Consider the following 461,373-nt stretch of genomic DNA (forward strand, 5'->3'; position numbering starts at 1 on the left):
GATGATCTTGAATGGTTTTCTTCTCTTTTAAGATCAATAAGAAGATCACTATCTTTAATCACCAAATCTACTTATGTGGTTTGGGATGATCTAAGTCTGTACTATTGCTCTCAGGCGTATCCGCTGATATTCAATATTGAAAATCTTATGAGGCAGGTAATCACTAAGTTCATGCTAACAAATATTGGGCTTGGATGGATAAAAGACCGCTTGCCTACAGACGTTCAACAGTCTGTGAATATGAATAATAAGGATGCTAATTATCTATATAACGTTGACTTTATTCAGCTTAAGAATTTCCTTTTTAGTGAAAATTACCCAAGCCATAAAGAAAATTTGATAAATAAGTTTAAATCTGCGAAAGACCTTTCGGAACTAAATATTGATGAGATAAAAGCATTAATCCCTGAATCAAATTGGGATAAATATTTTAAACCTATAGTTGATTGTGATGCAGAATACCTGAAAAAACGCTGGGATTTACTCTATGATCTTAGATGTAAAGTTGCACATAACAAGGACTTTACTAAGAATTCGTTAGAGGATGTAAAAAAACTAGTCTCAGAATTAAGCCCATTTCTGGAGAAAGCTATATCTTCCTTGGATAGCATCGCTGTATCGGAAGACGAGAAGGACGCTGTATTTGAAAGTGTTTTAAGCACCTATGATATAGAGTTCTCGAAGTTTATGGCAAGAATTCATAGGTTGGAGAGTTTGCTAGATAAGATGATCGAAGCATATGTTCCCGTATCTGATTATTCTCGCCGTCAACCAATAATAATGAAGATTCACACTCTGCGGTCACATGGTGTTATTAATGAAAAGCAAGCTCACATCATGGATATGGCTAGAAGGATTAGAAATAAGCTTGTACACAATGAGTTTGATATAAACCCCATTGAAGTCATGCATGCGCAAACAATGCTTGAAGAACTGATTATTGAATTAGAGTTGGTTCATAGTAGATATGAAAATTAGAGCGCATATAAGTAGTGGTTGTGGTGAGAAAAGCACGTAGCATGTAAATACGATTAACAAAACGCAATCGTATTTACAATGAATACATTGCTGATAATTTCTATGTGGTTGATCAATTCTGGTCGTTATTCAATGTAATTGACCAGATTCGAAGTTCGATGTATCCGGACTGATTCAGTTTTCCCAAAGCGGGCAGTATCCTGTTTTCAGTCGGCAGGATTACAATCAATTAATTACAAAATTATTGGAGTTTAAATGGAGTTTCTAAAGGAAGTCCCCAAAGAGGTTTGGTGTGCAACTGTTGATTTGATTAACAAGCTGCTTTATCCAGTTACAGCAACTACAGTTGGTGTTGGAAAATTGATAGAGCATAAATTTTCAACCTTAAACGAAATTCAAAAAAATAATCGCCAAAAAAACTTTAGAAGAAGCTTCAGAAAAAATATCCAATGCAAAGATATCCAACTTCAATAATGTTGTAGTTAAACCACAAATTATTTATATCGTTTTAGAAAACGTAGACAGCCAAAGCGATGATTTTATGAGGTCGCTTTGGGCGAATGTAACAGCAAGAGAGCTAACTGAAGGGAGTGTGCATCCAGAGATTGCTAGATTGTTTTCAAAGCTTACAGCCCCAGACTTAATGGTATTGAGTGAGCTGTATTCTCAGCATTCCTCTATCACTAAGTTATTGCTAAAAGCTTTAGCTTCGGCATACACCTTGGGTATATCTCGCGATCCAAAATCTTTTCACCATGTCTATTTAACAGATTTAGGCCTGATAGATGACGTGTCTGGAAAGTGGTTCGTTACAACAAAGGGCAAAGAGTTGATTCGTTGCATCGGTGAGATTGAGAAAACCGCCAGCGCAGCGACCATGTCGTAGTTGATTTGCATAGCAAGATTAATATGCCGCTCAATTCTTCGTATGTCTGCTTCTGGCCGAAAGCCGATGTTGTTAATGTGTAGATGCAGTTATATGTAAAAATGTTTGTGAGGATATGAGTCTATAAAGCTTAACCAATATTTCTCTATAGATAAGAGTTTCTTTTGAAATATTTTGATATGGGATCGTTATGATTCCCAAGGAGGTTATAAGTGAATATCTCGATTATTCAACTAACGATCGCTTACACATTTACTGCTGTAATCGTGTTTACTGCCGTAATTACTGCGCTGTCGCTCATAGGGAAAGTCCGCTTTGCCGATCAATCGCAGCAAAAAACTCTTTTTCGAGTATTAATCATTGAGCTTGTTGCTATCGGTGTGGGATTATTTAGTGGAATTATAAAGTTTGACGCTAATGCTGTACGCAAGGAAATAGTAGCAACGGAGTTTAATGCAAGGAAGAATGTGTTCGATGAAAAACTTGCTGAGGCCAAGCAGCTCTACAGCGCTGGAAAACTAACTGAAGCATATACATTGGTTAACGATCTTTTTCGATCTGATGAATTGGAAGAATACTTTCCTATAAAAGATTTGTTTGTTCTAAATGGGGATATTTCGAAAAGCCGTAAATTTTGGCTAGAAGCGATTGAGTCATATGGGCCTGCATTAAAACTTGATCCTTCTAATGTTGAAATAATGGTTAGTGCCGGGTATGCGCAAAGAGAACTTCAGAATTATGAGGAAGCTGAGACTCTTTATGAAAGAGCGTTGGTTGCTCAGGGGCAAAATTGGGAAGTATTAAATGGGTATTTTAATTGTTTGCGCAGATACGCAGCATTTCTAGCCGATGAGTACCCGAAAATAGCGGATGAAAAATTTCAAAAAGCAGCCACCATTTCCCAGCAAATGGCTAATGTCGCAACTGATGAAAGAACGCAGCGATTATCCGATGTAGCTAAAGCGACGCTTTACTGGGAGTGGAAAAAGTATGATGTTGCGTCCGCAACGTACAAACAGTTGATTAGAAAATATCCCAATCAAGTTCGATTCAAGGAGGATTTGGCTGCAGTTCTGGTTGAAATGGAAAATTTTAGTGAAGCAAAAGAGATGTATCTTGCTTTATACAAAGCAGAGATTAATGCCGGTACTGTCTCATGGTTTGTTGGTGCGGGATATGCCGAGGCGGCGAGCAAAGCAAATTCATCCTCTACTGAACTCCAACAAGCACTAGATGCCGGATTGGCCGCGATTGCGGCAAAACCAGATGAGCCGTTCTCATATTACGCAGTGGGGCTCGTTTATAAATCCCTCGGGAATGATGCTGCCGCCATCAAATATCTTTCCGATGCAGAAGCCTTGGAAGCACGGCGCGATACAAACATCCACACATACGATAAAACTCGACACGAGCTGTACAAGTCATTGATCGAAAAATGGCGTGTATGAAGCACAACACATCTCGTTAAGGCTAAGGAAAGCTAATCAAATTCATCTATTTTTTTGTTATTACAATCCTAAGATCACTAATGCTTTCTCATCCGGCGAGGCGGAAGCGTTCACCGCCGCTTGTCAGCTCCATTACGAAGCTTGGAAAAACCCCGAAGATTTTTAGGGTGCTATTGAGGTCTTTATTTGTGAATCGTGTCAAACATAAGCATCCGTTACGAGAGGTTGAATCCATTGAAACCGGACACTAGTGATCTCACGGGTTGCACCATCCCCAGTATTTTATTGACCTCCACAATAAAAAAGCGCGGAATCAATCCTTATGTGCTGGTTAGCGCTGAAGTCGCTACACAATTAAAAGAAAACTGGCGCAAGCCGCTGCCAGTGTTGGTGCAAGTAAACAGTAAACCAGAGCCGCCGTGGCGTATTAATATGATGCCTGCTGGCGATGGGAGTTTTTATTTGTATTTGAGCGGTGAAGTGCTCAAAGCCTCCAGCACACAGGTTGGTAGCCTTGTGGAAATAAAGCTGCAATTTGACGCAAATTATAAACCGGGGCCTGCTCATTCAATGCCTGCTTGGTTTAGTGAAGCGTTGGAGCAAAACCAACTTGCCCAGCAAGGTTGGGATCAACTCATTCCGAGTCTTCAAAAGGAAATACTGCGCTATCTTGATCGATTGAAATCAACGGAGGCGCAAACCCGCAATACGCAGCTGGCAATACATGTTTTATCAGGTGGTAAAGGAAGGTTTCTGGCGCGATCGTGGAATGAGTAGTTTGGTCGCATTGTGTAATTCAACTTAGAGAAAATTTGAAAATGCTGAAAACATATAAGGGTAGTTGCCACTGTGGTTCAGTCCAGTTTGAATGCGATCTTGATTTGTCAGCGGGTACAAGCCGTTGTAATTGTTCTTTCTGCAGTAAAACGCGATTTTGGAAAGCCTTTGCCAAAGGTGGGGCTTTCCGTTTGTTGCAAGGCGCTGAAAGTTTGTCGGACTACCAGTGGACATCTCCAATAGAGTCATCCCCCATACTTCATCATTTCTTTTGCAAGCGTTGCGGGGTCAGGCCATTCTCCAGAGGTTGGTTGGAAGACTTTGGTGGAGAGTTTCACGCTGTTTATCTTAGTTGTCTGGATGATGCAGAACAGGATATCGCCGCCGCTCCTGTTCAGTATCAAGACGGGCGCAATGATGATTATGAATCCTGCCCTGCAGAGACAAGACATCTATAAAGACCAGGCACCTATCGAGACAAGAAACCAAAGAAGTTGTTGTGCTATCACTAGTGACCAGCTCTTGGCTGTAGGTTTAGTCGATCAGCGCAAAACTATTTTTTTGCGAAAAGAAAACGGGCAGAAATTTTTAAAATTTCTGCCCGTTTTTTATTTGAAATGGTTCTTGTGTTGATGAGGATTGAAGCGCTTTACTGCATCACAGTTTCCACTTCAACGTAAGCGACACATTTCTTGGTTCGCCGTAGTTGGCGTAATCGATATTGGCCCAATAAATTTCATCGAACACGTTGGTTGCGCTCAGTGATGCTGTCCAGGAGTCGTTGAAATGCCAGGTTGCGTAGAGGTTGGTTAGTAGATATGCATCTTGCGTGAAGGTTGCGTCGGTTCGCGTTGGGTGGGTTACGCCGTAGCCGATGGTTTTACTCTGCCAGTTAATGCCGCCGCCCAATACCAAGGGAGCGAGCGCGCCGGAGAAGTCGTAGTGGGTGGACAATTGCACTGAGTGCTCGGGCAGATTTGTCCAGATGCGGTCATTGGTATGGCGTTTGGTATCGACATAGGTATAGCCCGCGTTGATCACCCATTGGCTGGTAATACTTCCGCTCAGGCTGACTTCTACTCCTTCGCTTTCCGTGCCATTAACGCCCACGTAGGCTGAGCTGCCATCTGGCAGGGAGTTTTCCGGTTGGGTCATATCGCGTACGGCGTAGTGGTCTTGTTTGGTTTTAAACACGGCCGTGGAGGCGGACAGTTTCCCATCAAAAAATTCGCCTTTAATGCCCAGCTCTGCATTGCTGCCGAGCACCGGTTCCAGCAGGTTGTTGTCTTTATCCTTGTAGTTTTGCGGGTTAAAAATATCGGTATAACTGGCATACAGCGAATACTGCGAGCTCAGGTCATATACCACGCCTGCGTAGGGAGTTAGCTCGTTATCCACCTTGAAAGTGCCGGTGGTATTTACGTAGGTGCCGCTGGTGTTGTAGTTGTCGGTGCCTGTCTCCCACGAGGTCACGCGCGCACCCACAATGGCCGAGAGTGAATCGGTCAGGCTAAAGCGGTTCGCGGCGTAAACACCGGTTTGTTCCGTGGTGGCGATACGGAATGAACCTGTGCGGGAATAGGTGGGTTTTGGCGCTTTGCCATCATAATTCCAGGCATCGGGCACCTGATAACTCCAGGCGGCAACCGAGGTAAAACCGGGGGTATAGGATTCCAACTCGTAACTATTGCCGCCCACAATCAGGGTGTGTTCGCGCCCGAACCACATGTAATCCCCGGTCAGGGTGAAATCGATGCTATCGCGCGTGTCTTCACCGGCACCTACACCGGCTAGCAGCCTCACACCAGTACCGGTTTCGCGGTCGGGAAAGCCCAGGGCATAAACGCGCAGGCTGAATACATCACCTTCTGTGCGATTGGCGGCAAGGCGCAGTTTCCAGTTCTCATTGAAGTTGTGTTCCAGATCGGCAAACAAGGTGCTGGATTCGCGCTGCCATTGTGTCCACTCGGGTGCAAAGCTGGTGGATACGGGCAATTTGGCGTGAGTGCCGTCGGATGCAAACAAGGGGATAGTGCCCCAAATAGTCCCTTCAGGATTGTTGTCCTGATTTTGATAACCCACCGCGAGCGTGGTGTTTTCGCCTATATCACCTTCGATCACACCCAGCATGGCGGTTTTGTCTTCACGGTAGCGGTCGCGGAAGCTATCGGAATCCTGATAGGCCACCACAAACCGGCTGCGCACTTTGCCTTCAGGCGATAGCGGGGTAGAGACATCCACCACGCCGCGTTGGCGATTCCATGAGCCCGCGCTTGCTGAAACAGACGCATCCAATGTTTTGCCGGGGCGTTTGCGTACCAGGTTTACGGTTGCAGAGGGTGATCCAACCCCAGACAACAAGCCGTTAGCGCCGCGAATCACTTCAACACGCTCGTAGAGTGCCGTGTCGTACTCCTGATTGGTGGAACCGCTATAGGTGGGAATGCCATCCACCTGAAAATCAGTGATCTGGAATCCGCGCGAGAAGTAGAGCGGGCGCTGGGAGTCGTAGAGGGTCACGTTGACACCCGTCACATTCATCAACACATCATTGATGTCGGTCATGGAGGTCAGTTCAATCATTTCCTGCGAAATTTCGCTGATCGACTGGGGTAATTCGCGCGGGGTGAAGGGCAAGCGCGTGGTGTTTTCATTTTTGCGTGCCACACCGTCAACCTGTACTTCTTCTACATTTTTATCCCTTGTGGCGGCGGCCAGCAGCAGCGTGGATGATGCGGTCTGGGTCTTCTCGGCCTGGGTCTGAGTCTGGTTCTGGGTGTGAAGTTCTGCGGCTATCGCGCAGTGCGATGCGCCCAGCGCCAATGCGAGCATGGCGGCTGTTTTGTAGCGCTTGGGTAAATGATTGGATTGGAGGTTCAGGTTGTTTGAAAGCAAGAAAGAGCGGTTCATGGTGCTGGAGACGTTCATTGGGGTGGGGCTACCTGTCTAAGTTGAAATTTAAGTGCGAGTGCAAATGATAATTAATATCATTTGAATTTTAAACGGCTTAAATTTCTTCCGTCAAGGAAAAGTACGAACTTCTTGATCCGGGTCTGGGCCTGTTCAAGTCCTCCGGCATGAGTGAGATATGAATGAAAGAGGTGTGTAGATTTTTCGTGCAGGAATGTTCAATTCTGATGCTGAGTGACTACCACAAGATTTAAAAAAACTTCTACTTTTCGTTTTTTGGCAGCCTTTTTCTGAAAAACGTTATCAATGCTATCCGCGATTTCAATACGCTTGGTTCAACCGTAACTGTAGTTAATAACCTATTGGGATCTCCATCATGAAAATAAAAATAATGGGTGCAGTAAAAGTAATGGGTGCATTAATAGTATCGTGCATCATCTCATTGCTTTCTGCCTGCGGCAGCTCCGGGGGCGGCTCGGGTGGTGGTTCGAATACTGCCTCATCATTGGTGGGGTCGGTATCCGGGCAATCGAGTGTGGCGGCTTCCAGCCTTGAGAGTTCTTCATCCAGCCCTGCAACGTCCTCCAGTTCAGCCAGCTCCCCAAGCGGTGCCTCGCTTTATCCAAGCTACAACACCAATCCCATCGCACCTGATATGACTGGCATGGAAAGCAATGCGACCGAGTTGGCCAGCAAATTTAAATTGGGCGTGAACATCGGCAACACCATGGAGGCTTATGGTTGCGCGCCGGCCTCGGAAACCTGTTGGGGCAATCCAATGGTGTCTGAGGCGTACATAAAATTAATGAAAGACAGTGGCGTGGACGCAGTGCGTATACCCGTCTCCTGGGATCAGTACGCCAATCAGCAAACTGCCGAAATCAGTGCCGCTTGGCTCGCTCGCGTAAAACAAGTCGTGCAGTGGTCAGTCGATAACGGCCTTTATGTCATCGTCAATATCCATTGGGATGGCGGTTGGTTGGAGCGGCAATTTTCCGAGCCCTTGGCCAGAGAAAACAAAGGCCCTGTAACCGACGAATTAAGAGCGAAAGTTGATGCCAAGCAAAAAGCCTACTGGGAACAAATAGCCACAACATTGCGTGACTTTGACGAGCGTGTGATGTTTGCCAGCGCCAACGAGCCGGATGCTGAAACCGCACAAGATATTGCTGACCTTGATAGATACCACCAAACCTTTGTAGATGCTGTCCGTGCAACCGGTGGGAAAAATGCCTATCGCGTACTCGTGATACAAGCACCCAAAACAAACATCGATAAAGCGGCCACTGAGTGGAATAACCTGCCGTCCGACACTGTCACTGGTCGCCAAATGGTGGAAGTTCATTTCTATCCATTTAATTTTACGATTATGGATAAAGACGAGTCTTGGGGAAAAATGGCTTATTACTGGGGCAGGGATTATCACTCAACGACCGATCCAGAGCGCAACGCAACCTGGGGTGAAGAAGATTATGTGGATGCGCAGTTTGCCTCGATGAAAGCAAAGTTTGCGGATCGCGGAATCCCCGTCGTTTTAGGCGAGTTTACAGCGATTTATCGTTCTCAACTCACGGGTGACGATCTCACCCTGCATCGCGCATCGCGCGCTTATTTTCATCAATATGTCACCCAAAAAGCGCTGGAAAATGGAATGCTTCCGTTTATATGGGAAATTGGAGCTAGTCCAGGTTGGTTGTTTGACCGCCGAACTCCGGCAGTAGGTGACCAACAAGTAATGGATGCTCTCTTGCGTGGCGTTGGAAAAATCAATTGATCTTTATAGGCTTCATCCTAAAAAGAGTATTATTTTTTCAATCATAAAAACACAGCGCAATTTAAATCGAAAAAAGTGTCATTAATCTAACCAAATAGCTCCGGTGGCAACCAACCACCGGTCTTTTTATTCAGGCTGATTTCAGGTTATTAAGGCTGGTTTCAGGGCTAGTTTCAAAACTGGCTTCAAGGTTTTTACTGTAAAAATAAGTAATGATTCGTGTTGTTAAATAACACTACATTTAAAAAATTTGCACTTTTTGCCCTATCAAAATTTGGCGCGAAACTGTTAATGTTTGCCACCATTTGGTTAATGACTATCGATTTAGCGGCTGTCTGTTTTTAGTCAGCGCCTCTCTATTTAATGTCTTTATTTGATGTCTCTATTTAATATCTTTCTATATCAATTTTTTTCTTGAAGCATTTTGAGTTAATGCTATTCGATATGAATAGTCAGTAACTCAAAATAGGCTGTTATTTGCGAAATTATGATCAGTCCATATCTGGCGTTTTTGAATAGCATGTTGGCTGGGCGTGTGAATGCAACTGCCCAGGAATTTATACAGCGCACGCAGGATCAAATTGCCACTGGCGTTACGGACGATCGATTTACCCAGCTGGTTGCCCTGGCGAGCCGACATGTGCCGCGCCAGATGCTCAACCCCACAAGCGCAGAGCTTGAACAGGCGGCCGCCTTAATTTCCGGATGGAGCCCCAAGGCCTGGAGCCTGCTGGATACAGTGCGTGTCAGTTTTATATTGGCGCGCGCAGATCTGGCTGAGCCAGCGTTTGCCCAGCGTTTTAATCAATGGTTTCGCTTTGCCGATGAAGGCGAGTCCTGCGCTTATTACCGCGCGCTGTGTTTATTGCCCGAGCCGCAACAACATATCTGGCGCGCCGCTGAGGGTTGCCGTACCAATATGCGTTCAGTGTTTGCGGCTGTCGCTTGCGATTCACCATATCCGTTTTTATATTTCGATGATCTCGCCTGGAATCAAATGCTGCTTAAAGCCTTATTTATTGGCGAGCCGCTGCAACATATTTATGGATTTAATCTGCGTACCACCGCGGAATTAATCACGATGGTCAATGACTATGTCGATGAGCGCTGCAGCGCCGGGCGCGATATTCCCGCCGATGTGCGGTTATTAATCGGTTGATTACCTCACCATTTTCTCTGTCAGTGCGGCAGACAATTACCGGAATTTTTATTATGAGATTTTTTGATCCACACATTCATATGTGCAGCCGCACAACAGACGATTACCAAGCCATGGCCGCCGCCGGTATTCGCGCGGTGATTGAACCAGCGTTCTGGTTGGGGCAACCGCGCACCAATGTCGGTTCGTTTATTGATTACTACGCAAGCTTAATTGGCTGGGAGCGCTTTCGCGCCTCGCAGTTTGGTATCGCCCATTACTGTGCCATGGGGCTGAATTCCAAAGAGGCCAACAACGAAGGCCTCGCGCGCGAAGTGTTGGAAATTTTGCCGCAATTTATTTTAAAAGAAGGTGTGGTTGCGATTGGTGAAATTGGTTACGACGAAATGACACCCGCCGAAGAATATGCCTATCAAGCGCAATTAAAAATGGCGGTGGATTACGACATGCTGGTGATGGTGCATTCACCGCATCGCGATAAAAAACGCGGTGTACTGCGCTCCATGGATGTCGCGCGCGAAATGGGTGTGCCCATGCATAAATTAATTATCGATCATAACAATGAAGAAACCGTGCGCGATGTATTGGATTACGGTGCCTGGGCTGCGTTTACTATTTACCCCAATACCAAAATGGGTTCCGCGCGTATGGTGGAAATTGTGCGCGAATATGGCCCGGAGCGAATTATTGTAGACAGCTCTGCCGACTGGGGTGTGAGCGATCCGCTCTCGGTTCCCAAAACTGCACAACTGATGTTGGAGCGGGGCATTGATCCCGCCGCTGTTGAACTCACCACCTGGACTAATGCGATTAGCGCCTACGCCCAGTCCGGGCAAATTGATGTGGATGCGTTAATGCAAACGCCGGTGATTGATCAGCGCCAGTCCTACAGTGATAACTCGGTATTGCGCGGACAAAAGCCGCGTGTTGATGAACCTGTTCCCAACTAAAAAAACGTAGTAAAAAAAGATGTCGCACATTATCCAACGCTTCAGCGTCAGCTACGAATTTCCGGTGAGTTTTACCCGGCATACTTTTGCGGTAGAAAACCCGGTGCTGTGTGAAATTTTGCAGCGCGCTGGTGATCGCGAGCACAAAGTATTTCCGGTTATCGATGCCGATGTACTGAAAAATCACCCGCAATTAATTGATGACTTAACGGAATACGCTCGCTGCCATAGCGATACCATTCATTTAATTCTGCCGCCATTAATCGTTCGCAGTGGTGAGATTTGCAAAAGCGATCCGCAAGAAGTGGAGGAGTTCTATCGCCTGACGCAGGATTACAAAATTGATCGCCACAGTTTTGTGCTGGTCATCGGCGGCGGTTCAGTGATTGATGCCATGGGCTATGCGGCGGCGACAGCACATCGCGGTATTCGTTTAATCCGTATGCCCACAACGGTGTTGGGGCAAAACGATGCGGGCATCGGTGTAAAAAATGCGGTGAATTTTTTAGGGCGCAAAAATTATTTAGGCACCTTTGTGCCACCGTTTGCAGTGATTAATGATTTTGCTTTTTTACAAACCCTGCCCAAACGTGATCAGCGCGCCGGTATTGCCGAGGCAGTCAAAGTCGCGCTGATTAAAGACGCAAAATTTTTTAATTGGCTGCACCAGAATCGCCACTTGCTCGCTGAATTTGATGAGCAGGCGGTAGCCTATATGATTCGTCGCTGCGCCGAATTGCACTTGCACCATATCGCCACCAGCGGCGACCCTTTTGAGTACGGCAGCGCGCGACCACTCGATTTTGGCCATTGGTCAGCGCATCGCTTGGAGGAGCTCTCCCATCACGATTTACGTCATGGCGAAGCTGTGGCGATTGGCATCGCGTTGGATTCATTTTATTCCGCTAACATGGGTTTCATAACGCAAGGGCTGTTGGAAAAAATAGTGGCAACACTGCGCGATTTGGGTTTTAACCTGAGTCACAGTGCGTTAACGCGTTTGGATATTCACAAAGCACTGCAGGATTTCCGCGAGCATTTGGGCGGTGAACTGTGCATCACCTTATTAACTGGCGAAGGGCAGGCGGCGCAATTTAATCATATTGATCTTGAAGCGATGCAGCGCAGCATTGATACATTGCTGGCCGATTTCCCTGTTTCAGTTAACCGTGAACCATTGACATGCGCCAATTAACTTATTGCAGCAATATCCACCCCGGCGAATCCTGGCAGCATGTGTTGGATAATCTTGAATCCCACGGCTTGAGTGTAAAACAACAAGTTTCACCCAATGCTGCGTTCCCGCTGGGGCTGCGTATCGCCCAGCAAGCCAGTGTTGAACTGGATGATAAAAAAATCGCGGAATTCCGCGCTTGGTGCGAAAAACACAATTGCTACTTGCTCACCATTAATGGCTTTCCCTACGGCACTTTTCACGATCAGCCGGTTAAAGAAGCAGTGTATGAGCCCGATTGGCGCACGCAGGAGCGGGTGGTTTATACCCAACGCTTGGCGGATCTCGCGGTGGCGTTAACTACACGTGCAAAACAACTATCCATCTCCACTGTTCCGGTTGCTTATAAACAGGGTTTTGCGGAATCCGATTGGCCAGTGGTGCGTGCAAATATCATTGCTGTGCTCAGGCATTTGCATGCGCTACATGAACGCAGTGGTGTTTTGATTCAGCTTGCGCTTGAACCAGAACCCTGTTGTGTATTGGAAACCACTGCCGAAACCATCGACTTTTTTGAGCGTATGGATTTTCCCGCAGAATTAAAAAATTACATTGGAATTTGTTTTGACTGTTGTCACCAAGCGGTAGAGTTTGAAGATGCTGCGGATGTGCTCGCGCGGCTGCGCGCCGCCAATATCACCATTGCCAAAGTACAAGTCTCCAGTGCCTTGCGTGCGCAGGGCGAGCAAATACAGCAGTTGTTGCAATTTAATGAGCCGGTGTATTTGCATCAGGCGGTTGCCAAACACGCGCAGGGTTTGCATCGTTTCAGCGATTTACCCGAGCTTCAAACTGCACTCGATAATGGCGAAGTTTACAGCGAGTGCCGCGTGCATTTTCATGTGCCGATTTTTATCGAAAACCTCGCGCAGTGCACCACCACGCAATTTTTCCTGACTGATTTTTTACCACTATTGGATGCTTCTATTCCACTGGAAGTGGAAACCTACAGTTTCAAAAATCTGCCCGCCCACCTGCGGGATTTCCCGCTGGATGTATCCATTGCGCGCGAATTGCAGTGGGTTAAAAATCTGCTTGAACAAAATAATTAAGAGTGTTTATGCAACTAACCCCTATACAAAGAACCCTTGTAATTAATGTAGTGGGGCTCACGCGCAATTTAATTGGCGAGCACACACCCAACTTACAAAAGCTGCTGGGCAACAGTGTGGATATAAAACCCATGGTGCCCGCTGTTACCTGCGCCGTACAAGCCACTTACCTCACCGGAAAAACACCGGCAGAGCATGGCATAGTCGCCAACGGTTGGTATTTTCGCGACCTCAATGAAGTCTGGTTGTGGCGGCAGAGCAACCGCTTAATTCAAGCACCCAAAATTTGGGATATGGCACGCGCAAAAAATTCGTCATTCACCTGCGCCAATACCTTCTGGTGGTATGCCATGGCCACCGGTGCAGACTACACATTAACGCCGCGTCCGCTGTATTGCGCCGATGGCAGTAAATTGCCGGATTGTTATACCTATCCGCTGGAATGGCGCGAAGAATTATCGCAAGAGCTTGGGTCATTTCCGTTGTTCCAATTTTGGGGGCCAGCAACGTCCATTAAATCCAGCGCCTGGATTGCCGATGCGGCGATAAAAGTGGAGCTGAAAAAATCCCCCGGTTTGCAATTGGTGTATTTGCCGCATTTGGATTACTGCTTACAAAAAGTTGGCCCGCAAGGCGATATCAAAAAAGACTTGCAAGAAGTGGATGCGCTAGTAGGCAAGCTGCTCGATTTTTTTACTGCGCGCGATTGCCGGGTAATTGTGTTATCGGAATACGGTATTGGCGCGGTGGACACACCGGTGCACCCCAATCGTATTTTGCGCGAGGCGAATTTACTCGCGGTAAAAACCGATTTGGGACGCGAGTATTTGGAAACCGCCACCAGTAAAGCCTTTGCCGTGGCCGACCATCAGATCGCCCATGTGTATATTCAAGATGCTGAATTAATTCCCATGGTTAAACAATTGTTTGAGCAGCAACCGGGTATTGCGCGAGTGTTGGATGCAGAAGGAAAACGCGAGCTGGGGTTAGATCATGAACGTTCGGGCGAGCTTATTTTGTTGGCCGAGGCCAATGCCTGGTTCACTTATTATTATTGGTTGGACGACAACAAAGCGCCGGATTTTGCGCCCACAGTAGAAATTCATCGCAAACCCGGTTACGACCCTTGCGAATTATTTTTTAATCCTACATTGCGTTTTCCGATGCTGCGCATGGCGGGTAAGGTGCTGCGCAAAAAATTGGGCTTCCGCTATTTAATGGATGTCATTTCCATGCAGCCGGAGCAAGTAAAAGGTTCGCATGGTTTGGCATTATCCGGCGCAGACTCTACGCCGATTTTTATGTCTACCGAGGCGCGCCTGGTCCCGCCTGAACCCATTGCCGCAACTGATGTGTGCGATTTAATGCTGCGCCATCTGTTTGATTAATGTTTGGATTGGAATAACAAATGAAAATAAAACCACTGCTCGCATTGTGCCGCATTAGCAACTTGCCCACGGTGTGGATGAATGTGCTCACAGCCATGGTGTTAATTGATCACGCTGTTCCGAATGCGGTGCAGTGGTTTTGGTTTCCGGTGCTGGCACTTTCGCTGTCCGCATTTTATTGCGGCGGCATGGTGCTCAATGACCTGTGTGATTATCAGTGGGACAAACAACATCAACCCTATCGCCCGCTTGTGACTGGCAGCGTCAGCGTAAAAACAGCGGTGGTGATTGCGTTTGCATTATTTTTAACAGGCTTTGTTATTGTCGCGCTCACACCCTTTGCGCTTGCAGGTCTGTGTGCTGCAATCGCACTGTTTGCAACCATCGTAATTTATGATGTGTTTCATAAAAAAACCGCCGCCAGTATTTTAGTCATGGGGCTCGCACGGGCACTGGTATTTGTAGTGGTGCTCATGGCACTTACAGGCGAGTGGTTGCAGTGGGTTCTTATTGCCGCTGTGTTGCAGTTTGTATACACCCTGTCGCTAACCTTTGTTGCGCGCTATGAACACATGCGCGGCAAACCCTACACCGGGCCAGTTATTCCGCGCATGATTGCAGGCATGGCCGTGCTGGACGGCATACTGCTCGCAATAGTGGTTGCACCCCAGTGGTTACTGGCCGGCATCGCCCTAGCGGTGCTGACGCGCTTTGGCCAGCGCTACGTGCAGGGTGACTAGTCCCAAACACGTAATGTGATGTCATTCACATTTACCTCCGTATCGCTTATTCTCGCAAAACCTAAACCTGCGATACGGAAAAACCATGTCTAAAAAATTAGTAGCAACCTCTGCACTCTGCGCACTCATGATTGGCTGTGCAACCGCACCTTACCAAGCCCCACAAGCCCAAATTGATGCCTATTTCGACAACATGAAAATATCGCCTTTTGTTGGCGAGGTAGAGCACACATCCCACGGCAAAATAAAAACCACCGATAAAGCGTACGTAACCGACTACGACCAATGCCAAACACAGAGTTTTAACGAGCAATCGTTTCTCTTTGGCACCCGCGAAGTTAAAGACCCCAAACAACTCACCCAATTTTCAGACGACTACATAAAAGAAGTATTAGCGGCGATATTCGCTGTCAGAAGTGGCTCAGGCTCAGGTGCCCATGCAGGCGCAATGGCCGCCACCTCCGTCAGTACCGGCACTCCAATGCAACACACTAATTACAATCAATACAAAAAAACCATCTTCGATGACAAACAAATACTGTCAAACATAAAAGGCATTAACGATCTGGAAGCCAAAACATTGGAATGCGTAAAAGCGAAAGGTTGGGTTTTTGTGGCGGATAAAAAAGATAAATAAAAGAGTGTAGTGTGGTCTTTCATAAACTTTTTGGAGCGGTAAATGCGATATACGTTTTTAGTTTTGGCAATAATATTCAGCTCTGGCTGCGCGCTAAAACAAATAAAATATACTGAACCAGTCGCGGGTAAGATCGCGACAATTACTTTTCAAAATAACAGCATGAAAAATCTTGGCATTGCGTTTTATGCTTCATCAACAGATTGCAAGGAGCGCAAGAGCACGGATGTTATTTTGCCAGGTACGGAAGCTGTCTATAAGGTCGCCGCTGATGGCGAGCTAACGTTCCAATATTACCTCACAGATATGGGGGCATCCTCGGCTGAGAGACAGTATTGCCTGATGAACCTAAGGTTTAGTCCTGAGAATGGAAAGACTTATACATTTGAAACCGCAGAAGATTTTTTTAGTTGCAAATGGAAACTTCACGATACTAGCGACCCAAAATCGCCCGTACCGGTAAATCTGAAGGCATTACCTTGGAAAGCAGGGTGGGATGAAAACTCCGCCTTTTGTAAAGGCTGAGTCAATTTGAAGTGCGGCAATTGCCCAGCGTAAATTGGGTTAGTCGCGAATTTATAAGTGGATACTTGCGATTTAATCAACTCCAGCAAAGTTTAGTTAAACCACAAACTTTCCGCCTTTCGCCCATAAGCAGAAATGGCTGAAAACCAGTGTTGCCAAGGAATTGGAGGGCGTGTTATCAATTAACCATCAAAACTTAGACGGAAAAATTCCGGTGCAAAAGACGGAAAATTTCCATCTAATTACATTGTTAGGGTAAAAAATGGATTTCTATAAAAAATTAGTTTTAACGGCAGTATCGCTGTTACTTTTTTCTTGTGCATCAACAACTCCCACAATTGACAGTGAAACGGTCGTTAAGCTAAAACGTACAGCTTGTTATGGCCGTTGCCCTGTGTACACTGTAATTGTTAAGGCTAGTGGTGCGGTTGAGTATGAAGGCTATGAATACGTTTCAGCAAAAGGCTTTCAAACAGCAAGTCTGCCAAAGGAAAGTATTGATCTAATTAAAGCAGAGCTAACTAAAGCAAACTTTTTTAAAATGAAATCAAATCTTGATTCTGGAAGTTGGGGCTGCTTTATGTCTGCAACTGATTCTAGCTATGTACTTATTGAAAGCTCAATACAAAATAGAATAAAGGCTGTTTCAGTTTACCTTGGCTGTGATTCCAAGCAGGTTTATGAAGTTATAAATCTTGCAAATTATATCGACCAAGTTATTGGTACTTCAAAATGGGTAAAGGAAAAAGCTGAATAGAACCCTAACAAAGTGCTGCAACTCGCGCACTACGTGCGCTGGACAGTTTGTAAGTCGCGGCTTTGTGGTTTTGCTGCGCAAAAGTATTCCACAAAACCACAACTTACAAACTGCCGTTGAGCACGGCGTTATAAAGAGCGGCCTTTTTGGTTGGTGGTTTCGGAAAGTAAGCGCGCTGTAGTAATTAAGTCACTAAGCGAATTTTGGTAGAAACGTAGTTCCGCTAGAATCTCTGGAATAGTTCGAATAGGCGCTTTCTGCACTTGGCAACCGGCGCTTTAAAGTAAATTGCAGCATGGTTCTACAATTCGTTAGTGAAGTTTGTGCGGCCTGAAGTATTTTAGTCCGCAGTAATTTTTACCACTTGAGCGTAGTGTTATAACAAAGTATTCAAATTCGTTACGCTGCGCTCCACCAGACAGAATTTAAGTCGCGCTTTTGTGGTTTTGCTGCGCAAAAAGTTTCCACAAAAGCACGCCTTAAATTCTGCCGTTTAATACAACGTTAGAGGTCCGAGTTACCCACGAACAGTAGACACCCTGTATAGTTAGAAAACCCTATATGGAGGTGCTCATTATGGCACGTAAAAAGACACAGGCTTACACCGAAGAATTCCGTCGAGAAGCGGTTAAGCGCGCTGAAAAAGAAGGCAATACCACCGCATCGGTTGCACGTGATTTAGGGATCAGTGCGCAACAAATCTATAACTGGCGACGCCAGTTTACCCGTCTTTCTGAAAAACAATTTAATACGGTTGCGGGTGTTGATTATTCAAAAAATGAAAGTGATGAGCTGCGCCAACTTAAGCGGAGAAGTGCGGAGCTGGAAAAAGAGCTGGCTTTTTTAAAAAAGGCAGCTGCGTACTTTGCGAACCAGCACGAGTAAAGTACGCGTTAATTCGTGAACATCTGGAAGCATTTCCGGTATTGCTGATGTGTCGTGTGCTGTCAGTTTCTCGCAGCGGCTATTATCGTTGGGTTGATCGGGAAAAAAGTCCTCGACACCAGAAGCGGGAATGTCGTGTACAACAAATAATTGATACCTATGCAACTTACAAGGCTCGCTATGGTGCGCCACGAATCGCCAAAGAGTTGTATGCAATCGGTCAACCTTGCTCAGTTAACTTTGTTGCTAATGTACTGAAATTACAAGGTTTAAAGGCACACAACGGTAAAGCCTTTAATTATGGAAGTCACGCGCTAACAATGCACAACGTGTCGGATAACTTGCTCTGGCGTCGATTTGTGGCGAGCAAACCCAATGAAAAATGGACAACAGATATTACGTATATCTGGATTGAAAAGCAGTGGCTCTATCTGGCAGCGGTTATGGATTTGTACTCGCGCAGCATTGTCGGTTGGACGCTGGATACCAGCATGACGGAGACGCTCATTACGGATGCATTACGCATGGCGTTTGAACGCCGTGATATTAAACCAGGGCTTATTATCCATTCTGATCGGGGCGTTCAGTATCGTGCTCAAAAATATATTGATTTTATGCGGAGCCATGATGCCATTCCGAGCATGAGCCGCAAAGGGAACTGTTGGGACAATGCGCCGATGGAATCTTTCTTTAGTCGCTTGAAGGTTGAGTTGCTTTACACCCAGAAATTCCACTCGATTGAGGATGCCAGATCGAGTATCTTTGAGTACATCGAAATTTTTTATAACCGCTTACGCAGGCATTCCAGTATTGGTTATGTTGCGCCAGCAGAGTTTGAACGAATGACAGCCTTGGCTGCATAGTTAGGGTGTCTACTTTTTATGGGTAAGACCAGTAAAAATTAAGGAAACATCATGAGTATTCTGAAAAATCTATGGACGTGCGTTCTGCTATTAGTAATTTCACAAGAAACATTTTCTCAGGAGCATAAGAGCTCTTCGGAGCTTATAAAAAGTATAGAGGGTGTATATAAAGCTAGGTTTACTGGTCAGTTTGTGTCAGGGGAAAAATATGAAACAGAAGACATACTAGAAATAGTTAGTTACTCACCGAGTTCTATCTATTTTCGGGCTGAATTAAAGTTTGGAAATGGGCATTTTTGTAGTGTTTACGGAATCGCAAATTATAAGAATAACTCTTTCATATATGAGCGTGAGTTTGGTGAGGAACCTAAACATAAATGCGTTTTAAATATAAATGTTGGTTCTAGCAGCATTAAAATTTCTGACCTAAATGAAAAAAATGAATCTACCTGTACGCAGTACTATTGCGGCGCACGTGGCTATCTAGGAAAGTATGAAATTAGCCTGGAAAAGAAGAGGAAAATTCGTTATATGCCAATAATATTAAAATCTAAAGAATACGCTGCCGCTGAAAACGAATATAAAAGCAAATAAACCTAACAAGCGACTGTGGTAGAAAATCAATACCTGAAACGCAAATTTAGTTAGCTTGCCACTCGCAGTTATCCCGCACCATGGCGTTTAAAATCGTCATCATTTTTCGCATGCAGGCCGTAAGTGCAACTTTCTTGTGCTTACCCTGCTCAACGAGCTTTTTGTAAAATTTCTTCATCACTGGATTACACTGAATCGCGCTCAGCATCGCCATGTATAACACCGTTCTAATCGGTGCCCGACCACCTTTGATTCTACGTCGTCCTTTCATCATGCCGCTGTCGCGATTAAATGGAGCCAAACCACAAAGCGCTGCTATTTTGCGTGGTGACAGTTGGCCTAGCTCAGGTAACTCTCCCAATAGCGTGAACGTAACACCATCGCCCACACCTGGCACTGAGCTTAGAATCTCATAAGTACGCTGCCACTCAGTAACTTCACCAATGGCTTTGGCGAGTAACTTGTTGATGCTTTCAATTTCTTTATCGAGCACTTTCAGCAAGCGCTTATGGGTTGCTGCAAGAATCGCAGGCGCTTTGTGCTGACGATTTAATTCCTGGGTTCGCATCTCATTCAGTTGGCGCTTGCGTGAGAGTAAATCCCTGATATAGCGTACTTTTTTACTATTGAGAGGCCTTGGCTCCGGTTTTAATATGGCACCAAATTGTGCGATGAGCCGCGAATCAATTTTATCGGTTTTGACAAAAACACCCTGTGCTTTGCCAAACTGACGAACTTGGGTTGGCTGGACAATAATTACCGGCAATTCCTTTTCAGCGCAGGCTTCCACCAAACCTCTTTCGTAACCGCCGGTCGCCTCAACCAAAATGCGAGTGAGGTTATAACGCGATAGTTTTTTAATTAATTCACGAATCCCTTCCGTGGTATTGGGATATTGCAAATAAACATCGAGCTCGAAAATACAAATATCCAGCGTGCTTTTTCCGATGTCGATTCCTACATTTCTTTCACTGCGATCAATGTGTGCGGCGGTAGTTGTATTCATAACTCACCCTTGCTACATTCGGGCTCGGAGCCCATTCGACTGTTCGAGTTAAAAGTAGAATCAGCAAGGTGCCCACGCTTGTTAACGGGCTAGATTACTCTGCGCCAGTGCTGCACCGGGCTACCTTGCTGAATACCTGTTGCTGCAGGTATGGGCTCCACCTTATCGCGTTAAGAATGATAAGAAAACTGATGAAATCAATCATACAAGGCGTTGCAGCACCGTTCCGGCTTCGCCTCAACTGGACAGTTTTTATGTTGCGCTTTTGCATTCGCGGTGCTCATTGTGTGTAACACAAAAGCGCAACATAAAAATTGCCGCTGAACGCAACGTTAGCTTAAATCAAAGAATTTCATCATGGAGCCGATATGATGGATAAAATATTTAAAGCCTATGAAAAAATATACCGCACAGCATATAAGTTTCGAGAGTGGCTTTATGATGATGAAAATAGACTGGCCACTCCTGTTCAATTTATAGGAATGATTGTAGGAATAATTTCATTAGAGTATTTATATTTTACTAAGGCTGTTGATGTCAGGTTACTTTTTGTAGTTTTAATAATTTTACCTGGAGCAATAATTGGACGCATGGCAGCGTGGCTATTGTATGATCTATTTAAGCTTATTGTACTGCAGTTCACATTGGTGTTTCTCGCTTTTATAACTTTAGGGCCAATTGTAGCTATCATAGGCTTGGTAATTTATTCATTGTATATTATAAAAATATAAATACAGCTAACAAAGCAATGAATCGGATGGTTTTAAAGTAGCATTTTTGCCATTCCGCTTCGCTCCATTTTATGGCAAAAGTGCTACTTAAAAACCACCGTTTATCGTAACGTTAGGGTAAAAAATGGATTTCTATAAAAAATTAGTTTTGACGATAGTATCGCTGTTACTTTTTTCTTGTGCCTCAATAACTCCCACAATCGACAATGAAACGGTCGTTAAACTAAAGCGTACAGCTTGTTATGGTCGCTGCCCTGTATACACTGTAATTGTTAAGGCTAATGGTGCGGTTGAGTATGAAGGCTATGAATACGTTTCAGCAAAAGGCTTTCAAACAGCAAGCCTGCCAAAGGAAAGCATTGATTTAATTAAAGCAGAGCTACTTAAGGCGAACTTTTTTAAAATGAAATCAAATCTTGATTCTGGAAGTTGGGGCTGCTTCGTGTCTGCAACTGATTCTAGTTATATCCTTATTGAAAGCTCAATACAAAATAGAAGAAAGGCTGTTTCAGTATACCTAGGCTGTGATTCCAAACAGGTTTATGAAGTTATAAGTCTTGCAAATTATATCGACCAAGTTATTGGCACTTCAAAATGGGTAAAATAAAACGCTGAATAAACCCTAAGAAAGTGCTGCAACTCGCGCACTACGTGCGTTGGACAGTTGGTAAGTCGCGCCTTTGTGGTTTTGCTGCACAAAAGTATTCCGCAAAGTCACTACTTACAAACGGTCGCTGAACTTAACGTTATGGCTCCGCAAGAATAAAAATCACCATATCATCGAATAAGGAAAAACATGACCAGTAAACAAGAAAAGGGCAATCTCATAGTAATCACATTGATAGCAATTCCCTTTGTTTGCATCGCTATAACTTGGCTTTTGTCGGCCTTTCCAATACTAATGCGCCGGAGCGGCGGTTCAATAACGGAAACTTCAGTTGAAGTTTATTTAATCGTTTTTGTAGTTGGTGCTTTGGTCTCTCTTTATGGGTGGCACTATTTAGTTAAAAAATTTAAATGCAGTGACTGCGGTGGTCTGTTCTATGGTGGTTCTTATTTGCAAATAAGAAATAAATCTTGTGTTTTCTGTAAAAAATAGCGCAAGAACCGCGCTTCGTGCTTAAGAACAGTGGTTGATCGAACGTTAATTAGCAATAGGAAGAAAGTCATGTTTAAAATGGTTCTGAGTGTTATTGTAATATCGTTGAGCACATCTGTTATCGCAGAAGGTATAGAGCCTGAGACTGTAATTGAAAACACAATATCTTTACTTATTGCGAAGAAAACAAATGAAGCCTTTGACTATGCAATATCAAGTAACAAATTTTTCGCTGATAAGAAGGCTGATGTGGATCGTACAAAATTGCAATTCATATCCTTTATTCAACAAGTTGGAAGCCCAACAAATTGTGAAAAATTAGCTTCTAAAACACTTATTCAAAGAATTAGAAAAGACATATATATATGCCTAAGTGAAATGCAGCCGTTTGAAATACATTTTCGTTTTTATAAACAAGAAAAATTTTGGGTGGTTCAATCATTTAGTTACTCTTCGGACACTGATGAGTTATTAGACAGCTCTATTGAAATGCAAATCAGTAACAGTAAATAATTAACAAAGAATTGATCATGGCGTATTGTAGTTAGCACTTTTTCAATATCGTTGCGCGAAGTTTATCGCAACGCACCATTTACAATCCGCCGGTGAGCGCAACGTTAGGCCAAAAAATAAAGAGGTAAGTATTTTGGAAGAAATTAGTATTTATACGCCTTATTATGTTTTAGATACTTTAGTCTCTGTAGTAGCAGTCATCGTTAATTTCTACGCATACTTTTCATTGAAGAAAACATTTGGTTTTAAAAATGAAATGTACATAGCGTATTTTTCAAAAGCTTTCCTGTTTTTCGGGATGTCAACATTGTTTGGCCTGCTTTCTTTTGTCACAAGAATTTTACTAGTGGGAATGGCTGGAGGAAGTCCTTATTTTGATTTGTATGTTGATGTTCCATATAACTTGGCGTTCGTCGTGGGTACGTTTTATTTAATCCTTGGTATAAAAAATTTGAAATTATTAAGGGCGACCTAACAAGCTCCAGCTCGCACACTGTGTGCGCCGGAAAGTCAGTGCTTGAAACAGCAGAACCGCTTGAGCAGGGATTCCAGCATTGGTTATGTTGCGCTAGTAGAGTTTGAATGCATGACAGCCGACTGCATAGTTAGGGTGTTCACTTTTTATGGGTAAGACCAAGAAAATCCAATATATGAGCATAGAACTAAATAAAATAAGAGAATTATCAAGGGACATACTTACGCTTTCTGCCATCACGATAATCGTTTTTTTAACATGGTATTTTACGGTTTCAAAATCTACATTATTTGTTCTAAATCTAATTCGATTTGAAAATGAACCTAGCGATTCATTGATTTGTGTAATAGATCTTATTGTCACCTTTGTTGTCGAGGCAGTCGGAATATCAATTGCTTATTCTTTATTTCCAAGACATGAGAAAGCTATAACGCTATTATTTATTTCTGTATTCCTTTTGTGGCTATTAATTACTCGCTATCCAAATGGGGACGAGTGGCCGCTCTGGTATACGCCGGTGTTGGCTGTGGAGCATTTAATCATTCCATTGATAGTTAGAATGGGCTTCAAAAAATATTCCAGTGTATTTAACAGCAAACTCTAACAAGCGACTGTGGCAGGAAATGCCACCCAGTTTAGTGGACAGTTTATGAGTCGCAGTTTTGTGGGTAAAACCAGCCAACAATAATCAATTTAATGTGACCAACTCCGAATGAATTTCATGTCTATCTAAGCTTGCTCCACGTCAGCCTATATACGTGAGTACGGAGCAAGGTATGTGGAAAGTTGAGAATGGTGTAATCAGCAGATCGGATACATAAAAAGCAACTGTGGCAAGAAATAAAGATCTGAAAAGTTCGACTAAAACAGAGCAACGCTCCAAAATTGTAAGGAAATAACTATGAGCCTTTCATTTCATATTGGTTTTAATGGTCAGTGCAAAGAAGCCTTTGAGTTTTATGCGGAGTACTTAAATGGAACCATTGGCACAATGCTAGAGTTTAAAGACTCTCCTGTAGCTGCAAGCGTTACCCCTGAATGGCAACATAAAATCGTTCATGCAAATATCGTAATTGAACAAGTTGAACTGGCTGGTGGTGATGTTAACCCGGAGCAATATCAAAAGCCGCAAGGTTTTAATATATTGTTAGGCGTGAAAAGTGAAAGTAAGGTCAAATCTCTATTTGAGAAATTTGCTATTGGTGGTGAAGTGGTTTTGCCGCCCCAAAAAACATTTTTCTCACCCTGTTACGCAATCGTTGTAGACCGTTTTGGTGTGCCTTGGAAGTTTAGTTGTGGTAAATAGCAAAGTGTTCGGGAACGATTTTCAAGTGGTGCATTTGGCGAATCGCCACCCTCACTTTGTCGTAGCGCTACTTACAAACTGCGCTTAACTTGGGGTCATGAAGACGTATGAGAGTAATATTCGCATTTTTATCCGCAGCAATATCCCGGTTCTGCTGATGGTTTTGTGGTATTTGTACGGTCAATTTCAAACATTCGAATCTGACGATCCATATATATGGATTCGCACGAGACATTAAGATAGGGGAAAAAGTGCATATTCATTCATACAAAAAAGAAGACTGGCCATTCGATTTCAGTGATGACATTTTAGCGGTCACAACGAAATATGTAATGAATGGAGAGCAGCCTATTGTTGAGGTTTTGCACTGGGATTGCGGTGACTGGCAATTTATGTGTAATACAACTGATAACGCAAATGACGGCTTGGTAATCTGCATGGGTTGTATATTCGAGAAATTTCCATGGATTGCTAGGTTTAAAGAGCTAAAGCCGGGCTATCATTCCTTTTATGATGTAAAGAGTGATGAGTGGCGAACTCAAGAAATTGAGTGAATATTTATGAAAGGGGAATAATGTGCTAAAGGATATTTATTTTTTCAATCCGAGAAAACTAGCTGAAAGAATACGAGTGGGTGAAATTGGGCAATTAATTCAGCTAAAGCATTTTATTATCTTTAGTATTCTTTTTTATAGTGGCTTTAGTCTGCCAATTATAATTGCCTCTGAAAGTTCAGATATAAACGAATGGGTAGAGTATTTTCTATTTTTTTTGGCTGAAGCAGCAATAAACTACTATGGAATTTATTACACCTACCAAATAAATCAGAAAGGAGATGGGCAGAACTATTTTGGCCGACTTTTCTGTCTTGCGCTGCCAGTTTCTATTAAGCTATTTATTTATAGCTTGCTTATATCTCTAATAATCTCGTCGCTTTTGTTTTCTAAACCTGCCTGGGAAGTGGACTCTAATCAATACATGCTTACTATCATATCTTTTGTTGGTCCTTGTGTTTATTCAATAGCCTTCTATCTTTTGATTGGGAAATATATTCGTATTTGCAGCAGTAATTCATAAAAAAGCCTAGCATCCAGCGTGCTACACGCGCTGGATAGTTAGTAGCCGGCTTTTGATTTTTCTGCGCAAAAGTAATCCACAAACCACAACTTACAAACTGCCGCTTAAATCAGGTTTATAAAGGCATATGAACAATCATCTAATCATTTTGCTGTTATTGTTTTTTCTACATGCGTGCTCTGCTAGTGCTCCGGTAAACGTTGTTAATGCTAAACCGAAAAGCTGTACATATATAACAACTGTTTCGGTCTCTCAGTGTTCAGCGGGCTTAGTGGCGCATGCTGAAACAACTGAAGATTCCTTGAAAGTGTTGAAAAGTGAAGCTGTAAAATCTGGAGGAGATACGATGGAATGCTGTAGTGTAGAGAGCGAGGAAACAGTTATTTCGGGGGTAACACCTGAGTCAGATCAGATTGCTTGTATAGGCGTTGTCCAGCATTCAGCTAATGTGTATAAATGTAAAAACTAGTGATAACAACAACTGCTTAGCTTGATTTTCCAGATAAAAATTTGATCGCCATCAGCATTCAAATCCTCCAATAAAAAACGGGCAGAGACTTAAAAAATCTCTGCCCGTTGTATTTCAGAACTCAAATTTCTTCAGCCTGCAATTGCCTTGTATAAATTGAATACGGATATTGCACTGATCAGTAATCCCACCAAAATCAGCAGCGTTCTGGTTGAGAACTTTTTGCACGCGTAGGCGGCGAAAGGTGCAGCGAATAGGCCGCCAATGATCAAGCCTGCGACTATGTGCCAGATTGTTTCATCGACCAAAATAAAGAGCGATGCAGCGCTGGTGAGTGTTAAAAAGAATTCTGCAAAGTTCACCGAGCCAATGGTGGTGCGTGGGTCGTGGCCGGTACCTACCAGTGTGGTGGTGACGACAGGGCCCCAACCGCCGCCGCCAGAGGTATCTACAAAGCCGCCGAGCAATGCGAGTTTTGCAACGTGTTTGGGTTCACCTTTGCGGGTGGCGATGTGTTTGCGGAAGGCTTTGCTCAGTACGTAAATACCCATCAGCAACAAATACACAGTAATAAACGGTTTGAGGACTTTGCCATCAATTTGGGTTACGAGAATTGCGCCGAGCAAGCCGCCGATAATTCCTGGGATCAATAAACGCAAAAATAGTTTTTTATCGACGTTACCGAATTTAGCGTGCGATATGCCCGATACGCCTGTGGTAAACACTTCTGCCATATGGACAGATGCGGTCGCCAGCGCCGGTGATGCACCGGTTGCCAGCAAAAAGCTGGTGGAGGTCAGGCCGTAGGCCATGCCGAGTGCGCCATCGATAATTTGGGCGATCAAGCCCACCAGTACCGCGTTCCAGAACATGGAATCGTTGACGGTTGCTTCAATACTGTTTACGCCTTGCTCCCAGCTGCCGCCAAATAATTGTGTCAGTCCGAGCACTACCAATGCGATAAGAGTAAAAGAGGCAAATACCACGGCAGCGCGAATCACCGGGTGCAGCGGAATTTGTTCGACGGGAGGTAGTCCCAGCGCTTCATGTTCCTGGTTGACGGGGCTATCGGAGTAATCGAGATCGCGGATTTTCATGAGGTATCCAGTTGTCTGGTTAATGTCTTATAAGGCGAGCTATTTTCAGGCTAACTGCCTGCTAGCTATGGCTTTTGTAAAGGTGGGTGCATCCTATCCACTGATTATGAGCATGGGAAATACTAAGTTCTTATGTGCTTATAACTTTCGGTTTGGCGCATTTGGTTCTAAGCAAAGTCCAAAATAGTATTTTTGGATTTTCGCATTGCCTTCTACCATGGATACAACTCACGCGAGTCACTCCATTGAACATGAGATAAAGAAGCCGAAGGAGGCAATAATGAGCTTACGTCTAGGTGATGAAGCACCCGATTTCACGCAAGAGTCCACGCAAGGTTTGATCAGTTTTCACCAATGGTTGGGTGATAGCTGGGGTGTATTGTTTTCCCATCCCGCCGATTTCACACCAGTGTGCACCACCGAATTAGGGCTGACCGCCAAGCTGAAAGATGAATTTGCCAAGCGCAATGTTAAAGCCATTGCGTTGAGTGTTGATCCGGTGGATTCCCACAACAAATGGATCAATGACATTAACGAAACACAATTAACCCAGGTGAACTTTCCGATACTCGCCGATGCAGACCGCAAAGTGTCCAGCCTGTACGACATGATTCACCCCAACGCGAATGCAACGCTCACTGTGCGCTCGCTGTTTATTATTGATCCGGCGAAAAAAATCCGTTTGATCATTACTTATCCCGCAAGTACGGGCCGCAATTTTGATGAAATCCTGCGTGTGATTGATTCGCTCCAATTAACGGAGCATCACAAAGTGGCAACACCGGGTAACTGGAAGTCGGGCGACGATGTAGTGATAGTGCCTGCGCTACAAGACCCCGAAGAAATTGCACGTCGTTTCCCCAAAGGTTACAAAGCGGTGAAACCTTACTTGCGCCTCACACCTGATCCGCGCGGATAATTTTACTCAATCACTTTCGTCATGCACACGAAACAAGGGCGCCGGATGCGCCCTTGTTTTTTTATTATGGTTTTTAGGAAAATCAGATGACGACGAAATATATAGTCGATGCCAATTACCGTTTTATTGCTGCCTATCAAGAGGTCAATGCCCGTATCAATCAACGACAACAGGCACTTGCATTGTATGTAACCTTGGTGGTGAGTTTGCTCGCTGCGTTGGTTGCGCTTAAACCCAGTGTAATGACTAGCGATGTTCCGATTGAATGGTTGGTGGCCGGTTTTCCGGTAGCGTCAATTTGTCTGGCTTTTTTAAATTACAAAGCGGAAAGGGCTATTTCCAATTTGCGCCGGTTTCTCTCGGCATTGGAGCAGCTCAATGATGCGCATGAGATATTACCCAGTTACAACACTCATGAAACATGGTCACAAGGTGCAAATAAAGCACGCCGTTTTCATGATTATGCGGCAACTATTTTAGTGCTAGGTGGAAATGGCATTGGGCTGGGTGCCGCTGCAAAAATTTATCCCGATCGCATGAGCGACATGTCGATTGCACTGTCGCTATCCATCGCTGTTGCATTATTGTCTGTTGTGTTATTGCTGGTCACTCCCAAATGGAGTTACAAACCTGGCGCGCTGTAATTATTAGCTCATAAAATAAAAAAGCGCAGCTAATAATGGTTGCGCTTTTTTATGAATTATCTACATCCTCAAACCAGCGTGTTATTACACCTTCGCCAGCGCCTGTTCCAGATCGGCAAGTAAATCGTCGATATGTTCTATACCAACCGATAACCTTACCGTATCCAAACCTACGCCGGATTTTTTCAATTCCTCTGGCGATAATTGGCGATGGGTGGTGGACGCCGGGTGGGTGGCGAGTGATTTTGCATCGCCGATATTCACAAGGCGGGTGAAGAGTTGCAGTGCATCCAAAAAGCGTGCGCCGGCTTCGCGGCCATCGTCAGCTTTTAAACCGAAGGTGAGCAAGCCGGAGGCTTTTCCGCCAAGGTATTTTTGCGCAAGTGGGTGATAAACGTTATCGGGCAATCCCGCATAATTCACCCAGCTAACTTTGCTGTGTTTTTGCAAATATTCAGCAATGGATTGCGTGTTGCTGTTGATGCGATCCATACGCAATGCCAGTGTTTCTATACCCTGCAAAATTAAAAAAGCATTGAAAGGGGAGAGTGCAGCGCCGGTGTTGCGCAGTGGCACTACGCGTGCGCGACCAATATAGGCCGCTGCGCCCAATGCCTCGGTATAAACCACGCCGTGGTAACTCACATCGGGTTCGTTGAGGCGCTTGAAGCGCGCTTTATGTTGCGCCCAGGGGAATTTTCCTGAATCCACAATCGCACCGCCAATGCTGTTGCCGTGGCCGCCCAAATATTTTGTCAGCGAATGCACGACTATATCGGCACCGTGCTCAATAGGTCGCAACAAATAGGGTGTTGCAACGGTGTTATCGACAATCAAGGGCACACCGTGGCGATGAGCAATTTCGGCGATGCGCGCAATATCAGTAACATTCCCCTGTGGGTTGCCGAGTGATTCTACAAATACCGCTTTGGTGCGCTCATCAATAAGCGATTCAAAACTATCCGGATTGGTGTGATCTGCAAAGCGAGTGGTAATACCATATTGCGGCAGCGTGTGCGCAAATAAATTATAAGTGCCGCCATAAAGTGCAGTGGAAGAAACAATATTGTCGCCCGCTTCGGCGATGGTTTGTATCGCATAAGTCACAGCGGCTTGCCCCGATGCCAATGCCAGTGCCGCAATCCCGCCTTCCAGCGCGGCAACGCGTTTTTCCAGCACGTCGTTGGTGGGGTTCATAATGCGTGTATAAATATTTCCCGCCACTTTTAAATCAAATAAATCGGCACCGTGTTGCGCGCTGTCAAAGGCGTAGGCAACGGTTTGGTAAATGGGCACGGCAACCGATTTTGTTGTTGGGTCGGGCGTGTAACCGGCGTGGACAGATTGTGTTTCAAATTTCCATTGGTCTGACATAACAAAATGACTCCATGAATAAATATAAATAAAGAACGATGGTTGTAATCTTGAGTGTGCTTATAACGCTGTGTGTATTTATAACTCCGGGTGTGTTTATGACTCCAAGGATGGGTACAACAAGTGTTGTCCGGATTGTAGCGAGGCATTTACCCTTTATAAACTGTGATTAGTTCATAAGCTTATGCGAGTTTTCTGTATTGTCACGGCGTGTTGTCTGTTTATTTTTAAACATTGCCAGAAGAGATAGTCAATTTCCCCCTGTTTTGATTTGCGCATCATTGTTGGTGATTAAGCAACAAATTTTATGCTGCTGATCGTTGTGTTGCGCTTTTTACTGCGATATTCGTGGCACAACTCAATAAATCTGCGGCTTTCAATAACATGCGCAATTTTTCGTAAACAAAATTTTGTATTGGCACGCTTGCTGCAATTCCCCTGATAGTTGTAATGAGTGGTGCATTGCACACAATGCAAAGCCATTGATTACGGAAACCTATTGTTAAATCGCCACAAGCGATTCCAGTGACCCAATCGGGTGGGAGAATTATATGAGTGCCCATGCTTACTCTGAACCCTACAGTTATGACCGTCGCCATGTCCGCCAGCAGTTGCGTCATGTAAAGCCCGTTGCGGTTCCACGTAAATCGGCAGACGTCGTTCAACTTTCTCCGCGTGTCATCCCCAGTGATTACAGTCATCAAAAGCAAATCCAATTGGTGTACACCAAATACCGCGGTGCATGGTCATTGTTGAGCCTGTTATTGATTGTGGGGCTGCACTTCGCGGCATTTGCTTATTTTTATTTCAAGCCAGAGGTGCCTATCACCAAAGCAGAAGTACCTCCAATGTCGATTGAGATTTATCGTCCGCCGGTAGAGTTACCACCACCACCGGTGATTCCACCGGAAGAGGTTCCGCCACCACCACCGCCAAAAGTGGAAAAACCAAAACCCAAGCCGGTAGAAAAACCAAAACCGGTTCCCGTGCAAAAAGTGGTAGAGACACCGCCACCACCGCCTGCACCTGTGGTGCCACCACCACCTCCACCGGTCACACCGGCAACGGCAAACCCGGGTTATCTGCGCAATCCACCGCCGGAATACCCTGAGTTGGCAGTAGAGCGGGGCTGGGAAGGTACTGTGATTTTGAACGTGCATGTGTTGGGTAATGGCAAGCCATCGTCGGTTGAAGTGAAAACATCCAGCGGCCGTAGTGTGTTGGATAAAGCAGCGATGGATACCGTAAGACGTTGGTCATTTGTACCTGCCAAGCAAGGTGAAACGGCAATCGATTCGTGGGTAGAAGTACCGATTGATTTCAAGTTATCGAATTCATAAACATGCGCTGAAAAGCGCTCAGCAATTTAATGATCCATTAGTGTTAATCCGGAATTAGTTAGGAAGAAAATTATGTCTGAGCTGTACCAACATATCGTTGAGTGGACTTTGTGGGCGTTGATCGCCTTTTCCATCATCACCTGGACGTTAATCGTCATTAAAGGTGTCCAACACCTGAGCTTGTCTCGCCAGAATCGTCGGTTTACCAAAACCTTTTGGTCCTCTGCCGATTTACACGCGGCAGCATCGTTTGAGAAATACGTTGGCGCTACTGCACGTGTTGCGGCAGCGGGTTTCCAAACCTTGCGCAATGCCGATGCAAGTACCGCAACTGATCTGGAGCACAGCTGGGACAGACAGGATTTGTTGGAGCGCCATCTGCGCCAACAAATCCAAAAAGAGCGCCGTTCATTGGAAAATGGTTTGGCGGTGCTTGCATCCATCGGCAATACCGCGCCCTTTGTGGGATTGTTTGGAACAGTGTTCGGTATTATTCAGGCGCTCACTGCAATTACCGCAACAAAATCCGCGAGCATTGAAGTGGTGGCGGGGCCGATTGGCGAAGCATTGATTGCTACCGGGATTGGTATTGCCGTAGCAGTGCCCTCAGTGCTGGCGTACAACTTCTTTTTACGTCGGGTGAAATTGATCGCTGCTGATCTGGATGACTTCGCCACTGATTTTGTGAGCCTGGTGCAAAAATCCGGCTTCCGTATTAAATCATCCACACCCGTAGTAAAAGCGGCGCAATCGCACCCCGCGCGTGAGGCGACATCAGAATTAAGAAAGCCTGAGAACGGCAAAGAGGTATTTGCATAATGGCAATTTCTTCCGGTGGCGATAGCGATGAAGTATTAAGTGAGATCAACATTACACCGATGGTGGACGTGATGTTGGTATTGCTGGTGGTGTTTATTATTACTGCGCCCTTAATGACCAATGCGATTAATGTCAATTTGCCCGATACGGAAACTACTGTGCAAATAGAAGAGCCCAAAAAACCGTTGGTGCTTAGTATTGATGCAGAAGGAAAAATTTATCTGGATAAAGATGAGTACGCATTGGAAATTTTGCAGCAGGAACTGGAGAACCGAAAATTATCAGACCCTGAGTTGCGTTTGAACCTTAATGCAGATGATGCGGTGAATTACGGTGTGGTTGCAAAAGTTATGGTATTGATTGAAAAAGCGGGAATTGAAAAATTATCAATGGTGACTGAACGCGGAAGTTAATAGGACTTTCAGGTTTATACCCAGGATGTTGCCATCAGGAGTGGACGAGGCAAGGATGCCTTCCAATGGATGGAATTTTTTAATTACACAGGTGTTATTGTTTGTCTGAAATCCTCAACAGGAAACGGTTGGTTATTGTCGGTTGCGGTGCCTCCGCCGTATTGGCGTTGGTCGCGCTGGCAAACTACCAGCGCGATCCCTCCACTTTATCAACCCGTCACACTGCGGCAATCCGTCTTGGCATAACCATTCTTGATGATAATCCTTCACGGCCATGCGGGCTTGCGTACTCCGCTATTCATCCATCATTGGTATTAAATGTTCCTGCCATGCGCATGGGCGCGTTTAGCGATGACCCTGCGCATTTTTTTCGTTGGTTACAACACACTAGTGAGTGGAAAAATCTTCACCCCGCGTTTGCAGAGCTAGCTATTGCTGGCGATGATTTTTTTCCTCGGGCAATTTACGGCGAGTACCTGACAGATGTATTTGATCATGCAGTGCAATCACTGCGTGTAGCTGGCCACACTGTGGAGTTGCAATCCGAACGAGTGAGCGCAGTAAAGAAGGGTACTTCTGCCAACGCTATACAAGTAATTACTGCCTCGGGCCTGTGCTATGAAGCGGATACTGTGTTAATGGCCACAGGGAATTATCCGTCGCTGCTGGACACACAACAATCATCGGCGATTTTGTCATCGCCTTATGTGGATGAAGCACTTCATCTCAATTGGAAAAAAATCAATCATCTCCTGATTGTCGGCTCAGGTTTAAGTTTGGTAGATGCAGTGCAATTAGCGATGTCGCAAGGATTTGAAGGAACATTTCATGTGGTATCCCGTCACGGCCTTTTACCCCATGCGCATGGAACATCGCATCATTCAGATGTTCCTGTGTTGAGCACACAAGCAAAAAAAGCATCCGCACTATTAAGTGATATTCGTCAGTATATCGAGCGCAATGAAAAAAACGCTATTGCCTGGCAATGCAGTGTGAATCAATTGCGAGAACAAAATAATTATTTGTGGAGCGGATTAAACCCCAAAGCGCGTCATCGTCTCAAGCGAGCTTTGCCTTGGTGGAATAGTGTGCGGCACAGAATTCCAGCCAGTACCAAAACGATGTTGGACAATTTACAAGTACAAGGCCGGTTGTGTATTCACCGCGCCACAGTGAATGCTATTCAGATCACTCACAATGGATTTATTTTGTCATTAGCGGCGTCGCGATCAAAAAATGCCAGGTTGGAAATCATCGCCGATAAAGCGATTATGTGTATGGGCTATCGCGCAGGGTTTTCAGTAGTGCAGGATTTATGCAATGGTTTACTTGATGATAGCACTGCATTAACCGCTAATTTCATCGGTAATAATCACTACAGAATTTCATCCAAACAGGAGATTTATGGAATTGGCCCCGCGTTAGCCGGTGTGTTATTCGAAACAACGGCGATCCATGAAATTCGTGAACAGGCGGTTTGTATCGCCAAGGCCATTTTTACGACGGCTGCTGATAACACCAACACCAACACCAACACCAACACCAACACCAACACCAACACCAACAGCACACAGTCTGTTGGTGTTGCTTGTACTGAATAATCAGTGCTCCAGTTTTTAAAAGCGATATTCTATTTTCGCCCTGAGTGTGCGCGGTTCAGCAGGGTGGTAGTGCAAGTCCTCGATTCCTTCTTCAGGTTCGCCCGCCAAGCGTGAGGCATAGTAGTAATCAATATCATGCTCGTCGCTATCCAACACATTGTGCACTTCCAATTCAATGTTGATGCTGTCCCACTGGTAGCCAATACCAAAATTCACTGTGCTGGTTGAATCGGCTTTAATGTCGTTAAAACTTTCCAGTACCCGCGCACCAAAATAGCGATAGCGCAATGAACTGTGCAAGCCGTTACCTTGCCCGCCATAACTAATGCCGGTGCTTGCAACAAAGGGCACAGAGCCATCAACATATTTTCCCTCTTCGCGAGTGTTTTCACTGAAGCGTGCACGTGTCCATGCCAGCTCTACATCCAGATTCCATTTGTTCGCAAACCAGAAATAACTGGCAAGTTCTGCGCCCACACGTTCTGATGCGCGGCTGGCTTCGTTGTGGCCTGCATCGCCAATAAAAATTAATTCCGATTCTGATTCCAAATACCATAAAGAGGCTGAAATATTAAAACGTTTTTCATCAAACAGTTTTAAACCAACTTCAGCGCCGGTAGAGGGGACGATTAATTCAACAGCATCCGCAGGCTCCTGTGTGACCGGATCAAGTGTGAGTGTTGCACCGCGCGCGTCGTTAGAATGGAAGCCTTGGCCTGCATTGATAAACGCTTCCAGATGATCGCTAAATAAATAAGTCGCACCTGCTTTAAGGCTGAACTTTCCTGTATCTTCTGCGCCACTATTTTCGACAATATTGCTGTCAACATCGACATGGTAATAGTCGTAACGTAAACCTATGTGCGTACTGAATGCATCGCTCAACAAAAAACGGGTTTGGCCAAATAAGCCGCTGGATGCTTCTTTTACGCCATCTTCCCGAACGGTACTTAACCATTCGCGCGCTTTGGTTTTGTAGAGCCCGACTGTTGCAATGTCGTCGTAACGAAATTCGCTACCAATATGATGATTAACGGCGATGTTAAACAATTCTGTATTCCACTGGTGGGATAGGGCACCGCCGAAAATGTGGCGATCATCTACTTGTTTATATTGGTCGCCATTAACGGGATCATCTAAAAAATAGGTAAAATCAGAAATTAATAACAAATCAGATTGGATTGCATAAAGGTTGGCATTCCAACTATCGGTAAGCCAATTTGCTGAAAGGCTGTAACGGCTGGATTCTCCACCATTGGTTGGGTTGAGCGAGCCATAAGAATCTATCAGCCCTTGTTCTACAGCGCGTGCGGGAATTTGGTCGGGTGAATTCCAGCTGTTGTCATAGGCCATTGCGGTCAGCGAAAAAGTGCCATCGGCAAAGGGTTTTACGTAGCGGGCGTTAAGGTTGAGCTTATCAATATCTTCATTAATATCAGTCCAGGGGCCGTCCGATACCTGGCGTTCAATACCTACCAACAACAAGCCCTCGTGTAGTGCAACTTCGCCCGCTGCAAACACGCGGCCATAATGATTTTCACCCAGTGTTGCAGAAACACTATTTTCACCCAGCAGATTTTTTAATCTGAATGAAGCAGCACCTGCGCCTGAAAAATCACCGACATCCGCATAATAAGCGCCTTTGCGATAATCGATGCTACTGATGAGTTCAGGAATAATAAAATTGAGATCGGTATAGCCTTGGCCGTGGCCGTGAGTGCGCATATTGATCGGCATACCATCAATACTGGAATTAAAATCCGTACCGTGATCCAGATTAAAACCCCGCAGGAAATACTGGTTTGCTTTACCGGAACCACTGTGTTGGGTCACTACCATGCCGGGCACAAACTCCAGAATTTCACCGGTACGCAATACTGGCCGGTTGGCAATTTCGGCACTGCCTACAGTACCTTCTGCCGCTGATATTTTTTTACCCAACTGGTTTAAGCGGTGGCCAATTACCGTCACAGTTTTCAGTTGGGGATTATTTTTTTTCTCAGCCGATGCTGAAACTGTAGTTGCCTGTTCAGTTGTTTGTGCAGATGTCTGTTCAGATGTTTGTTCAGATGTTTGTTCGGTCTTATAGTCAACTTTGTAAGCTGATGTTTGGCTTAGCGCAGCAGGAGCGCTAAAGGTAAATACAGCAGCGGCCAAAGGGGTAATTAAAAACGAGGGTGAGGAACGGGATATTCTGGCGTATTTCATGGGCATCTCTACTAACCATTATGGCAAAAAATGATTGCAAAAAAAGGGTGACAAACAATTTCATAATTCCGCATGAGCGTCGCGACGAGCAGCACTAAACGACTGAGCGACTATGTGCGGGTTGTTAGTAGGCTGCTTAAAATGAAGCAGCGAATCCAGTTAAGTACAGTTATTTACGATTATTGTTAACGTTAATGCATTGTTAACAGTGCTATGAATGGTTTTATGAGTTTTTAGGCGTTAAGGCTTGATCAATTTTACGCTGACGATAGTGGCGGGGGAGGTGGTTTGACCAAAACTACTGGTTTGGTAAATCGCTTCAAATGCGGATGATTCCGGATGTGAATTGAGCTCTGAAAGATGTGAATGCAATTCGGCAAGTGCCGCTTCGCTGGTAATACTATCGGTTAGCTCTACCAAGCCTGCATCGCGTAAACCTGCAACAACCACAATCCGATTATTGGTTGGGCCATTAAATGCAGCTAAATAAGCCAAGTGATTTTTCTTACTGTTAAATTCACCAGGAATCCCATTGCTATTGGCAAAAGTTTCACCGGTTTTGGTATCAACTAATTCGTCAAAACCATTTTGGCCAATCGCAAAGTTGGATGCATCGAATACGGCATCATGTAAAGCACCCAGCCCGCTCAAATGACCGATATAAACAATGTGCGAATTGCGCAATGCATCTGCTGACAGTTGTGATGCAAGGATCACTTGCACTGATGTATCAGGTGCTTTGAGAATGGGGCTAATATTGCCGAGCCCATAAGCCGTACTGGTGGGCAAATAACTCAACCCTATATCGAATTTATACTCAGCTTCTTCGGGGTTAAGTTGTAAATAATCGGATAGCTCTTTGGGTGAGTTAACATCAAATTCACGTACCAGTCGCTTTACATTGCCGTGTGCGTCGCTCTCCGCAAAAATAAAATAATCGCCGACAACAACAAGAATAGGGCGGCCGTCGGCAAACAAGGGTTGCCAGATGAATTGATTGCGTAAATCCTTTTCTTCGGAAAAAAATGTTCTACCTTGCAGTACCAGCAATAGATTGATGAACACTAATGCAACCAGTGCGACGACTAATAAGGTATTAATTTTCCGGGTATGGAAGGGTTGTGCCGACTCCAGCTCTGGATTCCGTAGTTCATGAGGCAATAGTTCATGATGCTGTACGTCATGAGACGGTAATTGGCGAGAGTGTAATTCACTTGCCTGTAATACCAGGCGATATTCTCCCTTGGGAAGATGCAGGCGATGCGTAAAATCATCGCCGTACTGTGCATAAAATTCATCGAGCTTGCGCCGTAACTTATGTACATATACTCGTACCATTGCATCCTGCGTTACATCAAACGAATCCTCACGCCCCATGCCTTCTGTAGCAATTTCCAATTCTTTTGGTATTTTTCCGTTGAGGTGACAACGATATAAATACTCAAACAAACTATGCAGGTGAGTGCTGCGTGCCAGAATGCCGCTGGCGCGAATTCTGGCCGCATGATTATCCAATTCTTGATGCGATTGGTCCCGATGCAATTGGTCTTGCTGCTGTGGGGTTTGCGGAAGCGGCGCAGTATCAATCGTTACATCCATGAGGCAATCGTTAACCTGTATAACCCGGATTCAATGAATGTAATTCATCATTATGTGTAGATTGCTCTTCTGCTGGTGTAAATCCTGTATCGGCAAGCAAACCGTGGCGTTTTAACAATGTCCGCATAACGTTGCGCGAAATACCCAAGAGTGCAGCACCGTGTACCTGATTAGAGCGTACGTGCGCAAATGCTTCATGCACAATCAGACTTTCCAGCTTATCAAAATGATCGCTGTTGCCTTGTTCAGTAAACAAACGGCGCAATTGTTTGGCAATAGCGCTCATCGGGTCATCACCATTGCCTGAGCCATTATTGGAATGGCTTTCTGTATTGCTAAACGAAGCAGAATGAACATTGGCTCCTGCAGTGTTCAGGTTGTATGTCTGCGCACCGGAATTCACAAAAGGTTGATGCACAGGTTGGGGAACTTGCTGATGGATTGGGCCAGTATTCCATCCACCGGTCACTTTTAAGTGAGCAGGTTCGATTTTATCGCCGCTGGAAACCAGTAATGCAAAATGCACCACATTTTCCAGTTCGCGGATATTGCCCGGCCAGGCATAGTTCAACAACAATTGCACCGCATCCTGAGAAAATTGCGGCTGGCGATAACCCATGCGTTGGCTGTAGGTTTTTAAAAAATGTTCTGCCAGTGGCAATATATCGCCAGGACGTTGGCGCAGCGGGGGCAGTTTCACATGGGCAATATTAATTCTGTACAACAGATCGCGACGGAAATGTCCGGCCGATACTGCATAATCCAGATCAACGTTGGTGGCAACGACTAAGCGCACATCAACCGGAATGGATTTGCGCGAGCCAATACGCACCACTTCTTTTTCTTGCAGCACACGCAATAGTTTTACTTGCAGTGGCAATGGCAAATCACCGATTTCATCTAAAAATAAGGTGCCGCCATTAGCAGCTTCAAACCATCCTTCACGTTTACCCACTGCGCCGGTAAATGAACCAGCTTCATGACCAAACAACTCACTCTCTGCCAATTGGTCGCTGATTGCACCGCAGTTAACCGCAAGGAAAGGGCCTCTGCGTCCACTTAATAAATGGATATGACGGGCAACCAATTCCTTCCCGGTTCCTGTTTCTCCACCAATCAATACCGGCGCTTCACTGGGTGCAATGCGCTCAATATATTCGAGTAAGCTTGCCGAAATTGGATCAGAAAAAACCAGCGCTTTTGCTCGCACCGAAAGTGGTTGTGCGTTGGTACCTTCCAACGATAAGAGAACAGGGGCTTTATTTTCCTGGCTCACAGTGATTCCTCAACATACGTTAATACGAGTGATAATGGGAGCATTCTATTCATAAATAGCGGTAGCAATAAGTAATTTAAATCTATAAACATATAACAAAAAATCGATGCGGCCAGGATGTTTGTTTAAGCTCATTTTCTGCTTATTTATAAGCATGAAAAAATAAAAAAGGCGATGGTTTTTCATCGCCTTGTTGTAAATTAAACACTTTTAAATGTTTTATCCTTACGGTGTTATTTGTAAGGCAATTTTTCAAAATACGATTGAAGAACCGTTATTTCTGCAAAAACACTTTCGAGTTGGTCGGCCTTGCATATACCGATGCTCCTACCGATAAATTCAGGCTGCGTTCCTGCGCACGCGGCAATTCCACATGCAACACTTCATTGTTCAATTGATGCAGCAATTCAATGCGCAGTACTGAACCGGCAGTGCTCACATGGGCAATGCGCGCGGCAATAGCACCATCGCTTTGCTGTTCGCTTAATTCAATATCGTGCGGGCGCACATAAGCGATGGCGGGTTGGTTGGCAATGTCGTTATGTTCCGGTGCGGGAATTTTGTAATCGCCAATATGTGCCCAGCCATTGTCCACACGGCTGTGGAATAAATTCACTTGCCCGATAAAATCGTATACAAAAGGGCTAGCCGGATTGTTGTAGATGTCATCCGGTGTACCAATTTGTTCAATCTGGCCTTTGTTGAGTACCACGATTTTATCGGCTACTTCCATTGCCTCTTCCTGATCGTGTGTTACGAATATGGAGGTGATGTGCAATTCGTCGTGTAAGCGGCGCAACCAGCGGCGTAAGTCCTTGCGGACTTTTGCATCCAATGCACCAAAGGGTTCATCGAGCAGCAATACTTTAGGTTCAACGGCGAGTGCACGCGCCAGTGCAATACGCTGGCGTTGGCCGCCAGATAATTGATGCGGGTAGCGATCGGCCAGCCAATCCAACTGCACCAATTCCAATAATTCATGCACACGTTTTTTGATTGCATCGGCAGAAGGTCTTGTCTCTTTCGGGCGCACGGTTAAACCAAAGGCGACGTTATCAAACACTGTCATGTGGCGGAACAGCGCATAGTGTTGGAATACAAAACCCACATTGCGCTCGCGCACATGCACGTTAGTGGCGTCTTCACCGTGGAAATGCACACTGCCAGCATCCGGATTTTCCAAACCGGCGATAATACGCAGCAGTGTTGTTTTTCCGCAGCCCGATGGGCCGAGCAGGGCGACTAATTCGCCCGTGGGGAAATCCAAAGACACATTGTTCAGTGCAGTAAACTGACCAAACTGTTTATGTAAGTTGCGGACTTGAATGCTCATAGAGTTTTCTCAATTTAAAGAGTTGTTCGCACAGTAATTCTTTTTACTCATCGTCATTCACGCGTAGAAGGAATCCAGTTTTTACATTATGGATACCCGCTGCGCGGGTATGACGACGGAGCACTAAAATAGGGTTTAAGTAGTCAAATCTTATCACTGGGCGCTTGCGGCGCGCACGGCTAATTCATGTTCACGCGCGGCTTTCCATTCCAGCAGGCTTTTTAATACCAGTGTCACCAGCGCCAATAATGCTAGTAGCGATGCAACCGCAAAGGCCGCCGCGAATTGATACTCGTTGTATAAAATTTCAATATGCAGTGGCATGGTGTTGGTTTGCTCGCGGATTTTTCCCGATACCACACTCACCGCGCCAAATTCACCCATGGCGCGCGCATTACACAAAATCATGCCGTACAGCAGTGCCCACTTAACCGATGGCAAGGTTACCCGCCAAAACATTTTCCAACCGCTTGCACCCAGGGTAATGGCCGCTTCTTCCTGCTCTTTACCTTGCTCCTGCATCAGTGGAATTAATTCACGCGCTACAAACGGAAAGGTAATAAACACAGTGGCAAGCACAATGCCCGGTACCGCAAACATAATTTGAATATCGTGATCGTTTAACCAAGGGCCAAAAAATCCCTGCCGGCCAAACAGCAACATATAAATCAAACCGGCGATGACAGGTGATACCGCAAAAGGTAAATCGATCAGGGTGATCACAAATTGTTTGCCGCGAAAATCAAACTTGGCAATCGCCCATGCCGCCGCCAAACCAAAAATAACATTACAAGGCACTGCAATTGCTGCGGCGATCAATGTCAGTTTTATCGCATGCGCAGCAGCGGGTTCAGTGACTGCGGCAAAATACACATGTGCGCCTTTAGCAAAGGCTTCAGAAAACACAATCACTAGTGGCAAAAATAAAAACAGCGCAAGAAAGGTCAGTGCAACACTGATCAATAACACCCGCACCCAAGTAGCTTCACTGGTGGCCGCCTGCGCAGCACCGGTTTTAGTCGAACGTAAGGATGAAACAGCACCGGCCATGATTAACCTCCTGTGCGCTTATGGCTCCAATGCTGGAGCAGGTTAATGAGCAGCAATAACACAAAGGAAAATATCAACATGACAGTGCCCAGTGCAGCCGCACCGGCATAATCAAATTGTTCCAGTTTGGTCATAATCAACAGCGGAGTGATTTCGGTTTTGTACGGCATATTGCCACTGATAAAAACCACCGAGCCGTATTCACCAATCGCACGGGCGAAAGCGAGTGCAAAACCGGTTAGCAATGACGGCAAAAGTGCAGGCAGTAATACCCGGCGAAAGGTTTGCCAGCGCGATGCGCCCAAACTTGCAGCCGCTTCTTCTACTTCCGCTTCCAAATCGGCCAATACCGGTTGCACAGTGCGCACCACAAAAGGCAAACCAATAAAGGTGAGCGCGACGGTAACGCCAAGCCAAGTGTAAGCAATTTTAATATCGGCCAACCAAAACCATTGCCCCACCCAACCTTTGGTGGTGTAGAGCGCGGTGAGTGCAATGCCCGCTACAGCGGTAGGTAATGCAAAAGGTAAATCGACTAATGCATCGACTACGCGTTTTCCAAAAAAATCGTAACGCACCAACACCCAAGCGATGATCAAACCAAAAAATAAATTAATCGTGGCGGCAGCGAGTGATGCACCAAACGTCAGTTGATAACTCGCTACAGCACGTGGGTTACTGACCACCGCCCACAAGTCTGGCCAACTGAGTTCCAATGATTTTAAAACCAGTCCCGCGAGTGGAATAAAGACAATCAGGCTGGCATAGAGCGCGGCAAGGCCGAGCGATAAACCAAAACCGGGTAAGACGCTTTTTTTAACCCAGGGATTTTTGGGCAAAACAACTGGCGCGCTTGGCAGTGTTGACGTGGAAGTTTCACTCATCGATAAATCTCTTTTGGTACCTGTGGTCAGGAAACAGAAATTTTAAATCCCCTCGGCAATTGCTCCTGCATTGCTCTACCTTCTGTATCCATACAGTCGTCCCTGCCTCCCCTTTTTCAAAGGGGAGGAGCTACTCTCCTTGGCCCTGTGCGAAGGGGCGTTCAGCTCCCTCCCTTTGAAAAAGGGAGGGCTGGGGAGGGATTGGTTTTATTGATAAATCTGGTCAAAAATGCCGCCGTCACCAAAATGTTCCGGCTGTGCTTTTACCCATCCACCAAAATCATCAATCGTGACCAACTCCAATTTTGGAAAAGTTTTTGCGTAGGCTTCTGCGACTTGTGGATCACGTGGACGGTAGTAGTGTTTGGCAGCAATGTTTTGGCCTTCTTTGGTGTAGAGATATTCCAGATAGGCTTTTGCCACTTCGTAATTGCCATTAGCTTTTGCGTTTTCATCGACAACGGCAACCGACGGTTCAGCAAGAATAGATAAACTGGGCACCACAATTTCCACTTCGTCTTCACCCAGTTCATTTACTGCCAAAAACGCTTCGTTTTCCCAGGTGATAAGCACATCACCAATCCCGCGTTGCACAAAGGTAGTGGTTGAGCCACGTGCGCCTGTGTCCAGTACCGGAACGTTTTTAAACAGTGCACGCACAAATTCTTTTGCGCCTGCATCGTCTTTGCCTTGTTTTTTAGCAAAGGCCCAAGCGCCTAAATAATTCCAGCGCGCACCGCCGGAGGTTTTAGGGTTAGGAGTAATAACCTCTACACCTTTTTTGGTCAGGTCATCCCAGTCTTTAATATTTTTTGGGTTGCCTTTTCGCACCAGAAATACAATGGTGGATGTGTAAGGCGCGCTGTTTTGCGGTAATTTGGTTACCCAATCTTTTGGCAAAAGTTTGCCGATGTTGGCGATAGGGTCGATATCACCTGCAAGTGCCAAGGTAACAACGTCGGCGCGCAGGCCATCAATCACCGCGCGTGATTGCGCACCGGAGCCACCGTGGGATTGTTCCACTTTTACCGTGTCACCGGTTTTTTCTTGCCAGTGTTTGGCAAACGCGGCATTAAATTCGCGATAGAGTTCGCGCGTTGGGTCGTAGGATACATTCAGTAAAGTAACGTCTTTGGCGAATACACTCGCCGCTAATAAACTGGTTGCAATCACGGCAACAGATTTTGTAAACAATTTCATAATTTTGTGCTCATTTGAAAATTGAATTTTTTCCCTCACCCTAACCCTCTCCCAAAGGAGAGGGGACTGTTACTCTCTCAGAGGGAGAGGGGTTCTTACTCCCTCTCCCTTTGGGAGAGGGCAGGGGTGAGGGTCTTTTAAAAACGGAAATCAAAACCTAATGCTGCGGTGCTATCAGTAGTAGATTTGGTGCTGATTTTTTCATCTCCGTTCACTTCTACACTGGCGAAATAGCCAAACACACGTGTGCCTGCATTAAAGTTGTAATCCAAACCAACGGCGATACCTTCAAGCTCAGCATCCTGGTAAGCGGTATTGGTGGGTGTGGTGGTTGAATTGGCGTATTGGATTTTCGCAAGCCAGGGGCCAGCAATTTTCCATTGCGCATTGAGGATGTAACCGTCTTGTTCTTTAAACGCGTTGCCTGAGGCACCGTCCCATTCAGAGAGCGGGTTCAAACCATTTTGTGCACCGTTAGTGGTGCCGTTGGTGCCGACAAACGTAGAAAAGCCACCGAGCGAATCGACACTGTCGTGGGCTTCGGCAGTTTGATAAATCGCCCCGAGTTTTACCGCACCCAGTGTAATTTCACCGACAGCGCGAATGGCATCAGTTGTGGCAACATTGGAATCTACTGCGGCACCGACAAACCATTTGGCTTTGCCGTAAGTCACTGAAACGGATTTGCCCGAGGCAAAACCATTATCATCTTGTTGGTTGTTGGCATTTACTGCCACACCGGTTTCTTCTGCTTGTATAGCAGCGATATTCACTTCCAGCCCGCGAAATAAAATTGGCGAAGTGTATTGGATAACGTTATCCGGGCGATTTTCGCCCACAATATAAGTACCAATATCACCGAGTGGAGAATCGTTAAAGCGATCCACATCGGAGCGTAATACGGTATTGGTTTGCAGGGTTTTTAGCGGCGTATCGTTTTTACCTACCAGTACAGAACCCCAATCGCCACGCAAGCCACCAAAAATATTGCGCTGACTTAATTCGCGGCCATTGCTGTTAGTGCCGTTATCTACATCAATGCCGTATTCAAGGCGATAAAACACTTGCACACTGGCATTCGCATCAAAATCACCTTGAATGCCCAAGCGTGAGCCAGTGCTTTCCAATACAAACGTATCCAGTTCGGTAGTAATACCGGTAGCACCTATGTGGCGATAAGTCGTTGCACCGGTAGCCGTAGGCGCAAAATCAATTTTTTCCAAATCATATTGATTGGCAGTCAAATGGATTTTGCCGTACAGCGTAGGAAAGCCTGCAAAAGCATTCGCAGACAATGCAATACCGATAGCGGCCGTTAAGGTGTTGCGTTGAAAATGTGTTGTTACAGCAGCTGATCGCACAACCGACCAGAAAGTATGAAATGACATGCTAATCTCCAAATAGTCATATCACCTCCGGTGGTCCGGTCAGTAAATATTGATGTGTTTTTTAAAAATATTAATCGAATCTTTTCTCAGTGAAAAATGCGCTTAGCGAGTGTTGACACTTTTTTCCCAGCGCTTTTTTTCACGGCGTTCAATTTGTACAACCTGTCCATTGTGAACTTGAATCTCTAAAGATCCGTATTCCAATAGCGCCAGTTGTTTTTTTATTTCATTGAGTATCTCACTGAGGTGTTGTTCACCTCCTGCCTGAATGTTGGCCATGGTGCATATCCATTAAGTAGTCTGTGTTGATGTGCAGTAATGACTGACAGGCGCATCTTAGTGGCGGTGTTTGATTTTCAAAAATACTGTTTTTTTATTAGCTTATAACTCTGTTGGTTTCTCAGTAGTTTTTAATCTATGCATAGTTATTGAACCAGCCATGGGTTGGTTGTTCGTTATCCAATGTGAATTTTTGTTAATCGCATTAATTTTTGTGGATAAATGGGGTCAGTGGCTGTAAACCTTGTGCCTGCACTTAGTACTGGGTTTTTAACCACACAATAATCTTAATGGCGGGTTTTACACCTATGGTGAATATGTTTTTAGCGCGGGTGAGCCTTGAGCGGATGGTGTTTGCGCTGCTGGTGCTGGCAGCAAGTGTCTGCGCTGCGCAAACTGATGAAACTTCTACACAGGTAGATGAAAGCTCCGCACGGGTAGTATCCGCAACCGCTGCCACAGAGCAGGTTCGTGCAGAACTGGTGGCCTCTGTTGATGCAGTGGTGCCGGGCGGCGAGATTTATCTGGGCGTGCATCAGCAAATCATTCCCCATTGGCATACCTACTGGGTTAATCCCGGTGATTCCGGTAATGCAACCACCATTGAATGGACGCTGCCCGAAGGTGCCAGCGCGAGCGATATTATCTGGCCATCGCCCAGCCGTTTTTCCATGGGGCCAATTACCAATTACGCCTACGAAAATAATGTAACTCTGCTCAGCAAAATTTCTGTTCCGTCATCTCTTGCTGTCGGCGACACCTTCACCGCCTATGCGCTGGTGGATTGGTTGGTGTGTAAAGAAGAATGTATTCCTCAACAAGTCGAATTGGCGTTATCACTGCCCGTGGTGAGCAGTAAAGCTGAAGCGGGTGAGGGCAGCCCACTGATCCAAACGGCATTGGCGCAAGTACCTATCGCAAGCCCTTGGGAAATCAGTGCACTGCAAAGTGAAATCGATACCGACACTGGCGCAGGCAGTTTGCAACTGCGTATCGGTTTATCGGCAGAGCAAATTGCTCAGGTGAGCGATATTTGGTTTTATCCCTACGATTGGGGGCGCATTCGTCAGAGTGAGTTACAACAACGTGAAAACCTGACTGATGCAATTCAATTAACTATTCCAACCGGAGATGCGCCCGCTGAAGTAGGTGATGAGTTGGCGGGTGTGTTGGTGATCCGCGAGCAGCAGGGCATTGCGCGCGGTTATGAAATCAAGGTGCCAGTGCAAGCCTTGTCAGCTGATAACCCAGCAAATGATTCACCAATCAGTTTTGCGAGTGCGTTGTTATTGGCGCTGCTGGGTGGAATTATTTTAAATCTGATGCCGTGTGTGTTTCCGGTATTGTCGATAAAAGCCTTGTCACTGGTTAACCATGCGCATCATTCCACTGTTGTCATTCGTCGTCAGGGATATATGTACACCTTGGGTGTGCTGACCAGCTTCGCTGTGCTTGCGTTATTGTTGATTTTATTAAAAGCAGGCGGAAACCAAATTGGATGGGGCTTTCAATTCCAGTCACCGGTTTTTGTGTTATTGGTTGCGTATTTATTATTTGCTGTTGGTTTAAGTTTATCTGGCGTGTTTTTTATTGGCGGTTCGGTGACAGGCGTAGGTTCTTCTCTCGCAGAAAAACCCGGTTACAGCGGCAGCTTTTTCACCGGAGTATTAGCCACTGTAGTGGCAACACCCTGCACCGCACCGTTTATGGCGGCCGCGTTGGGTTACGCACTGGCGCAACCACCCGTAAAACTAATGGCAATATTTTTAAGCCTGGGTTTTGGTTTAGCACTCCCGTATTTATTGCTGAGTTGTTGGCCGCGTGTACAACGCTGGATGCCGCGCCCAGGATTGTGGATGGAGCGCGTCAAACAATTTTTGGCATTTCCCATGTATGCGGCGGCTATTTGGTTGGTGTGGGTGTTGGTACAACAAACCGGCGCGAGTGGAGTCATTGTTGCGCTGGGCGGCTGTTTACTGATTGCGCTGGCTGCATGGGTTTATGACGCTACACGCAATAGCAGCAATAAACAGCGGGTGTTGGGTATGGCTGTTGCGTTAGTGTTATTACTACTGGCGATTGTGGGTGGTATTAAACAACTGGGTGAAGCTGAACAGAGTGGTCAAAAGCCAGCGGCAGCTGAAAATTGGGAACCCTATAGCGATGAGCGTTTGCAACAATTACTGACGGAAGGAAAACCGGTTTTTCTGAATTTTACTGCGTCATGGTGCATCAGTTGCTTGGTGAATGAGCGTGTTGCACTCAGTACCGATGCAGTAAAAAAACAATTTGAGCAGCAGGGCATTACCTATTTAAAAGGAGACTGGACCAACAGGGACGCGACCATCACTGCATTTTTGAAAAAATTTAACCGCAGTGGTGTACCTCTGTATGTGTTCTACCCCGCGGGGCAAGCTGATAAGCCTAAAGAGCTTCCGCAGATATTAACGCCGGATATTGTTATTGCGGCGGTGAGTGAGCGATAGGATTTTTGTAAAACGTGTTTTAAAAAAATTGTTTTGAAAATGTTTTATTAACCCGTGTTATTAACAAGTCCAAAAGGAGTCATTATGTTATTTCATCAATCTGCCAAAATCGCATTAGCCAGTCTTGTGTTTGCTTTCGCGTCCACATGTGCTGTGGCTGATCCTGTTGTTAATAAAGCTGCTCCGGATTTTTCAGGAAAAGCAGCCGACGGAACCACTATCAATCTCGCTGATTTAAAAGGCAAAACAGTGGTGTTGGAATGGACTAATCATGAATGCCCTTATGTTGTTAAGCACTACGACAAAAGTGGAAATATTCCCACCATGCAAAAATCAGCAACCGCCAATGGCGATATTGTATGGCTACAAGTAATTTCATCCGCTCCCGGTAAACAGGGCAATGTAGATGGCGCAACAGCAATAAGTTTGAATGAGAAGCGTGGCGCAAAACCAACCAATACCATCCTTGACGCTGAGGGTACTATTGGTAAATTGTACGGTGCCCAAACCAGCCCGCACTTTTTTATTATCAATGCTGAAGGTACTCTGGTTTACAAAGGCGGTGTAGATAGTATTAAAACCGCTGATCCAGCCGATATTCCCAAAGCAATTCCCTATGTAAAACAAGCCTTGGAAGCGCTTAGTGCAGGTGAGCCTATCAAACATGCCACCACCGCTCCTTACGGTTGCAGCATTAAATATGCAAGCTAATCACTATGCATTCTATATTGTCACTGTAGGCCGCAACTGCGGCCTATTTTTTTTGTTGCCGTAAAAGCTGCCACCACAGATCCCAACACGATTTTACTTTTCTTGACAGTGGTAAATACCCATTTTAAAGATTTATTTTACATGTATCTTTAAAAGATGCAAAATAAATGAATCTTTAGTCTGATATGAATCAAATCATCGTGAAAGACCATCTTTATGCCTTTAACATCGGGGTAATAGGGTTATATAAATGTTGCGAATGATGAAAATGTTGGATGTCAGTTATTGCCACAGGTACTGAGAGAAAAATCGTGATCAAAACATTATTTGCTTATCCGTTCCGACTATTTTTTTTACTGGTTGGGCTTTATGGTTTTGCTATTGTGCTTGCTTGGGTGGCATTCCTATTCGGAGGCTTGGGCCTGCCCGTGGGCTGGTCGCCACTGCATTGGCATAGCCATGAGATGCTTTTTGGGTTTACAACCGCCGCAATTGCGGGATTCATTCTCACCGCTATTTGCAATTGGACAGGTGCACCGCCAGTGCAGGGCAAGATGTTGTTGCTGTTGGTTGTTGCTTGGGTATCCGGGCGGATCGCGATGTGGTTGTCCAGTTATTTACCGCTGCCTTTGGTCGCCGTTTTGGACATGCTGTTTTTATTGGCCTTGGCCGCGCTGGTGTTGCAGATATTGATCCGCCATGGCAATCGCCGCAATGTGCCGTTGGGCGGGATGATTTTATTGCTTGCGGTGGCCAATCTGCTCATGCATATCGGATTTAACACGGGTGTGACAGCTTGGCTACAGCATGGCCAAATGCTGGCGATGGGATTGCTCACGTTAATGATGGTAGTGATCGGTGGTCGTATTATTCCGCTGTTTACCGGCAATTGGTTTCGCAATCATGGAGTGCCCGTAACCGTTATTGTGCGTCCGGTGTTGGATCGCGCGGCTATTGTGATAACAGTATTGTTGATTCCGGTGGAATGGATTGCTGCCTCATGGTTAACCGGCATATTGGCACTGGTGGCGGCAGCGCTCAACGGATGGCGTTTGTGTGGTTGGAAAGGGTGGCATACCTGGCGTGAGCCCTTGGTATGGGTGCTACACCTTGGCTACACCTGGATCGTAGTTGCGCTCTTGCTTAAAGGGTTAAGCGCATTTGAGTGGGTTGTTCCGGCGAGTTGGCAACATGCACTTGGGGCCGGTGCGATGGGAACATTAATTTTGGGCGTAATGACCCGTGTTGCCCTTGGGCACACTGGTCGCACCCTTACACTGCCCGAATTAGGATGGCTAATATACGCTGGTATTACCCTTGCGGCTGTGTTCCGTGTTGGCGCTGCGCTGGGGTGTTTTGATTATCAATTAGGTGTGATGATCGCAGCAGCTGGTTGGTGTTTTGCATTCAGTTTATTTGTGATCCTCTACTGGCCTATTTTAAGTCGCCCGAGAGTAGATGGCCGTCCGGGTTAATGACAAGTTTACGGGAATAAAAAATACATGCGCATTACCAGTTATACCGACTATTCATTGCGCGCACTGATTTACGTTGCGCTTAAAGGTGAAGAAATTTCTACAATCCGCGAAATCGCGGAGCGCTACAACATTTCAAAAAGCCATTTAATGAAAGTGGTACAAGAGCTGAACAGTAAAGGTTATTTGCAAGCGGTACGTGGTAAAAATGGCGGTCTGCGTTTAAATGGTCAGCCTAAAGATATTAATCTTGGTAAATTGGTGCGCGATATTGAAGAAGATTTTGCATTGGTGGAATGCTTTAATGGCGATGGATGTAATCTATCGCCCGCGTGTCGATTAAAAGGAATATTGCATAAAGCATTGGATGCATTTTTTGTAGTGCTTGATGACTATACTCTGGCCGATTTACTGCCTGCATCGTCCCGTCGTGAGTTGATCCGTATTTTGGATATTGCGCTGTAGAAGTGCCAGTCATGCCGACACTTCTGTTGTGTATCTGATCAAATAATATGTATTCGATCAATTGTGGCATTACTGTAACGTCAGGCTGCCTTGCATGATGGCGTTATGGCCGGGGTAAGAGCAAAAGAAAGTATAGGGTACGCCTGCACTGAGTTTACTGACGGGAAAGATCACTGATGTTGTTTCTCCTCCACCAATCAGCGGAGTTGATGCAATTACCCGTGCATCTCCTGGTTTTAAATAGTTGTTATCCAGTCCTGCGGCCATACCTTCGGAAGCGATCGCTTGTTTATCGTCGGTTTTGCTCAAAACCCAATTATGTCCCATCACATTTTTAGGCAATTTACCTGCGTGAGTTAAGGTGACGGTAAATTCTTTGCAGCTTGCATTCACTGTGATTGCTTTAGTGTCATATTGCATTGCATCTGTTGAGGTGATGGCCACGCTGCATTCATTTGCCATTGCTCCACTGGCAATCGTGGAAAGTAAAAATACTAAGAGCGATTTTGATTTCATTGGATAGTCTCCGGTCGGTTTATATAAAATTTATATCCATGCAGCAGTATTTGTGTGCATGAATATTTCTCATCAATAATCAATAAAAAAATCAGTAAATCAATCAATAAATTACTCAATAGCACGAACTAATTGACGGGTTTCCCTAATTGCTTCAACGCATTAAGGCGGATGATGTAACTGATTTTGAAAAATGTGGGAAAAATAATCAGGCCAACGTGCAAGATTGCTTGGGTGGGAATGGTGAGTATGAGGTTTGATCCGTAAGTAACGTATACAATCAATAATGATAGGCTCAGAGTGGCGGCCATTGTGCAGTGTGCATAGTTCAACATCGCTTTTGGATTCATAAACTAACCTCTTGTTGTCATACCTTTTCGATCATATTAATTTCTAAAGACGATCCAAATACTGATTTGCTTGCCGCATAAAATCATCAATTACTGTTGCGGCTGATTTGATTTTCCTGACATTTGCGCAGCCTTGGCCTGCGTAAAGCGCCATAGAGGCGAGATCGCCTGTTGCGCCTTTAAGCGGTGAATCAGTAGAGAATGGATAAATTGCTGCACCATCCTGTTCGCCAATAGCGCGATCAGGAAAATGTTTGTAATCGTGGTAAGGATTTTCAGTGATGGCATTTTTTAGCACGCGGACTGCAGCTTTGATGGGCCAATTACGATGAAAGTCATAACAGAGCAGGGTGTCGGCCGCTTTTGCGCGGATAATTTTTTCTTTGTGAAAATCATGCGCGTTGGATTCTTCGGTGGCTAAAAAAAGTGTGCCACAACTTACGCCCTGTGCACCTAAAGCGAGTGCCGCTACAAGGCCTTTTCCTGTGGTGATTCCGCCCGATGCAACAACAGGCACAGGGCTCAGTGCGCTTATTTCCGGCAATAAGCCAAACAGTGAAGTATCGCCACGCACATGGCCGCCCGCTTCAACGCCCTGCGCAATTAAAACACTGGCGCCAGCTTCAAGTGCTAATTCGGCATCTTTTTTACTACCCACCTGATGTATTACCGTTATGCCGTTATCAATACAGCGACGGACGATGTCTTTATTAACATCCCAAAAAAATACGAGGTAACGTACGCCCAGACTTATGCATTCGGTAATTTGGCGATCCAATAATTCTGTAGGTGTAGCGGCGGGAATCAAATTGATCGCGAAGTGTTTTTTGCTAAGTGAACGATAGCGGTGAACTTCTTCGCGGATAAATTCCGGCTGTTCGCGCACCATTCCCAAACAGCCAAATCCACCAGCATTGCTCACAGCAGCTGCTAGTTTATGCCGTGCGACGCCTCCCATGCCTGCGCAGAGGATAGGGTATTTGCAGCCTAATAAATCGGTGAGTGGTGTATATAAAGCGGGGTGATACATAGGTGTCAGATAGTTTCTATGGCATTGGTTTTATCTTATTGGCTATCAACAACATTGAATAATGAATTTAAATGCACTTTAATATCAAAAAAATTGGTATTAAATCGATGGATATTGAACTAGCAAAAACATTTCTGGATATCGCGCGTTCCGGTAGCTTTATTGCAACGGCGGAGCGGCTGCATGTCACCCAAACAACGGTGACGGCGCGCATTAAAAATTTGGAGGCGCAACTTGGTTGCCAATTATTTGTGCGTAACCGCGCTGGCGCATCCCTTACACCGGAAGGCGAGCGTTTTGTCAGTTACGCGATGCAGATTGTCCAGTTGTGGGGAAAAGCAAAGTTTGATGTGCCCTTACCAGAGGCCAAAACTGAATCCATTTCCGTTGGTGGGGAGTTGGCTTTGTGGAATCCGCTGCTGCTGAATTGGATATCCGATTTGCGTTCCAGTTACGGTGCTCTGGCTATTCAAGTCGAGACGGGTGAAGCCAGTTCGCTAATTAGTCGTGTCAGTCACGGTGTGCTGGATGTTGCGTTGGTGTACCGCCCTGAATATCTACCGGGACTAAAAATCGAATTATTATTGGAAGAAAAGTTAGTGATGGTGTCAGCCGCCATACCTGAACCTTATATTTACGTTGATTGGGGGCCTGTATATGAGCAGCAACACGATTCTGCATTCCCTGGCAAACGCCGCGCAGAACTGTCGATTGATTTTGGTTTGTTAGCGCTAGAGTATTTATTGCAGCGTTCCGGTACGGGCTATTTTCGTGCGCGAGTGGTGCAGCGTTACATTGAAGAAGATAAGTTGTTTTTGGTCCCCAACGCCCCTGAATTTATTTACCCAATTTATGCAATCTATCGCGATAGCGATACATCCGAAACAGTTCATAAAGCGATTGAAAACTTGCGTGCGATTTCCCGGCAAAAAATTGTATGGCGATAACAGTTCTAAATCACATTACATAAGTACCAATTTTCAGCTCACACTCCATTGCATCATTGCGGTGCGGTTTTCTGTAAAAGTTGCACTGAACAAATCAGTATGCGCACCATAGAGCAGAGATAATCCCCTGAAAATGGGAGGAAATGTTTATTTTTAGCAGATTGATTTATAACGCCATGGTGTTCTTATATTGAATTTTCGTGGCATATTTTTTGCCGTCCATGTTAATGCTAGTGATCGTCATCTCATGCCTTACATTCATTTTGTCTCATTACATGGAGATTGGTTATGTCAAAACATTTGAGTGTTGTTTCCGCTGCTTTATGTTCGTGTTTGGCTTTATCTGCGCAAGCAGGCCCCATCCCGTACCCCGACGTTGGTTTTGAAGCGACTGAAAATTCGTTTGTCGCTGCTTCGGATGGTGATATTACGGCGTATTTTTTTGCCACCAGTGCAAGTTATGTCAGCAGGATTGGTTTGTGGATTAATGGAATATCAACGGGTATTTATGGGCTGCAAAACGATACCTCGGTTTACGGTGATTCTCTTGTGTTGGGCACTGCAAATGCAGGCGATGCCTTGATGTTTGAATTGCAGGTATTAAGCACCAGCTCGTCTTGGTATTCAGTTGCCTGGTTTAATTCCGATTCAAAAAATCACGCCTATGCCACTGATTTTGGCGGCGATAGTTTGATTCCTGTGGGAACCTATGTTGGTTTTGAGGATTTACCAAAGCTGGGTGATTTTGATTACAACGATCATCAATTTGTGTTTACGAATATCGGCACAAGTGTTCCTGAGCCTTGGTCAATTGCGTTGTTTGGTTTGGGTATTGCTGCGCTTGGTTTTGCACGTAAGCGAGCCCGTTAGTAGAAATCATTTTCGGGTCGGTAAGGCAAATAAAAAGCCCCTGAAAAAAGGGGCTTTTTATGTTTACGTTAGGCTTTGTAAAAAACGTTATAAAACCTGTTGGGTTTGAGCATGTTATCGCGCAATGTCCAAACTTGCTGCAGGTAAGTTGTCGGATGTTGCGGTCAGTTTAATGCCTGCTAATGAATCACCAATTTCAATCAGCGCACTGGCGATACCATTGCTGGTGACTACTTCTGCAGGGCTTATCAAGGTTGCGCTGCCAGTGAGCGAGAAATTGACCGGTACGTTATTACTGCGCAGTGGATCTCCATCGCTATCCACTAGTTGCGCATACACAAACACCACATCTTTCACACCGGCTTGCGGCGCTTTGCCACTGGTATCCACTGACATGCGCAAGCGCGCAGCTTCACCTGGGGTAACGACCTTGTATTCAGCAGCGGCTTTGCCATCGATATAACCAATCGCTTTGAGCTCACCTGCGGCAAATTTATCTACCTTGAAAGTAAACGGCGGATGCTTGAGATTTTTGCTGTTGTTGTTTTGGTCTGGTGTTTGTTTGGCGATAATTTTTCCGTTGAGGATTAATTCCACTTCATCGGTGTTGCTGAATACGCGCACATCCAGTGATGAATGCTCGTTCCATTCGCTCGCGATAAATACCATAGGGCCAGAGGCAAATTTGTCGGAGACTTCATTGGCATCGCGCTGGCTTTGATAAAAGTAGTAGCTGTATTTTGGCAAGCGGTCGATACTCATAATGCCCGAGCTTTCCAGATCTGGTGCATAACCGCGGTTGTAATCAAACATCACCCAATAGCCATCGGCAAAAGCGGGCGTATTAAAATTATCGTTGTGCGCTTCCTGAATATTGGATGCTTGTTGCAACAAACGCTTTTCACCGTCGCTCAATAATTGGCGGCTACTTCTGTCTGCCTGTAATAAATCGGCCCACGCGGTTTGGTTCAAACCTGCATTCATCGCATAGTATTCCCAATCGCCATATTCACTGACGATATAAGGTTTATTCGGCTCTTGGTAATGCTCCAGGCGATGCTGGCGCGCCTGTAAATAAATATCGTAACCGTATTCCTGCCAACCGGCAGACATTGATCCCGGATATTCTTCGTGAACAATGTTGGTTAATGAATCGATAAAAGGTTCTGTCATCCAGGATTCGTTGAGTGAACACTCCCATGCCATGACCGATGCATGGTTGCGGTCGCGGCGGATCAGGTCGCGGCAGGTTTGTTGGATCTGTGCCTGAAATGCAGGGTCTTCAGAAAAATATTGCCAACCTAAAATAGAATCCAGCAATACCAGTCCCAATTCATCGGCTGCAGCCATAAAGGCAGGGGAGTGCGGGTAGTGCGATAGACGCACATAATCAAAGCCTGCCGATTTTATTTTCACCGCATCGCGGTAATCGGCTGCATCAGAGGTTGCATAACCTACATAAGGATATTCCTGATGGCGGTTCACGCCGCGCAAAAATGTTTTTTCACCGTTAATCAATAATTGACCTTCAACCCATTTGAATTCACGGATACCGATGCGTGTGGTTTTTTCATCCACCAGTGAATCGCCTTCATAAACGCGCGTCACTAATTGATATAGGTTGGGAGTTTTGGGTGACCACAGACGCGGTTGTGTTACCGGTAATTCAATAATATTTTCCTGATCGGATTTTCCGGTAATAGAAAGCAGTGGGCTGGTTTGATCTGCGACTACTTTTTCGCCATCCATCAAGCGCTGTACTACACGGAATTTTTTAGGGTCATAGTGAGCGTTATAAACGTGAGTCTGAATTCTCACCATCGCTTGTTCTTTGCTGACTTGCGGATAGGTAACAAAAATACCACCGCTGGCTTTTTTACCGGCGGCGACCGCATCGGTGATATGCAAATCGTTATTGATCTGCAATTGTACCGAGCGATAAATTCCGCCGTAGGTATTGAAGTCCAGATCTTTTAATGGCTTTGGCCCGGTAATGGGGTTATCGCGGTTATCCAGTCTTACCATCAACTCGTTTGGAGAATCCCATTTTAATTTTTCGGTGAGATTGACCGTAAAAGGTAAATAGCCGCCAACATGGGTGGTGAGTTTTTCACCGTTAAGCCATACCTCGGCAACATTCATTGCCGCTTCAAATTTCAGTGCGATTTGTTTTTCTTTCCAGGCGGCTTCCGGCGTGATGACTTTTTTGTACCAGGCATCGCCCTGGAATTGTTCATTCACAACAAGCGGTTCAATTTTAGGTGTGTGAGGAATTTGTATGGTTTGCCAATCTTGATGTTGTTGGGCGGTGGCTAAATCCAATGCGTTTTCACTGCGGAAAAATTGCCAGCCGGTATTGTAAGGTTGGTCATTGGCTGCAATCGCTGCAAGGCGAGGATCGGGTGTGGGGGAACAGGCTGTTATGAATCCGCACAGTGCCAAACCCATTAACCCGGTTCGCAGACGATGGAGCGGAGGCAGGTTTTTCCCCAATAATTTTTTTAGTATGTTGTTCATATGGCTCTCACTTGTCGATCTTGGTATGTGTGTCTTTTATTTGTAGTTTGTAGAGAAAAACAAAAACGCTGGCAGTGCATTATTGCGTTTTGCTGCGTCGAAAAAGCTGGCATTTTCCCAGTGCGAGCCTTTGCCCCATAAAGTGGTGCAACGGGTACTGACCCATGCTGGCTCCCAGTATATAACTCCTGAGCCACCGGCGGTTTTAACCAATTGGGTCAATGCTACCAGATACAGCACCTGGCCTTTAGGTGTCGCAGGAAAGTCAGGTTGTACCGCTTGCTTGCCCAATACATTGCTGGCTTTGTCAAAATTCTCCAACGTCCAGGGGTAGGCGGTTTCGACAATCATAACCTCTTTGCCGTAAATGCCTTTTAATTTTTTAATCGCATCGGGTAATTGGGGCAGGGTGTAAGTAGACCACTGTGGGTAATACGAGAGCCCGATAATATCAAAATCAGTTACGCCATTTTCACTGGCTTGTTTAAACCACCAGAGTGCATTTTCCGGTTGGGCGATATGCAAAATAATCCGGATATTTTTTCCGTTTGCCAGACTGTAATCGCGCACGGCTTTTATGCCACTGTTTAACAAGGTGGCGTTGCGCTGCCAATCCGGAATGCCGTGAACAATACTGGCTTCCTGCTGCAATATTTCAATATTGGTTTCGTTGCCTACCTGCACCATATCGGGCAGCAGATTTTGTTTATCCAAGGCTGATAGTGTTTCAGTCGTGTAATCGTAGAGCGCTTTGGCTAATTCGTTGGTGTCGGTGATATGCGCCCAGGCTTTTGGGATAAATTGTTTTTCCGGATCTGTCCAAGTGTCTGAGTAATGAAAATCCAGCAAGGTTTTCATGTTGTTATTTTTGGCGCGTTGCAGCGTTTTGCTGACATCGTCCAAGTTTGAATACTTTGTCCATTGTGCGTTATGCCATAAGCGGACGCGCACAAGGTTGGCTCCTTTAGTGGCAAAGAGTGTAAATGGATCTACTTTTTTATTTTTATCCCGATACACCGCACCGCAATCTTCCATTTCATTAACGTAGGATAAATCAGCACCGACATAGAAGGGTTGCGCTGCCCAATTAGACGCAGGGATGAGCGCAAAAATAAACAGGAATTTTGTTAGCCAGTTTTTCATATACATACTTTTTTATTAGGGATAGTTTCGCAGAGGCCAGAATGTTCCCGTATTAAAAAGACGGCTGCCGAAGCAGCCGTAAACTAAGGGTTCATTCATGACAAAACAAAAAAGCAGAAACCAATGCTTACAACTTCCAGGTGAAATCCAGCAAATAACTGCGGCCATAATCATCAAAACGTTTCAGGTTGCCTGAATCATTATTTTGCGTCAGACGCAGTGGTTCGTTGGTGAGGTTAAACACCTGAAAACGCACGTTGTAATGTTCATTGATTTCATACGCGAGGCTCAGGCCAACACCTAATTCTGCATCCAGCGTGGTCAGGTCATAGCTGTCCCAGCTGAACGCACTGGTGTAAGCCGAGTGGTATTTCCACCCCAAGCGCGCATCAATACCGTAGTTGCTGTACCACAAATCCAGCGTTGCGGTATCCCTTGCCAGACCGGCCATAGGTAATGGGTTATCTGAAGGCGCGAATTCATAAATATTGGATTCGGCAAACGCGTAGTTGGAATAAATACCAAAGCCTTCAACGGGTAAAAATTCCAATGGCATTTGGAAGGTCACTTCTGCACCGCGCACGTAACCGCCATCGCCATTCACTGGCCCGTAAATTTCAAATGTACCTTGTTGGCTGGTGAAGGTACCCACCGTCGCGTTGCCAATATAATTTTTAATATCTTTGTAATACAGGCTCAATGCGGCGAGCGATTCAGACGCAAAATACCATTCATAAGCAACGTCAATTTGGTCGGCAGTGAATGGATCCAATAACGGGTTACCTGCGCCGCCGGAGCTTCCGGTGTTGATCGCGCTGATATATTGACCTGCGCGCAACTCATCCAGTGGTGGGCGTGAAATCGCTTGCGATACACCAATGCGCAATTTGCGAGTGTCATCCAAATCCAGGTTCAAGCTGGCGCTTGGTAGGGCTTTGGAGAAATCGTTATCGACATGCTCGCCGTTTAATGCGTAACTCTTGGTGCTGATATCAACCTGACGCACACCGATGTTTGCGTTGTAATCCAAGCCGCCGAGTTGGCCTTCAAAATCCAGCTTGACGTAAACCGCATCGTTTTGTTCATCGACTTTCCAATAGCGGCTTTCATTGACGGCAGCCGTATCAAACGCAACGCCACCATAGATAAGTTCAGCGGTTTTTGCGTAAGACGGTGCATTCAGGAACGGAATCGTATCGAAAGCGCCGAGCGTATAACTGCTCAGGAAACCTTCGGGGAAGGCGACCGCGATGCCGTTATCAACACTGCGGCTCATGCTGAAATCCGTCCAGATCACTTCTTTCTCGCGGTCAGCAGTGCGCGCACCAAAGCTCAGTGCACGCAAGTGGCCTGCATCCAGATCGCGTTTGATATCAAACTGCGCACTTTGCAATTTGTCTTCCAGCGTTGAACCTTCGTTGGCGTTGCCAATCCAGTTGTAAGCCGCTGTTTCTGGTGACAACAGTGGTGAGCCATCGGGTGCGGTGATAGAAGGGCGACCGCGGGTATCGTAACTCCAGGTTTCGGCGTACTGATCCAGATAAATCGCGTTCCAGTAGTTCTCACGCTCAGCAGTGGAGTGCGATAGATCCACATCGATTTGCCAGTTGTCAAAACCGGTGTGGCTGAATTTCAAACCCTGGGTAAGGCCACTGTTTTCTTGTTGATACGCGCCAATCACGTGGCGGATCTGGCCTTCCCACCCATTAATGGTGGCAGCGACGGCTTTGTTGCCATCCATCACCACATTGCTTAACAGATTATCCGGGCGGCCATCGGCATTGGTGTCTTCTATACCCCAACCGCCCCAAGGGCCCGGGTTCAAGCCTATATCTTGTGCCCAGGTTTGGTTTTGCTGCTCGTCCATCGCAAATTTGGTGTAGAGCACATCGTATTTCACGTTAAGCGCATCGCTCGCCTGCCACTCAAAAGTGGTCATCACGCCATCGCGGTCGGTATCGAGCTTTTTCATTTCTGCCGCAACACCCCATGGCGTGTTGCCGTTAGAACCTTGTCCATCCAGATCCCAATTACCGGTGCTGTAACCCCAGCCTTGCAGGGAGCCATAAGCGTTCTTTTGGGTTTGGGTTGAGGCACCGATCGCGACCGCAAAGGTATCGCTGAATTGATGGACAAACGCACCGCTAAACCGGTTGCCCAGCGGGTTGTAATCCGGAATGTCTTCCGCGCTTTCGTTGTGCTGCACACCCACACGCACAGTTGCCACAGGGCCAGTGTGTGAAAGGGGAGAGATAGTTTTCAGGTTGATGGTGCCAGCAATCCCGCCTTCTACCAAATCGGCAGATTGGGTTTTATAAACTTCCGCTGCCGATACCAATTCAGATGGATACTGTTCGTAGCGGATGGCACGGCCAGGCTCGGGGCTTGCGGCTTCACGGCCATTCACGGTGCCCAACACCATTCGTGGGCCAAGACCACGGATGGCCGCCTGACTTTCATTGCCGCGGTCACGCGAGCCATTAATGCCAGGCAGACGAACCAGTGCTTCAGCGATGGTAACAGCAGGGGTGGCGTTGATATCATCCATCGCCAGGGCTTCCATCACCTTGGTGTTTTGTTGCTTGACGGCAATGGCCTTCTCTAATGAGGCGCGCATACCGGTTACGACAACCTCCTCAACGGAGTTGTCCGCGGCGGTATCCTGGGCTGATGCCAGCGGCGCTAGCAGGCTCATGGCTAAAAACAGGCTGGTACGGGGAAAGCGAATTGATGGCGTGTGCTTCATAATATGTCCTCTCTTTATTGATTGTTATATAAATCATATTTATAAGCTATTTTTGCTGAAGGGTTAAGATAAGTCAAGCACTGCGGCTGTATTTGTATGATGAATAGTGAGGGCATTGAAAAACCGCTGGCTGTTGTATGTCGCCCAAATAAGCGGCCGGGGTTCTATACTGGCACTGGTGTTATCGTTCTACAGGCATGCAGACAGTAGCTGCCCTAAAGACTTTATTAATAAATAACGAAAGGATTAGCGTTTCACATGATTATAGTTCCCACCGAAAAGCAGCTGGATTGGCGCAATGCTCCCATCATTTTGTGCACCTTGGTTCTGCTCAATGTGATGATTTATTTTTTCTACCAAAGCGGGGATACCAAAAAAATACTTGAGTCCATGATGTCGTATCAGGAGCAGGGCTTTTTGGAGCAAGAGTGGCCGGTATTTGAAAAATACCTGGAAGAGCAACAAGAGCAGGAGTTATTGCAACAGTATCGCCGTGAGTATCAAGCCAATCAGGTTGAGCTGATTGTGAGCGATATTTTGATGCGTGAAGAGTTCTACGCGTATTTGCAAAAAAATGCCCGCCAACATTTTTTACCGGATGCTTACGACCAGTGGGCACCTAACCGCGCGTTATTGCACAAGCAAATGCAATCGATCAGTTTTATTGCCAATGGCTTGCGCGCAAGCGATTTGCGCGTTTTCAGTTTTATCACACACCAATTTTTGCACGGCGACATTATGCATCTGCTGGGCAATATGTTTTTCCTGATTGTGTGCGGATTTGCCGTTGAAGCGGCGATTGGCCATTGGCGATTTTTGCTTTTCTATCTGCTCTCGGGTGTGGCAGCCGGTTTTGCGCAAGTCGCTTCGGATTGGCAGAGCACAACGCCGTTGGTGGGAGCGTCCGGTGCAATTTCTGGCGTAATGGCAATGTACCTTGCGGTATTTCGTTTAAAGAAGATCGAATTTTTTTATTGGTTTTTCTTTTTGGTGGGTTATTTCCGCGCGCCAGCACTGCTTATTTTGCCGTTTTATATCGGCAAGGAAATTTACAGCTATTACACAGATACCGGATCAAACGTTGCCTTTATGGCGCATGCTGGCGGCTTTGCTGCAGGTGCGCTCCTGATCGCATTCGCGTGGCTATTGAATCGCAATATGTTTAATAAAGAATATATTGAAAATGATCAGGGGATAGATCCACAGCAACAACCGTTGGCAGAAATTTATGAATCAATTGAAAAACACCGCTTTGACCGTGCGCTGGTATTGGTCGATGAGCTGATGAAGGAGCGTAAAGGCAATTTTGAATTGGCGATGATTCGCTATAACTTGCTAAAAATAACCCGCGGGGAACATTACCACGAGGGAATTATTCATTTACTGACGGTTCCTTTACTTGCTCCTGAACACATTCGGCAATTGGATAAAGTATGGAAAGATAACCCGGAAGTGCATGGTCTGCTCAGCGAGCAAGCGGCGATGAAGTTGGGAATGCAATTCGCAGCCTTGGAAAATCCGCAATCAGCAGAGCAGGTGTTTATGCAGCTACTGGAGCGCGGCTGTAAAAATCCTGCGCTGGTGGTGTACGCAGGAAAACTTGCTGCTGCTTTCCAACGCTTGCGCGACATCCAGAAAAAATCCCATTACGAGGCGCTGTCGGTACAGCTTGCGCAACAATTGGCACAAGGAGTGTAAAGTGAATTATTGCAAATATCATCCGCTCGATGGCGCTACTTATTCGTGCCCACAGTGCAATATCCATCAATGCGATCAATGTGTTGATGATGAACATAAAGGTGCGCGTTGTTTTGTGTGCGGTTCAGTGTTGGAAAGCCTCGGTTCGGGCAACACAGTGGAACCTTTTTGGCGGCGCTTGCCAGAGGCGTTTAAATATCCGCTTAATTCCGCTTCTATGAGTTTGATTGTGATTACCTCGATTTTGTCGGTAGTGGCAACCTTGATTCCATTCTTATTTATTTTGGCAATCGTGCTGTATTTGTTTGCTGTGGGTTCGTTAATGAAATACAGCTTTACTTGCCTTGAGCGAACCGCGATGGGGGAAATGAAAGCGCCCGATGTGATGGATGCCTATCAGGGCGGCATCAAATTGCTGTTGCAATTGGTATTGATGACGATTGTTTTAGTGGTCGTAGTGGGGGTTAGTTACCATTATTTGGGAATGGCGTTTGGTGGTTTGATCGGCTTTTTGGTTGCACTTTCGTTGCCTGCCATTTTGATTCGCTTTGCGCAAACTGAAAATATGTTCGAGGCGATGAATCCCTTTGCGGCAATCGCACTAATGGCTGCTATTGGTTTGCCCTATGGGTTGTTGATTGTATTTATGCTCATCATGATGACCTCTGTAGGTGTGTTGCATGAGTGGATAGGTACTTTGTTTCCGGCAATGTCTTATTTATTGCAAGCGATTATTTCCAACTATTACACCATCGTGATGTTTCACTTGATGGGTTATATGTTGTTTCAATATCAGGAACAGCTCGGCTACAGCGCGCGTTCGGATGAAGATGATGAAAAATCTGAGCGCACTGATATCGAACGGATGCGTGCAAACATTATGGTGCATCTAAAAGAAGGTGATTACGAACAGGTGGTTACACTTTATTATCAGGCCTTCAAACGTTTTCCCAATGAGGCCAGTTTCTTTGAACAGTTTTTTGATCTGTTGTATGTGTGCAAAAAAACGGCGCTAATGGAAGACTACGGGCTGGTGTATTTGGAGTTTCTTAGCCGTAAAAAACGTTTTGACAAGCTCACATCAACCTTTAAACAAATACTGTTTTTATCGCCCAATTATTTGCCTGCATCAGCCTCCATGCGGGTGCAATTGGCGCGCTTGTTTAAACAAAATGGCGATTTAAAAATGGCCGTCAGATTATTGAATGGCATGCATAAACAATTCGCTGATTTTGACGGCCTACCGGATGCGTATGTGCTGCTGTCAGAGGTGTTGGCTGAATTGCCCGGTATGCAATTGCAAGCAGAAAAGTGCCGCCAGATGTCAATGCAATTGCAGCGCAAGGCCGATGTAAAAAAACAGGAGCTTGAATTGCAGCGGCAGGCAAAATTGGCGGCTGAGGCTAAAAGTACAACGACACCGAATACCAGGCGTGCACCTCCTGTTGCCAAATCCAGTGGCTTGACGCTGGAATTGGTTCCGATGGAGTCGGTATTGGATATTACTGACAAAAGTGAAAAGGCGTAATTACCCCTTGGGTGTTGTTGCGGATATCTGCGTTTGTTGCGCGCCTTGTAATTGGTTAAACGCAGTTGCTGCCTGATCTGCACTGGTAATGCGCTTATTCGGATTCGTGTGGATAATTTTTAATATCAGTTTGCTGATCGGGCGAGCCGTCTTTCGCAATTGCCAACGATTTTTCAAACCCCACCACTCACATTTGGGTGGTGTTCCCGTCAGTATTTGGAACAGTATCGCGCCTATTGCATAGACATCGGTGGCAAAAGAGGGCGCGTTGTTGATCGTTTGGTCGGCTGGCTGATACCAATGTGAATCTTCCCCGTAGCTGTGCGAAGGAAAACCAAAATCACTTAATTTCAAATGCTGTTTCCCTGCAAATAAAATGTTACTGGGGCGCAAGTTGCCATGCACAATGCCATAAGAATGTGCGCATGCCAGTGCATTAAACAATTGCTGGGCAATGCTCAGGCATTGATCTGCTTCAATCGTTTGGTTAAGCCGCTCTTGTAAGTTGCCATAGGGAAGATATTCCATTGCGCTGATGAAAACGCGTGGGTTTTTTCCTGTACCGTAAATGCGCGCAATATGTGGATGTTGCACTTGCATTAATTTTGCGGCGTACTGCGGTGCATTACCAAGATGGTTCACATTTTGTTTTTTGATTACCAGGAATCTCTGGTGTTTTGGATCGTTGACCAAATAGGTGGCACCGAAAGGATTTTCTTTCAGTACATCCAGAAGGGTGTAATTGGGTGGGATGTTATCGCGGGTGGACTCCGTGCTCCAGCGGTTGCTATGCAAATGCCGCCCTTGGGAAATAATCAATAATTGTTGCCGTATTTCATCGACACTGCGAGGGCGCAGTTCAGGGTTGGTTTCAATGCAGCGATTAATGATCGGGCGAAGCGCATTCGCCATTTGATATTTATCAGTGGTTGGTAATGCATAGGTTTGTTCTGTTGCGTGCCTGGGTGTTACACCAAAAATAACTTCATGAATGAGCACGCCCAGCGAATAAATATCGCTCATCTGGTTGGTGTGTGATGTACCGTTATATTGCTCAGGAGCCATATAGGCATCGGTGCCCATGACCATTTCTGTTTCGGACGTTGGGGCATTTTTGTTCGCCGTAAAATAACCGGCGATACCAAAATCCACTAAATAGGCGCGGCCATCGTAATCGACTAATACATTGGCAGGTTTAATATCGCGATGCACAATACCGTTGCGGTGCGCATAGGCCAGCGCGCTACATAACTGGATTAATACATCCAGTTTGCGGGTGATACTAATATCATTGCGTGGCAAAACGGTTTCCAATGAAACACTTTTGATGTAAGGCATAACAAAGTAGGGGAGCTGTGCGTCATTAATCCCTTTATCAATAATTTGGATAATATTGGGGTGGCTCAGTTTGGCAATCAGGAGTGATTCCTGCTCGAATTGTTGCTGGATGATCGGGTCTTGATTCAAGCGTGCATCCAACACTTTAATTGCCACTGCCCGATCAAGGGATTTTTGTACAGCCAAATAGACTTTAGCCATACCGCCTTCACCGATCAGGGTCTTGATGTGATAGCCGGGAATAGATTGCACGCCGAAAACTCTCGCTAATAGGATGGTTGAAGTATAGGTTGTCTTTTCTGTTGCGTATGGCCGCGATTTTTATAAGAGGTTTTTGCGATGAATAATCATGTATTTCAACTGAGCCAATCCTTGGGTGAACAATTAGTACAACGCAATTGGCGCATTGCGACGGCGGAATCCTGCACTGGCGGTGGTGTCGCTGCGGCGATTACCGCAATTGCCGGCAGCTCTGCCTGGTTTGAATACGGCATTGTCAGTTATGCCAATGCAGCAAAAGAAAAATTGCTTGGTGTATCCGGCGAGATACTCGCGCGTGAAGGTGCAGTCAGTGAGGCAGTAGTAATAGAAATGGCTAAAGGAGTACTGACATTGTCGGGTGCGAATATCGCTGTTGCGATCAGTGGTATCGCGGGGCCAAGCGGCGGCTCTCCCGAAAAGCCGGTCGGCACTGTATGGTTTGCATGGGCGCTTGCGACAGGGGAGCTTAAAACAGAATTAAAACATTTTCATGGCGACAGAGCTTCTGTGCAGGAACAAGCAGTGCTCTGTGCTCTACAAAGAATAAATCAATTGCTCTAGTGCTGCTTATTGAAGCAGCACTATATTCGCTTCCGGTAAATAACACTCGGTCTGCAGCAAACCTTTATTGGTGTTGAACGATGTTGTTGAGACTGCATGATTTTCCTGTTTTATAAACACCGATTGATCTGCTGTTGCAAAATTTTGATAGTAAATATCCGATTCCTGGCACACACCACCTGTCATAAAATAAATACCTTGCTGGTCAGCCTTCAGTAATTTGCTGTACTCGGTCAGGCTTGATGTAATTCGTGCAAGCGAGTCATCCTTGTGGCGCAACGCCCAGAGGCCATGCTCACTCACGTATTGGAAATAAATATCCCCATTAAATTCGATAGCTGAACCTACCGCACCAAAAGTCAGTTGTTTATGGTGTTCTCCTTCAAAACGCCATAAATTTCTAATATCGCCGTTGTGTTGTAGTGCAACCAGTTGATGGGTGGCGGGAAAATAGGCAATGGGTTCTATTTTGGTTTCACCGTTTACCAGCAGCGTGGTTTCATCTGTGAGCAAGTTATGATGGAAAACCTGGTTGTCGGCATTGAAAACAATATGTTCGCCGTCATCAGACCACACAATCGCATCAACTTTTTTGGGTATAGGCTGTTGTGTGAGTTGTCGCTCTTGTCCATTTTCTACCAACCATAACTGTATTTGGTTGTTGCGCACCGATGCATAAACGATTTTATCGCCGTTGGGAGAAGAGCTCGCGGCATAATTAAAATCCGTATTTTCTGTCAGTTGTTTTTTAGTGCCATCCAATCCAGCCAGTAAAATATTGGAGCTGCGTTTCTCTTCTGTATAAAAAATGCCATTGCCGTCTGCACTGTAATGCGGGCGTGAGAAAATTTTATCTTTGCTATCGGTAAGTGGAATAGTTACTTGCTTTCCATTGAGGTAAACGGCGATCAATTTTCGCTCCGCTTCGGCATAGGCCAATATACCGCTGCCATCGGGAATCCAGCTAATATCAACAGACGTAACGTCCAATTGGGTGCGATTTATACGCTGTTGTTTTGCATCTAAAAAATCAATCTGGATTTTGTTTTTATGCAAGCTCGCAAGAGCGGTTTTTTGGTTGAGTACGGCACTGGCAACGGGGTTGACCGCACCTTCATATTCATCCAGCAATGTTAGTTGTTGGTTAGCAAGGGAATAGTGATAGCGGCCATTGCCGGAATTAGGACCTTGTTTGGCAACAATCTCAAGCGTGCTTTCATCCCACCAGGTCACACTAAAAATATGCCCTTGCCATTGGCTGAGTTGCTGTTTTTCCAGTAACTGTTCATGGGCAAGATCCAGTGTGAAGATATGAAATGAATAAAGATAATTGGGCGCTTGATAAAACTGCCCGCCTATTGGCAAACCATCGCGATGTTTTATCTCAATCGCGACCAAATTATTTCCGGTAGGCGACCAGGCTAACTTAAACCAACGGCCGCCACTATTGGCTACACGCCAATCCTTACCCGCTGCGTTTCGGATAATGATGTCGCTTTCGATCGCGCTCCTGGCAGCATTTTGTTTGTTAGTCGTTCGTTTTTCACGGATGTAGGCAATATGCTGGTTATCCGGGTGTGGCGTTGCACTTTGCTCATGCCCGGTTTCGTTGGTGTAACCCCGGGTAGATTGGAACACCGTTTTGTGATCGCTGGGTAAATAGAGGGTGCTCCACTCAAGGGTGTTAAAAATAATACCCACTGCTGCCAATATGACTGCTGTCAGAATCGCCGTGCGCCATAGCCGTAAGGGGTTAATGTTGGCTGCTTGGCGGTTCGCTACAGCAGAGGCATTCACCTCATCGGGTAAAGGGTGGGCAAGAAATTGTGGTGCTATCATCAGTTGATAACCGCGCTTTGAATAATGCGCAATTAATTCCTGATCACCAATCAATTCGTTGAACGCACTGCGGAGCGCATTAATGCTCTTTTGCACCGAACCGTGTGTGACGACCCGGCCTTCCCACAGTCGTTCAATCAGCTCTTCATTACTGATGACGCGATTTTGGTTATACGCAAGGTAATGGAGTACCGCCATTGCCTTGGGTTGCAATTTGAGACTTTTAGTGGGCGTCCAGAGTGTGTTGTGAGAGGGGGATACTTTTACCTCTCCCAGCATAAAACTGGTTTCTTGATGCGCATTCATTGTAACCAGGAGCCTGTTGCGGTCAGCATGGATATACCTTTTTCGGTAAGTTTTTCTTATTGGTCTGTATAGCTAGAGTGCGTTTGGTAAGCCGCGTCTATGAGTGTAATTTTGCAAGAAATACGCTTGCGAATACAAGTAAAGCATCGGTTTACAATGTTTCTATCTTATTGATTTATAAGTGGAAAAATTTGGTAAGCAAAAGGTAAGCACGAAGTTTTAGGATGGTCAGTGTTTTCATTGCCCTTTGCAATATAGTCAACCCATACACAGCGCTTGATGTATCGGCGAGTGTTATTTTGCATCACATTCACAAGACGCATCCATACGGGGTAATGTTATGAAACATTCATCTATTGCACGCTCACTGGGAGCAATATCATCGCTGGCTTCTCTGCTGTTGGGGGCTGCGCTCTTGCACCCACTATCGGCTGTTGCTGAGTCTACTGCTTCCAATTCCAAAGAGCCTTTGGTGTATATCAACCAAAACATTGGTTTTAATGTGAAAGGTTACAAATATAAACAGTCAGAGTTTCCCTGCGATATCGATAAAGTATTGGTTGAGAATCTGGTTGAGCAGGCCGATAAAGACGGTATACGGCTTGAGCCCGTCAGCACACTGGACAAAATTATGAACGGTGTAGTACCGGTGGTGGCAATTGATATTGAAAAATTGGTGTTAGGTGATGGCAGTCGTCAATTCGGGACTAAACAAGCCAGTCCACTTCCCAAAGTGCAGGTGACGGTTGCGGTAATAAAAGGAAAGGATGACATGGTCACAGCGAAACACACCTGCGCCATTATGACATTAAATGAATTTACGCCATCGACAGACATATTGGATCTGGGCAATACCGGCGCGACAGTGTGTTCTGCAACGCGTAAATGCCTGAAAGACCTGAGCAAAGATGTTATCGAGTGGGTAGCCCCCCAAGTGAAGTAAATAAAAAGTGAAGTAGATCAAAAGTGAAGTAAATAAAAAGTGAAATAGATTAAAAGTTAGGTTGTTTAACGTTAATTAGCTGAGCGTTAAATAGATTAAATCGATACAAAAAAACGCCGGAGCAGTGATGATGCTCCGGCGTTTTTATTAGTAGATAAAATAACCGTTGAGTCTGTGCTTATTGAATCCGGATTGGAATGTAAGCCATGTTGTTGTCGCCATTGGTTTCGGAGATTGCATTGTTTTCATCGATGACAATACCGAGCCAATAATTTTGTCCAACAGTCAAATCGCCAGGGATGTACACGGGGATAGTGGTGGTGTGCACATCGTCCGGGCTGAGTGAACCGAAAGTACCGCCGGCAATTCTTCTATCGCTAGTGCTGATAAAATCATTGGTAGAAATGTAAATACCAAACGCAATATTGTTGTGTGTGGTTTTGCCATTGTTTTCCAACGTAAATTCCGGACGTACCGTGGTGCCGCGAGTAACACGGAAGCCTGGCTCACCTGCAATCGTGATAGGTGTCAGGTTTGCAGTATTGGCATTGTTGCGAATTCGCACGCGATCATGGCTTGAATATTCGCCATCGGCACCGGTACGACGCCAGTGTGCGACTGACACATCATTGAAAGTACTTGATTGGTTGCCGTACAACACACGTGAGCCATGTGAAGCATCCTCACCAAAATAAATATTGGCTGTGGTGCCGTTGGTATGGTGATGACGCCATGAATCGCCCATCACATTGTATTCCCAATTTACGTGCATCAAACCAAGGAAGTGTCCAGCCTCGTGCGTAATAACAGAATCAATCGGAAGGGCAGAACCGGTGTAACTAAAGTTGGATGATTTTGCCGTGGAGCTGGTCCAGGTGCGATCAGAATCCAACACAATATCCACTTCATCCAAACCGTAATGCCAACCGAAAAACCAATAGCAGTGGTAATTCATTTGCGCTACACCTGGTGGCGATATGTTTTTTGCATAAATTTCATTCTGGCCATTGCCTCTGCTTACACCACCGGTTTCGGTTGTTGCATTAATCACAAAAGGAGATGGGTTTGCATTGGTTGCATTAATGCCGCGTTGTACAGCAGTCAGATTGCTACCGCTAAAGCTGGTCGTATTGATACGTGCTGTTGTGGAGTTACCACCCCAACGTAGTTTTTTGCCGCTATCGCCATCACACTCAAGCCATGATGCGCTCAGCGCGGGTTGTGCAAGTAGCGCCATTACTGAAGCGATTAAAAAAGTAAACCGTAACATGATATGTCTCCCTATATTACTTGACGGTTAATGAAGAGGTTGCAGTGGTTATGTCCAAAGAGCCTTCGGTTTGGCCGCGGTATTTCAATTCTTCCGCGCTGGGCTTGGGCGCTGTGATAGCTAATTCCTTTACCGCAACTGCTACAGGAGGTTTCACTGTGAAGGGGAGTTTGGGGTTGGCTAAAACCACGCGGGTTTGCGGTTGGCCAAGTTCTGCATTGAAGTGTTCGATCAATGCAAAAAACTCATCCGTAATTAATGGCTCACGGTACTTATTGATCACTTCCGCAGGCGCTTCACCGGTGTAATCATCTGCCTTGGTGTGGCCTTCCACATTCATATTGATGCGATACAAAGCGGGCGCTTCGGCTTCATACTTTTTGCGAAGCTCTTCTAATCCTTTGCTATCGATTTTATTGGCTTCAATCCAGCGCGCGGCATCGGGCTGTTTAATCACCATGTCAAAAGCAGGGCGCGGCATTTCCATCGTATTTACGTCAAAACGTGGCTTGCCTCCGAACTCCAATGTTTTTTCTGCGGCTACCAATGGAACACCAAAGCCGCTGTAAATACGGTCATCAAGAACACGGAAGCGACCTTCAACACAGTTCACCAATTGGCAGTCGGCAGGTTCGCCACCTGGAATGAACAGCACATCCGTTTCACCGCGTGCAAAGGTGGGAGCGGTGGTTTCTGTGTAAGCACCACCACTGCCATCTGCTCCACCGGGAATGCGCAAGACAACTTTTTCAGGTAGATAACCGCGGAATACCTTGCCAATTTCGTAGGTAACGAACGTATGGGGTACGCCTTTGGGTTCTTCACGGGTTGGCTCTGAATTACGGTATTGGATATCGACAACTTTGCCGTAAGCCACGGCAGCGCTTTGTGCGACAAGTTCACGCAGGCCGCCAGCATCCGCATCGGCTGCGCCATGAGCCATGAGTGTTTGGCTGGATAAGAGAAGAGAACAGGCTGTTGCCAGCCCTAATAACAATTGCGGCTTCATAACGAAACTCCTTCTAGTGATTAACAAGGCTTGCTCAGAAGCACCGGGCAAGTTCTGCTGGGGAACATTGAGTATCCTTAATGTTCTGAGGCTCAGGTTAAAGTAGGCTTGGAGGTGCCGCGAGGAAATAATCCCTTGGTATTTTGGTAATATTTCACAGCAAAACAGGTCATTCGGAAGCGCCAGAGTGAGGTTATCTGCACATTTTGCAAACTGGCGAGAAAAATACTGTATAAAATGCTAGTACTGTTTGCGTATACAGGTTTTTGTTGTATGCTATTCCCAATGGTGAGATTCCGGTGTTGTCTGGAAGATCACTGGTAAGCTGCAAATGGCAGCACCATAAAACCCATAAAAATTGTCAGATAACGTGTTTCTTTATATATGTTGAGGTGTCAGATGGATGCGAACAAAGAAAAAGCGCTGCAGGCCGCGTTAAGCCAAATCGAACGTCAATTCGGTAAAGGCACTGTCATGCGCATGGGCGACAAAGAGCAAGTTGCTATTCCTGCGATTTCCACGGGTTCTCTCGGGCTTGATGTCGCTTTGGGGATCGGCGGGTTGCCTAAAGGGCGAATTATTGAAATCTATGGCCCTGAATCTTCCGGTAAAACCACTCTGACTCTGCAAGTTATCGCCGAAGCACAGCGTGCAGGCGGCACTTGTGCCTTTATCGATGCGGAACATGCTCTCGATCCCATCTATGCAACGAAACTGGGCGTCAACGTAGAGGACCTGATTGTTTCCCAGCCTGATACTGGCGAGCAGGCATTGGAAGTTACTGACATGCTGGTGCGCTCTGGTGCAGTAGATGTTCTGGTTGTTGACTCGGTAGCTGCGCTTACACCGCGCGCTGAAATCGAAGGCGAAATGGGCGATCACCATGTGGGCTTGCAGGCGCGTTTGATGTCCCAAGCACTGCGTAAGATCACGGGCAACATTAAAAACGCCAACTGCCTGGTTATTTTCATCAACCAGATCCGTATGAAAATCGGCGTAATGTTTGGCAACCCGGAGACAACCACAGGCGGAAATGCGCTTAAATTTTATGCTTCAGTGCGCTTGGATATTCGCCGTACTGGCGCTGTCAAAGAAGGTGAAGAAGTAATTGGTTCTGAAACTCGTGTCAAAGTAGTAAAGAACAAAGTTGCTCCACCGTTCAAACAAGCCGAATTTCAGATCCTTTATGGTTCAGGCATCAATCGGATGGGGGAGATCGTTGACTACGGCGTGAAGCTTGGCTTAATCGATAAGTCAGGTGCTTGGTATGCTTATCAAGGCAACAAAATAGGTCAAGGTAAGAACAATGTAATGAAGTTTTTGCAGGAAAATCCTGTGCTTGCACAAGAGCTTGAGCAGAAAGTGCGGGCGGAGCTTTTGGCTACTCCTGCATTGTCATTGAGCCCGGGCGGTTCCGATGTAACAGACGATATTGAAATTTGATATTGATGTTTAAAAAGCTTTGCCTTTTTGAAAGGCAAAGCTTCTACCAAGGTTTCTAGCGCTTGCATCCTGGATTACTGCTCACTATGCTGCATTACATTGCGTAATTTTTAAATTTGTAGGTAAAGTTGTTCCAAATCAAAAGGATAAATACTCAAGTTAAGGTTATATCCAGATTTAGGCAATTTTCACAGCAGTCTAAACTCAGTTGAGCAGATGAGGGTAATTATGAAGCGTTTAGGATTGTTATTGGTAGCTATGGGTTTACTGGTGTTGGCAGGTTGTACCAATAAGCCTTATGTTGAAACAGATCATTTGGCTGAATTTGATTTTTCAGCGTTGAAGACCTTTAGTGTTGCCGAAACCAAGCAAGATACCAAAGAAAATATTTTAATTTCTCCTTTTACTCTCAGTCACATCCATTCTGCTCTGGAGGCTGAGTTGGGGAAACGTTATCAATCTGCTGCGGTAGGCGCGAAGCCCGATTTTGTGGTGAGTTACCATGTGGTGATAGAAGAGAAGATCGATCCACGTAGCTATGATGATCTTTACGGCTTTGGTTACTACGGGCGGGGCTATCGTTACCCTCGTCCGCTTTTTTATGGCGTGAACACTGGGGTACGTGTCTACAACCAAGGTAGCCTGATTATTGATATTGTTGATGCAAAAACCGATAAGCCAATTTGGAGAGGCGTATCCGAAAAGCGTCTAAGCCGCGGAATGGCACCTCAGCAGCAGCGAGAGGTGCTAAGTCGAGCTGTGACAGAAGTGGTTGCGCAGTTTCCTCCAGTTAATTGATTGGCAATAAATATAGAATAAATGGCTGCTTATGCAGCCATTTTTTTGGCGAAAAATTGATGTTACAAAATAAGATAAATGCTGGTGATATACGCTTAAGTGCTATGAATTTACTGGCATTACGGGAGCATTCTGCCAAAGAGCTAAAAGAGAAGTTGGTTCGCAAATATGGTCAGAACGAGCATGTAGAAACAGCAATTGCTGGGCTAATAGAAGAAGGGTTGCAATCTGACGAGCGTTTTGCAGAGGCTTTTATTCGTATGCGCCAGCGTCAGGGCAAGGGAAGTGTCTTGATTAAAATGGAGTTGCGTGAGCGTGGAGTGCCCTCATCACTGCTCGATATCCTGATTAACGAGCAAGATGACATATGGCCTAAGTTGGCAAAGGAAGTGCGGCATAAACGGTTTCATCAGCTTCCGGCTGATGGGCGTGAAAAAGCCAGGCAAATGCGTTTTCTTCATTCGCGCGGATTCGCCAGTTGCCATATTCAAGCCGCTTTTACGGATGTACTTGATGGCGAATAGAAGGTATTGACCCTACACTAACCTTTATGTAGATCAATTACTTATTTCATCTCCCCTGTCTTTGAAGTCAGCTTTTCGTTGAGCCGAAAGTGGGTTTCTGTTACTCTGGCGCCCCGTCCTAAGCGATAAATTCCTTTACCCCTCAGTTGGGTAATTAATAGGGTATTTATCTCCAATCCGCTCCGCATTTTCACAGTAATCAGGTTTTACATGACGCGCTATATATTCGTAACTGGTGGTGTTGTTTCTTCATTGGGCAAAGGCATAGCTTCAGCCTCTTTGGCAGCTATTCTTGAAGCTCGTGGTTTGAAAGTGACCATCATGAAGCTCGATCCTTACATTAACGTTGATCCGGGCACAATGAGTCCATTCCAACACGGTGAAGTATTTGTGACGGAAGATGGCGCAGAAACTGATCTGGATTTAGGGCATTACGAGCGGTTTATTCGTACCAAAATGACTCGTCGTAATAATTTCACTACTGGCCGTGTTTATGAAACGGTATTAAGGAAAGAGCGCCGTGGTGATTATCTTGGCGGCACCGTTCAGGTAATTCCGCATATCACTGATGAGATCAAGCGTCGTATTCTCGAAGGTGGTCGCGATGTTGATGTGGCTTTGGTAGAAATCGGTGGAACCGTGGGTGATATTGAATCACAACCTTTCTTGGAGGCGGTTCGCCAGTTAAAAGTAGAAATGGGGTCGCGTGCATTACTGATGCACCTCACGCTCGTTCCATATATCGCTACCGCTGGCGAAACGAAAACCAAACCGACCCAGCACTCGGTAAAAGAGCTGCGCTCTATTGGTTTGCAACCAGATATTCTTCTTTGCCGCTCAGAAAAGATGGTGGATGAAGACTCTCGCCGTAAAATCGCGCTTTTTACTAACGTAGCCGAACGCGCAGTAGTGCCTCTACCTGATGCAGATACTATTTACTCTATTCCGCGTTTGTTGCAAAGCTTCGGTCTCGATCAAATTGTGGTTGAATTATTAGGCTTACAGTGTCGCGAAGCTGACCTGAGCGAGTGGGATAAAGTTGTTGATGGCAAACTCCATCCCGTAAATTCAGTCACTATCTCCATGGTCGGCAAATACATGGAGTTGCTGGATGCTTACAAATCCTTGATTGAAGCACTGACCCATGCAGGTATTCATACAAGTACCAAAGTAAACATCAATTACATTGATGCCGAGCGTGTTGAACAGGAAGGTGTTGGTATATTAAAGGATGCCGATGCGATTTTGGTTCCTGGTGGATTCGGTGAGCGCGGTGTTGAAGGTAAATTGATGGCTGTGCAATACGCCCGAGAGAATAAAGTCCCTTATCTGGGAATTTGTTTGGGCATGCAATCTGTTGTAATCGAGTTCGCACGTAATGTTCTCGGTTTGAAAGGAGCAAATTCAACAGAGTTTGACCGTAATTCTCCGCATCCCGTTATTGGTTTAATTACCGAGTGGATCACTTCTGATGGCGAAGTGGAAAAGCGCGACGAATCATCTGATCTCGGCGGTACCATGCGTTTGGGCGCGCAAGAATGCCGTCTGGTTTCGGGTTCTAATGCGCGCAATATTTATGGTGCTGATGTTATCGTTGAGCGCCATCGTCATCGTTATGAAGTCAACAACAACTATGTTGATCAATTGCAAAAAGCAGGCTTAAAAATTGGTGGTTGGTCTGCCGATGATACATTGGTAGAAATGGTGGAAATTCAGGATCACCCATGGTTTGTTGCTTGCCAGTTCCATCCAGAGTTCACATCTACTCCACGTGATGGACATCCACTCTTTACTGCGTTTGTCGAAGCAGCATTGGTAAATAAAAAATAATCTGTTAGGGCGCAACAAATTGCGCCCTAATTGTTTTGATTTTTTTGATCAAAAAAAGGAACTCCTGTGTCTCAACAAGTTGTAAGTATTGGTAAGGTTCAGGTCAGTAATTCATTGCCATTTGTATTGTTTGGCGGAATGAATGTGCTTGAATCGCGCGATATGGCTCTGCAGGTTGCAGAAGCTTACGTAAAGGTCACACAAAAACTTGGAATTCCCTACGTTTTCAAAGCTTCTTTTGATAAAGCCAACCGATCCTCCATTCACTCTTATCGTGGTCCGGGAATGGAGGAGGGCTTAAAGATCTTTCAGGAAATCAAACAAACCTTTGGTGTTCCTGTCATTACCGATGTGCATGAAATCTATCAGTGTCAGCCTGTTGCAGATGTATGTGATGTTATCCAGCTGCCGGCGTTTCTGGCTCGCCAGACCGACTTGGTGATTGCTATGGCCAAAACCAATGCCGTTATCAATATCAAAAAGCCGCAATTTCTCAGCCCTGGGCAAATGAAAAATATTGTAGAAAAATTTGCTGAATGCGGTAACGAAAAAATAATTTTATGCGATCGTGGCACCAACTTTGGGTATGACAATCTCGTGGTGGATATGCTCGGCTTCCGCACTATGCGTGAGGTAAGTGGTAATGCCCCGGTTATTTTCGATGTAACTCATTCACTGCAGTGTCGTGATCCAATGGGTGCTGCTTCGAGTGGTCGTCGTCATCAGGTTGCTGAATTGGCACGTGCAGGCATTGCAGTAGGACTTGCTGGATTGTTTTTGGAAGCGCATCCGGATCCAAATAAGGCAAAGTGCGACGGTCCTAGTGCATTACCATTGGATAAACTTGAGCCTTTTTTACAGCAAATGAAAACAATTGATGATGTAGTAAAAAATTTACCGCCTTTGGATATTCAATAATAAGCGAATATCAAATATAGATTAGGGCATTACCCCATTTTTGTAGAAACACACTCTGGAGAAAACGAATGACTAAGATTGTTGACATCAAAGCTTTTGAAATTCTGGATAGCCGTGGCAATCCAACTGTATTGGCCGAAGTTATTCTGGAAGATGGTTCTGTGGGTTCGGCCGCCGCACCTTCTGGTGCCTCTACCGGTTCACGTGAAGCATTGGAGTTGCGCGATGGCGACAAATCACGTTACTTGGGTAAAGGTGTATTGAAAGCAGTCAATAACATCAATACAACAATTAAAAATTTGTTAGTAGGCTTTGATGCGCTGGATCAACGCTCGCTCGACAATGCAATGATCAAAGCAGATGGTACGGACTTCAAAACAGTTTTGGGGGCTAATGCCATTCTTGCTGTTTCTCTGGCAAACGCTAAAGCTGCAGCAATCTCCAAAAAAGTACCATTGTACGCACACATCGCGGATCTTAACGGTACTCCAGGCAAATACTCTATGCCTGTGCCAATGATGAATATTATCAACGGCGGTGAGCACGCTGATAATAACGTAGATATCCAAGAGTTTATGGTTCAACCGGTAGGTGCCAAAACCTTCGCTGAAGCTCTTCGTGTTGGCGCTGAGATTTTTCACAGCTTGAAAAAAATCCTGCATGATAAAGGCTTGAATACGGCGGTAGGTGATGAAGGTGGTTTCGCACCAAACTTACCATCCAATGAAGATGCTCTGAAGGTAATTGCTGAAGCAGTTGAGAAGGCAGGTTACAAATTAGGCGAAAACGTAACTTTGGCTCTGGACTGTGCTTCTTCTGAGTTCTACAAAGACGGTAAATATGATTTGGCTGGCGAAGGTCGTGTATTTACTACAAATGAATTCTCTGATTACCTTGCTGATCTAGCAGCTAAATATCCAATCATTTCTATTGAAGATGGTAAAGATGAAAGTGACTGGGCTGGCTGGGCTGACTTGACTCAAAAGATTGGCCATAAAATCCAATTAGTTGGTGATGACCTGTTTGTCACCAATACCAAAATTTTGAAAGAGGGGATTGATAAAAAGATCGCTAACTCTATCTTGATCAAGTTCAATCAAATCGGTTCTCTGTCTGAAACTCTTGATGCGATCAAAATGGCACAGGATGCGGGCTACACTGCAGTTATTTCTCACCGTTCAGGTGAAACTGAAGACACTACTATCGCTGATTTGGCTGTTGCTACTGCAGCTGGTCAGATTAAAACAGGTTCTTTGTGCCGTTCAGACCGTGTGTCCAAGTACAACCGTTTGTTGCGTATCGAAGCAGAGTTAGGTGCAGCTGCTCCCTACAAAGGCCGTGCTGAGTTTAAAGCGTAAGCTAAGTGAAAACAAAGGCCGATACGTCGGCCTTTGTTTTTTGGTAGTAATAAAAACCAAATCGTGACTTAAAAATTACAGCAATTATGAAATGGTTATTGGGTGTCTTGGTTCTTTTGCTTGTGGCTCTGCAATACCGTCTATGGATTGGCGACGGCAGCCTTGCGCACGCCCATCGCTTGGAAAACGAAATCAAAATTCAGCAAGCTGAAAATGATCGTATGCGCGAGCGTAACCGCATTTTGGATGTGGAAGTGGAAGAGCTCAAAACGGGTTTGGACACCATTGAAGAGCGTGCGCGCAACGATATAGGCTTGATTAAAAAAGATGAAACTTTTTTCATGATTTTGGATGAAGGACAAAAATAGTTTTTCTTTCTATCGATCCTGATTTTACATTTTTTGTGGATCAGTCTGTTTCATGGATCTATCTGTGTCTTCTCAAAAAAAAACTTGTTGGATTATTGTCCCCGCAGCAGGAATAGGTTCTCGCATGGGTGCTGTTTGTCCCAAGCAGTATCTGCCGCTTGCTGGTAAAACGGTGCTTGAAAATACTTTGGAGCGCTTACTTAAGCTGCCTGATATTGCCGGCATTGTTTTGGTGTTAAGTGCTGATGATCAGCATTGGAACACTATACCTCTGGCGCGGCATCCAAAAATCCATCAGGTTATCGGTGGCGATGAACGTTGCAATTCTGTGTTGAATGCATTGGATTTTCTAACGCAGAAGGTAGTGCCTGATGATTGGGTGTTAGTGCATGATGCGGCACGCCCCTGCGTTTCGCTTGATAATATCATTCAGTTAGTTAATGTGGTTCAGCAGCATCCTGTCGGAGGAGTACTGGGTGTTCCTGTGAGCGATACGCTAAAGCAAGTAGAGAACGGCAGCATTCAATTGACTGCTGATCGCAACCTGCTATGGCATGCGCAAACTCCACAGATGTTTCGTTTGGGGTTATTGCAAACATGTTTGCAGCGCGCCTTGGCTGAAGGAAAAATGGTTACTGATGAATCCTCTGCGGTTGAATCTTATGGTTATCATCCGCTTATAGTTCAGGGGCGCAGTGATAATATTAAAATCACTCGTCCGGAGGATTTAGCAATCGCTGAGATGTTAATTCAACAGCAGTCATCTAATTTTAGTCTGTAGTGGGGAGATATTATGTCAATGCGTATTGGCCACGGATATGATGTTCATGCTTTTGGTGATGGCGACAAGATTGTTATTGGTGGTGTCGTAATTCCTCATCGTTTTGGGTTGGTTGCGCATTCAGATGGTGATGTGCTTTTGCATGCACTATGCGATGCATTGCTGGGTGCTGCCGCACTTGGCGACATAGGAAAACATTTTCCTGATACTGATATGCAATATCGCAATGTGGATAGTCGCTCGTTATTGCGTATGGTGTATGCAAAAGTAAATAGCTTGGGATGGAAGGTTGCTAATGCAGATATGACGATCGTTGCACAGGCACCGCGAATGGCTAACTATATACATCGTATGGTTGAAACAATAGCAAGTGATTTGCAAACCGACATCGGCCAAATTAATGTCAAGGCAACTACTACAGAGCGGTTGGGTTTTGTCGGGCGAGAAGAAGGTATCGAATGTTATGCGGTTGTATTGTTAGAAAAATAATTAGCTATTATTTCTATACATCATTTTTTCTATAGGTCATCTTTTGAGAGATTTTTCACTGGAGTTTCCTCTTGCTTACGGTTCTTTAACTGCAAGTGCCATTTTTCGCGCACAACCGGAAGATTTTCAAGTAGATGAAGATTTAGGTTATTTACCGTCTGGTTTTGGCGAGCATGTTTTTTTACATGTTTGCAAGCGTGGAGAGAATACAGCGTGGGTTGCCGGAAAAATTGCTGAGCTGGCAGGTGTAAATATTAATGATGTTGGCTATTGCGGGCGTAAAGACCGTCATGCAGTGACCGCACAATGGTTTAGTGTTTATTTGCCTAAAGCACCGGAGCCGGACTGGTCCTTAATTAATTCGAGCACAATTCAGGTGCTTTCAGCATCTCGTCACCAGCATAAATTACGTCGTGGTGAGCATCAGCAAAATCATTTTGTTATTCGTTTGCGGGATGTACAGACATCAGACCATCAACAACTACAACAGCGAATTGCTACGGTTTTTGAAAAAGGTGTCCCTAATTATTTCGGAGAGCAACGCTTTGGCTTGGGTGGAAATAATCTGCATGAAGCGGAAGCGATTTTAGTACAAGGAAAGCGCTACAAAGATAAGCAAAAGCGAGGCTTGATGCTTTCGGCAGCCAGGGCTTATTTATTTAATCTTGTATTAGCGGCACGCGTGCAAGCAAATAACTGGACAATCATGATGGACGGAGAGGTACATGAACGTGTATCAGGTCCTTTGTGGGGTAGAGGGCGTTCATTAGTGTCCGGTGAGCAGAGAGAATTTGAAGAGGCTGCTCTTGCTGATTGGGAAAATTGGTGTGATGGGCTTGAGCATGCTGGTTTGTTACAAGAGCGTCGCCCCTTGCAGTTATTTGCACGGAATCCCCATTATGAATGGGACGATAACGACCTCGTATTACGTTTTTCGCTTGATGCAGGTGAATTCGCTACTTCGATATTGCATGAACTTTTTACTTTGCAAACTCAACAAACAAATGACGAGTCAACTGCATAGGCTCGCGATATCAGAAACCCGAAGAGCCTATGGTATAGTGATCGTTTTGGTGAGGGGTTGGCCCTAATTAGAGCTGACGGTAAATCGCGGTATGAGTGGAGTAATCTAAAGATATGACCAACTTATTGATGCAAGGTGTAGGTATGACCTCGCTACGCACCCGTGAGCGTCTTATCCAGCGTTTGCGTGATCAAGGCGTAAGCAATATGAAAGTGCTTGATGTATTGCTTAATACTCCGCGTCATATTTTTCTTGATGAAGCGCTTGCCCACAGGGCATATGAAGATACCGCACTTCCTATAGGTCATGGGCAAACCATTTCCCAACCTTATATTGTTGCGCGCATGACGGAAATTTTGTTAGGCGCTGCAGGTGGCAAGCTGAATAAAGTGCTGGAAGTGGGGACGGGTTCTGGCTATCAGACTTGCGTGTTGGCTCAATTAGTGCCGCATGTATACAGTGTTGAGCGAATTAAGCCATTGCAAGACAAAGCGCGTGATCGCTTTCGCCAGATGGGGTTAAGAAATATCCAGTTGCGCCATGCAGATGGCGGTTTCGGCTGGCCAGAAGCAGGTCCGTATGATGGAATCCTAAGTACTGCGGCCCCCCAAGCTATCCCTGATGAGCTGCTGAAACAGCTTGCCCCTGGCGGTGTGCTGGTCATCCCGGTCGGAGGGCGGGAGCAGCAATTGCATCTTGTGTTGCGCGATGGTGATTCAGAAAACTACATCACGCAAATATTAGAGCCTGTAAAATTTGTTCCTTTTTTATCAGGGACTTCTCGTTAATACTTAAAGCTAAATCTAAACATTGCACAAAATAGTGGACACGGGATGGACTTTTTTTGAAAACCCGGTCTGGAAGAGGGCATTCTTAGCCTGCGAAACATGTTTTTACTGTTTTTAAAACCCGTTTTGGGGCGTTTTTTTATAAAAATATTAGATGATTTTAAAATAAATTCTAATTATTAAGATCATAATTGCATAACGATGATCAAATAATGGACATCCATCTTGAGTAGTTTTATGCCTCCAGTGCTGTTCAATAAGCTGATCGCGCCATCCAAAATGTTCATAATATTGATCGCTTTTTCTGTTTGCTCATGCATATCTCATACTCCGGCACCTGTGTCAGACAAGTCGCAGGATCTCACCAAAAGGCCCAAAGTTCATATTGTTGCTCCAGGCGATACGCTATTTTCAATTGCTTGGCGATATGGTCTGAAATACGAATCTTTGGCGAAATACAATGGTATATCAGCTCCTTATATCATTCGCCCTTCACAAGTTATCAAGCTTGATGTGAATGCGGCAGCGAATTCTGGCCGTATCAATCAGCATTCTTCGACGCCTGCTATTTTAAGAAAACCAACACCTGCCACCTTAAAAACACCCCAGCGTAATGATGCTGTTCGTAAAGAAAAAAATACGGCTCCTGTTGCCAATGCAAAGCCTAAAGCACTTGCGCAAAGCGCACCACAATGGCGCTGGCCTGCAAATGGAGTGCTGCTTTCGGTATTTCAGGGAAGCACAGGTTTGAATAAGGGTATTGATCTTGCCGGCAAATTGGGAGAGCCTGTGCTTGCAGCAGCATCTGGACAGGTTGTGTATTCTGGGAGTGGGCTGCGTGGATACGGCAAATTATTGATCGTCAAACACAATGAAAACTTTCTCAGTGCCTATGCCCATAACGATAGGTTGTTAGTTAAAGAAGGTGATTTTGTTAAAGCTGGTCAGAGAATTGCCGATATGGGTTCAAGTGGTACCGATAGAGTAAAGCTTCACTTTGAAATTCGTCGTGATGGTACACCGGTAGATCCTTTAAAGTTCTTGCCGCGACGATAAAGTGTCACACTTATGAGTTAGAACGGGAGATCATAAGTAAATACCTCGAACATATGGCATCTATGTGTAGGGTACAGCTTGAGCGAGCTGGATGACTGATAAAAAAGCCAGCCGGTTAAATAAAAAAATTGATATAAGGGGCTGAAAAATGACATTACAAAATAGGGACTCTGTAACATTTGATCGCGATGATGTGTTTGTTGCATCGGATATCGAATTAGATGATTCAGAGTTGATGTTGGCAGAAGAAGATGACGAATTGCCCAAAGCGCCCGCTTTTGGAACTAGTGACCGTATTGTTGATGAAAAATATAACAAAACGCTCGATGCTACCCAGATTTATTTGAATGAGATTGGTTTCTCTCCATTATTGAGTGCGGAAGAAGAAGTATTCTTTGCACGCAAAGCCTTGAAAGGTGACGAAGCAGCGCGCAAGCGTATGATTGAAAGTAACCTTCGCCTCGTTGTGAAAATTTCCCGCCGTTATGTGAACAGAGGTTTGGCACTTCTTGATTTGATCGAGGAAGGCAACCTTGGTTTGATTCGCGCTGTTGAAAAGTTTGATCCTGAGCGTGGCTTTCGCTTCTCCACCTATGCCACTTGGTGGATCCGCCAGACGATTGAGCGGGCGATTATGAACCAAACCCGCACCATTCGTTTGCCAATACATGTTGTAAAAGAGCTGAATATTTATCTGCGAGCTGCGCGTGAGCTTTCGCAAAAACTCGATCATGAGCCAACGCCTGAAGAAATTGCGAGCCTGCTCGAGAAGCCTGTTGCTGATGTAGAACACATGTTGAGCTTAAACGAGCGTGTTACTTCGATAGACGCTCCTATTGGCAACTCATCTGATCGCGCAATCGTCGATACCATTGCCGACACCCATGTGTCTGATCCAGCTGCTCTGCTACAAGACGCTGACTTGACTACCAGTCTTGATCATTGGTTGGATGAATTAACCGAAAAGCAACGTGAAGTATTAGCGCGCAGATTTGGTTTGCGTGGATATGAAGTAAGTACATTGGAAGAAGTGGGGCTTGAAATTGGTTTGACCCGTGAACGTGTACGTCAAATTCAGGTAGAGGCCTTGAAACGTTTGCGCGATATTATGGAAAAGCAGGGCTTGGATAGCGCAGCATTATTCAGTGCATAATTTGCTTTGTTAAAGTGATCCACTAAAACCCCCTGGTTTTTACCCGGGGGTTTTTTATTTTTCGGATTTTTTGTTTATAGATACCCAATGAACATCCCTGATATTAATAAATAGATTATTGTTTGAAATAGCGTTTCAGGGCGGAAAGTTCAGGGGTTCGTTTGATCTCCCTAGCGACCAGCGAGGCTATCACACTGGCACCATTTTCTTGAAAGTGTGTGCCATCAGGCGATTGCGGGCTTCCTGGTACTCCATTCGCATAAAAAGCGTTAATCGATGGATCGACAACCAGCCAGTAGTTTTTCCAGCCGGGTGTTCCCACCTTGTTTGCAAATTCAATACTGGCCGCTTCCAGATCGATCAGGGGTACTTTATTGGCACGCGCTGTGTCTTTGATTGTTTGTGTGTAATTGCCAGTGAAGAGATAGCCTTGATTTATGTTTTGTCGAGTGAAGTGACTGGAAATTACCAGAGTTGCCTGTTTTCCATCTTTATCTTTAATTCGTGCTGTCGGTGTAAATAACACCGGTTGTGCACCGAGTTTACGTGCAATATGAATGTATCGCTCCAGAGAGTGTTGGAATGACAGTTCAGGTGAGCCTGCAGGATATTGGGGCTTGCCTTCGGGGCTGTTAGGGTAGGTGCATAGATTTGTGACATCTGCTATGCCACGCAAAGGTTTTTTTACATCACAATTCTGGTCATTGTGGCCGTGATTAATAAAAACATAATCCCCTTGCTGGATGAGATTTTCCATTTGTGCGAACCAGCGTCCGTTGTAAAAATCACGTGAGCTGCGTCCAGCGCGAGAGCCTACAATGACTTTAATGTTTTTATCTGCATGTAATTGATTTGCAAATTGTTGTCCCCATCCCATACGCGGGTAACGCAGTTGCTCGTAGACCGCTGATGTAGAGTCACCCACAATAAATATACGTACCGACGCTTTCTGGATTTCATTTAATTCAATTCGTGCGCGCGCCAGATCAAGCGGTTCATATGCCCCTCTTGCTGTTAGCCCAACAATAGGGCGAAAGCTGATATCACTCAGTGTTGTGTGGCCTGGTTCGCCGGTGTTGTTATCATAATTGCGGTTGTGATGGATATACGAAAAAATATGGCTAAGGTTGTCATGTGGCTTGATAGGGTATGTGGCAGGATCAAAACTTTCCGGGTGAGTAACGCCGGAGTCTTTTAATGCTTGCAAAAATCCGCTGCGCATTTCTGCGCGCGCTTGTTCTAAGTGTGCTTCATCAATATTGAAAACTCTGTTTTGCATTATCCATTGTTGTGGACCAATAAAGCCCTGTGATGCAGCAATGTCAGATGTAATACGATCTGTCAGAGGGTTAATATTCCCGATAGGCGCATTTTTATTCGGGAAAGTATTGATCACCGCGGCCATGCACACAGGGCGTAGTTTGGTGTTATCCAAGCATGCGTGTTCACTTCCGTTGCTTACTGCAGACAAGGTGATTGGGAGTGTGATGCCTTGCAAGGAGAGCTGGTATTGCCCTGTGTTGTCGGTAGTTGTAGTGAGCATCTTGCCGGTTGAGTCGCGCAGAATAATATGCGCATTGGCCAGCGGTTGCTTTTCAATAACAACACCGTTGAGTGAGGGAATATTTTTATGGGAAGCGTTTTGTGGGTGAGAGCAGGATGCTGATACCAGACATAATGCGAGTGCTGGAATGAGTGCAAAAATTTTCATGTTTACCTCCTCTGCGCGCTACTTTTTAGCGGCAAATTAATAATGATATTGTTGGGGTAAAGATGACCGAGTATTGCCCGTGTTATAAATTTCTAATAAGTATTTGGTTTGAATAGTGGTTGCGAGTTATGCAGGCCTGCGTTTAGTTAATTTTGTCCAAATGCAGGCCTGTTATTCGATATTACATTTTTTCCATTACTTCGATGCCTAATAAATCCAGGCCTTGCGCGATAGTGCGTGCAACAAGATGGCACAGGCGTAAGCGGCTATCGCGTAACTCCGGCGCTATGTCTTCTTTCAGGATTGGGCAAGCTTCATAAAAACTCATATAAAGGCTGGCGATATCGTACAGATAGGTGCACAGCAAATGTGGCATGGCTTCGCGCGCAACTTGATCCAACACTTCACTGAATTGCAGTAGTTTGATTGCAAGGTTTTTTTCTTGTTCTGTCCCAATAATAATTGCGCTGTTCAATGACTCAGGTGCAATGCCCGCTTTGCGGAAAATACTTTGTACGCGCGTATACGCATATTGTAAGTACGGTGCTGTATTGCCTTCAAAGCTGAGCATGGATTCCCAGCTAAACACATAATCGTTGGTGCGTGTTTTACAAAGATCAGCGTATTTAACGGAACCAATACCCACTTTGCGGCCAATTTCTGCGACTTCGGCTGGTGTTAACTCAGTATTTTTTTCTACTACCAGTGCGCTTGCACGTTCCACCGCTTCTGTTAGCAGCTCTGCCAATTTCACTGTGCCGCCAGTCCGCGTTTTGAAAGGTTTGCCGTCACTGCCCATCATTGTGCCAAATGCCAGATGTTCAAGGCTCACAGACTCATCGACAAATTTTGCTTTACGCGAAAGGGTAAATACCTGCTGCATATGAAGCGATTGGCGCGCATCAATAAAATACATAATGCGGTTCGCTTTTAACGTGTTGACGCGATAACGCAAGGCTGCCAAATCAGTTGTGGCATATAAAAAACCACCGCCTTGTTTTTGAATAATCATGGGTGATGGATTGCCTTCTTTGTCGGCGAGCTCTTGTAAGAACACAACCTGCGCACCATCACTCTCAACTGCGAGCCCTTGCTCTTGCAATTCTTTTACAACCGGTGCGAGATCATTGTTGTAAAAGCTTTCACCGCGCACATCGCTGTCTTTTAAGGTGACATTAAGCTGCTGATAAATTTCGCTGCTGTGATGCAGGGAAATGGTTTTAAATTGCTCCCATAATTTCAGCATCTGTGCATCGCCGGATTGCAAGCGAACGACATAGTCGCGCGCTTTATTGGCGAAGGCATCGTCATCATCAAAATGCTTTTTGGCTTGTTGATAAAACACTTCCAAATCTTTGAGCGCCATGCTGCCATCGCCATTAGCGCCCAATTGTTCCTCAAGCTCAGCGATCAACATTCCAAATTGCGTACCCCAATCACCGACGTGATTCTGGCGGATCACTTTGTGCCCTTGGAATTCCAGCAGGCGCGCGAGTGCATCGCCAATAATAGTGGAACGTAAATGACCAACATGCATTTCCTTCGCGAGGTTGGGGCCGGAGTAATCAATCACCACTGTTTGTGGGTTAGTGACTTGTTCTACTTTCAAACGGCTGTCGCTTTGGGCGTTGGCGATTTGCTCACCCAGCCATTCAGGCTTGAGGTCGATATTAATGAATCCGGGGCCTGCAATTTCCAGTTTGTCGGCGATGCCATCCAGTTCCAGTGCAGCGACTATTTTGCTTGCCAGTTCGCGTGGGTTGGTTCCCATGACTTTGGCGGCTCCCATAGCACAGTTGGCTTGGTAATCGCCAAAACCGGCTTTTTTTCCGGGGGCTATCAAGGCGGGTAGGCCACTTGGCACACCAACGGCGGCCATTGCATCAAGGACTTTTTGGTTGAGAAGTTCACGGATATTCATAGGGTAATTTCGGTCATTATTGCTCAATGTAGAAGGTGGCGAATTGTACTCGCCGGGGGAGAGTGGTGCCATCTTTTATGCGCGCAATGGATGGCGTTGGCTATACTCAATCGACCCTCCAACCTCAGGAACAACAAGGATCCGATAATGATAACCAGCCCAATACCCCAGATTGTTACTCACTTTGAGGCGCGTGTACTTACCCTAAGCCTGAATCGCCCGGAGCGTAAAAATGCGCTGACATTAGCGATGTACGGCGCTTTGGCTGATTTGATCAAAAGTGCCGATGCGGATGCGGAGGTGCGTGTGGTTGTGCTCACAGGTACGGATGAGTTTTTTACCAGTGGCAATGATTTGATGGATTTTATGAATGAGCCTGAAATCCATGAGCATCACCCTGTTGTACGTTTTATGGAGGCATTGCGCGATTGTGGTAAACCGGTAGTGGCGGTGGTTCGTGGCCATGCGGTGGGGATTGGTACGACGTTGCTGCTGCATTGCGATCTTGTGTATGCCGCTGATGATGCGCGCCTGCAATTGCCCTTTGTCAATCTCGGCTTGTGCCCTGAATATGCGAGCAGTTATTTGATTCCCCGGCTGGTCGGCCAACAGAAAGCGGCTGAGCTGTTTTTTCTGGGTGAACCTTTTTCCGGTGCAGAAGCGGCTGATTTGGGCGTTGTGACCAAGGCGGTTCCGTGGGATGAGCTAACGGAATACGCAAAAACAAAAATCGCGCGTTTGGCCCAACAACCTCCGGGCGCTGTACGCCGTACGAAAGCACTTTTGCGTGCGGCGACCCGTGTTGCGGTAGATGCATCGCTCAGCACGGAATACACCGGTTTTGCGGCAGGCTTGGCATCAGAGGAATGCAAGGAATCCATCACTGCCTTTTTTGAAAAACGTGCGCCGGACTTTTCACGATTTTAGGCCACGGTTTTAAGTCACGATTTTAGGTCGTGAGTGTAGAACAGAAGCGCAGCGTTTTTTGATGCTATTTTTTGATACTAATTCGCCATGTGTTTAATGATTGCTTACTGATGAGTGGAAAATGTATGTCTTTACAATTCGATTTCAAGCACAAAAATGTTTTGGTTGTGGGTGGTACTAGCGGTATTAATCGCGGTATTGCAGAAACTTTCGCTAAAGCGGGCGCACGCGTTGCGGTGGTGAGCCGTTCACAAGAAAAAGTGGATGACACACTGCAGTCGCTTAAACAGTGTGGTGCCGTTGATGCGCGTGGTTTTGCTGCCGATGTGCGTGAAGCCGAGGCCATTAAAAACGGAATTGCTGAAATTGCAGCTGCATGGGGAAAATTGGATGTGGTGGTATCGGGTGCGGCAGGTAATTTTCCCGCGTTGGCGATGGGAATGTCGCCCAATGGATTTCGTTCGGTGATTGAAATTGATCTGCTGGGTACGTTTCATGTAATGCAGGCAATTTATCCGCATCTTAAAAAACCGGGTGCATCGATTATTAACATTTCTGCTCCCCAGGCTGATATTCCAATGGCGGGGCAAAGCCATGTATGCGCAGCGAAAGCCGGAGTCGATATGATTACGCGCACTTTGTGTCTGGAATGGGGCGCTGAGGGCGTACGTATTAATTCAGTGATCCCCGGCCCGATTGACAACACTGAAGGTATGAAGCGCCTCGCACCTACAGAGGGTTTGCGTGCTGCAGTAACAAGGTCCGTGCCTTTGCAGCGTATGGGCTCTACCGATGATATCGCCCATGCCTGTTTATTTTTAGCCTCGGACTTTGCCAGTTATATCAGCGGCGCTGTGATTCCGGTGGATGGAGGCTGGGCGCAGGGCGGTGCAGCTGTTGTAGGTGCGGGTTTGGCAGAAATGCTGCGCAAACAATAACCGTTGCGCTTAACAATATTGGCCGTTAATGGGTGATACGGATTAAAAACATTTTCGGCCATTGTTTTCCTGTTACCCAAAATGCCTGTTGTTTTTCATCCCACGCGATACCGTTCAATACCTGTTCACTGTCCTTGAGATTGAGTGTTTTTTTCAAATCGCCCAAATCGATTTTTCCTACAACATGCCCGCTATCCGGATCAATTTTTACTATTTGGTCTTGATGCCATACATTCGCCCAGATAAATCCCCGCACAAATTCCAACTCGTTTAATTGCGATACGTCAGTACCGTCATCAGTGACATTTATCGTTTTTGTAACAGTAAAATCGGTAGCGTTATGAAAATATAACCTGCTGCTGCCATCGCTGCGGATTAATTGTTCTCCATTGCTGGTCAAGCCCCAGCCTTCGCCATTGTAGGAAATACTTTTTTCGTAATTCAGGGTTGCTTTGTCATACACCAGCAAGGTTTTTTCTCGCCAGGTCAGTAAATAGAGTTTTCCATTCAGCAACGCCAGGCCTTCGGCAAAGTACTGGCTCGGAATAGATTGCTTTTGGGTAAAGGGTGCCGATATTTTTGCCCAAGTGCTGGCCGGTTCAGCAATAGGGTAAGAGACTAATAAAGATTTATTGTAGAGCCCGCTGCTTTCATAAAAGTGATCGCCATCGACCAGCAAACCTTGGGTAAAGAGTGTGGGTTTGTGGGTACGCTCGGCGATGATCTTGTAGTGTAGCGATGTGTTCTCTGTTGCTGATGTGAGGTTCGCTATCAATAACAGGCTGGTGCACAATAGTGCGTAGATAAATTGTTTCACGCGAATAGATTGTTTCACTCGGAAGTCCAACATGGTTAAAGGATTGCGGTTTTGAACGGTTTCAATTGTAAAGGGTTTTAATCATGAAGCGTTTACGCTCGTTTGTCAGCATTACCTTGATTGGCGGTTTTATGGTGATTTTGCCCATCGCCATTTTTGTATGGTTGGTAGAGTGGCTACTGGGTGTGGTGCGTTCGTTGATTCAACCTTTGAGCCATTGGTTGGTGGAGCAGACGGCATTTACCAATCATGTGGCAGATGTACTTGGTGTTCTACTGCTGTTATGTGCCTGTTTCTTGATTGGGTTATTTATCAAGACAAGCGTGGGCGAGTGGGTACATGACCAGCTTGATGCCTGGCTGACTCGCTTGGCTCCCGGTTACAAGACCATTCGCGAAGTGGTTTCGCAATTGCTTGGTGGCGAGGGAAATACATCGCTGCTCAAAGGTGAGGTATGCCGTGCTTATATTATGGGGCGTGCAGCCGGGGTCTCTGTTACTGCGATTGTGACAGCCAAGCATGCCAATGGTGATTTTACTGTCTACGCGCCTACAGCACCCATACCGACATCCGGATTTGTTTATCACTTGTCTTCAGAGTGTGTGGATATGTTGCCGCACGTGAGTGTAGAAGAGGCTATGCGTACCGTCATTGCGTGTGGCAGCGGCTCGCAGGTGATTTCAGAGATACCGGAAGGCTCTGCCAAGTTGGAATATACGCGCAGTGATAAGGGGCGTTAGCAAGCAACACATCACCAAGGTGTAACCCTTGGTGATGTAGAAGTAGCTGGATATTAAGTGGATGTATGTGAAAGCATGAAAGCGCGGATCAGGTTTTTTTCTTGGATGCTTTTTCTTTCGCTGGGCTTCTAGAGGCTTTTGCGTTGTCAGGTTTTGCAGCAGCAGTGGGTTTGCTAGCTGCTGTCGCTTTGGCTGCTTTTACCGGTTTATCCCCACGGGTAGAAATGAGTGATACCTCTACCGGCGGCAACTGTGGTGTTTCGCCTCGCTCCCGGCTTTCAACATAATTCAGCGCATCGGTCACTGCCTGGCTGACTTTGCGTTCGATCTCCACCATATCCTGCGGCGACATAAAAAACGTCATATCGACATCGTAGCGGATGTATCTGGGCGGTAAGCGGTTTAAGGCAACACAGGCGACATCGGCAAGAAAGTCGCGGTCACCTTGCTGAACCCGTTCACTTTGGTCATGTACTTCCTGCACGACAAGGCGCTCGTAGTAGTTGTGCAAAAAATCCACTTCATCATCCAGCACATAAGTACGGTTAGTCAGCATAGCGATACCTCTCTTTATGGAATGCTAAAGAGTATAGACAGGGTTTGCCGCTAGCGTTTGTTCTTGATTATGTCCCTGATTAAAAAACGGGCAGGGTTGAGCGCATTGGCCAGTTCGCGTGGTACCGGTAATATTTCCTGATTGATCTCCGCTGCCAGCAGTTCTGCACACAGGGGTGTGTAGGCAAGGCCGCGTGAGCCGTGACCGATATTGATATACAAACCGGCTAAGTAGTTCCCGGTTTGTTGGATAGCCGCGCGGGCGTTTTTACGCAGCGGGGCAAAATTTTGTTCCATCAGTGGTTCGTCAGCAACAGCACCAACCAGCGGTAAATAATCGGGCAGGGTACAGCGAAATGCAGCGCGGCCATTCAATTGGGCAAGATTCAGATGTTCCCAATCTGCCGCCAAATTCCCTAAAGGCTCCCGTAAATTGTTGAGATTGGTGCGGTGATCTTCTTCGCGCAGCTCGCGCGTTTCATCGCGCAAGTTAAACGTGGCTCCGGTGCAATGAAATCCATCGATCGCGGGGCCAATATAACCTTCACTGCAGACTACTGTTTTCAGTTTGCTGCTTGCGTCAGATTGCGGCACATAACTGATTTGCCCGCGAATCGATTTAATGGGCAAGTTCGCGCTGTGGCTAAAACGTTTTGCATCGCGCGCGTTGGCAATAATTGCTACTGGTGCATGTAATTCCGGGCGGTTGCGGATGTACCAGTGATTGTCGTTGTAATCCAGCGCTTCGGTATTGCAATTGGTGATCACATTAATGTTGGGGTGCGCAACCAGTGCAGTGCAAAGTGCGCGCGGATTTATCCAGCCCGCCTGCGGAAAATACAGCGCGCTGTGCGTGAGTGATACTCCGGCGATTGCACTTGCCCTGCTTGCATCTACAAACTCGACCAATTCATCGGCGGTTGAAAATTTATCGCGCAATAATTCATGCAATTGTTGTTCAGATTCATTGTGTGCTAATTGCAAAACGCCGGTTCTCCCGCCACAGACGCTCCAGTAAGCGCGATAAAAATGCAGTGCAAATTGCAAACAGGCTAAATTGAATTCTGCTTGCGCTTCATTTTTGTGGGAGAGTTTTGCATAAAGCACACCTTGTGGATTACCGGATGCTTCCACTGCAATCTCTGCATGGCGTTCAACCAGAGTTACTTTCCAACCGCGTATTGCCAAGGCATGGGCACTGGTGCAACCGGCAAGTCCGGCACCAATAATTAATGCCTGTTTTTCTGTGGGCGGTGAATAGTCTGCGTTAACTGTCCAAGGTACAGGGTAGGGCGAGTAGCTGCGATATTGTGATGCATCGATTGAAGCCTGCTCAGGTGCTTGCTCCATCAAAGCTTTGGTCATTTCCCGTTTGCGGCCAAATCCAGCCACTTTTTGAATGGCAAATCCTGCGCGTTTTAATCCGTTTTTGACAATCGCAGCTGCACTAAATGTCGCTGCAGTTGTGCCTTGTTTACTCAGCAAACGGATAACGTCAAATAATGCATCGCTCCACATTTGCGGGTTTTTGGCAGGCGCAAAGCCATCGAGAAACCATGCATCGACTTTTGCACAGAAGTGCGAAAAAGCCGGGTGGGTGGAAGCGAGCAGCTGCGTAAAACCTGCTGTGGCATCACCGATAATCAAGGTCAACTGGATACGCCCATCCATAAAGACCAGACGATGAAATCCCTCGCCCACAAACACGGGGTAGTGTTGTACTAGCTGATCGATTAATTCATGCAATTCAGGCCAAAGCGCCAAGGCTCGCTGCAAGTCGCTTTTAGCGAGCGGAAATTTTTCAACACTGACGAAATGCAATTGCGCAGTAGCAGGGGCTGTTTCCAGCCACAATTGCCACGCAGCTAAAAAATTCAGGCCAGAGCCAAAACCGGTTTCTGCAATGGTGAAATGATTGCCATCACCCAGTTGTTGCCAGCGCTCGCGCAGTTGGTTGTGTTGCAGAAAAACATGGCGGGTTTCTTCCAACCCATTTGCGCGCGAGAAATACACATCGCCAAACAGGCTGGATAACGGTTGGCCATCGTCATCCCAGTCTAATTGGGCGTGTTGTACCGAAAGAGTATCGGTTGAATCACTCACAAGCCGAACTCTTTCAAAATTTGTGCGCACCACTGTTGTATGCGCGCATCACTTAATTGAAATTCATTTTCATCGTCCAATGCCAATCCAACAAAATAATTGCCGTCGGCGGTAAGGGCTTTTGATGCTTCAAATTCGTAACCGGCGCGCGGCCAATAACCGAACGGCGTTGCACCGCGGTGGACTAATTTGCTGTGCAGGTATCCCATTGCATCCAAAAACCATTCAGGGTAACCCACCTGGTCGCCTAAGCCATAAATAGCGATTTTTTTGCCGGTGAAGTCCAGCTCATCCAACTCGTCCCAAATTTCTTCCCAGTGTTCCTGCAGCTCGCCGTAATCCCAAGTGGGAATGCCGAAAATCAGGTAATCGTAAAATTGGGTTTGGATAATCGGGGTATCAGCGATGTTAAAAAAATCCACGCACTCTTCGCCCATGAGGGTATGGATAACATTGCGGATTTTTTCGCCGGCCATTTCGGTGTAGCAGGTTGAGCTGCCATAAAACAGGCCGATGGTTTTGGTTTCACTCATAAGCAATCACAACATCTATTCAATTAATTTGCAGCAATCGGCGCGTTGTTTTAGAGCAGTTTCGCCCAATCCTGCACCCAATCGCGCGCAAGGGTTGCAGCGTCATCGCCGCTGCTTGCATCCAATACCAAAGGCTCGCCAATACGCACAGCACCCAGATCTTCAAAGGCGGCATCCAGCATGTGCCCCGCTTCATTGAAGGTGGTGTAGCTGCTATCGGCCAAATTCACAACCCCGTATCGGCGTCCGGCAATGCGTGGATAATCCCGGGTGAGGTGTAAATACAGAGGCTGGATATTGTCGGGCAGCTCGCCCGAGCCGGTATTGGAATGGCACAGCAGGATGATCTCGTCCGGGTCGCGCGCCAGATCTTCCGCGCGGGCATAAGTATTGAGGGTGACCTCGTGACCGAGTGCAGTGAGTTGCTCGCTGAGGATTTCACCTACTTGCTCTGCGCCGCCATAAACGCTGCCAATAAATATCTGGATTTTACTCATGGGATTGTTTCCATCCTGCGTTGCTAAAGCGCGCCAGCATACCCCAATTGACGCCAGGCTTCATAAACCATCACCGCAACGGCGTTGGATAGGTTCATGCTTCTACTATTAGCGGCCATAGGAATGCGCAATACCTGATTGGCGGGGAGTGACTCGCGGATACTGGCGGGCAAACCACGCGATTCGGGGCCAAAAAGCAAATAATCACCGGCCTGAAATTGTGCATCGCTATGGCAATACGTGCCCTTGGTACTCAGGGCAAAAATACGCGCAGGCTGTTCACTGGCTAAAAAGGATTCCCAGTCGCGATGACGACGCAGATCCTGGGTTTCGGCATAGTCCATACCGGCACGGGTTACACTTTTTTCATCAAGGCTGAAGCCCAGCGGTTCGATCAAATGTAATTGGCAACCGGTATTGGCAGCGAGCCGGATTATGTTCCCGGTATTTGGCGGAATTTCAGGCTCAAAAAGAACTATGTGCAGCATTTGGCTTTTCTACCTTTATGGTCTATGTTCTCTGTTAACGGTTATGTTTCTGGTGCCAATTATAAGCAAGAGTTATTAGCTTTCCTGTAAAAAAGTGGCGGCCAATGACCACAACACAATAGACCACACCAAAGATCGTCCTGAGAAAAGGTTGTCCCAAATCTGTGTTTGTTCCAAAGACAAACACTGGGGAATGGCGGGAACATAGAGGATGTAATCGGAGAGAGCCTCGATTTGAAGCAATTTGTGGACAAAATAGCCCGACTTTTGCGCGGCACGAGTCGCCAGAATCAGATGATAGGCGTAGATGTTTCTGCGGCGGGTATCGCTTTCGCCCATATCCAACGGCCAGCAACCCAACAACCCAGATTACTCAGCTGCGATTTTATTCCCGTAGAAGACGGCATCGATCCAGCAGACCTGCTACGCGCGCGGCTGCTTAAACTGGGTTTACAAAAAACTCCCTGCAATCTGGTGATGGGGAGCGGTAACTACCAACTTATTCTAGGCGAAGCGCCCAAAGTGCCAGCCGAAGAACTGGCTGAAGCCTTGCGTTGGCGGATCAAAGATCTCATTCAATTCCCGGTATCCGAAGCTATTGTCGATGCTTTTCTGTTGCCAGAAGACAGCGCCCGCGGCACCAGCCGTATGGCCTATGCGGTAGTCGCCCAGCGTAAACACATTGAAGCTCAGGTTGCCTTGGCGAAGGCTAGCGGTATGAGCCTGAAAAATATCGATATTCCTGAGTTGGTGTTGCGCAATTTGGCAGAAGCCTGTTGCGATACCAAACGCGGCGTCGCCATTGTTAAATTGCAGCAAGGCGGTGGCAGTTTGCAAATTATCCGCGATGGTAATTTGTATTTATCGCGGCAATTTTCGCTCTCATACAATGCAGGCCTGCTCGATGATCTGCCGGGTGATGCCTTGGTATTGGAACTGCAACGTTCACTGGATTATTTCGAGCGACAAATGCGCCAGGTTCCGCCCAGCCACATTTATCTCTGCGGTGAAAATGTGACGGCTGATAAATTAACCCCCGAAATTCGTAACGCCTTAGCGGTTTCCATCCATCTATTAGATGTAGATGCAGGCATACAAATTCCCGATTCCATTCCCGATCATATTCTTTCGCTTTCACTGCATGCGATAGGTGCAGCGTTGCGACAAGATCACGTAGGGCAGGGTTGATATGCAACAGATCAATTTATACCTGCCAGAATTCCAACCCAACCGCGAACCTTTGCGCAGTATCCATATGCTGTGGGGCGTGGTGATTTTTATTGTTCTGCTGGTGTTGGTGAGTGTATTGAGTGCTAAACATAACCGGGAACTGGCTCAATCGGTAGAGCAACAACGCGTACAGTTAGAACAAATAAAAAATCAGCTTAAGCAATTGGAACAACAGCGGCCACAAAGCAATCTGGCAGAACTGGATGCCCAAATTGTGCAATTGCAACAAGAGCAAGCGCGGCGCGAACAAATTTTTGCGGTTATCGCCAATAAAAAGCTTGGCAACAATTCAGGTTTTTCTGCGCATTTACAGGCGATGGGGCGGCAGTCGCTCGATACTGTCAGCCTAAATGTTTTTTCATTGCAAGCAGGTGGAAATTACATTGAATTTGCGGGTAAAACCCGTGCGGCTGACCAAATCCCTCTGTATATCCAGCGGTTACGTACAGAACCTGTTTTTGCGCAATCTGCTTTTGGCGTTTTGAATGTGGCACCACTCAAAAACAATCAGGGAGTATTTGAGTTTTCCCTGGCAAAACAACTGAAAAATAATGAGCCTGAAACCAAAACTGCAGTACAGATGCTGTTGGATATGAACCAAAAAGTGCGAGGTGAAAACTGATGTCACCAGCCATCACCCAACTTATGGAGAAAATCGATAGCCGCATACTGAGTGAGCGGGTATTGATTTTTTTGACCTCATTGGCCGTGATCTTTTTATTGTGGAATTTTCTGGTTCAAGCAAGGTTTGACCGTGAACGCGCTGACTTAAATAGCCAGTTAACGCAAATGACTACGGAACAAAAAAGCCAGGAAAGCCAGATCGCAACACTTACCCAAACAATGGCAAGTGATCCTGCTATCGCCAAGAAAAATGAAATCAATCGGCTCACTGGCAATATTGCCAACATTGAGTCGCAATTATCGGGCTTATCGCAGGGTTTAATCAGTGCAGAACAATTACCCAAAGTGTTGCAAGAAGTATTGCTGCGTACTAGCAGCGTGACGTTATTGCAAGTGCGCACGCTGGCTGTGACGGAATTGCAATTGGCAGAAAGTCCAGCAGTTCAAAATCCACAAAATAGTGCTGCTAGTAATATTGGTAGCAACACCGGCGGTACCGGCGTGTATAAACACGGCGTGCTGATCCGTGTAGCAGGTAGTTACCCGCAGCTTATTCAATTGATGAAAGAAATAGAAAATCTCGAATGGAAATTTTATTGGGAGTCGTTGGATTACACCGTTGAGCAATATCCTAATGCCACGATTGATATCAGGGTTTTTACTCTGAGTTCAGAGGAGGGGCTGCTCGGTGTATAACACTTTTGCTAACTATTGTATTTTTTCCATGCTGTGTGCTGCTTTATTCAGCACGCAAGAGCTCAATGCACAAGATGTTCGCGATCCTACTGCTCCATTGGGGCACGTTGCGAGTGCAAATGCTGCAAGCGGCGAAAACTGGGTTCTGGATGCGGTGTTGGTCAGCCCGGGGCGCAAGCTGGCAGTCATTAATGGTAATACGGTGCGTGAAGGCCAAACGATTCCCGGATCGAACGGGACTAAAGTGCAACGCATTTTGGCGCAGACAGTTGTGCTACAACAGGACAGCCAAACCCGGGTGTTAACGCTATCGCCCGGTGTTGTAAAAAAGAATTCATCAATTAAGCAAAATAATTGAGGCAGTGACAATGTTCACCAACCCTGAAAAACAATTTGGCAAACCATGCCACACACCTTGGGCGCGTATGCCGCTCGTGCTGGTGCTTATGTTAGTGGGTGCCTGTAGCTCCACCGATAACCAACGCCTGATCACTGAAGATGCAATGGATAAAGCCGTTGAGCAGCAGCGTGAACAAGGCACAGCAACAAAAGCTGTTCCTCCGGAAGTCAATAAAGCCTTGTTAAATAATCCGTCGTTAACCGGCGGTATGGCGAAGGTGAATAATGAGCGGTTCGATGTGTCGGTGCGCAATGTTGCGGCGCGTGATTTTTTTCTTGGTTTGGTGAACGGAACAGGCATCAATATCGTGGTTCACCCTGATGTTGATGGCGCAGTAACGCTCGATCTGAAAAATGTAACAGTGGAAGATGTTCTGCGCGTAACGCGCGATATATACGGCTACGAATACAAAAGAGACCGCAACATTTACACCATTTACGCCAATGCATTGCGCACTGAAGTGTTCCAGATTAATTATCTGGATGTGCAGCGCGTCGGTGTGTCCGATACCAGTGTAATGATTGGGCGCGCGCAAAGTTCTGGTGGCAATAACGGTAATAATTCTGGCGGAGGAAATAATAATTCCGCGAATGAAAATGCCAATTTATTGGGCATGATTGAAAGTGCCTCACAAAATCAACAACAAGGCAATCGCGGTGGCGGTTCAGCGCTCACACCAGGTTCTCGCGTTCAAACATTAAACCGCACCGACTTTTGGGCATCGCTGGAAAAAACCGTAGTATCGATTATCGGCGGTGTAGGTGATGATCGTTCCGTTATGGTAACGCCACAAGCAGGCATGATCGTGGTAAAAGCCATGCCACATGAATTGAGCGCGGTGCGTAATTTCCTTGAGCGCTCTGAATTGAGTATTAAACGCCAGGTTATTTTGGAGGCAAAAATTCTTGAAGTGCGTTTAAGCGAAGGATTTGAAGCAGGTGTTAATTGGGGAGCAATTAGCGGGCAGATTTCCGCAGCAAAAAATCTTGAAGATGGCTTTGCTTTGAATACTGATGGTAGTTCTCCTGTTAATGAATTCAGGGATTTGACGGTGACAGAGGTGTTTAGAAACGCTGATGGTACTCGCCAATCTGTCAGTTATGGTGATCGAGAGCGAATAGGCGGAACCGTTGCTGGTTTAATTCAAGTAACGGACATCACCAAATTATTATCATTGTTGGAAACCCAGGGCAGTGTGCAAGTACTGTCCAGTCCTCGCGTATCTACTGTGAATAACCAGAAAGCAGTTATTCGGGTGGGTTCAGATGAATATTTTGTCACGGGTATTTCCAGTAACCAAACCCAAAACGCCGCGACCACAACCAGTACACCCAATATCGAATTGTCGTCATTTTTTAGTGGCATTTCGTTGGATGTAACACCTCAAATTGCCGAAAATGGCGAAGTGATATTGCACATCCATCCGGTAGTCAGTGAAGTCACCGACCAGCAAAAAGTATTTACCGTGGGCAGTGAAGAGTTTGCATTGCCACTCGCATTGCGTGGCGTGCGTGAGTCAGACAGCATTGTAAAAGCCGCTAATGGCCAAGTGATTGTGTTGGGTGGTTTGATGACCGAATCAAACAATAATCGCGACGGCAAGCGCCCGGTGCTGGGCGATATTCCCGGTGTCAATGCGTTGTTCCGCACTAAAAATAAAGCCAAATCCAAAACCGAGTTGGTGATTTTGCTGCGTCCTATAGTAGTGGATGATAAAACTTGGGATACGCAGCTCACCGAAGCGCAAGACAGAATGCAGCGCATGGGCGATGCCTACCGGAATAATCAGAAATAAATGGTGCGCAGATAACTATCTGCGCTCGCGAGGTTCCTTATGTACCGGCAACATTTTGGATTAAAGGAGCATCCTTTTTCATTAACGCCCGATACCCAATTTTATTTTAATAGCCAAAGCCATCGCGAAGTATTGAGCACACTCTTACTTGCGTTAAAACACAGCGAAGGCTTTATCAAAATTGTGGGTGAAGTTGGTACTGGTAAAACCTTGCTTAGCCGTAAGCTGCTAGCCAGCTTGGGCGATAATTACATCACTGCGTATATTCCAAACCCGTATCTCACACCCGATGAACTGAAATGGTTTCTTGCTGAAGAAATAGGCATTCCTTATTCACCGGATGTCCCTTCGTATCAACTATTAAAAGATATTAATTTGCGCTTGGTCGAGTTGGCACAACAAAAGTGCCAAGTCGTTTTGGTAGTGGATGAAGCGCAGGCCATGCCACGCGAGACAATAGAAGCACTGCGTTTGCTGACCAATTTGGAAACTGAAAAAAGTAAATTGCTTCAAGTGGTTTTATTCGGTCAGCCGGAGTTGGATGAATTGCTTGATCGTCCTGATCTTCGCCAATTGAAGCAGCGCATTGTATTTGCTGAATACTTGCAAACAATTCCCAAAGCCAGTTTGCCGGATTATCTTGCATATCGTTTAAGTTCTGCAGGTTACCGAGGTGCGTCATTATTTTCTCGTTCGGCTATTTCCTTGTTATACAAAGCCTCTGGCGGTGTGCCACGGTTAATTAATGTGATTGCGCATAAAGCGATGCTTGCAGCCTACGGACAATCGGCTGATAAAGTCAGCCGCAGTCATATGGTGCGCGCCATTATGGATACTGCCGAAAGCCGTTCGCTTGGGCGTTGGTTGGCGCGGCGTGATTTTTGGTTATGGCCAATGCTGGCAGCCAGCGCAGCTGCCGCCATTGTTTTGGTGCCTGTGGTATTGGGTAATTTGTCGGGAGCAGTGTGATGAGTTTGCTCAATGACATGTTGCGCGATCTCTCGCACCAGCAAAAACCGGTTGATGCGTTATCGGCAGGCGCAAGCCCGACGTTGGATCTGAGCGCACAAGAGCAGCGTGAATTATTTAATCAGTCCAGTGCTGCTAAACCTTTGCCGCGCAGCTTTCTACCCAGCGTGTTGGTGTTTGTAGTTGTGTTCGCTATTGCCATTGCTTGGCAGTACATAACCGGGAAGCATATAGCCGGGAAGCAAGCGGGCAGTGAAGAAACACAACAATTGCCAGCGCAATATGCCGTTCAACCGGCGGATACGCCAATAACTGAACCCTCTGAAACACAAACGACTATCCAACAAAAAGAAATAATTGTCAGTGATGTGCCAGTGACAGCGCCCTCGCAGCCTGATCCGGAATTGGTTACACGTTTGGCGGCGCTGGAAGCCGCAGTGACTACACTGACAAATACTGTTGTTGAAAACAAAATCGCAACTGATGCGGTAATTCAAGAAGCAGATACAAACGTTGGCAGCGTAGCTTCCGCTGAAAACGTTGATGTTCGCGAATCTTCTGTTGCTCCTGAGGCTTCTGCTGCTGTTGGTGATTCTACAGCGCTTGAAACTGTCTCTGTCAGCGTAAAAGATCCATTCGGGGTGGATGAAACACCGCTACAGAATCCTTCGGAAAATATAGCAACTGAACAACGCAATAAAAAATCCCAGGTTGTACAGGCTTTATCTGATGAGCCTGCGCACTTGGATATTACTCCCAATCCCAAATGGAAAGATGAAGAGCAGGCGCGCGAAGCACGAGAGTTGGTGGCGCAAGGTCAAGTGAATTTTGCGATAGAAAGATTACAAGGGTTCATCGCGTCTGCACAGCAGCCACGTGAATCTGTAAAAACGCTACTGGATATTTTAGTTGAGCAAAATGATATTACTGCAGCCCAGCGTATATTGGCTCAAGCGGATTTTTTATCGAGCTATGAACAAGCGTATTACCAGGCAAAAATATTAGTGAACCAGCAACAAGAAGACGTGGCGATAGAATTGCTGGAAACCCATTTAACTGATGCCGATAAAGATGAAAATTACCGTGCATTGTTGGCCGGGTTGTATCAAAAAAATGGTAAGTCGTTAGAGGCGGCCAATCACTATCGCCGCTTGCTGGGAATGTTTGGCGATAAACCCGCGTATTGGTTGGGGTTTGCCTTATCGCAAGATGCACTCAACCAACCGCAAGTCGCCTTGCAGGCATATCAACGTGTTAATCAATATGCAGACTTGCCACCGCAGGTGCGTACCTATATTCAACAGCGCCTTGCTGCGCTGCAGCAGTGACTAATAACCGTAAGAACGGGTTAATTTTATTATGAGCACATTTGCACCCAAGCGTATTCGTATCGGCGATTTGCTCGTCGAAAAAAATATGATCTCTGAAACACAGCTCCAGCATGCACTGCAAGAGCAGAAGCTCACCGGCCGAAAACTGGGTGCCACTTTGGTGGAGTTGGGTTATGTAGAAGAAAATGCGTTGCTCAGTTTGTTGTCAGCGCAATTAAATATCCCGTTTGTTGAATTAAAGCAATTTCGTTTTGATCGCGATCTTGTGCAAAAACTGCCCGAGACCAGCGCTCGCCGTTATCGGGTAATGCTGCTGCGCGAAGATTTTGATGGCCTGTTATTAGGCATGGCGGACCCAACTGATATTTTCTGCTTGGATGAGCTGCAACGTATTTTGCAAAAAAATCTCAAGCCTGCGGTGGTGCGTGAATCAGAGTTACTGGATATTCTTGATATCGCCTACACACGTGCCAGTGAAATCGCAACGCTGGCGGGTGAGTTGGATGAAGAGTTGCAAGAATCTGCATTGGATTTGGCGGATTTTGCGGTCGATGCGACCGACAGCGAAGCACCGGTGGTTAAGCTGCTGCAAAAAATATTTGAAGAGGCGATCAATACCAAAGCATCGGATATCCATATCGAGCCAGACGAAAAAGTATTGCGCATCCGCAACCGTATCGACGGTGTGTTGTTAGAGCAAGTGATGAATGAAAAACGTATTGCTTCTGCATTGGTGGTGCGTTTGAAATTAATGTCGGGCATGGATATTTCAGAAAAGCGTTTGCCGCAAGACGGCCGTTTTAATTTGAAAGTCAAACATCACAATATCGATGTGCGTATTTCCACCATGCCGGTGCAATTTGGTGAATCTGTGGTTATGCGTTTGCTTGACCAGACCGATGGTGTGCGACCATTGAGTGATGTAGGAATGCCGCCGCATTTGATTGATCGCTTTCGTAAAGTCATCACTCGCCCACACGGATTGGTGTTGGTTACCGGGCCAACGGGTAGCGGTAAAACCACTACCTTGTACGGCGCGCTTTCAGAATTAAATAAGCCGGATAAAAAAATTATCACCGTAGAAGACCCTGTGGAATATCGGCTCCCCCGTATCAGCCAGGTGCAACTGCACGAAAAAATTGGTTTAAATTTTGCGAGTGTCTTGCGCGCAACCTTGCGTCAAGACCCGGATATTTTGTTAGTCGGTGAGATCCGCGATGCTGAATCAGCCGAGATTGCACTGCGTGCCTCCATGACAGGCCACATGGTGTTATCGACTTTACACACCAATGATGCGGTGACCTCAGCATTGCGTTTAATGGATATTGGTGTTGATGGCTATTTGGTAGCAACTGCATTGAAAGCTATTGTGGCGCAGCGGTTGGTGCGTCGTATTTGTAATAGCTGTATTCAGCCGCACACACCGGATGCAAACGAACGCCAGTTGCTGGCAACCATCGGCAAAGGGCGCGATTACAGCAACGTACCCTTTAAACAGGGGGCAGGTTGCCCGCATTGCCACAACACGGGTTATCGCGGTCGCATCGGTATTTTTGAAATGTTGGAATTGAACCATGCAATGGCTGATGCACTGCGTATGAACGACATTAATGCTTTCACTCATGCGGCTAATGCTGTCCCGAATTTTGTCACCCTAAGCGAAGCTGCTTTGGGTTATGCAATAGAAGGTAAAACCACACTTGAAGAAGTGATGAGTATTTCTGCACAGATAGATGAAATCTAATCCTTAACGTTGAAAGGAGTTGGATAAATACTGATTATGGCAATCTACGAATTTAAAGGCCGCAATGCAGAAGGTCGCCCCATTACGGGCCAACTGGATGCCTCCAGTCAGGATGCAGCCGTCAACCAATTATTAGGCCGCGGCATCACACCGGTTGATGTTAATGAATTTATTGAAAAATTAAGCTTGTCTGAACGTTTTACCCGTGCGACTAACCGCGGCAAAGTGGAAACGGTTGAGCTGATTATGTTTTGCCGGCAAATGCACACCATTACGCGAGCGGGAATTCCGTTGGTAAAAGGCTTGCGTGGGTTATCGGCATCGTTGCGCAATTATACGTTTCAGCAAACGCTGCTCGATGTGATCGAGCGACTGGAAGCGGGTGTGGAATTATCGACTGCCATGCGCGCGCATCCCAAAATATTCAATAATCTATTTGTCAGCTTGGTGAGCGTAGGTGAAAACTCGGGCCGCTTGGATTTGGTATTCAAGCAGCTCAGTGAATACATGGAGCGCGATTTGGCGACCATGAAAAGTATCAAAACGGCACTGCGCTATCCTTCGTTTGTATTGATTGCAATTTCTATCGCGATTGTGATTATCAACATCAAAGTGATTCCAGCATTTGCTGGAATGTTTGAAAAATTCGGCGCACAACTTCCATTGCCAACACGAATATTGATTGGCATATCGGATTTTTTTGTTAACTACTGGATGTACTTATTCGCTGTTATTGTCGCAGTCATTGCATGGGCATATCACTATGTGAACACACCGGAAGGCAGCCGTGTGTGGGGGCGTAAAAAACTCAAGCTGATTGTAGTGGGCGATATTATTGAGCGCGCCTCCCTTGCGCGTTATGCGCGTTCATTTGGGCTAATGCTCAATGCAGGCTTACCGCTTTCCAACGCATTGGAGCTAAGTGCGCGTGCAGTTGATAACCCCTATCTGGGCGACAAAATCCGCAACATTCGCACCGGCGTAGAGCGGGGTGAAGGATTGTTTCAAACCCATTTGGTAAGCGGCATGTTTACGCCCTTGGTGTTGCAGATGATTTCGGTAGGGGAAGAGAGCGGTCAGGTCGATGCGCTGCTTGCCGAAGTTGCTGCTTTTTATGAAAGCGAAGTGGAATACGATGTAAAACAACTTAGCGACCGGATCGAGCCCATCATGATCGTCATTATGGCGGGGTTCGTTACAGTGCTGGCGCTGGGTATCTTCTTGCCGATGTGGGATATGTACAGCATCCAAAAGTGAGGCGCACTTGATCCAATCCTACCATCACGGGCGGTTTGAGCTTTTTGTTAGCTTAATCGTTATTTCAATTATTGCGTTGGCGGCATTGGGCCGTTATGCCTTTATGGCAGCTGATGCACGCATATTGCGCCTGGAGGTTCTATCACACCATTTTATGACGGGCGCAGCGAATGTGCGTGTGCAGTATTTAATGGACAGTATCGCCAATAAAAATCAAGCGTCACAACAACCGTTGGCCATCGCCGATAAATTTCTCTATTTTTCACCGCAAGGCTGGCCCGCCTCTGTACAGGGAAGCGTTGCAAGCGATTACAAGCCGACCGATGAGGACTGTTACCAGTTGTGGCGGCTGCTTTTGCAAAACCCTGCGCCGATTGCCAAAGGTATGGCTGCAGAACCCAAGGGCGAATTCCGCTCACTAGCGTATGCCGGAGGGTGCCGTTATCAGTACGAGGATGGCAGTGCTTATTTTGATTACTCTCCCTTAATAGGTAGTTTGGCTTTTATGCCCGAAAGCCCTTAAGTGTTTCAACAGGCGGGTAATATTGGGGCTTAACATTAGTTAACTTATAAACTGGCATTCTTGGGAGTTTTAGCTATATTTCGGTATAAGTAACCTGAGTTTAATCCGCAAGTAGTGAGGCATGCGGCGTCATGGATGTTCAGAGTGCAACTCGGCGGTTACGAGTGCGCTATCAGTTAATTAGTTGTTATCTTTTCTTTTATCGGCGTGGAGCTTTGTTATGAAACAACAATCTGGTTTTACTTTGATTGAGTTGATTGCGGTAATTGTAATTTTGGGCATTTTGGCTGCGACAGCACTGCCTAGATTTGTGGATTTGTCCGATGCCGCCGAAGATGCTGCGGTACGTGGAGTTGCGGGTGCTCTTGGAAGTGCTGCGGCCATAAACCATGCAAACAACATCGCAATAGATGCAGGTTTAACTGCGCCAACTCCGATAGCAGTTACTACCTGTGAGGGTGTTGCCGCTGTGCTTGATGGAGGCGGATTACCTTCAACTGATTATGTGATTACAACAGGAACTGGAACACCGCTTGCTGGAGGTGGTATCGGTACTCAAGGCGGTTCTTCAACTTGTACGCTCACCTATAAAGGTAAGACAGCAACATTTGTTGGTTATGGCGTGACAAACTAATCTTTGTGTTGTGAGTAGTATAGATGTCAACTATCCATGAAACGTTGTGAACAAGGTTTTACTCTGATCGAGTTAGTCACCGTAATGATTTTGGTGGGTATTTTGTCGATCACTTTGTTTTCACGGATAGGTTCAGCTGGAACAGCCCCAGTACAATCAGGCCGCGATGATCTCATCGCGGCTTTGTTTTTTGCGCAGCAGCAAGCCATGATGCGGCCAAATATCACATTAGTACTTACAGCAAATTCGGTCAGTGTTAATGAAGATGGAAACCCGATACCAGTCGGTAGCGATTTTTATCCTTTGGATATGCCCAAAGGTGTAACCCTTCCTGCGCTGACGTTAAGCTATGACAAATTAGGCCGCACAACGGCTACAACAATAACCCTGACCGGTTCAGGCAATAGCAGTGGTGTGAGTGCCACTGTGCAAGTGGATGCCAGCGGCTATGCTTATGTGCCCTAACTACACACTGCATTGCGAACGTGAATCAGGCGTGAGCTTGATTGAGATGATTGTGTTTATTGTGGTGGTCAGCATTGCGCTATTGGCATTGGTGGGGGTTTATCGTCAGGCGACGATCACCAATGTTGATCCAATTGTCCGCACACAAGCGTTGGAAGCGGCGCAGTCCAAACTCGATGAAATTCTTGCATTGAAATATGATGCACAAACTCCAACGGGTGGTATTCCAGCGTGCAATAGTGCACAAGCGGGTTCGGTTGCATGTGACAACATTACCGAGGATAACTACAACGATGTGGACGATTACCATAACCGTACCGAACTTAATACCCCGGCTGCGGGCTATACACGCAGTGTGAATGTAACCACCAACACAAACATTAAAGTGATTACTGTCAGTGTCACAACACCCACTGGCGAAACAATTTTGCTTGCAGCAGAGCGAGCGAATTTTTAGTGAAGCACTATTCACTGGAAGCAAAAGGACTTTCACTCATCACAGGAAATCGTTCATCAGGTTTTACGCTGATTGAATTAATCACGGTTATTGTCCTGCTCTCTATCCTTGCCACTATCGGCACTGGCTTCGTTGTTAAAACAACGGAGGCTTATCAGCGAACACAAACACGAGCCTTGTTAGTCAATACGTCGCGTCAAGCGCTTGAGCGCATGACGCGGCAATTGCGTGTTGCGCTACCGTATTCTGTTCGCACAACTAACGGCGGTAGTTGTTTGGAATTTATGCCAATTGCGGCGGGTGGAAATTATTTTAATCCTGTCCCTGATACTGAAAATCTTGCACCGCCAACTGCAACAATTGCTGCATCGCCTGTATCAATCGATTTTGGTTCTGCTGTGCATGTCACGATTGGTGCGATGAGCGCTGATGAAATTTACGGTGCAGCGGCTGTTTCAAGGGCGGGTTACGCGGGTGGAAATATCACCTTAACGGCAGCCACGCGATGGCAACGTAATTCCGTTAACCGGCGTTATTATTTGCTGGATAATCCGCAAGCATTTTGTGTTGTGGGGAATGAATTGCACTTTTATCAGGGCATTGATGTGAATAGTGCGAATGTAACAGTTGGCGGTGCCCATGACATTATTGCGCGCAATATCAGTGCCACCACACCTTTTACACTATTGGCTGGCAGTGAGAATCGAAATACGGCAATAGAGATATCGTTGAATTTTTCCAGCGGTGGCGAAACCATTAATTTCACGCAGAGGGTGCTCATCCGCAATGTGCCCTGATCAATTTTCTATTGCATGCCATCGCCACCAGCGCGGATTTTTATTGCCGCTGGCGTTATTTATTCTGGTAGTAATGGGGGTTTTAGCCCTAACGATTTCGCGCACAGCCACACAAACTAATACGGCAACTATTCAGGAGTTAACCAATATCCAATCATTTTATGCGGCAGAGAGTGGTGCGCAGCGTGGTATGCAAGGATTGTTTTTAACAACAACCACACGTAACGCTACAGATGCAGCTTGTGCAAATATGGCAATTAATCACAATTTTGCAAGCGTGAATGGGTTGCGGATGTGTTCCGTCGTAGTGAGTTGTTCTTGTCGATATCAGGATGGTAGTGCATGTGCTCATGGCACAGCAGCTAACTATTTACCGACATCACCCGTTGGTGTGACAAAAAGTTTTTATACGATTAGAAGTGTTGGCACTTGTGGCCCGGCCGATCATTTTCGTGCCCAGCGTATTATCGAAGTTGGCGCATATCGGGAGCAGTGATAAATGCAAACTTTATTTCATTTTTTCTGTTGTTCACCGCTAAAAAAATCGCATCATCTGCTGCTTTTCATGTTGATTGGATTTTGCTGTTTTGCAAATGCTGCCACTTACAATCTCACCAGTGGTTCCTATCCTCCTTGTAATACCAGTTGGAGTGTTTCAGGCACAACTTACACCTGTAATGGTAATGGGCGAGTGACATTAGCATCGGGTGATATTCTTACCGCCAATACGACGATTACGATTTCAGCGAACAATGGTTTTTCACTGAACAACAATACTGTTGGCTCCTCCAGTAACCGTATAAACCTGACATCTACCTATGGAAATGTAGATGCTTCTGGCACTAATACCGTGTTTGGCAATATCACTTCTTCGAGCGGCAATGTGACATTAGTTGGCACCGCGCTCACAGGAACTATTACCACAGGTGGAGCCATTAATTTAACGGGGGGTAGTGTTTCCGGTTTGGTGACCAGTCAAAACCAAACGATTATCACCAATGGTGCTAATCTCAGCGGGGGAGCAAGAGGTCATTCTGGAATGAATTTTACAGGTGGCACGCTCTCTGGCAATTTTGTTATGACATCTAATAACCCGCTAACAATGTCTGCAGTAACAATGACCAGCGGCAGTATTTCGGGTTCAAGTAATGCTGTGATTCAAAATGGAAGCCAATTGGGTTCTGCATCATCCCCAATCACGATTACTACAAATACAGATCCTATTATCATTATTAATTCAACGGTGTACGGTAATTTAACGGCACCAAATTATTCTACAGTGGATCTTACCAATGGCGGCACTGTTTATGGCACATGCTTGCCTAATTCCACACCAGCGAATGCATGTGGTCCTGCACCGCTCCCACCAACACCTATGAATTGTACTGATGGTACATCAAGCGGAATCACAGGATATTATTACAATAACCGCACACTAACAGAACCCTCTACAGGAACGCGTTCCGATGCACCAATCGATTTTAGCTGGGGCGGTGCAGCACCAGGAGCAAGCGGAATTAATGCGGATAATTTTTCGGTTCGTTGGAACGGATTTATACGTGCAACCCAAACAGGCGCTTATCGTTTTCAAACAGAATCCGATGATGGCGTGCGTTTGTATATCAATGACACCTTGATTATTGATCGCTGGAATGACCATTCTGCAACTACAGATACCTCCACTGATATCAATCTTGTCGCAGGAAATACTTACAAAATCCGTTTGGAATATTATGAAAATGGCGGTGATGCCGTTATTCGTTTGCGTTGGCGCTTACCCGGTTCAGCAACCTATGTTGCTATTCCTGGTGGCCCTTTACCGACAATGGGGGCAGGGTTATATGAATGTACACCTGCGCCAAAACCGCCGGTAAGTTCTTGCTCAACCAATTTATCAGCAGGCATTACCGGAAATTATTTCAATAATCAAACGCTGACAAATCCAGTCACTCGCACAAGATTGGATGGCCCAATTAATTTTGATTGGGGAACTGGAGTGCCAGGCCCAGCCGGAGTTGGCGACAATAATTTTTCAGTGAGATGGGAAGGGTACATACACGTAACCCAATCAGGTGTGCACCGTTTTCAAACCAATTCTGATGATGGTGTACGTCTGACAGTGAATGGTGATTTATTAATTGATCAATGGAATGACCATTCTGTTACTACTCATACTTCTGCAGCCGTGAATTTAATTGCGGGCAACAGATACCCCATTAAATTGGAATACTATGAAAACGGTGGTTTTGCAGTTGCACAATTGCGCTGGCAAACACCGGGTAGTGCGTCTTACGTTGCTATTCCTTCGGGTGTTAATGCATCGCCTATTACTGCACCGGGGTTGTATGAATGTGTGACAACACCTGCTGGGTATTTAATTACTCATAGTGCAACGGGTATTACCTGCGCAGCAGAATCAGTGACTGTCACTGCACTGAATTCGTCGGGTGTTGCTTACAATCCTCCTGCAGGTACCGTGGTTACAATGAGCACCGCCCCAGCTACCGGTGTTTGGGTTGGTGGTACCACATTTACTTTCACAGGCAGTGAATCTTCTTTTACAAAATATTTGCGACAAACTACACCTGGCAATTTAACCATTAGGGCTGAGAGTGCAACGGCTTCAGCCACATCGCCCATTACATTTTTAGATACTGCGCTGAGAATTCAGCACAGTGCATCAGTAATTCCTATTCCCACCCAGATTGCCGGTGTGGAAGGAAATGTTGGGAATAGTAAAAACGCAATTGCAAAAGTGATTAGTACTAATCCTAAAACAGGCGTGTGTGAAGCTGTAGTCGCGTCAAGAACATTGCAAATGGGAATAGGGTTTACTTGTAACAATCCCACAACTTGTGCGGGTGGCCAGTTTTTGGTGAATGGCGCAGTCATCGCTCCAAACAACAATGGTGCTTCAGTTAATTACAATAATGTGAATGTGACGTTCAATGCCAGCGGCGAAGCGCCAATGACTTTGAATTATTCTGATGTCGGTCAAGTGACATTGCATGGCCGTTTAAAAATCGACGCATTAGGGAATAATCCAGAGCTAACCATATTCGCTAGTAGTAGTCCATTTGTTGTGAAGCCGAACAGCTTTGTTGTTGCGGCAGTACAAAGAACCAATGGTACGCCAAATCCTGGTGGTAGTAACGCCCCTGGAATTGCTGCCCAATTTGTCGCGGCTGGTGAACAATTTAAGGTGTTTGTTGCGTCGATGAACGGTGCAACACCTGCAGCAGTTACTCCAAATTTTGGAAGAGAGATTACACCTGAAACGCAATTTTTGAAGATAAAAACTCAATCGATAGTTCATCCAGCAGGTGGAGTACCTACCGAATTAACAGTGAGTGGTTCCATTACGGCAGCCACGCCGCAAGGTGTATTTTCATATGACGATGTACGTTGGAACCAAGTAGGCAGCATTACCATTATTCCTGAGTATGACAATCCAGCAACGACGACTATACCGAATGATCGTGATTATTTAGGTGGAGGTGTTGTTTCTAATTTTATTTCTACTGGTACAGTCGGTCGTTTTTATCCAAATCATTTCACTTTAGCTAATTCTACACTTACGAATAGCTGCACTGGATTTTCTTATATGCAGCAGCCATTGAATTTATCGTATTCAATAGAGGCAAAGGGCGTTGCTGGTAATACATTAACGAATTACATCCCCGCTTACGGCACTATGCCAACGATTAGTTACGTCACCGAAAATGCAGATGCCGGAGTGAATTTGTCGCGCTTCTCAGATGGTGCAACGCATACATGGGCTGCCGGAGTATTGCCGGTCAATTCAGCTGCAGCCACTTTCAGTCGTTCATCGCCAAACCAGACTCCTGATGGTCCATATACTAATCTGCAAGTTGGTCTGCAATTAACAGACTCGTTCGATTCACGCAGTTTGCAAGGACTGAATATGAATGCATCTACAACAGGTGCATGCAGTGGCGCAGGATGTACAGCTATTAGATTGGGCTCAGCATTGAATATGCGTTACGGACGCTTGCGATTAGACGATGCTTTTGGCCCTGAAACTGCGCCACTTCCTGTAAATTTTTCAACAGAATATTGGGGTGGAGGTTTTTTTGTGCCTAATACGGATGACAGCAATTGCACAAAAATTTTACGCAGTGCAATCACCTATCCAGCAGGAAGTATCCTGACTCCTGCAAACTTACAGGTTTCGTTAGGCAGTGGAACCACAACGGGGTCTTACGCATCTATAACTGCTACTGAAATAGTGTTTTCGAGTGGTAGCGCGCAGCATTCGTTTTCTGCACCCACCGGAAATGCCCAGGGTCAATTTAATGTTGATGTTGATCTTACAGCATATCCTTGGTTGCGCTTCGATTGGAATCAAGATGGTAATTATTCTGATACCAGCTTGCCAACAGCACGATTCGGCTTTGGCAGCTACCGCGGCCATGACCGTGTCATTTATTGGCGTGAGCGTTTTAACTAAACACTTTTTGTGTAACCAAAAGATAATTTTATGGAAATGACCATTACCACTCCCAGTTTATTGTTTCCGGCAATTTCACTATTGATGCTGGCCTACACCAATCGTTTTGTCACATTGGCAAATGTGATTCGCCAGTTAAGTAATTTAGAGAATGCCCCCAGTCGTGACATTGTTATCCGTCAGATTGAAAATTTGCGTACACGCATGACAGTGATACGGCTCATGCAGGCATTTGGGGTTTTATCATTTGTATTTTGTACACTGTCGATGTTTTCGTTATTGCTGGGTTTTTATGTGGCAGGTATGTATTTGTTTGCGGCGAGTTTGTTGTTGCTGGTTTTATCACTGCTGTTTTCATTTTATGAAGTCAATATTTCAACAACAGCCATTAATATTGAGTTGGAAAAATTTGATGAGGAATTGAAAAAGCGTAAACCTTGATCGACCAGTAAAGGTTTGCTGATATAAAAGAGTATTAAACGAAAAGAGCCACCTAAGTGGCTCTTTTTGTTTGAACGGTAGGTTAATTACTACGTTCTGTTGATGACTCCAGCCGAATATCCACGGCCAGTTCATCAGCAATTATGTCCAAGTGATCATAGAGCTCGTTCATATCAACCGATTTGGGCACTTCGATAATCCCTGTTGCTTCAAAAAGTGGCTCACCTGACCAAGGCATACTGGAGCACGCCGTTTCCAGCTCGCCCATGTTAATATGACGGGCAGCAAAGGCTTGGGCGATTTCCCGTACAATGCCTGGCCGGTCATTGCCTACCACACTAAAACTAAACTCACGGCATTCTGGTTTGTTTATAGTGGTGGCAGTATCCACAACGATCTTAAAGCCCAGCGTGGTGAGGTTAGACAGGGCATTGCGCAGTTCCTGTTGATGTTCATCAGCTACGGCTACCTGAAGGATTCCAGCAAATTTACCTGCAAGTTGCGCCATGCGGCTTTCCAACCAGTTGCCATGGTGTGTGCTGATTGTTTGTGCAAGTTGTTCTACGACACCCGGACGGTCGTCACAGAGGACAGTTAAAACCAATTGTGTATTCACGGCAGATCCTTATTGTAAGAAACGGTATTAAATACCTGTTAATAGCGAAGGTTGATGGGATAAAGATACTCCGCTTGCAACACTACGACAAGCGAAGCTGATGTGCTTTTTAACCTTAGTGAAACCAGTGAGAATTTTCATGATTGTTCCCTATGATCAAATATCAGAGGACGCATTGCAGGGATTGATTGAAGAGTTTATTACTCGTGATGGAACTGATTATGGCTTTGAAGAAGTGCCGCTCAGCATCAAAGTTGAGCAAGTCAAACTATTATTAAAGCGCCGCGAAGTGGTTGTTGTATTTGATCCTGCTTATGAATCGGTGACTTTATTGCCCAGACGCGATGCGGAATTGCTGGAGCAGGGCGCATCAAGCTAACTTCTTACTACATTCAATATTTATTCGATTAAAGAGAACATCGTGAATCATTTATTTTTACATTGCCGCGCGGGTTTTGAAAAAGAATGCGCTGCTGAAATTACCGATTTAGCCGGTGAACTTGGTATCTATGGTTACAGTAAAACCAAAGATAACAGTGCCTATGTTGTCTTTATCACGCAAATACCCAATGGCGCTGAAGTGTTGACCAAACAACTGCGGTTTACGCAACTGATTTTCGCGCGCCAATGGTTTGCAAGCGATGGTTTGGTTGATGATTTGCCTGTTGCTGACCGTGTAACTCCTTTACTTGCTGCGACAGAAAAGTTACCGCGCACACGTGAGCTGGTTATTGAAACTGTTGATACCAATGAAGGTAAAGAGTTATCAGGATTAGGTAAAAAATTTACTGCGCCCTTTGAAAAAGCATTGAAGGCAAATAAATTATTTCAACCGAGTAGCCAGTTGCGGTTACATCTGGTTTTTATTTCAGGAACTCAGGCTTACTTGGGGGTTAGTCCAATACAAAACTCATCGCCATGGCCAATGGGGATCGCACGCTTGCGTTTGCCAAAAGAAGCACCGAGCCGGGCGACTTTGAAGTTGGAAGAGGCATGGCATCATTTTATCCCTGCAGCTGATTGGGATATACGTTTGGCATCAGGCATGCGTGCAGTAGATTTAGGCGCAGCACCTGGCGGTTGGACATGGCAATTGGTTCAGCGCGGTATGTATGTAGAGGCTGTTGATAATGGCCCGATGGATAAAAATTTACTGGAGACAGGCCAGGTACTGCATATTCTTACCGATGGTTTTTTGTATGAGTCAAAAAAACCTGTGCATTGGTTGGTATGCGATATTGTTGATAAACCCGCGCGCGTGACCAGTATGGTCATTCGTTGGTTTACCAAAAAATATTGCCGTGAAGCCATTTTTAATTTGAAATTACCAATGAAACAGCGCTACCTCGAAGTTAAGAAATGCGAAGAGCGCATACGTGCAGAATTGGAAAAAGCAGGGTTTGGAGTTGAAATTCAATTCAAGCAACTCTTCCACGACCGTGAGGAAGTCACGGGGCATTTGCGTGTTTTTCAAAACGGGAACTAATTTTTTGAGACGATAAAACCGCCTAGTGATAAGCGGTTTTATCGTTATGGTCACTCGCGCTGTGTTGCAATACCCATTCGGTGAGTTGCACCCAATCTTCAATCAGCGTGCGCATCAGTGCCATATGATTCGGCGGCAAATCATTTTGACGTAATGCCGCTTCGCCAATATCGGTTAATGCAGACACTATTTTTCCAATTGTGTGTGCTTTGAGTGATGCCAATACATCAGTGTTGAGTAGCATTTCGCCTGTATAGGCTGATTGCAGTTCTTCATAAGAAACCGCTGTAGTGTTGTCGATAGTTTGTTTTATTGCATGCGCCAGTAGAGGATGGTTATTTCGAAGCAGGCGAAAGCTGAGCTCCAATGCTTGGCGACTAAAAAAATCAGAAGGCATATAATCGCTTATCGGTATCCGAGACATCAACGGGATTCCTCGGGAGGTTAAATCTTCTCCAGGATGTTTTTTCCATTGAGCTAAGAATAGCAATCTTGTAGCTATTTGCTGAAAAGTTTATAGACGATTTAAAACTATGAATGAAAGAATTGATAAAAGTTTGGATGCATCCGGTTTAATGTGTCCAGAGCCTGTGATGATGCTGCATAAAATTATGCGTGAAGCAAGTGCGGGAAATTTGATCGAAGTGATTGCAACTGATCCATCGACATTAAGGGATATCCCTAAATTTTGTTTATTTCTTGGTCACGAATTGGTGAGCCAGAAAGAACAGGGCGATCAGTATTTTTTTTATATCAGGAAAAACTAGGGTTTTATTTTTTTGAAGCTTTTAGTTATACAGCTGATTAAAAATAACGCCGCAATAGCGGCGTTATTTTTTGTCCAAACACGTATAGAGCTTATTGAATACCATCCACCAGCATTGATATCGCAGCCATAGCTTCAGGATCTTCGGCTTTGATTTTGTTGGCAATTTGATGCTGAAAGAAATACCGGAAGTTTTCGTTCGCTTGCGCTTCATACAAGGAGTCGTCACCAGGCAATACTGGCGTGCTGACCACTTTGGCGGGGTCGCTAATCATCGCGTAGACACTGCCATCAAAATGCAGGCTCCAACTAACCACTTCTACCAGTGACAGGCGTTTGCTGTCAGGTATGGCCAATACGGCATGGGTGCCGATGGTATCAGGCAACTCCTGAATTACATCATCGCCGCTGTCGCATTGCACTTCGTAATATTCCGCCGCTGTTTCAAGTTCGATAACCTTGTGCATTGGCGCTTCAAAAAAGAGCTCATCGATGCCCGGGTCGTAATAACCTTCCCAGTGCCCATTGAGAGGGTCACACAAATCGGGGCAGGGAACTATATCGTTCAGCCAGGGCACCAAGCCGACGACATCGCCGTTAGCGCGAAGACCCCAGCAGAGAATCTTGAGGCTGTAGAGTTTGTCGGAGCTGGTATCGTTGGAGTAGAGCATTTCCAGCCCGTCCAATTCTGGAGCCAGGCGAATAAAGCGCTCATCGTGAAGGGCCGAATAGGTTTTCCTGGTGAAGAGATCAACCACATTATCCATGTTGTGGCCAGTATCCGAGATCTTCATAATACCACCCCCTTTATTTGAGGTAGATCCCGCAGGAGCATAAGTTCCAGCGGGCTCCGACTGATGGTTTTAACGTCACCATCACTATATAAAGTATATGCTAATTCCAAAAAGCACAACTGCTATGGTTGATTTTTATTCCGCATGCACATTGAGTGCTTAATTTTACGGCAAATAGAACATATACAATCCTTAGCGCACAAGAGAGTCTTATATGAAGATAGTTGCGGATGAAAACATCCCACTGGTAGAGGCATTTTTTAGTCGATTGGGCGAGGTTGTGCGCATTCCTGGTCGGGCGATGACGGCTGAAGATGTCCAGGATGCAGATGCCTTGATTGTTCGTTCAGTGACCAAAGTGAACCCGGCTCTATTGGATGGTAGTAACGTGAAGTTTGTCGGTACCTGTACTATCGGTGTCGATCACCTTGATCAGCATTATCTGGATTCAAAGTCCATCCGCTGGGCGAGCGCGCCGGGTTGCAATGCGAATTCGGTAGTCGAGTATGTCTATGCAGCGCTCTGTCATCTAAACATTAACTGGCTGCCGGTGAAATTCGGGATTATCGGTTGCGGTAACGTTGGGGGCTTGTTGTACAAGCGTCTCAAAGCACAGGGGGTCGATGTCCGCTGCTATGACCCTAATTTGACGTCGGCACAAAATCCTGACCTCACCTCGTTGGACGATGTATTGGCATGTGATGTCATCAGTATGCATACACCGCTGGTTACGACAGGCGATCATCCCAGTTTTCATTTGATTAGCCACCGTGAACTACACCAATTGAAAAAAGGTGCTGTGCTAATTAACTGTGGGCGCGGTGCCGTTATCGATAACCAAGCCTTGCTTGAGGTGCTGCAGTCGCGCACTGATTTACGTGTGGTGTTGGATGTGTGGGAGCCTGAGCCTGATATTTCATTAGAACTGTTGGATAAAGTATTGCTCGGTAGCCCACATATCGCCGGCTACAGTTACGATGGAAAACTCAACGGTACGGAGATGATTTATCAATCGTTCTGTCAGCATATGAATATTGCTCCACAGGCATCGCTCACAGAGTTGGTGCCGTCTCTTGAAAACAATCAATTGCGAATCGATGAAAAAAAATCAGCGGGCGATATTTTTGAAATTGCAAAACAATTAATCCGTCAGGTATACGATATCGAAGCTGATGATGCGCGCTTGCGCGATATTGCAAGGGATGCGATGGCAGGCCGAATTCATTTTGGTGAAGGCTTTGATGGGCTACGAAAATTTTATCCAAAGCGCCGCGAGTTCCATAATTATCAGGTGCATCTGGAATCGGTAACGCAAGCCGATAAGCAATGGCTGCAAGTATTGGGTTTTTGCTGTGTTTAAATTGGGCTTGATTATTAACCCCTATGCAGGTTTGGGCGGCAGTGTCGGTTTAAAAGGTTCGGATGGTGAATCCATTCGTACCGAAGCGCTTGCGCGCGGTGGTGAAATGCGCGCGCCTCAACGTATGGCTCGCGCACTTCAATTTTTAGTGGGGTTCGCCGATCACATTGAGATTTATTGCTTTGCTGGCGATATGGGTGAATCCGTTGCCCGCGAGCTGGGCTTCATAACTCACGTGATTGGCGCTGCACAACAACTTCCCAGTGAAGCATCCGATACATGTGCAGCGGCAGCTGCGCTGATAGATCAATCAGTGGATTTAATTTTGTTTGCAGGCGGCGATGGCACTGCGCGCCTGATCGCAGATATTGTTGGCGTTCGCCAGCCCGTTCTGGGTGTTCCTTCCGGTGTAAAAATGCATTCGGGTGTTTACGCTATATCGCCGGAAGCAGCAGGTGAAATCGTCAAACAATTACTAACGGGACAATTGGTAAACATTGCTGAGCGCGATGTTAAAGATATAGATGAAGACGCATTTCGTAATGGTCAGGTGCGTGCGCGCTTTTACGGCACTTTACTGGTGCCGGAGGATTCGCAATTTCTGCAGCAAGTCAAAAATGCGGGCACAGAGCGCGATGAATTGGCGCAATTGGACGTTGCACAAGAAATTATACAACAGTTACAGCCAGACACGCTTCATCTGGTTGGTCCCGGATCAACGACGCATTTATTTTTACAAGAGTTAGGTCTTGAAGGCAGCTTGCTCGGTGTAGATATTTTATTGAATAACGAGTTGATCGCTATTGATGTAACAGCATCACAAATTCGTGAGCAGCTTGATCAATTTAGCGGGCCGGTAAAAATGATCATTACTGCAATTGGTGGTCAAGGGCATATTCTTGGACGTGGCAATCAGCAATTTACGCCGGATATTGTAAAGCGCGTTGGTAAAGAGAATATTGTTATTATCGCCGCGCGCGGAAAAATACTGGCGCTGAACGGCAGGCCTTTATTGGTAGACACTAATGATCCCTCACTGGATCAATCTTTCTGCGGTTATATGCGTGTGATTACTGGATACAACGAATCGATTATGTATCAAGTAGGTTATGCCTCCATGGGCAGCCACATATGAATGCGATTATTGAACGCCTTGAGCTGCTGGCAGAAAAAATAGCGGCGAGTGAGTTGATCGATAGTTATCGTGTATTTCATGGCCGTGGACACACATTTCCCGGATTGGAATTTGTAACGGTTGATTTTTTTCAACCAGTCATACTGGTGACCTTGTTTGCTGAGCCACCACATAATTTTCTAACGCAGTTGATAAATAAATCGCGCTTCTTATTCGATACAAAAAAAACAGTGCTGTTGATTCAGCGCCGCTATATTGCGGGTGCACCCAGTGAATGTATTTGGGGTGTTTTGCCCGAGCACTGCGTAGCGCGCCGCGGTAATTTACAATTTGCGTTACATTTAGCACAGCAACAAAACAGTGGTTTCTTTTTGGATATGGAGCCGGGCAGGGCGTGGATTGAACAAAATGCCCGGAACAAGCGCATACTTAATTTATTTGCTTATACCTGTGCATTCTCGGTCGTTGCTGTTGCAGCAGGCGCAGAATGTGTGGTGAATGTGGATATGAGCAGTGCCGCGCTTAATTTGGGGCGGAGCAATCACATTCGCAATAGTCTGGATAAATCCCGTAGCGAATTTCTTGCCGAAAATATCCTTAAATCCTGGAGTCGAATTAAAAAGCGCGGCCCTTACGATGTGGTGGTAATTGATCCTCCCTCTTATCAAAAAGGCAGTTTTATTGCAGAAAAAGATTATGCCAAAGTGATCCGTCGTTTACCTGAATTAATGCCAGAGGGTGGAATGGTGCTCGCTTGCTTAAATGCACCGGAACTAAGCGATGTTTTTTTGCGAAAACTATTTTTGGAAAATTGTACTTCTGCAGAATTTGTCGAACGCTTGCGTCCGCATAGTGACTTTCCTGATATCGACCCCGAGCAACAATTAAAATTGCTGGTATACCGTTTACCACCGGCAGTCTCTCAGGTGTCTCAAGTGCCGGAGCAGATATAAAGAAACAGATATAAAAAAAGAAGATATAAAAAAAGAAGATATAAAAAAACCAGCACGAAGCTGGTTTTTTTATATGGCAATCAAAGTGGGCTTATTGTGAATAGCGCGACAAGAAGTTGCCAAAACGTTGAATGGCTTTGGTCAAATCATCTTCGCGTGGCAAAAACACAATGCGGAAATGATCGCGGTTAGGCCAATTAAACGCAGTGCCTTGAACCAGTAACACTTTCTCTTGCAGCAAGAAATCCAGAATCATCTGCTGGTCATCTTTAATTTTGTACATGTTCAAATCCAATTTGGGGAACAAGTACAAAGCACCTTTGGGTTTTACACAAGAAAGACCCGGAATTTCTGCGATAGCTTTTAACGCAGTATCGCGCTGATCGCGCAGGCGGCCGCCAGGTACAATCAGCTCATTGATACTTTGGTAGCCACCCAATGCGGTCTGGACTGCATACATAGCCGGCACGTTTGCACACAGGCGCATAGACGACAACATTTCCAGACCTTCGATGTAACTGCGCGCGCGATGTTTTGCACCACTGATGACCATCCAGCCAGAGCGGAAGCCTGCTAAACGGTAAGCCTTTGACAGACCGTTAAAGCTCACGCACAACACATCTTGCGCGAGGCGGCCCATCGGAATGAATTGCGCATCGTCGTACAAAATTTTGCTGTAAATTTCATCGGCAAAAATAATCAGGTTATGGCGACGGGCGAGTTCAACAATCGCTTCCAACAATTCCTCGCTGTAGACAGCGCCGGTAGGATTATTCGGATTGATAACCACAATGCCGCGGGTTCTATCGGTAATTTTGCTTTCAATATCAGCAAGGTCAGGAAACCAGTCTGATTGCTCGTCACACAGATAATGGTGAGCCTTGCCTCCGGCCAAATTGACCGCTGCCGTCCACAGCGGATAATCCGGTGCAGGAACCAATACTTCATCGCCATTGTTCAAGAGCGCTTGCATGGCCATCACGATTAGCTCGCTGGCACCGTTTCCGAGGAAAATATCTTCAATTTCAACGCCAGGAATGTCCAGACGTTGGCATTCGTGCATGATGGCTTTGCGTGCGGCAAACAAACCTTTGGATGCGGTATAACCTTCGGCATTGGCGAGGTTATGGATGACGTCCTGGATGATTTCATCCGGCGCCGAAAAACCAAACGGGGCAGGGTTGCCGATGTTCAGTTTAAGAATACGATGGCCTTCTTCTTCGAGGCGGTTAGCATGCTCGAGTACCGGGCCGCGAATGTCATAGCAAACTCCATTGAGTTTGTCGGATTTCTTAATCGGGTTCATTTGCAGTAAGATGCCTTGATTGCGGTAACGCGTGATTGCGGTTGAAAAACACTCGAATAATCGACCTTAACTAGTTGATCTGTCAAGGAAATCCTTATGGCTGATAACGAAAAATTGAACGATGCCTATTGGCGTGAAAAACTGACACCCGAGCAGTACCGGATTTGCCGGGAAAAGGGCACCGAGCGCCCCTTCACAGGTGAATATTGGCAGGAGTTTAGTGCGGGTGATTATCGCTGCCGCTGCTGCGGTGAATTATTATTTGATGCGGATACCAAGTTTGATGCCGGTTGTGGTTGGCCAAGTTTTTATGCTCCCGCTGTGAAAGCGGCGATTAAAGAGCAGTTGGATACCAGCCATGGTATGTATCGGACCGAGGTGCTCTGTCGCAAGTGTGATTGTCACTTGGGGCATGTATTTACCGATGGCCCTGAACCCACCGGTCTGCGTTATTGCATTAACTCAGCGTCCATTTTATTTGATAAAAAATAGGCCATGCCGGTTAGCTACCGGCATACTTTTTCATCATGGTTTGCCTTCTGGATTACCTCTTCTTTTTTACACAATTGCAGGGTTAAGTTGGAATTTGTAAACAAGTGTTAAATATTCTCTGCTAGCAGGCAATGCCTGACCTTAAATGCGTTTACTCGCGTAATCTCTTATTCATAAATTTTATTTGGTATCTGTAGCTAGCGCCGATACCTGTTTAACTGTTGCCAATTTCCAGGGAGAAGCCTATGTCGTTGTTACCGTACTTTGTCCGAAGTGGCATTGTTCAAGGTGGTGTTGTTCGACACAAAATTATCCAAAGCAGTATTTTAATAGGTTGTGTATTGATCGGAGGATTTTCCTGTATTGCCAATGCGCAAGCGCCTGCCGCAGTTGAGGTTATCGTACAGGGGGTGAGTGTTAAAAGTTTGACCACAAACATAGAAGCCTTGGGAACCCTGAAAGCAAACGAGTCCATTTCATTAACATCCAACGAAACCAAAAAAGTAACGCGGATTAATTTTGAAGACGGGCAGCGTGTGGATAAAGGACAGGTGTTGGTAGAAATGACCAGCAGGGAAGAGTCTGCTTTGTTGGAAGAGGCTCGTTTTAATGCCGATGAAGCAAAAAAGCAGTTGGATCGTGTGCGCGAGTTGGCCAAGCGTGGCGCTGCAGCCCAATCATTACTTGATCAGCGGATACGAGAATTTGAAGCAGCGCGGGCGCGTTATAACGCGACTGAATCCCGTTTGAAAGATTTAATTTTACTCGCGCCTTTTTCAGGCGTTGTCGGTTTGCGTGAGGTGAGCGTTGGCGCATTGGTGTCTCCCGGTGACCAAATAACCACGCTGAATGACGATTCAAAAATGAAATTGGATTTCACTGTGCCAGCGGTTTATTTGCGCAGTCTTTCGGTGGGATTGCCTATTGTGGCGAAGAGTCGCGATTTGGGTGACAAACTATTTCATGGCGAAGTATTCAGTATTGATAACCAGATTGATGATGTAACGCGTTCAATAAAGGTTCGCGCACTGTTAAATAATGAGGAGCATGAATTAAAGCAGGGCATGTTGATGTTGGTGGATTTAAAAGCAGGCGCGCGCGATGCGCTTGTTATCTCCGAATCGGCATTGGTGCCTTTGGGCAGCAATAATTTTGTATTCGTGCTCAAACAAGATCAAGGCAGCAGTGTTGTTGAACGTCGCCAAATTTCAATTGGCGAGCGTTTACCCGGCGCTGTAGAGGTGCTGAAAGGTTTGGATATTGGGGACAAAGTGGTTACGCACGGATTGCAGAAAATCCGCCCCGGGCAAAAAGTATCGGTGATGGCAGAAGAAAAGCCCGTTGCTGAACATGCTCAGGGTGAAAAACATTTGTCTGATTTGATTACATCTAAAAATAACTGAGGGTATGACCAATGATGCTCTCGGATTTGTCCATCAAACGGCCGGTGTTTGCATCGGTTATTTCTATTTTGTTAATTGCATTTGGTCTTGTCGCGTTTGAACGTTTGACCTTGCGTGAATACCCCAATATCGATCCTCCTGTGGTTTCCATTCGCACTAACTATCCTGGTGCAGCGGCAACTATTGTTGAAACCCGCATTACCAAAGTAATTGAAGATCGTATTTCCGGTGTTGAAGGTATCCGCTTTATTGAATCCTCCAGTGAAAATGGCATTTCCAATATTGTGGTGCAATTTGATACTGGTCACGACATGGATTCTGCTGCAAATGATATTCGTGACCGCGTTAATGGTGCGGTGGGGAATTTACCGATAGAAGCAGAACCGCCGGAAGTACAAAAAGTTAGCTCCGATGAAGATGTCATTCTTTGGTTTAACCTGGCTGGCGAAAATATGACGATGCCGGAGCTGTCCGACTACGCGCAACGTTATTTAATTGATCGCTTCTCGGTAATTGATGGAGTTGCACGCGTACGTATCGGAGGTGAGCAGCGCTATGCCATGCGTATCTGGTTGGACAGGCGTGAATTGGCTGCGCGGGATCTCACCGTAAATGATGTTGAGTCTGCTTTGCGCGCAGAAAATATTGAATTGCCAGCGGGTAGCATTGAATCGCTTGAGCGGCAATTTACTGTGCGTATGGCGCGCACGTATCGAACCGTCGAACAATTCAATCAATTAGTTGTTAAGCGCGGATCTGATGGGCATCTAATTCGTTTGGGTGATATTGCAAAAGTAGAAAAAGGCACTGAGGAGGATCGCAACTTATTTCGTGGTAATGGCGTCACTCAGGTAGGCATAGGCATTGTTAAACAATCAACCGCAAATACAATTGATGTGGCGCGCGGCGCAAAACTGGAACGCGATAAAATCAATGCAATTTTGCCCAAAGGCATGAAGCTGGAAGACAGTTACGATAGCTCGGTATTTGTCGAACGCGCTATTCACGAAGTGTATATCACCTTGGGTATTGCGATTGCGTTGGTTGTATTAGTCATTTATTTATTCCTTGGCAGCATTCGCGCAATGTTGGTACCGGCAGTGGCAGTACCCGTTTCAATTATTGCAACTTTTACTGTTCTGGCGGTGCTCGGTTTTTCAGTCAACATGCTGACATTGTTGGCGTTGGTGCTGGCAATTGGTTTGGTTGTGGATGATGCGATTGTCGTACTTGAAAATATTGTCCGGCACATCGAAGAGAAAGGGAAGTCGCCTTTGCTTGCCGCATTTGATGGTACACGTGAGGTTGGTTTTGCCGTGATCGCGACCACCTTGGTGTTGATTGCGATTTTTGTGCCTATCGTATTTTTGAAAGGTGATGTTGGTAGATTGTTCTCTGAGTTTGCCATTACGATGGCGGCTGCCGTAGGCTTTTCATCGCTGATTGCGTTAACGTTATCACCCATGCTTGCTTCAAAAGTATTGGTGCGCAATGAAAATAAAAACAGTTTTGTTGAGCATATTAATCGCTGGATGTTGCGCCTGCGCGTGAAATACCAAAATGGAATTCGCGCGTGTTTGCGTCGCTCAAAGTTGGTCATTGCAAGCTTTTCATTATTGCTGCTGGGATGTTTTTTTCTTGCACAGCAAATTCCGTCTGAATATGCACCGCGTGAAGACAGGGGAACATTCTTTGTCATGGTAAATGGCCCTGAAGGTGCCAGTTACGCTTATATGGAAGAATACATGACGGAAATTGAAAGCCGCATGATGCAATATGTAGACAAGGGTGAGATCAGCCGCTTAATGGTGCGTGCTCCGCGTGGTTTTGGCGCAATTGAAAGTTTTAACTCCGGCATGATTATCGCCGTGATGAATGACTGGAGCGAACGCCGTGGAGCATTTGTGGTGATGGATGAGATCCGCCAGAAACTTGCTGATTTACCAGGTGTTACTGCTGCGCCAGTTATGCGTCAGGGTTTTGGCTCACAAGCGACCAAACCAGTGCAGTTTGTTTTGGGTGGCGGCACCTACGAAGAACTGGCGCAGTGGCGCGATATTCTGTTGGAAAAATTGGAGCAGAATAATCCTGGTTTGGTAGGTATCGATTGGGATTACAAAGAAACCAAGCCACAAGTTGAAGTGATGATTGATACCAATCGCGCCGCTGATTTGGGTGTGAGCGTTAACAATATTGGTCGTACACTTGAAGCAATGCTCGGTTCCCGTCGTGCAACAACCTATATTGATGATGGTGAAGAGTACGATGTCATTTTGCAAGGGGAGCGCGATGAGCAACGTACCACAACCAGTTTGCAGAATATGTACGTGCGCTCCGAGCGCTCCGGCGAATTAATTCCTTTGTCTAATTTGGTTACATTAAAAGAAGTAGCCGATGCGAGCCGCTTGAATCGCTACAACCGTATGCGTTCATTAACCATTGAAGCAAACCTTGCTGACAACCTTGCGCTGGGTGATGCGCTTGCGCATTTAAATGGTCTTGTGCGTGAGCATTTGCCGCCGACAGCGATGGTAGATTACAAAGGGCTTTCACGCGATTTCCAATCCGCAGGCAGCTCGGTCATGTTTATTTTCCTGCTCGGGATTTTAATTACTTTTCTGGTATTGGCTGCGCAGTTTGAAAGTTATATTCATCCATTCGTTATCATGCTGACCGTACCTCTAGCAATTCTAGGTGGAATGTTAGGTCTATATTTGACTGGTAGTAGTTTTAATCTCTACTCGCAGATTGGTTTGATTATGTTGATTGGATTAGCGGCTAAAAACGGAATTTTAATTGTCGAGTTTGCCAATCAGTTGCGTGACCGTGGAGTGGAATTTACGGATGCGTTACTGGAGGCATCGTCTGCACGTTTACGCCCCATTTTGATGACTAGCCTGACTGCCGTAGCGGGTGCTATACCATTGGTGATTTCATCGGGTGCAGGCGCAGAAACGCGGTTCGTTATCGGTATTGTTGTTATTTCCGGCGTATTGGTTGCTACTGTGTTAACGCTATTTTTAGTGCCTGTTGCCTACAGTTTATTGGCTCGTAATACAGGTTCACCAGGTGATGTAGAGCGTAGATTGTTGCAAGAACAAGCGCGATACGCGGGGGATGAAGATTAATATCGTTCTTCATGCCAAAGTAAGTGGAAATATTTAACGTCTTGAAGTTTCCACTTACTTTGATGTGAGGCCTGATGTGTAATTTAATGCGTGTGGTCACTGTGCTGATTTGGGTGTTGAGTTTGATAGTTAGGATCAACATCTGCAGGATGAATTGCATCAGTTACCGATGTGTCTTGTTTAAATAATAATTGGCTCGACGCAACCCAGCCTTTATCTCCGTGTGCCTGAATAACAAAGTGCCCATCAGGTGTATCCATTCCACCAACCGTTAAATTTTCTCCGCGCGTAAAGCTCACCTGATAGCGTTGTCCATCATCGCCTTCAATATGTCCATACCAACTAATACTGTTGTAATCGTGTTTTTCTATCCTGTCGATAGTGACTTTATACTCGTTGGATTTTTCATCGACACGCACACTAACTTGATCTCCCGGCATCAAGGTTTCAATTTTTAAACTATCCAGTTCAATAAATTGTCTGCCGTCATTAAATTCTTCTTCTGCCAAGGGCAGTTCACGATGGATGGTATCGGTCGCAGTCCAGGTGGTTGTGCGTTTAGCTGCCGCGGCAACATCTTCAGAATTAAAGTGTTGATCAGGGCGGCGTGCTTGCATTGCAGTTAAACGGTCTTGAAGTTCTGCACTTAATTCTGGTTGATTGTTCGGCGCACTGCCGATTTTTTCAGAACTCATATGTTGCGGTGAGGTATTGGTAGCTTGAGTGGTGGTAATGGTGCGTTCATTTTTTATCGATGACGGCTCAACTTTTACGGAGGCAATTTTTTGCTCGGGTTTGGTAAGAAAATAAAAGATGGTGATAACCAAGGTACCGATCATGATTATTTTTAGCCATAAGTGCTGCTGGGTTTTCATAGGCATCTCGTTATTATCAGTGTGGTGTTTTTACATCGCAGTATTTTTTACATCGCAGTATTTTTTATAGTGCAATTCAATAGATGAATGTTGGCGAACAGGAGCCTGTTCTTGCATTGTTAACAGCAGGCTCCTGTGCGTACTACACATTAACGCTTGATGCGTACCCAGTTAATATTCCAGCCACCAGCTTTGGCGAAAACACCAAAATTATAAGTGCCTGCATTAATTTGCACGTTGTGGGAAATGGTTGTCCAGGTTTGCCAGCCGCCCGTTGCAGGAATAGCGAGCTCCCCCAACAAAATGCCACCACCATTTAAATCGGCTGAGAGCCTTCCGCCACTGGGGCTCGCAACACGGTATTCAATTGTGTAAGTACCAGATGTTGGAATTACAACATTGTTGTACGCCATCCAATCATTGGTTTCGATCCAGCCAACATTCAACCCGCCACCGGTGTCTGTGGTGGCTTCAGTTTGTACGCCATTGTTGGCGAAATAATTTTCTGCCTGGATCAGGGTATTAAAACTTCCCGTACTTTCGATCACAATTGAGCTGGCGCTATCATTAAAACCTTCATTGACAAGGCAATTATCATCGCCGGTCTTGGTTAACGCATTACCAGTGAAATTGTCATGCTGATAGAGAGTGACGCTGTGGCCTGCTTGTACTCGCAGAGATGAAATATCGTCGTTGGCGATTCCTCGGGCTTGCAATTGACTCAGGGTATAGCGACCTACCGGAAGGCCAACAGTGTAGCCGCCGTAATCACAGTGTTGTGAAACTCTTACTGGGCCAGATGAACCCGCCGTAGGCCTGAATGCAGCGATTTCATCGCGCACGTTGTGAATTGCGAGTGCGCCATAAGCTTCATTTGCTTGACCCACAGGTATTCCGCATGGAAGCCCGCGGCAAGTAAGGTTGGGGTTAGAGAAACGATTAACGCGCGTTGTGTTAAACACGCCCTCATAGGCCATGATGTCTACAAATACATTATCGACACCATAACCAACACCGTAGCGGAAACGAGCACCAGAGGTGTCGCCTTGTTTGCGTGAGTGGTTCAGACCCATGTTATGTCCGAGTTCATGCGCAACTACCATAGGGCCGCACCCTGGAGCACTGACATTCCATGTCCAGTTTTTATCCACCGCAACATATCCAACACCGCAAGCCCCTTTTTGGTGGAGCTGGGTAACAAAGTCAGCACCTAGTTGGTCGCGTAATGCAATCGCTGCGTTGTTAACACGTAAATTGCCAAGCACTGCGCCCATGTCTGCGCCTGCCTGCTCCATTTCACGTACACCCACCAGACGCAACTGCACATCTATTTGGCTGTCAGCATACGCGGCATTAATTTGGTTGACCCAGTTGTTCATAGCGGTTTGGGGATCACCGCCAAAATAGTTTTTAGTGAAGTTGTCATAGAGCACAAGTAAATCGACAGTAGCTGCTTGTGCTGTGGTGCTGAGTGTGCAGCTGGTGATTCCTGCCAGCAGCAAGTGTCTGGCTGCTCTTTTAGCGCGCTGAAGGTTCATTGCATTTCCTCTCAATTATTGTGTGATGAGTCTGTGAATGCGAAGGGAAGGCGATTCCAACCGCCCAAGGATTGGATGCCGTTTGTGCGAGGGACAACAGGCAACACTTGTCGATTTCGTTTATGGCAAATCGATTAGTGTTGCTAACCAAGCGGATGACAACGTTATCATTCGGTGAACTTGATAATTGCAGGCTGCGTCACAGGCTTTAAAAGGTGCCAGTGGTTTGCGTAAAGTGGGAATTTTATGACGACACAGTTTGGATAATTATTCTGAGCAAGACAGTCCCATTTTTATGGGTGATATGAAACGTCAAGGTGGAGAATTGTTCGACTTTTGGAAATGCAGCGAGCATTTAATTGCAGTTATAACTTGCGAGTTGAATAGTCAGGTTCTTTCATAAACTAAAAAGGCGATTGCTATTGGCAATCGCCTTTTTATTGTTCGGAATTATTGTTCTGAAAAATTGATTGGGTTACACCGTAATACGATCACGCAAGAAAGTTATGATGTCGCCAATTGCAATTTCTTGTTTTTCTGCATCGCGGCGGCCTTTATATTCAATCGTTCCCGCCTCAAGGCCACGATCACCAATCACGATGCGATGTGGGATACCCATGAGGTCTGTGTCAGCCAGCATTCCGCCCAAGCGTGCTTTTTCATCGTCCATAAACAGAACGTCGAAACCTGCCTTAGTCAGCTCGGTATAAAGCTCCTCGCTTTTACTCGCAACCGCTTCAGACTTACCGATGTTGATCGGCACAATCGCGACATGGAAAGGTGCAATTGAATCTGGCCAGATAATGCCGTTTTCATCAAAGTTTTGTTCTATCGCAGACGCGACGACGCGAGTAACGCCGATACCATAGCAACCCATGATCATGGTTTGTTCTTTGCCATTCTCATCCAGCACTCTGGCTTTCATAGCTTCAGAATATTTGGTTCCCAATTGGAAAATATGACCGACCTCAATGCCACGTTTGATTTCCAATGAGCCTTTGCCGCAAGGGCTTGGGTCACCGGTAACAACATTGCGGATATCCGCTACCAATGGTGCCTGTACATCGCGCTCCCAATTAACACCGGTTAAATGGAAACCATCTTTGTTGGCTCCGCAAACGAAATCGGCAAGGTGCGCCGCGGAATGGTCAACAATCACAGAAATTGTGAGGCCGACAGGACCAATAGATCCTATGCCAACTCCCAGTTCTGCTTTGATACGAGCCTCGGGAGCGAGTGTCAGTGGCGATGCAATGCCGGTTAATTTTTCTGCCTTGATTTCATTAAGTTCGTGGTCGCCGCGTAAGACTAATGCCACCAACGGTTGGGTTTTGTCTTCGCGTATTTCGCCCAGCACAATCAGTGTTTTCACCGTTTGTTGCGGGGACACTTTCAGGAATTCAGCAACCTCATCAATAGAATGTTTACCAGGCGTTGCAACCTCTTGCATCAGATGTTGCGGCGCAGGGCGTGGTGTCGTTGGTGGCAATGCCTCGGCTTTTTCAATGTTGGCTGCATAGTCGCTGCCGTTACTGAAAGCAATGTCATCTTCACCGCTCTCGGCCAGTACATGGAACTCATGAGAGAATGCGCCACCGATGGAGCCTGTATCGGCCAGTACCGGACGGAACTGCAAGCCCAAACGCGTGAAAATACTGCAATAGGTTGCGTGCATTACATCGTAAGTTTGTTGCAGTGATTCGTGACTTGTGTGAAAGGAATAGGCATCTTTCATGATAAATTCACGTGAGCGCATTACCCCAAAACGTGGGCGGATTTCATCGCGGAATTTAGTTTGGATTTGATAAAAATTAGCCGGTAGTTGTTTGTAGCTTTTGATTTCGTTGCGAATCAAATCAGTAATCACTTCTTCATGGGTTGGTCCCAAGCAAAAAGGGCGCTCATGGCGATCACTCATACGCAATAGTTCCGGGCCATATTGCTGCCAGCGGCCAGATTCTTCCCACAATTCTGCAGGTTGCACTACTGGCATCAATACTTCCTGAGCACCGGATTTATCCATTTCCTCGCGCACGATTTTTTCTACCTTACGCAACACGCGAAGACCAAGCGGTAGCCAGTTATAAAGGCCGGAGGCCATCTTGCGGATCATGCCCGCACGTAACATCAATTTATGGCTGATAACTTCCGCATCTGCGGGGGTTTCCTTGAGGGTAGCAATTAAAAATCGGCTGGAACGCATAGTGATAACTTCTTGGTGGCTATAATGGTTGAAAGCCGCCTATTCTACGGTGGTTAAGGGTATTGGTATAGCATCGAGAAAGTGAATTTCCTGTGTGTTTTTGAGTCCCAGTACTGGTAAGTTTGCGTTAACCAAAAGGATAACAACTATGTTTGAACTACATCCACGCCTCGCCCAAGATTCCATTGTTATCGGTGAATTTGATCTCTCGTTGTTATTACTTAGCCGGGATGCCAATTACCCTTGGTGCATTCTGGTGCCCAAGCGCGAGGATATCTACGAAATTCACCATTTAACTGAAGATGAGCAGTTGCAATTAATCCGTGAGTCGTGCCGTTTGTCGGAGGTTATGACGAGCTTGTTTGATGCGGACAAAATGAACGTCGCCGCTCTGGGAAATGTAGTGCGTCAGTTGCATGTGCATCATATTGCTCGGTTTACCGATGACCCTGCTTGGCCACAGCCGATATGGGGTAAGTTGCCAGCGAAGGATTATGATTCTGAAGAGCTTTCCGAGCGCATCAAGCGTTTACAAAATGCATTGGTAGGGGAGGGTTTTGCAATTTTATAGATGAGATTAATACATATAAAAAAGCCCCGCTGTGCGGGGCTTTTTATCTGAATAGCTAGCTGTTTAATTACACAGCAAATTCTTTCAGTTTTTTCAGTGGGCGCACTTTTACAGAAGTGCTGGCTGGTTTAGCTTTGAACATCACTTCTTCACCAGTGAAAGGATTGATACCTTTACGTGCCTTGGTGGCAGGTTTTTTCACGGTAGTAATTTTCAACAGGCCTGGGAATACGAACTCGCCAACACCTTTCTTTTTGATGTGGCCTTCAATGATATTGGTCAATTCATCCAAAACTGCCTGAACTTGCTTTTTGCTCAGTTCAGTCGCATCAGAGATTTGCTGCAACATTTGGGTTTTGTTTTGACGCTCTGCGATTGGTTTAACAACAGCAGGAGCAGCTTTAAGGGCAGGTGCTTTTTTAGCAGCAGCTTTTGGTGCAGGCGCTTTTTTAGCAACTGCTTTTGGTGCAGCTTTAGCAGCAGGCGCTTTTTTAGGAGCGGCTTTTGGAGCGGCAGGTTTTTTGGCGGCCATTTTGGATTCCTTCTTTATTAATTAACTGTGGGTATGTTTATCTTTTAAACAAAGATGCTCGTGTAACAATTTATGCAGGCTATCTGTAAGGACAGCAACGAACATTAACGCAGGTGCATGTACCACTTACAAACTTCTGAAATATCAAAAAAGCCCTGTATTTATAGGTTCAAAGACCTTCAAATACGGATTGACGCTATATATATAGGATAAAAAACCAATCGGCAACAAAAAACAGTGTGGCTTCCGGGGAAAAAACGCTTTTTTTGCGTCTTGTGAAGTTTCGCAACCGTTTTTAAGCGGCATTTGATACTTAGATATGCAGAATCTGGAATTCTGGCTCTGGTTCACCGTACTGCCATAGATAATTAAATTCTTCACGCAATGGCTTAACTTCGCGGCCAGCTGCGTAATTAGCAAAGCCGCGATGTAACAAGTCATCATTTTTATAAAGTAATTTATCAGTATCTGCGAGTAAAAACCCCATCTCTTTATTGTTGGGCTCTACGGTCATTTTGCGCACAACGATTTTGGATGAGAGTCGCTGTGCCAAGCGTATTAGTGGATGGCCTGTTTCTATTGCTATTTTGGTATCTCTTACCAGTATTTGCACCTGGGCGTTGCGGCTTGAGCGGGCAAATGCTGACAGGGTGTGGACAAAATCATTGGTGCCATAGATTTGTGCGTCTAGATCACAAGTCAGTATGGCAATGCTGCGCCTGCTTTGTTCAACAATTTTCAAGCTGTGTTCGCGAAAATCTGCGATCCCTTCCAATAGCCAGAGTTGATCACTGACTGTAGATTGTTCAGCCATATCCAAGCATCCCATTACGATGAAGATTCAGAGGTCGGCAGGGTGGGTATGTGTAAAAACATACTGACATGCGGGATTCCTGCATCCATGAATATATCGCCTTGTGCAACAAAGCCAAGATGTTGATAAAAAGTGCAGCGCTCAAGTTGAGCATTTAAATGAATAGGATGAGGCGCTGTTTTAACGCAGTGCGCAACAATAAATTCCATTAATTGATGTCCAATTCCCTGTTTCCGAAACGATTTTAATACGGCTACGCGCCCTATGTGAAAGCAAGGTTGTTCATTGTGCTCATCAACAAACAGGCGAGCACAGGCTACAGGGGTGGAATCTTTGTAAACTAGAAAATGGGTGGCTGTTTCATCCAACTCGTCCCATTCATCTGCAACTGGTATTTGTTGCTCTTTTATAAAAACGTTAATGCGTATATCCGCCAGTTCCCTTGAATGTGTATGCCAGTCGGTAACTATTATTTGATGCATAAATGTATGGCCATATTCAGGGATTGGTGGGGATGCGGACGCGTTCCCCACCCTGGAAACCTTATTCGTCAACTAATAGGGTTTCCTGATTGATCAGCTGGGTAATCGCAGCACGGTCAACAGGATCTTGTACTAGTGCTTTGATATCGCGCCAGCTAATTTCCACCTCTTTACACACCAGCTCAGCCAGTTGACGCGAACAGCAAATTGCCTCGCCATCGGCAAACAGCAAGGTGCCTTTTTCATCACTGTGAAACGCAAGTCGTGCAGATGGATGGCGCCAAAGCAATTCGCCATCAGCCAGTGCAGCCTGCCATTCATCGGCATCTATATCCAACGGCTCTTCCTGAGTTTGCTCAAGGTATTTGCGTTCGGTCATAAACTTCCCAAACCAGAACGCAATTTTTTCTTGGGTGAGATGCTGAAGAACAATATCACGTACTTGATCAATCGCTTTTGCGTTGATTTCTCCGGGATTATCTTGCAGTGTTAAATCGGGGTCGGCATAGCGCAAATCGTCTTCAACAGACAGCGCAATTTCCTGACCGATTTCGGAAATAATATCGGCATGGCTGGGCGCGCGAAAGCCGATAGAGTAGGTCATGCAATCGTCTCCCTGCGCGTTACCCCAGTGAGCAATGCCAGGGGGGATATAAAGCATATCGCCCGGTTCCAATACCCATTCATCGGTGGTTTGGAATTCGCTGAGAATTTTCAGGCGTGTGCCTTCAACACGCGGTGAATTGCTGTCGCACATCTGGCCGATTCTCCAATGGCGTTTGCCCAAACCTTGAAGCAAAAATACATCATAGTAATCGAAGTGTGGACCTACACCGCCTTTGTCCGGCGCGTAGCTGATCATTAAGTCGTCCAGTCGCCAATTGGGGATGAAGCGAAAATGATCCAGCAGTTGATTGACTTCTGGCACCCATTGATCGACAGCTTGAACTAATAAAGTCCAATGGGTTTCGGGCAATTGTTCAAAGGTTTTTTCATCAAATGGGCCATTGCGTAATTCCCAAGGTGTAGTACCGTTTTCCAAAACAATACGCGATTCAACTTCTTCCTCAAGTGCGAGACCTGCAAGCTCATCCGGAGAGAGTGGAGATTCAAAACCAGGAAATGCATTGCGAATCAATAGTGGCTTTTTTTGCCAATAATCGCGTAGAAATTCTTCGATAGGCATATCGCCAAGATGGGTGAGTGGTGTTGTCATTTTCAATACCTACGGAGTGATATGTAGGTTGGGGTGAGCTTACAAACCCCAACACGACCATCTCAAGATTTCACGATGGTGTCAGATATGGATAAACAAAATACATCTCAAAAATAAGGGCTCTATAGAGCCCTTATTTTTTCACAATTCAGATTGCTTTCGCTTGATCTATCGCATTGCCGATGTAATTAGCTGGGGTGAGATCGCGCATAGTTTGTTTGGCATGTTCCGGAATATCCAGAGTTTCCACAAAGGCGGCCAATACTTCGCGGGTGATGGCCTGGCCGCGAGTCAGTGCTTTTAGTTTTTCGTATGGCTCAGGTACGTTGTAACGGCGCATAATCGTTTGGATAGGTTCTGCCAATACTTCCCACGAATTGTCCAGATCTTCCGCAAGACGCGTGCGGTTAATCTCCAATTTGCTTATACCTTTAAGGGTAGATGCGTAAGCAATCATGCCGTAACCAAAACCCACGCCCATATTGCGAAGCACAGTGGAGTCGGTCAGATCGCGTTGCCAGCGTGAAATCGGTAATTTTTGTGCAAGGTGAGTGAAAATGGCATTTGCAATTCCGAGGTTACCTTCGGAGTTTTCAAAATCAATGGGATTCACTTTGTGTGGCATCGTAGATGAGCCTACTTCACCAGCGATCGTTTTTTGTTTGAAATAACCAAGAGAGATGTAGCCCCAAATGTCGCGGTCAAAGTCGATTACGATAGTGTTGAAACGCGCGATTGCATCAAATAATTCGGCGATGTAATCATGAGGCTCAATTTGGGTTGTGTAAGGATTCCATGCCAACCCGAGGCTTTCAACAAACTCTTTGGCATTGGTTTGCCAATCGACTTGTGGATAGGCAGATAAGTGGGCATTGTAGTTGCCAACTGCACCATTTATTTTACCTAACAGTTCAACGTCTTTAACTGCTTTTAACTGGCGGCGCAAACGGGCTGCTACGTTGGCCATTTCTTTACCAACGGTAGTGGGCGAAGCGGTTTGGCCGTGTGTGCGAGATAACATGGAATCTGCTGCGTAATCGTGTGCGAGTTTTACAATGCCATCGATAATCGCTTCTGCATCTTTAATGAATACTGTACGGCCTTCGCGTAGCATCAATGCGTGGGAGAGGTTATTAATATCCTCTGAAGTGCAAGCAAAGTGCACAAACTCCAACACAGCTTCCAGCTCAGCGTTGCCTTTGAATTTGTTTTTCAAAAAATATTCAACCGCTTTCACGTCGTGGTTGGTGGTGCGCTCAATATCTTTAACAGCTTGTGCATCAGCCTCGTTGAAATTGGTGATAATCGAATCCAGTAATGCATTGGTTGCAGAGCTGAATGCGGGTACTTCGGGGATGCCTGCATGTTTGCTCAATTGCTGCAGCCAGCGTACCTCTACTTCAACACGAAAACGAATCAAACCGAATTCGCTGAAAATGCTGCGCAAGGCAATAGTTTTACTGCCATAGCGGCCATCAACAGGAGAGACAGCGTTGAGCGTGCTAAGTGAGTTAAATGAATTATCCATGGTAGATCTCTGTTAAAAATAGAATAGAAAATTAAATCTGGTTGCTGTGTTGTAGATTCCGCGTTTGATAAATCAGATGCGGCGCAAAAGGTCATCTACCTGTTGCGCAATATGCTTGCGGTAAAATAACAGTTGCAAACGATTGCCGCCTACTTGCCGCCACAGAATCGCTGAACGCACGGCAGAAAGTAAAAGCGCACGTATTTGATTGGCAATGCGCTGCTGTTGTAGATAATTGTAGTCGCCATTGACTTGGATGCGGAATTGGAAGGTACTTAAGGTTTCGCTGTAGAGTGTTCCGAGATTGGCGATAACATTATCGTGTGTTGATGAGAAGTGTTGGGCTTGCTGCTTGACCTGTTCCAAGCGGCTGCCGATTACTTTCAGCATGTCCGGGCGACCAGCAAGCTTCTTCTGCAAATGAAGCACACCGAGTCCATAACGCAACGTTTCGCGATACTTCTGGGTTCCAGGGCGAAGTAACTCACGCATAACTTCTAGCCCGCTACGCAGATTTTCAATATTGCCGCCGTAGACAGCCAGAGTTGATTCAGGATTGAGATCCAGCACACTTTCAATGCTGCATTTGAAGATGTCCGGTGGTACGTAACCGGTTTTGGCAACTTGCTCTACCATAGCCGTTGCCTGAAATATGCCCGCAAGGGCGATGGTAATATCTTGCCAATTTTTGCTCACGCGAAACTCTCTTTGTGTATATCCGGGTGTTTGACCCTGTGATTTAAAACAATAAGCGGATTAGCGATTATCAGCCGATTCGATAACGGCTCCACCCAAGCAAACGTCCTCTTTGTAAAAAACGACAGATTGGCCGGGTGTGACAGCGCGCTGTGGCTGGTCGAAATGCACATCGAGCGAACCATTTTCCTGTACTTGTACGGTACAGGCTTGATCCGGTTGGCGATAACGGGTTTTGGCCATGCACCTGAAGTCAGATGAGGGCGGTGTACCATTAATCCAATGGGCTTGCTGGGCAATTAAGTGATTTGTGAAGAGCAACGGGTGATCAGTGCCTTGTACAACGACTAAAACATTTCGGTCCAGATCTTTTTGGGCAACGAACCACGGCTCTTCATTGGCACCTTTCACGCCGCCGATCCCCAGCCCTTGGCGTTGGCCGATGGTGTGATACATCAAACCCATGTGTTCGCCAATAACGTTGCCATCCGGTGTTTGGATTTCACCGGGTTGTGCAGGCAGGTATTGCTGCAAAAAATCTTTAAAGCGGCGCTCCCCAATAAAACAGATCCCGGTACTGTCTTTTTTATTGTGGGTAACCAGCCCATATTCTTCTGCAATACGGCGCACCTCAGGCTTTTCCAGTTCACCCACCGGAAACAAGGATTTGGCAAATTCAGCTTCGCCCACAGCATGCAAGAAATAACTTTGATCTTTGTTAGGGTCTAGTCCTTTCAATAGATGGGCGCGGCCATCAAAATCAGCCCGACGTACGTAGTGACCGGTGGCAATCAGTTCGCCCCCCAGCATGCGTGCATACTCCATGAATACTTTGAACTTGATTTCACGATTGCACAGGATATCAGGGTTGGGCGTGCGGCCTGCTTTGTATTCTTCTAGAAAGTGTTCGAACACATTATCCCAGTATTCGGCAGCGAAATTGGCCGTGTGCAGCTTTATGCCGATGCGCTCGCAGACCATTTCGGCATCGGCAAGGTCTGCTTTTGCAGTGCAATATTCAGTGCCGTCATCTTCATCCCAGTTTTTCATGAACAGCCCTTCGACTTGATAGCCTTGCTGCTTCAGGAGTAGGGCGGAGACGGAAGAATCCACACCGCCAGACATTCCGACGATGACTCTTTTGCCTGAGTTGGCGGGGAGATTTGTTTCTGGCATAAGGAGCAACTGCTGGGATAAGGAAAGGCGGGCATTTTACCCGCCTAATCAGCTCGCTGCCACCTTGGCAGACAAACGCGTGTGATCCCTAGCCGACTACACCCAATGGAAAGCGCCGCCCTGTGCGGTATTCGTCGATGATTTGGAGTGTCATTGGGCTGCGTAGTTGGTCTTTTCGTTCAAGAATTTCCTCATAGCTCAACCAAACAGCCTCAATAATCCCGGTATCGAGCGTGCGTGTTTGGTCATGACTGATCGGATGCGCGATAAATGTGGTGCGGAAGTAAGTGATGCCATTACTGGGTGCGGTATATAAATTTACCCCAACCACTCCGGTCAACTCCACAGTCCAGCCGGTCTCCTCCAGCGTCTCGCGAATTGCTGCTTGCGTTAAGGTTTCATTGGGGTCTAAATGACCCGCAGGCTGGTTGTAGACTTTTTTGCCATCAGCCTCTTCATAGACCATAAGAAAACGATTGTCGCGTTCAATAATAGTGGCGACGGTTACATGGGGGGCCCAGGTCATATTCGGATCCTGCTTAAATTGGAAAAAGATAAAAGTGAGAAGTAAATAGTAGAAGCGCAGATGCTAGCAGACCTACTTCAAAGAACAGCAGTACTCGCGTTGATTTCTGATGGATTGTTTGTTTGAATCGGAATTGAAAACTCAGGAAGATCATTACCCACAGCAGCAGGGACGCATATGGCATCTACATCGATTATTTTTTACCCTCAAAACTATGTCGGCTTTAACAAAACTCGTCTCCTGGAGCGAAGATTGTTAGCTGAAGGTATTTTGGGTGCAAAAACGGAATCTTCATCGGCATTTTATGCTGGCCCGCAATTTCGGCGTTTTATTCCCAAAGACATCAATTTGCAAAAATCTTCCTTTACATTCCCCAGGATTTCCATCCAGTCAGTGAGCGTGTGGATGCAATCTGATCGGCTGGCCATTTTAGAGCGGACGAATACCCTGACAATAGAAGGTGATATGCCCGCTGCTTCTGATAAGTCTCTCGATGCGATGTGTGCAATGCTGAGGCGCATCACCGGGGATGTGTATTTGGTTGCGTCGCTTCCGGCATTTGGCTCAAGTTCGGGTATTGCTGAAGCCCGGATGGTTTACGCTATTGAAAGCTAGTAGCGTGCAAATCTCCTGACATCGGTTGACATAACAATAAGCAAAATAGCACTGAGTGATGAATGTCATCACTTTGTGCTCCATCTAACAATTCGTTGGACAATCATCAAAAAGGGAATATTATTTGCCAACCGACCAGATGGTCGGCTGGTTTTGTTGGGTCTCCAGAGCGAACGTTTGAGCTTTACACTTTGTGACATTTGTTCGTTTTGGTTTTAGTGATGGCTATGCAAGAATCTTCGGCTGAAAAGCCGCAGTTTTGGTTGGGATACCGACGGTTTATCGACTCCCTCCCGCATAATGTTGCGTAGCTCCGTGTTAGTGATACTTCCCCCTCTATATTGGTTCCTCTTTATGAACAATGTGAAATCAATCGGCATTGCTGCTGCAAGCCTACTCGGAATAGTGTTGGTTGTTGGTGGCATTAAAGGTGGCCAAATTGCCGCTATGGTAAATGCAGGCGAAAACACACCGCCGCCCTCAGAAACAGTCAGTACCTTCACTGCTGAAGTTCAGCAATGGCCAAATACATACAAAGCGATGGGTACCGTAGAGGCATCTGAGGGGATTGTCATTTCAGCTGAAGTGGCAGGCAAGGTGAAAGAGATCCGCTTTAAATCTGGTGAGCAAGTCAAGAAAGGCACTGTGATTCTGGTACAAGAGTCTGGCAATGAGCAGGCTCAATTGAGCGCCGCAGAAGCGCGCTTGCGTTTGGCTAAATCCAACCATGAGCGCCTGGTTGAATTGCGCAAGCGCAATACTGTTTCGCAAAGTGAGTTGGATACCGCTGTTCAGCAAATGGAGTCAGCTCAAGGTGATGTGGCGGATTTAAAAACAACGCTTGATAAAAAAGTGGTTCGAGCTCCGTTTGATGGCCGTCTAGGTATCCGCAAAGTAGATTTGGGTGAAGACTTATTAGTGGGTACGGAAATTGTTTCGCTGCAAGCAACCAACAGTGTGCGAGTGAATTTTCCTGTCCCGCAATTTTGGCTGGTTCAAATGAACCGTGGCTTACCTGTTGAGGTGAATGTGGGCGATGGTTCTGATGCAACAATCAGCGGTGAAATAACCGCAATCGGTGCAGAAATTAGTCCTGTCACTCGCAACGCAATCGTGCAGTCGTATCTCAACAATGAAAAAAGTCTGCTGATTCCAGGTATGGCAGTTGAAACCCAAGTCACTCTCTCTGACCCGCGGGATGTATTAGCCGTTCCTAGCACAGCGGTGATTTATGCTCCCTTCGGCGATACGGTTTTTGTAATCGAAGAAGGAGAAAAGGCAGGAACCTTTAAGGCACGCCAACAATTTGTTCGCTTGGGTAAGGCACGTGGTGATTTTGTTGAAATTGTAGATGGCATTAAAGCTGGTGATGTGGTGGCCAGTGCGGGCGCATTTAAATTGTTGAATGGTCAGGCGGTTACTGTAAGTACGTTGCCTACACCAGAGTTCAAGCTCGAACCTACTCCATCAGATAGTTAATTTTTCTAATCCCTGTTTCGATTTTTACTCTCCCCTCGGTAGAGGGGAGATATTGATCAAATTGATTTACTCCATAAGCCACAAAGCCAATTGAGCCTAACTTATGAAATTTACCGATATTTTTATTAAGCGTCCGGTTGTCTCTATTGTTGTCAGCCTGCTTATTTTGATTTTGGGGATACAGGCAGGGTCAAACCTGACTGTGCGCCAATATCCCCGTAGTGACATCTCTGTAATCATTATTAACACAGTATATGTTGGTGCAAACGCGGAATTAGTACGCGGATTTATTACAACACCAATTGAGCGTGCAATTGCTTCAGCTGGCGGCATTGATTACATCGAATCGCAAAGTGCGATGGGTATGTCTACCGTTACTGCACATTTACGTTTGAATTACGATCCGCTGAAAGCCATGACTGAAATTTCGGCCAAGGTAAATCAGGTGCGCGGTGATTTGCCACCTGAAGCAGAGGTGCCTGCCATTCGTATTGAAGCGGCTGATTCACAATTCGCGGCCGCCTACCTAAGCTTTAGTTCAGAAATTCTGGAGCAGAACCAAATTACGGATTTTTTAACGCGTTCTATCCAGCCGCGTTTAACTGCTGTTGCAGGTGTGCAAAAAGCGGATGTTCTCGGTGGTAGGACGTTCGCAATGCGCATCTGGTTAAAACCAGAGCGTATGGCAGCATTAAATGTAACACCCGTGCAAGTGCGTGCCGCCCTGGCAGCGAATAACGTTCAGGCAGCGGTCGGTCAAACGCGTGGTTCTTACACGCAGGTGAATTTGCGTGCAGATACGGATTTAAAAAGTGTCGATGAATTTAAACAACTCGTGATTCGCAATTCAGCCGATGGGATTATCCGCTTAAGCGATATTGCTGATGTTGTGCTCGGCGCGGAAAATTACGATACCGTTGTTAACTACTCTGGGGATACTGCTGTATTTATGGGTGTCTGGGTTGCGCCCAATGCCAACGCCCTTGATGTTATGAAAGCAGTAAATAAAGAGATGGAGGCAATCAAGGCTGAATTGCCAACAGGTTTGTCAGGCACCGTTGCTTATGACTCAACAGAGTATATTGATGCTGCAATCCACGAAGTAGTTAAAACGCTCACTGAAACCTTGTTAATTATTGTCATCGTTATTTTCTTGTTCCTTGGGTTCAGTCGTTCGGTAATTATTCCCGTTCTGGCAATCCCGCTGTCATTGATCGGTGCACTATTCATTATGCAAGTTTGTGGATTCTCATTGAACTTGCTAACACTGCTTTCGATCGTATTGTGTGTTGGTCTCGTTGTTGATGATGCCATTGTTATGGTGGAAAACATCGAGCGTCATATTCAAGATGGCATGAAGCCTTTTGCAGCGGCAATTATTTCTGCTCGTGAACTTGCAGGGCCGATTTTGGCAATGACAGTGACCTTGGCTTCTGTCTACATTCCTATTGGTTTGCAAGGTGGTTTGATTGGTTCATTGTTCCGTGAGTTTGCTATTACGCTTGCAGGTGCAGTAACAATTTCAGCAATTGTTGCAATTACATTGTCGCCCATGCTGGGGTCGCGCATGTTGAAACCTCACGCGGGTTTGAAGGCTCCGCTGGAAAAACCGTTTGAGCGTTTCCGTGATTGGTATGGCAATAAATTGAAAGCTAGTTTGCAAAATCGTATGGGTGTATACGTCTTTTGGATTGGCATCACTGTGTTGTGTTTTCCGCTTTACAGTATGTCACCAAAAGAGTTGGCTCCAACAGAAGATCAGGGTGTAATTTTCGGTATTGTTGATGCTCAAGCCAACTCAACTGTTGATCAGTCTTCTCACTACGGTAAACAGGTTAATGAAGCGTTTATGAGTGTCCCAGAAACGGATTTTACTTTTCAGTTGACGCTGCCGACGGGTGGGTTCTCAGGCATGGTAACAAAGCCTTGGGAAGAGCGTGATCGCGATGTATTTGAAATCATGCCTGAGGTGCAGCAGAAATTGTCGGCTATAGCAGGTGTGAAAATTCTTCCGATCACGCCGCCTGCACTGCCTGGTGGAGGTCAATTTCCTTTTGAAATTGTGATTGCATCTACGGCAGATATTAAAGAAATTTATGAGCATGCGCTGAAAGTACAAGAAATCATGACCAAATCCGGCATGTTCTATTTCTCGACGTTGGATGTGAAAGTGGATCAACCGGACTACAAATTAAGCATTGATCGTGAAAAAGTAGCTGACCTTGGTTTGGATTTGCAAACGGTGACTAATGATGTAGGCACCTTGTTAGGCGGTGGCTATGTAAATCGTTTTAACATGGCAGGACAAAGTTACAAAGTAATCCCCCAGGTTAAGCGTACAGAACGTTTGAATCCCGATGATCTGTCAAATCTTTATGTTACTGGACCTGATGGTGAATTGATTCGATTGGATCAGGTAGCTAGCATCAGTCATACAACCGAGCCGCGTACCATCAACCGTATGCAGCAATTAAATGCAGTTAAAATCAGCGGTGTTTCTGGAAAGCCTTTGGGCGAAACGTTGGCTTATGTAGAATCCGAAGCAAGAAAAATTTTGCCAACCAGTTACACAATTGATTACACGGGTGAGTCGCGTCAGCTGATTCGCGAGGGAAATACTTTTTTGCCGGCGTTCTTGATGGCAATTGTGATGATCTTTTTGGTATTGGCTGCACAGTACAATAGCTTCCGCGATCCATTGGTTATTTTGGCTGGTTCGGTACCTCTGGCGATGTTTGGTGCATTGTTATTTACCTTTTGGAAAATACCAATGCCAATACCATTTTTTACCAACGGATTTACCACCACTCTCAACATTTATTCGCAAGTGGGGTTGGTAACGCTAATGGGGTTGATTGCTCGTAACGGTATTTTGGTTGTTGAATTCGCCAATAAATTACAGGAAGAAGGCAAAGCTAAATTGGATGCGATCAGCGAAGCGTCTCTGCTGCGTTTGCGTCCAGTGATGATGACCAGTGTTGCAACAATTGCTGGCCATACGCCGCTGATTTTTGCCGCTGGTGCAGGAGCCGAAGCGCGTAATGCAATTGGTATTGTGTTGGTTTTGGGGATGACAATCGGAACCTTCTTTACCTTGTTTGTATTGCCTTCAGTTTATATGCTGCTCGCCAAAGACCATCAACACGATCGGGATGAGCAAGAAGAAATGGCTGAAGCCATTTAAATGATGTGTGTCCAGTCCTGAAATAAGTTGACACTGATTTATCCAAACGCCCGATGCACCTCATCGGGCGTTTTGTATTCTAGGGATAGATGCGGACGACGTTCGTTGTAGATCCGAATCGACTCGGCCACCATCACTTTTGCTTCTGCAAGATCCCTGGGTTTCCTTATCAAAAACTCACTTTTCAAAATACCATTCACACGCTCTGCCAGCGCATTTTGATAGCAGTCGTAACCATCCGTCATCGAACAATGAACACCGTATTGATAATGCAATTTCTGGTATTGCGCTGAACAATACTGAATACCCCGATCTGAATGGTGGATGAGCTCATCACCACTGCGTCGCTGCTGTAGTGCTTGTTTATACGCACCGATTACTGACTCAGCCTTCAGATTGTCATGGACGCAATGCCCCACAATCTTGCGCGAATAGGCATCGGTCACCAAACTCAAATAGGCCTCGCCCTGATGCACGGGTAAATAGGTAATGTCAGCCACCCAAACATGTTCTGGTCGTTGCGGAATCACTTGATGTTCACCAGGCTTCAGAAGATTGGGATGTTTGCGAAAGCGATGATGGCTGTGCGTTGTTTTGTGATAAGCCCGCTTGGTGGGAACCAGCAGGCGATGTTCGCGCAGCAAAGCAAACAGTCGATCTCGCCCCACAACCAATGCGGATTGTTGTAACAAGCGCTGTAGTTTGCGCGTTCCGATGCAGGGTTGTAATGCACGTTCACGCTGCACCGCATCAAGGAGTATCTGCGTGTGCACTTCTCGTTGTCGCACCCGCTTACATTGTTGATACCAGGCTTGCCGACTGATGCCGAGTAGCTGGCAACCACGGACAACGGATAAACCCGCTAACGTTTTCGTTTGGATGATGTTCCGTGCGGCTTTTTTACCACGCTGACTCCATAGTCGCGCTTGAGTACATCAACCACCGCTTCGAAAAAATCCGCTTTTTGTTGGGTTAGAGCGAGCTGCTGTTCCAGTTCTTTGATGCGCTGTTCTGGCGTTTGAGGGCGAGGATTATCGGACATGAGGAGGCCTTTTGCTGGTAAACCTAATGACCAATCCAGTTGACCATGCTTGCGCAGCCAACACAAGACTGTAGATCTGCCTTGTATACCGTAGCGAGACTGGGCTTGTTTATAAGTCATCTCTCCTTTTTCGATTTGATCGACAAGAGCCAATTTAAAGGCGAGAGAGTAATCACGCTGGGTGCGTTTAATAACGGGATTCATAACACTTTCCTCAGTAGAGAGTAGAAAAGTGTCAACTTTATTCAGGACGAGTCAGTGCGATGAAAAAGGGTGCCAATAGGCACCCTTTTTTGTTAGGGTGCGCCCCATTTAGAGTGCGTTTTATAAGTGACACGAAGAGGTTTATTGTATGGCTACTGCACAAATGGCACATTCCCAAGCGATACCTAATGTTAAAAATATTATCGCTGTTGCATCAGGCAAGGGTGGGGTAGGTAAATCCACAACATCAGTCAATTTGGCTTTGGCATTAGCGATAGAGGGCGCGCGCGTAGGGATTTTGGATGCAGACATCTATGGTCCAAGCCAGCCGCAGATGTTAGGTGTTGGGCAGCGCCGTCCGGATGTGGTTGGTGAGCAGGGTAAACAACAAATGTTGCCTATTGTCGCTTACGGTATCCAGTCTATATCGATGGGTTATTTGGTCACCGAAGATACCCCCATGCTGTGGCGCGGGCCAATGGCTACCGGAGCCTTACAGCAATTGCTTATGCAGACTCGCTGGGATGATCTGGATTATCTAATCATCGATATGCCGCCGGGTACGGGTGATATCCAGATTACGCTAGCCCAAAAAGTGCCGGTAACTGGCGCGGTCATTGTTACAACACCCCAAGATATCGCTTTGCTGGATGCAAAAAAAGCCATAGAAATGTTCAACAAAGTGAGTGTGCCCGTGTTGGGGGTAATTGAAAATATGGCAATTCATGTATGTTCTAACTGTGGTCATGAGGAACATATTTTTGGTGAGGGTGGTGGTGAGCGTATTGCCCGCAGTTACCAGTCAGAGCTCTTGGGTGCATTACCTCTGGATTTATCAATCCGCATGGGTACAGATGAAGGTAAGCCTTCCGTGGCTGCTGATCCTGAATCAGTGATTAGCCAAAAATATCGTTCTATTGCTCGCAAACTGATAGAGAAAGTCCAGCAAAACACCCAGTCTATGCCAAATATTGAGATTTCCGACGACTGATCAGCAAGGCGTTTTTGCTCTATAGCTGATTTGGCCTCATGCGCTATCTCATGTAGAATGCGCGCCTCGCTTTTTCCGGCTTTTTGGCCCCCATTACAGAGAAAACTGCGCTGATTTATGGAAATTAATCCTTTATTAAATAGCCTCAAAGACCTCACCGAGCGCACCGATGTGCTCAGGGGGTATCTTTGACTACGATCTAAAAAAAGAGCGTTTGGCCGAAGTTGAGCTGGATCTGGCTGAACCCAGCGTGTGGGAAAACCCCGAGCGAGCCCAAGCCTTGGGTAGAGAGCGCTCATCGTTAGAGATGGTCGTAAAAACTATCGACGATCTGGATAATGGCGTCGCTGATTCGCGCGAGCTGCTGGATATGGCAGTGGAAGAAGATGACGAGTCTATGGTGGCTGATGTACAAGCCGAACTTGATCGTCTGGAAAAGCAGCTCGCTGTACTTGAGTTCCGCCGTATGTTCTCTGGCGAGACAGATCCCAATAATGCTTACCTGGATATTCAATCGGGTTCCGGTGGAACAGAAGCTCAGGATTGGGCTGAGATTGTACTGCGTATGTATTTGCGCTGGGGTGAAGCCAAAGGTTTCAAGGTAACACTTGAAGAGGTCTCCGCTGGCGATGTGGCCGGTATTAAAAGTGCCACCATCTATTTTGAAGGTGAATATGCTTTCGGTTGGTTGCGCACAGAAACTGGCGTACATCGTTTAGTCCGTAAATCACCTTTCGATTCCGGTAATCGTCGCCACACATCTTTTTGTTCCGTTTTTGTATCGCCTGAAATCGACGATAACATTGAAATTGAAATCAACCCGGCTGATTTGCGTATTGATACTTACCGTGCAAGTGGCGCTGGTGGTCAGCACGTTAACAAAACAGACTCTGCGATTCGTATCACCCATATCCCAACAGGGATTGTAGTGCAGTGTCAGAACGAGCGCTCACAACACGCCAACCGCGATAAAGCTTACAAAATGCTGCGTGCAAAAATGTACGAGCAGGAAATGCAAAAGCGCAATGCCGAAAAACAAGCGATGGAAGATAACAAATCCGATATCGGTTGGGGCAGCCAAATTCGCTCTTATGTATTGGATGATTCGCGTATCAAAGATCTACGGACCGGCGTACAGACCTCTAATACCCAAGCGGTCTTGGATGGCGATTTGGATCAATTTATTGTCGAAAGTTTAAAAGCGGGCCTTTAATTTTTTGATGGCCTTAACCTTCTATTTTTAATTCAACTTCAGTGAACACTATGAGCAACGAAACCCAATCACCACAAGTAGAAGCACAGGATGAAAACAAACTGATTGCCGAGCGCCGTCATAAGTTGGCTGCTATTCGCGAGAAAGGTAATGCCTTTCCAAATGATTTTCGTCGTGCTGATAAAAGTGTGGATTTGCAGGCTGCTTTTGGTGAAAAAACCAAAGAAGAGTTGGAAGCATTGAATCACATGGTGAGTGTTGCTGGCCGTATTATGGCTAAGCGCGGCCCATTTATGGTGCTGCAAGATGGCGATGGTTCTATCCAGCTTTATGCGGACAAAGCCGCGCAAGAAGTGATTAAAGATAAATGGGGCTTGTGGGACATTGGCGATATCGTTGGTGTAAAAGGTGCGTTGCATAAATCAGGGAAAGGTGATTTGTATGTAAACCTTGAAGAGTATCAGTTGCTCACCAAATCACTGCGGCCGTTACCGGATAAATATCATGGTTTGAGCGATCAGGAAATTCGTTATCGTCAACGTTATGTCGATTTGATTGTGAACCCTGAAGTGCGTGACACTTTCCGTTTGCGTTCGCAATGTATCAGTTTTATCCGTAATTACATGAGTGGTTGTGGTTTCATGGAAGTGGAAACGCCGATGCTGCATGTTATTCCTGGTGGCGCTTCCGCTAAACCATTTATTACGCATCACAACGCGTTAGATATGGATATGTTTTTGCGTATCGCGCCAGAGTTATATTTGAAGCGTTTGGTTGTTGGCGGTTTCGAGCGCGTATTTGAAATTAATCGTAATTTCCGTAACGAAGGAGTTTCCACTCGACACAATCCTGAATTCACCATGATGGAATTCTATCAAGCCTATGCAGATTACAAAGACTTGATGGACTTGACCGAAGACTTGTTGCGTAAATTATGTATTGAAGTGACTGGCGGAACAGTATTGAAATACCAAACCAGTGAGTACGATTTTGGTAAACCATTTGCGCGCATGTCAGTGTTTGATTCGGTGCTTCATTACAACCCACAAATTACCCGGGAACAATTAAGTACTATTGAAGGTGCGACGAAAGCAGCTAAAGATTTAGGTATTGAAGTTAAAGAATCTTATGGGTTGGGTAAAATCCACATCGAGATTTTTGAAGAAACAGTTGAGCACAAATTGGATCAGCCAACATTTATCACTGAATACCCAATTGAAGTGTCGCCATTGGCGCGTCGCAATGATGAAAATCCTGCAGTCACTGATCGCTTTGAATTTTTTATCGGTGGCCGTGAATTGGCGAATGGATTCTCGGAATTGAATGATGCAGAAGATCAGGCAGAGCGCTTCATGCAACAAGTGCGTGAGAAGGATGCGGGCGATGATGAAGCTATGCACTATGATGCAGACTTTGTGCGTGCACTGGAGTACGGTTTACCGCCGACGGCAGGTGAGGGAATCGGTATTGACCGATTGATTATGCTGTTTGCCAATGCTCCCTCCATAAGAGATGTGTTGCTATTCCCTCATATGCGCCCAGAGTAAACCCTGTCTTCAGAAAACACCCCGCACAGCGGGGTGTTTTTTTATCTATTGTTGATTGCGTGGCACTTAAAATAACTAAAAAGCTGATTTTTCTGTTTTTATATATTAAAAGTACTTGTTTGGATCAAAAGATGTACTTATTCTCTGGCAACGTTGTCTTGTGCTGTCTTCTTCATTCTTTCCAATAATCATCTAATTAGAGTTACGTACGTTATTTTCGTTTAAATATCCGGTGTGGTTTTGCGTGCATATTAGACAACGTTGACATTTGTGGTCTGGCGAAGTGTGTAGCAAGTGTCGGGTATTTAGATGATTTGTCTGCAGTAAGAATGATGAAGCGATAAATTGCATTCGCCGGTGTTTATTTCCTCAACTAACGATAATGAACGGATAGGTAACGTCGATGAAATCTTTATTTCTTACAGGTGCTTTACTCGGGGCATCGTTTATATCCAGTGATGTGCTGGCAGTAAGCTGTGCTGGTTTGTCTACTTGGGCGAGTAGTACTGTTTATACCCAAGGCAACAAAGTCCAACATTCTGGACGAGCGTATACAGCAAATTATTGGACACAGGGTAATAACCCTACGACTTCATCAGGCCAATGGCAGCATTGGACTGATAATGGTGCTTGCGATACTGCAGCATCAAGTGTTACTCCAAGTTCAAGTGTTGCGCCAAGTTCCCGCTCATCAAGCTCGCGCTCTTCTGCCAGCAGCTTTGGTTTTACTTGTTCGGAAGGTAATACTGCTGTCTGTTCAAGTCGATCATCCAGTTCAATGTCAAGCAGTTCGATTGGCTTCTGTCCGACTTATGTGGCCGGCACCAATTACAGTTTGGGTACTGTAGTCACAAATGTGGGTGGAACATACACTTGTAAGATTCCAGGTTGGTGCGCGTCAACAGCGACTTGGGCTTATGCTCCTGGCACGGGTACCTACTGGCAAGATGCGTGGACTGCGGGCGGAAATTGCCCGGGAACAAGCGCGTCCAGTGTTTCCAGTTCTTCTATACGACCATCAAGCTCTTCTATCGCGCCATCAAGCTCTTCTCGTTCCAGTCTGTCATCTTCCAGTGTGAGTTCTGTGGTCACTAATAATGGTCGGGATTTGGTTGGTTATTGGGAAAACTGGCACTGGCCATTGGAAGAGATGACGTCAATTCCTAACTACACTGTGCTGAACATTTCGTTCCCGCGTATCAATGCAGATGGATCTCTCTTCCTTGGTAATGAAGGTGGTTACCAAAACAATCCAACCGCACAGCAAATTACTGCAGCGAAAGCGCAAGGCAAAAAAGTGTTGTTGTCGATTGGTGGCGCTAACGCAACGTTTGTATTGACTACACAAGCGCACGAAGACAATTTTGTAAATTCTTTCATTGCGATTAAAGATCAATTTGGTTTGGACGGTATTGATATCGATACTGAAAAAGGTTTACACACCAATCCTAATGCGCAAATCAATCTCACTAATCCGCAATATTCTGCTGATTATTTAGCGCGTGCAATCAAGCGCTTGAAAGCGCGTTACGGCTCCAGCTTCTTGTTGACTATGGCTCCAGAAACAGCACACACCATTGGTGCGAATTTACCGGGCAACTGGTTAGGGCAATACAACTGGGGTGTTTATTTGCCATTAATCAACGCATTGCGCGATGACATCAGCTGGATCCAAATGCAGTACTACAACACAGGTTCAATGCCTGGTAAAAATGGTCAGTTCTACAACTCGGCAACACAAGATGGTTTGGTTGCATGGACTGAGGCGTTGATTGAAGGTTTCCAAATCGGAAGCACAGGTGTGAGCTACCTTGGTTTGCCTGCAAATAAAGTGATTATCGGGTTGCCTGCATCGACTGCACCTACAGCAGCGGGTAGTGGTTATACCAATCCTGCAGTTGTGAAGGCAGCAATGCGTTGCTTGCGTTCAGGTGATTGCGGTGTCGGTTACAAACCAGCAAAAACCTATCCCGATTTGCGTGGGATTATGGCGTGGTCCACCTGGGAAGATTATGTTACAGGTTACGCATTCTCTAATGCAGTTAGAGCATGTGCGTTGAATAATCAGTGTAATTAACATCATAGCGGTGTAAATAAAAAAATCCCCGTTGAGTCTATCAACGGGGATTTTTTATTGGGTGGGCTTAACTTATCTGGCCATGTCTTTATTCGGTTTTTAATCCAGGTAATTGCTGTTTTATTAGTGGTTTCCATTTTAGATCTGTTGCTGATCGCCATAGCCATTCTACCGGGCCATAATTAAAGTGTTTCAACCACCAGCGGCAAATAAAAATATGTAACGTAAATATAACAATGCATAAAAGTGCATTTTGACCTGGGCTTGTGAGCGTGAATAAGCCGAAACCAACATTAAAAAACAGGAAGACACCGATAACTGACTGGGTTAGATAAGTGCTTAATGCCATTTTTCCCACGCTGGCTAGTGGCTTTAATCGGCTCTCCCATTTTGGTTTTAGCATCAGCAAGCTAATTCCCGTGATATAAATAAGGGTCAGAGAGGCATTAAAGAATTCCAAAATGAAGCCTCCGGTCCAGCCTGCAAGCGGTGCTTTTTCGAAATCTATCTTCAATATAAAACTGCTTGCGCTAAATGCTAAGCCGACCAAAAGGGCTGTCAATAATACCCAGGCACTTCTTTTTAACACTGAGACAAACAGTGGGCGATGCTGTTCTATGTGTGAAAAATACTGCATGCGTCCGGCGAGCATTCCCAGTAAAAAGAAACCAAACGTAATAAATCCGCGGCCGCTATTGATTTGATAATTAAACTTCTCCGATGCGGCATGGATATTGTGTTGGAACATTTGCGAAAAACTGCCGTGTTTGATGATTTCATAATAAGCTGCACCTGCAGCTTTGTGGTCTTCTTGAATAAGTTGTAATTGGTCGCGCACAACAATAGAAATTAATTCTGCGCATTTGGTTGGAATATTTAATACCAAAAGCGAACCAACGATAAGCAGCGTCTTGTTGCTCATGTTGCGAAAGAACAACAATAGAAAGCCAAGGGGTACATAAATTGTTAAAATATCGGCGCGCCAAAAAATGTGATGCAAAATACCGATAACTCCCAGGATAGTGAGCCGCCAGGCAAAGCGTGTGACGATCGGTTGGTGACGTTGTGCCAGTTTGTCTATTTGGATGTAAAAACTCAGGCCAAATAGAAATGAAAAGATGGCAAAAAATTTACTGATTATAAAAATCATGTAGGTGCCAATGGCAATACCGCTGCCAATGTCTTTATAAAGTTGATACGTTTCTTCAGGCAATGGGCCGCCGGCGTACCAAAAAATCATATGGGCGTAGAGGATGCCAAACAATGCAAATCCTCTGAGCACATCCAGTGTGATGATTCGGTCTGAATCAGGGGTGAAAGGTAAGCTCATAGATAATCCCTTGATCAATGGTGGAAGTAGTGACGAGTCGTTATTGTTAGTTTCGATTCAATAATCCGCTTATTGGATCCAGCCCAGCCTATATTTTTTTAACAACCAGGTCTTGTTACAAATGTAAGTGCTTGGGGAGTTCTAATTGAATGGGCTGTTTGCTGATTGGGCAGCAAAATTCGAGTTTATAGGCGAGAAGTTGCAAAGGGGTTTTGCTTGCGCTGCCGTACAGTCGGTCACCTGTGATCGGATGGCCTATACCTGATAGGTGACGGCGTATTTGGTGTTTGCGACCGGTTTCAATTAATACTTCTACTAGCGTCGATAGGTGATTGTCGTTCACTCTAAGCGTATTTACGATACTGATGGATTCTTTGCCATCGAGCGGTTGGTTGATATGTAAGTTTGTGGCGTTGAGTTCGCCTGTGACTTGTGCAAGGTAATATTTTTTTAAATCGCGGCTTTGAAACAATTGGGATAGCAGTGCAGCTGCTTTAGAGTCGTGTGCAATCATCATCAAGCCAGCAGCATCAGCATCAAGTCGATGGATTAAAAAGCATTCGCGTTTGTATTCGACCTCCACCCAGCGCAATAAGCTGCAATGGTCCCCCCATTGCGACCCTTGTGCCAGCATTCCATGAGGTTTGTACCAAATACTGTAGCGGCCTTTATCAAGCATCAATTGCCCGGCTGGAGGAGTGCGGCTGAGAACTTGCTCGTCATAGTAAAGTTGTATGCGGGTTCCTGCGGGTAAGTCTTTGCTGGCACGGCGTAAACGCAGCAATTTGCCTTTTTGCTTCCACCAGCAAGCACCTTTATTCATTGCATCTTTAATGCGTGCTTTGGGTAATCCGGTTTTTTCGGCAAGAAAATCCACTGCGGTTTGGCTGGACGTGGTGGTGAAATCAAAAATGTTTGGCATTTTGGTAAACTGCGTGCTCATTTAAGGCTGGATTAAAAAATCAGGTTAACAACCTGGGTATTGAAACGAGGTATCTGTGGCTGAAAAAGCAACTATTTATAAAGCGAATCTGGCGTTGTCAGATGTCGATCGCTCAGTGTTTAGTGATTTTAATTTAACCGTTGCTCTGCATCCGTCAGAAACCATCGAACGTATGATGGTGCGTATTCTAGCCTTTTGTTTTCGGGCTGCGGAAAATTTAACCTTTACCAAGGGGTTGTCTTCTATGGATGAGCCGGATTTGTGGTTAAAACACGATAACGGCACTATTCTCGAGTGGATCGAAGTAGGGCAGCCATCCCCGGATCGTTTGAAAAAAGCATCCAGCCAAGCGCAGAAAGTAAAAGTATTCAGCTATGGGCGCGGTATGGACGTGTGGTGGAAAACCAATTCCGCTGCTATCGGCGCATTACCCAAAGTGGAAATACATTGTTTTTCCCCTGATGAGTTGCAACAGATGGTCGCTCTGGTTGATAAAACTATGAACCTCAGCGTCACTATTACTGAATCTATCGCTTATGTTTCAAACGCAACAACTGCTGTGACGATCAGCTTGCGTGAACTGGAGTAAATGACATGACTATGCCGTTAACGGTTGTCGATATCACGCTGGATAATGCCCAGCAATATCTTATTGATGAGTCTTTTCAGCGCCCTGTTGTGATTGATTTTTGGGCTGAATGGTGTGGTCCCTGTAAAAATTTAATGCCGATATTGGAGAAACTTGCCACTGAATATGCGGGGGCGTTTTTACTTGCCAAAGTCAATGCGGATGACCAACAAATGATTTCTTCACAGTTTGGTGTGCGCAGTTTGCCTACAGTAATGATTATGCAAAATGGTCAGCCTGTTGATGGTTTTACCGGTGCGCTGCCTGAAGTGCAGGTGCGGGAAGTGTTGGCAAAATATTTGCCTAAACCTTGGGAGGCACCGCTTCAGCAAGCTCAGGAATTAATGGCGATAGCGCAGTTTGCTGAGGCTTTGCCATTGTTGCGCAACGCTTATGATGCATCAAAACAGTTACCGTCAATCGCGTTACTCATTGCTCAGTGCCATATCGAGTTAAATCGGTTTGATGAAGCAGAAACGCTGTTATCTAACATCAAAATGGCCGATCAGGATGCCCGGTATGAACAACTGATAGCGCAGATTATGCTGAAAAAACAGGCGGCTAAAACACCTGAGTTGGCGGCGCTTGAGGCCGCCTATGCCGAGGCTCCTCATGATTTATCGGTGCGTTACCAGCTTGCGTTGCAATACCATCAGGAGTCCCAATACCGCCCTGCATTGGAGCACTTATTAGAGGTGTTGCGCAAAGATCGCAACTTCGCGGAGGGTGAAGCGCGCAAAACCTTCACTTCGATTATTGCTGCATTGGGTAAGGCTGATCTGTTGGCAATTGAATACCAGCGCAAGTTATTTACCTTGCTTTACTAGGCTTTACCCGATGTTAAATAGTCGATGCGAACAAAAGTGGGTACACTTAAAGACCTGTAAAAAAACCGTAACAAGCGCCCGTAAGGGCTTGGCCTTAATGGCGGCGTAACGCTGCTAGAGGATTATGATAGACAATGAGTAAACGCTATTCCCTGATCGCATTCCTGGCCATTGTGATGATGTTGTCCGGATGTGGCAAAAGCAGTCAGGATGCGGCTTCGTTGCCTGAGTTTTGCAAACAGGACGGTTCGCGGATTTATATCAAACAGGGCAAAATCCGTATGGAAATTATGCCCAAAGTCGCTGGACGTGTTTCTTCGCTCAAATATGATGGTCATGAGCTTTTAGTGCAAATTGCAGATCTTGATCGGATTACCGATTGGGGGACTGTCTTTTGGTCAAGCCCTCAAACCGAGTGGGGTTGGCCACCCATAGATGTTCTTGATAGCAAACCTTATAAATTGAGCGCTGATGATGACCGCATTGTCCTCACCAGCGAGGTTGATCCAAAAACCGGCTATCAATTTACCAAAACCTATTTGCCCAGCGGCGTTGATCGTATCGCGGTAACCTATCGCATTACCAATCACGGCACAAAAGCAAAGCATGTAGCTCCTTTGGAGGTCACTCGCTTACCGCCATCGGGTAGCTTGTTTTATCCTAGCGGTGAGACGGATGTTGTCAGTGGGATTTTTTATCCTTTGGATGTGCAAAGCATCGGCGATTTGACCTGGTATGACTACGATGCAAAAAAGATCCGTACCGACCATCACAAAGCGATGCAAGATGGCAAAGAAGGATGGGTGGCATACATCGATGACGGTTATTTATTGGTAAAAGAATTTGCGGATAATCCTCCTGCTGCGATTGCGGACGGTGAGCGCGAAGTGGAAATATTTACTCACGTTGAACATATTTTTATCGAGATGAAGCAACAAGGTGCGTCAGTGTCTTTAGCGCCCGGTGAGTATTTGGATTGGACTGTGATCTGGCATGTGAAAAAATTGCCGGAGGAGCTAGCCGGCAATCCTAATCCTCAGGCGCTAGCGGCTTATGTACGAGGATTGTTGTAACGAATTTGTTCGCACTGCATGAAAAGAATCGCCGCTTAACGGCGATTTTTTTTGGTCTTTAACCGGCGAATCCGGTCAGCTTCTTCTTTTTCGATCCGCTTTTTTTCGTCTTCTATTCTGGCAGTTTCAACTTCATGTTGGGTCATCTCTGGTGTTTCCCAGCTAATTTGCCCCAGTAAACCTGCGCGCAACTCGGTAATTAAAATCGATGCAACTTTCTGGATCTCCACACCACCACCTTTGCGGGTGCAGCCGCGTTTTATCCCGATTGCGTCCAACAATTCCAAATCGGTTTCGGGCAGTTCATCTAATCCATAACGATTTTTTAATGCATCCGGATAGGCTTTCAGCAAATATTCCGCTGCATAAAGAGCGATGTCCGCATAATCAAAAACCGTATCTTTTATCGCGCCGGTAATGGCCAGACGGTATCCGCAAGAAGGGGGAGATAATTTGGGCCACAAAAATCCCGGTGTATCGGTCAGTAAAATGCCATTGTCCAATTTAATTTTTTGTTGTGCTTTGGTAACACCGGCTTCATTACCGGTTTTTGCAATGACGCGGCCTGCCAGTGTGTTGATGATAGTGGATTTACCGACATTGGGGATTCCCATAATCATCGCGCGTGCAGGACGAACTTCACGTTGGCGTTCGCTGACAAGGCTGGTGCAGACGTTGAGTAGATTGCGTATCTGCTCAGGCCGTTGCTGGCTGACGGGTAGGGCTTTTACGCCTTTCTCCTGTTCCATTTTTTCAACCCACAGCGCTGTGATGTTTGGGTCGGCCAAATCGGCTTTGTTCAGTAATTTAATCAGTGGCGTGTCGCCGCGCAAACTTGGTACCAGTGGGTTTTCACTGGAAAAAGGAATGCGCGCATCAATCACTTCGATAACAACATCCACATGAGGCATAACTTCCGCAATTTCTTTGCGCGCCTTGTGCATGTGACCGGGGAACCAATTAATGGTAGACATGAGGGCTCTCAATTTTGTAGGGCGATATTAAAAACTATCCAGGGGTTCGCTGGTGTCAAAATGATGCAGCAATAGGCAGGCTTCGTCTTCTTCGCTTTCGCAAATAGCAACTGATACCGGTGCAATTACGCTGGTGTAATGGGTATCTTTGTAAAGGCACTTTTGCAGTTCTTCCCACAATTGTGCAGGGAATTCGGTAAAGAAATTAAAACTCAAATAGAGTTTGCCCTTTTCTTCGATGGCATCGATTTCGGGTGAGCGAATATCGCGCACACGCTGTAAAAAAGCAGCACGGTCAAAATCACGGCTGTTTTTGGGTTGTATTTGGATACTGATGCAGTGCATGGCGTATATCCTCAAGGTCAGGGAGTGCGATTATACAGAAACTGGTATTTCCAAGCCTGATGTTGGAGATTCGGGGGGTATTGAGTTTGGTGGGGAGATGCCTGCCGGCTGTAACCGGTTTCGGTTATTATGTTCGTCCATTTTTTCCATGTGGTCGTACTTGTGTCTTCACCATTATTTCGCCCCATTGCCCTTGGCATGTATTTGTTGTTTTTTATTGCCGGATTGGTGGGCGCTTTGGTATTGCCAACGTTCAGTCTATTCCTCGCGTCTGAAATTGGTGCCCGGCCATTGTTGGTTGGGTTGGCATTTGCAGGGATTGCTGTAGCAAGTATTGTTTATAACCATTGGCTCGGTCATTGGTCCGATAAACTTAAAGACCGTCGCCCGTTAATTGTTCTGTGCTGTGTGTTGGGTGTACTAGCCTGTGCGGTTTTTGCGGTATCACGTGATTATCTTGTTGTGGCACTGACGGCGGTGTTTTTGCTGAGTTTGTCGATGGTATCTTTTTCGCAAATTATGGCGTTTAGCCTTGATTATGCCGAAGCGGAAATTCCTCTTGAACGCATCCCATTATTCAATGCGATTATGCGTGCGCAAATTGCCTTTGCGTGGGTTGCCGGGCCGCCGCTAGGATTTTTTCTGGCGACCTATTGGAGTTTTGCGGTGAATTATACGGTGGCGGGTGGTTTGTATTTTGTGGTGGCGCTTGCCTCTCTGAAATTGCTTCCGCGCTTATCCAAAAAACAGGTTTCGCTTGATGATAATCCCGCGCAATTACCCTCGTTAACACCTGCCATTAAGCAATCACTTGTGTTGTGTGCAATTGCATTTTCATTGATGTGGGGTGTGAATAACGCCTACCTGATCAGCCTGCCTATTCACCTGAAAGATAATTTGCAGTTTGCACCGCAGTGGATGGGCTGGGTGATGGGAACAACGGCAGCGTTGGAGGTGCCTTTTATGTTATTGGCCGGTTATTACGCAAGCCGTTTTCGATTGATTAATTTGATCCGCTGCGCTGCTGTTGCCGCCTTGTTGCTGTATGTCGGTGTCTATCTTGCGAGTGAGTTGTGGCATCTGTTCATACTGCAAATTTTCAATGCCATTTTTATTGGCGTGCTGGCGGGGTTGGGTGTGTCTGTCATTCAGGATTTGATGCCAGGTCGATCTGGTGGTGCTTCTGCGCTTTACACCAACACCACACATGCCGGTAATTTACTGAGTAGTTTGATGGTAGGGCTGGTCGCCGATTTTTACGGTTATCATCAGGTGTTTTTAGTTAATATCCTATTGGTTGTAATTGCATTGTGGGTGTTCGGCAAAGTCAAAAGTTCTCGCGATTTAACCCCGGCTGTTACACCATAGTTTTATAAGTCTTCATCTTCGTTAAGCAGTTTTTCCAGATCCTCGACGCTCATTGCAAACAACCGGTGGCGCAATTCAGATTCGATTTGCGGCATCATTGCGGTTATTACCTCATCGATTAAATGCTGGCGTGGCTTGTTAGTTTTATGTGCGATATTTTTTGTCGCGCTGATAATTTTTTTAGCTGTCTCATATTCAAACAAGGGCGGTGGATTATTGCCGTGTAAACGCTCGCGAATATGCTGGGGTAAAAACGGGTTTTCGCCGCTCGCTTTGGCTAGCGGTTTGGTTGTTATCGCGTTTTGTGCAGGTTTTGTATTCTGATGTTGTGGGTGTAAATGAGATGCAAAACCGTGCCTTTTCTGCTCTTGAAAATTGCTGTGTTCTTGATGACTGTGGTGTGAGTGCGCGCTAGTGTGCACTGTATTTTTTGCTGCCGCATCGGTGTCATCGAATAATGATCCTTGGCCAGGTAAAACCGATTCGTGTTGAGTAAAAGAATGGGATGGTGGTGCAAAGGGGTTTTCTGGAAGCTGCGCGTCTGCTTGCCATTCATCTGCCTCCAGTTCTTGCAAAATGGGGATGTCATCCTCCTCCAGCAATAACCCTTTGATGGATTCCAGCTCCTGCAAAATTTCAGCTTTGGTTTTATGTGTATTGGTCATCTGATTTGCCTTCCATCACATTTTTCGCGCGAGGGTATTTCGTTATTGCTCGCCCAGTTTGCGTCGCATGGCTAGATTACAGTTTTCTGGTTTCAATCGGGTAGCCGCGGCTTTTATAAAAGCTGAAGCGTTCACGGCTGGCAGCCAACATAGCTGGTTCCTGTATAACAACCTCTGCCAGACGAGCAAAGCGGCTGAAATAGGTTGGTATTGTCTTGCTCAAGTTAAGCAACAAACCTTGATGATCGCCAGCTTCAGCGTTGTAGGTGATCTCTACCGGTGAGGGTTTACCTGAATTAATCAGCTGATGAGGGATAAAACTTTCAGGTTTGAACGTCCACAGCAGCTCATCAAACTGGCGCGCCTCCGCTTCAGTATCCATGGCCACCAATACCCGCATTCCCATGCGGTGGGCTTTGTCGGTCAAACGGCAGGCGAACAACCAGCGTGCATCGCTGGTTGTTTCCGGCAGGATATAAAAATCAACTTGCGTCACAGTCAAACCTGATTCAATAAATATTGCACAAGCATGGAAACCGGGCGGCCAGTCGCACCTTTGGCACCACCGGAGCGCCAGGCTGTGCCTGCGATATCCAGATGCGCCCAAGGAAACTTTTTGGCGAAGCGCGAAAGGAAGCAAGCAGCAGTCACGCTACCAGCCTCGCGGCCGCCGATGTTAGCCATGTCGGCAAAATTGCTGTCGAGTTGTTTTTGATAGTCGTCCCACAATGGCATATGCCATGCGCGGTCGGCTGCTTCATCGCCCGCTTTCAGAAGGGCTTTGGCGAGCTCATCATTGTTACTGAAGAGGCCGGTTGCGTGATTGCCGAGTGCAATCACGCAAGCACCTGTGAGTGTTGCGATATCAACCACTGCTTTGGGTTTGAAGCGCTCGGTGTAGGTGAGCGCATCGCACAGCACCAAGCGGCCTTCGGCATCGGTGTTCAGAATTTCAATGGTTTGGCCCGACATAGAGGTCACTATGTCACCGGGTTTGGTTGCACTGCCGTTCGGCATATTTTCAGATGCTGCAATAACACCAACAACGTTGATGGGTAATTGCAGCTCCAGCAGTGTTTGGATGGTGCCCAGTACGCTGGCTGCACCGCACATATCGTATTTCATTTCATCCATGCCTGCGCCAGGCTTGAGGCTGATGCCGCCGGTATCAAAAGTGATGCCTTTTCCTACCAGGGCGATAGGTGCTTGCTTCTTGGTGCCGCCTTTGTATTCCAATACGATGAGTTTGGCAGGTTGGTCGCTACCGGCTGCAACGGACAAGAGTGAGCCCATGCCAAGCTCTTTCATTTGTTTTTCTTCAAGTACATTCACACTCAGCTTTGCTTGCTTGTGAGCGAGCCGTTTGGCTTCATTGGCAAGATAGGTTGGGGTACAGATATTGCCGGGTAAATCGCCTAATTCACGCGCAAGATTAACGCCTTTGGCGATGGCTTGGCCGAGTAGCAATCCTTTCGTTGCTCCTGTTGCTTGTGCTTTGGTCGCACCAAAGATGACTTTTTTCAGCTTCAGGCTGATATCGGCTGGTTTGCTTTTTAATTTGTCAGCACGGTAATCCAAAAGGCTCAGGCTCTCTGCGACCTGCCGCGCTTGCCATTCAACCGACTGATCGGCGACGCTGATTTCAGCGAGTGCCAAGGTAATCTCGGTGCAAGGTGTTGGGCGCAATGCTTCGCTTATTTTTTGAATCGCTTTGCGGAAATTGTCGGCGCTGATATTGCCATCTTTAGGCGTTCCTACTCCCAGCACTAGCAAGCGTTCCGCAGCAATGCCTTGCGGGTTTAATAGCAACAGGCTTTGCCCGGTTTTACCCTGAAAACCTTCGCGCTTGAGTAGAGCTTCTACCTGTTGGGCATCGGCAGCATTCACTGCGCTGGCTGAGGCTGAAAGTTTTATGCCCTCATAGCACCCTACAACCAGACATTGGGTAGCGTGTTTCACCGGGTCAAGTACTTTGGTAGAAAACTGGATAAGATTGTTGTTGGTATTGGCAGACTTGGCTGGCTTCTCTGAGGCTTTTTTGGTGGTGGCTTTGGCGGCAGTCATAAGTAATCCTTGGTGAAGAATACAGGGAAAAATTCGCTCAAGACAAAACGGGCGCTGTACGTGATAATGCCACAATTCGCGTGGGGTATGGCGGCAAAATTCAATCTGAACCGGAACCATGTCATTTGGTTTGTGTCACTTACCCCGTATGTTTTTATCTCGATTGATCGTTTTCACAAGCTGTGTTGTGCTGTTGGATAAGTTTTGAGCATGGCAGGGTTTCAGGTCTCATATCAGGATTATTATTTTGATTATTTTTCGATATCTCTCGCGTGATTTATTGATCACCAGTCTGGCAGTGACGGCTGTGTTACTCACCATCTTCCTGTCAGGAAAATTCAGTGATTATCTTGATGATGCAGCACAGGGAAAACTCGCAGTGGATGTGCTGTTTACAATCATTGCCTACCGTATGCCCAACTTGCTGGAGTTGATTTTGCCTTTGGGATTTTATCTGGCAATTCTGCTGACCTATGGAAGAATGTACATCGAAAGTGAAATGGTAGTGCTATCGGCGACCGGCATGAGTCAATGGCAGTTGATCGGTGTTACGTTAATCCCCGCGGCACTTGTTGCACTTATTGTTGCTGCGTTCAGCTTTTGGTTAAGCCCGTTGGGCGCTCAACTTACCGAACAGACATTAGCAGAGCAGCGCAATCGCAGTGAATTTGAAAGCTTGCAAGAAGGGCGCTTTCAGGCGATTGGACAAGGGCGAATCATGACGTATGTGGAACAGGTAAGTGATGACAATAAGCGTCTTGAAAAAGTATTCGTTGCCCAGCAAGACGGTCAGGCAAATTCCACAATTGTTATCGCAGAAACTGGTGAGCAAGCCTACAGAGCGGATTATGGCCAGCGTTATCTGGTATTGCACAATGGACACCGTTACGAAGGTCGGCCTGGTACCAGTGAATTTAAGATAACCCGGTTTAGTGAATGGGGTAGATATTTGCCACCAACAACCAGCGTGGCGGAGTTTGAAAGTGAGGCAGATGCCAAAACAACGGCCCAACTATTGGCGGCTGACGATACCGAAAGCAAAGCGACCTTGCAGTGGCGGATATCGATGCCGCTGATGGTATTGATTGCCACTTTACTCGCGGTGCCACTGAGTAAAACCAATCCACGTCAGGGGCGTTATTTAAAAATGCTGCCTGCTATTTTGATTTATGTTTTTTATCTCTCGTTTTTAATCAATGCGCGCGGAGCAATTGCCGAGGGCGATTTGCCTGTGTGGTTAGGCGTTTGGGTTGTGCATATTCCATTTTTACTGATCGCATTATTAATGCTTAATTGGCAGGTGTTATTGCAGCCTCGCACCAAAACAATGAGGGTTGCCCATGCGTAAAATTACGGCTTATATCTCGCGCACAGTTTTTTTTGCAATTGCGCTAACACTCTTGGTATTTATTTCGCTGGATTTTGTGTTTGGCTTGATTGGCCAACTGGAAAAAGTCACTGAAACCTATACAGCATTGGAAGCGTTTTATTACATGGCATTAACAGTGCCACGCCGGTTGTATGACCTGATTCCTTATTCATGCCTGATTGGTTGTTTGGCGGGATTAGGGTTGCTTGCCAGCACCAGTGAGCTTGTCATAGTGCGAGCTGCTGGCGTATCGGTAAAGCGCATTGCCTGGATTGCACTGCGTCCGGCGTTGGTGTTTATTGTGATTGCATTAATGCTGGGTGAATTTGTTGCGCCTTATACCGAGCAAATGGCGGATAACCGTCGGCATTTTTTAAAATACAATGTGACCCAACAAGCGCCACAAAAAATGTGGAACCGTGAAGGCAATGAATTTATGTATGTGAGTGCGGTACTGCCTAATGGTGTTATTTATGGTTTGACGCGTTATCACTTTAATGATCAACACCAATTGGAATCAGCAAGTTTTACAAAAGAGGCGGTTTATCATCAGGGATATTGGCAAGAAAAAGACATATCTATTACCCATCTTGAACAAGATTCTATGCGGATTGAAAAAATTCCCGAACGTCGCTGGGAAACGCCATTGACACCCAACTTATTCAATATTTTGGTGTTGGCACCGGAAGATATTTCCATGCGCAACCTGCACTACTATACCAATTACCTGAATGAGCAAAATCTTAAATCCAGTAATTACAGTTTGGCATTCTGGCAAAAATTCTTACAGCCGATTGCCACAGCCAGTTTGGTGTTAATTGCTATTTCGTTCGTATTCGGTCCTTTGCGCAGCGTGACAATGGGGCAGCGTATTTTTACTGGTGTGGTGTTTGGAATTGTTTTTGTGCTGTTGCAAAAATTGTTGGGGCCGTCGAGTCTGGTATTTGGTTTCCCTCCGTTAATTGCTGTGATGATTCCTATATTGCTGTGCATTACGCTCGGGATTTATTTGCTCAATAGGGCGCGTTGATTTTATGCAAGGTCGGGAATTATCGGATAGCCGCTTCCAGATAGATGCGTTGGACGGTTTGCGCGGATTGGCGGTATTGATGGTGTTTGTCAGTCACGCCAGTAAAAACAATATGGATTTGTTTCCCAGGCTGGATTTGTCAGGTATTGGTAAGAGCGGGGTGTATTTATTTTTCTTGCTGAGTGCTTTTTTACTGACCTTGCCATTTTTAGAAAACAGGCAAGCTGCTTTCAAACCTCGTGCACTTGCTAACTATTTTACGCGCCGTTTTTTTCGCATTTATCCGTTATTCTTCTTTTATTTACTGACCTGCTTGTTGGCAACATGGTTAGTTGTTCGCTTTCATATATCAACTCCGCTTGGCGGAATTCCATTTGCACTGACATGGTCTGAGCTTGTTGATCATTTGCTGCTGCAAAAAGGCTACTCTGTTACATGGAGTATTCCGGTTGAATTTCGTTATTACTTTGTTTTGCCATTTGTAGCAGCACTTTATGTTTATGTTTTAAAAGACCGTATATGGCTTTCATTGGTTGTGTCAGTCGCATTAATTGCAGGAACGCAGCTGTTGTGGCCGCAGGCGAGCGTGCCACTGAACTCCCCGCATCTGGGGCCTTATCTGTGTGTCTTTTTAATAGGATCGACATTGGCTGTCGTGTTTCATCATTGGAAACATTCTGTCTGGAGTAATGTGCCTGCTATTCAAAAAATAGCTGAATGGAGCGGTTGGTTTTCACTTGCGATAATTGTGTTGATGACACCATTGCTGGCTGAAGTGTGGTTGAGGAAAGAAATATCGATTACTTATTTTCATCGCCAATTTTTATTATATGGCGTGTTATGGGGATTGGTATTGCTAGCTTGTGTATGTGGTACGGGGGTAATGGCTCGCCTTTTTTCGCTGAAAGGGATGCGTTATTTTGGTTTTATCAGCTTTAGCTTGTATCTTTTTCATATCACAGCGATAAAAGCATTAGTGACTTTTTGGCCGGGATTGTTAGGCAGTGCCTGGATTGCCTTGGCGGTAGCGGTGGCGATATCCCACATCACCTGGTTGTTGATTGAAAAGCCTTCAGCAAAAATCCGGATCCGTTAATTATTTTTTGGGATCTTTCTCTAACAGTACGGTGCGGGTTTTACTGATTTTGTCGTGTAATGTTTGGCGCTCCGGATTGGCATAGAGTAGCCAATAACCAATACCGAATAACAGCAGCGAGAATGGAGCAATAACACAGCGAATGATGCACTTGCTGTAATCGGGCGTGTTGAGATCGGAATCATTTACAATTTTCATTCGCCAGGTTTTCATTCCTAACGTTTGGCCGGACTTGTGCCAGAAATAACAAAAAAAGAATCCGATTGTCACAATCCAACCTGCAAACACGATCCAACCCCACATTCCCCAGCTGATGCGCGCTCCCATTGTGGGTGTTCCATTAATCGCAACATTAATCCCGGTAGTGACTGCACCGTATAAAATGCTGACGGCCATCAATAGTAATGAGTCATAAACCATTGCAGCAAAACGGCGGAGTAGGCTGGGTGTGGCGTATTGCGGTGTTGAATTCATAAAATAGATTCGCTGGGAGAGCAACATTACAACGTGAAGTGCAAAGCCCAAGGGCTATCTGCGGTAACAGTTTGGCCAAGGCCGATATAACCACTGCCTTGTAGTGGTAATTCTTCGCGGCGCAAATAGATGGGCGGTTGCTCATCGCTATAAACGTAGGTGCCGTTGGTGGAGTGATCAATCAGCACATATTTGCCGCGCCGGAATTCAATATGACAGTGCTCGCGCGATGCCAGATCGTTTTCAATTAACAATTGTGATTTGTTTGGATCGCGGCCAATTTGAAATGGCGTTTGTTCGGGCAGAAGCGCAATTTTTTTATCGTTTACAGATAATTCCAATTGGAATTTATCAACAAAACGGGTGACGTCATGTATAGGCATCACCATGGTTGCACGATTTTCTTTACCTGAATGTTGCCATTCAAGGCGATAGATCAGCGTCTTTTCGGTCTCACCTTTGATGTTGATACGATCAAACATTTGGCAGTCGCGGCGCAGTGAATCTTCCAGCGTATCGACAACGGCTTGCGTAACGACAATTTGGTTGGCACGTGCGATGTGTGCGACATAGGCTGCATCGTTGACAATATCGCCAAATACGTCATCGCTGGTGATCAGTACCTCGCCGCAGGCGATGCCAATACGTATACCAAGATCTTTAAGGCGGGGCTCTTTGATTGCGCGTTGTTGAATGGCAATAGCTGCTTCGCAAGCCTGCGTGCTCTCATTAAAGCGCGCCATAATTTCATCGCCAATGGTTTTAACGACTGTACCTTCATGGACGATGGTAATGGCCGTCATGAATTGCACGGTTTCATCGATAATGGCTTTGGCTTGTGTGTTGCCAAGCCTTTTATAAAGGGCAGAGCTGCCGGAGACATCGGCAAACATAATTGCTTGGTGTTGGCTGCGCTGGCTCATGCAATCTATGGCCTATGACGATGGAAGGGTAAGGTTGCGTATGATAAGCACTTTGCCTGCATGTGCCTATAGCTCATATTGTCCTTTCACAAGACTTCACAAGTTGTTAAATTTGCGCACTTATTTTTGCGGCAATGAGTGTCTCACCGATGTTGACCCCACACCAAATTCTTGAATTTAAAACCAACGGCTATTTGGTTTTACCTGCGTTTTCTACAGCGCAGTTTTGCGATGAGGTAGTGGCTTTTGCCCTTGGTGAGTTACATAAGCAAGTAATGCCAATAGAATTTGAGGCGGATGTTCAGTATCCGGGGGCACCTGCATCACGCGCTGCAGAAGGTGGTGCAACTGCACGGCGGTTGTTGATGGCAACAGCGCGAAATCCGGATTTGCGCGCTTGGGCAACAGGTCAGCCACTCAGTGTGGTGTTGCATCAATTATTGGGCGCAACCGTGTATTTATCGCAAGCGCACCACAACTGCATCATGACAAAGCAACCCGCGTTTTCCAGTATAACCGGATGGCATCGCGATAGCCGTTACTGGAATTTTGCCCGCGCTGATCTGGTGTCGGCATGGTTGGCGCTGGGTAATGAACAGGCTGAAAATGGTTGTTTGTGGGTGATTCCCGGATCGCATAAGGTAGAGATAGACGCAGACCAGCTTGATGAAAAGCAATTCCTTAAAACTGATATTCAAAAAAATGAAAGCATATTGCAGCAAGCGATTGCGGTGCCGCTGAGGCAGGGCGATTTGTTGTTATTCCACAGCAATCTTTTCCATGCAGCAGGCAAAAATACGACGGATAACACCAAGTTTTCGATGGTGTTTACCTATCGCTCGGCAGACAATCCCCCAAAACCGGGCACGCGCTCTACATCGCAACCAGAGCTGTTGATAGATTAGTTTTCCCCTTTCCCAAAGCGGCAAGCAGAACACAAAAAAGCGTAATCAGGTGATTGCGCTTTTTTTGTTTTTGTCCACCTGGATCTCTTGAACACTATTGCTGCTGAAAAAACATCCACAATTCACTTGCAATTACTTACTGTGTGGTGCATAGTAATTACTGTGTATTGCATAGTATGTGGAGCACAGTATGTCAGATGAACAGTTTGAGAAGCTTCGGCAGGAGCTGCGGCGGGGGATTTTGGTGTTGGCGGTATTGGGCTCTTTGCGGCAGCCGCATTACGGATATTCGCTACGCAAGCAACTACAGGATGCTGGATTGGATATAGATGAAGGAACACTTTACCCCTTGGTGCGCCGCTTGGCGGATCAGGGTTTGTTGACCAGCGAATGGCAGCAAGGTGAAGGGCGGGAGCGGCGTTATTACCAGCTCTCACCGGAGGGGAGCTCGTTATTGGAAAGTTTGAGTAATGAGTGGCAGGCACTGAATCAACATGTAGGCAAAATTTTGGAGGTGAATGATGGAACTCATTGATCGCTATATAAATGCAGTGGCACAAGCACTGCCGGAAAGCCGTCGCGATGAAATTACCCGCGAGTTGCGCTCCAATATTCTCGACAAGCTTGAAGCGGTTGCAGAAGAGCAGGGGCGTGAAGCGACAGAGGCGGAAGTATCTGCTGTGTTGAAAGATCTTGGGCATCCGCAAAAAGTAGCGGGGAGCTTTTTGACAGGGCAACAATTGGTCAGCACGGAGTTGTTTCCGCTGTATAAACAAGCACTGCATTACGGATTGATACTGGTGTTTATTCTTGCCCTTATCCAATTCGGTGCGCACTTTCTAAGCAGTGGGAATGTCGCGATCGCAGGGTTTATCTTCGAGATATTTAGCAAAGCACTGGTGATGTTTGCGTCGGTGACGGGTGTGTTTTATCTGTTGAGCAATCCTATTGGTGGTAAGCCTTATTTTGATCCCTACCAATGCTGGGCTCCCGAAAAACTGCCACCGGTAACACGCCCTTGGCAGAGAATCAGTGCATGCGAGCAAAGTGTCGATTTCACAACGGATTTATTTTTCTTGTTACTGCTCAACTATGCGTTATGGATGCCTTCTGCCAAACAGGCCGATCTGGTGGTGAGGTTTACTCCTGAGGTGGAGCATTGGATTCCCTGGTTGTCTGTCATTCTGATTATTTCACTGCTGTCAGGGTTATGGAACCTTGTGTATCGCTATTGGACGGTACCCAAGTTGGTGTTGGATGCGCTGATTAATCTGGCGAGTGCGGTAATTCTTTTAATCCTGAGCAGAGCCCCGCAAATTATTGTGGATACCGGCAACCCTTTGTCAGAGCGAGTGGATCTTCCGGGTATTGGCAATCAAGTCATAGGCGTAGGCCTTTTCTGGGTGGGCATGTGGTTGTTGTTTATGACTGGCTGGAGGCTATATCGCGCTTGGCAGTTGTCGCGTTAATTTGCATTTAGACAATATGGCGCGATAAAGCTGACTAAAAACAAAAGTGGGACTGATTTTGTAATAAGAACGTAAGTGAGTGTGAACTGGTTTGCGGTGTTCGGATGCCGCAAACCAGCCAAACCAAAAATTTTTAGCAAACCGATACCAAGCGAACGCTCGCGGTATTGTTTCTGTAGAAACTAAACCTGTCTTAATCGGCCACCGCAATGCGGATTCATTGCGGACTCTTCACAGAGTTGAGACAGAGAACTACTTAATCGCTAATAAGAATAATTAGCAGCTGGTCACTACAGTAATCAATAACCATAACGATGCAGGTATCCACCATGAAAACTCCTTTACGGTGCTTAAGCCTTGGTGCTTTGGCTCTGGGTGTCAATCTCGCGATGACTGTCCCCGCCTCAGCCCAATCAACCCCTATCTGGTCGGACGAATTCAACGGGACGCGAATCGATAACACCATTTGGTCCTACAAAGTGGGCGGCGATGGGAATGGCAACGGCGAGTTGCAGCATTACACCGCACGCAGCCAGAACTCTTACATTGAAGATGGCAAGCTCGTCATTGAAGCCAAACGCGAAGCCTATGAGGGCAAACAATTTACCTCAGCGCGTTTGCACACCAACGGCCGTATGTCATTTAAATACGGCACTCTGGAAGCGCGTATTAAATTACCTCGTGTCGATAACGGTTTGTGGCCCGCATTCTGGATGCTGGGTACCAACTTTGGTTTGGATGGTTGGCCAAAATCCGGCGAGTGGGACATCCTTGAAGCGGGTTATAAATCTGCACTGACCGATGGCACTGCCAATAAATCCGTATCAGCTGCGCTGCACTGGTGGCATGAAAGCGGTACCTGGAGTGATTGGTTGCAAGCAGATCATGCGCAATCAACGCAACTGCCAACGAATTTTTACGATGACTACCACACCTATAAATTGGATTGGACTCCCTCCAATGTCACCATCAGTGTGGATGGCAACCCTTACTTCACAATGGACATTACCGACCCGAACATGTCGGAATTCCGTGACAATCCCGCGTCGATTATTTTGAATCTTGCCGTCGGTGGTTGGAATTTTGTTGAGATCACTGACCCCGCACAAATTACCGCACCTTTCCCCGCAAAAATGTACGTGGATTATGTACGTCTCTATGCGAATGACAGCACTGAGCTGCATGTGGCCAACGATAATTTGCCGACGGGTAATTTTGGTATCAGCACAGAAACAACTCCAGTGTTGAACGAACTGAATTGGGGTGATCGCACCAATTTATATATTTGGAACAACATGACCAATATCGCGACCACGCCATCTGAAGGCAGTGGTGCATTGGCGTATTCCATTGCAGCGGGAAATTGGTGGGGTATGGGCTTGGTGCACAAAGACCAAAACCTGCGCAATTACAAACATGGCTATTTGCATTTGGATATTAAAACCAATTCCACCAGCAGTTTTAGTATCGGCCTTGCCAGTACATCCGGTGGTGATGGCAAAGTGGATTTCAATGAAGGCGGTGACCAATATGGTTTAGTGCGTGATGGTGAATGGCATCATGTTGCAATTCCATTAAGCAAATTTGGCAACCTCGATTTTGAAACCATCAAAACCTTGTTCAGCGTATTCGGTCCTGGCCCTTCAGCGACGATGGAAATTGCGTTCGACAATATTTATTTAACCGAAAGCATTGCACTGCAAGCGCCAGAGTTTGGCAATTTTGGTATTTACACTGAAACCCCGGAGCACAAGAATGCGGGTGAATTTGCATTTGGTGTGAGTGGCGATTTATTCCTGTGGGATAACACACTCACATTAGAAAGCGGTGCAAATAAAGAAGGCAATTCGGCGTTGCATTTGAAATCAACCGGCAAAGGTTGGTACGGCATGGGCTTGACCGCGCGTGATGGTTTTAATCTCACCGCGTTTGATAATGCCGATGCGAAATTGCATTTCTCCATGAAAACCACGCACACCGGTGATTTCCAAATTGGTTTCAAAAGTGGTGCGTTAAATGAAATTGGCCAGAAGTGGATTAACTTCAAAGCGGGCAGTGACCCTTACGGTTTTGTACGCGATGGCCAATGGCATGAAATTCAGATCCCGATGAGTGAACTCGCAAAAGATTTGGATTTGTTTGATGTACGTCAGTTGCTGCAAGTATTGGGTGGTGGTGAGACTGCCGGTATCAGCATTGATGACGTATACATCTCAGGTGGTCAGCAAGCAAAAGATCCCGGCACTAACGGCACTGTGGTCAACCGCGCGCCTTCTGCCGCAATCAAAACATCCATCCTCGGTGGAATTGCACCGGCGGTTATTACGTTTGATGGCACCAAATCAGTCGATGTGAATGGTGATGCCTTAACTTACACCTGGGACTTTGGTGATGGCACAACCGGTACCGGCGCAACGCTTAACCACACTTACACCAATGAAGGTTCTTATCACGTCACTCTCACCGTAAGCGATGGCGAATTAACTTCTACTGCAAGAACGTTTATTTTTGTCGATAAAGATTTTAGCAGCGCAAAAAGTGCGAAGCGCGGTTTGGGTTATGGCACACACTCAGTTGATGATATGACAGTCATGTCCAAAGGTATTAGCTGGTGGTACAACTGGAGTATCAAGCCGGATCTTTCCATCCAAAATATCTACCAACAATTTGGTGTTGAATTTGTGCCTATGGCATGGAATGGAAATTTCAATGATGCAGAATTGCGTGCGTACATTGCATCGCATCCGGATGTGAAATATATCCTCGCGTTTAACGAACCTAACTTTATTGACCAAGCGAACATGACGCCATCGCAAGCTGTTGCGCAGTGGCCGCGCTTGGAAGCCATCGCCAATGAATTTGGTTTGAAAATTGTCAGCGTGGCGATGAACTACTGTGGTAACTGCGTGACAGAAAACGGAACCACTTATTACAGTCCATTTGATTACTTTGATGATTTCTTTGAACTCTGCCCAACCTGTAAAGTAGATGCACTGTCAATTCACGCCTACATGCCAGATGTAAATGGTATTGAGTGGTACGTGAATGAATTCAAAAAATACGGCAAACCCATCTGGATGACCGAGTTCTCTGCATGGGAAACCGTAAAAACACTTGAAGACCAAAAACGCATGTTGATTCAGGTAGTGGATTCATTTGAAAACAACCCTGATATGCAACGCTATGCATGGTTCACTGGTCGTCGCAATGGCCATCCGTTCAACGGTTTGTTTGATTATCGTCAATCCGGTGTGCTTACTGAACTCGGTAGTATTTATGTGAATATGCCGCTGCATGGCGATGCGAGCAAACATACCTTGCCGAAGTTAGTGCAAGCTGAAAATTATGCTGCGCGCAATGCATTGCGTGTTGAAGAAACCAAAGACGTTTCCGGTTTCCTGAACTTGAGTGATGTTGGTGCCGGTGCCTGGGTTGAGTACAACGTAAATGGTGCTGCCAATACTTACGATATTAATTTGCGTGTAGCGAGTGCAGCAGCGGGTACTATTAATGTGTTGGTCGATGGCGTACAGCGCACCACAATTAACGTTCCCTCAACCGGTGGATTGCAAACCTGGGGCAATGCAACTGCACAACTTGCACTGACCAGCGGCGCGCACCAAATCCGTTTGGTGTTCAATCAGGCAATTAACCTGAACTGGATGAAGTTTACTATCGCAGGTGCTGGCAGCTCGTCATCAAGCAGCGTTGCTCCATCGTCTTCATCCAGAAGTTCAAGCAGCATTGCGCCTTCATCGTCATCAAGAAGTTCAAGCAGTGTGGCAACAACATCGTCAGTTGCAACATCTTCTTCATCTAGCACCAGCAGTGCGATTGTGAATCCGGTTGGTAACCTTGCACTGAATCGTCCGGCTGTTGCTTCAACAACAGAAGGTCAAGCATGGGCGGCAAGTAATGCGGTAGATGCAAGTGCAACAACCCGTTGGGCAAGTAATGCAGTTGATCCTACCTGGATTATGGTGGACTTGGGTGCGAGCTACAGTTTCAATCAGGTAGTGTTGCATTGGGAAGCGGCTTACGGAAAATCCTATGCGATCCAAACATCAACCAACGGTACAAGTTGGACAACCGTTTATGAAACAACAACGGGTGCGGGTGGTCGTGAAGTATTGAATGTGAATGGAACTGGCCGCTATGTGCGTATGTACGGAACGGCGCGCGGCACTGGCTACGGATATTCGTTGTTTGATTTCCAGGTAAACAACAACCCAGTGGCATCAAGTTCTGTTGCATCTTCAATTGCGAGTTCAACTCCAAGCTCTGTTGCTAGCTCTATTAAAAGTTCGGTAGCAAGTTCAGTTGCAAGCTCGGTTGCGCCATCGACAAACCTTGCGCTGAATCGCCCTGCAGTTGCATCAACAACACAAGCGGGACTGCCAATTGTTAACGCATTTGATGGCAATGCCGGCACCCGTTGGGGTAGTGAGTGGAGCGATGCACAATGGATTTATGTTGACCTTGGTGCAGCCTATGACATCAACAAAGTGGTGTTGAGCTGGGAAGGTGCCTACGGCAAAAGTTATGAAATCCAAACCTCTAACGATGCAGTAACCTGGACCAGAATTTACAGCACGACAAATGGCAATGGTGGTGTGGAAACACTCAACATTACCGGTACCGGTCGTTATGTGCGTATGTTCGGTATTGCGCGTGGTACAGGCTACGGTTATTCATTGTATGAGTTTGCGGTTCACGGCACTCCTGCTGTAGTGGGTAATAAAGCACTAAACAAAACCGCTGTAGCGTCCACCATTGAAGGCGCGAGCACTGCTGCCAATTTTGCAGTCGATGGCAACACCAACACCCGTTGGAGTAGTCAATTTTTGGATGGGCAGTGGATTTATGTCGATCTGGGCAGCACCATGAGTGTGAATGGTGTAACGCTGAAATGGGAAGGTGCTTACGCAAAAGCCTACAACATTCAGGTATCTAACGATGCTACCAACTGGACTACCGTAAAAGCGGAAACCAATAGTGATGGCGGTTTTGATGATCACTTGCTATCGGCAAGTGGCCGCTATGTGCGTATCCTGAGTGTGACCCGCTCAAGTGGTTATGGTATTTCGTTGTGGGATTTTGAGGTTTACTAATCGATAGTTGACCACACTGGAAAATGTAAACCGCGTGCAAGCAATTGCACGCGGTTTTTTTATTCCTTCATCCTGAGTGAAAAACGCTGTTATTACTGCTAACCTCCGCCTGCATTCAAAACTGAATATCAATAAAAGTAGGAAGGAGCTATGCAAGTGTTATTAAAAAGAACAACGTTTATTCAATGGGTGACAGTGACGGCAGTACTTTTTTCAGGGCAGTTTTTTTCAGGAGAAGTGTTTTCAGCAGAGGTGTTGTCAGAAGAAAGGTTTTCAAAAGAGCCGCTTTCCAATGTTGCTACTGCGCAAACAGACAAGTATGTGTTACCCGTGCACTACAGTGGTCGTGTATTGGTTGAAAAACAGGATCAGTTAACAACCTATACTTATTCGTGGCCCGGTGTTTATTTTGAAGCAGAATTTAATGGGCCAGCGCTGGACGTCAGGTTAAACGATACTAACAATATTCTTAATATCATCATTGATGATAAAGAACCCATAGTGTTGAACCGGCCTGGCAAGACAACGTATTCACTCAACAACCTCGGTGAAGGGCGACACAAAGTTCGTCTTGAAAAACGGACTGAAACTCACGTCGGGACAGGTACTTTTGAGGGGTTTTATGTAAGCGCTAAAGAAAGCGTCTTAGCGCCTGCATCGCGGCAGCGAAGCATAGAATTTATTGGCGATTCATTTTCCGCTGGTTACGCTAACCTATCCACAAGCCGCGAATGTGATGGCGAAGCGATTTTTAGCACAACCAACACACATCAGACATTTGGCGCACTCACTGCAAAACACTTCAATGCCGACTATCAAATCAATGCGATTTCTGGCAGTGGCGTAGTGCGTAATTATAATGGTGCTTTTCCAGACAAAAACTTTGTGCAGTTTTATCCTTATACGATACTTGGCGATACAACGAATAAATACGAAAGCGCGTGGTCTCCGGATATTATTGTTCTGGAACTTGGCGGAAATGATTTTGCTACACCCTTGAATCCGGGTGAAAAATGGAAAAACCGTGAAGCCCTGCAACGTGACTATATAGAAAACTACACGGCTTTTATTCTTGATCTGAGAAAGAAAAACCCGCGAGCAGGTTTGATTTTAGTGGTGCCCAGTATGGGGTCAGACGAGTTGCTTCAGCAGCATACGAAAGTGAAAGAACAGTTGAAAACCCGTGGTGAAACCAGAGTGCAATTGCTCACTACTGGCCCCATGGAGTTGACGAGCTGCCACTGGCACCCCTCGGTAAAAGATCACCAAGCAGTGAGTCAGATGCTGGTTGACTTCATCAACGCGACCCCTGAAATCTGGAAAGGGAAATAATCTTTCCCTTTAATGCGGTAGATGCTCTTGCCGGTATTCTGAAGGTGTTTGGCCTACATGTTTTTTGAAAAAGGTGTTAAATACCGATTTACTGTTAAATCCGATATCCAAATAAATGTGGGTGATGGTTTTGGATTTATGCTTTGGATCGGCCAACATTTTTTTGGCTTCTTCAATTCGATAGCGGTTAATAAACTCATAGAAATTGCTATCGAAATGGCGGTTAAACACCAGAGATAAATCGCGCGATGGAATTTTGAGCGTCTCGGCGAGCATGTCTAGTGTTATATCTGGCTGCAGATAAGGTTTGTGCTCGCGCATCATGGCATCGATTTTTTCGGCAAATCCGGTGTTGAGTAGTTTTTCCTCCGTTGGCTTTTTAAGCGGGTCTTTTTGTTTGATGGTCACAAAACCGGAGAAGTAGCGGATGCTGGTGAATACCAGCGCAAGCACCAGTACAAAGACGACGTAATAACCCGTTAACCCAATCACTTCAAACCAGTGCGGGTGAAAGCCTATAAACAGGTGAAGTAATTTTGCGCAGGCAAGTGCAGCTTCGGTAACGGTGATAATCAAAAAGCCAATCACTAGTGATATCAACCAACGAATGTCTACCCGTTCAATATTTGAGTGAGTTGTTTTTAATTGGTTGCGATATTTGGCAATCAAGACCAAACACGCCACACAATAGCCAATACGTCCAGCCTTACATAAAAAATCGACCAGTAAATAGCCAGGGCTATACATGTAGATATCGTCATCAATCAGCAGTATGCGCTCTTCCAGACTGTGCGTATAAAAGGTGAGCCCGAGGAACAGGGCAAATAATCCCAATGGGATTAAATGCAAAGCATCGCGTTTGTGTAAGGTGAAATCGTGGTAGACCAGTGATTTGATATAAAAATAAAGCAGGGCTGCATCCAGATAATAGCCAAAGCCTATCCATAAAAATAAACGGGGATAATTATTGAGCGCGATCATTTTGAAATCGGCACCCCATAAAATCAGTTCATGGATTGGGATAAACGCATGCGCCAACAAAAAAGCCGCAAGAAAATAATTGCTTTTATTGGCTGGAGGGTTAGTGACCAAGAGTAAGACGGCAAAGCAGGCACACTGCAAAGCCGTCATCATCAATACCAGATCGTGGATATTAAATACGGTTTCGTTCATAGCTGTGGTTGATCGTGTGTAAGTTATTGTTGTAATTCAAGTTGCCAGTATATGCCAAGCGCTCTTTCCCAACGACATAAACTTATCAAAGTTTATGTCGTTTTCTCATGTAGTGCTGTGCCTTGTTCAATTAAGGTTGAAATTTTTCGTTGAAATAAGTCTGACAAATATTGCATGCAACATTTCTTTACAGTTGCGCTCTCAAATTTTACAAATTTTCTAAGTCGTTGAGATGTCTGGGAAATTATTGCTTTGAGCTGCTTCCCACTTGTCGGGTTCGAAAAGATGGGAGCGGAATCGTTCATCCTGAAGTTTATTCGAACGCGCTTTTGATGTGTCGTCACTAGTATAGGGCTGCGTATGATTTTGCCGGTGCTAGCGTCGGTATTACAAACAATAATTCGCTTTAGAGGTACTTCTGTGAACATACAAAAACTCACTATTAAAAAAATACTGTTGGCTGCGTGCATTGGGTTAAGCAGCACCGTATCGCTGATATCTACAGCGAATGCCCAACAAAGTTATTTGCGCGCGGATGGGCAATACATCGTCAATGAACAAGGCGAGAAAGTGCTATTGCGGGGCATGGGTTTGGGGGGCTGGATGCTACAAGAAGGTTACATGCTCAAATTGGGCAATCTTGGCCAACAACATGTCATGCGCGCAAAAATTGAAGAGTTGATAGGCGCAGAAGCAACACAAGAATTTTACGATGCATGGCTTGCTAACCACACCACCAAAGCGGATATCGATGCAATGGCCAAGTGGGGTTTTAACTCGGTACGTTTGCCAATGCACTTTAATCTCTACACTTTGCCAATTGAACAAGAGCCCGTAAAAGGGCAGAACACCTGGTTGGAAAAAGGCTTTGAGATGACGGATCAATTGGTTGCTTGGGCGAAAGCAAACAATATGTATGTGATCCTGGATTTACACGCTGCACCGGGCGGGCAGGGCAACGACTTTGCCATTTCAGATCGCAATCCCAATACGCCATCGCTTTGGCAGAGTGAAGCCAACCAGCAAAAAATGGTTGAGCTGTGGCGCAAGCTTGCGCAACGTTATGCCAATGAACCCACGATTGGTGCTTACGACATTATCAATGAACCTAACTGGGGTTTTGAAAGTGCCGATGATAAAAACGGTTGCAAAGAAACTAAAAATGAACCGCTAAAAAAATTAATGGTGGATGTAACCAAAGCCATCCGCTCGGTAGATAACAAGCACATGATTATTATTGAAGGTAATTGCTGGGGTAATAATTACGCCGGTGTATTGCCGCAATGGGATAACAACATGGTGCTCAGCTTCCACAAATATTGGAACAACAACACCCTTGGCGATATTAAAAGCCATCTCGAATTACGCGAAAAGTACAACATGCCCATTTGGCTGGGTGAGTCGGGGGAAAACTCCAATCTGTGGTTTACCGACGCGATTACATTGGTTGAATCCCAAGGTATTGGTTGGGCGTGGTGGCCGCTGAAAAAACTCGGGTTCAATAATCCTTTGGAAGTAAAACCTAACGCAGGCTATTTGGCGTTGGTTGATTATTGGAATGGCAAAGGCGAGAAACCATCCGCAGCGGTAGCCAAAAAAGCGCTGATGCAATTAGCGAATCACGATATCCGTTTTGAAAACACGCAATATCACCCAGAAGTGATTGATGCGATGTTCCGTCAAACCTATTCCAAACTGAATATGCCTTTTAAAGAGCATCGCATTGCCAAATCAGGCGGTAATCTTGCCGCGGTAGATTACGATATGGGGCACAGTGGGATCGCGTATTTTGATAAAGATTCCGCCAATTACCATATCTCTGCCGGCAGTGAGCGTATGCCTTGGAACCGCGGAACGACTTACCGCAATGAAGGCGTCGATATCGCGTGGGATGACGCTAAAAAAGCTTACTTCATTAACCATATCGAAACCGGTGAGTGGACTGAGTACACCATCGAAGCCGATAAAGCGGGTAGCTACACATTAACTGCCCAAGTTAAATCCACAACGGATACCGGTCGCATCGCCGTCAGTGTTAATAATGCGCCTTCGGCGAGCGAAGCGGCCATTGGCCAATCTGATAAATGGCAGTCGGTTGCTGTTGGCACAATTACTTTATTACAAGGCACCAACAAAATTCGGATACATGCCAAAGCGGGCGGCTACGAATTGTTATCCCTGCAACTAAAACGCTAAACAGTTCAGTAAAAACCAACGTCTCTCCGCGACATCGTTTATCGATCTAGCGAACTCATTGGGAGCCATATGGCTCCCTTTTTTTACGCTGTTTTTTTATTTTGTGTCGAAATGTCATAGAGTCGAACGACTAATGAATACCTCTTGTGAGGTTAAATTCATAACCGTCAATACCTATTTAAAGGAGTACAGATATGTCTAACCCGGCCAAAAATACCATTTGCCTATGGTACGAGCGCGATGCCGAAGAGGCTGCACGTTTTTACGCATCCATATTTCCCAATTCTTATGTGACCTCTGTCAATCTGGCTCCTGGAGATTATCCATCAGGTCAGCAAGGTGACGTGTTAACCGTTGATTTTACTGTGATGGGTATTCCATGTATCGGACTCAATGGCGGGCCTGCATTTAAACACTCGGAAGCCTTTTCATTTCAGGTTGCCACCCAGGATCAGGCGGAAACGGATCACTATTGGAATGCGATTGTTAATAACGGTGGTGCAGAAAGTGAATGCGGATGGTGTAAGGATAAGTGGGGAATCTCCTGGCAGATCACCCCGGCAGTGTTGATTCAAGCCATTACACATCCTGATCCTTCAGCGGCAAAACGTGCATTTGATGCAATGATGACTATGCGAAAAATTGATATTGCGACAATAGAAAAGGCACTTCGTGGCTAGCACGCGTGCCGATTCACGTTTGGCGCAACATGGTACATTTTTCGATTCACGTCGAATGCCGCTGCGCCATTGTTTGCCCAATTTACAGTGTTGCAGCGGAACTGTTACCCAAATCCGCAAGGAGAGTTGTCTCCATCACAATTTTTGTAACGATATTTCGCATAACAACCAAAAAACTGTTTCAGATTACGCGCACGAAAGTGGGAAGCTCTTATTGCTCAGGTTCGACTTTATGATCTTTATGTTTATATTAAAAATGCTTTGATCTATTGGTTTTTTTTGATTCTTTTCATTCTTTGAGTTTTTATTACTTTTTTTTATACTCGTTTTCGTGCAACAGCGGCTGTACACAAAAATAACAAAAACACTGGGCACATTTTCGGTTTAATCATCTGATGTATCCCTTCCCGTATGGTGTTTACACCATGCGCCAGCGAGGCTTTATCTGGAGAAAACCATGTCTAATCAAATAGTAGAAGCAAATTCGGCGATCAACCTCAGGGTGCTGATGTGGTTATATTTGTTGGCGGCCCTGTTTTTTTCTCAATCTGTATTCGCAGCATCTGGTCACACTGTCCTGACAGGAACGAGTGTGAAATTTTATGTGACAGCTGCTCCTTGGGCTGATGTGCATTACACCGTAAATGGTCTCAACCAGCAAAATATCCGCATGACTGCAAGTGGGACAAACCATGAGTACACAGCAAGTGGTATCGCTACCGGTTCAGTGATTCGCTATTTTTTTACCATCGGCGATACCAGCGGTGGAGCAACCGATACTGCCTGGGTTCAATTCACACTGACAAATCCAACCACACCACCACCGTCTGGCGTTGCGCGTTTATACCAGCACTGCAATTACGGCGGCACAACGGCCAGTTTGAACGTAGGCAGTTATACGTTGAGCCAACTGCAAGGATTGGGTGTGCGTAACGATGATGTGTCATCACTACAGGTGAACAGCGGTTACGAAATCCTGCTTTATCAGCATGATAATTTTGGCGGCACTGTGATCACCAAGTCGGGCAACGATGATTGTCTCGTCAACGATAATTTTAATGATGCGGCCAGCTCCGTTGTTGTACGTGCAATCAATACGACTAATCCGGGCACACCTGGCACTGCCAACGGTACACACAAGCGTTTAAAAATTATTAATGGCTGTGGCGATCCCATGTGGGTGCAATGGTTGACTGCACCGGGCGTTACCTTCAACGGTGCCAATCGTTTGCGATTGCCAAGCCTTGGTAGTTCAGTGGAATACGATATTCCCGATAAAGGTTTGCCCAGTATGCGTTTCTGGCCAGGTTTTGGCTGCGATGCCAACGGCCATAATTGTCGGGTAGGCGCGAGCGGTGGCCCTGCAAGTTTAGGTTTTACTTGTCCTGCTGGCGGTTGTGCACCACCCATCGATTCCAAATTTGAAGCGTCATTTGGTTGTATTCCTGGTGTAAGCGACGCGCAATGCGCACAAAACCCTTCTGCACCAGGTACGCCTTTGGGGCGCGGCGACTGGTGGAATAACAGTTTTGTAGATGGTTACACCGCGCCCATGAAAGTGGTGGTGAAAGGTAATTGCCCGGTAGGGCCACAGCCTGCACCTGTGTTTGGTCCCGGTGGCCCTCCTGGTGGTGTAATTGATTGCTCGACAATCCGCATTTCCGATTGTCCGACCAATGAAAATTTGAGCACAGATGGCCGTTATCCTGCGCTTGCGAATGTGAATTTAATTGCGACGAATCCAATCACAGGTGCACAAGCCGGCTGCTATTCACCTGCTGCGAAACTCACGTATCGCAATTGGCCATCGACTACGCCGATATACAACCCGGCAGATCCCCAAGCGCAGATGTATACCTGCCCAACGCCGCCTATTTCACCAGAGCAGTGTATGGCGGGGCCTGCAGATCGCACCAAGTATCGCAACATGGTTCATTCCCATTGCGATACCTATGCCTACGCCTATGACGATGGAGTAGGGCTATCCAGTTGCCCTGCAGCAACCAACTTAGTGTATGAAGTGACCTTCTATTGCCCACGTTAATGCCATGCACAAGGTGATATGCATAATTTATAAAAAATATTTTCTGGATGAAAAGTGTGAATTAAAAGGAAGGATAAAAACCTGTGCGATGTTTATCGCACAGGTTTTGTTGTTGAGGGGGGCACAATAAAAAAAGTAGTAATAACAAAGTGGTGAAGCATGCAGATCTTTCAGCGATGCAAAACCATTAACTCATCAATCTTGATAAAGGTACCCGTAATGAATAATAAAAAGTTAACAGGATGGAAATACCTGTCTGCGTTATTTTGCGCCTGCATTGGTTTTTCATCAGCAGCACAGGCAGTGGTCTATCAAGCAGAAAATTACAACGCGTTTTACGATACTACACCGGGTAATACCGGCGGTGTTTTCCGTGGTGATGCTGTCGATATCGAAGCAACTAGCGATACCGGCGGTGGCTATAACGTGGGTTGGATCGAAGCGAATGAATGGCTTACGTACAATAATTTATCGATTCCAACAACGGGCAGCTACACCATCCGTATGCGTGTGGCATCGCCAAATGGTGCAACCGCGTCAGCGGATTTAAATGGCGGCGCTATTGTGCTGGGTGATTTTATTATTCCGGCAACAGGCGGCTGGCAAAATTGGACAACGGTAACACGCACCGTCAACATCAATGCAGGTACTTATAATCTAGGCGTTTTTGCAAAAACTAACGGCTGGAATTTTAACTGGATTGAAGTCGTATCAAACGGATCGGGTACTGCACGTGCAACAGTATTCCAGCACTGCCCATACACCGGTTGGTCAGTTGGCTTGGATGTTGGCTCATACAACCTGGCGGCGTTACAAGCGCGCGGCTTTGTTGATAATGATATGTCATCCATTCGTGTGTCTGCCGGTTATGAAGCAGTGCTGTATCAAGGCGATAACTTTACCGGTACATCACGTGTTGTCACCGCTGATGATGATTGCCTGAATAACGAAGGGTTTAACGATAACGTGACCTCTGTTGTGATTCGTGCTGCGTCTAACAGCCGTCCACTTGTGTTTGCAGATGAATTCAACAGCATCAACACCGCGAACTGGACTTTTGAAACCGGCGGTGGCGGTTGGGGTAATAACGAGCGTCAGTATTACACTGGCGGGCAAAACGCATTTATTCAGTTCGATGCACAAGCTGGTAGCAATGTGTTGGTGATTGAAGCTCGCCGTGATAACCCTGCGAATTACAATTGTTGGTATGGCCGTTGTGAATACACATCAACCCGTATGATTTCGCGCGATAAAAAAACCTTTAAATATGGTCGTATTGAAGCGCGTTTGAAGTTGCCACAAACACAAGGTATCTGGCCTGCATTCTGGATGTTGGGTTCTAACCTGGGTTCAGTAGGTTGGCCTGCCTCAGGTGAAATCGACATTATGGAGCACGTCGGTTTTGAACCAACGACTACTCACGGTGCAATTCACGGCCCAGGCTACTCAGGTAATACACCATTCATGGGTACGCATAATTTAGGCGAGTATGTGGATGTGAATTATCACGTGTACGCTGTTGAGTGGGATACCAATGGCATTCGCTGGTTCCGCGATAACATCCAGTTCTATTCGGTTACTCGCGCACAAGTACAAAACTATGGCGCTTGGGTATTTGATAATCCATTCTTCTTATTGCTGAACGTAGCAGTAGGTGGAACCTGGCCAGGTAGCCCGGATGCAGGCAGTGTGTTCCCGCAACGCATGTATGTGGATTATGTGCGTGTTTATCAATAATTTTATTGATCATGTTTGATTCAAATAAAAACGGCAGCTGAGGCTGCCGTTTTTATTACAAGCAAAAAACTAGCGCGCCGTTACCTGAAAAACTCCTGCTAATTGATGAAGCTTGGTTGCCGTATTTTTTAACCTGTCTGAACTGATGTGCAACGCGCGAACGACCTTGTTCATCGTCTGGCTTGCACTTGCAACTTCGCGTACATGATGTCCATGTTGCTGGCTATTACTGTCAATATGATGAATGATGTTAAACATGCGCTCGACAATGTGATGCAGCTGCGAGTTATCAGTTGAGGCTTCTTCTGCGAGGCGCAAACCGCGGTCAACATCGGCAACGCTTGCTTCCATATAGTCTGCAGCCGATTGTGATTCCTGACGAATCTTTTCAATTTTTTCACCAATTTCCTGTGCGACAACCGCTGTCCTACTGGCGAGATTACGCACTTCTTCTGCGACTACAGAAAACCCGCGCCCGTATTCACCTGCACGTGCCGCCTCAATAGCAGCGTTCAGAGCCAATAAATTGGTTTGGCTGGTAATATCACTGATTTGCGACACCATATTGCCAATTTCCAGTGTGCGGTTATTCAGCGTGTGTATCGTGCGTGCTGAGGTATCCACTACATCACGGATACTTTGTGTGCCGGTGCGCACAGATTCAAATTGACTGCGCGCTTGTTCTACAACGGCTTCCATTATTTTTTTCATATCGCTGGCTGTGCCCGAGGCATTGCTGATTTCCTGCAATTGGTTGTGCATCAGCTCCAGCATTTTTTCCATTGAGTTAGATACATGGTGAGACGATTGGTTTGCCTCGGTGTTGCGCTTTAACAAGCTATCGCTATTTTTCATGACTTCGTCAGCGGCTCGGATAACTTCACCGACGATATGATCAAGGTTATCGATAAAACTGTTTGTCCATTTTCCCAAATCGCCGGTTTCATCATTGGCCAGTTTTCGTGTGTCCAATCGCTGTTGTAAATTGCCACCGCCTTCGGCAATAGTGTGGATCACCTCGGTCATTTTCCCAAGGCGTCGCGCCAAACGCCGTGGTGCGCGTTGTTGGAAAATAACGCCGCCAATAACCAGCGCAAACAATGTCAGCAGGTTAATTACAAAATGTGACCATGCCGTAAACGCATGAAGCCCCGCGTTCAATAAAAACGCACTTCCTACGCAGGCCGCATAAATATTCATAAATTTAAAGGTGAGTGAGCGGTGGCGATACACTTCTTCCAGATCTGCTTCACACATCATTCCCCATGTGTCTGGCGATCCAGGCAAATGAAAGGTCACCCCTTTACCAATCACAGGAATATGACGGTAATCCGAATAACCCGGATAGGTGACAAATAAATTATTGCCTTTGCGAATAGTTTCGCGCACGCCCGGGTGTAAATCCTGTGTGGCGGGGTCGGTAAAACGAATTTCAAATTCAGTGTGCTGCCGTATTTTTACCACGCCCCAATCGGTGTTGACTCCGGATTTTAAATTTTCTCCATGGGTAAATGTATCGTCTTCAAAGCGCGAGCGGGACAGGGCGGTGCCGGTTTTAATGGCAGGATCAAAAACCGATTTCACCATAAATAAATAATTATCCCCGGACTCGCTGAAAATATGTCCGGCCTCACGTTGGATCAAATCGCCAAGGACATCATTTGGAATTCGCGCGCACAGACAACCTTTATCGCCTGCGGTTAATTCAATTGGCAAATAAAACATCAAGGTCACTTGATCATGAAATGCAGAACTGCGTTTTCCTATCGCCAGCGTTTGTTGGTCTTGATAAGGGCCATGTAAAAAGGGTGCAGATAAGCCTGCAGACACTGCGCGGGAATTTAGATCCTGTTTTCCTACCCGCTGATGGTAAGTTGATGAAATAACAACACCCTGTTCATCAATTAAAAATAATTCTGTGCAGTCGCCCATGGTTTGCCAGGTTTTGCGCAAGATGGTTTCTGCCGCGTCATCCAATAATTGTAATTGGCTTCTGCAAGACTCCAATTGCGCCCACTGCCGTTTTACCCATTGTTGCAACAGCTTAATACGGGTATTGGCGATACTTTCAAAGGTCTGTTCCATGATGGGATAGCGCTTGTTGTTCAACCAGCAAGCCCAACCCATCGCTAACTTTCCGGTTTTTCCTGACCATTTCAGCCAGCCGCGCTCTGCGGGCGATAATTGCATTAAATCGCTGTGTAAATGCATAGTTCTTCTTCACCTGTTTCCAGAGTCTGTAATAGTGGGATATTGCTTTAATTGTTGTAATAGGTGCCACGCAGAATGTGTGCCAGCTCGGGAGAGCACTGTTTATGCAGGTTTCAGCTGATAATTGTGATAATTGAGGCCAAAAATGGTGCATTTAACTGATTTATTTTGGTGCTTGAATTCCAAAATGGTGCAAATGAACGGTGTAAGAAAATACGAGAGGAGACTGAAAAATGAACAACAGAAGGTAATATTTAAAAATGGCTGTTGTTGTCGAGGCGTAAATTATTGATTTTGCTTTTGCCCAATAATTTCAACAGAAGGCCACGCAGGAAGCGCAGTGCTGGATAAAAAATATGCGACAAGGTTTTTGATTTGAATAACCAATAATTGATTCGATTGAAAAAACCGGAGCGGCTGCTGATCAACGCCAACGCGTGGATTGCATCAGAGCCGTAGTAAAGTTGGCTGCCCATTTTCAAAACCATGCCTTGGTCAATGTCCCAGCCTAATGCAGTAATTTCATCCATCACTGCACTGGGTTCGCGTGCATCCTGCAGAATTAATTCGCCAATATCTTCACGAATACGCACCACCTGACAATAGTTATCGCAGGCGGGGCATTCTTTGTCGTATACCAGGATGATAGGTGCGGCCATGATCTTGTTTAGATTGCGGTATCACGAGTGCCATTTAATTCGAGCAGCTCAGCGACTTGTTTTTCAAGTACTTCAATACGCTGTTCAAGAGAATGGATTTTATCTTCCAGCTCTACGCGTGAGTCACTGCTGGTCGATTTGCTAGCTGCTTGTGCGGCAATTGCGCTTAAGTCCGGTTGCCCGCAGAGCAGGTGAGTGTAGCGGTCCTCGCGTTGACCAGCTTGCCGTGGTATGTGGATAACCAGCGGTTTTGTTTTTGCGCAAAGTTGCTGCAGCTTTTCTTCTAACGCACGCGGCGACTCAAACTCAAACATACGTTGGGTGCGCGTTAAAATTTCCGATACCGTTTGCGCACCGCGCAGTAGCAACACAGTGAGTATTGCCTGGGTTGCTTTATCGACACTGAGTACGCGTGTCAGGCGCTGGTCATAGCGAGCGGCGCGGGTTCCATAATCTACCGTTATGAATTGACGATCTTGTAATTCACTTACGCAACGCTGGACGGTGCCATTATCGTAGTTGCTGACGGGTTCACGGCTGGTTTTTTGGTTGCAGGCCAACACCAGGCTATTGAGTGTTAAAGGGTATTGATCTGGTGTGGTCAGTTGTTTTTCCATTAGCGAGCCTAATACGCGCGCTTCTATGGTATTGAGTACTGGCTCATCTGCAGTGGTTGTACTGGTAGGTTCCATAATGTCTCAGGCTTCGTATTGGATAAAGGCTTCTGCTTCTTCGTAGATCACTTCATCAATCAATTGCTCCAGATTTTTATCTTTGCAATCAATCACTATGTCTGCGTATTGCAAATAAAGCGGGCGGCGTTCGGCATACACATCGGCAAAGGTTTGGTTCGCCGGGCGCGCTATGCCGCGCGTATTCATGTTGTGAATCCGGCTCTCCAATATATTCAGTGGTGTGTCTAAAAAAATAATGGGGCCGAAGTGTTTTAAGTGTTGCATGGCGGCGCTGCTATAAACAGCGCTGCCACCTGTTGCAATAATATGGTTGGGATACTGCGCTTTTAGCAGCACTTTTTCTTCTGCTTCGCGTAGCGCGAGATGGCCTTGCTCGTTGAGTATATCTTGCAGGGTTTTACGATGTTCCAATTGGATCAGTAAATCGGTATCGACAAAATCTTTGGCAAGGCTTTTGGCCAACAACAAGCCCAGTGTGCTTTTTCCTGCCCCGGGCATGCCAATCAAAATCAAACTTTGGTGATAAGGATTCATAAGCTTGCTCCTGCAATAGATAAACAGCGGCGTTACAAAGCAAACATCGGTAGGAAAGGTGAGTGATGGCCCTCCGAGTCTGTTAACTATAGCCGATCAACTACCTTTCGGGGTTAGCTATTGCACAGGTCTTCAAACGCATCCACTACGTATTCTTCATCCTCTTCGGAAAGCTCCGCCAGATCCATAATGCAGGGTTCGTTGATACCGAGTACCTCTTCGATCTCTTCAAAGGGGAGGTGGGCATCCAGCGCGCGTTTGACGTATTGTTGCACGGCTGTGTGAATTGCACTTTCATTACCGCGTGCGGCTTGCAGTTCTGTCACTGTGGAGTTGGTCAGCCATTGGATAAAAGCAGTGTGCTCTTGCTCGGAGTTATTGGCGTTGGCGTCGTAGTTCAAGATAGTCCCCTATATCAATTTATGTATATGGGGATTATAAAGGATTTATCGCTAGACGAGCGCAGTATCTTGCAGGTCAATTTGGTGCAGCAAGGCACTGCATTGGCTGAATGCAGTTTGTTCATGTGAAATATTTTCTACAGCTCGTTCCATCAGGTTTTTTAAATGAACTAATTGATCATGAATTTGATCCTGCATTACGCTGATTTCAATCAGTGACCAGCCTTCGTTGTTATCCTGCTCCTGGGGATTGCGGTTACGTAAATTAGATAGCCAGTCTTCCTGCTCTGGTTGCAGTATGCCGCTACGCACCACAGAAATAGCAAGTCTGCCCATAACCGCACTGATTGAGCGGATGATCGGGGTTTGAGGGAGCGAAAATAATTGTTGGGAAAGGCTGCGCGCATTCGCGAACTGCTGGCGCAATTTTTGTTGCCGATTCAGCAGTGCCTCTACTGACGGTAGCTCTAATAAATTTTCATGTGGTGCAGGGGCTTCTTTAAATAAAACAGTAGCTGCATCATAAACAGATTCAAAATAAATGTTATCGCTGAGTTTGAGCGCCGCTAACAACATGCTGTGCGCATGTACACCATAATCCTGATAGCGGCTGTGATTAAAAATAATATTGTCGGTTGCGGCAATAATTTGGCTGACAATCGAAATTTTGTCTCCGAATAATTGACGTGGATAGCCGGTTCCATCAATCCGCTCGTGGTGATCAATAATAGCCTGGCTAATTTCCTTGGGAAGTCCGGGTACCATCGCTAAGAAACGTTGCGCAATAAGCGGATGAGCTTGTAATGCTTTCCATTCATGAGCGCTGAACCCATGGCTTTTCTCGCGCAACTCCGAAGCCAGATAAAGAAACCCTACATCGTGAAATAAGCCTGCAATAAAGGTGGCCTGTATTTCTGGCAGGCTGAGGTTCAGTTTTTTGGCAATTGCAACACCGGCAAGCGCGCTGAATATTCCCTGGAAATAAATATGCTGCGCACGCAATGCCATTACCGTTAAATTTTGTTTGAGGAGTGGATATTTCTCATAAAAAAGGCACGCAATGCGCAAGGTTTTTTGATAACTCTCATTGTTGGTGACAGCGTACAAACCCGGTAAGTTTTTGGCGAATTTATTCAGGTATTCAAAGAGCTGATGCGCATCAAGACTATTGGCGATACCAACGCATTGCTCAAGTGGTTTTATTAACTTGTGTTGCAGAAGAATTTGTGAGCGTTTTTCATCCAGCGAAGCACCTTCGGAAAGAAGTAATACCCCTTGCTGGTTAAAAATGTCTTGCGTAGTAATGACCGGTTGCTTCTTATTAACTTCAATGAGGTTCAAGCAATAATTATTTTGCTGGCTATCAGTCATTACTCTATCCAGGTGCTGTAGGCCTTGCTTGGCACGAGATGCAATATCGGGAAGCAATATTAAGATGCAACATTAAGCCTATGGGTGTTGTGTTAGAGGATAGAACATCAAAAAGATAATGCCAGAAAAAGCTTATTAAATATTTGATTTATAGTGTTTTTATCTTAACGAACGCTGTAATGGAGTGGTGTAATAAGCTGTAATTGCTATGCCAAAGTGTATGTGATGGGGCCACTAATTGGCCCCATGTGATTACGGTTTACGTTATTTAGGTTCAAGTTCTGCAGGTAATAAATAACAACTACGCCGTTATTTTTTTAATTGGGCTGTCCATTCAACAAGTGAGGCGAGCTGTGCTTTGATATTACCCTGAATTTTTTCATCGACCAGATTGCCGTCAGCATCGAATGCATTAGTAAATGCATTGGCAAACACTTCCGGTTTGTTGAGTGGGTGTAAATTCAAGTACACGCAGACTTGGCGAAGATGGTATTGCGCACGCGATGTGCCCATGCCACCTCCTGCGCCCATGAGTGCGACTGGTTTTCCATTCAGGAGAGCATTTTCCGGTTCGCGCGATGCCCAGTCCAATGCATTCTTCAATGCAGGCGCAATCGAATAGTTATATTCGGGGCAACCTAAAATCAGGGCATCTGCAGTCTGTAATTGCTGCAGTAATTGCACCACGGACGCAGGTTTTTCAGTGAGGTCTGCATTGTAAAAAGGTACAGCAGAGAGGTCAGCTATGGTGATGGTACTGCCTGCCGGGGCATTGGTTTGTGCGTAGCGCAGTAATCCCATATTGGTCGATTTTTTACGTAGACTTCCACAAATAGCCAGTATGTTCATGTCGTTACTCCTGAATTCATATCGTTATACCTGGATGAGGTGCCAGCTTCAGTTATTTATCGCCAACAATCAATTCACTGTTTTTCAGATGTGCGCAAAGTTATGCAAAACCACCGCCCTGTTTTAAAAACGGCAGTATCCGCAGGCTGATGCGATCTTGCGGCAAGCTGAGTAATCGATCAATGCATTGATGCGGCGATAGATATTCATCGTAGTAGCGAATAGCGCCTTTTGCGATAGTGGCAATATCGCGCTCACTCATGTTTATGGCCATCTTGATGACATCGACCAGATCTTTTTCACCTGAAAATACCAAACAGTTTTTCCCATCCTCAAGGGCAGGAAAAAACAGCTCTGGATATTGAGTGATGGGAATGGTTCCAACGGCCATGGACTCGACCAGATTGTGCGACATAGGATAGCGCACTCCCGGGCAGGCAATAAAAAAGCGGGATTGTGCCAGTGTGGATAGCCACTGTTCAGGTGCAACTTTGCAGTGACGGTTATTCATTACCACGACACCGGTGTGCGTTGTTTGTTTCAGTTGGTTTAGTTCGGCTTGATTGTTCAGTTCGCAGTAGTATTCGTGATCAAGTGTTGATGAAAGTATTTGTAAAATCTGTGCACGGCTTAATTTATTGTAAATAGTGCGGATGGATTGCTTATTGTATTTATCGGCTTTTGCATCACCACCAAAAAAAATTTGCCATTGGCGTGTTTGGTTTTGATAGCGCGTTAATTGCAGATCCTGTTTACACGCATAAATGGGCGAAAACATAGGAAATGGCATAGGAAAGCATGCGTCAGTAGGTTGATAGCCCGGTTGGTAATTGATATTGATAATTTTACCTGCGCGACCGCCGAGACCCGAATACATTTTATCGGTGACTAACACATATTCGCCGCGCAGCTCGCGCTCATTGCGTAAAACTGAAAACGCTTCTTGCAAGCAGAATTGCTTGTGTTTTTCGCGCATGTTTCCCAGTACTAAATAGTTTTCCCTAAAGACGGGATAAAAACCTGCACGAATAAAAAAAATAAACAGGCAATAAAAACGTCGCCCTTGGGGGCCGTCTATTCTGGAATCGCGAAAATCAAAAACGACCAAGGGTTTATCCTGTGGGATTAACCGATTTTGTTGGTGTAACCAACGTCGATATTCCACATAACGCTGAGGATAAACCAGGGATTTATAGCGTTGCAGGGTGCCATCCAATTGGTGCCCCAACCTGGACATGGTGTTCAAGGCCATCATTATCAAATCTGCCTGTGTGGTTAGATAGAGGGCAGGTTATGTCGCGGTTGTTACAGGCTGGTTGCAGTAGAGGAGATAATCGCAGTGGGTATGTGAAAAGGGTGCTGCCGGGGCAATGGTGATGCCGCAGTTACTCACTGCGGCAATCAAATCATGAGTGAGCTTTTCTGGATTTGGCTTTGTGGGCGGTTTTTCCCAGCGCTGATTTGGCCGGTATCCCGCTATTGATGATCATGAGTTGGAAGGCACCAAAGAAAATGGCCATCAGCCCAAGCAGGGCGGTGAATACAAACGCGCCGCCATCCGCGACAAAGTACATGGCAACGATCAATAAGAAGCCAAAGAAAATAAAACCAATGCCTAGTTTTTTTTGTGTATGCATGTGTTATTGCCTCGCTAGTGATTGAGTTACATCAATGAAGTATTGGCAAAAGTGTGAAAGATCAGCCGACTTTAGGGGTCTTTATTTGCGGGAGGGCTACCATCACTGCTGAATAATGTTAGCACTAGCAACACAATATGCACGCTATAAAAAAGAAAATCATTGTGGGTCATAGACTGGAGCCTGCACCGCTTTTTAGATTGGTTTTCTGTCGATAATCCTATGAAAATCAGGGAATTAAGGCTTTTAAATAATTATTAATAAATATTAATAATGCGCAGGCCAAAAGAGGTGCTGGTTATACGTGCGCGCACTGGACAAGCATTACAGCAACTATTAAGGTCACTGCAGTTTTTTGTGTGAATCAGTCTTTGTGGATGCGTTATGTCGGAATCTGTGCAACAACCCCTCGCGGGTACAAAGCAATATTTTGTGAATGATTGGCGTGTGTGTACCCGCACCAATGTATTGACGCGTGGTGATACCCGGGTTGAATTGGAAAACCGGTTGGTATTACTGCTGGTGTTTTTAGTTAACCATCAGGGGGAAGTGTTAAGTAAAGACCGCATTATTAAAACTATCTGGCAGGGCAAGGTGGTGAACGACGATAGTTTGGCGGTTGCAATAAGCCATCTGCGCAAAGCCTTGGGTGATAATTCCCGTACGCCAGAGTACATAAAAACAATTCCCGGTGTTGGCTATCAGCTCATTGCCACTGCAGGTGTTTATTCAGCGGCAGATGATCCGGAGCAGCGCGCCGCATTGGTTGCTTTGGTGGCTAAGCGGCCTTTCGCCAATATGGTGGAGCGCAAAATTGGGTTGCTCATCCTGGCGATGTTTATTGCGATGGGTTTTGTTGCCGGCTATCTGTACTGGAAGACAAAGCAACTACCCGACCAATCGGTTGCGCCTGTACTGTCTTCGTCTCAACTGGATAGTGAAAGCCAGCAGCGTTGGGAGGCAGCCCAACAGCATATTGCCAAATGGACACCGGCATCATTCAAACTGGCGATTCAGGAACTGCGCACATTATTGCAGCAAGTGCCAGACTTTGCGCCTGCCTATACCGCAATGGCAAATGCCAAAATCAATTTGGTACCGGACAAACTTACGGATGTCGATCATTGTGTAGAAATGTTGGGCTTACTGAATAAATCCCTATCACTAAATGCACAGCAGCCAGATGCATTGGTAATGCGCGGCAATATCCTGTTTTGGTGTGCGCGTGATTACGCTGCGGCGGAACGTGATTATGTGCAAGCAATGCAGCTTGCTCCCAACAGCGACGATGCCCCGATGCAATACGCGCAACTGTTATTGGCTCAAGCGCAATTTGAGAAATCATTGCAGTATGTTGATAAATCTAGGCAATTAAATCCGCTCAATTATTCAGTGCCGACAGTCGTCTGGATTTATCAGATGCAAGGGCGTGATGATCTTGCGCTGAAAGAGTTGCTGCGTATTGATAGCGCAGAGCCGGGCGATCGACACTTTCACATTTCTGCGCAGCGCGTTTTTGCTCGCCTTGGGCGCGAGCAGGAGTCTTTCGAGCACTGGTTATGGCTGATGCGTGATTCTGGTTACAGCGAAACCGACCTACAGAATGCGCAATCGGTGTTCGCATCAGGCGGTTTAATTGCAGTGAATCAATGGCTGTTGGCGCGACAAGATCAGGTTGATCTTGGGCAATATTCACCGCCGTTATCCTGGGCGCGTTATGCCATTGCAGCAGGTGATTTGGACCGCGCTATGCAGTACTTGGAGCAAGCATTTTCTGCAAAACAGTTACCTTTGTTATGGGGAAATGTAGATCCTGCTTATGACCCGGTGCGCAGTAATCCGCGTTTTCAATTGTGGATGCAAGAATTACAACGGGTTGAACCTATTCACTAAGCATTCTGGTGTTGAACAGGTTTTTATAGTTCAACACCTTAAGCTTTCTTAAAATTCCTTCATTGTTATTTTCTGTTCGCGCTTTTTAAGCTGCTGATTAACTCAATTGTTAGAGGTCAGCTTATGAAAAAGTGTTTATGTTTTACCGCGCTGATTGTTGTGGTTATGTCGCTGTACGGCTGCAATATATTGGTATCCCGCTCAACAGATGTTAAATCTGATCTGGCTGCAACTGACAAAGGCGAATCAATTAATTTGGATTTGTCGTGGCAATATGCGTTGAACGCTCCTGTTGTTGCTACGCCTGTCGCGAGTGGAAACCAGCTGGTCGTCGCAGCAGAAAATGGCAATCTATATTCATTTGATTTGTCATCGCGAAAATTGATGTGGCTTTATCGCGCAGAGGCTGCAATTGCCTCCGTGCCGGCAATTGCTAATGGAATGATTTACTTGTTGAGTCGCGATGGAGTTTTTCAAGCGTTGGATCAATTTACGGGGACGCGTGTATGGCGTTTTGCAACCGGTGGTGAAGCCCGATTTGCTGCTGTCGGGAGTTATGGTATGCCTGCAGCTGTAGGCGCTGTTCCTGACCCGTGGGACTTTCATTTGTCATCCCCGATTGTTGAAAACGGAAAGGTTTATTTCGGCAGCAGCGATAAAAAATTCTATGCACTCGATGCTGTGAGCGGCACGTTAGTGTGGACATTCAACGCCGATAATATGATCCACTCGGCACCCGCCATTCATAACGGAAAACTCTTTTTTGGCACTTGGGGAAGTAAAGTCTATGCAGTGGATGCAAATACCGGAGCGGAGCTGTGGCAATTTCAGGCAGGTGTTGATGCGGGCTTTGTGATGCAAGGTATTAGCGCATCCCCCGCATTGGATGAACAGCATGTTTATGTTGGTGCGCGCGATGGTTATGTCTATGCATTGCGCCAGACAGATGGCACCACTGTATGGCGTTACGATGCGCAATCCAGTTGGGTATTAGCGGAAGCGGCACTGGATGCAGAAAATGTTTATGTCACCACATCCGATACCGGTTTATTACTGGCATTGGATAAGCGCAACGGCAAGGAAAAGTACCGCGCGGACACGCGTTTTTGGACTTACACTAAACCGCTATTGGTTGATGATCGCTATGTGTTTGTCGGCAATATGCTAGGTGAGCTTTATGGTTTTGATAAAAAAACAGGTGCCGCGTTATGGTATTACCAAACATCGGAAAGGCGTGCAGACATCAACGATATTATTAACGATGAAAGCGGAAAATTACGCGCAGAAAAAGTGTTTTCCCAAGGGGTTCAGTTGCAAGCGAGCGTAGAGTGGGTCAAATCACTGGGGGCATTTGTCGCATCGCCAATTTGGGTCAACAATCAGCTGATTGCAGTGACGGCAACTGGCGATGTCTTACTATTTGAGATTCAATAAGTTTCAGTTGTTGTCTTGTTCTGGCTCTTGTTTTAACAGCGTTGGAATACTAATACCTAATAACAACAAGGCTGCAAAAATCACTAGAGGCCCGCTGCCGTAAATCATGAACGGCGTCCAGTCTTTTACCGCACGGATTTCGCCGGTGAATGTTTGGGCGGTAAATGACTTGCTTTGGCTGATGATCTTGCCGCGATTATCAATAATCGCACTGGGGCCGTTGTTGGTGCTGTACACCAAATACCGGCCTGTTTCCAATGCGCGCATTTGCGCCATCTGCATAAATTGTTTTGATTGTATTGAATCTAAAAACCAGCCCAGATTATTTACGTTGAGTAATACTTGCGTTTCTTTGGCGGCCTGTGCAATTAAATCCGGATAAACAATTTCATAGCAGATCGCGGGTGTAATGCGCACACCTTTGGCGATTAATCCATGTTGATCCTGCGGTCCCAAATGAATAAACGAAGTGGGTAAATTAAAAAATTCTATAAGGCCACGCAGCTGATTTTCCAAGGGAACATATTCTCCGAAAGGAACCAGTCTGCGTTTGTGGTAAAAACCGTAGCCTTGCCCAAGGCCCGCAATAGAGTTGTAGTATTTGCGCTCTTTATGGTCAGCAAAAATAACGCCAGTAAATAGCGCTGCATCGTGTTCTGCTGCTTTGCTATTCATCTCTTCGAGAAACGGCAGAGCCTCTTGATAAGTGAGTGTTGTCGGGATTGCCGCCTCTGGCCAGACCACCCAGTCGTTGTTCCATAAATCGCTGCTGAGATCGCGCAGTTGGTTGAGTGCAGCAATTGTCGAATTTTCATCAAAGCTGAGCTTGGTACTTTGATCAACATTGGGTTGCACCATGCCGATTTTAATAGGCGTTGCCTCTGGTTCTGCCCAAGTGATGGTTTTTAATAGCGCTCCGCTTCCCCATAACAACACACAGCATCCCGTTGCTATGGCGAGTAATTTTTTATCGGCAGATTCGCTTTTGTAGTTCCAGATCCATTCGGCAATGAGGCCGGCGGTCAGCACCGTAATAAAACTGAGCCCCATAACACCGGTCACCGGAGCCCATCCGGCGAGTACGCTATCCAAATGCGCATAGCCTAAATATAGCCAGGGAAATCCGGTTAACAACCAGGTGCGCATCCATTCCCCTAGCAGCCACAAGGCGGGCAGGGCGATGATCAGTGAAAAGCGGGAATGGCTAAACCAGCGACCAAAAACATAAAAGGGAATACTAAAAATCGCTGCCATAAAACAGGCAAAAATCAATACCAAAAAACCTGCAAACAGCGGAGATGCACCACCAAAATTATGGATGCTCACGTAAATCCAATGGATTCCGGCCGCATAAAATCCCACGCCAAATACAAAGCTACGCAACAATATGGTTTTTGTTTTTTGCGCTTGCAGTAGTAACGCCAATAAAACCATGCTGATCAGCGCGATTGGCCAAACATTGAATGGCGCAAAGCTGAGTGTGACCAGTGCACCGCTAATGAGAGCAATCAATAACGCCAAAGGTTGTGAAAGGTTTAAAAATTTCTGTTGCATAAGTCATTATCGAATTGATGAATGGCGTAAAAAAATCCCGCCAGTAGGCGGGATTCGTTGTCGATTGCTGCAATTTTATACTTTGCCAAGTTTACTCGGCCAGTATAGTCATCCGCAGTAAATGCATCTGGCGGTTGTCGGCATAGAGTACACGGAATTGCATATTGTCTACTTGTACAACTTCATTGCGTTTGGGTAGGTGCCCAAATTCCTGCATTAATATGCCGCCAATAGTATCAAAATCGTCGTCACTTAATTCAGTTTTGAAAAATTCATTGAAATCTTCGATGGGCGTAAGCGCTTTGATGATGTAATCATTTTCGCTCACCCGTTTAATAAAGTCTGTCGCTTCTTCTTCATCGGTTTCATCTTCGATTTCACCGACTATTTCTTCAAGAATATCTTCAATCGTCAACAGGCCAGTAATGCCACCGTATTCGTCCATCACCAATGCCATATGGTTGCGGTTTTCGCGGAATTCGCGCAGCAAAATGTTAACCCGCTTACTTTCCGGCACTATAGTGACCGGGCGCAAAATGGTTTCCAGATTGAAGTTATCGGTACCGCGTAATGCAAGCGGGAGTAAATCTTTTGCCAGCAGAATACCTTTTACATCGTCGATATTTTCGCCAATCACCGGAAAGCGCGAGTGGCCGGACTCAATTAGCTGGGGGAGATATTCTTGCGGTGAGTCATCAAGGCGGATTGCAACTATGTGGGAGCGCGGCACCATAATTTCGCGCGCTTGCAGCGAAGATACATCCAGTGCGCCCTCAATGATGCTCAGGGCTTCCTGGTCGAGTAACTGGTTATCTGCGGCATCCTTGATAATTTCCAGAAGTTCATCGCGGGACTTTGGTTCCGCGCTGAAGGCATGGAGTACTTTATCTAACCACGAGCGCTCTTGTTTATCTGCGCGCTCGTGTTTATCGGTACGTTCGTGTTTTTCAGTAGTGCTGCTACTCGGATGGTCGTCCGACATGATGCTAATTCCCAAGGTTTTTATTCTGCTGTAAGTTCTTGATAAGGAGCTGGGTAGCCCAGCCCGGTGATAATTTCAGTTTCCAGTGCTTCCATTTCTTCGGCTTCAGAGTCCTCAATATGATCAAAGCCCAATAAATGCAAACTACCGTGTACCAACATATGTGCCCAATGCGCTGCCAAGACTTTCTCTTGTTCAGCCGCTTCGCGTTCAACGACAGGGGCACACACCACTAAATCGCCCAACAAAGGCACGCCCACTTCTTCGGGTATATCTGCCGGAAAAGACAATACGTTGGTGGGATAGTCTTTGCCGCGATACTCGCAATTCAATTCTTGCCCTTCCTCTTCATCAACGATATAGAGGCTTACTTCGGCATCTTCAAGCTTCTGACTATCCAGTGCAGCGCTAATCCAGCGTTCCAGTTCGGCGGCAGACGGCACCTGCTGGCTTTTGCTGTTGTTTTCGATATCTATGCGGTAGCCCATGATTAGCGCGCATCATCCGGTTTTGGATTTTTCTGCTCAAAGGCGTCATAGGCCTCGACAATCCGCTGGACAATCGGGTGGCGTACAACATCTTTGGAAGTGAAATGGGTAAAGCTGATACCGTTAACGTTATCCAGCACCTCAATAGCATGGCGCAACCCCGATGCCATGCCGCGCGGCAAGTCGATTTGGGTTGGGTCGCCAGTAATGACGGCAGTGGTACCAAAACCAATACGCGTGAGGAACATTTTCATCTGCTCACGGGTGGTGTTTTGGCTCTCATCCAGAATGACAAATGAATTATTCAGGGTGCGGCCGCGCATGAACGCCAGGGGGGCAACTTCAATCACACCGCGTTCCATGAGCTTGCCTACGGTATCAAAGCCCAGCATTTCAAATAGGGCGTCATACAGTGGGCGCAAATAAGGATCTACTTTTTGAGCGAGATCGCCTGGTAAAAAACCGAGCTTTTCACCTGCTTCTACCGCAGGGCGTACCAATAAAATACGCTCAATCTCATTTTTAAGGAGCGCTTCTACCGCACAGGCAACGGCAAGATAGGTTTTGCCGGTACCGGCTGGGCCGATCCCGAAATTGATGTCGTGTTTTTGTACGGCGCGTACATAGCGTTGTTGGTTGAGTCCGCGCGGTTTGATTGTGCATTTTTTGGTGCGAATCAGAGTGATTCCGCCCTCGTCGGCACTGGCTTTTTCTGCATGGACAGCATCGGTTACGGTGTTATCAATCGCAGTAAGCCCGGCGTTATCGAGTTGTTGCATAAGTTGTTCTATTCCTGAGGTTTGCAGGGCGAGATGGACTTCATCCGGAGTGAGTTCGCTGTGCCCGGTAAATTCATAAAGATTGCGAAGTAATTCGGCGGCCGCCCGTGTCTTATCGGCGGGGCCAACCAATTGGAATTCAGAGCCACGATTGCGGATTTCAATATCGAGGCGGTCTTCAATTTGGCGTAGATGCTGGCCGAGCAGACCATTGAGATTAGCAAGGCGACGGCTATCACTGGGTTCCAACGTTAATGGTTGGATGACAATTTCTGGCGGGGTTATAACCTTGGTGTTCAAGTGGTTAATAAGCTCTTGTGACTCGTTGAAAAGTAAGACTAAACCATTACACGGCACGGTTAAAGCCTAAATTGCAGCTGAATAAATGCTGAACTGTTGCAAAACTTTATAAGTTTTTTAAATATCAATGATAAGCCACTGTATTTACTATTATTTTTAATTTTCTATGGATAGGGGCAGTAAATGCCCCTATCCATAACTTTACGTAATAAATGCACGAGTTTTTCAAGATTTAACCTGAAGGTTATTTACTACGCCTTTGACGTTATCGTGCTTGGCGGCAATAGCTTGCGCTAACGCTTTCTCCTCCAGTGTTCTGACCTGACCGGAAAGCGTCACCTTGTCATTGAGCGTATCCACATCAATTGATAGGCCTTTAATATTTTCAGATGCAAGCAACTCCGTTTTGATTGCTGCCGTTGTTGAAACATCGGCGACATATTGCGCAAAGCTTCTGCCTTTAGGGGTAGGTGACTTCGCTGTTTTGTTGGATGTCTCAACGACGTTGATGTTGTTGGTGACGGAGTCAATTCCTTCAACACCTAAAGCAATATTTTCTGCGAGTTCTTTTTCAATATTGGAGTGAACTTCTCCATCGAGCGTCGCTCTATCTTTATCTACCTGAATATCAATTTTGCTGGCGCTGAGATGTGGATTGAGGATCAATGCTGTTTCCAACTTGCTCTCAATCCAGCCATCTTTAAACGCAGCTTTGCTGTCCTTCCAGGTTTGTTTGCTGTCTTGTTTAAAGTCAGCCCAAAATTCTGCTGCACTTCTTTTTTCGGTATAAGTTTTTTCGGTATAGGTTTTTTCTGCATGAGTATCTGAGCGAGTGTTATCTGTTGCAGGGTTGTTGGCTGAGACTGACATAGCTGCAACCAATGCCAGAGCGCTTAAAGAGATTGTTGCGGAGTGCAAGGATAATAATGTCGTTTTCATAAATTTCTCCTTTTGGTTACCATTTTTTCAAGAATATGAAAAATAGGTTTCTGGAAAATATGCGATAAAAACATCGCATAAAAAGCATTGCTGGTTTCATGCCAGTTTTTTAGTGACGTATTTTAGTGGGCAATTCGTTTTTTCCATAAAGTCGATTGGTTATTGATTCTATTAAGTTATCCTATTAATTAGTTATCCATTATATGGAGTAGAAATAAAAATTCTTAAAAACATTAATTGTAACGGTTAAGTTTATTTTCTATTTTTCATGTAATGTTTTCGTTGTTTTGAATTTTTTTCAAAAAATTATCATAAAGATAGCTATTTTTTACTGTAAAGGCCGCTGTATCTGATGATTTCATAAAAGTGATAAGTTGGCATGTTCATTGAAGGGAATAATTTGAACCCCAAAAAAGGAGAATCTTATGCTTTATTATTCATTGGTATTTTTTGTGGTTGCTATCATTGCTGGTTTATTAGGTTTTGGTGGCATAGCAGGTGCGGCAACAGGTATTGCCCAGATATTGTTTTTTGTCTTTCTGGTGCTTTTTGTCCTGTCGCTTATATTCGGTCGTCGCAGGCTCTAGTGATTATTAATATCTAACTGTTAGTAAATGACTTACGTGATGCATTTATGAAATGCATAATCTGAATTGCATCTAATTTTTTACAATGAGAGGTAATAATTATGGCTACGCACACTTCTGTAAAAAGCACTGAAAATGGCAAACTGGATGATATTTCCATGTCGGAAGCGATTGCCCAGTTTAAAGAAGCAACTTCCAGTATTTATGATGCAGTTGGCTCGATTGGAAGTGCCACTGCGGCTAATGCCAAAGTGCGTTTAAATGAAGGGAAGGCTCGCGCTATCGAGTTGGAAGAAAAAGCCGAAGAGGTAGTTAGAGCCAAACCTATGGTAACTGTGGCAGTTGCATTTGCCGCAGGTTGGTTGGTGTCACATTTGTTGCAGCGTCGCTCGTGAGTAAGCGTCATGAGCCACGCTGATCGATGTGAAAATCCTTCCGGGGCGCTTGCGTCCCGTGGAGGGTTTGATTCTGTTGATGCTAATGAAAAGCCTCTTGATGATCCATCATTAAATGATGCTTCTCGGCTACAGTCAGATATTGCACAAACCATCGGTTTGGGTGAGCAGTTCATCGGTGTTATCGGCGGTATTTTTGATTTGGCTCGCACTGAGGCGTTGCTTGCCATACGCACATTGCCAAAGCTGATAATGCTTTGGCTGCTAATGATGCCGATTATATTGTTAACCTGGTGTGCATTTTCTGCACTTGTCGCATGGACGGTTGTGGCATCCAGTAATCAAATCGGATTTGGATTATTTACGTTTTTTCTTCTGCAGGTGTTGTTATTGTCAGGATGTCGTTGGTTGTTTGTTAAATACCGTGAGCGTATGGCTTTTCCATATACTCGTGAGCAGATTAATGATTTTGTCCGGAGTGTTCATCATGAATTTAATCGCCGAGATAAAACGAAAGAATGATCAATTATTGCTGCAGAGAGCTGGATTGCAGCAACAGTTGCATGCAAGACTTAATGCTCCTGCATTTGCATCATTTTTGATTACATTTGCTGCCGCCCCTTTTATCATTGGTGCTATAACCCGGATTACAGTTACTCCATCAATTTTTGTAAAGCACAAGCTTTATCATTCATTATTTCCTTACTTAAAATTATGACCCTGTTTTAGTTGGCATCTAAACAGTGAATTGCATCGCTAAGTTGATTATATAGACTGCTTTCTTTTATCTGACTGATGCTAGAATGAGCCCGGATGCGTAACTGGCTAACACGGGGGTATTGATAGTGGCAGAGGTCTTATTAGTTGATGACGACAAGCGCTTCCTTGAAGCAACAGTTCAATTGCTGAGCTTGCTGGGTCACCATGTCACGGCGACAGACTCCATAACACAAGCGCGGGAATTAATGGGAGCGCATCAATATACACATATGATTTTGGATTTAATTTTGCCTGATGGTAGTGGACTGCACTTATTAGAAGCGCTGCCTGCACAACACAACATCAAGGTAACATTAATTACTGGTCATCCTTCCATCAAATCAATCGTCAAAAATTTATATGGTTCCAATATCAGCTACTTGATTAAACCGATTGATTTGCAGCAGTTGGAATCTCTTTTTGACGATAAAATATCCGCCAACCCTAAAGCAAAATCTTCCGTTAATTTGCATTTCAATCATTTGGTAGGTGAGTCTGCGCCTATGCAGCGCGTGTATGAAATGATTGAACGCGTATCGGCAACTAAAGCCAATGTGATGTTGTTAGGTGAGAGTGGGGTTGGTAAAGAAATGGTTGCCGCTGCAATTCACCATGCCAGCCAAATAGAAGGGGCATATGTGGCTGCCAATTGCGGTGCTTTTTCGCGTGAATTAATCAACAGTGAATTATTTGGTCACGAGAAGGGGGCTTTTACTGGTGCGACTCATCGCAAAATAGGTGTTTTTGAACAGGCTAATAAAGGCACACTGTTTCTTGATGAAATTACCGAAATGCCTATCGATTTACAGCCTAATCTTTTGCGTGTACTGGAGACACAAAAAGTGACTCGCTTGGGGTCCACATCAAGTGTTGATATTGAGTGCCGTGTTGTTTCGGCTACTAATCGCACGGAACAAGACATGGCAGTAGAAGGCTGTTTGCGCGAGGATCTTTATTTTCGTCTGGCGGTATTTCCCATTCACATACCACCTTTGCGTACTCGTAAAGAGGATATACCTTTATTGGTGCAGCACTTTCTATCAAATTTTAATCAGGAATATGCGGGTGACATTGGTATCAGCGATGAATCACTCAAACGCCTGATGGAATATGATTGGCCGGGCAATGTGCGTGAACTGCGGCATGCCATCCATCGCGCCTACATCATGGCAGATCAACAGCAGCAGCTATTAGTATTACCCGATAATTTGACATCCCCTTTTTCAAAAATTACTCCACAATCACAAGCCGGCATTCGTGTTGGAAAAACAGTAGAAGAAGTGGAGCGAGAGTTAATTGAATCTACATTGAAACACTTTGATGGTGATAAAAAACAAGCTGCAGATGTTTTGGGTATCAGCCTAAAAACATTATATAACCGTTTAAACAGTTACAATGATGTTGAAGTATGAGGGGTGTATGAACGGAGAAAAAAATCGCTTTGTACATGATGTGCGTAATCCACTGAATACTATTTCAGTGAATGCAGAATTGGGTAAGTTAACCCTTGAGCGAACCGGCGATATTCGCAAAGCAATCGGTATATTTGAGATCATATTGGCTGAGTGTCGTCACTGTAGTCAGTTGTTGGATACATTGCAGGATACAAAATTTGTTAAGCCCGATGCTCTCAAGGATGAGGGCTAGTGATGGAAGAAAATCAGGCCGTTAGCAATAGTTCACTAAACCAATTTATCATCAATAAATTACCCAATTCAGTTTGGGTAATGGCACTTGCCGCAGCCATTACCTTTTTTGTTGTAAGTGCTGTGCTTGCCTACCGTTCTATTGACCTGATTACGCAAAATAATATCAGTATTAACAACACTTCCCTTACGATTAATTTAATTAAAGATTTGAGTCGCGAATTAGTGGCGGCAGAATCCAGCCAAAGAGGTTACTTGTTAACTGAGGATGCAGATTATCTGGCTCCTTATCATAAAACATTACGAGTAGTTGATGACCTTCTTGACCAGCTTGAAGCTGCCACGCAAGAACATTCTGTTCAAAGCGCCCGTTTTGAAGCACTTAAAAAGCATGTCCTCAATAAAATTGCTGAAATGCAGCGAATAGTTGTGCTAACAGACAGAGAAAAAATACGTGCTGCGGTGCGTGAAGTGAAAAAAGAAGAGGGGGTTGAGCTGATGCGAACCATTTCCCTGTTATTGGAGGAAATGGAAAACGAGGAGCTGTCGCAATTAAATAGAAATAAAATAGTGGCTGCTGAGAATCGTCAATTTATTGTTGTTGCCTTGTTGTTAGCCAATTGCATTGGTTTGCTGTTATCTATGGGAATTTTTTATATATGGTATCGCAATGCAAGCGAAGTTGCCGAGTTGAACGTGGCGCTATCAAAAGCCAATGTGGAATTGGAAGAGAAGGTGGGCGTGCGCACCCAGGCGTTATTGCAATATTCGGAAGAGTTACAGCGCAGTAATAGGGAGCTTGAAGAGTTTGCTTTTGTAGCATCACACGACTTGCAAGAACCGTTAAGAAAAATTCGGGCTTTTGGCGATCGGCTGCAGCAGAAATTTTCCGTAGAGCTAGGGGATGTCGGATCTGATTATGTGTTGCGCATGCAGGCTGCATCGGAACGTATGTCAGCATTAATCGATGATTTGCTCAGTTTCTCTCGTGTCACAACTAGCCAACGTTCATTTACTTCCCAAAACTTAACTGAAATTATACACAGGGTTATGGATGACCTGGATTACGCAATTGAAGACAGCGGAGCACAAGTACATATAGATCCGCTTCCCGTGATTGAGGCAGACGGAAGCCAAATTGCACAAGTGTTTATGAATTTAATTGCCAATAGTTTGAAATTTCATGCGCCCGGGCGTAGGCCGATTGTCACTGTAACAAGTGAAGCGAATTTAGCTTCGCCCTTGGCTGATGATGCGCGTATGTGGTGCCGGATACAGTTTGCGGACCAAGGTATCGGTTTTGAATCACAGTATGCGGAGCGTGTGTTCAGTTTGTTTCAACGGTTACATGGCCGTGATGAGTATTCAGGCACAGGTATAGGTTTGGCATTGTGCCGAAAAATTATCGAACGGCATGGCGGTATTATTACTGCGCAGAGTGAGCCGGGTGACGGAGCTGTATTCACATTATTTTTACCTATGACACAAACTACTATAGAACCTTTAAGTGATCTGCTTACAGATGCTTAATAGCAGAATGATGTCGCTATTTCATCAACCAGGATGTACTTATGAATATTCCCAAAAAAGCATTAGTAATTTTGATGGCAGATGACGATGCTGATGATCGTTTATTGGCGCAGGAAGCGATGCACGAAAGCCGTGTTTTAAATGAATTGCATTTCGTGGAAAACGGTGTGCAACTGTTGAGTTACTTACATGGAGAAGGGCAATTTAGTGATAGAAACCTGTACCCCATGCCGGGTTTAATTTTATTGGATCTAAACATGCCCAAAATGGATGGACGCGAAGCGCTGGCAAAAATTAAAGCTGATCCACGTTTGCGGCGAATTCCGGTTGTTATTCTCACCACTTCAAAAGCAGAAGAAGACATGGTCAAAGGTTATGATCTTGGTGCTGCTTCCTATATTCCCAAACCAGTTACATTCGATGCGTTAGTTGAGTTGATGCGCACGCTGGGTAAATATTGGGTTGAATTTGTAGAACTGCCTTGATCGATTAATTAGATGTCATGGATTTATTAAGCTTGATCGAATAATTAGCTTTAATAGATTGTTAGGAGAGCCATGTGCAAAATGCAACGTTACTAATTATTGATGATGATGAAGATGATTTTATCCTCGTTAAGGATTTATTAACTGACATTAGCAAAGCCTACGTTTTGGATTGGGCTCCAACTTATGAGGCAGGCCAAATACTTTTGCAAGAGAACCGGCATGATCTCTGTTTGATGGACTACAAATTGGGTGCACATGATGGTATCGAATTATTAAAGTTTGCCCATGAAGTTGGTTTTTCCGGACCTGTTATTTTATTGACAGGAATGCATCAAATTGAGGTTGACCGCCAAGCATTGCAAGCGGGTGCGGTTGATTATCTGGTCAAATCCAATCTGAACGCAGAACAACTTGCCCGCGCCATTCGTTATGCGTTGGCACGAAACGAAGTAGAAAAAGAGCGAGTGGAGCGGTTAAAAGCAGAGGCGGAGAACCGATCCAAGAGCGAATTTTTGGCCCACCTGAGTCACGAATTAAGAACCCCCTTGTCTGCAATTTTGGGTTTCACAGAGTTGTTATTAAATAAAAGTAATAATTCTGAAAACTCAGCTCATTTGCGTATCGTCCATCGCAATGGAAAGCACTTATTAGGCTTGCTCAACGATATTTTGGATCTTTCCAAAATTGAAGCAGGGAAACTTGAATTTGAAAAGCAACATGTTGCGCTGTCTGCGTTTTTAACCGATATTTATTTTTTAATGCAAGGTGCTGCTCAAGATAAAAACTTACAACTGCGAGTAGAAACGCCTCAGCCTCTTCCCGTTACTATCTATACAGATCCTATGCGCTTGCGCCAAATTTTATTAAACCTGATGGGCAATGCCATTAAGTTTACCTATCAAGGCGGAGTGGTTTTAAAAATAGATTGGGTTGAAGAAGACCAACAAAAGAAACTTCGCTTTTCAATTAAAGACTCTGGAATCGGTATTTGTGCCGAGTCACTTAACGTGATTTTTGAGCCCTTTGTGCAATCAAAAAGCGCTCAGGTTCATCCGCGTTCTGGAACGGGTTTAGGGCTCAATATCAGTAAGCAATTGGTTGAACGGTTGGGTGGAAGTATAAGGGTTGAAAGTGTTGTGGGTGTTGGTAGTGAATTCAGTTTTACGCTGCCAGTAGATGAGGCTGAATGTGCGGCAACAGAAATGCTAAGCCTTGATTTTGAGGTTGAAAAACAACACAACATACAAATTCCCTCTTTCTGTGGCCGTGTTTTGGTTGCCGATGACCTTCGTGATATTCGTATGCTGATTGGGCATTTTATCCAACTGACAGGCGTAGAGGTTGTTTATGCAACCGACGGTGCGGATGCTGTTCGCATTATCAATACCGATAAGTCACATGGAAAAGCATTTGATTTAGTGTTGATGGACATCCACATGCCGGTAATGGATGGGCATCAAGCGGCAAAACAATTGCGTTATGAAGGTTTTACCTTGCCGTTAATTGCACTGACCGCGGCTCATATGAAAGGGGACATGGATCGCTGTTTTGAATCGGGTTTTACCGCGTATTTAGGTAAACCGCTGGATCAGGCACAACTCTACAGTTGCATGGCGCGATTTTTACCACGAGCTAATCCGGTTTTGTCTGGACAAGCACAAGCGTTATCTCATGGAAAATCGATTTTGGTTGTGGAGGATGATGCAGACACCTTAGCCGCTATGACCGGTTTACTAACGTTGCTCGGTTGGGAGGTCTGCAGCGCGCAATATGGCGCAGATGCATTGCGTGAATTGGATAAACAAAATTTACATGCCGTGTTGGTGGATTTGCATTTGCCGGACATGAGTGGTTATGAATGTGCAGCGCGTATTCATGAACGTAATCCGGATGTGCGTATTATTGTTGCCAGTGGTGAAAATATAAATCAACAGCGGGCATCTGAAGCAGGCATTGCATCCAGTTTGTTAAAGCCGGTTTCCCTTGCACAGCTCGAAGCAGTTCTGCAATAAGAAAACTGTTTAGTCAATCGCAAAAAAATGGAGCGAGCAGGTTTGGATTGTTGTATTTATCAGGCGATTGCGTTGTAAATTTTGCAAAAATCTCTTGTCTTGATTAACTGCTATCTTTTGATAATAACCTCTTTCCCTTGCTATTACTGGTTTTTACAAAGTTGGCACGTTATACGCAATATATTTCGTGTCGATTTAAACAAAACAGAGGGATATTTTATGAATTATCTAACACGTTTATTTATCATCGCTTTGTTAGCTTTCCCATTAGCCGCATGTGATTCCAATGATGGATCTGCAGAAAAAGTGGGAGAAAAGGTTGATGAGGCGCTTGATAATACCCGCGATAAATTGGATGACGCGGCCGATGAAATCAAGGATGGTATAGAGGATACTTGCGAAGAGGTATCCGACGAGAACTGTTAATTATTATTAGCGGTTTTTGTAAACAAAAACCCCGCGTTGGTGTTACCAACGCGGGGTTTTTCTTTGGGGGTTTTTGCTGCTCGGGTTTTTACTTTACCCAATCAGCATCCAGTTCAGAACTGATTAAAGTGCCGCGCAACGAGTTGGTCAGCGCTTCTTCGATCAGGATGTCCGCAAACTTTCCAATCAGATCAGCATTGTCGCAGCGGAAGTTCACCACGCGGTTATTTTCAGTGCGGCCGCACAACTGACCCGGATCTTTTTTGGAATAACCATTCACCAGAATGCGTTCGGTGTTGCCTACCATACGGCGGCTAATCGCCATGGCCTGTTGGGTGATGCGGTCTTGCAAAATCGCAAGGCGCTGTTTTTTCACCTCTTCCGGTGTGTCATCCGGGAAGTCTGCAGCAGGTGTACCTGGACGAGCACTGTAAATAAAGCTGTAGGATGTATCAAAATCCATATCGTGAATCAGCTTCATGGTTGCTTCAAAATCTGCATCGGTTTCACCCGGGAAGCCGATAATAAAATCTGAAGAGAAACTGATATTCGGGCGATTCTTTTTAATGCGACGCAGTTTGGATTTGTATTCCAATACAGTATGGCCACGCTTCATCGCCATCAGGATACGATCAGAACCGCTCTGTACGGGTAAATGTAAATGACTAACCAATTCCGGAACCTGGTTGTAAACCTCAATTAATGAATCGGTAAATTCAACCGGGTGCGATGTAGTAAAACGGATACGATCAATACCATCGACTGCTGCAACGTAAGTAATCAGTTCCGCCAAATCGACAACAGTGCCATCGGTTGCTTCACCGCGATAAGCATTGACGTTTTGGCCGAGCAAATTGACTTCGCGCACGCCTTGTTTTGCCAAATGGAGTATTTCTGCCATTACATCGGCAACAGGGCGGCTGACTTCTTCGCCGCGTGTGTAAGGTACAACGCAGAAGGTGCAGTATTTGGAGCAGCCTTCCATGATGGATACAAACGCGCTTACGCCATCGGCATCGGGCTGCGGTAAATTGTCGAACTTTTCAATCTCGGGGAAACTCACGTCCACCACGACAACGCCGTTGCTCTTTTTGGTTTCCATCATTTCCGGCAAGCGGTGCAGGGTTTGTGGGCCAAAAATCAAATCCACATAAGGCGCACGCTCGGCAATCGCTGCACCTTCCTGACTGGCTACACAACCACCTACGCCAATCACCAGTTCGGGGTTTTTCTTTTTCAGGTTTTTCCAGCGGCCAAGCTCATGGAACAGCTTCTCTTGCGCTTTTTCGCGGATGGAGCAGGTGTTGATGAGAATAACGTCTGCCTCTTCGGGGTTTTCCGTTGCCACCATATTGTGGGATTCACCCAACAGGTCGCGCATGCGGGATGAATCGTATTCATTCATCTGGCAACCGTGGGTTTTGATGTAGAGTTTTTTGATCGGCGCTTCAGTGGTGGACATCGAACTACTACCTGCTTGGATTTGGCTAACCGGTGCGTTGTGCTGGTTAAAAAGCACACAGAAAATAAGGCGGGCATTATAGGCGGTTAACGGCGCGGAATCATCATTTGTTTGGCTGATTACGGATTCACTGAGGCGCGCAAGGCCGGATTCGGGTAAGATGCGCGCCCTCGTGCTTCTTACCCTATGCAGGTGCTCCATGAAAAAGACATTCAAACTTAACATCGAAGGCAAACATCCCGAGCGTTTGTTGGAGGCGATCAAGCATGAAGTGCGCAAATACGTAAAGCGCGAGCGCCGTAAAACCCTTCCACAAGGTGTGGATTTCTGGGCATTTGATTGTAAATTTGGTGAAACAGAAGCGACCGCCGAGGTCGTTCGGTTGGGCGAGATCACCAAAAAAATGGATGAAGTAAAAGCCGCCGGTGGCGAGAGCTTTTATGTGGAAATTCTTGCGGTGCACGGTATTCGTAAAGCGCGCAATGAATTTGATGATTTGGATGAAGATGATGACTTAAATGATTGATTTTTAATCATTCGCTGATTATTTATCAACACAAAAAAGCCGCTTCCGGATTTCCGCAAGCGGCTTTTTTATGCCCCTCACCCCAGCCCTCTCCCGCAAGCGGGAGAGGGAGTCAGGAAGGTGACTGAGTTATTTCTTCTTCGGGCGAGTCGAGCGGCCGAGCGTGCTGGCGGGGCGGGCGTCCTTGGAACCTGCACGTTTTGGTTTGGATGCCGCCTTAGTTGTGCTCGCGCCTTTGGTTGTATTTGCGCTTTTGCCGGATTTGGCTCCCGCCTTGGCAAACGCGGATTTTTTTGGATCGCCTGCTTTTGATCTACCGGCAGGTTTGGCGGCTAACTTCATCAATCCGGTGGGTTTGGAAACCACTTTGACGACTTGCTCGGTCACTTCAAAGCCTTTGATTTTTTCGCGCTTGATCTTGGTGCCAATCACTTCTTCAATCAGCGAGATTTTGTGTTCTTCTGCTGGTGTCACCAACGAGATGGCCACACCTTTTTTACCGGCGCGACCGGTACGGCCGACGCGGTGTACATAGTCCTCAGTAAAGAAAGGCAGATCGAGGTTCACAACGTAATCCAGGCCTTGGATATCCAGCCCGCGTGCAGCCACTTCGGTGGCAACTAAAACCTGAAGTTTGCCTTCTTTGAATTCTTGCAATGCGCGGCGGCGCGAGCCTTGGGTTTTCTCGCTGTGGATAACGGCGGCATCGATCTTATCGACTTTCAGTGCCTTGGTGAGATTCTCCGCCTCTTCGCGGGTGCTGCTGAATACCATCACCTGATACCAGTTTTGCTCGCGCAGTAGCTGGATAAACAGCTCGTATTTACGCGTGCTGTCCACTGGGTAAAGCACGTGGTCAACCGTCTCCGCGACCGAGTTGCGCTTGCTTACGGTAATCAGGGTGGGGCGGTTCATCGCCTGTTTGGACAGATTGGTCACCAGCGGCGAACCGGTGGCCGAGAAAAACAGCGTCTGGTGTTTACGCGTAATGCTGGTGAGGATGGCGTGAATATCGGTCACAAAGCCCATATCCAGCATGCGGTCGGCTTCATCCAACACCACAAAATCGACTTTGGCGAGGCTGACGTTTTCCAGCTCCACATGTTCTTTCAGGCGGCCAGGGGTGGCGACCAGAATGTCCACGCCCGCGCGCAATTTAGCGCCTTGGCTGGTTACTTTAACGCCGCCGTAAACACTGGCGATCTTGAACGGGGTGAACTGCGCAAACTCCTGTATCGCCTTGGCGATCTGCTCCACAAGCTCGCGCGTTGGCGCAAGGATCAGTGTGCGCACAAAACCGGCTTCGGTGCCTTTGGGCTTTTCCAGCATTTGCTGCAGTACCGGCAGGCTATAGGCTGCGGTTTTACCGGTACCGGTTTGGGCGGTAGTGAGCAGATCTATACCGCGGCGCGCGGCGGGAATGGCTTGTTCCTGCACCGGAGTCAAGGTTTTAAAGCCAATTACCTTAACGGCACGGAGGAGTTCGGGCGCAAGGCCAAGTGATGCGAAATTCATAATTCAATCGACTGGAAAAACGGAAAGGGCGCGCAGTATAGCGTTTAAACAGCCAATCCGGCTAACACCTCGCTTTTCTTGGCCATCTTATAACCACAAGACGTTTTTCACGCCTGCTTCAGGCCAAAGTCATCTTTGGAAAAATAGTAAGCTATGTATATTATATATTTAGCTTTTTATGAGGATGGTTTATGAGCACCAATGATTCCAGCGCCGATCCGCATTCATGCGACCCACATTCAATCGATCCGCATTCAGATGTGGGAGCGCTAGTTCCCGAGCAGGAAAATCTGGGGTTCCTGCTGGCGGATAACGTCCGTCTTACACGCCGTATTGCTGGCCACTACTTCGAGCAGTACCAAATGACCTTATCCCAAGCCAAAGCCTTGCTGGGCGTGCGTCGCTGGCAGGGGATCAGGCAGGTGGATTTGGCTGATTTCATGGATATCCAACCGATCAGCCTTGCGCGCCTGCTGGATCAGCTGGCGCAACAGGGCTGGATTGAGCGCCGTCCCGATCCTAAAGACCGCCGCGCTTTCCAGCTTTTTTTAACACCTGCCGCTGCGCCCATCGTGAAAATGATCACCGCCGCATCGGCTGAGTTCCAGCAGCGCGCTCTTGCTGGCTTAAGCGCTGAACAGCAGCAGGCGCTGTTTGTGGGATTAAACAAAGTGCATGAAAACCTGATGGCGATGAGTAAAGGCCAGCAGACAAGAGACGAAAGTGAGGTAAGTGAAAAATGACTGATGCATTAAAATCACGCCGCTTTTTACTACTGGTAGTGATTCCGTTGTTATTGGGATTGGTCGGCGTGGTGATTTATTTGTCTGGTGGCCGTTATGCCACCACCGATAACGCCTATACCAAAGCCGATGTGCTCAGCATTCGCCCGCGAGTTGCCGGTGCGGTCGCCGAGCGCTTGGTGGCTGAAAATGACAGCGTGAAAGCAGGGCAGTTGATGCTGGTATTGGATCAAAAACCTTATCAGGTTGCTCTCGCCAAGGCCGAGGCCAAATTGGCCGAGGTGCGCACCAACCTTGCTGCATTACATGCCAGCTACGATGAAAAGCAATCCGAATTGCAACTGGCGATGGCCAACCGCGACTACGCCATTACCGAGCAGCAGCGCCAGGCCAATCTGGCTACCCGCAAGCTGGTTGCCAAAGCGGCGTACGATGAAGTGAGCCACACCCGCCGTGTTAGCGACCAACAGGTGATTACGCTTGAGCGCGATTTGAAGCGCATTGCCGAATCCCTGGGTGGCGATGCGGATGCGCCCATCGAGCAGCACCCTAGTTACCGCGCGGCGCAAGCCGAAGTCGAGCAAGCGCAGCTTAATCTGGATTACACCCGCATCACCGCGCCAAAAGACGGCATAGTCACCAAGCCGCCAGAAGTCGGCGAGTTTTTAGCGGTGGGCAGCGCGGTGATGTCATTAGTGGCGAGCGATAACCTGTGGGTAGAGGCGAATTTTATCGAGACCGATTTAACGCACGTGCGTGTTGGCCAGACCGTAAAAGTGCATGTGGATACTTATCCCGATATCACTTGGGAGGGTGCAGTACAAAGTATTAGCCCCGCAACCGGTGCCGAGTTTTCAGTCATCCCCGCGCAAAACGCGACCGGCAACTGGGTGAAGATCGCCCAGCGGGTGCCGGTACGCATCAGTATCCAGCCCAACCAGAATGCTCCGGCGCTACAGGCCGGTTTGAGTACCCGTATCGAAATTGACACAGGTTACAAACGTTCGCTGCTGGGCTTATCTATTTGATCAAAAGAATTGATAAACCACAGAATCTGATTAAACGCCAGCGAGGTAAAACGCTGTGTCACAGGCAACACTTGACCGCACACCCGTCGCCGCCAGTGCCAAACCCGCTGTGAATGCGGGTTTGATTACCGCTTCGGTGATGCTCGCGACCATTATCCAGGCGTTGGATACCACCATCGCTAACGTTGCCTTGCCGCATATGCAAGGCAGCATGTCAGCGACTCAGGATCAGATCTCCTGGGTGCTGACCTCTTATATTGTCGCGGCCGCGATCTTTCTGCCGCTTACCGGTTTTTTGTCGGATCGCTTTGGCCGCAAGCGCTTGATGCTCTGGTCTATTGCCGGTTTTACCATCGCCTCTATGCTCTGTGGCGCGGCGCAGAATTTGTCGCAAGTGGTGATATTCCGCTTGTTGCAGGGGATATTCGGTGCTGCGCTGGTGCCGTTATCGCAATCGATTCTGCTCGATACCTATCCCAAAGAAAAACACAGTCAGGCGATGGCGGTGTGGGGGATGGGCGTAGTGCTCGGGCCTATTCTCGGGCCGACACTCGGTGGTTTGCTTACCGAGCATTACAGTTGGCGCTGGGTGTTTTACATCAATGTGCCGCTGGGGATATTGGCGTGGTTGGGCGTAATGGCGAGTGTGAAAGAAACGGCGGTCGATAAAAGCCGCCATTTTGACTTGCTGGGTTTTGCGTTTTTAAGTTTGGGCATCGGTGCCTTGCAGATGATGCTGGACCGCGGCGAGAGCCAAAACTGGTTCCATAGCCCGGAAATTATTGTTGAATGCATCCTCATGGCTTTGGGCTTTTACTGGTTTATCAGCCACATCTTCACCTACAAGCAGCCGTTTATCGAACCGGTGATTTTTAAAGACCGCAACTTCTCCATCGGCCTGATTTTTATGTTCGTAGTGGGGATTATTTTGCTCGCGACCATGGCGCTGTTGCCGCCGTTTCTGCAAAACCTGCTGGGGTATCCGGTAGTGGATGTGGGCTTGGTGATGGCACCGCGCGGCATGGGTGTGATGTTTTCGATGATGGTGGTGGGCAGGATCGCAGGCAAAATAGATCCGCGCTACCAGGTATTTTTCGGGTTATTGCTGACGGTCATTTCGCTGTGGGAAATGACGCTGTTCAACACCAGCATCACCAGTTGGGACATCATCCGCACCAGCGTTGTACAAGGGGTTGGCCTTGGTTTTATCTTCGTGCCGCTGTCGGCCATTGCCTTTGCAAGCCTTGAAGGTCGCTACCGCAATGAAGGCACCGCGCTGTTTAGCCTGACGCGCAACATCGGCAGCAGCATTGGTATCTCGGTGGTGATGGCGGAATTGCAGCAAAACATCCAGAAAAACCACGCCGCCTTTGCGGATTACATTACCCCGTACAATCAGGCGCTTTCCAAAGTCGGCGAGTCCGGCCATTGGGACATCAGCACCACGCAGGGGCTAATGGCGATCAACAGTGAAGTCCAGCGCCAAGCCGCTACGCTTGCGTACTTGCAGGATTTTCAATTGATGATGTGGGTAACCATCGCCGCCTTGCCGTTATTGCTGCTGCTGAAAGCGCCACCCAAACACGCGGCACCGGTGAATATCGCAGCAGATTAAACCTGTCATAACCGAATCTACTAACCGGCCTGTATGAAAAATGTTCAGGTGAGGCGAGAATAGTAAAAACATATGTTATCCTGCGCGCCCTCGCAGGGTGCCCGAATCCATCGCCCTGTTTTTATGATTGATCAAGTAATACAGCGAGTGACCAAGAGAACGTTATGGCAGCCAAACCCGTTTACAAAGTGATATTCCTTAACCAGGGTCAGGTTTACGAAGTATTTTGCTCGGCGATTTACCAAAGTGAGATGTACGGTTTTATTGAGATTGAAGAGTTTGTCTTTGGTGAGCGCAGCGGGCTGTTGATCGACCCGGCAGAAGAAAAGCTCAAAAATGAATTTGCTGGCGTAAAACGCTCCTACATTCCGATGCACGCCATTGTGCGTATCGATGAAGTGGAAAAAGAAGGCCCAGCCAAAATTATCGATATTAAAGGCGGTGCGGATAAAGTCACTCCTTTTCCCTACGCCGGATTTATGCCAAACCCCAACTTAGGGGAATAATAAACAGGCGAGTAATTTTTTCATTTCATCCTACACTTGCCTAATAACCCCATTAGGCAAGTGTTATGTCAAAACCCTCCAGCGTTTCCGATTCATTCCTCACCACCAATCTGTCATCCACTGATTTATTTTTAGCAATAGATCAGGGCGGTCAAAGCAGCCGCGTTGCGGTTTACACGCACACCGGCCAACACATCTGCAGTTATTCCGCTGCTTGCGCCACGCAGCATCATGTTGTGGACGATGTTGTGGGCGATTCTACGTATCCCCATATTGAACAAAACCCCGAGGAAATTCTGTCCGGCATTCGCGAGTGTTTGCACAACATCCAACAACATTTGGGCGATGATATAAAACGCATCAAGGCTGCGAGTTTTGCAGGGCAGGGCTCATCGCTTTTATGTTGGGATAATAAAACCGGTGAAGCGCTTACACCGGTATTGAGCTGGCAAGATATTCGCGGCGAGCCCTATTTAAATGCCGTTTCGCTCTCGCATACACAAGCACAACAATTAACGGGTTTGCGTGTGTCGCCACATTACGGCGCAAGCAAAATGCGTTGGTGTCTGGACAATAATGTACGTGTTGCGCAAGCGCAAAAAAATAATCGCCTCAGTATTGGGCCGATTGTCAGTTATTTTTTTTGGCACTTGCTAGAGGGCGATTCCGCAGGTCATAAAAATACCCTTGTCGATCCCGGCCACGCGCAGCGCACGCTGTTATGGAATTTGCAGCGCAACGAATGGGATCAATCGCTATTGGATATGTTCAACATTCCGCGCGCAGTATTGCCGCAATGCCTTTATCACAATAGCCACTTCGGCAACCTAAAACTGGGCGATCATTTAATTCCTTTCACCGCCAGCGCACGCGACCAAGGCGCATCACTTTTTGCACGCGGTTTACCTGAACCCGATAGTGTGTACATTAATATCGGCACCGGCGCGTTTATCCAACGCATGAGCGACAACCTGCACGCGCCAGACGGTTTGCTTATCAGCCCGTTATGGTTTCCGTATGAAGCCAATTTTTCGCAAACGTTTTTATCATCACCTACGCAAGTTGCATCGCCAACCTGTTATGCATATGAATGTGAACATGAGCCAGTGCACAAACCCCTCTACGCATGGGAGGCAACCGTAAACGGTGCAGCGTCTGCAATAGGTTTTATAAAAGAACAAACCGGTGTGGATATTACGCCGCAAAAAATGGAACAAGCGCTGTTATTAAATCCGGCAGGTGATTGTTATTTTTTAAATGCTGTGGGCGGATTAAGCGCACCTTATTGGCGAACGGATTTGCAACCGCAGTTCAGCAAAACATTATCGCCAGAGCAAAAAATTCTCGCGTGGATTGAATCGGTTATTTTCCAAATTGTTATCAACGTGCAATTAATGAATCAGTTGGGCGCAACCAAAAAAATCATCATCAGCGGCGGCTTCAGCAAAGCCGACGCCGTCTGCCAAAAAATTGCCGACCTCACCCACGCCAACGTCCACCGCAGCGACAACCCGGATGCCACCGTACAAGGTGCCGCCTGCATGGCCGCCGGTTTACCGCAAAGCTGGAAGCCTCCACTACAAGAAGACATATTCACCCCACAACCAAACCCGGCACTGCAACAGCGTTTTGCAATATGGCAACGGGCGATGGGGGAATGGCTAAACATCTAAAAGCGCCTGCACCAACACACCGGTTGCGTGCGTGTAATAACGTGTAATATGATCTGGCGCAATAAACCGCATAGTCTTTGCGGTTTCAGTCATAGGAATGACCACAGCAGTATCGGCAGAGTAGGGAAAGCACTATGGAATTTTGGATAAGCTCTGACTTGGCTGCTATGGAATTATGGACATTAAAAAGCATTTCTTTTTACATCGTCATCTGCCCCTAATCTCCTCGCTTCTCTCCTGCAGTTTTAATCAGCTCAAATGTCCACGTAAAAATTCCACCGCAATTTATTTATATGCATTTGTAGGTTAAGGCGGGTCGCGCAGACTGAGCTTGCGAACCTCAACAGAGTGAAGGGCGGGAATGTGCTCAAAGCGCAATTTAAAATATTTATTTGGATAGATACATTGGGTAATGCTACCCATGAGGAATAAAAAATTGACAACAACACATATTGAAAGGCTTCATTTAAAAAACTTTAGACAATTTAGTGAGCTGGATGTTGAGTTTAATCGTGGATTTAATTTTATCGCCGGCCCTAATGGTTGCGGAAAAACCTCCATTCTTGCAGGAATTTCTCACTGCTTTAATCACAGCTCAATTCAGTACTCAAGATTCAAAGAGGGTGCCGAATTTTGGACGGACTTAACCGTTGTCGGAGCAAAAAAGAGAATTGGGCTTGCGAAAAATTCCATTAGTGTTCAGGGATATAGAAAGCAAGAAATAAAGTTATGGATTGCACCCGAAATTGAAAATGGCCGAGAGTCTTTTTCAGTGCATCAGTCGACAGATAAATTGAATGGTTTTTGCCCTCTGTTTATTGGTACAGAAAGAAGTATTAAGTATCAAGAAATAAGGGGACTGACCAGAGAGGCTACTTACGAAGCGCAGATAAAACAATACTCCTCGAATGGTACAAAGTCATTGTATGGAGAAAAGGCAAGCAACATTAAACAATGGTTTATTAATCGTTATTTTATAATTGATAAAGAATGGGCAAAAGAGGAGAGGACTAACTGGGCTCATATGATTGCATCACTTCCATTGCTGGCCCCATTTAACAGTAACTTTTCTTATGTTGAGACAGGTAGAGATCTAGAACCAATTTTTTCCATTTATGGAGAGAAATGTTACATAGAGGAGCTTTCTGCTGGCTTTCAAGCAGTATTGACTATTATTGCTAATATATTCGAGTGGATTGAAGGAACTAGAAAAGAAGGAGAACGGATTGCAGCTAAGGCAACAGGCACTGTATTGATAGATGAGCTAGATCTTCATCTTCACCCTGAGTGGCAATTTACGTTGAGAAATGGATTGGTAAATCTATTTCCAAATATACAGTTCATCGTTACAACACATTCGCCACACTTGCTTTCTTCTGCTCAAGAAAATGAAGTTCTTATAATGACAAGAAGCCCGAGTCAAAGTGAGTACCGATTAAAGCCGAGTCCGAAGAAGTTCTCAGGTTGGAATACAGATCAAATCCTATCAGAAGTAATGGGGGTTGTGAGTTTAGACAACAAAGAATACGAAAAAGCAATTTCTTATGCTTTTGATATAGTTGAATCAGGATCTGTAGATAAGTTAAAGCAAGCGATTACCAATTTGGCAGAAATCGCACATCCAAGCGACTCAATATTGACGGTGCTGAAGGCTAAGTATGCGTCTATGGTGGCCATACAATGATTAAGTTAAGTCGCAAGTCCAAACCAGACATACTTGCTCACAATGAGAGCCAATGGACATCTGAGTTAATTAATGCTGTTTCTGTCAATGGAAGTTACTCAAAAATCTCAAAGGAAGAAAAGCAGAAGCTACTTGTTCATTACAGGCACCAAGATATTAAAAATAGCTTATTCGATAGTTCATTTCAGAAATGTGCTTTCTGTGAAACCAAGCCAGGAGAAAGTGGAAATATCGAAGTTGAACACTTTGCTCCGAAATCAATATATCCAAATCTGGCTTTTCAATGGGAAAACTTTTTACCAGCTTGCAGAAGATGCAACGGAAGTAAAGATGATCACGACACTATTATAGCGCCGATAGTTAATCCTTATGATGTAGATCCAGACGAGGTCTTCCACTACAAAGATATTAAAATCTCTGCAAATGACAACCCCTACAAGGAGATTGGAGAATTAACCATAAAGGTGTGTGGACTAAATTCTGTTCGATTGATGAAGCCTAGAGCAGATATCTTGGTGAGCCTACATGACTTTAGTGAGTCATTAAATCTTGCGATAAATGATTATATGCAGGCTGATACTGATATTAAACGAGCACATAGAAAGAGACGGATAAGGGAAGCTTTAGAAACCATAGAGCTCTTGTCCAACCCTTCTGAAAGGTTATCAGGTTTTTGCAAAGATTATCTTCGAAAATGTGAATCATTTCATCAGGCAAAGAGAATTATCGAAGAGCAAGAGGAATAATGTGTATGCGCTGGGCCCTTTTTTCTTAACTTTAAAACAGCAGCAAGATAGACTGCCCAATGGCCTAATCTCAAACTTCCGCTTTTGGCCGTTAGCAGCCTCATGATAAAAAATAACGTTATCGAAATAAATTAGGAATTAGCTTTGAAAGAAGACATTCTTGAACAAATTGTGGCGGATTGGTTTGTTTCACAAGATGGTTGGTTTGTGAAGCATAATGTTAAATTTCGTCCATCGAAGGATGATGAGCAATACAGCTCAAAACAAGATTCTGTTCATTCCGATATCGATATATTGGCTTTTTCACCAATTAAAAAAGGCAGTGAACGTGTTTCTGTTGTTACTTGTAAATCGTGGCAAAGCGGGTTTGATGCTAAAAAGTGGTTGGCTGTTCTTGAGGGTGAGGCGGAATATAACGAGCGCTCGCAAGATTTTCAAAAGCGGGAAGGGTGGAAGTATTTCAGGGAATTGGTCTCCACCAAGTGGTTATGTGCTTTCCTCAAAACCCTTCAGGATCAAACAGGTCAAACTTCATTTACTTATTATATTGCCGTGACCAAGTTGCGCGGCAGAGATGCGCAGGAATATCGTGAAAGACTCGAAAACTCTAAAGTTCTGAAAGATCGCTTTTTAAAATATGGTGCTGAAATAAATATCAAAATTATCACTATGGATGAACTTGTTACTCACATATTGAATCGATTTAGTGGAAAGGAAACTACAGTTGTTGAATCAACCGATATAGGGCGGACATTGCAATTATTAAAGGCTGCTGAGGTGCTTAAGGCTGAAAGTGAGTAGCGGTAGGTTGGGCAGTCATGCCCAACAAATCTATTCAATGATCAAAAAATTTTGGGCATAGCTGCCCAACCTACATGAACAATTACCTTTGCATTGAAGAAAGCCCAAGATTGAACATCGCTCTTCACAAGGAAAGAAAATGAAAATACTTCCTTTTTTAATGTTAATCCTCTGTTCTCACTTCGTACTCGCCAATGAACCATGCTCATTGGCGGATATAAAGCTCACTGAAGATTCGCCGCAAGCAGAGAGGTTGTTTTATACCGGTACTTGTCATTACAGAAATGAGCAGTACGAAAAGTCAGTAGCATTATGGAAAGAACTTTCTCTGTTGGATGATATTCCTGATGAATATGTCGAGTTGCAAATTAGTGCGCTTAGCAATTTGGGATATATGTTGTTTTTTGGTTACGGGGTTAAGGAAAATAAAACTGAGGCTATTGATTATTGGAATAGGGCGGTTGCATTAGGGCATACAGAGGCGGAGTACCATTTGTGTCATGCTATTGCAGACCATTTTGCCGACCTCGGGAAAATGGTCGAGTTAGGCTCGGGCACCAGCGTGAGATTGATGATGTAATGCTTACCCAGTACGCCTGTTATCTCATCGCCCAAAATGGCGATTCAAGAAAGCCACCAATTGCTTTTGCGCAAACCTACCTTGCTATGCAGACCCACTGCTAAGAAAATTTTCGAGTAGCTGAATCATCCATTTTGAGTTGGTATGGGCAAAGGCGTGAAAATTGCCCATGCTGCAATTTGTTGTATATCATGCAACCAAACCCGTTCTTATCCCTCCTTTGGTTAGCGTCTTTTTATGCCTTTTAATTTTGATCAAATCATTTCCCGCGAAAATACCGACTCCGTAAAGTTTGATGGCCGTCAGCAATATTTTGGTACTACCGATGTCAGCCCGTTATGGGTGGCGGATATGGATTTTGCGGTGCCGGATTGTGTTGTGCAGGCGTTGCAAGCGCGGATTGCGCATCCGGTGTTTGGGTATTCGCTTTATCCTGAAAGTTTGTATCAGTCGATCATCGATTGGTTTCAGCGCCGTCACCAATGGGAAATCAAACGCGAATGGATTGTGTTGGCACCGGGTGTGGTGCCTTCTTTGTTTGCGGCGGTGCAAGCGTTTGCGCAGGAGGGCGAGGGCGTTATTGTGCAGCCGCCGGTGTATTTTCCGTTTTTTTCAGCGGTCACCACGAATAACCGCCAACTGGTGAACAACCCGCTGCGCGAAGTAAATGGCCGTTATGAAATGGATATTGACCATTTGGAAAGCTGCGCAAAAAACGGTGCGAAATTATTGTTGCTGTGTACGCCGCATAATCCGGTGGGGCGTGTATGGACTGAGCAGGAATTGCAGCAGGTGTTGCAAGTCGCGCGCCGCTATGACCTGACTATTCTCTCGGATGATATTCACTGCGATTTACTGTTCTCCGGTGTAAGACACACTATGCTCGGCCGCCTTGCACAACCGGGCGATAAAATTATCACCGCGATTGCGCCGAATAAAACGTTCAACATTCCCGGTTTGGGATTATCGGCGTTAGTGATCCCTGATGAACAACAGCGCACTGCAATGAAGCGCGCGTTTGAAGCGCTGCATGTGGGCAATTACAACCCGCTCAGTATCACCGCATTTGAAGCGGCCTATCGCGGGGGAGATGCTTGGTTGGATGCGTTGATGGCCTACCTTGAAACCACACGGGATTTTGCGGCGGACTTTATCGCCCGTGAAATTCCGCGCATCCGCATGATCAAACCCGAAGCAACTTACTTGCTGTGGTTGGATTGCCGCGGGCTGGGTTTGAGCGATGCAGCCCTGCGTGATTTTTTTGTCAAAACCTGCAAAGTCGGCATGAACCCCGGCACGGTGTTTGGTGAGGGCGGTAGCGGTTTTATGCGCATGAATATCGGCACACGGAAGGACGTTATTGTGCAGGCGCTGGAAGCGATCCGCAGCGCGTGTGAACGCATGCCCATATAACGGGAATCTGCATTACGGCTCTGCGTTATAAGCGCAGGGCTAATGGCGAATCCCCCTGACCAGCCAGATGGGCACGACGGGTTTTCTCATTCTTGTTTGGTTGTTTTTTATCCAGATTTGGATGGAAGTTTTACGTGCTTCATGTACAATCCGCCGACTTTTTTCAGGCTCTTTTCCGCCTCCTTCACTGCGCGAGACTTTATGACTGTTAATACCTTCGACCCTTCACAGACCACCACCTTGGAAACCCCGGCGAAAACCCTTGCAAGTCAAGCGGTTGGCGGTGCCAACAAGGGCAATACCATTGGGTTTGTGTCGCTCGGCTGCCCTAAAAATCTGGTGGATTCCGAGCGGATCCTGACCCAGCTGCGCATGGAAGGCTACAACATTGTGCCGACCTATAACGATGCCGATATGGTGATTGTGAACACCTGCGGGTTTATCGATAGCGCGGTGCAAGAGTCATTAGGTGCGATTGGTGAAGCCTTGGCCGAGAATGGCAAAGTGTTGGTGACGGGTTGCCTGGGTGCCAAGAAAGACGAAATCATCCAGATTCACCCGAATGTATTGGGCGTTACTGGCGCTCACGCCTATGAAGAGGTGCTGTCGCAAGTGCATGAGCATTTGCCGCCATCGCCCCAGCACAACCCCTTTACTGACTTGGTGCCGCCACAAGGCATCAAACTCACACCGCGCCACTACGCGTACCTCAAGATCTCTGAAGGTTGTAACCATTCCTGCAGCTTCTGCATCATCCCCGATATGCGCGGGAAATTAGTGAGCCGCCCCATTGGCCAGGTGATGGGCGAAGCGGAGCGCTTGGTCAAGGCGGGCGTGAAAGAGTTGCTGGTGATCTCGCAAGATACTTCGGCCTATGGTGTTGATATCAAACACCGCACCGATTTCTGGGATGGTCGCCCGCTCAAGACCGATATGTACCAGCTCGCGGCAGCATTGGGCGAGCTGGGTGTGTGGGTGCGCTTGCACTACGTGTACCCGTATCCGCACGTGGACAACATCATTCCGCTGATGGCGCAGGGCAAAGTATTGCCGTATCTGGATATTCCATTCCAACACGCAAGCCCGACACTGCTGCGCAAAATGCGTCGCCCGGGTCAGGTTGAAAAAACCCTGGAGCGCATCAAAAGCTGGCGTGAGCAAGTGCCTAATCTCACCATCCGCTCCACCTTTATTGTGGGCTTCCCCGGTGAAACTGAAGAGGATTTCCAACAATTGTTGGACTTCTTGCAAGAGGCGCAATTGGATCGCGTGGGTTGCTTCCAATACTCGCCGGTTGAGGGTGCCAAGGCGAATGAATTGCCCGATCCGGTGCCTGATGACATCAAGCAAGAGCGTTATGACCGCTTTATGCAATTGCAACAGGCGATTTCAACTGAACGTTTGAAACAAAAAGTCGGTCAGACCTTACAGGTGTTGATTGATGAGGTTGACGACGAAGGCGCGATTGGCCGTAGCTTTGCGGATGCACCAGAAATTGATGGCTGCGTGTATTTGAACGGCGAAGAAAACGTGAAGCCGGGTGATTTGGTGAATGTATTGATTGAACACTCGGACGAATATGACCTGTGGGGCGCGAAAGTGTAAAGCGAGCATGCCCGCTGTCTGAAAAATCCCCCATTTGCGCACGCAGTGGGGGATTTTTTTATGCGTTGTCTTTACGCTTTGCCCTACACTGAACAGATAATTATGAGTGCAGTAAAACAATCAGAGGTTGTTGTCCACTTCCCCTATCCTGAGACAGACATAACTGGAGTTTTCTGAGAATATTACCTCAGGAGGCCATTATGAAAAAATCACGATTTACTGAAACCCAGATATTCAGCATTCTCAAAGAAGTGGATGCAGGAGTGAAAGTAGAAGCAGCTTGCCGTAAGCACGGTATTAGCAACGCGACTTACTACAACTGGAAATCAAAATACGGCGGTATGGATAACTCTGAACTTAAACGCATGCGCGAGCTTGAAGAAGAAAACGCCAAGCTGAAAAAAATGTTTGCTGATGTCAGCCTTCAAAACCAGGCGATGAAGGAGTTATTTGAAAAAAAGGGTTGGTGACAGCAGAGAGGAAAAGTTGCGCCCGGGCCCTGGTTGAACGCGGTCTTGATATTGCCAGTGCTTGCAAGTTGGCAGATATCAGTCGAGCCAGTTACTACCGCTCTGAAAGCGACTGGCGTAAGCGGGATGCTGCTGTCATTGATGCGATTAACAACGAACTAAAACGCTCACCGCAAGCAGGTTTCTGGAAATGCTACGGTCGCATTCGCCACAAAGGTTATCTGTTCAATCACAAGCGCGTATATCGTGTGTACTGCCAGATGGGCCTGAATTTGAAACGTCGTGTTAAACGTGTATTGCCTAAGCGAATTGTTCAACCGTTGGTTGTTGTTGCGCAAGCTAATCATCAATGGGCATTGGATTTTATGCACGATAGTTTGTATTGCGGCAAACGCTTTCGTACATTGAATATTTTGGATGAAGGAACGCGTGAGTGTTTGGCCATTGAAATAGATACATCATTACCGGCTGAGCGTGTGGTTCGCACGCTGGAGCAGCTCAAGATTGAACGTGGATTACCAACACAATTACGTGTCGATAATGGACCTGAGCTGATATCGGCAAGGTTAACGGATTGGTGCGAAGAAAATGATATCAAGCTTGTTTATATCCAACCGGGCAAGCCGCAGCAAAATGGTTTTGTTGAGCGTTTTAACGGTTCTTTCCGGCGCGAGTTTTTAAATGCGTATTTGTTTGAATCGTTAACACAGGTGCGTGAAATGGCCTGGTTTTGGCGAATGGATTACAACGAGGAACGAACACATGAAAGCCTTGGTCATTTACCACCAGCCGCTTATCGAGCACAACTGGAAAACTCTAGTTTAGAAATGTCTCATTAATGGGGGAGTGGACATTGTGATGACAGATGTGTTGCATTTAGTTGAGGAAAACCGGTTTGTTATCCGCCATGAAGGGGATGAAGCGGTATTGGCCTATCGCTTATTTACCAATGCGGGCATAGAGGCAATTGATTTTTACAGTACGTTTGTCCCGCCTGCGTTTCGCGGGCAGGGCTTTGCCGAAAAGCTGGTGCGAACGGGTTTGAAGTGGGCGAAGGAGCGGAACTTTGAATTGCATGCCAGTTGTTGGTATGTCGCAAAGTTTATCCGCTAATCTTTTACGTAAATGAAAAAGGGATTCTGTGTGAAAGTGAAAAATGGTTTTACGTTGATAGAAATGATGGTGGTGGTAGCAATTATCGCCATTATTGCACTCATGGCAATGCCAACACCTGACCCTACCATCAGCCGCCGTCAGGTGACCGAATCGGTTGAGTTAATCAGTGATTATAAAAAACTGGTCGAGTTTTATTACAAAAGCGCCAATGTGTTTTTAAAGAATAATCAGGAAGCCAATATTCCTCCCCCCGATAAACTGCTGGGTAATTATGTTGACCGTATCGATCTAAAAGATGGCGCATTTCATCTGCGTTTTGGCAACAAGGCACACCCGGAATTAAAAGGTAAAACACTGAGTATCCAACCGATAGTGGTAAAAGACTCTCCCGAAAGCCCCATTTCCTGGAATTGTGGCAAAGCAGAAGCTCCGCCCGGTATGCAAGCAGTAGGTGAGAACAGGACGGATATTGATATTAAACATTTGCCGCTGAACTGCAGAATTTAATCCGTAAATACGACGAGGCCAGAATGGTTCATTTAGAAAAAGATAACAGCGGTATTTATCGCCAAAAAATCCGTATCAATAACCACGAACTATTTGCTGATGTCAAAGCAGATGTGGGCGGTGAAGACAGCGCACCTGATCCACACGATTTGCTGGATTCTTCATTAGCAGCGTGCACGGCAATTACACTGACCATGTTTGCCAAGCGCCGTGGTATGCCATTGGAGTCAGTCAATATTGATGTTGAGCGCGATAGCTCAAAAGAAAAATCGGGCGAATATAATCTGGCGATGAATATTCAATTTGTGGGGGATTTAAGTGATGAACAGCGCGCGCAATTATTGGGTATTGTAGAAAAATGCCCGATCCACAAATTGCTTTCGCACGCGACTATTAATATCAGCACTACAAGTAATATCAACCCTACAAGTGAATGAATGTGTTGTGACTGTGTGTTTTAAATATGTATTAAAAAATCCCGCCGAATAAACCGGCGGGATTTTTTTACCTGATTACTCAGGTCTGTGGTTGGTAAGCAGGAAAATCAGAATATCCGCGTTCGTTTCCACCAAACAGTGCATCGGGAATGAGCTGTGCTAATGGCCAGTTGTTGGCCAGGCGCGCAGGCAAATCTGGGTTGGCAATAAACGGGCGGCCAAAGCCAACCATATCCGCATAGCCTTGCTGCAAAATAGCCTCGGCTGCATCTTTGGTGTATTTGCCGGTGACAAAAATCGCGCCTTTTTTGAAGTTGTTGCGCAAGCGAATGCGAAATTCTTCAGTGACTTGTGGTGCATCGTCCCAATCGGCTTCTGCGAGATGTATATAAGCAATACCTTGCGCCTGTAAAAATTGCGCCGCTTTTTGAATGGTTTCCAAAATTTCCGGGCAGTTCATACCGCGTGCGGTAATAAACGGAGCCAAACGGATACCAACGCGCTCTGCACCAATTTCATTGACGATTGCTGTAACCACTTCTTGTAAAAAACGTAAGCGGTTTTCTTGCGAGCCACCGTATTCATCGGTGCGCTGGTTAGAGGTAGTCCGTAAGAACTGATCAATTAAATAACCGTTTGCTCCGTGAATTTCCACCGCATCAAAACCGGCTGCCATCGCGTTTGCGGCAGCATGGCGATAATCCTCCACGATCTGTTTGATCTCATTTTGCGTTAATGCGCGTGGGGTGGGGCAATCCAGTTTTTCGCCGCTGTGTTTTGCCTCATCGTAAAACCAGATTTGCCCTTGAAAAGGTACTGCAGAAGGCGCTACCGGAAGCTCGCCATTGTGAAACACGGGATGCGACATACGCCCCACGTGCCACAGTTGGTTAATTATTTTTCCATTGTTTGCATGCACTGCCGCAGTGACTTTTTTCCAACCCTCGGTTTGTTCTGTTGAATAAATGCCGGGCGTAAATGAGTAACCTTTTCCCTGCGGGGAAATTTGTGTGGCTTCGGTGATGATTAAACCCGCACTTGCGCGTTGGGCGTAATAGGTCGCCATTAAATCCGTGGGGATGTCACCCGGTTGCGCGGAGCGGCAACGTGTCATCGGCGGCATCAGTATGCGGTTGTTGACGGTGAAATTACCTACGCTAAGTGGAGTGAACAACAGTGTATCGCTCATAGCTATTTTCCTGATTCTCGTTTGCCGTGTTGAATGTCAATGTTGGTTTTACGCTGGCCAATTTTCTAACACAAGCTTGCCAATGGTCGTGCCTGATTCCAATTGCGCGTGTGCCTTGCGCAGGTTTTCGGCATTGATTGGGCTCAATACGTCGGTAACGGTGGTAATGATGTGCCCTTCATCAATCAGTGCTGCAACCCGGTTGAGTAAATGGTGCTGTTCAATCATATCGTCGGTGTTGTAGAGCGAACGTGTAAACATAAATTCCCAGCTGAAACTGACGGATTTATTTTTCAGTAGGTTTAGATCCAGGTTGCTACTGGTTTCCACAATCGAACAAATATGCCCCTGGGGTTTAATTGCATCTGCCATGTTGCTCCAATGCTGGTCGGTGTTGTTCAGGCAAAAAATATAATCGACATGATGAATGCCTTGCGCCTGCAGTTGTGCAAGAAACGGTTTGTGGTGATCGATAACCACATCGGCGCCCAATTTTTTACACCAATCCGAGGATTCGGCGCGCGATGCTGTTGCTATGACGGTGACATTGGTAAGTGCTTTGGCCAGTTGGATGGCAACCGAACCCACGCCACCGGCACCGCCAATAATCAGTAGGTTTTTTGCCGGGTTATTTTTCCCTTGGGGAATCTGCAGGCGATCAAATAATCCTTCCCATGCGGTAATCGCGGTGAGAGGAATAGCCGCTGCTTGCGCGCTGCTGAGCGATTTTGGTTTATGGCCTGCAATACGCTCATCGACCAATTGGAGTTCACTGTTGCTGCCCGGCCGCGCAATGCTGCCAGCATAGAAAACCGGATCGCCCACCTTGAACAGGGTGACATCCTCACCCACAGCGACCACGCGTCCCGCGGCGTCCCACCCGAGAACGCGGTAGTGTTCCTCTACCTTGGGTTTGGGCGCTCGCACTTTGGTATCCACCGGGTTTACCGATATCGCCTCAACTGCCACCAGAATGTCATGACCGGTTGGTGTGGGCGCATCGAGTGTGACATCGAGCAGGGATTCGGGGTTAGAGATGGGTAAATAGGCTTTAAGGGCAACGGCTTTCATAAGGAATCGCTCCAGTGAGTAGTTATCTGTAGCCAGTGTAGGCATTGGATATTATTTTGATAATCGTTATTCTGTTTAAATGACTGTTAAATAATTTTTGATAATGGGTGATTTGATGCCTAAAGCCTATTCCCTTCAGGATTTGGAATTTTTTCTGCGTGTGGCTGAAAGCGGCAATATGAGCGAAACCGCGCGCCAGATGAATATCACCAATGCGGCAGTGTCAGCGGCGATCAAGCGCCTGGAGCTTGCGTTGGATGTTAATCTGATTGAACGAACTACACGTAGCCTGCATTTAAGCGCGGCAGGGCAGAGCCTGATTCCTTATGTGCAGCAAGCCTTGGCAGTGTTGGATGACGCCGAGTCGGAACTGCGCAACCTGCAAACGGCAGTGGCTGGGGAGATCAGTGTGGGGCTGCCGTCTGATTTGGGGAGGCATTTATTGCTGGATATTTTGGATGAATTCCAGCAGCAATTTCCGCGCGTGAGTTTGCGGCTGGATTTTTCCGATTTTATGCAGGATTTGTATCGCGATAATTTGGATATGGTGATTCGCTACGGCGAATTAAAAGATTCCTCGCTTGTTGCACGCAAATTATGCGACAACCAGCGCATATTGGCGGCATCGCCTGCGTATATCGCCCGTATGCCGCCACTGGACTCATTGGAAGATTTGGTCCATCACAATTGTTTGTATTTTTATCGCAATGACCGCCCTTACAATCAGTGGATTTTTTATCGCGATGGAAAAACGATTGAAATCCCCATCCAAGGCAACCGTCACACCAATGACGGTGAAGTCGTGCGGCGTTGGGGGCTTGCAGGGCAGGGTATTGTGTATAAATCGGCGCTTGATTTGAGCAACGATATTGCACAGGGCAGGTTGGTGAAATTGTTAGAAGGTCAATACCAAGGGCAACTGACGCCGGTTTATGCGGTCTATAAACAACGTAAGTACCAGCCTTATCGGTTAACGGCACTGCTTAATCATTTTGAAAACAAATTGAAACAAAAAATTATCTATTAAGAGTATTTCATCATGACACTATTAATTCCGCCGCGTACACAGGACATTGGTTTTACCGTCAAACGTTTATTGCCATCGCGCATCAAGCAACGTGTTGGCCCATTTATTTTTGTCGATCACATGGGGCCAGCGCATTTTGAAGCGGGCACTACCGCAGGCGATGTGCGCCAGCATCCGCATATTGGTCTGGCAACGGTCACCTATTTATTTTCCGGTGCCATGATGCACCGCGATAGTTTGGGAAGCGTGCAACGCATAGAGCCGGGTGCGATTAATTTAATGACCGCAGGTAAGGGGATAGTCCATTCCGAGCGCTTGCCTGAGGATATTCGCGAGCAGCATGACACTGTTGAAGGTATCCAAACCTGGTTGGCATTACCAACAGCCGTTGAAGATTGCGATCCCTCATTTGCGCATTACGCGGCAGATGAAATTCCATCGGTAAATTTACCTGCACTGAGTGCGCGTGTTTTGATTGGAAGTGCATTTGGTGTTGAATCGCCGGTAAAAACAGCGAGCAAAACAACTTACATTGATCTATCGCTCGGCGCAGAAACAAAATACCAACCGGATTTTCCGCAGCAGGAATTAGCGATTTATGTCGCATGGGGAAATGTGACCGTGAACGATGAGCCTGTGCCGGAATATCACTTGGCTGTGTTGGATGAACACGCGGTTATTTCCACGGTAAGCGGCGCGCGCATTTTATTGCTGGGTGGAGAACCTTTGGATGGTGAGCGATTTATTTTGTGGAATTTTGTTGCATCATCGCGTGAAAAAGTTCGTGCAGCGGGTGAGCGTTGGACAAACGGTGGTTTTGAAATGGTGCCCGGTGAAGTTGAGTGGATTCCATTGCCAACGATGAGTTAGGCGTTGTTACCACCCCCCTTTGAAAAAGGGGGGCAGGGGGGATTAAAAAATTACGAAATCGCTTTATCCACAATCACCTGTGCTTCTGCAATCAACTGCTGCAGGTGTTCTTTGCCTTTAAAGCTTTCCGCATAGATTTTATAAATTTCTTCCGTACCGGATGGGCGCGCCGCGAACCAGCCGTTTTTACTCATCACTTTTATGCCGCCGAACCCGACATTATTGCCCGGTGCATTGGTGAGGATGTTTTCAATTTTATCGCCCGCCAATTCAGTGGATGTAATTTGCGCTGGCGATAATTTTGACAAGGCTTTTTTCTGTGCGGTATTGGCTGGCGCTTCTACCCGTGCTTCCGCTGCATGACCAAATTCATCCGCGAGAATTTTGTAACACTCGCCAGGATCACGGCCAGTTTTGGCTTTTATTTCAGCGGACAATAGCGATGGAATAATGCCGTCTTTATCGGTAGTCCATACACTGCCATCAATGCGCAAGAATGACGCGCCGGCGCTTTCTTCACCGCCAAAGCCGAGTGATCCATCGAACAAGCCCGGAGCAAACCATTTAAAACCGACGGGCACTTCGTATAAGCGACGCCCAATTTTTTTTGCCACATTGTCGATCATCGCGCTGCTGACAACAGTTTTGCCAATCGCAGTATCGGCTTTCCACAACGGGCGGTTTTGAAATAAATATTCAATAGCAACCGCGAGGTAATGGTTGGGTGGCAATAAGCCGCAGCTGGGCGCAACAATACCGTGACGGTCGTGGTCGGCATCACATGCGAATGCGACATCAAATAAATTGCGACGATCAACCATGCCTTGCATGGTGTAGGCAGATGATGGGTCCATCCGGATTTTTCCATCCCAGTCGGCCGTCATAAATGAAAATGTTTTATCGACTGCGGTGTTCAGGACTTTCAAGTTCAACTGATAATAATCGGCGATCGCGCTCCAAAAATTCACGCCGGCTCCACCGAGTGGATCTGCGCCCATGTGCACATTGGCTCCACGAATTGCATCCATATCAATAACGTTAATCAAATCTTTAACGTAGTTGTGTATGTAATCGTGGTGATGGGTAGTCGCTGATTTAATTGCCTGGTGATAATCCATGCGTTTTACATCGCGCAAATTATTTTCCAGCAATTCATTGGCGCGCGCTTGCATCCAGTTGGTGATGTCGCTGTCAGCAGGGCCACCGTTGGGCGGGTTGTATTTGAAGCCGCCATTGTCGGGCGGATTGTGCGATGGTGTGATCACAATGCCATCGGCCAAGCCAGATGTGCGGCCACGGTTGTAGGTGAGGATGGCATGGGAAATGGCTGGTGTTGGCGTATATTCGCCATCTTTGGCGAGCATGATTTCCACACCATTGGCAGCCAATACTTCAACGGCGCTGATTTGAGCTGGCTCGGAAAGTGCGTGAGTATCTATGCCCACATAGAGCGGCCCGGTGATGCCCGCTTGGGTGCGGTAATCGCAGATGGCCTGACTGATCGCCAATACATGGTTTTCGTTAAAGCTGGTATTGAACGATGAGCCGCGATGCCCCGATGTACCAAAGCTGACACGTTGTTCAGGAATGCCTACATCCGGTTTGTTGCTGTAATAGGCATCAATTAATTTGGGCAGGTCTACCAGCAATTCCGCGGGTAAAAGTTGTCCAGCCAGTGGGCTTGTGGGCATAAAAACTCCTGTTCGACTCGATTCTGCAGATGAATTACAAAGCGCTATAGTAACTCGCTTTGATTTCATTTCTCTATTTCATTTCTCAGTTCATTCATCTGCGAATACAACAGGCGTGCAGGCTGCAAACCAAACGAGCGCGAAAGACAGGCGCAATCCTTAGGCAACTAATTTTTTGCTGTCATCGAGTATTAAATTCCGATAGGTCTGGACAAAATCGTCAGCATTTCGCGTGGCACCTGTGCCGTTATCAAAATGCGCTGCCCAGAGTGTGGCAAGACTGGCGAATTCAATAGGTTTTTGGAGGTCGATACCGGTGCGGCGGTAAATCATCCACGCCATGCCGGTTGAGTAACCCAGATTGGTGATGAGTTCGTTGTGAGGGTTTTTTAAAAATTGTTGCTGGCTGGCCATGCCACGCTGGAGTGATGCAAGCTCGGGAAATTGCACCAGATATTGGTCCCATAATTCCCGATGTTTTTCTGCTGTGATCCGATAGATTCCCAAACCGTTTGTTTTTTGACAGAAACAATGTTGTCCCAATAACGACTCCTGTGCAGCAGTGCCAAGCAGCAGGTTTTCAGCGGTATCAGAATCGTCATTAAGCAGTTGCAAGCAGGGTCTAATAACCAGCTCACGCAGTTCTTGTACAGCAATACCCATAACAACCTCAATACGCCCCATTTTTGTCACAGCAGTGTCCTAAATTGTCAGCATTTATTGCCAACAGTACGGATTTACTCTCTGTAGTACCGTTTTTGCGGCGCGTCTGGTGTCAAAAATACGGTACATCGCATATCCAGCATAAGTCGCGCCAGTTTCATCTTTTATGAGGTTTTTGTTGTTTGTAGTTGTGTGTAGTTGTGTGTAGTTGATTGAAGTCATGTCTCGTTGCATCCCCATTTTCTGCCAAAAGCACAGCTATACTCGTTATTAATAGCAACGATAAATATTCATAAATAGATAGGGTTTTTTATGCGTATTGGCATCCCGAAGGAAGTGAAAACAGGTGAAAACCGTGTGGCCCTGACACCAGCAGGTGCTGCGGAATTACGCAGGGCAGGGCACAGTGTTTATGTGATGAAAAATGCTGGCAGTGCTTCAGGGTTTAGTGATGAGTCTTACCAACAGGCAGGGGCCTTGTTGGTGGATTCATTGGAGGAGGTTTATGCCAGCGCAGAATTGGTTGTTAAAGTGAAAGAGCCGCAAACGGAAGAGTTTGCGCTATTGAGTGATCGTCATATTTTATTTACCTATCTCCATCTTGCTGCCAGCCGTTCATTGACCGAAGCATTGTTGTCCTCTGGTGCGAGTTGTATCGCATACGAAACGCTTGCAGATGCCCAAGGGCGATTGCCACTGTTGGCACCTATGTCGGAAATTGCCGGGCGTATGGCTGTGCAGGCGGGCGCGCATCATTTGGAAATGGCGCAGGGCGGAAAAGGGGTGTTATTGGGTGGAATTCCCGGTGTTACACCGGCCAATGTATTGATTTTGGGAGGCGGTGTAGTCGGTGCCAATGCCGCTGCCATGGCGGTTGGTTTGGGAGCACAGGTGCGCGTTATGGATACCTCCATTGCGCGCTTGCGCTATCTGGATGATCTTTGGCGTGGCCGGGTGATCTGTGAGTACGCAGTGCAAGAGCGAATAGAGGCTTACGCACAGGATGCAGACCTGGTTATCGGGAGCGTATTAAATACCGGTGCCAGTGCGCCCAAGCTACTTGGCCGCGAATCGATCAAGCAAATGGCTAAGGGGTCTGTTTTGGTGGATGTGGCTATCGACCAAGGAGGATGTTTTGAGACCTCCCGCCCAACTACGCATCATCATCCTACCTATGTTGAAGAGGGAATAATCCACTACTGTGTTGCCAATATACCCAGTGCCGTTGGGCGCACGGCAACACTGGGTTTGACCAACTCGACACTTAGCTATATTTTGCGCCTCGCTGAATCAGGCTTGGCAGCATTGGCAACTGATGCCGGGTTTCGCGCTGGGTTGAATATCCATCGCGGCCAATTGATGCACGCTGCTGTGGCAAAGGTATTTTCGCTGCCTTTTACGGACGCAAGCCGTTTGTTGGATAAAGAATAATCACCTCGCGGTAAAAAAATGGATAGATTCGGCACAAGAATATTCTTGATCTATACTCAGGCCTGAGTAAGCCGAGAATGCCTGTACGGGGCTTGCCCGCCTCACATTCACATAACGCCTACCCACAAACGAGAACAGTCCCGGAAACCCAAGGTTAATGAGAGATAAAGCGCCTTCCTTTTTTAACGGCATCTCTTTCCAGCTTGCCAAAATCGGCATTATTCTGGCATTCGTTCTGAGCTTTTTATTGAGTTCGGTACAGCTATATCTGGATTTTTTGAATCAGGAAAAAGAACTCAAAACCCTCATTGATCGCGTTGTCCAAGTTGCGACTCCACCTGCTGTCCGCTCGGTATCCACATTAGATGATGAACTTGCTTACGAGGTCGTAAACGGGTTGTTGCGCTACGGCTTTATTTATGAAGTCGTTATTTATGATGATACGGGCAACGTATTGGCACAGGGCAGTAGCACCCGTCCGGAAGTCAATACGCGGTGGTTGACCAATAAAATTACTGACAACACGCGCGAATACACCACCAATTTATTATTGCCAGGTTACAGCGACGGCACGTCCGGCAGTATTCGTTTTTCAGTGGATATGGATTTGGCATTGGAAGGTTTTTACAACCGCTCCAAAACCGCATTGATGACGGGATTACTGCGCAATATGTTTTTGGTGTTGCTGCTTTTTGTGGTGTTCTATTACACGCTGACCAAACCACTGGTGCGTTTGTCCCGCGAAATTAATAACATCAATCCCGATCATCCGGGCGTTAATCGCCTCACGCATTTGCCCCCCCATCGCAAAGATGAATTGGCGCAGCTCATCGCCAGCTCCAATCAATTGTTGGATATTGTTGAACTGTCACTGGCCAAGCGTCGTGCAGTGGAATTGGCACTGCGCAAAAGTGAAGAGCATTTACGCCAAATTATTGATCACCTGCCGGTCATGATCGGTGCGCGCAATATCGCTGGTTATTATTTGTTTGCCAACAAAGCACTGGCTAGCGAGTTGGGTTACACGCCTGACCAAATGCGTAATTTGCATGTGCGTCAATTGCTTAAAAATTCAGTGTTTGATATCGATACCATGCTCGCTAATGATTATCGCGTTATTCGCGGTAACGAAGAGCTTGATGTCATTGAAGAGCGATTTGTCAGTGCAACGGGTAAGCAATTATTTTTACAAACGCACATTATGCCGCTGGCTTTTTATGATGAAAAAGTGGCTCTGATTGTATCGGTTGATATTACCGAACGTAAAAACGCGCAGGCAAAAATGGAATTCATGGCGCATCACGATGCGCTCACCGGTTTGCCGAATCGCCTGCAATTAGTGGAACGATTGGAACACGAATTGCGCCGCGCAGAGCGCCATGGTTATTTCGGGGCAGTATTATTTATTGACCTTGACCAATTCAAAACCATCAACGATTCATTGGGGCATCCAGTTGGCGACAAGGTGTTGGAAGTAGTTTCCGAACGCTTGCAACAGTCTGTGCGTGAAGAGGATTTGGTGGCACGTTTAAGTGGCGATGAATTCGTTGTGGTACTGACGGTGCTTGACCAGAATATCGAAACAGCCGCTTTGCGTGCTGGTGAGATCAGCGAAAAAATCCGCACAATTATTTCCCAGCCTTATATCTACGACAACATGGAGTTGCGTGTGACCTGCAGCGTGGGTGTTGTTGTGTATCCGGACAAAAATAATTCAGTGCATGAATTATTGCGCTATGCCGATACGGCGATGTATCAGGTAAAAGAAAAAGGCCGTGACTCGATTGAATTTTTCAACGAAGAAATGGCCGATAAAGTCAGCCGCCAATTGACGATGGAAGGCGATCTGCATCGTGCGCTGGAAGAGTCACAATTCGAGCTATATTATCAGCCCAAAATCCATATCCAAACCGGACGTGTGGATGGTGCAGAGGCTTTGTTGCGTTGGAATCACCCCACTAAAGGGATGATATCGCCCGTCGAATTTATTCCGGTATTGGAAACCTCGGGTATGATTATCGATGTGGGTCAATGGGTGCTGGAGACGGCATGCAAAACTCTGGTGAGATGGCAGCAAGCCGATTTGTGGCGGCCCGGTATGCGCATGAGCATCAACATCAGCCCGCGCCAGTTCCGTCGCGCCGCGTTTGCGGATGATGTACTCGCAACCTTGGCAGAATATCCTATTCCTACAGACTCTCTGGATATGGAAATTACAGAAGGTATTGTTATCCAGCGCGTTGATGATGCCATCCAAACGATGACAACATTGAGCGAAAGGGGCATTAGTTTTTCATTGGATGATTTTGGTACTGGCTATTCTTCTATCAGTTATCTCAAGCGTTTGCCTGTGACTACATTGAAAATCGATAAAGGATTTGTGCGCGATATTATCGATGACCGCAACGACCGTGTGCTGGTGGAAACTATTATTACCATGGGGCGCTTGTTGGATATGGAGCTGGTTGCTGAAGGTGTTGAAGAAGCAGAGCAGCTGGCGATTTTGAAATCCTATGGTTGCGATTATTATCAAGGTTACTTGTCTAGCCAAGCCGTTCCTTTGGAAGCATTTGAGGAAATTTTAACGCGCGATAAATAACACAATAGGCAATTAAAATAATCTGCCGAGTAAATAAGGCACCGCAGTTTCTACACGCATGATCCTTTCGCCTAAATGAACTGCATCAAACCCGATTTTTTTCAGTAACTCAATCTCATAATCAATAAAACCACCTTCAGGTCCTACTGCAAGGCTCAGTGAGTAATCAATGGAGCGCGGGCATTCTGTTTCGGTATAGGGGTGCGCAACCAACGCAGTCGTGCCTGCAATAATGCCTGGCAAATCGTCTTCCACAAACGGTTTAAAGCGCTTGTGTAAATGCACCTTGGGCAATTGCGTATCGCATCCTTGTTCCAAACCTAAAATCAATTGTTCGTGAATTGCTTCTGGTTCCAGGAATGGCGTTTGCCAATAACTTTTTTCGACGCGATACGAGTTAATCAGATGAAGTTCTTTCACGCCTAACGTCGATATGGTTTGGAATATACGGCGTAACATTTTTGGGCGCGGTAATCCCAATATTAATGTTAATGGCAGTGGTGGTGGTGGTGCTTGTGTTACCTCTAACTCCAGCACTACTTCTGTCGCAGAGATACTGAGCAGTGTTCCTTTGCCAATGAGCCCATTTAGCATTCCTACTTTATACGTCTCACCTGTTGTAGCGCCGTGTATTTCGCGGATATGAGAAAGCCGCCGTGCATCGCGAATGACTGCTTGGGTGGGTGATAGTAGATCGCCCTGTGTGAGTAGGATCAAGTTCATACGCAATAGCAGAGGTAAGTGACAACAAGCATCCGGCAGTATTTGCCAAGAGTGTTTACTGTGACGCTATGGAAAAGAAAAGTCTGGAATTGAATGGCGTCCCCGGCGGGAATCGAACCCACATCATACGCTTAGGAGGCATACGTTCTATCCAATTAAACTACAGGGACGCACCGCACATGCTGTGCGGCGCGGATTATATAGGGTTAGGCGAAAAACATTAAGCCTTGGCGACAGTATAGGACGAGGAGTATTGGGTTTTTGCACCTTGCGCATTATAAAGTGATGGTGCAGTGCCTTTGCCGCGCAAAAGCCCCAGCAGATGATTCACTGTTTGTTGGGTGCGTCCAACCAGTTTGCCGTTAATGTCATTCATTTTTTGGCAATCTTCAAATTCACTGATGACCAGTTTCCATTCATCGCGCAAGGATAGTGTTGCGGCGTTGCGTTGCAGAAATAAATCCCAGCCGTTGGCATTGGTAGGTAATCCAAGCGTGTTCAATATTTGTTGGCGTTGTTTGGCATTGGTATTGAGCTGATCAACAAGCACAATTTTTTGGTCAACAATCTGCTGCAGTTCATTCAATTTGCGTTGTTCGAGCAGGTTGCGTTCATCCACAAGTAATTGTTTGAGTTGTGAAACAGCAGCGGCATCCTGCGCAATCATCTGGCGCAGTGCATTGATATCGAGAGACATAGCAACCTCTTCATTTTGTGATGGTACAAATTTGCGGGTGCAAATTGGGTGGCGCAAAACCGGTGGAGACAGATAAGAAAAGCGTCGGGGATACGCTTTTTTCAAGTGCCTTCGCCGCTACTCCGGGCGTGTTAGCCCAGCAGATCCTCTTGGTTGAGCATATTTTCAGCAATGCGCTCAGGATTAATTTCAAAACGACCTTCAGCAATGGCGCGTCTGATTTCGGCAACCTTATCCATATCGACATCGGGTGCGCTGTTGATTTTGGTTTGCAGGCGACCCAGGTTTTGGGCTTCCTGACTCAGTACAACCTGATCACTCGCGCTGGGCGCAGCAGGAGTAGGGCTGGAAGCTTGGGTTTTTGCTTCTGGTGCCGGAGCTGCGGGCTTGCTGCGAGCACCTTTGGTGCCGACAGAATCCAGATTGTTGTTGGTGTTAAGGTTCATTTTGTTTCCCCTATTGCTACCCTTGGCCTAAAAACCAGTAGTAGCGATTAACATCAGTAATGTCGCGGTTGCTATACGTGACAGGCGAGAGTTTTAGACTCTCTGATCTGGTTATCGACCAAACCCTGCCTAACTTTAGCAATTATTCGCACTAATTTAATAAAACATTCACTTAAAACGTCCGCACAGTCCCTTGGCTAACCACGATACCGCTGATAATCCGCTCGGATGAGTTATTACGGACTCTGATCTTTTGTCCCACACGGCCATCTGCCATGGCAGTACCGGCGCTACTGACTTTGATACTGCCAGCGAGTGACTCCAGGCTCACAAGTTCACCGCGTTTGACAACTGTTGGAGCATCCAGAAGCGCCGTTTTGAAGGGTTCACCCTGGCTGATATTGCGCTTGGCTTGTTTACCAATAATGTCGTCAGTTGTTACCAAAAATGCTTGTCTGATACTGCTGATATTGACGAGGTGTGTAGCTACGTGGCTTTGATTAATTAATTCGCCACGGGCGATGCTGCCTTGTGCAACCGGTATTTCCCGGTAGATGCTCACTTGTGCCGGTATATGAACCGACCATTTTTTGCCGCTTTCGCATTCCGCTTTGACACTGATGTTGCCGCCATTGCCGGTACTATCCTGAAGGGTGAAGGCAGGTGTGGATTCACATCGGGCGAGGCGCAAGCGGTTATCGAGATTACTTACATTGATATCAATGCGTTCATGTGGAGTAGTTGAGTAGGTTTTCGCAAGGAATTGGGCAACATCTTGTTTCAGTTGATGCAGTGGATAAACGGGTGCCGCAGCGAGATTAATCGAGTAGAAAGACAAAATGACCCATGCGGCAATTGTGCCGTGGGTCTGGCGCGAAACGCTTCGTAACAAAGTTCGATAAAAACTTCTATAAAAACTAGGAAGTTCCATATTTTGTCCTATCCTCAAGGGTAAGAACCGGGTGTCAGATTGAAAACAAAGAGTGACTAAAGTCTGACGCTTTTTTGCCGCTAAACTGCTTTACAGGTATCAAAGCAAATAGTGTGCCGTAAATTTGTTGCCGTTCGGCTCATCGGGAACCGCAATACTGAGAATAAAAGAGGTAATTGCATGGCTGGTGTAATGGATAGCGTCAATCAGCGCACGCAGCTGGTTGGGCAAAACCGTCTTGAATTGTTGTTGTTCCGGTTAGGTGGGCAACAGTTATACGGTATTAACGTCTTTAAAGTGAAAGAGGTATTACAGTGCCCGCAGCTTAATGCGATCCCGGGGCGCAGTTCGGTTGTGCGCGGTGTTGCGCACATCCGCGGCGGCACTCTGCCAATCATGGATATGAACCTTGCTATCGGCCGGCGTGAACTGCCGGATATCGAGAGCTGCTTTGTGATCATTACTGAATATAACCGTACCGCTCAGGGGTTTTTGGTGCGTTCGGTAGAGCGTATCGTCAATATGAATTGGGGCGATATTCACCCGCCGCCCAAAGGTGCCGGTAAAGAACACTATCTGACTGCTGTTACCCAAGTGGATGGGCAGTTAGTGGAAATTATTGATGTTGAGAAAATCCTTGCCGAAGTTGCTCCGCCACGCGAAGAGGTGAGCGCGGGTGTGATTGAAGATGGCATTGCTGACCGGGTTGTGCAGAAACATGTCCTGATCATCGATGACTCCACTATTGCGCGCAAACAAATCCAGCGTGTGGTAGAGGGGATGGGCATTAAAACAACGCTCAAGAAAGACGGCGCCGAAGGTTTTAAATATCTGCAGGACTTGCTGAAGGATGGCAAAGATCCCTATGCCGAATTGGTGATGATTATCTGTGATATCGAAATGCCGGAAATGGATGGCTATACCTTTACGGCAGAGGTGCGCAATCATCCGGATTTGAAAAAGCTGCATATCATTCTGCATACCTCCCTCAGTGGTGTATTCAATGAGGCGATGGTGCGCAAAGTGGGTGCCGATGATTTCCTGGCAAAATTCCATCCGGATGAGCTAGCCAAGCGCGTCAATGATCGTGTGTTGGCAATTACCGGTGAAAGCCTTTTACCGCCGGAAGAAGCGTGATTTTGTGTTGCTGCGATCCGGTAGTGCGTAGCAACTGTTTTACATTGGGAATATATGATTAATAAAGAGTCTTCTCCTTTTGGCAAAACTCCAGGGCGTGACAATCTCGACCAAGCAGAGTTTGACCAATTTCGCCAGTTCCTTGAGGACGCTTGTGGTATTTCGCTCGGTGATAACAAGCAATATTTGGTAACCAACCGCATTCGCCGGATACTGGAAGAAAACAATATTGCTTCTTTTGGTGAGCTGGTCAGGGTTTTAAAGCAAGGTTTCAACCGTAAGTTAAAAGATCAGGTGATCGATTCAATGACCACCAATGAAACCTTCTGGTTTCGCGATAACTATCCTTACGATCATTTAAAAAATACGCTGCTCCCCCAACTAATGGCGGGTAATAATCGCATGTTTGGTCCAGTGCGTATTTGGTCTGCAGCCTGTTCGTCTGGCCAGGAGCCTTATTCCATCAGCATGATGGTGGAGGAGTACAAACGTCAGGCGATGGGTAATCTGGCGCGGCAGGTTCAGGTTGTTGCAACAGATTTGTCAGCGACTGTTCTGGAGCAGGCACGCAGAGGCGAGTACGACAAACTATCGGTTATGCGTGGTTTATCTGCAGATCGTTTGGAGCGTTACTTTGATAACCCGAATCCCACAACCTGGCGTGTTAAAAGTGTTGTTAAAGAGCGGATTGATTTTCGCTCATTAAATCTGATGGATTCCTATGCCGGTTTGGGCAAGTTCGACATAGTGTTTTGCCGCAATGTGTTGATTTACTTCAATGGCGATCTCAAACGTCAGATTCTGCAAAAAATTCACGCCGCGCTAAAACCTCAAGGGATCCTGTTTCTGGGTTCATCAGAGGGGCTTGCAGGTGCTGCGGATTTGTTTGAAATGGTTCGCTGCGATCCAGGTATTCTTTATAAAGCGATTTGATTAAATTTCTCGCTTCTCCGTTATCAAAATGCCCGCATTAGCGGGCGTTTTTGTTTTTGCCTCTGCCGTTTGAAAAGCGGAAATCCTTTGCCGCTTGGCGTTTGCCGCCTTCACCAGAGGGTGGTCTTTGATCTTAAAAAAATCATGTAAATCAAATAGATAAAATATATTTAGGCCTTTGGCACAGGGGTTGCTTTGTAGTTAGCAAACGCAGGTGTAAACCGTTTGGTTGCCACCTGAACTCACTGTGAGGGCAAGCTGATATGTCAATTTCATTTCAAAAAGCACTGGGCATCCACGAGACCGCGCTGCATTTCCGTTCAGAGCGTGCCAGCGTACTTGCCAACAACCTCGCCAACATCGATACCCCAAACTACAAAGCAAAAGATTTGGACTTCAAACAGGCGCTGAGCCAAAAAATGAATACGGGGCCAGGCTTTGACCTGACAACCACCCAAAACCGTCACATTGACGCGAGTGGTTTTGAAACAGATAACGGTGATGTGTTGTATCGCACTCCACAGCAACCCTCTATCGATGGCAACACCGTTGAAGACCAAATTGAACACGCGGAATACATGAAAAACGCGTTGGCGTTTCAGGCGAGTTTCCAATTTTTAAATAGCAAATTTACTGGATTGCGCACGGCCATTCGCGGTGATTAAAGCAGGTAAGTGAAGTAGTTAATGCGTTTATTAAACGAATTTTGTAGGTATTGAATCATGGCACTTGGAACTATTTTTGATATCGCTGGCACCGGTATGAATGCGCAAAGTTTGCGCTTGAACACTACCGCCAGCAACCTGGCTAATGCGCAATCGGCCAGCTCCAGTGTGAATGAAGTGTATCGCAGCCGTCAGCCGGTATTTGCAGCAATACATCAAGATGCTATGCGTGCTGCTGTCACCGAAGGTACTTACAGCGATAACGAAGTGGATGCCGCTGCCGGTGTGCAAGTGCTGGGTATTGTTGAAAGCGATGCGCCATTGCAACGCCGCTACGAACCCACGCATCCAAAGGCCGATGAAGAAGGTTATGTGTATTACCCGAATGTGAACCCTGTAGAAGAAATGGCCAACATGATTGCAGCATCGCGCTCGTTCCAAATGAATGTGGAAGTGATGAATTCTGCGAAGCAAATGGTTCAACGTGTTTTAACTCTTGGTCAATAAAGGAGCTGAATCATGAGCGTATCCGGTACTTCATCAGCCAATAGCGTCACTGACAATTTAAGCATCACTAAAAAAACAGAAACCAAAAAAAATACCAATGAGTTGGGCCAGGCTGCGTTTCTGGAATTGATGATTACGCAAATGAACAACCAAAACCCATTGAGCCCGCAAGACAACAGTGAATTTGTTGCTCAGTTGGCGCAATTCAGCTCGGTGGAAGGGTTGGAGCGTTTAAACAACAGCTTCAATAGTTTTATGTCCAATAATGCGTTGCAAGCGTCTTCTTTGGTTGGGCGCAGCGTAACGGTTGAATCGGAAAAAAGTACCTTGGTTAAAGGCGGTATTGTGGCGGGCAGTGCTGATCTGGCGTACTCCACAAATAATTTAAAAATTAATATTTACGACGAAGTTGGTGCGATTGTACAAACAATCCCGGTTGGCGAAGTGCCTCAAGGTGAAATGGTATTCCGTTGGGATGGGCAAAATATGGAAGTGAATGGCAAGTTGCTTGATTGGGAAGCAGGTGATGATGCCGCGGCTGCGGGGCAATACCGTTTTGAAATTACCGCTGACCAAAATGGAAAAAATGAAGCCTTGAAAACATCGCTTAGCGCCAATGTGAATAGTGTGACGATTGGTGAAAACGGCAAATTGATTTTAAACCTCGCGGGCATAGGCGCGGTTGAAGCGGAAAAAGTAAAACAATTTAACTAATCATTAAACTTGAACACTTGGATTAGCTTTAGCAGTTGACTTAGATAGTTGAATGATTGATTTGAATTAATTGTTAGATAAAAAATCCTGAACGTTAAACGTTATGGCTGAGGTGTAATATGTCTTTTAATACAGCGTTAAGCGGAATTCGTGCAGCTAATACTGATCTGCAAGTGACCGGTAATAATATCGCCAACGCCAGTACCGTTGGTTTTAAATCGTCACGCGCTGAATTTGGCGATGTATACACGAGTACCTTGTTAGGTGGTGGTTCAAACACTGCAGGTAGCGGTGTGAATATCCAGAATATTCGCCAGCAATTTACACAAGGTAATTTGAAATTTACCCAAAACGAATTGGATTTATCGGTTAACGGTGAAGGATTTTTTGTTGTCGAAAAAAATGGCGAGCGCTTGTATACCCGTGCAGGCACATTCGGGTTAGATAAGAATGGCTATATCGTGAATGGGACTGGCGCGTTATTGCAAGGCTTTGCAGCCGATGCAGAAGGTAATGTGAGTGGTATATTGAGTGATTTACGTGTCGATGTAAGTTCGCAAGACCCGCGCCAGACTACGGGTGTATTCGCATCTTACAATTTGGATTCCAATGAATTGGTATTGGAGTCAACCGGACAACGTTTTTCTACCAATGGCACTGGTATCAGTAACGCGATACTTGGTTTAAAAGAACCGGTCACATCTACCGTGGACATTGCCACAGCAACTGCATCGGCAGGTTCACCCATTGTTGTTGCTGTACCTAGTGCAGGCCCACCAGTGGTGGCAGCAACAGTGCTGCAGCTGTCGCGCACAGTACCTGGCAACCCTACAGCACAAACAGTGAATATCACTATCTCCCCAGGTACGTATAACAATTTGACCGCTGTCGCTAACGAAATTAATAACCAAAACTTCAGTAGCCCTGTGCCATTGAATGTCCAAGCATTTGTGGATACTGACGGCAATTTAAAAATACGCGATCTCGCTGCGGGTGTCGCTTCTGATTTGGATATTTCAACCATTAGTGGTGCCAATGCCCTTACGACAGCAGTAGATGCGATTACTCCTGCAGATATTATTGTAGGGCAACCAAAAGTCACCAATGATTACGCATCGCATACGTTGGTGATTCAAGGTCCAGGCACCACTGCACCTGTTACTTACATTAGTAAATACGGTGCCGGTGCAGATACAACCGCATCAGAATTAAATTCATTAGCAGGTATTAGTGCAACCGCGCGCACCACCGCGACTGTTTTGAGAGAAGTGCCGGCAAATCCTGGCCCACCAGCAACACCTGCTAAACCCTTTGTCAATAATACGGGGACGTTCACTCTCAATGGTGTGGTATTAACTTCTTCAACAGCAGTTGATATGACTGATTTGGCTGAGGAAATTAACAAGCTCAGCAAATCTACTTTATTTGGTATTACTGCAAGTGTTAACGAAACTACTGGTGATCTTGAAGTGGTATCGGCAACAGGGCGTGACCTTGACTTTTCGTTCGGTGCAGCAGGCGATGTAGTCGGTATTATTGGTAGTCAAGGTGTATTGCAAGAATTGGATACCATCACAACCCCTGCATTAGTTAACAGCGCCATTAAAGTGGGTGGTGAAATTACTGTTACCATGCAAGAGGGTTATTCGATTACCGCTAGCCAACCTACAACACCGGTGAGTGGTGGCATTTTGTTTGGCGCAATTGGTGATCCGACTTTTTTTACTCCCGTGCCGATTAACGCATTTGATCCCAACGATCAAAAAACATTTAACCACGCAACGACTACGCCTGTGTATGACAGCTTGGGGAACGTTCACTCAATGCGTCAATATTTTGTGAAGCAAGCGTACGATCCTGCTGATCCGACAACATCGCCTAACCATTGGAAAATGTATGTGCAAATTGATGGTCAAAACGTAGGTGATCCCGATCCAACTTTGCCATCACCAGACAATATCGCACCTACTATGGCGTCGTTTGATGTCCACTTCACACCTGAGGGCACCATCAATAGATCAATGACCGATGCCATCCTGATCTCCAACTGGACCCCGTTGGGTAAAGACGGGCAACCAGTAGGCGCGTTGGGACCATTGAATGTGTTGCAGGGCGGCACTATCCCTGTGGCTGAGCCACCAGCCAGCTCAAACTTTTTGATTGATCTTGAAGGCAGTACTCAATTTGGCAGTGTGTTTTCTGTGGAGGAATTGGACCAAAACGGTTACGCCACTGGCCGCTTGGCTGGGTTGGATGTGAGCAATACCGGTATTGTGTTTGCCCGTTTCACTAACGGTGAAGCGCAAGTATTGGGGCAGGTGGCTTTGGCTAACTTTGCCAGCGTGGATGGTTTGAAACCAACAGGCGATACCATGTGGGCGCAGACGTTTGAATCGGGTGAGGCGATTGTAGGTGCGCCAGGTTCATCGCAACTGGGCAACATTACCGCCGGTGCAGTAGAAGAATCCAACGTGGATTTGTCGGAGCAGTTGGTGAACCTGATTATAGCCCAGCGCAATTATCAGGCGAACGCCAAAACCATTGAAACCGCAAACGCAACCACCCAGACCATCATTAACTTGCGATAACAAAATCGCTTCGTTACATAGCGGCAAAGAGCGGAAGCTCTTTGCCGCTTTCTATTGGGCTTTTATTCTTTTCTTCGTGATACAAATATAAAAGTCTTTTTAATTCAGTTGTTTAGGTGCCATTCAAACATTGGCACTGCTCTTGCAAAATCTCCAGTAATGGCAAATCCGCCAAAAAACTAGCGGCATTTTTATTCCTTCATAAGGCTGCTAGCACTGGAGACACAATCGTGGATAAAGCACTTTTTATCGCAATGACCGGTGCCAAGCACAACATGCTGGCGCAGGCCAATCGCGCCAATAATCTGGCTAATTTGAGCACTACCGGATTTCGTGCTGACTTTGAACAGTCGCGCAGCATGGGTGTGTATTACGGCGATGGCCAGCCAACCCGCGCGTATGCCATGACGGAATCCCCCCGCGCTGATTTCACGCCGGGCTCAATGATCGCCACCAACAATCCACTCGACGTTGCGATACAAGGTAATGGTTTTATTGCTGTGCAGTCACCTGATGGCACAGAAGCTTATACCCGTGCTGGCAACATGGCGGTAGATGCAACCGGCATGTTGCGCACTGCCAATGGTCTACCGGTATTAGGTGCTGGTGGGCCAATCAACATTCCCGAAAATGAAAAAGTCCAGATCGGTGCTGACGGCATTATTTCCATTATCGGCCAAGGGCAGGGACCCGAGGCGATGGTGCAAGTCGGGCAAATCAAATTAGTGAATCCCGATATTCAAAATATTGAAAAGGGCGATGACGGTTTGTTTCGCCAACGCGATGGTGAAATTGCCCTGCCTGCGGTTGAAGTGACCTTGCGTAGCGGCATGCTGGAAAGCAGTAACGTCAATGCGATCGAAGAGTTTACGCAAATTCTTAGCCTCGCACGCCAGTATGAAATGCAAGTCAAGGTGATGAAATCGGCAGAAGAAAATTCCGCTGCATCTGCCCAGCTGTTGCAAATGTCGTAATTTTTTAATGCGTTTTTTCGTTCACGCATTTAACCAGAGGAATAGATCATGCACGCCGCACTCTATGTCAGCAAAACCGGTTTGTCTGCACAAGATCGCCAGCTCACTACCATTTCCAATAACCTGGCAAACACCAGCACTATTGGTTTCAAGCGTGACCGCGCGATTTTTGAAGATTTGCTGTATCAAAACCAACGCCAACCCGGCGCGCAGCAAACGCAAGAAACTGAATTGCCATCAGGTTTGCAATTGGGTGCCGGTGTACGTGTAGTTGCAACACAAAAAGAATTTACCCAAGGCAATTTGCAAGTAACGGAGCAATCGCTCGATGTCGCAATTGACGGCCATGGTTTTTTACAAGTACTGCAACCCGATGGCACTATCGCTTACACACGCAATGGCCAATTGCAAATCAATGGTGAGGGCCAACTTGTGAATGCAGATGGTTATTTACTAGAGCCTGCGATTATTGTTCCCGAAGGTGCCAACAAAATTACCATTGGCGCAAACGGTACCGTTAATGCGTACACGCCCGGCCAGGTTGACCCACAACAGCTAGGCGATATTACTCTGGTTGATTTTATAAACCATTCCGGTTTGCAGCCCATTGGCGGCAACTTGTTTGTGGAAACTGTTGCCAGTGGAAACCCGATTCAGGGAACGCCCGGTGAAAATGGTTTGGGCGTAATAAAGCAAGGTATGTTGGAAAACTCCAACGTGGATATTGTTGAGGAGATGGTCAACATGATCACCACCCAACGCGCTTACGAGATGAACTCCAAAGTCGTTTCCACTGCAGACCAAATGCTGCAATACATCACCCAAAATCTTTAAGTGAGTGATTTAATCATGCGCACTTTTCATGTTGGTAAAAAAATGTCGCTGACATTGTGGATATTAAAACTGTTCGCGTTAACGGCATTGGCAACATCGCTCAGCGGCTGTTTTACTAACAAAAAGCCAATGGCAGATGATCCTGCCTATGCACCCACAGTGGCAGCCAATATGCCTGTGCCGCAGCGTACAGAAGGTTCTTTGTATCAAGACACTTACGGTTTGAATTTATTCAATGATCGCAAAGCGCATTTTGTGGGCGATGTTATTACTGTGACCTTAAGTGAGCGCACCGTATCACGTAAATCATCGGGTGTTACCACTAGCAAAAACAGTGGTGTCGATTTCAATGCTGGTCCTTTGCTAGGACAAAACCCAACGATTAAAGGTAACGAATTAACAACCACTCTGGAGCAGGCTAGAACTTTTGATGGCAGTGCCGATGCTGACCAAAGCAATAGTTTGCAAGGCAACATTACTGTGACCGTTGCTGAAATTTTGCCAAACGGCAATTTGATTGTGCGCGGTGAAAAATGGATCACATTAAATCGCGGTGATGAATTTATCCGCATCAGTGGAATTGTAAGGCCCGATGACATAGCACCTGATAACACCATTGTGTCTACCCGTTTGGCGAATGCAAAAATTTCTTACAGTGGTTCAGGCGAATTGGCTAGCACCCAACAAATGGGGTGGTTGTCCCGCTTTTTTAATAGCGATCTTTGGCCTTTATAAACAAGCCCGCTGTCACTTTTTCTGTAGAGGTATTTTTATGCGTAGTGTTTATTGTTTGGTGCTTGGCATCGCATTGGTTTTCAGTAGTGCAGCCCAAGCTGAGCGCATTAAAGATATCGCCAGTGTTGCCGGTGTGCGTGCCAACCAATTGGTGGGTTATGGTTTGGTTGTCGGGTTGGATGGAACCGGTGACCAAACAACGCAATCGCCTTTTACGGTTCAGTCGTTCAACAGCATGCTCAAGCAGTTTGGTATTACCGTACCGGAAGGTGCGCGTATGCAAATGAAAAACGTCGCAGCGGTGATGATTCAAGCAGAACTGCCTGCGTTTGCAAAACCAGGGCAAACCCTTGATGTCACCGTCTCGTCTATTAGTAATGCAAAAAGTTTGCGCGGTGGCAGTTTATTAGTGACCCCCTTAAAAGGCCTCGATGGAAAAGTCTATGCCGTAGCCCAAGGTAATTTAGTGGTGGGTGGGTTGAGTGCATCGGGTAATGATGGATCAAAAATTACCGTGAATATTCCCAGCGCGGGCCGTATTCCGAGTGGTGCAATTGTAGAGCGTATGGTGGAAACCAATTTCGCTGCAGGTCAGCCGATTATTTTTAATTTGCATCGCGCGGATTTCACTACTGCCAATGCCTTGGCAAAAAGTATTAACGCCATGTTAGGGCCTGATATAGCGCGCCCAATGGACGCTGTTTCTATTATGGTGAATTCACCTGCGAACCCGGCGCAGCGCGTTGATTTTATTTCGATGTTGGAAAACATTGAAGTTACACCAGGTGAAGAAGTTGCCAAAGTGATTATCAATTCACGCACAGGCACCATCGTGGTTGGGAAAAATGTACGAGTGTCTCCTGTTGCAGTAACTCACGGTAGCTTGACGGTATCTGTAGCAGAAAGTTTAACCGTAAGTCAGCCAAATGCTTTGGCGGGGGGGCAAACGGTTGTTGTGCCTAGCAGCAATGTACAAGCCAATGAAGAAAATAATCCCATGTTTAAGTTTGCACCCGGTGCCAGTCTGGATGACATAGTACGTTCTGTGAATAACGTGGGTGCGTCGCCCAGTGATTTGATGGCCATTTTGGAAGCGCTTAAACAATCCGGTGCGCTCAAAGCAGAGTTGGTGGTGATCTAAATGTTACCTATCGACAGCAGTACAGGCATATCGCAAATCAAGGATTCCTATCTGGATCCTAATTCGCTGAATTCTGTTAAAGCAATGGGGCGCGATAAAGACCCGCAGGCATTAAAAGAAGTTGCGAAAAAATTTGAAGCGATGTTTGTGCAGCAAATGTTGAAGACCATGCGTGAAGCCAATGAGGCTTTTAGTGAAGGTAATTATTTTGATAGCCAAACCACACGCTTTCATCGCGACATGCTGGATCAGCAAATGGTGCTTAATTTAACCAGTGGTTCGGGTATTGGTTTAGCAGATCACTTTTATCAGCAAATGCTGAAAAATTATGGCGGCAACATGAAAGCGCCAGAGAATTCATCAAGTGCGCATGAGCTTGGAGATCTGTCAGACATTGTTGCACATCAGTCATTACCACAAGGTGATTCTACAAACGGAAGTGTAAAAGAAACGATTGGCGATCTTGGTGAATCTGCCGATGTATTGGGTGATTGGACCAACGATTTTATGCGCATGAGCGATAACTCGAATGTGCAATCGGTGTTGACAGGTGAGACGGATAAAGACGCTGATAATCCGGTTATTGTTGCGCCTTTCATCAATTATGCAGCAATGCCCACTCATTTGAACAAAGCTAAGTCTGCTGAGATTCGTGCAGGGCAGAAAGGCAGTATTAGCGATACCCAAGAAAATTTTGTCATGCTGTTGAAGCCCCACGCTGAAAAAGCAGCGGCAGAGTTGAATATCAATCCGGATGTATTGATTGCCCAGGTTGCATTGGAAACGGGTTGGGGCAAACACGTTATTCATGATAACCAGGGCAATAACAGTTTTAATCTATTCAATATTAAAGCCAATACCCACTGGCAGGGCGATAAAGTCAATGTATCTACACTTGAGTATCGCAATGGTATAGCGGCAAATGAAAAAGCAGATTTCCGTAAATATACCGATTACGCAGAAAGCTTTTCAGATTACGTGAGCCTGATGAAAAATAATCCGCGCTATGACGACGTATTGGCAGCAGGAACTGATTCAAAAAAATACGCAGAAGCATTGCAAGCCGCTGGCTATGCAACAGATCCCGAATACGCTAAAAAAATCAAACGCTTGTTGAATAGTGATGCGATCAAATCTGTAGGGGAACTCACCAGTACAGTGATTTCCACCTTTACTATGGCAGCGAAAGCTGGCCGCACATTCGTGGAGTAAGTCATGAGCGGTATTCTCTCTAACGCCGTATCCGGCTTGCAGGCTAGCCAAAATGCACTGCGTACAGCAGGGCATAATATTTCTAATGCAAACACTGCTGGCTATTCGCGCCAGGAAGTGAATTACGTTACCCGTCCGGAACAAAATGCAGGCGGTGCTGGCTTTATTGGTTCTGGTGTTACGACTGCTTCTATTGAGCGTGTGGTCAATGAATTTGTAACGGCCCAGTTGCGTTTGGATACCTCTACGTTTAATCAGCTAAATAAATTCAATGCCAATATTGGCAAAATGGATAAGTTGCTTGCTGATACGAGCACCGGTTTATCCGGCGCATTACAATCCTTTTTTGCTGCGATGCAAAACGGCGCGAACGATCCTGCATCTACTCCAGGGCGCCAATTAATTGTGACTGAAGCAGAAAGCATGAGCATCCGCTTCAATAATCTCAATCAGCGTTTTACCGATATTGAAAAAAGTGTAAACGGTGAAATTCGCACTGTAACCGAACAAGTGAATTCACTAGCACAATCTGTTGCATCACTTAACCAATCTATTGGCGAATTGCGTGCATCCGGTAGTGGTAATCCCCCGAATGATTTACTGGATAAGCGCGATGAAGCCTTACGTAAATTATCTGAACTGGTATCTATACAAGTTGTTAATCAGGGTGATGGCGATGTCAACGTATTTATCGGTAATGGACAGCCATTGGTGATTGGAATCAAATCCAGTAATTTTAATGTGACCAATGATGGCAAAATCCAATTGACGGGCAACAACTCCAATGTTGACGTTACCTCCCAAATTACCGGCGGGCAATTGGGTGGTTTGGTAGGGTTTCGTGAACAGGTGCTTTTGCCTTCGCTGAATGAATTGGGGCGTATTGCATTAACAATGGCCGATCAATTCAACACCTTGCAGCAGGAAGGTATTGATTTGGATGGTGATTACGGCCAGCGTATGTTTGGTGATATCAATGATCCGGTACTTGCAGCAAACCGTGTTGCACACGGAAATAATGCGTTGCCTTTTGATCGGATCATCTCGGTTACTATTGATGACACTAACAAGTTAAGCACCAGTGATTATTTGTTTGAAATCGTGCCTGGCTCAAGTAATTATTTAATTACACGCCTTTCAGATAAAACGGTAGTGGAGCAGGGCACCTTGTCCGGTGCATATCCCACCAGCATTTCGTTTGACGGTGTTAGCGTCAATCTAACCAGTGGTTCTTTTCAAGGTGGCGATAAATTCACAATTCAGCCAACTAAAAATGGCTCACGCGATATTCGTGCTGAAATAAAACGCCCGGAAGATTTGGCATTCGCTTCGCCCGTGCGCACAGCAAGTAATACCAGTAATGCGGGCAGTGGTCTTATCAGTGCGGGCGAAGTGTTAAGTTTGGTGGATGCCAATGGCAACCGTTTGCCAGCATTTTCAAAACCGGGTGAGTTATCGCCACCTATTTTGATTCGCTTCACATCTGAAACAACCTATGAAGTGCTGGATAATAGTGACCCAACCAACCCAAAACATTTGGTGCCTGCATTACGCGAACAAATTTTCATTCCAGGCAGTAGCAATAATATTTTTACTGGCGACATTGGTGAGCATATTGTTGTTGGAAATGGTAGCCGGTTAGGCTTGCCGGAAGGGCGCTCACCACAAGTGGTAACGGCACTGAGTGACCCCCTCGCCAAGAACGGCTATTTGGCAGAGCAGTTACACTTTACGATTAAAGACCCCGTTACCGGTTCACTCAGTACCAGAATGCTTACCACCGTGCCCGGTGCAACGGCGATGGAGACCGCTGCGCAAATAAGTTCTGTGTCCGGTGTGTCAGCTCGCGCGTTTACCACGGCAACGCTCACGGATTTAAATTTAGCAACAGCAGATCTCGCACCACCCACACAACTTTATATTAATGGCCAACCACTGATCCAATATAACCCGGGTAATACCGCATTCCATGTGGATGTACCTAATTATACGGTTGATGGTGAATCTGCATTTAATGACTACCTCGCACAGCAAATTAACAACAACCCCAATTTAACCAGCTTGGGAATTCGCGCACAAAGCAGCACTAATCCAATTACAGGTGCACCAGAATTAAAATTGGTTGCGTCATCGGGTGTGGATCTGGATATCCGCTTGAAATCTTCATCTAACAGCAGTGTTGATGTGAATGACAGCAATGGAAATCCTAATGTCCGTTTGCAGGGTGCAGATACCGGCGCAGGTGAACTGCAAGGTATTGTGGTGGGTGGAAGAATTGATATTACGATGGCAGATGGTGTTAGTCTCAGAACGGTTCCCACCGATAGCCCATTATTTGGCGATAGCACGCGCGATACTTTTGCAGGCTCTTCTTTTATTGGTTATCAGGTTGCCATCAGCGGCCAGCCAAAAGCAGGGGATACATTTACGGTTGGTTTTAATACCAACGGGTCCAACGATAATAGAAATGCGTTGGCAATGGTTGCGCTTGAATCGCAAGGTATGATGCAAAACGGAACTCTTACTCTTGAAGATGGTTATGGCAAGTTAGTTGAAGAAGTGGGTACTAAAAGCAGTCTTTCAAAAATCAATACTGAAGCAAGCAAAAGTTTGTTAGAACAAACCCAAACCATGCGCGACAGTATTTCCGGCGTGAACCTTGATGAAGAAGCAGCAGACTTAATTAAGTTCCAACAGCTTTATCAGGCTAATGCCCAAGTGATTTCTGTTGTGCGTGAATTGTTTGATACCCTTCTCAGTTCACTGTAAATCTTCTGTATCACATTAACTCCTTAATCTCCTCTTGTTTCTCTTTAAAAGCCCCTCTTTAAAAAGAGGGGTGTCAAACTCCTCCCTTTGAAAAAGGCAGGCTGGGATGGATTAAAAATCTCTGCTTTTTTAATTTCACATTTTCATTCCATAAAAATTGGATCAAATCCTGCATTGGTAGACTGTAAGTAATCAATGAGGCAAACATTTGCCGCTTTAGAGGAGTTGGTCATGCGCGTATCCACCTCACAAATTTATAACATCGCAACTCTGGGAATGGGGCAGGCGCAGTCTGCGGTCACCAAAACCCAGGAGCAAATGGCTACCGGTAAAAAAGTATTATCGCCTGCGGATGATCCTGTGGCCGCGACGGCCATTTTACGCCTCAATCAGGAATTGGCACGCACTGAGCAGTACGGAAAAAATATTAATATTGCCGAGTCCAACCTGAATCTTGAGGAATCGACAACGCAAACGGTTATCGACCTTGTCCAACGTATGCGCGAGCTTGCAGTGAAAGCAGGTAACACCGCGGTTTATACGTCTACCGATTACAAAGCATTGGCAGCAGAAGTAGATACGCGAATAGCTGAGCTTGCGAATTTGCAAAATACCCGCAATGCATCGGGCCAGTATATTTTTGCGGGCTACAAAGGTGATACCAAGCCATTTGTCAGTGATATCGGCGGAAATTTCACTTACATGGGCGATGAAGGGCAATTGCGATTGCAAGCGTCTACATCGGTTACTGTGGCGGTAAGTGATTCAGGAAAAAGATTATTTGTTGATATTCCCAGCGGGCATAACACATTCACTACTTCTGCTGGTGCAGGTAACAAAGCAATTCCTCCGGCAGTGATTTCGGTAGGTGAGGTGATCGACCAGCAAGAGTTTGATCGCCTTTATCCGGAAGACTTACAAATTACCTTCACCAAAAATGGCTCAGCGGTAAATTTCACTGTTACTGAACGGGCAAGTGGAAAAGTATTGCTACCTGCACAGCTGTACATTCCGGGCGATGATATTGAAGTCGCGGGTGCGAAATTTAAAATTCTGGGAAACCCTTATGCGGGTAATCCGGCTATTCCTGCCGAACTGGATTTTGGTGCAGTAGGTGCATTCGATTTCTCCGTAACGCCGACGAATATTGCTATTACCGTCGGTGGAAAAACAGAAACCCTGTTACTCGATCAAAACGTGACTAACGCAACTGATTTGGCTGCTGCATTAAACAGTACTACCGGCACGCCCAGTAACGCAGATAAATTAGCCAAATTAGGTGTAGTGGTTGATTCAACCGGCTTTCAATCGCCAACCGGTTTAAATATTACTGTGCGCAATGGTACGCCAGACACCGACACTGCGTTAGGGTTTAACACGCAAAGTAATGGAACGACATCTGTTAATTTGCCATTTGCATTTGGTGTGGCAACCGATTTCAGTGCATCGCCTGCAACGTTTCAGTTGGAAGTGAATGGGAGAACGGAATCCATTACTTTCAATCAAAACATCACCAGCGCTGCTGATTTGGCCAACGCATTCCGTACACCCGACAATGCTGCAAAGCTTGCGCGGTTGGGAGTCACGGTTACCGATCAGGGATTAATTTCAAATACCAATGCTCCAATTACTATTAAGGGCGGGAACCTGAATATCAATAACGTTACAGGTTTGAGTACGCAGGATACGGGTACATCATCAACGCGCGGTGTACTCATCGAAACGGGCGATAGTTTTTTTGTAGAGTCCACCAATAAACAAGGGCTACTCACTACACTGACTCGTTTCAGTGAGGCGATGAAAACAGTGGTAGATTCACCAGAGAGCAAAGAGGAGTTGGCCAAAATCGTTGCCAAGACGTTGACCAATTTGCAAAACGCAGTCACCAATCTTACGTCCGTGCAGGGTGAGATGGGATCGCGCTTGAATACTCTGGAGAGCAGTAAAGAATTGAACCTGGATATTACGCTCTCAACCAAGACGGTATTGAAAGGTTTACAGGATCTGGATTATGGCGAGGCGTCCATTCAACTGTCCATGCAGACATTGGTGCTCAATGCCACACAACAAAGCTTTTCCAAAGTAAGCCAGTTATCGCTTTTTAGTTATTTATAAGTTTCATCATTTCTACGCAGGTCACTTATCTTTTGCTAATCTTGCTTTATAGCGTTAGTCTTCCTTTGGCTATTATTAAGAGTTGTTCTATCACCAAGAGTTGTATTTATGGATATCAACCCTTTGCTTGACCCTTTGGTTCGTGCGCTCAGTCAATCAAAAGCTCTTTTGTCTCTTGCCCAGGCGGGCGATTGGGAATCGTTTGAAACCTTGGTGCAACAGCGTCAACAGGGGCTTTTGTCGCTGAGTGACCATGAATACCTTCAATCATTGGCGCAAGCCGATCTTGAGGCAAAAGCTGCAGGCCTTATTGAAGAAATCCAACTGATTAATAAAGAGTTATCGGCACTTGCTGAAACGAACCGTGAAAGCACGGCGTCAGAATTGCGTCAAAATGGAAAGGCAGCCAAGGCGATTGATGCCTATGGTGGTTAATTGACGGTTTGCATGCTTTTTATAACTCTTAGTGCTTATTTCAAATAATTTTTTGTACAAAAAGTTTATTCCTGCCATAAAAAATTTCTAAAGCTCCTTCTGGATGTGTCGATAACCTAGTTAGAAGTGCTGATTAAGCTGTTAGCGTCAGACTTCATCAACCGACACTAGCAGCATGGCCTTCCTACTTGATCAGCCACTGCGTACTTTAAATCCAGGAGATTCATCATGGCTTTAGTAATTAACACAAACGTCGCCTCTCTGAATGCTCAACGTCAGTTGATGAGCTCAGGCAACGCGCTTGACCGCTCCACCGAGCGTTTGTCTTCCGGTATGCGTATTAACTCAGCAAAAGACGACGCTGCCGGCTTGGCAATTGCCAACCGTATGACTTCACAAGTTCGCGGTCTTGACCAAGCAATCCGTAACGCTAACGACGGTGTATCTCTGATTCAAACCGCTGAAGGTGCGCTGTCAGAATCAACCAACATCCTGCAACGTATGCGTGAACTGTCAGTACAGTCCGCAAACGGTATCTATAACGCCAGCGACCGCCAAACACTGAATGCCGAGGTAAAACAACTCGTATCAGAATTGGATCGTATCGCTAAAACCACCGCGTTCAACGGCCAAAACCTGTTAGATGGCAAGTTGGGTAAAGTAGAGCTGCAAGTCGGTTCAGTGGCTAATCAAACAGTCGAATTAAAAGTGCCAGCGATGGATGCCAAAACTCTGGGTATGGGTTCTACCAGTGTGGATTTGATGGGCGGTGCCTCGAATTTTAACAATCTGACCACTGGTGCTGCGCCTGCGGTAGGTGTGCTCAGAGAAGGCAGTATTTTGATTAATGGCCAGTCAATCATTAAAGGTACTGATTCCTTCAACGGCACTAGCGACACTGACCAGGAGTTATTAGACCATATCAATACCAATGTGAATGGTGTAACTGCTTCTACCTATGCTGTAGCAAGTGCGACTGATGCAGGTGACGGTGTTTTACTGTCAACTGATAAAGTAGTTGTTACCCTGGCTAACCTCGACGGCACTACCACCGCAATTGATATTGGTGGTGGCACCAAAGGCACCAGCAGCTTGGCTGAATTGGTTGACAAGATGAATGCCGAAAGCGGTGGTAAATTTACCGCGACTATTGGCGATGATGGCAAATTGTCTATCTCTGCAGAAAACGTGTCTTCTATCACCGTAACAGACGCTGCTACTGCGTTGGGAACTGGTATTACCACTGCTGCGAATGCTCGCATCGTCTTAAAGGCAGACAATGGTGATCCTGTTACTGTGACCCGTGGCTCTATTGGTACCTTAGCTCAGTTGGATGCACTGGGTTTCCGTGAAAATGATACTGCAGGTGTTGTAGAGGGTTATGCTGCAGGAAATGGCAACTTGGCTTCCGGCGATTTAAAGATTAATGGTGTTGATATCCCTGCAACCACAACTGATCAAACTGTGGCGAACCCAGCCTTGGCTGCGAAAGTTGCTGCGATCAATTCGGTATCCAGCGAGACCGGTGTGACTGCTACTGCATATACCTCTGCGGTACTGGACTTCAGTGCAATTTCACTGGCGACCTTGGTTGGTGCTGATGATATCTCGCTCAATGGTGTTGACATCACGGTTGCTGCTGGTACTGCGACCACAACGATGGCAGATTTGGCCAAAATGTTTAATGACAAGACAGACCAAACTGGTATCACCGCTACCGTCAGCGGAACCCGCTTGTTGCTGGAAGGCAACGTATCCCAAATTTCGTTTGGACTGGGCTCTGCTGCTGCAGCAACTGATGTCAACGCAATTTTCGTTGATGGTGGTGGTAGCTTCGTTAAATTTGGCTATGGAAATACAGCGCCAGCTGATATGACTTCGGCAACTCCTGCTACTGTCACTGCAGCAGGCGGTATCAAGCTGACCAGTAATAACGGCAACCCAATTCAGGTTGATGTGAAAGATGCCGCAGCAACTACCAAGACTGGTTTGATTGATTCAAACGTAAGTGCAGGTGGAGCGTTTGGCGCTGCTATCGCGTCAATCAGCATCGATACCGCTGCGAACGCTCAAAAGGCGATTAAGGTAATCGACAACGCATTGACCACCATCAGTGATGTGCGTTCAGAGTTGGGTGCGATCAACAACCGTTTGGACTTCACCATCTCTAACTTGGCGAACATCTCAGAGAAGACTTCATCAGCACGTTCACGTATCACTGATGCTGACTTCGCTGCAGAAACTGCAAACCTGAGCCGTTCACAAGTGTTGCAACAAGCAGCCTCGGCGATGTTGGCTCAGTCTAACGCTCGTCCACAACAAGTACTGTCTCTCTTGAGATAATACAGGCTACTTCCGGGCTAGCTAATCCCAGCTAACCCGGAAGAACATTTTTAGTGAGGAACAGATTATGAATGACATCACTAAAGTTGCTTCGAATCCGGTACAAGCGAAAGCTTCGCCGGTTTCGTCGTTGCCTGGCGCAAGAGGTCAAAAAACCGGCAATGATTTGCCGCCTGCCGCTGAAGCGGCAAGATCTTTACCTAAAGATCCTGTCAATTCTCAGGCGGTACAAGAGCGAGTCCAAGCGGCTGTGGCGCAAATGAATGAATATATTCAGTCAACACAGCGCGATTTAAACTTCTCATACGATCCCGATTCCGGTGAAACCGTTGTGAAAGTTTTGGATCGCGCAACGCAAGAAGTTATTCGTCAAATTCCTGATGAAATTTTCTTGCGGTTGGCTCAGAGCCATACGCCAGATGAGCCTGGTCAGTTGTTTAGTGCTCAGGCATAAAACCTTTTTAAAACAATAGGTTGTAGATGTTTTAATGGGTTTGTTTGGTGGGTGTTTTAAAGCGAATAGGGCAGCGAAAGCTGCCCTATTTTTTTATCAAAAACATAACGAGAGTTCTTAAATATTTTTAAATTTTTTGTTTTATTTTTTTAATAAAAATTAAAAAAATATTCAGCAAGTTTGCATTTTCAATAAGCGTTAATGGCGTTTTGGATAAGCGCGCTTTTTCTCCTTAAAAATGTTTTGGCATGGTCTGTGCAAAATCGGCTTTAGGCGACCGTATAGAAATCCTGTTTGTTGCAACCTCCGGTCATACAGTGGGTAGCAAATTTCTTAAAAGTCTTGCCACGAAGTTCTGACAGTCCATGCAAGTCGATTAACAGATGGCTTTGAACTTCATTAGTCGGCTTGTCACAGCAATAGAAACTGTGAACAGGAACAATCATTAGGAGATTTATTATGCCTCTAGTCATTAACACCAATGTCGCTTCCTTGAATTCACAGCGTCAATTGATGAGCTCAGGAAATGCGCTCGATCGGGCAAGCGAACGTTTGTCCTCTGGCCAACGTATTAATTCTGCGAAAGACGATGCTGCAGGCTTGGCGATTTCTAACCGCATGACGTCGCAAATCCGCGGTCTTGACCAAGCGATCCGTAACGCGAACGACGGTGTGTCGCTGATCCAAACCGCGGAAGGTGCCTTGCAGGAATCGACCAACATTTTGCAGCGTATGCGCGAACTTTCCATTCAGTCCGCTAACGGAATTTATTCCGATGCAGACCGCAAAACACTGGATGCGGAAGTACAGCAGCTGATTTTGGAATTGGATCGTATTGCGACTTCAACATCCTTCAACGGCCAAAAATTATTGGATGGTTCGCTTGGAAAAGTGGATCTGCAAGTCGGTTCCGATGCAGGCCAAACCATCACCATGAAAATCCCCGCCATGGATGCAAAAACCTTGGGTATGGGCTTTGTGGGTGTGGATATGTTGGGCGGTCAAATTGACCTTTCAACACTGTTGATCAATGAAAACGACATTTTGATCAATGGCCAATCTATCGCTAAATCACTGGAGAGCTTTAACGGCTATGCATTAGCTGGCCCACCAGTAGTTCCTGCGCAAACACTGGATAAATTAATCAATTTGATTAACAAAAATGTGTTGGGTATTGATGCCTCAACTTACGCTCAGGCAACAGCAACAGGTGCTGGTACCGGTGTGCTTGAGGAAGGGCAAGTATTTGAAATTGCGATTACCAAACTCGACGGAACACAAACCACTATTCAGGTTTCCAACACTCAAAACCTGAAAGAATTGGCAGACAAGATCAACACTGAAAGCGGCGGATTATTAAATGCTGCAGTAGGTGAGAACAGTAAGCTCAGTATTGCCGGTATTAATGTGGCGAGCTTCACCATTACTGATGGTAGTGTGCCTGCAAACTCGGCAGGCGGTAATATCAATGGTACTTATGCAGGTCGTTTGGTGCTTGAGTCTGAGTATGGTGATCCAATTACGATTACCCGTGGTTCAACCGGAACGCTGGCGCAACTGAACGCACTTGGTTTCCGTGAAAATACCAACCCGGGACAAGTAGAAGGTATTGGAATTACAACACCTGCTGCTCCCTGGAATGTGGGCGACTTGTCAATCAATGGTGTGATTATCTCCAATAAAAACACCGATAGCTTGTTAGGAAAAGTCAACGCGATTAATGCCTCACAACAAGATACCGGTGTGACCGCAGAAGTATTTGCAACGACCACACTGGATTTTGGTGGTATCGATTTAACAGCCATTACGTCGCCGCTCCTGATGAATGGTGAGCCGATTAATATCAGCGGCTTAACCAGTATTTCAGAAGTGGTTGCCGCCTTTAACGCGAAATCCGACGTGACCGGTGTTAGCGCGTCGTTGTTGGGAACCCGCGTCGTATTAGAGGGGCACACTGCAGCAATCACGTTTGGTGTAGATGGCACCAACGATGGATTGGTAGATCTGAATGCTGAAAACCTGCAAATCCAAACAGGTACTGCAGCGCCCGCGACAATCAATGCTGCGACAGAGTCTGTAGCAGGCGGCATTAAATTGACCAGTGCTAATGGTTCACCTATCAGTATCAAACTTGGACCTAATGCGGTTGCTGCAACACTCGGCTTGCTTGAGTCCAACGTAACGGCTGACGGTGCATTCGGTACTGCGATTGCGTCTATCAGTATTGATTCAGTTGAAGGTGCACAAAAAGCGTTGGGTGTTATCGATAACGCGTTGACCACCATTAACGATGCTCGCTCGCAGTTGGGTGCAATCAATAACCGCTTGGACTTTACTATGTCCAACCTGGCAAACGTGTCTGAAAAGACATCGGCCTCGCGTTCGCGCATCGTGGATGCGGATTTTGCGGCAGAAACCGCTGCATTGAGCCGTGCACAAGTCTTGCAACAGGCAGCCCAAGCGATGTTGGCGCAAGCCAATGCTCGCCCTGAGCAGGTATTGCAGCTGCTCCGGTAAGTCAGGTTTTCGATACACAGAAAACACAGCGCCTTCCGGCACTTAAAAAACCGTCGCAATTATGTTGCGGCGGTTTTTTTATGCTTTTTTTCGGCCAGTTTCAAAGAGCTCGGCTAGTCTTAAGGAAGCGAAAAACCGGATTGCAATGCATGATCAATATTAGGCGTATGCCAGCAGCACTGTGGGTGTTGCGTATTCTTTTACTGGCGTTGGTGTATGTGATTGCCGGGCGCTTGTCGTTACTTCTAGCCATTCCTCCTGGCTTTGTCACCGGATTGTTTCTTCCATTGGGAATTGCGTTAGGTGCTGTGCTGATCTGGGGATACTCAATGGGGGTTGGGGTTTTCCTCGGCTCTTTGTTGCTGAATATTTCTGTCAGTAATGCTTCTGAACTGTCCGCACCGGTTGTTTTACTCGCGGCTGAAATTGCCAGTGGCAGTGTGTTAGCAAGCCTTGCAGGAGGCGCGCTGATTCGTCACTTTGTGGGGTTCCCGGATAGCCTGACCGATGAACGGAAAATTTTTGCGTTTTTTGCGTTGGGAGGTCCTGTTGCTACCGGTTTAAGTGCAAGTGTAGGTGTATTGGCATTGTGGGTTAATGATGTCATCCAAGCCAAACAAATCCTGTATAGCTGGTGGACCTGGTGGGCGGGCGACACAATTGGTGTATTGATCGCTACACCGTTGATGTGTGTGTTGTTTGCAGAGCCGCAGCATTTTTGGCGAGGGCGTCGTCTTACCGTAGGCGTACCGCTGGTTGTGAGCAGTCTGATTGTGGTTGCTGTGTTTGTTATGTCGAGTAACAACGAACAAAAAAAACTCGCTGATCAATTTCAGCAGCAAGCGCGTTTAGTTGATGATGCGGTTCAATCCAGTATGTCGGATGTTGTTTATACACTAGCAACATTGCGCGGATTATTTTCAGCCTCAGAAGAAGTTACCCGTGAAGAGTTTTCAGCATTTATCAATGATGTGCTTGTTGATAAGCAGGGCGTGTCCGGATTTTCATGGAACCGGCGAATAATGCATAGTGAACGTGTTGCCTTTGAAAATGAAATGCATGCAGAAGGTATAACGAGTTTTTATATTAATGAAAAAAATACCAATGGCGCATTCAGTGTCGCTTCTGAACAAGAAGAATATGTTGTTATTACTTATGTGGAACCATGGTTAGAAAATGCGTCTATTTTGGGGTTTAATGTTGCATCTGATCCCACTCGCGCAATTGCTGTGAGCCGCGCACGGGATAGTGGCGCATTTGCGATGACACAACCAGTGCAGCTGTTGAACGATACTCAACGATCACCAGGTGTGATTGTGTATTTCCCCGTGTATGACACGATCAAGCGCTTGCATACAGCAGTAGAGCGCAGAGAACATATTTTGGGCTATGCAACAGCGATTGTGCGTATTGGTGATCTGATTAATGCCGCAGTAATCCCGTTCTCATCTGATGACTTTCATCTCGACATTGTTGATGTGACGGAGCCTGATACGCCGCATGTATTTTATCGTGTAGGCGAATCACATGTGCCGTCTTACGCACAAGAACTTATCTATCAGAAAGAAATTGCTATTGGTGGTAGGGTGCTGCTGTTGGCAATTAACCCGACAGAAAAATTTTTAAATGAGCATGTCAGTTTGCAATCCTGGTTCGTATTGGCTGGTGGTTTGTTGTTTTGCAGTTTGTTGGGTGGTTTTTTGCTGTTGATCAGTGGCCGGACACAGCATATTACCAATCTGGTTGAGCAACGTACTAAAGAGCTGGCTGCTATTTTGGAGAATGCGGTCGAATCGATATTGGTAGTGGATGAACATGGTGTTATTCAAAAAGCAAATCAGGCTGCAGCAAAACTGCTTCACTATCCTCTGGAGCAATTTCCCGGTTTGCATATCGTGGATTTAATTCCGGGGTTAAGCGATGCATTTGTATCCAATAGTACGCAAACAGTAGCACCTGAATTGCGTGAAAGCGTCGGGCGCTGTAGTAGTGGAAAAGAAGTGGCTATCGAGATGAGTGTTAGCCCTGTGGAAATCCATGACCGTAAATTTTTTACCTTTATCATTCATGATGCGACTGAGCGGCGTAAAGTAGAGCGCTTAAAAAGTGAATTTATTTCTACCGTTAGTCATGAATTACGAACGCCCTTAACATCAATAAAAGGCGCGTTAAGTATTGTCACCAGTGGCAGCATGGGCGAGCTTCCCAAAAATATAAATGACTTACTGGGAATTGCCAGTAGTAATGCGGAGAGATTATCCCGGTTGGTAAATGACATTCTGGATATAGAAAAATTGGAATTCGGTAAGGTGCAACTAACCCTTAAGCCGCACAGGGTGTATCCATTGTTGCAACAATCTATCGAGCAAAATTTTGGGTATGGCGCACGTTATGGGGTGACCTTACAGTTGGATGCACCTTCAGAAACTGCCATGGCTGCAGTCGCCAATCTCGATTCAGACCGCTTCTTGCAAATCATGGCCAACCTCATATCGAATGCGGTGAAGTTTTCTTTTCTGGATGGGGTTGTGAGGGTGGTGCTGGTGAGTGAAGGAGACAACATTAAAATATCGGTCATTGATGAAGGGCAGGGTATGGCAGATGACTTCCGCCAACATATTTTCAAGAAATTTGCCCAGGCTGATTCGTCAAACACCCGGCGACGCGATGGAACCGGATTGGGCTTGAGTATTACCAAGGTCATTATTGAGCGGATGGGCGGAAAAATTGACTACCGCTCTACTTTGGGTAAAGGAACCACATTTTTCTTTACCTTGCCTCTTTATACTGGCGATTAAGCTGATTTAAAGGGTTTTTCCGCATAAAAATACAGGAATTGGCGTAGTTTGTGCTCCTGTTGAATATAAGGAGAATCTTTCCTTAAAAAGCGGCAAAACCGGCTAAAGTTTACCCGTGTGCTGCCGCTAACTTATAGCAAGCGGTAATTTTTGGCGTGGAGGTACCTATGGTGAGCAGTACATCGAGCACAACCAACAATAATGGCGCGACAGGTTCCAGCATCATCAGTGCGCTGGGGACTGGCTCTGGTATTGACTCGAATAAGCTGGCTGACCAGTTAACTGAAGCCGCCCATATGGTGCAGTCAAACAGGCTGACCTCCAAAAAAACCTTACTGGAAACCCAGATATCTGATTACGGCTTGCTGCGTAGCTCTTTATCCAAACTTGAAACAGCGGCAGCCGCTTTGGGTAGCTCCGATACATTTAACGCCAAATCGCTATCGGTGCCTGATACCAACCTCCTGAGCATCACCAAATTGGATGCGAAAGCGGCTGCAGGCGGCTATCAAATCAAAGTCGAGCAAACAGCTCAGTCCCAATCACTCAGTTCCGGTACGTTTAGCTCCATGACTGACCCTATTGGTAAAGGAACCTTGGTCATCCGTTTGGGGGAGTGGAATGCAGGATTAAACGATTTTGAAGTTGACTCTAGCAAAACTGCCGGCGGGACAATCACTATCGATGATGGGAACAACTCATTGATTGGTCTGCGCGATGCAATCAATAAAGCAAATATGGGTGTTTCTGCCAGCATCGTGAGTGATGGTGGTTCTTATAAGCTGCTCCTGACATCCAAGTCGGGTGCCAAGAATGAAATCGAAATCACCGCAACAGAAGATCCCGGTGCACTTGGCCTTGCCAGTTTTAATTTCAATGAAACCACGCGTAATTTGACCCAACAACAAGAAGGGTTGGATGCAAAAGTGCGTGTGAATGGCTTATTGGTAAGCCGCGAATCCAACCAAATCAAAGATGTTATCGATGGTTTGGAGTTTGATTTATTCGGTGCCTCGTTGACCGAAACTATCAGTATTTCAATTAATGAAGATAAATCGGTTGCAGAAAAAACCATCCGTGACTTTGTAACCGCATACAACACGTTTAAGACAGAAGTTGAGAAACTGGTTGGTTTTGATGCGGAACTGAAAGATTACGGCAGTTTGAAAACTGATCCTCTAGCAAAAAACCTGATGCAAGGTATCCGTAATTTTCTCTCCAGTTCGATCCCTGGATTAAGCGATGGTTTTACCGCACTTTCCAGTTTGGGTATTCGCACTGAGAGGGACGGCTCGCTGAAAATTATTGAAAATGAGGAAAATACAGGTTTTCGCGCAGCAATCGATACCCATTTCGATAAGGTGCGTGATTTGTTTGTTCCCAAGGTTTCAGCGTCGGTTACGAACCTTGAAGTTTCCAAGTACACAGCAAAAAGTAAACCCGGTACTTATGATGTTGTGATTACCCAGCAACCATCAAAAGGTAAGCTGACCGGCGCAGCAATAGGCGTTGCGTTTCCATTAGATACCACCGGTAAGGATTACAACTTCAAGTTGAAGTTAGACGGCACCGAAACTGCTTTGATTACATTACCTGCCGGAAAAACCTATACAACGGAAGGTGAGTTGGCTGCTGAAATCCAAAGCTTGATCAATCTGGATAGTAACCTGAAAACCGTGAAATCAACGCTGGCGGTGAGTGTTGAGGCAGGAAAGTTGGTATTCACATCCAATACTTATGGCAGCTCCAGTAAAATTGAATTTACAGCGATATCGAGCGATATGGCGGATTTGGGGATTGCTCTCGGTGCTGGCGTATCGGGTACGGATGTTGGTGGCACTGTCGCCGGACAAGCAGCGTTTGGTTATGGCAATGTATTACTACCTGCATTGGGATCTGATGCAGAGGGCTTGAGCATGACAGTGCAACCAGGCGCAACTGGAGGCACTATTACATTTTCACGCGGCTTTGCTGGTGGTTTGACCAATATTGTGAATGACTACCTCAAATCATCTGGTGTCATCAAAGAGCGTGAAGACAATATTAATAAAGAGATTAAGGGAGTCAAAGAAGATGAAACTGATTTGACTCGCCGCAGCGATGCCTATAGAGCGCGTCTGATGGCGCAGTTCCAGGCGATGGAGTCAATTGTCCGCTCGCTCAACTCTACGGGCGATTTCTTGGACGGTATTCTTGATCGTTTACCTTTCACATCCAAAAACAATTAATTCGCGTAATTAACCTTACGCGAATTTTTATCCAGATGTGCATGATATGCACATCTGCAGTTTTTTTATTTCCCCACATTTTTTGATCGCTTATTGTTCTTTGCTGTATCGTGATCTTTGAATCATAGTTTGTTATATACCTATTCTTTAGCTATTTGATAAATGAGCCGTTTAATTATTCACAATTAAAGGTTGGGTAGCTTATGTCAAAGGTATTCGCACTTATTCCTGCGCGCGGTTGGTCTAAAAGCCTGTGGCAAAAAAATATTGCGCCTGTATTAGAGCAACCCCTGATTGCATACAGTATTCAGGCTGCCCATGGTTCAGAAGTTGTCGATGCAATTTATGTATCGTCCGATGATGACCAGATTCTGTCTGTAGCCCACTACTATAATACAGAGCGATTAAAGCGCGATCCGCATCTCGCAGAAGATGAATCACCACTGGATGCTGTCGTGGCAGAATTTATTCACCGTATTAAACCGGCGGCGAAGGATATTATTATTTTATTAAAACCCACATCACCGCTACGCACGGCAAGGCATATTCGTGAAGCCTTGGCTGAGTTTAAGGATTTCCCTACTTGCCGCAGCCTTATTAGTGTTTATGAAATCAATAATGCGTATGTCAGAGCTTATGTTGGCGGCGGAGAGTTTTTGCATCCTTTAGCGGGTGAGCATTCGTCGTATTATTGCAGGAAAGACCTGCCATCGCTTTACATGCCCAATGGTGCAATTTATATCTTTAAAGTTGACGATTTTATGCGCGAGGAGAAAATTCCACTCACGCATACTATTCCTTATTTGATGCCAGCGTCTGACAGTATTGAGGTGTGTAGCGCAAACGATTTGCAATTGGTGGAAAATCGTTTGCGCGAGAGAGCCAATTTCTGAACGACATTGCTTAGGGGGATTTTTTCAGTTCTTCCGCTTCTTTTTTTAGTGCTTCTTCAAATTCAAGTTGTTCCTGTTCAAGTTCGCGTTGCTTTTTATCCGCGTCAGGCAGTAACGGGGTGAGTTGTTTCTGCGCTTTTTTCTGTGCATTTTCTGTTGCTTCATTCACGGTGGCATCGACTTTTTGATTGACCTTCTCCGCTACCGCTTCCACAGGGTTATTAATAATATCCTGAACATTTTCCAATGCTTTTTGTTTTTCTTCGACGGCTTTTTTGGCCGCCTGTGCTTTGTCGTAAGCACGTTGTAGTTCTTGTGGTAGCACGGGAGTAAGTTTCTCTTTTGCCCCTTCGATTTGTTCAGAGAATATTTCGGGAGTGCCATCTTTAATCAGCATGACCGCCATTTGGTTGGTGTCTGCATTCCAGACCATGGCTGCCTTGTCGGTAATGGCTTTTGCTTGCGGTGGTGCATAGCGGGATGCCACATAAAACAGGGCGCCTTCCTGTTGGATTTCCTGGGCGGTGCGTAGCAACTTCATGGTGGGCTCATACTTATCGCCCAATAATGCCGTCATCCGGTCCTTAATGATGGGGGCTTCAAAAAAGTTGACTTCATTCGGGTCGAACCCCACCAATGGTTTTAAGAATGACCACATAAGCTTGCTTTGTAATTGGTTGCCGATTAACAGCGATGAGACGCAAGCAGAAAGAAACAGGCAAATACACATAATGGAGAGTGGTTTGATCAAGCGCATAAAGAATCCGTTGAATCCGTCAGTAGAATTAGGGCGGCAGTGTACGCAATGGGCGATATAACGTACATAAGCTGTTTTTAGTCCGGGTTGGTTGTTTCCTGTGCTATTGCAGTTGCACCCACAGTTACTTCCGTAAATAACCTCAAATTATGCAAGGTTATTTGCTATATTTTGATTTTCTTTCATACACAAGGAAAGCGTCTTGAAAATTTTAGTAGCTATTAAGCGCGTACCGGATGCAAATACTCAGGTGCGTCCCTTCGCAGATGGAAACGGTGTAAATGTTGCCAATACCAAAATGGTGTTGAATCCATTTTGCGAAATTGCAGTCGAGGAGGCCATCCGCCTTAAAGAGCGTGGCATCGCCAATGAGGTAGTGGTTGTCAGTATCGGTGCTTCAGTCGTGCAGGAACAGTTACGGAGTGCCCTGGCATTAGGAGCGGATCGCGCTATCCATATTTTGTCGGATATACCTCTGGAGCCATTGGGTAAAGCCAAGGTGTTGGCTGATGTCGTCAAGCAAGAAAATCCGGGGTTAGTGCTGTTGGGTAAGCAATCTATTGATGGCGACCACAACCAGATTGGCCAGATGCTGGCAGCCTTATGCAAGTATCCTCTGGCGACATTTGCCTCGCAAATCGAGCTAAAAGGCAATGAAATATGGGTGACGCGAGAATTGGATGCCGGCCTGCAAACCCTTGCGCTCTGTTTGCCTGCCGTCGTTACAACAGACTTGCGCCTTAATGAGCCGCGTTATCCCACTATGCCGAATATTATGAAGGCGCGCCAGAAACCGCTTGCTATTATTCCCATCGCTGAATTGGCCGTGGATGTTGAACCCCGTTTGCAAGTATTGGGTTATCAGGCTCCAGCTGAACGTAAGCCCGGCATTAAAGTGGGTAGTGTGGCGGAGTTAGTGGAAAAACTGCGGCAGGAGGCCAGGGTGATATGAGTGCAACACATGAATCACGCGCAGCATTGGTTGTTATTGAGCTTGATGGTACAGAGTTTTGCGATATCAATTGGAGAGTGATGGGCGCTATTGCCCGCCTGCGGGAATTTGGCGCATTGAACGTGGACTTGTTGCTGGCAGGATGGAAATGTGGATCGGCTGTTGATATTGCCGCGGCAATTCCGGGAGTCCGGCAAGTTCTGGTAGTGGATGACGAACGCTGTGAATTCCAGCTAGCAGAGGTTTTTGTACCTTGGCTGGCAGCGTTTGTTGATGGTTATTCTTACGTGCTGATCGGTGCAACGACATTCGGTAAAAATCTGTTGCCGGGTGTGGCCGCTCTTGTTGATAGCCAGCCCGTGACCGATGTCATCGCCATAGAAGCACACAATGTCTTTGCTCGTGCTTGTTACGCCGGTCGGGTAGTTGAGCGTGTTGCAAACCTGCAGCCAATCCAGTTACTGAGCATTCGCGGTACTGCGTTTGCTGCAATCACGCAGAGAAGCTCATCGATTCCCGCACCCATAACAAGGCTCACACCTCCGGCCACTCAGGAGCATAGCCGTGTTGTCCAGCAGGAGCGGGTGGCTTCTGAACGGCCAGAGCTCACATCGGCACGGGTTGTAGTCTCTGGTGGGAGAGGGATGCAAAGCCGTGAGAATTTTCAATTACTGTATCGATTAGCGGATAAGTTAAGTGCAGCGGTTGGTGCATCCCGCGCGGCCGTCGATGCTGGTTTTGCTACAAATGACATGCAGGTTGGCCAGACGGGTAAGGCGGTTGCCCCGGAGTTGTATATCGCAGTGGGTTTGTCGGGCGCAGTTCAGCACCTGGCGGGTATGCGTGATGCCAAGGTAGTCGTGGCAATTAATAACGACCCGGATGCCGCTATTTTTCAGGTGGCAGACTACGGGTTGGTCGCAGATTTATTTGAGGCGGTGCCTGAATTGATTGGGCATTTGTAAAGCTGATAAGAAGTCGGCTTTTACCGGCAATTTTCGCTACAATGCCGCCCCTGTAGTTACTCATCAACTTTATCTTTTCAGGTTTTTTGCGCATGACATTCGAACAATTCGAAACTTGGGCCATGTATATTTGTGTTGGTGGCCTGGTAGTGTTTATGTTTTTTATTGTGTGGGATCTCGCTAAAAAATCCAAAGCTGGCAAGTTTGGCACGTTCGTGCTGTTTGGTGTGCTTGGGTTTGCGATTATGGTTTTCGTTATCAAAGAAGTATTTGTCCACATGCTCGGTTAAATCGCTGACATTTATTTTTCAGTTAATCACCCGGCAACTACAACTGGATACTCTATGTTTCATTTTTTTGTTCCCGCCACCAAGGTACAAAAAGACCGTGCCATTATGCGCGAAACAGATGCGCGCGTGGCCAAGTACAGCCGACGCGGATTGATACTGAATTTCATCGTCTTTGTACTGTGTTTGGCTTTTGGTGATTTTCAGGAAAAAGAACACAACCTTGCCATTGTTCTGGTGACCGGCCTGCTGCTGGTAACACTCGGGCGCAGTTACTATCTCTTCCGTTTTGACACTCTCTATGCGCGTGCACCAGCGCGCTGGCGTAACCAATACTTCTTTGCATCTTGCCTTGGTGCTGCCTGGTGGAGTGTGATTCTGGTGACGCTCACTTGGGTACAAGGAATGCGTGATGAAACGCTGGTGATGTGGCTGTACTCAGTAGTGTTTTATTCCAGTGTTGCCAACGTATTTGCGCCATACAGGCATTTTCTTAGTTTGTATTTGGCGATAGGGCAAATTCCTGCTGCTATTACCGCAATTTTGTTAGGCACTGCAGAAGGAGCCCTTTACGGCAGCATTATGCTGGTGTTTTACGTGATGCTCAGCCACCAGGGCAAAGTGACATCACTGGCGTATTGGGAACGCTTGGAGGCGCACTATTCGCTGCGTGAGCGCGCTCAAGGGTTGGAAAATGAGAAGCGTAGCTCGCAAGCCCAAATTGAATTAAAAAATGAATTTCTGGTTAACCTCGGGCAGGAAATTCGTTCATCTATTAGCGATGTAATGAGCACCTTGTCATTGATAGATGACAGTCAATTATCAGAGCATCATCGCGAATTATTAACTACCGCCAACAAAGCCGCTGGTAGGCAAATCGATCTGGTTAATAACGTCGTCGATTTTTCCAAAATTACTACGAAGACCCTGGTGCTCGATGAAGTTGAATTTGATTTGCGCAGGGTTTTGGAAAAATTTGTTCAGGATTTTACGCTCGATGCACACCAGCAAGGCATAGAGCTGTATTACAACTTTGACCCTAATATGCCATTGCGGGTGAAGGGTGATGTCACGCGCTTGAACCAAATTCTGGCAACACTGCTCAACCATACACTGAAAGCCAGCCGAATAGATCATGTTTATATTGAGGCTCGTTTTCATCAGGAGCAGGATGACTTTGGTGAGTTACAAGTCATAATCAGTGACAGCGAGAAAAATGTCGCAGGTGAAAATGACCCGGAAGCCTATGAGAGCAAACAGACAGGTATTGGTTTATCTATTTGTAAAGGTTTGGCTGAATGCATGGGTGGCAGTATTCACCTGCGCGAAAATAAAAATCGCGGCAACCGGATTTTTATCAATGTCGCTTTGCAAGTCATTTCCCATGAAGAACGTCGATTTGGCTCTGAACAAAAATTGCGTGGAAAGCGCGCACTATTAGTGGATTTGCCGGATAGTAACGCCAATGCACTGGCAGACGAAATTAATGCGTGGGGCATGACAACGACAATCGTGGCGGGGCAAGAGCAAGCCATTGCCAAGTTACGTGAGCAGCGAGCTAATTCAGCTCCGTTTGATATGGTGCTCATTTTTACCAAGCTGAATAATATGAATGGTTTGGCGCTGTCCCGTGAAATTGTGGCTCACCCTGATGTTGCGGATGTAAAACAAATTATTGCGATGAGTATTTTGCAGAGCGATAGTCCGGAAATGAAATTGCATCTGCGTACGTATCCGCAAGTCAGCATTATTGAAAAACCTATCATGCGTCGTCGTTTGCTTGATATTGCAGTGCAAAAATTATTAAACCTGAATAGCGAAGACGAGCAACGCAAAACAAGCGATAAAGACACGGTTGGAATGTTGGTGATGCCCCGGGTTTTATTGGTAGAAGATCATCGCGTCGATCAAATGGTAATTAGCGCTATGCTCAAAAAGCTCGGCTGTTATGTGCAGGTAGCGCAAAATGGTTTGGAAGCGGTAGAAATTGTTGAAAAAGAACGCTTTGATTTGGTGTTGATGGATTACGACATGAAAGAGCAGGACAGTATTGTTGCTACAGAGAAAATCCGTAACTACGAGCGGATGACACACAGTTTGCGCCATCTGCCTATTATTGCAGTAACCTCAGCTCAGTCTGAAGCGGATCAAGATGTCTATTTGTCGGCGGGAATGGATGATCATATCAGCAAGCCGATCCGTTACGATGACTTGGATGCGCGGCTCCAACGCTGGCTGGAAAAGTCCAACACCTAGCAATCAGGTCTGCGCAAAGAAGCGTTTATATTCGTAAACTTACAAGCTGGGTCAAAATGCCGCTGATAAAATCAGCGGCATTTTTATTTTCAGGGAGCTGAATTTAAAACTATGCTGTAACGCATGTACAGGTTGTAGCATCACTGCATTGTTATCGTAAAACTACTATAAAAACCAAATAAACCATCAAACACTACACATAAAACAAACAGCGCATAAAGGGTTGGCAATGAACAGAGCTCATCAGAGTAATACCGTTTCGTCTGTCTTGATATCGATTCTCCAGTTTGTGGGAGCGGTAGCAGTCATTTTTGGCTTGGCAGCTTGTGGAAAAACAGAACCACCCGCGAGTACCGCAAAGCAGGAACAACCCACGCAAGAAACCGTTGTGGGAGCAAAAATACTGGTGTTCAGTAAAACAGCAGGCTGGCGCCATGATTCTATCCCGGCAGGTATTGAGGCTCTGAAGAAGCTGGCAGCTGAAAACCAATTTACCGTTGTTGCAAGCGAGGATTCCGGTTTATTTACCGACGCTGAGCTTAGTCAGTTCAATGCGATTATCTTTTTAAACACAACGCTTAATATCCTTGATGAAAATCAAGAACTGGCAATGGAGCGATACATTCAAGCCGGTGGAGGTTTTGTTGGTATACATGCGGCAGCAGATACGGAGTGGGAGGGTGATTGGTTTTGGTATCGCAATCTGGTTGGGGCTGTCTTTAAAAATCATCCGAATGAGCCAAGCAATGTGCAAATGGCAACGGTCAATTTCACCGATAAAAAACACCCTTCAACTGAAAAAATGCCAGATGAATTTTCTATGGCAGATGAATGGTACAACTATCGTGACATGTATGAATTTATCAACGTTGTAGCCAAGGTTGATGAATCTACCTATGTTGGTGGTGAGCATGATCACGATCATCCTATCTCTTGGTATCACGAATACGATGGCGGTCGTGCGTTTTATACCGGTATGGGGCATTCGGCTGAGGTTTATTCCAATCCCGATTTCCTGAAACATTTGTTGGGTGGTATCACCTATGCGGTTGGCCTCAATCATCGTCCTGGTTTTACACCGCGTTTGGATTACGCCAAATCGCGCCCTGAAAACAATCGTTTCATTAAAAAAACCTTGGTTGAAAATTTGGATGAGCCAGTAAAGCTGGCGTTTTTTCCTAATGGCGATGCCCTTATTGCGCTACGCCCAGGGAAATTCCAGCGCATTGAATACAAAACCAATCAACTAAGTGATGCCGGTAAATTGTTGACTGCATATGATAAATTTCAGGAGTGGGGTCTGGTTGGTGTTGCGGTAGATCCCGAGTTCGCCACAACCCAGGCGATTTATGCTGCGTTCACCACGAAAGATGCAGCAGGAAATGTACATCAGCGATTGTCTCGTTTTTTGTGGCGGAACAATCAAGTAGATGCAGAGACAGAACAATTAATTCTGGAATATCCGATCGACAATAACTGCTGTCATACCGGTGGCGATTTACAATTTGGCCAAAATGGCGAATTGTTTTTCTCAACGGGTGATAACACCAACCCGCATGATCAAGATGGTTACGCCCCTGTAGATCTTCGCCCCGGCATGAAGAAAAATGATGGTATGCGCGGACCCGGCAACACTCAGGATCTGCGCGGTAAAGTATTGCGCATCAAGCCGAAAGCAGAAGGCGGATACGATATTCCGGAGGGCAACCTGTTCAGCGATGCAGCCCAAGGTCGTCCGGAAATTTACGTAATGGGCGCGCGCAATCCCTACAGCATTACTTACGATAAAAAAACCAGCACATTGTTTTATGGTGACGTCGGGCCTGATGCAAGCAACGATTCTGAAGAAAAAGGTTCGCGTGGTTACGATGAAGTTAACCGTGTAACAGCGCCAGGAAATTTCGGTTGGCCGTTAGTGATTGGCCAAAATCGCCCTTACAAACAATACGATTACGTCAATAAAAAATCAGGCGAGTTTGTTGATGTAAATGCTCCTGTTAATTACTCACCGAATAATACCGGGGCAAAACAATTGCCACCTGCACAACCTGCATTTATTGCTTATCCCTATGGTATTTCGGATGTTTTCCCTGAGTTAGGTACTGGTGGACGCACGGCGTTGGTGGCTGACGTTTATCGTGCGAATGAGTATCCAGAGTCAGTGAATCGCTATCCGGCGTATTACAACGAAAAATTATTTATTGTTGATTTTATGCGAGCCTGGGTAAAAGCCGTAAGTTTTGATGAGCAAGGCCGCATTCACAAGATCGAACCTTTTGCTCCGCAGATTAATTATGCATTACCGATTGATGCGCGCTTCTCTCCTGATGGTACCTTGTATGTACTTGAATACGGTATGTCGTGGTTCACTGGAAATCCGGACGCTCGTCTTGCCCGTATTGAATATGTAGGTGCAGGTAACCGTCCGCCTGTTGCAGAAATCACAGTTAATAAAACCCAGGCGGGAATTCCTGCTGCTATCCAGGCGTCAGCCAAAAAGTCTATCGATCTCGACAGCGACAAGATGGTTTATAAATGGGTATTGGCGTGTGCAGATAATAGTTGTCCCGAGCGGCAGTTAGGCGATGCTCTTGATGTAAACTTATCATTCGATAAAGCCGGGAAATACAATTTAGCGTTAACCGTTACCGATGTGCACGGTGCCGTATCATCAACAAGCACCCAGCTTGAAATTGGTAATGAACCATCGCAGATTGAATTTTCATTAAACCAAAATCAATCATTTTATTGGGCTGATACGAACAAGTTGGATTACACCTTCACTGTTCACGATAAAGAGGATGGTGCCGTTGCTGAAATTGCCAACGCTAATCCGTTAATTACATTTGAGTATATTTCACCGGTTGGTGAAAAAGGTCAGGGACATCAGGTTGTTGATGTCATCCAACAAGCGAAAGCATTGATTGATGCCAATAATTGCCTTGGTTGCCATAAAGTAGATGAAAAATTGGTTGGTCCGGCATTTCGCGATGTTGCCCGCAAATATCAAAATGACCCCAATGCAATTAAGTACCTGGTTAATAAACTGGCTAACGGTGGTGCCGGCGTTTGGGGTGAGATGAATATGCCAGGCTTCTCTGGTTTGAGTGAGGCAGATCGCACTGCACTGGCCACGTATGTTTTGTCGTTAGCCGAGGATAACTCGCCTGAAGCCTTGCCTTTGTCTGGTGTAGTAGCGCTTGATTCCCATCGTAAAAGCGTAACGGCCTTAACAGGTAACTCTCCTTACGTTAGTCTCGGGGAGGCATATAAGTTTTCAGCCAGTTATACCGATAAAGGTGCGAATGGCATGCCGCCGATCAAAACGGTTCAAGAGTTCAAGTTAGTCCCTTATCGTTTTGATTTTGATAGTGTATTTAATCCGGACTTGGCATCCAAAGGTGTAGCGCAAGATACGTTCAGGGAAATCAAGACGATTAAATTTAATGCGGATGATAATTGGGCTGGCTTTGCGATAGGCCGATATGATTTGTCGTCAGTGAAGTCTTTAAAAATTGGAGCGTTATTTTTCAAAGAGCCAACCAAGTGGTTAGTTGAAGTTCGTCGTGGAGATGCACAAGGTGATGTATTAGCGCAAGGCGTACTGACCTCTCAGGAGTTGAAAACCTATGGTCGTACAGGGATTGCATTAAAAGAGTCTACAGGTTTCTTCGATGTGTATATCCAGATAAAACCTGAACAAAAAACCTCTGCAGAGCTGCGCTTGCAAGATATTAGTTTTGAAAAATAAAGCGGATACTTATAGCTAATCAGGATTGTTAACTTCTTAATTGAATTGGTTAATTTCGTTTACCAAAAAAACCACGCGTGCGTGGTTTTTTTATTGCTGGTATTTTGTTGCTTCTATTATTATTGTTGAATTGTGAACTACGAGTTTGCCTCGGCAATTGCGTCTGCACTGACAACACAGTTTCTGCCAAATTTTTTTGCCATATACAATGCATTATCAGCACGTTCAAAAAAGTCATTGATGTGCTCCTTGGTGGAGCCTTGGTAAGTAGCTATGCCAATGCTGATGGTCATATTAAAAATTTTACCATTGTGTGAAATAGCGGTTTCAGCAATTTGCTGGCGAATACGTTCGGCGATAATTTTGGCTCCTTCGGAATCTGTTTTTCCAAGTACAACCACGAACTCCTCGCCGCCATAGCGGAAGGTGATATCACTGCCACGGCACACGGATTGGATATTTTTAGCTATTTCACGCAACACCATGTCACCACGGTTATGTCCGTATTCATCGTTAATTTTCTTGAAAAAATCAACATCGATGATTAACAGGGATAATGAAGTGTGGTGGCGCTCTGCCATTTGCAACTCGCGGCGTAAGGCTGTATCCAGGGCGGCGCGATTGCCCAGCATAGTAAGAGGGTCAAGCAGCGCAAGGCGCATGGCAGATTGATAGCGGATTGAATTACGCAGAGGATAAATTAGCGAACTCAATAAAAACTCCAGCGTGATTAATTCTGCTTCAACGAAGCGCTTACTGCGGCTGAAAATGATCTCACCCAAATAGCCTTCATCTGTGGTCAAGCGATAATCGCAGTGGTGCAGGCATTCACGGCCCACTTTCAAGACATTGATATCGTCACTGAATTTGAAAACCAGGCCCGATACGTTGACCAGGGGTTGGATGTGTTTATAAAACAGATTGAGAATTTCCCCGGTGTCCAGGCTCATTTGTAACGCCTGTGACAGGCGAACCCGCGTGCTGAGCTCCTGTTCAGGTGTCAGGGGGATGAGAGGAATGTTGGCTGCGCCATTTACCTGATGGGAATTAGTCACCAGAGTCATGTCTCGCATATTCTTTACCTGTCACGTTAAAGGTTATTCGTCGCCTAATTGCCGTTTTTGAATAATTAGGCGTCAGTGAAAGGTGTTTAGCGAAATTCGTGCCAGTCGATTTTTATATTTTAATAGCTATTAAAATCAATTACTTACTGGATTAAGTTGATGTTGACTGGGGAGGTTGTCGTCAGGAAACTAGCGAGTCGATAGGTGTAAAGCGGAAACATTTTGCCGCCAGTCAAAAGTTTGTCGGCAACAGTATGCATAGACAGAGACCGCCAGTGGGGCGGTTTTCTGCCCAGATACGTCCTTTGTGCAAAGATACACTGCGATGGGCAATGGCAAGCCCCAAGCCGTAACCACCACTCTCGCGTGTGCGAGCCTGATCAGTACGGAAGAAAGGTTGGAATATATCGTCAAGGGCATCTTCAGGTACGCCAGGCCCCTGATCCATGATGTCTATACGATAGTGTTCTCCATCACCGGTTTTATCCAGTTGGATACAAATTTCGGAATTGTGGGGGGTGTAGAGTATTGCGTTACGCAGGGTGTTCTCGAACACGCCCACCAACATGTTCCCATGGGTTGAGACCAGCGCTTCTTCCAAAGGTGATTTGAAACGGATATTGATGTTTTTATCGTAGGCATCCTGTTGGTAGTTATCCATCAGGGTTTGCAGCATGCTGACCAAATCCACAGCGTCATCCAGCACCCAGCTATCTTGCCCTTGAACAGGTAATGTCAAAATTTCGGTGATAATGTCATTGAGATAATCTGCCGCTTGTTTGATGCGCGCTAACTCATTATCCACAACCCCATTGCTGCGCTGACGCGCCAATGCGAGTGCGATTTGCAACCGTGCCAGAGGGGTGCGCAGCTCATGGGAGACATCTTTGATTAGACGTTTCTGTTCTTGCATGGATTTTTCCAGCCGCTCGGTCATGTGGTCAAAGTCGCGACCAAGTGCCGCAATTTCATCGTTGCGCCCACGGAATTGCTCGCTAATGCGCACACTTAAATCGCCACGCGCAATTTGCTGGGTAGCTTTTTGGAGTGTGTTGATGCTGCGGGTGAAATGACGTGCAAGAAAAAAACAGGCAGATCCACTGACCAATATTGATACCAGTAATAACGGCCAAATATTATCGAGGAAAAGTTCCCAAATAATATCCCGATCCTGACCTTCATCACGCCCGGCTGAAATGGTAATTAGCTTCACGCTATTGCCATCACTTAATGTTATGTAGCGCCCGAATAATTTACGGTTGCGATCCTGTACCTTATCGAATGGGTGTTTAAAGGTGAGGCGTGGAGCCAGGAACATGACTCCTGGCGGCAGTGGGCGATCAAGCAGATCGCGATTTTCCTTATCGACGACGTACACAAATCGGGTTGACCAGGCAGGCATTGCACGCAAGTCCTGAATCAACTGTTGTGTGTTGCGGTTAACCGCATTACCTACCATTTGGAAGAGTAAACGTTTTGCGGGGTCATCATCATTGGTCATGCTGCTGTGTTGCAGATTGCCGTCAGGCGTCATGTCAAACCAATGCACAACAATATTGGTGCCGATAATAATCGCCACCGTAATCAACCAAAATGTAAGAAATATTTTTAGATAAAGACGTGTCATCAATTTACAGGATCATCATCGTTCATCGTTAGCATGTACCCGGCACCGCGTACATTGATGATCAGATCCTTTGATGAGCCTGCAGCAGTAATTTTTTTGCGGATGTTGCTCACATGCACATCGATACTGCGATCGTAGGGGGTCAGTTTGCGGTTAAGTGCTTGCTCGGTCATGTCATCTTTGCTGATGACCTGTCCTGCGCGGCGCACCAGTATTTCCAGTACGCTAAATTCAGTTCCGGTAAGGGCGACTTCCTGATTTTCCCAGGTTGTCGTACGTGTTCCCAAATGCAGTGACAATTTTCCGGAGGTGAGTCGCTCAACGCTGCTGGGCGATGCTTCTTTTTGATTGGCGCGACGCAAGATAGCGCGGATGCGCGCAACCAGCTCGCGAGGGTCACAGGGTTTGGATAAATAGTCATCGGCACCAATTTCCAGCCCGATAACACGGTCAACAGTATCGCCTTTAGCGGTGAGCATGATTACTGGTGTTTGATTGTGCTGGCGCAAATTTTTCAACACATCAAAACCATTGCGCACGGGCAACATCACATCAAGCACTATGACGGAGTAGGGATGCTTCAAAGCAAGATCAAGAGCCGTTTGTCCATCAAAAGCGGTATCTACAGAGAAACCTTCGGTTTGGAGGTATTCGGTCAATAATTGACTGAGTTCTTTGTCGTCGTCGATGAGCAGAACTTTAAGCATGGTCGTATCTAATCCCCTGTTGGAAGGCGCTGAGTGTGCACCAGCCCTTGTTGAGAGTCATGATTCTTTGGAATTCATTAACCAATCTTAACATTATCCTGACCATAATGGATTCACAGGCTCGGATACAGGCTGCCGGGCATGAGAGCTGAACCAGCCTGATCACATTGCCAGAGGAATATTGTTATGAAATCGATCACGTTATTGTCTGTTGGAGTCGTCTTGTTAAGTGCTGCCAGTGTAATGCCGGCTATGGCGGGAAGTTCAGGAAAGCACTGCGATGTTAAGCATCATATCGGCCAGTGGGGTGGGCATGATGGTATGGGTGAGCGTGAGCTTCGTCACCTGAGGCACGCTTTGGATTTGACCGATGAACAAAAAGCAACACTTGCAAGCCAGCGTGACACCAATAAAGCAGAACGCGAAGCGCTTCATGCCAAGTTGTCTGGAGCGCGCGCGGCATTGACAACGGCTGTTGAATCCGGAGCGAATGACGCTGAGTTGGCGGTGTTGGCTGATACCTTGGGCAAATTGCAAGCTGAACAAGTGTTGGCAGGCTTGAAGGCACGGCAAGCGTTTTTCGCCATACTGACAGATGAGCAAAAGGCAAAAATGGCTGAGCTCAAGACCAAACGTATGGAGCGTAAAAAAGAACTTAAATCGGAGCGCAAAGAAACCCAATCGTCATAGTTAATCAGTGTTACTTCTTTTTTGGCTAAAAACCCCGCTTAGCGGGGTTTTTTATTGGCGGATGATGGATTGGATCTAATTTCCGGATTAGTCCCCATATCGGGCTTGCTTGTATAAAGCATTCTTGGGAAAATCCGCGCCGTTTTTAGCGATCCTGCTATCTCCTGTTTATTCCTGCTTCCCGAGGTTATCGTGGCACAGATAGGTCTGTTTTTTGGTAGTGACGAAGGTAATACCGAGCGCGTTGCTTATCGTATCCAAAATCGTTTTGGTGTTGATGTTGTTGACGTTCGCGATATCAGTGATGCCACACAATTGGATTTTGCCAATTACGACAAAATTATTTTGGGAATTCCCACATGGGATTTTGGCCAGATTCAATCGGATTGGGAAGAATTTTGGGATGATATTGCTGCGGTAGATTTTTCGGGTAAACAAGTTGCGTTATTTGGCTTGGGCGACCAATTTGGATACGGTGATTATTTCCTTGATGCGATGGGAATGCTGCATGATGTGATTATCCAGTCCGGCCCTGAAATAGTGGGGCATTGGCCAACGGATGGTTACGAGTTTGAAGCATCAAAAGCAGAAATTCCCGGTGCAGGCCATTTTGTTGGTTTGGCATTGGATGAAGATCAGCAAGAAAATTTGACGGCGGATCGTTTGAACCGTTGGTGCACCCAAGTTCATGTTGAATTCGGTTTGGATTCACCGCTAAATCTACTGGATGACAATTGATTGCAAAGCGCTATTCCGCTTGAATCTTCAAAAATAAAGGACGCATATGCGTCCTTTATTTTTTACTGCAAGAGCGTTTCAAGCTTCTGCCACGAAAACGGCACGAATGGGAGCAGGGTGCCCTTCAGCCGTCAAAGCAGGATTATCAGGGTGTAAAAATTCAGGTAGAGAATGAAAACGCATCCATTCTGTGGAGCGTTGTTCTTCTGTGGTGGTTGGACAGACATCGACTACGCGTGGATTACTAAAGCCCATCTTGCGCAGCCATGACAGCATGGTTGCGCAGCTTGGTAAAAACCACACATTATTCATCATGCCATAGCGCCCCTCGGGTACTAATACATCCCCTAGTTCGCCCTCAATAACTAATGTCTCTAGTACAAGTTGTCCGCCGGGGCGCAGGGTATTTTTTAATTCCAGCAAATGATCCATTGGCGAGCGGCGATGATAAAAAACGCCCATTGAAAAAACCGTATCAAACGCTTGCAATTTTTCTGGTAAATCTTCGATACCAAGCGGCAAAACATCTACAGGATAATTAGCACCGGCAAAATGTTTTACCATGTGAAATTGCACAATAAAGCGTGGCGACGGGTCAATACCAATTACGCGTTTTGCACCTTCGCCTAACATGCGCCAGCAGTGATAACCATTGCCACAGCCTACATCAAGAATTAGCCGATCTTTTAATGGTGCGAGGTGAGGAAGAACCCGATCCCATTTCCAATCAGAGCGCCATTCGGTATCGATGTGGATGTCATGGATGAAATAAGGGCCTTTGCGCCACGGAATGAGTTCCTGCAATGCTGTACGAATGTCATCGCGTGTCGCTTCATCACAATCGCTACGAGAGCCAATTTGTACGCGTTGTGATAATTCAATCTGACTGGCAACGACACTAGGGAGTTTTGCTAGTGAGGCTTTCCAGCCAGCCAGATCGCCGTAACGTTTTTCACACAACCCAGCAGCGATTTGTTCGGGAAGTTTGTCTGCCCATGCAGCAAGAGGAGAATCTTTTAACGCGAGTAATAAAGTGTCGTAATGAATAGAGGTCACGGCTTTTCTTCTGTAACAGTATTGGTTAACTATTTGATGGCAATCAAAGAGGCAAAATTAAAACATTGAAACCAGACATCGACGCTGTGGAATCCTGCAAGGCGCAATCGTTGGCGATGTGAGTCGAGTGTTTCAGGAACCAGATAATTTTCGATTGCTGCACGCTTTTGCGCAATTTCCAAATCGCTGTAGCCATTGGCGCGCTTAAAGTTGTGGTGTAACTCAGTCATTAGTTGCTGATGTGGCTCATCATCAAATACGACTTTTTCAGAGATGATTAACACTCCGCCAGGATTTAACCCTGCGCAAATACGGCGCAACATTTCTAACCGTTCTTCGATTGCAATAAACTGCAAAGTGAAATTTAACACTGCCATAGACGCATTATGGATATTCACATCCTGAATTTGCGCTTCCATCAATTCCACTGGAATTTCACCGCTGTCTGCTGCGATTACTTGTGCGCAGCGGGCAATCATTGCCGCTGAGTTATCGACCCCGATGATTTTGCAATTAGCGGCCTGAATACGATGACGCATTGCCAGAGTGGCTGCACCAAGTGAGCAGCCCAAGTCATAACATTGACTATTGGCCTGAACGTAACGCTCTGCCAGGTTGCCAATCATATTAATAATCGTGGCGTAACCTGGAACCGAACGTTTGATCATGTCAGGGAAAACATCGACAACGCGTTGGTCAAATGCAAAGCGGCTAACGTCTGCCAGTGGATTGGCGTAAATAGTATCGGAATTGTTTTTTTGCATAATGCTGACTGGTTAGTGGCACATTTATCAGGAAGTAATGATGTGTGCATTGTACTCTGCAAATGTTTATGACAACAAATTAAGAAATTCATAAAAGTGTCATATTTCTGAAGGAATATTTAAAAAATCGATTCTCATCCGTTATAAGTTGTCTATCTATGTCCTTGCAGAGTCCCGTCCTTAATCCCATCACCCTGCAGCAAGAGTTAAGGCGCTTGATTGAGTTCAAGCTGCTTACGCCAGTATTTCAACCCATTATAGCGCTAGAGAATCCCCGAATTATTGGTTATGAAGCGTTAATTCGCGGTCCGCAAGATAGCCCGCTCCATAGACCGGATTTGCTGTTTTCCATCGCACGCGAGTCGCGCTTGTTAGCCAGTTTGGAATTTGCCTGCCGCGAGGTGTCCTGCGAGCGTTTTGCCGAGTTGGAGCTGCCTGGAAAATTATTTCTGAATATGAGCCCTATCAGTTTTACTGATAGTCAATATCGCGATGGAGTTACCCGCGAAATTTTGCAGCGTGTCGGGCTGGATGCTGAGCGCGTGGTGTTTGAATTGACGGAGAGTCAGCCACTGGATGAGCTCGATTTGTTAAGGGCAGCGTCAGATCACTTCCAGCGTCAGGGATTTGCTGTTGCGCTGGATGATTTGGGTGCGGGCTATGCAGGCTTGCGTGTATGGAGTGAGTTGTGCCCTGATTATGTCAAGATTGACCGGCATTTTATTAGTGGCATAGATAAAGATCCTGTAAAACGCGAATTCGTGCGTGCCATGCTGGATATTGCCCATCGTATCGGCCATAAAGCAATTGCAGAAGGAATTGAGACGGCAGCGGAATTTAATACCCTGATGGCAATGGGGGTTGAGTACGCGCAGGGATATTTTATTGCCCATCCCCATGCAAATCCCTCTACAGTCCTGCCTGAAAAAATAACGCAGCTGGCCGGTATATCCAGACCTCGCTATCAAGATCACTTTACCCGCACGGTAAGTGAAATTGTTACGGATTCTGTGAGTATTCGTTCAACCGAATCCGCCGAAAACGTGGTGAAAATGTTTCGTGCAGATGTTCGCTTGAGTTGTGTTCCAGTTGTTGACGGTGAAACACCGCTGGGAATGGTGAGTCGCGCAGAATTATTAAATATTTTTTCGCGCCGCTTTGCGCATGAATTGCATGCCGAAAAGCCAATAAAAGATTTCATTAGTCCACTATCAATTATTGTTGATATCAATACCGAACTTAAAGCAGTAGGGCAAATTATCAGTGAGGATCCACAGCAAAATCTCAGTGTAGATTTTATTGTGTGCGAGCAGCAGTCTTATCGTGGTGTGGGTAAAGTACGTGATCTGTTGCGTGCAATTACCGAAGAAAAATTACGTGCAGCACGACACAGTAATCCATTGACCCAGTTACCCGGAAATGTTCCCCTGTATGAGTGCGTTGATCATTTGTTACTGACCCAAAAAGAATTTGTCGTGGCCTATTGCGATATTAATCACTTCAAACCTTTCAATGATGCATTTGGTTACAGTGCAGGTGATGAAGTGATACTGCAATTGGGAAAAATTTTAAGTGAGAGCATAGACGAGCGATGTGATTTTGTTGGCCATGTAGGTGGCGATGATTTTATCCTGGTTTTTTGTAGTACCGATTGGCAAGAGCGCTGCGAGCAAATATTGCACAAGTTCAAAAGTGTCAGTCACCAATTCCTGCCTGGCAATTCGCCAGAATACTGGAGTTTTGATCGTCAGGGGCAGCGGCAAAAATTTGGAGCATTAACCTTGGCAATAGGTTGTGTCACTCCTGATGTGAACCTATGCAAAACCCATCATCAAGTGTCGCAGTTACTGGCTGAGGCCAAACACAGTGCCAAAATGCAAGGCGGCAACCAATTGTTCCAATCTCGCCGCCGCAATCCTCCTGTCGATGCGAACTGAGTATTCCCACTCAATAAACCAGCAATAATAACCCTAGCACTCACATAATCCTGAGCTATCCTTACTGTGATTTCTTTCTGGAGGTAAAGGCATGGCTGATCTTGGCTATTACAAGATGCACGCGCTGATTATTGATGATTTCGAAAATTTCCGTGGCACGCTCTACAAAATGCTGATGGATCTGGGCATAGGGAATGTTGATACTGCAGCCAGTGGGGAAGAAGCACTGCGTTTTTGCAAAGCACGTACGTATGACCTGATTCTCTGTGATAACAATCTTGGCAAAGGCAAAAGTGGCCAGCAGGTATTGGAAGAGCTTCGCTCGACTGAAAATCCATGCTCCGACAGTCTATTTATACTGGTTTCGGCTGAGTCTAGTAAAAGCATCATTATGGCGGCTTATGACTATGAGCCGGATGCTTATCTTGCCAAACCCATAACTCCCAAAGCGCTGGATCAACGATTGGGTCGCCTGATCGAACAGCGTGCTGAACTAAAAGCGGTCCAGGCCGCCCAAAAAGCAGGCGATTACCAACAAGCAATCAAACTATGCAAAGAGCTAATTGCTGGTGGAAGCCGTCACGCCAATAGTTGTCAAAAACTGTTAGGTCAACTCTATTTAGCTGTCAACGATGTTGCAGCCGCAGAAGCGCTTTACCGCACTGTATTGGATAATCGCGAATTGGAGTGGGCACAGTTGGGGATGGTAAAGACAAAATTGGCGCAGCATGATTATCTGGGCGCACAACAGTGGCTGGAAAACATTTTGCAGGGCAATCCCCTGTGCATGAAAGCCTATGATTTACAGGCAGAGCTTTTCAAGCTGCAAAATGATACGGAGGGGTTGCAAAACATTTTGCAGAAAGCGACCGATATTTCACCACTGTCTATTCTTCGGCAACAAGCTTTGGGTGATATTGCGCAACAAAATAACGATTTGGTTACGGCTGCAAACGCGCTAAGACGTGCAGTTAAACTTGGTGAACACTCCTGTTTTGATAAAGCAGAAGTACATTCATTATTTGCCCAAACCACAATTGATTTACATTCAATTGATAAAGAGCTGGCTAAGCCTTTGGTTCGCGATGCAATCAGTTGCATTATTAATTATGAAGATAATTTTGGTAAGACCCAGCTTAAAAAGGCAGAGTCATTACTGCTGGAGAGCCAGTTGCAGGTGTGTGCTGGCGATCAGCGCCGTGCGCAAGAAGCACTGAGTAATGCGCAAACAGTTTTGGGCAATACCAAGGATGCCGATGCACTCCCTGTGCAGATTGAAATGGTTCGCGCATTGCGCGTGCTTGGTAAAACAGATGAGGCGCAGAGGCGCTTGACGGATTTGTTGCAGCATTATGCAAGTAATGAAGACCAGTTGCAGAAGCTGGATGTTTTATTGGACGAGCCGCGCAGTGAAAAGAATAAGCTGATGGTGGCCGAAATCAATAAAAAAGGGATTGCTGCTTACAATGCCAAAGATTTTTCCGCTGCGGCAGATTCTTTCAAAATTGCATTACAAAAGCTGCCCAATCATGTTGGTCTTCGCTTGAACTATGTGCAAGCAATGATCGATAAATTAAAGAGTAATTTTGAACAATCCACGAATGAAAAAATCCAGCAGGCGTTTACCAAAGCGAGCGCAATTATTTCCACTCAGCATCCCCAGTATCAGCGTTATCGCCAGTTAAATGAGGTATATACCAATCTGGTAAAAGCCTATGAAAAAAATAGCCGAGGTTAATTGTGACTCCTACAACTGATCAACCATCTGATAATGGAAACACTGGACAAGTGCCGATTGATTTTGCGTTTGTGTTAGCTTCCAGTGTTCACGATATGAAAAATTCACTGGGTATGTTGTTGCATACCTTGGCTGCAATGATGGAAATCTCTCCGCCTAAAGATGCAGAGCAAGCACGGTTTTTTTCCACCTTGGAATACGAAGCAGCACGGATAAATGGTGAATTGGTTCAGTTACTATCACTCTACAAGATGGATGAAAAAACCCTGGCGATAGTGATAGATGAGCATCATGCTATCGATATTATTGAAGAACAAATTGCCCGGAACGACACTTTATTAAAATCAAGGAATATTGATATACAAATTGATTGTGATTCTGATTTGGTTTGGTATTTTGATAATGAATTGGTAGGCGGTGTATTAAATAATCTGATCGTAAATTGTGCGCGCTACTGTAAAAAGCAACTATTGGTGAGCGCAACAGAAGAGAACGGCTTTTTATGTATCGCAGTAGCAGATGATGGCCAAGGGTATCCTGATAACATGCTCTTGGGGCCGTTGCCGCAAGCTGCAGTATCTTTTAATTCCGGCAATACCAAGCTGGGTTTGTTATTCGCGCGCAAGGTGTTGGAATTGCACAAAACCAAAAAAGGGCAGGGATATATGACAATTGCCAATAATGGACCTTTGGGTGGAGGAGTGTTGAAATTATATTTGCCTTAATGATGCCGGATACATACTGGTTGGGTGTTGAAATCACCTGTTCGCTATTGCATCATCTAAGCTTACGTTTTCCATTTCAGGTTTGTCTTATGCTCAAAATCCGCTTCAAAGATAACAAATACAATGCGGTATGGCTGGTTGAGCCAAAAATCACCATAGGTCGCTCAGCAACAAATGCACTGGTCATCGACGATCCCCTTGCCAGCGATGTCCATATGGAGGTGTTGGTTGATAATGAGCATTTAACGCTGCGGAATTTGATACCTTCACAGCCAGTAATAGTAAATGGACAGGCGGTTACCGGTGCTTGTGAACTAAAACCGGATGATCAGATCAGTTTGGGGCGGGTTGAGCTTGTCGTAATTGACCCCAAGCGCGAAGCCAAAATTGTTGCAGAAGAGTCAGCCAGTGTAACGCAGTTGCGCACGCCACAAGTGACAGGCTGGTCTCTCAAAGCTCACCACACGGCCTTGGCCAACCGCGTATATCCGCTAAAAGACATTAATGTAATTGGTCGCTCCAACGACTGTGACATCAGTCTGGCGGCTGCGCATTTATCCCGCCGTCACGCCCAGCTGCAAATTATTGATGGTATGTTGTTTGTCAAAGATTTGGACTCAGCGAATGGTACCTTTCTGAATGGTAAACGCGTTGCCGAAGCCAGAGTAAGGCGTGGCGATGAGTTGCGGTTTGATGCGCTGACATTTGGTGTAATGGGGCCTACCGACGATATGGCCAAAACGACAGTGCGCAAAGCCCCGATAAAACCCGAAGTACCTGAAATAAAATCCAGACCTTCACGGGAAAAAACATCGGCACCAACGCGTGCCTCGTCACCAAATCGGTCATCGGCAGCGATGCAACCAAAACCCGCGCCTGATAACGCCAAGGGTAAATTTGGCTTAATTTTCCTGGGTGTATTGGCTGTTGTGGTTATAACAACCCTGATCCTAACGCGAAAATAATTATTGAAGCTTTGCAGGAAATGGCCGAGAACCTGTGATGCCACAGACAGATACTGCCGCACTCAGGTGATCTTATGAATATTTCCTCTCTAAACAATCCCTCTGTTTCAACAAGCGTACCTGGCAATAAAGCAGCTGGTACGCCAGTGGATGCAGATAAGTTGGCATCCAACCCCGGCGGTTTCACGCAGGGTGGAAAAAGCAGCATCGTCACAGCAAGTACAGTGCTGTCGGCCAGTTTTGAGGATAAACGTCAAACTGCCCTGCAAATAGTTAACCGCACACTCACGCAGGCTTATGAAAAAATCAGCTCGCGAGGGCAGGCTGCAAGTGCAGAATATGAAACTTTTGAGCCTCTGACGGCTGAAAAAGTTGCTAATAATATTCTTGGGTTTATCGAGCGCAGGCTGCAAATGGATGTCGCTGACGGTGCTTCCCAAGAGGAGCTACAAGCGCGGTTAGAGGCAGGATTGGCTGGCTTTAAAAAAGGCTTCGCAGAAGCGAGTGAAAAGCTGGAGGCGCTGAGTCTCTTATCACCGGAGATTAAAGCTGATATCGGTCAAACCTATGATCTGGTGCTTGAAGGTGTGGATGAACTGCGAGCTAAATTTATCCAGTCTGCTGTTGAAGAAGCGCCAGCCAAATCATCTAACTCTGCTCCAGAGATTGTGAAAACCGCATCACCCAAAACGTCCGAACCCACAAAGCTTGATGTGCCTGCTTTTATCCCTGCCACCAGCAGCTACTTGGGTTATGGCAATTATGAATATGGTCGCGCCCGCGAATTCAGCTTTGAGCTGAGAACGAAAGAGGGCGACATAGTGACTATTAAAGCAAGCTCAAGTGAAGGCTTGGCTGTCGAGGCTGGCCGCGCTTCACGCGGTAATCAATCTGTAAGCGCCATGAATGCCAGCTACAGTTCCAGTGAGTCTTTTTCACTCTCAATTGAGGGAGAGTTAAACGAAGATGAGTTGGCTGCGATCAATGACTTACTGGGACGGGTGAATGATCTTGCCGGGCAATTTTTTGAAGGTAATCTGGATACTGCATTTGAGCAAGCAATGAATCTGGGATACGACGCTGAACAGATCGGCAGTTTCTCGCTCAATCTGGCTCAGGCAGAAATACAGCAAGTCACCCAAGCTTATCAAGCGTTTGAACCTGACAATAATGCTGGCGGTGTTGATAGGCCTGCATTGTTGGCTGATCAATTGTTGCCGCTGGGGAATTTCATTAAAAATCTGTTAGACAGCTTGGATCGCGCTTCTATTTTTGATGAGCCTGCGTCACTGTTGTCTGGCATGGCAGAGACAATCACAGGCGAAACTGAAATAGATCAATTGCAGGGAAAACGATTCCGCGACTTTATTGAAGAAATGTTTGCCTTGGATTTGCGCTAATACGTATAAGATGGGTTTTTATTAATTTGATGTTTTATGAGACGGCAGCAATAATTGCCAATCTATTTTGCTCATGAAGATTTTATTATGAAACCCGTTTATCTTTATTCAACCCTTGGCTGTCATCTATGTGAGATGGCCAAGGAGATTGTATCCCCTTTGTTAAACCATTATTCCCTTTATCTGGAAGAAATTGAAATCGCCGAATCAGACGAATTGGTAGAGCGTTATGGTGTGCGAATTCCAGTGTTGAAATCCCCGCATCATTTGGACGAATTGGGTTGGCCATTTGATGCAAGTCAGGCACAAGCTTTTTTGGACAGAATAGCAATCTGATGCTTTATGCATCGCCCGCAAGCCCAAGGCTATTCATTGTTTCTGCCACCCAATGTAATGCATCGACATAAATAGTGGCGAGAGTCTCGGGCGATAGCCCAAGGCTTTCCAGATGCGCCCAATCGATATCATCCCAATGGCCTTGCTCATGGGCCTGAACAATATGCAAAACCATTCCTTCCGGGCCAGAGTGTGCGAGCATAGCTTGATTCAAGGTTTCACTGAGCGAAAGGTTACGAAGCAACTCCTCCAACGGAGAGTCGAGAAACGCATCCAATGTTGATAGCAGGCCAACAGTAAAGTAAGAATCCGGGCGGCTGCGTTGGTTGATGTGGGTTGCAATCATTTCGCACATGCGTGCGCGCGTTAGTGCTGCAACACTAAGCTCATGGGGTTTGCCGCTCAAGTTGGACAGCGCTAGTAAATTCACCCAGTTTCTCAGTTTTTGTAACCCCAACAGCATGATTGCCTGGCGTAATGATTCCACATCACGCGATAAACCAAATGCGGCGGAATTGACTAGTCGTAGAAGCTTGAAACTCAATAATGTATCGCGTGCGATCATTCGTTCGATTTTTTCAATCGGCACATCCGGATCGTGCAGTGCTGATAACAGCTGCAAAACGGATTGTTTGTTTTCAGAAATTTTTCGTCCGGTAATCACCCTTGGTTTTGCCAGAAAATAGCCTTGAAATAAATCAAAACCCAAGGCTTTGCAGTTTTCAAACATCTCGTAAGTTTCAACTTTTTCTGCGATCAGGGTGATACCAAATGGTTTTAGGTAATCAATGTGATGTTTCAGCTTTTCAGGTGTTAAGCTCAATACATCCAACTTGATAATATCGGCATAAGGAACAAGGTTTTTACTGTCTTCATCCAGCTCAAAATCATCCAATGCAATCGTATAGCCTTGTTCGCGCAATTCCATGAGTGCATGCAGCATAGCGGCATCGACTTGTTGCCCTTCAAGAACTTCAATGACTAATTTTTGGCGATTAAACGGGGGAGGGGAATGCAGGAGAGTGCGCGTAAAATTCACAAAAGCTTTATGTTTTCCAACGACTTGTTCTATTGAAAGCTCTGTGAAGGCGTTAAGTAGAACCTGCGAACTGGCTGCATCTCCATCTGTCGATGCAATAAACTTCAAATCATTATTGCGACACAATAATTCATAGGCAATTACCCGCATGTTTCCATCAAAAATAGGTTGGCGGGCAAGAAGTGGCGTCATGTTGGTCATAAAATAAATGAATCACAGCGTAGTTGTTTTTCTGGATGTACTGTTATTGGTTCTTGGTCTATTCAACATTGTAGCTGTCAACCGCAAGCTTACAACTACAGGATATTACATCTAGCGGAAACTCCGGTTTTAACCTGTTGGAATTGCAGCGATTTATGGATTATTGCCTATAATCATAGAAATTTACGTCTAAACAGGCGTTTGTGGTTGGGAGACTCCGACTCTGTTTGCAAATTGATGGTAACCGCATGTCCAAATTATTAGACTCTATTGATCAACGCACTCGCTTGGTAGGTGAGAACAGGCTGGAGTTGTTGATGTTTCGCCTTGGTGGACGGCAGCTTTTTGCGATTAATGTGTTCAAGGTGCAAGAGGTGGTCAAAGTTCCAAATCTTCGCCATGTGCCACATAGCCATCCCCATATCAGGGGTGTTGCTCATCTGCGCAACCAAACTGTTCCCGTAATCGATCTGCGTGCGGCCATCGGCATGAGTCCTTTAAAAGAGTTGGACAATGCAAATTTGATCGTGGCGGAATACAACCGCTCTGTTCAGGCATTTTTAATTGGTGCGGTCGATCGAATTGTGAACCTTAATTGGGAATTGATACTGCCACCGCCAAAAGGAACCGGGCGTAGTCATTTTTTAACAGCGATAACCCGCATTGATGATCAGTTAGTTGAAATATTGGATGTTGAGCGGGTTCTGGCGGATATTATTCCTTATAACACGCGTGTATCTGACAATGTTCTAGATCAGGATTTAGCTTCAGAAGCACGCAAGCGCAAATTAAAAATACTCCTTGCTGAAGATTCCCCGACAGCAGTTAAACAAGTAAAAGAAACCCTGGGCAATATTGGGGTTGAGGTTTTGTCGGTACAAGATGGATTACAAGCGTTGACGCTATTGCGCCAATGGGCAGCGAGTGGCCGCAAAGTGACGGATGAAATTTTGATGCTGGTGACTGATGCTGAAATGCCTGAAATGGATGGCTATCGGTTAACTGCTGAAGTACGTAAAGATCCTGCGTTGGCAGATCTTTACGTAGTGTTGCATACCTCTCTTAGCGGCAGCTTTAATAAAGCGATGGTGGAAAAAGTAGGGTGCAATGACTTTTTATCCAAGTTTCAACCAGACGAGTTGGCTGCTGTAGTACAAAAAAGATTGCGGCAGTATTTTGGTGCGCAGAAAAACTAATTGATTATGTAATTGATTGCGCAGGTAACGTAAAAAAAAACCGCTGATACCCTAAAGGCATCAGCGGTTTTTTTATGTAGGATATTTATAGCTGTTGACTAGCTTCTGTTGGCGTTACAAAACGGGTTTCTTGTCCAAGTCTGTAAGCGTAAATGACAGAAAAAGACAGAACGTTTTGCACATAACCCCGTGTTTCTTTGTAAGGAATGGTTTCAATCCAAACATCGTAAGGCAATTGCGCATTTTGATCTTTGTTGAGCCATTTTTTGACGCGCGAAGGACCTGCATTATATGCAGCAGCTGCCAATATGCGGTTTCCATCAAATACGCCAAGCAGATGATTCAAATAGCGGCTGCCCAGTGCAATGTTTTTCTCGGGGGTGATTAAGTCTTGGGGAGCAAAGCGTAGCCCATTTTTTTGTGCGGTTTGTTTGGCTGTAGAAGGTAATAATTGCATTAAGCCTACTGCGCCCGCCGGGGATTTTGCATCGTGTACGAATGCGCTCTCTTGACGTGTTACAGCGAAAATAAAGAGCGGATTGACAGATGTTTGTTGCGCAGCTTTGGTCACGTGCTCTTTGTAAACAATAGGGAATCGTACTTGCAGATCATCCCAATATTGTGCGTCTGCCATCACTTGTATTCCATTGCGATACCAACCCCATTTCTCAGCGAGTCGGCCAGCCAATACCATTTGTTCCAGCGGCATACGACGGCTGGTATGGAAAAATTCACGATTAGCTGCACCTAATTCACCGCGCGCAAAAAACTCGCGCGCACGCAACATACCTTGATGGTTTTCCAATGCTGAGACCTGTTCGGGCGTAAATGCCATCGGGCGATCGAGCAAATGGTAATTTACCCCTGTTTTATCAGCGGCAAGAAAACCATAAAAACTTCTCGCGGGTGCAACACTGTTATAAATATCCGCGGGTGTTTCACCATTGATTTCTTTAATGTCCAGTTCTTCCATCGCCCTTGCTTGCCAATAGCGCCAGCGTTCTGTTTTACGTGCATCTTCCGGTAAGCGTGTTAACCACAGGTTAACTTGCTCCCAGTTTTGTTTGCGTAATGATTCACGCAACAGCCACTCCAATAAATCAACCCTGGTTAAATTTGGCGTGGATGCGGCCAAGCGTTCAGCTTCCACTTCGTGATCTTGATATAGCAGGCGCAAGGCGATTTGGTATTTGATATCAGTGCGGTCTTCATCGCTGAATAGCTGTTGTGCGTCGTAACCGTTCCACAGTGCCAAGGCCTCTTTGGCATTGCTGCGCGCTAATTTTTCCAGCCCATGCAGAATCACGGTTTTCATTTTGGGTGATTGCTTGGAAAATTTGGACGTTTGCTTCAAGAGGCGTGGGTTGGCATTTACCTGTTGCAGCAACAGCGCATGTGGGCGATCTGCTGCCGGTAGAAGATTGCTCAGATAGCTTGCCATTCCATTATTGTTTGCTTTAACGGCCTTGAGATGGCGATCCCATATGATATCCGCAGTCATAAATCCTGCTTTTTTCCATTCCACAAACACGGGATCGCACGCTTTGGATTGGGTCTTTTCAATGTTCCATAGCGCGGCTACTTCATTTAAGGCGGCTTTATCTCCCTGTGCAAGACGCGCGCGAACATGCAGGCAAGCCAATTCAGGATCTGTCAGTCGCTTATCGTAAAATCGTTGATAGTCTGCCCAGCGCTCACGTTGTGCCAGTGTGCGCAACCAGCGATGAGTGAGGCGTTCGGATAGAAATGAATCGGGATAGCGCTTAAAAAAACTTTCTACTTCTTTCGTGGGCAGAGTGATTAAACGATTAGTTAACTCTTGGTATTCAAGGTAAGGCAGAAGAGGGTATTGCTGTAACTGTTTAACCAATCGGTGATATTCAGTCATATTTTTGGCATTTAATGCTTTTTGCGCCTGGGCATATTTTTGCCGTTCTATTTGGCGCGCATCAGGTTTGGCGGGTGCTGTTTTTGTTGCCGGTTTTGTATTGTTAGTTGCCGCGTGTGCAGGGATCAGAGACATACTACCGACGAATACGCTGGCACTGAGTGCTAACGGCCAAAGTATTTTCGAAAACCTCATGGGAACCTCAAATTACTGTCAAACGTAGATACGAACCGGCAAACGCATGCGGGTTGGTTATGCCTTCCTGGTGGGATATGATGCGGCACTTTCATTTACCGCGTGGCCAAGCTTATCTTGAGAATAACAGCACCTTGATGCTTCTGCCAGTACCATTTTCGATAGAAAACTACCTGAATTATTCCTTCTATGTCTTTGATTAAAATTGAAAAAGCCGGGCTCAGTTACGGCCTGCAAGTGTTGCTTGATGATGTAAACCTGAGTATAGAACGAGGGCAGCGACTGTGTTTGATCGGGCGAAACGGTGCCGGTAAATCCAGCTTGTTGAAAGTGCTGGATGGCGAGGTGGATCTTGATAAAGGCGATGTTATTCGCCAGAGCGGAATTCGTATCACTCGTCTTGAACAAGACCTTCCAGAGGCAGACGACCGTCAGGTATTTGATGCCGTTGCTGCAGGCGCAAAGGGAATGGGCGAGCTATTAGCTGAGTATCGCCAACTTTCCCATAAAGCGGATATTACTGAATCCGGCTTGGCGCGCATGGCACAGTTGCAGCAGCAAATTGAAGCAAACGATGGATGGGCACTGCAGCAGAAAGTCGATGAAATTATTTCCCGCCTTGATTTGCCAGCAGAACGTTACATGCGCGAATTATCGGGTGGGTGGCGTCGCCGTGTTGCGCTTGCGCGAGCATTGGTATTGGAGCCGGATGTTTTGTTGTTGGATGAGCCAACCAACCATTTGGATATTGCAGCAATCGAATGGCTGGAAAAGCAATTACTGAACTATAACGGCGCGCTGGTATTTATTACCCATGACCGCTCTCTGCTACAAACATTAGCGACACACATTGCCGAATTGGATCGCGGTCAGTTGCGTTATTGGGCGGGCGATTACGCCAGTTTTCTGGTTTATCGGGAGCAGGCACTGGCAGAGGAAGCGCGCCACAATGAATTATTTGATAAGCATTTAGCACAAGAAGAGGTGTGGATTCGCCAAGGGATCAAAGCGCGTCGCACACGTAATGAAGGCCGTGTTCGTGCGCTAAAAGCACTCCGTGATGTTCGTGCACAACGCCGCGAACAAGTGGGTAAAGCCAATTTTAGCCTTTCGACCGGAGGTGATTCCGGCAAGTTGGTAGCAGAACTCACGGATGTTTCTTATGCTTGGGGCAATAAAATAATCGTTAAACAATTTTCTACACGCATTATGCGTGGGGATCGTATTGGCCTGGTAGGTGCAAATGGCGCTGGAAAAAGTACATTACTTAAATTGATTTTGGGTGATCTGCAGCCACAATCCGGCCACGTAAAGCTCGGAACTAATATTGAAGTTGCTTACTTTGACCAGCTGCGTGATCAGCTTGATCTTGACAAAAATGCGGTGGATAACATTGCAGGCGGTCGTGAATTTATCGATGTTGATGGAAAATCAAAACATATCTTTTCGTATCTGAGTGATTTTTTATTCAGTGGTGAAAGGGCGCGTACACCACTGCGTGCGCTGTCTGGGGGCGAGCGTAATCGCGTGCTTCTTGCAAAATTATTCAGCAAACCGGCTAATTTATTAGTGCTGGATGAACCTACCAACGATCTTGATGTAGAAACACTGGAGTTATTGGAGGATATACTGTCCGAATATACTGGCACATTGTTGCTTGTGAGCCATGACCGTGCTTTCCTTAATAATATTGTTTCAAGTGTTATCGCCTTTGAAGGTCGTGGCAATGTGATTGAATATGTTGGCGGATACGATGATTGGATTCGCCAGGGAGGTAAGTGGACTGTTTCAGATGAATTGCCTCCTCCTGCAGAAAAAAAGCTACAAGTAGAAGCAAAAAGTGCGGAACCTGCAAACACTCGCCAGACAGCAAAACCCAAAAAGCTCAGTTATAAATTCCAAAAAGAATTTGAGGAGTTGCCACAAAAAATTGAAGTGCTTGAGTCTCAAGTAGCTCAGTTGCAGTCGATAACATCGGCCGAAAATTTTTATACTCAATCAAGCAATGTCGTAGAGCAAAAGCTGCAGGAGCTGGCTTTGTTACAACAACAGTTAGATGATTGTTTTGAGCGTTGGGCGGAGTTGGAAGATATGCAACAAGAATGATTCTTGTTGCATTGCACGCATGAAAAAGCCGTACTGCGATATCGGTGCTTACTCAGCCCCCGTTTGTTTTTTTACCAAAACCGCCAATACATCGCAGGTTGCCCCATGCAATACACTATTGGGTGTTGAACCCAGCAACAAGGCAAAACCTTTGCGCCCATGACTACCGACAACAATCAGATCAGCATTTTCTTGCTCTGCAAGATAGTGTAATTCCGCAGCAGGCTGCCCTACCAAAACATGTTGTTGCTGGATTGGATATGACGTGCTTTTGGCGAGTGCCGCCAAATCAGCAGTAGCTTTTTGCACTTGCTGCTCCTGAACGCCGGTCAGATCAACAGGCATGTCACCGCCATAGGCGAAAGCAATAGGTTCAAGCACATAGGCAAGTGTTAATTTTGCCTCACAAGTACGCGCAATGGCTGCAGCACGACGGATAACCGTTGGACAGTCATCCGAGAGATCGACGCCGACAATAATATGTGTGTAGTTAATAGCTTCTGTCATGATTCCTATCCTCGACTGACGGAGGCAATACTCAATGAAAGCCTCTTGCTTAAGAGTAGTTCTTCCCATCTAAAGTTTTAAGGATTTTCATGAATATCTGGTTTTTTATTATTTTGATAGTGGCATTGGCGCTGGTATTAGGCCCTATCAGTATGTTGAAGCCCAAGCCTGGGCAGAAGCGTAAAGAAAACTTGCGCCTACATGCCAGCCAAAAGGGCGTTCGCTACACCCTGCGACGTCCGCCCGCATTGGCAACGGATATTGAACAAACTGCACCTATGCCTGTGTATTACATCCCCCCCCTTACTAAATCGCAAATGGACAATGAGTGGATATTAATGCGCACCCATTATGTTCACGAGGGAAATTTTTATCAGGAGTGGGATTGGCAGACCAAAACACGCCCGGGCGATGATGCGTGTCAGTCTTTGAAGCGATATTTGCCCGATTTGCCGGTTTCGGTCATCGCAATCAGCCAGGGGAGTCTGGGAACGTGTGTTTTTTGGTCGGAAAGAGAGGATAAAGAGACGTTGGAGTTACTAATTGAAATGATGGAAGTGCTTCATAAACACGCAAGCCCACCTGGTTGACCTGGTTACCCCAAGTCCAGCACTGCAGAATTCGTATCGCGTAAATCACGGCTTAGACCAACACGGCCACCGTCTATCATTTCACTTAACTCTTTAATCATTTTGAGTCGGCGAGGATCCTGGTGCATGGATTCCATCAGCAACTGCTGTGCTTTGCGATAGAACGCCTGAGCTGAAAACCTGTCACTAATGGACATGGATTTATCGCCCTGTCCAATATAGGACATTACCGAAACCATCAGATATGCCCAGCGCAACTCAGAAAGGTAAGTGTCCATTTCCACCTCATTGATGTTCCCCTGAGCAGCCAGCTGGGTAATCAGATGCATAGCTTCGTTCAGGTGTAGCTGGGTTTTGGCAATTTGTGCGTCACTTTCACGTTGGTAGCTGGTGGCTTTTTTATAGTTGGGATTCATTAACTCTTCAGAATAAAGCTCACTTTTGCGTATGGCCGCTTCTATGTGCTCCGGGTTTTTGTCTTCCAGCGCCAGCATTTGTTGCTGTATCGATATCACCATGTCGTTGATATGCTTGACGATCATCCGGTTGGGAATAGTTTGCTCAAGGGAGATTACCAGTTCAATCAGTTCTTCTGCCTGAATGCGTAAACGACGTTGTTGCAAGCGGCGTTGGCGCTGAATCTGCTGCATTCTATTGATTGCACTGACGGCAATAAGTGTTATCAGCATCAAAAAAAACAAAATCACAATCAAAGTCATTCGAATTCTGCGTGCATAGGTTAGGTTGAGGATCAGGTTTTATGGGTTCTTTAAATGGAAACGCTAGTTGAAATTAATTAACTTTATAAAACAAATGCTTAAGTGTCGTATTTAAAGAAAATCCTTAACCTAAAAAACGGTAAACTTTGCACTTCCTGTTGTGCTCAACTATAAGACATAAGGAAAATTATCGCTTGACCCCTTGTGATTCAAGACTTATATATGCGCACCTTTGCCGCTAGTTTAGCCTTTTCATAGGCAGCACTGTACCAGATTGGCGCATTATTCAGCAGATTATACAGCCTTCCTTATATATACAGAGACCTTTCTAACAATCATGGGTAAATCCTTAGTTATCGTTGAGTCGCCCGCCAAGGCAAAAACCATTAATAAATATTTGGGAAGTGACTTTATCGTCAAATCCAGTATCGGTCACATCCGGGATTTACCTACTAGCGGTGGCGCTAAACCGGTCGATGCGAAAGAACGCGCCAAACAGGCTGCCGCTACGCGCAAGATGTCAGCTGATGAAAAAGCGATTTATCAAGCGAAAAAAAGTAAAAGCCAGCTCATCAATCGTATGGGAATCGATCCCGAAAATAACTGGGAGGCGCAGTATGAGATTCTCCCGGGAAAAGAGAAGGTAGTGGAAGAGCTAAGAAAACTGGCCGAAAAAGCCGATATGGTTTATCTGGCAACCGACTTGGACAGAGAGGGAGAAGCAATCGCCTGGCACCTACGTGAAGCGATTGGTGGTGATGAATCCCGCTATCGCCGCGTAGTTTTCAATGAAATTACCAAAACTGCTATTCAAAATGCGTTTAAAACACCAGGTCCAATCGACCAAAATCGTGTTGATGCGCAACAGGCGCGTCGGTTTTTAGACCGTGTGGTTGGTTATATGGTGTCGCCACTGTTATGGGAAAAAGTGGCTCGCGGGCTTTCAGCCGGGCGTGTTCAATCAGTAGCTGTACGTTTAGTTGTAGAGCGGGAAAGTGAAATCCGTGCGTTTGTTCCAGAAGAATATTGGACACTATTTGCAGATCTACAAGCTGATAAAAACCAGCAGGCCAGTTTTGAAGTAAAAAAGTTGGGTAATGAGGCATTTAAGCCAATCAATGAGAGTCAAGCGATGGCTGCCGTCAGCGCTTTACAGCATGCATCGTACAAAGTAATTAGTCGCGAAGATAAACCGACCCAATCCAAACCATCTGCGCCGTTCATTACATCTACCTTGCAGCAGGCAGCAAGTACGCGTTTAGGTTTCGGTGTAAAGAAAACCATGATGATGGCTCAGCGTTTGTACGAGGCTGGATACATCACTTATATGCGTACAGATTCAACCAACCTGAGCAAAGAGGCTGTTGATGCTTGCCGTGAATATATTCTTGAAAATTATGGTACGCGTTATTTGCCGGATGCTCCTGTGCTTTACTCAAGTAAAGAAGGTGCTCAAGAGGCGCATGAGGCAATTCGCCCATCAAATGTGAACGTACAACCTAACCAGCTAAGTGGTATGGAACGCGATGCTGAGCGTCTTTATGGATTAATTTGGCAACAGTTCGTAGCTTGCCAAATGACACCTGCTGAATATACCAGTACCAGTGTTGTGGTTAACGCTGGAGATTATGAGTTACGTACCCGTGGTCGCGTAATCCGTTTTGACGGATATACAAAAGTAAATCCGCAAACCGTCAAAAAAGACGAAGACATTGTTCTGCCGGATATGAAGGTTGGTCAAATCCTGCCTCTGATTAAGCTGAATCCACAGCAGCATTTCACCAAACCTGCAGCACGTTACACAGAAGCCAGTTTGGTTAAAGAACTAGAAAAGCGTGCTATTGGCCGCCCATCGACGTACGCCTCAATTATTTCTACGATTCAGGAGCGTGGATATGTGCGTCAGGAAAATCGCCGTTTCTATGCAGAAAAAATGGGCGATATTGTTACTGAAAGACTGGTTGAGAGTTTTGATGATCTGATGGATTACGGTTTTACAGCCAGCATGGAAGAATCACTTGATGTTGTCGCGCAAGGAGGGAAAAACTGGCGTGATTTGCTGAATGAGTTTTATGGTGGTTTCAGTAAAAAACTGGCTCAGGCATCCAGCACTACTAAAGGCATGCGCGCTAACGATCCTACCGATACAGATATTGAATGCAGTCTTTGTGGTCGCCACATGCAAATTCGTACGGGCACTACCGGGGTTTTTCTGGGCTGTTCTGGCTATGGATTACCACCTAAAGAGCGCTGTAAAAATACCATGAACCTGGTGTCCGGTGATGAGGTTATTGATACCGAAGCTGACGATGATGAAGCCGAGTCGCGTCAGTTACGCTCAAAACATCGCTGCAAATTATGTAATTCTGCGATGGACTCTTATCTGTTGGATGAAAATCGTAAATTGCACATTTGTGGAAATAATCCCGATTGCTCGGGCTATGAAGTTGAGCAGGGAAGTTATCGCTTAAAAGGTTACGAAGGGCCAACAATTGAGTGTGACAAGTGTGGCAGTGAAATGCAGCTCAAAACCGGCCGCTTTGGTAAGTATTTTGGTTGCACAAATTCCGAGTGCAAAAACACTCGCAAGCTGTTAAAAAATGGTGAAGCGGCACCGCCAAAAGTGGATCCAATTGTAATGCCGGAATTACGCTGTGAAAAAGTGGATGATCACTATGTGCTGCGTGATGGTGCGGCAGGTTTGTTCCTTGCTGCAAGCCAGTTTCCAAAAAATCGTGAGACTCGCGCCCCTTTTGTTGAGGAGTTATTGCCATACAAGGATCAAATTGATCCCAAGTATCATTTCTTATTATCTGCCCCAGTGAAAGATCCTGATGGCAACAAAGCGATTATTCGCTTCAGCCGCAAAACCAAAGAGCAGTATGTCCAAACAGAGCTTAATGGAAAAGCGACAGGCTGGAAGGCATTTTTCACTGCGGGTAAGTGGCAGGTACAAAAGTAAATACATAATGCCAGCATTTAAATATGCTGGCTTATTTTCTCTCTTCCCCCCTTTAATTAATATGCCTATTACACATCTCTCCCTTGTTAATCAAAAGTTTGCGTTTGCACATGCAAATTTGGTTGATATGGAATTATCGAATGTAAAGCTCTCGGGTGCACAAAAAGTCCGCCAGCAAGCGCTGGCCGATGCTGTTGTCTTTCATCTTACGACAGCATTGTGCTTTTACGTGCGTGAGCTGGCTGATCAATATCGTGTCAAAAATGCAGCCATCCTCATAAGCATTGAGGAGCTCTACATGGCGCTTGATGATTTAGGCATTAACTCATCGGAAGTAAATGAGTTAATAGCATTAAAAGAGGAGCCAGATACATGGCTTCACTTATTGTTACTACATGAGCAGATGATTTTCAAATCGCCTGAAAAGGCAAAGGAAAAGAAAGCGTTTGTTACTGGTGATACCATAGAATTTGTTGATGTAACGGAAATCAACGAGCAGCCGTCGTTAAATATAACGCGCGAGTTGCTGACTGAGTGGTTGGCTGGTTTTCGGGATTTGGTGACACGCCAACGCAGTACATATGCAGAGTATTGATAAAAAGTTGAACCTGCAGAATGACTGTGGCACAATCAGCACCCTTCGCGTGCTAGGGGTATTGATTTTTATAAAAAACATTAAAAATCAATATGTTAGCGCGTGATAAAAATTAGGTCAGCGTCTTGGTAATGGCCAAGAAACGACACAAAAGCGGACGTGGTGAAATTGGTAGACACACCAGGTTTAGGTTCTGGCGCCGCAAGGTGTGAGAGTTCGAGTCTCTCCGTCCGCACCATATTCTCCCTGTATCCTGATATTCAGGGTGCTTGAGCAACTGCCATACTTTTCAGTTATTTCACGAGGCAAATATGCAGGTTTCACTGGAAACGACTTCTGGATTGGAGCGCCGCTTGACTGTGGGCGTGCCGGCGGAACAAGTAGAAAACGAAGTTGAGAATCGCTTGAAGCAAGCGGCTCGCAATGTAAGCATCAAAGGTTTCCGCAAGGGCAAAGTTCCAATGTCTGTAGTGAAGCAACGCTTTGGTGCTGGAATTCGTCAGGAAGTGGTCGGTGATGTTATCAGTCGTTCATTTTATGCGGCCGTACAAAAAGAGAATGTTAAGCCTGCTGGTCAGCCTTCTATTCAGCCCAAACAGTTGGCTGTAGGAAAAGATTTGGAATACGTGGCGACCTTCGAGGTTTATCCTAGCGTAGAGCTCAGCGATTTAAGTGCCTTTGAAATCACTACTTACAAAGCAGATGTTACAGAAGCAGATGTCGATAACATGATTGAGGTGCTTCGTAAGCATCAGGCCACATGGTCTGTTGTAGAACGAGCAGCGGCTGATGGAGATCAAGTTAATATTGATTTTGTTGGCACTAAAGATGGCGTTGAGTTTGCTGGTGGCAAGGCCGAAGGGCATTCACTGGTTCTTGGCTCGAAGTCAATGATTCCTGGATTCGAAGAAGGGATTGTTGGAATGAAGGCTGGCGATAAAAAAGATATTTCGGTAACTTTCCCTGAAGATTATCAGGCTGAAGAGCTGAAAGGAGCCGCTGTAACATTCGCTATTATCGTTAATAGTGTATCGGAAGCTGCGCTGCCTGAGCTGAAGAAAGAGTTTTTTGTGAAGTTTGGTGTAGAGAAGGGTGGCGAAAAGCAATTTCGTAAGGAAGTGAAAGCGAATATGGATCGTGAGCTTGCTAATGCTCTTAAAGCAAAAGTAAAAGTCCAAGTTATGGATGCTTTAATTGCTGCCCATAGCACAGATATTCCCAAAGCATTAGTCGCGAATGAGATTCATGTTCTTCGTAATCAAATGCTTCAGCGTTTTGGCGGACAGCAGCAAAATTTTGATGTTAAAAGCCTTTTGCCGGACACAATGTTCCAAGAAGAGGCAGCTCGCCGCGTCACTCTCGGTCTGATTGTAGGAGAGATTGTGAAAAGTGCGAAATTGAAGCCTGACTCGAAGCGCGTGCGTGCAATGATCGAAGAAATTGCATCTACCTATCAGGAGCCTAAAGAAGTGGTTGAATATTACAGCGGCAATCAGGAGTTGATGGCTGGTGTGGAATCTGCCGTGCTTGAAGATCAGGTTGTTGATCATATTCTGTCTCAGGCAAAGGTTTCCGAAGTTGAAACTAGCTATGATGAAATTATTAAGGCTAATGCGCAACGCTGATAGCCTGAAAAAGCCGCAAAGCCTTTGTTTTGCGGCTCCCCTCACCAAACCTCCTGTAAAAAGCTCTTTTGACTGGCATATAATCCAATCACGGGTTAAGCTCTCATTGTCAAAAAACCTTAGTTTTCAATATTGGCGATGCTAAAAAGCCCGCTTAAGGACAAAACGCACAATGTCATACGAATTCTTAAAAAACCAGTTCTCCACCACAAACAGTGGTCTTGTACCTATTGTGATTGAGCAAACAGCTCGAGGTGAACGTTCCTTTGATATCTATTCTCGCCTGCTTAAAGAAAGAGTTATCTTTTTGGTCGGGCCAGTAGAAGACTACATGGCAAATCTGGTTGTTGCGCAACTTTTATTTTTGGAAGCGGAAAACCCTGACAAAGATATACATTTATACATAAATTCCCCGGGCGGCTCAGTTACTGCTGGCATGTCAATCTACGACACTATGCAATTTATTAAGCCTGATGTAAGCACCATGTGTATTGGGCAAGCATGCAGTATGGGTGCGTTTCTGCTCAATGCCGGAGCAAAAGGAAAGCGTTTTTGTCTCCCTAACTCTAGAGTTATGATTCATCAACCGAGTGGTGGTGCTCAAGGACAAGCATCTGATATTCACATTCAGGCGCAAGAGATTTTAAAGATCAGGGCTCGCCTGAATGAATTAATGGCGTTTCATTCTGGACAGCCTATAGAGAAAATAGAAATCGATACTGAGCGCGATAATTTCATGTCTGCGCAACAGGCAAAAGATTATGGATTAATTGATTCAGTTGTAGATAAGCGTATACAGTCGGCTAAATAGCCTCTTTGATTGTCGGTATTACGGTGGGCAAGTCGCTCTGCAAGCAAGTGTCTGAGCAATTAGACGACAAAAATCCATCATCACACTTGAAATTTAAATATTTAAACTGACAATTGTTACATATAAAGATGGAGTGGGTTCAATGACCGATCACACAGGTGACGCAGGCGATAAAAGCGGAAAGTTACTATATTGCTCTTTCTGTGGGAAAAGCCAACATGAAGTCCGCAAGCTGATTGCGGGGCCGTCAGTTTTCATATGTGATGAATGCGTTGATCTATGCAATGATATTATTCGTGAGGAAATTCAAGAGAGCTCATCAGAGGGGAGCTCTGAAAAGCTTCCAAAACCCCATGAAATATCTGCAATTCTCGACCAGTATGTCATTGGTCAAAAACGCGCAAAAAAAGTTTTGGCCGTTGCGGTTTACAATCACTACAAGCGGTTGCGTTTTGGAGAAAAAAGCGGTAAGGATAAAGAGCTTGTAGAATTAGGTAAAAGCAATATTTTGCTGGTGGGGCCAACGGGTAGTGGAAAAACTCTGCTCGCAGAGACTCTGGCTCGCTTGTTAGATGTCCCTTTCACTATCGCTGATGCCACAACGCTCACTGAAGCAGGCTATGTGGGTGAAGATGTTGAAAATATCATCCAGAAATTATTACAAAAATGTGATTACGATGTAGAGAAAGCACAGCAAGGTATTGTTTATATTGATGAGATCGATAAGATTTCACGCAAATCAGACAATCCATCTATTACGCGGGATGTGTCTGGAGAGGGTGTTCAGCAGGCGCTGCTAAAATTGATTGAAGGGACTGTTGCATCTGTGCCTCCACAAGGTGGGCGCAAACATCCTCAACAAGAATTTTTGCAAGTTGATACTTCTAATATTCTATTCATCTGCGGCGGTGCATTTGCAGGATTAGATAAAGTTATTCGGGATCGCTCCGAGAAAGGTGGAATAGGGTTCGGGGCAGAAGTTAAAAGCAAAGATGATAAGCGTAACTTTGGGCAAACTTTGCAGGATTTGGAGCCAGAAGATTTAGTCAGATATGGTCTGATTCCAGAATTCGTAGGTCGACTCCCTGTAATTGCCACGCTAGACGAGCTCGATAAAGCTGCATTAATTCAGATTTTAACAGAGCCGCGCAATGCATTAACTAAACAATACGCACGTTTGTTTGAAATGGAAGGCGTACAGATTGATTTCCGTAGTGATGCGCTGGATGCTGTTGCTGAGCGAGCGCTTGAGCGTAAAACAGGTGCTCGTGGTTTGAGGTCTATAATGGAATCGGTTCTACTTGATACTATGTACAAGATCCCATCAGAAGAGCATGTTGTCAAAGTGGTGGTAGACGAGGCTGTTATAAAAGGCGAGTCTGAACCTCTTCTTGTATATGAAAATATTGATAAACAAGCTAAAACTGCTGCAGAAGATTAGATTTTTATAGAGCTAAATTATCTGTGATTTTAAAACAAAAAGAGCGCATTTCGCGCTCTTTTTGTTTTTTATCTCCTTAAGCTTGTAATTCGGTGTTTTAACCCCCACTCTTATTCTATTGCAAGACAGTATCTTGTCTTTCCGTAATAGAGAGGAACCAATGGTCGCTGAAACTCTTCGAAATCTCCATATCACTGAAATTCCACTACTCCCACTGCGGGATGTAGTTGTATATCCTCATATGGTTACCCCGTTATTTGTCGGTAGAGGCAAGTCAATTGAAGCCTTGGAAAGGGCAATGGCAAGTGACAAGCAGGTACTGTTGGTGGCGCAGAAAAATCCACAACAAGATGAACCTCTGGCGCAAGACCTCTATAAAATCGGAACAATTGCTACCATTCTCCAACTCCTAAAATTGCCAGATGGAACTGTCAAGGTTCTCATTGAAGGGCGGGAGAGGGCTCATATTGAATCAATCGAAGAGGCTGATTCTTTTTTTAGGGCTACTGTGGATGTAATAGTGAGTCCCCAAATTGCCAATGAAGAAGCTCGTGCTTTAGTTGCATCTGCCATAGGTCAATTCGAGCAGTACGTAAATCTTAGTAAAAAAGTCCCAGTGGAAGTTATCACTTCATTGTCTGGAATTGATGAACCCGGTCGATTGGCTGATACGATAGCTGCGCACATGTCATTGGATCTTCCCAAAAAGCAGTCCATTCTTGAAATGGCCGATATCCATGCTCGAATTGAACACCTCCTTGATTTGATGGATGCAGAAGTTGATCTATTCCATGTCGAGAAAAAAATTCGTGGTCGTGTTAAAAAGCAGATGGAGAAAAGTCAGCGCGAGTATTATCTAAACGAACAAATTAAGGCTATTCAAAAAGAACTTGGAGAGCTTGGAGAAGAAGTTAGCGAAGCGGATGAGCTTGAGAAAAAAATCGTTGCAGCAGCTATGCCTAAAGAGGCTGAAGAGAAGGCTCGTACTGAACTTAATAAATTAAAAATGATGTCCCCAATGTCGGCAGAAGCTTCTGTACTCCGTGCTTATATTGATTGGATGATAAGGGTGCCTTGGAGCAAGAGAAGTAAGGTGCGCCACGATCTTAATCGCGCGGAGGAGGTGCTTAATAAGGATCATTTCGGTCTCGACGAGGTAAAAGAGCGCATACTTGAATACTTGGCGGTTCAACAGCGAGTAAAGAAAGTAAAAGGCCCCATCTTATGTCTTGTTGGACCTCCCGGTGTTGGTAAAACATCCTTGGGGGAATCAATTGCGCGCGCAACAAACCGTGAGTTTGTTCGTATGGCCTTAGGCGGAGTGAGGGATGAGGCTGAAATTCGCGGGCATCGGAGAACTTATATTGGGTCATTACCTGGAAAACTAATCCAGAAAATGGCTAAAGTAGGTGTGCGTAATCCACTTTTCTTGCTGGATGAAATTGACAAGATGGGAATGGATAATCGTGGTGACCCTGCTTCTGCTTTATTGGAAGTTTTGGACCCGGAACAGAATAGCCATTTCAGTGATCATTATCTTGAGGTTGATTACGACTTGTCTGACGTTATGTTCGTATGCACGTCTAATTCTATGAATATACCGGGACCTCTGCTGGATCGTATGGAAATTATTCGCATCCCAGGGTATACGGAAGATGAAAAGCTCAATATTGCCCAGCGTTATTTGCTGCCAAAACAAATCAAGGCAAATGGCTTAAAAGAAAGTGAAATCAATATTAGCGAAGATGCTATTCGTGACATTATCCGTTATTACACGCGCGAAGCTGGTGTTCGTGGACTTGAGCGGGAAATTGCGAAAATTTGCCGTAAAGTGGTTACTCGTCACGTGAAAGGGCATAGAGAGAATGTTGATCAGGTTAAAGCTGCATCTCTTGAAGGATTGTTAGGCGTTCATAAATTTGACTTTGGTAAGGCCGAAAGTAAAGATCAAATAGGTCAGGTAACAGGTTTAGCTTGGACTCAGGTGGGTGGCGAATTACTTACAATTGAAGCAACCTCCGTTACAGGTAAAGGAAGAGTTATTAAAACTGGTTCTTTGGGGGATGTTATGCAGGAGTCCATTCAGGCTGCTTTGACTGTGGTTCGGTCTCGCAGCCAAGCTTTGGGGATAGCTCCAGATCATCATGAAAAGGTGGATATACATATCCACGTACCCGAAGGTGCAACCCCCAAAGATGGTCCAAGTGCAGGGATCGCCATGTGCACTGCACTGGTGTCCATACAGACCAATATTCCTGTTAGGGCAGATGTTGCCATGACAGGAGAAATAACCCTTCGAGGAGAGGTTTTGCGAATTGGTGGGCTCAAAGAAAAGCTTTTAGCTGCACATAGAGGCGGAATAAAGACGGTAATTATTCCTGCTGATAATGAGCGTGACCTCAAAGAAATCCCTGATAATATAAAAGAAGATTTACATATAAAACCGGTAAAATGGATTGACGAGGTTTTGGCAATTGCCCTGCAATCCAGCCCTAAACCTCTTAGTGATGAAGAATATCGTGCATTGGAAAAGGCAGCCCAGAAAACTACAGATAATGACAATAGGTTGAGCACCCACTAAGAGGAAAGGCTAGCTGATTCGAAATTGCACATTAACTGTTTGTTTTGTGATCCGCCCCGTGGGGTTTTGTGTAAAGCTTTAAGCTTTCCTTGACCCTCTTCCACTCTGTTGGTATAAATCGCAATTCATTTGATGCACGGGTAATCTAGATTAATAACGAAGTTGATCTGTACTGTGTTTTTAGAAACAAATAATCAAAAGGGGTTAAGTGTGAACAAAACTGAGCTGATTGAAGCGATTGCCGCATCTGCGGATATTCCTAAAGCTGCTGCGGGACGAGCCTTGGATGCGGTAGTTGAAAGTATCACTGGAGCCCTGAAAAGCGGAGATTCTGTTGTTTTAGTAGGGTTTGGTACATTTGCAGTTAAAGAGCGCGCCGCTCGTACTGGTCGCAACCCTCAAACTGGTGCGGAAATTAAAATTGCTGCCGCTAAAGTTCCAGGCTTCAAGCCCGGCAAAGCGTTGAAAGATGCAGTAAATTAATAAGTGCTTTCAGATATTTTTCTGACACTTTTAAGTATACGAAGCGCATCATATCAAGGTGCGCTTTTTTTTTAAGCTGTTCTCTTTTATGTTTGCATCTCTGTGCATCAAATTAATTAAAGAGTTTGCTTATTTAAAATCAAATAATTAGTTTTTCGTTGCTTATGCCATCTGTAGGGCATATTTATCCGCTAGGAGTTCAAAATGTTACAACACCTCAGAGATAATTCCCGAGGCGTGATCTCGTTTATTTTGATTGGCTTTTTGGTAATCATTTTTGCCCTTACTGGTGTTGAGGCGTTATTTAATTGGGATACCTCTGCCAATCAGGCAGCTAAGGTTAATGGAGAGGTTGTTACAGAGATGGATGTTGCTCGCGCAATCAGCATGCAAAAGCAACAAATGCTCAATACTTATGGCGACCAAATTCCATCTGAATTCCTCAGTGATGAATATTTACGTAAACCAGTAATAGAAAATTTGATTCAGCGTATGGTGCTGTCACAAGCTGCTGAAAGTGCGGGAATGAAAATAGGCACCTCATATTTAAGTGAACAGATTGCAAGTGCTCCGCAGTTTAAAAATGAAGCCGGCTTATTTGATAACACTCGTTATCAGCAAGTTTTACGTAATTTAGGGTACACACATAGTACATACTCCAAAATTTTATCTGACGAGTTGGTTATTAATCAGTTGCAGGCTGGAGTAGAAGCAACTGCTTTTGTTACATCAGAACAACTTAGTGATATATATTCTCTAAGTTTTCAAACTCGCGATTTATCTTACTTCCTGCTTCCAGCAGCAAAAGAGCGTGAGTCAGCAATTGTAGAGCAACCAGAAATTCAAGCATATTACGAGAAGAATCAACAAGCATTTACAAGTGAGGATCAAGTAGCTGTTGACTATATCAATCTCAATGTGTCTGATTTGATGAAGAATGTTGTAGTTACAGATGAACAGCTACGTAAACAATACGAACAAAATTTATCAAGCTTTGTTGCCGCAACTGAGCGACAAGCTGCACATATCCTTGTTGAAGGTGAAAACCCCGAAAAAGTAAAAACTATCAATGAAAAACTTGCCGCTGGGGAAGATTTTGCAGTTGTTGCAAAAGAACTTTCAGATGACTTGGGTAGTAAAGAGCAGGGGGGGGATTTGGGATTTACAAAAGGTGATGCATTTCCCGAAGAATTTGAAGCTGCCTTGGCGAAACTCAAGGTGGGTGAGATATCTGCAGCAGTGAAAACTGACGCAGGAACTCACTTTATTAAACTATTGGCTGAAAAAGGCTCTGAGCCTCCGAGCTATGATGAACAAAAAGCTAATCTAGAGGAGCAACTAAAACGATCCGAAGCAGAAAATATTTTCGTTTCTCAATTGGAGAAGCTTCGTGATTTATCGTATAACGCCGAAAACTTGAGTGAAGTGGCTCAAGAGTTGGGACTTAAAGTTGAGAACTCTGGATTATTTGAACGAAGTAAAGGACAGGGGTTATTTTCAAATACTGATATTACTGAAGCTGCATTTTCAGACGAGGTACTGCAAGAGGGTAATAGTAGCGATGTTATTGAGCTTGACTCTAGCAATGTAATTGTATTGAAGAAAACTGATTACAAACCTAGTCAGGTAAGACCATTATCTGAAGTTGAGGGTCAGATAGTTAATTTGTTGAAAGAGCAAAAAGCAAAAGTTGCTCTAGAGAAGCAAGCAGTTGAGTTGATAGGATTGTTGAAGTCTGGAATGAGCTCATTAGATGTAAGCAAAAAAGCTGGCGTTGAACTAAAGCAAGTTAAATCCGCTTCGCGAAATGCATCAGGGGAGAATCCTGAAATAGTAAGTCATGCTTTTTCCATGGCAAAGCCTGCGAATAATAATGCTTCTTTTGACACATTAACTACTGTCGCTGGAGATATGGCTGTTGTTGTTCTAGAGGCGGTGACTCCAGGAACACAGGAAAAAGTAACCCCCGAACAAAAGAGCGCAATAGCCTCTCAGCTCGTTAGCATTTATGGGAAAAATGACTTTTCCAGCTATCAAAAGTTGCTTAAAGATTCAGCTGACATCTCTCAGAAATAAATAATTCTCAAAACAAGAAAAGGCTCCAATGGAGCCTTTTTTGTTTTTGTCTCTCAAATTTTTAGTGAAAGTATTTTGAGGGAACCATTTACCATAAACAAATAATTAAGGGGCAATAGTGTACCTATTTCGCCCACCTTCTTTTGACTTGTATAGTGCTTGGTCTGCTTTTTCAATCCAATTGCGATGATCGTGCAAGTCTTCCGTTAATTCGGCGACGCCCAAGCTGATCGTGAATTTTATTTCGTGCCCTTCAGCGAAAATAGTTAATTTTTCAATTGCAATACGTAGCCGCTCGGCAAAAACACAAGCTCCATCACCATTAGTATTTGTGAGCACAATACCAAATTCTTCACCGCCGTAACGGCCCGCTATATCTAAATCACGAACTTGCTCTTTAATGATGCGGCTTACACCTCGAATGGCTTCATCTCCGACAGTATGGCCGTATTTGTCATTAATTTTTTTAAAATGATCAATATCTAACATGATTAAACTAGACGGCTGTTCATAGCGATCATAACGCTTGAACTCTTGAATTAGCCTAAGCTCCCAATAACCACGATTGTATAAACCAGTTAAATGATCTGTCCGACTTAAATTTTGTAATTGTTTATTGGCTTGTTGCTGTGCAATCTTATTAACCGCAGTGTCTGTGACATCATAAATAATCAAACAGATATGACCAACTTCTCCTTTCGTGTCGAGAAGGGGAATGATTGTACTATTTTGATACATGTATTCTGCTGTACCAGTAATAGGGCGGTAATGAGGGAAGCGAAATAAGTAGGGGCGTTGCTCCCATGTTGTAAAGGCTGTGTTTTGGAGAACAAACACAGCTTTTGATTTATGCCTAAACCACTGCTCGGATAATTCGGGGAAAACCGAGAAAAGGCTTTTATTGAGAACTTCTTCAGGAGCCTTTCCGCTATGGTTTTGCATAAAGCTGTTCCAGACCTCAATTTTGTAGTCAGGACTCATTACAACTAAACCGACATCAATATTTTGCAAAATGTCCATTTGCCAGTGAACATCTTTAAATAGTTTGCTGAGCTCTTCGCTAATTGCCATTATTCAACCTAATCGAGTAGGTAATTCAACTTTTCAGTTAATCCAAAAATAGAGTGTTCCGCAATAACTAATAAAAGGTCGCAGTTAATTTTATGATTTTCAATGGAGTAGTTAATTTCTACCACCAAGGCCTGCTTCCATTTCATGTTATTGTTTTGTAATAGATCAGTGATATTGCAGTGTTGGCCTAGAAGCATTGGGGGGCCAAAACTAAAATGGGTATCGAGCTGCTCTGCTAGTCCTCTTAAGCATGCACCATTCAGAACATTTGCAGTGTCCATTAATAATTCATACTGTGCTTGCTCGTCGGGTGCGCGGTCATATTTAAGAAGCTTGGCAAGATCCTCAAAGTCGGTCTCATGGAATATAAGCATCGCCTCACCAGCAATACCTCCTCCAATAAACCCTTGGCATACGCCATGGACTATGTCGTTTTTACTTTCACGATTCAAGGACTGCAATGCCATTGCGATATCAGTGGGATTCAATACGCTTACATGAGGTATGGATAGTACTACAAAGACATCTAGCAATCTCGCCAGGTGTGACCCTGCCTGCCCCATAGCGACATTGGTTATTTCCTGAAGGCAATCGCGTTGGTCTTCGGTGAGCAAGTAATCTCGCATAATTCAGATCTTGTTATAAAGATTCCACAGAAATATTTAATTGAAGCTTAGCAGCAATCTGTAGTTTTGTCGGGAAACATCACGTGATGTGAAACAGTTATAGTCAAAAGTCTTTAGCGAGATTGTATGAACATTGGTCTTTTAGATGTAAGTTGTTGTAAATAAAGACTTTTATGTGGCTATATTTGAAAATTAAAGTGTACTACCATGGGGCTATGCTGTGGGATATCCCATGTGTGAGCCTACGAATAAGGCTATGTCGGGCGGAGTGGCGAGCGGAATGACTATCGTAACAATAATGAGATGCGTAATTTTGGCAATACTGGTATCTGGTCTAGCTGCCTGTGAACGAAAGACATTAGTAGATATTGGTACGGAGCAGCAAATACTCTATTTCGGAAATGCAACCGATGTAACGGGTGTTGATCCCCATGGCACTAATGGCATGCCAGAACAACGAATCATGATGTCATTATTTGAGGGGCTGGTGGCGAAAGATCCGAAGACATTGGAGATTGTTCCTGCAGTTGCAGATAGCTGGGAGGTGTCTGCTGACAATATGACTTACGTCTTTCACATCAGGGAAAATGCGAAATGGTCTAATGGAGACCCATTAACGGCACACGACTTTGTTAATGGTTGGCTAAGGGGGTTAATGCCCGCACTTGGCAACGAAACAGTCACATCATTATTTGTGTTTAAAAATGCTGAAAAATATTATCGCAAAGAAATTACAGATCTTTCTCTCGTCGGCTTTAAGGCTTTGGATGACCATCATCTAAAAATAGAATTAGAAAATCCTACCCCATATTTTTTACAGCTCTTGGATTATCTTGCGTTATTTCCTGTGCACACCGCCACCATAAAAAAGTTTGGTGATTTGGATGATCCAGCAAATCCATGGACAAAACCGGGTAATTTTGTTGGCAACGGAGCGTTTGTATTAAAGGATTGGGTTCCCGGCAGGTCGTTGGTTGTCAAAAAAAATCCTTATTATTGGGATAAGGAGAAAGTTCGGCTTAACGAAATTCATTTTATGCCTATAGAACAGCTATTGGTTGAGGAGCGTATGTTCAAGGCTGGGCATTTACATCGCACAGAATGGATGCCTTACGCAAAAATGCCGGTCTATCGGGAAAATAAAGATCCCGAATATAATCATTATGCTTATTTCGCGACGTATTTTTATGTCTTTAATGTTACTAAACCCCCATTCGATGATGTGCGTGTCCGTAAGGCTTTGGCTCATGCCGTAGATAGGGAAACGCTAGTGGCAAGCGTTACGAATGGTGTGCAAAATGCGACAGGTGCATTAACACCGCCTAATACTTTGGGCTACACATCCAGACGCCAGATTGTGTTTGATGTGGAAAAAGCGCGTCAATTGCTAGCGGAGGCCGGTTACCCCGATGGAAAGAATTTTCCTGTAGTAGAGTTAACTTACAATAACTCAGAAGATCATCGAAAAATTGCTGAAGCAGTGCAGCAAATGTGGAAAAAAACGTTAAATATCAATGTGAGGCTTAAAAATCAGGAATGGAAGGTTTTTTTATACGAAATTAAAAATTTAAATCACGACATTGCCCGCACTGCATGGGTAGGCGATTACATAGATCCCAATACGTTTCTTGAAATATTTACCAGCACAAGTGGCGATAATAAAAGCGGCTGGAAAAATAAACAGTATGATAGTTTGATTAAGCAAGCTGCAACAATCGCAAATAAAGAAGAGCGTTACGAAGTTTTTCAACAAGCAGAAGCTTTATTGTTGGATGAGGCCCCATTTATTCCACTTTATAATTACACTACCAATAATCTTATTTCCGAGCAGCTAAAAGGCTATCACCAAAATATTTTGGATTATTACTCCTATAAAAATCTGTATCTTGAAGCTAAGAAACCCAAGGCAAAATAACCTATGCTCATGTTTATCGCTAAACGTGTTTTACAAGCTATTCCGGTTTTATTGGTGGTAGCTACGGTCACTTTTTTTATGGTGCGAGCTGCACCGGGTGGTCCGTTTGATAAAGACAGGTCTATACCTCCTGAGGTCATGACCCAACTGAATAAGCGCTACCATCTCGATGATCCTCTTTGGAAGCAGTACGTTGACTACATGAGCAACCTGGTTCAAGGAGATTTTGGCCCTTCGTTTAAATACGCAAGTCATTCTGTTACCGAATTAATTGCTGCAGGTTTACCACCTACATTAGAACTTTCCGCATATGCAATTTTATTTGCGCTGATCATCGGTTTGCCCATAGGTATTGTGGCTGCGTTAAAACAAAATACATTTCTGGATTACGCTCCAATGTCCACAGCCATGATTGGTATTTGTATGCCAACGTTTGTTTTGGGGCCTATCCTGTTATTGATATTTGGAATTTGGCTGCAATGGCTGCCTGTTGCTGGGTGGGGACAAGTTCCAGGCGATAAAATTCTTCCTTCTATTACACTGGGTTCTGTTTATGCTGCTTATATTGCACGCATTTGTCGCGGAGGAATGTTAGAGGTGCTCTCACAAGACTATATACGCACTGCGCGAGCAAAGGGTTTATCGACAGCGCGCATTGTTTTGGTTCATGCATTGCGAGGCGGAATTACTCCTGTTATTTCTTTTCTTGGCCCTGCTATTGCGGGGTTGCTTGCGGGTTCATTTGTGGTTGAATCTATTTTTCAGGTTCCGGGGTTGGGGCGATTTTATGTTATGGCAGCATTCAATCGTGATTACACCATGATTCTTGGTTGCACTATTTTTTTTGCTTTCTTGATCATTGTTTTCAATTTGCTCGCAGATATTTTGCAGGTTTGGTTAAACCCAAAATTGCGCCAAGAGCTGGAAGCGAGGGGATAATCGATGGCACAAGCAATTGAACCCCAAATCTTGGAAAATTTGGAAAAAGGCCGATCTTTAACTGAAGACGCAATTGCCCGTTTACGTAAAAACAAAATGGCAATGATAAGTCTTTATTTTCTACTGGGACTAATTGTTATTGCGATACTGACTCCCTGGATTGCACCTTATAGTTATGAAGAACAAAATTTGGCTTTGGGTGCATCGGCACCCTCCATGCAGCATTGGTTGGGCACAGATATTTTAGGGCGTGATCAGCTCACCCGCATTATGTACGGCAGCCAAATTTCTTTAGCTGTCGGCTTTATTGCCACAGCTGTTGCATTGACTATAGGTGTTTTATGGGGAGCTATTGCAGGTTTTGTAGGGGGTAGAGTGGATGCATGGATGATGAGAACTGTCGATGCGCTTTATGCTTTACCATTTACAATATTCATTATTTTATTAACTGTTGTGTTTGGCAGTAGTTTACTACTTTTATTTTTAGCAATAGGCGCAGTCGAGTGGCTCACGATGGCGCGAATTGTTCGCGGGCAAGTATTGATGATTAAAAAACAAGAGTTTGTGGAAGCCGCTGTTTCCATGGGGTTGTCGCCGTGGCGAATCATATCTCGTCACTTGATTCCCAATGTACTGGGTCCTGTTATTGTTTATACAACGCTCACAATTCCTAGTGTAATTTTGCTTGAATCCTTCCTCAGTTTTTTAGGCCTCGGTGTTCAACCTCCTGCAAGTTCTTGGGGATCACTCATATCGACAGGTGTTGAAACCATGGAAGAATATCCTTGGTTACTGCTCTTTCCTGGGTTGGTACTGACAGTTACATTATTCTCACTCAATTTTTTGGGTGATGGTTTACGTGATGCGCTAGATCCCAAAGCGTCAAAGGATTAAGTATGTCGACACAACCATTACTGTCTGTAAAAAATTTGCGTATTGTTTTTAATACACGCAATGGCCAAACACAGGCTGTGGAAAATTTAAGTTTCACGCTGAATGCTGGTGAGGTTTTAGGGATAGTAGGAGAGTCTGGTTCAGGTAAATCTGTTGCCTGCTATTCACTCCTGGGATTAATACCAACTCCACCTGGAAAAATAGAGTCAGGGCAGGCGATATTTCACGGAAAAGATTTACTGTCGATGTCAGAAAAAGAGTTGAGAAGTATTCGTGGCAATAAAATTGCGATGATTTTTCAAGACCCTATGACAAGCCTTAATCCTTACATGCGCATTTCCGATCAATTGATTGAGGTTTTGCTGCAGCATAAGTTATCCAATAAAAAAATAGCACGTGAACGCGCTATCGCCTCTTTAATTGAGGTGGGAATACGTGATGCGGAAACACGTATTGACCAATATCCGCATGAGTTTTCAGGTGGTATGCGGCAGCGCGTAATGATAGCAATGGCACTGCTTGCAGAGCCTGAAATATTGATTGCTGACGAGCCGACCACTGCCTTGGATGTTACGGTACAAGCACAAATTCTTGATCTCATAAAAAATTTGCAAAAAACACGTCAGCTTGCCGTTATTTTTATTACTCATGATTTAGGCGTTGCTGCACAAATGGCAGACCATGTACTGGTAATGGAAAAGGGGCGGCTGATAGAACAAGGAAAATCTGCTGATATTTTTCATACGCCTACCCAGGCATACACGCAAAAATTACTCAAAGCTGTACTGACCACAGCCAAACCTGTTGCCAGTGCGGCACTTTCCGATGCTGAACCTTTAGTTGACGTTAAAAATCTAAAGGTTGGATTCTCCTCTCATTCAGGTAGTTTTTTTAATAGAGTCAAAAAATTTTCCAGAGGTGTGGAGAGCGTCAGTCTTAGTATTCGCCATGGTGAAATTTTGGGTCTGGTTGGGGAGTCCGGGTCGGGCAAGTCAACTCTTGGTAGAAGCATAATACGTTTAGTTGATGCACAAGAAGGGGAAATTCTTTTTAATGGCGTGAATTTGCTCGAATTAGACGAACCTCACATGAAGAAAACTCGACGTGATGTGCAAATGATTTTTCAGGATCCTTATGCATCATTAAACCCTCGCATGACAGTATTCGATACATTAGCCGAGCCATTATTAGTTCATGGTATTGCTACAAAAGATACGGTACTGGGTAAAGTCAATGCACTCATGGACGATGTTGGATTAGATCGCCGCTTCATACAGAAATATCCCCATGAGTTTTCAGGAGGGCAGCGCCAGCGTATCGCTATTGCCCGTGCAATCGCATTAAAGCCAAAACTCATTATTGCAGATGAGCCTGTATCCGCATTGGATGTTACTATTCGTGCACAAATACTTGCCTTGCTGCTGGAATTAACCCAAAAACATAATTTAACCATGCTGTTTATTTCACACGATATGTCAGTCGTGCGCTATTTATGTGACCGCATTGTAGTCATGCAACATGGAAAATTAGTAGAAGAGGGCGATACAGAGCAATTATTTTCTGCTCCACAGCAGGAGTATACCCGCCAATTATTGGCGGCAATTCCAAAGCTCTAATTTTTTAAGTAAGGTGTTTTCAATCGCCTTATTTTTGAGAGAAAAAATTAAAGAAAAGATTAAAAATGCTTCAAATTTCTTCCTGATAATATTTGAAGCATCTGATTTCATGTTATTTGCGTATAGATTTTACCGTACGATTTTGCACTGTTTTCCCACGAAAAATCCTTGCCCATAGCATTGAGTTGCATTTTTTTCCACACATCGGGTTGTTCATAAGCCTTTGTTGCTCGCTCTATTGCAGCGAGCAATTCTTTGCCTTCAGGTTTGTGAAATACAAATCCATTTTCATCTGCTGTCATACCATCGGCTTGCCGCTCAACCACTGTGTCACGCAAACCGCCTACAGCATGCACAATAGGTAATGTTCCATAGCGCAGGCTATACATTTGATTTAATCCACAAGGTTCAAAAATAGATGGCATTAAAAACATATCGCATCCAGCCTCAATCTGATGCGCCAAAGCTTCGTCATAACCAACATATACCGCGACTTTATGCGGGTTCTGCATAGCAATATTTTTCAACGTTTGTTCATAATGAGGAAACCCGCTTCCTAAAATGACCAATTGAAAATTAGATGTCAGCAAGTGGCTCATTTGTGAAAGAATAAGATCTACGCCTTTCTGGTCTACCAAACGGCCAACAAAACCGAGTAGAGGAATGCTGTGATCAACAGTCAGCCCCATGCGTTCTTGCAATGCCAATTTGTTTTTGGTTTTATTGGACAGTGTTCGACGGTTGTAAGTAGCAGCGAGATGAGGGTCATTACCAGGGTTCCACTCATCGCAATCAATTCCATTTAATATCCCCGCGAGTGCCTCGTTACGGTATTGAAGCAGGCCTTCAAGGCCATAACCAAATTCTGGTTGTTGTATTTCTTTTGCATAACTCGGGCTTACGGTTGTTATGTAATCAGCAAATACCAATCCACCTTTAATGAAAGACATCTGCCCATAAAACTCTATACGCTCATGGTGCCAAAATGTATCGGGCAAATTGAGTTCAGCAAATGCCTGATAAGAAAATAAACCACGGTATGCGAGATTATGAATAGTAAACACAGTGGCAGGACGCTGTTGGTGTAAGGACAATAATGCAGGTATTAAGCCTGTCTGCCAGTCATTGCAGTGCACAATATCAGGCTGCCAATTCAGGTTAACCTGGTTTAGTGCAATGAGCTCTGCAACTTTAGCGAATAAATAAAAACGCTTATGGTTATCGTACCAATCATTGCCATCAGGTCCACAATAAGGGTTTCCTGCCCGCTCTGAAAATTCAGAAATATCAACCAACCAAACAGTCACTCTCGTTCCCGGCAAGCGTGTTTGTTTAATGTTAATCCGGTTCCCTTCAAGCTCAAACTGTGCAATGGATTTAAGGCTTTTTTCTGTGGTTTTTTCCAATACGCTGGCGTACGCAGGCAGCAAGATTTTTACATCGTATCCAAGTTTCAATAGAGCACGAGGCAAACTTGCAGAAACATCAGCAAGCCCTCCAGTTTTTATCAGTGGATAAACTTCACTGGTTGCAAATAGAATTTTCTGCATAAGTGATCCTTGTCGTTACTAATCAAAAATTACAATTCAAACCAATTTCAAAATCAATGCACCAAGGGGTGGAAGATTAATTTCCAAAGATTGGGCATGGTTCATCCAAGGTACAGCCTGTGAAAAAATCGGATTGCTATTGCCCCAATTACTTCCACCATAAAAGCTGGAATCAGAATTCAGAATTTCATGGTATGAGCCAGCAACAGGTACGCCGATGCGATAGTTACTACGTGTGACTGGTGTAAAATTCAAAATCACAATCGTAAATTCGTGATCACTTTTGCGGATGTAGCTAACTATAGATTGCGTGCTGTCATGGCAATCAATCCATTCAAATCCATCACCACGGAAATTGCGTTGATAAAGCGAAGGGATATTGGTGTAACAGTGATTAAGATCTTTTACCAATGCTTGTAAGCCGCGGTGCGGCTCATGATCGAGCAAATGCCAATCCAGCGAACGGCTCTGCGCCCACTCACTCCATTGCGCAAACTCACTTCCCATAAATAATAATTTTGTCCCCGGATAGGTATAGAGATAAGTGTACAGCAAGCGCAAATTCGCGAACTTTTGCCAATCATCACCCGGCATTTTATTGATCATGCTGCCTTTGCCATGAACTACTTCGTCGTGCGAAAAAGGCAGCATAAAGTTTTCAGTAAATGCGTACATCATGCCGAAGGTTAATTGATTGTGATGATATTGACGATGAATAGGATCTTTGCTGATGTATTCGAGCGTGTCGTGCATCCAGCCCATATTCCATTTCATGGAAAACCCTAACCCTCCGACCCATGTTGGACGGGTCACTTGTGGCCATGCTGTGGATTCCTCTGCGATGACAAGCGCACCCGGATGCATGCCATGGCACACTTCATTTAATTTTTGCAGGAACGTCATTGCCTCCAGATTTTCATTGCCGCCATGGATATTAGGAATCCATTCGCCCGGCTCACGTGAATAATCAAGATGTAACATGGATGCCACTGCATCCACACGTAAACCATCAATGTGGTATTCCTTTAACCAGAAAAGGGCGTTGGCCAATAAGAAGTTGCGGACTTCGTTGCGGCCATAGTTATAAATCAAGGTGCCCCAGTCACGGTGCTCACCCAGACGTGGATCTTCATGTTCATACAGCGCGGAACCATCAAAGCGGGCGAGGGCATGAGCGTCTTTAGGAAAGTGTGCCGGCACCCAATCCAGAATAATGCCAATGTGATGTTGATGGAGATAATCAACAAAGTAGCGAAAATCATCCGGTGTCCCAAATCGGCTTGTAGGCGCGTAATAACCGGTTGTTTGGTAACCCCATGAATCATCCAAGGGATGTTCGCTTACCGGCATAATTTCAATATGGGTAAACCCGAGTGGTTTGATGTAATCCACCAGTTGGTGTGCGAGTTCGCGGTAGTTCATGAACTCGCCAGCCCAACCGCGGCGCCATGAACCCAAATGCATTTCGTAAATAGAGACCGGGGACGACTGCCAATCCCAGTGGGCACGCTTATCCATCCAATCGTTATCAGACCATTCATAAGTCGATGGAGCCTGGATGATTGAACTCGTTTGCGGGCGCATTTCAAACGCTTGCCCGTAAGGATCTGATTTCAGGAATACCGCTCCGGTAGCGCGATTGCGAATTTCAAACTTATACAGGGCACCGGCTGTTAACCCGGGAATAAAAATCTCCCAAAGGCCACTACCACCGCGAACACGCAGACAATGCTGACGGCCATCCCAATCATTGAAATCACCTACTACACTGATCCGCTCTGCATTTGGAGCCCATGTTGCGAACAGCACGCCTTCGATCCCGTCCACAACACGGGGATGCGCCCCCAAATGCTGGTAGATGTTCCAATGTTGACCTTCTGCAAACAGGTGCATGTCTACATCGCCCAATTGTGGTGCAAAACAGTAGGGGTCAAATTCAGTGTGCATCTGATTGTGGCGATCGAACCATTGCACTTGGTAGTGTGTGGGCAGGATCTTTGCCAACCCCTGCCATTCAAAAAAATCGGTCCCCTCAATACGTTTCAATGCGTGTAGTTGCTGATTGATGACGAGCGCAGCTGTTCGTGCGCCGGGTAGAAAGACGCGGATTCTCGTGTCGGCTGCGGCTGTTGCGGCAGCCCCCAGGGGATGACGGCCAAGAACTTCAAAAGGGTCATGGTGTGTGGCAGTCACTATGCGCAGCATCTCGTGGGATAAAGGGGTGTCCTGTTTGGCATTCAACATTCAATCGATTCCTTAGTGGATTATTTGGCACGAAATTTCGCAATTTTCAGGCGTGCCCACTTTTTGGGCTACATAAAATCGTCATGTCGCTGGGTTCTACTAGCTTAGCCATTATCACCTCATTTTGTTGCACCATTTTTTTACAAAAAAAGAATCAGTTTGAAGATATTTGCAGATTCGGTGCCAAACTTGAGACTACACTTAATTTTGCATTTAAAGCGGGCAGCAAAACCGCAATTGAATGCACCATAAATTATTTGTAGTTGGTAAGGATTTGAGCAAGATCAATTTATTGGCACTGATATTGCTCCAATCTTGTCATAACACTGACACAAATTTCTTTGTTGTTTTCACACAATAGCCATAAGGAATACGTTGTAATGAGTACACCCACCTCAGGTCGTTTTGTTAGTCGTCTTACTCGTGAAACTCTTGCTGTTATTCTCGCCGGTGGACGAGGTTCCCGGTTACATCAGTTGACAGATTGGCGGGCAAAGCCAGCAGTACATTTTGGTGGAAAGTTTCGCATTATCGATTTCCCTCTTTCAAATTGTGTCAATTCAGGCATTCGTCGTATTAGTGTTCTAACCCAATATAAATCCCACTCCCTTGATCGCCATGTTCAACGCGGTTGGGGATTTTTGGGCGGGGAATTAGGCGAGTTTGTTGAACTATTACCTGCGCAGCAACGCTTGAGCGAATCCTGGTATGTCGGCACCGCCGATGCTGTTTTGCAAAATATCGATATTATCCGTCGTCACAATCCTGAGTATGTGCTCATCCTTGCTGGCGACCATGTTTATAAAATGGATTACGGCACTATGATTGCTGCACACGTAGAGCGTGGTGCAGACATTACTGTTGGGTGTATTGAAGTTCCCTTGGAAATTGCTCACGCATTTGGCGTGATGGATATGGACAAGGATTACCGCATCGTAAAATTTACAGAGAAACCGGCTAATCCTGAATCCATGCCAGGCAAGCCCGATAAAGCGCTGGCATCGATGGGGATCTATGTTTTCAGTACCAAAGTATTGTTCCGCGAATTATTAAAAGATCGTGACAATCCAAATTCATCGCATGATTTTGGAAAAGATATTATTCCTTCCATGATTAAAACCCACCGTGTTACTGCGTTTCCATTTCGCGATCCGGTTTCCGGTGGCGATGCATACTGGCGCGATGTGGGTACTGTTGACTCGCTATGGGAGGCCAATCTCGAATTAACTGGCATTACACCGGAGTTGGATTTGTATGATGCAGCTTGGCCCATCTGGACTTATCAGGAACAAGTTGCGCCGGCAAAATTTGTTTTTAACGATGAAGGGCGTCGCGGTTATGCGGTGGATTCATTAATTGCTGGCGGCTGCATTATTTCTGGTTCTGCTGTTAAGCATTCTCTTTTATTCCCACGCGTACGTGTACATTCTTATTGCGAAATTGAAGATTCTGTTTTGTTTCCCAGTGTAGAAGTAGGGCGTCGCTGCAAAATCCGCAAAGCACTGATAGATCGCCGCTGCAAAATCCCGGAAGGCACTGTTATTGGTTACGATTTGGAAGAGGATAAAAAACGCTTTCACGTTTCACCCAAAGGTGTCGTTTTAGTCACTCCCGACATGTTAGGACAGGATGAAGTCAATGGCTAATAATGGCAAAACGAAGGTCGTCTTTCTCTGGCATATGCATCAACCAGATTATCGCGATATTGTGACAGGGGAATATTATTTTCCATGGACGTATCTTCACGCTATTAAAGATTATGTCGATATGGCAGCGCATATTGAGGCGCAGCCAGCAGTAAAAGCCGTTGTCAATTTTGCTCCTATATTATTGGAGCAGCTGGATGATTACGCGCAGCAAATTGCAGCGCATTTGGCCGGCAAAGGAAAAATTAAGGATGCTGTTTTGGCATCCTTAACTGACTCGGTATTGCCCGAACCGGGAACCATGGCGTTTGTTGATTTGGCAAATAAATACTTACGTGCAAATCGCCAACGAATGATTGAACGTTTTCCCGCCTATCTTGAATTAGCCAATATTGTTGATCTATTCAAAGAAAAAGCATTCGTCAGTCGCTATCTCAATGAGCAATTTCTGATTGATTTGTGCGTGTGGTATCACTTGAGTTGGATTGCAGAAATTCCGCGCCGTAATGATGCCCGAATACAGGCACTGCAAAATAAAGAACGTAATTTCACCATGGATGATCGCCGCGAATTATTGGGCATTATTGGTGAGCTCGTTGCCTCCATTGGCCCGCGCTATCGCAAATTGGCAGAAGCTGGACAAATTGAGTTATGCATGAGTCCTTATGCGCACCCGATTGTTCCGTTACTTATTGATTTGAATAGCGCGAAAGAAGCTATGCCTGATGTCACTTTGCCGAATGCCAGTTTTTATCCTGATGGTCGCAATCGCGCCAAATGGCATTTACACGAGGGCATCAAAACATTTGAACAATATTTTGGTAAACGCCCCCGCGGCTGCTGGGCATCGGAAGGCTCACTAAGTGATGAGACACTTAAATTATTAAAAGAAGCTAAATTCGATTGGGCAGCAACAGGAGATTCCGTACTGCATAATAGTTTACGTGCTCCCGAGAATCAGGAAATTGCACAGAATATCAAAAGTACTAATCAATCTTTACATAGTGCGTATGAATTCGCACAAGTAAAATTGAATACGTTTTTCCGCGATGATGGTTTGTCTGATCTGATTGGTTTCAAATACGCAACATGGCATTCCGATGATGCCGTGGGGGATTTACTTAATCATATGGTGAATATCGCCACCGCCAGTGGCGATACAAAAAATACCGTCATATCCGTGATTATGGATGGAGAAAATGCATGGGAATATTTCCCTGAAAATGCCTATCACTTTTTACATACGCTTTATCAGCGCTTAACAGATCATCCGCAACTTGAACTGACAACCTACAGTGAATTTCTCGATCAACATCATCCAAAACCGATTGCCATGCCTCATCTTGTTGCTGGTAGCTGGGTTTACGGGACATTCTCAACCTGGATTGGCGACAAAGATAAAAATCGTGGTTGGGATATGTTGTGCGATGCAAAACAACAAGTGGATCGCGCATTAAGCAAACGTAGCTTCACTGCTACGCAATTGGCACAAATTGAAAAACAATTGGCGCTTTGTGAGGGGTCGGATTGGTTTTGGTGGTTTGGCGATTACAATCCGGCACAAAGTGTCAGCGATTTTGAATATTTATTTCGCCGACATCTCATCAATTTATATTCTTTGATCGAGCAACCAGCACCCGATTATTTGCATCAAATTATTAGCGTGGGTGGAGGTGATCCAGCCACAGGCGGAGTCATGCGCCAAGGCCATGCCAATTAATTTATCTATATTATGGTTGATGCAAATTTACGTTGCGATTAGTCGTATTTAAAAAGGGAAGGGTGCGGATGGCAGTCAAATCACCATTATTTCAACAGCGACGGGCAGGGGTCTTGTTGCATCCAACTTCACTGCCTTGCTCTGAATCCTATTTACACGGAAATCATCAAAAAGCATTCGGCACTTTGGGAAAAGACGCCTATTATTTTATTGATCTGATTGCTGAAGCCGGGCTGACTATTTGGCAAATGCTCCCAACCGGACCAACCCAAGCGGATATGTCACCATATCAATCAATTTCCGCTCATGCAGGCAATCCTGATCTGATTAGTTTGGATTGGTTGTTGGAAAAAGGGTGGATAAAAACGACGGATGTGCAACAGGTTGGTGAGCATGGGCTGAGCCATGCACGACAACAGGGCGCTTTTTCTTTTTATCAGTTTTTGAAAACACAGGATGGATTATCAACACGTCACATCTTTGAGAATTTTTGTTCACAACAACAATATTGGTTAGATGATTTCGCACTATTTTGCGCGTTGCGTCATGAGTTTAATGGCGGGTCATGGATAACGTGGCCAGAAAATATTCGCTTACGAAACGCAGATGCATTAACGAAAGCTCGCACAGATCTTAAAGCAAAAATTGATGTCATTGTATTTGAGCAATTTTGTTTTTTTAGCCAATGGAATGCATTGAAAAATTACGCCAACCAAAAAGGCGTTTATCTGTTTGGCGATATTCCTATTTTTGTGGGACACGATAGCGCTGACGTATGGGCACAGCCGCATTATTTTCAGTTAGACGAGCAGGGCAATCCACTCACTGTTGCAGGTGTACCACCAGATTATTTTTCTGAAACTGGCCAGCATTGGGGAAATCCTCATTATGACTGGGCCGCAATGAAAGCCGATGGTTTCCAATGGTGGCTGGCAAGACTGCGTACGCAATTACATTTATTTGATTTGATCAGGATTGATCATTTCAGAGGGTTTGAGGCGTATTGGGAAATTCCCGGCAACACTCATGATGCGCGCACCGGTAAATGGGTCAAAGCGCCCGGCGAATCTTTTTTAACAGCGTGTTTCGATGCTTATCCAGAGTTGCCGTTAGTAGCAGAAAACTTGGGTGTTATTACGGAAGAAGTTGAACAACTGAGAAATCAGTTCCAACTGCCAGGAATGTTGGTGCTTCAATTTGCATTTGATGGCAATACCAATAATCCCCATTTACCGCATAACCACACAACGAATGATGTTATTTATTCAGGAACTCATGATAACGATACAACTCTGGGTTGGTATGCGACCTTGGCAGAAAAAGATCGCGCGCAATTGCAGGCATATTGTTTTAACTCGCACGATGCCATGCCTTGGCTGTTAATTGAGCTGGCTTTGTCGTCCGTGGGACGCATGGCAATTATTCCCATGCAAGATTTTTTGGAGCTGGATGGAGGGCACAGGATGAATATGCCCGGAACAACGGATAAAAATTGGGTGTGGACGTTTTCGTGGGATCAGGTTGAGCCCACATTAGCTGAACGTATTCGGCAGCTGTTAAGAACCTATCATCGCTTGTGCTAGTTGCGCTGTAAGCCAGGCAGATAGAACATTAATCACTCAACGATTACAGGAACGACTTATGGAACATAGATGCAGCGCACGCTATGCAGCGGATATTAAAATCCTGATTTATCGGTACGATGTTCCCGTCGCTATAGGCCGTATCAAAAACGGTACACGCTATGGTCTTTTTATCGAGTCAGATTTAACACCTGTACAGCCGTTGCAACAGCTGGGAATCGAAATACTGGTAACTCGCGCAGCACAGAAATTGCAGCGCTATCGTTTTGATTCCATTGTTATACATACAACATCCCACGGATTTGGTGTTGAGCTTGATGCACTCAGTGAAGAAGCGGGAAATCAATTAACGGAAATGCTGCGTGCATCGCCAGAAACACCACAAGAAAGTGAATTGTTTGATATGGTTGCCAATGCCTGATGATGTGATCTCAGGCTTGGTTTAAAAACGCATCAGGTGAATTTCAAGGGGCAAACACGAAGGGTTGATTTTTATATAATTGCGCATAATGTATATTATGTTAAATTGGATATTATATAAATATCAAAGAGTTAACCCATCTTTAGCGTTTGCTCCTTTCTTTCTTCCTGTCATATAAGTTCTTTTGATGGCAATTGCTCTATGAAGCATAAACAACTGTTAGAGCGTGTGTACGCTGAAGTCGAAACAGTCATTCTCAGTAAACAGCACCCGGTTACCGGGCTGCTTCCTGCCAGTACCGCTATTAATAATCACGGCGATTACACCGATGCATGGGTGCGCGATAACGTCTACTCGATCATCTGTGTATGGACATTGTCCATGGCGTGCAGGCACCAAGGTGAAGACCATAAGTGTGACCAGCTTGAACAAGCCACCATTAAACTGATGCGTGGCTTGTTGCAGTCGATGATGCGCCAGGCGCAAAAAGTCGAGAAGTTCAAACACTCGCTGGATAATGGTGATGCGCTCCATGCGAAATACGATACTGCTACCGGTTTGCCCGTCGTTGCTGATGATGCCTGGGGGCATTTGCAGATTGATGCGACTTCGCTGTTTTTGTTGATGCTGGCACAAATGAGCGCCTCTGGGTTGCGTATTGTTTGTACGCACGATGAGGTCGATTTCATCCAAAATCTGGTTTACTACATCGCCAGCGCTTATCGCACACCTGACTATGGGATTTGGGAGCGAGGCAATAAAGTCAATAATGGCAAGACAGAAATTAATGCCAGTTCAGTGGGCATGGCTAAAGCGGCTTTGCAGGCACTGGACGGATTTAATTTATTCGGAAAACATGGTGACAAAAGGGCAACTATTCATGTAATTGCTGATGCAATTTCACTCGCCAGAACCACCCTCGCCTCACTTTTACCGCGTGAGTCTTTGTCTAAGGAAACAGACAGCGCGTTGTTAAGTATTATTGGCTTTCCTGCATTTGCTGTCGGAAAAGAAACGCTTGCAACACAAACTCGCGATTCTGTTTTGACCAAGTTGGGCGGCAACTATGGCTGTAAACGTTTTTTATGGGATGGCCACCAAACTGTACTGGAAGAAAGCTCGCGCATTTATTATGAACATGATGAGCTGGGAAATTTTGCGAATGTAGAATCTGAATGGCCACTGTTTTTTACTTATCTGTATATCACCGCTTTATTTGATGGTAGCGAAGCAACTGCAAAACATTATCGCAAAAAGTTGGAATCGCTCATGGTTCACGTGGATGGCATAGGTTTGTTGCCAGAGCTTTATTATTTGCCATTAGAAAATGTAGAAGCCGAAAAAAAGAATCCTCGATCTCAAACACGCGTACCCAATGAAAATATTCCGCTAGTGTGGGCTCAAAGTTTATATTTGACTGGATTGATGTTAGACGAAGGCTTGGTGAGCACTGATGATCTTGATCCACTCAAAATGCGCAGGCGCTCTACCCGTTTTATTAAATCCAATATTGCCTTGGTGGTGCTGGCGGAGAATGATGCTATTAAACAGCATCTTGCTAAATACGGTGTTATTGCAGAAAGCCTGCAAGATATAAAGCCTATGGGTGTGATATCGGCCTCCAGCTTAATGGAAGCCTATGCCCATATTGGTGAAAATAAAGCGTTGGGTTTGAGTGGTCGGCCGCGGCGCCGGGTGCAAAGTTTGGCCACATCGCAAACTTATGAAATCAACAACAAAATTTATTTAAGCTTATCCTGGCTGCAAAGCGAACGAGAAGATTATCGCCGCTATGATGCGCAATGGGTTATTGAAAGCTTATCGCAAGAAATCCATTTTATTTATAAAAACTGGCTCAGTTCTGAAGTTGCCGTGTTCACATTAATGATGGATCATCGCCTGTACAAAGTGCCTAATGCAGAATTATTGTTTGAAGCTTTGCGTGCGTATCAATTGCGCACCGAGTATGAATACGTTGGCTATGCTTCAGCTAACCTTGCATATCGCGCGTCGCGCGTGAATAGTTTATCTATCCCCTATTTTCATATTTCATCGCTCAACAACCAGCTGCAAGCAATTGTGGCTGCAGACGATGCATTGCAACCAGACCAATTGGAGCCAGTGGCAGCTTCATTGCTAGAGCATTTTTACACTGAAAGTGACATTATTACTTATAGAAAATTTTCGCTTTATGTAAAAAATCATAAGCTCTCGGACAATATTGGGATTAACGGCGCAGAAATTACGGTAAAAGATCTCATTCGCGATATTTTTTATCGCTCACAAAAAGTTAATTATTGGTTACTCGCCCGCTTCTGTTTTTCGCAGTTGAATTATACGTTAACTGATTTGTCAGATAGCCTGACCTTACTGGCTGCGCGCAACTTGACTATCACTGTGGGCGATAACAATCATACAGAAATTAAAGTTGATCAATCATTTTCCAATGCCACTTATTTTGAAAGTGTGCGGCAATTGTTTCCCGATTTATTAGAGCGCACGCTGGTTCAGGAATTAATTTCAGCAATAGGTTCACTGATTCGTTCCGAGCCAAATTTGTTTGATGGATTGCACTCTGTTCAATTGCGCAACTTTATGCTCCTGTGCGCGATGGATAAAGGTGATGCAGAAGACGTCAGTATGCTTGAGTGGTTGGGTTTGCAGTCTCCTGCCAAACTGTATAAGAAAATTCGTGCAATCCTGACATCACGCAAAAAAGTCTTTTCCCAAGGAATTAATCATGTAACACCCTATAAAATTCATCACAATGAAAATTTCGATGATGAAAACCCGGTACTCTCAGATGCAATGGATACCGACTGGCTTGAGTGGCGTACAGCACGAGGTTTAATTACCCATTTCGATGCTAACTTCCTGAAAGATATTTGGCATAGCTTAATGTTTGCCGAGACACTGGTATTTAGTAATACATCCGGTGGAAGCTTTAATCTGGACTGCAAAACCATTCGTCAATCTATGACTCCGGGTGAAGAAAGCTTTGCGCACTTGATCGACCAGCTGACTCACAGGCTCTATCCTGCCTATTACAAAAGCGCTGTTGTAGAAGCACTCTATGCATACACACAGTTCTGCATTAACAACCCGCAAATGCGATTCCAAAAACCATTGGTGTTCCGTGATGTACTTGAGCGCGCCGCAGTCCGCTATATGCAAGAGCGCAAAGCCCAAATGAATAGCTTGGGTATAGAAACGGATTTGACGGTTTTTATGCAGCAATCGCCGCATATAGTGAACCTGTATGTCACACTGATTTACGCAGAAATTACCCAACCTTACTGATGTCTCGCCCCCACAAACAACTGTTTGTGGGGTTTTACGAAATATATACCGCTTCCCCATAGGCTCTCCCTACCCTTAGGTTTAAAATGCGCTACATTCATTGGGTGTCATTTGGCTTAAGTTGGATATTATGAAATTATTGGGGCCTACGCTGCTGATTCTGGGCGCAATCCTGAACATTCTTGCGTTATTTATGCTGGTGCCGCTAGCGTTATCCATTACTTATAACAGTGATAATCAGCTTGCATTTTTTTCCTCGGCAACACTGACCAGTCTTGTGGGTATCGTATTTCTCCTGATTGGAAAAAAATCCCGCTTGGATTTCATGCAGCCCCGACAGGTGTTTTTAATTACCACTGCTGCATGGACTGGTGTCTCTCTTTTCAGTGCTCTCCCCTTTATTTTGATTGATCATCCACTCAGTATTGCCGATGCCGTATTTGAGGCTGTATCAGGTGTAACCTCGACGGGCTCGTCAGTTATGGCAGGGCTGGATTCGCTGCCTAAAGATATTTTGCTCTGGCGATCTATGCTCAACTGGATTGGAGGGGTTGGTATTATCGGAATGGCGATCGCCGTATTGCCGTTCTTGCGGGTGGGCGGCATGCGTCTATTTAAAACAGAATCTTCGGATTGGTCTGATAAAGCAATGCCTCGTGCACAAAGCCTGATGGCAATGATTATCTATTGTTATATTTTGCTCTCAGTAATTTGTTGTCTGGCATTTTGGTTGGCAGGCATGGATTTTTTCAATGCAATTAACCATGCAATGACAACCGTTTCGACAGGTGGATTCTCCACCTCAGACAGCTCATTTGCCCAGTTTGATAGTTTGCTGATTCACTGGATTGCTATTGTTTTTATGCTGGCCGGTGCATTTCCATTTGTGCTGTTCGTGCGGTTATTGGTGAATAAAAAATGGGTGATTTTTAGCGATACCCAAGTGCGTGGATTACTGTGGGCAGTGGCTATCACAACAGCTGTTCTGACCATACAACTCATCGTCACTGATCAGATGGCGCCCTTCCGTGCATTGACAATGGCATGCTTTAATTTGGTCTCTGTGATTACAACAACCGGTTTCGCATCGGGGGATTATCAACTCTGGGGGCCTCTGGCCTTGGTGATTTTTTTCTTTGCAACGTTTATTGGTGGTTGTTCGGGGTCTACTACCGGAGGGATCAAAGTATTCCGTCTGCAGATTTTTGCAGGCTTGGTGAAAGAACAAATAATGACGGCAATTCATCCTCGCGCAATTATCAGCCGCCGCTATAACAACCGTTTAATCAGCTCTGAAATTATTGCTTCTTCTATCTCATATATGTTTTTGATGACCGCATGCTTGGTCGTCATCGCCGTCATACTCGCGCTAACCGGGTTGGATTTGGTCACGAGCTTTACCGGTTCTGCAACAGCGCTGATGAACGTAGGCCCTGGGTTAGGCCCGATTATTGGCCCTGCCGGCAATTTCTCCAGTTTAAGTGATACCGCAAAATGGGCGCTCTCCGCAGGAATGTTATTGGGGCGACTGGAATTTTTGACCATTCTTGTATTGTTTACTCCTGCATTTTGGCGAGCATAATGAACACAGAACAATTACTGCGTAAATTCGCCTATCCGATTGGAATATTATTCCCCTGGTTATTAACACCCTTTGCTTTTTTGGTGACCGACTCCCTTCCCAAGGCGAATGTTCCATTGTTGTATATCGTGATGGTGGTTTTTATCGCCATCAATGTAACAGTAGAGCTGGCAATCATTAATGCACTGTCCAGTTTTTTTGCGTTCAGTTTCTTTTTTGCCGAACCTTATGGGTCAATTATGATTCATCAGGATGAAGACCTTCTGACAATCTCGCTGTTTTTGTTGACATCCGTCTTGGTGGGATACATGGCCACCAAGCATAAAAAAAATGTCCAGAAAATTCGCATGCGCGAGTTTATGACGGATATCGAATTGGAATTGCTAGAGCGCCTCCCGAAAGCGATCGACACCAAAGATGTAATAGAAGCCTTGCGTGATGCGCTCAAGCCTTGGCGGGAACATTGTGTACTCATCACCCACGATGATAACTGGGCTACCCATCCGATGATTCGTCGGCTGACCAATTTACGCAAAACCTATTTGGAAGAGTTGTTGGAATTACGCTTAACAGACGAAGTAATCAAAAAAATCCCCGAGCTTGAGCAAGAGCATGACGTTTACTTTTTATATAGTTCGCGCCAGGTAATAGGTCTCTTGAGAATCGCCGCCGAAAATATCCCACATTTACCGCGCGACATTTTTTTATTGTTATTACACCAGGTCAATATTTCGTTGGAGCGTACCCGGCTAGCCGCTGATTTGGAAAAAGAAAAAATTGCCAAAGAAAATGAATTGTTGCGATCTTCACTTTTGTCTTCAGTGTCGCACGATTTCCGCACCCCATTGACGACCATGATTGGCGCAACATCAACTGTGCTTGAGTTTGGCGAGCATCTGGATAAACAGCAGACAAAAGAGTTATTAAGTACCGTATTGGAAGAAGCTGAGCGGTTGAATCGCTATACCCAAAACTTGCTCGATATGACCCGCCTTGGTTTTGGGCAGATGAAGCTGGAATGTGACTGGGTCAGCATAGAAGAGATTCTTGGGGTGGTAAAAAAACGTTTGCGGCCGCTCTTGATAAGAAATTATCTGACTGAGTCTATTAGCCCGGACATGCCTTCGCTGTATGTACATGCGGCATTTTTGGAGCAGGCGATTTTTAATATTATCGATAACGCCATTAAGTTCTCCCCTCCTGATGCCAGCATTGATATCGAATGTACTACAGAGAACAATAAAATTATTATCATGATTTGTGATCAGGGAACCGGAATCCCTGAAGATGAGCGTGAAAAAGTATTTGAGCGCTTTCATACCGCAGAAAAAGGAGATCGCCGTAAATCAGGTAGCGGCCTTGGTTTGACCATCTGTCGTGGAATGGTCGTTGCCCATGGGGGTAATGTCAGCATCCTGCCCAACCCCAAGCGGATCGGCAACAAGTATAATCCTGGGTGTTGCTTGCGTATCGAACTCCCTATTCACGAGCAAAATCCGCAGCAAATACCCAAAACAGAAGAATAAATATTTAACAGCGATATAACACTGGTGTCTGCACTGGATGGTTATACTCCCTCCCATAAACGGAGTCGCTATGAGCAAAATCTTGATTATTGATGACGAACCCCAAATTCGTCGCTTCCTACAAATCGGTCTGACTGCACAAGGTTATGTTATCCGTGAGGCTGACAATGGCCGTCAGGGGCTGACTATCGCTGCAGAAGAATCACCGGATCTGATCATTTTGGATATGGGCTTGCCTGATCTTGATGGCCAGGTCGTTCTGAAGAAATTGCGCGATTTTTTTCATCAACCTATCATCGTTTTATCAGTGCGAAATCGTGAATCAGAAATTGTGCAAGCTCTTGACCAGGGCGCTAACGATTACGTGGTAAAACCATTTGGTATTCAGGAATTATTGGCGCGCATTAGAGGCTTGATAAAAGCATTTGGGCCAAGCGTAGAAAGTGTGCACAAATTTCAGGATGAGCGTGTGCTGATTGATTTGCAGGAGCGCAAACTGGTTGTGGAAGGCGAAGTCGCAAAACTGTCGCGCAAAGAGTTTGAGTTGTTAAAGCGGCTCATTAATAACGCAGGCCGATTGGTAACCCAACAACAATTATTACGCGAAATTTGGGGCGGAACCCATGTAGAGGATACCCATTATTTGCGTATTTTTATTGCGCGCTTACGCACCAAGTTAGGTGATGATCCTTCCAACCCCCGCTACATCGAAACAGAACCAGGTGTTGGTTATCGTTTTTTGCCCAGTGTTGAAAATTAATTCTCAAAAATAAAAATGCTCGCGACCAAACGTGGCCGCGAGCGGTTGTAACTACATCCTGTACACACACATCTAAAGCTAAACACATCGACCAATCAAACACATTCTTTCACTTAAACACATTCTTTCGCTATTGGTTAACGACAAATAGCACCTATATTTTCTACCAAACCAGATGTAGCCTCGCTAATGCATCCGTGTTTGTTGTTAATAAATTGCGCACCTACCAACATGTTATTAATACATGATGCATCGTTTGCCAAAACTCCCATGCCACCTGAGCGCGAGATAACCACTCCGGTAAAGGTGTTTCCCGTTGCAGCAGTCGTTGGGTCTGTATTGACTTGCGCAAGGAAAATTCCGTGCTGTACGTTATCGCGGATATGCAAATTAGTGAATGAATTATCCAGCGAGTCACGCATGAAAATTCCTACTGTGCGATTATCTGCAATGGTCACATCATAAAATTTATTGTTGTTAAATTTTATGTCAGTTGAAATACCGGCCGCTTTGTTTCCGTATAGATGAATACCTGAGAAGGTACTGTCTTCGGTTTCATATCCGGCAAGGCCATCAAACTCATTGTCATAAGATGTGTAATCACGAATGGTTAAGCGACGGCACCCAAGCTCGGTTACTAACCCTCCGGACATAGCGCCAAACACCGTCACCGATTGCACAGTGCAATCAACACAACGACGAATACTAATGCCGTTGTTGCGCAGTGGAAATTCGTTGCTGCAGGGGCCGCCCATGCATTCAGAGGTTTGGTTTGCGCGGTTGCCATCGATCATTAATTCTTTCACGCGAATATGGCGAACGGCTCGGCTGGGGATATTTTCCGTAGTGCCCATGACAATGACGGGAGCATTAATATTATTAGCAAGGCGCAATAAACTGGCGGGCCCCATGCCGCGCAAGCTAATATTGTTTCGGTCAATAACGATAGGATGTGTACATACATAGGTTCCTGCAGACAGCACTACTTCGCCGCCTTCGGCAGGTAATTTATTGATGGCATTTTGAATTGCGGTACAGGTTTTTTCCTTGACGATTTCTGTTGCCGAAGCAAAAGTAGATACACACATCATCAACACGATCAGCAATGTCCATACAGCGTGTGTGCTAGGTTTCGTTTTCATAGCAGCCTCACTTGAACACAAGAATCAATCTTGCATACTTGAAGCCTAGCTCTAAAAAAATCATCAACAATGAAAAAAGCGTCTTTAGCCAAAAAAAATCTAATTTATATAACTGACCAAATTGGCGGCCATATAGAGTGTGTATTCCAGAAACACAAAAGGAGCCAAAGGCTCCTTTTGTCACACTGCAGTTTTATAAACTGAGTCACTACTCTGCTTTAGGCATAAGCGGGTTACAGTTTTTAATGGTTACTCTGCCCTCCAGCAAATTGCCTTTGGAGTACTCACTGAAAATGCAGGTGTTATTTTCCGGGTTGTAATTTTCAATCCACAGGTTGTCATCTTTCCAGGTTGCCTGAATGTGCATTTGGCCTTTGGGAACCTCAATAGACATAACACCGCCGTAGTTTTTGACAAAGTGTTGCTCGTAATGGAAAAAGTACATCAACCATCCAATCAACAGCACTGCCAAGCCACCTATCAACCCTGCTTTCCAGCGCAGATAGCGGCCAACACCCCAAAACACAAATACGGCAACACTGATAACAGCAATCCAGTACAGATATGTAATCACAAGCCTTCCCTCACGGTCGTTGAATTAGCCCTTATTCAACAGGCTTTTGCGCCCCAGTGCAACCAAGCCGAGTGCCAATAAGCTGAGCAAGCCCAGGCTGCCACTGCCGCCATCGTCTTTGTCGTCTTTTTGGTTGATCAAGGTATTTTTGGCTGGATTCAAGCTTGATGCAGTATCAGGATCGGCATTCAGTACGACAATGTTTTCAATCAAGGCCAGATTGGCACCAGTGACAGGTTTGTTGGCTACCTGATCTGCTGCCGAATAATCGCGCAGAGGGAAACCCTCAAATATGCCTACATTGAAGCGGCTAAGCGCTGCAATCGCATCCACTACTACCATTCCTTCACCCACTACTTGACCGAAGACGCTAAAGCCGCCGTTGTTAGTGTCCAGCACATAACCATGGCTTTTGTCGGTCGCATTTTTATCATTGAGGTTGATAAACCACTGGTTGGTGGCAGAGTTGGGGTTGCCACCTAATTTTGCCATGGCAATAGTGCCGCGCAGGTTTGAATAAACGGGTTCGTTTTCAACTGCCGCATTTTGGGATACTGCCACTAATGGCAGCTCACCGTTGAACTTATATCCGCCGCCTTGAATAACAAAATCTTTCACCGAGCGATGCACGATGGTGTTTTTGTATGCTTCGGCATTCACGTACGCCAGGAAGTTGGCAACGGTTTTAGGAGTCGTTTTATCAAACAGATTAACTTCAAAATCGCCCAATACAGTTTGGAACTGGACAGTAGTGGCGCTTGCCGCTTGAGTCATGAACAGGCCTGCACTCAGGCACGCGACCGATAAAGTACTTTTGAGCCAGCTGGCTGGATTGGCAACATTGAATGAAGAACGCATGGTCGATAAACCTCTAATTATCAATTAACTGGCACAAGCGAATGCGATTGTTGCCATGAAAAAAACCTTCAAGCCCAAGGGCTGTGGAATCTTATCCTGACTCCCCTTACCTAAACACCTGAAATTTGTTGGATTTTGTAATACGCACCGGATTTATGACGCTAATCCTCGTCACCTGATTTTTTCCAATGGCCATTCGCTTGGGGTTTGACTTCATAACGAGCCCATTGGCGAAATTCTGCGCGAAGGCAAATGCCCGTGGCGTAGCCGCCGTCTCCAGCGACAACTTTATATATCACCTGGTCTTTACTGGCATCGGTGCTGTTGGCGGCGTCTACGACCTGACGGACACTCCACAAGTTCCCCAGCTTGCCATTGCTGTAGTAATGCCCGGCAACAATTTGTTCAGGGTGGGTGATATTTTTCTCCGCATGTTGTTTTGCTAACTCCAACAATTGGGTCAGGTTTTCGGCAGTAATATCGACATAAGAGTTAAGTTGCTCCATCGCCGCAGAAAAATCTTCCTGGGTTAGTTCAAACTGCCGCTCGGCGGCAACAGCGGGTTTGGCAATTTTCCGCCGCACAAGGTGTGCGGGATAACGCCGCCAGGGGAAAAATGCATTGAATAAAATGGCGACAAGCATGATCCACAGAACGTTAGTCAGGATCGGAAATACCAGATACCAATAGTCGAGCCGGTAGATTTCGGCCCCACCAATAACGGCAGCCAGAGCGGTCGCCCCACCCGGAGGGTGCATAGAGCGCGTGTAATGCATAAGGCCGACGGCAAGACCCACCGCCAGTGCGGGTGTCCAGGTTTGGTCGGGGAATAATTGCTGGCAGCTGACCCCGATAAATGCCGACAGCAAATGCCCTCCAATCACCGCCCAGGGTTGCGATAGCGCACCTTGAGGTACTGCAAAAAGCAGAACTGCCGTGGCTCCCATTGAGGTGACCATCAATAAGGTTCCTGCGGTATGCATAAAGCCGTCGGGAAAGCACCAGCGGGCACCCCAATAAACAGCCAAAATGCCCAGGAACGCGCCCACCGCCGAGATCATTTTCTCGCTATGGCTAGTGGTGTTGCGCTCTATCCCGAAGAGTAAGCGGGTCTCATGCAGCCAATGTTTGAATGACATAACTCTCTTTACGCATCCTTTAAGCACCATAAAAGTGCGAAATCCTAGTGACTTAGGCCGCACCGTGCAAATCAAAACACCGTATTTTTTCTTGACCTTACCACGATGGTAACGCTTAACCTTGGTTTATCTTGATCAATCCAAGCGTTTACCAAACCCGTACCGGAGAGTTCATCATGTATAAATTTATCGTTACAACTATGACCTGTGGTGGTTGTGCAGCGGCTATTACCCGCGCAATCCTGGGGGTTGATGCATCGGCAAGCGTAAAGGCAACACCGGCTAATCATTCAGTGGAAATAGAAAGCCGTTTGAGCCAAGGTGAAATTCTGGCGTTATTGGACGATGCTGGTTATCCCGCTCAACCGGTTTAAGAGGTGATGATGAAACATCATAGCGAAATCGATCTGGCGATTGAGGGGATGACCTGCGCATCCTGTGTTGCTCATGTTGAACGCGCGCTGGCCAAGGTTGATGGGGTTGAATCGGTTAGCGTCAATTTGACGACTGAGCGTGCGCATTTGAATCTGGCGAAAGCTGTGGCCAGTGAAGTGCTTATCCAAAAGGTTCAACAGGCGGGTTACAGCGCGCAGCTGATCGACCGCCAGCAGGCTTCCGATCGCACAGACTCCGCAGCCAAACACGAACAGGAGCGGCTTGCCCTCAAACAACAATTCCAGTTGAGCCTTGCGCTGACCTTGCCCGTGTTTTTATTGGAGATGGGCAGCCATGTCATACCTGCATTCCACCATTGGTTAATGGCCAATCTCGGCTGGTGGAATTGGTTGATACAGGCGGTTTTGACAACGCTGGTGATGTTCGGCCCCGGTAGGATGTTTTATTACAAAGGCCTGCCCGCCCTCGCCCGCTTTACACCTGATATGAATTCACTGGTTGCCTTAGGCAGCCTTGCCGCGTGGATGTATTCGTTAGTCGCTACCTTCGCCCCCGCGGCCTTACCCGCTGGCACCGTCAACGTGTATTACGAAGCAGCGGCAGTCATCGTCACACTCATCTTGCTCGGGCGCTTGATGGAAGCTAATGCACGTGGCCGTACCAGCGATGCAATCGCCCAATTGGTAAAACTCCAACCGCAAACCGCAACCCGCGTACAGAATGGCAAAACCGATATCGTTGAACTTGCCATTATCCAACCGGGCGAATACTTGCTGGTTCGCCCCGGAGAGCGGGTTCCATTGGATGGCGAGCTTGTGGAAGGCAGTTCTTTTATCGACGAATCCATGATGACCGGCGAACCTATTCCGGTGAAAAAATCCGTGGGCGACGAAGTGATCGGCGGCACGCTCAATACCACCGGCTCGTTTACCTATAAAGTCACGCGCACCGGTAAAGACACCTTACTCGCGCGCATTATTGATTTGGTTGAAAATGCCCAAAGCGGCAAATTACCCATACAAGCCTTGGTCGATAAAATTACCGGCTGGTTCGTGCCAGTAGTGATTGCGATTGCAGTAATCACCTTCATCCTCTGGTTTATCTTTGGGCCTGAACCTTCGCTGGGTTTTGCATTGGTTAATGCGGTAGCGGTGTTGATTATTGCCTGTCCCTGCGCAATGGGATTAGCGACACCCACCTCCATCATGGTGGGAACAGGCCGTGCAGCGACGATGGGATTGTTATTCCGCCGCGGCAGTGCACTGCAAGGCCTTGCCGACATCAAAACCATTGCGTTTGATAAAACCGGCACCTTAACCATAGGCAAACCACAACTGACCGATTTTGAAGTCGCGCCAGGTTTTGACAAAAACCAATTATTGTCGCTTGCACTCGCCGCCGAACAGCGCTCTGAACACCCGATTGCCCACGCGTTAATTGACGCTGCACAGCAGTTGAATATTACGGCGGGTGAAGTGGAAATGTTTGAAGCTATTTCCGGTTCCGGTTTACGTGCGCGCATTTCCGGCCATGCAATTTTGATTGGCGCGGATCGGCTATTTACACAACAAGTCGCACAACAAGCTACACAACAAAAAATCGATATCACACTGTTTTCGGCTGTAGCAGAAAAACTTGCCGATGAAGGCAAAACCCCCATTTACATGGCCGTAGATAACCAGATTGCCGCAGTGATGGCATTGGCCGACACTATCAAACCCGACGCTGTTGAATCATTAACAGCACTGCATGAATTAGGTTTTAATATTGCGATGATTACCGGCGACAACCAGCGCACCGCGAATGCAATCGCAAAAAAATTGGGGATCGATACCGTTATTGCTGAAGTGTTGCCCGAACAAAAAGTGGATGCAGTAAAACAATTGCGCACTGAACATGGCAGCATTGCGTTTGTGGGTGATGGTATTAACGATGCACCAGCCCTTGCAGAAGCTGATTTGGGTTTGGCAATTGGTACCGGAACTGATATCGCTATTGAAAGTGCGGATCTGGTATTAGTGAGTGGCGATTTGCAGGGAGTGCCCAAAAGTATTGGGCTGGCGCGCGCGACTATGCGTAACATCAAGCAAAATTTATTTTGGGCATTTGCGTATAACGCAGCACTGATTCCGTTAGCGGCAGGCGTGGCTTATCCGTTGTGGGGCGTATTGTTATCCCCCATGTTGGCTGCTGGTGCTATGGCACTATCGAGCGTATTTGTTGTCACCAATGCATTGCGGTTGCGTCGCTGGCAAGCTCCGCATATCGTTATGAAAAAAACAGGCCTGTCATGAATAAACGTGCACAAAAACCAACTCTGGAATTAGCCGATGCCCATGCACTGGGTTTGCACAGTATCGGCGAGGCGGCCAAATTAACGGGCCTGAGCACCAAAATGATCCGTCATTACGAATCATTGGGGTTGGTCAGTCCGACGGATCGCACCTATGCAAATTATCGGGTTTATCAAACACGTGATATTCATTTGCTGCGTTTTATCAAAAGCGCGCGTGAGCTGGGTTTTTCAATGAAACAAATTGCCGTGCTGACGAGTCTCTGGCAAAACTCTGGCCGCAGCAGTGCTGAAGTTAAAAAATTGGCATTGGAACATATTCAGGAGATGGACGAGCGCATCCAGTCATTACAACAAATGCGCAACGCATTAAATGATTTGGCGGGTCGTTGCCACGGCGATGATAAACCCGATTGCCCAATCCTTGATGCAATTGCTTGTAATACATGCCACGGGGATCAATAATCGCATTATGAACAAGCACAAATATGTCCAACTGGTTATCGCGCTGTGTCTGTGGCTCCCGCTGCAGGCAATCGCGGGGCAATTGGTACATTGTGCGCAACTGGAAAGCCAGTTGAACATTACTGCTTCAACAACATCTGATGAAAACAATGCAAATGCTGATAACCAAACATCAAGCCCTTGCCATCAGAAGATTGATGTACCGGATGAGACGGTAAAAACCTGCAAACATTGCCAGTTTGTCTGTCATTTGCACTTTGCCATTCTGATTGATTCGTCATTTTCCAATGGCCACAGCGTTACATCACACCTGATCCCATTCAACCCTCTTTCACCTAAACAACCTTTGTTGCCTCAAATACAAAAGCCCCCGCGATTGATTTCTCATTTCTACGCTTAACTTCAAACTTTTATTTCCAGGTTTAAATTCCGTTTTTATTGGATTTTTTATCTATTCATTGCAATCACTTGCAACAGCGATAATTGCAATAAAGAACCCACATTTTGTCAGGAAGAATTTATGAACCCTTTTTCCCATGGGGGGCGATTGGCCTGCGTCATTGTATCCAGTGTATTGCTGGCTGCTTGCGCATCAACGCCACCGGTTACGACTCTTACTCAGGTTGAGCAACAACTCGCGGTACAGTACCCGCAAGCACAAGTGGCTGACAATACACTCGGGCAAGCGAATATTGATGTGAATAGCGATGAACGCTTGTCACTGGATAAAACCGTGCAAATCATGCTGTCCCACTCACCGCAAGTGCGTATTCAACTTGCACGGTTAGGCATTGCCGATGCCAAACGGTTACAGGCAGAGTTAATTGATAACCCTTACCTGAGCATTGGCTTGTTAAAGCCAGAAGATGGTGGGCGCTGGCAACTGGATGCGGGATTAAGCCAGCCATTGCTGGATTTTTTTACCCGCCCGTTAAAACGCAAACTTGCGGAGCAAAATCGGTTGGAGGCGCAGCTAATATTGCAAACGGAATTACAACAACTGATCAGTGAAACTGCGCAGCTCTATTTTGATGCAGTAGCAGAATTACAACACTGCTATATCGACAATAAACTGGTAGAAGCCGCTACCGCTAAACAGCAATTAGCGCAAAGTCTTTATGTGGCGGGTAACTTATCCGAAAATGATTTTCTGGCCTACGATAATGATCTGCGCCGCGCCCAACAACAATTGGAAAAACGCCAAAGCATCGCCTATGAAAAACAATTGCAATTATTGAATTTCATCGGACTGGAATCCCATAAATCCATTAACCTGCCCGCTCAATTATCGCCATTACCGAACGATAGGTTTGAGCATTCTGCGCTGCTTGAAATCGCATTACACGAGCGAACAGATTTAAAAATTGCCAACCAACAATTGTCTGTGATTGAACAGCGCCGCACATTGGTGGGGCAAGAGCGAGGATGGCGCGACATTAATCTGGGTGTTGCTGTTGAACGCGAATTTGATGGTGCCAAACACTATGGACCTGAAATTGAATTGGCATTACCGCTGTTTAACCGTGGTCAGGATAAACAGGCAATGCTGGATGCACAGCAGGATGCACTTCATGCCCGCATCCGGAAAATATCTCTGGATGCCGATAGTACAATCGCCCAAGCGTTAAACCGTATGGACTCGGCGCGCGCGCAATTGAAATTGGTTAGTGCGGCGTTAACATCTGCGGAAAAACGAGTGGAACTATCCCAGCGCGAAGTGAATTTCATGCTGAGTAGCCCATTTGAATTGTTATCCATCAAACGGCAACACATCCAACTTGCGCATCAATTTACCGAACTGCTCAATAGTTACTGGCAAGCGCGCTCGCAACTGGCGTTGGCATTGGGAAAAGCCTTGCCTGTGCATTCTGCAGGAGCATCATCATGATTAATCGCCGCAATTTATTAGTGGACTTTTTATTACGGGGTAGCGCGGCAGGATTGGTGGCGGCAAGTTTTCCGCTGCGCGCGCAACAAGATCACAGTGGCCACGGTGCGCATGCAGATCACTCGCAACATCATTCACCGGCGCAACATCAAACTGCTGCAAAAAAATCGGTTAACACCACAAAAGAAATTCCCACTGTCAGCACACAAAAACCGGAGCTAACTGATCAAGGCTATCGCCCTGTCATTACACCAAACGGACGCACACTGCCCTACCGTTTGAATGATGGCGTAAAAGAATTTCATTTAATCGCAGAAGAAATTGAACACGAATTTGCGCCGGGCAGCAAAATAAAAGCCTGGGGTTACAACGGCAGTACACCGGGGCCGACGATTGAAGCGGTTGAAGGTGACCGCGTGCGTATTTATGTCACAAACCATTTGCCCGAACACACCAGTATTCACTGGCACGGTATTTTACTGCCCTGGGGAATGGATGGCATTAGCGGATTAACCCAACCGCCCATCAAACCTGGCGAAACCTTTGTGTACGAATTTACGCTGACGCAACACGGCACACACATGTATCACCCACACGCCGATGAAATGGTGCAAATGGCATTGGGGATGATGGGCATGTTTATTATTCACCCCAAAGAACCTGTGACACCGGCGGTGGATCGCGATTACGTTGTACTTCTGCACAACTGGGCAGTGCACCCTGGCACTTACCGGCCCGACCCAAGCGTGATGAGCGAATTTGATTTGTGGACCATGAACAGCAAAGTGTTTCCGGCGATTGAATCCATGGTGGCGCAAACCGGTGAGCGGGTGCGCATTCGCGTGGGTAATTTGTCCATGTGGAATCACCCGATCCACTTACACGGTGTGCAATTTGACATCACTGGGTCCGACGGTGGCCGCTGGCCGCAAAACCAATGGCGCAAAGAAGTTACCGAGATTGTCGGCGTAGGCCAAACGCGCGATCTGGAATTTATTGCGGTTCCGGGCGATTGGGCGTTCCATTGCCATATGAGTCACCACACTATGAATGCGATGGGCCACGGCATGCCGAACATGATTGGCGCCAAACAGCCCGAGGCGCAGTTAAACAAGGTGCTACCGGGTTATATGGCGATGGGTGAAAACGGCATGGCCGAGCATCAGGTCCATACCGATATGGGGCATATGCCGGGGCCGGAAAACACCTTGCCGATGATGATGGGCGAAGGCCGTTACGGAAAACTGGAAATGGGCGGCATGTTTTCCATGATCCGCGTACGCGACCAGCTGGGCTCAAAAGTCGGCCTGTATGAAGCACCGGCAGGTACCCAGGCGGCAAAAGTGGCGCAGGTTCCGGACGGAATCCCGCGCTAGCGATCCATACTCACGGGGGTTATGTTAATTAATGTCTATTAACGTCAAGCTGGCCTAGCCCCCGTTTTTGTTTATCCTTCCTACCCTTATAATCATATTTATATGAACGTCGGAATGCCCGGCGTTGCTGAATAACCATAATGATTAGCGGGGCCTTATGAATCAAAAACCACTTGCTCTCTTCCTGTCCCTGGCATTTCTGGGGGCCTGCTCAAAAGATACCTCCACCGATGCCACCACCAACGCCAATGCGCCCGCATCTGCTGCTGCCAGTAGTGCCCCATTGAGCATTGTGAAAATAACCGATGCCGAAGCAGAACAAAGTGCAAAGGTGATTGAGCAACAAGTCAGCATCACCGCCGCGCAAGGCATGAAAGCCACGCTCTGGGCGTCGGAAGCGTTATTGGGCGATACCGTGGCCATTAATGTGGATGATAAAGGCCGCATCTGGGCGGGCATTAGCCATCGCAGCAACAACTCGGAATTTGATATTCGCGGCTATCCCGATTGGGAACATCCCTCCATGACCTTCTCCACCATTGAAGATCGCCGCGCGTTTTTGCACAAAATTTTTGCGCCGGAAAACAGCGCTAAAAATGAAAAACTGCCAGACCGCAATAAAGACGGCATTCGCGATTGGAAAGATCTTGCGGTGATGCAAGAACAGGTAGTGCGTTTGGAAGACACTACCGGCAACGGCACTGCCAACATCGCGCAAACCGTGATCAGCGATTTCAATACCGAAGTGACTGATGTGATCGGTGGAATGTTTTACGACAACCAAAACGATGATCTTTTTATTACCGTCGCGCCAGATTTATGGAAAGTCAAAGACACCAATGGCGACGGTGCAATGGATGAGAAAAAATCCCTCGCATTTGGTTACGGTGTGCACATTGGTTTTAGTGGCCACGGATTATCCGGCGCAACCATCGGGCCAGATGGCCGCATTTATTACAGCATGGGCGATATAGGCACCAGTGTTACCGACAGCAGCGGAAAAAAATGGCATTACCCTAATCAGGGCGTAATTGTGCGCAGTGAATTGGATGGCAGCAATTTTGAAGTTTATGCCGCTGGTTTGCGCAACGTATACGAATTTTCGTTTGATAAATTTGGCAATTTAATCAGCGTGGATAATGATGGCGACCACGTAGGCGAATACGAACGTGTGGTCTATCCCATCGATGGTTCTGATTCCGGTTGGCGCACCAACTGGCAATTAGGAAAATATACCGATCCCAAAAATAACACCTACAAAGTCTGGATGGATGAAGACTATTTCAAGCCCGCCTTTGCAGGCCAGGCTGCACACGTATTGCCACCTATTGCGCCCTACCACGCTGGCCCCAGCGGAATGACTTATCACCCCGGTACCGGCTTGAGCGATGAATGGAAAGATCACTTTTTTGTGGTGGAATTTGTCGGCTCTGCTGCACGCGCTGGTATCAATGCGTTCACTTTAAAACCCAAAGGCGCGTCGTTTGAATTAGCGAGCGACCAAAATATTTTCCGCGGTGTATTGGCTACTGGTTTGGATTTTGGCCCCGACGGTGCGCTCTACATGAGCGACTGGATTGAAGGCTGGGGTTTAAAACAAAAAGGCCGTATTTGGAAATTGGATACGCCAGCCACTGCCGCGAGCGATGAACGCAAAGATACCCAGGCGCGGCTGGCCGAAAGCTTTGCCAATCACACGCCGGAACAATTAAGCGATTTACTCCAGCACGCGGATATGCGTGTACGCCAGAAAGCGCAATTTGAATTGGTTAAGCGCAATGCCTTTGAGCAGTTGCAAAACCTTGCCAGCAACAGCAGCCACCAGCTTGCGCGAATTCATGCGCTTTGGGGCTTGGGCCAACTCGCGCGTAAAGATTCACAGATGCACGCTATATTGCTGCCGTTTTTAAATGACAGCGATGCAGAAATCCGCGCACAAGCGGCAAAATTATTAGGCGATGCAAAAGCAACATTGGCAACCGATGCATTGATCGCACGTTTGGATGATGCAGAAATTCGTGTGCAATTTTTTGCTGCTCAAGCGCTGGGGCGTATTGGTGCTAAAAATGCGACCGCCCCATTGGTCGCGTTATTAGAGCGCAATAATGACAGCGATGTTTATTTGCGCCATGCGGGGGCTATTGCATTAGCGCGCATTGGCAATGAGCGTGAACTGGGTAATTTGGCAACACATCGTTCAGAAGCAGTGCGCATCGCCGCAGTGGTTGCATTGAAACACATGCGCAGCCCTGCACTTTCACTTTTCCTGAGCGACAGCAGTGAATTTATTGTTACTAACGCTGCACGTGCGATTGGCGATGATGATTTTGTTGTAGATGCCATGCCGATCCTCGCTAAATTATTGGATGCACCACGCTTCAAAAACGAACCACTCTTGCGCCGTGCCATTAATGCAAACTTGTACGCAACCGGTGCCAATAGCAGCCAGGAAAATGCAATTCGTCTGGCCAGTTTTGCACAGCGCGATGCTATAGACGGCAAGTTGCGCGCAGAAGCATTAAAGACCTTGGCCGTGTGGGAAAAATCATCTGATTTTGATCGCGTAACTGGCCAATATCGCGGTGCAGTTGCCCACAAACTTGTCGATGCCCAACAAGCATTGGGGGGTGCCTATAAAATATTGTTACGCGATAAATCGGCAGAGGTTCGTGAAGCGGCCATAGTCGCGCTTGGCGAATTAAACGTAACAGAGTCTAACGAGCAATTACTGCTGGCATTAAAGAATGACTCATCACCTGCTGTGCGTATCGCCGCGCTGAACACACTCAAACAATTCAACATCAGTGATATGAGCAAAATTGCGTTCGCAGCAATGAACGACAAAGACGAAGCTGTGCGTATGGTTGCGCTGGGCTTATTGCCCGATCTGAATTTACCGGTTAGGCAAGTAGTAGAAATGCATGAAATTTTGCTGCAAAACGGCACCAAAGGTGAACAACAAGCGGCACTGCTTTCACTTGCCAACGTAAAAGCACCGGAAGCAGAAGCCGTGTTCCGCGCGCAAATGCAATTGTTGATCGATGGAAAAATTGCACCGCAAGTGCAGCTGGAAGTGATCACCGCTGCAGAACAATTGGGTACACCCGAGTTGAAACAACTGCTAACGGATTACGAAAGCAAAAAAGACCCGAACAATCCGCTCGATATGTATCGCGAAGCCATTTACGGTGGCGATGCTAAAAAAGGCGTTGCCCTGTTCCGTTACAGCAACACTACCCAGTGTATCCGCTGCCATATGGTTGGTAGCCGCGGTAATAAAGTGGGGCCAGACCTCACCACCATCGCTACCCGCATTTCACCTGAGCAAATGTTGGAGGCATTGGTTGCACCAGCAGCGCGTATTGCACCTGGTTTTGGTCGGATAACAGTGGTGAAGAAAAATGGCGAGCGCATTGAAGGTTCATTCGATGCAGAAACCAAAAATGATGTCACGATTACCGCTAACAACACCGCACTCACTATCGCACGTGCTGAGATCGAAAAATTGGAGTTCGGTGGAATTTCGCCCATGCCGCCGATGGGGCTAGGCTTAACCAAAGCAGAATTGCGCGATTTGGTTGCCTATTTATCGACATTGAAAAAAGAGGAGCACGAGGGGCATTAGTGGTAGCATGCCCCTCCCTTCACGGTTGATAACGCATCATGCAGGAATTTTATAACAAAGCATTTCTGGTGTTTCTTTCGTTGTTGTTAGCCAGCGGCTTGGTGGCCTATTTCTGTATCGATAAGACATTTTTGCAGGTGTCATTGTTGCCCAACACCAATGAACACCTGCAGTGGAAAGCGGAAGTCCAAACGGATAGTGATCAAGGCGGCGATTCCAGTGTAAAAATTGCCGATGACACATTCAGTTTAAATTTTCATCTCGCGCTCACCCCTAAAGCACGCTATCCCTACGGCGCAGTCAATTTGGTATTCAAAGACCGCGACGGCAATGCGCGATACGTGGATTTATCCGCGTTCGATAAAATGACGTTCAGTAGTAAATGCTCCAATCCCAGCACCCTCAGCTTCGCACTGCTGACATTTGATGAGCAGGTATCCACACACGGCCATTATTTAAGTTATCGCAGCCCGTCTACTTTTTTTGCCTGCAACCTGCAATGGCAAAAAATTGAATTGGATTTAACCCGGCTGGAAACAGCGCAGTGGTGGTTCGAGATGTTTAAAGTAGATTTATCGAACAAAACCTACAAACTCAACCAGGTCGCCAAGCTTAATTTTGGTAGCAGCGTCCAGGTGCCGATGAATACAGATACCAATGTGCAGATCAGTGAAATCACCCTTGCGGGGCACAATTGGTTTTATCTGTATCTGTTAGCGGCGCTGTTGGTATTGGTGTGGAGTGCCTATGGTTTGTGGTTTTTCCGGCAGCACTCGCGCGCGTTAATTATCGAACTGCAAAATAAAATCCAACGCGACCGCCCGCTGGTTGCTTATCAGCAAATTTCAGTAGAACCACTAAGAGATAAAGACCGCAGCGCCATCCTGCATTTTATGGCCACCCAATACGCTAATCCCGATTTAAATCTGGAGGCCATGGCAATAGAAATTGGGGTAAGTCGCACCAAAATTAACGACATCCTCAAATCTGAATTAGGCTTTACCTTCACCGGTTATTTGAACAAGCTGCGTTTGACAGAAGCCGCGCGCCTGTTGGCACAAGAAGAGGATGCCAATATTGCCGAGATTGCCTACTCTGTTGGTTACAAAAATGTGTCTTACTTTAATAAACTGTTTAAAGAAGAATATCGCTGTACGCCCAAAATATACAAAAGCCTGCACGACAAAACCCTCACTGAAGGGAATGAATAATCCCCAAAAGTAACTTCAACTTAAGGTAAAAAAACTAACACTTTTTACCAATTGCTACAGTTTTTAGTTCAAGCGTTAACCTCTTTTGTATTTCATTGGCAAACTTCCCTTTTCTACCCAGTTACCCACTAAACCAAACAGCTAACAAGCGGCAAAGCGCGCGGCTCCCCGCATGCGTTGCATGCATACTTTTACCGAAACTTTTACCGACGGTAATGAACAGCCCAAAGATAACCATGAACAGTCTGGAGGTAACCATGAACAGTAAAGTTGCTGTAAACACACAAGTGATGAATGGCGAATCCATCCTGAGTAGCATGGTTCACCAACCTCACAACCTCCCGCATCACAACATCCACGCTCACAATTTATTAGCAACCTTGAGTGAGCTTGAAAAAATTAAACCTTTCGTTTCATTCAAGTTATACGGCGCTCAGTCTTCGAGCGCCAATACACAGCCAATCTTAACCCCTGCATCCGGTTTGGCGATTATCACTTATGTTATTGCCGGCGAAGCAACCTACTGCGACTCTACCGGAAAACAAGGTGTACTAAAAAAAGATGGCTGGGCATGGATTATTTCCGGCTCAGGTATTTTGCATTCCATTGAGCCAGCAACACCGGATTACCTGGCAGTACAAGTGTGTATTGCATTATCGCCCGCACTGGAAAACTCGCCTCCACAAAGCGCATATCAAATGCCAGCGCTTAATATGCCAAATGATCCAGTACAGGTATTAATGGGATGGCATGGCACCAAGCGCAGTGAATTCGCAGCACCGTCGTTAGTTAATTATCTCGTTGTTCACTTGAAAGCTAACCAGCAATGGACCTATGAGTTACCACTCAACCATTCGTACGCCTGGGTTGCGCCCATCTGCGGTGATGTAGAAATCAACAATTACAAAACATCGCCCCATCGCCCGGGCTTTTATGAAAGGCCGATTGATAAAATACATTTCAATGCAGTAACGGATACCGTTCTTGTTTTGGGTTCTGCCGTTGAATTTGATTACGATTTGGTATCGCAAGACAATTCTGTACACACCTCAATAGAATCTTTACAAAACGGCCTGCTAGGTATTTATCAGTTACATAAAACGCAACCGCAAAGCGGCGGCAAAACACCATCAGTAATAGCCATTTAAGGGTTAACCATGTTTGATAAAACACGCAGAACGTTATTTAAGGCCTGTTTAACCGCAGCAGCGGTATCACCCTTGGCACTGGTTAGTCGCACACACGCAACAGAATTAAAAAAAACAGAGCCAACTTGCGAGCCTGTTGTTAATACACCATTTAAACCAGAGTGGGCGCGCGGCATTGAAGGCCAGCGCAAAGCTGACCTCGGCAACGGCACCTTTTTGAATCCCATTATTTCTGGCGATCATGCAGACCCTACTGTGTTAAAAGACGGCGATGATTACTACATGACGTTTTCATCGTTCAATTCGTATCCCGGCATTGTTATTTGGCACTCGCGTGATCTGGTCAATTGGGTTCCCGTAGGCCCTGCGTTGCAAAAAAATATCGGCACTGTGTGGGCACTGGATTTATGCAAACACAATGATCGCTACTACATTTATATTCCCGCATCACCAGAAGGAAAACCCTGGGGCACTTATGTGATTTGGGCTGATGATATTAAAGGCCCCTGGAGCGACCCAATCGATTTAAAAATTGACGGTTGCATCGACCCCGGCCATGCCGTAGGTGAAGATGGAAAACGGTATTTATTTGTTAACGGCATCCGCAAAATCCGTTTGCGCGATGATGGCTTAGCCACCGACGGAACATTGGAACACGCCTATAGTCCATGGCGTTATCCTGATGATTGGATCGTAGAAAATTTTGCACCGGAAGGCCCAAAACTATTGCGTCGCGGCGAATGGTTTTATTTGGTCACGGCCGTTGGTGGCACTGCAGGCCCAGTCACCGGCCACATGGTAATTGCTGCGCGCTCACGTTCAATTCACGGCCCCTGGGAACACTGCCCGCAAAATCCGTTAGTGCGCACACAGTCAGAAGCAGAACCCTGGTGGTCACGCGGCCATGCCACATTAATTGAAGGGCCATCAAATGGCAGCGTTAACGAAAGCGAATGGTGGATGATTTATCACGCCTACGAAAACGGATTCAGAACCCTTGGCCGCCAAGCTATTTTGGAGCCTATCGAATGGACAGATGATGGCTGGTTCCGCGCAAAAGGCGGCGATTTATCCCACCCATTACCCAACCCCCTGCCCCATTCACGCGGCGAATCCGGCATGGCACTGTCAGATGATTTCTCGCGCAATAAATTTGGCATTCAATGGACTTTTCACAACCCAAGCGCAAACGAAAGTTCACGCATTAAATACAAACATAAAACATTCGAACTGACAGCAGCAGGAAATTCACCCGCCAATTCATCACCACTAACATGCGTCGTGGGTGATCGCGCCTATCAAGTAGATGTGAGTTTTGATTTACAAGGCGATGCAGAGGCCGGCTTACTTTTGTTTTAGGGGGTCTGGAGAGATTCCGCCAAATCCTGCATCAACCTCTTGGAAGCCTTTAACCACAAGGCTTTCAGCCTAAAATACCCATCTCTTTCGGCTAATTTTCGACGGGTCTATATCGGCTCTTGTTAAACACAATGAATCGGGGGGCAGTTACCGCTTACATTAATCTTTTTTCCCTATGCCGTAAATTTTTAACATAAGCACCATCAACCAGCTCCTCTGCGCTCAGTTTTAGGCAAGTATTGACGATATCAGCCATCGCCGAGTCGCTTATGCGGAAGTCCTGAGAGAAATCCAAGCCGGGCGTGTCTTTGAGTTCATCTATCATCGACAACACTGCCCTGACGAAATCTGCTTTTGAGGATCGATTTGAAGATGTTGCCGCCTCTGTTCTTGGGTCTGTTGCATAGATTTCGGCTGCGTCGGCGTCATCACCTATTTCCTTAATCACTGCTGGAAGATACGGCCAATATTTAAGGTCAAATTGACCTGCTAGTGCCTGAAGAGGCTCAGCCAAAAAGCTCCGAAAGTGATAGTTTTCACGTGAAGCTTCTTTGATGATATTTACGATATGGTAATGGGTATTTGAATTAAACGGGTGTTGATTTTCAATAGCGGATCGCTCCTCTAATAAGTCGGCAAGATCTTTCGCCAATACGCCGATCCTTTTATTCACGTCAATTAGCCGGTTGCGTGCCGCCCGCATCTCAATGGCATTTTCGGGTGACCAAAATGAGAGAGTACCTACCAATTGATCCAGGAATTGCGCTCTTTGTTGGGCTGACAACACCGAGAGCTCGTCATAGACGCTCTTCATCGCTGCACTTTGCGTAAGTAAATAGTTGATAGTAGTGACATCGGTTGGCCAGATGCTATTTTCAATATTGTAATTTCGGCTGGCAATAAGAATGGCTTCGCACTCTTCGGTCATATCTTCGCGAGTAATAGTCATTGTGGCTCCTGACGTTCATGGGTTCAGGGTTAACGTAAATCAGTCTGTTGATTTTGTCGGTATCTCAAATGCAATTTTTTCGGATGCATTGAGATACAACCCAAACGCATATCATCATTGGGTCACATGGTGAGTCAGCAATTGCAAAACGTCTGTTAGTGAACCAATGCTATTACTATCTGACGGTTGGCTTCTGACCAGGTGTTTGGCTCGAAACCCGAATTGGGTCGGTCCTTCATAATCGGCCAATGATGTATCGCCAATAAAAAGGATTTGCCTTGGTGCTAAGCCGCTACCCGTTACAATCGATTCGTAAATTTCTCTGTCAGGCTTTATTGCGCCAATTTCATAGCTGAGGTGTCGGGCGAATTTGAATTGCGGCAATAGCTTATCGATCACTACTCCGTAGGGTTTGGCCAAATTGGAGCAAATGGCCAGTTGAATTTCTTGCTTGGCCAATACATCGAGGGTTGGTAACACATCATCAAAGAGCGTCAGGCTGGCTAGCTCTTCCTGAATTTCCTGGTGTAACTGCGTGAGCATATTGGTGGGCGGGAATATCCCAAGTGTTGCCAGCAACTCACCGCAATCCTTGTCTATCGTCATCAGTTTTCGTGCGTCATCTGGTTGTGGGCTGCGCCCCTGTTCCCTGGCCCACAGTAGAATCTTTCGGAAAGGATGGTGCTTAATCCCAAACTGGACCAGTGTTCCATAGAGATCAAAAACAATTAATGCCGGTGACGTATTCATTCGATCACCCATGGGCTTTGGTTTGGAGGGAATGGCCAAGTGATTCCAGCAACTGGTTTTTCACGGAAAGTTCGGTTTTGACCGACACAAGCTCAATCTCAATAGCTTTAAAGGCTTTTTCCATCAGTCCCAGTCGTTCGCCAAGATCAGATTTTTCACTAAGCAGTTGATCCCGTGCAGTTCTCAGTTCGACGGCCTGGAGGGTTCCGGCTTGGAATTGCTCATTAATGGCCGACAATTTCGACTCTGCTGTCTGTAGCTGCTGTCCTGCATCATTGAAAGCCTTGCGAAGTTGGCGTACTTCGGCGGTTAACTCAGCATTGGCGGTATTGAGGTGGGTCAAGTCAGTTTGTTTGATCGATAAAGTCTGATTGAGCTGGCGAATTTCCGCCTGTAGTTGTTGTACCTGATGTTCGTGACGCCGCTGATCCTGGTCGCGCTGGTCTTTGACTGACTGGCGGTAATGTTCCAGGGCTTCTCGGGCGTGCCGGTGTTTTTCTTCCAGGGAACGAATGTGGTTATCTTTCTCCGCTATCAATACACCTTTATCTACCAGTTGCTGCTCCAGTCGTCCCAGCAAAATCTTTTGCGTCTCTGCTTCAGTCGTCAAAGCATTATGTGTTTGCTCATAGTTAGCTAGCTGGGCTTTAATCTGTTGGTTTTCATTTGTCGCACTCGCCAGCGCCTTTTGCTGGGATTCCAACTGGCTTTTCAAGCTATCAGTCATTGCTTGCAGGCTGGCTTCCCGCTTGGCAATCAACTCTTGAGCTTCCTGGTGTAGCTGAGCAGCGAGTTGCTCAACCAGTGAGCCCAATGCCTCGCTGATAGCAGGCTTTTTGCCGGAGCTTAGCGGGCTTTCATCCGCCAGTTGCCTCAAATACCGGTGGATGGTGGCCTTGGAGCCAGTATTGCCCAACTCAACGCGCACCGCATCGATGGAGGGGTTCTGGCCTTTGGCAATTAGGGCATCTCGTGCCTTTTTGACCTGGTGTTTGTTGATGCCGCTGTTTGCCATTGCTCGTTTGCCCTGTTTATTTCGTACTGTGGTACATACTATGTAATTACATACTAACTATAACGTAAATAAAGTTCAATAAGTGAGCATAACTAACATTAGATAATGCAGACTTATCTAATGTCAGGACGTTTTACATCGCGAAACTGGCTCGAAACGGTACAGTTTGGAGGGTTGTTGGAAGACAGGGGAAAAATGGCAATCGAAGGGCTGGGTGGTCCAGAAAGAGAATGCAAATCCTGTGGAAGCCTGCTCACAGTCATCCACAGCGCTGGACGTTGGGGTTCCTGGTGGATTATCCTTAAACTTTCGTTGCTTCATTCCGGTTATTCATGGTCATTCAACAACGTCACTCTGTGTGGTTAATCGCACTGCTTACCTTGGTCTTTTTAGGCCAATCGTTGGCGGCTGTGGCTATGCCATGTCAGTTGATGGACGTTGCTCCCATGAGCCATAACATGGAATCCATGGATCATTCGATGATGGGTATGCATCACGATATGAGCCAAATGGATGCCCAGGATAACGCCATGAATATGAAAACCACCCACGATTGTTGCAAAACCATGGGGCATTGTTCTTCCAGTAGTTGTTCAGCACCGGCGTTGAGCTACAGCGTCGCGTTTGCAATCCAATCTGACACCTCCGTGAATACCAACTCGTATCACCAACACATCCCCAGCTCGCCCGTTTCATCTCTCTATCGTCCCCCCCATTTTCCGCTGATACAGGACAGTTACGCCTGAAATTTGGCGTATCGATCTTCCAATTGTATTCGCGGGAGCGACATTAGCTCCCTCCGTAGATGTTTAACAACCTTCGCGTTGTTTTGGAGCTTTTATGGTTTTCCAGCGTTTTATAGGCGCTATCGGTAGCCTGGCGATCACGTTTTTATTGATAAGCCACACAGCACACTCCTCATCCATCCCATCGCTAGCTGCGGCTGCCGATAAACCCGTTCAGTTAGCGGTATACAAAAGCCCGACTTGCGGCTGTTGTGAAGAATGGATTTCCCACCTGCAATCCCATGGACTGAAATCCACTATCCATCATCCCGATGATCTGAATGCGATCAAAAACCGCTATCGGATCAGCCCCCAATACCAGTCCTGCCACACCGCTGTCTCCCCCGAGGGGTATGTGTTTGAGGGGCATATTCCGGCTCCGGTCATTACCCGTTTCCTTGCCGAAAAACCTCAAGGGGCCATAGGACTGGCCGTTCCCGGTATGCCTGTGGGCAGCCCCGGTATGGAAATGGGCGAACGCTTCACACCCTACGATGTGCTCTTGCTGAAAAGCGACGGCAGCAGCGAGGTATACATCCGTATCACCAGTTTGACGCAAACCTTCTAAGGAGAAATGGGCATGAAAATTCCCGATACCCGCACAGCGGGGATACAAACAACAACGGAGTTGGTTGCCGCAATGGATCGCTATCCAGTGGTACCTGATCTGTTGCCATCAGACCAGTCACGCCGCCGCTTTGTACTCGGTGCTTCCTCCTTGGTAGCCCTGAGTGCATTACCGTTATCCAGCCAGGTATTTGCCGACGCGCCTCGGCCAACCAATGGTCCCCAAACCCTGACCGGAAACCAGTTTGATCTTTCGATCGGCTTCCAGAAGGTTAACTTTACCGGCAAACAACGCATCGCCACCACGGTTAACCAAAGCTTGCCTGCGCCCATCCTTCGCTGGAAAGAAGGAGAACGCGTGACATTGCGAGTCACCAATACGCTAGATCACGACAGTTCCATCCACTGGCACGGCATCATTTTGCCCTCGGAAATGGATGGTGTGCCGGGCATGAGCTTTGACGGTATCAAACCGGGCGAGACCTTCGTGTACGAATTCGATGTGAATCAAAACGGGACTTATTGGTACCACAGCCATTCCGGATTTCAGGAACAGACCGGGTTGATGGGCGCCATCGTCATTGATCCCAAAGATCCTGATCCGGTTGCCTACGACCGGGATATGGTTGTGCTGCTGTCTGACTGGACGGACACCGCGCCGGAAAAGGTGTATAGCACCCTGAAAAAGATGAGCCACTACTACAACTTCCGTGAGCGGACAGTCGGTGATCTGGTGCGTGACCTCAAAACCAAGGGTTTATCAGCCACCTGGAATGAGCGTGCCATGTGGAACCAGATGCGCATGAGCGAGACCGACATCTCGGACGTCACCGGATATACCTACACCTACCTGATGAACGGGGTTACGCCGGATCAAGGCTGGTTGGGACTGTGTAAACCCGGTGAGAAAGTACGCCTGCGCTTTATCAACGGCGCAGCGATGGCTATTTTCGATGTACGGATTCCGGGATTGAAAATGACGGTGGTTGCCGCTGATGGCCAGAATATCCAGCCGGTGGTCGTCGATGAATTTCGCATCGGGGTAGCGGAAACCTACGATGTGATCGTAGAACCCGCTGCCGATAGCGCCTACACGATCTTCGCCCAGAGCAATGACCGTACCGGGTATGCCCGTGGCACCCTGACGACAGACATTGCCTTGCGTGCCGAGATACCGGCGATGGACCCAGCTCCGACATTAGGTCACCGCGAAATGGGGATGGATATGTCCGGCATGGATCACAGTGGCCACGATATGGGCGGTATGGACCATAGCGGTCATGATATGTCGGCGATGAAAGCCATGGATCACGGCAACCAGGGTGAAAAGACGATGGATCACAGTGGTCATGATATGTCAGGCGGGATGCCGGGTATGGACCATAGCCAACATTCTAAGCCTGCAATGGAAGGCATGGAGCATTCCGGCCATGACATGGGCGCGATGGATCACAGCGGGCACGATATGTCCGCCATGAAGATGGATCACAGCCAGCACAACGGCAAATCGCGGTTGGCCAAAGCGGGTTTTGGCAGCAATTTTGATCCGCTCGCTAAGATCAATCATGCCGATACGGAATTCGGCCCCCATGTGGATAGCCATTCCGAAGCCCCACAAAGCGGCTTGGCCGATCCCGGTATTGGCCTGCGCGACCATATGAAATTGTATGGCCGACGCGTATTGACCTATGCGGATATTCGCGGACTGCACCCCACTTATGACAAGCGCGAACCCTCACGGGAAATTGAGCTGCACCTGACCGGCAATATGCGTCGTTACATGTGGTCGATTAACGGTCTCAATTTTGCCGATGCCGAGCCACTGGAATTGGCGTTTGGTGAGCGTGTCCGAATTATCCTGGTCAACGACACCATGATGACCCATCCCATCCATTTGCATGGGTTATGGAGCGAGTTGGAAACGGGTGATCCTGAGTACATCCCTCGCAAGCACACCATCATTGTCCAGCCTGGTTCACGCATAAGTTACCTCGTGACTGCAGATGCCAAAGGGCGCTGGGCTTATCACTGCCATTTGCTCTACCACATGCCCGGCATGATGCGTGAAGTCAGGGTCATTTAGGAGAATACCAATGAAAAGCCTACCAAAAAAACTGACCTTGACTCTATGGGCAACCACATTCTTCAGTTGGCCCGTCATCGCTCATGAGGGGCATGACCCTTTACTGGCACGCGTCATGATTGACCAATTCGAATGGCGCGATATGGATGAAGCAGATCCTTACGTTTTGGAAGCCCAGGCATGGATCGGTAAAGATCTGCACAAACTCTGGATTAAAACCGATGTGGAACGTGTGAATGGTGAAACTGAGGAGGCTGAAATACAAGCGCTATACAGCCATGCCATTGCCCCTTTTTGGGACGTACAAGTCGGTGTGCGCAAAGACTTGAAGCCCACACCTGATCGCGAATGGGGTGTCATTGGTATCCAGGGACTAGCGCCGTATTTCTTTGAAATTGATGCGGCATTGTTTGTCGGGGATTCCGGGGATACGGCCGCGCGTCTGTCGGCAGAATATGAATGGATGTTTACCCAAAAAGTAGTTTTATCCCCGGAAATCTCGGTGAACTTTTATGGCCAGAACGATATGCACCGGCTGACGGGTTCAGGTCTCTCGGATGCCCAGGCAGGCTTACGGTTGCGTTACGAAATTCGTCGTGAATTTGCACCCTATATTGGTGTGAACTGGACGAGAAGCTTCGGCAATACCGCCGATTTTGTAAGAGACCATGGCGAATCAACCAGTGATACCCAATGGGTAGCTGGCGTTCGCGCCTGGTTTTAAATAGCTGTTTATCCAACGTTAACTAACGAGGACTTAATGATGAAAAAAATACTGATGAATGCTGCTCTGATCTTGTCCAGCACACTACTGATCGCTCCAGCGTTTGCGCATGATCCGGCAGAACACGCCAAAACGGCGGAAGCACCCGATTGTGAAGCCATGAAAAAAATGGATCATTCCAAGATGGATATGAACGATCCGGTCATGCAAGCGCTGATGAAAAAATGCAGCGCTGCACACAGCGAGCATGGCGATCAACACCAGGGAATGGACCATGGTAAGACAACTACCACCAGTAAAGCGGCATCCAGTACAAACCACGAAGGTCATGGCGGCCATTAACAAATTGATGGGAGTGCGACGGTCGTCGCCCTCCCATCTCTATGAGGAGAAGACTGTATGACGTTGATCAAAGTGATACTGCTAACAGCCATTATTATGCTGCTCGCAGGGCTGGGTTTTATTTATTCCGGCGTTTACCCGATGGGTGCCGATGTCCCGCATAACCGGCTGACTTATAGGGCATTGGAAACCTTGCGGGAACAATCGATTGCACGTGCTGCCGCCGATATTCAGGTACCGGATCTTTCGGATGCTGAATTGCTGTTGGCGGGTGGACCTGACTATAACGACATGTGCGCCCAATGCCATTTGAAACCGGGCGTGAAGCGCAGTGATATGAGTATCGGGCTTTATCCCAGTCCGCCTAATTTGTCCCTGGCTCTCGATGCTCATGAGCACACCCATGATGCCGGCGACGCCGCCAGCGCGCAGCGCCAATTCTGGATCATCAAACACGGGATCAAGGCCAGTGGTATGCCCGCCTGGGGTCCAACCCATGATGATCAGCGTATCTGGGCAATGGTGGCGTTTATCCAGAAATTGCCGACCCTGACGCCAGAGCAATACCAGATCCTGACGGCGCGTGCAGCGGCAGACACTACTCACCACTGAGCAGGGTGAAATCCCAGCCAACATTTTGAATCACTTTGTTACACACTGCTGATATGGCTATTGATCTGCATCAACGGGGAAGAGAAAAAAAAGAATAGTCTATTAAGTGTGCTAAATGCTTTTAGAAAAACACCGCATCGACAACGGAGAATCGTCATGAAAAATTCGTCGAAGTATTGGTCGGGACTCCACGGGCTAGCCACATTGGTTTTAATCGGTGCCGCTCTGTATTTTCTGCTGGTAGAACACGGCACCCATACGCTGCCCTATTTACCCTATCTCATTATTTTATTGTGCCCACTGATGCACTTATTTATGCACAAGGGGCATCACGGTCACGATCAGAAGGCAGATGTTGATCAAGAGACGGATAAGGAAAAAATAAGCCAATAACCGCCTACGAATTGACGATTTGAAATAAAGCGATCTCATTAATGCAGAGGAATGTGGCATGGAAATTAAAACGTTTTCGGAACTTATCGACTGGACGCGTCAACTGCATGGTCATTTGGCAAAGTGCCTCGCACATTGCGCATCACAAAATGAAGCTGAGCGGGCTAAATTGCTCTTGAACTATCTGGCTGAGCAAGAAGCCAATATGGAAAAAATGATAGGTTCGTTTGAAGCACAGGCCGAACCCAAGGTGATGAAAACCTACATCTACGATTATTTATCCCACCAGCCTGTTCAATCACATCGAACTTGCGGGGCACCTTATGCAACACTTGGTTTTGATGATATCTGTAGCGAGATTTTCGATTATCACCAGCAGGTAATTGAACTCTTTAAGGATCTCGAAGCCAGAGCGGAGATCCCTGAAGCAAAAGGTTTGCTTGGTACCCTGTTGGCCATGGAAGAACATGGGGCCATGAAAATAGTCCGCCAAGCCGGAAGAATGGTTGATATATAAAAACCGCTTTTTAAATAGATAAGGCTGAGGAATGAACTCAGTCTTATCTATTTTACGCATTCTGTTTATTGATAACCCGATTGGTTTATCTTCTTTCCCCCCATTTTCTCTGCACGTTAAAAAATCCAGAAGCACTGAAGTGCACCAGGTTGAACTAAACGAAAAAGCTTGACCTATGAGCTACACACACGTTTAGGATCATGCAAACCCAACACAGAAACATGGGTTTAACTCCAAGGTTTGATTGAGATCAAACACAAGGTTACCAATGAAGCGTAACTTGATCCCATCAAGATGACTTATGGAGCGGATATGCGAGTTGCTCAATTGGCACGTGAATTATCGATTTCTGCTGACACGATTCGGTATTACACGCTTATCGGGCTACTCAATCCGCTTCGCAATACCGAAAACAACTACAAAGAATACCGCGAGCAGGATCGCAGCCGCCTCCAATTTATTATCAGCGCGCGAAAGCTGGGTTTTACCTTGGATGACATCAAGGAAATTATTCAGGAAGCTAACAAAGGACGCACAGCTTGTCCGTTAGTTCGTCAACTTCTTGAAAAACGTTTACAGGAAACGGAACAATCTTTTAGCCAGCAGAGCGCACTGCGAAAGCACATGAAAAAAGCGATGAAAGACTGGAAAAACAAACCTAACCAGGAACCGACAGGGCATGAAATCTGCCATTTAATTGAAAGTTTTTCTTTCGATGAATGAAATTCACATTTCAGTATTTTAAAAAATAGCAGCAGTTTTTAGTAAGTCGTACGTGTGGAGCGGTTGAGCTATGGAGTGGCGTAGAGGCTATCGTTATTTAATCGATGATAGTCAGGGAAATAGTAACTATCCATTTAATTCTTTGAGGAATACATCATGAAAAAATTATCCGTCTTTTCTGCGTTCGCTTTGACTGTTGCCATGTTATTTCCTATAGTTGTTACGGCAGCTGAGGACACCTCTGCACCTATCGAAAAATTGATTTCTGAGATGGCAGCTAATCCAGCGCAGCACCAGGCCTTGGCAAACTATTACAAAGAGAAAATCGTCCAGGCTAAAAGTGAGTTGGCGGCTCATGAAAAAATGCGCAAAGCTTATATAGGCGGGTTTGAGAAAAGTCAGCACTCCAATGCTGGCATGCGCAAACACTGCGATACATTAATCAAAAATACTGAGTCAAGTATTAAAGCCTATGAAGCTCTGGTCACTGAACACGAAGCTTTGGCATCCAAAAAACCTTAACTTATCTTGGTCGCGTGTGACTCTCTGTGCACGCGCGACCTAACCAATTTGTAGTGGCTCCTGAACTTATAGGGAATGGGGTTTATGAACAAGTCATCTCCCTTTTTTTGGCTACCACTGGTCATACTTTCTTCATTTGCATCGGTGCATGCAGTTGCCTCATCAACCACACTTACACTGAACGAACTTTTGGAGCAGGTCGACTCATCCAATCCTGGATTATCAGCAGCGAGAGAATACAACAAAGCGCTGCAAAATCGTATCGCACCCGCAGGGCTTCCTGATGATCCCTTCATTGCATTTGGCATGGATGAAATACCTTATGGTGAACAAAGTCCGCAAGCCTACCGCTACCAAATTAGCCAGTCCTTGCCCTTTCCAGGAAAGCTTAGCACACGCGAAAAAATTGCCTCATTAAAGGCAGAAGCTGCCGAACAGGAAACAGCGACAAGACGCCGCGAATTAAAAGTCATTTCCATACAGTTTTTCTACCGAGCCTTTTATAACAGCCACGCGATTGATCTCAATCTAAAGTTGCAACGTGTTGTACGTGCGGCCATGCAAAGCGCTAAAGCACGCTATGAGGCTGGAGGTACTGAACACCACGATTGGTTACTCGCCAAAATGGAGCTGGCGACACTTGCCATTGAGCAGGAGAAACTTAAACGTGAACAGGTATGGCTGCATACATCGTTGAATGAATTGCGTGGTTACCCCGCAGAAACCCAGTTCCAGATTAATACGATGGATTTTCCAAGGGTTCCCGAGCCGATTATCGATGTGAATTTCAACAGCCAACCTGAACTTGCAACGCTCGATGCGCAGGTGGAACAAGCGGCCGCCGAATACAAATTGGCGAAACTTTCCTACTACCCTGACTTTGTTGTGCAAGTCATGGCAATGGAACCTCGCGCTATGGGTGAGATGGAAAACGAACAATCCAACTGGGGCGTTATGGTGGGAATGAATGTTCCCCTCTATTTTGGACGAAAACAGTCGAAGCTGGCGGCAGCAGCCAGGCATGAACAACAAGCCGCAGCGATGGATAAGCTTTACTTGAATAACAAATTAAAGACTGAGCTGGTGAACGCAAGTCAATCCCTGGCTTCTGCGCAGGATTTGTTGAGGGTGTACGAAACCGATGTATTACCGAGCACACAGCTGGCACTGGAAAATGCACAATCAGCGTATCGAACCCGACGCATGGCGCTTTCGCAATACCTGGCGCTGGAAAAAATTCATGCGATTCAAAATCTGGAATTAGTCGCCGCGCGCATTGACGTTGAACTTGCTAAAACGCGTTTAAATGAATTGTTGTCTTCACCACCTCTGCTCAAGTTGGCTCCATCGCGCCCCACTGTTTTTGGTGCGGGCAATATGGGTGACGGTATGTCCGTGTCCGACACAGTGAATATGGGCGGAGGCATGTCTACCCCTAACAATTCAGCTAAAAAATCCCTTCCAACTGATCAAGGCGGAAATTCCGGCATGGGTGGTATGTAATGGCAATGTACAGAGGTTACCTGATAGTGCTGGCGATTTTGGTGTTGCAGGCACAGCTGGTTATAGGGGCCGAAACAGCCCACGATCATTCGAACGCTGACCCCTCGCAAGAAAAAAACGTCATGGATGATCGTGCTGAAGTTGCGATTCCGATTCAGCAACAAAAAAACGCAGGTATACAAACGCAATTTGTGAAACGCGAACGGCTGGTTCACAAAATACGTACGGTAGGCAGCATTGCTACTGATCAGACACGAGAAGCACACATACATACTCGTCTCAGCGGGTGGATTGAGAAAATTCATGTCGATTATGTGGGCAAGCTGGTTGCTAAAGGTGCACCCTTATTCGATTTGTACAGCCCTGATCTGGTCAGTACACAGGAAGAATACCTTGCTGCAAAACGGCAAGGTCAGGTTGCCGCTGAGGTTGCCGAGGCAGCACTTACGCGTCTGCGCTTGTGGGGTGTGGCGGAACAGGAATTGGAGGCATTGCGCAGGGCAAAAACCGCAAAAAAAGCGCTGACGTTTTATGCCCCGGTTAGCGGCGTGGTCATCCGCAAAGCGGCGATCATGGGTACTTATGTGACACCCGATACCGAACTCTATTATCTCGCCGATATCGACCAGGTGTGGCTATTGCTAACGCTCTATGAAGCCGATGTTGCATTAATCAAACCTGATGACAAAGTAACCTTAAGTTTGCCTTACGCTCCCGGAAAATCCTATACGGGCGCTATCAGTTATGTTTATCCCGACATTGATCTTCAAACCCGCACAGCTAAAGCGCGTGTTGAGATTGCCAATGAGGATCATTTTTTGCGTCCAGGCATGTTTGCCAATGCTGAAATTGAAAAAACATTAACCGAGCAAATTGTGGTGTCGGAGGATGCCGTGCTCGATACCGGCCAGCGAAAAATTGTTTTTGTAAAAATGGGTGATCAGGCGTTCGTGCCACGTGAGGTCACCGTTGGTCAACGCGTGGGTGAGCAGCTGACAATTTTGGCGGGATTAAATGAGGGTGAAGCTGTTGTTGTCAGTGCCAGCTTTTTGATCGACGCCGAAAGTCGTTTGCAAGCAGCGTTACGTAAGGGCAAACCTTCCACAGCTGGCCACAGCGGTCATGGCGACACCGCCAACAAAAACGGCGAGGAGTAGCCCTATGATTGGCGCCATCATTACCTGGTGTTGGAACCATAGCAAAGCAACCATAGCAGCGGCAGTATTGCTGGGTCTTTGGGGCGGCTATTGTTTTATGAATATTAAAATCGATGCCATTCCAGACCTGTCTGAAACCCAGGTGATCATTTATTCAGAATGGATGGGACGCAGCCCTGATTTGGTCGAGGCGCAAATCACTTATCCTCTCGTGAGCACTTTACTCTCCGCACCTAAAGTAAAAGTTGCGCGTGGGTTTTCCATGTTTGGTATGTCATTTGTCTACGTTATTTTTGAAGATGGCACAGATAATTATTGGGCACGTGCTCGTGTTCTGGAATACCTTTCCAAAATTAGCGGGCAAATGCCGGATGGTGTTACGCCCAGTATTGGCCCTGATGCCTCGGGTGTTGGATGGGTGTTGCAATACGCACTGGTTGATCCGGAGGCAAAATATAATCTGGCGCAGATCAAAACGTTTCAGGATTGGTATCTGAAATATTGGTTGAGTGCAGTACCCGGCGTGGCCGAAGTCGCCAGTGTTGGCGGGTTTGATAAGCAATACCAAGTGGAAGTAGATCCAAACAAATTGTCTGCACTCAACATTCCTTTGGAGACTGTGATCAATGCGATCCGAAATAGTAATAACGATGTGGGTGGTCGTACGCTGGAAATCTCTGAACGTGAGTATTACATCCGTGGTTTAGGCTACGTAAAAAATCCGCGGGATTTGGAAAACATAGCGCTTGGAATTAACGCTGATGCGACGCCCGTGCTCCTGCGTGACGTAGCTCGCGTCACACTTGGTCCTGACATTCGTCGTGGCATTTCCGATTTGAACGGTCAAGGCGACACAGTGGGTGGTGTGATTGTCATGCGCCAAGGGGAGGATGTGTCGCGGGTGATTGCCGCAGTAAAGGAAAAAATAACGGCAGTGAAAGGCGCTTTTCCACCGGGGTTGGAAATAGAGTTGGTGTACGATCGTTCGGATTTAATTTCCGAGGCAGTGCAAACCCTGCAGGAAAATTTGATTGAAGAAATTATTTTGGTTTGCATAGTGATTCTCTTTTTTCTATTTCACATCCGCAGTGTGTTGGTCGTTGTTATCACGCTTCCCTTATCGCTGCTGATATCGCTGATTCCCATGTACTACTTTGATATCAGCCTTAACATTATGTCACTCGGTGGGATCATTCTGGCGGTTGGCGATATAGTCGATGGGGTGGTGGTATTCATCGAAAATACCCATACCAAAATTGCCGAGTCGGATGGCAGGAAAACGCGGCAGCAACTTGCCCTTGATGCCTGTCGCGAACTTGGTCCTGCCATATTTTCAGCATTGCTGATTATCAGCATTTCGTTTCTACCGATTTTTGCGTTGCAAGCGCAAGAGGGAAAATTATTTCACCCGCTGGCATACACAAAAACATTTGCCATGCTGGCGGCGGCCTTAGTGACGATCACCCTGGTACCGATTTTAATTGCGCTGTTCGTCAAAGGAAAAATTCGCAAGGCCAGTGACACGCCAGTCAATCGCTGGTTACAGGCGATTTATACTCCCATTCTGGGATGGTGCGTTGGGCATATCAAAACGGTATTTGCAGGCACGACTTTATTGGTGGCGGTGTCGCTCGCATTATTTATGCGGCTGGGGTCGGAATTTATGCCTCCGCTTTGGGAAGGCGACTTGCTGTATATGCCGATCACTGTTCCGGGAATTTCGGTCACCGCAGCGCAAGATATTCTGACTCGCCAAAACAAAGCCATTAAAGCTATCCCGGAAGTAGCCAGTTCTTTTGGTAAGGCTGGCCGTTTTGAAACTGCAACCGACCCAGCACCTTTATCAATGTTTGAGTACACCATTCGTTTAAAACCGCAAGCGGAGTGGCGGCAGGGACTTACGCCTGAAGCATTAATCCAAGAGTTGGATGCAGCAGTGGCTGTGCCGGGGTTAAACCGCGCCTGGACGAAACCGGTGCGCGGTCGTATTGATATGTTGTCCACCGGTATTCGTACGCCGGTAGGCATAAAAATTTTTGGGCAAGACCTTGCCACTATTGAGCATATCGGTCAGCAGATTGAACAGGTTCTTTCTACCTTACCCGGCACTCGCAGCGCTTATGCCGAGCGAATCAATGAGGGTTACTATTTAGATTTTGAAGCGGATAAAACCGCCCTTGCCCGTTACGGATTACTGTTGGGCGACGTACAAATGATCATAGAAACCGCCATCGGGGGCATGGATATTGCCGAAACGGTTGAGGGGCGCGAACGTTATTCCATTAATTTGCGCTACCCGCGTGAGCTGCGCGATAGCGTAGAAAAAATTGAACGCATTCTGGTGGCAACACCAACCGGAACCCAAGTGCCCCTGGGGCAGTTGGGAAAGGTAATCACGCGTACTGGCCCACCTATGGTCCTGGATGAAAATGGCTCGCTGGCCGGTTATGTGTATATCGACCTGCTGGGGCGTGACGCGGGAGGTTACGTCAATGATGCCAAAGCGGCTATTGCCAGTGCCGTGCACATCCCCCCAGGCTACTTCATTACCTGGACCGGCCAATATGAATATCTGGCACGCATGCAAGAACGCATGGCCATCGTATTGCCAGTAACCCTTTTGTTGGTATTTGCATTTTTGTATTTCAGTATGCGTTCCACCTCCCGCGCGCTCATCGTCATGGTGGCCGTGCCGCTATCATTAAGTGGCGGCATTATTTTGATGTGGTTTTTAAACTACAACACCAGTGTGGCGGTATGGGCCGGTGCCATTGCATTGATCGGGGTCGCCGTATCTACAACTTCAATCATGATGGTATTTCTGGATCAATCATGGCAGCGGTGGCAAGCGGATGGTCGACTACTCACGGCAAATGATGGTCAACTTGCGGTCGTCGAGGGTGCTAAAAATAGTCTGCGCTCGGTATTGATGGCTGTTGCCATGAATGTATTTGGGCTGATGCCAGTCATGCTCGCCACCGGTATCGGTGCCGATGTCATGAAAACTCTGGCATCCCCCATGTTTGGCGGATTGCTGTCACTCACTGTGTTGACGTTATTGGTGGTTCCTTGTGTATATCGGCAGATTTATGGCCGCCACTTGTCTACTACTTGATTCTTATCAGAAGAGATCCCGAGGGAATTCATGGAACATAACTACGACCATCCGCATCAATCTTGTAAGCCGGATCAACACAACCATAATTCCGCTCATTCACCGGGTACTAAGCTTCAACACCAGCAGGTGGAGGATATGGCACAACAACCGGGAGCGGAATTGATCCCTGGTGCTATATACACCTGCCCAATGCACCCGGAAATACGCCAGCAGCAACCGGGTAATTGCCCTAAATGTGGCATGACATTAGAGCCACTGTTACCCGAACTTGATGAAGAGGAGAATCCCGAATTCCGGGATTTCACCCGCCGGTTTTGGTGGACGTTGCCGCTGACACTAGCGGTTACCGTGCTGGCCATGTTTGGTCATCAGCTTCATCTATTTTCTGTGTCTACCCAAACCTGGATCGAATTGATCCTGACGTTACCCATTGTCCTCTGGGCGGGAACGCCTTTTTTTGTGCGCGGCTGGCAATCAATTATCAATCTCACACCTAACATGTGGACGCTGATTGGCTTGGGGACAGGTGCGGCCTTCGTTTACAGCCTGGTAGCGACAGTGGCGCCCGGTATATTCCCTGATTCCTTCGTATCCATGGGACGGGTTTCCGTTTATTTCGAAGCGGCCGCCGTCATTATTTCGTTGACGCTTTTAGGGCAACTGTTGGAATTAAAGGCGCGCTCGCAAACCTCGGCGGCGATCAAATCCTTACTCGGTTTAGCTCCAAAAAAAGCGCGACGTATTCGCGAGGATGGCAGTGAAGAGGATGTGCCACTCACGCATGTCCATGTGGGTGATAAGTTGCGTGTTCGCCCCGGCGAAAAAGTACCGGTGGATGGGGTTGTTGTGGAAGGTAGCAGCGCAGTGGATGAGTCCATGCTGACCGGCGAGCCGCTGCCAGTGATGAAACGCGCGGGCGACAAGGTGATCGGTGCAACACTCAATACCAATGGTGCACTTACCATTCAATCTGAGCGCGTTGGATCGTCTACCGTATTAGCACAGATTGTTCAGATGGTAGCGCAAGCGCAGAGATCCAAAGCACCCATGCAACGTATGGCGGATTCCGTTGCCGGTTATTTTGTCGTTGCGGTGGTAGCGGTTGCCGTGCTGACTTTTTTTGCCTGGGGACTGTTCGGCCCTGAACCGCGTTGGGTATTCGGTTTAATTAATGCGGTAGCGGTACTGATTATTGCTTGCCCTTGCGCGTTAGGACTGGCGACACCTATGTCAATCATGGTGGCCACCGGGCGTGGTGCCACACAGGGTGTGCTGTTTCGGGACGCCGCCGCCATCGAGAACTTTCGCAAGATAGATACCCTCATTATCGATAAGACGGGAACCTTGACTGAAGGACGACCTGCATTTGATCGTGCGGTACCGGCTCAAGGATTTAATGAAGACGATGTGTTGCGCCTTGCCGCAAGCCTTGATCAGGGAAGCGAACATCCGCTGGCCGATGCCATTGTCCGCGCGGCGCGCGAGCGCAATCTCGCATTGGAAAAAGTCGAACAATTTGAATCGGGTTCTGGCATCGGAGTGTATGGAACCGTTTCGGGGCGCAAGCTGGCGCTGGGAAACACGGTGCTAATGGAGCAACAGGGTGTCGTTGTTGCACCGCTGGTGCCCGAAGCCGAAACCTTACGCAGTGAGGGTGCCAGTGTTATGTACCTGGCAGTGGATGGGCAGCTCGCGGGTCTGTTGGCGGTGTCTGACCCCGTCAAGGCCAGTACACCGGAAGCCTTGGCGACACTAAAAGCCGCTGGTTTACGCATTGTTATGGCGACGGGCGATGGCCTCACTACAGCCAAAGCCGTGGCGGCGCGCCTGGGTATCGATGAAGTCCACGGTGAAGTGAAACCAGAGGATAAATTGCGTTTGGTTGAACGCTTGCAAGCCGAGGGCAAGGTTGTTGCCATGGCGGGCGATGGAATCAATGATGCCCCCGCTCTGGCCAAAGCCGATGTGGGTATTGCCATGGGCACCGGTACTGACGTAGCGATGAACAGCGCACAAGTTACATTGGTGAAAGGTGATTTACGCGGGATTGCGGTCGCGCGTTTCTTATCGGAAGCCACCGTAACCAATATGAAGCAGAATCTGATGTTTGCATTCTTGTACAACGGACTGGGAATTCCCGTTGCTGCCGGGGTTTTGTATCCCTGGACTGGCTGGTTATTGTCACCCATGATTGCAGCACTCGCGATGAGCCTCAGTTCCGTCTCGGTGATTGGAAATGCGTTGAGGTTGAAACGGAAAAACTCTTTATCAACGATCAATAGATAGCGGTGAGTGCCATTAACCAATCCGGGCAATCGCAACGACACCGGCGGCAAATTTCATGCTTATTCGTTAATTTGCGCGCAACACGAACTCATGGATTTCTGGGCAGTTGTTGAATCATTGTGGTGACAACCTCATTCGGCAGGCATCGCCGTGGGTTCCAGCGTACACCCGGGTTAATAGGCCTCTCGAAGAGGGTTTCCGAACCGGGATTTCGCGGACTTCGCTAGGGTGTTGTCACGACGCAGCTGGGAATGAGGTGGATTAAATCGGTACGACCAGTACAAGTAATGTTGCGCACGCAACAATCCGTGTACGCATCATGAGGCCAGGGATGTCTATGCCCGATGAGAAATAATTCAGGACCGATGGTCGTGGTCATAGCTGGATATCCTGACTTTGCGCTATGCTGCTCCTATGCGCCGTTATCCCTTGCTATTCATACTGCTGCTGAGTTTTTTGATGCCCCTGCAATCGGTGGCAGAAGTGCTGCTTGCCGCCGATCCTTGCCCGGCGGAAATGGCGATGGATTCTGCCGGGGATGACCACATGCCTTGTTGTCCAGAGGACGAAGCCGTTCCCCTCTGTAAAACCCTGAAGAGCTGTCACCTGTGCAAGACGCCAGCGCAACCCATCGCCGCTGTAGTCGAATTACCATCGGTACGTCCGCTCCCCACTGAAGGCGTTATCGCTATTTCACCCCACCTCCCGATGAACCTCGCCAGCATCTGGCGACCTCCTACCCACACCTGATCCCGCGATAAAAAATAGTCCTTCACCGGAGGCGGTTGTGCCTTGCCGGTGGAGACAGGTATTCGTGATCAGGAGTTTTTCAAATGAACACAGTCTCTATCCGCGTACTGGCGGCGCTGACGTTGGGTGCGCTGGTATTAGGGGTGGCCATAGGCGCGGGTATTTACCGCAACCCAAGTCCGACTACACCGGCCAAGCCTCCAGAGCCCAAGGTACTTTACTGGTACGACCCCATGGTGCCCGACAAGCACTTTGATAAACCGGGTAAATCCCCGTTTATGGATATGGAGCTGGTACCCAAATATGCGGAACCGGAAAAAGCGGAAAAGCCGGCAGAGGATAAGCCGCGAGTTCTTTATTGGTACGACCCGATGGTACCGGACCAGCATTTTGATAAGCCGGGCAAGTCGCCCTTTATGGACATGGAACTGGTGCCAAAATATGCCGAGGCAGGCGCATCGGAAGCTGTTATGAACCTTGCTCCGTTGCAGGTCCAGAATCTCGGGATGCGTACGGTGAAAGTTCAACGACTACCCGTCAAGCAGATGCTGGATGTCCCCGGACAGCTGCAATTCAATGAACGCCACCAGGCCATTTTACAATTGCGAGCCGCCGGGTTTGTTGAAAAGGTCTGGCCCCTTGCGTTGGGTGATCGGGTTATCGCCGGTCAACCCCTGGTGGAATTACACATACCGGAATGGCTCGATGCGCAAAATGACTTGTTGTCCCAACCGGTAGCCAGCAATACCCAACGGTTGAAGACACTGCGCACGCGGCTTCAGTTGTTGGGTATGCCCGAATCCTTGATTGCCCAGGTCGAAAAAACGCGGCAACCGGAAACGCGGATTACCCTGGCGTCGCCCATCAACGGCGTGATCACCTTGCTGGGTGTTAAGACCGGTATGGCGTTGGCCAGTGGCACAACCATCGCACAAATCAACGGCACCGATACCTTGTGGCTGGAAGCGGCAATCCCGGAAGGCTTATCCGGCGCATTACGGTCTGGCGACTCCGCCCGGTTCAGGTCCGCCAATCCTGAGGATAAAGAACTGACAGGACGCATCGACCAGATATTGCCAACCCTCAATACCCCCACGCGTACACGCACCGCCCGGATAGTGCTGGATAACCCCGAGGGTATCCTTACCTCCGGCACGACCGGGCACGTCACCCTTCAATCAAACGGGAAGGAAATGGCGCTGTTTGTACCGACCGAGGCAGTTATTCGCACGGGAAAACGTACATTGGTGATGGTTGCCGAAGCGGAGGGACAGTTTCGACCGGTCACTATTACACCTGGACCGGAAATGGGCGACAAAACGCTTGTTCGCAAGGGATTGGAAGAAGGACAAACCATTGTGGCCAGCGGGCAATTCTTGCTGGATTCCGAAGCCTCGTTTCTCGGGCTGACAGCGGAACCCGCTAACGGGGAGCACGGCCATGATTAACCGGATTATTCATTGGTCCATTGCTCACCGGGTACTCGTGTTGCTGGTGTCATTGCTTCTCACCGGCTGGGGAATCTGGGCGGTAAAGAGCACGCCGATTGACGCCTTGCCGGATCTTTCTGACGTACAGGTGATTATCCGCACACCGTTTCCGGGGCAAGCACCGGAGCTGGTGGAAAACCAGGTGACTTACCCATTGGCCAGCAAGATGCTCTCGGTACCGGGTGCCAGCCATGTGAGGGGGTATTCCCTGTATGGAGACAGCTTTGTGTATGTCCTGTTTGAAGATGGCACGGATCTCTATTGGGCGCGCTCGCGAGTCCTCGAATCCTTGAGCCAGGTGCAAGCGCAATTGCCATCCGGCGCTGTACCGTCGTTAGGACCGGATGCCACCGGTGTGGGATGGATTTTCCAGTACGCGCTGATTGATAAAACCGGTGGACACGATATCGCCCAGTTGCGTGCTCTTCAGGATTGGTTCCTCCGTTTTGAATTGGCACCCTTGCCGGATGTGTCAGAGGTCGCTGCCATTGGCGGTATGGTTAACCAGTATCAGGTCCTGCTGGATCCGGTGCGGCTGGCTGCTTACAACCTCTCACACGAGTCTGTGATAACCGCTATTCAGGAGGCAAACCAGGAAACCGGTGGTGGAGTCCTGGTCGCTGGCGAAGCCGAACTCATGGTACGTGCCCGTGGTTACTTGCACACCCTGGAAGAATTCAAAGCAATTCCTCTGGCACTGGTTAATAACATCCCCGTGACACTGGGCGATGTGGCCACCATCCAGCGGGGACCGGAAATGCGCCGGGGCATCGCGGAACTGGATGGTGAAGGTGAAGTTACCGGCGGTGTGGTGGTCATGCGTTCCGGTGGGAATGCGCGCGCCACCATTGCCGCCGTTAAGGAAAAGTTGGCGCAGTTGCAAAGCAGCTTGCCGGTGGGTGTTGAGGTGGTCACTACCTATGACCGCAGCAGCCTTATTGATCGCGCCGTCACCAATCTCAGCCACAAATTGTTGGAAGAATTTCTGGTGGTCGCGTTGGTCTGCGCGGTCTTCCTCTGGCATTGGCGCTCCGCACTGGTGGCGATTGTCGCCTTGCCCTTGGGGGTACTGATCGCTTTTATCGTCATGCGCTATCAGGGGATTAATGCCAACATTATGTCGCTGGGTGGCATCGCCATTGCCATCGGTGCGATGGTGGATGCCGCCATCGTGATGATTGAGAACGCACACAAACACCTGGAGCGCTGGCAGCACGACCATCCCGGACAAGCGCTTGACGATGAACCGCGCTGGCAGGTGTTGGCTCAGGCCGCCGCCGAGGTCGGACCGGCGCTGTTTTTCTCCCTGCTGATCGTGACCTTATCGTTCATCCCGGTTTTCACGCTGGAAGCGCAGGAAGGACGTTTGTTCGGCCCGCTGGCGTTCACCAAAACCTATGCCATGGCGGCGGCGGCCGGATTATCTATCACCCTGATTCCGGTGCTGATGGGCTATTGGATCCGCGGCCGTATTCCCGAGGAACAACGCAACCCGATCAACCATTGGTTAATTCGGGTGTATCAACCCTTGCTGGCAGGTGTGCTACGTCACCCGCGCACGACCTTAGCCGTAGCAGGTATTCTGGTACTCACCACCGCATGGCCACTGTACCGGTTGGGCAGCGAATTTTTACCGCCGCTGGATGAAGGTGATGTGCTGTACATGCCCAGTGCCTTGCCGGGGCTCAGCGCCCAACAAGCCAGCCAATTATTGCAACACACGGATCGGCTCATTAAATCGGTACCGGAAGTCGCCCGCGTGTTTGGCAAGGCGGGCCGCAGCAATAGCGCGACCGATCCCGCACCTTTGGAAATGTTTGAAACCACGATCCAGTTCAAACCCCGTGACCAATGGCGCCCCGGTATGACACCGGAAAAACTGTTGGCGGAGCTGGATGCAAAAGTCAAAGTGCCGGGACTGGCCAATCTGTGGATACCGCCCATCCGCAACCGTATCGATATGCTGGCGACAGGGATTAAAAGCCCCATCGGGGTCAAGATTTCCGGCCAGTCACTCCTGGATATCGACCAAGTAGCCGCACAAGTCGAGCAGCTCGCCAAAACCATTCCCGGCATCACCTCAGCGGTGGCTGAGCGAACCGGTGGTGGTCGTTACCTCGACATTGCTTTTGACCGGTCGGCACTGGCGCGTTACGGGCTAAATATGATCCAGGCACAATCGGTGGTCAGCCGGTTGATCGGCGGCGAAAATATCGGTGAAGTCATTGAGGGCCGCGCGCGGTTTCCCATCAATGTCCGCTATCCGCGCGACTGGCGCGACAGCCTCGGGAAACTGCAGAACTTGCCAATCATCACGGGGCAAGGCCAACACATCACCTTGGGGATGATCGCCAAGGTAGCGGTGACCGACGGCCCCAGCATGATCAAAAGTGAAAATGCTCGGCCAACCGGTATTGTGTATATCGACGTCCGGAATCGTGACCTCGGATCCACCGTAGCGGATTTGCAGCAACGGGTACGCAATGACATTCGTTTGCCGGTCGGGGTCAGCGTCAGCTATGCGGGCCAATTCGAATTCATGGAACGCGCAACTGCGCGCTTGCAATGGATCGTTCCCGGCACGCTCGCGATTGTCCTGGTGCTGCTATACCTCACTTTCTCACGGCTCGATGAAGCGCTGCTGATTATGGGAACCTTGCCGTTTGCACTCACGGGCGGTATCTGGTTGTTGTACCTGCTGGAATACCACTTGTCGGTGGCCTCGGCGGTCGGATTTATTGCACTTGCCGGGGTCTCTGCCGAGTTCGGGGTCATTATGTTGTTGTACCTGAAACAGGCCTGGCACCGGCGTACGCAGGACAGTGGCACACCGACAAGCCGGGATCTGGATGACGCTATCCAGGAAGGCGCGGTGTTGCGAATCCGGCCAAAGATGATGACCGTTGCAGTGATTGTGGCGGGCTTACTGCCCATCTTACTCGGCAGTGGCACCGGCTCGGAAATCATGAGCCGCATTGCTGCGCCGATGGTCGGCGGTATGCTCACTGCACCGGTGTTATCCCTGTTTGTGCTACCTGTTGCCTTTCGGTTGCTACGTAGCAGAAACACGATTGCACTCAACGACCCTGAGCACTAACAGTTTCAAAAAATCGTTGAGTTAGTTAAATATGGGGGAGCAAAGGACGACTGGATACGTTCTGAAGAATGCTGGATAACGGCAAGCCCCGGCGTGATGTAAACACCGGGAAGTGCCGTGTAGGGACAGGCTTACGCCGCCATGCGGCGGCAGCTTTCCGCACATTTCCTGCACGCGGTAACGCACTCATCCATCTCGCCGAGGCTTTCACAACTTTTTGCGCAAGCTTCACAAATTTCCGCGCAGACTTTGCAAAGGTGATGACTAAAAGGCGATCCACTTAATTGCAAACAGGCTGAGGTTTCGCACACTTTGGCGCAGTTGAGCATTAATTTGAAATGCTCCGGCTCAACGTGTTTTCCGCCGACTTGCAGGCAGTGATTCATCGCGGTGGAGTAGCAAATTTCGCTACAGGATGAGCATGCATCGGCACACTCGGAATGGGGGTTAGTATGGGGCATGGTTGATTTCCTCTTCATGTGGGTGCAGCGACATCACTGCACCGGCCATTACGATTCGTTTGCGTATCCGTGCGGTGACACGGTTGTAGCTACACCGATGCGTGCTGGTAAAACATCGGCGTCCATGCTGTTGGGCATGCATAATCCGGCGATCCGGTTTTGATTGGAAAACCAGATCGCCGAAATGTTTCATCCCTCAAGAGATAAGGTCATGCAATTACTCATTCGCGATGGCGACATCGTAGTCCATGGCACGGATGGCAGTGATTAACTCATCCGTTGTTTTAGTGCTTTCAATATTCACCTGGCGCGATGGTAGATCAATCGCGAGGGTTGCATCGGGATCCAATGCTTTCACCGCGTGGGTAATGTGCCTGGCACAGCTGCCACAGGTCATGTTGTTCACAATAAAGGTAGTCATCAGGTTTTCTCCGGGAAGGTTTAACGAACAGAATCAGTCTCCGGCTTCCCACAGTGGCAAGGTCAAGCGGAATTTTTTTGAAAGAAAAATGTGTAAAGTGGTTGACCTTACCATGATGGGAAGGTGAACACTGGTCGCATCCTAACCGTTCGAGGGAAACACCATGAACTCATCAACGCCTACTGAATCCATCGATTTACCCATTGAGGGTATGACTTGTGCGTCTTGCGCCGGTCGTGTTGAGAAAGCATTACGCGGAGTGCCAGGCGTGAGTGAGGCCAGTGTGAATCTGGCTACCGAAAAAGCCCACGTGGTTACCAACCCAGGCACACCACTTAAGGTGTTAACGGACGCTGTTGAAAACGCCGGTTACACGGTGGGAACCACAGCTATCTCTCTGAATATTGAGGGAATGACCTGTGCCTCTTGCGTCGGTCGGGTAGAAAAAGCGCTCAAGGCGGTGCCGGGTGTCTTGAACGTGTCGGTTAACCTTGCCACCGAAAAGGCCCAACTGGCTATCATTCCCGGCGTCACACCGCGACAACTTGCGGACGCCGTGCATCAGGCCGGTTATGAAGTACGTCCCGACAATACGGCTGCAACCGCGCCTGCATCTTCGAAGCCAAACAGTTGGTGGCAAGCGCGCGAGACACGGCACTTGTTGCTCGCCGTATTGCTCTCTGTCCCGCTGGTTATTCCCATGATCGTCTCCCTGGCCGGTGTCCACGTGATGATTCCGGGTTGGGTCCAGTGGGCGTTGGCCACACCCGTGCAATTCTGGTTGGGCGCACGCTTTTATCGCGCAGGCTGGAAAGCATTGAAGGCTGGTACCGGCAATATGGATTTACTGGTCGCCCTGGGTACCAGTGCCGGCTACGGGTTGAGCGTATACCAGTTATTTGCCAGCCACGCGCAACATGGGCAAACGCATTTTTATTTTGAGGCCTCCGCCGTGGTCATCACCCTGGTGTTGCTGGGTAAATGGCTGGAAAGTCGGGCCAAGCACCAGACTGCCGCCGCCATCCGCGCGTTGCAGGCATTGCAACCGGCCACTGCCTGGGTACGTCAGGGCGGTCAGGATATCGAAACACCCATTGACCAGGTAAAACCGGGGGATCACGTGGTGGTGAAACCCGGTGAGCGAGTTCCCGTGGACGGGATTATCCAGGAGGGCCAAACCCACATGGACGAATCCATGATTACCGGCGAGAGTCTTCCGGTCAGCAAGCAAGCCGGTGATAAGGTCACCAGTGGTGCGATCAACGCCGAGGGGCTAGTGATCATTGACACCGAGGCGGTGGGTGCGGAAACCACGCTTGCGCGGATTATTCGCCTGGTGGAAAGTGCACAGGCCGCGAAAGCGCCTATCCAGCGTCTGGTCGACAAAGTCAGTGGTGTATTCGTGCCGGTGGTCATTGTAATCGCACTGGTTACCTTCGGGGGTTGGTGGTGGTACAGCGGCAATATCGAACAAGCCATCATAAACGCCGTGGCAGTGCTGGTCATTGCCTGCCCCTGCGCATTAGGTCTTGCGACACCCACAGCAATTATCGCCGGTACCGGCGTTGCTGCCCAACACGGCATTCTGATCAAGGACGCTGAAGCCCTGGAGGTTGCCCATCGGGTCAATGTGGTCGTGTTTGATAAAACCGGCACGCTGACACTGGGCAAACCGCGTCTCACAGCCTATGAAGCGCTTAACCGGGATAACGCGGCGTTGCTGCGCCTGTCGGCAGCGGTACAACGCGGCAGTGAACACCCCTTGGCCAAAGCGGCGACCCAAGCAGCAGAGGAACAACACCTGGACATCCCGGCTGCCGTCGATCACCAGGCATTGGCCGGCCGCGGTGTCGCCGCCACTGTAGAGGGACAAACACTTAACCTCGGGAATACCCGGTTGATGAATGAGCTGGGACTGGATTTATCCATGCTAAAGGCGCGCGCGGATACCCTTGAAGCCGAAGGCAACACCATCTCCTGGTTGGCGCGAGTTGGCGATGCGAAACTACTTATCGGCTTACTCGCGTTTGGTGATGAAATCAAACCCGAAGCACAGGCGGCCGTGGCGAGTCTCCAACAGCTCAACATTAACACCGTGATGATTACCGGTGACAACCAGGGCAGCGCCAGCGCGGTCGCGACGGCATTGGGCATTCGCAATTACTTCGCGAACGTTTTACCCGCCGATAAAGCGGCGGCTGTGAGCCGATTAAAACAACAGGATGCAGTGGTCGCCATGGTCGGTGACGGCATCAACGATGCGCCGGCGCTGGCAGCGGCAGATGTTGGTATTGCCATGGCCACCGGCTCCGACGTGGCCATGCACACGGCCGGGATCACACTGATGCAAAGTAACCCGCAGCGGGTGGTCGATGCGATTGATATCTCCCGTCGCACCTATGCGAAAATCCGGCAGAACCTGTTTTGGGCGTTTATCTATAACCTGGTGGGAATACCGCTCGCGGCCCTGGGTTTGTTAAGCCCGGTGATTGCCGGTGCGGCCATGGCATTTAGCAGCGTCAGTGTGGTGACCAATGCGCTGCTGTTAAAGCGATGGCAGCCACGGTCTTCAGAAAAACACTCATCGTCGGCGCAGTGAGGTAACGATTATGAATATCGGACAAGCAGCGAAGGCCAGTGGCGTGACCGCGAAAATGATCCGCCATTACGAATCGATAGGACTCATCGTCCAATCACATCGGACTGAGGCCGGGTACCGGCAGTACACCACCACGGATCTGCATAATTTGCGTTTTATCAAAAGCGCGCGTTCACTCGGTTTTTCGCTGGAGGATATCAGACAATTATTGTCACTCTGGCAAGACAAAGCGCGTGCGAGCGCCGATGTGAGAATTTTGGCCCAGCATCACCTCGACGAGCTTAATAAAAAAATCCACGAGCTGACGCAGATGCGCGATGTGATCCAGGGACTCGTCGCGCACTGTCAGGGCAATGAGCGGCCGGATTGCCCGATTATCGCCGGCATTGCCCATTCGTGTTAATGCCGATGCTCAACATTCTGGAAACGCAGAGACGTCGTTAACATGGGCATGAGATACGAAAAGATACACCTAGCTTGGCGGGTGATTTTTACTGTGGATTGCTTTTAGCCTGGCACCAAGTGTATGCGCGAATCATCAAGTCTCCGTCAGGGCTTTCAGAATTCCACAGTCTTTAACGGATCGAGAGCTATTACACTGTGTCCGCAGACTGATTAATTGTTCACGCAATGTGGTTAATTCCGCGATACGCGCATCAACCTCCAGCACATGTGCATCAACAATCTGATTGATCTCGCCACAGGCCTCTTCCGGTGTTGCCTGATATTTAATTAACTCACGTATTTCATGCAGGGTAAGACCAAGGTTTCGGCATTGTTTGATAAACCCCAATTGCCGTGATGATTCGGTGTCGTAAAGGCGGTAATTACCCTCAGTTCGCTCTGGAACGGACACCAATCCCGCCTGTTCGTAGAACCGGATTGTCTGTACAGATAGACCCGTTTGTTTTGCCAAGGCACCAATTTTCATGTAATAACTCCCGCTTGACCCTCTAGTAACTATAGAGTTTATAGTGAACACATCTACTTTGACACAAGCGAGGCAGTACCATGAGTGATTGCGATTGCGATGTTGAGCTAAAAGACGGTGACCAGAAGACCGTCCTGTATTGGTTACTGGGTATCAATGCAGTGATGTTTATGCTGGAGTTGGGCGTTGGTTGGTTTGCTCAGTCCACTGGCTTGATTGCAGATTCCCTGGATATGTTGGCAGACGCGATTGTGTATGGCATTGCCCTGTACGCTGTAGGTCGTGCCATAACCGACAAAGCCAGAGCCGCGTTGGTCAGCGGTTATTTTCAGCTAATCCTCGCCGCCTTTATTGTGATCGATATTGTTCGGCGCGTGGTGTTTGGCAGTGAACCGGCGTCCCAACTGATGATGGGAATGGGTCTGCTTGCACTGGCCGCTAATGTTACCTGCCTGCTGTTGATCCAGCGGCACCGCCACGGCGAAGTGCACATGCGAGCCAGTTGGATCTTTTCTACCAATGATGTACTGGCTAATCTTGGGGTGATTATCAGCGGCGCATTGGTGGCCTGGATGAGTTCGCGCTGGCCAGATATTATTATCGGCAGCCTGATTGTAATACTCATCTTGCGCGGAGCCTGGTTGATATTGAGTGACGCCAAGCGGGAACTCAAAGAGCACAGCGTACCGGCGGAGTCTGGCTCTGATAAACCTTGCGGGTCCTCACAAAACAGCGGACACAAGTGATGCCACGGCACGGTTTACTGGTAGGCTTTGGCTCAGTTCCGCTCATCCCTCACATCTTTAGGATCCTGATCTGGTGAAACCTCTGTTACGCCATCGTCATTTTGCACTTCTGGCCCTGGCGCTCTGGCTCATCGCCAGTTGGAGTGGTGTGCATGGGCATTTTTGTTTTGATGGCCAGGAGCCACCCCTTTCGTTTCACGTAGATGTGCTGGATGGCCATACGGTTCATGGAGATGGAGACGCCCACCAGGATCTCGATATTGAGCAGTCTCAATCTGTGCTGGTCAAAGCCTTCAAGCTCGATCTTTTCCTCCCTTTCTTACTGGCATTGGTCATTATTCTGCGCGCCTGCGGAACGACCTTTACCATTCAATCCATTACCTCCACGCGCCCACGGCACAGTGTCGGTGTACGACCACCCTTGCGTGCACCTCCCACTATCCCAGCCTGATTTCCTTTAATCGCCCTGCATAAACAGGGTTCAACGATCCAATGTATATCGTCGGGTCATGATTTTTGGCTGGAGTAAAACCATGCATTTTTTTCAGAAGGTGATCGCAGGTTCCGCGATCACAGTGTTATGCCATGCCCCGGCTGGGCTGGCAGCACCAACGACGTCGCTTACGCTTGATGAAGCTCTGCGCGCGACGATTGCGCACAATCCTCAACTATCGGCTTACCCGTTTAAAGCCGCCGCACTCGCTGGTGAACAGCAAACGGCAGGGTTACGACCGGAGTTTCGCGTTGGTGCCGAGCTTGAAAACGTAGCGGGTTCTGGCGAATTACGCGGAACCGATGCAGCTGAACTCACCATCGCCGTGTCCTCAGTAATTGAACTTGGCGGAAAACGCGATGCACGTTTGGGTGTGGTTACCGCACGCCAACAGCAATTGCAGACCGAGCAACGCGTCTTAACACTGGATGTGTTGTCTGCGGTAACTCGCCAATTCCTTGCGTTGGTAGCAGCCCAGGAACAGTTGGCCCTGCATACCGAAGCCAATCGTATTGCACAGGATACGCTCACCTCTTTACGGCGTCAGGTTCAAGCTGGTCGGCTGCCCGAAGCGGAAGTGCTGCGGGCGCAAGCCAGTCTTGCCCGTGCGAGTGTTGCGTTAAAACAGGCAGAACAAGCCGTGCGGCATGAGCGCCTGTTGTTATCGGCCCAATGGGCTGATCCCACCCCTGATTTCCAAACTGTACAAGGTGACTTGTACGCAATACCTCCTTCCGTGTCTCTTTCAGACCTTCAATCGCGGTTAGCTAACAATCCGGATCTGTTACTGCTTACCAGCGAAATTGACGTGCGTAGCGCTGAACTGCGTGAAGCGCGCTCGAATCGTCGCGGTGATGTTGAGTGGAGCGCGGGCGTGCGCCGTCTTCAGGACAGCGGTGATTCTGCAGCCGTAGTGGGCGTAAGCGTACCGCTCGGCTCAAGTCGTCGGGCTTCGGGAGCTTTGGCCACTGCAACTGCGCAACACGCGGTAGCACAACAAGCCCATGACAGCGCGCGTATCCGGTTAGAAGCCGAATTGATTGGTCTTGCGGATGAACAGCAACAAGCCATTAACGAACTGGGCATCTTACGCAATGAAGTGATTCCGGCATTACGTCGCGCCCTCGAGGCAACCGGAGATGGTTTCGAACAGGGGCGTTACAGCTACCTGGAATTAACCCTCGCCCAAGGTGAATTACTCGATGCGCAATTGGCGGTGGTGAATGCCGCAGAGCGCGTGCAACAAACCCGCATCGAATTGGAACGGCTGACAGGCGTTGCCCTGACTCAAAAGAATAGTGAGGTTACCCCATGAAAACACGCAAACAACAATCCCTAAAACCCTGGTTAATCTTCGGGCTACTCGCTGCCTTATTAATTGGTATGTTCGGTGTTGATGTCTATTTGGCCAGCGCGGCCGAGACAGGTAAACCGGCAACTGAAACCAAACCAACCCCAAAAGCAGCCACGAAACCGGCCGCCCATGACGATGAGGATGGCGAAGACGCTCATGATCACGACGATGAAGATGATCATGGTAAAGGTGAGAAAGAGCACGAAGATGGCGATAAGCATGAACACGGTGAAGAAGAACACGGCCATAAAGAAGACCATGAAGAAGGCAAAATCACCCTGTCCAACGAGCAATTGCGCAATACTGGTATTCAGGTGGTAAAAGCCGGTCCGGTTGCCATTCGCCAAACACTTCCGCTGTATGGTGTGATCACGCCTAGTGCTGATGGTATCCAACAAGTCTCAGCGCGTTTCCCCGGTATCATACGTCAGCTAACGCGCAAACCAGGCGACCGTGTGGCGGCAGGCGATGTACTGGCAACTATCGAAAGCAACGAAAGCCTTAAGGTGTATTCCGTAACGGCAACGATCAACGGGGTCATTACAGATCGCCAAGGTGCGGTGGGTGAAAAGACTTCCGATGCACCACTTTTCACTATTGCGAACACCTCAACGGTTTGGGTCGATCTGACTCTGTTTCCGCGCGATATTGCCCGGGTTAAATCAGGGCAAGCAGTCCGGGTAGTACAGTCTCAACGAGGGCTCTCTGGTGAGGGATCAGTAATTTATGTTGGCGCCCATGCCAATCCGGTAAATCAATCCACTACCGCACGGGCATCACTTGATAATGCGGAAGGCCAATGGTTCGCAGGTCATTTCGTCAATGCTGAAATCACCTTGGCTGAGACCAAAGTTGCCGTTGCAGTACGCAATGAAGCCTTGCAAACCCACGAAGGGAAAACGGTGGTATTCGTGCGGGAAGCGGATGGGTTTGAACCCCGGCCTATCCAGGCGGGACGTGCGGATAGCGTGCATACCGAAATTGTGTCTGGATTGGCCGCTGGCGATGCCTATGTCGCCAGCAACAGTTTTATCCTGAAGTCGGATTTGGGCAAGGAGAGCGCAGAGCATGAACACTAAGCGACTTTCCCCTATGCATCACCTGGCGTGCTCTCAATTGTGGAGGTGCAGCCATGGTTGATGCACTGATCCAGTTTTCCATCGCGCGTCGTTGGCTGATTATCTTCTTTGTCGTTGTAGTTGCCGCTGCTGGTGTATGGAACTACAACCGGTTACCGATTGATGCGGTACCGGATATCACCAACGTACAAGTCCAGATCAACACACAAGCTCCCGGTTACTCGCCACTGGAAGTTGAGCAACGCATTACCTACCTGGTGGAAGTCGCGATTGCAGGTTTACCGCATGTCGAAAGCACCCGGTCACTCTCGCGGTATGCCTTATCGCAGGTGACTGTGGTATTCGAAGACGGGACCGATATCTACTTCGCGCGCAATATTCTCAACGAGCGTTTGCAACAGGCCAAAAGCCAAATGCCTGCCGGTATCGAGCCTGAGATGGGACCGGTTGCTACGGGTCTTGGTGAAATCTTCCACTACTCAGTTCACGCCGATCCAGAAGCGCGTCAGCCTAATGGGCAACCCTACGACGCGATGGCGTTGCGTACCCTGCAAGACTGGGTAATACGTCCGCAATTGCGTCTGGTACCTGGCGTTACTGAAGTGAATACCATTGGTGGATTCGAAAAACAATTCCACATCACCCCGGATCCGGGATTGATGCTGGCTTACGGGATTGTGTTTGATGATGTGGTTCAGGCGCTGGAGAACAACAACACCAACATTGGCGCAGGTTACATCGAGAAAAACGGTGAGCAGTACCTGATACGTGCACCAGGACAGCTCTCCGATATCCCGGCTATCAAAAAGGTCATCGTCGGTCGCCGCGATGGTGTCCCGGTCACCATTGGCGATATTGCATCCGTCGGATTGGGCAAAGAATTGCGCACCGGTGCCGCCACTCGTGACGGTGAGGAAACAGTGCTCGGTACAGCGGTGATGTTGGTGGGCGAAAACAGCCGAACGGTATCGCACGCTGTCGCGGCTAAACTCGCGGAAATCAATCGGACTTTACCGAAAGGTGTCACCGCTGATGCCGTATACGACCGTACGGTACTGGTGGAGAAAACCATCGCTACGGTACAAAAGAACCTTGTGGAGGGGGCGATCCTGGTGGTAGTGGTATTGCTCGTAATGCTTGGCAATGTTCGCGCCGCGTTACTGACTGCGATGGTTATTCCGCTCTCGATGCTGATGCTAATGACCGGGATGGTGCAAACGAAAGTCAGCGCCAACCTGATGAGCCTGGGCGCACTGGATTTCGGCCTAATCGTCGATGGGGCCGTGATCATTGTGGAGAACTGCCTGTTGCGACTTTCACAACGCCAACATCATTTGGGGAGGTTGCTGGATATCGAGGAACGTTTACATACGGTTTTCAGTGCAACCCGCGAAGTATTCACGCCCAGCTTGATTAGCGTTTTGGTCGTGATCCTGGTGAACATTCCGATTCTCGCGCTCACCGGTGTGGAAGGGAAAATGTTCACGCCCATGGCGTTCGCAGTAATCATGGCGTTAATCGCTGCGCTCATCCTTTCCCTGACATTTATACCGGCAGCACTCGCCTTGTGTATGACGGGCAAGATTGAGGAAAAAGAAAATCGTGTGATCGCCAAGTCCAAAGCGGCTTATGTTCCAACGCTCGATTTTGCGCTCAAGCGCCGCGTTCCCATCCTTGTCGGAGCTATCGTGTTTGTGATCGGATCCGGCTGGCTGGCATCGCGGATGGGAACCGAATTTGTTCCCAACCTGGATGAGGGCGATATTGCCGTGCAAGCGTTGCGGATCCCCGGTACCAGCCTCACCCAATCCCTTGAAATGCAATTTCAGGTGGAGAAGGCAGTGATGTCGGTTCCCGAGGTCAAAACGTTTTTCTCACGGGTGGGTACCGCTGAAGTAGCGAGTGACCCCATGGGGCCCAACATTTCAGACGGCTACGTCATGCTGAAAGACAGGGCGGATTGGCCGGATCCAGACAAATCCAAGGCGGAAATTCTCGAAGCCATTGAAACGCAGCTGGCCAAAGTACCGGGTAACGCCTACGAAATCAGCCAGCCAATCCAACTGCGATTTAATGAACTCATCTCCGGGGTACGCTCGGATCTTGGGGTCAAAATTTACGGTGATGACCTGAATCAGCTGTTGGCTTCCGGTAACCAGATCGCCAGCCTACTTAACAGCATCAAGGGCGCAGAGGGCGTTAAAGTGGAACAGGCAGAAGGCCTGCCTCTACTTTCCATCGATGCAGACCGGGATTTGCTGCTGCGCTACGGCATCAATATGGCGGATCTTCAGGACACCTTGGCTGCGGCAACCGGCGGTGAGGAAGCTGGCCAGATCTTTGAAGGCGATCAGCGGTTTGGATTAGTGGTGAGGCTTCCCGAGAAACAACGCAATGACCTTACCGCATTGTCCTACCTGCCCATTCCATTGCCGGATGGCGGTTACGTACCGCTTGGTGAAGTCGCTCGCCTCAACCTTGCCCCCGGTGCGAACCAGATTAGCCGTGAGAACGGCAAGCGCCGTCTGGTCGTCAGCGCGAATGTGACTGGTCGCGATTTGGGCGGGTTTGTGGCCGAAGTTCAAGAAAAAATCGGTCAACAAGTGAAGCTCCCTCCAGGTTATTGGCTGGAGTACGGCGGCACCTTCGAGCAGCTGCAATCGGCGTCCGAGCGATTGGGGTTATTGGTCCCACTAACACTGCTGATGATTTTTGCACTGCTTATGATGACCTTCGGATCCGCAAAAGATGCCTTGCTGGTATTTAGTGGGGTACCGCTCGCGCTGACCGGTGGGGTTATTTTCTTGTGGTTACGGGATATTCCATTGTCGATTACGGCCGGGGTCGGTTTTATCACCTTGTCCGGAGTGGCAGTGCTAACCGGAGTCATGATGGTGTCTGCCTTCCGTGACGGTTTACGAAATGGCCTGGCTATCGAGCATGCTATCCGGGAAGGGGCTATGTTGCGCCTGAGGCCGATCTTGATGGTCGCGCTGGTTGCTGCGTTGGGGTTCTTGCCGATGGCACTGAACACCAGCACCGGTGCTGAAGTTCAGCGGCCGTTAGCTACCGTCGTTATTGGTGGCATTTTATCGTCCACCATTCTGACCTTACTTGTGTTGCCAGGGCTGTATCGCATGGCGCACCGCGAAACCGGTCGGTAACAAAAATGCCGCCGGTGCAACACACCGGCGGCATTTACCTTAGTACATGAGCGCTATCGAACACGCTTTACCGATTGGATATCTGAAACGATTTTTTAAAGCTCATTGACCGGGTGTACCTGGTTCTCACCGAATTCGCTTCACAGGAGAATTCATTATGATGTCTTTTACACGGTTAATAGCATTACTTCTTCTCACGGCATTATTAAGTGCCTGCCAATCAACATCCCAACAACACATGCAAGTCATATTTAAAACCGATCAATTGCAGAAGCATCATTTGAGTTTAAAGGCAGCGGCTGTATTCGAGGGCCAAAATTTAATATTAAGCGGCCAAGTAAAGCCTGAACATAAACAAGTGCATGTGGAATGTGGCCAACTGCAATTCCAGATTTTTGATAAGCAAGGTGTTTTGCTAAAAACAGCTACCGCCGATTACGAGCCATGCCATCTTCATTACAAACCCAACACCCGGCGGTCTGGAAAATTTTCCGTCATTGTGAACGGAGTTCAATCACAAGCATTAATAATTCATACCAGCTTACTGATAAAGCAATGACTATCTAATCGCGATTGGTGTTTACACCGAATATTTTGATGAGTTGAGGTAATCCAATGGACCATACATCTGATAACGAAACGCAGAAAACGCCAACAAGTTGCTCAAGTACGACCAGCAATAGCGCCCCTAATGAAGGTAAAACAAAATGTGGGGATTGTTGTGGCGCTGAAGCTCAGCTGTCACTGCACGACGATCATGATCATGCTAATTCTGAAGCGAGTAATATCAGCTTATTTCTGCCAGCGATCATCAGTCTGGTTGCGTTATTGATTGCCATTGCATTGGATAATTTTTTCCCGCAATCCTGGTTCACTGGTTGGATAAGGCTCGGGTGGTACGTCGCAGCCTACATTCCCGTTGGTTTCCCTGTGCTAAAAGAAGCGGTTGAAAGTATCCGTAAGGGTGATGTTTTTTCCGAGTTTTTCCTGATGGGAATTGCAACTATTGGGGCCTTCGCGATTGGTGAATACCCAGAAGGTGTAGCCGTCATGTTGTTTTACTCTGTGGGTGAAGCATTCCAAAATATTGCTGTCAGGAGAGCAAAAACCAATATTAAAACCTTGCTTGACCAACGCCCTGATGAGGTCAATGTATTACAGGGTAACCAGGCAATTACCCGCAAAGCAGAAACGGTAGCCATTGGAGAAATCATCCAGCTCAAAGCCGGGGAAAAATTAGCATTGGATGGCGAGCTTATTTCCAATAATGCTTTTTTTGACACAGCAGCGCTCACCGGTGAAAGCAAACCGGATGGAAAAAATAAAGGCGATGTTGTTCTGGCTGGCATGATCAACCTCAATGGTGTCGCCCAAGTAAAAGTCACTACCGCTTACAAGGACAGCAAGTTATCCCGCATTCTTGAATTGGTCCAAAACGCCTCGGCACAAAAAGCTCCGACTGAATTGTTTATCAGAAAGTTCGCCAAAATTTACACGCCTATCGTGGTGGCGCTGGCACTCGCGATTTCCACCTTGCCTTACTTTTTTGTCGATAATTATGTGTTTAGCGAATGGCTTTACCGCGCGCTCATTTTCCTGGTGATCTCTTGTCCCTGTGCACTGGTGATCAGTATTCCGTTGGGATATTTCGGTGGTATCGGTGCCGCGAGCAAACACGGCATCTTGTTCAAGGGCAGTAACTTCCTTGATGTGATAGCCAGTATTCAGCACGTGGTCATGGATAAAACAGGAACCATCACTGAAGGGGTGTTTAAAGTACAGGATGTGAACTTCAACGATAAATTTAATCGCGATGAAATACTCGGTATGGTCAACGCGTTGGAAAGTCGAAGCACGCATCCGGTCGCCACAGCAATCCACCAATTTGTGGGTGAGGTTGATCATAACCTGCCACTCAACAATATTGAAGAGATCGCGGGCCATGGGTTAAAAGCAGAAATCAACGGAAAAAATCTGTTGGTCGGAAACTTTCGATTGCTGGATAAATTTTCAATCCGCTATGACATCGATCCGTCATCCATCGTTTACACCACGATTGCTGTCGCCTACGGTGATCAATTTGTAGGCTACATCACGATTGCCGATTCCATAAAAGAGGATGCCCACTTAACAATAAACTTACTCAAATCCCTAGGCATTAACGCAACGATGTTAAGCGGCGATAAAAATACTGTAGTCCAATATGTGGCAAAAACCTTGGGTATCACTAATGCGCATGGAGACTTACTGCCGGAAGATAAAGTAAACAAAGTAAAAGCAATAAAATCAAAAAACGAATCCGTCGCATTCGTCGGTGACGGTGTGAATGATGCGCCTGTGGTTGCTTTAAGCGATGTGGGTATCGCGATGGGTGGCCTGGGCAGTGATGCCACGATAGAAACAGCCGATGTTGTCATTCAAGATGACAAACCCAGCAAAATTCCCACAGCCATTGCTATTGGCAAACAAACGAAACGCATTGTTTGGCAAAATATTTCACTCGCCTTCGGTGTGAAGGCTGTGGTCTTGATATTGGGTGCAGGTGGTTTAGCAACGATGTGGGAAGCTGTTTTTGCTGATGTTGGTGTAGCGTTGTTGGCTATCATGAACGCCGTCCGGATCCAACGAATGAAATTTTGAATAAGCAGTTCGGTCTCCCTCAAAATAATGTTGCGGAAAACTCTTCCACCTGTTGGGTGAATCTTCTGAACAGATTTATATCTACCCGATTCCTAAGCTTGGAGGTAAAACATCGGTGAATAATTCGAAACGTTTTCACATGGGTATCGTGAGTGTTGTTGTAACCTGGTTTCTTATTGCGAGTTCTGCATTCGCACAAAACGCTGCTCCCGAAGATTCAAAACAGCTATGGCAGCTCCTTGACTATGTCGCGGTTGACTACAGTGGAGCGGTCGAAGACGGTGTTGTCATCAGCGAAGCGGAATACGCTGAAATGCTGGATTTCACCATGAATGCGGGCGCGCAGTTACAGTCGTTACCCGAGCATGAATCCAAGCAAAACATCGCCAGCAAAATTTCCGAACTGCGCGCAGCTGTTCTGCAAAAACAAGCCGCTAACGATGTCGCGCACCTTGCGCAACAAGCAAACGCACTCTTGATCGCCGCTTATCCCTTTCCGGTAGCGCCAGGAACTGTTCCCGATCTTGTTCGCGGTCAATCACTGTATGCAGTGCAATGTGCTTCATGCCATGGCGTCGAAGGAAAAGGTGATGGTCCGCTTGCAGAAAAGTTGGAGCCCAAACCCATTGCGTTTACGGATGCGGAGCGCGCTCGCACGCGCAGCATCATGGCGCTTTATCAGGTTATTTCCCAAGGGGTGGGAGGCACGTCGATGGTGAGTTTTAATTCACTACCCGAGGAAGATCGATGGGCGCTCGCATTTTATATCGGTACATTTTCCCACGATGAGTCCATGCGCGCACAAGGCAAGCAACTATGGGATAGCAACGATGGGCAGGCAAAGAACCTCTTCACCGATTTAACCGCGCTCACAACCATCACTGAAGCAGCACTGGCCGAAACAACGCACGAAAATACCGCTCGTCCCATAACGGCGTACCTGAGGGCCAATCCCGCTGCAGTAGAAGCAAACAAACGCGCGGGTTTGGCATTAACGCGCTTGCGTCTTGCAGAAAGCCTTGCCGCTGTGCGAGCCGGAGATCGACATCGTGCTACCCGCTTGAGCCTGTCGGCATACCTGGATGGCTTTGAACCGCTTGAGCCGGTAGTCGCTACTCGTGATAGTGCTTTGATGATCGCCGTTGAAAGAGCAATGCTTAACTATCGCTCAGCCATCGCTAAAGGAACAGTTGAGGATGCTGAAGCAGCGGCGGTTGAATTAGAGCAGCTTTTCTCCCACGTTGATGGGGTATTGCAAGAAGCCAAAGCAGACCCGGCCACTACGTTTATCGGAGCGCTCACGATTCTTTTACGCGAAGGAGTTGAGGCTTTATTGATTGTTATCGGCATGATCACGTTCCTGAAAAAGACTGATAAACCCGATGCGCTGCGCCACGTTCACAGGGGATGGATAAGCGCTTTGTTTGCAGGTGTCCTGACGTGGGTGGTGGCAACGTATTTGATCGGAATCAGTGGTGCTAACCGCGAGGTGACCGAGGGTGTTGGGTCATTACTCGCCGCTGTCGTTTTGCTGAGTGTTGGGTTATGGATGCATCAAAAAAGCAGCGCGGGTAAGTGGCAAGATTATCTGAAAGGAAAATTATCAGCGGCGGTTTCGAATCGATCAGCATGGGCGCTATTTACACTGGCATTCATTGCGGTGTATCGGGAAGTTTTTGAAACGGTGCTGTTTTATTCCGCACTGGCAGCAGATGGCAATAGCGGAGCGCTGATCGCTGGCTTTTTAACGGCAGTATTATTATTAGTTGTGATTGCATGGATATTATTGCGCACCACTGCACGCATGCCGTTAGAGATGTTTTTCGCTTTCACATCCATCCTGGTAATGATCCTTGCAGTAATTTTGACAGGGAAAGGCGTGTCAGCGTTACAAGAAGCAGGATGGATTGGTGTAAATCTAATTGCTGCTCCGCGCGTAGAATGGCTCGGACTTTATCCGACAGTAGAGACATTTGTTTCACAGGGAGTAGTTGCATTAGTAGCAGTGGGCTATTTCAGCGTCGACTGGATTAAAACCAGTAATAAGGGAATCAAAACATAAAAAATAAACGATGTTTACGAAATACATTTACACGAGGTAAAGCACAGAAGACGATGTAAAGCTGTTTGAAAAAAACAGAGTGAAATCACAGTTGAAAAAGCCCGACCATTCTTGAAATCGTCGGGCTTTTTATTTTTTCAGTCGCCGTCGTTAAGTGAGTTGATGAGGATATCCAAACCCTCGTGAGGATCGACGCCCAGGACTTGGCAATACCTCACAAATTCAAGGACTTCAATTTTCCGTCGGTCCTGTTCCATCTTGCCCAGTACAGAATGATGCCTCCCCATGGCGAGCGAGGCTTCGCGGAGTGTCAAGCCACTCGCTTCCCGCTGCTTTTTTAGCCAGGTACGTAGCTGTTCATACTGAGGTGAGTAAGGAGATGATTTCATTGTCTCGATGATAGAGACAGGATAGAATGGCGCGAAATTCGAGACATGAGGCGTCAATCTCTATCATGAAATCCCTCACCGTTAAGTCCGGGCTGCTTTCAGCATTCTCAACACTCGTAAACCGCGAGTTCACGGTACACCAGCTCACAGAGGCCTATTTGAATGATCCATCGTGTCTTCATAACTCCAAAAAGGCTGCTCGCCAATTTGTTTATCGGAATATGCTTCGCCTCATCGATAATGGTGAATTGACTCGGGTTGTAGTAGATGGTGGCTGGCCTTTATATCGGTTAACACCCCGGTTTCAACCACTAGCGGCAGAAGCTGCCGATGTAACTCCTGTACGGCCTGCAGCTTCTGAGAAAGTCACAGTTGTAAACAACAGCCCCCGCCAAAGCCTGCAAGAACGCTTGAACCGGCATAAGTTGGAAATGCTGACAGTAATGGGTGAAACCGAGGAATACGATGCAATTTGCAGTGAAATACCCGAACTGAGGAATGATGTACAGCCGCTGTATAACCAATCCCGCGATAAATGTTCCAAACTGCTCGGGCGCGTGAAAGCCCTTGAGAGTCTGCTGGCAAGGGAAACGGGATTGGCCCAATGAAGTTAAGACACTGGCAATCTGGGTGTGTTGAACAGGCTCTGGTGAAATTCCGGAATGAAGGAAATCACTTCCTGTGCCTCGCCACACCCGGTGCTGGCAAGACAGTCATGGCGGCGACCTTGGCGAAGCGGCTTTTACAGCTAGGCATGATCGATTTGGTATTGTGTTTTTCCCCGTCAATTATTGTGTCGTCGGATTTTCAGCAAGCACTGGAGGCCAGTACCAACCAGCGGATGGACGGTCGTCTCGGATCAAAAGGACAATCATTGACCTATCAGTCGATGTTGAACCTGCAAGATGCGTTTTGGACATTGCTTCAAACCCACCGCGTGCTGGTGATTTTTGATGAAATTCATCACTGCGCAGGCGACAACCTTGAGAATGCAAATGCCTGGGGCCAAACTATCATCCAACATATCCAGGGGCATGCGGCCTATACCATTGCATTAACCGGCACACCCTGGCGCTCTGACCGAATTCCCATTGCTCTATCGAACTACTGCAAGAACAACAAGATCCGCTGTGATTTTGTGTATGGAATGGCGCAGGCAATACAGGAAAATGTGTGCCGGGCACCCAGCATCACACTGGTGGACAATGACCGCATCGTCGTTAAACGTGGTGATAAAACCGACAAGTATTCGTCCTTTGCTGGATTGCTCAAACTGTCGGATTGCTCCTACCAACAACTGATCGATAACGATGCGCTGATTGTGTACTTATTGAAACAATCCGCTAAGAAGTTGATGCAACTTCGAAAGCAACAACTGAATGCGGGTGGCCTTATCGTGGCAGCATCGGTAGATCATGCCTATAAGATTGCGACACTACTAGAACGTCACTTAGGACAACGCGCTTGTGTCGCCACTTATATGGATGAAGACGCCCACGGCATAATTAATACGTTTAGAAACAGCACTCAGCCCTGGATTATTTCTGTGGGGATGGTGAGCGAAGGCACTAACATTCCACGACTGCGTGTGTGCTGTCACCTGACCCGAGTTAAAACAGAATTGCATTTCCGGCAGGTATTGGGCCGTGTTTTGCGCATGGGAGATATTCCCGGTGAAAGTTATTTGTATCTACCAGCCGAACCTAATCTCGTGGAATACGCGAACCGAGTCGCGGAAGAAATACCTGAGTCTGCAACCATTCGACGTGACACGCTGCCAAACAGCGACGATGAAAAACCATTAGCAACAAAGTTGCAGGAACCATTACAAACCGAAGAAATTACGGAAATTATTTTTGAAAATATGCCGGTCGGCGAGTCACAACCTGACGCTGACAATCCGCAACCCATTCAAATTTCTATGCTGGCGCAATCCTATGACACCACCATCAATGTGTTCGGACGGTTTCGTCAGGAGCTGCTGCAATTGCATCGACTGTATGCCAGTGAATCCGGAAGCTCGTTATAACTGACACCAGGCAATCCACGCTACACTATGGGTATATTTACCGATCCGATCCTGCATAGCTTAAAAAATGAAAATTGCGCTTATATCTGATGTACACGCCGAGTTTTATAAAAACGAACCTGATTGGCTACCACCACTACCTGAAAACCCTGATGTGCTAGTTCTCGCTGGAGATATTTACATCGGCAAGTTACTTGTCCCTTTTATTGAGCTGGTCAGCAAAGCTTTGCCACACACCCACTTGGTTGTTATTGCAGGAAACCATGAGTTCTATCGTCAATACCGGCTCACCACTTTGAAAGCCTACCGAGAAGCATTTGTTACACATCCACACATTCATTTTCTGGAAAATGATTATGTGGATATTGATGGCGTGCGTTTTATAGGAGCCACTTTGTGGACAGGATTTCCATTGCATTCAACGCAATACACATCCAAAGAAGTGATGAATTATGCACGGGACAATGTCTCCGACTTTAGTTTGATTGCCGAGGACTCAGGAGATAAGGTGGTTGCCTTCAGCCCTGAAATGGCCAAAATCCTTTTTGATGAATCAAAAGCAAAACTCACGCAAGCATTGGCAAAATCTGATACGAAAAAATGTGTTGTCGTTACTCACTCTCCTCCAGCAAAAAAAGTGCGTCATCCAAAATTTGCACTCGATAAAGTGACCTCTTATTTCACTGCCGACTGTGAAGATATTATTAAAATCCATCAGCCAGCTTATTGGTTTTATGGTCACAATCATTGGTCATCAACAACCCGCATAGGCAACACGATATTGGTGAGCAATCAGTTTGGTTATCCCAACGAACGCTGGAAAATGGGCGGCGATTTTAATCCCAACCTGATAATAGAGATTTAGTGTAAAAACCCTAAATGGGGATCTGTCTATTGCTTCAGGGGGTACTCCAGCGCACTATTTGCATCAATAGAACAAACCCTAATTCCACTATGGCTACAGTAGATCAATACATCCATGCCGCCACTCGTGACAATACGAGGAAAAGCTATCAATCCGCGATTGAGCATTTCGAGGTTCAATGGGGTGGATTCTTACCCGCAACAGCTGACTCAGTAGCGCGTTACCTGGCAGACCATGCCGGGATATTGGCAATCAATACATTAAAACAGCGATTGGCAGCACTTGCCCAATGGCATTTGGACCAAGGTTTTCCTGACCCCACCAAAGCCCCGCTTGTGAAAAAAGTGTTGCGAGGTATTCGTGCGACACATGTCACTCAAGAGAAACAAGCCAGACCATTGCAATTGTCAGAGTTAGAGCAGCTCGATACCTGGCTAAGCCAACAGATTATACTGGCGGCGTCCCAGGGGAATCGAACCCTGTTATTAAAACATCGGCGTGACCGCGCCTTGGTGCTGTTGGGGTTCTGGCGTGCATTTCGAAGTGATGAACTGAGCCAGTTAGAAATCGACCATATTGATCTTATTCCCAGCGAAGGAATGAGAATATTTTTACCCCGCAGTAAAACGGATAGGAACCATCAAGGAAAAACGTACGCTGTTCCAGCTTTATCCCGCCTTTGTCCTGTTACGGCTTACCAGGAGTGGATTGATGAGTCCGGGCTCACTGCAGGCCCAGTGTTCCGAAGTATCAATCGTTGGGGACAGATAAGCCCCGCTGCACTGCATCCCATCAGCATTATCCCGTTGCTTCGCGGGCTATTGGTAACCGCTAATATCCTGGATGCGGAGCGGTTTAGCAGTCATTCCCTTCGTCGCGGTTTTGCCAGTTGGGCGAATGCCAGCGGTTGGGATTTGAAAACATTAATGGATTATGTGGGCTGGAAAGATGCGCGCTCAGCCATGAAATACATTGATACGCCAGATCCTTTTCTGCAAAACCGCATTAACAAAGAACTGGACAGTTCCACACCAAAAACCCTCACCATCATTCCGGCCGAGCAGCACCAGTAAAGCCTCTATCCTCAGAAAAACCGCATAACCAACTTTTCAACCGACATTACAGTGATATACGCCTAATCACCTGGTGATCAAGGTGGGTCATTTCTTGTCCGGAATCTGGATCAACGTACGATTAAAAGGGGCATCTCATTTACAAACAGCCCAAACAAAATTAAGGTACGCTTATCCACGAGTAGTACAGTATTGAAATGAAGATAAACTAATTGATGGAAGATTTTTGATAATTTTTTTAAATCAAAAAGTGCGAAATTGCATCTTTTTATTTCAAAAAGAAATAAAAATTTATGTTTAAATAACCAAGTATTGATTTTTCTGGATCGTACGATCCAGAAAATTGACTGGAATTTGATCAATGCGGACGCCAACAGAAGAATCTTATCGCCCATTTGAGGAGGCCTACAGCTTCTTCAACCAGCGATTATTTGGCGGCGAGTTACCGGATTGCCTGATTACGTTTCAACGTCAAAAACGCATCATGGGATATGTTTCGCTCGAACGATGGGTAAATAACCAGCAAGAGTATAAACACGAGCTAGCGATAAACCCAGAGTATTTTGCAAATTATCCCTTGATTGAAATATGCCAAACGCTTTGCCACGAAATGGTTCATGTCTGGCAATCAAAATTTGGCACTCCAGGTCGTCGCGGTTATCACAATCTGGAATGGGCAGAAAAAATGATTGCCATAGGGTTGATGCCATCCACAACAGGTGAGCCCGGTGGCGACATTGTGGGAGAGCACGTTGCCGATTATATTCTTGCCGACGGTGCATTTAAGGCAGCATTCGATGAGTTGACTGCAACAGGATTTCAACTGACCTGGATGGATCGTTACCCTGTTGTTCGCCAACAAGCCCCCATCCTATCTTATACCCGCCTTGGAAAGCCCGTTCAAATCGAGACCTCCGTACAACCTGAAAAAATCGTGGATGCTCGAAGCCATCAAATCGACACCGCCATACAAACCATGCATCCACTACCGTATAGTTTTGAGGAACTTGATGCCGCATTCACAGCAACACTTTCACCACAACTGCCTCCTGCAGTACAACTGCCGCCGACAACCAAACCACGCAATACGTCCAATAAACACAAATATCGTTGCCCTATGTGCCACCTGCAATTGTGGGGCAAGCCTGATCTCTATGTGATTTGCGGTGAATGCAATAAAACCCTGCTTGAAATTGAATAAGCTATTGCTGAACGTCCCGAAGTACCAGCTGCTGAATGAGGTCTTCAATGTTAATGCGCTGCCCATCGAATGAAAACGAGTAGCTGCCATTAAAATTAATATGGGTCCATGCTACCGGCGAGTAATGTTTAAAGGCCTCAATTTTTTCGGTCTGATTCATTTTTTCATAGATATCTAACATGCTTGACATGATACAAGCATTAAAATAGATCACACAGTTTGCAAGCAGGCGGGAGCATTCGTACCACAGCTGAATTTCCCTATCCGACTTTCCACGAAATTTACCACCGTTGACATCTTCAATTCGGCGTTGCAATTGATGATAGGATTCAACCCTATTCAGTGAGCGGGTTATATTGCGCTCAAACGTTTCATTGTTCATAAGATCAAGCATATAAATGCACTTGATGAGCCTATCGTATTCCAATAGTCCTTTCAGGCTTTTCATTTTATTTTTGCGGTTTGCAAGCTTTCTCACGATAGTAGATTGCGAGGCCTCTTTAGAATGTAGCGTCATCATAATCTGCTGTATCTTTCCCCAGCCGTCGATGATGACTTGTTCATTGATGGGCTGACGGAGTTTAACTGACAACGCATCACCATCCTCAGTACACGTAAATAAATCAGCCAATACTTTCCCGGTGTCCGCATATCGCGGTGCATGTAGCCATCCTGACAAATCCAGTAATGCAAAGTTGACACGGTTAGTCCCATGGGTATCAGTAGAAATAATATCAGGCTTTATTTCGGATGAGTTGTTGTAAAGCACGTCAAACAAATAATGGGATTCATGTCCTGTTTGTTCCATTATTTTTGCATAGATTGGAACATGGTTAGCGTTTAACGTGACAGCGGAAATGCCTTTTCCTCGACCAAAATATTTGGAGGAGAAGCGAGTATTAATTGTGTTAAAGCGGCTTTCCAACCGCTGCCCGTCATAACTGGCATGCACAGCATGCTCTTGAATGTTGTAGTGCTTGAAAATACTTAATTTAGCTATCGCGTTACTGATAATGTCATTTGCCTTGCCAACTGTCTCGACGCGCAAGAAATTTTTCTCGGTTTTTATCATTTCGTCGTAAGGGATATTGCACAATGCGGACATGTGATGCACACCATAGCGTGTTCCATTGGCCACGACACAGGCAATGACGGTGTTCAGATTAGGGCATTGTTGCTTATGCTTGATATGAACCAATTCGGAAGAGAATTTCGTCTGGCGTTCACAGAACTCAATAATATCGCCGATGTGAGTTTTACTTAGATTGTGGAAAAAGCTTTTGTTATTTTTATCGTCATTTAAGCGTGGCCTTCGCTTTACTGTCCATTTTACTGTGCCATTTTTGTTTGAAAAAACCACTGACGGATTTTCGCTTTCGGTTAATCGCTGGCTGGCTTGTTGAATTTTTTCATTCAGCAATGCCATTTTTTCCTTAAGCAGAGCATTTGGCGTCATCTGTAACAGTGGCAAATTGCTAATACCAACAAGGTCAGGCACTTTACTTGCCTCGACAAAATCATCATCTATTGACTGAAAGGATTGGCTATCCATTACATTGAATTGGTAGCCATGTAACTTTCCTGCCGTTTTGAGATACAGCAACATCTCAGCGCGAGGATAGTTAATCTTGGCGTCACTATCACTTTCATTTGGTATCAGATAGGGTTTGTAGCCACGCATTAACCGTTTATCAAAAGTACTCATCTTACCATGCGTGATGAGTTCATCCTTAGTCGTTAAGGCTTGCTCGAACAATAAATCTTTCTCGTCTTGGGATGCATATAAATCAAGGCAAAGAAATATTTTACGTAGTGTTTTTATGATTTTATTGTGATGCCTCTCATAGTATTCCCATTGATATTTTTTGGTGCTTGATTCTATATCGTTAAAGTAATTAATAATTGCCGGCATTTTATCTCTTGGGACAATCGAGTACACATGGGCAAGAACATCACAAAATGGCGTATCCTCTTTAAACTGGTCACTGACAAACGTCTGTATTAGTGATCCTGTCTTTTTAAAATTTTTAGAAAAATCAGCAATCTCGTCGAAAAGCTGCTTTTTGGCTTCTGAACTCGCCTCATCAACTATTTTTTGTGTGTGGTATTTGAATGCATGCACCAAAATATCTGTCATTTGCCTGTATCGCTGATAAAGATAGCATGTCATGTATAGCGCAAATGTTTCCTTCGATAATTCCCGCAACCTAGTAATTGTATAGACATGCACTAATGATGAAAAATATTCAATATTTTGTTTTGAGATACCTATTGTAGATATAGCTTCTTTAATGGCAGGAAAAATCGCCTGCAATTTTTCATAAATTTTTATCTCATGGCTTATTTCAGTATATTTGAACGTTTTTGGCAGCTTCTTTATTTGGGTAATTAGGGGCTTATTGGCTTCAGATGACGCCATAGCCCTGAGTGCTTTATAGGTATCGTTGCTAATCGTCTTGATAAGAGAGGATTGTAATTTGTCATGCTCCAAACGAATGCCTTTTGCAATGACTTTTTGCAGCGTCGAGTACGCTGGTATAACAATTTTATGGTCTGAGAGATAACCAATGCAGCGATCAAAGATTTCTTTTGGGTATGTTATTTCCTTGGAGACCTTGCTGATGAAGTCGCACAAATGATGCTTTTTTTCGTCATAAAACGAATGACCGGTCAGAGCAAAAATCGCAGAGTAAATTCTTGTTTTCTGGGAGCTATCCAACATCGTTCGTGGAAGCTTGAAATGGAGGGTATCTCTTTTCCTGATGAAGTCCAGATCCCCCTTGATCTTATCGACATCAAGCGTCAAAACAACAGGCTTATACTTGAGGTATCCCAACAGAAGTATGCGGTAAGCCTTGTAAAGCGGATCGATGCTGTCAGGGATTAGATCCTTTTCCAGATCATTAAGGGTGAAATAGTCCGCGCGTAGTTCTTCGGTGAAATTGGGTATCGAGTAGAGTTCATCAATTTCAGACTCTGTAAGCACTTCCAATCTATTATCGTTGCTAGACATCTGTACACCTTTTGCTCAAAAGTGGTCGATTCTAACAGCCGATTATTTATGCAGTAATACCCAAGGCACAAAACGTAAAGGTATTTGTTATATTAGAAACCATGGGTACCAAATGTAGTTTTTGGCGTCATATTTTGGGTCGAATTTTGGCTCAAACCCTCATGAATAATGGCTTAGAGGGGAGAGACGCAGGATTTGGCGGAACCTCTCCAGACCCCCTTTTACAACCATAAAGCTTTTGTTGGATTAGGTTTTAACGCTAAAGAAATTAAAACCTTTCAATACGCCGAAGAGCATAGTTGGGCACGCATCCCACATAAATCACGCAAGTTGCGTCTACGCCTAATCAACGACCATCAAGTCATCACTTATCAGTACTCGTACGATGAGGGAAAAACCTGGACCACCCACGGCACCCGCATGGAAGTATCCGGCATCAACCACAACGTCTTCGGTGGCTTCCTGAGTTTAAAAGTGGCGCTGTATTGTGTAGGTGAAAGTAATGGGAAGGTGCGGATAAGTGATTTTAAATATAGAGCGATTTGATTGACTTAATATAGTTAAAAGCCCGTACAATCGGCTTGATTGTAACGGGCTAGATTTAGAGTGCTCATAAATGGTAATCACAACTTCGGCGACGACTCAATAAATTTGCTGCTTATAAGTGTTCGATTGTATACGGCAATTTCCGTTCATTTTACTTTCCGCAAACCCCCAGCTTGGATGCATCCTCATCTGTCAGGTGATTGCAAGTTAGACCATTTTGTGAGGTGTAATACCTCCAAAGACGAGGACATTCTCTATTTGCACTTTCAGCTGTAGTTTGCATACCGTTTACTCTCCAACAATGATTGCCAATCTCGCCGCCCAACCACTGCTTAGAGATACAGAAATTATGTTTATGTCCTGATGAGTAACCCAACGAACTCAATGTGGCAATTTCACAGTTTTGAATTAATTTCAAATGGGCAGTCTTCACCTCACTACGAGTGCCGTTACATTCAATTTCACCCTTAATTCGGCAAGCCTTTAGCCCTCCTTCCCCTTCATTTGAAAAAGAAAAATCTGCTGCCACTCCTCCATTTTTTACCCCTGCATTAGCACAAAAGGCACGAGCGTGACTTATAGCATTGCCGATCAATCTGTCACTATTTTTTTTGTTTGCGGTCACAGATTCGCAACTACCCCAATCAAAATTCTCATAACTTTTTTTGCTCCGGCATTTGCATCACAACAAAATATGATGGACACCATGACACATATATTTAGGATAAATTTCATATGCATTTAATCCACTCCGCACAAACCATTGAAACATCATTCACCAAACGACTGCCGACTAAGGCTGCTTTAGTTTTCTCCACACAGTTCTTTGGCTTCAAGCTCAGCAAGTGCTTTGGCACCGTTGTCGTTCCCACTAGATACAGTCAAGGTTCCTGATTTTCCGTTATTACACGTGTACTTATATGTGTAATTGAAATTACCGGGACCGCCTGCTGGAACTTTCTTAACAAGGGTAACTGTCGCTGCGTATGTAGTTGTCGCAACAAAAAAAATTGCTGCAAGTAATACAACAGATTTCATGACGTTTTTCATAATGTATCTCCTTGGATGAATACCTTAATTGGGCGAAATAACACTTAATGCCCTTTAAAAGCTCTACAGGCATTTATAACTAATATTCCAGACAACCTAAAGATGATCAGGAAGAGCCTATATGCGACTTACATCTTTATTCAAATTTTGACCAACAATCTAGCTCTTTAAAATTGTTATTCTTGCTCTCCTAAATTAATGATACTTCCTTGTAACATGGAACTCCAATTACACACCATTACATGTTTCTATCTATTTACTGCCACTTTGAATTACAGATTATTACCGCAACGGTTAAAAGCATTAGCAGAAATTTTTTAATGCATTTTTAAACATTATCTTGACCTCAAGTTAGCTTGAGGATTTATAGTGCTTTGGTGTTGTTCGCCAAATAAGTTCTATCAAGAGGCTGTTTAATGAAAAATGTTTCTGCTTACTTTAATCACATTCAATATGGTGATGAAACTTCCCCTACTTTAGATGTGCTTTACAAGCTACATCGTCAACATACGCATACTATTCCGTTTGAAAACTTATCTTCTTTTACGGGGGCTGAGGTGCGGATTGATGCTCCATCGATCCTGGAAAAATTTACCGTTCAAAAACGTGGTGGATATTGCTTTGAGCACAATACGGTGTTGCAGTATGTGTTGGAGCAAATTGGATTTAAAACTACCGGGCTTGCCGCGCGAGTGCGATTGAATGTGGCGGATGATGTTGTGACTCCGCGCAGCCATATGTTCTTGCTGGTTGAAGCAGATGGTGAGCAGTGGATTGCGGATACCGGGTTTGGTGGAATGTCGTTAACGGTACCTATCCGGTTTGTTGTTGATGAAATCCAAACAACCCCACATGGCCAATACCGCTTGACTTGCAATGGTGATTTTTATTGTCTTGAAGCTAATGTTCAAAATGAATGGAAAATGTTGTACGTATTTGATTTAACAGCGCACCATCACATAGATTATGAAGTATATAACTGGTACGTATCGCGCCACCCTAATTCGCATTTTGTGAGTAGTTTGGTTGCTGCACGAGCAGACAAAGACGGCAGGCATACGTTGAGCAATACACAATATTCTTTTTACGCTTTGAACGGGGAAACACAAAAAATACAATTGCAGTCTGTTGCTGATATTAAATCCGTGCTTGGTAATAAGTTTTATATCTGCACGGATGGTGTAAAAGGTTTGGATGAGCGATTGAACGCACTTATGAGTGATAACCATTAAGGCCGCTCAAGAATTCGTGCCCCTGCGCCATCCTGCCCTAATATGTCATCTGGGTTGCGCAAGGGGCAATCTTTAAGGGATAGACATCCACAGCCAATACAACTATTTAATTCATCGCGCAGGCGCTGTAATTTTTGAATGCGATCATCCAGATTTTCCTGCCACTTGGCAGCCGCCCTGCTCCATTGCGCTTCGCTTAATTTGCTATCGGGTTGATAGCGCCCAAGTACATCCTGTATTTCTCCCAAGGGAATTCCCACGCGCTGCGCCACTTTAATAATGGCAATGTAGCGCAAAACTCCGGGTGCATAGCGTCGTTGGTTGCCTGCATTACGCGTGCTAACAATAAGCCCTTTTGATTCATAAAAATGAATAGTCGATACCGCAACACCGCTGCGCCGGGCGACTTCGCCCACACTGAGTTCTCGCACCGGGGCAAGATTTTTTTTAGCCATGCTATTGACCTCAAGTTAACTTGAGGATTTATAAAGGCAGCCGATGCGTTTGGCAAGCAAAAATGCAACTGCCAAAAGCCTTGGTAATTGACCAACTCTCAATCAAGGGGTTTAACGATGCTTTGCGAGCAGGATGAATCATTGTTGCGCGATACTGAACTACAGGTTAGTAACTTCCTTCATGCTATTTTTAGCAACCAATATCCCAATCAAGACAAACATGCGCTGCTTGAAAGCAACTTGTCCGCACAAATTCAATGCATTGGATTTCCAGAATTCAACCCACAAAATTTGATGGAGTTCAGCGGATTTTTAAATTACCTGCACGATGTTTTCAAATACTCCAATTACGCCATTGAAACCCTGATGTTTGATGAACAGAGCGCGTTGCTGCGCTTTACCATTCAAGGTGTTCACCATGAAGAATTTATGGGATTAGCCGCATCTGGCGGAATTATTAAATTTACGGCAATTACCCATTTTAAAATGTGTAACAACCGCATCACCGAAATTTTGATGCACAACAAGGCATTGGTGTTAACAACCACCAAAGGCCATGTTTATCAATTGAAAAGCATGGATATTGGATAACAAAAAAGGCCTTTCGTTGAAAGGCCTTAGGGGTGTTTTTACTGGATGGTTTTAAATAGATAAAATTTTATTGGTGGCTATTAAAACCTGCACGCTTTCGGATTATCTTTCACAAAATAACGTTTGTAGTTTTTTGCTTTTTTATCCATGCAGCCTTCCAGGTTTAGTAGACGGACTTTGCGGAATTCAGCCGGTGCAGTTTCCGCTTGTAGTGCGATGTAGCCGTGATCGTTTGGGGTGCGGTCATCCCACTGCAGGCCGGTGTATTCCAGTACTTTTTTGCCGTTAATAAAGTGCTCGGCTTTTTCGCTGCCGTGCACAACCAATTCAGCAGTTACCCATTGGTCGCCGTGATAGGTTTCGCTGCTGGAATTGATAATGTGATCTTCGGTAAATTTTCCGTTATAGACAACGTGTGTGCCCGGTGTGCAGAGGTTGCCGGTTGAACGGGCATCTTTACCGTTGCCGCCTAATAATTGGTATTCCATGCTGCCAGGAAAATCCTGATCCAATGCCATGGTTTTAGGATCTTGCGCGTGATACATAATGCCGTTATTGCGCCATGCCCATGCGGGGCCGCCTTTGACTTGCTCACCGACAAAGCGATATTCCAACAGAATTTTGTAATGCGAAAATGAGCCCGCATTAGAAAAAATATGGCCAAAGCGCCCGCCGAATTCGTCGTAGTTATCGTAACGCACTTGCATCACGCCATCTTTCACACGGAAGGTATCCAGCGCATTTTCGCCCAATGGATAACCACGAATTTTGATCGTCCAATTACTCAGGTCTTTACCGTTGAATAACTCAATCCACTCTTCCTGGTCGGGCGAGGATGCAGGTTGTGCGTTTGATTGAATGGAGGGGGCAGTCGCTGCAAAAGCCATCTGGCCGAGCAATACGGTCAGTGCAATCAAGGAACGGGTAACGCAGTGAGTCATTTGTAGTCCTCTCGTTTATCGCTGTGGTCTTATGGTTATTGATATGAGCCTTTAGAGGCTGACACCAATTTACCTTAATTATCAGATAAATAGGAGGAAATTTACAAAACCAAACCGAGAGGATCAGGTGGTGGGCAGGAATGCCTCTCCATAGAGAGCGTCGTAGCTGGATTCTTTTATCACATCGCAGCCGACACTTTTTAAGAATATCCGCTGGCCTTGGGAAATATCGCTACCGGCGTAGACATACCAAGCCTGCTTGGCGCGCTCAGGAAAGGTTTTGAAATATTTGGCACGTTCGATCAACAGCCAGCGTAGAAATATTTCTGAGGTATCAAGCCCCAGGCCGAGAAAAAGTAAATCGCAATTAAAAATACTATGCAGCCAGGTGTTTTCACCGTTCCAGATTTTGCTGTCATTATCGCCATATAAACGACCGGGGTTGCCTTTATGGATCAACGCCCTCGCCCGCTCTACCGAGCCCATATAATGGCTCAACCCCAAACGAATACTGCGCGAATATCGCTGCATACCGTTGATATGCCAAATAGCAAATTCACGTGCGACATTAGTAACAGGTGCAGGCGCAAAACAACTGCTCCAGGGATAAAAATCCGTAAAGCGTTGGCCGTCGGCGTGATGTAAATGTAATGCCAAACAATCGGATAACGTCTCATCAAAATTGGTGGTCAGTATTGGTGTATTGTGTGTTTTTGCCCAGTTCACAATCGCATGGTGATGAGGCTTTGCGTTCCATCCGGTAAGAAAATCGCAAAATTCTTTTTGCAGATTTTTTTCTTTTAATTGGCTGCTTAAATCCAGCGCATCGTAAAATTCGGTTAACGAAATACCTAATGGAATTGCTTGCGCATCTTCCTGCGTATGTTTTTCCCATAACTCCAGCAACATGGCATCCCATGAGTTAATGCCTGCATCGCTGTTATAACGGTTAATGCCGTTGCCAATAATCAGAGCAAGTTGTTGATGGTATTGCTGGGTAATGGTTTTTAAATTCATTCGCGCACATGCTCGCTTTCTATAACGGCTTCACAATCACGCCACATAAAATCCCCCGCAGGATTTTGCACCAGTATCCGGTCAGACAATGGTTTTCCTTTCGCTTCGCAGGTATGCGTGAGTATCACACTGCCTTTTGCCAACCCCAAGCGCCATTCAATACCTTGCACGCCCAAGGCTGCAAATTGGTGTTCATTGGCAATGCTAACCAACAAAGGCACAGAAACTGGATGTTGTTGTAGATATTCCACTTGTCGCTCTGCCCAAAAAGCGCGATCAATCACGGCTGGATATTCTGCCGAGCGCGTGCCCTGCACTGCAATGAGCGATGAAATACCTACCAATAACAATCCGATTTTAAGTTTGCTTGCAACCAATAGCGCGCGTGCGACTAACAACAATGGCAAGATCATCGCGACTGCTGCGTAATATTCATAAGCTTGGTCGGCCAATACAAAATAAGGGCCATAAGCGATAACTAAAAATGCCAATGCGGCCAGCCATTGAATGAGAGTGAACGCAGGTTTTAATGTGCGCAGGCTGATCCAATAGACTATCGCCATTGGAATAAAACAGACTGCAGCCCACAGGCTGCCTATCCAAAAGCGTTCAGTGACTATCATGCGTAAGGCTTCACGCGGAACGTTAAAAATCCATGCGGAAAAACTCAGGGAGTTGATGGTGATATTTTTTCCCAGCGTGAGTCCATATGCTGAATGGCGGTTAGGCGTGAACTCTTTATAAAAATATAGCCACACCACACAAATACCCACGCAGATAAACCATATGGCGACATCCATTTTTTTATAGGATTGTTGTTTATGTAGAAAAAGCGCGAGCACAACCACTAAAGCAGGAATCAAAATCGCAGGTTCTTTGCTGAATAACGATAGCAATTGCAGTAACGGTAAACTGAGCAGTGCCAACCAACGTTTAGTGCCTTGCATTCGCGGTAATGCAATCCAAACAGCAAGTGTAATGCTTAAAAAGAAAACCAATGTGGGGCTGTTCATGGCCGCCACCCAATGCAGCGGCAAATAGGTCACTATGTGCACGGCATGCAGCGCAGCAGTGAGTAACGCAATCAGCAGCGGTTGTTGCCACTGCATCGCCCGCGCAAATTGGTAGGTAAATATCGCAATACCGGCGAGCGATAATAATGTCAGGCACCAGGAATAGATGTGTGAATACAGTAAATTGCCTTGAAGAACTTGCTCTACAAACCGCCAGCCAGTATCCATACTTAATGGCCGCCAAAATCCGGTTTGCGATTCAGAGATAAACGGCAACCACCAAGAGTCGCCATTTAACCGCGCATCACGCGCTTGGGTTAGAAAAAAATAATCATCGCCCCAGAAAGGAATAAATAACGAGGGAACCCAAAGCACAAGGGCAAACAGGCTAAATAAGCCGAGGCAAACATAAGCAGATTTTTGTGCTTGGGTAATATGGGTAAACAAAGAGCTGCCTTTTAAATAGTAATTTTGTAGGTTTTTAAACGCGCGATTTCATCAGTTGCAATACGCTCTTGCTCAGTAGCGATGTTGTTGAGATCCACATTCGGATACACAGCCGAGAATCCTGCAGCTTGGTCACTAACACTAAGACCACCTACCCGATTAAAGTGATCTTGAATGAGCGTTTGTATCGCCGGTTCTTTTGCATAGGTGCTTTTGAGGGCATCGATGTTACTTACAAAATCAATTGCCCCTATTTTTCCAGTCACAAATCGGTTGATATGACTTAAATCGCTATTGCGTGCATTAATCGCCTCTGCCACACCAATATCATCCACATAAAACCGGCGATAGCGATAGTACAGAATCAACAGCACAACCAGTAACACAGCCGGAACACCGTACTGCACAGTCTCAGGGAATGACTTTAATAAATTAGGCAAAAATACCGGCAAAAAAATTCCAATAATGTGCGCAGCACTCCACGTAAAACGCAAAGGTGCTTTGCAATCCAAACAGGTAAATTGTTCACCTTGTAACTTTTTTAAATTACGCGATCCACAACAGGGACAAGTACCTAATTTCATCTTAGCAATTCCTTTAGTTTTGTTATCAATAATGTTGTTATCAGCATGTCGTTATTAATGCGTTCGTTAGCCCGCACGTGTTGCCAATATCGCGTTGATATCCAATGGTTCGCGATACAGAGCAAATTCAGTTTCGTGAGTTTGGATAGCGAGTATGGACATGCGGTCGGCAAGTTCGTTGCCTTGTACACCTACATGGCCATTCACATGCAACACTTGCACGCTGTTTTTCAGGGTTTGATGTAATGCGTAAATCGCTTGGATCAATTCAAGGTTTTTAATCTCACCGCCCTTCTTTTTCCAGCCGGCTTTTTCCCAACCAATCGCCCACACAGTTACGCATTGGATCGCGTATTGCGAGTCAGAAAATACTGCGGCGGTTTTGCCTTGGGCGATGTCGTGTTGGGCAATTAATAATCCTTGGTGGAGCGCATTTAATTCGGCAGTGTTGTTAGTCCCCATCGGGTTATACAACCCATACCACAGCTCCGCCAATTTCCCATCGCGATAAACCGCCACGCCTGATCCTGCTTCACCTGGGTTTGGTTCGCAGCCGCCATCAGTAAATATTTTTACCTGCTGCGGCAATGCATTTACTTCAGCGGCATTATAAGTTTTAACCTTATTTGCACTCGGCGCAGCACGGCCAGTCCCCGCTGTCGGTTTAGCACCACCAAACGCCGCCTCGGCTTCTTCACGGCTCAAAAACGATTTATAACGCGCCCCCACAAATCCATCGACATGTTTCTTACACGTAGCCCAATCCGTAAAAATCCCCGTCTCACGCCCCGCCCATACTACGTAAAATTTTGAAGCCATTAGTGTCTCTCAATTAATGCTTGAATAAATAATCATATATAGAGTTTTCTAATTTATGAAAGACGTAACTAGCTGACAACTGAGCCAGCAGTACATGTTAAAGAATTATATAAATGATGAAAGCTGAAGACCAAAAAAGCTAAAAAGAATAAGGGTTAACATTTTTTGTCATCTTCACAGCAGCATCTTTAAATTCTTGAGATTTATTCTTGGTAAGCAAGAACAACAATTCCATTTCCTCACAAAATTCTGCAAGATCAAGCGAGGCCTTATACTTTAGGATTCCTGAATTTTCAGAATCAATTAAACGAAAATGTGCATTAACAATGTATTCAACATAAAACCTAATTCTTAATGTCATCATTATATGCTCTTTGAATTCGCTGTGCGCTCCCTGCTGTAAGCTTTTGGTGTTCCACTCCCGAATAAAAAGGTTTTCTGTGTGCTCCGATATGGAAAATAGTAGTTGCTTTAGGTTTTTCTTGGGAAAGCCATTTTCGAAAAAATAATTCATAAATGACTCCGTCTTGTAATCTCCCTCGTGCATAAAACCATATTTTCTGTTTAACTCTTGATGGATTTTTTCTTTGGTTGAACTAATAGCCATAGATATTTTCTTTATTTTTTCGTGTAAATTTGATTCAGCAACAATCTCCAGCTGCCTATTGTTATTGTGAAATGTGTTAATAAGAAGAACGATTGTTACAAAACCAAATATGGGATTTAATATCCCTCCAATATAATCACCAAATTGACCAAACTGCTCAGCACTTCCTAATTTCTTAGGATCAACATATGAAGATGCCAAGTAAACCCCTACAAGACATAAGCCAATGAGAAATGCAAGCAATACAAATGCTACTGAATAATTTTTTTTGTTAAGAAAATACCAAATAACTGCACTCGAAAAAATAAACACTATTAATAAAAATAAAAGCATAAGATCCTCATCACTAATTTTTCATCTGCCCCATCAACCGCACCGCAACCCAAATCAACACACCGACTGCGCCGATCATAATTGCCCAGAACAAAATGGTTTTCCAACTGATTGGCATACCGTGGCGGGCGAAGGAGTTTAGGTTGGGTTTTAATTCGGTGGCGTTGGATTGTGACCATTGGATGTCTTTGCCGTTAACCAACTGTGCAAAAATTTGAGTGGTGGTTTGTTGGTTACCGGGGGCGACTTGGGTGTCTATGGCGATATTGTAGGGGGCGGCATTGTTTGCGATGAATTGCAGGATTTCGGGTTGGCGAGTAAATGTGAGTTGTGGTTTTGCAGTGGTGCGCACCAGCTCGTTCAGTTCAATGCGCCATTGGGTATCGCTATTGTTGTACACATTGATGGCATCGCTTTGCTGCCAGGTATCGCCTACTTGCGCATTAAACCAAATGCCTTGGTGAACCAAATTCCACGGTTGTTTTTCGGTGTTGCGTGAAAATACTTTGATGCTGTCGCCATACATAACCGCACCAAGGTTGATGCTCACATTGCTTACCGGTGCTATGTCATCACGTTCAAATTCCCATGCGGCGGTTTGTACTTTTGCTCCGCCGTTGATGGAATACAGCGCTGATTTTTGTTCATCTGCCAATTCGCCGGATATTTGCCATACATCGGATGTGGGTGCGTTGGCAATGGTATCGGTATTTTCTACCTGCACTTGAGTTAACTGGAGCTGCTCATTACCGCGAGTAAATTTCAGCTTTAAGTAGGCATATTGTCTTTCGCTCAAGTTGAGCGTGATTTTATTGCGCGTTAAGCGCTCGCCCTCTTTCGATAATTGCACCAATGTGGTTTTGGTAATGGGCGACCAATTTGTCATGTCATTGGTGCCGCTCACATCCACTTCCAAATATTGGTGTTGCTCGTTAATTGGCCAGAGCACCGCAAGTTTGTCCGCGCGTGTGCGCAAATCGCTAAGGTCTACGACAAAAAAATCCGTCGGTGCACTTTGGTTTTGCAATTCTTCTTTATCGGCTTTAACTGCACTTACCGAAATTTGGTTGTCATCCAAACGGATGGATGCACTGCTCAACACCAATAAGGTTTCCGGTGCAGTGCCCACTGCCACCGGAAAAAAACGTACTGGCGTAAAGTTTGTCTGCTCACTGCTTTGCACACTGGGCGCCGCAATGCGATAAGGCAACCGGTTGCCCTGCTGGTCGGTAACGACAAGATCATTTAATTGGGTATCGGCACTGTAGCGATAAATATCGTGCGTGAGCGTGGTTTGCAAAAACGTACCACTTGCTTCACTGATTTGATAAACAGGGATAACCTCTGCAGTTGCCGCAGTACTTACACCGAATAACATCGCACCCAGCGCGATACACTTTTTAAAATTCATCATTACCTATAAACCTTTTAAAAACTTTTAAAAAACATTCTTAAGCCATGGATCAATTTGAATTCTTTACCAGTGACATAACCGCATTGTAATTAGATCCATCTTTAACCCGCGTATAGCCAACCCAAGTGGCCGGATAACCGCTAATACCCATGGTTTGCAACAGCAATCGTGTATTAGGCTGGCTTTCTACATCGACATCCACAAAACTGACATTATTTGCGTTAAATTCTTTGCGAAGCGCGGCGCAGTAACCGCACCAGTTTGTGCCATAAAGTACGATGCGCGGTGAACCATCCGCATTGAAATGCGACTTGAAATATTGTTTTTCATAAGGGGTAAGATACGCATCCCCAAAGGTTTTTCCTAACAAGCTCGCGATAGTGGGAACATGGGAGCCTGTTGCCGTTTGATCACCTGCGGCAACCAAAGGAAATGCATTGCCTGCGCGAAACCCCTGCCACAATTTATAATCTGGCTCATCGCGCTGATCGGGGCTAATCACTTTTTCAGTGAAAGGCACATTGCGGTTACGTAACTCTTTTACCACGCTATTACACGCATCACCGCAGCCATTAAAGGTAAAAACCCACACCGCCGGATTTCCACTGCCATCAACTGCTGCTGCACTGCTGCCACTTAGAAACGGTAATTTCCCGTCATTCCAATACCAGTAGGCCGCAAACAACACACCAATCACGATTAACTTTTTCATACGAATCCTTTTATTCCCCTGTTGTAGTGTTAAAGCACGATTCCTGAATCCCGGTTTTGGTTTTTATCAACATCAAAAAGCAGCCTGTTATCAGACCGCTTCTTCTTTTTCAGTTTGTTGTTTTGCTTTTGCCGGTATTGGCGATAAATAGCCAATCAAAATCATCAAACCACTGACCACAATGAACGACACAATACGCGCAAGTGTTCCGGTGCCCGATGCATCTTTGGTAAACAGTTTTAAGACAACGATTGCTAATAAACCTGCACCCACCATCCACAGTTTGCGCTCTCGCAAACGGCGGGAAAGATTCATCACTACCAACGCACATACCGCCCACAGAATTGATAGCGACATTTGCACCACAACGGAGTTCCACATCACCACCGCTGAATATTCAATACCCGCGTATTGGTGCACGGCGCGCAGCAGCACAATGTTGATCCACGCAAAACCCAACACACCCAATGCGCCGTAGCGAACTTCTGGCGTGAGATTATTTAACCCGATAAAGCCGCGTTTCATGGCGTAAACAAACAACACCAATACGGCTGCTTGCGCTAAATCCAGCGGGTTCAAAATGGGCAAATAGAATTGTGCTGTTGCGCCTGAGTAATGACTGGCGACAACAAACCAGCAGAACAAACCAAACAGTAATGGTGCGGGAATCAGGTTTTTATAATCCGCTGCGTGCTGGGTAAATGGCCAAAGGGTTTTGCCGGATTCACTGGCTTTGTGCGTAAAGAACATTAACGCAACCAGCGGAGCTACCAAACACACAAACCACAACACCGCCGCGCTGGTGCCATACCAGCTCATTTTGCTTTGCCAGTAACTGGCTTCCCAACCGATTAAGCTGAAAATAAACCACGCGGTTAGTACGTGGTACACACTTAAAATACCGCAAGCGGCACGGCCGGTTTGCTGCCATAAATAGCGATATTGCACTGCAAAGAAAATCGCGAGTGCTAACAAGCCCCAGCGTTGGGATGGATATACGTCGTAACCGATAAATAATCCTTCGCCAAAATTATTCATCGATAACACCATGCCCAGCGGCAACAACCAAAAGCCGATACGCATGAGTTCCGGCCACTGGATTTTTTTACTCAACGCCAACAATGCCGCGACCGATATGGCAAACATTAACATCAGTGATGGAAATTGATGCTCGCCTGCAATATGCGTATTGATCTCACGGCTGGCGGCCAATAACCACCAGAGCCAGCCGATAATCATCGCCACATTGGCCACGATTTTTTCAACCGGTTTTGCGTTTTCTGCAAAACGGCTGAGCAGATACGCGATGCACAGTGACGACGCAGCCAATATCAGCAGGCTAATAAAATCACCATCAATCAACGCGCGAGTGCCGGTATCCAAACCGTGAATCATTAACGAACAGGCTGCGGCGATGTGAAGCAAATAACCAGCGCAGCGCGGTAGCAAACGCTGCTGGCGCAAACCAACCCAGATCAAGCCGGTTGCTTCCAGTGCCCAGGTGGCAGATGTCCATTGCGCATCCATTGCCAATGGAATGGTTAAGGTGGCAAAGGCAACACCCAGCGCAATAAAGGATTCAATTAATACGCGATGGGTTTGTTGGTATTTGGCCCAGAGTACACGCGCCAATGCGATATAAATAATCGCCAGCACTAATGCACTAATCGCCAAACCATATTCGGTTTGTTTTAACAATTCTGTTTGCAAACCGAAGCCGACAATCGGCAAACCAAAAAGTAAACTGCCATCGACCAGCCCTTTTAGATTCGGCGGCTGTTTAAGCGAGAACAAAATCGACACCGTTAAATAGAGCGCGAAGAAAGCGAGCAAGAATGGTTGAGTGCTCGCGTACAAATGCGGCTCGTATTTGAGCACACCCCAAATGGAGGTAATCACAAAAGTAAATACAAAGCCAACCCAATTCAGCAGCCGCCAGGTTTTAAACCAGGCGATGGTGAGAATGCCAATATTTAACAGCAGATAAAAACTGAATAACCCGACATGATTACCGGAACCATCGGACGTGAGAATCGGTGCAAGGAATCCACCTGCCGTTGCCATAAGTGCAAGCACCTGCGCGTTTTGTAAAATCGCAAGCAGCGCACCTAACATCACAATAATAAACATGAGCGCAAACGCGGCACCGGTAGGCATAAGCGCATACATTTTTGCCGCTGCAAATACGGTGAGATAAAGCGCCGCTATACCACCACCTTGCAATACCAAACCATAACCCCCTGCCCGCTCGCGAGTTTTCCAGCCCAGTACGATCAAGGTGATGGCAATCGCGGCAACGGCAGCCATGCGCAATTCAATGGGAAACAAACCTTGACTGGATGCGTACTTCACTAAAAAGCTCAAACCGAAAAACATCACCACCACACCAATAAGGACAATGGGATTGCTCTCGGTTAAAAAACGTTTGATAAACGCGATGCCTTTTTCAAATACATCGGGCTCTACAGGTTTAGCGGGAGCCGAAGGAACTGGTTTAGGCGCGACGGGTTTTGCAACCTGCTCGGAATGTGATTCTGCGTTGGGTTGCGCAGTCGCCAGCGCAAGGTTTTCCAATTCGGCATCGCTGATCGGTAACTCAACCGATGCAGTTTCTGGTGGCAATTCAATCCCGTGTGCTTTTAATCGCTCTGCTAATGGCACGCGCTGTTCAGCAACGGATGTTGCAGGCACAGATGCGACTTGATCCTGTGTGGTGGTTGGTGACGGTGTGTTTGCCGGCTGTGTAGTTAATGGCCGCACAGATGATGACTGCTCAGCTGCGTGGCGCGCAGCAGATTGTGAATCGGTTTTGAGCGTATTCACATCGCGCTCAAGGCGTTTGATGTGGTTGCCCATCAAGACGACTTTGGTGATTAAAAACCCCAAGCCCGCACCAATCAACCAACCATTATCGTAAAAAATGGCCTCACCCAGCGCCATGCCGACCAGCGTAAAAATAACGAGCAGAGCCATAAGCGTTCCTTGTTTTTATTTTGTGTGTTCGTCAGTAGTGACGTGCAGGGTTTTTAGGGGTTCTAAAATTTTCTCATGCTCCAACTGCCAGCCTACCGAGGCGCAGAGTTGTTGCATCATTAATTGCAGCTGCTTGTGTGCGATCTGCGGCAAATCGCTTTCCATCGCTTTTTCTTGCATGAGTTTTTTTGCTTCAGCCAGAATTTCGGTGAAGTCTTCATTATCAAATTTATTCAGCACACCCTGGTTGATGTCATAAAACTTGTAATCGGTATCGATGGACAGAATTTCCGGCGCGGCAAACTGTTCAATCACCAGAGTGCGCGAATTGTGGTCGCGGCGAAATTTCATTTTGGCGAAATCGTAACCGACGGCAACTTTGGCTTTTGCAACCACCAGCGCTTTGCTATTGGTTTTGAAGATGCCAAAAAAATCGCGCTTGGTGTTGTGATCATAAATTTCGGTGAAGTAGCCTTCCGCCAGCACCACTTTAAATACTTTTTCGATCCGCTCCAGCAGCACATGCGATTCTGTGCTGACATCCTGCACGGGGCGTTTGAACTTTTTGTTGTAGTACCAACTGAGGCCTTGCCAGGTAGCAACACCACCAATCAGCATTGCGAAGGTAAATAAAAGAACATCCATTGGGCGATTCCTTAACCTGTTAAAGCAGCATTAGAGCAATGCAGCTTAAACGGGCTTGGCACCAAAGTCTATTTGCCGAAGGCTGGCAATCATGGGGTAGAATGCTAGCCCCGTAACGGCGCTGACCATCAGATTCCATGCCCAGATTCCTTGCTGAAAAGCTCCGCATTATTCCGCTTGTTTATCAACCTAAACCGGCGTTCTGGTTTGCTGCCGTGCGCCATTTGCCTTACGCGGTGTGGCTGGATTCTGGCCGCCCTGCGAGCCACTACGGCCGCTTCGATATTGTCTGCGCCGCGCCGCAACAAGTGCTGATCACTAAAGGCGAGCAAACCCGTATTAGCGACCATACCGGTAGCTGCCGCAATTCAAGCGACGATCCGTTTTATATCCTGCGCGATTTACTCGGTAATCACGAAAACCAAACTCATCCGACCCTGCCATTTATCGGCGGCGCTGTGGGTTATTTTGGCTATGACCTTGGTCGCCGTCTTGAAGTGTTGCCTGCGCTGGCTGCCGATGACATCGCCCTGCCCGACATGCATATCGGCATTTACCCTTGGGCGATTATTCAGGATCACGAACAGCAGACGGCATCATTAGTGATTAATGAAGCGCTCAGCGGCAGCTTGGAAAGCGCTTATAACTTTTTGGAAATCGAGCAGCTGTGCTTGAATGCATCGCAAAAACCGATGTTTCACGATTTAAAGCAATTCATTAAAACTGATAAAAACTCATTTAAAATCAATTACTTTCAAAGCAATCTTAAAGTGGATGAATACCGGCAGGCACTGACCCGCATTCAGGAATACATCCGCGCGGGCGATTGCTACCAAGTCAATTTTGCCCAACGGTTTAGCGCTGACTATAGCGGCGATCCGTTCGTTGCCTACCTCGCCTTGCGCGAGGTACTGCCCTCACCTTTCTCGGGATTTATGCAGCTGGAGACCGGCGCGGTGCTGAGTTTATCGCCCGAGCGATTTATTCAGGTACGCGGCACACAGGTGGAAACCAAGCCAATCAAAGGCACTATCAAGCGCGGCACCACCGATCAAGAAGACATCGCCAACGCCCAATGGCTGCAAAACAGCCAGAAGAACCGCGCCGAAAATGTGATGATCGTTGACCTGCTGCGCAATGATTTAAGTAAACACTGCACGGACGTGCGTGTGCCCGCGCTGTGTGAACTGCAAACCTTTGCCAATGTCCATCACTTGGTCAGCACAGTAACCGGCCAGTTAAACGAAGGCGCAACGGCAATTGATGTACTGCGTGATGCCTTCCCCGGCGGCAGCATTACCGGCGCACCGAAAATCCGCGCGATGGAAATCATTGAAGAATTGGAACCCACACGCCGCTCGCTGTATTGCGGCAGCTTGGGCTATATCAGTGCCGATGGCCAAATGGACACCAGCATTGCAATACGCACACTGGTCTGCGATGGCAACAAGATCCATTGCTGGGGCGGCGGCGGTATAGTTGCCGATTCTGAAACCGATCAGGAATACCGCGAATCCATCGCCAAGGTACAGGTATTAATGCAAACACTGGAACAGCAATTTAAACACTAATCATCAAAAACAAATTACAACATCTCCGAGGAGCATCTGATGTTAATTCAGAACCATCAAGTCGATTTGAATACTCCCACCGGCGTAATGCGCTGTTATGTGTATCACCCGAAAGACACCACCGAACCCGCCGGCAAAAAATTCCCCGCCATTATTCTTTACTCCGAAATTTTCCAGCAGACCTCACCTATTCGCCGCAGCGCACAAATTATGGCGGGGCACGGTTTTATTGTGATTGTTCCGGAAGTGTTTCATGAATTAAATCCTATCGGCACGGTATTGGGTTACGACGATGCAGGCCGCGATAAAGGCAACGCGGATAAAGTTGCAAAATATTTGGAAGCACACGATACCGACACCCAAGCGATGATCGATTACGTGCAAACGCTGCCCTATTACTCGGGAAAAATCGGCGCGATGGGGTTTTGTCTGGGCGGTGGTTTGGCTTACCGCGCAGCGATCCATCCGGCCATTTCGGCAACCAGTTGTTTTTATGCAACTGATATCCACTCCGGCCTGACTCCATCACAACCGGGTAATGAAAGTTTGACGCGCACGGGTGAAATCAAAGGCGAGCTGCAAATGATCTGGGGCAAACAAGACCCGCACATTCCGCCCGAAGGCCGCGCAAAAGTGTATGCCAACCTGGTTGCCAATAACGTGAATTTCACCTGGCATGAAGTGAACGGTGTGCACGCGTTCATGCGCGATGAAGGCGACCGCTACGATGCCGAATTGCAATTGTGGGGCTACCAAACTGCACTGGGCATGTTCAAGCGCGCGCTCTACTGATTTAACGTTCATCACAACCATTCAAGGAAATCGCAATGAAAAAAATGACCGCAATCGCGCTGGGTATTTCATTAGCGCTCGGCGTTAGTTCGTGTAGCAACAATTCCCCTTCAAGTGAAACATCGCAAAACGGTAGCGCATTAGGTTCAGGAATTGACTTGAGCAGCATGGATACCAGTGTTGCACCGCAGCAGGATTTTTTCCGCTATGTAAACGGAAAATGGTTGGAGAACACCCAAATTCCTGCCGATAAAGCACGCTGGGGCAGTTTTGATGCGCTCGCTGAAAATGCAGAGAATGATGTACGCGCGATGATTCAATCACTCGCAGCGACTGAACAGCCTGCGGGCTCAGACGAACAAAAAATTGCCGATCTGTATAAATCGTTTATGGATGAGGTATTAATCGAACAATTGGGATTATCACCACTGAAACCTTATTTGGCGCGAATCGACCAACTCAAAAATCACGCTGATCTAGCATTGCTGTGGGGAGAGTGGCAGCCTTACGGGACCGGTACGCCGATTGAGTTATATATCGATCAGGATGATAAAAACTCCGAGCAATACATTACTGGAGCGTATCAATCCGGCTTGGGCTTACCTGACCGTGAATACTATTTAAAAACCGATGCCCAATCCGTTGAGTTGCGGGGCAAATACCAGAAGTACATCGAGCAATTATTCACACTAGCCGGTGAAAAAAATCCAACGCAAGCAGCCGCGAATGTTGTTGCGCTTGAGAAAAAAATTGCCGCTATTCACTGGACACGCGTGCAAAACCGGGACCGCACCGCTACCTACAACAAAATGACGCTGGCAGAGCTGAACAAAGCGGCACCAGGTTTGAATTGGAACCGTTTTTTTGATGCAGCCCAGCTTGGCAATATCGATGCAGTGGTCGTTAACCAACCCACTTATGTGAAAGCATTTGCCCAGTTGCAGGCAAAAATTCCGTTAGCGCATTGGCAGCAATATTTAACCTTTCATGTGTTGAATAATGATGCCGGAAATCTAAACAAAGCATTCGTCGATGCCAACTTTGATTTTTATGGCAAAACATTGAGTGGTATTCAAGAGCAACGCCCACGTGAAAAACGCGCCGCTAAATTAGCCGATACGCAGTTGGGCTTTTTAGTCGGCAAGAAATATGTTGAGCAACAATTCAAGCCAGAAGCCAAAGCGCGCATGGATTTGATGATTGAAAACTTGCGCAAGGCTTACTCACAATCAATTGAAGAACTCACTTGGATGAGCCCGGAGACCAAACGCCAGGCCCAAACAAAACTCGCCAAATTCAACACCAAAATTGGTTATCCGGAAAAATGGCGCGACTACAATTGCGTCACCATCAACGCCAAAGAATTGGTCGCCAATTTGCGGCGCAATGCAATCTGTGAACAAGAGCGCGCCATTGCGCGCTTGGGCAAACCGGTAGACCGCACCGAGTGGGCAATGACACCGCAAACGGTCAACGCCTATTACAACCCGAGCATGAATGAGATCGTATTTCCTGCAGCCATTTTGCAACCGCCGTTTTTTAACGTCGCTGCAGATGATGCCGTTAACTATGGCGCAATTGGTGCAGTGATCGGCCATGAATTCACTCACGGTTTTGACGACCAAGGGCGACATTCAGATGGCGACGGTAATTTGCGCGATTGGTGGACAGAAGAAGATGCGGCGCAATTTAAATCGCGCGCGCAATTAATGGTTGATCAATACAGCGCCTACAACCCGATTGATGATTTGCATTTACAGGGCGCGCTCGGTTTAGGTGAAAACATTGCAGACCTTGGCGGTGTTACACTCGCCCATCGCGCCTACAAAAATTCATTGGGCGGAAAACCCGGTAAAACGATTGATGGATTTACCGCTGAGCAACGCTTTTTTATGGGCTGGGCACAAGTATGGCGAATCAAATACCGCGATGAAGCCTTACGCCGCCAAGTCATTAATGGGCCGCACTCACCGGGTGAGTATCGCGTACTGGGGCCACTGTCGAACATGACAGAGTTCTATGAAGTCTATGGCGTTAAACCGGGTGATGGAATGTACCGCGATGAAAAAGTGCGTGTGAAAATTTGGTAATTGCGGATATAAGTTTGATAAGCAAGAAGGTTTTATAGAAAAGTAGAGATAATCCGCTCGCGTTACATTAAAACGCGAGCGGATTTTTTTTACGCGACAGGATTATTTTTTCCAACGTTTTATTTTGTGGCCTTTAGCGGCATAGAACAAAATAAATAAATAAGCAGGCAGCGCAATAATATAAGCCGACTGACGCCCCACCTCTTCATGTGAAGCCAGCGTATTTAATAGCACCGGCAAAATTCCTCCACCGGCAATTGCCATCACCAACAGCGCTGAACCAGTGCCGGTTAAACGGCCCAATCCACTTAATGCCATTGGCCATACTGCGGGCCAGACAATCGCATTTGCCAAACCCATCATGGCAATAAATACCAATGTATTGGGCAGTGCAGGCAAACCAAACGGAACCAATAACACATCAGCCAGCGCAGTGGATTGATTATCGCCAAACACAATTGCAAGGCTGAGCAAGCAACCTAAAACAGCAGATACCAATAACGCGTTGGCCTGGCTGATAAAACGCGGAATCAGTGAAATCCCCAAGCCATAACCTATCAGCATAAATGTCATGGTAAATGACGTAAGTGATGTGTAATTTTCGTAACCGATACTGCGACCATAGGAACCAATGGTATCGGCTGCAATAACTTCAACACCCACGTAAAAAATCAGTGCAAACACACCCAACACCAAATTGGGGTGCGCCAGTGACTCTTTAAAATGAAAACCGGAATCGCGCACCTCGCCTGCATCTTCGGATTCAAGATTTAACTCAGGTAATGATGATAACTTCACTATGAGTGCCACCGCCAAAATACACAGTGCCATACCCAGATAAGGCAGAATCAGGCTGCCAGCCATCGCTTTTCTTTCTTCTTCTGTTGGTGTTGAACCAGCGTGGCTCATACCTGACAAAATCAATGCGGTGAACATCATGGGCGCAACAATACCTGCGCCTTTGTTCAACATTCCCATCACGCTGATGCGCACCGCGGCTGATTCTTCCGGGCCAATTTTTACTACGTAAGGATTCACCGCCGTTTGCAGCAACGTAAGGCTGGCACCCATTAAAAATTGCGCCAACAAAAACAGCTCAAAACTGTGCGCCATTGCTGCAGGAATAAAGGTCAGTGCCGCAAGTGCCATTCCCACCAACCCGAGCGCCATACTATTTTTATAGCCAACACGCGCAATGAGCGAAACAGAGGGAATAGCCACCAACGTGGAGGAAACATAAAACGCAAATAAAATCAGCGATGCGTGAACCGGGGTCAGGGTCAGCACTTCTTCCAGATACGGCATTAATGAGCCATTAAGCCAAGTGACAAAACCCAAAATAAAGAACAGCCCTGCAACGAGAGCCAAAGGAATAAATTTTCCACCGGGTGATGTGGTCACTACAACAGGTGTAGCTTGAGTTGATGCATCCATTATTGATTACCTCTTATTCACTCCATAAAAGCCGGAGTTATCGTTATTGAAAAAACGGTTAGAGGTTCTGTTGAGCTATTTATTATTTGCCTTGAGGCTTTTTTATTAAAAACGGTAGTGGTGTTTAACGTATTACATTTTCAAAATACGCGCTCGACTTATATCGAGTATCGAGCGCGTTTTACATTACACAGAATTACAGACTTAATTCGCGATTACTCGCTTTGATGAATTCTTTCTTCAAGTCTTCGTAAGTGTGTACTGCAGGGAATTGCGGGAATTGATCGATCACGTTTTGTGGTGCATGGAACAAAATACCTTGATCCGCCTCGCCCAACATAGTGGTGTCGTTATACGAATCACCAGCGGCGATCACACGATAGTAAAGGGTTTTCAGAGCCAATACTGATTGGCGCTTTGGATCTTTCTGGCGCAAGGTGTAACCAGCCACCATTCCGCGCTCATCAACATTCAAACGATGGCACATGAGCGTAGGGAAACCCAATTGACGCATCAGTGGTTGTGAGAATTCGTAGAAAGTGTCTGACAAAATGATTACCTGAAAACGCTCACGCAACCAATCCACAAATTCAACGGCACCATCCAGCGGCTTGAGGGTAGCGATTACATCCTGAATTTCTTTCAGGCCCAACTTGTGCTCTTCCAGAATACGAATGCGTTGCTTCATCAATACATCGTAATCCGGAATGTCACGGGTGGTGGCTTTCAGTTCTTCGATACCGGTCACTTTGGCGAATTCGATCCAAATTTCAGGGACTAATACACCTTCAAGGTCCAGACATGCAATTTCCACAACAACCTCCAAAACGGTTAATAAACAGGCGATTTCGCCCTAAAAAGAGTCGCGGCAATCTACCTGTTTTGATTCGGTAAAGCAAACCTCGGAAGGCCTGTTGCTTGGGCTGGATGCCTTGCTCTGGTATCCTGACGGCCATACCAAACACCGTAATACCGTGAGTAGCCCTTATGACCGATAACCAGATAAACCTTATCGACCTGGATGCCAAATTCCAGCAAGAAAGCCCGCAGAAAATCATTAAGTACGCCCTGAGCCAATTCGACAATATCGCTATCTCATTCAGCGGTGCAGAAGATGTTGCACTGATTGAAATGGCGCGCAACTATCGCCCGGATGTGCCCGTGTTCTGCCTGGACACTGGCCGCTTGCATGCGGAGACTTACCGTTTTATCGAAAAAGTCCGCAAGCATTACGGCATTAAAATTGATGTCATCTCGCCAGATGGCGAAGCAGTACGTCAGTTAGTTCAGGAAAAAGGTCTTTTCAGCTTTTATGAAGACGACCACAAAGAATGTTGTGGCATCCGTAAGATCGAACCCTTGCGCAAAAAATTACTGACGCTGGATGCGTGGATCACCGGCCAACGCAAAGACCAAAGCCCTACCCGCGCTGAAATCCCGGTAATTCAGGACGATAAGTTATTCGCACGCCCCGGTGAAAAACTCACCAAGTTTAATCCGCTGTCGAATTGGTCATCCAAAGAGGTTTGGGATTACATCCGCATGTGTGAAGTGCCGTACAACGAATTACATGAGCGCGGCTTTATTTCAATCGGCTGTGAGCCTTGTACTCGCCCGGTTTCGCCGGGGCAGCATGAGCGCGAAGGCCGCTGGTGGTGGGAAGAAGCCACTAAAAAAGAATGTGGCCTGCACGCGGGGAATGTGGAGCAGTAATGTTTTCAGCTGGAGATGCGCTCTCAGGGCGTATCTCCTTCTACCAGTTGCAGTGGTTTTAGATAGGTTTCTGATGCAGGGATATTACGGATACGTTTGAAACTGGCATACAGTTTTTGGTGGAATCCGCACAGATACGCGACAGTCGCATTCAATACCACAATAAAGTTTTCCAACTCTGTGAGTTGGCATGGCACCAATTCAAGATTCTCTGTTTCCTGGCGCTGCAAGCGCATAACACTTCCCTCTTTCGCCTCTAGCTCCGGCACCCAATAAGAGCGTATCCATTCGTTGCGCTGGTGCTCACAGCTATGACAACGCTCTACCAAGGCAATCAATGTTTGGTTCAGCGCGCCCAACTCCTGCACGCTGTGCCGCGCGCGGATCAACTCATCCATTAGCGATATTTTCTGGGTGAAAGGAATACTCTCCAGCAGCAATGCATTCAGCGAGGAAGATTCATCCTGGCTACAGGTGATTAATCCATCCACACCTTTCTCCAAGGCTCGGAAAGAGACGACGATTTGCCCCAATGCTTCATATAACCGGGTTTTATTTGCGTTATGGACACTGCTATTGCCAGTAAAAGTACCGCGGATCATGTACATCTATGCCTCAGGTCGATGTTTGCCAACCCTCAATCGCGCTTTCACGCTGGGTCAGTCTTATTTACCTTGGCATTAAACACACACGACAAATTAGATGGAATGACAGCATATTACACGGGCAAGATCCCTATGCCCGACAATGGCAAAAACCTACTTTTCCACAAACGCCCGTTCGATAACATAATCCCCGGCAATACCAATACGCGGAGAGACAATCAGCCCTGCCTTATCCAACAATGCACAGGTGTCATCAAGCATTGCCGGGCTACCACATAACATGGCGCGGTCATGGGCAGGATCAAACGGCGGCAGGCCAATATCGACAAACAATTTTCCATTTTCGAGAAGATCGGTGAGCCTTCCCTGATTGATAAATGGCTCGCGGGTAACGGTGGGGTAATAAATTAATTTCTGCTTTGCCTCCTCACCCAAAAATTCGTTTTCCAATAATTCACGGGTAATAAAATCGCGGTAGGCCAAATCATTTACGTGCCGCACACCATGAACCAGAATAATTTTTTCAAATTTTTCGTACATGTCCGGGTCCTGAATCAAACTGATAAAGGGCGCGAGGCCGGTGCCTGTCGATAAAAAATAGAGATGCTTGCCGGGTTTTAAATCGGATAACAATAAGGTTCCGGTCGGTTTCTTGCCCACCAAAATATCATCCCCCACTTGAATATTTTGCAGGCGCGAGGTGAGTGGTCCGTTCGGCACTTTAATACTGAAAAATTCCAGATGCTCCGCGTAATTTGGACTTGCAATACTGTAGGCACGCAATAATGGTTTACCATCAACCTCTAAACCAATCATGACAAATTGGCCGTTTTCAAAGCGGAATGAATCATCACGCGTGGTGGTAAAACTAAACAAGCTTTCGTTCCAGTGCGTTACCGATAACACTTTTTGTGTGTTTACTGCACTCATAAAAATCCCCTAGTGTTGCGCTAATGCTTCATGAAGCTCTGGCAAAGTGGTAAACAAATCCGCCACCAAACCGTAATCGGCATATTTAAAAATGGGCGCATCAGGATCATGATTAATCGCCACAATTGTTTTGCTATCTTTAATACCTGCCAAGTGCTGGACCGCACCGGAAATACCGACTGCAATATATAAATCCGGTGCGATAATGGTGCCCGTCTGCCCCACTTGTAAGTCGTTCGCGGCAAAACCTGCATCAACACATGCGCGTGTTGCCCCTATAGCTGCATCCAATTTTTCAGCCAGTGGGTTTAGCAATTCATCAAACTTTTCACCCAGGCTGCGCCCACCAGCGATCACCACTCGTGCCGAATGTAATTCGGGGCGATCTGAATGAGTAATCTGTTCACTCAGCCAATAGCTTTTGTGTTGTGCTGCAGGCACTTGTATATCGATACGTAGCGCAACCGTATTTTCTTGCGTTTGTGCTGCGCGAAACGCGGTAGCACGAACACTGACAAGCTGGATGGGTTCGTGATTTTGAATTCGCGTAATAATATTTCCCGCGTAACCAGGGCGAACATAGGTTGCATTTGCTTCGATTGCGATGACATCGGTAATCGCAGCTACATCCAATCGCGCGGCAATTGCAGGCAACACACTTCGCCCAAAACTGGTGTGCGCTGTGATGATGTGTGTGTAATGACGGCCAATACTGAATGCCAATTCAATAACATCTTCCACGAGTGGGTGTGAGAAATGCGTAGCTTGGGCGACCAACACGCGTGCAACATTATTTATGCGCAACACGTTGCTGCTAACAGCATCCACTTGATTTCCGTACACCAATACATCAATTGGTAAATTCCACGCTGCAGCGGCAGTGATTGCCTGAAGGCTGGATACTTTTATTTGATCGCCATCGATTTCAGCCAATACTAAAACGCTCATATCAACACCTCCGCACGACGTAATTTTTCTACCAGTTCTTGTACATTACTAACCTGTACTGCACCCGGTTTGTTTGCAGGCTCACTCGCAGTAAGCACAGTGAAACGCGGAGCAAGATCAACACCTAATTCGTGTGCAGAAATAATTTCAATTATTTTCTTTTTCGCCATCATCAAATTAGGCAGCTTGATAAAACGCGGCTCGTTCAAACGCAAATCTGTGGTGATGACGGCGGGCAAGGTAAGACGAATAGTTTGGGTTCCTTTTTCAATTTCACGGATGACATCAACATGCCCTGCTTCCAGTTGCAATCCGGATGCAAACGTCCCTATGCCCACACCCAACAACGCGGAGAGGATCTGACCTGTCTGTCCATAGTCTTCTCCAACTGCTTGCTTACCCAGAAAAATCAGTTGTGGTTGCTCGCGCTCCACAATGGCTTTCAATAATGTTGCTACCGCAAGTGGTTGTGGTGAGGCGCTGGTTGCTATCAACAAAGCGCGATCAGCCCCCATTGCATAGGCATGACGCAAGCTGTCTTTGGCATCATCACCACCAATAGAGACAGCAATAATTTCATTCACTTTGCCCTGCTCTTTTAAACGTACAGCCTCTTCAAGAGAAATTTCGTCAAACGGATTCACCGCCTTTTTGACCTGGGCGATATCAACCTGCCCTGTTGCAGGATCAATATTGGGTTTTACGTTGTAATCGACAGCGTGCTTGATTGCGACCAGTGCTTTCACTTTCAGTCTCCAGTGAGCGGTTGCTCAGTAAAGGATTGGTTGATGTCCAGTCTATTTCGCGCTAGCATATTTGTTAAATTGATAATTCATATTTTATATATCCGAGAAATCGATATGAGATATACACTGCGCCAACTGGAAATCTTTGTCGCCATCGCCCGCACCGGTAACGTTTCCCGTGCCGCAGAAGAGGTTTCCCTCTCCCAATCCGCTGCCAGTACCGCACTGGCGGAACTTGAGCGGCAATTCGATTGCCAATTGTTTGATCGCAATGGCAAGTTGCTGAAGCTCAATGCACTGGGTAAATCACTGCTGCCCGTCGCCAGTAGCCTGTTGACCCAGGCTGCAGAAATTGAGCATTTACTGGAAGGGAAATCATCGCTCGGAGATTTAAGCGTAGGGGCGACACTGACGATCGGGAATTATCTGGCGATCATGATCATCAGCGAATTTATGCAGAACCATCTGGATTGCCATATCGCGCTACAAGTAAAAAATACCCAATCGATTTTGCAGCAGATCGCGGGTTACGAATTGGATTTAGGACTTATTGAAGGCAGCTGCCATCATCCTGAATTGCAGGCCGAGACCTGGATTGAGGATGAACTTGTTGTGTTCTGCTCGCCCTCACATCCGCTAGCAAATCAGGATATCGCGAGTATTGAAGCACTATTATCGGCTACCTGGATTTTGCGCGAACAGGGTTCAGGCACACGTGAAACTTTCGATCAGGCATTACGACATCATCTACCGGAATTAAAAATTCGCCTGGAGCTCGAACATACCGAGGCAATCAAGCGCGCGGTTGAATCAGGCCTTGGTGTTGGCTGTGTATCCCGCCTTGCAGTTCGCGATGCATTCCGGCGCGGTAGTTTGGTTGAAGTGAAAACGCCCATGCTCGATTTGCGCAGGCAATTTATGTTTGTCTGGCATAAAAACCGCTATCAAACGCCAGCCATGATTGCGTTTTTAGAATATTGCCGTTCACTGACTGCCAATATTCAACGCAGTGACCAAATACATTTAACTACCACGATATAAACGAGCCGGTTATGACCCAACGCGATCAAATGCACTACGATGTTGTCATTGTTGGCACAGGCCCGGCAGGACTTTCCGCCGCTATACGTTTAAAACAACTTGCAGCGAAAAAATCGCAAGAGCTGAGTGTATGCGTTTTGGAGAAAGGCGCAGACATTGGGGCGCATATAGTATCGGGTGCCGTGATTGATCCTATCGCACTCAATGAATTAATTCCGGATTGGAAAAACAAAAACGCCCCAATTACAACACCGGTCAAACAAGATCAATTTTTATGGCTGTCTGAAAAAACACATTTCAATATTCCCTCTGCACTTTTACCTCCATTAATGAACAACCATGGCAATTATATTGTGAGCCTTGGACAGGTATGCCGTTGGTTGGGTAGCCAGGCAGAAGAACTGGGTGTGGATTTGTTTCCCGGATTTAATGGCAGTGAAATTCTGTACGCTGATGACGGTAGCGTGAAAGGTGTCATTACCGGCGATATGGGCATCGCACGCGATGGAAGCCAGAAAAATACCTTCTCTGCCGGTATTGAATTACATGCACGCTATACATTAATTGCTGAAGGCACTCGCGGTTCACTCGCAAAATCGCTGGAACAAAAATTTAATCTACGTGCGAACGCTGAACCGCAAAAATACGGATTGGGCTTTAAAGAAATATGGAGTATTGATCCCGCACACCACAACGAAGGGGCTGTATTACATACGCAGGGCTGGCCACTGGATAACCGCACCGGAGGTGGTGGATTTTTATATCACCTGGCAGACAACAAAATCGCGCTTGGATTTGTAGTGCATTTGAATTACCAAAATCCTTACTTAAATCCGTTTGAAGAATTTCAACGATTCAAAACCCATCCAGCCATAAAACCCTTATTGGAAAACGCAAAACGGCTTTCTTATGGCGCTCGTACAATTAATGAAGGCGGTGTGCAATCACTGCCCGAACTGGTGTTTCCCGGGGGGGCACTGATTGGATGCTCAGCAGGTTTTGTAAATGTTCCTAAAATTAAAGGCTCTCACAATGCAATGAAATCTGGAATGCTTGCGGCAGACGCTATTATCGATGCATTTGCACAAGAACAATACGAACCGCTCCTGAAAAGTTACCCTGAAAAAATTCGCGCATCATGGCTCTGGAAAGATTTATATGCGGTACGCAATATCAAGCCCGCTATATCAGCATGGGGCAATATTGCCGGGACATTATATGCTGGTATGGATTTGTGGCTGCATTCTTTGGGCTTAAAACTGCCCTGGACATTGCAACACCACAAAGCAGATCACGAATGTTTAATTGCCGCAGAAAAGGCGACGCGAATTCATTATCCTGCTGCGGATGGTAAAATTACGTTTGATCGTTTGTCGTCAATTTATTTATCGAATCTTTCCCATGACGAGGATCAACCTGTCCATCTACAACTGACAAACCAACAAATACCGATAGATTACAACCTGTCAATCTATGATGCGCCAGAACAGCGGTATTGCCCCGCTGGGGTATATGAAATTATTGAAAAAGACAGCGTTACACAACTACAAATCAATGCAGCCAACTGCGTTCACTGCAAAGCCTGTGACATTAAAGATCCAACACAGAATATTCGGTGGGTGCCTCCGCAAGGAGGCAGTGGCCCTTATTACGAAGCAATGTAAATTCTTTGGGGGCACAAACAGCTAAGCGCCGTCAGCATAACAAACACCCGTGCCGCCCAACCCGCAGTACCCCCCCGGATTTTTATGCAGGTATTGTTGGTGATAGGTTTCTGCATAATAGAATGCGCTGGCGGGTAAAATTTCAGTGGTTATCTCTCCGATATTCTTTTCATTCAATGCTGACTGATAAGCCGTTTTTGTCTGTTCAGCCAATTCGCGTTGTGCATCGTTAAAATAATAAATACCCGAGCGATACTGGGTGCCACGGTCATTACCCTGGCGCATTCCCTGAGTTGGATTATGCGATTCCCAAAATACTTTTAATAATTTTTCCAGCGACGTTGCGTTAGGATCAAACACCACTAGCACAACTTCATTGTGCCCGGTTAAACCACTGCACACCTCTTCATACGTTGGATTAGGTGTGTAGCCTGCCGAATAACCGACAGCTGTCGTGTAAACGCCTGGTTGCTGCCAAAATTTTCTCTCAGCGCCCCAAAAACACCCTAAACCGAACAGGATTTTTTCACTGCCCTCTGGAAAAGGAGCTTTGATTGGAACATTTTTTACCGCATGGCGGTTTTCAACAATTAATTCATCCTCCCGCCCTTTGAGTGCATCAGCCGGGTCGGGCATTTGTAGTTTTGTGAACGAAAAAGCCATAGTGATTGCCTCCGCACATATCAATAAAATGTCATCGCACAAATAAAAACGGTGCCATCGGCACCGCTTTGTTACGCATTCTAAAACCAGCGGCTTATATTGAGCCGTTCCCACCACGTCATTAACAACCTATCTACCGCCGCTTGTGCCGCAAAGCCTAATTTTTCGGGTAAGGTCTTTTTGTAGGTAAACTCAACTTCGTAAATATCGGCAGACTCTGCCTGGGCAAATAAATATTCATCACTTGTTTGAAGTTCATCAATCAAGTTAACGTCTTTGGCTCTGGAGCCGAACCATACTTCACCAGTCGCAACTTTTTCTACATCAACTTGCGGGCGATGGCTGCTGACAAATTCCTTGAACAATACATGGGTATCTTCAAGCTCTTCTACAAATTTGGCGCGCCCCTTTTCAGTATTTTCACCAAACATAGTGACAGTGCGCTTGTATTCACCTGCCGTAAACATTTCATAATCAATATCGTTTTTCTTAAGCAACTTATGAAAGTTGGGCAGTTGGGCTAGTACGCCTATAGATCCAAGAATAGCAAAGGGAGCCGCTACGATTTTATCGGCAACACAGGCCATCATATAGCCGCCACTGGCTGCCACTTTGTCCACGCAAACGGTTAATGGAATTTTCTTATTGGTGATGCGCACCAGCTGACTAGAAGCTAAACCATAACTGTGAACCATGCCGCCACCACTTTCTACTTTTACCACAATTTCATCCGTAGGCTTGGCTAGTGTGAGAACAGTGGTAATTTCCTCGCGCAAGGATTCCACTTCAGATGCTTTAATATCTCCATAAAAATCCAGCACAAAGATACGTTTTTTTGCTGATGGTTCAGATTCAGCACTAGAAGTGTCTTCTACTTTTGTTTTGGCCATCTCTTTAGCGGCTTTTTTCTTTTGCGCTTTTTCTTCTTTTAAACGCTTTTTTTCTGCTTTTTCAAACTCTTTGTATTCATCATCGTCAAGCATGGCATCGCGCAATGAATCGCGTAGATGATCAAATTTTTCATTGAGTTTCGCAACCTCGATGTGGCCTTTATCTGACTTTTTTGTACGGCCACCCATAGAGACTGCTAGACTAACAATGACAAAAACAGCAATAACAAATGTCAGCGTTTTCGCAAGAAACAAACCGTATTCTGATAAAAATTCCAATGGACAACTCCATACAACGTTTAATTGATAATCGATGAAAACAATATAAGGTGAAACTTAATTAAATTCTGCAACCGCCTCGCGTGCTGCATCATTCATTGGACGCGCCACTAATCCGGTATTGGAAAGACTGACCTGAAATAAAGCACCGTCCCGCATAGGCAAGTAAGTGGCTGTACCGTAAACCGCATCAATTACGGGCACCCACTCCGGGTGAGAATTAAATAGTTTCCACAAATCAATGCCGTATAAGCTTTCGTTGACTGCATATGCTGTGCGTTTGGCTGTGGTTTCCTGCTCAATATCGTAATACCGCCCACTTAGGCGTTCGAGGCGGAATGCAGGCTTAATTCCAAAAGTGGCCAAATATCCTTTCCATTTAACAATACGTGCATCCAATTGCCACTGATCACCACGCAGTTCAACGCGTTGTTCCTTGCCATCTTTATCAGAGAGCACGGCAATAAAATGTTGATTTTCAATCTTGTCAAAGTTAATAGTCGCAACAACCTGTTCTTGCAGTACTTGCTTGTAGCTGTAGACATCATATGCTGCCAATGCGACAAAAGTGGCGACGAGTAATAACGCCAACCCAAAAACGCCACGACAAAACCCTACAAACCAAGACTTTTGCCAAAGCACACTCACAGCTTTGTAAGCGATATAAAGTGCAATTAATCCAATCAAAAAAGTCAGCAAGGTAAAAATCATAATGTCCTACCTGTTTTCAAGGTTGTTATTATTTATGTGAATCATTGCGTTATGTTGTGGAGGCGCGTTGAATGCGGGCGACATAATCAGCAATCAATTGTCCTGCTACACTAGCGCCTGCGGGTATCTGAGGCAACTGATCGTAACGGAACCATTTCGCATCCACAATTTCGGTTGGATCTATTTGAATCTCGCCTGCTTCATATTCAGCAAAAAAGCCCAGCATTAATTGGCTCGGAAACGGCCAAGGTTGGCTGCAAAAATAACGAACCTCGCCAACCTGTAAACCAACTTCTTCCAGAACCTCACGTCGGACACATTCCTCAACGCTCTCACCTGCTTCGACAAAACCGGCCAATGTTGAGTATACAATCCGCGTTGCACGTTTGTGGTGAGCGAGTAATATCTGTTCTCCACGCGTAACCAGCACGATCATACAGGGCGATATGCGGGGGTAAAAGCGCAGATTGCAAGCATGACAGACCTTTGCACGATCAATCGTATCTTCCTGTGTTGGTTTTCCACAACATCCACAAAAGCGATGATCATAAAACCATTGCGCAATTTGCAATGCACGTCCAGCCAATTGGAAGAAATCAGGAGACAGTAATTCCAGCTGGGAGCGCAACCCAAGCCATTGAAAACCAGTGGGTAAAGCGATGTTTGCCACCACCCTTACCCATAAGTCATCGCCATTCAGCACACCCAGATAATGTTCGCTGATTATCGATTCAGAGAGCACTTCAAAAGAGCTTTGATCGACAATACACAGCATACTGTTGCTGTCGCATAATAATTGGGTACAGCGATACTGTTCTGTTATCGCCACCAAAATAAAGCGCCGGTCACGGTGAGTAGCCGGCACCACTGATGAGGCATGAAACTCAAATGACGCGAGGGAAAAGCGGGAAGACATGTTTAGAGGTTATACCCAAGTGCCTGCAAACTTTCTTCTGCAATTTGCAACACAGCCGTGTCTGCGTTTTTATCCAGTTTGATGGCATCAAGATAATATTCAAGGCTGATAACGGCATCTGCAAATGTTTCCAATAGATGTTGCACGGCCGGATGCTGTTCGGATGCCAGCAAATCTTCATCAACAAAACGCATACAACCTGCCAACACATTAGCCGCACGCGATAGGCCTAACAAAAACATACCACCGCGCACTGAATCCAATATGCCGGGAATATTGCGGATATGACCTTTGTCGTAATTAGATTCGGCAAATGCGGTCAGTGCGCGTTTTACCATCGCCAGACCGGCTTCAGCCTCATCGATAACAATCTTTTCCGCTTCCGCAATTTGGTTATTCGCCATGGCTGCATCGCGCGATAACGCATTGATCTGCGCAACTTTGTCGTCTGACAGGTTTGCGTTATTTAACCCTGCAATAGTGCTTTCTACATAGAGCAATGTATCAGCGACAACCAATAATTCATCAGGCGTTACCGGAGTATGATTGGCTTGCCATTGTGCAATTTTTTCAATCTCCAGTTTTAAGCTGTTACTTGGCGCAACCAAACCGACTATCGATAAAATATCGGCCACTTTTTTCAAGGTTTCCAACAGCTCGGGAGATTCGCTGAGCAACTCTGCCCCGCCTTGCGCTGCACGCTCAAGAATATTTTTTGTGCTGTGTAACTCGTCTGTTAACACCGCAACCATAGAACTAATCGTGTTGGCACTGGGACCATTGAGAAATTCCATTTCCCGCGCGAGCTCTGCCTCGGTGTAGGATAATGGTTGAACACCGTAGGCATTCAAAACTTGAATAGACTGTTGTTGTTCGGAATGGGAAAGCGCCAGTAAATACAATAATTCTTTTTGTAGTCCAGGTTCCACTTCACGAGCCAGTACTGCACTGCCTTCAAATTGAAAACGTTTAATTTCACGCTCAATTGCACTGAACAGCATTTTTCGGCTTTTACTGATACGCATATTTTTTTCAGCAATTGCACCAACAGTAGCACTGCTTAACCACCAAAAATTACTCAGCGGTTTTCCGGCAGAGGCCGATTCCAAACGCTGCAACGCACGAGTCATAATGCCCAAAGATGCTTTGGTTTGAACATTTTTTAAAACATTTAACAAACCAGTTTGGTACATGTGGCGCAAACGGCGCACCAACACCGCAAGGTCTTCTGGCTGCTGTGCACCAACAGCCAATTCACGGCTGGCTTTAATGTTGGGCAAATTATAAAAATAACTTTCGGGTAAAGGTGCCGCCTTACGAGCCATACGCAATTCATTGATATGGGGAATCAATAACATTGCCATGCTACGTGCAGTTTGTGTGCAATATTCCAGATAGCGCGGCAGGATAAAAAAGCTTGCAGTCAACAGCTCTAACTTTGAATCCGTTTTATCATCATCACCCAGCGTAATATCGGTAATGTGAGTAACCAGCTCTTCTGCCAATAAATCAACGCCGCGCAATTGGATCAAACTGAGTATGCCTCGAATTTGCTTGATCCCATCGATACAATTTTGTAACAGCTCACCGTTATTGCGGTCTTGGGCAAATTGTTCGAGCCGGATAGCAGATTGCTCAATGGTTGCAACCAGCTCGTCCTGAACCATTTTGAGGGAAGCAAGATTTAACGTTTCGGTTGTGCTCACAGTGTTTGTCTCATATGGGTTAACGCAAGCTTAAGCATGGCTTGCACAATCTGGGTAAGTCACATTGACTCTATACCATGTTTGGCTTTATTTCATCGCAACCAGACACAATTATCGCCACTACTTTTGGCGATTGCGGCGAGTTTTTGTTCATGTGCGACCAGTTCCTCTTCATTCGCCAACACAACCGGTAAAGGTTTGCGGTCAGGAGCAAGACGCCGTATCTCATTTTGCCCTTCGGTACCATCTTCTTTTGATTGGTTGCCACCCAGTGAAAGCGCTGTTTGGCCTCCCGTCATCAATAAGTAAACATCAGCCAAGATTTCGGCATCGAGTAATGCGCCGTGCAGCTCTCGTTGGGAGTTATCAACACCGTAACGCTTACACAATGCATCGAGGTTATTTTTCTGGCCCGGGTGCTTGGCTCTTGCCATCAAAAGCGTATCGACGACATGACAGCGATCAGTAATGCTGCCAAATCCCGGCCGCAGTAAATTGAGTTCGTAATTGATAAAGCCGATATCAAACGCGGCATTGTGAATAATCAATTCTGCATCGCCCACAAACTGCAAAAATTCATCTGCAATACGTGCAAACACGGGTTTATCTTCCAGCATTGCATTACTGATTCCATGCACCGCTTGCGCGCCTGCGTCTATTTCCCGTTCTGGATTTATATACTGATGATAGTGCCTACCCGTGAGACGGCGATTCATTAACTCAACGCAGCCGATTTCGATAATTCTGTGACCTTGGGATGTCTCAAGACCGGTAGTTTCAGTATCCAGAACAATTTGACGCATAGGGTTTATACCTTTTATTTATTAACGCAAAAGCCATGAACGCATGCCAATATTCGCACTGGGTGCTGGCCCGAGAATTCGGGTTACTGCAAGCCCCCGCAGAGGGCGATAACGTTGCCACTTTGGTTTGATTGGCATGAGAGGAATATGATCTTTACGTGCAACCACCATATAAAATCCCCCCCAAGGCAAGTGCAGCCTTTTACCCCAGGGTTCAAGCCAATGCAAATGTTTGATGGCACGCTCTTGAGCCAAGGGGGGGCGAAAAAAGCCCCTGTAAATAGCAATTGGCTCCATATCGACTAACTTAAGCCAATCCAGTAATCGCCCGAGGCGAAGATATTGGAATCGCCATCGTGGTTTTGATGTGACTATGCGAGCCAGACTTGCGCAAATTCCCCATAAACTAAAGGGGTTAAATCCAATGATAATGATGTGGCCACGCGGAATGATAGTTCGGCTAACCTCACGCAACAAATGATGTGGGCTTTGGCTGTAATCCAGACTGTGATGCAAAACAACAGCATCAATCGACTCGGATGCCAAGGGCAGATGGTTAAAATCAGCAAGTGCTCCCAGCTTTGAATTTTCCTCTACGCGCGGGTGCAATATAAAGTGGTGTGAAATACGGCTTGATGCCGTCAAATTGAGTTTTCCACTAATACCCAACTGCAGCAAGTGATAGCCAAAAACACATTGTAGACCATCATCTACCGCCTCCTGCTCCTCTTTCAGCAACGCCTGCCCAAGAGGGGTTTCAAACCAGTGACTGAGATCCTCAACCGACTCCCGCATAGGCAGAACACCAAAGCGCTTTCGCACGAGTGCTGCAATGCGAATCCACAAGCGATGTGGTGTTTTGACTAGCTTGCGATGCATATTCTCTTCATCCCAATGCAGAGCGTTGTTATAGGGTCAACACAATCTAACACATGCAGCCGTTACTAACCGCTGTCACGCAACGGCAAAGTGGCGCGGCTAATACGCACTTTGACAGCGTAGAATAGCGTAAGTAAATAAAGAGGCCTGACCAAGTGACCACTATTACCCCGATACCTGCACTGGATAGCAATTACTTCTGGATAATTCGCCCTGATGTAAATGACAGCACTGTGTATGTAGTCGATCCTGGTGATACTGCAGCCGTTATCCATTATTTGGATAAACATCAATTAGAGTTAGCAGGAATATTGATTACTCATCGCCACCGCGATCATACCCAGGGTATCGCTGGGCTACTGGAATACAGGAATGTGCCTGTCTATGGCCCACAAGTGGAATCCATACCTTGGGTTACCCACAGCCTATATGGAGGGGATCAAATTACACTCAAGGGTGTAGAGTTCACCGTACTCGCCGTTCCGGGGCACACCTGGGAACATATTGCCTACTTTGCTCACCGTGAAGAAACACCGCTTTTATTCTGTGGCGATGCGCTTTTTGCCGGCGGCTGCGGGCGAAGGTTTGATGGCACGGCTGACATTATGTGGGAATCACTCATGAAGCTGGCATCGCTTCCTGATAACACCCTTGTTTATTGTGCGCATGAATATACGGAGGCAAATCTCGAATTTGCTCTCGCGGTTGAGCCTGATAACAAAGAGCTGGAGCTGCGCCTGACAGAGGTTAAACATTTGCGGTTACAGCACGCAATAACACTTCCCTCGACTATTTCGGTGGAAAAACGAACAAATCCATTTTTGCGCTGTCAACAAACTGGCATCAAAAGCTTCGTAGAAAACAGGCTTGGACAGAAATGCTCGGCAGCGGCAGATGTCTTCGGGGGGCTTCGTTTAATCAAAGATTACTGGCCCAACCCGATCAAATAATAGACGAAACAAAAGCCCAATTAGCTCTCAATAGACCTGTGACGGGCTGCCCTTATTCCACATTAAGCATTGACCCGATAGATAGCAGCACCTAAAATTCGAAATCCGCAGCCCCAGGGAGGGCCAAGGTAATCACTAAATAGCCGCTATTTGTGATAAAAATAGGATGAAAATCCTAATTTATACGCTTAATCGCAGAATAAGAATGGCAAAAAATCAACTGCCTTTTTCATCTGGTAAGCAATCTGACCATGAAAAAGCAATACTGAAAGTGACCCTATGAAACCTCAAAACCGCTCCCTGCTGTTGCCCTTTTGTCTTTGTTTGTCGCTATTGCTCATGTTGGCCGGCTGTAGCAGCTTGAACAACCCTAAAGAGCCTGTTGCAGATGCCATACCTGCTGATGTCCAGCATGTAGAGCCGGAAGAAAGCCCCTTGGGAGCCAAACTACGCGAACATACCGGCGATTACGGCAACCTGTGGGACGAGATTACAGACGGGTACAATTTCCCGGAAATCAGTGACGCAAAAGTCGATAAAAATCTTCGCTGGCTCTCCAATAACCAACGCTATCTCGATCGGGTAACGGAACAAAGCAAACCCTATCTTTATTATGTTGCCAACGAGCTGCGTGAAAATGGCCTTCCGATGGAGCTCGCATTGCTTCCGATTGTCGAGAGCGCCTACGACCCCTTCGCTTCCTCACCGAGCAAAGCCTTGGGTGTCTGGCAATTTATGCCTCACACAGGCCGGAATTTTGGACTCAAACAAAATCACTGGTATGACGGTCGCCGCGACATAGTCGCTTCTACCGACGCAGCCGTTCGCTACCTCAAACGTTTGAATACGATGTTTGATGGTGATTGGTTATTGACTATTGCCGCTTACAACGCCGGAGAAGGAACTATCCGCCGTGCAATTCAACGCAATCGCAAACAGGGCAAAGGAACTGATTTTTGGTCGCTGCCCCTATCGCAACAGACCCAGTCATATGTTCCACAACTGTTAGCCTTGTCAAAAGTCATTGCGAATCCGGAAAAATATGACTTGGAACTGACAGAAATTCCCAATAATCCCTATTTCACTACTGTCAACGTAAGCTCACCTATTGATCTAGCCCAAGCCGCGCGTATGGCAGATATCAACCCCAAAGATCTTCGCAATCTTAACGCGGGTTACAATAAATGGATCACTGATCCAACAGGTCCACATCAATTGCTGGTTCCGGTGGCTGATGCAGCGCAATTCACACTCAGTCTGGATAAATTACCCAAGATCACACCGATTCAGGTCGCTGGCGATTACAAAGTAAAGTCTGGCGATACACTGGGTGCTATTGCGAAACGTTTCGGAACCAGCGTTGCAGCAATCCAATCCGCTAACAATTTGAAAAATACCCAACTGAAAATTGGTCAGAGTTTGAGCATTCCTGGACAAGCCCCTATGGATTCCCCATATGCAATCCAGGCTGAACAAGAAATTGCACAGCGTAAGCAAAAAAATACCGGCACTTATTACACTGTTGCATCAGGTGATAGCTTTTGGACAATTGCACGCAAGAATAAAACGACCGTCAATAATTTATTAAAATGGAATGAGTTGTCGGCAAATGCCAAATTAAAACCTGGGCAAAAATTACTAGTGCTCAACAAGACAACCGAACAAAAAGACGGCAACAAAATTACTTATCAGATCAAAAGCGGCGATACGCTACATAAAATCGCAAACAAATTTGATGTATCCAAAAAAGACATTTTGAGCTGGAACAAAGTGAAAAATGAAAGCTACATTCATCCCGGGCAAGAGCTAACGATTTATTTGAGTGCAAAAAACTAATTGTTTGGATAAAAAGCAAATAGTTAGAAAATAAAAAAAGCCTGATGTTTAATCAGGCTTTTTTTATTTGGCTGACTCGTCCTGAATAAAGTTGACACTTTTCTACTCTCTACTGAGGAAAGTGTTATGAATCCCGTTATTAAACGCACCCAGCGTGATTACTCTCTCGCCTTTAAATTGGCTCTTGTCGATCAAATCGAAAAAGGAGAGATGACTTATAAACAAGCCCAGTCTCGCTACGGTATACAAGGCAGATCTACAGTCTTGTGCTGGCTGCGCAAGCATGGTCAACTGGATTGGTCATTAGGTTTACCAGCAAAAGGCCTCCTCATGTCCGATAATCCTCGCCCTCAAACGCCAGAACAGCGCATCAAAGAACTGGAACAGCAGCTCGCTCTAACCCAACAAAAGCGGATTTTTTCGAAGCGGTGGTTGATGTACTCAAGCGCGACTATGGAGTCAGTGTGGTAAAAAAGCCGCACGGAACATCATCCAAACGAAAACGTTAGCGGGTTTATCCGTTGTCCGTGGTTGCCAGCTACTCGGCATCAGTCGGCAAGCCTGGTATCAACAATGTAAGCGGGTGCGACAACGAGAAGTGCACACGCAGATACTCCTTGATGCGGTGCAGCGTGAACGTGCATTACAACCCTGCATCGGAACGCGCAAACTACAGCGCTTGTTACAACAATCCGCATTGGTTGTGGGGCGAGATCGACTGTTTGCTTTGCTGCGCGAACATCGCCTGCTGGTTCCCACCAAGCGGGCTTATCACAAAACAACGCACAGCCATCATCGCTTTCGCAAACATCCCAATCTTCTGAAGCCTGGTGAACATCAAGTGATTCCGCAACGACCAGAACATGTTTGGGTGGCTGACATTACCTATTTACCCGTGCATCAGGGCGAGGCCTATTTGAGTTTGGTGACCGATGCCTATTCGCGCAAGATTGTGGGGCATTGCGTCCATGACAATCTGAAGGCTGAGTCAGTAATCGGTGCGTATAAACAAGCACTACAGCAGCGACGCAGTGGTGATGAGCTCATCCACCATTCAGATCGGGGTATTCAGTATTGTTCAGCGCAATACCAGAAATTGCATTATCAATACGGTGTTCATTGTTCGATGACGGATGGTTACGACTGCTATCAAAATGCGCTGGCAGAGCGTGTGAATGGTATTTTGAAAAGTGAGTTTTTGATAAGGAAACCTAGGGATCTTGCAGAAGCAAAAGTGATGGTGGCCGAGTCGATTCGGATCTACAACGAACGTCGTCCGCATCTATCCCTGGAATACAAAACGCCCGATGAGGTGCATCGGGCGTTTGGATAAATCAGTGTCAACTTATTTCAGGACTGGACAGGCTACAGAATCAATGTATGTCCAAAACATCTACATATTGCACGCCAGAATCCGAAGATTTGAACTGCGGTGTAATACTGCAGGAGTCATCCACATCATCAGGTTGCGCTGTTTTATTCATTTCGAGATCAATAAAGTTAAACAGATTTAAATCAGCTAATTGCGATGGTTGCACGTTACGAATAGCCGAAAAGATAGTCTCTGTGCGCCCCGGAAATTGTTTCTCCCATTGCTGGAGCATCTCCTTCACTACCTGACGCTGTAGATTCTCCTGTGAGCCACACAGGTTGCATGGGATTATGGGGAACCCCTTCATTTCTGCAAATTGTGCAATATCTTCTTCGGTACAATAACTAAGCGGGCGAATAACGATATTACGCTTATCATCAGATAACAACTTCGGCGGCATTGCTTTTAGTTTTCCGCCAAAGAACATATTCAAAAACAGGGTTTCGATAATATCGTCCCGGTGGTGCCCCAGTGCAATTTTCGTAGCGCCAATTTCATCAGCAAAACCATACAAAGTCCCCCTACGCAAACGTGAGCAAAGTCCGCAAGTCGTTTTTCCTTCTGGAACCACCTCTTTGACGATACTGTAAGTATCGCGCTCGATAATATGGTACGGCACCCCAACCTGCTCCAGATATTGCGGTAGAACATGTTCGGGAAAACCGGGCTGTTTTTGATCCATATTGACCGCAACCAACTCAAATGAAATGGGGGCGGTTTTTTGCAAACTCATCAAAATATCCAGCATGGTGTAAGAGTCTTTACCACCCGATAAGCACACCATCACCTTATCGCCATCCTCGATCATGTTGTAATCAACAATTGCTGAGCCCGTAAGGCGGCGCAGACGTTTCTGTAGCTTGTTGAATTCGAGGCGATCTTTGCGTTCGTGTAGCTCTTTCATGGACTTAAAACTCGTGGGAAAACAGGGATATCAACGGCATTGCCGGCGAGCGGCGCATTGTACGGATTTTGCGCGTAAGTTGAAATCAATCGCGCATGACGCGGCAATCGTTTGCCGGTCTATAATGTTGTAAGTCGCAAAAGCCCTCGTTAAACCTCGATCACTCTGATTCCTCAGCATCTGGCATAGGGCTTGCTCTTACACTAATGAGGCTCCTTGGGATTAAATCCGAGGGAGAATTTTTGCCGTGTGGAGGTAGACATGTCACTGTTTAGTAAGCTGTTTAGAAAAAACACCCATAAAAATCCGGACAAAGGCATAGGTGCGGAAAATAGCGGCAGCGATACTGAAAGCACACCTATTCCCAGCCAATATATTCCACTTGCTGAACTTCAAAAACAGCGGCAGCAATTGGAAGTGAAAATCACCGGAGCCAGCCGCACTTACCAAACTATGATTCTGGCTATCGATATAGAGCGAGGCCTGCTCTGGCTGGATGACTTATTTCCACAACAACTCATTCTTGATGTTGGTGATGACATTACCATTCGCCATCACCGCAATGGCGAGCAATTAGTCATTCAAGCCGCCATCGTTGCGTTAGGCTCTACTTATGGTGCATCTGGATTGGCGATCACCCTGCCTGAGTCGGCAAGCTATCAACCCAGACGCAGCTCTCCCCGCTTCATGATTGGTCACCAATCTCCACTATCCGTCAAAATTCGTCCTCTTGGTCAAGAGCCCTGTTATGGAACGCTGCAAGATATTTCTGCAGGCGGCTTGCGTGTCATGGTGGCAGGCAATCTGATTCCCTACTTGCGTCACGGAGCTCTTTTACCGTTATGTGAAGTCAATATCAGTGACGAACTACAGATACGGTGTCGCGCCAGAATTTGCGCTTTCCGCATCGGGCGCAGCCCCTATCGCCACACCCAGATCAGCATCAAGTTTGTCGACCTTGAGGAGGAAACACGCGATTCGCTCGCCCGATTTCTGCAAGAGTCAGATCTCGGACAAGCAAACCAGACCTGGGATTCCTATGCAGCCTAAGCCTTAAAGGTATAAGACAGCTAGAGATTCGTAAATTTTGGACTAGGCTTGATAAGCAACGAATATGATTTACCCGCCCGCTTTGATGGCCGCTAATAGTTTGGCTGCTGATAGGTTGTGAAAGGGATCAAAAAAGCCAGTCGATTTATCAGGATTTTTCTCATGCGCAACAATGGCCATATCACCGGTAAAGAAGTACACCTTTCGACCCAGGATGAAATTGTTTCATCCTCTGATCTGCGTGGCGATATTGTATTTTGTAACGAAACCTTTTGCCGGATTTCGGGTTTTACCCGGCAAGAGCTGATCACCCAGCCTCACAACATTCTTCGGCATCCTCATATGCCTCCCGCTGCCTTTGGCATGCTTTGGAATACCTTAAAAGCCGGTAAACCCTGGATGGGAATTGTTAAAAATCGCTGCAAAAATGGCGATCATTACTGGGTTGATGCCTACATAACGCCATTGCTGCAAAATGGACAGGTTTATGGCTATGAATCGGTAAGAACCAAAGCAGATCCTAATGTCATACGCCGGGCAGAACAGGTTTATGACCGGTTAAATCAAGGTAAGTCACCCTATTCCACTACCCACTATTTGTGGGGCAAGTTTGGAGGCAGCGTGCTTGTTGGCCTCACTAGCTGGATATTGATGTTAATTGCTTCTTTTACCGCACAGGGCTTTTCACTGAGCAGTGCGCTTGCCTCCCTGATTGTTGCGGTATTGATTGCTGGATGCGCACAACAATTGCTGCTAAATCGTTTGTCACAAGCGCTGAGTGAAGCAAGAGAGACAATTCACGATCCTTTTGCTGCCTATATTTACACAGGCCGCACTGATGCCACTGGAGAAATTGAACTGGCACAACACGCCATCAAATCTCGCTTGCGAACTGCTCTAGGGCGCTTCAGGGAGTCAGCAAAAGAATTACAGGGCAAGGCTGGCGCTGCACATCACCAGGCTCGAAAGACCTATGAAGGCATGAGTGCGCAACAACAAGAAACAGCAGGCGTTGTGACTGCCATGCAACAAATGGCAATTGCCGTACAGGAAGTAGCCAGCGGAGCAAACCAGACCTCGATGGCAACGGGAGCAGCGATAAATGAGGTCGATAAAGGCAATCAGGTAATTGAAGGTGCGCGCTTGGCGATTGATGACTTATCAAGAACCGTGGGGGCACTTGGCAATGTGCTGAATAAACTCAGCGAAGACAGTAGCAAAATAGCCAACGTGGTAGATGTCATCCGCGGTATTGCAGAACAAACCAATTTACTGGCATTGAATGCTGCAATTGAAGCAGCACGTGCAGGTGAACAAGGGAGGGGGTTTGCCGTAGTGGCCGATGAGGTACGCTCTCTTGCTCAACGAACACAAGAATCCACAGGTGACATCCAGCAAATTATTGGCAATCTTGGTAAAGCAACTGATGATGCCAGCCTCAACATGAAAAATTGCCTGGATCTTGCTGAACGCAGTGTAAGCGAGATGGGGAATGTACGTGCAGCGTTGGATGCGATATCACATTCCGTCAATGCCATAGATCAAATGTCACACCAAATCGCTGCCGCTGCGGAAGAACAATCGTCTATGGCCTTGGAAATCGAACGAAATACCCAATCTATCGCACATATTTCCGATAGAGCACAGCAAGAAGTGAGTATTGCTGATGAACTCAACAGTGAGATGGATAATCTATCGCAGAAACAATTGGATTTGATTGTCAGGTTTAAATAAACATCGATTTAATCGTCATCAAAGCAATGCGTGAAATTGATTCTGATTTTTGTACAAAACTTCGTTAAGCTGAATAGGTAATTATATTTTGCGCGCGAATGATGTGGAATGAACATGATATACAACCAAGAAGTCGCCAATCATGATTTACTACGACTGGATCGTGCTCATGTTTGGCACCCTTACACATCTTTTATTAATCCAGGCTTGGTGACATCTGTAAACCATGCCAAAGGTGTTGAATTATATCTCACTGACGGACGCATACTGATTGATGGTATGTCATCCTGGTGGAGCACGCTGCATGGCTATAATCACCCGGTATTAAATCAAGCCATTACCGAACAATTGGGGAAAATGGCACATGTGATGTTTGCAGGTATTACTCATGAGCCTGCAGTAAAACTGGCTAGCACACTTGCGAAAATTACACCCGCAGGTCTCAATAAGGTTTTTTTCTCTGACTCTGGATCTGTCGCGGTCGAAGTTGCCATGAAAATGGCAATTCAATATTGGCATACCAAGGGGCAGGCTCAGCGCACCATGTTCCTGTCGCTCAAAAATGGATATCACGGCGACACTTTTGGTGCGATGTCCGTTTGCGATCCTCACTCCGGGATGCACAACTTATTTCATCATTCATTACCGCATCATTTATTTGCAGAAGCACCTCCATGCGGCTTTGATATCCCCTTTCAAGAATCCCACATCGCAAAGTTTGCACAACATATTCAACAACATCGCCAAAAAATTGCTGCGGTTATTATTGAACCCATAGTGCAAGGTGCAGGCGGAATGCGTTTTTATTCTCCTGGGTATTTACGTCGCGTGCGTGAATTGTGCGATAAGAATGAAATATTGCTGATAGTAGATGAGGTTGCTACCGGCTTCGGTCGGACGGGTAAATTATTCGCATCCGAGCATGCTGGTATCAGCCCGGACATTATGTGTATAGGCAAAGCGTTATCAGCCGGTTATATTACTCTTGCAGCAACATTGTGTAACGATAAAGTAAGCAATGGCATTTGTGACAACAACGGAATTTTTATGCATGGCCCAACTTATATGGCCAACCCCCTTGCCTGTGCGGTCGCCAATGCCAGTATCGATCTGCTACTCAACTCAAATTGGCAAGAAACCGTTGCAAACATAAGTCAACAGATGAAAGAAGAGTTAGCTCCCTGCAAAGATTTCTCATATGTTGCCGATGTAAGAGTGCTGGGTGCAATAGGTGTTGTTGAATTAAAAGACACAGTCGATACCAGTAAACTGATGGCTTTGTTTATCGAATATGGCGTATGGATTAGACCATTTGGAAAAATTATTTATTTAATGCCATCGTTTATTATTGATAAAGAAAATTTAAGTAAATTGACATCTGCCATCTTAAAAGTGGTTGCAACATTGGCAAAATAGTCACTTGAGAAACACAGGCTACATACAAAAATCCCCGCCAATGCGGGGATTTTTGTATGTGGAATAAAATCACTTTATTTTGCGTATACCCACCGCATCACGCACTTTTTCTAATAAAGGCCGACTGTATGCGCGTGCTTTTTCTGCGCCCTTTTGTAGTACGTCTTCAATATGTGCGGGATTAGCCAACAATGATTCATATTTATCACGAGCTTCAGCTAACTGACTATTGATCAACTCGAATAGTTGGCGTTTCGCTTCACCCCATGCAATCCCTTCTGCAAATTGTTGACGCATATACACATTTTGTTCGGGAGTTGCAAAGGCCTGCCAAATTTGAAAAACCGGTGACGTATCTGGGTCTTTGGGTTCGCCTGGCTCTAATAAATTAGTCAGAATTTTATTTATTGATTTTTTTAGCTGTTTTTCAGGTAAAAATAATGGAATGGTGTTGCCATAACTTTTACTCATTTTACGCCCATCCAACCCTTGCAGTACGGCACTAACATTGTCGTCCACTTGCGCTTCAGGCAATACGAAATGCTCACCGTAGTGATGGTTGAAGCGCGCAGCAATATCACGGGCCATTTCGATATGCTGAACCTGATCACGCCCCACAGGCACCTTGTTGGCATTGAACATTAAAATGTCAGCAGCCATCAAAATTGGATACGAATACAACCCCATGGTAATACCAAAATCGGTATCTTCACCGGCCGCAAGGTTGCTATCAACAGATGCTTTATATGCATGCGCGCGATTCATCAACCCCTTTGCCGCCATGCAGGTCAGCACCCAGCATAATTCGGGAATTTCGGGTACATCTGATTGACGATAAAAAATGGCATTATCAGTATCTAGCCCTAAAGCCAGCCAAGTTGCAGCGATTTCACGGGTAGATTGGTGGACCAGATCAGGATCCTGGCATTTGATCAAGGCGTGGAAGTCAGCCAAAAAATAAAATGACTGCACATTTGCACTTTGGCTTGCCTGAATCGCCGGGCGTATCGCGCCGACATAGTTACCCAAATGCGGGGTACCAGTGGTGGTAATGCCAGTTAAAACACGTTGTTTACTCATAATGCCCTATCTATCTCTGTTATTGGCAAGTTGCTTGAAGCCATTAAAAGTCGGGGTGAAAAATCTGGCCGACATAATACAGGCAAGCAATCCGATTTGGCAGCATTAGAGCCCAGAGTAATAATGCGCTGAATCCTTAAGGATACAACTATCAAAACCAGCTTGGGTAAGAAGATGCGCTGCAACATCACAGCGACGACCGGAATCATCAGTCACTACATAAGTGACTGCGTCATCAAGATTTTTGAGATGGTTGCGCAATTGGTTAAGGGGGATATTCCGACTGTCTGGTACAGATTGCCCTCGCCGCTCAACCGGTAGGCGGACATCAATAATTTGATAGGCAGGCATATCGCTTGAGCGCGCTTTCAATTCATCTGCCGTGACATACTTTAAAACGGGTTCTTGCAATAATTCACGAAAATCTTCCTTGTCGAGCTTCATCACTTTGCCGGGAGTAATCATTTTAATGGTGGCATTGCGCGTAGTATCGCCAACCAAGGCCTCTTCGCCAAAATAATGACCAGGACGCAGTGCAGCTAATATCTTATTACTCGGATCCATTACGATTGCACTACCTGACTCAAGCACATAAAAAAAGTCGCCGCGCTCTCCCTGCCGGATAACAATTTCATCGGCGTGTACTTTTTGTGCTTTGAAACGTATGAATAGCTGACGGATATTAGCTGGAGGTAGACGACTAAATAGAGGCGACTGCAACAATGACGACATCCAATCACTGTCATCATGCAAACTTACTCCCGATGTTTCTGCCTCTTCGTCATTAGATTCACTCCACGCAAGCACTAAATCAAGAAAATCACTATCAACAGACAAGAGTGTAACGTCAGACTTGGCAACAGCGGACACTTGTGTTGGTTGGGTGATATTAAGCGGGGAGCGGCGAGATTCACTGGCAGGATTAATCGTATTCACCTGAAACCCTGAATCAATCAAATCAACCGTACCACTGACTAAATATACTTTTTCAGGAAACGGCCTTCCACGCTTGAAAATAATAGTGCCTTTGGCCACTTCACGCAGATTGGCTTTTTCAGCCACTTGAACAAGATATTCGTGATTCAGGGTGTTAAACGGCGCAAAAGACGCTAAGACATCAAGGCTAATCGCCATTTCTCGGCTCCACTACTACAAGGCATCAAAGGATAAGTACGATTTTTAGGGGTGAATTATAAACAGGCGATAAACCTGCATGGCGCTGCAGTCCCTAGTCTTAGTACTGGATCACAATAGTTGTGCGAGTAGCTGCGCTTTCTCCGCACTGGATATCAGACTGAGACCATCCAACCGAGAAGCTTTAATGGCAAGGTATCACTGTGCGATAACAACTCTTGCCAATGGTGCATTAGGGTAAGTAAAAAACGCCTTTGCAACCTGATAGAGATACCAGCTATCTGCAGCCCCCGCTAACTCACGGATTGAGTGCATCGCAAATGTGGGGACGCCCACATCAATTGTTTTTACCCCAACCTCAGAGGCGACTATTGGACCAATCGTGCTTCCACACCCCATATCTGTACGGGCAACAAAGGATTGCACTGGAACATTCACCTGATTGCATAAGAGACGGAAAAACGCGCTGGTTTCACTGGTCGTTGCATAACGCTGGTTGGCGTTGATTTTAATTACCGGACCGCGGTTCAACAAAGGCCCATGATTTTCATCATGCTTATCCATGAAGTTAGGGTGTATCCCGTGCGCGTTGTCAGCCGAAATCATCATCGAGCGCTCAATTGTTCTCACGCGGGTTTCAGTATCAGGTAGCAGTCGCTCAAGAAAATGTTGCAGCATAGGGCCTTTGGCACCACAACAAGATGCACTGCCAATCTCTTCATGATCTGTACAAATAAGCAGGCTTGATACTTTATTATCTGCATTAAGTAATGCCTGTAACCCTATGAAACAACTCAGTAAATTATCCAGTCTTGCACTGGAAATAAAGTCGTTCTGCAATCCTGTTAAAGCAGGCGGCTGAGTATCATAAAGACTGATTTCATAATCCAGAACCTGTTTGATTGCCAAGCTTGGATTGCTACGCTGTAGCTCAGCCTGCAATAACTCCCGAAACCCAGGAACCGGCGAGTCATCTGCTGGCAACTGCAATACCAGTGGCACTATATCTTTCTGCGGATTGATTGAGCGGGCATTATTCGCGTCACGATCCAGGTGAATCGCCAAACTGGGAATGATCGCAATTGGCCGGCCGAAGTCTATTAATTCACTTGTGATATTCCCCTGCTCATCACAGTAGGTAACACGTCCCGCCATCGATAAATCGCGATCATACCAAGGTGCCAACAAAGCTCCGCCGTAAACTTCGACACCCAACTGAAAGTAACCGCGTCGATTAAGCTCTGCGCGAGGCTTCACCTTAAGGCAAGGGCTGTCGGTATGGGCACCAAGCATGCGTATACCTGATTCTACTAATGGCGAGTAACCGTAGATGAACGCGATAATTGAAGAGTCATTACGCGTTAACCAATAACGCCCACCCGGTTTCAGACTCCATGCATCCCCCTCTTGAAGCTGGGTAAAACCGGCTCTGGACAATTGATCGGCAAGATTTTTTGCCGCATGAAAAGGGGTGGGTGATGCCTGTAAAAAACGCAGCAGGTTTTCATTGAAGTCTATTTGCGTGTGTGGAACGAGCGGGGATTCCATCATAAAACTTACCCAATCTAGTCTGAATTACGGATGCGCTGACGCTTTTGCCACGAAACACTATCGCGCAAATAAACAGGTTGGGCATCAAGCACATTGACTATCTGCCCCTTCGTCCAGTGCTCTGCAGCGATGAGCGCAATATCGCCTGCATGGGGATGAATATCCATGACTATAGTCTTGGCAGCTGATGCTTGCATATCCGGATAATGCCAGCCTGAGCCTATACCCACAAAATGGCCACCCAATGACTGAACACGAGGATGATTAACCATTGCTTCCGGAGCCATCACATATTCATCACCAACAGCTTGAATATGACTATTTTCTGGCTTGAACACGCCCCAGTACACTTCATTCATTCGTGCATCCATCGCCGCGATTATTGACTGCTGGTTATCGGGATTGGCACGGGTGTATGCTAAGGCCTGTGCCTCAAGCGTGGATACAGGAATGACAGGTAATTGGGTGCCAAACGCCAAGCCCTGGACTATACCGGCACAAATCCTTAAACCTGTAAATGAGCCCGGCCCGCGACCAAACGCAATCGCATCAAGCTCCTTTAAGGATATACCCGCTTGTTTGAGCAGCTCATCAACCATCGGGAGCAGTCTTTGAGTATGGCTCTTCGCAGCCAGCTCAAACAAACTGCTTAGCTGCCCTTGTTGATAAAGGGCAACAGAACAAGCATCGGTAGAGGAATCCAAGGCAAGAATCAGGCTCATAAATTAGAACAATCAATAAATACTGTAAAAATCGAAGGCAAAAAAATAGGCTCCGCAGAGCCTATTTTTACTGCAGTTCAGTCACTTATCCCAATACAGTCAGTAGCTGTTGACGGATTCCGTCTACACTCCCGATACCGCTGATACGCGTATATTTGGGAGCTCGTGATTTCCCGGATGCAGCCAAATTTTGATAAAAGCCCACCAGAGGTTCTGTCTGGTCGTGATAAACACCCAAACGCTTACGCACAGTTTCTTCTGTGTCGTCCGGGCGCTGGATCAAAGGCTCACCAGTAATATCATCATGCCCCTCTACTTTGGGAGCATTGTGAATGACGTGATAAACGCGACCAGATGCCTCATGGACACGACGGCCACTCAAGCGTGCAACGATTTCCTCATCGGGAACATGGATCTCAATCACATGGTCAATATCGACACCCGCATCCAACATAGCCTGTGCTTGCGGGATAGTGCGGGGAAAACCATCAAACAAAAAACCATTAGAGCAGTCGCTGGAAGCAATACGCTCTTTTACCAAAGAAATAATCAGGTCATCGGGCACCAAGCCTCCAGCTGCCATTATATCTTTCGCTTGCAAACCTAGCGCGGTACCGGCTTTAACGGCTGCACGTAACATGTCGCCAGTAGAAATTTGGGGAATTCCAAACTTTTCCATGATCAGTTGCGCCTGGGTACCTTTGCCTGCACCAGGTGCGCCCAACAATATCACTCTCATCTCGGATTGCTCCTCAGCATTATTTTTATCGGGTCACAGCGACTGCTCTAAAACCCCGAAAATTGGCAACAAGATGCCCAATAAAAGAGGCGTTACGATACACGCCCATGACACCAATCACAATATGCATGCTGATTCGCTTCCTAGCAAACCATCTAAAGGAGGTAAATTCTGATACAAAGACAAGCTGAATGTGACCTCATGATTAAATGCATCCTCAATTTATTGTCATATCAACAATTTCATCCTAGAATACCTTATCTCCGTTACACCTCAGGAATAACCTATGAGCAAGTCAGTTGAGCTCGATGAATACGATCGCAAAATTTTGCGTGCCCTTCAGGAAAATGCCGATTATTCAATGGCCGATTTAGGCAATATGATTGGTCTTTCGCACACACCATGTTGGCGTCGGCTAAAGCGACTGGAGGTTGAAGGAGTGATTCGGGGCAAAGTCACCTTACTTGACCCCAAGCTACTCAACCTTGGCGTGACCGTGCATGCCTATATCACCATCAAGAATCACGACGCACCTTCTCTCGAAGCATTTGAGGAGATGGTGCAAGCAATACCTGAAGTAGTTGAGTGCTATTCAACAAGTGGCGAAAAAGATTATGTATTACGTGTCGTTGTAGAGAGCGTTGAACACTATGAGCGCTTGATGAAGCAAACCCTTATTCACTTGCCAAATATCGGATCAATCAATTCAGCCTTTGCATTAAAACAAGTAAAATTCACAACACAGTTGCCAATTTAACTATACAAAATACATTTCCCAAATAAAAAACCGGGCAAGCCCGGTTTTTTATTTGCTACGTTTTTCTGCTTAGACTTTGAATTGCATGAGCATTTGCCGTAACTGAATTGATAATTCATTTAGATGCTGGCTTTGCTCCGCCGTTTTTGATGCGCCCTCTGCAGTATTCATTGCCAGTGAATTAATTTGAACCAGATTTTTATCAATTTCAGAAGTCACTGAACTTTGCTGTTCTGCAGCAGTAGCAATTTGCAATGTCATGTCCGAAATTTGTTTTACCGCTGTTCCAATACCAGTCAATGACTGCCCAGCCTCAGTTGCTGAGGCCACAGCGTCTGATGTCATGGTTGCACTACTACCCATCGCATCTACTGCCCGCTGTACCCCCTGCTGCAATTGGCTCAGCATTCCGTGAATATCGGCTGTAGATTGCTGCGTACGGCTTGCAAGTGTACGCACTTCGTCCGCCACTACAGCAAAACCTCTACCCTGTTCACCAGCGCGGGCGGCTTCGATTGCAGCATTCAGTGCAAGTAAATTGGTTTGCTCCGCAACTCCACGAATTACATCAATCACAGATGTTACATTTTTTGCTTCATTTTCCAGGCGCGACATAAACTCTGCCGTTTCTGTAATACGCACTGCCAATCCTTGCACATGCTCAACTGCAAGATGAATTCGTTCTTGTCCACGGTCGGTAATCGCTGTGGCTTCTTTTGTATTTTGCGCAGTATTGCTTGTGTTACGTGCAACTTCCTGAATAGCCATGGTTAATTCATTCACTGCTGTGACCACCATGGTAATCGCATGGCACTGATCATCCGCTGCCCGCTGACTATTACTCGATACAACTAATAAAGATTCTGCTGCTTTTGATACCTCTGCTGCATTTACCAAAACGTCGCTAATAACGCGCTGCAGTTTCTCAATAAACTGATTTACATTGGCAGCAAGCTCACCCAATTCATCTTTCGTATTAACGGGTAAACGAGCCGTTAAGTCGCCATCACCCTCAGCGATATTATGGATACGGTGACTGATTTGCCGCACTTGGCCAGCAACCAATACAGGTAAAAAGTATGCAGCCAAGCCGCTAACCAATGTTCCCAGAATGACTAAAACCAGCAATTGGGTTGAACTGCTATCCAAATCCTTATCGATTTGCACCGTAAATTCATCGACCTCTACAAGACGCTTCTCCTGGAGCTCATCAATATAATTACGCAAATGCTCAAAAGCTTCATGCGCGCTACCGTATGATTTTTCACGCGCAGCTGCACGGCTTGCATCATCACTCAGACGCGCAGTATTAATAACGTCAGCTGCCTGGATTTTCCACGCATTATACCGGCGGGTGAATTCCTCTCGCTCTGCAGAAGTGGCAGTTTCAGATATATCAAGTGATTGATACACACGGTCATAAGCTTGCTTGGCGTTTTCACTCTGCTCTGTAAATAAGGATTGATGCTCGCTCGAATCCAATTGCAAGAGCGCTCTCTCGGCCGTTAATGATTGGTAAAGGTCTCTATCTGCCTGTATCAACAATTGAATTTCAGGCAAATTAACCTTGGCAATAGTGGTTGCGTTATTGCCTAACACTTTACTTGTGCTTATCGCATGCAGACCCATGTAGAGCACCAATACCACTAATAGCAATAAAGGCAGGGTGAGTTTTAAGCGGAGACTTAATCGTTGATACCAGCCAAACATGGCAAAACCTCTTTGTACTTTTCAGTTGTCATAATTGGCTTAAATAGCCAATAGACTAAGTCTAGTAACGTTTGATGAATTTGCTACATAGGGAAATAGAGGGAGGGGTAAATTACGCGTACTTTTGATGTTATGTGAATAGGAGTATTTAAATTTGTTCGCAAATGTATTTAATCTCAAGATAGTCGGCAATGCCGTAATGAGAGCCTTCCCTCCCCCACCCAGAGTGTTTGACTCCACCAAACGGAGCCATTGCATTTGAAATAGTGCCGGTATTAATACCTAACATACCTGTGGCCAATATTTCAGACATTTTTTTTATTCTTTTTGAATCGCGAGTAAAACAATAAGCAGCCAATCCGTAATCAGTATCATTGGCAAGTTTGGCCACCTCCTCATCAGAGTCAAAAGGGAGTATAGCCACTACCGGGCCAAAAATTTCTTGCGTCAATAAAAGTGAATCATCTGCAATATTATTTAACACTGTAGGAGGGTAATAAGAGCCTATCGCGAGAAGGGTTTTATCAAGATCGGCCTGATAAGTAATTCGAGCCCCTTTTTTTAAAGCGTCATCGACCAATGACTGTACTTTTTTAACTGCCGACCTGGAAATTAAAGGACCTATTTTTGTTTCACTTGCCACACCATTACCAATGGTCAATGACTGCATCGCTTGTATCAATTTGGCACAAAAAACACTTTGAATATTACGATGAATATAAAATCGATTGGCGCACACACAAGTTTGTCCTGCATTGCGAAACTTGGAGGCCATAGCTCCTGCTACAGCGGCATCGAGATCAGCATCTTCAAATACGATAAAAGGTGCATTGCCACCAAGCTCCAGCGTAATGCGCTTCACATCCTCTGCGCACTGCTGGATTAATATTTTTCCAACTCTTGTAGAGCCAGTGAACGAAAGCTTACGCACAAGTTTGTTCGATGAAAACTCAATTCCGATAGCAGATGCGTCCGTGGATGGAACGATATTAATAACGCCTGCAGGAATACCTGCCTCTTCCGCTAACCACGCAAGCGCTAACGCCGAGAGTGGTGTTTCAGCGGCCGGCTTTGCTACAACAGCACAACCAGCAGCCAAAGCAGGTGCCAGCTTGCGTGCCAGCATGGCATTAGGAAAATTCCAAGGTGTTATTGCGGCTACTACACCCACCGGCTGCTTAATTACCATTATCCGTTGGTCAGGATGTTGCGGTGCGATGATATCTCCGTAGATGCGCTTCGCTTCTTCGGCAAACCATTCAATATAGCTTGCACCATAAGCAATTTCAGCACGAGCCTCAGTTAAAGGCTTGCCTTGTTCCAGCGTCAGGATCAGCGCTAAATCATCCGAGTGTTTCAACACCAAAGCATGCCATGCATGTAACAAACGGCTTCGTTCCTGTACTGGTTTTTGCATCCAGTTCGACTGAGCTTGAGCAGCAGCAACAATTGCCCTGCGCGCCTCTTCTACACCAGCATCAGCAACATTAGTAAGCAACTCCCCAGTGGCAGGATTTATAACCGGGAAATATTTTTTTGAATCCGACTCGCACCACTCGCCCCCAATTAATGCGCATGTACGGATAAGAAATGGATTGCAAAGCTCGGTAATGGGCATGTAGGAATTATCCATGGCTGTACAATTTATTTTGCAATAGGCTTAACACCAACCTTACGCACACTGTTGCCCTCTACCTCAGCGATAGTCCACAACATGCCACTCCATTCTGATTTATCGCCCACTACCGGCTTGCCCCCCACCATCTCAGTGATTAATTCACCCAGCGTGGTGTGCATTTCATAGCCCTTCATATCAAGGCGATAAAGCATTGCGAGATCTCGTAATTCAGCATCACCTTGAATAATAAAATCACCAAAGAAGCTGACATCCAGAGTGCGTTTGGGTGCTTCACTGAATAAACGCCCTAATGCAGGCAAATCATGGTCATGGCCTACCACACATAAAATATCTCCAGCCATCAGAGTGGTACTACCCGACGGGTGAAGTAATTCCTTATCGCGAAATAAAGCAGCAATACGCGTATTTTCCGGCATTTTCAGTTCACGCAATGCTGCGCCTATACACCACTTCTCAGCCCCCAGCTTGTAAATAAACATTTCCCATTGGCTGGTCACATGAATTTCAAGGCCTGCACGCGATATAGGGGATGGAACTGCGGGTACAACCACATTGGCTTTTTTAGCTGCAAAACCCAGTGTTGTTCCCTGTACCAACAATGACACCAGTACGATAAAAAAGGCCACATTGAAAAAGAGTTGGGCATTTTCCAAACCAGCCATCAGCGGGAAAACCGCTAGAATTACCGGCACAGCTCCGCGCAGCCCAACCCATGAAATAAATGTACGCTCTTTAAGGTTGAAACTGCGGAAAGGCAAAAGACCAACAAAAATAGATAACGGACGAGCAAATAAAATCATCCACAAAGATAACAACAGCGCTGGAATAGCTATAGGAAGTAACTGACTAGGCGTAAGCAACAAACCTAACACCAGAAACATACCGATCTGGCTCAACCAAGCCAAACCATCAAACATATGTAAAATGCCATGGCGATTACGAATCGGGCGATTACCTAATAACAAACCGCACACGTACACAGTCAGAATTCCGCTACCACCAAAAAAGCTTGATAACGCAAACAGCATAATTCCGCCGCTTACTGCCAGCAACGGATACAGTCCATCGGCAATAGTCAGACGGTTGATCAGTTGTAACAACAACCAACCTCCCCCCAGCCCCAAAGCGATACCAATACCAAACTGCTGTATAAAACTGCCCAATACACCCCAGGTAAATTGGGTCTGGCCTGCTGCAATCATGGCAATTAATGTAACGGTAAGAAATACCGCCATTGGATCATTACTACCCGATTCAATTTCCAAAGTTGAACCAACGCGTTCGTTCAAGCCCTTACCATTGAGTAGATTAAATACCACTGCGGCATCGGTCGAGCCTACAATCGCGCCTATCAGCAAGCCCTCTATCAAAGACAAATCAAACAACCAAGCCGCTGCAATACCGGTTAATCCAGAGGTAATCACAACGCCGACTGTAGCCAGTGACAATGCTGGCCAAAGCGCCACGCGGAAAGTTGTCGTGCGGGTACGCATGCCGCCATCAAGTAAGATGATGGCCAATGCCAGGTTGCTCACCAAGTAAGCAGTAGAGTAGTCATTAAACACAATGCCACCGGGACCATCGACTCCCGCCATCATCCCAACTGCCAGGAAGATAACCAGAATAGGAACCCCAACGCGGGTAGAAATTGAGCTAAGCAAAATACTGGCAGCAACCAGTAGTGCCCCCACCAGCAAGATGTTATTGATAGTGACTGTGTCCAAAAAATAACCCTTTTAAAGAATTCCAATAAAAACAAATACTAAGCTGCAGTGATTGTAACCTGATGCAGCCAGATACTGTCAAAAGACTCGCCGTTAACAATGAGTAAAGCCTATATCTGTGAAAAAAAATAGCTGCCCCATATTTGCGCAACAGCACCGGCAATTCCAGCTATAATCGCGCCATAATCCTTACTTAATAAGTTGTACCTCATGCTCAATAAAGATGCCCTGCAACAACTCGCTCAACTCAAGTCTGCTATCGCAGTTAGTAAAGACATTGCCCAAGGACTCGTACGCACTACCACCAAACGTTTTGGCTTTTTACTGTTAGATGATGGCCGCGAAGCATTTATCGATCCGGACCAAATGATGCGAGTATTGCCAGATGATCGAGTAGAAGCAGAAATCACCACCAATAACAAAGGCCAATTCGAGGCAAAACTGCTCAAATTGATCGCGCCGGGCTTGCAAGAATTTGTCGGTCGCTATGTCAATAAAGGTGCTGCTGATTTTGTTGAGCCCGATGTAAACAATTTCAACCGCTGGCTGTTTATTCCTCCGCAAGAACGCAAAGGCTATAAAGTGGGCGATTTAATCCACTGCACCGTTGCGCGCCACCCGTTTAGCAATGATGGCAAAGTACAAATCCATATTCTTAATCGCATAGGAACGCTCGATGAACCCGGCGTAGAAAGTCGTTACAGCATCGCCAAATTCCAAATTCCTTTCGAGTGGCCAGCAGCTGCACAAACGCAAGCAGGGGGTATTAATTGGTCTCCACTTACATTTGAAAATGATGAACAGGATTTAACTCACCTACCCTTTGTCACAATAGATTCAGAAAACACACGCGACATGGATGACGCAATCTACATCGCACCCAATGACAATGGCTGGGAATTGCTTACTGCAATTGCAGATCCAAGCAAGCACATCGAATTTGATAGCCCGCTTGAGCAAACAGCACGTACCCGCGCCAGTACGCATTACTTACTTGGACAGACCGTCACTATGCTGCCGGTTGATCTTTCGCATGACACCTACTCTTTGGTGCCCGAACAAAAACGGCCCGCATTAGTGTGCAAAATGCAAATTCAACGCGATGGCACCATCAGTTCTTTCACTTTTCTTGAAGCACAAATTCGTTCTCATCACAAACTAAGCTACCAAGGTGTATATGATGCACTTATGGAAACAAGCGAATCATCGCTTGGTGCACCCGCTTTTATTCATAATATGCTGATGGAGTTGAAGGGATGTGCGCAAGCGCGTGCACAATACCGTCAAAATAACGCATTGATGATGGAAGAGCGCCCAGATTATTCTTTTGTATTGAATGAACAGAAAAAAATTGACCACATTGAAAAGCGCGAACGCAATATTGCACATCGGATGATCGAGGAGGCCATGCTGGCAACCAATTTATGTGCTGGTGAACTATTTTTGCAGCATCCCGGTTATGGAATATTCTCAGGACACATAGGTTTTCGCCCTGAGCGCGTTAATGATGCATTAGCATTAATTCAGGAAGATCGTCCTGATTTAAGCCCGGGCGACCTTACACAATTGGATGCATTTACAACGCTGTTTCGCGAATTGCGCTCGAACCCCACCAACCATCCTGCGAGTAGCGCATTACATTCATTACTGCAGCGCATGCTGCAAGCAGGCTCACTTACCTTTGAGCCAACCCCTCATTTTGGGCTGGGTTTTAAGGCTTATGCGATGGCGACCTCACCCATTCGTCGTTACAACGATTTATTCAACCATATCGCCATCAAACGCATTTTACGGGGCGAACAGCCCATCGACATCCACGACAAAAAACAATTCACAGAAGCCCTGCAAAACCAGCTCAATAATGGTCGTCAAGCAGCCCGTTACACTGAAGCTTGGTTGGGCTGCCAGTATGCAGCACAGCATATTGGCAGCCTGCATCAAGGTAGCATTGCATTAGTGAATTCGTTCGGCTTGGGTATTAAATTGGATGACTGGGGGTTAGATGGATATGCACTGCTGACATCCAAGGATAGCGAGATTAAAGCGCAGTTTGATTCGCGCCGCCTAAGCCTGACTATTGAAGGAAAAACCTGGCGCCTGGACGATAAAGTGTACGTTTTGATAAAGGATGTCGACATTGAAAAACGTAAAATCGGATTGGAAATTGTTAGCGAAGAAACGGCACAGCGCTTGAGCGCATGGCTTTAATTAACATCTGCTCAAAAGAGATGGGCTATGACACAACAATATTGGCTATTCAAGGCAGAACCCCATATTTATGGCATAGATCATCTCGCTTCGGCACCAAACAAAACTGGCCGCTGGGATGGCATTCGCAATTATCAAGCAAGAAATTTTTTGCGCGATCAAGTAAAGCTTGGGGATGAAGTCTTTATCTACCACAGTAGCTGCAAACATGTCGGCATTGTTGGGATTGCAAAAATCGTGAGAACGGCCTACCCGGATCCCACACAATTTAATCCGGAAAGTGATTATTACGACCCAAAATCAACCCCGGAAAATCCGCGCTGGTTTTCAGTGGATATCAAGCTCACCAAAAGATTTTCCCGATTGATCTCACTAGCTGAAATCAAAGTACAGCCTGGACTGGAAAATATGGTGCTCGTCAAGCAAGGTCGCTTATCTACGCAACCCGTGACACCATCAGAATGGAAGTTAATATCCGGGCTCGCCAGCACTCAAACACCATAGTATTTGGCCGCACTGACTCAACTGTATCGTACATTCACAATTATATCGAAACCGGATTTCGAGTCCGTTTAGGGTTGCTGGGGCTTGGTTTGGCTCGTCGTAGACAAAAAAATCTCAAGTAAAAACAAAAAATCTCAAGCAAAAACAAAAAGGCCAGCAAAAATTGCTGGCCTTTTTACTACTCATCCGCCATCCGATCCTGCGCTTTACTTACACCTGTTTCAGGCTCATCCATTTCATCGACAGGATCAACACCAGAATCGTCACCGTCTTCTTCATCCTCTTCCGTTTCAAGCAGTTCTCCATTCATTTGGCTCTCCTCTATCAAAATTGCTTCGGGAGTTTGGATACCAATATGGTAAGCAGCGAATCCGGGCAACACAACTTGATCCAACGCCATACCAATGATGCGACCATTGTATGGTGACTTAATGGTCGTGCGAGCATTGGTAATAGGATCTGTGACAGTGCCTAAAATATCTTCTTCTTTAACACGCTGACCCAAAGTAGCCTTGCTGAACAAAATACCGCTCTGGTTTGCACGCACCCATGCTGAACGATAATAAACAGGAGCAATTCGATTCCAACGCTTTTGTTTACCATACATTCCTGTTTTGGCGAGCAATGTATTAATTGCCGTTACACCCTCTTCTACCACATCGCTCTGCATTGCCATTGGCTCACCTGCTTCCAATGTAACGGCTGGAATCCCTGCGCGCACAGCTGCTGCCCGTAGCGAATTCGGATTACCACGACCATTTAACACGGCGATTACACCAAAATTTTGTGCAAGACGCGCAACGTTTTCATCAGAAAGATCCGCACGCAATTGCGGCAAATTTGTACGGTGAAACGACCCAGTATGAAGATCCACGAGGGAATCACAATGCATAATAATTTTACTAAAGAAAGAATGCGCTAAGCGCGATGCAGAACTGCCGTGAGTGTTTCCTGGAAAATAACGATTCCAGTCACGACGATCAGGCAAGTAACGGGAGTTGCGGCGAAAGCCCATAATATTTGCCACAGGCACACCGATGATAGTGCCGTTTAATTTAGCGGGATCGATGTTAAAAATAACGCGGCGAATCATTTCAATTCCATTTAATTCATCGCCATGAACTGCTGCGGTTAAGCACAATGTTTTTCCGGGGTTTGCTCCATTCACAACCAAAATAGGCGTCGCCTCGCTAAACGCTCCCACAGCTGCATCTGAATTCCATGTCAAACGCACAGACGAATTGGGCTTTACTTCTGTATCCAAAATAAATTTGGAAAGCGTCATGGCCTCAGTTGCAATTACCTCACTGGAAGACTGTGCGCTATGACTGGATTCCGCTGAAGACGTTATGAGTACCGCACTGGATGCGGCGGCACTCGCCACAGCACTGCTGAATCCAATCACTGAACTCATAGCGGACGATTGCGTGCTGGAAGATTGCCCTGTAGCAGAGGATGCTATTTCAGCACTCATTGTTGAGCTACTACTAATCTCAATACTAGTAGCGGAGCTGGATGATGATGCTGTAATGATAGGCTTGCTGCTTGATGTAGCATTTTGTGCGAGGAGTAAAATGGATGAATCGCCAGATAAACTGGAACTTGTCTGCGCTAACACAACGCCAGAATAAAAAAATCCTGTAGAAAAAAATCCAGCAGAAAGCAGACAAACAGATAAAAAATGAATGGCTGATATGTAAAACGTTCGCTGCATAAACTCAGTATCTCATTAGTATAGGAATGTTACTGTACAGCACACATCCTTGTGATTGATCCTGAACTACAATATGACGAAAAATTATTCCCATTCAATAGTTGCAGGCGGCTTGCTCGATACATCATAGCAAACGCGTGATACGCCGGAGATTTCATTAATAATACGCCCCGACACTTTTTCAAGCAGCTCATAAGGCAGATGAGCCCAACGTGCAGTCATAAAATCAACAGTTTCCACAGCGCGCAAAGAAATTACCCATTCGTAACGACGCCCATCGCCTACAACTCCGACAGATTTTACTGGCAGAAATACAGCAAACGCTTGTGAGGTTTTGTGATACCAACCCGATGCATGCAGCTCCTCTAAAAAGATTGCATCGGCTTCACGCAAAATATCTGCATACTCTTTTTTCACTTCGCCAAGAATACGAACACCTAAACCAGGACCAGGGAACGGATGACGATAAACCATATCGTAAGGCAAGCCTAATTCCAAACCAATCGCGCGCACTTCGTCTTTAAATAATTCACGCAGTGGTTCAACCAGTTTGAATGCCATATCGTCTGGCAAACCACCCACATTGTGATGCGATTTAATCACGTGCGCTTTACCGGTTTTGGCAGCGGCAGATTCAATTACGTCAGGGTAGATGGTTCCTTGCGCCAACCATTTAACATCTTTCAGTTTGGTTGCTTCCGCATCGAATACATCGATAAAAGTGCCGCCAATAATTTTGCGCTTTTTCTCAGGGTCATTCACACCCACAAGCTTACTGAGGAATTGCTCTTCTGCATCAGCACGGATAACACGCACGCCCATATTTTTGGCGAACATATCCATTACCTGATCGCCTTCGTTTTTACGCAACAAACCGTTATCCACAAATACACACGTGAGTTGATCGCCAATTGCTTTGTGTAACAGCGCCGCCACTACCGATGAATCTACCCCACCAGAAAGACCGAGTAGTACTTTGTCGTTACCCACCTGCTCTTTCACTTTTTTGATTGCATCTTCAACGATGTTAGCAGGGGTCCACAGGGGCTCACAGCCACAGGTTTGCAACACAAAGTGCT

General features: G+C 46.3%; 400 protein-coding genes, 2 tRNA genes and 1 pseudogene (2 of these 403 cut by a window edge). 258 read left to right on the forward strand and 145 right to left on the reverse strand.

Annotation, left to right across the window (positions count from 1 at the left end; all coding sequences use genetic code 11):
* The 6 genes from VC28_RS03705 to VC28_RS19480 form a co-directional block, all read left to right on the forward strand.
* Nucleotides 1-978 carry the 3' portion of a HEPN domain-containing protein gene (locus tag VC28_RS03705; RefSeq protein WP_049629466.1) on the forward strand. The gene continues 219 nt to the left of window position 1, outside the view, so the window shows 978 of its 1,197 coding nt (coding positions 220-1,197); its start codon lies beyond the left edge, outside the window; the stop codon is at nt 976-978.
* Between the two features lie 255 nt (nt 979-1,233).
* A complete protein-coding gene (locus tag VC28_RS03710; RefSeq protein ID WP_049629467.1) occupies nt 1,234-1,452 on the forward strand; it encodes a hypothetical protein in 219 nt (72 codons plus the stop codon).
* Nucleotides 1,453-1,570: 118 nt separating this feature from the next.
* Nucleotides 1,571-1,864 (forward strand): hypothetical protein, encoded by a 294-nt coding sequence (locus tag VC28_RS03715; protein ID WP_156184277.1) that lies wholly within the window; start codon nt 1,571-1,573, stop codon nt 1,862-1,864.
* Nucleotides 1,865-2,076: 212 nt separating this feature from the next.
* Nucleotides 2,077-3,312: a tetratricopeptide repeat protein gene (locus VC28_RS03720; protein WP_049629469.1), complete on the forward strand. Its 1,236-nt coding sequence runs from the start codon at nt 2,077-2,079 to the stop codon at nt 3,310-3,312.
* A gap of 234 nt (nt 3,313-3,546) precedes the next feature.
* A complete protein-coding gene (locus VC28_RS03725) occupies nt 3,547-4,089 on the forward strand; it encodes a YdeI/OmpD-associated family protein (protein ID WP_049629470.1) in 543 nt (180 codons plus the stop codon).
* Between the two features lie 41 nt (nt 4,090-4,130).
* Nucleotides 4,131-4,547 (forward strand): GFA family protein, encoded by a 417-nt coding sequence (locus VC28_RS19480; RefSeq protein WP_082191395.1) that lies wholly within the window; start codon nt 4,131-4,133, stop codon nt 4,545-4,547.
* A 199-nt stretch (nt 4,548-4,746) separates the two neighbouring features.
* Here the strand turns inward: VC28_RS19480 and VC28_RS03735 are convergent, their stop codons facing one another.
* Nucleotides 4,747-7,017, reverse strand: coding sequence for a TonB-dependent siderophore receptor (locus tag VC28_RS03735; protein WP_231591634.1), 2,271 nt, complete (start codon nt 7,015-7,017; stop codon nt 4,747-4,749).
* A gap of 358 nt (nt 7,018-7,375) precedes the next feature.
* Between VC28_RS03735 and VC28_RS03740 the strand changes: the two genes are divergently transcribed.
* The 13 genes from VC28_RS03740 (at nt 7,376) to VC28_RS03800 (ending at nt 19,557) form a co-directional block, all read left to right on the forward strand.
* Nucleotides 7,376-8,773, forward strand: a complete 1,398-nt coding sequence (locus tag VC28_RS03740; RefSeq protein WP_231591635.1) for a glycoside hydrolase family 5 protein — start codon at nt 7,376-7,378, stop codon at nt 8,771-8,773.
* Between the two features lie 487 nt (nt 8,774-9,260).
* Nucleotides 9,261-9,932, forward strand: a complete 672-nt coding sequence (locus tag VC28_RS03745; protein ID WP_049629472.1) for an EboA domain-containing protein — start codon at nt 9,261-9,263, stop codon at nt 9,930-9,932.
* Between the two features lie 53 nt (nt 9,933-9,985).
* On the forward strand, nt 9,986-10,882 hold the full coding sequence (locus VC28_RS03750; RefSeq protein WP_049629473.1) for a TatD family hydrolase: 897 nt from the start codon (nt 9,986-9,988) through the stop codon (nt 10,880-10,882).
* Between the two features lie 19 nt (nt 10,883-10,901).
* A complete protein-coding gene (locus VC28_RS03755) occupies nt 10,902-12,077 on the forward strand; it encodes a 3-dehydroquinate synthase (RefSeq protein ID WP_049629474.1) in 1,176 nt (391 codons plus the stop codon).
* A complete protein-coding gene (gene eboE / locus VC28_RS03760) occupies nt 12,065-13,168 on the forward strand; it encodes a metabolite traffic protein EboE (RefSeq protein ID WP_049629475.1) in 1,104 nt (367 codons plus the stop codon). Before VC28_RS03755 ends, eboE begins: the two co-directional genes overlap by 13 nt.
* An 8-nt stretch (nt 13,169-13,176) precedes the next feature.
* Nucleotides 13,177-14,556: an alkaline phosphatase family protein gene (locus VC28_RS03765; protein WP_231591636.1), complete on the forward strand. Its 1,380-nt coding sequence runs from the start codon at nt 13,177-13,179 to the stop codon at nt 14,554-14,556.
* Nucleotides 14,557-14,576: 20 nt separating this feature from the next.
* Nucleotides 14,577-15,296, forward strand: a complete 720-nt coding sequence (locus tag VC28_RS03770) for a UbiA family prenyltransferase (protein WP_049629476.1) — start codon at nt 14,577-14,579, stop codon at nt 15,294-15,296.
* Between the two features lie 85 nt (nt 15,297-15,381).
* On the forward strand, nt 15,382-15,933 hold the full coding sequence (locus VC28_RS03775; protein ID WP_049629477.1) for a hypothetical protein: 552 nt from the start codon (nt 15,382-15,384) through the stop codon (nt 15,931-15,933).
* 42 nt (nt 15,934-15,975) lie between these two features.
* The gene (locus VC28_RS03780) at nt 15,976-16,458 is read left to right on the forward strand and encodes a hypothetical protein (protein ID WP_049629478.1); all 483 of its coding nucleotides are present in this window, start codon (nt 15,976-15,978) and stop codon (nt 16,456-16,458) included.
* Nucleotides 16,459-16,720: 262 nt separating this feature from the next.
* Nucleotides 16,721-17,215, forward strand: coding sequence for a DUF6438 domain-containing protein (locus VC28_RS03785; RefSeq protein WP_049629479.1), 495 nt, complete (start codon nt 16,721-16,723; stop codon nt 17,213-17,215).
* A 576-nt stretch (nt 17,216-17,791) separates the two neighbouring features.
* Nucleotides 17,792-18,100: a transposase gene (locus tag VC28_RS03790; protein ID WP_049629480.1), complete on the forward strand. Its 309-nt coding sequence runs from the start codon at nt 17,792-17,794 to the stop codon at nt 18,098-18,100.
* Nucleotides 18,101-18,111: 11 nt separating this feature from the next.
* Nucleotides 18,112-18,963 (forward strand): IS3 family transposase, encoded by an 852-nt coding sequence (locus tag VC28_RS03795; protein ID WP_231591876.1) that lies wholly within the window; start codon nt 18,112-18,114, stop codon nt 18,961-18,963.
* A gap of 51 nt (nt 18,964-19,014) precedes the next feature.
* Nucleotides 19,015-19,557, forward strand: a complete 543-nt coding sequence (locus VC28_RS03800) for a hypothetical protein (RefSeq protein WP_049629482.1) — start codon at nt 19,015-19,017, stop codon at nt 19,555-19,557.
* A gap of 46 nt (nt 19,558-19,603) precedes the next feature.
* Here the strand turns inward: VC28_RS03800 and VC28_RS03805 are convergent, their stop codons facing one another.
* Nucleotides 19,604-20,563, reverse strand: a complete 960-nt coding sequence (locus VC28_RS03805; RefSeq protein WP_049628929.1) for an IS110 family RNA-guided transposase — start codon at nt 20,561-20,563, stop codon at nt 19,604-19,606.
* 368 nt (nt 20,564-20,931) lie between these two features.
* Between VC28_RS03805 and VC28_RS03810 the strand changes: the two genes are divergently transcribed.
* From VC28_RS03810 to VC28_RS03850, 9 genes are all read left to right on the forward strand, one after another.
* Nucleotides 20,932-21,294 carry a hypothetical protein gene (locus VC28_RS03810; protein ID WP_049629483.1) on the forward strand — a complete coding sequence of 121 codons (363 nt, stop codon included), beginning with the start codon at nt 20,932-20,934 and terminating at the stop codon, nt 21,292-21,294.
* Nucleotides 21,295-21,418: 124 nt separating this feature from the next.
* Nucleotides 21,419-21,901 carry a DUF6438 domain-containing protein gene (locus VC28_RS03815; RefSeq protein WP_049629484.1) on the forward strand — a complete coding sequence of 161 codons (483 nt, stop codon included), beginning with the start codon at nt 21,419-21,421 and terminating at the stop codon, nt 21,899-21,901.
* Nucleotides 21,902-22,090: 189 nt separating this feature from the next.
* The gene (locus VC28_RS03820) at nt 22,091-22,393 is read left to right on the forward strand and encodes a hypothetical protein (RefSeq protein ID WP_049629485.1); all 303 of its coding nucleotides are present in this window, start codon (nt 22,091-22,093) and stop codon (nt 22,391-22,393) included.
* A 69-nt stretch (nt 22,394-22,462) separates the two neighbouring features.
* Nucleotides 22,463-22,906 (forward strand): hypothetical protein, encoded by a 444-nt coding sequence (locus VC28_RS03825; protein WP_049629486.1) that lies wholly within the window; start codon nt 22,463-22,465, stop codon nt 22,904-22,906.
* A gap of 133 nt (nt 22,907-23,039) precedes the next feature.
* A complete protein-coding gene (locus tag VC28_RS03830) occupies nt 23,040-23,381 on the forward strand; it encodes a hypothetical protein (protein WP_049629487.1) in 342 nt (113 codons plus the stop codon).
* Nucleotides 23,382-23,529: 148 nt separating this feature from the next.
* Nucleotides 23,530-23,985, forward strand: a complete 456-nt coding sequence (locus VC28_RS03835; protein WP_049629488.1) for a hypothetical protein — start codon at nt 23,530-23,532, stop codon at nt 23,983-23,985.
* Nucleotides 23,986-24,282: 297 nt separating this feature from the next.
* Nucleotides 24,283-24,687, forward strand: a complete 405-nt coding sequence (locus VC28_RS03840; RefSeq protein ID WP_049629489.1) for a VOC family protein — start codon at nt 24,283-24,285, stop codon at nt 24,685-24,687.
* 251 nt (nt 24,688-24,938) lie between these two features.
* Nucleotides 24,939-25,241 carry a hypothetical protein gene (locus VC28_RS03845; protein ID WP_231591637.1) on the forward strand — a complete coding sequence of 101 codons (303 nt, stop codon included), beginning with the start codon at nt 24,939-24,941 and terminating at the stop codon, nt 25,239-25,241.
* A gap of 22 nt (nt 25,242-25,263) precedes the next feature.
* Complete coding sequence (locus VC28_RS03850; protein ID WP_049629491.1) at nt 25,264-25,764, forward strand: hypothetical protein; 501 nt, start codon at nt 25,264-25,266, stop codon at nt 25,762-25,764.
* 600 nt (nt 25,765-26,364) lie between these two features.
* On the opposite strand, the gene VC28_RS03855 is transcribed toward VC28_RS03850, so the two are convergent.
* The gene (locus VC28_RS03855) at nt 26,365-27,330 is read right to left on the reverse strand and encodes a sulfite exporter TauE/SafE family protein (protein WP_049629492.1); all 966 of its coding nucleotides are present in this window, start codon (nt 27,328-27,330) and stop codon (nt 26,365-26,367) included.
* Nucleotides 27,331-27,610: 280 nt separating this feature from the next.
* On the opposite strand from VC28_RS03855, the gene VC28_RS03865 reads away from it, so the two are divergent.
* Together VC28_RS03865 and VC28_RS03870 are read left to right on the forward strand one after the other, a co-directional pair.
* Entirely contained in the window at nt 27,611-28,249 is a 639-nt protein-coding gene (locus VC28_RS03865; protein WP_049629494.1) for a peroxiredoxin, read from the forward strand.
* 86 nt (nt 28,250-28,335) lie between these two features.
* Nucleotides 28,336-28,893, forward strand: a complete 558-nt coding sequence (locus tag VC28_RS03870) for a hypothetical protein (protein WP_049629495.1) — start codon at nt 28,336-28,338, stop codon at nt 28,891-28,893.
* Between the two features lie 84 nt (nt 28,894-28,977).
* On the opposite strand, the gene VC28_RS03875 is transcribed toward VC28_RS03870, so the two are convergent.
* Entirely contained in the window at nt 28,978-30,267 is a 1,290-nt protein-coding gene (locus VC28_RS03875; protein ID WP_049629496.1) for an O-acetylhomoserine aminocarboxypropyltransferase/cysteine synthase family protein, read from the reverse strand.
* Between the two features lie 551 nt (nt 30,268-30,818).
* Between VC28_RS03875 and VC28_RS03885 the strand changes: the two genes are divergently transcribed.
* The 4 genes from VC28_RS03885 (at nt 30,819) to VC28_RS03900 (ending at nt 34,440) form a co-directional block, all read left to right on the forward strand.
* Complete coding sequence (locus VC28_RS03885; protein WP_053094151.1) at nt 30,819-31,607, forward strand: energy transducer TonB; 789 nt, start codon at nt 30,819-30,821, stop codon at nt 31,605-31,607.
* Nucleotides 31,608-31,679: 72 nt separating this feature from the next.
* Nucleotides 31,680-32,426, forward strand: coding sequence for a MotA/TolQ/ExbB proton channel family protein (locus tag VC28_RS03890; RefSeq protein WP_049629498.1), 747 nt, complete (start codon nt 31,680-31,682; stop codon nt 32,424-32,426).
* Nucleotides 32,426-32,839: an ExbD/TolR family protein gene (locus VC28_RS03895; RefSeq protein ID WP_049629499.1), complete on the forward strand. Its 414-nt coding sequence runs from the start codon at nt 32,426-32,428 to the stop codon at nt 32,837-32,839. The genes VC28_RS03890 and VC28_RS03895 overlap by 1 nt, the downstream gene beginning before the upstream one ends.
* A 101-nt stretch (nt 32,840-32,940) precedes the next feature.
* Nucleotides 32,941-34,440 carry an FAD/NAD(P)-binding protein gene (locus VC28_RS03900; RefSeq protein WP_082191397.1) on the forward strand — a complete coding sequence of 500 codons (1,500 nt, stop codon included), beginning with the start codon at nt 32,941-32,943 and terminating at the stop codon, nt 34,438-34,440.
* A gap of 15 nt (nt 34,441-34,455) precedes the next feature.
* Here VC28_RS03900 and VC28_RS03905 read toward each other — a convergent pair whose 3' ends face one another.
* The 9 genes from VC28_RS03905 to VC28_RS19485 all read right to left on the reverse strand — a co-directional run bounded on the left by VC28_RS03905 (nt 34,456) and on the right by VC28_RS19485 (nt 45,657).
* Complete coding sequence (locus VC28_RS03905) at nt 34,456-36,648, reverse strand: TonB-dependent receptor (protein WP_082191398.1); 2,193 nt, start codon at nt 36,646-36,648, stop codon at nt 34,456-34,458.
* A gap of 240 nt (nt 36,649-36,888) precedes the next feature.
* Nucleotides 36,889-38,247 carry a hypothetical protein gene (locus VC28_RS03910; RefSeq protein ID WP_049629501.1) on the reverse strand — a complete coding sequence of 453 codons (1,359 nt, stop codon included), beginning with the start codon at nt 38,245-38,247 and terminating at the stop codon, nt 36,889-36,891.
* A 10-nt stretch (nt 38,248-38,257) separates the two neighbouring features.
* Entirely contained in the window at nt 38,258-39,523 is a 1,266-nt protein-coding gene (locus VC28_RS20060; protein WP_049629502.1) for a sigma-54 interaction domain-containing protein, read from the reverse strand.
* A 274-nt stretch (nt 39,524-39,797) separates the two neighbouring features.
* Nucleotides 39,798-40,856, reverse strand: a complete 1,059-nt coding sequence (locus VC28_RS03920) for a sulfate/molybdate ABC transporter ATP-binding protein (protein WP_049629503.1) — start codon at nt 40,854-40,856, stop codon at nt 39,798-39,800.
* Nucleotides 40,857-41,009: 153 nt separating this feature from the next.
* Complete coding sequence (cysW, locus tag VC28_RS03925; RefSeq protein WP_049629504.1) at nt 41,010-41,906, reverse strand: sulfate ABC transporter permease subunit CysW; 897 nt, start codon at nt 41,904-41,906, stop codon at nt 41,010-41,012.
* A 2-nt stretch (nt 41,907-41,908) separates the two neighbouring features.
* The gene (gene cysT, locus VC28_RS03930; protein ID WP_156184279.1) at nt 41,909-42,790 is read right to left on the reverse strand and encodes a sulfate ABC transporter permease subunit CysT; all 882 of its coding nucleotides are present in this window, start codon (nt 42,788-42,790) and stop codon (nt 41,909-41,911) included.
* Between the two features lie 207 nt (nt 42,791-42,997).
* Nucleotides 42,998-43,990, reverse strand: coding sequence for a sulfate ABC transporter substrate-binding protein (locus tag VC28_RS03935; protein WP_049632146.1), 993 nt, complete (start codon nt 43,988-43,990; stop codon nt 42,998-43,000).
* A 137-nt stretch (nt 43,991-44,127) separates the two neighbouring features.
* Nucleotides 44,128-45,378: a porin gene (locus VC28_RS03940; RefSeq protein WP_049629505.1), complete on the reverse strand. Its 1,251-nt coding sequence runs from the start codon at nt 45,376-45,378 to the stop codon at nt 44,128-44,130.
* 102 nt (nt 45,379-45,480) lie between these two features.
* Nucleotides 45,481-45,657, reverse strand: coding sequence for a YezD family protein (locus tag VC28_RS19485; RefSeq protein ID WP_082191399.1), 177 nt, complete (start codon nt 45,655-45,657; stop codon nt 45,481-45,483).
* A gap of 308 nt (nt 45,658-45,965) precedes the next feature.
* Between VC28_RS19485 and VC28_RS03945 the strand changes: the two genes are divergently transcribed.
* The 4 genes from VC28_RS03945 to VC28_RS03960 all read left to right on the forward strand — a co-directional run bounded on the left by VC28_RS03945 (nt 45,966) and on the right by VC28_RS03960 (nt 50,794).
* Nucleotides 45,966-48,143 (forward strand): protein-disulfide reductase DsbD family protein, encoded by a 2,178-nt coding sequence (locus VC28_RS03945; protein ID WP_231591638.1) that lies wholly within the window; start codon nt 45,966-45,968, stop codon nt 48,141-48,143.
* Nucleotides 48,144-48,227: 84 nt separating this feature from the next.
* Nucleotides 48,228-48,854, forward strand: a complete 627-nt coding sequence (locus tag VC28_RS03950) for a redoxin family protein (protein WP_049629506.1) — start codon at nt 48,228-48,230, stop codon at nt 48,852-48,854.
* A 275-nt stretch (nt 48,855-49,129) separates the two neighbouring features.
* Nucleotides 49,130-50,329: an NnrS family protein gene (locus VC28_RS03955; protein ID WP_049629507.1), complete on the forward strand. Its 1,200-nt coding sequence runs from the start codon at nt 49,130-49,132 to the stop codon at nt 50,327-50,329.
* Between the two features lie 27 nt (nt 50,330-50,356).
* Nucleotides 50,357-50,794: an Rrf2 family transcriptional regulator gene (locus VC28_RS03960; RefSeq protein ID WP_049629508.1), complete on the forward strand. Its 438-nt coding sequence runs from the start codon at nt 50,357-50,359 to the stop codon at nt 50,792-50,794.
* A gap of 69 nt (nt 50,795-50,863) precedes the next feature.
* On the opposite strand, the gene azu is transcribed toward VC28_RS03960, so the two are convergent.
* The 3 genes from azu to VC28_RS03975 all read right to left on the reverse strand — a co-directional run bounded on the left by azu (nt 50,864) and on the right by VC28_RS03975 (nt 52,690).
* The gene (gene azu / locus VC28_RS03965; protein ID WP_049629509.1) at nt 50,864-51,310 is read right to left on the reverse strand and encodes an azurin; all 447 of its coding nucleotides are present in this window, start codon (nt 51,308-51,310) and stop codon (nt 50,864-50,866) included.
* 128 nt (nt 51,311-51,438) lie between these two features.
* Complete coding sequence (locus VC28_RS03970) at nt 51,439-51,660, reverse strand: hypothetical protein (protein WP_049629510.1); 222 nt, start codon at nt 51,658-51,660, stop codon at nt 51,439-51,441.
* A gap of 43 nt (nt 51,661-51,703) precedes the next feature.
* Nucleotides 51,704-52,690 carry an NAD(P)H-dependent flavin oxidoreductase gene (locus VC28_RS03975; RefSeq protein WP_049629511.1) on the reverse strand — a complete coding sequence of 329 codons (987 nt, stop codon included), beginning with the start codon at nt 52,688-52,690 and terminating at the stop codon, nt 51,704-51,706.
* A gap of 71 nt (nt 52,691-52,761) precedes the next feature.
* On the opposite strand from VC28_RS03975, the gene VC28_RS03980 reads away from it, so the two are divergent.
* Nucleotides 52,762-53,637: a LysR family transcriptional regulator gene (locus VC28_RS03980; RefSeq protein WP_304413522.1), complete on the forward strand. Its 876-nt coding sequence runs from the start codon at nt 52,762-52,764 to the stop codon at nt 53,635-53,637.
* 288 nt (nt 53,638-53,925) lie between these two features.
* Complete coding sequence (locus VC28_RS03985) at nt 53,926-54,507, forward strand: PEP-CTERM sorting domain-containing protein (protein ID WP_049629512.1); 582 nt, start codon at nt 53,926-53,928, stop codon at nt 54,505-54,507.
* A 114-nt stretch (nt 54,508-54,621) separates the two neighbouring features.
* On the opposite strand, the gene VC28_RS03990 is transcribed toward VC28_RS03985, so the two are convergent.
* The 3 genes from VC28_RS03990 to VC28_RS04000 all read right to left on the reverse strand — a co-directional run bounded on the left by VC28_RS03990 (nt 54,622) and on the right by VC28_RS04000 (nt 60,913).
* A complete protein-coding gene (locus VC28_RS03990; protein WP_231591639.1) occupies nt 54,622-57,024 on the reverse strand; it encodes a glycoside hydrolase family 2 TIM barrel-domain containing protein in 2,403 nt (800 codons plus the stop codon).
* 36 nt (nt 57,025-57,060) lie between these two features.
* Nucleotides 57,061-58,167, reverse strand: coding sequence for a glycoside hydrolase family 53 protein (locus tag VC28_RS03995; protein ID WP_082191400.1), 1,107 nt, complete (start codon nt 58,165-58,167; stop codon nt 57,061-57,063).
* A gap of 127 nt (nt 58,168-58,294) precedes the next feature.
* A complete protein-coding gene (locus VC28_RS04000) occupies nt 58,295-60,913 on the reverse strand; it encodes a TonB-dependent receptor (RefSeq protein ID WP_049629513.1) in 2,619 nt (872 codons plus the stop codon).
* A gap of 258 nt (nt 60,914-61,171) precedes the next feature.
* On the opposite strand from VC28_RS04000, the gene VC28_RS04005 reads away from it, so the two are divergent.
* A complete protein-coding gene (locus VC28_RS04005) occupies nt 61,172-62,611 on the forward strand; it encodes a rhomboid family intramembrane serine protease (RefSeq protein ID WP_049629514.1) in 1,440 nt (479 codons plus the stop codon).
* Between the two features lies 1 nt (nt 62,612).
* Entirely contained in the window at nt 62,613-64,139 is a 1,527-nt protein-coding gene (locus VC28_RS04010; RefSeq protein ID WP_049629515.1) for a hypothetical protein, read from the forward strand.
* Here VC28_RS04010 and VC28_RS04015 read toward each other — a convergent pair whose 3' ends face one another.
* Nucleotides 64,140-65,729: a serine/threonine-protein kinase gene (locus VC28_RS04015; protein ID WP_049629516.1), complete on the reverse strand. Its 1,590-nt coding sequence runs from the start codon at nt 65,727-65,729 to the stop codon at nt 64,140-64,142.
* A gap of 87 nt (nt 65,730-65,816) precedes the next feature.
* On the opposite strand from VC28_RS04015, the gene VC28_RS04020 reads away from it, so the two are divergent.
* The gene (locus VC28_RS04020) at nt 65,817-66,299 is read left to right on the forward strand and encodes a CinA family protein (RefSeq protein WP_049629517.1); all 483 of its coding nucleotides are present in this window, start codon (nt 65,817-65,819) and stop codon (nt 66,297-66,299) included.
* Between the two features lie 6 nt (nt 66,300-66,305).
* Here the strand turns inward: VC28_RS04020 and VC28_RS04025 are convergent, their stop codons facing one another.
* A complete protein-coding gene (locus VC28_RS04025; RefSeq protein ID WP_049629518.1) occupies nt 66,306-68,444 on the reverse strand; it encodes a winged helix-turn-helix domain-containing protein in 2,139 nt (712 codons plus the stop codon).
* Nucleotides 68,445-68,784: 340 nt separating this feature from the next.
* On the opposite strand from VC28_RS04025, the gene VC28_RS04030 reads away from it, so the two are divergent.
* On the forward strand, nt 68,785-69,387 hold the full coding sequence (locus VC28_RS04030; protein WP_049629519.1) for a hypothetical protein: 603 nt from the start codon (nt 68,785-68,787) through the stop codon (nt 69,385-69,387).
* A 178-nt stretch (nt 69,388-69,565) separates the two neighbouring features.
* Here VC28_RS04030 and VC28_RS04035 read toward each other — a convergent pair whose 3' ends face one another.
* On the reverse strand, nt 69,566-70,657 hold the full coding sequence (locus VC28_RS04035; protein WP_049629520.1) for a CARDB domain-containing protein: 1,092 nt from the start codon (nt 70,655-70,657) through the stop codon (nt 69,566-69,568).
* A gap of 16 nt (nt 70,658-70,673) precedes the next feature.
* Nucleotides 70,674-71,666 (reverse strand): hypothetical protein, encoded by a 993-nt coding sequence (locus VC28_RS04040; protein WP_049629521.1) that lies wholly within the window; start codon nt 71,664-71,666, stop codon nt 70,674-70,676.
* Between the two features lie 399 nt (nt 71,667-72,065).
* Here VC28_RS04040 and recA point away from each other — a divergent pair, with 399 nt between their 5' ends.
* The 13 genes from recA (at nt 72,066) to rpoS (ending at nt 84,196) form a co-directional block, all read left to right on the forward strand.
* Nucleotides 72,066-73,109 (forward strand): recombinase RecA, encoded by a 1,044-nt coding sequence (gene recA / locus VC28_RS04045; RefSeq protein WP_049629522.1) that lies wholly within the window; start codon nt 72,066-72,068, stop codon nt 73,107-73,109.
* A 228-nt stretch (nt 73,110-73,337) separates the two neighbouring features.
* Nucleotides 73,338-73,907 (forward strand): DUF4136 domain-containing protein, encoded by a 570-nt coding sequence (locus tag VC28_RS04050; protein WP_049629523.1) that lies wholly within the window; start codon nt 73,338-73,340, stop codon nt 73,905-73,907.
* A 59-nt stretch (nt 73,908-73,966) separates the two neighbouring features.
* Nucleotides 73,967-74,431, forward strand: a complete 465-nt coding sequence (locus VC28_RS04055; RefSeq protein WP_049629524.1) for a regulatory protein RecX — start codon at nt 73,967-73,969, stop codon at nt 74,429-74,431.
* Between the two features lie 210 nt (nt 74,432-74,641).
* Nucleotides 74,642-76,261 carry a CTP synthase gene (locus VC28_RS04060; protein WP_049629525.1) on the forward strand — a complete coding sequence of 540 codons (1,620 nt, stop codon included), beginning with the start codon at nt 74,642-74,644 and terminating at the stop codon, nt 76,259-76,261.
* 66 nt (nt 76,262-76,327) lie between these two features.
* Nucleotides 76,328-77,179 (forward strand): 3-deoxy-8-phosphooctulonate synthase, encoded by an 852-nt coding sequence (kdsA, locus tag VC28_RS04065; protein ID WP_049629526.1) that lies wholly within the window; start codon nt 76,328-76,330, stop codon nt 77,177-77,179.
* Nucleotides 77,180-77,247: 68 nt separating this feature from the next.
* Complete coding sequence (gene eno, locus VC28_RS04070; protein WP_049629527.1) at nt 77,248-78,537, forward strand: phosphopyruvate hydratase; 1,290 nt, start codon at nt 77,248-77,250, stop codon at nt 78,535-78,537.
* An 86-nt stretch (nt 78,538-78,623) separates the two neighbouring features.
* Nucleotides 78,624-78,905: an FtsB family cell division protein gene (locus tag VC28_RS04075; RefSeq protein WP_049629528.1), complete on the forward strand. Its 282-nt coding sequence runs from the start codon at nt 78,624-78,626 to the stop codon at nt 78,903-78,905.
* Between the two features lie 64 nt (nt 78,906-78,969).
* Nucleotides 78,970-79,686: a 2-C-methyl-D-erythritol 4-phosphate cytidylyltransferase gene (gene ispD / locus VC28_RS04080; RefSeq protein ID WP_255356000.1), complete on the forward strand. Its 717-nt coding sequence runs from the start codon at nt 78,970-78,972 to the stop codon at nt 79,684-79,686.
* 18 nt (nt 79,687-79,704) lie between these two features.
* The gene (ispF, locus tag VC28_RS04085; RefSeq protein ID WP_049632151.1) at nt 79,705-80,175 is read left to right on the forward strand and encodes a 2-C-methyl-D-erythritol 2,4-cyclodiphosphate synthase; all 471 of its coding nucleotides are present in this window, start codon (nt 79,705-79,707) and stop codon (nt 80,173-80,175) included.
* Nucleotides 80,176-80,218: 43 nt separating this feature from the next.
* Entirely contained in the window at nt 80,219-81,199 is a 981-nt protein-coding gene (gene truD / locus VC28_RS04090; RefSeq protein WP_049629530.1) for a tRNA pseudouridine(13) synthase TruD, read from the forward strand.
* A gap of 113 nt (nt 81,200-81,312) precedes the next feature.
* Nucleotides 81,313-81,987 carry a protein-L-isoaspartate(D-aspartate) O-methyltransferase gene (locus VC28_RS04095; protein WP_049629531.1) on the forward strand — a complete coding sequence of 225 codons (675 nt, stop codon included), beginning with the start codon at nt 81,313-81,315 and terminating at the stop codon, nt 81,985-81,987.
* A 279-nt stretch (nt 81,988-82,266) separates the two neighbouring features.
* Complete coding sequence (locus VC28_RS04100; RefSeq protein WP_369799054.1) at nt 82,267-83,043, forward strand: peptidoglycan DD-metalloendopeptidase family protein; 777 nt, start codon at nt 82,267-82,269, stop codon at nt 83,041-83,043.
* 148 nt (nt 83,044-83,191) lie between these two features.
* Nucleotides 83,192-84,196 carry an RNA polymerase sigma factor RpoS gene (gene rpoS, locus VC28_RS04105; protein WP_049629533.1) on the forward strand — a complete coding sequence of 335 codons (1,005 nt, stop codon included), beginning with the start codon at nt 83,192-83,194 and terminating at the stop codon, nt 84,194-84,196.
* Nucleotides 84,197-84,311: 115 nt separating this feature from the next.
* Here rpoS and VC28_RS04110 read toward each other — a convergent pair whose 3' ends face one another.
* Nucleotides 84,312-85,907 (reverse strand): SGNH/GDSL hydrolase family protein, encoded by a 1,596-nt coding sequence (locus tag VC28_RS04110; protein ID WP_049629534.1) that lies wholly within the window; start codon nt 85,905-85,907, stop codon nt 84,312-84,314.
* Between the two features lie 181 nt (nt 85,908-86,088).
* Nucleotides 86,089-87,828: an arginine--tRNA ligase gene (gene argS, locus VC28_RS04115; protein ID WP_049629535.1), complete on the reverse strand. Its 1,740-nt coding sequence runs from the start codon at nt 87,826-87,828 to the stop codon at nt 86,089-86,091.
* Nucleotides 87,829-87,975: 147 nt separating this feature from the next.
* Here argS and VC28_RS04120 point away from each other — a divergent pair, with 147 nt between their 5' ends.
* Nucleotides 87,976-88,755, forward strand: coding sequence for an enoyl-CoA hydratase (locus tag VC28_RS04120; protein ID WP_049629536.1), 780 nt, complete (start codon nt 87,976-87,978; stop codon nt 88,753-88,755).
* A gap of 125 nt (nt 88,756-88,880) precedes the next feature.
* The gene (locus tag VC28_RS04125; protein ID WP_049629537.1) at nt 88,881-89,693 is read left to right on the forward strand and encodes an SDR family oxidoreductase; all 813 of its coding nucleotides are present in this window, start codon (nt 88,881-88,883) and stop codon (nt 89,691-89,693) included.
* A gap of 25 nt (nt 89,694-89,718) precedes the next feature.
* Here the strand turns inward: VC28_RS04125 and VC28_RS04130 are convergent, their stop codons facing one another.
* Nucleotides 89,719-90,528, reverse strand: a complete 810-nt coding sequence (locus VC28_RS04130; RefSeq protein WP_231591641.1) for a glutaminyl-peptide cyclotransferase — start codon at nt 90,526-90,528, stop codon at nt 89,719-89,721.
* Nucleotides 90,529-90,593: 65 nt separating this feature from the next.
* Between VC28_RS04130 and VC28_RS04135 the strand changes: the two genes are divergently transcribed.
* Nucleotides 90,594-91,250, forward strand: coding sequence for a DUF502 domain-containing protein (locus VC28_RS04135; RefSeq protein WP_049629538.1), 657 nt, complete (start codon nt 90,594-90,596; stop codon nt 91,248-91,250).
* Between the two features lie 88 nt (nt 91,251-91,338).
* On the opposite strand, the gene VC28_RS04140 is transcribed toward VC28_RS04135, so the two are convergent.
* Genes VC28_RS04140 through trmL form a run of 5 tightly spaced genes read right to left on the reverse strand, consistent with a single transcriptional unit; the run spans nt 91,339 to nt 95,426 of the window.
* On the reverse strand, nt 91,339-91,806 hold the full coding sequence (locus VC28_RS04140) for a late competence development ComFB family protein (protein ID WP_049629539.1): 468 nt from the start codon (nt 91,804-91,806) through the stop codon (nt 91,339-91,341).
* Between the two features lie 50 nt (nt 91,807-91,856).
* Complete coding sequence (mnmC, locus tag VC28_RS04145) at nt 91,857-93,908, reverse strand: bifunctional tRNA (5-methylaminomethyl-2-thiouridine)(34)-methyltransferase MnmC2/FAD-dependent 5-carboxymethylaminomethyl-2-thiouridine(34) oxidoreductase MnmC1 (RefSeq protein ID WP_049629540.1); 2,052 nt, start codon at nt 93,906-93,908, stop codon at nt 91,857-91,859.
* Nucleotides 93,905-94,441 (reverse strand): flavodoxin FldB, encoded by a 537-nt coding sequence (fldB, locus tag VC28_RS04150; RefSeq protein ID WP_049629541.1) that lies wholly within the window; start codon nt 94,439-94,441, stop codon nt 93,905-93,907. Before fldB ends, mnmC begins: the two co-directional genes overlap by 4 nt.
* Nucleotides 94,442-94,491: 50 nt before the next feature.
* A complete protein-coding gene (locus VC28_RS04155) occupies nt 94,492-94,938 on the reverse strand; it encodes a flavodoxin domain-containing protein (protein ID WP_049629542.1) in 447 nt (148 codons plus the stop codon).
* Between the two features lie 23 nt (nt 94,939-94,961).
* The gene (trmL, locus tag VC28_RS04160; RefSeq protein WP_049629543.1) at nt 94,962-95,426 is read right to left on the reverse strand and encodes a tRNA (uridine(34)/cytosine(34)/5-carboxymethylaminomethyluridine(34)-2'-O)-methyltransferase TrmL; all 465 of its coding nucleotides are present in this window, start codon (nt 95,424-95,426) and stop codon (nt 94,962-94,964) included.
* A gap of 246 nt (nt 95,427-95,672) precedes the next feature.
* On the opposite strand from trmL, the gene VC28_RS04165 reads away from it, so the two are divergent.
* From VC28_RS04165 to VC28_RS04245, 17 genes are all read left to right on the forward strand, one after another.
* Nucleotides 95,673-96,614, forward strand: coding sequence for a type IV pilus biogenesis protein PilM (locus VC28_RS04165; RefSeq protein ID WP_231591642.1), 942 nt, complete (start codon nt 95,673-95,675; stop codon nt 96,612-96,614).
* Between the two features lies 1 nt (nt 96,615).
* The gene (locus VC28_RS04170) at nt 96,616-97,278 is read left to right on the forward strand and encodes a hypothetical protein (RefSeq protein WP_049629545.1); all 663 of its coding nucleotides are present in this window, start codon (nt 96,616-96,618) and stop codon (nt 97,276-97,278) included.
* Nucleotides 97,278-97,976, forward strand: coding sequence for an MSHA biogenesis protein MshJ (locus tag VC28_RS04175; RefSeq protein ID WP_049629546.1), 699 nt, complete (start codon nt 97,278-97,280; stop codon nt 97,974-97,976). The genes VC28_RS04170 and VC28_RS04175 overlap by 1 nt, the downstream gene beginning before the upstream one ends.
* Complete coding sequence (locus VC28_RS04180; protein WP_049629547.1) at nt 97,969-98,334, forward strand: hypothetical protein; 366 nt, start codon at nt 97,969-97,971, stop codon at nt 98,332-98,334. The genes VC28_RS04175 and VC28_RS04180 overlap by 8 nt, the downstream gene beginning before the upstream one ends.
* Nucleotides 98,335-98,344: 10 nt before the next feature.
* Entirely contained in the window at nt 98,345-100,171 is a 1,827-nt protein-coding gene (gene mshL / locus VC28_RS04185; protein WP_082191401.1) for a pilus (MSHA type) biogenesis protein MshL, read from the forward strand.
* Nucleotides 100,172-100,210: 39 nt separating this feature from the next.
* On the forward strand, nt 100,211-101,140 hold the full coding sequence (locus tag VC28_RS04190; protein ID WP_049629548.1) for an ExeA family protein: 930 nt from the start codon (nt 100,211-100,213) through the stop codon (nt 101,138-101,140).
* Nucleotides 101,140-102,468, forward strand: a complete 1,329-nt coding sequence (locus VC28_RS04195) for a tetratricopeptide repeat protein (protein ID WP_049629549.1) — start codon at nt 101,140-101,142, stop codon at nt 102,466-102,468. The genes VC28_RS04190 and VC28_RS04195 overlap by 1 nt, the downstream gene beginning before the upstream one ends.
* Before the next feature lie 31 nt (nt 102,469-102,499).
* Nucleotides 102,500-104,215: a GspE/PulE family protein gene (locus tag VC28_RS04200; RefSeq protein WP_049629550.1), complete on the forward strand. Its 1,716-nt coding sequence runs from the start codon at nt 102,500-102,502 to the stop codon at nt 104,213-104,215.
* 36 nt (nt 104,216-104,251) lie between these two features.
* A complete protein-coding gene (locus VC28_RS04205; RefSeq protein ID WP_049629551.1) occupies nt 104,252-105,472 on the forward strand; it encodes a type II secretion system F family protein in 1,221 nt (406 codons plus the stop codon).
* A gap of 7 nt (nt 105,473-105,479) precedes the next feature.
* A complete protein-coding gene (locus tag VC28_RS04210) occupies nt 105,480-105,995 on the forward strand; it encodes an Ntn hydrolase family protein (RefSeq protein ID WP_049629552.1) in 516 nt (171 codons plus the stop codon).
* A gap of 220 nt (nt 105,996-106,215) precedes the next feature.
* Nucleotides 106,216-106,629, forward strand: a complete 414-nt coding sequence (locus VC28_RS20065; RefSeq protein WP_053094152.1) for a type II secretion system protein — start codon at nt 106,216-106,218, stop codon at nt 106,627-106,629.
* A 36-nt stretch (nt 106,630-106,665) separates the two neighbouring features.
* On the forward strand, nt 106,666-107,094 hold the full coding sequence (locus VC28_RS04220; RefSeq protein ID WP_049629553.1) for a pilus assembly FimT family protein: 429 nt from the start codon (nt 106,666-106,668) through the stop codon (nt 107,092-107,094).
* A complete protein-coding gene (locus VC28_RS04225; RefSeq protein WP_231591643.1) occupies nt 107,078-107,551 on the forward strand; it encodes a type IV pilus modification PilV family protein in 474 nt (157 codons plus the stop codon). The genes VC28_RS04220 and VC28_RS04225 overlap by 17 nt, the downstream gene beginning before the upstream one ends.
* Complete coding sequence (locus VC28_RS04230; RefSeq protein ID WP_231591644.1) at nt 107,551-108,348, forward strand: PulJ/GspJ family protein; 798 nt, start codon at nt 107,551-107,553, stop codon at nt 108,346-108,348. The genes VC28_RS04225 and VC28_RS04230 overlap by 1 nt, the downstream gene beginning before the upstream one ends.
* Complete coding sequence (locus VC28_RS04235; RefSeq protein WP_049629555.1) at nt 108,338-108,844, forward strand: MSHA biogenesis protein MshP; 507 nt, start codon at nt 108,338-108,340, stop codon at nt 108,842-108,844. Before VC28_RS04230 ends, VC28_RS04235 begins: the two co-directional genes overlap by 11 nt.
* A 69-nt stretch (nt 108,845-108,913) precedes the next feature.
* Nucleotides 108,914-112,819 (forward strand): DUF6701 domain-containing protein, encoded by a 3,906-nt coding sequence (locus VC28_RS04240; RefSeq protein ID WP_197085479.1) that lies wholly within the window; start codon nt 108,914-108,916, stop codon nt 112,817-112,819.
* Between the two features lie 30 nt (nt 112,820-112,849).
* The gene (locus VC28_RS04245) at nt 112,850-113,260 is read left to right on the forward strand and encodes a DUF2721 domain-containing protein (RefSeq protein ID WP_049629557.1); all 411 of its coding nucleotides are present in this window, start codon (nt 112,850-112,852) and stop codon (nt 113,258-113,260) included.
* Nucleotides 113,261-113,342: 82 nt separating this feature from the next.
* Here VC28_RS04245 and VC28_RS04250 read toward each other — a convergent pair whose 3' ends face one another.
* Nucleotides 113,343-113,876, reverse strand: a complete 534-nt coding sequence (locus tag VC28_RS04250) for a glycine cleavage system transcriptional repressor (RefSeq protein ID WP_049629558.1) — start codon at nt 113,874-113,876, stop codon at nt 113,343-113,345.
* A gap of 139 nt (nt 113,877-114,015) precedes the next feature.
* On the opposite strand from VC28_RS04250, the gene VC28_RS04255 reads away from it, so the two are divergent.
* Nucleotides 114,016-114,255: a YheU family protein gene (locus tag VC28_RS04255; RefSeq protein WP_197085480.1), complete on the forward strand. Its 240-nt coding sequence runs from the start codon at nt 114,016-114,018 to the stop codon at nt 114,253-114,255.
* 42 nt (nt 114,256-114,297) lie between these two features.
* The gene (gene rlmM, locus VC28_RS04260; RefSeq protein WP_049629559.1) at nt 114,298-115,362 is read left to right on the forward strand and encodes a 23S rRNA (cytidine(2498)-2'-O)-methyltransferase RlmM; all 1,065 of its coding nucleotides are present in this window, start codon (nt 114,298-114,300) and stop codon (nt 115,360-115,362) included.
* 22 nt (nt 115,363-115,384) lie between these two features.
* Here the strand turns inward: rlmM and VC28_RS04265 are convergent, their stop codons facing one another.
* Nucleotides 115,385-115,786, reverse strand: coding sequence for a hypothetical protein (locus VC28_RS04265; protein ID WP_231591645.1), 402 nt, complete (start codon nt 115,784-115,786; stop codon nt 115,385-115,387).
* 109 nt (nt 115,787-115,895) lie between these two features.
* On the opposite strand from VC28_RS04265, the gene tusA reads away from it, so the two are divergent.
* Nucleotides 115,896-116,129, forward strand: a complete 234-nt coding sequence (tusA, locus tag VC28_RS04270) for a sulfurtransferase TusA (protein ID WP_049629560.1) — start codon at nt 115,896-115,898, stop codon at nt 116,127-116,129.
* Nucleotides 116,130-116,220: 91 nt separating this feature from the next.
* Here tusA and VC28_RS04275 read toward each other — a convergent pair whose 3' ends face one another.
* A complete protein-coding gene (locus VC28_RS04275; RefSeq protein WP_049629561.1) occupies nt 116,221-116,922 on the reverse strand; it encodes a hypothetical protein in 702 nt (233 codons plus the stop codon).
* 214 nt (nt 116,923-117,136) lie between these two features.
* Here VC28_RS04275 and pdxB point away from each other — a divergent pair, with 214 nt between their 5' ends.
* From pdxB to VC28_RS04290, 3 genes are read left to right on the forward strand one after another with little or no spacing between them, the layout of a single operon-like run.
* Nucleotides 117,137-118,282: a 4-phosphoerythronate dehydrogenase PdxB gene (pdxB, locus tag VC28_RS04280; protein WP_049629562.1), complete on the forward strand. Its 1,146-nt coding sequence runs from the start codon at nt 117,137-117,139 to the stop codon at nt 118,280-118,282.
* Nucleotides 118,275-119,417: an ATP-NAD kinase family protein gene (locus VC28_RS04285; RefSeq protein ID WP_049629563.1), complete on the forward strand. Its 1,143-nt coding sequence runs from the start codon at nt 118,275-118,277 to the stop codon at nt 119,415-119,417. The genes pdxB and VC28_RS04285 overlap by 8 nt, the downstream gene beginning before the upstream one ends.
* Nucleotides 119,414-120,370 (forward strand): class I SAM-dependent methyltransferase, encoded by a 957-nt coding sequence (locus VC28_RS04290; RefSeq protein ID WP_049629564.1) that lies wholly within the window; start codon nt 119,414-119,416, stop codon nt 120,368-120,370. Before VC28_RS04285 ends, VC28_RS04290 begins: the two co-directional genes overlap by 4 nt.
* 91 nt (nt 120,371-120,461) lie before the next feature.
* Here the strand turns inward: VC28_RS04290 and VC28_RS04295 are convergent, their stop codons facing one another.
* On the reverse strand, nt 120,462-121,676 hold the full coding sequence (locus tag VC28_RS04295; protein WP_049629565.1) for a pyridoxal phosphate-dependent aminotransferase: 1,215 nt from the start codon (nt 121,674-121,676) through the stop codon (nt 120,462-120,464).
* Nucleotides 121,677-121,772: 96 nt separating this feature from the next.
* Here VC28_RS04295 and msrB point away from each other — a divergent pair, with 96 nt between their 5' ends.
* From msrB to VC28_RS04310, 3 genes are all read left to right on the forward strand, one after another.
* On the forward strand, nt 121,773-122,168 hold the full coding sequence (gene msrB, locus VC28_RS04300) for a peptide-methionine (R)-S-oxide reductase MsrB (protein WP_049629566.1): 396 nt from the start codon (nt 121,773-121,775) through the stop codon (nt 122,166-122,168).
* Nucleotides 122,169-122,413: 245 nt separating this feature from the next.
* Nucleotides 122,414-123,571 carry an efflux RND transporter periplasmic adaptor subunit gene (locus VC28_RS04305; protein WP_082191402.1) on the forward strand — a complete coding sequence of 386 codons (1,158 nt, stop codon included), beginning with the start codon at nt 122,414-122,416 and terminating at the stop codon, nt 123,569-123,571.
* Nucleotides 123,572-123,582: 11 nt separating this feature from the next.
* Nucleotides 123,583-126,699 (forward strand): efflux RND transporter permease subunit, encoded by a 3,117-nt coding sequence (locus VC28_RS04310; protein WP_049629567.1) that lies wholly within the window; start codon nt 123,583-123,585, stop codon nt 126,697-126,699.
* A gap of 83 nt (nt 126,700-126,782) precedes the next feature.
* On the opposite strand, the gene VC28_RS04315 is transcribed toward VC28_RS04310, so the two are convergent.
* The 3 genes from VC28_RS04315 to VC28_RS04325 all read right to left on the reverse strand — a co-directional run bounded on the left by VC28_RS04315 (nt 126,783) and on the right by VC28_RS04325 (nt 131,315).
* Entirely contained in the window at nt 126,783-127,574 is a 792-nt protein-coding gene (locus VC28_RS04315) for a hypothetical protein (RefSeq protein ID WP_049629568.1), read from the reverse strand.
* A gap of 149 nt (nt 127,575-127,723) precedes the next feature.
* Complete coding sequence (locus VC28_RS04320; protein WP_082191403.1) at nt 127,724-129,112, reverse strand: carbohydrate-binding protein; 1,389 nt, start codon at nt 129,110-129,112, stop codon at nt 127,724-127,726.
* Between the two features lie 475 nt (nt 129,113-129,587).
* On the reverse strand, nt 129,588-131,315 hold the full coding sequence (locus tag VC28_RS04325) for a proline--tRNA ligase (RefSeq protein WP_049629569.1): 1,728 nt from the start codon (nt 131,313-131,315) through the stop codon (nt 129,588-129,590).
* A gap of 148 nt (nt 131,316-131,463) precedes the next feature.
* Here VC28_RS04325 and VC28_RS04330 point away from each other — a divergent pair, with 148 nt between their 5' ends.
* Entirely contained in the window at nt 131,464-131,886 is a 423-nt protein-coding gene (locus VC28_RS04330) for an HIT domain-containing protein (RefSeq protein ID WP_049629570.1), read from the forward strand.
* Nucleotides 131,887-131,953: 67 nt separating this feature from the next.
* On the opposite strand, the gene VC28_RS04335 is transcribed toward VC28_RS04330, so the two are convergent.
* The 8 genes from VC28_RS04335 to VC28_RS04370 all read right to left on the reverse strand — a co-directional run bounded on the left by VC28_RS04335 (nt 131,954) and on the right by VC28_RS04370 (nt 138,856).
* Nucleotides 131,954-132,418, reverse strand: a complete 465-nt coding sequence (locus VC28_RS04335; protein ID WP_049629571.1) for an HU family DNA-binding protein — start codon at nt 132,416-132,418, stop codon at nt 131,954-131,956.
* A gap of 313 nt (nt 132,419-132,731) precedes the next feature.
* Nucleotides 132,732-133,232 carry a DUF7931 domain-containing protein gene (locus VC28_RS04340; RefSeq protein ID WP_049629572.1) on the reverse strand — a complete coding sequence of 167 codons (501 nt, stop codon included), beginning with the start codon at nt 133,230-133,232 and terminating at the stop codon, nt 132,732-132,734.
* 14 nt (nt 133,233-133,246) lie between these two features.
* Complete coding sequence (locus tag VC28_RS04345) at nt 133,247-133,714, reverse strand: GNAT family N-acetyltransferase (protein WP_049632160.1); 468 nt, start codon at nt 133,712-133,714, stop codon at nt 133,247-133,249.
* Between the two features lie 61 nt (nt 133,715-133,775).
* Complete coding sequence (locus VC28_RS04350) at nt 133,776-134,930, reverse strand: cupin domain-containing protein (protein ID WP_049629573.1); 1,155 nt, start codon at nt 134,928-134,930, stop codon at nt 133,776-133,778.
* A 148-nt stretch (nt 134,931-135,078) separates the two neighbouring features.
* Entirely contained in the window at nt 135,079-136,458 is a 1,380-nt protein-coding gene (gene purB / locus VC28_RS04355) for an adenylosuccinate lyase (protein WP_049629574.1), read from the reverse strand.
* A gap of 72 nt (nt 136,459-136,530) precedes the next feature.
* Complete coding sequence (hflD, locus tag VC28_RS04360; protein WP_049629575.1) at nt 136,531-137,154, reverse strand: high frequency lysogenization protein HflD; 624 nt, start codon at nt 137,152-137,154, stop codon at nt 136,531-136,533.
* Nucleotides 137,155-137,214: 60 nt separating this feature from the next.
* Nucleotides 137,215-138,330: a tRNA 2-thiouridine(34) synthase MnmA gene (gene mnmA / locus VC28_RS04365; RefSeq protein ID WP_049629576.1), complete on the reverse strand. Its 1,116-nt coding sequence runs from the start codon at nt 138,328-138,330 to the stop codon at nt 137,215-137,217.
* Nucleotides 138,331-138,418: 88 nt separating this feature from the next.
* Nucleotides 138,419-138,856, reverse strand: coding sequence for an NUDIX hydrolase (locus tag VC28_RS04370; protein ID WP_049629577.1), 438 nt, complete (start codon nt 138,854-138,856; stop codon nt 138,419-138,421).
* A gap of 177 nt (nt 138,857-139,033) precedes the next feature.
* Here VC28_RS04370 and VC28_RS04375 point away from each other — a divergent pair, with 177 nt between their 5' ends.
* The 3 genes from VC28_RS04375 (at nt 139,034) to VC28_RS04385 (ending at nt 144,134) form a co-directional block, all read left to right on the forward strand.
* Nucleotides 139,034-139,471, forward strand: a complete 438-nt coding sequence (locus VC28_RS04375) for a hypothetical protein (protein WP_049629578.1) — start codon at nt 139,034-139,036, stop codon at nt 139,469-139,471.
* A 354-nt stretch (nt 139,472-139,825) separates the two neighbouring features.
* A complete protein-coding gene (locus tag VC28_RS04380; RefSeq protein ID WP_049629579.1) occupies nt 139,826-140,950 on the forward strand; it encodes an efflux RND transporter periplasmic adaptor subunit in 1,125 nt (374 codons plus the stop codon).
* Nucleotides 140,951-141,053: 103 nt separating this feature from the next.
* Nucleotides 141,054-144,134 carry an efflux RND transporter permease subunit gene (locus VC28_RS04385; RefSeq protein WP_049629580.1) on the forward strand — a complete coding sequence of 1,027 codons (3,081 nt, stop codon included), beginning with the start codon at nt 141,054-141,056 and terminating at the stop codon, nt 144,132-144,134.
* Between the two features lie 38 nt (nt 144,135-144,172).
* On the opposite strand, the gene VC28_RS19490 is transcribed toward VC28_RS04385, so the two are convergent.
* Nucleotides 144,173-145,380, reverse strand: a protein-coding gene (locus tag VC28_RS19490) for an IS3 family transposase (protein WP_156184249.1) whose coding sequence is annotated in 2 segments (ribosomal slippage) — nt 144,173-145,038 and nt 145,038-145,380 — 1,209 coding nt in all. Because the reading frame shifts where the segments join, the coding sequence is not laid out codon by codon here.
* A 148-nt stretch (nt 145,381-145,528) separates the two neighbouring features.
* Here VC28_RS19490 and apbC point away from each other — a divergent pair.
* From apbC to VC28_RS19495, 4 genes are all read left to right on the forward strand, one after another.
* Nucleotides 145,529-146,371, forward strand: coding sequence for an iron-sulfur cluster carrier protein ApbC (gene apbC / locus VC28_RS04400; protein WP_082191404.1), 843 nt, complete (start codon nt 145,529-145,531; stop codon nt 146,369-146,371).
* A 117-nt stretch (nt 146,372-146,488) separates the two neighbouring features.
* Nucleotides 146,489-147,584 (forward strand): peptide chain release factor 2 gene (prfB, locus tag VC28_RS04405; RefSeq protein WP_156184280.1). Its coding sequence is split into 2 segments (ribosomal slippage): nt 146,489-146,560 and nt 146,562-147,584, totalling 1,095 coding nucleotides; the frame shifts between segments, so codons are not numbered across the junction.
* Nucleotides 147,585-147,634: 50 nt separating this feature from the next.
* A complete protein-coding gene (gene lysS / locus VC28_RS04410; RefSeq protein WP_049629581.1) occupies nt 147,635-149,131 on the forward strand; it encodes a lysine--tRNA ligase in 1,497 nt (498 codons plus the stop codon).
* 403 nt (nt 149,132-149,534) lie between these two features.
* The gene (locus VC28_RS19495; RefSeq protein WP_082191405.1) at nt 149,535-151,208 is read left to right on the forward strand and encodes a glycosyl hydrolase family 18 protein; all 1,674 of its coding nucleotides are present in this window, start codon (nt 149,535-149,537) and stop codon (nt 151,206-151,208) included.
* An 88-nt stretch (nt 151,209-151,296) separates the two neighbouring features.
* Here VC28_RS19495 and VC28_RS04425 read toward each other — a convergent pair whose 3' ends face one another.
* A complete protein-coding gene (locus VC28_RS04425) occupies nt 151,297-152,556 on the reverse strand; it encodes a DUF418 domain-containing protein (RefSeq protein ID WP_156184281.1) in 1,260 nt (419 codons plus the stop codon).
* 97 nt (nt 152,557-152,653) lie between these two features.
* Nucleotides 152,654-153,481: an RluA family pseudouridine synthase gene (locus VC28_RS04430; protein ID WP_197085481.1), complete on the reverse strand. Its 828-nt coding sequence runs from the start codon at nt 153,479-153,481 to the stop codon at nt 152,654-152,656.
* A gap of 55 nt (nt 153,482-153,536) precedes the next feature.
* Here VC28_RS04430 and VC28_RS04435 point away from each other — a divergent pair, with 55 nt between their 5' ends.
* The 3 genes from VC28_RS04435 (at nt 153,537) to VC28_RS04445 (ending at nt 156,009) form a co-directional block, all read left to right on the forward strand.
* The gene (locus VC28_RS04435; RefSeq protein WP_049629585.1) at nt 153,537-154,070 is read left to right on the forward strand and encodes a YaeQ family protein; all 534 of its coding nucleotides are present in this window, start codon (nt 153,537-153,539) and stop codon (nt 154,068-154,070) included.
* A gap of 5 nt (nt 154,071-154,075) precedes the next feature.
* Nucleotides 154,076-154,936 carry a thioredoxin gene (gene trxA / locus VC28_RS04440; RefSeq protein WP_369799013.1) on the forward strand — a complete coding sequence of 287 codons (861 nt, stop codon included), beginning with the start codon at nt 154,076-154,078 and terminating at the stop codon, nt 154,934-154,936.
* A 134-nt stretch (nt 154,937-155,070) separates the two neighbouring features.
* On the forward strand, nt 155,071-156,009 hold the full coding sequence (locus tag VC28_RS04445) for a DUF4380 domain-containing protein (protein WP_049629586.1): 939 nt from the start codon (nt 155,071-155,073) through the stop codon (nt 156,007-156,009).
* A gap of 35 nt (nt 156,010-156,044) precedes the next feature.
* Here VC28_RS04445 and ylqF read toward each other — a convergent pair whose 3' ends face one another.
* Both ylqF and VC28_RS04455 read right to left on the reverse strand, forming a co-directional pair.
* On the reverse strand, nt 156,045-156,983 hold the full coding sequence (gene ylqF / locus VC28_RS04450) for a ribosome biogenesis GTPase YlqF (RefSeq protein ID WP_049629587.1): 939 nt from the start codon (nt 156,981-156,983) through the stop codon (nt 156,045-156,047).
* Nucleotides 156,984-157,010: 27 nt separating this feature from the next.
* Nucleotides 157,011-157,328: a hypothetical protein gene (locus tag VC28_RS04455; RefSeq protein WP_049629588.1), complete on the reverse strand. Its 318-nt coding sequence runs from the start codon at nt 157,326-157,328 to the stop codon at nt 157,011-157,013.
* Nucleotides 157,329-157,490: 162 nt separating this feature from the next.
* Between VC28_RS04455 and VC28_RS04460 the strand changes: the two genes are divergently transcribed.
* A complete protein-coding gene (locus tag VC28_RS04460; RefSeq protein WP_231591647.1) occupies nt 157,491-158,696 on the forward strand; it encodes a sugar efflux transporter in 1,206 nt (401 codons plus the stop codon).
* A 2-nt stretch (nt 158,697-158,698) separates the two neighbouring features.
* Here the strand turns inward: VC28_RS04460 and VC28_RS04465 are convergent, their stop codons facing one another.
* The 3 genes from VC28_RS04465 to VC28_RS04475 form a co-directional block, all read right to left on the reverse strand.
* Complete coding sequence (locus tag VC28_RS04465) at nt 158,699-159,361, reverse strand: hypothetical protein (RefSeq protein WP_049629590.1); 663 nt, start codon at nt 159,359-159,361, stop codon at nt 158,699-158,701.
* Between the two features lie 76 nt (nt 159,362-159,437).
* Nucleotides 159,438-159,857 (reverse strand): DNA polymerase III subunit chi, encoded by a 420-nt coding sequence (locus VC28_RS04470; RefSeq protein ID WP_049629591.1) that lies wholly within the window; start codon nt 159,855-159,857, stop codon nt 159,438-159,440.
* Between the two features lie 2 nt (nt 159,858-159,859).
* A complete protein-coding gene (locus VC28_RS04475) occupies nt 159,860-161,425 on the reverse strand; it encodes a leucyl aminopeptidase (protein ID WP_197085482.1) in 1,566 nt (521 codons plus the stop codon).
* A 247-nt stretch (nt 161,426-161,672) separates the two neighbouring features.
* Between VC28_RS04475 and lptF the strand changes: the two genes are divergently transcribed.
* From lptF to VC28_RS04490, 3 genes are read left to right on the forward strand one after another with little or no spacing between them, the layout of a single operon-like run.
* On the forward strand, nt 161,673-162,773 hold the full coding sequence (lptF, locus tag VC28_RS04480; RefSeq protein WP_049629592.1) for an LPS export ABC transporter permease LptF: 1,101 nt from the start codon (nt 161,673-161,675) through the stop codon (nt 162,771-162,773).
* A complete protein-coding gene (gene lptG / locus VC28_RS04485; protein ID WP_049629593.1) occupies nt 162,766-163,824 on the forward strand; it encodes an LPS export ABC transporter permease LptG in 1,059 nt (352 codons plus the stop codon). Before lptF ends, lptG begins: the two co-directional genes overlap by 8 nt.
* A 4-nt stretch (nt 163,825-163,828) precedes the next feature.
* Nucleotides 163,829-164,920, forward strand: coding sequence for an acyltransferase family protein (locus tag VC28_RS04490; protein WP_049629594.1), 1,092 nt, complete (start codon nt 163,829-163,831; stop codon nt 164,918-164,920).
* Here the strand turns inward: VC28_RS04490 and VC28_RS04495 are convergent, their stop codons facing one another.
* Together VC28_RS04495 and VC28_RS04500 are read right to left on the reverse strand one after the other, a co-directional pair.
* A complete protein-coding gene (locus VC28_RS04495) occupies nt 164,921-165,394 on the reverse strand; it encodes an RDD family protein (RefSeq protein ID WP_231591648.1) in 474 nt (157 codons plus the stop codon).
* 26 nt (nt 165,395-165,420) lie between these two features.
* The gene (locus VC28_RS04500) at nt 165,421-166,317 is read right to left on the reverse strand and encodes an adenylate/guanylate cyclase domain-containing protein (protein ID WP_049629596.1); all 897 of its coding nucleotides are present in this window, start codon (nt 166,315-166,317) and stop codon (nt 165,421-165,423) included.
* A 149-nt stretch (nt 166,318-166,466) separates the two neighbouring features.
* Here VC28_RS04500 and VC28_RS04505 point away from each other — a divergent pair, with 149 nt between their 5' ends.
* From VC28_RS04505 to VC28_RS04525, 5 genes are all read left to right on the forward strand, one after another.
* A complete protein-coding gene (locus VC28_RS04505) occupies nt 166,467-167,222 on the forward strand; it encodes a phytanoyl-CoA dioxygenase family protein (protein ID WP_082191406.1) in 756 nt (251 codons plus the stop codon).
* Between the two features lie 190 nt (nt 167,223-167,412).
* Entirely contained in the window at nt 167,413-167,757 is a 345-nt protein-coding gene (locus VC28_RS04510; protein ID WP_049629598.1) for a PadR family transcriptional regulator, read from the forward strand.
* Entirely contained in the window at nt 167,741-168,691 is a 951-nt protein-coding gene (locus VC28_RS04515) for an HAAS signaling domain-containing protein (protein ID WP_156184282.1), read from the forward strand. Before VC28_RS04510 ends, VC28_RS04515 begins: the two co-directional genes overlap by 17 nt.
* Before the next feature lie 329 nt (nt 168,692-169,020).
* Nucleotides 169,021-173,802: a galactose-binding domain-containing protein gene (locus VC28_RS04520; protein ID WP_156184283.1), complete on the forward strand. Its 4,782-nt coding sequence runs from the start codon at nt 169,021-169,023 to the stop codon at nt 173,800-173,802.
* Between the two features lie 150 nt (nt 173,803-173,952).
* Nucleotides 173,953-175,134, forward strand: coding sequence for an SGNH/GDSL hydrolase family protein (locus tag VC28_RS04525; protein ID WP_049629600.1), 1,182 nt, complete (start codon nt 173,953-173,955; stop codon nt 175,132-175,134).
* A gap of 9 nt (nt 175,135-175,143) precedes the next feature.
* Here the strand turns inward: VC28_RS04525 and VC28_RS04530 are convergent, their stop codons facing one another.
* Nucleotides 175,144-176,307, reverse strand: coding sequence for an AraC family transcriptional regulator (locus VC28_RS04530; protein ID WP_049629601.1), 1,164 nt, complete (start codon nt 176,305-176,307; stop codon nt 175,144-175,146).
* A gap of 420 nt (nt 176,308-176,727) precedes the next feature.
* Here VC28_RS04530 and VC28_RS04540 point away from each other — a divergent pair, with 420 nt between their 5' ends.
* The 4 genes from VC28_RS04540 to VC28_RS04560 all read left to right on the forward strand — a co-directional run bounded on the left by VC28_RS04540 (nt 176,728) and on the right by VC28_RS04560 (nt 182,964).
* Entirely contained in the window at nt 176,728-178,503 is a 1,776-nt protein-coding gene (locus tag VC28_RS04540) for a cellulase family glycosylhydrolase (RefSeq protein ID WP_231591649.1), read from the forward strand.
* 194 nt (nt 178,504-178,697) lie between these two features.
* Nucleotides 178,698-179,183, forward strand: coding sequence for a VOC family protein (locus tag VC28_RS04545; RefSeq protein ID WP_049629603.1), 486 nt, complete (start codon nt 178,698-178,700; stop codon nt 179,181-179,183).
* Between the two features lie 457 nt (nt 179,184-179,640).
* Nucleotides 179,641-181,227, forward strand: a complete 1,587-nt coding sequence (locus tag VC28_RS19260; RefSeq protein WP_049629605.1) for a thaumatin family protein — start codon at nt 179,641-179,643, stop codon at nt 181,225-181,227.
* A gap of 219 nt (nt 181,228-181,446) precedes the next feature.
* Nucleotides 181,447-182,964 (forward strand): family 16 glycosylhydrolase, encoded by a 1,518-nt coding sequence (locus VC28_RS04560; protein WP_049629606.1) that lies wholly within the window; start codon nt 181,447-181,449, stop codon nt 182,962-182,964.
* 69 nt (nt 182,965-183,033) lie between these two features.
* Here VC28_RS04560 and VC28_RS04565 read toward each other — a convergent pair whose 3' ends face one another.
* The 9 genes from VC28_RS04565 to VC28_RS04605 form a co-directional block, all read right to left on the reverse strand.
* Nucleotides 183,034-185,175, reverse strand: coding sequence for a methyl-accepting chemotaxis protein (locus tag VC28_RS04565; RefSeq protein WP_049629607.1), 2,142 nt, complete (start codon nt 185,173-185,175; stop codon nt 183,034-183,036).
* A gap of 254 nt (nt 185,176-185,429) precedes the next feature.
* Nucleotides 185,430-185,834, reverse strand: a complete 405-nt coding sequence (locus VC28_RS04570; RefSeq protein WP_049629608.1) for a DCC1-like thiol-disulfide oxidoreductase family protein — start codon at nt 185,832-185,834, stop codon at nt 185,430-185,432.
* Nucleotides 185,835-185,842: 8 nt separating this feature from the next.
* Nucleotides 185,843-186,526, reverse strand: coding sequence for a YceH family protein (locus VC28_RS04575; protein ID WP_049629609.1), 684 nt, complete (start codon nt 186,524-186,526; stop codon nt 185,843-185,845).
* 6 nt (nt 186,527-186,532) lie between these two features.
* On the reverse strand, nt 186,533-187,063 hold the full coding sequence (locus tag VC28_RS04580; protein WP_049629610.1) for a shikimate kinase: 531 nt from the start codon (nt 187,061-187,063) through the stop codon (nt 186,533-186,535).
* Between the two features lie 113 nt (nt 187,064-187,176).
* Complete coding sequence (locus VC28_RS04585; protein WP_049629611.1) at nt 187,177-187,464, reverse strand: hypothetical protein; 288 nt, start codon at nt 187,462-187,464, stop codon at nt 187,177-187,179.
* Nucleotides 187,465-187,515: 51 nt separating this feature from the next.
* Nucleotides 187,516-188,835, reverse strand: a complete 1,320-nt coding sequence (locus VC28_RS04590; protein WP_049629612.1) for an HD-GYP domain-containing protein — start codon at nt 188,833-188,835, stop codon at nt 187,516-187,518.
* A 309-nt stretch (nt 188,836-189,144) separates the two neighbouring features.
* Nucleotides 189,145-189,684, reverse strand: a complete 540-nt coding sequence (locus VC28_RS04595) for an NADPH-dependent FMN reductase (protein ID WP_049629613.1) — start codon at nt 189,682-189,684, stop codon at nt 189,145-189,147.
* Between the two features lie 100 nt (nt 189,685-189,784).
* The gene (locus VC28_RS04600; RefSeq protein WP_049629614.1) at nt 189,785-190,939 is read right to left on the reverse strand and encodes a glycosyltransferase; all 1,155 of its coding nucleotides are present in this window, start codon (nt 190,937-190,939) and stop codon (nt 189,785-189,787) included.
* A gap of 151 nt (nt 190,940-191,090) precedes the next feature.
* A complete protein-coding gene (locus tag VC28_RS04605; RefSeq protein ID WP_049629615.1) occupies nt 191,091-191,321 on the reverse strand; it encodes a hypothetical protein in 231 nt (76 codons plus the stop codon).
* 384 nt (nt 191,322-191,705) lie between these two features.
* Between VC28_RS04605 and VC28_RS04610 the strand changes: the two genes are divergently transcribed.
* The gene (locus VC28_RS04610; RefSeq protein WP_049629616.1) at nt 191,706-193,214 is read left to right on the forward strand and encodes a winged helix-turn-helix domain-containing protein; all 1,509 of its coding nucleotides are present in this window, start codon (nt 191,706-191,708) and stop codon (nt 193,212-193,214) included.
* Nucleotides 193,215-193,337: 123 nt separating this feature from the next.
* The gene (locus VC28_RS04615) at nt 193,338-194,648 is read left to right on the forward strand and encodes an outer membrane protein assembly factor BamB family protein (protein WP_049629617.1); all 1,311 of its coding nucleotides are present in this window, start codon (nt 193,338-193,340) and stop codon (nt 194,646-194,648) included.
* Between the two features lie 3 nt (nt 194,649-194,651).
* Here the strand turns inward: VC28_RS04615 and lnt are convergent, their stop codons facing one another.
* From lnt to VC28_RS04640, 5 genes are all read right to left on the reverse strand, one after another.
* A complete protein-coding gene (gene lnt, locus VC28_RS04620; protein WP_049629618.1) occupies nt 194,652-196,202 on the reverse strand; it encodes an apolipoprotein N-acyltransferase in 1,551 nt (516 codons plus the stop codon).
* A 91-nt stretch (nt 196,203-196,293) separates the two neighbouring features.
* Nucleotides 196,294-197,184, reverse strand: coding sequence for an HlyC/CorC family transporter (locus tag VC28_RS04625; RefSeq protein WP_197085483.1), 891 nt, complete (start codon nt 197,182-197,184; stop codon nt 196,294-196,296).
* Between the two features lie 20 nt (nt 197,185-197,204).
* Entirely contained in the window at nt 197,205-197,672 is a 468-nt protein-coding gene (gene ybeY / locus VC28_RS04630; RefSeq protein ID WP_049629619.1) for an rRNA maturation RNase YbeY, read from the reverse strand.
* A 2-nt stretch (nt 197,673-197,674) separates the two neighbouring features.
* Nucleotides 197,675-198,751 carry a PhoH family protein gene (locus VC28_RS04635; protein WP_082191657.1) on the reverse strand — a complete coding sequence of 359 codons (1,077 nt, stop codon included), beginning with the start codon at nt 198,749-198,751 and terminating at the stop codon, nt 197,675-197,677.
* A gap of 225 nt (nt 198,752-198,976) precedes the next feature.
* Complete coding sequence (locus VC28_RS04640; protein ID WP_049629620.1) at nt 198,977-199,690, reverse strand: BON domain-containing protein; 714 nt, start codon at nt 199,688-199,690, stop codon at nt 198,977-198,979.
* A gap of 425 nt (nt 199,691-200,115) precedes the next feature.
* Here VC28_RS04640 and VC28_RS19500 point away from each other — a divergent pair, with 425 nt between their 5' ends.
* From VC28_RS19500 to VC28_RS04690, 10 genes are all read left to right on the forward strand, one after another.
* Entirely contained in the window at nt 200,116-200,277 is a 162-nt protein-coding gene (locus VC28_RS19500) for a DUF1328 domain-containing protein (RefSeq protein WP_049629621.1), read from the forward strand.
* A 101-nt stretch (nt 200,278-200,378) separates the two neighbouring features.
* The gene (locus VC28_RS04650) at nt 200,379-200,672 is read left to right on the forward strand and encodes a hypothetical protein (protein ID WP_049629622.1); all 294 of its coding nucleotides are present in this window, start codon (nt 200,379-200,381) and stop codon (nt 200,670-200,672) included.
* A gap of 9 nt (nt 200,673-200,681) precedes the next feature.
* The gene (locus VC28_RS04655; RefSeq protein ID WP_049629623.1) at nt 200,682-201,194 is read left to right on the forward strand and encodes a hypothetical protein; all 513 of its coding nucleotides are present in this window, start codon (nt 200,682-200,684) and stop codon (nt 201,192-201,194) included.
* Nucleotides 201,160-201,390, forward strand: coding sequence for a hypothetical protein (locus VC28_RS04660; protein ID WP_049629624.1), 231 nt, complete (start codon nt 201,160-201,162; stop codon nt 201,388-201,390). Before VC28_RS04655 ends, VC28_RS04660 begins: the two co-directional genes overlap by 35 nt.
* 127 nt (nt 201,391-201,517) lie before the next feature.
* Nucleotides 201,518-202,843 (forward strand): sigma-54-dependent transcriptional regulator, encoded by a 1,326-nt coding sequence (locus VC28_RS04665; protein ID WP_049629625.1) that lies wholly within the window; start codon nt 201,518-201,520, stop codon nt 202,841-202,843.
* A gap of 7 nt (nt 202,844-202,850) precedes the next feature.
* The gene (locus VC28_RS04670; RefSeq protein ID WP_049629626.1) at nt 202,851-203,078 is read left to right on the forward strand and encodes a histidine kinase dimerization/phospho-acceptor domain-containing protein; all 228 of its coding nucleotides are present in this window, start codon (nt 202,851-202,853) and stop codon (nt 203,076-203,078) included.
* 2 nt (nt 203,079-203,080) lie between these two features.
* Nucleotides 203,081-204,607: a sensor histidine kinase gene (locus VC28_RS04675; protein ID WP_049629627.1), complete on the forward strand. Its 1,527-nt coding sequence runs from the start codon at nt 203,081-203,083 to the stop codon at nt 204,605-204,607.
* A 41-nt stretch (nt 204,608-204,648) separates the two neighbouring features.
* The gene (locus VC28_RS04680) at nt 204,649-205,092 is read left to right on the forward strand and encodes a response regulator (RefSeq protein ID WP_049629628.1); all 444 of its coding nucleotides are present in this window, start codon (nt 204,649-204,651) and stop codon (nt 205,090-205,092) included.
* 74 nt (nt 205,093-205,166) lie between these two features.
* Entirely contained in the window at nt 205,167-207,107 is a 1,941-nt protein-coding gene (locus tag VC28_RS04685) for a response regulator (RefSeq protein WP_049629629.1), read from the forward strand.
* A gap of 219 nt (nt 207,108-207,326) precedes the next feature.
* Complete coding sequence (locus VC28_RS04690; RefSeq protein ID WP_049629630.1) at nt 207,327-207,533, forward strand: hypothetical protein; 207 nt, start codon at nt 207,327-207,329, stop codon at nt 207,531-207,533.
* An 88-nt stretch (nt 207,534-207,621) separates the two neighbouring features.
* On the opposite strand, the gene miaB is transcribed toward VC28_RS04690, so the two are convergent.
* Nucleotides 207,622-208,995 carry a tRNA (N6-isopentenyl adenosine(37)-C2)-methylthiotransferase MiaB gene (gene miaB, locus VC28_RS04695; RefSeq protein ID WP_049632170.1) on the reverse strand — a complete coding sequence of 458 codons (1,374 nt, stop codon included), beginning with the start codon at nt 208,993-208,995 and terminating at the stop codon, nt 207,622-207,624.
* A 199-nt stretch (nt 208,996-209,194) separates the two neighbouring features.
* On the opposite strand from miaB, the gene VC28_RS04700 reads away from it, so the two are divergent.
* Nucleotides 209,195-209,521: a DUF6172 family protein gene (locus VC28_RS04700; protein WP_049629631.1), complete on the forward strand. Its 327-nt coding sequence runs from the start codon at nt 209,195-209,197 to the stop codon at nt 209,519-209,521.
* Between the two features lie 129 nt (nt 209,522-209,650).
* On the opposite strand, the gene VC28_RS04705 is transcribed toward VC28_RS04700, so the two are convergent.
* The gene (locus tag VC28_RS04705) at nt 209,651-211,036 is read right to left on the reverse strand and encodes a DEAD/DEAH box helicase (RefSeq protein ID WP_049629632.1); all 1,386 of its coding nucleotides are present in this window, start codon (nt 211,034-211,036) and stop codon (nt 209,651-209,653) included.
* A gap of 191 nt (nt 211,037-211,227) precedes the next feature.
* On the opposite strand from VC28_RS04705, the gene VC28_RS04710 reads away from it, so the two are divergent.
* The 15 genes from VC28_RS04710 (at nt 211,228) to VC28_RS04785 (ending at nt 225,960) form a co-directional block, all read left to right on the forward strand.
* Nucleotides 211,228-211,779 (forward strand): MarR family winged helix-turn-helix transcriptional regulator, encoded by a 552-nt coding sequence (locus tag VC28_RS04710; protein WP_082191408.1) that lies wholly within the window; start codon nt 211,228-211,230, stop codon nt 211,777-211,779.
* Nucleotides 211,776-212,807, forward strand: a complete 1,032-nt coding sequence (locus VC28_RS04715) for an HlyD family secretion protein (RefSeq protein ID WP_049629633.1) — start codon at nt 211,776-211,778, stop codon at nt 212,805-212,807. Before VC28_RS04710 ends, VC28_RS04715 begins: the two co-directional genes overlap by 4 nt.
* Before the next feature lie 55 nt (nt 212,808-212,862).
* Nucleotides 212,863-214,422, forward strand: a complete 1,560-nt coding sequence (locus VC28_RS04720; RefSeq protein WP_049629634.1) for a DHA2 family efflux MFS transporter permease subunit — start codon at nt 212,863-212,865, stop codon at nt 214,420-214,422.
* Nucleotides 214,423-214,586: 164 nt separating this feature from the next.
* A complete protein-coding gene (locus VC28_RS04725) occupies nt 214,587-214,928 on the forward strand; it encodes a DUF1820 family protein (RefSeq protein ID WP_049629635.1) in 342 nt (113 codons plus the stop codon).
* 65 nt (nt 214,929-214,993) lie between these two features.
* The gene (locus VC28_RS04730) at nt 214,994-216,601 is read left to right on the forward strand and encodes an FGGY family carbohydrate kinase (RefSeq protein ID WP_049629636.1); all 1,608 of its coding nucleotides are present in this window, start codon (nt 214,994-214,996) and stop codon (nt 216,599-216,601) included.
* A gap of 436 nt (nt 216,602-217,037) precedes the next feature.
* On the forward strand, nt 217,038-218,285 hold the full coding sequence (locus VC28_RS04735) for an AAA family ATPase (protein WP_082191660.1): 1,248 nt from the start codon (nt 217,038-217,040) through the stop codon (nt 218,283-218,285).
* A complete protein-coding gene (locus tag VC28_RS04740; protein ID WP_049629637.1) occupies nt 218,282-219,031 on the forward strand; it encodes an HNH endonuclease family protein in 750 nt (249 codons plus the stop codon). The genes VC28_RS04735 and VC28_RS04740 overlap by 4 nt, the downstream gene beginning before the upstream one ends.
* Nucleotides 219,032-219,175: 144 nt before the next feature.
* Nucleotides 219,176-219,832 (forward strand): hypothetical protein, encoded by a 657-nt coding sequence (locus VC28_RS04745; protein ID WP_049629638.1) that lies wholly within the window; start codon nt 219,176-219,178, stop codon nt 219,830-219,832.
* A 139-nt stretch (nt 219,833-219,971) separates the two neighbouring features.
* Complete coding sequence (locus VC28_RS19695) at nt 219,972-220,412, forward strand: tetratricopeptide repeat protein (protein WP_053094153.1); 441 nt, start codon at nt 219,972-219,974, stop codon at nt 220,410-220,412.
* A gap of 237 nt (nt 220,413-220,649) precedes the next feature.
* On the forward strand, nt 220,650-221,825 hold the full coding sequence (locus tag VC28_RS04755; RefSeq protein WP_049629639.1) for a MalY/PatB family protein: 1,176 nt from the start codon (nt 220,650-220,652) through the stop codon (nt 221,823-221,825).
* A 201-nt stretch (nt 221,826-222,026) separates the two neighbouring features.
* Nucleotides 222,027-223,430: a 30S ribosomal protein S12 methylthiotransferase RimO gene (gene rimO, locus VC28_RS04760; RefSeq protein ID WP_049629640.1), complete on the forward strand. Its 1,404-nt coding sequence runs from the start codon at nt 222,027-222,029 to the stop codon at nt 223,428-223,430.
* 200 nt (nt 223,431-223,630) lie between these two features.
* Nucleotides 223,631-224,739, forward strand: a protein-coding gene (locus tag VC28_RS04770; protein WP_156184284.1) for an IS3 family transposase whose coding sequence is annotated in 2 segments (ribosomal slippage) — nt 223,631-223,892 and nt 223,892-224,739 — 1,110 coding nt in all. Because the reading frame shifts where the segments join, the coding sequence is not laid out codon by codon here.
* A gap of 19 nt (nt 224,740-224,758) precedes the next feature.
* A complete protein-coding gene (locus VC28_RS04775) occupies nt 224,759-225,013 on the forward strand; it encodes a GNAT family N-acetyltransferase (protein WP_049629643.1) in 255 nt (84 codons plus the stop codon).
* Nucleotides 225,014-225,043: 30 nt separating this feature from the next.
* Entirely contained in the window at nt 225,044-225,523 is a 480-nt protein-coding gene (locus VC28_RS04780) for a pilin (RefSeq protein ID WP_049629644.1), read from the forward strand.
* Between the two features lie 23 nt (nt 225,524-225,546).
* On the forward strand, nt 225,547-225,960 hold the full coding sequence (locus VC28_RS04785) for an OsmC family protein (protein WP_049629645.1): 414 nt from the start codon (nt 225,547-225,549) through the stop codon (nt 225,958-225,960).
* A 79-nt stretch (nt 225,961-226,039) separates the two neighbouring features.
* Here the strand turns inward: VC28_RS04785 and VC28_RS04790 are convergent, their stop codons facing one another.
* Entirely contained in the window at nt 226,040-227,149 is a 1,110-nt protein-coding gene (locus tag VC28_RS04790) for an alkene reductase (protein WP_049629646.1), read from the reverse strand.
* Between the two features lie 48 nt (nt 227,150-227,197).
* A complete protein-coding gene (locus tag VC28_RS04795; RefSeq protein WP_049629647.1) occupies nt 227,198-228,220 on the reverse strand; it encodes a zinc-binding alcohol dehydrogenase family protein in 1,023 nt (340 codons plus the stop codon).
* 115 nt (nt 228,221-228,335) lie between these two features.
* Here VC28_RS04795 and VC28_RS04800 point away from each other — a divergent pair, with 115 nt between their 5' ends.
* Nucleotides 228,336-229,247: a LysR family transcriptional regulator gene (locus VC28_RS04800; RefSeq protein ID WP_049629648.1), complete on the forward strand. Its 912-nt coding sequence runs from the start codon at nt 228,336-228,338 to the stop codon at nt 229,245-229,247.
* A 12-nt stretch (nt 229,248-229,259) separates the two neighbouring features.
* Nucleotides 229,260-230,117 (forward strand): pirin family protein, encoded by an 858-nt coding sequence (locus tag VC28_RS04805; RefSeq protein WP_049629649.1) that lies wholly within the window; start codon nt 229,260-229,262, stop codon nt 230,115-230,117.
* A 50-nt stretch (nt 230,118-230,167) separates the two neighbouring features.
* On the opposite strand, the gene pgm is transcribed toward VC28_RS04805, so the two are convergent.
* Nucleotides 230,168-231,808: a phosphoglucomutase (alpha-D-glucose-1,6-bisphosphate-dependent) gene (gene pgm / locus VC28_RS04810; protein WP_049629650.1), complete on the reverse strand. Its 1,641-nt coding sequence runs from the start codon at nt 231,806-231,808 to the stop codon at nt 230,168-230,170.
* Between the two features lie 159 nt (nt 231,809-231,967).
* On the reverse strand, nt 231,968-232,501 hold the full coding sequence (locus VC28_RS19265; protein ID WP_156184286.1) for a hypothetical protein: 534 nt from the start codon (nt 232,499-232,501) through the stop codon (nt 231,968-231,970).
* Between the two features lie 282 nt (nt 232,502-232,783).
* Between VC28_RS19265 and ald the strand changes: the two genes are divergently transcribed.
* Entirely contained in the window at nt 232,784-233,902 is a 1,119-nt protein-coding gene (gene ald, locus VC28_RS04820; RefSeq protein WP_049629651.1) for an alanine dehydrogenase, read from the forward strand.
* Between the two features lie 157 nt (nt 233,903-234,059).
* A complete protein-coding gene (locus tag VC28_RS04825; protein WP_049629652.1) occupies nt 234,060-236,501 on the forward strand; it encodes a putative bifunctional diguanylate cyclase/phosphodiesterase in 2,442 nt (813 codons plus the stop codon).
* 12 nt (nt 236,502-236,513) lie between these two features.
* Here the strand turns inward: VC28_RS04825 and VC28_RS04830 are convergent, their stop codons facing one another.
* The 5 genes from VC28_RS04830 to flgA all read right to left on the reverse strand — a co-directional run bounded on the left by VC28_RS04830 (nt 236,514) and on the right by flgA (nt 239,298).
* Complete coding sequence (locus VC28_RS04830) at nt 236,514-237,224, reverse strand: 16S rRNA (uracil(1498)-N(3))-methyltransferase (RefSeq protein ID WP_049629653.1); 711 nt, start codon at nt 237,222-237,224, stop codon at nt 236,514-236,516.
* 94 nt (nt 237,225-237,318) lie between these two features.
* Nucleotides 237,319-237,394 (reverse strand) — tRNA-Arg (locus VC28_RS04835).
* 50 nt (nt 237,395-237,444) lie between these two features.
* Nucleotides 237,445-237,921: a flagella synthesis protein FlgN gene (locus VC28_RS04840; protein WP_049629654.1), complete on the reverse strand. Its 477-nt coding sequence runs from the start codon at nt 237,919-237,921 to the stop codon at nt 237,445-237,447.
* 131 nt (nt 237,922-238,052) lie between these two features.
* A complete protein-coding gene (flgM, locus tag VC28_RS04845) occupies nt 238,053-238,367 on the reverse strand; it encodes a flagellar biosynthesis anti-sigma factor FlgM (protein WP_049629655.1) in 315 nt (104 codons plus the stop codon).
* Between the two features lie 172 nt (nt 238,368-238,539).
* Nucleotides 238,540-239,298: a flagellar basal body P-ring formation chaperone FlgA gene (flgA, locus tag VC28_RS04850; RefSeq protein WP_049629656.1), complete on the reverse strand. Its 759-nt coding sequence runs from the start codon at nt 239,296-239,298 to the stop codon at nt 238,540-238,542.
* A 180-nt stretch (nt 239,299-239,478) separates the two neighbouring features.
* Between flgA and VC28_RS04855 the strand changes: the two genes are divergently transcribed.
* From VC28_RS04855 to VC28_RS04950, 20 genes are all read left to right on the forward strand, one after another.
* On the forward strand, nt 239,479-240,435 hold the full coding sequence (locus VC28_RS04855) for a chemotaxis protein CheV (RefSeq protein ID WP_049629657.1): 957 nt from the start codon (nt 239,479-239,481) through the stop codon (nt 240,433-240,435).
* 54 nt (nt 240,436-240,489) lie between these two features.
* Nucleotides 240,490-241,368, forward strand: coding sequence for a CheR family methyltransferase (locus VC28_RS04860; protein ID WP_049629658.1), 879 nt, complete (start codon nt 240,490-240,492; stop codon nt 241,366-241,368).
* A gap of 263 nt (nt 241,369-241,631) precedes the next feature.
* Complete coding sequence (gene flgB / locus VC28_RS04865; protein WP_049629659.1) at nt 241,632-242,033, forward strand: flagellar basal body rod protein FlgB; 402 nt, start codon at nt 241,632-241,634, stop codon at nt 242,031-242,033.
* A 57-nt stretch (nt 242,034-242,090) separates the two neighbouring features.
* Nucleotides 242,091-242,540: a flagellar basal body rod protein FlgC gene (flgC, locus tag VC28_RS04870; protein ID WP_049629660.1), complete on the forward strand. Its 450-nt coding sequence runs from the start codon at nt 242,091-242,093 to the stop codon at nt 242,538-242,540.
* Between the two features lie 12 nt (nt 242,541-242,552).
* Nucleotides 242,553-243,254 (forward strand): flagellar hook assembly protein FlgD, encoded by a 702-nt coding sequence (locus tag VC28_RS04875; protein WP_049629661.1) that lies wholly within the window; start codon nt 242,553-242,555, stop codon nt 243,252-243,254.
* 119 nt (nt 243,255-243,373) lie between these two features.
* Nucleotides 243,374-245,842 carry a flagellar hook-basal body complex protein gene (locus tag VC28_RS04880; RefSeq protein ID WP_049629662.1) on the forward strand — a complete coding sequence of 823 codons (2,469 nt, stop codon included), beginning with the start codon at nt 243,374-243,376 and terminating at the stop codon, nt 245,840-245,842.
* Nucleotides 245,843-246,072: 230 nt separating this feature from the next.
* A complete protein-coding gene (flgF, locus tag VC28_RS04885) occupies nt 246,073-246,816 on the forward strand; it encodes a flagellar basal-body rod protein FlgF (RefSeq protein ID WP_049629663.1) in 744 nt (247 codons plus the stop codon).
* Nucleotides 246,817-246,864: 48 nt separating this feature from the next.
* Nucleotides 246,865-247,650 (forward strand): flagellar basal-body rod protein FlgG, encoded by a 786-nt coding sequence (gene flgG, locus VC28_RS04890; protein ID WP_049629664.1) that lies wholly within the window; start codon nt 246,865-246,867, stop codon nt 247,648-247,650.
* A gap of 15 nt (nt 247,651-247,665) precedes the next feature.
* Nucleotides 247,666-248,385 (forward strand): flagellar basal body L-ring protein FlgH, encoded by a 720-nt coding sequence (flgH, locus tag VC28_RS04895; RefSeq protein WP_369799016.1) that lies wholly within the window; start codon nt 247,666-247,668, stop codon nt 248,383-248,385.
* A gap of 37 nt (nt 248,386-248,422) precedes the next feature.
* Nucleotides 248,423-249,526: a flagellar basal body P-ring protein FlgI gene (locus tag VC28_RS04900; protein ID WP_049629665.1), complete on the forward strand. Its 1,104-nt coding sequence runs from the start codon at nt 248,423-248,425 to the stop codon at nt 249,524-249,526.
* On the forward strand, nt 249,527-250,738 hold the full coding sequence (gene flgJ, locus VC28_RS04905) for a flagellar assembly peptidoglycan hydrolase FlgJ (protein WP_049629666.1): 1,212 nt from the start codon (nt 249,527-249,529) through the stop codon (nt 250,736-250,738).
* Between the two features lie 3 nt (nt 250,739-250,741).
* A complete protein-coding gene (flgK, locus tag VC28_RS04910; protein WP_049629667.1) occupies nt 250,742-253,507 on the forward strand; it encodes a flagellar hook-associated protein FlgK in 2,766 nt (921 codons plus the stop codon).
* 231 nt (nt 253,508-253,738) lie between these two features.
* Nucleotides 253,739-255,622, forward strand: a complete 1,884-nt coding sequence (gene flgL / locus VC28_RS04915) for a flagellar hook-associated protein FlgL (RefSeq protein ID WP_053094155.1) — start codon at nt 253,739-253,741, stop codon at nt 255,620-255,622.
* A gap of 108 nt (nt 255,623-255,730) precedes the next feature.
* A complete protein-coding gene (locus VC28_RS04920; protein WP_049629668.1) occupies nt 255,731-256,057 on the forward strand; it encodes a flagellar protein FliT in 327 nt (108 codons plus the stop codon).
* 228 nt (nt 256,058-256,285) lie between these two features.
* Nucleotides 256,286-258,400 (forward strand): flagellin N-terminal helical domain-containing protein, encoded by a 2,115-nt coding sequence (locus VC28_RS20070; protein WP_049629669.1) that lies wholly within the window; start codon nt 256,286-256,288, stop codon nt 258,398-258,400.
* A 67-nt stretch (nt 258,401-258,467) separates the two neighbouring features.
* Nucleotides 258,468-258,854: a flagellar protein FlaG gene (locus VC28_RS04930; RefSeq protein WP_049629670.1), complete on the forward strand. Its 387-nt coding sequence runs from the start codon at nt 258,468-258,470 to the stop codon at nt 258,852-258,854.
* A 459-nt stretch (nt 258,855-259,313) separates the two neighbouring features.
* Nucleotides 259,314-261,371, forward strand: coding sequence for a flagellin N-terminal helical domain-containing protein (locus tag VC28_RS20075; RefSeq protein ID WP_049629671.1), 2,058 nt, complete (start codon nt 259,314-259,316; stop codon nt 261,369-261,371).
* 149 nt (nt 261,372-261,520) lie between these two features.
* Complete coding sequence (locus VC28_RS04940) at nt 261,521-264,169, forward strand: CHASE domain-containing protein (RefSeq protein WP_049629672.1); 2,649 nt, start codon at nt 261,521-261,523, stop codon at nt 264,167-264,169.
* 167 nt (nt 264,170-264,336) lie between these two features.
* Nucleotides 264,337-266,397, forward strand: a complete 2,061-nt coding sequence (gene fliD / locus VC28_RS04945; RefSeq protein ID WP_049629673.1) for a flagellar filament capping protein FliD — start codon at nt 264,337-264,339, stop codon at nt 266,395-266,397.
* Between the two features lie 203 nt (nt 266,398-266,600).
* Nucleotides 266,601-267,290: an acylneuraminate cytidylyltransferase family protein gene (locus tag VC28_RS04950; protein WP_049629674.1), complete on the forward strand. Its 690-nt coding sequence runs from the start codon at nt 266,601-266,603 to the stop codon at nt 267,288-267,290.
* 10 nt (nt 267,291-267,300) lie between these two features.
* On the opposite strand, the gene VC28_RS04955 is transcribed toward VC28_RS04950, so the two are convergent.
* Nucleotides 267,301-268,047 (reverse strand): hypothetical protein, encoded by a 747-nt coding sequence (locus VC28_RS04955; protein WP_197085484.1) that lies wholly within the window; start codon nt 268,045-268,047, stop codon nt 267,301-267,303.
* Nucleotides 268,048-268,249: 202 nt separating this feature from the next.
* Here VC28_RS04955 and VC28_RS04960 point away from each other — a divergent pair, with 202 nt between their 5' ends.
* The 5 genes from VC28_RS04960 to VC28_RS04980 all read left to right on the forward strand — a co-directional run bounded on the left by VC28_RS04960 (nt 268,250) and on the right by VC28_RS04980 (nt 276,258).
* A complete protein-coding gene (locus tag VC28_RS04960) occupies nt 268,250-268,999 on the forward strand; it encodes an electron transfer flavoprotein subunit beta/FixA family protein (RefSeq protein WP_049629675.1) in 750 nt (249 codons plus the stop codon).
* Complete coding sequence (locus VC28_RS04965; protein WP_082191412.1) at nt 268,996-269,964, forward strand: electron transfer flavoprotein subunit alpha/FixB family protein; 969 nt, start codon at nt 268,996-268,998, stop codon at nt 269,962-269,964. The genes VC28_RS04960 and VC28_RS04965 overlap by 4 nt, the downstream gene beginning before the upstream one ends.
* 92 nt (nt 269,965-270,056) lie before the next feature.
* Nucleotides 270,057-270,254, forward strand: a complete 198-nt coding sequence (locus VC28_RS04970) for a DUF2788 domain-containing protein (protein WP_049629676.1) — start codon at nt 270,057-270,059, stop codon at nt 270,252-270,254.
* Between the two features lie 54 nt (nt 270,255-270,308).
* On the forward strand, nt 270,309-272,507 hold the full coding sequence (locus tag VC28_RS04975; protein ID WP_049629677.1) for a response regulator: 2,199 nt from the start codon (nt 270,309-270,311) through the stop codon (nt 272,505-272,507).
* A gap of 229 nt (nt 272,508-272,736) precedes the next feature.
* On the forward strand, nt 272,737-276,258 hold the full coding sequence (locus tag VC28_RS04980; protein ID WP_082191413.1) for a ThuA domain-containing protein: 3,522 nt from the start codon (nt 272,737-272,739) through the stop codon (nt 276,256-276,258).
* Nucleotides 276,259-276,395: 137 nt separating this feature from the next.
* Here the strand turns inward: VC28_RS04980 and VC28_RS04985 are convergent, their stop codons facing one another.
* From VC28_RS04985 to VC28_RS04995, 3 genes are all read right to left on the reverse strand, one after another.
* On the reverse strand, nt 276,396-277,331 hold the full coding sequence (locus VC28_RS04985) for a GGDEF domain-containing protein (RefSeq protein ID WP_231591650.1): 936 nt from the start codon (nt 277,329-277,331) through the stop codon (nt 276,396-276,398).
* A 223-nt stretch (nt 277,332-277,554) separates the two neighbouring features.
* Nucleotides 277,555-278,949, reverse strand: a complete 1,395-nt coding sequence (locus VC28_RS04990; RefSeq protein WP_049629679.1) for an ATP-binding protein — start codon at nt 278,947-278,949, stop codon at nt 277,555-277,557.
* The gene (locus VC28_RS04995; protein WP_049629680.1) at nt 278,949-279,656 is read right to left on the reverse strand and encodes a response regulator transcription factor; all 708 of its coding nucleotides are present in this window, start codon (nt 279,654-279,656) and stop codon (nt 278,949-278,951) included. The genes VC28_RS04990 and VC28_RS04995 overlap by 1 nt, the downstream gene beginning before the upstream one ends.
* A 186-nt stretch (nt 279,657-279,842) precedes the next feature.
* On the opposite strand from VC28_RS04995, the gene VC28_RS05000 reads away from it, so the two are divergent.
* Together VC28_RS05000 and VC28_RS05005 are read left to right on the forward strand one after the other, a co-directional pair.
* A complete protein-coding gene (locus tag VC28_RS05000) occupies nt 279,843-280,346 on the forward strand; it encodes a Spy/CpxP family protein refolding chaperone (protein WP_049629681.1) in 504 nt (167 codons plus the stop codon).
* 192 nt (nt 280,347-280,538) lie between these two features.
* Nucleotides 280,539-281,084: a flavodoxin gene (locus VC28_RS05005; RefSeq protein WP_049629682.1), complete on the forward strand. Its 546-nt coding sequence runs from the start codon at nt 280,539-280,541 to the stop codon at nt 281,082-281,084.
* A 78-nt stretch (nt 281,085-281,162) separates the two neighbouring features.
* On the opposite strand, the gene cmoB is transcribed toward VC28_RS05005, so the two are convergent.
* On the reverse strand, nt 281,163-282,131 hold the full coding sequence (cmoB, locus tag VC28_RS05010; RefSeq protein ID WP_156184382.1) for a tRNA 5-methoxyuridine(34)/uridine 5-oxyacetic acid(34) synthase CmoB: 969 nt from the start codon (nt 282,129-282,131) through the stop codon (nt 281,163-281,165).
* 38 nt (nt 282,132-282,169) lie between these two features.
* Nucleotides 282,170-282,904 carry a carboxy-S-adenosyl-L-methionine synthase CmoA gene (gene cmoA, locus VC28_RS05015; protein ID WP_049629684.1) on the reverse strand — a complete coding sequence of 245 codons (735 nt, stop codon included), beginning with the start codon at nt 282,902-282,904 and terminating at the stop codon, nt 282,170-282,172.
* Nucleotides 282,905-283,062: 158 nt separating this feature from the next.
* On the opposite strand from cmoA, the gene VC28_RS05020 reads away from it, so the two are divergent.
* From VC28_RS05020 to VC28_RS05045, 6 genes are all read left to right on the forward strand, one after another.
* Nucleotides 283,063-284,841 (forward strand): bifunctional diguanylate cyclase/phosphodiesterase, encoded by a 1,779-nt coding sequence (locus tag VC28_RS05020; RefSeq protein WP_049629685.1) that lies wholly within the window; start codon nt 283,063-283,065, stop codon nt 284,839-284,841.
* Nucleotides 284,842-284,932: 91 nt separating this feature from the next.
* Nucleotides 284,933-286,579: a response regulator gene (locus VC28_RS05025; RefSeq protein ID WP_231591651.1), complete on the forward strand. Its 1,647-nt coding sequence runs from the start codon at nt 284,933-284,935 to the stop codon at nt 286,577-286,579.
* A gap of 2 nt (nt 286,580-286,581) precedes the next feature.
* Nucleotides 286,582-287,304: a sensor histidine kinase gene (locus VC28_RS05030; RefSeq protein WP_231591652.1), complete on the forward strand. Its 723-nt coding sequence runs from the start codon at nt 286,582-286,584 to the stop codon at nt 287,302-287,304.
* An 89-nt stretch (nt 287,305-287,393) separates the two neighbouring features.
* Nucleotides 287,394-288,269, forward strand: a complete 876-nt coding sequence (locus VC28_RS05035) for an FHA domain-containing protein (protein WP_049632182.1) — start codon at nt 287,394-287,396, stop codon at nt 288,267-288,269.
* 74 nt (nt 288,270-288,343) lie between these two features.
* On the forward strand, nt 288,344-289,669 hold the full coding sequence (locus tag VC28_RS05040) for a DUF5610 domain-containing protein (RefSeq protein WP_049629686.1): 1,326 nt from the start codon (nt 288,344-288,346) through the stop codon (nt 289,667-289,669).
* 87 nt (nt 289,670-289,756) lie between these two features.
* Nucleotides 289,757-290,005 (forward strand): glutaredoxin family protein, encoded by a 249-nt coding sequence (locus VC28_RS05045; RefSeq protein ID WP_049629687.1) that lies wholly within the window; start codon nt 289,757-289,759, stop codon nt 290,003-290,005.
* Between the two features lie 4 nt (nt 290,006-290,009).
* On the opposite strand, the gene VC28_RS05050 is transcribed toward VC28_RS05045, so the two are convergent.
* The gene (locus tag VC28_RS05050) at nt 290,010-291,245 is read right to left on the reverse strand and encodes an EAL and HDOD domain-containing protein (RefSeq protein ID WP_049629688.1); all 1,236 of its coding nucleotides are present in this window, start codon (nt 291,243-291,245) and stop codon (nt 290,010-290,012) included.
* Between the two features lie 248 nt (nt 291,246-291,493).
* On the opposite strand from VC28_RS05050, the gene VC28_RS05055 reads away from it, so the two are divergent.
* Nucleotides 291,494-292,441 (forward strand): chemotaxis protein CheV, encoded by a 948-nt coding sequence (locus VC28_RS05055; RefSeq protein ID WP_049629689.1) that lies wholly within the window; start codon nt 291,494-291,496, stop codon nt 292,439-292,441.
* Between the two features lie 85 nt (nt 292,442-292,526).
* Here the strand turns inward: VC28_RS05055 and VC28_RS05060 are convergent, their stop codons facing one another.
* Nucleotides 292,527-294,464 carry a transglycosylase SLT domain-containing protein gene (locus tag VC28_RS05060; RefSeq protein ID WP_231591653.1) on the reverse strand — a complete coding sequence of 646 codons (1,938 nt, stop codon included), beginning with the start codon at nt 294,462-294,464 and terminating at the stop codon, nt 292,527-292,529.
* Nucleotides 294,465-294,713: 249 nt separating this feature from the next.
* Here VC28_RS05060 and VC28_RS05065 point away from each other — a divergent pair, with 249 nt between their 5' ends.
* Complete coding sequence (locus tag VC28_RS05065; protein ID WP_049629691.1) at nt 294,714-296,630, forward strand: ATP-binding cassette domain-containing protein; 1,917 nt, start codon at nt 294,714-294,716, stop codon at nt 296,628-296,630.
* Between the two features lie 48 nt (nt 296,631-296,678).
* On the opposite strand, the gene VC28_RS05070 is transcribed toward VC28_RS05065, so the two are convergent.
* Nucleotides 296,679-297,137 carry a universal stress protein gene (locus tag VC28_RS05070; protein ID WP_082191414.1) on the reverse strand — a complete coding sequence of 153 codons (459 nt, stop codon included), beginning with the start codon at nt 297,135-297,137 and terminating at the stop codon, nt 296,679-296,681.
* Nucleotides 297,138-297,226: 89 nt separating this feature from the next.
* Here VC28_RS05070 and VC28_RS05075 point away from each other — a divergent pair, with 89 nt between their 5' ends.
* Nucleotides 297,227-297,727 carry a hypothetical protein gene (locus VC28_RS05075; RefSeq protein ID WP_049629692.1) on the forward strand — a complete coding sequence of 167 codons (501 nt, stop codon included), beginning with the start codon at nt 297,227-297,229 and terminating at the stop codon, nt 297,725-297,727.
* Nucleotides 297,728-297,732: 5 nt separating this feature from the next.
* On the opposite strand, the gene VC28_RS05080 is transcribed toward VC28_RS05075, so the two are convergent.
* Nucleotides 297,733-298,446, reverse strand: a complete 714-nt coding sequence (locus VC28_RS05080; RefSeq protein WP_049629693.1) for a hypothetical protein — start codon at nt 298,444-298,446, stop codon at nt 297,733-297,735.
* A gap of 337 nt (nt 298,447-298,783) precedes the next feature.
* On the opposite strand from VC28_RS05080, the gene topA reads away from it, so the two are divergent.
* The 9 genes from topA to VC28_RS05125 all read left to right on the forward strand — a co-directional run bounded on the left by topA (nt 298,784) and on the right by VC28_RS05125 (nt 311,020).
* Complete coding sequence (gene topA, locus VC28_RS05085) at nt 298,784-301,408, forward strand: type I DNA topoisomerase (protein ID WP_049629694.1); 2,625 nt, start codon at nt 298,784-298,786, stop codon at nt 301,406-301,408.
* Nucleotides 301,409-301,415: 7 nt separating this feature from the next.
* Nucleotides 301,416-302,003 (forward strand): DUF6586 family protein, encoded by a 588-nt coding sequence (locus tag VC28_RS05090; RefSeq protein WP_049629695.1) that lies wholly within the window; start codon nt 301,416-301,418, stop codon nt 302,001-302,003.
* Between the two features lie 153 nt (nt 302,004-302,156).
* A tRNA-Leu gene (locus tag VC28_RS05095) sits at nt 302,157-302,241 on the forward strand.
* Nucleotides 302,242-302,314: 73 nt separating this feature from the next.
* On the forward strand, nt 302,315-303,628 hold the full coding sequence (gene tig, locus VC28_RS05100; protein ID WP_049629696.1) for a trigger factor: 1,314 nt from the start codon (nt 302,315-302,317) through the stop codon (nt 303,626-303,628).
* Nucleotides 303,629-303,800: 172 nt separating this feature from the next.
* Entirely contained in the window at nt 303,801-304,439 is a 639-nt protein-coding gene (gene clpP / locus VC28_RS05105) for an ATP-dependent Clp endopeptidase proteolytic subunit ClpP (RefSeq protein WP_049629697.1), read from the forward strand.
* Nucleotides 304,440-304,581: 142 nt separating this feature from the next.
* Entirely contained in the window at nt 304,582-305,880 is a 1,299-nt protein-coding gene (gene clpX / locus VC28_RS05110) for an ATP-dependent Clp protease ATP-binding subunit ClpX (protein WP_049629698.1), read from the forward strand.
* A 160-nt stretch (nt 305,881-306,040) separates the two neighbouring features.
* Nucleotides 306,041-308,461 (forward strand): endopeptidase La, encoded by a 2,421-nt coding sequence (gene lon / locus VC28_RS05115; RefSeq protein ID WP_049629699.1) that lies wholly within the window; start codon nt 306,041-306,043, stop codon nt 308,459-308,461.
* Nucleotides 308,462-308,671: 210 nt separating this feature from the next.
* Nucleotides 308,672-308,944, forward strand: coding sequence for an HU family DNA-binding protein (locus VC28_RS05120; RefSeq protein WP_049629700.1), 273 nt, complete (start codon nt 308,672-308,674; stop codon nt 308,942-308,944).
* A gap of 204 nt (nt 308,945-309,148) precedes the next feature.
* The gene (locus VC28_RS05125; RefSeq protein WP_049629701.1) at nt 309,149-311,020 is read left to right on the forward strand and encodes a SurA N-terminal domain-containing protein; all 1,872 of its coding nucleotides are present in this window, start codon (nt 309,149-309,151) and stop codon (nt 311,018-311,020) included.
* Nucleotides 311,021-311,125: 105 nt separating this feature from the next.
* Here the strand turns inward: VC28_RS05125 and VC28_RS05130 are convergent, their stop codons facing one another.
* Both VC28_RS05130 and VC28_RS05135 read right to left on the reverse strand, forming a co-directional pair.
* Nucleotides 311,126-312,091 carry a sensor domain-containing diguanylate cyclase gene (locus VC28_RS05130; protein WP_049629702.1) on the reverse strand — a complete coding sequence of 322 codons (966 nt, stop codon included), beginning with the start codon at nt 312,089-312,091 and terminating at the stop codon, nt 311,126-311,128.
* Between the two features lie 8 nt (nt 312,092-312,099).
* Nucleotides 312,100-312,717: a hypothetical protein gene (locus tag VC28_RS05135; RefSeq protein ID WP_053094156.1), complete on the reverse strand. Its 618-nt coding sequence runs from the start codon at nt 312,715-312,717 to the stop codon at nt 312,100-312,102.
* 280 nt (nt 312,718-312,997) lie between these two features.
* On the opposite strand from VC28_RS05135, the gene VC28_RS05140 reads away from it, so the two are divergent.
* From VC28_RS05140 to VC28_RS05155, 4 genes are read left to right on the forward strand one after another with little or no spacing between them, the layout of a single operon-like run.
* Nucleotides 312,998-314,632, forward strand: coding sequence for a peptide ABC transporter substrate-binding protein (locus VC28_RS05140; protein ID WP_231591654.1), 1,635 nt, complete (start codon nt 312,998-313,000; stop codon nt 314,630-314,632).
* A 3-nt stretch (nt 314,633-314,635) separates the two neighbouring features.
* On the forward strand, nt 314,636-315,571 hold the full coding sequence (locus VC28_RS05145; protein ID WP_049629704.1) for an ABC transporter permease: 936 nt from the start codon (nt 314,636-314,638) through the stop codon (nt 315,569-315,571).
* Between the two features lie 3 nt (nt 315,572-315,574).
* Nucleotides 315,575-316,465 (forward strand): ABC transporter permease, encoded by an 891-nt coding sequence (locus VC28_RS05150; RefSeq protein ID WP_049629705.1) that lies wholly within the window; start codon nt 315,575-315,577, stop codon nt 316,463-316,465.
* A gap of 2 nt (nt 316,466-316,467) precedes the next feature.
* Nucleotides 316,468-318,081, forward strand: a complete 1,614-nt coding sequence (locus tag VC28_RS05155) for an ABC transporter ATP-binding protein (protein WP_049629706.1) — start codon at nt 316,468-316,470, stop codon at nt 318,079-318,081.
* Nucleotides 318,082-318,188: 107 nt separating this feature from the next.
* Here the strand turns inward: VC28_RS05155 and glgA are convergent, their stop codons facing one another.
* Nucleotides 318,189-319,631, reverse strand: coding sequence for a glycogen synthase GlgA (gene glgA, locus VC28_RS05160; RefSeq protein WP_049629707.1), 1,443 nt, complete (start codon nt 319,629-319,631; stop codon nt 318,189-318,191).
* A gap of 36 nt (nt 319,632-319,667) precedes the next feature.
* On the reverse strand, nt 319,668-321,875 hold the full coding sequence (gene glgB, locus VC28_RS05165; protein WP_049629708.1) for a 1,4-alpha-glucan branching protein GlgB: 2,208 nt from the start codon (nt 321,873-321,875) through the stop codon (nt 319,668-319,670).
* A gap of 380 nt (nt 321,876-322,255) precedes the next feature.
* Between glgB and glgC the strand changes: the two genes are divergently transcribed.
* The 8 genes from glgC to VC28_RS05210 all read left to right on the forward strand — a co-directional run bounded on the left by glgC (nt 322,256) and on the right by VC28_RS05210 (nt 334,413).
* Nucleotides 322,256-323,521 (forward strand): glucose-1-phosphate adenylyltransferase, encoded by a 1,266-nt coding sequence (gene glgC / locus VC28_RS05175; RefSeq protein WP_049629710.1) that lies wholly within the window; start codon nt 322,256-322,258, stop codon nt 323,519-323,521.
* Nucleotides 323,514-325,241 carry a glycoside hydrolase family 57 protein gene (locus VC28_RS05180; RefSeq protein WP_049629711.1) on the forward strand — a complete coding sequence of 576 codons (1,728 nt, stop codon included), beginning with the start codon at nt 323,514-323,516 and terminating at the stop codon, nt 325,239-325,241. Before glgC ends, VC28_RS05180 begins: the two co-directional genes overlap by 8 nt.
* Nucleotides 325,242-325,309: 68 nt before the next feature.
* Nucleotides 325,310-326,824: a 4-alpha-glucanotransferase gene (malQ, locus tag VC28_RS05185; RefSeq protein ID WP_049629712.1), complete on the forward strand. Its 1,515-nt coding sequence runs from the start codon at nt 325,310-325,312 to the stop codon at nt 326,822-326,824.
* 58 nt (nt 326,825-326,882) lie between these two features.
* Entirely contained in the window at nt 326,883-327,245 is a 363-nt protein-coding gene (locus VC28_RS05190; RefSeq protein WP_049629713.1) for a hypothetical protein, read from the forward strand.
* A 201-nt stretch (nt 327,246-327,446) separates the two neighbouring features.
* Nucleotides 327,447-330,545 (forward strand): phosphorylase b kinase regulatory subunit alpha/beta, encoded by a 3,099-nt coding sequence (locus VC28_RS05195; RefSeq protein WP_049629714.1) that lies wholly within the window; start codon nt 327,447-327,449, stop codon nt 330,543-330,545.
* A 130-nt stretch (nt 330,546-330,675) separates the two neighbouring features.
* Complete coding sequence (locus VC28_RS05200) at nt 330,676-332,127, forward strand: TrkH family potassium uptake protein (RefSeq protein ID WP_049629715.1); 1,452 nt, start codon at nt 330,676-330,678, stop codon at nt 332,125-332,127.
* The gene (locus tag VC28_RS05205; protein ID WP_049629716.1) at nt 332,127-333,653 is read left to right on the forward strand and encodes an ATP-binding protein; all 1,527 of its coding nucleotides are present in this window, start codon (nt 332,127-332,129) and stop codon (nt 333,651-333,653) included. The genes VC28_RS05200 and VC28_RS05205 overlap by 1 nt, the downstream gene beginning before the upstream one ends.
* Before the next feature lie 70 nt (nt 333,654-333,723).
* Nucleotides 333,724-334,413: a response regulator gene (locus VC28_RS05210; RefSeq protein WP_049629717.1), complete on the forward strand. Its 690-nt coding sequence runs from the start codon at nt 333,724-333,726 to the stop codon at nt 334,411-334,413.
* Between the two features lie 137 nt (nt 334,414-334,550).
* Here the strand turns inward: VC28_RS05210 and VC28_RS05215 are convergent, their stop codons facing one another.
* From VC28_RS05215 to VC28_RS05230, 4 genes are all read right to left on the reverse strand, one after another.
* Nucleotides 334,551-335,555 carry a right-handed parallel beta-helix repeat-containing protein gene (locus VC28_RS05215; RefSeq protein ID WP_049629718.1) on the reverse strand — a complete coding sequence of 335 codons (1,005 nt, stop codon included), beginning with the start codon at nt 335,553-335,555 and terminating at the stop codon, nt 334,551-334,553.
* A gap of 208 nt (nt 335,556-335,763) precedes the next feature.
* Complete coding sequence (locus VC28_RS05220) at nt 335,764-336,129, reverse strand: hypothetical protein (protein WP_049629719.1); 366 nt, start codon at nt 336,127-336,129, stop codon at nt 335,764-335,766.
* Nucleotides 336,130-336,153: 24 nt separating this feature from the next.
* A complete protein-coding gene (locus VC28_RS05225; protein ID WP_053094157.1) occupies nt 336,154-336,987 on the reverse strand; it encodes a peptidylprolyl isomerase in 834 nt (277 codons plus the stop codon).
* Between the two features lie 161 nt (nt 336,988-337,148).
* A complete protein-coding gene (locus VC28_RS05230) occupies nt 337,149-338,126 on the reverse strand; it encodes an HPP family protein (protein WP_049629720.1) in 978 nt (325 codons plus the stop codon).
* Nucleotides 338,127-338,302: 176 nt separating this feature from the next.
* On the opposite strand from VC28_RS05230, the gene VC28_RS19700 reads away from it, so the two are divergent.
* The 10 genes from VC28_RS19700 (at nt 338,303) to VC28_RS05280 (ending at nt 351,887) form a co-directional block, all read left to right on the forward strand.
* The gene (locus VC28_RS19700) at nt 338,303-338,500 is read left to right on the forward strand and encodes a heavy-metal-associated domain-containing protein (RefSeq protein WP_049629721.1); all 198 of its coding nucleotides are present in this window, start codon (nt 338,303-338,305) and stop codon (nt 338,498-338,500) included.
* Nucleotides 338,501-338,509: 9 nt separating this feature from the next.
* On the forward strand, nt 338,510-340,816 hold the full coding sequence (locus VC28_RS05240; RefSeq protein WP_231591655.1) for a heavy metal translocating P-type ATPase: 2,307 nt from the start codon (nt 338,510-338,512) through the stop codon (nt 340,814-340,816).
* Nucleotides 340,813-341,280: a Cu(I)-responsive transcriptional regulator gene (cueR, locus tag VC28_RS05245; protein ID WP_049629723.1), complete on the forward strand. Its 468-nt coding sequence runs from the start codon at nt 340,813-340,815 to the stop codon at nt 341,278-341,280. Before VC28_RS05240 ends, cueR (VC28_RS05245) begins: the two co-directional genes overlap by 4 nt.
* 7 nt (nt 341,281-341,287) lie before the next feature.
* On the forward strand, nt 341,288-341,680 hold the full coding sequence (locus tag VC28_RS05250; protein ID WP_049629724.1) for a hypothetical protein: 393 nt from the start codon (nt 341,288-341,290) through the stop codon (nt 341,678-341,680).
* 120 nt (nt 341,681-341,800) lie between these two features.
* A complete protein-coding gene (locus tag VC28_RS05255; protein ID WP_049629725.1) occupies nt 341,801-343,168 on the forward strand; it encodes a TolC family protein in 1,368 nt (455 codons plus the stop codon).
* A complete protein-coding gene (locus VC28_RS05260) occupies nt 343,165-344,544 on the forward strand; it encodes a multicopper oxidase family protein (RefSeq protein ID WP_049629726.1) in 1,380 nt (459 codons plus the stop codon). Before VC28_RS05255 ends, VC28_RS05260 begins: the two co-directional genes overlap by 4 nt.
* Nucleotides 344,545-344,701: 157 nt before the next feature.
* On the forward strand, nt 344,702-348,169 hold the full coding sequence (locus tag VC28_RS05265; protein ID WP_049629727.1) for a HEAT repeat domain-containing protein: 3,468 nt from the start codon (nt 344,702-344,704) through the stop codon (nt 348,167-348,169).
* A 38-nt stretch (nt 348,170-348,207) separates the two neighbouring features.
* Nucleotides 348,208-349,380: a helix-turn-helix domain-containing protein gene (locus tag VC28_RS05270; protein ID WP_049629728.1), complete on the forward strand. Its 1,173-nt coding sequence runs from the start codon at nt 348,208-348,210 to the stop codon at nt 349,378-349,380.
* Between the two features lie 257 nt (nt 349,381-349,637).
* A complete protein-coding gene (locus tag VC28_RS05275) occupies nt 349,638-350,528 on the forward strand; it encodes a pirin family protein (RefSeq protein ID WP_049629729.1) in 891 nt (296 codons plus the stop codon).
* A 9-nt stretch (nt 350,529-350,537) separates the two neighbouring features.
* The gene (locus VC28_RS05280) at nt 350,538-351,887 is read left to right on the forward strand and encodes a family 43 glycosylhydrolase (protein ID WP_049632186.1); all 1,350 of its coding nucleotides are present in this window, start codon (nt 350,538-350,540) and stop codon (nt 351,885-351,887) included.
* A 154-nt stretch (nt 351,888-352,041) separates the two neighbouring features.
* Here the strand turns inward: VC28_RS05280 and VC28_RS05285 are convergent, their stop codons facing one another.
* From VC28_RS05285 to VC28_RS05295, 3 genes are all read right to left on the reverse strand, one after another.
* The gene (locus tag VC28_RS05285) at nt 352,042-352,836 is read right to left on the reverse strand and encodes a hypothetical protein (protein ID WP_049629730.1); all 795 of its coding nucleotides are present in this window, start codon (nt 352,834-352,836) and stop codon (nt 352,042-352,044) included.
* 114 nt (nt 352,837-352,950) lie between these two features.
* Entirely contained in the window at nt 352,951-353,586 is a 636-nt protein-coding gene (locus VC28_RS05290) for an HAD family hydrolase (RefSeq protein WP_082191664.1), read from the reverse strand.
* Nucleotides 353,587-353,590: 4 nt separating this feature from the next.
* A complete protein-coding gene (locus tag VC28_RS05295; RefSeq protein ID WP_049629732.1) occupies nt 353,591-354,601 on the reverse strand; it encodes a DNA-binding protein in 1,011 nt (336 codons plus the stop codon).
* A gap of 332 nt (nt 354,602-354,933) precedes the next feature.
* Between VC28_RS05295 and VC28_RS05300 the strand changes: the two genes are divergently transcribed.
* The 16 genes from VC28_RS05300 to VC28_RS05380 all read left to right on the forward strand — a co-directional run bounded on the left by VC28_RS05300 (nt 354,934) and on the right by VC28_RS05380 (nt 375,270).
* Nucleotides 354,934-355,347: a hypothetical protein gene (locus VC28_RS05300; protein WP_049629733.1), complete on the forward strand. Its 414-nt coding sequence runs from the start codon at nt 354,934-354,936 to the stop codon at nt 355,345-355,347.
* A 94-nt stretch (nt 355,348-355,441) separates the two neighbouring features.
* Nucleotides 355,442-355,954 (forward strand): DUF411 domain-containing protein, encoded by a 513-nt coding sequence (locus VC28_RS05305; protein WP_049629734.1) that lies wholly within the window; start codon nt 355,442-355,444, stop codon nt 355,952-355,954.
* A gap of 6 nt (nt 355,955-355,960) precedes the next feature.
* Complete coding sequence (locus VC28_RS05310; RefSeq protein WP_156184287.1) at nt 355,961-358,036, forward strand: copper resistance system multicopper oxidase; 2,076 nt, start codon at nt 355,961-355,963, stop codon at nt 358,034-358,036.
* 10 nt (nt 358,037-358,046) lie between these two features.
* Entirely contained in the window at nt 358,047-358,760 is a 714-nt protein-coding gene (locus VC28_RS05315; RefSeq protein ID WP_012487444.1) for a copper resistance protein B, read from the forward strand.
* Between the two features lie 36 nt (nt 358,761-358,796).
* Nucleotides 358,797-359,102 carry a hypothetical protein gene (locus VC28_RS05320; protein WP_012487445.1) on the forward strand — a complete coding sequence of 102 codons (306 nt, stop codon included), beginning with the start codon at nt 358,797-358,799 and terminating at the stop codon, nt 359,100-359,102.
* Between the two features lie 57 nt (nt 359,103-359,159).
* A complete protein-coding gene (locus VC28_RS05325; protein ID WP_049629735.1) occupies nt 359,160-359,714 on the forward strand; it encodes a c-type cytochrome in 555 nt (184 codons plus the stop codon).
* Between the two features lie 156 nt (nt 359,715-359,870).
* On the forward strand, nt 359,871-360,107 hold the full coding sequence (locus VC28_RS05330) for a DUF2933 domain-containing protein (protein WP_049629736.1): 237 nt from the start codon (nt 359,871-359,873) through the stop codon (nt 360,105-360,107).
* A gap of 58 nt (nt 360,108-360,165) precedes the next feature.
* On the forward strand, nt 360,166-360,624 hold the full coding sequence (locus tag VC28_RS05335; RefSeq protein WP_049629737.1) for a hypothetical protein: 459 nt from the start codon (nt 360,166-360,168) through the stop codon (nt 360,622-360,624).
* Between the two features lie 312 nt (nt 360,625-360,936).
* Nucleotides 360,937-361,347, forward strand: coding sequence for a MerR family transcriptional regulator (locus VC28_RS05340; RefSeq protein ID WP_049629738.1), 411 nt, complete (start codon nt 360,937-360,939; stop codon nt 361,345-361,347).
* A gap of 156 nt (nt 361,348-361,503) precedes the next feature.
* Nucleotides 361,504-361,869 (forward strand): hypothetical protein, encoded by a 366-nt coding sequence (locus tag VC28_RS05345; RefSeq protein WP_049629739.1) that lies wholly within the window; start codon nt 361,504-361,506, stop codon nt 361,867-361,869.
* 84 nt (nt 361,870-361,953) lie between these two features.
* Nucleotides 361,954-363,372, forward strand: coding sequence for a TolC family protein (locus VC28_RS05350; protein ID WP_049629740.1), 1,419 nt, complete (start codon nt 361,954-361,956; stop codon nt 363,370-363,372).
* Nucleotides 363,372-364,529 (forward strand): efflux RND transporter periplasmic adaptor subunit, encoded by a 1,158-nt coding sequence (locus VC28_RS05355; RefSeq protein WP_049629741.1) that lies wholly within the window; start codon nt 363,372-363,374, stop codon nt 364,527-364,529. Before VC28_RS05350 ends, VC28_RS05355 begins: the two co-directional genes overlap by 1 nt.
* 4 nt (nt 364,530-364,533) lie before the next feature.
* On the forward strand, nt 364,534-367,644 hold the full coding sequence (locus VC28_RS05360; protein ID WP_053094158.1) for an efflux RND transporter permease subunit: 3,111 nt from the start codon (nt 364,534-364,536) through the stop codon (nt 367,642-367,644).
* Nucleotides 367,645-367,836: 192 nt separating this feature from the next.
* Entirely contained in the window at nt 367,837-369,933 is a 2,097-nt protein-coding gene (locus VC28_RS05365) for a copper-transporting P-type ATPase (RefSeq protein WP_197085585.1), read from the forward strand.
* Between the two features lie 833 nt (nt 369,934-370,766).
* Nucleotides 370,767-372,131, forward strand: a complete 1,365-nt coding sequence (locus VC28_RS05375; RefSeq protein ID WP_049629743.1) for an efflux RND transporter periplasmic adaptor subunit — start codon at nt 370,767-370,769, stop codon at nt 372,129-372,131.
* Complete coding sequence (locus VC28_RS05380; RefSeq protein WP_049629744.1) at nt 372,124-375,270, forward strand: efflux RND transporter permease subunit; 3,147 nt, start codon at nt 372,124-372,126, stop codon at nt 375,268-375,270. The genes VC28_RS05375 and VC28_RS05380 overlap by 8 nt, the downstream gene beginning before the upstream one ends.
* Nucleotides 375,271-375,401: 131 nt before the next feature.
* On the opposite strand, the gene VC28_RS19510 is transcribed toward VC28_RS05380, so the two are convergent.
* Together VC28_RS19510 and VC28_RS05385 are read right to left on the reverse strand one after the other, a co-directional pair.
* On the reverse strand, nt 375,402-375,731 hold the full coding sequence (locus tag VC28_RS19510) for a four-helix bundle copper-binding protein (protein WP_082191419.1): 330 nt from the start codon (nt 375,729-375,731) through the stop codon (nt 375,402-375,404).
* A 217-nt stretch (nt 375,732-375,948) separates the two neighbouring features.
* Entirely contained in the window at nt 375,949-376,152 is a 204-nt protein-coding gene (locus VC28_RS05385) for a heavy-metal-associated domain-containing protein (protein ID WP_049629745.1), read from the reverse strand.
* A 163-nt stretch (nt 376,153-376,315) separates the two neighbouring features.
* Between VC28_RS05385 and VC28_RS05390 the strand changes: the two genes are divergently transcribed.
* Together VC28_RS05390 and cueR (VC28_RS05395) are read left to right on the forward strand one after the other, a co-directional pair.
* Nucleotides 376,316-378,751, forward strand: coding sequence for a heavy metal translocating P-type ATPase (locus VC28_RS05390; protein ID WP_049629746.1), 2,436 nt, complete (start codon nt 376,316-376,318; stop codon nt 378,749-378,751).
* A gap of 10 nt (nt 378,752-378,761) precedes the next feature.
* Nucleotides 378,762-379,154, forward strand: a complete 393-nt coding sequence (gene cueR / locus VC28_RS05395; RefSeq protein ID WP_012487455.1) for a Cu(I)-responsive transcriptional regulator — start codon at nt 378,762-378,764, stop codon at nt 379,152-379,154.
* Between the two features lie 135 nt (nt 379,155-379,289).
* Here the strand turns inward: cueR (VC28_RS05395) and cadR are convergent, their stop codons facing one another.
* The gene (cadR, locus tag VC28_RS05400; protein ID WP_012487456.1) at nt 379,290-379,682 is read right to left on the reverse strand and encodes a Cd(II)/Pb(II)-responsive transcriptional regulator; all 393 of its coding nucleotides are present in this window, start codon (nt 379,680-379,682) and stop codon (nt 379,290-379,292) included.
* 80 nt (nt 379,683-379,762) lie between these two features.
* Between cadR and VC28_RS05405 the strand changes: the two genes are divergently transcribed.
* The 8 genes from VC28_RS05405 to VC28_RS05440 all read left to right on the forward strand — a co-directional run bounded on the left by VC28_RS05405 (nt 379,763) and on the right by VC28_RS05440 (nt 391,220).
* Nucleotides 379,763-380,428 (forward strand): cation efflux transmembrane domain-containing protein, encoded by a 666-nt coding sequence (locus VC28_RS05405; protein ID WP_049629747.1) that lies wholly within the window; start codon nt 379,763-379,765, stop codon nt 380,426-380,428.
* A 73-nt stretch (nt 380,429-380,501) separates the two neighbouring features.
* Complete coding sequence (locus tag VC28_RS05410) at nt 380,502-380,879, forward strand: hypothetical protein (protein WP_049629748.1); 378 nt, start codon at nt 380,502-380,504, stop codon at nt 380,877-380,879.
* An 82-nt stretch (nt 380,880-380,961) separates the two neighbouring features.
* Nucleotides 380,962-382,236, forward strand: coding sequence for a TolC family protein (locus VC28_RS05415; protein WP_049629749.1), 1,275 nt, complete (start codon nt 380,962-380,964; stop codon nt 382,234-382,236).
* Nucleotides 382,233-383,354: an efflux RND transporter periplasmic adaptor subunit gene (locus VC28_RS05420; RefSeq protein ID WP_231591656.1), complete on the forward strand. Its 1,122-nt coding sequence runs from the start codon at nt 382,233-382,235 to the stop codon at nt 383,352-383,354. The genes VC28_RS05415 and VC28_RS05420 overlap by 4 nt, the downstream gene beginning before the upstream one ends.
* A gap of 53 nt (nt 383,355-383,407) precedes the next feature.
* Nucleotides 383,408-386,518, forward strand: a complete 3,111-nt coding sequence (locus VC28_RS05425; RefSeq protein WP_049629750.1) for an efflux RND transporter permease subunit — start codon at nt 383,408-383,410, stop codon at nt 386,516-386,518.
* Between the two features lie 157 nt (nt 386,519-386,675).
* Nucleotides 386,676-387,077: a hypothetical protein gene (locus tag VC28_RS05430; protein WP_049629751.1), complete on the forward strand. Its 402-nt coding sequence runs from the start codon at nt 386,676-386,678 to the stop codon at nt 387,075-387,077.
* Nucleotides 387,078-387,133: 56 nt separating this feature from the next.
* Nucleotides 387,134-389,158, forward strand: a complete 2,025-nt coding sequence (locus VC28_RS05435) for a heavy metal translocating P-type ATPase (RefSeq protein WP_082191420.1) — start codon at nt 387,134-387,136, stop codon at nt 389,156-389,158.
* Nucleotides 389,159-389,273: 115 nt separating this feature from the next.
* Nucleotides 389,274-391,220 (forward strand): cytochrome c/FTR1 family iron permease, encoded by a 1,947-nt coding sequence (locus VC28_RS05440; protein WP_231591657.1) that lies wholly within the window; start codon nt 389,274-389,276, stop codon nt 391,218-391,220.
* 137 nt (nt 391,221-391,357) lie between these two features.
* Here VC28_RS05440 and VC28_RS20030 read toward each other — a convergent pair whose 3' ends face one another.
* A complete protein-coding gene (locus tag VC28_RS20030; protein WP_049629753.1) occupies nt 391,358-391,609 on the reverse strand; it encodes a helix-turn-helix domain-containing protein in 252 nt (83 codons plus the stop codon).
* Between the two features lie 65 nt (nt 391,610-391,674).
* Here VC28_RS20030 and VC28_RS05450 point away from each other — a divergent pair, with 65 nt between their 5' ends.
* From VC28_RS05450 to VC28_RS05470, 5 genes are all read left to right on the forward strand, one after another.
* Entirely contained in the window at nt 391,675-392,217 is a 543-nt protein-coding gene (locus tag VC28_RS05450) for a hypothetical protein (protein ID WP_231591658.1), read from the forward strand.
* Entirely contained in the window at nt 392,214-393,638 is a 1,425-nt protein-coding gene (locus tag VC28_RS05455; protein ID WP_049629755.1) for a DEAD/DEAH box helicase, read from the forward strand. Before VC28_RS05450 ends, VC28_RS05455 begins: the two co-directional genes overlap by 4 nt.
* A gap of 67 nt (nt 393,639-393,705) precedes the next feature.
* Entirely contained in the window at nt 393,706-394,503 is a 798-nt protein-coding gene (locus VC28_RS05460; RefSeq protein ID WP_049629756.1) for a metallophosphoesterase, read from the forward strand.
* Nucleotides 394,504-394,592: 89 nt separating this feature from the next.
* Complete coding sequence (locus VC28_RS05465) at nt 394,593-395,576, forward strand: site-specific integrase (RefSeq protein ID WP_049629757.1); 984 nt, start codon at nt 394,593-394,595, stop codon at nt 395,574-395,576.
* A 361-nt stretch (nt 395,577-395,937) separates the two neighbouring features.
* Nucleotides 395,938-396,777 carry a SprT-like domain-containing protein gene (locus tag VC28_RS05470; protein ID WP_049629758.1) on the forward strand — a complete coding sequence of 280 codons (840 nt, stop codon included), beginning with the start codon at nt 395,938-395,940 and terminating at the stop codon, nt 396,775-396,777.
* Between the two features lies 1 nt (nt 396,778).
* Here the strand turns inward: VC28_RS05470 and VC28_RS05475 are convergent, their stop codons facing one another.
* Nucleotides 396,779-399,790: a Tn3 family transposase gene (locus tag VC28_RS05475; RefSeq protein ID WP_049629759.1), complete on the reverse strand. Its 3,012-nt coding sequence runs from the start codon at nt 399,788-399,790 to the stop codon at nt 396,779-396,781.
* Between the two features lie 195 nt (nt 399,791-399,985).
* On the opposite strand from VC28_RS05475, the gene VC28_RS05480 reads away from it, so the two are divergent.
* Nucleotides 399,986-400,336, forward strand: coding sequence for a beta-xylosidase family glycoside hydrolase (locus tag VC28_RS05480; protein ID WP_049629760.1), 351 nt, complete (start codon nt 399,986-399,988; stop codon nt 400,334-400,336).
* Nucleotides 400,337-400,487: 151 nt separating this feature from the next.
* Here the strand turns inward: VC28_RS05480 and VC28_RS19705 are convergent, their stop codons facing one another.
* Entirely contained in the window at nt 400,488-400,961 is a 474-nt protein-coding gene (locus tag VC28_RS19705) for a hypothetical protein (protein ID WP_156184288.1), read from the reverse strand.
* A 179-nt stretch (nt 400,962-401,140) separates the two neighbouring features.
* Complete coding sequence (locus VC28_RS05485) at nt 401,141-401,386, reverse strand: hypothetical protein (protein WP_049629761.1); 246 nt, start codon at nt 401,384-401,386, stop codon at nt 401,141-401,143.
* A gap of 416 nt (nt 401,387-401,802) precedes the next feature.
* Here VC28_RS05485 and VC28_RS05490 point away from each other — a divergent pair, with 416 nt between their 5' ends.
* Nucleotides 401,803-402,618, forward strand: a complete 816-nt coding sequence (locus VC28_RS05490) for an arylamine N-acetyltransferase family protein (RefSeq protein ID WP_049629762.1) — start codon at nt 401,803-401,805, stop codon at nt 402,616-402,618.
* Here VC28_RS05490 and soxR read toward each other — a convergent pair.
* Nucleotides 402,615-403,073, reverse strand: coding sequence for a redox-sensitive transcriptional activator SoxR (gene soxR, locus VC28_RS05495; RefSeq protein WP_049629763.1), 459 nt, complete (start codon nt 403,071-403,073; stop codon nt 402,615-402,617). The genes VC28_RS05490 and soxR overlap by 4 nt on opposite strands.
* A 117-nt stretch (nt 403,074-403,190) precedes the next feature.
* Here soxR and VC28_RS05500 point away from each other — a divergent pair, with 117 nt between their 5' ends.
* Nucleotides 403,191-403,664 carry an ester cyclase gene (locus tag VC28_RS05500; protein ID WP_049629764.1) on the forward strand — a complete coding sequence of 158 codons (474 nt, stop codon included), beginning with the start codon at nt 403,191-403,193 and terminating at the stop codon, nt 403,662-403,664.
* An 80-nt stretch (nt 403,665-403,744) separates the two neighbouring features.
* Here the strand turns inward: VC28_RS05500 and VC28_RS05505 are convergent, their stop codons facing one another.
* The 10 genes from VC28_RS05505 to VC28_RS05550 all read right to left on the reverse strand — a co-directional run bounded on the left by VC28_RS05505 (nt 403,745) and on the right by VC28_RS05550 (nt 415,169).
* Complete coding sequence (locus VC28_RS05505) at nt 403,745-404,605, reverse strand: 3-keto-disaccharide hydrolase (RefSeq protein ID WP_231591659.1); 861 nt, start codon at nt 404,603-404,605, stop codon at nt 403,745-403,747.
* A gap of 123 nt (nt 404,606-404,728) precedes the next feature.
* Nucleotides 404,729-405,622 carry an SIR2 family protein gene (locus tag VC28_RS05510; protein ID WP_049629765.1) on the reverse strand — a complete coding sequence of 298 codons (894 nt, stop codon included), beginning with the start codon at nt 405,620-405,622 and terminating at the stop codon, nt 404,729-404,731.
* On the reverse strand, nt 405,619-407,082 hold the full coding sequence (locus tag VC28_RS05515) for a hypothetical protein (RefSeq protein ID WP_049629766.1): 1,464 nt from the start codon (nt 407,080-407,082) through the stop codon (nt 405,619-405,621). Before VC28_RS05515 ends, VC28_RS05510 begins: the two co-directional genes overlap by 4 nt.
* 11 nt (nt 407,083-407,093) lie before the next feature.
* Nucleotides 407,094-407,666, reverse strand: a complete 573-nt coding sequence (locus VC28_RS05520) for a hypothetical protein (RefSeq protein WP_049629767.1) — start codon at nt 407,664-407,666, stop codon at nt 407,094-407,096.
* Nucleotides 407,667-407,732: 66 nt separating this feature from the next.
* Nucleotides 407,733-408,485, reverse strand: coding sequence for a ribonuclease H family protein (locus VC28_RS05525; protein ID WP_049629768.1), 753 nt, complete (start codon nt 408,483-408,485; stop codon nt 407,733-407,735).
* Between the two features lie 139 nt (nt 408,486-408,624).
* On the reverse strand, nt 408,625-409,425 hold the full coding sequence (locus VC28_RS05530) for a DUF456 domain-containing protein (RefSeq protein ID WP_049629769.1): 801 nt from the start codon (nt 409,423-409,425) through the stop codon (nt 408,625-408,627).
* Between the two features lie 13 nt (nt 409,426-409,438).
* Nucleotides 409,439-410,839, reverse strand: coding sequence for a DUF3999 family protein (locus tag VC28_RS05535; RefSeq protein WP_049629770.1), 1,401 nt, complete (start codon nt 410,837-410,839; stop codon nt 409,439-409,441).
* A gap of 49 nt (nt 410,840-410,888) precedes the next feature.
* Nucleotides 410,889-411,551, reverse strand: coding sequence for a glutaredoxin domain-containing protein (locus tag VC28_RS05540; RefSeq protein ID WP_049629771.1), 663 nt, complete (start codon nt 411,549-411,551; stop codon nt 410,889-410,891).
* Between the two features lie 90 nt (nt 411,552-411,641).
* On the reverse strand, nt 411,642-414,524 hold the full coding sequence (locus tag VC28_RS05545) for a DUF2339 domain-containing protein (protein ID WP_049629772.1): 2,883 nt from the start codon (nt 414,522-414,524) through the stop codon (nt 411,642-411,644).
* A gap of 15 nt (nt 414,525-414,539) precedes the next feature.
* Nucleotides 414,540-415,169 carry a DUF4230 domain-containing protein gene (locus VC28_RS05550; protein WP_049629773.1) on the reverse strand — a complete coding sequence of 210 codons (630 nt, stop codon included), beginning with the start codon at nt 415,167-415,169 and terminating at the stop codon, nt 414,540-414,542.
* Between the two features lie 137 nt (nt 415,170-415,306).
* Between VC28_RS05550 and pabB the strand changes: the two genes are divergently transcribed.
* The 3 genes from pabB to VC28_RS05565 are packed head-to-tail and all read left to right on the forward strand — an operon-like array spanning nt 415,307 to nt 419,622.
* A complete protein-coding gene (pabB, locus tag VC28_RS05555) occupies nt 415,307-416,740 on the forward strand; it encodes an aminodeoxychorismate synthase component I (protein WP_049629774.1) in 1,434 nt (477 codons plus the stop codon).
* Nucleotides 416,741-416,779: 39 nt separating this feature from the next.
* Nucleotides 416,780-417,532 carry a dienelactone hydrolase family protein gene (locus tag VC28_RS05560; RefSeq protein ID WP_049629775.1) on the forward strand — a complete coding sequence of 251 codons (753 nt, stop codon included), beginning with the start codon at nt 416,780-416,782 and terminating at the stop codon, nt 417,530-417,532.
* A 35-nt stretch (nt 417,533-417,567) separates the two neighbouring features.
* Entirely contained in the window at nt 417,568-419,622 is a 2,055-nt protein-coding gene (locus VC28_RS05565) for a M13 family metallopeptidase (RefSeq protein WP_049629776.1), read from the forward strand.
* Between the two features lie 102 nt (nt 419,623-419,724).
* On the opposite strand, the gene VC28_RS05570 is transcribed toward VC28_RS05565, so the two are convergent.
* Nucleotides 419,725-421,056, reverse strand: coding sequence for an MFS transporter (locus VC28_RS05570; RefSeq protein ID WP_049629777.1), 1,332 nt, complete (start codon nt 421,054-421,056; stop codon nt 419,725-419,727).
* A gap of 196 nt (nt 421,057-421,252) precedes the next feature.
* The gene (gene thrH / locus VC28_RS05575) at nt 421,253-421,870 is read right to left on the reverse strand and encodes a bifunctional phosphoserine phosphatase/homoserine phosphotransferase ThrH (protein ID WP_049629778.1); all 618 of its coding nucleotides are present in this window, start codon (nt 421,868-421,870) and stop codon (nt 421,253-421,255) included.
* A 173-nt stretch (nt 421,871-422,043) separates the two neighbouring features.
* Between thrH and VC28_RS05580 the strand changes: the two genes are divergently transcribed.
* A complete protein-coding gene (locus VC28_RS05580) occupies nt 422,044-422,769 on the forward strand; it encodes a phosphoadenylyl-sulfate reductase (protein WP_049629779.1) in 726 nt (241 codons plus the stop codon).
* A gap of 23 nt (nt 422,770-422,792) precedes the next feature.
* On the opposite strand, the gene VC28_RS05585 is transcribed toward VC28_RS05580, so the two are convergent.
* From VC28_RS05585 to VC28_RS05600, 4 genes are all read right to left on the reverse strand, one after another.
* Nucleotides 422,793-423,377: a hypothetical protein gene (locus VC28_RS05585; protein WP_156184289.1), complete on the reverse strand. Its 585-nt coding sequence runs from the start codon at nt 423,375-423,377 to the stop codon at nt 422,793-422,795.
* 150 nt (nt 423,378-423,527) lie between these two features.
* Nucleotides 423,528-424,304 (reverse strand): ferredoxin--NADP reductase, encoded by a 777-nt coding sequence (locus VC28_RS05590; protein ID WP_049629781.1) that lies wholly within the window; start codon nt 424,302-424,304, stop codon nt 423,528-423,530.
* Nucleotides 424,305-424,313: 9 nt separating this feature from the next.
* Nucleotides 424,314-425,252 (reverse strand): FAD-binding protein, encoded by a 939-nt coding sequence (locus tag VC28_RS05595; protein ID WP_049629782.1) that lies wholly within the window; start codon nt 425,250-425,252, stop codon nt 424,314-424,316.
* Nucleotides 425,249-425,998 (reverse strand): electron transfer flavoprotein subunit beta/FixA family protein, encoded by a 750-nt coding sequence (locus VC28_RS05600; protein WP_049629783.1) that lies wholly within the window; start codon nt 425,996-425,998, stop codon nt 425,249-425,251. The genes VC28_RS05595 and VC28_RS05600 overlap by 4 nt, the downstream gene beginning before the upstream one ends.
* A 114-nt stretch (nt 425,999-426,112) precedes the next feature.
* Here VC28_RS05600 and VC28_RS05605 point away from each other — a divergent pair, with 114 nt between their 5' ends.
* On the forward strand, nt 426,113-427,039 hold the full coding sequence (locus VC28_RS05605) for a LysR family transcriptional regulator (RefSeq protein ID WP_049632194.1): 927 nt from the start codon (nt 426,113-426,115) through the stop codon (nt 427,037-427,039).
* 11 nt (nt 427,040-427,050) lie between these two features.
* Nucleotides 427,051-428,703: an electron transfer flavoprotein-ubiquinone oxidoreductase gene (locus VC28_RS05610; RefSeq protein ID WP_049629784.1), complete on the forward strand. Its 1,653-nt coding sequence runs from the start codon at nt 427,051-427,053 to the stop codon at nt 428,701-428,703.
* 21 nt (nt 428,704-428,724) lie between these two features.
* Here VC28_RS05610 and msrA read toward each other — a convergent pair whose 3' ends face one another.
* From msrA to VC28_RS05645, 7 genes are all read right to left on the reverse strand, one after another.
* Complete coding sequence (gene msrA / locus VC28_RS05615) at nt 428,725-429,366, reverse strand: peptide-methionine (S)-S-oxide reductase MsrA (protein WP_049629785.1); 642 nt, start codon at nt 429,364-429,366, stop codon at nt 428,725-428,727.
* An 80-nt stretch (nt 429,367-429,446) separates the two neighbouring features.
* A complete protein-coding gene (gene sohB / locus VC28_RS05620; protein WP_049629786.1) occupies nt 429,447-430,535 on the reverse strand; it encodes a protease SohB in 1,089 nt (362 codons plus the stop codon).
* 57 nt (nt 430,536-430,592) lie between these two features.
* Nucleotides 430,593-431,246, reverse strand: coding sequence for a hypothetical protein (locus VC28_RS05625; RefSeq protein WP_049629787.1), 654 nt, complete (start codon nt 431,244-431,246; stop codon nt 430,593-430,595).
* A 49-nt stretch (nt 431,247-431,295) separates the two neighbouring features.
* Nucleotides 431,296-432,162 carry an NAD(+) diphosphatase gene (gene nudC, locus VC28_RS05630; protein WP_049629788.1) on the reverse strand — a complete coding sequence of 289 codons (867 nt, stop codon included), beginning with the start codon at nt 432,160-432,162 and terminating at the stop codon, nt 431,296-431,298.
* 2 nt (nt 432,163-432,164) lie between these two features.
* On the reverse strand, nt 432,165-433,868 hold the full coding sequence (locus tag VC28_RS05635) for a hypothetical protein (RefSeq protein ID WP_049629789.1): 1,704 nt from the start codon (nt 433,866-433,868) through the stop codon (nt 432,165-432,167).
* A gap of 92 nt (nt 433,869-433,960) precedes the next feature.
* Nucleotides 433,961-434,671, reverse strand: a complete 711-nt coding sequence (dnaQ, locus tag VC28_RS05640) for a DNA polymerase III subunit epsilon (RefSeq protein ID WP_049629790.1) — start codon at nt 434,669-434,671, stop codon at nt 433,961-433,963.
* 21 nt (nt 434,672-434,692) lie between these two features.
* On the reverse strand, nt 434,693-435,550 hold the full coding sequence (locus VC28_RS05645) for a methyltransferase domain-containing protein (RefSeq protein ID WP_049629791.1): 858 nt from the start codon (nt 435,548-435,550) through the stop codon (nt 434,693-434,695).
* 155 nt (nt 435,551-435,705) lie between these two features.
* Here VC28_RS05645 and gloB point away from each other — a divergent pair, with 155 nt between their 5' ends.
* The 3 genes and pseudogenes from gloB (at nt 435,706) to VC28_RS19515 (ending at nt 439,669) form a co-directional block, all read left to right on the forward strand.
* Nucleotides 435,706-436,500, forward strand: coding sequence for a hydroxyacylglutathione hydrolase (gene gloB, locus VC28_RS05650; protein WP_053094159.1), 795 nt, complete (start codon nt 435,706-435,708; stop codon nt 436,498-436,500).
* Between the two features lie 279 nt (nt 436,501-436,779).
* Complete coding sequence (locus VC28_RS05655; protein WP_049629792.1) at nt 436,780-438,336, forward strand: lytic transglycosylase; 1,557 nt, start codon at nt 436,780-436,782, stop codon at nt 438,334-438,336.
* A 126-nt stretch (nt 438,337-438,462) separates the two neighbouring features.
* Nucleotides 438,463-439,669, forward strand: a pseudogene (locus tag VC28_RS19515) (IS3 family transposase).
* A gap of 40 nt (nt 439,670-439,709) precedes the next feature.
* Here VC28_RS19515 and ttcA read toward each other — a convergent pair.
* Nucleotides 439,710-440,612, reverse strand: a complete 903-nt coding sequence (gene ttcA / locus VC28_RS05670) for a tRNA 2-thiocytidine(32) synthetase TtcA (protein ID WP_049629793.1) — start codon at nt 440,610-440,612, stop codon at nt 439,710-439,712.
* 261 nt (nt 440,613-440,873) lie between these two features.
* Here ttcA and VC28_RS05675 point away from each other — a divergent pair, with 261 nt between their 5' ends.
* The 3 genes from VC28_RS05675 to bioA all read left to right on the forward strand — a co-directional run bounded on the left by VC28_RS05675 (nt 440,874) and on the right by bioA (nt 444,812).
* The gene (locus tag VC28_RS05675; protein WP_049629794.1) at nt 440,874-441,662 is read left to right on the forward strand and encodes a flagellar brake protein; all 789 of its coding nucleotides are present in this window, start codon (nt 440,874-440,876) and stop codon (nt 441,660-441,662) included.
* A 162-nt stretch (nt 441,663-441,824) separates the two neighbouring features.
* A complete protein-coding gene (locus tag VC28_RS05680; protein WP_049629795.1) occupies nt 441,825-443,396 on the forward strand; it encodes a methyl-accepting chemotaxis protein in 1,572 nt (523 codons plus the stop codon).
* A gap of 114 nt (nt 443,397-443,510) precedes the next feature.
* Complete coding sequence (gene bioA / locus VC28_RS05685; RefSeq protein WP_049629796.1) at nt 443,511-444,812, forward strand: adenosylmethionine--8-amino-7-oxononanoate transaminase; 1,302 nt, start codon at nt 443,511-443,513, stop codon at nt 444,810-444,812.
* A gap of 69 nt (nt 444,813-444,881) precedes the next feature.
* Here bioA and VC28_RS05690 read toward each other — a convergent pair whose 3' ends face one another.
* The 5 genes from VC28_RS05690 to adk form a co-directional block, all read right to left on the reverse strand.
* Nucleotides 444,882-445,892, reverse strand: coding sequence for a tryptophan--tRNA ligase (locus VC28_RS05690; protein ID WP_049629797.1), 1,011 nt, complete (start codon nt 445,890-445,892; stop codon nt 444,882-444,884).
* Nucleotides 445,893-445,997: 105 nt separating this feature from the next.
* Nucleotides 445,998-447,026 (reverse strand): cyclic nucleotide-binding domain-containing protein, encoded by a 1,029-nt coding sequence (locus VC28_RS05695; RefSeq protein ID WP_049629798.1) that lies wholly within the window; start codon nt 447,024-447,026, stop codon nt 445,998-446,000.
* A 198-nt stretch (nt 447,027-447,224) separates the two neighbouring features.
* Nucleotides 447,225-448,577 (reverse strand): M18 family aminopeptidase, encoded by a 1,353-nt coding sequence (locus VC28_RS05700; protein ID WP_049629799.1) that lies wholly within the window; start codon nt 448,575-448,577, stop codon nt 447,225-447,227.
* A gap of 14 nt (nt 448,578-448,591) precedes the next feature.
* A complete protein-coding gene (gene tsaB / locus VC28_RS05705; RefSeq protein WP_049629800.1) occupies nt 448,592-449,299 on the reverse strand; it encodes a tRNA (adenosine(37)-N6)-threonylcarbamoyltransferase complex dimerization subunit type 1 TsaB in 708 nt (235 codons plus the stop codon).
* An 85-nt stretch (nt 449,300-449,384) separates the two neighbouring features.
* On the reverse strand, nt 449,385-450,038 hold the full coding sequence (gene adk, locus VC28_RS05710; protein WP_049629801.1) for an adenylate kinase: 654 nt from the start codon (nt 450,036-450,038) through the stop codon (nt 449,385-449,387).
* Nucleotides 450,039-450,324: 286 nt separating this feature from the next.
* Here adk and VC28_RS05715 point away from each other — a divergent pair, with 286 nt between their 5' ends.
* The gene (locus tag VC28_RS05715; protein ID WP_049629802.1) at nt 450,325-450,795 is read left to right on the forward strand and encodes an Lrp/AsnC family transcriptional regulator; all 471 of its coding nucleotides are present in this window, start codon (nt 450,325-450,327) and stop codon (nt 450,793-450,795) included.
* 69 nt (nt 450,796-450,864) lie between these two features.
* On the opposite strand, the gene VC28_RS05720 is transcribed toward VC28_RS05715, so the two are convergent.
* The 3 genes from VC28_RS05720 to VC28_RS05730 form a co-directional block, all read right to left on the reverse strand.
* The gene (locus VC28_RS05720) at nt 450,865-452,505 is read right to left on the reverse strand and encodes a methyl-accepting chemotaxis protein (protein ID WP_049629803.1); all 1,641 of its coding nucleotides are present in this window, start codon (nt 452,503-452,505) and stop codon (nt 450,865-450,867) included.
* 148 nt (nt 452,506-452,653) lie between these two features.
* Nucleotides 452,654-454,138, reverse strand: a complete 1,485-nt coding sequence (locus tag VC28_RS05725; RefSeq protein WP_231591660.1) for an NAD-dependent succinate-semialdehyde dehydrogenase — start codon at nt 454,136-454,138, stop codon at nt 452,654-452,656.
* Between the two features lie 11 nt (nt 454,139-454,149).
* Nucleotides 454,150-455,868 carry a potassium/proton antiporter gene (locus VC28_RS05730; protein ID WP_049629805.1) on the reverse strand — a complete coding sequence of 573 codons (1,719 nt, stop codon included), beginning with the start codon at nt 455,866-455,868 and terminating at the stop codon, nt 454,150-454,152.
* Nucleotides 455,869-456,078: 210 nt separating this feature from the next.
* On the opposite strand from VC28_RS05730, the gene VC28_RS05735 reads away from it, so the two are divergent.
* Both VC28_RS05735 and VC28_RS05740 read left to right on the forward strand, forming a co-directional pair.
* Nucleotides 456,079-458,076, forward strand: a complete 1,998-nt coding sequence (locus VC28_RS05735) for a VacB/RNase II family 3'-5' exoribonuclease (RefSeq protein WP_049629806.1) — start codon at nt 456,079-456,081, stop codon at nt 458,074-458,076.
* Between the two features lie 27 nt (nt 458,077-458,103).
* Nucleotides 458,104-458,580 carry an EVE domain-containing protein gene (locus VC28_RS05740; protein ID WP_049629807.1) on the forward strand — a complete coding sequence of 159 codons (477 nt, stop codon included), beginning with the start codon at nt 458,104-458,106 and terminating at the stop codon, nt 458,578-458,580.
* Nucleotides 458,581-458,758: 178 nt separating this feature from the next.
* Here VC28_RS05740 and VC28_RS05745 read toward each other — a convergent pair whose 3' ends face one another.
* Together VC28_RS05745 and guaA are read right to left on the reverse strand one after the other, a co-directional pair.
* Nucleotides 458,759-460,054 (reverse strand): succinylglutamate desuccinylase/aspartoacylase family protein, encoded by a 1,296-nt coding sequence (locus tag VC28_RS05745; RefSeq protein ID WP_231591661.1) that lies wholly within the window; start codon nt 460,052-460,054, stop codon nt 458,759-458,761.
* A 324-nt stretch (nt 460,055-460,378) separates the two neighbouring features.
* A protein-coding gene (gene guaA, locus VC28_RS05755; RefSeq protein ID WP_049629810.1) for a glutamine-hydrolyzing GMP synthase crosses the window boundary here: on the reverse strand, nt 460,379-461,373 show its 3' portion. It continues 583 nt past the right edge of the window; 995 of the gene's 1,578 nt are visible here — the last part of the coding sequence; its start codon lies beyond the right edge, outside the window; it ends in the stop codon at nt 460,379-460,381.

Source organism: Cellvibrio sp. pealriver, from assembly GCF_001183545.1.
Classification (GTDB): domain Bacteria; phylum Pseudomonadota; class Gammaproteobacteria; order Pseudomonadales; family Cellvibrionaceae; genus Cellvibrio.

Bases quoted from the DNA above. Each gene is read 5' to 3' on its own strand.
- cmoA (WP_049629684.1), bottom strand. From the start codon at position 282,904: ATGCAAAAAAACAATTCCGATACTATTTACGCCAATCCACTGGCAGAC.
- glgC (WP_049629710.1), top strand. From the start codon at position 322,256: ATGAGTACACCCACCTCAGGTCGTTTTGTTAGTCGTCTTACTCGTGAA.
- VC28_RS04030 (WP_049629519.1), top strand. From the start codon at position 68,785: ATGAAACATTCATCTATTGCACGCTCACTGGGAGCAATATCATCGCTG.
- VC28_RS05330 (WP_049629736.1), top strand. From the start codon at position 359,871: ATGAAAAATTCGTCGAAGTATTGGTCGGGACTCCACGGGCTAGCCACA.
- VC28_RS05425 (WP_049629750.1), top strand. From the start codon at position 383,408: ATGGTTGATGCACTGATCCAGTTTTCCATCGCGCGTCGTTGGCTGATT.
- VC28_RS19510 (WP_082191419.1), bottom strand. From the start codon at position 375,731: ATGCCCCATACTAACCCCCATTCCGAGTGTGCCGATGCATGCTCATCC.
- clpX (WP_049629698.1), top strand. From the start codon at position 304,582: ATGACCGATCACACAGGTGACGCAGGCGATAAAAGCGGAAAGTTACTA.
- VC28_RS04495 (WP_231591648.1), bottom strand. From the start codon at position 165,394: ATGAATTCAACACCGCAATACGCCACACCCAGCCTACTCCGCCGTTTT.
- VC28_RS20075 (WP_049629671.1), top strand. From the start codon at position 259,314: ATGCCTCTAGTCATTAACACCAATGTCGCTTCCTTGAATTCACAGCGT.
- VC28_RS04595 (WP_049629613.1), bottom strand. From the start codon at position 189,684: ATGAACATACTGGCTATTTGTGGAAGTCTACGTAAAAAATCGACCAAT.
- VC28_RS05585 (WP_156184289.1), bottom strand. From the start codon at position 423,377: ATGTACATGATCCGCGGTACTTTTACTGGCAATAGCAGTGTCCATAAC.
- clpP (WP_049629697.1), top strand. From the start codon at position 303,801: ATGTCATACGAATTCTTAAAAAACCAGTTCTCCACCACAAACAGTGGT.
- VC28_RS03885 (WP_053094151.1), top strand. From the start codon at position 30,819: ATGAGTGCCCATGCTTACTCTGAACCCTACAGTTATGACCGTCGCCAT.
- VC28_RS04035 (WP_049629520.1), bottom strand. From the start codon at position 70,657: ATGTTACGGTTTACTTTTTTAATCGCTTCAGTAATGGCGCTACTTGCA.
- VC28_RS05595 (WP_049629782.1), bottom strand. From the start codon at position 425,252: ATGAGCGTTTTAGTATTGGCTGAAATCGATGGCGATCAAATAAAAGTA.
- dnaQ (WP_049629790.1), bottom strand. From the start codon at position 434,671: ATGCGTCAAATTGTTCTGGATACTGAAACTACCGGTCTTGAGACATCC.
- VC28_RS04855 (WP_049629657.1), top strand. From the start codon at position 239,479: ATGGCTGGTGTAATGGATAGCGTCAATCAGCGCACGCAGCTGGTTGGG.
- VC28_RS19695 (WP_053094153.1), top strand. From the start codon at position 219,972: ATGAAAATACTTCCTTTTTTAATGTTAATCCTCTGTTCTCACTTCGTA.
- nudC (WP_049629788.1), bottom strand. From the start codon at position 432,162: ATGTCTTCCCGCTTTTCCCTCGCGTCATTTGAGTTTCATGCCTCATCA.
- VC28_RS04805 (WP_049629649.1), top strand. From the start codon at position 229,260: ATGACACTATTAATTCCGCCGCGTACACAGGACATTGGTTTTACCGTC.
- VC28_RS05140 (WP_231591654.1), top strand. From the start codon at position 312,998: ATGACTATCGTAACAATAATGAGATGCGTAATTTTGGCAATACTGGTA.
- VC28_RS04590 (WP_049629612.1), bottom strand. From the start codon at position 188,835: ATGACTGATAGCCAGCAAAATAATTATTGCTTGAACCTCATTGAAGTT.
- VC28_RS05080 (WP_049629693.1), bottom strand. From the start codon at position 298,446: ATGACTTTGATTGTGATTTTGTTTTTTTTGATGCTGATAACACTTATT.
- VC28_RS04240 (WP_197085479.1), top strand. From the start codon at position 108,914: ATGTTGATTGGATTTTGCTGTTTTGCAAATGCTGCCACTTACAATCTC.
- VC28_RS05535 (WP_049629770.1), bottom strand. From the start codon at position 410,839: ATGATGAATTTTAAAAAGTGTATCGCGCTGGGTGCGATGTTATTCGGT.
- VC28_RS04225 (WP_231591643.1), top strand. From the start codon at position 107,078: ATGCTTATGTGCCCTAACTACACACTGCATTGCGAACGTGAATCAGGC.
- VC28_RS03780 (WP_049629478.1), top strand. From the start codon at position 15,976: ATGCGATATACGTTTTTAGTTTTGGCAATAATATTCAGCTCTGGCTGC.
- VC28_RS05135 (WP_053094156.1), bottom strand. From the start codon at position 312,717: ATGCGAGATTACTTGCTCACCGAAGACCAACGCGATTGCCTTCAGGAA.
- VC28_RS03750 (WP_049629473.1), top strand. From the start codon at position 9,986: ATGAGATTTTTTGATCCACACATTCATATGTGCAGCCGCACAACAGAC.
- VC28_RS05050 (WP_049629688.1), bottom strand. From the start codon at position 291,245: ATGACCAACATGACGCCACTTCTTGCCCGCCAACCTATTTTTGATGGA.
- VC28_RS04755 (WP_049629639.1), top strand. From the start codon at position 220,650: ATGCCTTTTAATTTTGATCAAATCATTTCCCGCGAAAATACCGACTCC.
- VC28_RS05420 (WP_231591656.1), top strand. From the start codon at position 382,233: ATGAAAACACGCAAACAACAATCCCTAAAACCCTGGTTAATCTTCGGG.
- VC28_RS19480 (WP_082191395.1), top strand. From the start codon at position 4,131: ATGCTGAAAACATATAAGGGTAGTTGCCACTGTGGTTCAGTCCAGTTT.
- VC28_RS04490 (WP_049629594.1), top strand. From the start codon at position 163,829: ATGCAAGGTCGGGAATTATCGGATAGCCGCTTCCAGATAGATGCGTTG.
- VC28_RS05690 (WP_049629797.1), bottom strand. From the start codon at position 445,892: ATGAGTAAACAACGTGTTTTAACTGGCATTACCACCACTGGTACCCCG.
- VC28_RS05065 (WP_049629691.1), top strand. From the start codon at position 294,714: ATGTCTTTGATTAAAATTGAAAAAGCCGGGCTCAGTTACGGCCTGCAA.
- glgA (WP_049629707.1), bottom strand. From the start codon at position 319,631: ATGCAGAAAATTCTATTTGCAACCAGTGAAGTTTATCCACTGATAAAA.
- VC28_RS03745 (WP_049629472.1), top strand. From the start codon at position 9,261: ATGATCAGTCCATATCTGGCGTTTTTGAATAGCATGTTGGCTGGGCGT.
- mshL (WP_082191401.1), top strand. From the start codon at position 98,345: ATGTTCACCAACCCTGAAAAACAATTTGGCAAACCATGCCACACACCT.
- VC28_RS04610 (WP_049629616.1), top strand. From the start codon at position 191,706: ATGTCGGAATCTGTGCAACAACCCCTCGCGGGTACAAAGCAATATTTT.
- VC28_RS05060 (WP_231591653.1), bottom strand. From the start codon at position 294,464: ATGTCTCTGATCCCTGCACACGCGGCAACTAACAATACAAAACCGGCA.
- VC28_RS03785 (WP_049629479.1), top strand. From the start codon at position 16,721: ATGGATTTCTATAAAAAATTAGTTTTAACGGCAGTATCGCTGTTACTT.
- VC28_RS04995 (WP_049629680.1), bottom strand. From the start codon at position 279,656: ATGCTTAAAGTTCTGCTCATCGACGACGACAAAGAACTCAGTCAATTA.
- VC28_RS04175 (WP_049629546.1), top strand. From the start codon at position 97,278: ATGTCACCAGCCATCACCCAACTTATGGAGAAAATCGATAGCCGCATA.
- VC28_RS04005 (WP_049629514.1), top strand. From the start codon at position 61,172: ATGATTATAGTTCCCACCGAAAAGCAGCTGGATTGGCGCAATGCTCCC.
- lysS (WP_049629581.1), top strand. From the start codon at position 147,635: ATGAGCAACGAAACCCAATCACCACAAGTAGAAGCACAGGATGAAAAC.
- VC28_RS05655 (WP_049629792.1), top strand. From the start codon at position 436,780: ATGAAACCTCAAAACCGCTCCCTGCTGTTGCCCTTTTGTCTTTGTTTG.
- VC28_RS04325 (WP_049629569.1), bottom strand. From the start codon at position 131,315: ATGCGTTCCAGCCGATTTTTAATTGCTACCCTCAAGGAAACCCCCGCA.
- VC28_RS05505 (WP_231591659.1), bottom strand. From the start codon at position 404,605: ATGACTCACTGCGTTACCCGTTCCTTGATTGCACTGACCGTATTGCTC.
- VC28_RS04040 (WP_049629521.1), bottom strand. From the start codon at position 71,666: ATGAAGCCGCAATTGTTATTAGGGCTGGCAACAGCCTGTTCTCTTCTC.
- VC28_RS19260 (WP_049629605.1), top strand. From the start codon at position 179,641: ATGTCTAATCAAATAGTAGAAGCAAATTCGGCGATCAACCTCAGGGTG.
- VC28_RS05295 (WP_049629732.1), bottom strand. From the start codon at position 354,601: ATGGCAAACAGCGGCATCAACAAACACCAGGTCAAAAAGGCACGAGAT.
- cadR (WP_012487456.1), bottom strand. From the start codon at position 379,682: ATGAAAATTGGTGCCTTGGCAAAACAAACGGGTCTATCTGTACAGACA.
- VC28_RS03955 (WP_049629507.1), top strand. From the start codon at position 49,130: ATGTCAGTTATTGCCACAGGTACTGAGAGAAAAATCGTGATCAAAACA.
- ald (WP_049629651.1), top strand. From the start codon at position 232,784: ATGCGTATTGGCATCCCGAAGGAAGTGAAAACAGGTGAAAACCGTGTG.
- rimO (WP_049629640.1), top strand. From the start codon at position 222,027: ATGACTGTTAATACCTTCGACCCTTCACAGACCACCACCTTGGAAACC.
- VC28_RS20030 (WP_049629753.1), bottom strand. From the start codon at position 391,609: ATGAAATCATCTCCTTACTCACCTCAGTATGAACAGCTACGTACCTGG.
- VC28_RS04140 (WP_049629539.1), bottom strand. From the start codon at position 91,806: ATGCTGACTAACCGTACTTATGTGCTGGATGATGAAGTGGATTTTTTG.
- VC28_RS05700 (WP_049629799.1), bottom strand. From the start codon at position 448,577: ATGATGGAATCCCCGCTCGTTCCACACACGCAAATAGACTTCAATGAA.
- VC28_RS03820 (WP_049629485.1), top strand. From the start codon at position 22,091: ATGACCAGTAAACAAGAAAAGGGCAATCTCATAGTAATCACATTGATA.
- VC28_RS05225 (WP_053094157.1), bottom strand. From the start codon at position 336,987: ATGCGTTCTTCATTCAATGTTGCCAATCCAGCCAGCTGGCTCAAAAGT.
- VC28_RS04985 (WP_231591650.1), bottom strand. From the start codon at position 277,331: ATGCGAGACATGACTCTGGTGACTAATTCCCATCAGGTAAATGGCGCA.
- VC28_RS05460 (WP_049629756.1), top strand. From the start codon at position 393,706: ATGAAAATTGCGCTTATATCTGATGTACACGCCGAGTTTTATAAAAAC.
- VC28_RS04580 (WP_049629610.1), bottom strand. From the start codon at position 187,063: ATGAATCCTTATCACCAAAGTTTGATTTTGATTGGCATGCCCGGGGCA.
- VC28_RS04505 (WP_082191406.1), top strand. From the start codon at position 166,467: ATGTTGACCCCACACCAAATTCTTGAATTTAAAACCAACGGCTATTTG.
- VC28_RS03960 (WP_049629508.1), top strand. From the start codon at position 50,357: ATGCGCATTACCAGTTATACCGACTATTCATTGCGCGCACTGATTTAC.
- VC28_RS05415 (WP_049629749.1), top strand. From the start codon at position 380,962: ATGCATTTTTTTCAGAAGGTGATCGCAGGTTCCGCGATCACAGTGTTA.
- VC28_RS03905 (WP_082191398.1), bottom strand. From the start codon at position 36,648: ATGAAATACGCCAGAATATCCCGTTCCTCACCCTCGTTTTTAATTACC.
- VC28_RS20065 (WP_053094152.1), top strand. From the start codon at position 106,216: ATGAAACAACAATCTGGTTTTACTTTGATTGAGTTGATTGCGGTAATT.
- VC28_RS19500 (WP_049629621.1), top strand. From the start codon at position 200,116: ATGCTTTATTATTCATTGGTATTTTTTGTGGTTGCTATCATTGCTGGT.
- VC28_RS04740 (WP_049629637.1), top strand. From the start codon at position 218,282: ATGATTAAGTTAAGTCGCAAGTCCAAACCAGACATACTTGCTCACAAT.
- VC28_RS04625 (WP_197085483.1), bottom strand. From the start codon at position 197,184: ATGTCGGACGACCATCCGAGTAGCAGCACTACTGAAAAACACGAACGT.
- VC28_RS05020 (WP_049629685.1), top strand. From the start codon at position 283,063: ATGTCCTTGCAGAGTCCCGTCCTTAATCCCATCACCCTGCAGCAAGAG.
- VC28_RS05145 (WP_049629704.1), top strand. From the start codon at position 314,636: ATGCTCATGTTTATCGCTAAACGTGTTTTACAAGCTATTCCGGTTTTA.
- VC28_RS03865 (WP_049629494.1), top strand. From the start codon at position 27,611: ATGAGCTTACGTCTAGGTGATGAAGCACCCGATTTCACGCAAGAGTCC.
- VC28_RS05150 (WP_049629705.1), top strand. From the start codon at position 315,575: ATGGCACAAGCAATTGAACCCCAAATCTTGGAAAATTTGGAAAAAGGC.
- VC28_RS05740 (WP_049629807.1), top strand. From the start codon at position 458,104: ATGACACAACAATATTGGCTATTCAAGGCAGAACCCCATATTTATGGC.
- VC28_RS05530 (WP_049629769.1), bottom strand. From the start codon at position 409,425: ATGCTTTTATTTTTATTAATAGTGTTTATTTTTTCGAGTGCAGTTATT.
- glgB (WP_049629708.1), bottom strand. From the start codon at position 321,875: ATGTTGAATGCCAAACAGGACACCCCTTTATCCCACGAGATGCTGCGC.
- tusA (WP_049629560.1), top strand. From the start codon at position 115,896: ATGAATGAAAGAATTGATAAAAGTTTGGATGCATCCGGTTTAATGTGT.
- VC28_RS05210 (WP_049629717.1), top strand. From the start codon at position 333,724: ATGAGCAAAATCTTGATTATTGATGACGAACCCCAAATTCGTCGCTTC.
- VC28_RS03775 (WP_049629477.1), top strand. From the start codon at position 15,382: ATGTCTAAAAAATTAGTAGCAACCTCTGCACTCTGCGCACTCATGATT.
- VC28_RS04930 (WP_049629670.1), top strand. From the start codon at position 258,468: ATGAATGACATCACTAAAGTTGCTTCGAATCCGGTACAAGCGAAAGCT.
- VC28_RS03935 (WP_049632146.1), bottom strand. From the start codon at position 43,990: ATGAAATTGTTTACAAAATCTGTTGCCGTGATTGCAACCAGTTTATTA.
- VC28_RS05485 (WP_049629761.1), bottom strand. From the start codon at position 401,386: ATGAAAAACGTCATGAAATCTGTTGTATTACTTGCAGCAATTTTTTTT.
- VC28_RS04205 (WP_049629551.1), top strand. From the start codon at position 104,252: ATGGCAATCTACGAATTTAAAGGCCGCAATGCAGAAGGTCGCCCCATT.
- VC28_RS04790 (WP_049629646.1), bottom strand. From the start codon at position 227,149: ATGAGCGATACACTGTTGTTCACTCCACTTAGCGTAGGTAATTTCACC.
- VC28_RS04690 (WP_049629630.1), top strand. From the start codon at position 207,327: ATGAATTATCTAACACGTTTATTTATCATCGCTTTGTTAGCTTTCCCA.
- VC28_RS04730 (WP_049629636.1), top strand. From the start codon at position 214,994: ATGTCAAAACCCTCCAGCGTTTCCGATTCATTCCTCACCACCAATCTG.
- VC28_RS04100 (WP_369799054.1), top strand. From the start codon at position 82,267: ATGTTCATAATATTGATCGCTTTTTCTGTTTGCTCATGCATATCTCAT.
- VC28_RS04265 (WP_231591645.1), bottom strand. From the start codon at position 115,786: ATGTCTCGGATACCGATAAGCGATTATATGCCTTCTGATTTTTTTAGT.
- eboE (WP_049629475.1), top strand. From the start codon at position 12,065: ATGCGCCAATTAACTTATTGCAGCAATATCCACCCCGGCGAATCCTGG.
- ispF (WP_049632151.1), top strand. From the start codon at position 79,705: ATGCGTATTGGCCACGGATATGATGTTCATGCTTTTGGTGATGGCGAC.
- VC28_RS04545 (WP_049629603.1), top strand. From the start codon at position 178,698: ATGTCTAACCCGGCCAAAAATACCATTTGCCTATGGTACGAGCGCGAT.
- VC28_RS04110 (WP_049629534.1), bottom strand. From the start codon at position 85,907: ATGAAAATTTTTGCACTCATTCCAGCACTCGCATTATGTCTGGTATCA.
- VC28_RS04375 (WP_049629578.1), top strand. From the start codon at position 139,034: ATGGCATCTACATCGATTATTTTTTACCCTCAAAACTATGTCGGCTTT.
- rpoS (WP_049629533.1), top strand. From the start codon at position 83,192: ATGACATTACAAAATAGGGACTCTGTAACATTTGATCGCGATGATGTG.
- VC28_RS05625 (WP_049629787.1), bottom strand. From the start codon at position 431,246: ATGATTTTTACCTTGCTGACTTTTTTGATTGGATTAATTGCACTTTAT.
- VC28_RS04050 (WP_049629523.1), top strand. From the start codon at position 73,338: ATGAAGCGTTTAGGATTGTTATTGGTAGCTATGGGTTTACTGGTGTTG.
- flgM (WP_049629655.1), bottom strand. From the start codon at position 238,367: ATGAACCTTAACACCAACAACAATCTGGATTCTGTCGGCACCAAAGGT.
- VC28_RS03765 (WP_231591636.1), top strand. From the start codon at position 13,177: ATGCAACTAACCCCTATACAAAGAACCCTTGTAATTAATGTAGTGGGG.
- VC28_RS04795 (WP_049629647.1), bottom strand. From the start codon at position 228,220: ATGAAAGCCGTTGCCCTTAAAGCCTATTTACCCATCTCTAACCCCGAA.
- VC28_RS04510 (WP_049629598.1), top strand. From the start codon at position 167,413: ATGTCAGATGAACAGTTTGAGAAGCTTCGGCAGGAGCTGCGGCGGGGG.
- VC28_RS04575 (WP_049629609.1), bottom strand. From the start codon at position 186,526: ATGGAACCTACCAGTACAACCACTGCAGATGAGCCAGTACTCAATACC.
- VC28_RS05205 (WP_049629716.1), top strand. From the start codon at position 332,127: ATGAACACAGAACAATTACTGCGTAAATTCGCCTATCCGATTGGAATA.
- VC28_RS05290 (WP_082191664.1), bottom strand. From the start codon at position 353,586: ATGAATACGTCACCGGCATTAATTGTTTTTGATCTCTATGGAACACTG.
- VC28_RS04220 (WP_049629553.1), top strand. From the start codon at position 106,666: ATGAAACGTTGTGAACAAGGTTTTACTCTGATCGAGTTAGTCACCGTA.
- VC28_RS05520 (WP_049629767.1), bottom strand. From the start codon at position 407,666: ATGAAATTAGGTACTTGTCCCTGTTGTGGATCGCGTAATTTAAAAAAG.
- VC28_RS04315 (WP_049629568.1), bottom strand. From the start codon at position 127,574: ATGAAAACCCAGCAGCACTTATGGCTAAAAATAATCATGATCGGTACC.
- VC28_RS04500 (WP_049629596.1), bottom strand. From the start codon at position 166,317: ATGAGCCAGCGCAGCCAACACCAAGCAATTATGTTTGCCGATGTCTCC.
- VC28_RS04975 (WP_049629677.1), top strand. From the start codon at position 270,309: ATGTTTCATTTTTTTGTTCCCGCCACCAAGGTACAAAAAGACCGTGCC.
- VC28_RS04060 (WP_049629525.1), top strand. From the start codon at position 74,642: ATGACGCGCTATATATTCGTAACTGGTGGTGTTGTTTCTTCATTGGGC.
- VC28_RS04190 (WP_049629548.1), top strand. From the start codon at position 100,211: ATGTACCGGCAACATTTTGGATTAAAGGAGCATCCTTTTTCATTAACG.
- VC28_RS03840 (WP_049629489.1), top strand. From the start codon at position 24,283: ATGAGCCTTTCATTTCATATTGGTTTTAATGGTCAGTGCAAAGAAGCC.
- trmL (WP_049629543.1), bottom strand. From the start codon at position 95,426: ATGCTGCACATAGTTCTTTTTGAGCCTGAAATTCCGCCAAATACCGGG.
- VC28_RS05025 (WP_231591651.1), top strand. From the start codon at position 284,933: ATGGCTGATCTTGGCTATTACAAGATGCACGCGCTGATTATTGATGAT.
- VC28_RS04825 (WP_049629652.1), top strand. From the start codon at position 234,060: ATGAGAGATAAAGCGCCTTCCTTTTTTAACGGCATCTCTTTCCAGCTT.
- cueR (WP_049629723.1), top strand. From the start codon at position 340,813: ATGAATAAACGTGCACAAAAACCAACTCTGGAATTAGCCGATGCCCAT.
- VC28_RS05455 (WP_049629755.1), top strand. From the start codon at position 392,214: ATGAAGTTAAGACACTGGCAATCTGGGTGTGTTGAACAGGCTCTGGTG.
- lnt (WP_049629618.1), bottom strand. From the start codon at position 196,202: ATGCAACAGAAATTTTTAAACCTTTCACAACCTTTGGCGTTATTGATT.
- VC28_RS05360 (WP_053094158.1), top strand. From the start codon at position 364,534: ATGATTGGCGCCATCATTACCTGGTGTTGGAACCATAGCAAAGCAACC.
- VC28_RS05435 (WP_082191420.1), top strand. From the start codon at position 387,134: ATGGACCATACATCTGATAACGAAACGCAGAAAACGCCAACAAGTTGC.
- miaB (WP_049632170.1), bottom strand. From the start codon at position 208,995: ATGTCCACCACTGAAGCGCCGATCAAAAAACTCTACATCAAAACCCAC.
- VC28_RS05155 (WP_049629706.1), top strand. From the start codon at position 316,468: ATGTCGACACAACCATTACTGTCTGTAAAAAATTTGCGTATTGTTTTT.
- VC28_RS05260 (WP_049629726.1), top strand. From the start codon at position 343,165: ATGATTAATCGCCGCAATTTATTAGTGGACTTTTTATTACGGGGTAGC.
- VC28_RS05045 (WP_049629687.1), top strand. From the start codon at position 289,757: ATGAAACCCGTTTATCTTTATTCAACCCTTGGCTGTCATCTATGTGAG.
- VC28_RS04600 (WP_049629614.1), bottom strand. From the start codon at position 190,939: ATGATGGCCTTGAACACCATGTCCAGGTTGGGGCACCAATTGGATGGC.
- pgm (WP_049629650.1), bottom strand. From the start codon at position 231,808: ATGCCCACAAGCCCACTGGCTGGACAACTTTTACCCGCGGAATTGCTG.
- VC28_RS04675 (WP_049629627.1), top strand. From the start codon at position 203,081: ATGGAAGAAAATCAGGCCGTTAGCAATAGTTCACTAAACCAATTTATC.
- pdxB (WP_049629562.1), top strand. From the start codon at position 117,137: ATGAAGATAGTTGCGGATGAAAACATCCCACTGGTAGAGGCATTTTTT.
- VC28_RS03975 (WP_049629511.1), bottom strand. From the start codon at position 52,690: ATGTATCACCCCGCTTTATATACACCACTCACCGATTTATTAGGCTGC.
- VC28_RS04455 (WP_049629588.1), bottom strand. From the start codon at position 157,328: ATGCACTGCATCAGTATCCAAATACAACCCAAAAACAGCCGTGATTTT.
- VC28_RS04345 (WP_049632160.1), bottom strand. From the start codon at position 133,714: ATGCATCAAATAATAGTTACCGACTGGCATACACATTCAAGGGAACTG.
- VC28_RS03945 (WP_231591638.1), top strand. From the start codon at position 45,966: ATGGTGAATATGTTTTTAGCGCGGGTGAGCCTTGAGCGGATGGTGTTT.
- VC28_RS05680 (WP_049629795.1), top strand. From the start codon at position 441,825: ATGCGCAACAATGGCCATATCACCGGTAAAGAAGTACACCTTTCGACC.
- VC28_RS04075 (WP_049629528.1), top strand. From the start codon at position 78,624: ATGAAATGGTTATTGGGTGTCTTGGTTCTTTTGCTTGTGGCTCTGCAA.
- VC28_RS04135 (WP_049629538.1), top strand. From the start codon at position 90,594: ATGAAGCGTTTACGCTCGTTTGTCAGCATTACCTTGATTGGCGGTTTT.
- VC28_RS05270 (WP_049629728.1), top strand. From the start codon at position 348,208: ATGCAGGAATTTTATAACAAAGCATTTCTGGTGTTTCTTTCGTTGTTG.
- VC28_RS05715 (WP_049629802.1), top strand. From the start codon at position 450,325: ATGAGCAAGTCAGTTGAGCTCGATGAATACGATCGCAAAATTTTGCGT.
- VC28_RS05525 (WP_049629768.1), bottom strand. From the start codon at position 408,485: ATGGCTTCAAAATTTTACGTAGTATGGGCGGGGCGTGAGACGGGGATT.
- VC28_RS03805 (WP_049628929.1), bottom strand. From the start codon at position 20,563: ATGAATACAACTACCGCCGCACACATTGATCGCAGTGAAAGAAATGTA.
- VC28_RS05580 (WP_049629779.1), top strand. From the start codon at position 422,044: ATGACCGATAACCAGATAAACCTTATCGACCTGGATGCCAAATTCCAG.
- VC28_RS03710 (WP_049629467.1), top strand. From the start codon at position 1,234: ATGGAGTTTCTAAAGGAAGTCCCCAAAGAGGTTTGGTGTGCAACTGTT.
- VC28_RS04380 (WP_049629579.1), top strand. From the start codon at position 139,826: ATGAACAATGTGAAATCAATCGGCATTGCTGCTGCAAGCCTACTCGGA.
- VC28_RS04320 (WP_082191403.1), bottom strand. From the start codon at position 129,112: ATGAACCTTCAGCGCGCTAAAAGAGCAGCCAGACACTTGCTGCTGGCA.
- VC28_RS04385 (WP_049629580.1), top strand. From the start codon at position 141,054: ATGAAATTTACCGATATTTTTATTAAGCGTCCGGTTGTCTCTATTGTT.
- VC28_RS05215 (WP_049629718.1), bottom strand. From the start codon at position 335,555: ATGAAAACGAAACCTAGCACACACGCTGTATGGACATTGCTGATCGTG.
- msrB (WP_049629566.1), top strand. From the start codon at position 121,773: ATGGCTGATAACGAAAAATTGAACGATGCCTATTGGCGTGAAAAACTG.
- VC28_RS03800 (WP_049629482.1), top strand. From the start codon at position 19,015: ATGAGTATTCTGAAAAATCTATGGACGTGCGTTCTGCTATTAGTAATT.
- VC28_RS04785 (WP_049629645.1), top strand. From the start codon at position 225,547: ATGGTTCATTTAGAAAAAGATAACAGCGGTATTTATCGCCAAAAAATC.
- VC28_RS05560 (WP_049629775.1), top strand. From the start codon at position 416,780: ATGTTAATTCAGAACCATCAAGTCGATTTGAATACTCCCACCGGCGTA.
- VC28_RS03895 (WP_049629499.1), top strand. From the start codon at position 32,426: ATGGCAATTTCTTCCGGTGGCGATAGCGATGAAGTATTAAGTGAGATC.
- cysT (WP_156184279.1), bottom strand. From the start codon at position 42,790: ATGAGTGAAACTTCCACGTCAACACTGCCAAGCGCGCCAGTTGTTTTG.
- VC28_RS04530 (WP_049629601.1), bottom strand. From the start codon at position 176,307: ATGAACGAAACCGTATTTAATATCCACGATCTGGTATTGATGATGACG.
- VC28_RS04245 (WP_049629557.1), top strand. From the start codon at position 112,850: ATGGAAATGACCATTACCACTCCCAGTTTATTGTTTCCGGCAATTTCA.
- VC28_RS19485 (WP_082191399.1), bottom strand. From the start codon at position 45,657: ATGGCCAACATTCAGGCAGGAGGTGAACAACACCTCAGTGAGATACTC.
- VC28_RS05610 (WP_049629784.1), top strand. From the start codon at position 427,051: ATGACCCAACGCGATCAAATGCACTACGATGTTGTCATTGTTGGCACA.
- flgJ (WP_049629666.1), top strand. From the start codon at position 249,527: ATGTTACCTATCGACAGCAGTACAGGCATATCGCAAATCAAGGATTCC.
- VC28_RS04700 (WP_049629631.1), top strand. From the start codon at position 209,195: ATGAAAAAGACATTCAAACTTAACATCGAAGGCAAACATCCCGAGCGT.
- tsaB (WP_049629800.1), bottom strand. From the start codon at position 449,299: ATGAGCCTGATTCTTGCCTTGGATTCCTCTACCGATGCTTGTTCTGTT.
- VC28_RS03950 (WP_049629506.1), top strand. From the start codon at position 48,228: ATGTTATTTCATCAATCTGCCAAAATCGCATTAGCCAGTCTTGTGTTT.
- VC28_RS05475 (WP_049629759.1), bottom strand. From the start codon at position 399,790: ATGTCTAGCAACGATAATAGATTGGAAGTGCTTACAGAGTCTGAAATT.
- VC28_RS19700 (WP_049629721.1), top strand. From the start codon at position 338,303: ATGTATAAATTTATCGTTACAACTATGACCTGTGGTGGTTGTGCAGCG.
- VC28_RS05545 (WP_049629772.1), bottom strand. From the start codon at position 414,524: ATGGCTCTGCTCGTTATTTTTACGCTGGTCGGCATGGCGCTGGGTGAG.
- soxR (WP_049629763.1), bottom strand. From the start codon at position 403,073: ATGGCTAAAAAAAATCTTGCCCCGGTGCGAGAACTCAGTGTGGGCGAA.
- VC28_RS05380 (WP_049629744.1), top strand. From the start codon at position 372,124: ATGATTAACCGGATTATTCATTGGTCCATTGCTCACCGGGTACTCGTG.
- VC28_RS03910 (WP_049629501.1), bottom strand. From the start codon at position 38,247: ATGGATGTAACGATTGATACTGCGCCGCTTCCGCAAACCCCACAGCAG.
- VC28_RS03970 (WP_049629510.1), bottom strand. From the start codon at position 51,660: ATGAATCCAAAAGCGATGTTGAACTATGCACACTGCACAATGGCCGCC.
- VC28_RS04020 (WP_049629517.1), top strand. From the start codon at position 65,817: ATGAATAATCATGTATTTCAACTGAGCCAATCCTTGGGTGAACAATTA.
- VC28_RS05390 (WP_049629746.1), top strand. From the start codon at position 376,316: ATGAACTCATCAACGCCTACTGAATCCATCGATTTACCCATTGAGGGT.
- VC28_RS03735 (WP_231591634.1), bottom strand. From the start codon at position 7,017: ATGAACGTCTCCAGCACCATGAACCGCTCTTTCTTGCTTTCAAACAAC.
- VC28_RS05240 (WP_231591655.1), top strand. From the start codon at position 338,510: ATGAAACATCATAGCGAAATCGATCTGGCGATTGAGGGGATGACCTGC.
- VC28_RS04880 (WP_049629662.1), top strand. From the start codon at position 243,374: ATGTCTTTTAATACAGCGTTAAGCGGAATTCGTGCAGCTAATACTGAT.
- VC28_RS05540 (WP_049629771.1), bottom strand. From the start codon at position 411,551: ATGAAAAAGTTAATCGTGATTGGTGTGTTGTTTGCGGCCTACTGGTAT.
- VC28_RS04710 (WP_082191408.1), top strand. From the start codon at position 211,228: ATGAGCACCAATGATTCCAGCGCCGATCCGCATTCATGCGACCCACAT.
- VC28_RS04970 (WP_049629676.1), top strand. From the start codon at position 270,057: ATGACATTCGAACAATTCGAAACTTGGGCCATGTATATTTGTGTTGGT.
- VC28_RS05325 (WP_049629735.1), top strand. From the start codon at position 359,160: ATGACGTTGATCAAAGTGATACTGCTAACAGCCATTATTATGCTGCTC.
- VC28_RS20070 (WP_049629669.1), top strand. From the start codon at position 256,286: ATGGCTTTAGTAATTAACACAAACGTCGCCTCTCTGAATGCTCAACGT.
- VC28_RS05310 (WP_156184287.1), top strand. From the start codon at position 355,961: ATGGGCATGAAAATTCCCGATACCCGCACAGCGGGGATACAAACAACA.
- VC28_RS03875 (WP_049629496.1), bottom strand. From the start codon at position 30,267: ATGTCAGACCAATGGAAATTTGAAACACAATCTGTCCACGCCGGTTAC.
- VC28_RS04680 (WP_049629628.1), top strand. From the start codon at position 204,649: ATGAATATTCCCAAAAAAGCATTAGTAATTTTGATGGCAGATGACGAT.
- VC28_RS04860 (WP_049629658.1), top strand. From the start codon at position 240,490: ATGATTAATAAAGAGTCTTCTCCTTTTGGCAAAACTCCAGGGCGTGAC.
- VC28_RS04660 (WP_049629624.1), top strand. From the start codon at position 201,160: ATGAATTTAATCGCCGAGATAAAACGAAAGAATGATCAATTATTGCTG.
- VC28_RS04520 (WP_156184283.1), top strand. From the start codon at position 169,021: ATGAAAACTCCTTTACGGTGCTTAAGCCTTGGTGCTTTGGCTCTGGGT.
- VC28_RS04340 (WP_049629572.1), bottom strand. From the start codon at position 133,232: ATGGCTGAACAATCTACAGTCAGTGATCAACTCTGGCTATTGGAAGGG.
- VC28_RS04430 (WP_197085481.1), bottom strand. From the start codon at position 153,481: ATGAGCACGCAGTTTACCAAAATGCCAAACATTTTTGATTTCACCACC.
- VC28_RS05200 (WP_049629715.1), top strand. From the start codon at position 330,676: ATGAAATTATTGGGGCCTACGCTGCTGATTCTGGGCGCAATCCTGAAC.
- VC28_RS04120 (WP_049629536.1), top strand. From the start codon at position 87,976: ATGATAACCAGCCCAATACCCCAGATTGTTACTCACTTTGAGGCGCGT.
- VC28_RS05375 (WP_049629743.1), top strand. From the start codon at position 370,767: ATGAACACAGTCTCTATCCGCGTACTGGCGGCGCTGACGTTGGGTGCG.
- VC28_RS04920 (WP_049629668.1), top strand. From the start codon at position 255,731: ATGGATATCAACCCTTTGCTTGACCCTTTGGTTCGTGCGCTCAGTCAA.
- VC28_RS05470 (WP_049629758.1), top strand. From the start codon at position 395,938: ATGCGGACGCCAACAGAAGAATCTTATCGCCCATTTGAGGAGGCCTAC.
- VC28_RS04650 (WP_049629622.1), top strand. From the start codon at position 200,379: ATGGCTACGCACACTTCTGTAAAAAGCACTGAAAATGGCAAACTGGAT.
- VC28_RS05090 (WP_049629695.1), top strand. From the start codon at position 301,416: ATGCCAGCATTTAAATATGCTGGCTTATTTTCTCTCTTCCCCCCTTTA.
- VC28_RS04255 (WP_197085480.1), top strand. From the start codon at position 114,016: ATGATTGTTCCCTATGATCAAATATCAGAGGACGCATTGCAGGGATTG.
- fldB (WP_049629541.1), bottom strand. From the start codon at position 94,441: ATGAGTGAAACCAAAACCATCGGCCTGTTTTATGGCAGCTCAACCTGC.
- VC28_RS05055 (WP_049629689.1), top strand. From the start codon at position 291,494: ATGTCCAAATTATTAGACTCTATTGATCAACGCACTCGCTTGGTAGGT.
- VC28_RS05195 (WP_049629714.1), top strand. From the start codon at position 327,447: ATGAAGCATAAACAACTGTTAGAGCGTGTGTACGCTGAAGTCGAAACA.
- VC28_RS05385 (WP_049629745.1), bottom strand. From the start codon at position 376,152: ATGACTACCTTTATTGTGAACAACATGACCTGTGGCAGCTGTGCCAGG.
- VC28_RS03980 (WP_304413522.1), top strand. From the start codon at position 52,762: ATGCACTTTAATATCAAAAAAATTGGTATTAAATCGATGGATATTGAA.
- VC28_RS04565 (WP_049629607.1), bottom strand. From the start codon at position 185,175: ATGCATTTACACAGCGATTTAATGCAATTATCGCCCGCAGAGCGCGGC.
- VC28_RS04125 (WP_049629537.1), top strand. From the start codon at position 88,881: ATGTCTTTACAATTCGATTTCAAGCACAAAAATGTTTTGGTTGTGGGT.
- VC28_RS05230 (WP_049629720.1), bottom strand. From the start codon at position 338,126: ATGTCATTCAAACATTGGCTGCATGAGACCCGCTTACTCTTCGGGATA.
- VC28_RS04235 (WP_049629555.1), top strand. From the start codon at position 108,338: ATGTGCCCTGATCAATTTTCTATTGCATGCCATCGCCACCAGCGCGGA.
- VC28_RS05265 (WP_049629727.1), top strand. From the start codon at position 344,702: ATGAATCAAAAACCACTTGCTCTCTTCCTGTCCCTGGCATTTCTGGGG.
- VC28_RS03855 (WP_049629492.1), bottom strand. From the start codon at position 27,330: ATGAAAATCCGCGATCTCGATTACTCCGATAGCCCCGTCAACCAGGAA.
- VC28_RS04475 (WP_197085482.1), bottom strand. From the start codon at position 161,425: ATGACTGCCGCCAAAGCCACCACCAAAAAAGCCTCAGAGAAGCCAGCC.
- eno (WP_049629527.1), top strand. From the start codon at position 77,248: ATGACTAAGATTGTTGACATCAAAGCTTTTGAAATTCTGGATAGCCGT.
- VC28_RS19495 (WP_082191405.1), top strand. From the start codon at position 149,535: ATGAAATCTTTATTTCTTACAGGTGCTTTACTCGGGGCATCGTTTATA.
- VC28_RS05250 (WP_049629724.1), top strand. From the start codon at position 341,288: ATGAACAAGCACAAATATGTCCAACTGGTTATCGCGCTGTGTCTGTGG.
- flgL (WP_053094155.1), top strand. From the start codon at position 253,739: ATGCGCGTATCCACCTCACAAATTTATAACATCGCAACTCTGGGAATG.
- VC28_RS05035 (WP_049632182.1), top strand. From the start codon at position 287,394: ATGCTCAAAATCCGCTTCAAAGATAACAAATACAATGCGGTATGGCTG.
- ttcA (WP_049629793.1), bottom strand. From the start codon at position 440,612: ATGAAAGAGCTACACGAACGCAAAGATCGCCTCGAATTCAACAAGCTA.
- VC28_RS04055 (WP_049629524.1), top strand. From the start codon at position 73,967: ATGTTACAAAATAAGATAAATGCTGGTGATATACGCTTAAGTGCTATG.
- VC28_RS04155 (WP_049629542.1), bottom strand. From the start codon at position 94,938: ATGAGTAAAATCCAGATATTTATTGGCAGCGTTTATGGCGGCGCAGAG.
- VC28_RS04725 (WP_049629635.1), top strand. From the start codon at position 214,587: ATGGCAGCCAAACCCGTTTACAAAGTGATATTCCTTAACCAGGGTCAG.
- VC28_RS04940 (WP_049629672.1), top strand. From the start codon at position 261,521: ATGATCAATATTAGGCGTATGCCAGCAGCACTGTGGGTGTTGCGTATT.
- VC28_RS04875 (WP_049629661.1), top strand. From the start codon at position 242,553: ATGAGCGTATCCGGTACTTCATCAGCCAATAGCGTCACTGACAATTTA.
- argS (WP_049629535.1), bottom strand. From the start codon at position 87,828: ATGAATATCCGTGAACTTCTCAACCAAAAAGTCCTTGATGCAATGGCC.
- VC28_RS04200 (WP_049629550.1), top strand. From the start codon at position 102,500: ATGAGCACATTTGCACCCAAGCGTATTCGTATCGGCGATTTGCTCGTC.
- VC28_RS05335 (WP_049629737.1), top strand. From the start codon at position 360,166: ATGGAAATTAAAACGTTTTCGGAACTTATCGACTGGACGCGTCAACTG.
- purB (WP_049629574.1), bottom strand. From the start codon at position 136,458: ATGGATAATTCATTTAACTCACTTAGCACGCTCAACGCTGTCTCTCCT.
- ybeY (WP_049629619.1), bottom strand. From the start codon at position 197,672: ATGGGCTACCGCATAGATATCGAAAACAACAGCAAAAGCCAGCAGGTG.
- trxA (WP_369799013.1), top strand. From the start codon at position 154,076: ATGACTATGCCGTTAACGGTTGTCGATATCACGCTGGATAATGCCCAG.
- VC28_RS04275 (WP_049629561.1), bottom strand. From the start codon at position 116,922: ATGAAGATCTCGGATACTGGCCACAACATGGATAATGTGGTTGATCTC.
- VC28_RS05040 (WP_049629686.1), top strand. From the start codon at position 288,344: ATGAATATTTCCTCTCTAAACAATCCCTCTGTTTCAACAAGCGTACCT.
- VC28_RS04370 (WP_049629577.1), bottom strand. From the start codon at position 138,856: ATGACCTGGGCCCCCCATGTAACCGTCGCCACTATTATTGAACGCGAC.
- VC28_RS04900 (WP_049629665.1), top strand. From the start codon at position 248,423: ATGCGTAGTGTTTATTGTTTGGTGCTTGGCATCGCATTGGTTTTCAGT.
- flgB (WP_049629659.1), top strand. From the start codon at position 241,632: ATGTCAATTTCATTTCAAAAAGCACTGGGCATCCACGAGACCGCGCTG.
- VC28_RS03990 (WP_231591639.1), bottom strand. From the start codon at position 57,024: ATGAACAACATACTAAAAAAATTATTGGGGAAAAACCTGCCTCCGCTC.
- VC28_RS05465 (WP_049629757.1), top strand. From the start codon at position 394,593: ATGGCTACAGTAGATCAATACATCCATGCCGCCACTCGTGACAATACG.
- VC28_RS04335 (WP_049629571.1), bottom strand. From the start codon at position 132,418: ATGGCCGCCAAAAAACCTGCCGCTCCAAAAGCCGCTCCTAAAAAAGCG.
- VC28_RS05725 (WP_231591660.1), bottom strand. From the start codon at position 454,138: ATGGATAATTCCTACATGCCCATTACCGAGCTTTGCAATCCATTTCTT.
- VC28_RS04980 (WP_082191413.1), top strand. From the start codon at position 272,737: ATGAACAGAGCTCATCAGAGTAATACCGTTTCGTCTGTCTTGATATCG.
- VC28_RS03810 (WP_049629483.1), top strand. From the start codon at position 20,932: ATGATGGATAAAATATTTAAAGCCTATGAAAAAATATACCGCACAGCA.
- VC28_RS04670 (WP_049629626.1), top strand. From the start codon at position 202,851: ATGAACGGAGAAAAAAATCGCTTTGTACATGATGTGCGTAATCCACTG.
- flgC (WP_049629660.1), top strand. From the start codon at position 242,091: ATGGCACTTGGAACTATTTTTGATATCGCTGGCACCGGTATGAATGCG.
- VC28_RS04715 (WP_049629633.1), top strand. From the start codon at position 211,776: ATGACTGATGCATTAAAATCACGCCGCTTTTTACTACTGGTAGTGATT.
- azu (WP_049629509.1), bottom strand. From the start codon at position 51,310: ATGAAATCAAAATCGCTCTTAGTATTTTTACTTTCCACGATTGCCAGT.
- VC28_RS03995 (WP_082191400.1), bottom strand. From the start codon at position 58,167: ATGAAAAACTGGCTAACAAAATTCCTGTTTATTTTTGCGCTCATCCCT.
- ylqF (WP_049629587.1), bottom strand. From the start codon at position 156,983: ATGTCTACCATTAATTGGTTCCCCGGTCACATGCACAAGGCGCGCAAA.
- VC28_RS04965 (WP_082191412.1), top strand. From the start codon at position 268,996: ATGAGTGCAACACATGAATCACGCGCAGCATTGGTTGTTATTGAGCTT.
- topA (WP_049629694.1), top strand. From the start codon at position 298,784: ATGGGTAAATCCTTAGTTATCGTTGAGTCGCCCGCCAAGGCAAAAACC.
- VC28_RS04950 (WP_049629674.1), top strand. From the start codon at position 266,601: ATGTCAAAGGTATTCGCACTTATTCCTGCGCGCGGTTGGTCTAAAAGC.
- pabB (WP_049629774.1), top strand. From the start codon at position 415,307: ATGCCCAGATTCCTTGCTGAAAAGCTCCGCATTATTCCGCTTGTTTAT.
- lon (WP_049629699.1), top strand. From the start codon at position 306,041: ATGGTCGCTGAAACTCTTCGAAATCTCCATATCACTGAAATTCCACTA.
- VC28_RS04560 (WP_049629606.1), top strand. From the start codon at position 181,447: ATGAATAATAAAAAGTTAACAGGATGGAAATACCTGTCTGCGTTATTT.
- VC28_RS04310 (WP_049629567.1), top strand. From the start codon at position 123,583: ATGATGCTCTCGGATTTGTCCATCAAACGGCCGGTGTTTGCATCGGTT.
- VC28_RS04025 (WP_049629518.1), bottom strand. From the start codon at position 68,444: ATGAATGCGCATCAAGAAACCAGTTTTATGCTGGGAGAGGTAAAAGTA.
- VC28_RS05350 (WP_049629740.1), top strand. From the start codon at position 361,954: ATGAACAAGTCATCTCCCTTTTTTTGGCTACCACTGGTCATACTTTCT.
- VC28_RS05430 (WP_049629751.1), top strand. From the start codon at position 386,676: ATGATGTCTTTTACACGGTTAATAGCATTACTTCTTCTCACGGCATTA.
- VC28_RS05300 (WP_049629733.1), top strand. From the start codon at position 354,934: ATGGTCATTCAACAACGTCACTCTGTGTGGTTAATCGCACTGCTTACC.
- lptG (WP_049629593.1), top strand. From the start codon at position 162,766: ATGCGTAAAATTACGGCTTATATCTCGCGCACAGTTTTTTTTGCAATT.
- VC28_RS04775 (WP_049629643.1), top strand. From the start codon at position 224,759: ATGACAGATGTGTTGCATTTAGTTGAGGAAAACCGGTTTGTTATCCGC.
- VC28_RS03755 (WP_049629474.1), top strand. From the start codon at position 10,902: ATGTCGCACATTATCCAACGCTTCAGCGTCAGCTACGAATTTCCGGTG.
- VC28_RS05565 (WP_049629776.1), top strand. From the start codon at position 417,568: ATGAAAAAAATGACCGCAATCGCGCTGGGTATTTCATTAGCGCTCGGC.
- VC28_RS05365 (WP_197085585.1), top strand. From the start codon at position 367,837: ATGCACCCGGAAATACGCCAGCAGCAACCGGGTAATTGCCCTAAATGT.
- VC28_RS04990 (WP_049629679.1), bottom strand. From the start codon at position 278,949: ATGACACGTCTTTATCTAAAAATATTTCTTACATTTTGGTTGATTACG.
- VC28_RS05280 (WP_049632186.1), top strand. From the start codon at position 350,538: ATGTTTGATAAAACACGCAGAACGTTATTTAAGGCCTGTTTAACCGCA.
- VC28_RS04350 (WP_049629573.1), bottom strand. From the start codon at position 134,930: ATGACAACACCACTCACCCATCTTGGCGATATGCCTATCGAAGAATTT.
- cueR (WP_012487455.1), top strand. From the start codon at position 378,762: ATGAATATCGGACAAGCAGCGAAGGCCAGTGGCGTGACCGCGAAAATG.
- VC28_RS03740 (WP_231591635.1), top strand. From the start codon at position 7,376: ATGAAAATAAAAATAATGGGTGCAGTAAAAGTAATGGGTGCATTAATA.
- VC28_RS05125 (WP_049629701.1), top strand. From the start codon at position 309,149: ATGTTACAACACCTCAGAGATAATTCCCGAGGCGTGATCTCGTTTATT.
- bioA (WP_049629796.1), top strand. From the start codon at position 443,511: ATGATATACAACCAAGAAGTCGCCAATCATGATTTACTACGACTGGAT.
- fliD (WP_049629673.1), top strand. From the start codon at position 264,337: ATGGTGAGCAGTACATCGAGCACAACCAACAATAATGGCGCGACAGGT.
- cysW (WP_049629504.1), bottom strand. From the start codon at position 41,906: ATGGCCGGTGCTGTTTCATCCTTACGTTCGACTAAAACCGGTGCTGCG.
- VC28_RS05315 (WP_012487444.1), top strand. From the start codon at position 358,047: ATGAAAAGCCTACCAAAAAAACTGACCTTGACTCTATGGGCAACCACA.
- VC28_RS05305 (WP_049629734.1), top strand. From the start codon at position 355,442: ATGGTTTTCCAGCGTTTTATAGGCGCTATCGGTAGCCTGGCGATCACG.
- VC28_RS04640 (WP_049629620.1), bottom strand. From the start codon at position 199,690: ATGAAAACGACATTATTATCCTTGCACTCCGCAACAATCTCTTTAAGC.
- VC28_RS04615 (WP_049629617.1), top strand. From the start codon at position 193,338: ATGAAAAAGTGTTTATGTTTTACCGCGCTGATTGTTGTGGTTATGTCG.
- VC28_RS03870 (WP_049629495.1), top strand. From the start codon at position 28,336: ATGACGACGAAATATATAGTCGATGCCAATTACCGTTTTATTGCTGCC.
- VC28_RS05190 (WP_049629713.1), top strand. From the start codon at position 326,883: ATGGAACATAGATGCAGCGCACGCTATGCAGCGGATATTAAAATCCTG.
- VC28_RS04305 (WP_082191402.1), top strand. From the start codon at position 122,414: ATGTCGTTGTTACCGTACTTTGTCCGAAGTGGCATTGTTCAAGGTGGT.
- VC28_RS03790 (WP_049629480.1), top strand. From the start codon at position 17,792: ATGGCACGTAAAAAGACACAGGCTTACACCGAAGAATTCCGTCGAGAA.
- VC28_RS03985 (WP_049629512.1), top strand. From the start codon at position 53,926: ATGTCAAAACATTTGAGTGTTGTTTCCGCTGCTTTATGTTCGTGTTTG.
- VC28_RS04170 (WP_049629545.1), top strand. From the start codon at position 96,616: ATGCAACAGATCAATTTATACCTGCCAGAATTCCAACCCAACCGCGAA.
- VC28_RS03920 (WP_049629503.1), bottom strand. From the start codon at position 40,856: ATGAGCATTCAAGTCCGCAACTTACATAAACAGTTTGGTCAGTTTACT.
- VC28_RS03825 (WP_049629486.1), top strand. From the start codon at position 22,463: ATGTTTAAAATGGTTCTGAGTGTTATTGTAATATCGTTGAGCACATCT.
- VC28_RS05405 (WP_049629747.1), top strand. From the start codon at position 379,763: ATGAGTGATTGCGATTGCGATGTTGAGCTAAAAGACGGTGACCAGAAG.
- VC28_RS05720 (WP_049629803.1), bottom strand. From the start codon at position 452,505: ATGTTTGGCTGGTATCAACGATTAAGTCTCCGCTTAAAACTCACCCTG.
- VC28_RS05285 (WP_049629730.1), bottom strand. From the start codon at position 352,836: ATGACTATTACTCGCGAAGATATGACCGAAGAGTGCGAAGCCATTCTT.
- VC28_RS05000 (WP_049629681.1), top strand. From the start codon at position 279,843: ATGAAATCGATCACGTTATTGTCTGTTGGAGTCGTCTTGTTAAGTGCT.
- VC28_RS04000 (WP_049629513.1), bottom strand. From the start codon at position 60,913: ATGAAGCACACGCCATCAATTCGCTTTCCCCGTACCAGCCTGTTTTTA.
- VC28_RS05605 (WP_049632194.1), top strand. From the start codon at position 426,113: ATGAGATATACACTGCGCCAACTGGAAATCTTTGTCGCCATCGCCCGC.
- VC28_RS03940 (WP_049629505.1), bottom strand. From the start codon at position 45,378: ATGTCATTTCATACTTTCTGGTCGGTTGTGCGATCAGCTGCTGTAACA.
- VC28_RS04515 (WP_156184282.1), top strand. From the start codon at position 167,741: ATGATGGAACTCATTGATCGCTATATAAATGCAGTGGCACAAGCACTG.
- VC28_RS04955 (WP_197085484.1), bottom strand. From the start codon at position 268,047: ATGCGCTTGATCAAACCACTCTCCATTATGTGTATTTGCCTGTTTCTT.
- VC28_RS04465 (WP_049629590.1), bottom strand. From the start codon at position 159,361: ATGACCAATACACATAAAACCAAAGCTGAAATTTTGCAGGAGCTGGAA.
- VC28_RS04655 (WP_049629623.1), top strand. From the start codon at position 200,682: ATGAGCCACGCTGATCGATGTGAAAATCCTTCCGGGGCGCTTGCGTCC.
- VC28_RS05450 (WP_231591658.1), top strand. From the start codon at position 391,675: ATGAAATCCCTCACCGTTAAGTCCGGGCTGCTTTCAGCATTCTCAACA.
- VC28_RS05645 (WP_049629791.1), bottom strand. From the start codon at position 435,550: ATGCATCGCAAGCTAGTCAAAACACCACATCGCTTGTGGATTCGCATT.
- VC28_RS05180 (WP_049629711.1), top strand. From the start codon at position 323,514: ATGGCTAATAATGGCAAAACGAAGGTCGTCTTTCTCTGGCATATGCAT.
- VC28_RS05355 (WP_049629741.1), top strand. From the start codon at position 363,372: ATGGCAATGTACAGAGGTTACCTGATAGTGCTGGCGATTTTGGTGTTG.
- VC28_RS05075 (WP_049629692.1), top strand. From the start codon at position 297,227: ATGAATATCTGGTTTTTTATTATTTTGATAGTGGCATTGGCGCTGGTA.
- VC28_RS04445 (WP_049629586.1), top strand. From the start codon at position 155,071: ATGAGTAAACGCTATTCCCTGATCGCATTCCTGGCCATTGTGATGATG.
- VC28_RS05345 (WP_049629739.1), top strand. From the start codon at position 361,504: ATGAAAAAATTATCCGTCTTTTCTGCGTTCGCTTTGACTGTTGCCATG.
- VC28_RS05735 (WP_049629806.1), top strand. From the start codon at position 456,079: ATGCTCAATAAAGATGCCCTGCAACAACTCGCTCAACTCAAGTCTGCT.
- VC28_RS04195 (WP_049629549.1), top strand. From the start codon at position 101,140: ATGAGTTTGCTCAATGACATGTTGCGCGATCTCTCGCACCAGCAAAAA.
- VC28_RS05070 (WP_082191414.1), bottom strand. From the start codon at position 297,137: ATGACAGAAGCTATTAACTACACACATATTATTGTCGGCGTCGATCTC.
- VC28_RS03835 (WP_049629488.1), top strand. From the start codon at position 23,530: ATGGGTAAGACCAAGAAAATCCAATATATGAGCATAGAACTAAATAAA.
- apbC (WP_082191404.1), top strand. From the start codon at position 145,529: ATGGCTACTGCACAAATGGCACATTCCCAAGCGATACCTAATGTTAAA.
- VC28_RS04295 (WP_049629565.1), bottom strand. From the start codon at position 121,676: ATGAACCCGATTAAGAAATCCGACAAACTCAATGGAGTTTGCTATGAC.
- VC28_RS05745 (WP_231591661.1), bottom strand. From the start codon at position 460,054: ATGAGTGCTGAAATAGCATCCTCTGCTACAGGGCAATCTTCCAGCACG.
- VC28_RS04570 (WP_049629608.1), bottom strand. From the start codon at position 185,834: ATGGCCGCACCTATCATCCTGGTATACGACAAAGAATGCCCCGCCTGC.
- VC28_RS05695 (WP_049629798.1), bottom strand. From the start codon at position 447,026: ATGGCGATTAGCCTTGATGTCTTAGCGTCTTTTGCGCCGTTTAACACC.
- flgH (WP_369799016.1), top strand. From the start codon at position 247,666: ATGCGCACTTTTCATGTTGGTAAAAAAATGTCGCTGACATTGTGGATA.
- VC28_RS03770 (WP_049629476.1), top strand. From the start codon at position 14,577: ATGAAAATAAAACCACTGCTCGCATTGTGCCGCATTAGCAACTTGCCC.
- VC28_RS04095 (WP_049629531.1), top strand. From the start codon at position 81,313: ATGACCAACTTATTGATGCAAGGTGTAGGTATGACCTCGCTACGCACC.
- VC28_RS04705 (WP_049629632.1), bottom strand. From the start codon at position 211,036: ATGAATTTCGCATCACTTGGCCTTGCGCCCGAACTCCTCCGTGCCGTT.
- VC28_RS03890 (WP_049629498.1), top strand. From the start codon at position 31,680: ATGTCTGAGCTGTACCAACATATCGTTGAGTGGACTTTGTGGGCGTTG.
- recA (WP_049629522.1), top strand. From the start codon at position 72,066: ATGGATGCGAACAAAGAAAAAGCGCTGCAGGCCGCGTTAAGCCAAATC.
- msrA (WP_049629785.1), bottom strand. From the start codon at position 429,366: ATGGCTTTTTCGTTCACAAAACTACAAATGCCCGACCCGGCTGATGCA.
- tig (WP_049629696.1), top strand. From the start codon at position 302,315: ATGCAGGTTTCACTGGAAACGACTTCTGGATTGGAGCGCCGCTTGACT.
- VC28_RS05590 (WP_049629781.1), bottom strand. From the start codon at position 424,304: ATGAGTGCAGTAAACACACAAAAAGTGTTATCGGTAACGCACTGGAAC.
- VC28_RS04605 (WP_049629615.1), bottom strand. From the start codon at position 191,321: ATGCATACACAAAAAAAACTAGGCATTGGTTTTATTTTCTTTGGCTTC.
- adk (WP_049629801.1), bottom strand. From the start codon at position 450,038: ATGAGAGTGATATTGTTGGGCGCACCTGGTGCAGGCAAAGGTACCCAG.
- VC28_RS04830 (WP_049629653.1), bottom strand. From the start codon at position 237,224: ATGAACTTGATCCTACTCACACAGGGCGATCTACTATCACCCACCCAA.
- VC28_RS05675 (WP_049629794.1), top strand. From the start codon at position 440,874: ATGTCACTGTTTAGTAAGCTGTTTAGAAAAAACACCCATAAAAATCCG.
- VC28_RS05130 (WP_049629702.1), bottom strand. From the start codon at position 312,091: ATGGCAATTAGCGAAGAGCTCAGCAAACTATTTAAAGATGTTCACTGG.
- VC28_RS04840 (WP_049629654.1), bottom strand. From the start codon at position 237,921: ATGTCTCTCGATATCAATGCACTGCGCCAGATGATTGCGCAGGATGCC.
- VC28_RS05275 (WP_049629729.1), top strand. From the start codon at position 349,638: ATGAACAGTAAAGTTGCTGTAAACACACAAGTGATGAATGGCGAATCC.
- malQ (WP_049629712.1), top strand. From the start codon at position 325,310: ATGGCAGTCAAATCACCATTATTTCAACAGCGACGGGCAGGGGTCTTG.
- VC28_RS05550 (WP_049629773.1), bottom strand. From the start codon at position 415,169: ATGGATGTTCTTTTATTTACCTTCGCAATGCTGATTGGTGGTGTTGCT.
- VC28_RS03815 (WP_049629484.1), top strand. From the start codon at position 21,419: ATGGATTTCTATAAAAAATTAGTTTTGACGATAGTATCGCTGTTACTT.
- flgK (WP_049629667.1), top strand. From the start codon at position 250,742: ATGAGCGGTATTCTCTCTAACGCCGTATCCGGCTTGCAGGCTAGCCAA.
- VC28_RS04290 (WP_049629564.1), top strand. From the start codon at position 119,414: ATGAATGCGATTATTGAACGCCTTGAGCTGCTGGCAGAAAAAATAGCG.
- flgG (WP_049629664.1), top strand. From the start codon at position 246,865: ATGCACGCCGCACTCTATGTCAGCAAAACCGGTTTGTCTGCACAAGAT.
- VC28_RS04525 (WP_049629600.1), top strand. From the start codon at position 173,953: ATGCAAGTGTTATTAAAAAGAACAACGTTTATTCAATGGGTGACAGTG.
- VC28_RS05320 (WP_012487445.1), top strand. From the start codon at position 358,797: ATGATGAAAAAAATACTGATGAATGCTGCTCTGATCTTGTCCAGCACA.
- VC28_RS05255 (WP_049629725.1), top strand. From the start codon at position 341,801: ATGAACCCTTTTTCCCATGGGGGGCGATTGGCCTGCGTCATTGTATCC.
- flgA (WP_049629656.1), bottom strand. From the start codon at position 239,298: ATGGAACTTCCTAGTTTTTATAGAAGTTTTTATCGAACTTTGTTACGA.
- VC28_RS05490 (WP_049629762.1), top strand. From the start codon at position 401,803: ATGAAAAATGTTTCTGCTTACTTTAATCACATTCAATATGGTGATGAA.
- VC28_RS04330 (WP_049629570.1), top strand. From the start codon at position 131,464: ATGTTTGAACTACATCCACGCCTCGCCCAAGATTCCATTGTTATCGGT.
- VC28_RS04800 (WP_049629648.1), top strand. From the start codon at position 228,336: ATGCCTAAAGCCTATTCCCTTCAGGATTTGGAATTTTTTCTGCGTGTG.
- mnmA (WP_049629576.1), bottom strand. From the start codon at position 138,330: ATGCCAGAAACAAATCTCCCCGCCAACTCAGGCAAAAGAGTCATCGTC.
- VC28_RS05340 (WP_049629738.1), top strand. From the start codon at position 360,937: ATGCGAGTTGCTCAATTGGCACGTGAATTATCGATTTCTGCTGACACG.
- VC28_RS05510 (WP_049629765.1), bottom strand. From the start codon at position 405,622: ATGAATTTAAAAACCATTACCCAGCAATACCATCAACAACTTGCTCTG.
- VC28_RS05500 (WP_049629764.1), top strand. From the start codon at position 403,191: ATGCTTTGCGAGCAGGATGAATCATTGTTGCGCGATACTGAACTACAG.
- VC28_RS05570 (WP_049629777.1), bottom strand. From the start codon at position 421,056: ATGGATGCATCAACTCAAGCTACACCTGTTGTAGTGACCACATCACCC.